General features: G+C 71.1%; 354 protein-coding genes, 7 tRNA genes, 1 rRNA gene, 1 other RNA gene, 4 pseudogenes and 1 riboswitch. Of the genes and pseudogenes, 173 read left to right on the top strand and 194 right to left on the bottom strand.

The genetic code is table 11. The features are described 5' to 3' along the window. Window positions 1-230 precede the first annotated feature (230 nt). On the bottom strand, window positions 231-716 hold the full coding sequence (locus ABZ893_RS17090) for a ribose-5-phosphate isomerase (RefSeq protein WP_361403618.1): 486 nt from the start codon (window positions 714-716) through the stop codon (window positions 231-233). Window positions 717-877: 161 nt separating this feature from the next. Here ABZ893_RS17090 and ABZ893_RS17095 point away from each other — a divergent pair, with 161 nt between their 5' ends. Further along, window positions 878-2,341: an amino acid permease gene (locus ABZ893_RS17095; RefSeq protein WP_361403621.1), complete on the top strand. Its 1,464-nt coding sequence runs from the start codon at window positions 878-880 to the stop codon at window positions 2,339-2,341. Window positions 2,342-2,427: 86 nt separating this feature from the next. Here ABZ893_RS17095 and ABZ893_RS17100 read toward each other — a convergent pair whose 3' ends face one another. Next, complete coding sequence (locus tag ABZ893_RS17100) at window positions 2,428-3,006, bottom strand: biotin transporter BioY (protein ID WP_361403623.1); 579 nt, start codon at window positions 3,004-3,006, stop codon at window positions 2,428-2,430. Between the two features lie 262 nt (window positions 3,007-3,268). On the opposite strand from ABZ893_RS17100, the gene ABZ893_RS17105 reads away from it, so the two are divergent. Further along, window positions 3,269-4,696, top strand: a complete 1,428-nt coding sequence (locus ABZ893_RS17105) for an amino acid permease (protein ID WP_361403626.1) — start codon at window positions 3,269-3,271, stop codon at window positions 4,694-4,696. Between the two features lie 116 nt (window positions 4,697-4,812). Beyond that, window positions 4,813-6,276 carry an amino acid permease gene (locus ABZ893_RS17110; protein WP_361403629.1) on the top strand — a complete coding sequence of 488 codons (1,464 nt, stop codon included), beginning with the start codon at window positions 4,813-4,815 and terminating at the stop codon, window positions 6,274-6,276. 203 nt (window positions 6,277-6,479) lie between these two features. Here the strand turns inward: ABZ893_RS17110 and ABZ893_RS17115 are convergent, their stop codons facing one another. Next, complete coding sequence (locus ABZ893_RS17115) at window positions 6,480-7,730, bottom strand: transposase (RefSeq protein WP_361403632.1); 1,251 nt, start codon at window positions 7,728-7,730, stop codon at window positions 6,480-6,482. A gap of 253 nt (window positions 7,731-7,983) precedes the next feature. On the opposite strand from ABZ893_RS17115, the gene ABZ893_RS17120 reads away from it, so the two are divergent. Then, on the top strand, window positions 7,984-8,205 hold the full coding sequence (locus tag ABZ893_RS17120; RefSeq protein WP_361403634.1) for a hypothetical protein: 222 nt from the start codon (window positions 7,984-7,986) through the stop codon (window positions 8,203-8,205). A 1-nt stretch (window position 8,206) separates the two neighbouring features. Here ABZ893_RS17120 and ABZ893_RS17125 read toward each other — a convergent pair whose 3' ends face one another. Next, the gene (locus tag ABZ893_RS17125; protein WP_361403637.1) at window positions 8,207-8,836 is read right to left on the bottom strand and encodes a DsbA family protein; all 630 of its coding nucleotides are present in this window, start codon (window positions 8,834-8,836) and stop codon (window positions 8,207-8,209) included. Between the two features lie 154 nt (window positions 8,837-8,990). On the opposite strand from ABZ893_RS17125, the gene pepN (ABZ893_RS17130) reads away from it, so the two are divergent. After that, on the top strand, window positions 8,991-11,570 hold the full coding sequence (gene pepN / locus ABZ893_RS17130; protein ID WP_361403640.1) for an aminopeptidase N: 2,580 nt from the start codon (window positions 8,991-8,993) through the stop codon (window positions 11,568-11,570). A gap of 211 nt (window positions 11,571-11,781) precedes the next feature. Continuing rightward, window positions 11,782-12,870, top strand: a complete 1,089-nt coding sequence (locus tag ABZ893_RS17135; protein ID WP_361403643.1) for a hypothetical protein — start codon at window positions 11,782-11,784, stop codon at window positions 12,868-12,870. Window positions 12,871-12,885: 15 nt separating this feature from the next. Here ABZ893_RS17135 and ABZ893_RS17140 read toward each other — a convergent pair whose 3' ends face one another. The 3 genes from ABZ893_RS17140 to ABZ893_RS17150 all read right to left on the bottom strand — a co-directional run bounded on the left by ABZ893_RS17140 (window position 12,886) and on the right by ABZ893_RS17150 (window position 16,621). Further along, complete coding sequence (locus ABZ893_RS17140; protein WP_361403646.1) at window positions 12,886-14,043, bottom strand: serine hydrolase domain-containing protein; 1,158 nt, start codon at window positions 14,041-14,043, stop codon at window positions 12,886-12,888. Window positions 14,044-14,148: 105 nt separating this feature from the next. Further along, entirely contained in the window at window positions 14,149-15,927 is a 1,779-nt protein-coding gene (locus ABZ893_RS17145) for a TIGR03767 family metallophosphoesterase (protein ID WP_361403649.1), read from the bottom strand. 244 nt (window positions 15,928-16,171) lie between these two features. Further along, a complete protein-coding gene (locus ABZ893_RS17150) occupies window positions 16,172-16,621 on the bottom strand; it encodes an NUDIX hydrolase (protein WP_361403652.1) in 450 nt (149 codons plus the stop codon). Between the two features lie 229 nt (window positions 16,622-16,850). Here ABZ893_RS17150 and ABZ893_RS17155 point away from each other — a divergent pair, with 229 nt between their 5' ends. Next, complete coding sequence (locus ABZ893_RS17155) at window positions 16,851-20,168, top strand: S8 family serine peptidase (RefSeq protein WP_361403654.1); 3,318 nt, start codon at window positions 16,851-16,853, stop codon at window positions 20,166-20,168. A gap of 243 nt (window positions 20,169-20,411) precedes the next feature. Here the strand turns inward: ABZ893_RS17155 and ABZ893_RS17160 are convergent, their stop codons facing one another. Then, the gene (locus ABZ893_RS17160; protein ID WP_361403657.1) at window positions 20,412-21,116 is read right to left on the bottom strand and encodes a hypothetical protein; all 705 of its coding nucleotides are present in this window, start codon (window positions 21,114-21,116) and stop codon (window positions 20,412-20,414) included. 1 nt (window position 21,117) lies between these two features. Next, entirely contained in the window at window positions 21,118-21,639 is a 522-nt protein-coding gene (locus ABZ893_RS17165; RefSeq protein WP_361403660.1) for a sigma-70 family RNA polymerase sigma factor, read from the bottom strand. A 174-nt stretch (window positions 21,640-21,813) separates the two neighbouring features. Here ABZ893_RS17165 and ABZ893_RS17170 point away from each other — a divergent pair, with 174 nt between their 5' ends. Then, window positions 21,814-22,830 (top strand): aspartate-semialdehyde dehydrogenase, encoded by a 1,017-nt coding sequence (locus ABZ893_RS17170; protein WP_361403663.1) that lies wholly within the window; start codon window positions 21,814-21,816, stop codon window positions 22,828-22,830. 13 nt (window positions 22,831-22,843) lie between these two features. On the opposite strand, the gene ABZ893_RS17175 is transcribed toward ABZ893_RS17170, so the two are convergent. Beyond that, window positions 22,844-23,356, bottom strand: coding sequence for a DUF1203 domain-containing protein (locus ABZ893_RS17175; protein WP_361403666.1), 513 nt, complete (start codon window positions 23,354-23,356; stop codon window positions 22,844-22,846). 125 nt (window positions 23,357-23,481) lie between these two features. On the opposite strand from ABZ893_RS17175, the gene pepN (ABZ893_RS17180) reads away from it, so the two are divergent. Then, the gene (pepN, locus tag ABZ893_RS17180; RefSeq protein WP_361403669.1) at window positions 23,482-26,052 is read left to right on the top strand and encodes an aminopeptidase N; all 2,571 of its coding nucleotides are present in this window, start codon (window positions 23,482-23,484) and stop codon (window positions 26,050-26,052) included. A gap of 120 nt (window positions 26,053-26,172) precedes the next feature. Here the strand turns inward: pepN (ABZ893_RS17180) and alc are convergent, their stop codons facing one another. The 6 genes from alc to ABZ893_RS17210 form a co-directional block, all read right to left on the bottom strand. Continuing rightward, on the bottom strand, window positions 26,173-27,309 hold the full coding sequence (gene alc, locus ABZ893_RS17185; protein ID WP_361403672.1) for an allantoicase: 1,137 nt from the start codon (window positions 27,307-27,309) through the stop codon (window positions 26,173-26,175). Between the two features lie 194 nt (window positions 27,310-27,503). Further along, window positions 27,504-28,409: a LysR substrate-binding domain-containing protein gene (locus ABZ893_RS17190; protein ID WP_361403675.1), complete on the bottom strand. Its 906-nt coding sequence runs from the start codon at window positions 28,407-28,409 to the stop codon at window positions 27,504-27,506. Window positions 28,410-28,413: 4 nt separating this feature from the next. Beyond that, window positions 28,414-29,373, bottom strand: coding sequence for a DMT family transporter (locus tag ABZ893_RS17195; RefSeq protein ID WP_361403678.1), 960 nt, complete (start codon window positions 29,371-29,373; stop codon window positions 28,414-28,416). Between the two features lie 212 nt (window positions 29,374-29,585). After that, complete coding sequence (locus ABZ893_RS17200; RefSeq protein WP_361403681.1) at window positions 29,586-29,825, bottom strand: hypothetical protein; 240 nt, start codon at window positions 29,823-29,825, stop codon at window positions 29,586-29,588. Between the two features lie 59 nt (window positions 29,826-29,884). Then, window positions 29,885-31,945 carry a 4-alpha-glucanotransferase gene (gene malQ / locus ABZ893_RS17205; protein ID WP_361403684.1) on the bottom strand — a complete coding sequence of 687 codons (2,061 nt, stop codon included), beginning with the start codon at window positions 31,943-31,945 and terminating at the stop codon, window positions 29,885-29,887. Beyond that, on the bottom strand, window positions 31,946-32,191 hold the full coding sequence (locus ABZ893_RS17210; protein WP_361403687.1) for a hypothetical protein: 246 nt from the start codon (window positions 32,189-32,191) through the stop codon (window positions 31,946-31,948). 348 nt (window positions 32,192-32,539) lie between these two features. Between ABZ893_RS17210 and ABZ893_RS17215 the strand changes: the two genes are divergently transcribed. The 4 genes from ABZ893_RS17215 to ABZ893_RS17230 all read left to right on the top strand — a co-directional run bounded on the left by ABZ893_RS17215 (window position 32,540) and on the right by ABZ893_RS17230 (window position 38,204). Beyond that, window positions 32,540-35,464, top strand: coding sequence for a beta-N-acetylglucosaminidase domain-containing protein (locus ABZ893_RS17215; RefSeq protein ID WP_361403690.1), 2,925 nt, complete (start codon window positions 32,540-32,542; stop codon window positions 35,462-35,464). Between the two features lie 112 nt (window positions 35,465-35,576). Continuing rightward, complete coding sequence (locus tag ABZ893_RS17220; RefSeq protein WP_361403693.1) at window positions 35,577-36,119, top strand: PadR family transcriptional regulator; 543 nt, start codon at window positions 35,577-35,579, stop codon at window positions 36,117-36,119. Beyond that, complete coding sequence (locus ABZ893_RS17225; RefSeq protein ID WP_361403696.1) at window positions 36,116-36,844, top strand: ABC transporter ATP-binding protein; 729 nt, start codon at window positions 36,116-36,118, stop codon at window positions 36,842-36,844. Before ABZ893_RS17220 ends, ABZ893_RS17225 begins: the two co-directional genes overlap by 4 nt. After that, window positions 36,834-38,204, top strand: coding sequence for an FtsX-like permease family protein (locus ABZ893_RS17230; protein ID WP_361403699.1), 1,371 nt, complete (start codon window positions 36,834-36,836; stop codon window positions 38,202-38,204). Before ABZ893_RS17225 ends, ABZ893_RS17230 begins: the two co-directional genes overlap by 11 nt. A 74-nt stretch (window positions 38,205-38,278) precedes the next feature. Here the strand turns inward: ABZ893_RS17230 and ABZ893_RS17235 are convergent, their stop codons facing one another. Then, entirely contained in the window at window positions 38,279-39,322 is a 1,044-nt protein-coding gene (locus tag ABZ893_RS17235; RefSeq protein WP_361403702.1) for a mechanosensitive ion channel family protein, read from the bottom strand. 260 nt (window positions 39,323-39,582) lie between these two features. Here ABZ893_RS17235 and ABZ893_RS17240 point away from each other — a divergent pair, with 260 nt between their 5' ends. The 14 genes from ABZ893_RS17240 (at window position 39,583) to ABZ893_RS17305 (ending at window position 57,993) form a co-directional block, all read left to right on the top strand. Then, window positions 39,583-40,119, top strand: a complete 537-nt coding sequence (locus ABZ893_RS17240; protein WP_361403705.1) for an HNH endonuclease — start codon at window positions 39,583-39,585, stop codon at window positions 40,117-40,119. A gap of 166 nt (window positions 40,120-40,285) precedes the next feature. After that, the gene (locus ABZ893_RS17245; RefSeq protein WP_361403708.1) at window positions 40,286-41,518 is read left to right on the top strand and encodes an ROK family transcriptional regulator; all 1,233 of its coding nucleotides are present in this window, start codon (window positions 40,286-40,288) and stop codon (window positions 41,516-41,518) included. 53 nt (window positions 41,519-41,571) lie between these two features. After that, on the top strand, window positions 41,572-42,909 hold the full coding sequence (locus tag ABZ893_RS17250) for an ABC transporter substrate-binding protein (protein ID WP_361403711.1): 1,338 nt from the start codon (window positions 41,572-41,574) through the stop codon (window positions 42,907-42,909). Window positions 42,910-42,940: 31 nt separating this feature from the next. Beyond that, window positions 42,941-43,885 (top strand): sugar ABC transporter permease, encoded by a 945-nt coding sequence (locus tag ABZ893_RS17255; protein WP_361403714.1) that lies wholly within the window; start codon window positions 42,941-42,943, stop codon window positions 43,883-43,885. Window positions 43,886-43,888: 3 nt separating this feature from the next. Beyond that, window positions 43,889-44,785: a carbohydrate ABC transporter permease gene (locus ABZ893_RS17260; protein WP_361403717.1), complete on the top strand. Its 897-nt coding sequence runs from the start codon at window positions 43,889-43,891 to the stop codon at window positions 44,783-44,785. Between the two features lie 10 nt (window positions 44,786-44,795). Beyond that, entirely contained in the window at window positions 44,796-46,061 is a 1,266-nt protein-coding gene (locus ABZ893_RS17265) for a 6-phospho-beta-glucosidase (protein WP_361403720.1), read from the top strand. Beyond that, the gene (locus ABZ893_RS17270; RefSeq protein ID WP_361403723.1) at window positions 46,058-47,053 is read left to right on the top strand and encodes a BadF/BadG/BcrA/BcrD ATPase family protein; all 996 of its coding nucleotides are present in this window, start codon (window positions 46,058-46,060) and stop codon (window positions 47,051-47,053) included. Before ABZ893_RS17265 ends, ABZ893_RS17270 begins: the two co-directional genes overlap by 4 nt. A 285-nt stretch (window positions 47,054-47,338) precedes the next feature. Continuing rightward, on the top strand, window positions 47,339-48,790 hold the full coding sequence (locus ABZ893_RS17275; protein ID WP_361403726.1) for a hypothetical protein: 1,452 nt from the start codon (window positions 47,339-47,341) through the stop codon (window positions 48,788-48,790). 23 nt (window positions 48,791-48,813) lie between these two features. Then, window positions 48,814-49,827, top strand: a complete 1,014-nt coding sequence (locus tag ABZ893_RS17280; RefSeq protein WP_361403729.1) for a glutamate ABC transporter substrate-binding protein — start codon at window positions 48,814-48,816, stop codon at window positions 49,825-49,827. Between the two features lie 72 nt (window positions 49,828-49,899). Next, window positions 49,900-51,213 (top strand): hypothetical protein, encoded by a 1,314-nt coding sequence (locus ABZ893_RS17285; RefSeq protein ID WP_361403731.1) that lies wholly within the window; start codon window positions 49,900-49,902, stop codon window positions 51,211-51,213. Then, window positions 51,210-53,762, top strand: a complete 2,553-nt coding sequence (locus ABZ893_RS17290) for a tetratricopeptide repeat protein (protein WP_361403734.1) — start codon at window positions 51,210-51,212, stop codon at window positions 53,760-53,762. Before ABZ893_RS17285 ends, ABZ893_RS17290 begins: the two co-directional genes overlap by 4 nt. 4 nt (window positions 53,763-53,766) lie before the next feature. After that, a complete protein-coding gene (locus ABZ893_RS17295) occupies window positions 53,767-55,101 on the top strand; it encodes a protein phosphatase 2C domain-containing protein (protein WP_361403737.1) in 1,335 nt (444 codons plus the stop codon). Window positions 55,102-55,297: 196 nt separating this feature from the next. Beyond that, entirely contained in the window at window positions 55,298-56,644 is a 1,347-nt protein-coding gene (locus ABZ893_RS17300) for a VWA domain-containing protein (protein WP_361403740.1), read from the top strand. 32 nt (window positions 56,645-56,676) lie between these two features. Further along, window positions 56,677-57,993, top strand: a complete 1,317-nt coding sequence (locus ABZ893_RS17305) for an FHA domain-containing protein (protein WP_361403743.1) — start codon at window positions 56,677-56,679, stop codon at window positions 57,991-57,993. On the opposite strand, the gene ABZ893_RS17310 is transcribed toward ABZ893_RS17305, so the two are convergent. Then, window positions 57,990-58,982 (bottom strand): methyltransferase domain-containing protein, encoded by a 993-nt coding sequence (locus ABZ893_RS17310; protein WP_361403746.1) that lies wholly within the window; start codon window positions 58,980-58,982, stop codon window positions 57,990-57,992. The genes ABZ893_RS17305 and ABZ893_RS17310 overlap by 4 nt on opposite strands. Window positions 58,983-59,107: 125 nt before the next feature. Here ABZ893_RS17310 and ABZ893_RS17315 point away from each other — a divergent pair, with 125 nt between their 5' ends. The 4 genes from ABZ893_RS17315 to ABZ893_RS17330 all read left to right on the top strand — a co-directional run bounded on the left by ABZ893_RS17315 (window position 59,108) and on the right by ABZ893_RS17330 (window position 67,082). Beyond that, the gene (locus tag ABZ893_RS17315) at window positions 59,108-59,512 is read left to right on the top strand and encodes a globin (RefSeq protein ID WP_361403748.1); all 405 of its coding nucleotides are present in this window, start codon (window positions 59,108-59,110) and stop codon (window positions 59,510-59,512) included. 144 nt (window positions 59,513-59,656) lie between these two features. Then, window positions 59,657-62,968 carry an FtsX-like permease family protein gene (locus ABZ893_RS17320; protein ID WP_361403751.1) on the top strand — a complete coding sequence of 1,104 codons (3,312 nt, stop codon included), beginning with the start codon at window positions 59,657-59,659 and terminating at the stop codon, window positions 62,966-62,968. A 288-nt stretch (window positions 62,969-63,256) separates the two neighbouring features. Next, window positions 63,257-66,049, top strand: a complete 2,793-nt coding sequence (locus ABZ893_RS17325) for an FtsX-like permease family protein (RefSeq protein WP_361403754.1) — start codon at window positions 63,257-63,259, stop codon at window positions 66,047-66,049. 64 nt (window positions 66,050-66,113) lie between these two features. Next, on the top strand, window positions 66,114-67,082 hold the full coding sequence (locus tag ABZ893_RS17330; RefSeq protein ID WP_361403757.1) for an ABC transporter ATP-binding protein: 969 nt from the start codon (window positions 66,114-66,116) through the stop codon (window positions 67,080-67,082). A 55-nt stretch (window positions 67,083-67,137) separates the two neighbouring features. On the opposite strand, the gene ABZ893_RS17335 is transcribed toward ABZ893_RS17330, so the two are convergent. The 7 genes from ABZ893_RS17335 to ABZ893_RS17365 form a co-directional block, all read right to left on the bottom strand. Beyond that, window positions 67,138-67,812 carry a hypothetical protein gene (locus ABZ893_RS17335; RefSeq protein WP_361403760.1) on the bottom strand — a complete coding sequence of 225 codons (675 nt, stop codon included), beginning with the start codon at window positions 67,810-67,812 and terminating at the stop codon, window positions 67,138-67,140. Next, on the bottom strand, window positions 67,809-68,258 hold the full coding sequence (locus ABZ893_RS17340; RefSeq protein ID WP_361404565.1) for a thioesterase family protein: 450 nt from the start codon (window positions 68,256-68,258) through the stop codon (window positions 67,809-67,811). The genes ABZ893_RS17335 and ABZ893_RS17340 overlap by 4 nt, the downstream gene beginning before the upstream one ends. Then, window positions 68,258-69,922: an energy-dependent translational throttle protein EttA gene (gene ettA / locus ABZ893_RS17345; protein WP_361403763.1), complete on the bottom strand. Its 1,665-nt coding sequence runs from the start codon at window positions 69,920-69,922 to the stop codon at window positions 68,258-68,260. Before ettA ends, ABZ893_RS17340 begins: the two co-directional genes overlap by 1 nt. Window positions 69,923-70,109: 187 nt before the next feature. After that, on the bottom strand, window positions 70,110-71,534 hold the full coding sequence (locus ABZ893_RS17350) for a Cys-Gln thioester bond-forming surface protein (protein ID WP_361403766.1): 1,425 nt from the start codon (window positions 71,532-71,534) through the stop codon (window positions 70,110-70,112). 391 nt (window positions 71,535-71,925) lie between these two features. Continuing rightward, window positions 71,926-72,441: a single-stranded DNA-binding protein gene (locus ABZ893_RS17355; protein WP_361403769.1), complete on the bottom strand. Its 516-nt coding sequence runs from the start codon at window positions 72,439-72,441 to the stop codon at window positions 71,926-71,928. A 207-nt stretch (window positions 72,442-72,648) separates the two neighbouring features. Further along, on the bottom strand, window positions 72,649-74,466 hold the full coding sequence (locus ABZ893_RS17360; protein WP_361403772.1) for a GTPase: 1,818 nt from the start codon (window positions 74,464-74,466) through the stop codon (window positions 72,649-72,651). Between the two features lie 5 nt (window positions 74,467-74,471). Further along, window positions 74,472-76,121, bottom strand: a complete 1,650-nt coding sequence (locus ABZ893_RS17365) for a GTPase domain-containing protein (RefSeq protein WP_361403775.1) — start codon at window positions 76,119-76,121, stop codon at window positions 74,472-74,474. Between the two features lie 317 nt (window positions 76,122-76,438). Here ABZ893_RS17365 and ABZ893_RS17370 point away from each other — a divergent pair. The 4 genes from ABZ893_RS17370 (at window position 76,439) to ABZ893_RS17385 (ending at window position 79,216) form a co-directional block, all read left to right on the top strand. Continuing rightward, a tRNA-Arg gene (locus tag ABZ893_RS17370) sits at window positions 76,439-76,514 on the top strand. 104 nt (window positions 76,515-76,618) lie between these two features. Next, the gene (gene rfbB / locus ABZ893_RS17375) at window positions 76,619-77,599 is read left to right on the top strand and encodes a dTDP-glucose 4,6-dehydratase (RefSeq protein ID WP_361403778.1); all 981 of its coding nucleotides are present in this window, start codon (window positions 76,619-76,621) and stop codon (window positions 77,597-77,599) included. A gap of 52 nt (window positions 77,600-77,651) precedes the next feature. Then, window positions 77,652-77,930 (top strand): antibiotic biosynthesis monooxygenase family protein, encoded by a 279-nt coding sequence (locus tag ABZ893_RS17380; protein ID WP_361403781.1) that lies wholly within the window; start codon window positions 77,652-77,654, stop codon window positions 77,928-77,930. Window positions 77,931-78,094: 164 nt separating this feature from the next. Continuing rightward, on the top strand, window positions 78,095-79,216 hold the full coding sequence (locus ABZ893_RS17385) for an epoxide hydrolase family protein (protein ID WP_361403784.1): 1,122 nt from the start codon (window positions 78,095-78,097) through the stop codon (window positions 79,214-79,216). Between the two features lie 114 nt (window positions 79,217-79,330). On the opposite strand, the gene ABZ893_RS17390 is transcribed toward ABZ893_RS17385, so the two are convergent. Continuing rightward, window positions 79,331-80,809, bottom strand: coding sequence for an alpha/beta fold hydrolase (locus ABZ893_RS17390; RefSeq protein WP_361403787.1), 1,479 nt, complete (start codon window positions 80,807-80,809; stop codon window positions 79,331-79,333). Between the two features lie 78 nt (window positions 80,810-80,887). Then, complete coding sequence (locus ABZ893_RS17395) at window positions 80,888-81,913, bottom strand: NADP-dependent oxidoreductase (RefSeq protein ID WP_361403790.1); 1,026 nt, start codon at window positions 81,911-81,913, stop codon at window positions 80,888-80,890. A gap of 185 nt (window positions 81,914-82,098) precedes the next feature. On the opposite strand from ABZ893_RS17395, the gene ABZ893_RS17400 reads away from it, so the two are divergent. From ABZ893_RS17400 to ABZ893_RS17415, 4 genes are all read left to right on the top strand, one after another. Further along, window positions 82,099-83,313, top strand: a complete 1,215-nt coding sequence (locus tag ABZ893_RS17400) for an acyltransferase (protein WP_361403793.1) — start codon at window positions 82,099-82,101, stop codon at window positions 83,311-83,313. A gap of 99 nt (window positions 83,314-83,412) precedes the next feature. Next, complete coding sequence (locus ABZ893_RS17405) at window positions 83,413-85,131, top strand: MFS transporter (RefSeq protein ID WP_361403795.1); 1,719 nt, start codon at window positions 83,413-83,415, stop codon at window positions 85,129-85,131. Window positions 85,132-85,158: 27 nt separating this feature from the next. Next, the gene (locus tag ABZ893_RS17410) at window positions 85,159-86,307 is read left to right on the top strand and encodes a nucleotide disphospho-sugar-binding domain-containing protein (RefSeq protein ID WP_361403798.1); all 1,149 of its coding nucleotides are present in this window, start codon (window positions 85,159-85,161) and stop codon (window positions 86,305-86,307) included. Then, window positions 86,304-87,440: a winged helix DNA-binding domain-containing protein gene (locus ABZ893_RS17415; RefSeq protein ID WP_361403801.1), complete on the top strand. Its 1,137-nt coding sequence runs from the start codon at window positions 86,304-86,306 to the stop codon at window positions 87,438-87,440. The genes ABZ893_RS17410 and ABZ893_RS17415 overlap by 4 nt, the downstream gene beginning before the upstream one ends. A gap of 86 nt (window positions 87,441-87,526) precedes the next feature. Here the strand turns inward: ABZ893_RS17415 and ABZ893_RS17420 are convergent, their stop codons facing one another. Genes ABZ893_RS17420 through ABZ893_RS17430 form a run of 3 tightly spaced genes read right to left on the bottom strand, consistent with a single transcriptional unit; the run spans window position 87,527 to window position 90,281 of the window. Continuing rightward, complete coding sequence (locus tag ABZ893_RS17420; RefSeq protein ID WP_361403804.1) at window positions 87,527-88,090, bottom strand: VOC family protein; 564 nt, start codon at window positions 88,088-88,090, stop codon at window positions 87,527-87,529. Next, window positions 88,090-89,025: a superoxide dismutase gene (locus ABZ893_RS17425; protein WP_361403807.1), complete on the bottom strand. Its 936-nt coding sequence runs from the start codon at window positions 89,023-89,025 to the stop codon at window positions 88,090-88,092. Before ABZ893_RS17425 ends, ABZ893_RS17420 begins: the two co-directional genes overlap by 1 nt. Further along, complete coding sequence (locus ABZ893_RS17430; RefSeq protein ID WP_361403810.1) at window positions 89,022-90,281, bottom strand: cytochrome P450; 1,260 nt, start codon at window positions 90,279-90,281, stop codon at window positions 89,022-89,024. Before ABZ893_RS17430 ends, ABZ893_RS17425 begins: the two co-directional genes overlap by 4 nt. 222 nt (window positions 90,282-90,503) lie before the next feature. Between ABZ893_RS17430 and ABZ893_RS17435 the strand changes: the two genes are divergently transcribed. Both ABZ893_RS17435 and ABZ893_RS17440 read left to right on the top strand, forming a co-directional pair. Next, window positions 90,504-91,958 carry an NDP-hexose 2,3-dehydratase family protein gene (locus tag ABZ893_RS17435; RefSeq protein ID WP_361403813.1) on the top strand — a complete coding sequence of 485 codons (1,455 nt, stop codon included), beginning with the start codon at window positions 90,504-90,506 and terminating at the stop codon, window positions 91,956-91,958. Further along, window positions 91,955-92,929, top strand: coding sequence for a Gfo/Idh/MocA family oxidoreductase (locus ABZ893_RS17440; RefSeq protein WP_361403816.1), 975 nt, complete (start codon window positions 91,955-91,957; stop codon window positions 92,927-92,929). The genes ABZ893_RS17435 and ABZ893_RS17440 overlap by 4 nt, the downstream gene beginning before the upstream one ends. A gap of 72 nt (window positions 92,930-93,001) precedes the next feature. Here ABZ893_RS17440 and ABZ893_RS17445 read toward each other — a convergent pair whose 3' ends face one another. From ABZ893_RS17445 to ABZ893_RS17465, 5 genes are all read right to left on the bottom strand, one after another. Further along, the gene (locus tag ABZ893_RS17445) at window positions 93,002-93,661 is read right to left on the bottom strand and encodes an NAD(P)H-dependent oxidoreductase (RefSeq protein WP_361403819.1); all 660 of its coding nucleotides are present in this window, start codon (window positions 93,659-93,661) and stop codon (window positions 93,002-93,004) included. Then, window positions 93,658-94,290, bottom strand: a complete 633-nt coding sequence (locus tag ABZ893_RS17450; RefSeq protein WP_361403822.1) for a hypothetical protein — start codon at window positions 94,288-94,290, stop codon at window positions 93,658-93,660. Before ABZ893_RS17450 ends, ABZ893_RS17445 begins: the two co-directional genes overlap by 4 nt. Window positions 94,291-94,307: 17 nt before the next feature. Continuing rightward, entirely contained in the window at window positions 94,308-95,225 is a 918-nt protein-coding gene (gene rfbA, locus ABZ893_RS17455) for a glucose-1-phosphate thymidylyltransferase RfbA (RefSeq protein ID WP_361403825.1), read from the bottom strand. An 88-nt stretch (window positions 95,226-95,313) separates the two neighbouring features. Further along, the gene (locus tag ABZ893_RS17460; protein ID WP_361403827.1) at window positions 95,314-97,239 is read right to left on the bottom strand and encodes an AMP-dependent synthetase/ligase; all 1,926 of its coding nucleotides are present in this window, start codon (window positions 97,237-97,239) and stop codon (window positions 95,314-95,316) included. Between the two features lie 256 nt (window positions 97,240-97,495). Continuing rightward, window positions 97,496-98,122: a TetR/AcrR family transcriptional regulator gene (locus ABZ893_RS17465; RefSeq protein WP_361404568.1), complete on the bottom strand. Its 627-nt coding sequence runs from the start codon at window positions 98,120-98,122 to the stop codon at window positions 97,496-97,498. 191 nt (window positions 98,123-98,313) lie between these two features. Between ABZ893_RS17465 and ABZ893_RS17470 the strand changes: the two genes are divergently transcribed. Then, the gene (locus ABZ893_RS17470) at window positions 98,314-98,793 is read left to right on the top strand and encodes an SCP2 sterol-binding domain-containing protein (RefSeq protein ID WP_361403829.1); all 480 of its coding nucleotides are present in this window, start codon (window positions 98,314-98,316) and stop codon (window positions 98,791-98,793) included. 87 nt (window positions 98,794-98,880) lie between these two features. On the opposite strand, the gene ABZ893_RS17475 is transcribed toward ABZ893_RS17470, so the two are convergent. Together ABZ893_RS17475 and ABZ893_RS17480 are read right to left on the bottom strand one after the other, a co-directional pair. Then, complete coding sequence (locus ABZ893_RS17475) at window positions 98,881-99,750, bottom strand: ABC transporter permease (protein ID WP_361403832.1); 870 nt, start codon at window positions 99,748-99,750, stop codon at window positions 98,881-98,883. After that, complete coding sequence (locus ABZ893_RS17480; RefSeq protein ID WP_361403835.1) at window positions 99,747-102,578, bottom strand: alpha/beta fold hydrolase; 2,832 nt, start codon at window positions 102,576-102,578, stop codon at window positions 99,747-99,749. The genes ABZ893_RS17475 and ABZ893_RS17480 overlap by 4 nt, the downstream gene beginning before the upstream one ends. A gap of 115 nt (window positions 102,579-102,693) precedes the next feature. On the opposite strand from ABZ893_RS17480, the gene ABZ893_RS17485 reads away from it, so the two are divergent. Beyond that, entirely contained in the window at window positions 102,694-103,113 is a 420-nt protein-coding gene (locus tag ABZ893_RS17485) for a GNAT family N-acetyltransferase (RefSeq protein WP_361403838.1), read from the top strand. 17 nt (window positions 103,114-103,130) lie between these two features. Here ABZ893_RS17485 and ABZ893_RS17490 read toward each other — a convergent pair whose 3' ends face one another. The 5 genes from ABZ893_RS17490 to iolC all read right to left on the bottom strand — a co-directional run bounded on the left by ABZ893_RS17490 (window position 103,131) and on the right by iolC (window position 110,320). Next, window positions 103,131-104,567, bottom strand: a complete 1,437-nt coding sequence (locus ABZ893_RS17490) for an APC family permease (protein ID WP_361403841.1) — start codon at window positions 104,565-104,567, stop codon at window positions 103,131-103,133. 438 nt (window positions 104,568-105,005) lie between these two features. Continuing rightward, window positions 105,006-106,514 (bottom strand): CoA-acylating methylmalonate-semialdehyde dehydrogenase, encoded by a 1,509-nt coding sequence (gene mmsA / locus ABZ893_RS17495; RefSeq protein WP_361403844.1) that lies wholly within the window; start codon window positions 106,512-106,514, stop codon window positions 105,006-105,008. Window positions 106,515-106,537: 23 nt separating this feature from the next. Beyond that, a complete protein-coding gene (iolD, locus tag ABZ893_RS17500; RefSeq protein WP_361403848.1) occupies window positions 106,538-108,406 on the bottom strand; it encodes a 3D-(3,5/4)-trihydroxycyclohexane-1,2-dione acylhydrolase (decyclizing) in 1,869 nt (622 codons plus the stop codon). Further along, on the bottom strand, window positions 108,403-109,227 hold the full coding sequence (iolB, locus tag ABZ893_RS17505; protein ID WP_361403851.1) for a 5-deoxy-glucuronate isomerase: 825 nt from the start codon (window positions 109,225-109,227) through the stop codon (window positions 108,403-108,405). Before iolB ends, iolD begins: the two co-directional genes overlap by 4 nt. A gap of 91 nt (window positions 109,228-109,318) precedes the next feature. Next, window positions 109,319-110,320 carry a 5-dehydro-2-deoxygluconokinase gene (gene iolC / locus ABZ893_RS17510; RefSeq protein WP_361403853.1) on the bottom strand — a complete coding sequence of 334 codons (1,002 nt, stop codon included), beginning with the start codon at window positions 110,318-110,320 and terminating at the stop codon, window positions 109,319-109,321. A 154-nt stretch (window positions 110,321-110,474) separates the two neighbouring features. Between iolC and ABZ893_RS17515 the strand changes: the two genes are divergently transcribed. The 3 genes from ABZ893_RS17515 to ABZ893_RS17525 all read left to right on the top strand — a co-directional run bounded on the left by ABZ893_RS17515 (window position 110,475) and on the right by ABZ893_RS17525 (window position 112,490). Beyond that, complete coding sequence (locus ABZ893_RS17515; RefSeq protein WP_361403856.1) at window positions 110,475-111,377, top strand: sugar phosphate isomerase/epimerase; 903 nt, start codon at window positions 110,475-110,477, stop codon at window positions 111,375-111,377. 245 nt (window positions 111,378-111,622) lie between these two features. Then, entirely contained in the window at window positions 111,623-111,820 is a 198-nt protein-coding gene (locus ABZ893_RS17520; RefSeq protein WP_361403859.1) for a MerR family transcriptional regulator, read from the top strand. Between the two features lie 109 nt (window positions 111,821-111,929). Continuing rightward, complete coding sequence (locus ABZ893_RS17525; protein WP_361403862.1) at window positions 111,930-112,490, top strand: GNAT family protein; 561 nt, start codon at window positions 111,930-111,932, stop codon at window positions 112,488-112,490. A gap of 31 nt (window positions 112,491-112,521) precedes the next feature. Here the strand turns inward: ABZ893_RS17525 and ABZ893_RS17530 are convergent, their stop codons facing one another. Continuing rightward, window positions 112,522-113,556 carry a zinc-dependent alcohol dehydrogenase family protein gene (locus tag ABZ893_RS17530; protein WP_361403864.1) on the bottom strand — a complete coding sequence of 345 codons (1,035 nt, stop codon included), beginning with the start codon at window positions 113,554-113,556 and terminating at the stop codon, window positions 112,522-112,524. 176 nt (window positions 113,557-113,732) lie between these two features. Between ABZ893_RS17530 and ABZ893_RS17535 the strand changes: the two genes are divergently transcribed. From ABZ893_RS17535 to ABZ893_RS17545, 3 genes are all read left to right on the top strand, one after another. Further along, on the top strand, window positions 113,733-114,686 hold the full coding sequence (locus ABZ893_RS17535; RefSeq protein WP_361403867.1) for a PrsW family intramembrane metalloprotease: 954 nt from the start codon (window positions 113,733-113,735) through the stop codon (window positions 114,684-114,686). A gap of 118 nt (window positions 114,687-114,804) precedes the next feature. Continuing rightward, window positions 114,805-115,122 (top strand): heavy-metal-associated domain-containing protein, encoded by a 318-nt coding sequence (locus tag ABZ893_RS17540; RefSeq protein ID WP_361403870.1) that lies wholly within the window; start codon window positions 114,805-114,807, stop codon window positions 115,120-115,122. A 92-nt stretch (window positions 115,123-115,214) separates the two neighbouring features. Continuing rightward, window positions 115,215-117,581: a heavy metal translocating P-type ATPase gene (locus tag ABZ893_RS17545; protein WP_361403873.1), complete on the top strand. Its 2,367-nt coding sequence runs from the start codon at window positions 115,215-115,217 to the stop codon at window positions 117,579-117,581. Window positions 117,582-118,085: 504 nt separating this feature from the next. On the opposite strand, the gene ABZ893_RS17550 is transcribed toward ABZ893_RS17545, so the two are convergent. Together ABZ893_RS17550 and ABZ893_RS17555 are read right to left on the bottom strand one after the other, a co-directional pair. Continuing rightward, on the bottom strand, window positions 118,086-119,375 hold the full coding sequence (locus ABZ893_RS17550; protein ID WP_361403876.1) for a citrate synthase: 1,290 nt from the start codon (window positions 119,373-119,375) through the stop codon (window positions 118,086-118,088). A 116-nt stretch (window positions 119,376-119,491) separates the two neighbouring features. Beyond that, complete coding sequence (locus ABZ893_RS17555; RefSeq protein ID WP_361403879.1) at window positions 119,492-121,813, bottom strand: ATP-dependent RecD-like DNA helicase; 2,322 nt, start codon at window positions 121,811-121,813, stop codon at window positions 119,492-119,494. A 110-nt stretch (window positions 121,814-121,923) separates the two neighbouring features. On the opposite strand from ABZ893_RS17555, the gene ABZ893_RS17560 reads away from it, so the two are divergent. Further along, complete coding sequence (locus ABZ893_RS17560) at window positions 121,924-122,133, top strand: DUF4287 domain-containing protein (RefSeq protein ID WP_361403882.1); 210 nt, start codon at window positions 121,924-121,926, stop codon at window positions 122,131-122,133. A gap of 31 nt (window positions 122,134-122,164) precedes the next feature. Here ABZ893_RS17560 and ABZ893_RS17565 read toward each other — a convergent pair whose 3' ends face one another. After that, the gene (locus ABZ893_RS17565) at window positions 122,165-122,755 is read right to left on the bottom strand and encodes a hypothetical protein (protein ID WP_361403885.1); all 591 of its coding nucleotides are present in this window, start codon (window positions 122,753-122,755) and stop codon (window positions 122,165-122,167) included. 278 nt (window positions 122,756-123,033) lie between these two features. Here ABZ893_RS17565 and ABZ893_RS17570 point away from each other — a divergent pair, with 278 nt between their 5' ends. The 4 genes and pseudogenes from ABZ893_RS17570 to ABZ893_RS17585 all read left to right on the top strand — a co-directional run bounded on the left by ABZ893_RS17570 (window position 123,034) and on the right by ABZ893_RS17585 (window position 124,571). Continuing rightward, the gene (locus ABZ893_RS17570) at window positions 123,034-123,933 is read left to right on the top strand and encodes a ribokinase (protein WP_361403888.1); all 900 of its coding nucleotides are present in this window, start codon (window positions 123,034-123,036) and stop codon (window positions 123,931-123,933) included. A gap of 9 nt (window positions 123,934-123,942) precedes the next feature. Then, a pseudogene (locus ABZ893_RS17575) lies at window positions 123,943-124,226 on the top strand (RbsD/FucU domain-containing protein). A gap of 59 nt (window positions 124,227-124,285) precedes the next feature. Then, entirely contained in the window at window positions 124,286-124,534 is a 249-nt protein-coding gene (locus ABZ893_RS17580; RefSeq protein ID WP_361403891.1) for a type II toxin-antitoxin system prevent-host-death family antitoxin, read from the top strand. Next, window positions 124,509-124,571 carry a hypothetical protein gene (locus ABZ893_RS17585; RefSeq protein ID WP_361404571.1) on the top strand — a complete coding sequence of 21 codons (63 nt, stop codon included), beginning with the start codon at window positions 124,509-124,511 and terminating at the stop codon, window positions 124,569-124,571. The genes ABZ893_RS17580 and ABZ893_RS17585 overlap by 26 nt, the downstream gene beginning before the upstream one ends. Window positions 124,572-124,644: 73 nt before the next feature. Here ABZ893_RS17585 and ABZ893_RS17590 read toward each other — a convergent pair whose 3' ends face one another. Genes ABZ893_RS17590 through ABZ893_RS17600 form a run of 3 tightly spaced genes read right to left on the bottom strand, consistent with a single transcriptional unit; the run spans window position 124,645 to window position 127,783 of the window. Then, entirely contained in the window at window positions 124,645-125,442 is a 798-nt protein-coding gene (locus tag ABZ893_RS17590; RefSeq protein ID WP_361404574.1) for a sugar phosphate isomerase/epimerase family protein, read from the bottom strand. 32 nt (window positions 125,443-125,474) lie between these two features. Continuing rightward, window positions 125,475-126,629, bottom strand: coding sequence for a dihydrodipicolinate synthase family protein (locus ABZ893_RS17595; RefSeq protein WP_361403894.1), 1,155 nt, complete (start codon window positions 126,627-126,629; stop codon window positions 125,475-125,477). Then, the gene (locus ABZ893_RS17600; RefSeq protein ID WP_361403897.1) at window positions 126,626-127,783 is read right to left on the bottom strand and encodes a Gfo/Idh/MocA family oxidoreductase; all 1,158 of its coding nucleotides are present in this window, start codon (window positions 127,781-127,783) and stop codon (window positions 126,626-126,628) included. The genes ABZ893_RS17595 and ABZ893_RS17600 overlap by 4 nt, the downstream gene beginning before the upstream one ends. 219 nt (window positions 127,784-128,002) lie before the next feature. Between ABZ893_RS17600 and ABZ893_RS17605 the strand changes: the two genes are divergently transcribed. Then, window positions 128,003-129,088 (top strand): LacI family DNA-binding transcriptional regulator, encoded by a 1,086-nt coding sequence (locus tag ABZ893_RS17605; protein ID WP_361403900.1) that lies wholly within the window; start codon window positions 128,003-128,005, stop codon window positions 129,086-129,088. Between the two features lie 64 nt (window positions 129,089-129,152). After that, window positions 129,153-129,953, top strand: a complete 801-nt coding sequence (locus ABZ893_RS17610) for a sugar phosphate isomerase/epimerase family protein (RefSeq protein WP_361403903.1) — start codon at window positions 129,153-129,155, stop codon at window positions 129,951-129,953. Between the two features lie 39 nt (window positions 129,954-129,992). Here ABZ893_RS17610 and aroA read toward each other — a convergent pair whose 3' ends face one another. Then, window positions 129,993-131,231: a 3-phosphoshikimate 1-carboxyvinyltransferase gene (gene aroA / locus ABZ893_RS17615; protein ID WP_361403906.1), complete on the bottom strand. Its 1,239-nt coding sequence runs from the start codon at window positions 131,229-131,231 to the stop codon at window positions 129,993-129,995. A gap of 227 nt (window positions 131,232-131,458) precedes the next feature. Here aroA and ABZ893_RS17620 point away from each other — a divergent pair, with 227 nt between their 5' ends. After that, the gene (locus ABZ893_RS17620; protein ID WP_361403909.1) at window positions 131,459-133,270 is read left to right on the top strand and encodes a glycoside hydrolase family 3 protein; all 1,812 of its coding nucleotides are present in this window, start codon (window positions 131,459-131,461) and stop codon (window positions 133,268-133,270) included. A gap of 65 nt (window positions 133,271-133,335) precedes the next feature. Here ABZ893_RS17620 and ABZ893_RS17625 read toward each other — a convergent pair whose 3' ends face one another. The 4 genes from ABZ893_RS17625 to ABZ893_RS17640 form a co-directional block, all read right to left on the bottom strand. After that, a complete protein-coding gene (locus ABZ893_RS17625) occupies window positions 133,336-134,763 on the bottom strand; it encodes a S28 family serine protease (RefSeq protein ID WP_361403912.1) in 1,428 nt (475 codons plus the stop codon). A gap of 143 nt (window positions 134,764-134,906) precedes the next feature. Then, window positions 134,907-135,314: a hypothetical protein gene (locus ABZ893_RS17630; protein ID WP_361403915.1), complete on the bottom strand. Its 408-nt coding sequence runs from the start codon at window positions 135,312-135,314 to the stop codon at window positions 134,907-134,909. Window positions 135,315-135,396: 82 nt separating this feature from the next. Continuing rightward, window positions 135,397-139,143 (bottom strand): ABC transporter ATP-binding protein, encoded by a 3,747-nt coding sequence (locus tag ABZ893_RS17635; protein WP_361403918.1) that lies wholly within the window; start codon window positions 139,141-139,143, stop codon window positions 135,397-135,399. A 186-nt stretch (window positions 139,144-139,329) separates the two neighbouring features. After that, window positions 139,330-140,187, bottom strand: a complete 858-nt coding sequence (locus ABZ893_RS17640; protein ID WP_361404577.1) for a serine hydrolase — start codon at window positions 140,185-140,187, stop codon at window positions 139,330-139,332. Window positions 140,188-140,396: 209 nt separating this feature from the next. On the opposite strand from ABZ893_RS17640, the gene catA reads away from it, so the two are divergent. Beyond that, window positions 140,397-141,059: a type A chloramphenicol O-acetyltransferase gene (gene catA, locus ABZ893_RS17645; RefSeq protein ID WP_361403921.1), complete on the top strand. Its 663-nt coding sequence runs from the start codon at window positions 140,397-140,399 to the stop codon at window positions 141,057-141,059. A 37-nt stretch (window positions 141,060-141,096) separates the two neighbouring features. Here the strand turns inward: catA and ABZ893_RS17650 are convergent, their stop codons facing one another. Then, entirely contained in the window at window positions 141,097-141,537 is a 441-nt protein-coding gene (locus ABZ893_RS17650; protein WP_361403924.1) for an SMI1/KNR4 family protein, read from the bottom strand. A gap of 297 nt (window positions 141,538-141,834) precedes the next feature. Here ABZ893_RS17650 and ABZ893_RS17655 point away from each other — a divergent pair, with 297 nt between their 5' ends. After that, entirely contained in the window at window positions 141,835-142,161 is a 327-nt protein-coding gene (locus tag ABZ893_RS17655) for a hypothetical protein (RefSeq protein WP_361403927.1), read from the top strand. 2 nt (window positions 142,162-142,163) lie between these two features. Here ABZ893_RS17655 and ABZ893_RS17660 read toward each other — a convergent pair whose 3' ends face one another. Both ABZ893_RS17660 and ABZ893_RS17665 read right to left on the bottom strand, forming a co-directional pair. After that, a complete protein-coding gene (locus tag ABZ893_RS17660; protein ID WP_361403930.1) occupies window positions 142,164-142,499 on the bottom strand; it encodes a hypothetical protein in 336 nt (111 codons plus the stop codon). Then, window positions 142,496-142,807, bottom strand: coding sequence for a hypothetical protein (locus tag ABZ893_RS17665; protein ID WP_361403933.1), 312 nt, complete (start codon window positions 142,805-142,807; stop codon window positions 142,496-142,498). Before ABZ893_RS17665 ends, ABZ893_RS17660 begins: the two co-directional genes overlap by 4 nt. 198 nt (window positions 142,808-143,005) lie before the next feature. Between ABZ893_RS17665 and ABZ893_RS17670 the strand changes: the two genes are divergently transcribed. Then, the gene (locus ABZ893_RS17670; RefSeq protein ID WP_361403936.1) at window positions 143,006-143,800 is read left to right on the top strand and encodes a helix-turn-helix transcriptional regulator; all 795 of its coding nucleotides are present in this window, start codon (window positions 143,006-143,008) and stop codon (window positions 143,798-143,800) included. Next, the gene (locus tag ABZ893_RS17675; RefSeq protein ID WP_361403939.1) at window positions 143,793-144,014 is read left to right on the top strand and encodes a DUF397 domain-containing protein; all 222 of its coding nucleotides are present in this window, start codon (window positions 143,793-143,795) and stop codon (window positions 144,012-144,014) included. The genes ABZ893_RS17670 and ABZ893_RS17675 overlap by 8 nt, the downstream gene beginning before the upstream one ends. A gap of 139 nt (window positions 144,015-144,153) precedes the next feature. Here ABZ893_RS17675 and ABZ893_RS17680 read toward each other — a convergent pair whose 3' ends face one another. The 3 genes from ABZ893_RS17680 to ABZ893_RS17690 all read right to left on the bottom strand — a co-directional run bounded on the left by ABZ893_RS17680 (window position 144,154) and on the right by ABZ893_RS17690 (window position 146,623). Then, window positions 144,154-145,347 carry an MFS transporter gene (locus ABZ893_RS17680; RefSeq protein ID WP_361403942.1) on the bottom strand — a complete coding sequence of 398 codons (1,194 nt, stop codon included), beginning with the start codon at window positions 145,345-145,347 and terminating at the stop codon, window positions 144,154-144,156. 138 nt (window positions 145,348-145,485) lie between these two features. Then, the gene (locus tag ABZ893_RS17685) at window positions 145,486-146,082 is read right to left on the bottom strand and encodes a TetR/AcrR family transcriptional regulator (RefSeq protein ID WP_361403945.1); all 597 of its coding nucleotides are present in this window, start codon (window positions 146,080-146,082) and stop codon (window positions 145,486-145,488) included. Between the two features lie 157 nt (window positions 146,083-146,239). Then, window positions 146,240-146,623, bottom strand: a complete 384-nt coding sequence (locus tag ABZ893_RS17690; RefSeq protein ID WP_361403948.1) for a hypothetical protein — start codon at window positions 146,621-146,623, stop codon at window positions 146,240-146,242. Between the two features lie 287 nt (window positions 146,624-146,910). Here ABZ893_RS17690 and ABZ893_RS17695 point away from each other — a divergent pair, with 287 nt between their 5' ends. The 6 genes from ABZ893_RS17695 to ABZ893_RS17720 all read left to right on the top strand — a co-directional run bounded on the left by ABZ893_RS17695 (window position 146,911) and on the right by ABZ893_RS17720 (window position 152,630). Further along, window positions 146,911-147,216 carry a cupin domain-containing protein gene (locus ABZ893_RS17695; RefSeq protein ID WP_361403951.1) on the top strand — a complete coding sequence of 102 codons (306 nt, stop codon included), beginning with the start codon at window positions 146,911-146,913 and terminating at the stop codon, window positions 147,214-147,216. Between the two features lie 312 nt (window positions 147,217-147,528). Then, on the top strand, window positions 147,529-148,872 hold the full coding sequence (hemA, locus tag ABZ893_RS17700) for a 5-aminolevulinate synthase (protein ID WP_361403954.1): 1,344 nt from the start codon (window positions 147,529-147,531) through the stop codon (window positions 148,870-148,872). A 29-nt stretch (window positions 148,873-148,901) separates the two neighbouring features. Continuing rightward, window positions 148,902-149,393 carry a GNAT family N-acetyltransferase gene (locus ABZ893_RS17705; protein ID WP_361403957.1) on the top strand — a complete coding sequence of 164 codons (492 nt, stop codon included), beginning with the start codon at window positions 148,902-148,904 and terminating at the stop codon, window positions 149,391-149,393. Next, window positions 149,390-150,472: a Gfo/Idh/MocA family oxidoreductase gene (locus ABZ893_RS17710; protein WP_361403960.1), complete on the top strand. Its 1,083-nt coding sequence runs from the start codon at window positions 149,390-149,392 to the stop codon at window positions 150,470-150,472. Before ABZ893_RS17705 ends, ABZ893_RS17710 begins: the two co-directional genes overlap by 4 nt. Next, window positions 150,469-151,704 (top strand): MFS transporter, encoded by a 1,236-nt coding sequence (locus tag ABZ893_RS17715; protein ID WP_361403963.1) that lies wholly within the window; start codon window positions 150,469-150,471, stop codon window positions 151,702-151,704. The genes ABZ893_RS17710 and ABZ893_RS17715 overlap by 4 nt, the downstream gene beginning before the upstream one ends. Before the next feature lie 14 nt (window positions 151,705-151,718). Next, window positions 151,719-152,630 (top strand): LysR family transcriptional regulator, encoded by a 912-nt coding sequence (locus ABZ893_RS17720; protein ID WP_361403966.1) that lies wholly within the window; start codon window positions 151,719-151,721, stop codon window positions 152,628-152,630. Window positions 152,631-152,694: 64 nt separating this feature from the next. Here the strand turns inward: ABZ893_RS17720 and ABZ893_RS17725 are convergent, their stop codons facing one another. After that, window positions 152,695-153,393, bottom strand: a complete 699-nt coding sequence (locus ABZ893_RS17725) for a nucleotidyltransferase domain-containing protein (protein WP_361403969.1) — start codon at window positions 153,391-153,393, stop codon at window positions 152,695-152,697. A 366-nt stretch (window positions 153,394-153,759) separates the two neighbouring features. Here ABZ893_RS17725 and ABZ893_RS17730 point away from each other — a divergent pair, with 366 nt between their 5' ends. Next, window positions 153,760-154,632 (top strand): DMT family transporter, encoded by an 873-nt coding sequence (locus tag ABZ893_RS17730; RefSeq protein WP_361403972.1) that lies wholly within the window; start codon window positions 153,760-153,762, stop codon window positions 154,630-154,632. Window positions 154,633-154,767: 135 nt separating this feature from the next. Continuing rightward, window positions 154,768-155,571, top strand: coding sequence for an aminoglycoside 3'-phosphotransferase (locus ABZ893_RS17735; protein ID WP_361403974.1), 804 nt, complete (start codon window positions 154,768-154,770; stop codon window positions 155,569-155,571). An 86-nt stretch (window positions 155,572-155,657) separates the two neighbouring features. Here ABZ893_RS17735 and ABZ893_RS17740 read toward each other — a convergent pair whose 3' ends face one another. The 3 genes from ABZ893_RS17740 to ABZ893_RS17750 all read right to left on the bottom strand — a co-directional run bounded on the left by ABZ893_RS17740 (window position 155,658) and on the right by ABZ893_RS17750 (window position 160,051). Then, entirely contained in the window at window positions 155,658-157,337 is a 1,680-nt protein-coding gene (locus tag ABZ893_RS17740) for a thiamine pyrophosphate-binding protein (protein WP_361403977.1), read from the bottom strand. Window positions 157,338-157,507: 170 nt separating this feature from the next. Then, complete coding sequence (gene speB / locus ABZ893_RS17745; RefSeq protein WP_361403980.1) at window positions 157,508-158,479, bottom strand: agmatinase; 972 nt, start codon at window positions 158,477-158,479, stop codon at window positions 157,508-157,510. A gap of 96 nt (window positions 158,480-158,575) precedes the next feature. Further along, a complete protein-coding gene (locus ABZ893_RS17750) occupies window positions 158,576-160,051 on the bottom strand; it encodes a sodium:solute symporter (RefSeq protein ID WP_361403983.1) in 1,476 nt (491 codons plus the stop codon). Window positions 160,052-160,314: 263 nt separating this feature from the next. On the opposite strand from ABZ893_RS17750, the gene ABZ893_RS17755 reads away from it, so the two are divergent. Further along, window positions 160,315-161,814 carry a PucR family transcriptional regulator gene (locus ABZ893_RS17755; protein WP_361403986.1) on the top strand — a complete coding sequence of 500 codons (1,500 nt, stop codon included), beginning with the start codon at window positions 160,315-160,317 and terminating at the stop codon, window positions 161,812-161,814. Window positions 161,815-161,876: 62 nt separating this feature from the next. After that, window positions 161,877-162,674 carry a phosphatase gene (locus ABZ893_RS17760; protein ID WP_361403989.1) on the top strand — a complete coding sequence of 266 codons (798 nt, stop codon included), beginning with the start codon at window positions 161,877-161,879 and terminating at the stop codon, window positions 162,672-162,674. A gap of 13 nt (window positions 162,675-162,687) precedes the next feature. On the opposite strand, the gene ABZ893_RS17765 is transcribed toward ABZ893_RS17760, so the two are convergent. From ABZ893_RS17765 to ABZ893_RS17780, 4 genes are all read right to left on the bottom strand, one after another. Next, a complete protein-coding gene (locus ABZ893_RS17765; protein WP_361403992.1) occupies window positions 162,688-163,680 on the bottom strand; it encodes a cation diffusion facilitator family transporter in 993 nt (330 codons plus the stop codon). A gap of 44 nt (window positions 163,681-163,724) precedes the next feature. Beyond that, on the bottom strand, window positions 163,725-164,606 hold the full coding sequence (locus ABZ893_RS17770) for an acyl-CoA thioesterase II (RefSeq protein ID WP_361403995.1): 882 nt from the start codon (window positions 164,604-164,606) through the stop codon (window positions 163,725-163,727). Window positions 164,607-164,675: 69 nt separating this feature from the next. After that, window positions 164,676-165,833, bottom strand: a complete 1,158-nt coding sequence (locus tag ABZ893_RS17775; protein WP_361403998.1) for an acyl-CoA dehydrogenase family protein — start codon at window positions 165,831-165,833, stop codon at window positions 164,676-164,678. 126 nt (window positions 165,834-165,959) lie between these two features. Beyond that, complete coding sequence (locus ABZ893_RS17780) at window positions 165,960-166,547, bottom strand: TetR/AcrR family transcriptional regulator (RefSeq protein ID WP_361404001.1); 588 nt, start codon at window positions 166,545-166,547, stop codon at window positions 165,960-165,962. Window positions 166,548-166,645: 98 nt separating this feature from the next. Between ABZ893_RS17780 and ABZ893_RS17785 the strand changes: the two genes are divergently transcribed. The 10 genes from ABZ893_RS17785 (at window position 166,646) to ABZ893_RS17830 (ending at window position 179,779) form a co-directional block, all read left to right on the top strand. Beyond that, entirely contained in the window at window positions 166,646-168,268 is a 1,623-nt protein-coding gene (locus ABZ893_RS17785; protein ID WP_361404004.1) for a carboxyl transferase domain-containing protein, read from the top strand. A 26-nt stretch (window positions 168,269-168,294) separates the two neighbouring features. Then, window positions 168,295-170,268, top strand: a complete 1,974-nt coding sequence (locus ABZ893_RS17790) for an acetyl/propionyl/methylcrotonyl-CoA carboxylase subunit alpha (RefSeq protein WP_361404579.1) — start codon at window positions 168,295-168,297, stop codon at window positions 170,266-170,268. After that, a complete protein-coding gene (locus ABZ893_RS17795) occupies window positions 170,265-171,233 on the top strand; it encodes a hydroxymethylglutaryl-CoA lyase (RefSeq protein ID WP_361404007.1) in 969 nt (322 codons plus the stop codon). The genes ABZ893_RS17790 and ABZ893_RS17795 overlap by 4 nt, the downstream gene beginning before the upstream one ends. Window positions 171,234-171,240: 7 nt before the next feature. Continuing rightward, window positions 171,241-172,401 (top strand): acyl-CoA dehydrogenase family protein, encoded by a 1,161-nt coding sequence (locus tag ABZ893_RS17800; protein ID WP_361404010.1) that lies wholly within the window; start codon window positions 171,241-171,243, stop codon window positions 172,399-172,401. A gap of 142 nt (window positions 172,402-172,543) precedes the next feature. Beyond that, complete coding sequence (locus ABZ893_RS17805; protein ID WP_361404013.1) at window positions 172,544-173,599, top strand: ABC transporter substrate-binding protein; 1,056 nt, start codon at window positions 172,544-172,546, stop codon at window positions 173,597-173,599. Between the two features lie 4 nt (window positions 173,600-173,603). After that, a complete protein-coding gene (locus ABZ893_RS17810) occupies window positions 173,604-174,467 on the top strand; it encodes a siderophore-interacting protein (RefSeq protein ID WP_361404016.1) in 864 nt (287 codons plus the stop codon). A 246-nt stretch (window positions 174,468-174,713) separates the two neighbouring features. Then, window positions 174,714-176,165, top strand: a complete 1,452-nt coding sequence (locus ABZ893_RS17815) for an aspartate aminotransferase family protein (RefSeq protein WP_361404019.1) — start codon at window positions 174,714-174,716, stop codon at window positions 176,163-176,165. Next, complete coding sequence (locus tag ABZ893_RS17820) at window positions 176,149-177,483, top strand: lysine N(6)-hydroxylase/L-ornithine N(5)-oxygenase family protein (RefSeq protein ID WP_361404022.1); 1,335 nt, start codon at window positions 176,149-176,151, stop codon at window positions 177,481-177,483. The genes ABZ893_RS17815 and ABZ893_RS17820 overlap by 17 nt, the downstream gene beginning before the upstream one ends. After that, a complete protein-coding gene (locus tag ABZ893_RS17825; RefSeq protein WP_361404025.1) occupies window positions 177,480-178,013 on the top strand; it encodes a GNAT family N-acetyltransferase in 534 nt (177 codons plus the stop codon). Before ABZ893_RS17820 ends, ABZ893_RS17825 begins: the two co-directional genes overlap by 4 nt. Then, a complete protein-coding gene (locus ABZ893_RS17830; protein WP_361404028.1) occupies window positions 178,010-179,779 on the top strand; it encodes an IucA/IucC family siderophore biosynthesis protein in 1,770 nt (589 codons plus the stop codon). Before ABZ893_RS17825 ends, ABZ893_RS17830 begins: the two co-directional genes overlap by 4 nt. 67 nt (window positions 179,780-179,846) lie before the next feature. Here the strand turns inward: ABZ893_RS17830 and ABZ893_RS17835 are convergent, their stop codons facing one another. Next, window positions 179,847-181,472, bottom strand: a complete 1,626-nt coding sequence (locus tag ABZ893_RS17835) for a beta-N-acetylhexosaminidase (RefSeq protein WP_361404031.1) — start codon at window positions 181,470-181,472, stop codon at window positions 179,847-179,849. Between the two features lie 213 nt (window positions 181,473-181,685). Then, window positions 181,686-183,269, bottom strand: a complete 1,584-nt coding sequence (locus tag ABZ893_RS17840; protein ID WP_361404582.1) for a metallophosphoesterase family protein — start codon at window positions 183,267-183,269, stop codon at window positions 181,686-181,688. Between the two features lie 222 nt (window positions 183,270-183,491). On the opposite strand from ABZ893_RS17840, the gene ABZ893_RS17845 reads away from it, so the two are divergent. Together ABZ893_RS17845 and glmS are read left to right on the top strand one after the other, a co-directional pair. Beyond that, window positions 183,492-183,749: a hypothetical protein gene (locus tag ABZ893_RS17845; RefSeq protein WP_361404034.1), complete on the top strand. Its 258-nt coding sequence runs from the start codon at window positions 183,492-183,494 to the stop codon at window positions 183,747-183,749. Between the two features lie 16 nt (window positions 183,750-183,765). Continuing rightward, window positions 183,766-185,583 (top strand): glutamine--fructose-6-phosphate transaminase (isomerizing), encoded by a 1,818-nt coding sequence (gene glmS, locus ABZ893_RS17850; protein ID WP_361404037.1) that lies wholly within the window; start codon window positions 183,766-183,768, stop codon window positions 185,581-185,583. Window positions 185,584-185,798: 215 nt separating this feature from the next. Here glmS and ABZ893_RS17855 read toward each other — a convergent pair whose 3' ends face one another. Next, a complete protein-coding gene (locus ABZ893_RS17855; RefSeq protein WP_361404040.1) occupies window positions 185,799-186,368 on the bottom strand; it encodes a GPR1/FUN34/YaaH family transporter in 570 nt (189 codons plus the stop codon). Between the two features lie 192 nt (window positions 186,369-186,560). Then, window positions 186,561-187,085 carry a universal stress protein gene (locus tag ABZ893_RS17860; protein WP_361404043.1) on the bottom strand — a complete coding sequence of 175 codons (525 nt, stop codon included), beginning with the start codon at window positions 187,083-187,085 and terminating at the stop codon, window positions 186,561-186,563. 421 nt (window positions 187,086-187,506) lie between these two features. Here ABZ893_RS17860 and ABZ893_RS17865 point away from each other — a divergent pair, with 421 nt between their 5' ends. From ABZ893_RS17865 to ABZ893_RS17885, 5 genes are all read left to right on the top strand, one after another. Continuing rightward, the gene (locus ABZ893_RS17865; RefSeq protein ID WP_361404585.1) at window positions 187,507-187,824 is read left to right on the top strand and encodes a hypothetical protein; all 318 of its coding nucleotides are present in this window, start codon (window positions 187,507-187,509) and stop codon (window positions 187,822-187,824) included. A 389-nt stretch (window positions 187,825-188,213) separates the two neighbouring features. Continuing rightward, window positions 188,214-189,425, top strand: coding sequence for a helix-turn-helix domain-containing protein (locus ABZ893_RS17870; protein ID WP_361404046.1), 1,212 nt, complete (start codon window positions 188,214-188,216; stop codon window positions 189,423-189,425). A 10-nt stretch (window positions 189,426-189,435) separates the two neighbouring features. After that, window positions 189,436-190,038: an oligoribonuclease gene (gene orn, locus ABZ893_RS17875; protein ID WP_361404049.1), complete on the top strand. Its 603-nt coding sequence runs from the start codon at window positions 189,436-189,438 to the stop codon at window positions 190,036-190,038. 121 nt (window positions 190,039-190,159) lie between these two features. Then, window positions 190,160-190,232 (top strand) — tRNA-His (locus ABZ893_RS17880). A gap of 75 nt (window positions 190,233-190,307) precedes the next feature. Continuing rightward, on the top strand, window positions 190,308-190,622 hold the full coding sequence (locus ABZ893_RS17885; protein WP_361404052.1) for a hypothetical protein: 315 nt from the start codon (window positions 190,308-190,310) through the stop codon (window positions 190,620-190,622). A gap of 86 nt (window positions 190,623-190,708) precedes the next feature. On the opposite strand, the gene ABZ893_RS17890 is transcribed toward ABZ893_RS17885, so the two are convergent. The 3 genes from ABZ893_RS17890 to ABZ893_RS17900 all read right to left on the bottom strand — a co-directional run bounded on the left by ABZ893_RS17890 (window position 190,709) and on the right by ABZ893_RS17900 (window position 194,427). Further along, window positions 190,709-192,169, bottom strand: a complete 1,461-nt coding sequence (locus ABZ893_RS17890; RefSeq protein ID WP_361404055.1) for a cellulose binding domain-containing protein — start codon at window positions 192,167-192,169, stop codon at window positions 190,709-190,711. A gap of 129 nt (window positions 192,170-192,298) precedes the next feature. Next, entirely contained in the window at window positions 192,299-193,723 is a 1,425-nt protein-coding gene (locus tag ABZ893_RS17895; RefSeq protein WP_361404057.1) for a HAMP domain-containing sensor histidine kinase, read from the bottom strand. Continuing rightward, a complete protein-coding gene (locus ABZ893_RS17900) occupies window positions 193,720-194,427 on the bottom strand; it encodes a response regulator transcription factor (RefSeq protein ID WP_361404060.1) in 708 nt (235 codons plus the stop codon). Before ABZ893_RS17900 ends, ABZ893_RS17895 begins: the two co-directional genes overlap by 4 nt. Before the next feature lie 118 nt (window positions 194,428-194,545). On the opposite strand from ABZ893_RS17900, the gene ABZ893_RS17905 reads away from it, so the two are divergent. Further along, on the top strand, window positions 194,546-195,028 hold the full coding sequence (locus ABZ893_RS17905) for a hypothetical protein (protein WP_361404588.1): 483 nt from the start codon (window positions 194,546-194,548) through the stop codon (window positions 195,026-195,028). A gap of 17 nt (window positions 195,029-195,045) precedes the next feature. On the opposite strand, the gene ABZ893_RS17910 is transcribed toward ABZ893_RS17905, so the two are convergent. Continuing rightward, window positions 195,046-195,921 carry a fused MFS/spermidine synthase gene (locus tag ABZ893_RS17910; RefSeq protein WP_361404063.1) on the bottom strand — a complete coding sequence of 292 codons (876 nt, stop codon included), beginning with the start codon at window positions 195,919-195,921 and terminating at the stop codon, window positions 195,046-195,048. Window positions 195,922-196,031: 110 nt separating this feature from the next. Beyond that, window positions 196,032-196,445: a hypothetical protein gene (locus ABZ893_RS17915; RefSeq protein ID WP_361404066.1), complete on the bottom strand. Its 414-nt coding sequence runs from the start codon at window positions 196,443-196,445 to the stop codon at window positions 196,032-196,034. 293 nt (window positions 196,446-196,738) lie between these two features. Here ABZ893_RS17915 and ABZ893_RS17920 point away from each other — a divergent pair, with 293 nt between their 5' ends. Next, window positions 196,739-198,133, top strand: a complete 1,395-nt coding sequence (locus tag ABZ893_RS17920) for a tetratricopeptide repeat protein (RefSeq protein ID WP_361404069.1) — start codon at window positions 196,739-196,741, stop codon at window positions 198,131-198,133. Window positions 198,134-198,142: 9 nt separating this feature from the next. On the opposite strand, the gene ABZ893_RS17925 is transcribed toward ABZ893_RS17920, so the two are convergent. Then, the gene (locus tag ABZ893_RS17925) at window positions 198,143-198,742 is read right to left on the bottom strand and encodes a histidine phosphatase family protein (protein ID WP_361404073.1); all 600 of its coding nucleotides are present in this window, start codon (window positions 198,740-198,742) and stop codon (window positions 198,143-198,145) included. Between the two features lie 222 nt (window positions 198,743-198,964). Here ABZ893_RS17925 and ABZ893_RS17930 point away from each other — a divergent pair, with 222 nt between their 5' ends. The 8 genes from ABZ893_RS17930 to ABZ893_RS17965 all read left to right on the top strand — a co-directional run bounded on the left by ABZ893_RS17930 (window position 198,965) and on the right by ABZ893_RS17965 (window position 206,000). Beyond that, window positions 198,965-200,350 (top strand): phosphatase PAP2 family protein, encoded by a 1,386-nt coding sequence (locus ABZ893_RS17930; RefSeq protein WP_361404076.1) that lies wholly within the window; start codon window positions 198,965-198,967, stop codon window positions 200,348-200,350. After that, window positions 200,316-201,443 (top strand): hypothetical protein, encoded by a 1,128-nt coding sequence (locus ABZ893_RS17935; protein ID WP_361404079.1) that lies wholly within the window; start codon window positions 200,316-200,318, stop codon window positions 201,441-201,443. The genes ABZ893_RS17930 and ABZ893_RS17935 overlap by 35 nt, the downstream gene beginning before the upstream one ends. After that, window positions 201,434-201,604: a hypothetical protein gene (locus tag ABZ893_RS17940; RefSeq protein WP_361404082.1), complete on the top strand. Its 171-nt coding sequence runs from the start codon at window positions 201,434-201,436 to the stop codon at window positions 201,602-201,604. The genes ABZ893_RS17935 and ABZ893_RS17940 overlap by 10 nt, the downstream gene beginning before the upstream one ends. After that, a complete protein-coding gene (locus tag ABZ893_RS17945; RefSeq protein ID WP_361404085.1) occupies window positions 201,595-203,193 on the top strand; it encodes a hypothetical protein in 1,599 nt (532 codons plus the stop codon). Before ABZ893_RS17940 ends, ABZ893_RS17945 begins: the two co-directional genes overlap by 10 nt. A gap of 122 nt (window positions 203,194-203,315) precedes the next feature. Beyond that, window positions 203,316-204,599: an AAA domain-containing protein gene (locus ABZ893_RS17950; protein WP_361404591.1), complete on the top strand. Its 1,284-nt coding sequence runs from the start codon at window positions 203,316-203,318 to the stop codon at window positions 204,597-204,599. A 144-nt stretch (window positions 204,600-204,743) separates the two neighbouring features. Beyond that, a complete protein-coding gene (locus ABZ893_RS17955) occupies window positions 204,744-205,097 on the top strand; it encodes a hypothetical protein (RefSeq protein WP_361404088.1) in 354 nt (117 codons plus the stop codon). A 185-nt stretch (window positions 205,098-205,282) separates the two neighbouring features. Next, a complete protein-coding gene (locus tag ABZ893_RS17960) occupies window positions 205,283-205,936 on the top strand; it encodes a bifunctional DNA primase/polymerase (protein ID WP_361404091.1) in 654 nt (217 codons plus the stop codon). After that, a tRNA-Lys gene (locus ABZ893_RS17965) sits at window positions 205,927-206,000 on the top strand. The genes ABZ893_RS17960 and ABZ893_RS17965 overlap by 10 nt, the downstream gene beginning before the upstream one ends. A 248-nt stretch (window positions 206,001-206,248) precedes the next feature. Here the strand turns inward: ABZ893_RS17965 and ABZ893_RS17970 are convergent. Beyond that, window positions 206,249-207,505 carry a M6 family metalloprotease domain-containing protein gene (locus ABZ893_RS17970; protein ID WP_361404094.1) on the bottom strand — a complete coding sequence of 419 codons (1,257 nt, stop codon included), beginning with the start codon at window positions 207,503-207,505 and terminating at the stop codon, window positions 206,249-206,251. Between the two features lie 339 nt (window positions 207,506-207,844). Between ABZ893_RS17970 and ABZ893_RS17975 the strand changes: the two genes are divergently transcribed. Then, window positions 207,845-209,800 (top strand): EAL domain-containing protein, encoded by a 1,956-nt coding sequence (locus tag ABZ893_RS17975; protein WP_361404097.1) that lies wholly within the window; start codon window positions 207,845-207,847, stop codon window positions 209,798-209,800. A 148-nt stretch (window positions 209,801-209,948) separates the two neighbouring features. Here the strand turns inward: ABZ893_RS17975 and ABZ893_RS17980 are convergent, their stop codons facing one another. From ABZ893_RS17980 to ABZ893_RS17990, 3 genes are all read right to left on the bottom strand, one after another. Beyond that, window positions 209,949-211,040, bottom strand: a complete 1,092-nt coding sequence (locus ABZ893_RS17980) for an LLM class flavin-dependent oxidoreductase (RefSeq protein ID WP_361404100.1) — start codon at window positions 211,038-211,040, stop codon at window positions 209,949-209,951. A 95-nt stretch (window positions 211,041-211,135) separates the two neighbouring features. Next, the gene (locus ABZ893_RS17985) at window positions 211,136-211,867 is read right to left on the bottom strand and encodes a decarboxylase (RefSeq protein ID WP_361404103.1); all 732 of its coding nucleotides are present in this window, start codon (window positions 211,865-211,867) and stop codon (window positions 211,136-211,138) included. Further along, on the bottom strand, window positions 211,864-212,673 hold the full coding sequence (locus ABZ893_RS17990; protein ID WP_361404106.1) for an aspartate/glutamate racemase family protein: 810 nt from the start codon (window positions 212,671-212,673) through the stop codon (window positions 211,864-211,866). The genes ABZ893_RS17985 and ABZ893_RS17990 overlap by 4 nt, the downstream gene beginning before the upstream one ends. 283 nt (window positions 212,674-212,956) lie before the next feature. Between ABZ893_RS17990 and ABZ893_RS17995 the strand changes: the two genes are divergently transcribed. Both ABZ893_RS17995 and ABZ893_RS18000 read left to right on the top strand, forming a co-directional pair. Then, window positions 212,957-213,904, top strand: coding sequence for a D-2-hydroxyacid dehydrogenase (locus ABZ893_RS17995; protein ID WP_361404108.1), 948 nt, complete (start codon window positions 212,957-212,959; stop codon window positions 213,902-213,904). 38 nt (window positions 213,905-213,942) lie between these two features. After that, window positions 213,943-215,346, top strand: coding sequence for an amidase (locus ABZ893_RS18000; RefSeq protein ID WP_361404111.1), 1,404 nt, complete (start codon window positions 213,943-213,945; stop codon window positions 215,344-215,346). On the opposite strand, the gene ABZ893_RS18005 is transcribed toward ABZ893_RS18000, so the two are convergent. After that, entirely contained in the window at window positions 215,333-215,833 is a 501-nt protein-coding gene (locus ABZ893_RS18005; RefSeq protein WP_361404114.1) for a DUF3830 family protein, read from the bottom strand. The genes ABZ893_RS18000 and ABZ893_RS18005 overlap by 14 nt on opposite strands. Window positions 215,834-215,942: 109 nt before the next feature. Here ABZ893_RS18005 and ehuB point away from each other — a divergent pair, with 109 nt between their 5' ends. The 6 genes from ehuB (at window position 215,943) to ABZ893_RS18035 (ending at window position 220,175) form a co-directional block, all read left to right on the top strand. Further along, window positions 215,943-216,860 (top strand): ectoine/hydroxyectoine ABC transporter substrate-binding protein EhuB, encoded by a 918-nt coding sequence (gene ehuB, locus ABZ893_RS18010; RefSeq protein ID WP_361404117.1) that lies wholly within the window; start codon window positions 215,943-215,945, stop codon window positions 216,858-216,860. After that, on the top strand, window positions 216,857-217,603 hold the full coding sequence (gene ehuC / locus ABZ893_RS18015; RefSeq protein WP_361404120.1) for an ectoine/hydroxyectoine ABC transporter permease subunit EhuC: 747 nt from the start codon (window positions 216,857-216,859) through the stop codon (window positions 217,601-217,603). The genes ehuB and ehuC overlap by 4 nt, the downstream gene beginning before the upstream one ends. A 47-nt stretch (window positions 217,604-217,650) precedes the next feature. Continuing rightward, entirely contained in the window at window positions 217,651-218,268 is a 618-nt protein-coding gene (gene ehuD / locus ABZ893_RS18020; protein ID WP_361404594.1) for an ectoine/hydroxyectoine ABC transporter permease subunit EhuD, read from the top strand. Then, a complete protein-coding gene (gene ehuA / locus ABZ893_RS18025; protein WP_361404123.1) occupies window positions 218,258-219,073 on the top strand; it encodes an ectoine/hydroxyectoine ABC transporter ATP-binding protein EhuA in 816 nt (271 codons plus the stop codon). Before ehuD ends, ehuA begins: the two co-directional genes overlap by 11 nt. Window positions 219,074-219,280: 207 nt before the next feature. Beyond that, window positions 219,281-220,039 (top strand): IclR family transcriptional regulator C-terminal domain-containing protein, encoded by a 759-nt coding sequence (locus ABZ893_RS18030; protein ID WP_361404126.1) that lies wholly within the window; start codon window positions 219,281-219,283, stop codon window positions 220,037-220,039. A 62-nt stretch (window positions 220,040-220,101) separates the two neighbouring features. Next, window positions 220,102-220,175, top strand: a tRNA-Lys gene (locus ABZ893_RS18035). 55 nt (window positions 220,176-220,230) lie between these two features. Here ABZ893_RS18035 and ABZ893_RS18040 read toward each other — a convergent pair. From ABZ893_RS18040 to ABZ893_RS18060, 5 genes are all read right to left on the bottom strand, one after another. Beyond that, window positions 220,231-221,898, bottom strand: a complete 1,668-nt coding sequence (locus ABZ893_RS18040) for a long-chain-fatty-acid--CoA ligase (protein ID WP_361404128.1) — start codon at window positions 221,896-221,898, stop codon at window positions 220,231-220,233. Between the two features lie 125 nt (window positions 221,899-222,023). Further along, a complete protein-coding gene (locus ABZ893_RS18045; RefSeq protein ID WP_361404131.1) occupies window positions 222,024-222,620 on the bottom strand; it encodes a lytic polysaccharide monooxygenase in 597 nt (198 codons plus the stop codon). Between the two features lie 78 nt (window positions 222,621-222,698). Further along, window positions 222,699-223,340, bottom strand: coding sequence for a nucleoside/nucleotide kinase family protein (locus ABZ893_RS18050; protein ID WP_361404134.1), 642 nt, complete (start codon window positions 223,338-223,340; stop codon window positions 222,699-222,701). Between the two features lie 11 nt (window positions 223,341-223,351). Further along, on the bottom strand, window positions 223,352-224,413 hold the full coding sequence (locus tag ABZ893_RS18055) for an SPFH domain-containing protein (RefSeq protein ID WP_361404597.1): 1,062 nt from the start codon (window positions 224,411-224,413) through the stop codon (window positions 223,352-223,354). Window positions 224,414-224,957: 544 nt separating this feature from the next. Continuing rightward, window positions 224,958-226,265, bottom strand: coding sequence for a peptidoglycan-binding protein (locus tag ABZ893_RS18060; protein WP_361404137.1), 1,308 nt, complete (start codon window positions 226,263-226,265; stop codon window positions 224,958-224,960). 188 nt (window positions 226,266-226,453) lie between these two features. Between ABZ893_RS18060 and ABZ893_RS18065 the strand changes: the two genes are divergently transcribed. Continuing rightward, a tRNA-Lys gene (locus ABZ893_RS18065) sits at window positions 226,454-226,527 on the top strand. A 155-nt stretch (window positions 226,528-226,682) separates the two neighbouring features. Here the strand turns inward: ABZ893_RS18065 and ABZ893_RS18070 are convergent. The 9 genes from ABZ893_RS18070 to ABZ893_RS18110 form a co-directional block, all read right to left on the bottom strand. Beyond that, window positions 226,683-227,351: a class F sortase gene (locus ABZ893_RS18070; protein ID WP_361404140.1), complete on the bottom strand. Its 669-nt coding sequence runs from the start codon at window positions 227,349-227,351 to the stop codon at window positions 226,683-226,685. 13 nt (window positions 227,352-227,364) lie between these two features. Continuing rightward, window positions 227,365-227,940 carry a hypothetical protein gene (locus ABZ893_RS18075; protein WP_361404143.1) on the bottom strand — a complete coding sequence of 192 codons (576 nt, stop codon included), beginning with the start codon at window positions 227,938-227,940 and terminating at the stop codon, window positions 227,365-227,367. 111 nt (window positions 227,941-228,051) lie between these two features. After that, window positions 228,052-228,831 (bottom strand): HAD-IIA family hydrolase, encoded by a 780-nt coding sequence (locus ABZ893_RS18080; RefSeq protein ID WP_361404146.1) that lies wholly within the window; start codon window positions 228,829-228,831, stop codon window positions 228,052-228,054. Between the two features lie 101 nt (window positions 228,832-228,932). Then, a complete protein-coding gene (locus tag ABZ893_RS18085; protein WP_361404149.1) occupies window positions 228,933-229,997 on the bottom strand; it encodes a 2-aminoethylphosphonate ABC transporter substrate-binding protein in 1,065 nt (354 codons plus the stop codon). A 68-nt stretch (window positions 229,998-230,065) separates the two neighbouring features. Then, entirely contained in the window at window positions 230,066-230,863 is a 798-nt protein-coding gene (locus ABZ893_RS18090; protein WP_361404152.1) for an ABC transporter permease subunit, read from the bottom strand. Window positions 230,864-230,976: 113 nt separating this feature from the next. Continuing rightward, window positions 230,977-231,846, bottom strand: a complete 870-nt coding sequence (locus ABZ893_RS18095; protein ID WP_361404154.1) for a 2-aminoethylphosphonate ABC transporter permease subunit — start codon at window positions 231,844-231,846, stop codon at window positions 230,977-230,979. Next, on the bottom strand, window positions 231,839-232,894 hold the full coding sequence (locus tag ABZ893_RS18100; RefSeq protein ID WP_361404156.1) for an ABC transporter ATP-binding protein: 1,056 nt from the start codon (window positions 232,892-232,894) through the stop codon (window positions 231,839-231,841). The genes ABZ893_RS18095 and ABZ893_RS18100 overlap by 8 nt, the downstream gene beginning before the upstream one ends. A 188-nt stretch (window positions 232,895-233,082) precedes the next feature. Continuing rightward, window positions 233,083-233,841, bottom strand: coding sequence for a GntR family transcriptional regulator (locus ABZ893_RS18105; protein WP_361404158.1), 759 nt, complete (start codon window positions 233,839-233,841; stop codon window positions 233,083-233,085). Window positions 233,842-234,060: 219 nt separating this feature from the next. Beyond that, window positions 234,061-235,353 (bottom strand): ROK family transcriptional regulator, encoded by a 1,293-nt coding sequence (locus tag ABZ893_RS18110; RefSeq protein WP_361404160.1) that lies wholly within the window; start codon window positions 235,351-235,353, stop codon window positions 234,061-234,063. Between the two features lie 56 nt (window positions 235,354-235,409). Between ABZ893_RS18110 and ABZ893_RS18115 the strand changes: the two genes are divergently transcribed. Next, window positions 235,410-236,516, top strand: a complete 1,107-nt coding sequence (locus ABZ893_RS18115; protein ID WP_361404163.1) for a Gfo/Idh/MocA family oxidoreductase — start codon at window positions 235,410-235,412, stop codon at window positions 236,514-236,516. Further along, the gene (locus tag ABZ893_RS18120) at window positions 236,513-236,977 is read left to right on the top strand and encodes a heme-degrading domain-containing protein (RefSeq protein ID WP_361404166.1); all 465 of its coding nucleotides are present in this window, start codon (window positions 236,513-236,515) and stop codon (window positions 236,975-236,977) included. Before ABZ893_RS18115 ends, ABZ893_RS18120 begins: the two co-directional genes overlap by 4 nt. 238 nt (window positions 236,978-237,215) lie before the next feature. Here ABZ893_RS18120 and ABZ893_RS18125 read toward each other — a convergent pair whose 3' ends face one another. The 4 genes from ABZ893_RS18125 to ABZ893_RS18140 all read right to left on the bottom strand — a co-directional run bounded on the left by ABZ893_RS18125 (window position 237,216) and on the right by ABZ893_RS18140 (window position 240,315). Further along, window positions 237,216-238,073, bottom strand: coding sequence for a fumarylacetoacetate hydrolase family protein (locus ABZ893_RS18125; RefSeq protein WP_361404169.1), 858 nt, complete (start codon window positions 238,071-238,073; stop codon window positions 237,216-237,218). A gap of 116 nt (window positions 238,074-238,189) precedes the next feature. Continuing rightward, a complete protein-coding gene (locus tag ABZ893_RS18130) occupies window positions 238,190-238,963 on the bottom strand; it encodes a YidC/Oxa1 family membrane protein insertase (protein WP_361404172.1) in 774 nt (257 codons plus the stop codon). A 112-nt stretch (window positions 238,964-239,075) separates the two neighbouring features. Beyond that, window positions 239,076-239,387 carry a DUF6412 domain-containing protein gene (locus tag ABZ893_RS18135; RefSeq protein ID WP_361404175.1) on the bottom strand — a complete coding sequence of 104 codons (312 nt, stop codon included), beginning with the start codon at window positions 239,385-239,387 and terminating at the stop codon, window positions 239,076-239,078. Window positions 239,388-239,523: 136 nt separating this feature from the next. Beyond that, window positions 239,524-240,315, bottom strand: a complete 792-nt coding sequence (locus ABZ893_RS18140; RefSeq protein WP_361404599.1) for a class E sortase — start codon at window positions 240,313-240,315, stop codon at window positions 239,524-239,526. 90 nt (window positions 240,316-240,405) lie between these two features. Between ABZ893_RS18140 and ABZ893_RS18145 the strand changes: the two genes are divergently transcribed. From ABZ893_RS18145 to ABZ893_RS18185, 9 genes are all read left to right on the top strand, one after another. Beyond that, a complete protein-coding gene (locus ABZ893_RS18145) occupies window positions 240,406-240,843 on the top strand; it encodes a DUF3592 domain-containing protein (RefSeq protein ID WP_361404177.1) in 438 nt (145 codons plus the stop codon). Window positions 240,844-240,887: 44 nt separating this feature from the next. Continuing rightward, window positions 240,888-241,937, top strand: coding sequence for an SEC-C domain-containing protein (locus ABZ893_RS18150; protein WP_361404180.1), 1,050 nt, complete (start codon window positions 240,888-240,890; stop codon window positions 241,935-241,937). A 133-nt stretch (window positions 241,938-242,070) separates the two neighbouring features. Then, the gene (locus tag ABZ893_RS18155) at window positions 242,071-242,454 is read left to right on the top strand and encodes a very short patch repair endonuclease (RefSeq protein WP_361404602.1); all 384 of its coding nucleotides are present in this window, start codon (window positions 242,071-242,073) and stop codon (window positions 242,452-242,454) included. A 218-nt stretch (window positions 242,455-242,672) separates the two neighbouring features. Continuing rightward, on the top strand, window positions 242,673-245,270 hold the full coding sequence (locus tag ABZ893_RS18160) for a Z1 domain-containing protein (protein WP_361404183.1): 2,598 nt from the start codon (window positions 242,673-242,675) through the stop codon (window positions 245,268-245,270). Next, entirely contained in the window at window positions 245,267-246,283 is a 1,017-nt protein-coding gene (locus ABZ893_RS18165; protein WP_361404186.1) for a PD-(D/E)XK motif protein, read from the top strand. The genes ABZ893_RS18160 and ABZ893_RS18165 overlap by 4 nt, the downstream gene beginning before the upstream one ends. Continuing rightward, window positions 246,280-248,250 carry a hypothetical protein gene (locus ABZ893_RS18170; RefSeq protein WP_361404188.1) on the top strand — a complete coding sequence of 657 codons (1,971 nt, stop codon included), beginning with the start codon at window positions 246,280-246,282 and terminating at the stop codon, window positions 248,248-248,250. Before ABZ893_RS18165 ends, ABZ893_RS18170 begins: the two co-directional genes overlap by 4 nt. Beyond that, window positions 248,250-249,149, top strand: coding sequence for a hypothetical protein (locus ABZ893_RS18175; RefSeq protein ID WP_361404191.1), 900 nt, complete (start codon window positions 248,250-248,252; stop codon window positions 249,147-249,149). The genes ABZ893_RS18170 and ABZ893_RS18175 overlap by 1 nt, the downstream gene beginning before the upstream one ends. Beyond that, window positions 249,146-251,053: a DUF6339 family protein gene (locus tag ABZ893_RS18180; RefSeq protein WP_361404194.1), complete on the top strand. Its 1,908-nt coding sequence runs from the start codon at window positions 249,146-249,148 to the stop codon at window positions 251,051-251,053. The genes ABZ893_RS18175 and ABZ893_RS18180 overlap by 4 nt, the downstream gene beginning before the upstream one ends. A 10-nt stretch (window positions 251,054-251,063) precedes the next feature. After that, entirely contained in the window at window positions 251,064-252,167 is a 1,104-nt protein-coding gene (locus ABZ893_RS18185) for a DNA cytosine methyltransferase (protein ID WP_361404197.1), read from the top strand. A gap of 136 nt (window positions 252,168-252,303) precedes the next feature. On the opposite strand, the gene ABZ893_RS18190 is transcribed toward ABZ893_RS18185, so the two are convergent. Then, complete coding sequence (locus ABZ893_RS18190) at window positions 252,304-252,807, bottom strand: GNAT family N-acetyltransferase (protein ID WP_361404199.1); 504 nt, start codon at window positions 252,805-252,807, stop codon at window positions 252,304-252,306. Between the two features lie 199 nt (window positions 252,808-253,006). Here ABZ893_RS18190 and ABZ893_RS18195 point away from each other — a divergent pair, with 199 nt between their 5' ends. Next, the gene (locus tag ABZ893_RS18195; protein WP_361404202.1) at window positions 253,007-253,309 is read left to right on the top strand and encodes a hypothetical protein; all 303 of its coding nucleotides are present in this window, start codon (window positions 253,007-253,009) and stop codon (window positions 253,307-253,309) included. 47 nt (window positions 253,310-253,356) lie between these two features. On the opposite strand, the gene ABZ893_RS18200 is transcribed toward ABZ893_RS18195, so the two are convergent. After that, entirely contained in the window at window positions 253,357-253,716 is a 360-nt protein-coding gene (locus ABZ893_RS18200; RefSeq protein ID WP_361404205.1) for a VOC family protein, read from the bottom strand. A gap of 49 nt (window positions 253,717-253,765) precedes the next feature. On the opposite strand from ABZ893_RS18200, the pseudogene ABZ893_RS18205 reads away from it, so the two are divergent. After that, a pseudogene (locus tag ABZ893_RS18205) lies at window positions 253,766-253,987 on the top strand (hypothetical protein); the annotation flags it as partial. Here ABZ893_RS18205 and ABZ893_RS18210 read toward each other — a convergent pair. Next, window positions 253,917-255,128 carry a DUF445 domain-containing protein gene (locus tag ABZ893_RS18210; protein WP_361404606.1) on the bottom strand — a complete coding sequence of 404 codons (1,212 nt, stop codon included), beginning with the start codon at window positions 255,126-255,128 and terminating at the stop codon, window positions 253,917-253,919. The pseudogene ABZ893_RS18205 and the gene ABZ893_RS18210 overlap by 71 nt on opposite strands. A 629-nt stretch (window positions 255,129-255,757) precedes the next feature. On the opposite strand from ABZ893_RS18210, the gene ABZ893_RS18215 reads away from it, so the two are divergent. After that, window positions 255,758-257,080 (top strand): SGNH/GDSL hydrolase family protein, encoded by a 1,323-nt coding sequence (locus ABZ893_RS18215; protein WP_361404207.1) that lies wholly within the window; start codon window positions 255,758-255,760, stop codon window positions 257,078-257,080. A 39-nt stretch (window positions 257,081-257,119) separates the two neighbouring features. Here the strand turns inward: ABZ893_RS18215 and ABZ893_RS18220 are convergent, their stop codons facing one another. The 4 genes from ABZ893_RS18220 to ABZ893_RS18235 are packed head-to-tail and all read right to left on the bottom strand — an operon-like array spanning window position 257,120 to window position 260,626. Further along, window positions 257,120-257,947 carry a DUF1707 domain-containing protein gene (locus tag ABZ893_RS18220; RefSeq protein WP_361404210.1) on the bottom strand — a complete coding sequence of 276 codons (828 nt, stop codon included), beginning with the start codon at window positions 257,945-257,947 and terminating at the stop codon, window positions 257,120-257,122. Window positions 257,948-257,986: 39 nt separating this feature from the next. After that, window positions 257,987-258,997 carry an ATP-binding cassette domain-containing protein gene (locus tag ABZ893_RS18225; RefSeq protein ID WP_361404213.1) on the bottom strand — a complete coding sequence of 337 codons (1,011 nt, stop codon included), beginning with the start codon at window positions 258,995-258,997 and terminating at the stop codon, window positions 257,987-257,989. A gap of 5 nt (window positions 258,998-259,002) precedes the next feature. Further along, on the bottom strand, window positions 259,003-259,815 hold the full coding sequence (locus ABZ893_RS18230; RefSeq protein ID WP_361404216.1) for an ABC transporter permease: 813 nt from the start codon (window positions 259,813-259,815) through the stop codon (window positions 259,003-259,005). Next, window positions 259,808-260,626 carry an ABC-2 family transporter protein gene (locus ABZ893_RS18235; protein WP_361404219.1) on the bottom strand — a complete coding sequence of 273 codons (819 nt, stop codon included), beginning with the start codon at window positions 260,624-260,626 and terminating at the stop codon, window positions 259,808-259,810. The genes ABZ893_RS18230 and ABZ893_RS18235 overlap by 8 nt, the downstream gene beginning before the upstream one ends. Before the next feature lie 140 nt (window positions 260,627-260,766). Between ABZ893_RS18235 and ABZ893_RS18240 the strand changes: the two genes are divergently transcribed. Further along, the gene (locus tag ABZ893_RS18240; protein ID WP_361404221.1) at window positions 260,767-263,007 is read left to right on the top strand and encodes a transglycosylase domain-containing protein; all 2,241 of its coding nucleotides are present in this window, start codon (window positions 260,767-260,769) and stop codon (window positions 263,005-263,007) included. Window positions 263,008-263,039: 32 nt separating this feature from the next. Here the strand turns inward: ABZ893_RS18240 and ABZ893_RS18245 are convergent, their stop codons facing one another. From ABZ893_RS18245 to ABZ893_RS18255, 3 genes are all read right to left on the bottom strand, one after another. Continuing rightward, window positions 263,040-263,360, bottom strand: a complete 321-nt coding sequence (locus ABZ893_RS18245; protein ID WP_361404224.1) for a multidrug efflux SMR transporter — start codon at window positions 263,358-263,360, stop codon at window positions 263,040-263,042. 32 nt (window positions 263,361-263,392) lie between these two features. Continuing rightward, window positions 263,393-263,463: riboswitch (guanidine-III (ykkC-III) riboswitch) on the bottom strand. 48 nt (window positions 263,464-263,511) lie between these two features. Next, window positions 263,512-263,814, bottom strand: a complete 303-nt coding sequence (locus ABZ893_RS18250) for a co-chaperone GroES (protein ID WP_086749165.1) — start codon at window positions 263,812-263,814, stop codon at window positions 263,512-263,514. An 83-nt stretch (window positions 263,815-263,897) separates the two neighbouring features. After that, window positions 263,898-264,236: a DUF3618 domain-containing protein gene (locus tag ABZ893_RS18255; protein WP_361404227.1), complete on the bottom strand. Its 339-nt coding sequence runs from the start codon at window positions 264,234-264,236 to the stop codon at window positions 263,898-263,900. A gap of 129 nt (window positions 264,237-264,365) precedes the next feature. Between ABZ893_RS18255 and bcp the strand changes: the two genes are divergently transcribed. Both bcp and ABZ893_RS18265 read left to right on the top strand, forming a co-directional pair. Then, window positions 264,366-264,833 carry a thioredoxin-dependent thiol peroxidase gene (gene bcp / locus ABZ893_RS18260; RefSeq protein ID WP_361404230.1) on the top strand — a complete coding sequence of 156 codons (468 nt, stop codon included), beginning with the start codon at window positions 264,366-264,368 and terminating at the stop codon, window positions 264,831-264,833. A 317-nt stretch (window positions 264,834-265,150) separates the two neighbouring features. Beyond that, window positions 265,151-265,235 (top strand) — tRNA-Leu (locus ABZ893_RS18265). 53 nt (window positions 265,236-265,288) lie between these two features. Here ABZ893_RS18265 and rdgB read toward each other — a convergent pair. The 4 genes from rdgB to ABZ893_RS18285 all read right to left on the bottom strand — a co-directional run bounded on the left by rdgB (window position 265,289) and on the right by ABZ893_RS18285 (window position 267,502). Next, complete coding sequence (gene rdgB, locus ABZ893_RS18270) at window positions 265,289-265,894, bottom strand: RdgB/HAM1 family non-canonical purine NTP pyrophosphatase (protein WP_361404232.1); 606 nt, start codon at window positions 265,892-265,894, stop codon at window positions 265,289-265,291. A 43-nt stretch (window positions 265,895-265,937) separates the two neighbouring features. Further along, window positions 265,938-266,336, bottom strand: a complete 399-nt coding sequence (locus tag ABZ893_RS18275) for a hypothetical protein (RefSeq protein WP_361404235.1) — start codon at window positions 266,334-266,336, stop codon at window positions 265,938-265,940. Window positions 266,337-266,417: 81 nt separating this feature from the next. Further along, window positions 266,418-267,155, bottom strand: coding sequence for a ribonuclease PH (rph, locus tag ABZ893_RS18280; protein ID WP_361404238.1), 738 nt, complete (start codon window positions 267,153-267,155; stop codon window positions 266,418-266,420). 89 nt (window positions 267,156-267,244) lie between these two features. Then, window positions 267,245-267,502 carry a PTS glucose/sucrose transporter subunit IIB gene (locus ABZ893_RS18285; RefSeq protein ID WP_361404241.1) on the bottom strand — a complete coding sequence of 86 codons (258 nt, stop codon included), beginning with the start codon at window positions 267,500-267,502 and terminating at the stop codon, window positions 267,245-267,247. A gap of 192 nt (window positions 267,503-267,694) precedes the next feature. Here ABZ893_RS18285 and ABZ893_RS18290 point away from each other — a divergent pair, with 192 nt between their 5' ends. Both ABZ893_RS18290 and ABZ893_RS18295 read left to right on the top strand, forming a co-directional pair. Then, window positions 267,695-268,984 carry a PTS transporter subunit EIIC gene (locus ABZ893_RS18290; RefSeq protein ID WP_361404244.1) on the top strand — a complete coding sequence of 430 codons (1,290 nt, stop codon included), beginning with the start codon at window positions 267,695-267,697 and terminating at the stop codon, window positions 268,982-268,984. Between the two features lie 182 nt (window positions 268,985-269,166). Beyond that, window positions 269,167-270,429 carry a PTS transporter subunit EIIC gene (locus tag ABZ893_RS18295; RefSeq protein WP_361404247.1) on the top strand — a complete coding sequence of 421 codons (1,263 nt, stop codon included), beginning with the start codon at window positions 269,167-269,169 and terminating at the stop codon, window positions 270,427-270,429. A 75-nt stretch (window positions 270,430-270,504) separates the two neighbouring features. Here the strand turns inward: ABZ893_RS18295 and ABZ893_RS18300 are convergent, their stop codons facing one another. After that, entirely contained in the window at window positions 270,505-271,257 is a 753-nt protein-coding gene (locus ABZ893_RS18300; protein WP_361404250.1) for an MBL fold metallo-hydrolase, read from the bottom strand. 215 nt (window positions 271,258-271,472) lie between these two features. Here ABZ893_RS18300 and ABZ893_RS18305 point away from each other — a divergent pair, with 215 nt between their 5' ends. Then, on the top strand, window positions 271,473-271,976 hold the full coding sequence (locus ABZ893_RS18305; protein ID WP_361404252.1) for a type II toxin-antitoxin system PemK/MazF family toxin: 504 nt from the start codon (window positions 271,473-271,475) through the stop codon (window positions 271,974-271,976). A gap of 85 nt (window positions 271,977-272,061) precedes the next feature. Here ABZ893_RS18305 and ABZ893_RS18310 read toward each other — a convergent pair whose 3' ends face one another. The 7 genes from ABZ893_RS18310 to clpS all read right to left on the bottom strand — a co-directional run bounded on the left by ABZ893_RS18310 (window position 272,062) and on the right by clpS (window position 276,959). Further along, window positions 272,062-273,012 carry a cysteine synthase gene (locus tag ABZ893_RS18310; protein WP_361404253.1) on the bottom strand — a complete coding sequence of 317 codons (951 nt, stop codon included), beginning with the start codon at window positions 273,010-273,012 and terminating at the stop codon, window positions 272,062-272,064. Window positions 273,013-273,017: 5 nt separating this feature from the next. Beyond that, window positions 273,018-273,296, bottom strand: a complete 279-nt coding sequence (locus tag ABZ893_RS18315; RefSeq protein WP_361404256.1) for a MoaD/ThiS family protein — start codon at window positions 273,294-273,296, stop codon at window positions 273,018-273,020. Window positions 273,297-273,418: 122 nt separating this feature from the next. After that, entirely contained in the window at window positions 273,419-273,520 is a 102-nt protein-coding gene (locus ABZ893_RS18320; protein WP_361404258.1) for a putative leader peptide, read from the bottom strand. Window positions 273,521-273,602: 82 nt separating this feature from the next. Further along, the gene (locus ABZ893_RS18325; protein WP_361404261.1) at window positions 273,603-274,019 is read right to left on the bottom strand and encodes a M67 family metallopeptidase; all 417 of its coding nucleotides are present in this window, start codon (window positions 274,017-274,019) and stop codon (window positions 273,603-273,605) included. Window positions 274,020-274,149: 130 nt separating this feature from the next. Further along, a complete protein-coding gene (locus tag ABZ893_RS18330) occupies window positions 274,150-275,589 on the bottom strand; it encodes an amino acid permease (protein ID WP_361404264.1) in 1,440 nt (479 codons plus the stop codon). A 410-nt stretch (window positions 275,590-275,999) separates the two neighbouring features. Next, entirely contained in the window at window positions 276,000-276,605 is a 606-nt protein-coding gene (locus ABZ893_RS18335; protein ID WP_361404267.1) for a DUF2017 domain-containing protein, read from the bottom strand. Window positions 276,606-276,641: 36 nt separating this feature from the next. After that, entirely contained in the window at window positions 276,642-276,959 is a 318-nt protein-coding gene (gene clpS, locus ABZ893_RS18340; RefSeq protein WP_361404270.1) for an ATP-dependent Clp protease adapter ClpS, read from the bottom strand. An 81-nt stretch (window positions 276,960-277,040) separates the two neighbouring features. Between clpS and ABZ893_RS18345 the strand changes: the two genes are divergently transcribed. Continuing rightward, entirely contained in the window at window positions 277,041-278,384 is a 1,344-nt protein-coding gene (locus ABZ893_RS18345) for a nicotinate phosphoribosyltransferase (protein ID WP_361404272.1), read from the top strand. Window positions 278,385-278,463: 79 nt separating this feature from the next. Then, the gene (locus ABZ893_RS18350) at window positions 278,464-279,051 is read left to right on the top strand and encodes an isochorismatase family protein (protein ID WP_361404275.1); all 588 of its coding nucleotides are present in this window, start codon (window positions 278,464-278,466) and stop codon (window positions 279,049-279,051) included. Window positions 279,052-279,308: 257 nt separating this feature from the next. Here ABZ893_RS18350 and ABZ893_RS18355 read toward each other — a convergent pair. Both ABZ893_RS18355 and ABZ893_RS18360 read right to left on the bottom strand, forming a co-directional pair. Beyond that, a pseudogene (locus ABZ893_RS18355) lies at window positions 279,309-279,608 on the bottom strand (hypothetical protein); the annotation flags it as partial. A gap of 122 nt (window positions 279,609-279,730) precedes the next feature. Next, the gene (locus ABZ893_RS18360) at window positions 279,731-282,127 is read right to left on the bottom strand and encodes an immune inhibitor A domain-containing protein (RefSeq protein ID WP_361404278.1); all 2,397 of its coding nucleotides are present in this window, start codon (window positions 282,125-282,127) and stop codon (window positions 279,731-279,733) included. A gap of 402 nt (window positions 282,128-282,529) precedes the next feature. On the opposite strand from ABZ893_RS18360, the gene ABZ893_RS18365 reads away from it, so the two are divergent. Next, on the top strand, window positions 282,530-282,874 hold the full coding sequence (locus tag ABZ893_RS18365) for a hypothetical protein (protein WP_361404281.1): 345 nt from the start codon (window positions 282,530-282,532) through the stop codon (window positions 282,872-282,874). Between the two features lie 33 nt (window positions 282,875-282,907). Here ABZ893_RS18365 and ABZ893_RS18370 read toward each other — a convergent pair whose 3' ends face one another. Both ABZ893_RS18370 and ABZ893_RS18375 read right to left on the bottom strand, forming a co-directional pair. Beyond that, the gene (locus ABZ893_RS18370; RefSeq protein ID WP_361404284.1) at window positions 282,908-283,603 is read right to left on the bottom strand and encodes an RDD family protein; all 696 of its coding nucleotides are present in this window, start codon (window positions 283,601-283,603) and stop codon (window positions 282,908-282,910) included. Window positions 283,604-283,715: 112 nt separating this feature from the next. After that, window positions 283,716-285,176 (bottom strand): RDD family protein, encoded by a 1,461-nt coding sequence (locus ABZ893_RS18375; RefSeq protein WP_361404287.1) that lies wholly within the window; start codon window positions 285,174-285,176, stop codon window positions 283,716-283,718. A gap of 230 nt (window positions 285,177-285,406) precedes the next feature. Here ABZ893_RS18375 and ABZ893_RS18380 point away from each other — a divergent pair, with 230 nt between their 5' ends. Further along, entirely contained in the window at window positions 285,407-285,886 is a 480-nt protein-coding gene (locus ABZ893_RS18380; protein WP_361404290.1) for an SsgA family sporulation/cell division regulator, read from the top strand. Between the two features lie 67 nt (window positions 285,887-285,953). On the opposite strand, the gene ABZ893_RS18385 is transcribed toward ABZ893_RS18380, so the two are convergent. Next, window positions 285,954-287,324 (bottom strand): FAD-linked oxidase C-terminal domain-containing protein, encoded by a 1,371-nt coding sequence (locus ABZ893_RS18385; protein ID WP_361404293.1) that lies wholly within the window; start codon window positions 287,322-287,324, stop codon window positions 285,954-285,956. 111 nt (window positions 287,325-287,435) lie between these two features. Between ABZ893_RS18385 and ABZ893_RS18390 the strand changes: the two genes are divergently transcribed. Further along, entirely contained in the window at window positions 287,436-289,052 is a 1,617-nt protein-coding gene (locus ABZ893_RS18390; protein WP_361404296.1) for a tetratricopeptide repeat protein, read from the top strand. On the opposite strand, the gene nthA is transcribed toward ABZ893_RS18390, so the two are convergent. From nthA to hppD, 4 genes are read right to left on the bottom strand one after another with little or no spacing between them, the layout of a single operon-like run. Continuing rightward, on the bottom strand, window positions 289,030-289,617 hold the full coding sequence (nthA, locus tag ABZ893_RS18395; protein ID WP_361404299.1) for a nitrile hydratase subunit alpha: 588 nt from the start codon (window positions 289,615-289,617) through the stop codon (window positions 289,030-289,032). The genes ABZ893_RS18390 and nthA overlap by 23 nt on opposite strands. Beyond that, window positions 289,614-289,907 (bottom strand): SH3-like domain-containing protein, encoded by a 294-nt coding sequence (locus tag ABZ893_RS18400; RefSeq protein WP_361404302.1) that lies wholly within the window; start codon window positions 289,905-289,907, stop codon window positions 289,614-289,616. The genes nthA and ABZ893_RS18400 overlap by 4 nt, the downstream gene beginning before the upstream one ends. Next, complete coding sequence (locus ABZ893_RS18405; RefSeq protein ID WP_361404305.1) at window positions 289,900-290,184, bottom strand: hypothetical protein; 285 nt, start codon at window positions 290,182-290,184, stop codon at window positions 289,900-289,902. The genes ABZ893_RS18400 and ABZ893_RS18405 overlap by 8 nt, the downstream gene beginning before the upstream one ends. A 22-nt stretch (window positions 290,185-290,206) precedes the next feature. Further along, window positions 290,207-291,364: a 4-hydroxyphenylpyruvate dioxygenase gene (hppD, locus tag ABZ893_RS18410; protein ID WP_361404308.1), complete on the bottom strand. Its 1,158-nt coding sequence runs from the start codon at window positions 291,362-291,364 to the stop codon at window positions 290,207-290,209. A gap of 122 nt (window positions 291,365-291,486) precedes the next feature. Between hppD and ABZ893_RS18415 the strand changes: the two genes are divergently transcribed. The 5 genes from ABZ893_RS18415 (at window position 291,487) to ABZ893_RS18435 (ending at window position 295,881) form a co-directional block, all read left to right on the top strand. Then, a complete protein-coding gene (locus ABZ893_RS18415) occupies window positions 291,487-291,957 on the top strand; it encodes an Lrp/AsnC family transcriptional regulator (RefSeq protein ID WP_361404311.1) in 471 nt (156 codons plus the stop codon). 121 nt (window positions 291,958-292,078) lie between these two features. Beyond that, entirely contained in the window at window positions 292,079-292,726 is a 648-nt protein-coding gene (locus ABZ893_RS18420) for an ABC transporter permease (protein WP_361404313.1), read from the top strand. Window positions 292,727-292,754: 28 nt separating this feature from the next. Further along, complete coding sequence (locus tag ABZ893_RS18425; protein ID WP_361404609.1) at window positions 292,755-294,059, top strand: betaine/proline/choline family ABC transporter ATP-binding protein; 1,305 nt, start codon at window positions 292,755-292,757, stop codon at window positions 294,057-294,059. Continuing rightward, a complete protein-coding gene (locus tag ABZ893_RS18430; RefSeq protein ID WP_361404316.1) occupies window positions 294,056-294,916 on the top strand; it encodes an ABC transporter permease in 861 nt (286 codons plus the stop codon). Before ABZ893_RS18425 ends, ABZ893_RS18430 begins: the two co-directional genes overlap by 4 nt. Continuing rightward, entirely contained in the window at window positions 294,913-295,881 is a 969-nt protein-coding gene (locus tag ABZ893_RS18435; protein WP_361404319.1) for a glycine betaine ABC transporter substrate-binding protein, read from the top strand. Before ABZ893_RS18430 ends, ABZ893_RS18435 begins: the two co-directional genes overlap by 4 nt. 21 nt (window positions 295,882-295,902) lie before the next feature. Here the strand turns inward: ABZ893_RS18435 and ABZ893_RS18440 are convergent, their stop codons facing one another. From ABZ893_RS18440 to ABZ893_RS18455, 4 genes are all read right to left on the bottom strand, one after another. Continuing rightward, window positions 295,903-296,697: a S16 family serine protease gene (locus ABZ893_RS18440; protein ID WP_361404322.1), complete on the bottom strand. Its 795-nt coding sequence runs from the start codon at window positions 296,695-296,697 to the stop codon at window positions 295,903-295,905. A 109-nt stretch (window positions 296,698-296,806) separates the two neighbouring features. Next, window positions 296,807-297,448 (bottom strand): helix-turn-helix domain-containing protein, encoded by a 642-nt coding sequence (locus tag ABZ893_RS18445; RefSeq protein WP_361404325.1) that lies wholly within the window; start codon window positions 297,446-297,448, stop codon window positions 296,807-296,809. A gap of 376 nt (window positions 297,449-297,824) precedes the next feature. Beyond that, window positions 297,825-299,633 carry a DEAD/DEAH box helicase gene (locus tag ABZ893_RS18450; RefSeq protein ID WP_361404328.1) on the bottom strand — a complete coding sequence of 603 codons (1,809 nt, stop codon included), beginning with the start codon at window positions 299,631-299,633 and terminating at the stop codon, window positions 297,825-297,827. Window positions 299,634-299,925: 292 nt separating this feature from the next. Continuing rightward, window positions 299,926-301,413, bottom strand: a complete 1,488-nt coding sequence (locus tag ABZ893_RS18455) for an MFS transporter (RefSeq protein WP_361404331.1) — start codon at window positions 301,411-301,413, stop codon at window positions 299,926-299,928. A 172-nt stretch (window positions 301,414-301,585) separates the two neighbouring features. Between ABZ893_RS18455 and ABZ893_RS18460 the strand changes: the two genes are divergently transcribed. The 4 genes from ABZ893_RS18460 to ABZ893_RS18475 all read left to right on the top strand — a co-directional run bounded on the left by ABZ893_RS18460 (window position 301,586) and on the right by ABZ893_RS18475 (window position 304,881). Further along, window positions 301,586-301,657, top strand: a tRNA-Cys gene (locus ABZ893_RS18460). Window positions 301,658-301,861: 204 nt separating this feature from the next. Next, window positions 301,862-302,218, top strand: a complete 357-nt coding sequence (locus ABZ893_RS18465) for a hypothetical protein (RefSeq protein WP_361404334.1) — start codon at window positions 301,862-301,864, stop codon at window positions 302,216-302,218. Window positions 302,219-302,275: 57 nt separating this feature from the next. Further along, the gene (locus ABZ893_RS18470) at window positions 302,276-304,345 is read left to right on the top strand and encodes a hypothetical protein (RefSeq protein ID WP_361404337.1); all 2,070 of its coding nucleotides are present in this window, start codon (window positions 302,276-302,278) and stop codon (window positions 304,343-304,345) included. Continuing rightward, entirely contained in the window at window positions 304,342-304,881 is a 540-nt protein-coding gene (locus tag ABZ893_RS18475; RefSeq protein WP_361404340.1) for a hypothetical protein, read from the top strand. Before ABZ893_RS18470 ends, ABZ893_RS18475 begins: the two co-directional genes overlap by 4 nt. A 314-nt stretch (window positions 304,882-305,195) precedes the next feature. On the opposite strand, the gene ABZ893_RS18480 is transcribed toward ABZ893_RS18475, so the two are convergent. Next, window positions 305,196-305,807: a TetR-like C-terminal domain-containing protein gene (locus tag ABZ893_RS18480; protein ID WP_361404343.1), complete on the bottom strand. Its 612-nt coding sequence runs from the start codon at window positions 305,805-305,807 to the stop codon at window positions 305,196-305,198. Window positions 305,808-306,994: 1,187 nt separating this feature from the next. Here ABZ893_RS18480 and ABZ893_RS18485 point away from each other — a divergent pair. Genes ABZ893_RS18485 through ABZ893_RS18495 form a run of 3 tightly spaced genes read left to right on the top strand, consistent with a single transcriptional unit; the run spans window position 306,995 to window position 312,312 of the window. Next, window positions 306,995-307,948 carry a serine/threonine protein kinase gene (locus tag ABZ893_RS18485; RefSeq protein ID WP_361404345.1) on the top strand — a complete coding sequence of 318 codons (954 nt, stop codon included), beginning with the start codon at window positions 306,995-306,997 and terminating at the stop codon, window positions 307,946-307,948. A gap of 11 nt (window positions 307,949-307,959) precedes the next feature. After that, window positions 307,960-310,185, top strand: a complete 2,226-nt coding sequence (locus ABZ893_RS18490; protein ID WP_361404348.1) for a serine/threonine-protein kinase — start codon at window positions 307,960-307,962, stop codon at window positions 310,183-310,185. Between the two features lie 48 nt (window positions 310,186-310,233). Then, window positions 310,234-312,312, top strand: a complete 2,079-nt coding sequence (locus tag ABZ893_RS18495; RefSeq protein ID WP_361404350.1) for a PQQ-binding-like beta-propeller repeat protein — start codon at window positions 310,234-310,236, stop codon at window positions 312,310-312,312. A 10-nt stretch (window positions 312,313-312,322) separates the two neighbouring features. Here the strand turns inward: ABZ893_RS18495 and mycP (ABZ893_RS18500) are convergent, their stop codons facing one another. From mycP (ABZ893_RS18500) to mycP (ABZ893_RS18510), 3 genes are all read right to left on the bottom strand, one after another. Beyond that, on the bottom strand, window positions 312,323-313,543 hold the full coding sequence (gene mycP, locus ABZ893_RS18500; protein WP_361404353.1) for a type VII secretion-associated serine protease mycosin: 1,221 nt from the start codon (window positions 313,541-313,543) through the stop codon (window positions 312,323-312,325). Window positions 313,544-313,698: 155 nt separating this feature from the next. Beyond that, on the bottom strand, window positions 313,699-315,045 hold the full coding sequence (mycP, locus tag ABZ893_RS18505) for a type VII secretion-associated serine protease mycosin (protein ID WP_361404356.1): 1,347 nt from the start codon (window positions 315,043-315,045) through the stop codon (window positions 313,699-313,701). Then, window positions 315,042-316,412, bottom strand: coding sequence for a type VII secretion-associated serine protease mycosin (gene mycP, locus ABZ893_RS18510; protein ID WP_361404358.1), 1,371 nt, complete (start codon window positions 316,410-316,412; stop codon window positions 315,042-315,044). The genes mycP (ABZ893_RS18505) and mycP (ABZ893_RS18510) overlap by 4 nt, the downstream gene beginning before the upstream one ends. Here mycP (ABZ893_RS18510) and ABZ893_RS18515 point away from each other — a divergent pair. After that, complete coding sequence (locus ABZ893_RS18515; RefSeq protein ID WP_361404361.1) at window positions 316,411-316,653, top strand: hypothetical protein; 243 nt, start codon at window positions 316,411-316,413, stop codon at window positions 316,651-316,653. The two genes, mycP (ABZ893_RS18510) and ABZ893_RS18515, sit on opposite strands and share 2 nt — an antisense overlap. A 1,391-nt stretch (window positions 316,654-318,044) precedes the next feature. Here ABZ893_RS18515 and ABZ893_RS18520 read toward each other — a convergent pair. The 7 genes from ABZ893_RS18520 to ABZ893_RS18550 all read right to left on the bottom strand — a co-directional run bounded on the left by ABZ893_RS18520 (window position 318,045) and on the right by ABZ893_RS18550 (window position 326,924). Beyond that, the gene (locus ABZ893_RS18520; protein WP_361404364.1) at window positions 318,045-318,653 is read right to left on the bottom strand and encodes a hypothetical protein; all 609 of its coding nucleotides are present in this window, start codon (window positions 318,651-318,653) and stop codon (window positions 318,045-318,047) included. A 201-nt stretch (window positions 318,654-318,854) separates the two neighbouring features. Then, a complete protein-coding gene (locus ABZ893_RS18525; protein WP_361404367.1) occupies window positions 318,855-321,182 on the bottom strand; it encodes a molybdopterin cofactor-binding domain-containing protein in 2,328 nt (775 codons plus the stop codon). Continuing rightward, the gene (locus ABZ893_RS18530; protein ID WP_361404612.1) at window positions 321,179-322,900 is read right to left on the bottom strand and encodes a (2Fe-2S)-binding protein; all 1,722 of its coding nucleotides are present in this window, start codon (window positions 322,898-322,900) and stop codon (window positions 321,179-321,181) included. Before ABZ893_RS18530 ends, ABZ893_RS18525 begins: the two co-directional genes overlap by 4 nt. A 98-nt stretch (window positions 322,901-322,998) precedes the next feature. Continuing rightward, window positions 322,999-323,898 (bottom strand): FAD binding domain-containing protein, encoded by a 900-nt coding sequence (locus ABZ893_RS18535; RefSeq protein ID WP_361404370.1) that lies wholly within the window; start codon window positions 323,896-323,898, stop codon window positions 322,999-323,001. A 341-nt stretch (window positions 323,899-324,239) separates the two neighbouring features. After that, the gene (locus tag ABZ893_RS18540; RefSeq protein WP_361404373.1) at window positions 324,240-325,871 is read right to left on the bottom strand and encodes a beta-N-acetylhexosaminidase; all 1,632 of its coding nucleotides are present in this window, start codon (window positions 325,869-325,871) and stop codon (window positions 324,240-324,242) included. Window positions 325,872-325,982: 111 nt separating this feature from the next. Then, window positions 325,983-326,270 (bottom strand): DUF3039 domain-containing protein, encoded by a 288-nt coding sequence (locus ABZ893_RS18545; RefSeq protein WP_361404376.1) that lies wholly within the window; start codon window positions 326,268-326,270, stop codon window positions 325,983-325,985. Window positions 326,271-326,324: 54 nt separating this feature from the next. Beyond that, window positions 326,325-326,924 carry a YqgE/AlgH family protein gene (locus ABZ893_RS18550; RefSeq protein WP_361404379.1) on the bottom strand — a complete coding sequence of 200 codons (600 nt, stop codon included), beginning with the start codon at window positions 326,922-326,924 and terminating at the stop codon, window positions 326,325-326,327. A 324-nt stretch (window positions 326,925-327,248) separates the two neighbouring features. On the opposite strand from ABZ893_RS18550, the gene murA reads away from it, so the two are divergent. Next, entirely contained in the window at window positions 327,249-328,589 is a 1,341-nt protein-coding gene (murA, locus tag ABZ893_RS18555; protein WP_361404382.1) for a UDP-N-acetylglucosamine 1-carboxyvinyltransferase, read from the top strand. A gap of 273 nt (window positions 328,590-328,862) precedes the next feature. On the opposite strand, the gene ABZ893_RS18560 is transcribed toward murA, so the two are convergent. From ABZ893_RS18560 to ABZ893_RS18585, 6 genes are all read right to left on the bottom strand, one after another. Next, entirely contained in the window at window positions 328,863-329,144 is a 282-nt protein-coding gene (locus ABZ893_RS18560) for an HU family DNA-binding protein (protein WP_030680681.1), read from the bottom strand. Between the two features lie 297 nt (window positions 329,145-329,441). Continuing rightward, window positions 329,442-330,875: an NAD-dependent malic enzyme gene (locus ABZ893_RS18565; protein WP_361404385.1), complete on the bottom strand. Its 1,434-nt coding sequence runs from the start codon at window positions 330,873-330,875 to the stop codon at window positions 329,442-329,444. A 390-nt stretch (window positions 330,876-331,265) separates the two neighbouring features. Beyond that, the gene (locus ABZ893_RS18570) at window positions 331,266-333,656 is read right to left on the bottom strand and encodes a UvrD-helicase domain-containing protein (protein ID WP_361404388.1); all 2,391 of its coding nucleotides are present in this window, start codon (window positions 333,654-333,656) and stop codon (window positions 331,266-331,268) included. 81 nt (window positions 333,657-333,737) lie between these two features. Then, window positions 333,738-334,538 carry a zf-HC2 domain-containing protein gene (locus ABZ893_RS18575; protein ID WP_361404391.1) on the bottom strand — a complete coding sequence of 267 codons (801 nt, stop codon included), beginning with the start codon at window positions 334,536-334,538 and terminating at the stop codon, window positions 333,738-333,740. After that, window positions 334,535-335,158, bottom strand: coding sequence for a sigma-70 family RNA polymerase sigma factor (locus ABZ893_RS18580; RefSeq protein WP_361404394.1), 624 nt, complete (start codon window positions 335,156-335,158; stop codon window positions 334,535-334,537). The genes ABZ893_RS18575 and ABZ893_RS18580 overlap by 4 nt, the downstream gene beginning before the upstream one ends. A gap of 50 nt (window positions 335,159-335,208) precedes the next feature. After that, window positions 335,209-335,796, bottom strand: coding sequence for a CGNR zinc finger domain-containing protein (locus ABZ893_RS18585; RefSeq protein WP_361404397.1), 588 nt, complete (start codon window positions 335,794-335,796; stop codon window positions 335,209-335,211). A 165-nt stretch (window positions 335,797-335,961) separates the two neighbouring features. Between ABZ893_RS18585 and ABZ893_RS18590 the strand changes: the two genes are divergently transcribed. After that, a complete protein-coding gene (locus tag ABZ893_RS18590; RefSeq protein WP_361404400.1) occupies window positions 335,962-336,180 on the top strand; it encodes a type II toxin-antitoxin system VapB family antitoxin in 219 nt (72 codons plus the stop codon). A 1-nt stretch (window position 336,181) separates the two neighbouring features. After that, entirely contained in the window at window positions 336,182-336,598 is a 417-nt protein-coding gene (locus tag ABZ893_RS18595) for a PIN domain-containing protein (protein WP_361404403.1), read from the top strand. A 37-nt stretch (window positions 336,599-336,635) separates the two neighbouring features. Here ABZ893_RS18595 and ABZ893_RS18600 read toward each other — a convergent pair. The 10 genes and pseudogenes from ABZ893_RS18600 to ftsE form a co-directional block, all read right to left on the bottom strand. After that, a pseudogene (locus ABZ893_RS18600) lies at window positions 336,636-337,493 on the bottom strand (uroporphyrinogen-III synthase); the annotation flags it as partial. 62 nt (window positions 337,494-337,555) lie between these two features. Further along, on the bottom strand, window positions 337,556-338,428 hold the full coding sequence (locus ABZ893_RS18605; RefSeq protein ID WP_361404405.1) for a hypothetical protein: 873 nt from the start codon (window positions 338,426-338,428) through the stop codon (window positions 337,556-337,558). A 95-nt stretch (window positions 338,429-338,523) separates the two neighbouring features. Continuing rightward, window positions 338,524-339,897: an acyltransferase gene (locus ABZ893_RS18610; protein WP_361404408.1), complete on the bottom strand. Its 1,374-nt coding sequence runs from the start codon at window positions 339,895-339,897 to the stop codon at window positions 338,524-338,526. Beyond that, window positions 339,894-342,068 (bottom strand): glycosyltransferase, encoded by a 2,175-nt coding sequence (locus ABZ893_RS18615; protein ID WP_361404411.1) that lies wholly within the window; start codon window positions 342,066-342,068, stop codon window positions 339,894-339,896. Before ABZ893_RS18615 ends, ABZ893_RS18610 begins: the two co-directional genes overlap by 4 nt. Then, window positions 342,069-342,782 (bottom strand): hypothetical protein, encoded by a 714-nt coding sequence (locus ABZ893_RS18620; protein ID WP_361404414.1) that lies wholly within the window; start codon window positions 342,780-342,782, stop codon window positions 342,069-342,071. A gap of 407 nt (window positions 342,783-343,189) precedes the next feature. Next, window positions 343,190-343,559: a transfer-messenger RNA gene (ssrA, locus tag ABZ893_RS18625) on the bottom strand. Window positions 343,560-343,677: 118 nt separating this feature from the next. Continuing rightward, window positions 343,678-344,220 (bottom strand): SsrA-binding protein SmpB, encoded by a 543-nt coding sequence (gene smpB, locus ABZ893_RS18630; RefSeq protein WP_361404614.1) that lies wholly within the window; start codon window positions 344,218-344,220, stop codon window positions 343,678-343,680. Window positions 344,221-344,250: 30 nt separating this feature from the next. Continuing rightward, the gene (locus ABZ893_RS18635; RefSeq protein WP_361404417.1) at window positions 344,251-345,405 is read right to left on the bottom strand and encodes a S41 family peptidase; all 1,155 of its coding nucleotides are present in this window, start codon (window positions 345,403-345,405) and stop codon (window positions 344,251-344,253) included. Window positions 345,406-345,483: 78 nt separating this feature from the next. Then, entirely contained in the window at window positions 345,484-346,401 is a 918-nt protein-coding gene (ftsX, locus tag ABZ893_RS18640; RefSeq protein WP_361404420.1) for a permease-like cell division protein FtsX, read from the bottom strand. Between the two features lie 49 nt (window positions 346,402-346,450). Continuing rightward, window positions 346,451-347,140, bottom strand: coding sequence for a cell division ATP-binding protein FtsE (ftsE, locus tag ABZ893_RS18645; protein ID WP_361404423.1), 690 nt, complete (start codon window positions 347,138-347,140; stop codon window positions 346,451-346,453). A gap of 288 nt (window positions 347,141-347,428) precedes the next feature. Here ftsE and ABZ893_RS18650 point away from each other — a divergent pair, with 288 nt between their 5' ends. Then, window positions 347,429-347,620 (top strand): hypothetical protein, encoded by a 192-nt coding sequence (locus tag ABZ893_RS18650; RefSeq protein ID WP_361404426.1) that lies wholly within the window; start codon window positions 347,429-347,431, stop codon window positions 347,618-347,620. A 121-nt stretch (window positions 347,621-347,741) separates the two neighbouring features. On the opposite strand, the gene ABZ893_RS18655 is transcribed toward ABZ893_RS18650, so the two are convergent. From ABZ893_RS18655 to ABZ893_RS18670, 4 genes are all read right to left on the bottom strand, one after another. Continuing rightward, window positions 347,742-348,467 carry an LPXTG cell wall anchor domain-containing protein gene (locus ABZ893_RS18655; protein ID WP_361404429.1) on the bottom strand — a complete coding sequence of 242 codons (726 nt, stop codon included), beginning with the start codon at window positions 348,465-348,467 and terminating at the stop codon, window positions 347,742-347,744. 316 nt (window positions 348,468-348,783) lie between these two features. Further along, window positions 348,784-349,890, bottom strand: a complete 1,107-nt coding sequence (gene prfB / locus ABZ893_RS18660) for a peptide chain release factor 2 (RefSeq protein ID WP_361404432.1) — start codon at window positions 349,888-349,890, stop codon at window positions 348,784-348,786. A 362-nt stretch (window positions 349,891-350,252) separates the two neighbouring features. Then, window positions 350,253-351,488 (bottom strand): serine/threonine-protein kinase, encoded by a 1,236-nt coding sequence (locus ABZ893_RS18665; RefSeq protein ID WP_361404435.1) that lies wholly within the window; start codon window positions 351,486-351,488, stop codon window positions 350,253-350,255. Between the two features lie 130 nt (window positions 351,489-351,618). Then, window positions 351,619-353,250, bottom strand: a complete 1,632-nt coding sequence (locus ABZ893_RS18670) for a serine/threonine-protein kinase (protein ID WP_361404438.1) — start codon at window positions 353,248-353,250, stop codon at window positions 351,619-351,621. A gap of 505 nt (window positions 353,251-353,755) precedes the next feature. On the opposite strand from ABZ893_RS18670, the gene ABZ893_RS18675 reads away from it, so the two are divergent. The 5 genes from ABZ893_RS18675 to ABZ893_RS18695 all read left to right on the top strand — a co-directional run bounded on the left by ABZ893_RS18675 (window position 353,756) and on the right by ABZ893_RS18695 (window position 363,333). Beyond that, complete coding sequence (locus ABZ893_RS18675) at window positions 353,756-357,130, top strand: FHA domain-containing protein (protein ID WP_361404440.1); 3,375 nt, start codon at window positions 353,756-353,758, stop codon at window positions 357,128-357,130. 224 nt (window positions 357,131-357,354) lie between these two features. After that, window positions 357,355-358,743, top strand: a complete 1,389-nt coding sequence (locus ABZ893_RS18680; RefSeq protein ID WP_361404443.1) for an extracellular solute-binding protein — start codon at window positions 357,355-357,357, stop codon at window positions 358,741-358,743. A 9-nt stretch (window positions 358,744-358,752) separates the two neighbouring features. Continuing rightward, window positions 358,753-360,108, top strand: coding sequence for a sugar ABC transporter permease (locus ABZ893_RS18685; protein WP_361404446.1), 1,356 nt, complete (start codon window positions 358,753-358,755; stop codon window positions 360,106-360,108). Then, on the top strand, window positions 360,105-360,986 hold the full coding sequence (locus ABZ893_RS18690; protein ID WP_361404449.1) for a carbohydrate ABC transporter permease: 882 nt from the start codon (window positions 360,105-360,107) through the stop codon (window positions 360,984-360,986). The genes ABZ893_RS18685 and ABZ893_RS18690 overlap by 4 nt, the downstream gene beginning before the upstream one ends. Window positions 360,987-361,134: 148 nt before the next feature. Then, the gene (locus ABZ893_RS18695) at window positions 361,135-363,333 is read left to right on the top strand and encodes a bifunctional glycosyltransferase family 2 protein/CDP-glycerol:glycerophosphate glycerophosphotransferase (RefSeq protein ID WP_361404452.1); all 2,199 of its coding nucleotides are present in this window, start codon (window positions 361,135-361,137) and stop codon (window positions 363,331-363,333) included. A 39-nt stretch (window positions 363,334-363,372) separates the two neighbouring features. Here the strand turns inward: ABZ893_RS18695 and ABZ893_RS18700 are convergent, their stop codons facing one another. From ABZ893_RS18700 to ABZ893_RS18735, 8 genes are all read right to left on the bottom strand, one after another. After that, window positions 363,373-364,527: a glycosyltransferase gene (locus tag ABZ893_RS18700; protein WP_361404455.1), complete on the bottom strand. Its 1,155-nt coding sequence runs from the start codon at window positions 364,525-364,527 to the stop codon at window positions 363,373-363,375. Between the two features lie 2 nt (window positions 364,528-364,529). Beyond that, entirely contained in the window at window positions 364,530-367,307 is a 2,778-nt protein-coding gene (locus ABZ893_RS18705; RefSeq protein ID WP_361404458.1) for a CDP-glycerol glycerophosphotransferase family protein, read from the bottom strand. Then, window positions 367,304-370,804 carry a CDP-glycerol glycerophosphotransferase family protein gene (locus ABZ893_RS18710; protein WP_361404460.1) on the bottom strand — a complete coding sequence of 1,167 codons (3,501 nt, stop codon included), beginning with the start codon at window positions 370,802-370,804 and terminating at the stop codon, window positions 367,304-367,306. Before ABZ893_RS18710 ends, ABZ893_RS18705 begins: the two co-directional genes overlap by 4 nt. 197 nt (window positions 370,805-371,001) lie before the next feature. Further along, a complete protein-coding gene (locus tag ABZ893_RS18715; RefSeq protein WP_361404463.1) occupies window positions 371,002-371,823 on the bottom strand; it encodes a TylF/MycF/NovP-related O-methyltransferase in 822 nt (273 codons plus the stop codon). A gap of 61 nt (window positions 371,824-371,884) precedes the next feature. Then, window positions 371,885-372,601 carry a methyltransferase domain-containing protein gene (locus tag ABZ893_RS18720; protein WP_361404617.1) on the bottom strand — a complete coding sequence of 239 codons (717 nt, stop codon included), beginning with the start codon at window positions 372,599-372,601 and terminating at the stop codon, window positions 371,885-371,887. Between the two features lie 76 nt (window positions 372,602-372,677). Next, window positions 372,678-373,814, bottom strand: a complete 1,137-nt coding sequence (locus ABZ893_RS18725; RefSeq protein ID WP_361404465.1) for an acyltransferase — start codon at window positions 373,812-373,814, stop codon at window positions 372,678-372,680. Further along, window positions 373,811-375,553, bottom strand: coding sequence for a hypothetical protein (locus ABZ893_RS18730; RefSeq protein WP_361404468.1), 1,743 nt, complete (start codon window positions 375,551-375,553; stop codon window positions 373,811-373,813). Before ABZ893_RS18730 ends, ABZ893_RS18725 begins: the two co-directional genes overlap by 4 nt. A gap of 86 nt (window positions 375,554-375,639) precedes the next feature. Then, window positions 375,640-377,286 carry a glycosyltransferase family 39 protein gene (locus tag ABZ893_RS18735; protein ID WP_361404471.1) on the bottom strand — a complete coding sequence of 549 codons (1,647 nt, stop codon included), beginning with the start codon at window positions 377,284-377,286 and terminating at the stop codon, window positions 375,640-375,642. A 271-nt stretch (window positions 377,287-377,557) separates the two neighbouring features. Between ABZ893_RS18735 and ABZ893_RS18740 the strand changes: the two genes are divergently transcribed. The 5 genes from ABZ893_RS18740 (at window position 377,558) to ABZ893_RS18760 (ending at window position 383,687) form a co-directional block, all read left to right on the top strand. Continuing rightward, window positions 377,558-379,171, top strand: coding sequence for a hypothetical protein (locus ABZ893_RS18740; protein WP_361404474.1), 1,614 nt, complete (start codon window positions 377,558-377,560; stop codon window positions 379,169-379,171). 146 nt (window positions 379,172-379,317) lie between these two features. Continuing rightward, window positions 379,318-380,559 carry a glycosyltransferase family 87 protein gene (locus ABZ893_RS18745; RefSeq protein WP_361404477.1) on the top strand — a complete coding sequence of 414 codons (1,242 nt, stop codon included), beginning with the start codon at window positions 379,318-379,320 and terminating at the stop codon, window positions 380,557-380,559. A 105-nt stretch (window positions 380,560-380,664) separates the two neighbouring features. Beyond that, window positions 380,665-382,257 carry a glycosyltransferase family 2 protein gene (locus ABZ893_RS18750; RefSeq protein WP_361404620.1) on the top strand — a complete coding sequence of 531 codons (1,593 nt, stop codon included), beginning with the start codon at window positions 380,665-380,667 and terminating at the stop codon, window positions 382,255-382,257. A 61-nt stretch (window positions 382,258-382,318) separates the two neighbouring features. Then, a complete protein-coding gene (gene galE / locus ABZ893_RS18755; RefSeq protein WP_361404480.1) occupies window positions 382,319-383,302 on the top strand; it encodes a UDP-glucose 4-epimerase GalE in 984 nt (327 codons plus the stop codon). A gap of 88 nt (window positions 383,303-383,390) precedes the next feature. Beyond that, window positions 383,391-383,687 (top strand): hypothetical protein, encoded by a 297-nt coding sequence (locus ABZ893_RS18760; protein ID WP_361404483.1) that lies wholly within the window; start codon window positions 383,391-383,393, stop codon window positions 383,685-383,687. 39 nt (window positions 383,688-383,726) lie between these two features. Here ABZ893_RS18760 and ABZ893_RS18765 read toward each other — a convergent pair whose 3' ends face one another. After that, window positions 383,727-384,350, bottom strand: coding sequence for a TetR/AcrR family transcriptional regulator (locus ABZ893_RS18765; RefSeq protein WP_361404485.1), 624 nt, complete (start codon window positions 384,348-384,350; stop codon window positions 383,727-383,729). Between the two features lie 129 nt (window positions 384,351-384,479). Here ABZ893_RS18765 and ABZ893_RS18770 point away from each other — a divergent pair, with 129 nt between their 5' ends. The 4 genes from ABZ893_RS18770 (at window position 384,480) to ABZ893_RS18785 (ending at window position 390,270) form a co-directional block, all read left to right on the top strand. Beyond that, window positions 384,480-385,400: an ABC transporter permease gene (locus ABZ893_RS18770; RefSeq protein ID WP_361404488.1), complete on the top strand. Its 921-nt coding sequence runs from the start codon at window positions 384,480-384,482 to the stop codon at window positions 385,398-385,400. After that, a complete protein-coding gene (locus ABZ893_RS18775; RefSeq protein ID WP_361404491.1) occupies window positions 385,393-386,295 on the top strand; it encodes an ABC transporter ATP-binding protein in 903 nt (300 codons plus the stop codon). Before ABZ893_RS18770 ends, ABZ893_RS18775 begins: the two co-directional genes overlap by 8 nt. A gap of 73 nt (window positions 386,296-386,368) precedes the next feature. Further along, on the top strand, window positions 386,369-388,588 hold the full coding sequence (locus tag ABZ893_RS18780; RefSeq protein WP_361404494.1) for a CDP-glycerol glycerophosphotransferase family protein: 2,220 nt from the start codon (window positions 386,369-386,371) through the stop codon (window positions 388,586-388,588). Continuing rightward, window positions 388,585-390,270, top strand: coding sequence for a glycosyltransferase family 2 protein (locus ABZ893_RS18785; protein ID WP_361404496.1), 1,686 nt, complete (start codon window positions 388,585-388,587; stop codon window positions 390,268-390,270). The genes ABZ893_RS18780 and ABZ893_RS18785 overlap by 4 nt, the downstream gene beginning before the upstream one ends. 7 nt (window positions 390,271-390,277) lie before the next feature. Here ABZ893_RS18785 and ABZ893_RS18790 read toward each other — a convergent pair whose 3' ends face one another. From ABZ893_RS18790 to ABZ893_RS18815, 6 genes are all read right to left on the bottom strand, one after another. Further along, complete coding sequence (locus tag ABZ893_RS18790; RefSeq protein WP_361404499.1) at window positions 390,278-390,694, bottom strand: hypothetical protein; 417 nt, start codon at window positions 390,692-390,694, stop codon at window positions 390,278-390,280. Window positions 390,695-390,761: 67 nt separating this feature from the next. Continuing rightward, the gene (locus ABZ893_RS18795) at window positions 390,762-392,258 is read right to left on the bottom strand and encodes a hypothetical protein (RefSeq protein ID WP_361404502.1); all 1,497 of its coding nucleotides are present in this window, start codon (window positions 392,256-392,258) and stop codon (window positions 390,762-390,764) included. Next, the gene (locus ABZ893_RS18800; protein WP_361404505.1) at window positions 392,245-392,709 is read right to left on the bottom strand and encodes a GtrA family protein; all 465 of its coding nucleotides are present in this window, start codon (window positions 392,707-392,709) and stop codon (window positions 392,245-392,247) included. Before ABZ893_RS18800 ends, ABZ893_RS18795 begins: the two co-directional genes overlap by 14 nt. Continuing rightward, a complete protein-coding gene (locus ABZ893_RS18805) occupies window positions 392,706-393,416 on the bottom strand; it encodes a polyprenol monophosphomannose synthase (RefSeq protein ID WP_361404623.1) in 711 nt (236 codons plus the stop codon). The genes ABZ893_RS18800 and ABZ893_RS18805 overlap by 4 nt, the downstream gene beginning before the upstream one ends. A 95-nt stretch (window positions 393,417-393,511) precedes the next feature. Beyond that, complete coding sequence (locus tag ABZ893_RS18810) at window positions 393,512-394,615, bottom strand: NDP-sugar synthase (RefSeq protein ID WP_361404508.1); 1,104 nt, start codon at window positions 394,613-394,615, stop codon at window positions 393,512-393,514. 282 nt (window positions 394,616-394,897) lie between these two features. After that, window positions 394,898-399,826 carry an NAD-glutamate dehydrogenase gene (locus ABZ893_RS18815; protein ID WP_361404510.1) on the bottom strand — a complete coding sequence of 1,643 codons (4,929 nt, stop codon included), beginning with the start codon at window positions 399,824-399,826 and terminating at the stop codon, window positions 394,898-394,900. A 538-nt stretch (window positions 399,827-400,364) separates the two neighbouring features. Between ABZ893_RS18815 and ABZ893_RS18820 the strand changes: the two genes are divergently transcribed. Beyond that, a complete protein-coding gene (locus tag ABZ893_RS18820) occupies window positions 400,365-400,931 on the top strand; it encodes a DJ-1/PfpI family protein (protein ID WP_361404513.1) in 567 nt (188 codons plus the stop codon). A 303-nt stretch (window positions 400,932-401,234) separates the two neighbouring features. On the opposite strand, the gene ABZ893_RS18825 is transcribed toward ABZ893_RS18820, so the two are convergent. The 3 genes from ABZ893_RS18825 to ABZ893_RS18835 all read right to left on the bottom strand — a co-directional run bounded on the left by ABZ893_RS18825 (window position 401,235) and on the right by ABZ893_RS18835 (window position 404,877). After that, window positions 401,235-403,529, bottom strand: a complete 2,295-nt coding sequence (locus ABZ893_RS18825; protein WP_361404516.1) for a LuxR C-terminal-related transcriptional regulator — start codon at window positions 403,527-403,529, stop codon at window positions 401,235-401,237. A gap of 103 nt (window positions 403,530-403,632) precedes the next feature. After that, a complete protein-coding gene (locus ABZ893_RS18830; protein ID WP_361404519.1) occupies window positions 403,633-404,307 on the bottom strand; it encodes an HAD family hydrolase in 675 nt (224 codons plus the stop codon). 54 nt (window positions 404,308-404,361) lie between these two features. Further along, window positions 404,362-404,877, bottom strand: a complete 516-nt coding sequence (locus ABZ893_RS18835; RefSeq protein WP_361404521.1) for a hypothetical protein — start codon at window positions 404,875-404,877, stop codon at window positions 404,362-404,364. A gap of 280 nt (window positions 404,878-405,157) precedes the next feature. Between ABZ893_RS18835 and ABZ893_RS18840 the strand changes: the two genes are divergently transcribed. Then, the gene (locus tag ABZ893_RS18840) at window positions 405,158-405,679 is read left to right on the top strand and encodes an Rv3235 family protein (RefSeq protein WP_361404524.1); all 522 of its coding nucleotides are present in this window, start codon (window positions 405,158-405,160) and stop codon (window positions 405,677-405,679) included. A 416-nt stretch (window positions 405,680-406,095) separates the two neighbouring features. On the opposite strand, the gene secA is transcribed toward ABZ893_RS18840, so the two are convergent. Continuing rightward, window positions 406,096-408,900, bottom strand: coding sequence for a preprotein translocase subunit SecA (gene secA, locus ABZ893_RS18845; protein WP_361404527.1), 2,805 nt, complete (start codon window positions 408,898-408,900; stop codon window positions 406,096-406,098). Between the two features lie 257 nt (window positions 408,901-409,157). On the opposite strand from secA, the gene ABZ893_RS18850 reads away from it, so the two are divergent. Further along, window positions 409,158-409,733 (top strand): GNAT family N-acetyltransferase, encoded by a 576-nt coding sequence (locus tag ABZ893_RS18850; protein ID WP_361404530.1) that lies wholly within the window; start codon window positions 409,158-409,160, stop codon window positions 409,731-409,733. A gap of 110 nt (window positions 409,734-409,843) precedes the next feature. Continuing rightward, window positions 409,844-411,022 carry a crosslink repair DNA glycosylase YcaQ family protein gene (locus ABZ893_RS18855; RefSeq protein ID WP_361404533.1) on the top strand — a complete coding sequence of 393 codons (1,179 nt, stop codon included), beginning with the start codon at window positions 409,844-409,846 and terminating at the stop codon, window positions 411,020-411,022. 308 nt (window positions 411,023-411,330) lie between these two features. Here ABZ893_RS18855 and ABZ893_RS18860 read toward each other — a convergent pair whose 3' ends face one another. From ABZ893_RS18860 to mtnA, 7 genes are all read right to left on the bottom strand, one after another. Further along, complete coding sequence (locus tag ABZ893_RS18860) at window positions 411,331-412,086, bottom strand: response regulator transcription factor (RefSeq protein ID WP_361404535.1); 756 nt, start codon at window positions 412,084-412,086, stop codon at window positions 411,331-411,333. 236 nt (window positions 412,087-412,322) lie between these two features. Beyond that, window positions 412,323-413,084 (bottom strand): ribosome-associated translation inhibitor RaiA, encoded by a 762-nt coding sequence (raiA, locus tag ABZ893_RS18865; RefSeq protein ID WP_361404538.1) that lies wholly within the window; start codon window positions 413,082-413,084, stop codon window positions 412,323-412,325. A gap of 252 nt (window positions 413,085-413,336) precedes the next feature. Further along, window positions 413,337-414,287: a ComF family protein gene (locus ABZ893_RS18870; RefSeq protein ID WP_361404541.1), complete on the bottom strand. Its 951-nt coding sequence runs from the start codon at window positions 414,285-414,287 to the stop codon at window positions 413,337-413,339. Window positions 414,288-414,695: 408 nt separating this feature from the next. After that, the gene (locus tag ABZ893_RS18875) at window positions 414,696-416,522 is read right to left on the bottom strand and encodes an LpqB family beta-propeller domain-containing protein (protein WP_361404626.1); all 1,827 of its coding nucleotides are present in this window, start codon (window positions 416,520-416,522) and stop codon (window positions 414,696-414,698) included. A gap of 94 nt (window positions 416,523-416,616) precedes the next feature. Beyond that, window positions 416,617-418,698, bottom strand: coding sequence for an MtrAB system histidine kinase MtrB (gene mtrB / locus ABZ893_RS18880; protein WP_361404544.1), 2,082 nt, complete (start codon window positions 418,696-418,698; stop codon window positions 416,617-416,619). 1 nt (window position 418,699) lies between these two features. Further along, entirely contained in the window at window positions 418,700-419,389 is a 690-nt protein-coding gene (gene mtrA, locus ABZ893_RS18885) for a two-component system response regulator MtrA (RefSeq protein WP_361404547.1), read from the bottom strand. Between the two features lie 4 nt (window positions 419,390-419,393). Beyond that, window positions 419,394-420,542 (bottom strand): S-methyl-5-thioribose-1-phosphate isomerase, encoded by a 1,149-nt coding sequence (mtnA, locus tag ABZ893_RS18890; protein WP_361404550.1) that lies wholly within the window; start codon window positions 420,540-420,542, stop codon window positions 419,394-419,396. Between the two features lie 140 nt (window positions 420,543-420,682). Between mtnA and ABZ893_RS18895 the strand changes: the two genes are divergently transcribed. The 5 genes from ABZ893_RS18895 (at window position 420,683) to ABZ893_RS18915 (ending at window position 426,793) form a co-directional block, all read left to right on the top strand. Next, window positions 420,683-422,032 (top strand): hypothetical protein, encoded by a 1,350-nt coding sequence (locus ABZ893_RS18895; protein WP_361404553.1) that lies wholly within the window; start codon window positions 420,683-420,685, stop codon window positions 422,030-422,032. 4 nt (window positions 422,033-422,036) lie between these two features. Beyond that, on the top strand, window positions 422,037-422,732 hold the full coding sequence (locus ABZ893_RS18900) for a DUF4129 domain-containing protein (RefSeq protein ID WP_361404556.1): 696 nt from the start codon (window positions 422,037-422,039) through the stop codon (window positions 422,730-422,732). 598 nt (window positions 422,733-423,330) lie between these two features. Further along, window positions 423,331-424,476 carry a DUF4350 domain-containing protein gene (locus tag ABZ893_RS18905; RefSeq protein ID WP_361404629.1) on the top strand — a complete coding sequence of 382 codons (1,146 nt, stop codon included), beginning with the start codon at window positions 423,331-423,333 and terminating at the stop codon, window positions 424,474-424,476. Further along, complete coding sequence (locus ABZ893_RS18910; protein WP_361404559.1) at window positions 424,473-425,465, top strand: MoxR family ATPase; 993 nt, start codon at window positions 424,473-424,475, stop codon at window positions 425,463-425,465. Before ABZ893_RS18905 ends, ABZ893_RS18910 begins: the two co-directional genes overlap by 4 nt. Before the next feature lie 17 nt (window positions 425,466-425,482). Continuing rightward, window positions 425,483-426,793 (top strand): DUF58 domain-containing protein, encoded by a 1,311-nt coding sequence (locus ABZ893_RS18915; RefSeq protein ID WP_361404562.1) that lies wholly within the window; start codon window positions 425,483-425,485, stop codon window positions 426,791-426,793. An 83-nt stretch (window positions 426,794-426,876) separates the two neighbouring features. Here ABZ893_RS18915 and rrf read toward each other — a convergent pair. Next, window positions 426,877-426,963 (bottom strand): 5S ribosomal RNA (gene rrf / locus ABZ893_RS18920); the annotation flags it as partial.

Here is a 426,963-nt window from a genome sequence, read left to right on the forward strand (position 1 = left end):
TGGTGGTGGGGGGGGGGGGGGGGTGGGGGGCGCGGGGGGGGGGGGGGGTGTTTGGGGGGGGGGGGGGGGGGGGGGGGGGGGGGGGGGTTTTCCCCCCCCCCCCCCCCCCTTCCCGAAAGTCCTGGGGCTCCGCCCCAGACCCCGCTCCTCAATCGCCGGAGGGGCTGAAACAGCCAGCCGGAGAGGCTGGAATGAACCAGCCCTGGCGCCCGGCGCAGAGCGGAGCCTGACTAGCCCTGCGGGTGGTGGGCCGGGATCGCGGGGAGTTCGCCCGTCTCCTCGTAACGCGACAGCATCTCGATGCGGCGCGTGTGGCGGGGCTCGCCGGAGTACGGGGTGGCCAGGAAGATCTCGACGAACTTCGTCGCCTCTTCCTGGGTGTGCATACGGCCGCCGATGGAGACCACGTTCGCGTTGTTGTGCTCGCGGCCGAGGGCTGCCGTCTGCTCGCTCCAGGCGAGGGCCGCACGGACGCCCTTCACCTTGTTCGCGGCGATCTGCTCACCGTTGCCGGAGCCGCCGATCACGATGCCGAGGGCGTCCGGGTCCGCCGCCGTCTTCTCCGCCGCACGGAGGCAGAACGGGGGGTAGTCGTCCTGGGCGTCATAGATGTGAGGCCCGCAGTCGACGGGCTCGTGGCCGTGGGCCTTGAGCCATTCGACCAGGTGGTTCTTGAGTTCGTAGCCGGCATGATCCGAGCCGAGGTACACGCGCATGGGTCCGAGTGTGGCATGTCCCGGCGCGGTACGGCTCGGTCGGGTCGGGCGGGCCCCACGGCAACGCGGCGAAAATCACGATCGTGAATCAACTCTTCCGTAGCGCGAAGATCCGTGGGTTCAATGCCTGGGCTCGTGACCCGAGACCTAAGGATTCGTCCATGACCTCGCAGCCACATCTTGCGCAGGCCGACCAGGCGCCCCGTAATCCTGGAGATTCACAGCCCGAGAACGGTTCGACCGACGCCAACGGTCCCGACGGGCTCAAGGCCGGACTCAAGAACCGGCACCTCTCGATGATCGCCATCGGTGGCGTCATCGGCGCCGGCCTCTTCGTCGGCTCCGGTTCCGGCATCGCCAAGGCCGGTCCCGCCATCCTCGTCTCCTACGCCCTCGTCGGCGCGATGGTCGTGATGGTGATGCGGATGCTCGGCGAGATGGCCGCCGCCCGGCCGTCCTCCGGCTCCTTCTCCGCCTACGCCGACCAGGCCCTCGGCCGCTGGGCCGGCTTCTCCATCGGCTGGCTGTACTGGTTCTTCTGGGTCGTCGTACTGGCCGTCGAGGCCACCGCCGGCGCCGTCATCCTCAACGGCTGGGTACCGGCCGTCCCCCAGTGGGCCTGGGCCCTCATCGTGATGGTCGTCCTGACCGCGACCAACCTGGCCTCCGTCGCCTCCTACGGCGAGTTCGAGTTCTGGTTCGCCGGGATCAAGGTCGTCGCGATCGGCGCGTTCGTCATCATCGGTCTGCTCGCCGTGTTCGGTGTGCTGCCCGGTTCGCACAACCCCGGCAACGGGCTCGGCCATCTCACGGACGCGGGCGGGTTCATGCCCAACGGCGCCGGGTCGATCCTCACCGGCGTCCTGATGGTCGTCTTCTCCTTCATGGGCAGCGAGATCGTCACGCTCGCCGCCGGTGAGTCCGAGGACCCGCAGCGTGCCGTCACCAAGGCCACGAACAGCGTGATCTGGCGTATCGGCGTCTTCTACCTCGGCTCGATCTTCGTCGTCCTCACGCTGCTTCCGTGGAACGACAAGTCGATCGCCAAGGACGGTTCGTACGTCGCCGCGCTGAACTCGATCGGCATCCCGCACGCCGGTGAGGTCATGAACGTCATCGTGCTCACTGCCGTCCTGTCCTGTCTCAACTCCGGCCTCTACACGGCCTCCCGCATGGCCTTCTCGCTCGGTCAGCGCGGGGACGCGCCCAAGGCGTTCGCCAGGACCAGTGCGCGCGGCGTGCCGCAGGCCGCGATCCTCGGGTCGGTCGTCTTCGGGTTCCTCGCCGTGTGGTTCAACTACCAGTGGCCGACCACCGTCTTCAACTTCCTGCTGAACTCGTCCGGTGCCGTCGCCCTCTTCGTCTGGCTCGTCATCTGCTTCACGCAGCTGAGGATGCGCGGGATGATCCTGCGCGAGCAGCCCGAGAAGCTCGTCGTGAAGATGTGGCTCTTCCCGTATCTGACGTGGGCCACGATCGCGATGATCTCGTTCGTCCTCGTCTACATGCTCACCGACGACGCGGGCCGCGAACAGGTCGTCCTGTCGCTGCTCGTGGCGGCCCTCGTGGTCGGCTTCGCACTTGTGCGTGAGCAGGTGCGGAAGCGGCGGACGGCCGCCGCGTGACCGCCCGTACGTAAGAAAACGTCTGCCCCCTCCGGGATCTCCCGGAGGGGGCAGACGGCGTACGAGGCCGATTACTTGTCGGCGAATTACTTGTCGGCGAGCTTCCACGCCGTGGGCAGGACGCCCATCGCCAGGGCCGCCTTCAGGGCGTCGCCGATGAGGAACGGGACGACGCCCGCGGCGACCGCCTGCGTCAGCGTCATGCCGGTCACGGCCGCGAGGTAGGGGACGCCGACGGCGTAGATGACCGCGGAGCCGAGGACCATCGTGCCCGCGGTGCGCAGGACCGAGCGGTCGCCGCCGCGCCGGGCGAGCGCGCCGACGACGGTCGAGGCGAGCAGCATCCCGAGGACGTAACCGAAGGACGCGCCGCCCGCGCCGGAGGTGCCCTGCGCGAACCACGGCACGCCGGCCATGCCGACGAGCGCGTACAGCGCGAGCGACAGGAAGCCGCGGCGGGCGCCGAGCGCGGTGCCGACGAGGAGCGCGGCGAAGGTCTGCCCGGTGACGGGGACCGGCGAGCCCGGCACGGGCACGGCGATCTGGGCCGCGATGCCGGTGAGGGCGGCGCCGCCGAGCACGAGCGCGATGTCACGCGTCCGCGAGGCGGGGAGCAGGTCGGCCAGGACCTTGCCGGGGCGGGTGGAGACGGCAGCCGTACTCATCGGGACTCCGCAGGGTTAAGGGCAGTTCAGGACTCCGTGACGCTATCCCAGCGGCCGATCCGCGTTCACGGTCACTGGTCGACAAAGGGGGGCGGCGGGTGTTGGTGGGGTCCGCACAAAGGGCTCCGTCGAACCCCGGGTCGGGGTGACGCTCGTCACTGGGGCAGGCCACGAATCGGCCCGTTTTGCGCCCGGGGGCAGGGGCCGGAGAGACTGTAGGTTCCTGCCAAACCCGAGCGAGCCCCGAGGCGGTCCGAACTCCATGCACGACCAGCGCCCGTCGGAACCGGAACGGCTCGGCTCCGCCCCCTCGTCCGCACCCTCACCTCTCGACTCCGCGCCCGAGCCCCTCGGCGGCGGGCTGACGCAGCGTCACCTCACGATGCTCGGCCTCGGCGGGGTCATCGGCGCGGGCCTCTTCGTCGGCTCGGGTGCCGGGATCGCGGTCGCGGGTCCCGGCATCGTCGTCTCGTACCTCATCGCGGGCGCGCTCGCGATGTGCGTGATGCGGATGCTCGGCGAGATGTCGGCGGCGATGCCGGCGTCGGGTTCGTTCTCGGTGCACGCCGAGCGGGCGCTGGGCCGCTGGGCCGGGTTCAGCGCGGGCTGGCTGTACTGGTTCATGCTGGTCGTCGTCCTCGCTGTGGAGGCGACGGGCGCGGCGCGGATCGCGAACGGCTGGGTGCCGGGCGTGCCGCAGTGGGCGTGGGTCCTGGTGTTCATGCTGGTCTTCACCGGGGCGAACCTGACGTCCGTGAAGAACTTCGGCGAGTTCGAGTTCTGGTTCGCCACCCTGAAGGTCTTCGCGATCGTCGCGTTCCTGATCCTCGGCACGCTCGCGGTCTTCGGCCTGCTGCCCGACACCGACCCGGTCGGCCTCACCAACCTGACCGGGCGCGGCGGTTTCCTGCCGCACGGCTGGCAGGGCGTCATCTCCGGTGTGCTCGCCGTGGTGTTCGCGTTCGGCGGCCTGGAGGTCGTGACGATCGCCGCCGCCGAGTCCGACGACCCGGCGCGCGCGGTCTCCCGGGCGGTGCGCAGCGCGGTCTACCGCATCCTCTTCTTCTACGTCGGCTCGATGGCCGTCATCGTGGCCGTACTGCCCTGGACCGAGCAGAAGCCGGGCGCCAGCCCGTACGTCACCGTGCTTGACGCGATCGGGGTGCCGTCCGCCGCCCAGATCATGAACATCGTGGTGTTCGTGGCGCTGCTCTCGGCGCTGAACGCGAACCTCTACGGGGCGTCGCGCATGATCTTCTCGCTGGCCGAGCGCCGGGAGGCCCCGCAGGCACTGCTCAAGGTGAGCGGCGGGGGCGTGCCGCGCCGGGCGGTGCTCGCGTCGGTCGCGTTCGGGTTCGTGTCGGTGCTGCTCAATCTGAAGTGGCCGGACTCGGTCTTCCTCTACATGCTCAACTCGGTCGGCGCGGTGCTGCTGTTCGTGTGGGCACTGATCGCCGCGTCGCAACTGCGGCTGCGGCGGCGCATCGAGCTGGAGGCGCCGGAGCGGCTCGTGCTGCGGATGTGGGGGTTCCCGTGGCTGACGTGGGTGACGCTCGCGGCCATCGCGGCGGTGATCGGGCTGATGCTGACCGACGACTCGGCCCGTCCGCAGCTCCTGTGGTCGGCCGGTGCGACGGCCGTCGTCCTGGCCTTCGCGGGAGTGCGGGAACTGCGCGCGCGGCGTGGCTGAGCCTTCACGATGTGTGAGCGTCGTGTCCGTATACCGGTCAACGGTTCCCTGTAGCCGGTGCCGCTGCTCACACTGTGGGCCTTTCCCCCGTCTCAGCTAATGAACAGGGCACATCCATGTCTCGGACGTCGTCGCAGTCGCCTGCCGACTCCTCCACGGTCGACGCGCAGGTCGACGCGCAGGCCCCGGCCGACGCGTCGGCGTCCGCGCTCGACTCGCCGCTCTCCCAAGGCCTGAAGCAGCGCCACCTCTCGATGATCGCGCTCGGCGGCGTGATCGGCGCCGGCCTCTTCGTGGGCTCCGGCACGGCCATCGCGGCGGCGGGACCGTCGATCATCCTCGCGTACGCGATCTCGGGCGCGCTCGTCATGCTCGTGATGCGGATGCTGGGCGAGATGTCGGCCGCGTACCCCTCGTCCGGTTCCTTCTCGGTGCACTCCGAGCGGGCGATCGGCTCGTGGGCCGGTTTCACGGCGGGCTGGTCGTTCTGGTTCCTGCTCTGCGTCGCCGTCGGCCTCGAGGGCCTCGGCGCGGCGGGCATCGTGCACGGCTGGGTGCCGGGTGTCCCGGAGTGGGCGTGGGTCGCCCTGTTCATGCTGCTGTTCTGCGGTACGAACCTCGCCGCCGTGAAGAACTTCGGTGAGTTCGAGTTCTGGTTCGCCGCCCTGAAGGTCGGCGCGATCGCGCTCTTCCTGGTCATCGGCGTCCTGGCGATCCTGGGCGTCCTGCCCGGCACCGACGCCCCCGGCATGTCCAACCTCACGGGCCACGGCGGCTTCATGCCGAACGGCACCCAGGGCCTCATCGTCGGCCTGCTCGCCTCCGTGTTCGCGTACGGCGGTCTGGAGACCGTCACCATCGCCGCCGCCGAGTCCGAGCACCCCGTGCAGGGCGTCGTGAAGGCCGTCCGCACCGCGATGTGGCGCATCGGCATCTTCTACGTCGGCTCGATGGCCGTCGTCGTGGCGCTCCTCCCCTGGACGGCCAAGGAGATCCCGACCAAGGGCCCGTACGTCGCCACGCTGGACTACCTGGGCATCCCGGGCGCCGGCCAGATCATGAACGTCGTCGTGCTCGTCGCGCTGCTCTCGGCGATGAACGCCAACATCTACGGCGCCTCCCGCATGGCCGGTTCGCTGGTCTCGCGGGGCCTCGGCCCGAAGGCGCTCGGCGCGGTCTCCGGCGGTGTGCCGCGCGTCGCCGTCCTGACCTCGTCGGTCTTCGGCTTCGTGTGCGTGCTGCTGAGCTACTGGCGCCCGGAGGACGTCTTCGTGTGGCTGCTCAACACCATCGGCGCGATCATCCTCGTCGTCTGGTTCTTCATCGCCGCCTCGCAGCTGATCCTGCGCCGCCGCCTGGAGCGTGAGGCTCCGGAGAAGCTGGTCGTGCGGATGTGGGCGTTCCCGTACCTCACGATCGTGGCGCTCGTCGCCATGGCCGGCGTCTTCGTCCTGATGGCCCGCGAGGCCGGCACCCGCGACCAGCTCCTTTACACGGGCGGCCTGACCCTGATCCTCGCGGTCACGGGTTACATCCGCCAGAAGGCCGCCGAGAAGAAGCAGGTCGCTCCGCAGGACTGACCTTCAGCGCGGCTGATCTTCAGCGCGATCGACTCCGAGGACCCCCGAGCCATCCGGCCCGGGGGTCCTTCGCGTGCGCCCATCACCCCGGCCCTTCACGCGGCACCCGATCTTGTTGCTGCTAGCCTGCACTTGCACATTAGTTGCAATAAGACGCGCGGTACGCAGTTGGAGGGCTCGGACATGGCCATTTACACGCTTCGTCAACTGCCTGCCACCAATGGGACGAGCTTGCGGAACTCGGCATCACTGGAGGTGATGCGTTGCCCGCGTTCAGCCCTCCGCCCGGGGGACGGGAGGGCAGGGGCCGCTGACAGGGCCCCGCGTCGCCACAACTCCCGCGCACGAGCGCGGATGTTGCGGGAGCCGTTCCGGTCGGCGTGATCAACGAATCCGCACGACCGGCATACGAATCGGGCCTGGGAGACCCGGTTCGCCTTGTCGACGTGGCCGCATTCGGCGCAGGTGCGGGAGGTGTACGCGGGGTCGACGCGCACCACCGGCACCCCTGCCTTTCGGGCCTTGTACGCGATGAACTCCCCGAGCTGGGCAAAGGCCCAGGAATGGAGCGTGACCCGTTGGGGCTTGCGAAGCCGTACCCTCGCGCGAATGCCCGTCAAGTCCTCCAGGGCAATGCCGCGCGAGGTGCGTTCTGCCTCGGCCACGATATGTTTCGCGATCTTGTGGTTGATGTCTCTGGCCCGCCGAGATTCCTTGCGGCGCCGCCGCATAGCGCGCCGGGCGGCAGACTTGGTGTTCTTCTTTTGCAGCTTGATCCGCAGCCTCCGGTCCCGCGACCTCAGTCGGTTCAGCTGCCGCCCTGCCATGATCCGGCCGTCGCTGGTGGTGGCGATGTTCACGATCCCCAAGTCGACGCCGAGGAAGTCCAACGGATCAGTGTTCGCCGGAGTCTCGGGCACCTCACACGTAGCCAGCAAGTACCAGGCGCCGTCGCGGCACACGAGATCCGACTCGCCCTGGCGATACAAGGCCAGCGTCTTGAGCTGGTTCGGGCCGGAGGTGAACGCCACACCCTTCATCCGTCCGCCGACGGTCCAGATAGACACGGTGCGCGCAGCTGTCTGCCAGGACAGCATCCGGTCGTCGTACGGCTGAGCAGCCTGCGGGCGGAAGGTGAGCGGCTCGCCAACGGTCCGGCCAGGACGGGCCGAGCCTCGCGGACCAAGCCAACCGCGCTTCAGGTCGGCGCCCAGCGCGCGATAGGCGTCCGCTGCCTTCTTGATGACATGCTGGGCGGCCTGCGCCCCCAACCCCCACCGTTCCTTGACCACACCGTAGGTATGTCGTCGCAGGTCGAAGTTCTTGAACGCACGCCGTTCGAACGCCACTTCTCCCACCCAAGTGGCAGCCTCATTGCATGCGCGCAGGGTCGCCTCAAGCGCCGCCGCCTGAACCGGCGTCGGCAGCAGCTTCACCTGCACCATGAGCTTCATGGACCAAGACGCTAGTGCGACCATCGGACGGATTGACTAACTTGCCATCCCATTCAACAGATCCAGGGATCACTAGGCTGCCTGTTCGCATTTCACCTCTCCGTCACGCCAGTCCTTAGCTCGGCGTCCCGCCTCGTGATCGTCTTCTCACCCTTCACGCGGGCGGGCGGGTGAAAAAACAGACCCCCGTGAGCACGTGGCTCACGGGGGTCTGTCGGTATGGGGGATTCCGGAGGATCGTGCCCTTATGCCGATGTCCAAGCACTGCCGCAACTGCAAGGGCCCTCTGCAGCACTTCCGTCCCGCCACCGAGAAGGAGAAGGAGTACCTGCTGAAGAACGACGAGCGGCTGAAGCGGGCCGACGTCGACGGCTACTGGCGCTGTCAGGGCAACGACGGCAAATGCCGGAGGATCCAGCACCACCTGAACCAGAGCAAGGGCACGACCCTCCCCGAAGACTTCGACGAAGACTAAGTCACTCGAAGCTGGGCCCCGCCGTACGCGTCCGCTTGATCTCGTAGAAGCCCGGGACCGAGGCGACGAGCAGCGTGCCGTCCCACAGCTTGCCGGCCTCCTCGCCCTTGGGGGCCGGGGTGACGACCGGGCCGAAGAACGCGATCTGCTCGCCGTCCGCGCCCGGGACCGCGATGACGGGCGTGCCGACGTCCTCGCCGACCTTGTCGATGCCTTCCTGGTGGGAGGCGCGCAGCCGGTCGTCGTACGGGGTCTCGTCCCAGTGATCGAGGAGGGTGACGGGCAGGTTCGCCGCTTCGAGGGCGCCCTTGACCGCTTCCTTCGTGGGGCCCTCGCCGCGGTTGTGGATGCGGGTGCCGAGCTCGGTGTAGAGCGCGCCGAGGACCTCGGAGCCGTGCTCCTGCTCGGCGGCGATGGCGACGCGGACCGGGCCCCAGGCCTGGCTCAGCATCTCCTGGTACTCCGGCGGGATCTCGTCGTACTTGTCCTCGTTGAGCACGGCGAGGCTCATCACGTGCCAGCGCACCTCGATGTCGCGGATCTTCTCCACTTCGAGAATCCACCGTGAGGTCATCCAGGCCCAGGGGCACATGGGGTCGAACCAGAAGTCGACGGGGGTCTTCTCGGACATGGATCTCCTCGTGTCGTCCGGGACGTTGCCTATGTGGACCAACGCCCCGCGCGCCCCCGCAATTCCCGCGCTGGGCGTGGTCAGACCCACATGGCAGGATCGGCCGTGTTCGCACCACAAGTGCTACCAGTCGAGTCACAAGGGAGTGCCGCCCGTGCCCGGAGAGAACCTTTCGCGCGAAGAGGCCCACGAGCGGGCGGGCCTGCTGTCCGTCGACGGGTACGAGGTCCGGCTGGACCTGCGGTCGGCGGTCGGCGAGGCCGAGGGCGAGGGGCCCCGGACGTTCCGCTCGGTGACGACGATCCGCTTCCGGGCCGAGCCCGGCGCCGCCACCTTCGTGGACCTGATCGCGCCCTCCGTGAACGCGGTGACGCTCAACGGCGAGGACCTCGACACTGCGGCCGTCTTCGACGGGACGCGGATCGCGCTCAACGGCCTGGCCGCGGAGAACGAGCTGGTGGTCGACGCCCAGTGCGCCTACAGCCGCACGGGCGAGGGGATGCACCGCTTCGTCGACCCCGAGGACGGCGAGGTCTACCTCTACACGCAGTACGAGCCGGCCGACTCGCGGCGCGTGTACGCGAACTTCGAGCAGCCCGACCTCAAGGCGCCGTACCGGTTCGCCGTGCAGGCGCCCGAGGGCTGGACGGTCTGGTCGAACGGGGTGGGTGAACTCACCGACGGCGTCTGGAAGTTCGCCGAGACGAAGCCGATCTCGACGTACATCACGGCGGTCGTCGCGGGCCCGTACCACTACGTGACGGACTCCTACAGCCGGACGTTCGAGGACGGTTCGACGCTGGAGATCCCGCTCGGCGCGCTGTGCCGCAAGGGGCTCGCCCGGCACTTCGACGCGGACGACGTGTTCCTGGTGACGAAGCAGGGCCTCGACTTCTTCCACGACCACTTCGACTACCCGTACCCCTTCGGGAAGTACGACCAGGCGTTCGTGCCGGAGTACAACCTCGGGGCGATGGAGAACCCGGGGTGTGTCACGTTCCGCGAGGAGTTCATCTTCCGCGGCAAGGTGACGCAGGCGTCGTACGAGCGGCGGGCGAACGTCGTCCTGCACGAGATGGCGCACATGTGGTTCGGCGACCTCGTGACCATGCAGTGGTGGGACGACCTGTGGCTGAAGGAGTCGTTCGCCGACTTCATGGGGACGTTCTCGATGGTCGAGGCGACCCGGTTCACCAACGGCTGGATCACGTTCGCCAACAACCGCAAGGCGTGGGCGTACCGCGCCGACCAGCTGCCCTCCACGCACCCGGTCACGGCCGACATCCGTGACCTGGAGGACGCCAAGCTCAACTTCGACGGGATCACGTACGCGAAGGGCGCGAGCGTCCTCAAGCAGCTCGTCGCGTACGTCGGCCGTGACGCGTTCCTCGAAGGGTCGCGCCGCTACTTCAAGCGGCACGCGTACGGGAACACGCGGCTCGGCGACCTGCTGTCCGTCCTGGAGGAGACGTCCGGGCGTGACATGGCGGCGTGGTCGCGGGCGTGGCTCCAGACCGCGGGCGTCAACTCCCTGACCCCGCAGGTGACTTCGGACGCCGAGGGCCGGATCGCCGAGCTGGCCGTCGTGCAGGAGGCCGCCGCCTCGCACCCCGAACTGCGGCCGCACCGCGTCGCCGTGGGCCTCTACCGGCGCGAGGGCGCCGACGGTTCGCTCGTGCGGTACGCGCGTGCCGAGGTCGACGTGGACGGGCCGCGGACCGTGGTGGGCGAGCTGGCCGGGGCCGAGGCGCCCGAGCTGGTCCTCGTCAACGACGACGACCTGACGTACTGCAAGATCCGCTTCGACGAGAACTCGCTGGCCACGCTGCGCGAGCACCTCGGCTCGATCACGGACCCGCTGGCGCGCGCCCTGTGCTGGTCGGCGCTGTGGAGCCTGACGCGGGACGGGCTGCTGCCGACCCGTGACTTCGCCGCCCTCGTCCTGCGGTTCGCCGGGCGCGAGAGCGACATCGGCGTGCTGCAGATGCTGCACGCGTGGGCCGGTTCCGCGCTCACCCGTTACGCGGCGCCCGAGTGGCGTGCCGAGGGCGGGCGGCTGCTCGCCGAGGGCGCGCTGCGGGAGCTGCGGGCGGCCGAGCCGGGCAGCCAGCACCAGCTGACGTGGGCCCGGTTCTTCGCCTCCGTCGCCTCCGCCGAGCCCGACCTCCAGCTGCTCCGGGGTCTGCTCGACGGCACCGAGAAGATCGACGGGCTCGACGTGGACCAGGAGATGCGCTGGTCGTTCCTTGAGCCGCTCGCCGCGCACGCGGCCGCCGACGAGTCGGTGCTGGCCGCCGAACTGGCCCGTGACGACACCGCGTCGGGCAAGCGGCACCAGGTGCGCTGCCTCGCGGCGCGTCCGTCGGCCGCGGTGAAGGCGCAGGCCTGGGCGCAGGTCGTCGAGTCGGACGCGCTGTCGAACGCGCTCGTGGAGGCGACGATCGCGGGCTTCCAGCAGCCGTCGCAGCGTGAACTGACCGCGCCCTACGCGGAGAAGTACTTCGCGGCGATCGAGCGCGTGTGGCAGGAGCGGTCCATCCAGATCGGCATGGACGTCGTGCGGGGCCTGTTCCCGTCGCTCCAGGACTCGCAGGAGACGCTGGACGCGACCGACGCGTGGCTGGAGTCGCACGAGGGCTCCGCCCCGGCGCTGCGCCGTCTCGTCCTGGAGGCGCGCGACGACCTGGCGCGTGCGCTGCGGGCACAGGCGTGCGACGCGGCGGCGGAGAAGTAGCCCCGTAGTAGTCCCTTAGTAGTCCCTTGGGGCACAACAGAGCGGATACGGCCGGGAGTTACCGAACGCGGGTACTTCCGGCCGTAACCCGTTGTGGCGCCTGTCCAACTCGGCAGTCGAACGCCCGTACTTTAGGACGGGCTTGTCCCGTTTCGTCGACGAGCGTGTAACAGCGGTTAGCGGAGGGTTCGGCTCCGGGAATGGCCCGGTCATGAACCACAACACCCCCCTGTCTCCCCGCCCTCTCCAGCACCTCGCCGAGAGCCGGCAGCGCGTGCTGAGCGCCGCCCAGCTCAAGGGCCACGGAGTAGGCGCCGCCGCCCTGAACGAGCAGTGCAGGCCCGGCGGCCCCTGGCAGCAACTCCTGCCCGGCGTCTACCTCCTGCACCCGGGCCCGCCCACCGCCGACGAGCGCCTGCACGCGGCCCTCCTCTACGCGGGCCGCCCCCAGATCCGCGCCGTGGCGAGCGTGCCGACGCAGGCCGCCCAGGGCGAGCCGCACTCCCCGCCGGCACAGCGCACCCCGTACGCCAACGCGATGATCACCGGCCTCGCCGCCCTCACCCTGCACCGCTTCGCGTCCGCTCCCCCGCTGCTCTCCCTCGACCGGATCGACGTCATGGTGCCGCGCACCCGCCGCCTGCGCTCGACCGGTTTCGCCCGGCTCGTGCGCAGTTGCAGCCTGCCGACCCCGCAGCTGATCGGGGGAGTTCCGGTGGCGCCGGTGGCGCGGGCCCTCGCGGACGCCGTCGCCCAGCTCTCCGAGTCCGGCCCGGTACGCCGACTGCTCACCGAGGCCGTCAGAGGCGGACACTGCGAACCCGCCGCGGCGGTAAGGGAGTTGAACCAGGCGAAGCTGCTCGCCCGCCCGCACGTCGTGGACGCCGTTGACTCGCTGCTCGCCGAGGGGCGGGCCATCGCCGAGGACCGGCTGTACGCGATGGTGCGCGAGCACGCGCTGCCGGAGCCGCTGTGGAACGTGGACCTGCGGCTGCCCGGCGGCCCGCAACTCGGGGGCGTCGACGCGTACTGGCCCGACCAGGCCGTCGCCGTGGAACTGGACACGCGGGCGCCCCGGCACAGCCTGCGCGCCGAGTCCCAGCAGGACAGCGCCGGCCTGGAGTGGTCGGAGCACGCCCGCAAGCGCGAGCACCTGGAGCGCCTCGGCATCACGGTCGTCCACCTCACCCCGCGCAAGCTGCGCGAGTCCCCCGACCTCCAGGCGACCGTCGTCCGGACCGCCCTGATGGCGTCCGCGGACCGCGACCCGGCAGCGTACGTGATGGTCCTCCCGCACTGAGCGCGTCCGGGCGGTTCACTTCGGGCAGTACTCGGCCTCGACGACGGCCCGGCCGTCGCCCGTCCAGTCGCCGTTGAAGTTGAACGCCAGGGAATGGCGGCCGTCGGCCGTGGTCACGGCCCCCGAGGTGGAGCCGTGGATCTCGCCGTTGTGGCCCCAGACGACCGTGCCGCAGCTGAGCTTCGTCCGCGTCAGGGCGAGGCCGTAGCCGACCTCCGGCTCACCCTTCTTCACCGGCACGGGGACGGTCGCCTTCATCTCGGCGAGCTGCGCGGCGGGCAGCAGCCGGCCGCCGAGGAGCGCCGAGTAGAACCGCGTCAGGTCCGCCGAGTCGGTGATCAGCTCGCCTGCCGCGCCCGCGATGCTCGGGTTGAGCTCGGTGACGTCGTACGTCTTCGCGGCCGGGTCGTCGGGGAACTTGCTGTAGGCGCGGGACGAGGGGGATGGCATGGTCGCGGTGGTGCCGGGGAGGGTGGTGGCGCGCAGGTGGAGCGGGGCGATGACGCGGCGGCGGATCTCGTCGGCGTAGGAGTGGCCGGTCACCTTGCCGACGACCATGCCGGCGAGGACGTAGTTGGTGTTGGAGTAGCTCCAGGACGTGCCGGGCGCGAAGTCGGGTTTGTGGGACATGGCGATCCGCACGAGTTCGGCGGGGGTCCAGGTGTCGTAGCGGTGTTTCAGGAAGCCGTCGCGGCCGAAGACGGTCGCCTGGAAGTCCTTGTCCGACGTGTAGTCGTAGACGCCGCTGGTGTGGTTGAGGAGCATCCGGACGGTGATCTCGCGGCCGTCGTGGCCGTGGCCGGTGACGACGCCGGGGAGCCAGTGGTCGACCGGGTCGTCCAGGTCGATCCGGCCCTCGGCCTCCAGCTGGAGGAGCACGGTCGCGACGAACGTCTTGGTGATGCTGCCGGCGCGGAACCGGTCCCGGTCGCCGCGCGGGGTGTTCGTCCGCAGGTCACCCACGCCCGAACTGCCCTTCCAGGTCCCGTACTTGTCCGTCGCCGACGCCGTCACCCCGGGCACGCCCGCCGCGACGACGGCGTCCATGGCCTGCCGGGTCGCCCCGTGTCCTGCCCTGTCGGGGGCGTCGGCCAGGGCGGGTGACGACGCGAGCGCCCCCGCCGTCACCGACACCACCACAGCCGCGCCCACCAGGCCGGTACGCACTGACATCCCGTGTCTCCCTCTTCGCCGTCGGGCGGCTGAGTGCCGCTGTCGACCTGGGGGACCCGGGCATCGAGGGGGAGGGTTGAGGGGTGTCAGCCGGTTGAGCGCGAATCAGCCCTTTCGGAGGACGAGCTCCGTGTTGCGGTCGCCCGGGGTGCCGGAGAGCGTGGCGCGGGAGCCGGGGGCGTTGAAGGACAGCTCGCGGTAGAGGGCGGCGAGTCCGGTCTGGGTGAGGTCGGCGAAGTCGGTGCGGTGCGGGGCGGCGGACTCGATGAGCGTGGTGAACAGGGAGACCGTGCCGTCGTGGTTGTCGGTGACCTCGATGATGCGGGCCAGCTGCGGGAAGTCGACGTGGGAGGCGGTCGAGATCTCCCAGAACGTGCGGCCTTCGGGGCTCGTGTGCGGGGTGATGTCGTTCTTGTGGCTGTGGCCGTTGATCCAGGCCAGGACGTTCCGGTGGCGGCCGAGCAGCGCGACGACCTCGTCCCCGCCATGCCGGGTCTCGCCCGACCGGTGCGGGTCCTTGTTCAGATTGCGCATGGTCTTGCTGGTGTGGTGGCTGAAGACCAGGACGTACGCGTCCTGGTGGAGCTTGAGGGTCCGCTCCAGCCAGTCGAGCTGGGCCGCGCCCAGGGAGCCCTCGTAGTGGCCGCCGGGGTCGGTGGTGTCGAGGCTGATGCCGATGACGTCGTCCGAGACGCGGAAGGAGTAGTACTGGGTGCCCGCGTCGACGTTGGCCTGGGTGTAGCCGTGGCCATGGGGGCCGGGTCCGGTGTGGGCGGGGTCGAGGTGGGCCTTGAGGTACTCGGCCGGGGTGAAGGGGGCGCGGCGCTCGTCGGGGGTGACCGAACGCATGTGGCGGACCTGGGACTTGAGAAGCTCCTCGAAGGCCTTGCCCCGGGGGTCGCCGCCCTTCTTCACGTTGCCCCAGATCGCCTTGGCCTCGGCAGCCGGCAGCTCCATGAGCTTCTTGCCGCCCACGGCGAACTCGGCGAAGAAGGAGTCGCCCGGCGCGTAGCAGCCGCCGGACAGGGCGTCGTGGTTGCCGACGGTGGAGTACCAGGGCACGTTCAGGCCGGGGCTGCGCAGCTCGCCGATCGCGGCGTCGAGGAAGCCGGGGACGCGGGGGAAGCCGAGCTGCTTGTCGGCGTCGCGCAGGGCGGCGTCCGGCTGCCAGTACAGCGTGAGGCCGCTGTCCTGCACGCCCTCGTAGCGGCGCGGGTCGCCGGTGTTCGGGGTGATGCGGCCGCCGCTCATCGCCTTGAGGAACCAGTCGAGTTCCGCCCGCGAGTTGTTGTCCGTGTTGTCGCCCGTGGTCATCACGAAGTGCAGGGGCGACGCGGTGACCGGCGCGCCGCGCAGCGAGTTGACCCGCTCCACGAGCGACACGGCACCCGCGACCGACAGCGCCTCCTGCGGCCGCCACGCACTCGCCGTCTGCGCCCGCAGGTACTCGTAACGCAGGGGGTGCTGTACGTCGACCAGGTGCAGGTCGGTGAACTGGACGAAGGCGGCGAGCGCGGTACGGCGGTTCTCGCGCCCGGACTTGGCGGGGGCGAGGTCGGAGCGGACGACGCGCTGCCAGGCGGGGCCGTCGCCGAGGCGGCGGTAGCCCGTGCCGTCCGGGGCGGCGGCGACGGAGGCGAGGGTGGTGCCGCGTGTGTAGGGGGCGAGCGGGGCGGCGGGCGCCCGGCGCGAGACGGGGACCGGGGCGGGGCCCGCGGCGGCGGTGCCCGTGCCGGGGCCGAGTGCGTAGCCGATCCCGGCCGTCAGCGAGACGGCTCCGGACGCGGCGAGGAACGTGCGGCGGTCGAGCGCCGAGACGACGGCGGTGGCCTTGGCGGCGGTTGCTGAAGCAGCGGTGTCGGCGACAGAGCGTAGGCGCGGCATGGCGCGGCCTCCCCGAGTGCGAACGCGTCGGCAGTGGTCGCGGGGCGTCCGCCGTGGCAGAACTCCCCGCTCGTACCGGATCGTTGGCATCGGGAATGACCTGCGCGTTAACGAGGCCGCAACAGGCGGCGCCGATCGCGCCACGTGGATCACCGGCCCTCCGCACGGTCACGCACGCCTCGCGCACCGGAGGGGAGCCGGTCACTCCCCGTTCACCTTTCGGGGAAGAACGCGGGCCCGTCTTTCATGCCAGGACGCGCCCCGCCGGTGGCCGCTCGCGCCACATCTGGAGGCCGACGTCGACGAGTTCGACGCGGGACAGACGGCGCACGTCGTCGAGGGGGTGCCAGGCGGCGAGGTCGGTGGAGCCGTTCTCCTCGGGGCGCAGGGTGCCGCCGGTGACGCGGCCCTCGTAGACGAGGCGCACGCCGTGGAAGTCGGCGAGGCCGCCGTTCTCGCGCGGGTAGCGCCGCTGGACGGAGTGCACACCGAGCAGGGCGACCGGCTCGACCGCGTAGCCTGTCTCCTCGTCGAGTTCGCGGATCACGGTGTCATACGGGTCCTCGCCGTGGTCCATGCCGCCTCCCGGCAGCGTCCAGCGCCTGCTGCCGTCGCCGGCCACCCAGCGGGCGAGCAGCACCTGACCGTCCCGTACGCAGACGGCGTACGCCGCCACCCTCAGCTCTTTGTGCACAGGCAGACGCTAGAACCAATGGCTGTGCCGCGCACGGAGTCCGGCGGCTTCCCTGGATCATCCGGCTATCCACCGGCTTGTCCGCGATGACGTATGGCGGATGTCCGCCATGGCCTGTTCACGCCACGGGCAACTCTCCCCAAACAGTGGTCACTTACGTAAAGCTGACCGGTCATCCGGCACCGAATTTTCCGGATCCTTTCCGATCCTTTTACGTACAGGGATGCTGATGACCAACGATCCCCAGCGCGCGCCGATATCCGGAGCGAGACGGGCGGCACGGCTCGCGGCCGCCGCCGGCCTCGTCGCAGCGCTCACCGCAGCCGGGCCGATACCCATGGCCTTCTCCGCGGACACGGACACCACTCCGTCCGCCGACGCGCCGGTCAAGTCCGGTGGCGACAAGCTCGGTTCGGCCGACGCCCAGCTCCTGAGCGAGGCGCAGGCGACGCACGAGAAGAACGTGACCATGATGGTCGCGACCGCCCCCGGCGAGACCGCGCAGGTCGCCCGCCAGCTCGGCGCCGTCAAGGGCGGCTCCGTCGGCCGGACCTACGACAAGCTCGGCTACGTCCGCGCCACCGTGCCGACCGCACGGGCGGAGGCGGCGATCAAGGCCGCCGAGAAGCTCTCCTCCGTGCACGGCATCGACCTGCGCCACGAGATCGAACTGGACGACCCGACCCCGGCCGGTGACACCGCCAAGGGCGCCAAGGAGGCGGCCCCGGGCACGTACGCCGCCCCCGGCAAGGACACCCCGGCGAAGAACCCGTACAACCCGTCCTTCGAGACGGGCGCCGTCGACTTCGTGAAGGACAACCCGAAGGCCGACGGCCGCGGCGTCACGATCGGCATCCTCGACTCCGGTGTGGACCTCGGCCACCCGGCGCTCCAGAAGACCACCACCGGCGAGCGCAAGATCGTCGACTGGGTCACCGCGACCGACCCGATCGTCGACGGCGACGCCACCTGGCGCGCGATGGTCACCCCGGTGGCCGGCCCGACGTTCACGTACGGCGGGCGCACCTTCAAGGCCCCCGAGGGCTCGTACGAGGTCGCGACGTTCCGCGAGTCCGCCAGCATCGGCGGCGACGCCAACGGCGACCTGAACCGCGACGGCGACACGACCGACTCCTGGGCCGTCCTCTACGACGCGAAGGCCGGCACGGTCACCGTCGACCTGAACAACAACGCGGACTTCACCGACGACACCCCGATGAAGCCGTACAAGGACGGCTACCAGGTCGGGTACTTCGGGACGGACAACCCGGCGACCGACGTCGTCGAGCGCGTCCCGTTCGTCGTGGAGGTCCGCAAGGACGTCCCGATGGACCCGTACGGCGGCGACTGGGTCGGCAAGAAGGCCGACTTCGTCAACATCGGCGTCATCGAGTCCGAGCACGGCACGCACGTCGCGGGCATCACCGCCGCGAACAGCCTGTTCGGCGGCAAGATGAACGGTGCCGCGCCCGGCGCGAAGCTCGTCTCGTCGCGTGCCTGCACGTGGAGCGGCGGCTGCACCAACATCGCGCTCACCGAAGGCATGATCGACCTCGTCGCCAACCGCGGCGTCGACATCGTCAACATGTCGATCGGCGGTCTGCCCGCCCTGAACGACGGCAACAACGCGCGCGCCGAGCTCTACAAGCGCCTCATCGACACCTACGGCGTCCAGCTCGTGATCTCCGCGGGCAACTCCGGCCCCGGCGCCAACACGATCGGCGACCCCGGCCTCGCGGACAAGGTCATCTCCGTCGGCGCCGCGATCTCCAAGGAGACGTGGGCGTCCAACTACGGCTCCGGCGTCGAGAAGCCGTACGCGATGATGCCGTTCTCGTCGCGCGGCCCGCGTGAGGACGGCGGCTTCACGCCGACGATCAGCGCGCCCGGCGCCGCGATCAACTCCACGCAGACCTGGCTGCCGGGCTCCCCGGTCGCCGAGTCGGGCTACTCGCTGCCGGCCGGCTACTCGATGCTCCAGGGCACCTCGATGGCGTCCCCGCAGGCCACGGGCGCCTCCGCCCTGCTGCTGTCGGCCGCCAAGCAGAAGCACATCGACCTCACCCCGGCGAAGCTGCGCACCGCGCTCACCTCGACGGCCAAGCACATCCCGGGTGAGCAGGCGTACGCCGAGGGCTCCGGCCTCATCGACATCGTCGACGCGTGGAAGTCGATCAAGGACGGCGCGAGCGCCCACACGTACACGGTGAAGGCCCCGGTCGACACCGCGATCGACTTCGCGCTCAAGGACCCGGGCTTCGGCACCGGCATCTACGACCGCGAGGGCGGCCTCAAGGCCGGCCAGACCAAGAACTACGACGTCACCGTCACCCGTACGTCGGGCCCGGCCGGCGCCGTCCGTCACGAGCTGTCCCTCAAGAACAACTCGGGCGACACGTTCCGCATCCTCGGCAGCACCTCGGTGAACCTGCCGCTGAACAAGCCGGTCACCGTCAAGGTGCAGGCGAAGCCGGCGTCGGCCGGCCTGCGCAGCGCGATCCTGCAGGTGGACGACCCGAGCACCGAGGGCGTCGACCAGCAGATCATGGCGACCGTCGTCGTGGCCCCGCCGCTGGCGAAGCCGTCGTACACCTTCTCGGACTCCGGATCCGTGCAGCGCAACAGCACGAAGTCGTACTTCGTGACGGTCCCGGCGGGCGCCAAGTCGCTCGAGGTCAAGATGAGCGGCCTGAAGGACCAGAGCCAGACCCGCTTCATCTCGATCCACCCGTACGGCGTCCCGGTCGACGACACGGGCACGCCGAGCTGCTACCCGCACTACAACCCGGCCAACACCTGCCGCCCCGACCTCCGGTCGTACGCGGACCCGCAGGCCGGCGTGTGGGAGATCGAGGTCGAGTCCCGCCGTACGTCGCCCGACCTGGACAACCCGTACAAGCTGGACGTCGCCGTGCTCGGCGCCGCCTTCGACCCGGCCGTGCAGACGGTCGCCGAGGCGAAGGTCGGCACCCCGGCCGCCGTCTCCTGGAAGGTGAACAACGCGTTCGCCGCGCTCGACGGCAAGCTCCAGGGCGGTCCGCTCGGCTCGTCGAAGACCACGCGCCCGGCCATCAAGCAGGGCGAGAAGCAGACCACCACGGTCGAGGTCCCGGCCGGTGCCGACCGTCTGGACGTCGCCATCGGCAACGTCTCCGACACGGCCTCCGACCTGGACCTCGCGGTCTACGACGCGTCCGGCAAGAAGGTCGCGCAGTCGGCCGACGGCGACTCCGAGGAAGCGGTCAGCATCAAGAACCCGGCCGCCGGTACCTACACGGTCGTGGTCGACGGTTACTCGGTCCCGTCCGGTTCGACGGACTACGACTACCGCGACGTGTACTTCTCCTCCGCGCTCGGCCAGGTCAAGGTCGACGAGGCGCAGGCCGTGCAGCTCGCCAGCGGTGCGTCCACGCAGGTCACGGCCGAGGTCGTCGCCGCGGCGCCGGCTCCGGAGGGCCGCGAGTTCTTCGGCGAGGTGCGGCTCCTGAACGGGAACGGCACGGTCGCCGGACTCGGCAGCGTGAAGATCGACAAGGTCACGCCGTAGCGGTTACGGAGTGAGTGACGAGTGGGGCGGGCGTCCGATGGGGCGCCCGCCCTTCGCCGTCGGCGGGGCTTGGTCATGGGTGGGCCTGCGCCGTCGGCGGGCCTTGGTCATGCGTGGGCTCGCGTCATGCGCCGGCCCGCGTCGTGCGTGGGCCTTCGTCATGGGCGGGCCTTCGCCGTCGGCGGGCCTTCGCCATGCGTGGGCCCGCGTCATGCGTCGGCTTTCGCCAGGGGCGGCCCGGTTTCACACGCCCGGGCCCTCGCCCTGCCCGCACTTCAGGCCACGTGAGCCCGGCAGCGCCTTGACGATCAGGTCGCGCAGGGGTCTGACGTCCTTGCCGGTGGCCCAGTTGTCCGGGTGGTCGCCGCCCAGGGGGACGGTGATCAGCGCGTGGTCGCCCGGCTTCAGGCGGGGGTCGGCGTCGCGGTCCATGGTGAACGTGGTCTTCCCCGGTCCGGAGCCCGGTTTGTAGTAGTGGCTCACGGTCAGCGTGACGCGGTCGCCGTCGCCGCCGGGCTCGGGCACGACCCGGTCGACGGTGCCCTCCACTACGAGCCGGGAGCACGCCACGAGCCCTTCCGGGCCGAGATCCGCGCCCTTGCTCTTGGCGTCACCGCGGCTCTCGCTCACGGACTTGTCGGCCGCGCCGGACGCCCCGTACCCCCCGGGCTGGGCGACGAGCCACGTCATGACGCCCGCGACGCCGAACGCACCGGCGGCGGCGAGCGAGCCGAGGGCCAGGCGCAGCCGCTTACGGGGCCGCCGCACACGCACGACCGGCGCCGGAGCCTCCCGGGCCGCCAGCGCGTCCCCGATCCCCCGCAGCTGCTCGCGGAGGAGGGCGACATCCGCGTACGCGGCCGCCGCCTCCGGGTCGTCCCGGTCCCCGGGCGGGAGCGGCTCCCCGGTGAGCGCCAGCATCAGCAGGCGATCCTCACGCTCCTCCATGTCACACCACCTCCCCTTCGCGCAGCCGTGCCCGCAGTGCGCGTACCGCCGTGTGCAGCCTGCTCTTGACCGTGCCCTCCGGAATGCCCAGCTCGGCCGCTATCGCCCGGACCGGCAGATCCGCGTAGAAGCGCAGGACGACGACCTGGCGCTGCTGGTCCGGGAGTTCGTCCAGGCCCTGGGCCACCGCGAGGGACAGGACGCGGGACTCGGCGGCGTCCTGCACGCGGTGCTCCTGGCGCAGCGCGGCCAGGCGCTCGCCGAGGCGTTCCTGGCGGCTGCGGGCCCGGTGCCAGTCCATGGCCAGGTTCGAGGCGACGACGGCGGCCCACGCGGACACGTCGCGCGGCGCCTCGTCACCGCGCGCGGCCCGCTCCAGGAGCCGCAGCCGCACCTGCTGGACGCCGTCCTGCAGCTCGCCGTGCGGCACCCCGCCCAGCGAGAGCACGGCCCGCACCCGGTCCTCCTGCACGGAGTCCAGCGGATCCGCCGCCTCCGCCCGCCGCGTTCTTCTGCGCAGCAATGCCCCTCCCCTCCCCGCGTCCCTCCTACGACGCGCGGACCGGCGAAAACGTTCACACCGTGAGACGGAGAATGTGGCGTCCCGCACCTCGGACAATCGATTGGACAAGGCGGGCCTGGACAGACGCATCATGGAACACACCCCCGCTGTTGTGAACGTACGGAGGAAATCCCTGTGAAGGTCGGAATCGTCGGAGCCACCGGTCAGGTCGGCACGGTCATGCGCAAGATCCTGGTCGAGCGGAACTTCCCGGTCGACGAGCTGCGCCTGTTCGCCTCGGCCCGTTCGGCCGGGTCGGTCGTCGACGGTGTGACGGTGGAGGACGCCTCGACGGCCGACTACACGGGCCTCGACATCGTGCTGTTCTCCGCGGGCGGCGCCACCTCCAAGGCGCTGGCCGAGAAGGTCGCGTCGCAGGGCGCGGTCGTGATCGACAACTCGTCCGCGTGGCGCAAGGACCCCGAGGTCCCCCTCGTGGTCTCCGAGGTGAACCCGCACGCGATCGCGGACCGCCCCAAGGGCATCATCGCCAACCCGAACTGCACGACGATGGCCGCGATGCCGGTCCTGCGTCCGCTGCACGACGAGGCCGGCCTCGAAGCCCTCGTGGTCGCCACCTACCAGGCGGTCTCCGGTTCGGGTCTCGCGGGCGTCGCCGAGCTGCACGGCCAGGCGCAGAAGGTCGTGTCGGAGGCGGACAAGCTGACGCACGACGGCGAGGCCGTCGAGTTCCCCGAGCCGCAGGTCTACAAGCGCCCCATCGCGTTCAACGTGGTGCCGCTGGCCGGCGCCATCGTCGAGGACGGTCTGAACGAGACGGACGAGGAGCAGAAGCTCCGTAACGAGTCCCGCAAGATCCTGGAGATCCCGGCCCTCAAGGTCTCCGGCACCTGCGTGCGCGTCCCGGTCTTCTCGGGTCACTCGCTGCAGATCAACGCCCGCTTCGCCCGCCCGCTGTCCGTCGAGCGCGCGACCGAGCTGCTGACCGGCGCCCCCGGCGTCGAGCTGTCCGAGATCCCGACGCCGCTCCAGGCCGCGGGCAAGGACGCGTCGTTCGTGGGCCGTATCCGCGGTGACGAGACGGTCGAGCACGGCCTGTCGCTGTTCGTCTCGAACGACAACCTCCGCAAGGGCGCCGCGCTGAACGCGGTGCAGATCGCGGAGCTCGTCGCGAAGGAGCTCAAGGGCTGACGCCCACCCGTTCCTACCGCGGCCTGCGCACCTCGAACTGGAAGCAGCCGTACTCCAGGGCCCGCACGTGGACGAGTGCCACGTGCGGGTCGTCGAACGCCTCGGTGAACGCGGCGTCGAACCCGGCCGTGGCGTCCTCCGGGATCTCCAGGAGGCGCCCGCCGACGATGTGCCCCCTGGCGTCGTAGCGGCGCACCGTGCGCAGGGCGCCGGCCCGGTCGAAGGGGTAGCCGGCGGTGTCCGGGTCCGGTCCCGCGCACGCGTCGGCGTGGATGAAGACCGGGCCCTGCTCGTCGTACGCGCCCGGGTGGGCTCCCGTGGCCTCGCTCCAGCGCCGCAGGGGCGCGTACGAGACAAGGGCGATGCGCTCGCCGCGCTCGACCGGGCGCAGGCAGCAGCGCAGCGGTGAGCCGACGGCGGCGGCGTCCGTCGCGGTGTACGCGACGCAGGGGCGCCCCGCGTCGTCGGTGTCCCTCAGTTCCTTGAGCGTGTCCGGTCCGATGGGCTGTGCGGTGTACGTCGTCATGTGTTCAAGGCTCGCCCCGCGCGCGCGGGTTCACCGGCGGAAAACGGACATCGCGCTCTCCGCTTCCCACGTGGAAGGATGACCGGAAACGTCACAAACGTAGACCGGACCTAGGAGATGACCGCGTGCCTGGCACCAATCTGACCCGTGAAGAGGCGCAGCAGCGGGCGAGCCTGCTCAGTGTCGAGTCGTACGAGATCGATCTCGACCTCTCCGGCGCGCAGGAGGGGGGCACCTACCGGTCCGTGACCAGCGTGCGGTTCGAGAGCGCTCAGGCGGGCGCCGAGTCGTTCATCGACCTGGTCGCGCCGGCGGTCCACGAGGTCGTCCTGAACGGGAAGTCCCTGGACGTGGCGGCCGTGTTCCGCGACTCGCGGATCGCGCTCCCCGAGCTGGCGGCCGGGGCGAACGAGCTGAAGGTCGTCGCCGACTGCGCGTACACGAACACCGGTGAGGGACTGCACCGCTTCGTCGACCCGGTCGACCAACAGGCCTATCTGTACACGCAGTTCGAGGTGCCGGACGCGCGCCGCGTGTTCGCGAACTTCGAGCAGCCGGACCTCAAGGCAACGTTCCAGTTCACCGTGAAGGCCCCGGCCGGCTGGACCGTCATCTCCAACTCGCCGACGCCGGAGCCCAAGGACGACCTCTGGGTCTTCGAGCCGACGCCGCGCATCTCCACGTACATCACGGCCCTGATCGTCGGCCCGTACCACGCGGTGCACTCCACGTACGAGGGTCCGGGCGGGCAGAGCGTGCCGCTGGGGATCTACTGCCGTCCGTCGCTCGCCGAGTTCCTGGACTCGGACGCGATCTTCGAGGTCACGCGGCAGGGCTTCGACTGGTTCCAGGAGAAGTTCGACTACGCGTACCCGTTCGCCAAGTACGACCAGCTGTTCGTGCCGGAGTTCAACGCGGGCGCGATGGAGAACGCGGGCGCGGTGACCATCCGCGACCAGTACGTGTTCCGTTCGAAGGTGACGGACGCCGCGTACGAGGTGCGCGCCGAGACGATCCTCCACGAGCTGGCGCACATGTGGTTCGGCGACCTCGTGACGATGGAGTGGTGGAACGACCTGTGGCTGAACGAGTCGTTCGCCACGTACACGTCGATCGCCTGCCAGGCGTACGCGCCGGAGAGCCGCTGGCCGCACTCGTGGACGACGTTCGCGAACTCCATGAAGACATGGGCGTACCGGCAGGACCAGCTCCCGTCGACGCACCCGATCATGGCCGAGATCCGCGACCTCGACGACGTCCTCGTCAACTTCGACGGCATCACGTACGCGAAGGGCGCGAGCGTCCTCAAGCAGCTCGTCGCGTACGTCGGCATGGACGAGTTCTTCCAGGGCGTGCAGGCGTACTTCAAGCGCCACGCGTTCGGGAACACGCGCCTCTCCGACCTGCTCGGCGCCCTTGAGGAGACGAGCGGGCGCGACCTGACGGCGTGGGCGAAGGCCTGGCTCCAGACGGCCGGCATCAACGTCCTGCGCCCGGAGATCGAGACGGACGCACACGGCGTCATCACGTCGTTCGCCATCCGCCAGGAGGCCCCCGCGCTCCCCGCCGGTGCCAAGGGCGAGCCGACACTCCGTCCGCACCGCATCGCGATCGGCCTGTACGACCTCGACGACGAGAGCGGCAAGCTGGTGCGCGCCGACCGCATCGAGCTGGACGTCGCCGCGGCCGAGCTGACGCAGGTCGGCCGGCTCGTCGGCAGGCACCGTCCCGCCGTGATCCTCCTCAACGACGACGACCTCTCCTACGCGAAGGTCCGCCTCGACGAGAAGTCCCTCGCGTTCGTCACCGAGCACCTGGGCGACTTCGAGTCGTCCCTGCCGCGCGCCCTGTGCTGGGCGTCGGCGTGGGACATGACGCGCGACGCCGAACTGCCCACCAGCGCCTACCTGGAGCTGGTCCTGTCGGGCATCGGCAAGGAGACGGACATCGGCGTCGTGCAGTCCCTGCACCGCCAGGTGAAGCTGGCGATCGACCTGTACGCGGCCCCGGCCGGCCGGGACGCGGCGCTGACCCGCTGGACCGAGGCGACGCTCGCGCACCTGCGTGCGGCGGAGCCGGGCAGCGACCACCAGCTCGCGTGGGCCCGCGCGTTCGCGGCGACGGCCCGCACGCCGGAGCAGCTCGACCTGCTGGAAGCGCTCCTTGAGGGCACGCAGACGGTCGAGGGCCTGGCCGTCGACACGGAGCTGCGCTGGGCGCTCGTGGAGCGGCTCGCGGCGGTCGGCCGGTTCGACGAGGCGGAGATCGCCGCCGAGTACGAGCGGGACAGGACGGCGGCGGGCGAGCGGCACGCGGCGACGGCCCGCGCGGCGCGCCCGACGGACGAGGCGAAGGCGGAGGCCTGGGCGTCCGTCGTCGAGTCCGACAAGCTCCCGAACGCGATCCAGGAAGCGGTCATCGGCGGCTTCGTCCAGACCGACCAGCGCGAGCTGCTCGCCCCGTACACGGAGAAGTTCTTCGCGGCGGTCAAGGACGTGTGGGAGTCCCGCTCGCACGAGATGGCGCAGCAGGTCGCCGTCGGCCTGTACCCGGCGATCCAGGTGTCCCAGGAGACCCTGGACGCGACGGACGCGTGGTTGTCGTCGGCCGAGCCGAACGCGGCCCTGCGCCGACTGGTCTCGGAGTCCCGGTCGGGCATCGAGCGGGCGCTGCGGGCGCAGGGGGCGGACGCGTAATCACGCCCTGCGCGGATACGTGAAGGCGCCCGGCACCGGATCTCTCCGGTGCCGGGCGCCTTTGCTGTGCGAAGCGTCAGCCGGTCAGACTCGGTGTACCGAGGCCGGCCGTACCGCGTGTCAGCCGTTCAGCTCGGTGAACTTGCGGCCCAGCTCCGCACGGCCCGTTTCCGTCAGCCCCCCGAACAGACGCATACGGGCGACGCCCCCGTCAGGGAACGTGTCCAGGCGGACGTGCGTGGCGACAGCCTCCGAGGGGAGCTTGAAGCGGTGCACGGTGTCGGGCTGCAGGCGGGTGCGGGGGATGATCTCGAACCACTCGCCGGTCTCGCCGTCACGGCCGCTCAGCGCGATCCAGCCGGCCGAGTTGCCCTTCAGGTACGCCGTGTCGATCTCGACGGCGCGGATCGCGCCCTGCGCCGCGAGGCGGAAGCGGACCCAGTCGTTGGTGCCACGGACACGGCGGCGGCGGTTCTCCCAGCCGTCGTCCATCTTCTGCGAGGTGCCCGGCAGGATGATCTGCGTCGGCGACGAGTAGAACTTGTCGGACGCGTCCTCGTAGGCGCCGCCGTTGAGCACGGCGATGAGGTCGAACGTGCCGAGCAGGTCCAGCCACTCCGGGTCCGGGACGACCTCGCCGTGCACGCGCAGGCGGGCGATGCCGCCGTCGGGGTGCTGGCAGACGCGGATGTGGGTCCAGCGGCGCTCGGAGGTGATCGTGAAGGCGTTCGCCGCGTGGCCCTTGACCTGGCTCTTCGGGACGATCTCCTCCCACTTCACGTCGTCGGCGAGAAGCTCGTCCGGGCCGGGCGAGCCGGCTACGGAGGTCGCCTGGATGCTGACCTTCTGCGGGTAGTTGCCGCGGAAGTGGGCGGTGTCGACGATGATGCCGCGGATGATGCCGGGCGCGCCGAGCCGCACGATCGCCCAGTCGTGGTCCTCGGGAGCGGGGAAGGGCTCCTCGGTGGTGCCGCGGCGACGGCGGGTCTCCCAGCCGTCCATGATCTTGCCCTTGTGCCCGAAGTGCTCCGGGTCGAAGACGGCGCGCTCGCGGATCAGGAGGTTCTCGCGCATGGCGAAGAACTCGTCGTTGGCGGCGATGACGCCCGCGCCGAGCCGGCGGTCGGCCAGGTCCACGAGGTCGGTGAACGCGGCGGCGTCACCGAAGGTGCGGTAGTCGGCGTACGGGTCGCCGCCACCGTAGGGGTTGGCGTCGTTGGCGTGCGGGTCTTCGAGCGGAGCATCGGCTGTCGTCATATTTCCACTGTGGGGCCGAAGAGCACTTAGGTCCAGCGAAACTTTTCGACCAACACGTTCAGAAAAACTGAACGGTCGCGCCCGATCTGTCACGGTGAGCGGTCATCGCAGGTGGCCCACGCCGCCAGGTGCACCGTCATCGCAGGTGGCCCACGCCGCTTGGTGTACCGGTTCACCCACCGCCGGCCGCACCCTCACCGCTCCCCCGCCGCCTCCCGCAGCGCGTCAAGCACCCGGGACACCGCCGGCGCCTCCTCCGCGCCCCTGCGGACGGCCGCGACCACATGCCGGACAGGCCGGTCGTCCCCCAGCTCACGCATCACGACGCCCTCCCGGCTCGCCGCCGCCATGCGCGGGACGAGGGCGACGCCCATCCCGGCCTCGACCATCGCGAGGATCGCGGTCCAGCCCGCCGCACTGTGCGCCTGCTCCGGGAAGAACCCGGCGGCCTCGCACGCCGCCACAGTGATCTCCGACCAGGGCCCGGAACCGCCGAAGATCCACTGCTCCCCGGCCAGCTCGGCGAGGCGCGGGCGCGCCCGTCCCGCCAGCGGATGCCCTTCCGGCAGGGCCACGTCGAGCGGGTCGGCCATCAGCGGGACGCGAGTGAACTTGGGGTCGCGCGCGGTGGGCGCGTGCGCGGCGAGCGACAGGGCCAGGTCCACGTCACCGGCCGAGAGCAGTTCGTACGCCTCGGCGGCCTCCGCCTCGAAGACGCGGACGGTGATCCCGGGGTGGGCGGTGCGCAGGGCGCGTACGGCGGGGACGACGAGGGCGGGGACGGCGGTGGAGAAGGCGCCGACCCGGACCTGACCGGACTCGCCCTGGAGGTACGCGGCCAACTCGGCGTCGGCGCGCTCCAGTTGGGCGAACACCGCTTCGGCGTGGTGCAGGACGAGGTGGGCGGCGTCGGTGAGGCGGACGCGGCGGCCGTGCGCCTCCAGGAGCGGCACGCCGAGCTGCTTGGACAGGTTGGTCAGCTGCTGGGACACGGCCGACGGGGTCATGAGCAGGGCCTGCGCGGTGGCCGTGACGGTCCCCCGGTCCCGCAGGGCCCGCAGGATGGCGAGCTTCTTGATGTCCCAGTCGGCGGTGCGCATGGGGTCAACGTATCCGGGCGGGGCTCCGGGCAGCGGATCCGAGGGCTACCCCGGCCAGGATCAGCGCCATGCACAGGAGCTGGGTCCAGCCCATGGCCTCGCCGAGGAGCGCGTACGAGAGCAGGGCCACGCAGACCGGCTGGAGGTAGTAGACGAGGCCGGCGCGGGCGGCGCCGACGCGTTCGATGGCCTTGTTCCAGGCGAAGAACGCGACGGCGGAGGACACCACGCCGACGTACAGGAGCGGTGCGACGGTCGCCGTCGTCGGCTCGAAGCCGCCCTGGACGGCCAGGCTCACGGCGAACACGGGGAACAGCATCAGCGCCCCGAGCACGAAGGTCGCGAGCAGGAACGCGGGCCCGGCGATCTCGGCCGGGCGGCGCCTGAGCAGCGCGCTGTACGAGCCGAAGGAGACCGCCCCCGCGACCACCCACAGGTCACCGGCCGTGAAGTCGGGCGTCAGGGACCCCTTGCTGACCAGGAGCAGGACGCCGGCGCAGGCGATGACGGTGCCGGTCACGCGGCGGGCGCCGAGCCGTGCGCCGCCGAGGCGTTCGTAGAGCGCCATCAGGACCGGTGACGCGGCCATGATCATGCCCATGTTCCCGGCGGTCGTGGTCATGGCGGCCTGGTTGACGAGGGTGTTGTAGACGGTGACGCCGAGGAGGGCGGCGAGCAGCAGGTAGCGGAGGTGGGCGCGGAGCAGTGCCCGCTGCCGCCAGGCCGTCCGGGCCGCGAAGGGCGTCACGGCCGCGATCGCGATGATCCAGCGCCAGAACGCGTGCTGGACCGGCGGCACGCTGTCGTGCAGGGCGCGTGAGGTGACGAAGCTGCCGGACCAGACGACGGTGGCGAGTGCGGCGAGCGCGAGCCCGGCGCCGAGGCCGTTCCCGGTGCCGTTCCCGGTGCCGTTTCCGGTGCCGTTCCCTGCGCGTACGGATGTCCGGTCGTCCAGGGCCACCATCGGGTCCGTCCTCCTGAGCTGCGGCGTCTCGCTCTCAGGCCCACCGTCCCAGCCCCGCACCCGTCAGGTCCATCGAAACTTTCCGCTGACTCTGTTCACGCGAGCTGAAAGGTCACGCGAACTGAACGGTGGAACGCCTGAGGGCGCCCCCGGTGCGCGGTGCACGCGGGGACGCCCTCAGGGAAAGACGTACGGAAGGGTGGGTGCGGTCGTCAGCCCTGCTTCTGCTGCTTGTGGGACTTGTCGAGGACCATCACGAGGCCCGCGATGACCAGGAACAGCACGATCGGCAGCGCCACATAGAGGCCGAGCGTCTGGATGACACTGAGGCCCGGACCGGGGTCGTCGCCGTCGTCGCGCGTCAGCGCGAGCGCGGGAGACGACATGAGCAGCATCATCAGCGTCGTACCGGCAGCCAGGGCGCCGGCGCGCAGGGCGTTCTTGTTGTCCACGGTGCAAACGTAGCGAACCCCTGAACGGCCCGCGCGCCCGGGGGTGCCGTACGGGGAAGTCAGGAGCGCAGGACGTCGATGAGCGCGCGGGCCCGGGGCGAGGCCGTGAGCTCCTCGAAGGTGACCGGACGACCGGTGGGATCGGCGATCGGGAGCCGCCAGTTCGGGTACTGGTCCCAGGTCCCCGGCAGGTTCTGCGGGCGCCGGTCGCCCACCGCGTCGGGCAGCCAGACGCCGATCATCCGGGCCGGGGTGCGCAGCAGGAAGCGGTGGACGGCGCGGATCTCCTCCTCCTCGCACAGGCCCTCTCCCCCGCCGCCGGGCAGCAGTCCGAGGCGGGCGAACAGGGCGGTCCACTCGGCGACTTCGGCGGCAGCCTCGGCCTCCTCCTGGCCGAGGGGCCGCCCGAGCAGGCCGAGCCGGTCCCGCAGCCGCACATGGTCGCCGGTGAGCCGGGCAGCGGTGGACGGCAGGTCGTGGGTGGTGGCGGTCGCGACACAGTCCGTACGCCACTGCTCGGGCGGCACCGGGAGGCCCGTGCCGTCCCAGTCACGCTCGAACCAGAGAACGGACGTACCGAGCACGCCGCGCTCGCCGAGCCTCTCGCGGACGCCGGGCTCGACCGTGCCGAGGTCCTCGCCGATCACCAGGGCGTCGGCGCGGTGGGCCTCCAGGGCGAGGACGGCGAGCATGGCCTCGGCGTCGTAACGCACGTACGTCCCCTCGGTCGGGGGCTGTCCTGCCGGGACCCACCAGAGCCGGAACAGGCCCATGACGTGGTCGATGCGCACCGCGCCCGCGTGCGCGAACAGGCCGCGCAGGAGCGCCCGGTACGGGGCGTAGCCGGTCTGGGCGAGCCGGTCTGGGCGCCACGGGGGCAGGCCCCAGTCCTGGCCGCGCGCGTTGAAGGCGTCGGGGGGCGCGCCCACCGACATGCCCTCGGCGACGATGTCGCGCTGGGCCCACGCGTCGGCGCCCGCCGGGTGCACGCCGACGGCCAGGTCGTGGACGAGTCCGACGGACATGCCCGCGTCGCGAGCGGCGCGCTGGGCGGCGGCGAGCTGGGCGTCGGTGAGCCAGGCGAGGTGGCTGTGGTGGTCGACGCGGTCCATCGCCTCGGTGCGGGCGCGGGCGGTTTCGGGCGAGTCGGGGTCGCGCAGGGGCTCGGGCCAGGTGTGCCAGTCGGGGCCGTGCTTCTCCGCGAGGGCGCACCACGTGGTGTGCCGCTCCAGGTCGGCGCCCTGTTCGGCGAGGAAGTCCCAGTAGGCGGCGCGGCGGCCGGGGCTGAGCGGGACGCGCAGGACGAGGTCGAGGGCGCGCCGCTTGAGGTCCCACACGGCGTCACGGTCGATGAGCGCACCGTCGTGCAGGACGCCGTCACGCAGCCGGGCGGCCTCGGCGAGCAGTGCGCCGACGCGCTCCCGGTCGGCGTCGGGCAAGTACGCGTACTCCGGGATGTCCTCGACGCGCAGGTGCACCGGGTCCGGGAAACGGCGCGAGGACGGGCGGTACGGGGAGGGGTCGGTGGGTGCGTCACCGCCGGGTACGGCCGCGTGCAGCGGGTTGACCTGGATGAATCCGGCGCCTGCGGTGCGGCCCGCCCAGGCGGCGAGGTCGGCCAGGTCACCGAGGTCGCCCATGCCCCAGGACCGCGCGGACAGCAGGGAGTAGAGCTGGACGAGCAGTCCGTAACTGCGCTCACCCGGGGTGCGTACGCGGGGCGGGGCGACGATCAGGTGGGCGTCGGCCGTCAGGCCCTCAGGAGTGGTGGCGCTCAGCCGGTGCACGCCGACGGGCACGGTGCCCGGTGGCTGCCAGGCGTCGATCCGCTCGCCCTGCTCGGTGACCAGCCGGAGGGTCACCCCTTCGGGCAGCTCGCGCGCCCAGGCCGGGGCCGGCTCACTCGTCCACAGGACGACGGTCAGCGGCAGCAGCCGCTCCTTGTCCGCCGTCTCGCGCGCGGCCAGCGCCTCCCGTACGGACTCGGGCGTGCGCGCGTCGACGCCCAGAGCGGCGAGGACGGCGACGAGCGCGGCGTCCGGGGCCACGGCCGTGCGGCCGGGCGACGGGGAGTAGGACGGGGCGACCCCGTGCAGCTCGGCGAGCCGGGCAAGCGTCACTCAGACCCCCGAGGGGCCCAGGCCCGAGGCCATGCCGGTGGCGAAGGGTTCGCTCGTGAGGGGTGCGGTGTCGACGAGGGCGGGCTCGCTGGTCAGCGGCTCGGCGTCGGCGAGGGGCGGCTCGCTGGTGAGCGGAAGTTCGGCGCCGAACGCGAACTCGTCAGGGAGCGGAAGCGCGGGGGCGGGCAGGAAGACGTCCGCCTGTTTGGACAGGGCCGAGAGCAGAAGGTGCGCTGATGCGGCCATGATGGCCTCCCTTTTCGCGGTTCTTCGCGGGTCTTGTCGTGGATCTTTTCGTGGGCGACGGTCTCGGCAGCCCTACCCAGCGAGCACGAAGGCAGACCTGTACGGCCGGACAACGTGGCACTGGTCACATTCGGTTCGCCAGTCGGACGTACTCCGATCGGGGGACGGAAGCCCCTTCTCACAGCATTCCGTGCCGCACCCCATCGGGCAATTGCGGCACAACGGCCACCGCCGTTGACACTCCGGCCCGGTCAGTGGTGGGCTCGGCTGACACTCTGTGACACCTGCGACCTGACCAGTCCCGCCACGGTGTCCCGACCTACGACCCAGATCGACGAGGAGTGAGCCGTGCAGTTCCTGCGCCGCAGGAAGAGTGCGGCGGCGATCGCTGTCGCCGTCATCGCCAGTGCGCTCGGGGGAGCCTCCACAGCCGTGGCGGCCCCGCCCGGCCACCCCGTCACCGCGGGTGACCGTGACACCGAGGCGCCCGTCCCGCCGGTGTGGCCCCGGCCGCAGTCCGTACGGGCCGCGGCACCCTCCGTAGCCGTGACCGACGAGGTCGTCCTGGTCGCGGGACCCGGCGCCGACCGGTACGCGATCGACGCCCTGCGCACGGTGCTGCGCGAGGCGGGGGCACGGAAGATCACCGAGGCGACGGACGCCGTGCCCTCCGGTCCCGCGCTCGTGGTGCGAGCCGGCTCCGTCACCGCCGGGAAGACGCCCGGCCGAGACCTCGACGCCACGCTCCGCACCCTCGGCGCCTCCGCCCGCGAGGACCTCCCCTCCGGCGGGTACCGGCTCGCCGTCGGGCAGGCCGCCGGACGGGACACCGTCGCCATGGAGGGCGTCGGCGGCGACGGCCTGTTCCACGCCGTCCAGACGCTCCGGCAGCTCGTGCGCGCACAGCGGATCGTCGGGGTCGTCGTACGGGACTGGCCGGGGACGGCCGTGCGCGGCATGACGGAGGGGTTCTACGGGACTCCGTGGACCCGTGAACAGCGGCTCGCCCAGCTCGACTTCATGGGGCGCACCAAGCAGAACCGCTATCTGTACGCGCCGGGCGACGACCCGTTCCGGCAGGCGCGGTGGCGTGAGCCGTATCCGGCCGACCGGCGCGCGGACTTCCGGGCGCTCGCGGAGCGGGCCCGCGCCAATCACGTGACGCTGTCCTGGGCCGTGGCGCCGGGGCAGGCGATGTGCCTGTCGTCGGACGACGACGTCAAGGCCCTGAACCGCAAGGTCGACGCCATGTGGGCGCTCGGCGTGCGGGCGTTCCAGCTCCAGTTCCAGGACGTGTCGTACAGCGAGTGGCACTGCGACGCGGACGCGCGGACGTTCGGCTCGGGTCCCGAGGCGGCGGCGCGGGCGCAGGCGCGCGTGGCGAACGCGGTGGCGCGGCACCTCGCCGACCGCCACCCGGACGCGGGGCCGCTGTCCCTGATGCCGACCGAGTTCTACCAGGACGGGTCGACGGATTACCGGGGGGCGCTCGCGAGCCGGCTCGACGAACGGGTCGAGGTGGCGTGGACGGGCGTCGGCGTGGTCCCGCGCACCATCACCGGGCATGAACTCGCGGACACCCGGGCCGCGTTCGGGTCCGCGCACTCCATCGTCACGATGGACAACTATCCGGTCAACGACTACGCGCAGAGCCGTATCTTCCTCGGGCCCTACACGGGCCGCGAACCGGCGGTGGCGACGGGCTCGGCGGCGCTGCTCGCCAACGCGATGGAGCAGCCCGCGGCCTCCCGCATCCCGCTGTTCACGACGGCGGACTACGCGTGGAACCCGCGCGACTACCGCCCGCAGGAGTCCTGGAAGGCCGCGATCGACGACCTGGCGGGCGGCGACAAGGACATCCGGGAGGCACTGGGCGCCCTCGCGGGCAACGACGCGTCGTCGGTGCTCGGCGGCGACGAGTCCGCGTACCTGCGGCCGGTCATGTCCCGCTTCTGGGACTCGCGTACGACGCTGGTCACCGACCGCGCGCGGTTCGCGGCGGCGGCGAAGCAGCTGCGGGGCGAGTTCACAGTGATGCGGCGGACGCCGGAGCGGCTCCGTTCCACTCCCCTGGCTACTGAAGTCCGGCCCTGGAGCGACCAGTTGGCGCGGTACGGGGCGGCCGGAGAAGCGGCCGTCGACATGCTGGACGCGCAGGCCCGCGGTGACGGCGCGGCGGCGTGGCGGGCGGCCCGGCTGCTCGAGGAGCGGCGGGCGGAGCTGAAGGAACACCGGGTCGCGGTCGGCAAGGGCGTCCTCGACCCGTTCCTGGACCAGGCGCAGCAGGCGTACGAGAAGTGGTCGGGGACGCGGCGCGCGGGTGCGGCGGGTGGCGCGGACGCGCGGTGGGAACGGGCCCGGAAGCTCGACTCGGTGACCGTCCTGGCCGAGCCCGGCACCGGCGGCACCGTGCAGGCCCATGTGCCGGGCGCGGGCTGGAAGTCCGTCGGGGCGCTCTCGGACAGCGGGTTCACCGAGCACCGGGCGAAGGACGTGCGCGCGGACGCGATCCGTGTGACCGGCGCCCCGAAGGGCTCGGTCAGCCATGTCGTGCCCTGGTACGCGGACTCGCCCGAGGCGTCGTTCGAGCTGGCCCACGCGGAGCTGGACGCGGAGATCGGCGGCGGCACCCAGCGGGTGGGCGCGCGTCTGGCGTCGCAGCGGCCGGGGGACGTGGCGGGGCGGCTCAGCGCCAAGGGCCCGCGCGGCATCTCGGTGCGGGTGCCGGCGCAGGCGACGCTCCCGCGCGGCACGGAGGTGACCGCACCGGTGGAGATCACGGTCCCTGAGGGCACCCCGGCGGGCACGTACGACGTCCCGGTCAGCTTCGACGGGACGAAGCGCACGGTGGAGGTGCGGGCGTATCCGCGGACGGCGGGCCCGGATCTGGTGCGCACGGGCAAGGCCTCGTCGTCGGCCGACGAGACAGCGGACTTCCCGGCGTCGGCCGCGGCCGACGGTGATCCGCAGACGCGTTGGTCGTCCCCGGCCGAGGACGGCGCGTGGTGGCAGACCGAACTGGCGAAGCCGGTCCGGCTCGGCCAGGTCGTCCTGCACTGGCAGGACGCCTACGCGAAGCGCTACCGGATCCAGACGTCGGCCGACGGCAGGTCGTGGCGCACGGCGGCGACGGTGAAGGACGGGCGCGGGGGCCGCGAGTCGGTCCGCATGGACGCCCACGACGTGCGCTTCGTCCGCGTCCAGGGCGACAAGAGGGCCACGCGGTTCGGGTACTCGCTGTGGTCGGTGGAGGCGTACGCGGTCGCGGAGTGACGCGATAACTGCCATGACGTAAGCGGAAGTTCGGCTCTCACTTCACTGCCTGCCGGACTTCCCGCCCAGCCACTATGTACTCAGTACATACACCGAGTGCATACTGACGCCCATGAGCACCCGTCACGTCCTTCTCGGGCTGCTGGCTGGGGGTCCGAGTCATGGCTACGACCTCAAGCGGCGCTACGACGAACGCTTCCCGCAGGCCCGGCCGCTGGCCTACGGGCAGGTGTACACGACCCTGCAACGCCTGGTGCGCGACGGCCTCGCCGAGGTCGAGGGCACCGATTCCGACGGCGGCCCCGAGCGCACGCTGTACCGGTCCACCGAGGACGGCGGCCGTGAACTCACCCGCTGGGCCGGGGAGATCACCCCGCCCGCGCCCTTCGTGAGCAACGAGATCTTCGCCAAGGTCGTCGTGTCGATCCTGGCCGCCGGCGACGCCGTGGACCCCGCCGCCCTGCTGCGCGAGCAGCGCGCCGCCCACATGGCACGGATGCGTGAGCTGACCGCCCTCAAGACCGACCCCGGCGCCGACCTCACCACCGTTCTCTCCGCCGACTACGCCCTCGCCCATCTCGACGCCGACCTGCGCTGGATGAACACCACCGCGGACCGGCTCGCCACCCTGACCGCGGAGGTCACCGCAGCATGAGCACGCAAGCACGTGAAGTCCCGGCCGGGGCACCCCTGTTGGCCGCCCGGGACCTGCGCAAGTCGTACGGCAGGACCGAGGCGCTGCGCGGCGCCGGGCTCGAGCTGCACGCGGGCGAGATCCTCGCCGTCTCAGGTGCCAGTGGCAGCGGGAAGTCGACGCTCCTGCACTGTCTGTCCGGCATCGTGCGGCCCGACGCGGGGTCGGTGTCGTACGGGGACGAGCGGCTCGACCAGCTCTCCGAGGAGCGGCTGAGCGAGCTGCGGCGCACGGAGTTCGGCGTGGTCTTCCAGTTCGGGCAGCTCATCCCTGAGCTGCCGGTGCTCGACAACGTGGCGCTGCCGCTGCTGCTCGCGGGGGTCGCGCGCGGCGAGGCCCATGCGCGGGCCGACGCCTGGCTGGAGCGGTTCGGGGTGCGCGGGCAGCGGGCGATGCGGCCCGGCGAGCTGAGCGGCGGACAGGTCCAACGGGCCGCGCTGGCCCGCGCGTTGGTGACCGGCCCGCGCGTCGTCTTCGCCGACGAGCCGACGGGGGCGCTCGACTCTCTCGGCGGCGAACAGGTGATGACGGCCCTTGCCCACGCGGCCCGCGAGACCGACACGGCGGTCGTTCTGATCACGCACGACGCCCAGGTCGCGGCGTACGCGGACCGCGAGGTGCGGTTGCAGGACGGGGCGGTTCAAGGGCAGGGCGTGGTGTCGGGGACGGTGAGCCGTGAGGTCTGAGACGACGCGCCCCTCCGTACATACCGACGCCCGGCTCGCGTGGGCCCTGGCCGCCGGTTCCGACCGGCGCGAGCGGTGGCGGCTCGCGCTGACCGCGTTCGGCGCCGCGCTCGCCACGGGGTTCTGCCTCGGGGCCGTCGCCCTCGCCGCCCTCGCCGACCGGCAGGTCTCCGTCCCGTACGGGAACGGGCTGCTCGACCAGCCGGGCACGCGGCAGGGCGTGGTCGTCGCGCTGCTGCTGCTCCTCGTGCCGGTGGCCGGGCTGCTCGGGCAGGCCGCCCGTATCGGCGCGGTGCACCGTGACCGCAGGCTCGCGACGCTGCGGCTCACCGGTGCCGGGCCGCGTCAGGTGCGGCGGATCGCGGCGCTGGAGTCGGGGCTCGCGTGCCTCGTCGGCTCGGTGCTCGCGCTGATCGGGTTCGGGGCGATGCTCGCGACGACCGGGTATCCCGTGCCGCTCGCGTGGGCCGGTTTCGTGGCCGTGGCCCTCGCGGTGCCGGCCGCGGGCGCCGGGGTGAGCGTGTTCGCGCTGCGCCGCGTCGTGGCGTCGCCGCTCGGTCACGTACGCCGGGTCACGGCCGACCACGGGCCCGGAGTCCTCGTCGGCCTGGTCGTGCCCGTGGTGCTCGTCGTCATCGGCTCGGCGCTGCTCGTGCTGCGCGGTCCCGCAGGCGGCGCGACGGCACCTCTGCTGGTGTGCGCGGTGGTCGTCGTGACGGGGGCCGGGGCGGTGTGGGTGGCCGGGACCTCGGCCCGGCTGACGGGCACACGTCTCGCGGAAAGCTCGGCGCGGCCCGCCGTGCTCATCGCCGCGCACCGGCTCCGCCAGGACGCGTGGGCCGCCTCCCGTACTCACGCGGCCCTGCTCCTCGTCACCGTCGTGGGCGTCGCGTTCGTCGGGGTCCGGGAGGTCCTGCTCGACGGCCTGCACCGTCAGCAGCGCGAGGGCCGGCTGGGCATGGACATCGGCTACTACACGTTCGGCATCGGCCTCGCGGGCGCGGCCGTCCTCGTGGCCCTCGCGATCAGTCTGGTCAGCCTGGCCGTGGGCACCGCCGAGTCGGTGGCGACCCGCCGCCGCACCCTCGCCGCCCAGACCGCGTCCGGGGTCCCGCACCGGGTCCTCGCCCGCACCCTGCTCCTGGAGACCGCGCTGCCGCTGGCACCGGCGCTCGTCCTCGCGACGCTCGGCGGCACCGCCGTCCACGCCGCGTACGCGACCCTCTTCGGCGTGAGCGTGCCGGTGGTCATGCCGCTCCTGGTCGCGCCCGCGGTCTACGTCGCCTGCCTCGCCGCCACCGCGACCTCGCTCCCCCTTCTCCGCCGCTCGATCGCCCCGTCGGAGCTGCGCGTCGCCTGACGGGCGGCCAGGCATGGGAAAGGGGCCCGGAACGTGTGTTCCGGGCCCCTTTCCGCGTACTGCCGCTACTTCGTCTACTTCGTCAGAGGGGACGCCGCCAGGGACTGCGGGGACGTGCTCGACGCGTACGCGGACGGGGCCGCGATGCCGGCCGACGGGTCGGCGGCGGGCTCCTCCGCCTGCTCCGGGACGCGGCCCACGATGCGGATGCCCGCCTCGTCGAAGGCCCGCTTGATGCGCCAGCGCAGCTCGCGCTCGACCGTGACGCCCTTGCCCGGCATCGTCTTGGCGGAGACGCGGACGACCATCGAGTCGAGGACCACGCTGTCCAGGCCGAGGACCTCGACCGGGCCCCACAGGGTCTCGTTCCAGGGCTCGTCCTTGCTCATCGCGAGGCCGACCTCGTTCAGCGTGTCCTTGACCTTGTCCAGGTTCTCGTCCGAGGGGACGGTCACGTCGACACCGGCCGTGGACCAGCCCTGCGAGAGGTTGCCGATGCGCTTGACCTCGCCGTTGCGGACGTACCAGATCTCGCCCTCGGAGCCGCGCAGCTTGGTGACGCGCAGGCCGACCTCGATGACCTCGCCACAGGCCACGCCGGCGTCGATGCTGTCGCCGACGCCGTACTGGTCCTCGAGGATCATGAAGACGCCGGACAGGAAGTCGGTGACGAGGTTGCGCGCGCCGAAACCGATCGCGACGCCCGCGACGCCGGCGGAGGCGAGCAGCGGGGCCAGGTTGATCTGGAACGTGGCGAGAATCATCAGTGCGGCCGTGCCGAGGATCACGAACGAGGCCATGGAGCGCAGCACGCTGCCGATGGCGTGCGAGCGCTGCCGGCGGCGCTCCACGTTGACCAGCAGGCCCCCGAGCGCGGTGCCGTCGACGGCCTGGGCCGTGCGGTTCATGCGCTCGATGAGTTTCGTTATGGCCCGCCGGATGACGACCCTCAGGACGGTGGCGATGAAGCAGATGAGCAGGATGCGCAGGCCGATTCCCAGCCAGGTGGACAGGTTCTGCTGGACCCAGCTGGCGGCGTTCGTGGCCTGCTCCTGGGCGTCCCGGAACGCGGTCGGGCCCGACGCGGTGTCGGGGGCCGACAGGACGGACAAGATCACGGCAGAAACCTCCAGGTATAGCGGCCGCCCGTGGAAGGCGAAACTCACGGGCAGACACACCACACTAACGGGGCATCGTAAGAGGATCGTTGCGTTGTTCGAGGGAGAGACGTCCCTCACCTGGGGATGTACGGGGTGTGGTCGAAAACACTCCCAGCCCATTACCGGCACATGGTGGCGCTTCCACCAGCCATGAGGGGAAACTGACTACAGATCGTCCCGGCGCGAGCCACGCGCCGCCGACGCCCAAGGAGGCACCCGTGCCGCATGTCCTGGTCCTCAACGCGTCGTACGAGCCACTCGGCGTCGTACCGCTCCGCCGCGCGCTCGTTCTGGTCCTCGAGAACAAGGCCATGTGCCTCGAGGAGTCCGGCGCCTTCATGCACAGCGCAACCCACACCGTCCCCGCACCGAGCGTGGTCCGCCTCAAGCGGTTCGTCCGGGTCCCTTACCGGGGGCCCGTTCCACTGACCCGGCGGGCGCTGTTCGCCCGGGACGGCGGACGGTGCATGTACTGCGGTGGCATCGCGACCAGCGTCGACCACGTCATTCCCAAGAGCCGCGGCGGCCAGCACGCGTGGGAGAACGTGGTGGCGTCCTGCCGCCGCTGCAATCACGTCAAGGCCGACCGTCACCTGGTCGAGATCGGCTGGCGCCTGCGGCACAAGCCGGCCCCGCCGACCGGGCTGGCCTGGCGCATCATCGGGACCGGGCATAGGGATCCGCGCTGGCTGCCGTACTTGCAGCCGTTCGGCGCGGACGAGGCCCTGGCCCGGATCGAAGGCATTTCCGCCTGACAGCGATCCGGGTCTTCGTGTCTCCGGGGCCATGTCGAGGGGCCGCCGTGTGCGGCCCCTCTCACCCGTGGGTTGACGCCGCGCTCCGCGCGCCTTACCTTGCTCCCATCGAATAGGAAACTTTCCTAACAGTAGTCGGGCGCAGGTTCTGAGGGCGGGGGCACCCATGGCAGGCAGCAGCACCACTCCCGGTGCCGGCGGAACCCCGGGGACCCCGCGCGTCCTGCGCGCCATGAACGACCGGGCCGCCCTCGACCTGCTCCTCGAACACGGCCCCCTGTCGCGGACCCGGATCGGGAAGCTCACCGGCCTGTCCAAGCCGACCGCGTCCCAGCTCCTCGCCCGCCTCGAAGCCGCCGGCCTGGTCCTCGCGACCGGCACGAGCGAGGGCAGGCCGGGACCGAACGCCCAGCTCTACGCCGTGAACCCGCGCGCCGCCCACGCGGCCGGGCTCGACGTGAACCCCGGCCGGATCCGCGCCGCCGTCGCCGACATCACCGGCGCGACCGTCGGCGAGTACGTGCTCCCCACCCCCGGCCGCAACCCCGCCGAACCCGTCGTGCAGCAGGTCACCCACGCCCTCGACGGGGCCGTGAAGGCCGCCGGGCTCACCCGCTCCGACCTGCACCGCGTCGTCATCGGCACCCCCGGCGCCTTCGACCCGGGCACCGGCCGCCTGCGCTACGCCTCGCACCTGCCGGGCTGGCACTCCCCCACCCTCCTCGACGAGCTGGCGGCCGCGCTGCCCATGCCGGTCGAGTACGAGAACGACGTGAACCTCGTGGCCATCGCCGAGCAGCGGACCGGCGCCGCGCGCGGGCACGACGACTTCGTCCTGCTGTGGAACCAGGAAGGTCTCGGCGCCGCCCTCGTCATCGGCGGCCGCCTCCACCGCGGCTGGACCGGCGGCGCGGGCGAGATCGGCTTCCTGCCGGTGCCGGGCGCCCCGCTCGTGCGCCAGGTGACCCGGGCGAACAGCGGCGGATACCAGGAGCTGGCCGGTTCGCAGGTCGTGCCCGAGCTGGCCCGCGAACTGGGCATCGGACCGCTGCCGCAGGGCCCGTACGCCGAGGTCGCCGCCGAGGTCATGCGGCGGGCGGCCGAGGTGGACGAAGGGGCGCACCGGCGGCTTCTGGAGACGTACGCGACCGGGCTCGCGACCGGACTCGCCTCCATCGTCTCCGTCTTCGACCCCGAGCTGGTCGTGCTGAGCGGCGGGCTGCTGGCCGCCGGGGGCGAGCCGCTGCGCCGGCTCGTCAAGGCCGAGCTCGACGAACTGGCCGCCGTCCGGCCCCGCCTGGTCCTCGGCGAGGTGTGCGAGCACCCCGTCCTGCGGGGCGCCCTGGAGAGCGCGCTCACCGCCACCCGCGACGAGGTCTTCGACACCTCCGCGCACTGAGCCCCGGCTCACCCCCCCCACCCCCACAACCCGAACCCCACTGGGAGTCCGCCATGTCCGCACACCGCCGGAAGGCGGCGGTCGCGCTCGCCGTGACCGCCTCGACCGCCCTGCTCGCCACCGCCTGTACGGGCCCGTCCGCGTCCGGCGCCGACGACGACGTGTCCAAGGGCGCCACGATCAACTTCTGGCACGCGTGGACCGCCCCGAGCGAGCTCAAGGCCGTGAACTCCCTGGTGGCGGGCTTCGAGAAGGCACACCCCAAGATCCACGTGAACGTCGTGGGCGGCATGACCGACGACAAGATCAACCAGGCGCTGCGGGCGGGCGGCAGCAAGGCCCCCGACGTCATCTCGTCGTTCACGACGAACAACGTCGGCAAGTTCTGCTCGTCCGGCGCGCTCGTCGACCTGAACCCGTTCTTCAAGAAGTCGGGCATAGACCCGGAGAAGACGTTCCCGAAGGCGATGAACGAGTACACCCAGTTCGAGGGGAACCGCTGTGCGGCGCCGCTGCTCGGGGACGCGTACGGGCTGTACTACAACAAGGACCAGTTCAAGGACGCCGGGATCAAGAACCCGCCGAAGACGTGGAGCGAGTTCGAGGCGGATGCCAAGAAGCTGACGAAGAGCAAGGGCGGCTCGTACGAGCGGCTGGGGTTCATGCCGAACTACCACGGCTGGGAGTCGACGACCGAGCACTACTTCGGGCAGTTCTCGCCCACGTACTTCGACGCCAGCGGCAAGTCGAATCTGGCCAAGGACCCTGCTTTCGAGGCCGGGTTCAAGCTCCAGAAGCGGCTGGTGGACGAGCTGGGGGGCTTCCGGAAGCTGGAGGCGTTCCGCTCGAAGCTCGGTGACGAGTGGGGGCCGAAGCACCCCTTCCACACCGGTCAGGTCGCGATGCAGCTGGACGGTGAGTGGCGGCTCGGGATGGCGCTCGACGCGGGCGTGAAGTTCGACGTCGGCGTCGCGCCGCTGCCCGTGCCGGACGACCGCGCCGACGACTACGGCAAGGGCTACACGACGGGCACCATCGCCGGGATCGCCGCCACCAGCCAGAAGCAGAACGCGGCGTGGGAGCTGGTGAAGTACATGACCACGGACACGGACGCGGTGGTCGGCTTCGCCAACGACATCCACAACGTGCCGTCCACGCTCGCGGCCCTCAAGTCGCCGAAGCTGAAGTACGACCCGCGCTTCAAGACGTTCCTCGACATCGCCTCCGACCCGAAGTCGACGACGACCCCGGCGTCCGTGAACGGCGGCACGTACCTCGTGACGATCCAGCAGTTCGGCTACGACTACGAGAGCGGGAAGACGAAGGACCTGAAGGCCGGTCTCAGGAAGACCGACCGGCAGATCGACACGGACATCGCGCAGGCCAAGTAGGCCTGGGCGCACCGGACTTCGCGACGATCCCATGACTGCCACCTACACACTGCGGGCCAAGCGCCGCAGGGCCGCGCTGCGCACGGCCGCCTTCATGTCCCCCTGGCTGATCGGCTTCGCGGTCTTCTTCGCGTACCCGCTGGTCTCGACGCTCTACTTCTCGTTCATGCACTACGACGGCTTCCGGCCAGCGGTGTTCGCCGGGACGCGGAACTGGGCCTACGTGTTCCAGAACTACCCGCTGTTCTGGCCCGCCCTGCGCAACACCCTGTGGCTGGTCGTCGTCATGGTGAGCCTGCGGGTGCTGTTCGGGCTCGGCGTCGGGCTGCTGATCACCCGGATCAAGACGGGGACCGGGGTGTTCCGCACCCTGTTCTATCTGCCGTATCTGGCGCCGCCCGTCGCCGCGACCATGGCGTTCGCGTTCCTCCTCAACCCCGGTACGGGGCCCGTCAATTCGCTGCTCGACCGTGTCGGGCTGCCCGCGCCCGGCTGGTTCGACGACCCGGCGTGGTCCAAGCCGGCGCTGACGATGCTGGCCCTGTGGGGCGTGGGCGACCTGATGGTGATCTTCATGGCCGCGCTGCTCGACGTACCGAAGGAGCAGTACGAGGCGGCGGAGCTGGACGGGGCGTCGGCGTGGCAGCGGTTCCGGTACGTGACGCTGCCGAACATCTCGCCGATCGTGATGTTCGCCGTGGTCACCGGCGTGATCCAGACGATGCAGTACTACACGCAGCCGCTGATCGCGGGGAAGGTCGCGTCGGGCGTCATCCAGGGCGCGGGCACGCAGTTCGAGCCCGGCTTCCCGGACAAGTCGACGCTCACGCTGCCGCAGCTCGTCTACAACCTCGGCTTCCAGCGCTTCGACTACGGCTCCGCCTGTGTGGTCGCGCTGGTGCTGTTCGCGCTGTCCATGGTGTTCACCGCGCTCCTGATGCGGCGCCGGGGCGGTCTCATGCAGGCAGGTGACTGATCCGTGTCCCAGCAAGTCCTCGACCGGCCGGCGCGGGTCGCTCCCTCGGGCTCTCCGGCCGAACGCACAGCACGGCGCAGGGCGGTCCTGGAGTGGATCGCCGTGCACTCCCTCGGTGTCGCGGCCGCCCTCTTCTTCGTGCTGCCCTTCGTGTTCGTGTTCCTGACCTCGCTGATGAGCGACAGCCAGGCACTCAGCCGCGATCTCCTCCCGCACACATGGGAGTGGGGCAACTATCAGAAGGTGTTCGCCACGCCGGGCTTCCTGACCTGGTGGAAGAACACCCTGATCTACGCCGGGCTCGGCACCGTCCTCACGGTCGTGTCGTCGGTCCCGGTGGCGTACGCGCTCGCCAAGTTCCGCTTCCGCGGCCGCAATCTGTCGCTGATGCTGGTGATCTCGATGATGATGCTGCCGCCGCAGGTCGTCGTCATCCCGATGTACCTGTTCTGGGCCAAGCAGCTGGACCTGTCCGGGACGCTGTGGCCGCTGATCATCCCGATGGCGTTCGGTGACGCGTTCTCGATCTTCCTGCTTCGGCAGTTCCTGATGACGATCCCGGACGAGTACCTGGACGCGGCCCGGGTCGACGGCTGCGGCGAGCTGCGGACCCTGGTCCGGGTCGTCCTGCCGATGGCGAAGCCGGGCATCGCCGCCGTCGCCCTGTTCCAGTTCTTCTACGCCTGGAACGACTACTTCGGGCCGCAGATCTACGCCTCGGAGAACCCGGCGGCCTGGACGCTGAGTTACGGCCTTGAGTCCTTCAAGGGCGCGCACCACACCGACTGGAATCTGACCATGGCCGCGACCGTACTGGTCATGGCCCCCGTGATCCTCGTCTTCTTCTTCGCCCAGAAGGCGTTCGTCGAAGGCGTCACGCTGACCGGAGTGAAGGGCTGAGGAGCCGCACATGAAACTGGCCGTAGTGGGTGGGGGTTCCACCTACACACCCGAACTCATCGACGGCTTCGCCAGGTTGAGGGACACCCTGCCGATCGAGGAGCTGGTCCTGATCGATCCGGCTGCGGACCGGCTCACCCTCGTCGGTGGTCTCGCCCGGCGGATCTTCGCCCGGCAGGGGCACCCGGGGACGATCGTCACGACGTCCGACCTGGACGCCGGTGTCGAGGGCGCCGACGCGGTCCTGCTCCAGCTGCGCGTCGGCGGCCAGGCCGCCCGCGAGCAGGACGAGACCTGGCCGCTCGACTGCGGCTGCGTCGGGCAGGAGACGACCGGCGCGGGCGGCCTCGCGAAGGCGCTGCGCACCGTGCCCGTCGTCCTCGACATCGCCGAGCGCGTCCGCCGCGCCAACCCCGACGCCTGGATCATCGACTTCACGAACCCGGTGGGCATCGTGACGCGGGCGCTGCTGACCGCGGGTCACAAGGCCGTCGGCCTGTGCAACGTCGCGATCGGCTTCCAGCGCAAGTTCGCCCGGCACCTCGGGGTCCAGCCCTCCGAGGTGCACCTGGACCACGTGGGCCTCAACCACCTCACGTGGGAGACGGGCGTACGCCTCGGGGGCCCCGGCGGCGAGAACGTCCTGCCGAAGCTGCTCGCCGAGCACGGCGACGCCATCGCGGACGACCTGACCATGCCGCGCACGCTCATCGACCGGCTCGGCGTCGTCCCCTCGTACTACCTGCGCTACTTCTACGCGCACGACGAGGTCGTACGGGAGCTGCGCACCAAGCCGTCGCGGGCCGCGCAGGTGGCCGCGATGGAGCGGGAGCTGCTGACGATGTACGGGGACCCGGCGCTCGACGAGAAGCCGGAACTGCTCGCCAAGCGGGGCGGGGCCTTCTACTCGGAGGCCGCCGTCGACCTGGCGGCGGCGCTGCTGGGCGGGAGCGGCAGCCCGTACCAGGTGGTCAACACGTTCAACCGGGGCACGCTGCCGTTCCTGCCGGACGACGCGGTCATCGAGGTGCAGGCCTCGGTGGGCCCGGACGGCGCGGTCCCGCTGGCGGTGCCCTCGGTCGACCCGCTGTTCGCGGGCCTGATCTCGAACGTCACCGCGTACGAGGACCTGGCTCTCGACGCCGCCCTGCGCGGCGGCCGGGACCGCGTGTTCAAGACCCTCCTCGCCCATCCTCTGATCGGTCAGTACGCGTACGCAGAGGCGCTCACGGACCAGCTGATCGCGCACAACCAGGAGCATCTCGCGTGGGCATGACCCCATCGGCAGCCAGATCTGCAGAAGCGGCCGGCTCGGTGCTCGCCATAGACGCGGGCAACAGCAAGACCGACGTCGTGGTGGTCGCGGCCGACGGCACCGTCACCGGCACGGCCCGCGGCGGCCCGTTCCAGCCGCCGGTCGTGGGCGTGACGGCCGCCGTCGACGCGCTCGCCGAAGCGGTCCACGAGGCGTTCGCGCAGGCCGGAGTCACCTCCGTGGCCCACGTCTCGGCGTGTCTCGCCAACGCCGACCTGCCCGTGGAGGAGGAGCAGCTCGCGGCGGCGCTGCACGCGCGCGCGTGGGGCGCGTCGGTCGACGTACGGAACGACACGTTCGCGGTACTGCGGGCGGGCGTCGCCGAGCCGCGCGGCGTGGCCGTGGTGTGCGGGGCGGGCATCAACTGCGTGGGGATGCGGCCCGACGGCGCCACCGCGCGGTTCCCGGCCATAGGCCGGATCTCCGGTGACTGGGGCGGCGGTTGGGGCATGGCCGAGGAGGCCCTGTGGCACGCCGCGCGGGCCGAGGACGGCCGGGGCGGCCCGACGGCCCTGATGCGGACGCTGCCCGGCCACTTCGGCCTCGGCTCGATGTACGCGCTGATCGAGGCGCTGCATCTGAAGCACGTCGACGAGGTGCGGCGGCACGAGCTGACGCCGGTCCTGTTCGCGACGGCGGCGGACGGTGACCCGGTGGCGAGGTCGCTGGTGGACCGGCTCGCGGACGAGGTCGTGGCCATGTCGGCGGTCGCGCTCGGCCGGCTCGGGCTGCTCGACGAGGAGACGCCCGTGCTCCTGGGCGGATCGGTGCTCGCCGCGCGCCATCCCCAACTGGACGACAGAATCCGGGAGTTGCTCGCCGTACGCGCCCCGAAGGCGGTGCCGACGGTGGTCACGGCCCGGCCGGTCCTGGGCGCGGTGCTGCTCGGCCTCGACGCCGTGGGGGCGCCCGAGGACGTCCACGCGCGCGTGCGGGCGCACTTCGGGGCGTGAACGGGTCCCCGCCCGAAGGAACCGATCGGTTGCCGGTCACGTGTTCCAGGGAGGGGGAGTCACAGGTTCTCGTACAGGGGCGTCGCATGTTCTAGTACTGGTGAGTCTCACGACGGCGTGCGCGGGGGGCGCAGTTCAGCCTGTTCGGACCGTAATCCGAACAAGATCCAGTCAATGGCTGTGCGGATCTCAGTAGCTGCGGCAATACTTGCGGCCGTGTACTTTCGCCCGCGCTCCCCGCACGCCGGACGGAAGTGACGAACCGAGACCCTAGGGGGAGGTCGAGTGAACTACCCGCCGAACGGCAGCGCGGCGCCGCCGGGGACGGCCGGCGCGCCTGTCATGCCGGCCGTGCCGCCGCAGGCACGGCCGCCGCACGCGCAGGACCCGGGTGGCCCGGCCGAGACCTCCGGGCCGCGCCGTACCGCGTGGGCGGAGGGCGTCGACCAGGTCCGCGCCGCCGCGACGACGGAGCCCGGCCGCCTGCGCATCATCGGCGCGGTGCTCGCCCTTCTCGTCGTGGCCTTCGGCGCGGTGACGGCCTGGCAGATGACGGACCGTTCGGCCGCCGCCGACGACGTGCTGCACAGCAGCCAGCCGCTGAGCGCGGACGCGGCGGACATCTACCGTTCGCTCGCCGACGCCAACACGGCGGCGTCCAGCGGCTTCCTCGCGGGCGGCCAGGAGTCGGCCGACACCCGGGACCGCTACGAGAAGGACATCAGCACGGCCGCGGCCAAGCTGGTGAAGGCGGCGGCGAACTCGGACCCCTCCTCCCCCTCCGCGGCGGCCATCTCCCGGCTCAACACCCTGTTGCCGCAGTACAAGGGGCTGATCGAGCGCGCCCGGGCGAACAACCGGCAGGGCTTCCCGCTCGGCGGCGCCTATCTGCGGTACGCCAACGAGACCATGCAGAAGCAGATGCTCCCCGCGGCCGAGGACCTGTACAAGAAGGAGAACGAGCGGCTCCGCTCGGACTACGACAGCGCCACGCCCTACCCCTGGGCGGCGATCGGCCTGGGCGTCGTCGCGCTCGGCGCGCTCGCCTGGGCCCAGCGGCGCAACTACCGCAGGACGAACCGTGTGCTGAACCGCGGCCTCGTCGCCGCGACGGCCGCGTCCGCCGTCGTCCTGCTGTGGCTCGTCGGCGGCCACACCCTCGCCCGCGCCGGCCTCGACGAGTCGTACGAGCACGGGGTGCGCTCGCTGAACGTGCTGCATGACGCCCGTATCGCCTCCCTCAAGGCGCGGGGCAACGAGAACCTGACGCTGGTCAGCCGCGGCGCCGAGACCGTCGTGGTGAACGGTGTGCCCAAGGACGCCTTCGATGTGGACTTCCAGAAGCAGATGACGACACTCGCCACCACGCTCGGGGACGCGGCACGGCTCGCCGACGACAGCACGGGCAGGCGCCCCGTGCAGGCCGCTAACGCCAACATGAAGGTCTGGCAGGACCGCCACAAGGAGGCCCGCCAGCAGGACGACGCGGGCAACTACCAGGGCGCGCTCGACAAGGTCATCGGCTCCGCGCAGGACAAGCCGACCCGCGAGTGCTTCGACAACGTCGACAAGGAACTGCAGGCGGCCCTGGTCCACGAGCAGGCGGAGTTCCACTCCGCGGCCAGTGGCGGGCGGGGCGCGATGTCCGGGCTCCCCGTGGGCGCGGCCGTTCTGGCGGTGCTCGGCGCGGCGGCGGCCGTTCTCGGCATCGGACGCAGGCTTTCGGAGTACCGGTGAGGGTGAGAGGAGGCGGGAGCGAGATGAGCGCACGACAAAGACGGGTCAGCCTGCGCGGCTGGGGCGGGGTGGCGGCCATGGCCGTCGCGTGTGCCCTGACCGCGGTCTTCGCGCTGCTCCTCCCCCTGACCCGGTCCGCCGTCACCGGCGACGGCAGCACCGGGGTCGGCGGCGCCCGGCTCGCCACAGGTATCCAGGCCAGGGCCGACGACTGCACCGAGCCGGAGCGCAGCCTCCCTGCGTCCGGTTCCGACTCGGGCCCGGCGGTCAGCGCCATAAAGCAGCGCGGCTACCTCGTCGTCGGCGTCGACCAGAACAGCTACCACTGGGGTTACCGCGACCCGAACAGCGCGAAGAAGTCCAGTGAGCTGGAGGGCTTCGACATCGACCTGGCGCACGAGATCGCCCGGAAGATCCTCGGCAGCGCCGACGCGATCCGGTTCCGCGCGATCCCGACCAACCAGCGCATCCCGGCGATCCAGCACGGCGACGTCGACATGGTCGTGCGCACCATGACGATCAGCTGTGAGCGCCTCAAGGACGTCGCGTTCTCGACGGCGTACTTCCAGACCGGCCAGCAGGTCCTGGCGCCGAAGGACTCGTCGATCACGGGGTACGACCAGTCGCTGGCGGGCAAGCGGATCTGCACGGCGGCGGGTTCCACGGCGTTCGAGCGGCTCGACGACGACCGGAAGCTGCGCAAACTGGCGGCCGGCGCCGACATCTCCACGACGGTGCCGAACCAGCTGGACTGCCTGGTCAGGCTCCAGCTCGGCGAGGTGGACGCCGTGGTGACGGACAGCGCGCTCGCGGCGGGCCAGGCCGCGCAGGACCCGACGGTCGAGCTGAAGGGCGAGCCGTTCACCAAGGAGTTCTACGGTGTGGCGATGAAGCGCGGCGCCGATGACCTGGTCAGCCGGGTCAACCGGGTCCTGGAGGACTACCGCAAGGACGGCGGCTGGCAGACCTCGTACGACAAGTGGCTGAAGGACGGGCTCGGGGCGGCCGACGGGCCGCCCGCGCCGAAGTACAAGTAGCGGCGACCCGGCGCTACTTGCTCACAGGCCCCGGCTCCGGCCGGCGGCGGACGGTGAACGGAGAGGTGATCGATGGGCGTCACGGGACCCCCCAATCCGGTGATGGACCGGGACGAGGTGGACCGTGCGCTGGCGCGGCTCGGCGCGGAGCACGAAGCGGTCGAGACGTCGCTCTTCGCCCTCCAGGACCACGCGGGCCGCAGACTTCTCGAAGGGGCGCGGCTGACCGGCGCGACCGAGGAGCGCTGGGCCGCGGCGGACGCGGCGATCACGCTGCTGTGGACGTACTTCGACGCCTACACGGCGGCTCTGCGCAGTGCCCGGGAGATCCGGGCGCGGCGCCGCTGGTCGAGCCGTGAGGATCTGGCCGAGCTGACCGAACTGCTGCGCGGCGAGAGCGTGACGGTCCCCGGCGCCGCCCCGGCGCCCGCGTCGATCACGGGCCCGGCCAAGCTCAGTGACCGGTTCACGCTTGCCGCGCTCGTCGAGCGGATGAACGACCTGTACGCGAGCTCCCTGGACATGGTGGTCGCCGCCGACGCCGTGTGGTCGGCGCTGCCCGCCCGCATAGACCTGCTGGCCGCCGAGCTGAACCGCACCCGCGCGCTCGCGCACTCCGTCGGCGTACGCCCCGGGGAGCACCCGGCGGGTGACGACCTGGAGCGGATCACGCGGGCGCTGACGCGGCTGCGCGAGGACGTCGTGACCGATCCGCTGACGTACTGGCGCCCGGCGCCCGGCAGTTCGGCGCCCGGCGGCGGACGGCCCGACACGACGGAGTACGACCGTGAGGCGCGCGCCCTGGAGGACGTGCGCCGTGAGATCGACGCGGTGCTGACGGTGCGGCAGGACGCGGAGGTGCGGCTCGGCAGGCTCCGGGACGTGCTGTCGCGCGCGGACCGCACGCTCGCCGAGGCACGGACGGCGCGCGGCGAGGTCCTGGCGAAGATCGCCTCGTTCGAGGTGCCCGCGGTGAGCGGCCCGCCGACCGCGCTCCAGGAGCAGCTGGCGACGGCGGCCGAGTACCGCAGGAGCGCCCAGTGGCACCGGCTTTCGCCGCTCCTGGAGACGCTTGAGACGAGGGCGGAGGACGAACTGCTGCGGGCCAGGGAGTCGTTGACGGCGGTCACGCAGCCGCTCGCGGTCCGGGCCGAGCTGCGCGGGCGCCTGGACGCGTACAAGGCGAAGGTGGCGCGGCTCGGTTTCGCCGAGGACCCGCTGCTGACGGAGCGTTACGACGCGGCGCGGCGGATGCTCTGGAGCGCGCCGTGCGATCTGCGGGCCGCCGAGGACGCGGTCATGCGGTACCAGCGGGCGGCCGCCGACGTATGGGGCCCGCGGGTGCCCGACCAGGGCGGTCCCGCAGACCGGACGGGGGAATCATGAGCGAACAGCGGCAGTGCCAGCGTCCCGGGTGTGCGGGGTCGTACGAGGACGTGGGCGGCGGGGAGCTGTACTGCGACATCTGCGGTCTGGCCCCGGTGGTCTCGCCGTCCGGCATGGTGAGTTCGCCGCCGACCGGGGTCACGGTCGGCGCCCGGGGGTCCAGCAGCAGTTCTTCCCGGGCGAGCGCCCGTTCCTCGTCGCGGTCGTCGCAGTCGCGCCGGTCGGTCTCGGGCCGGCTCTCGCGCTCGGTGTCGGGGCAGTCGACGTCGCGTTCGGTCTCGGTGCGCAGTTCCGGTGCCTCGGCCGCGTCTTCGGGGCGCGGCCGTCTTGGCGTAGGCCTGGTCGAGGTCCCGGACGTGCCGCGTCCCGACCCTCGGGCCATGGTGCAGGAGCATCCCGAGGTCCCCGAGAGGAAGCGATTCTGCTCGCGCTCGGACTGCGGGGCTCCGGTGGGCCGCGCGCGCGGTGACCGCCCCGGCCGCACGGAGGGGTTCTGCACGAAGTGTGGCCACCCGTACTCGTTCGTGCCGAAGCTGCGCGCGGGCGACATCGTGCACGGCCAGTACGAGGTCGTGGGCTGCCTCGCGCACGGCGGGCTCGGCTGGGTCTATCTCGCTGTGGACCGCGCGGTGTCCGACCGCTGGGTCGTCCTCAAGGGCCTGCTCGACACGGGTGACCAGGACGCGATGGCGGCCGCGATCTCGGAGCGGCGCTTCCTCGCCGAGATCGAGCACGCGAACATCGTCCGCATCTACAACTTCGTCGAGCACCTCGACCAGCGCACCGGCTCCATGGACGGCTACATCGTCATGGAGTACGTCGGCGGCAAGTCCCTGAAGGAGATCGCCAACGGGCGGCGCACCCCGGCCGGCAAGCGCGACCCGCTCCCGGTCGAGCAGGCCTGCGCGTACGGGATCGAGGCCCTGGAGGCACTCGGCCACCTGCACAGCCGCAACCTCCTGTACTGCGACTTCAAGGTCGACAACGCGATCCAGACCGAGGACCAGCTCAAGCTCATCGACATGGGCGCGGTCCGCAGGATGGACGACGACGAGTCCGCGATCTACGGGACCGTGGGCTACCAGGCGCCCGAGGTCGCGGAGGTCGGCCCCTCGGTCGCCTCCGACCTGTACACGGTGGCCCGCACGCTCGCCGTGCTGACCTTCGACTTCCAGGGCTACACGAACGTCTACGCGGACTCGCTGCCCGACCCCGACAGCATCGACGTCTTCCGCACGTACGAGTCGTTCTACCGGCTCCTCGTGCGCGCCACGGACCCCGACCCGGCGCGCCGGTTCGCGTCCGCGCAGGAGATGGCGGAGCAGCTCACGGGCGTGCTGCGCGAGGTCGTGGCGATGCAGACGGGCCGCCCCCGGCCCGCCCTCTCCACGCTGTTCGGTCCCGAGGTCAAGGTCACGGACACCGCGCTGTTCGCGGAGCTGACGGGCGAGGTGTCCCGCCTCGGCGTACGGGCCGGTCCGGTACGGCGCAGGGGGCGGGCGGGGCGCAAGGCTCAGCCCGCGCTCACGCCGGGGGCCCCGCTTCCCGGCATCCCCTCGCCCGCCTCCCCCGGCGACACCGCTGTCCAGGGCTCCCTCGTGAAGCCGCTGAACGCCGCCGCCACCGCACTCGCGCTCCCTGTGCCGAGGGTCGACCCGGGTGACCCGAACGCCGGGTTCCTCGCGGGCCTCATGGCGTCCGCGCCGGCCGAGCTCATCCCGGCGCTGCGGGCCGCGCCCGCCGCCTCCGTGGAGCTGCGCCTGCGCGAGCTGCGCGCCCGGCTCGAAATGGGCGAACTGGTCTCCGCCAGCCACGCGTTGACCGAGCTGGAGGCCCGGCACCCGGACGACTGGCGGGTCGTCTGGTACCGGGGCGTGGCGGCTCTGGCGACGGGCGACCACACGAACGCGGCGGTGTCGTTCGACGCGATCTACGACGCGTTCCCCGGCGAGCCCGCCCCGAAGCTCGCGCTCGGCGTGTGCGCGGAGGTCCTCGGCCAGCTGGACAACGCGGCGGAGTACTACCGCCTCGTGTGGGCGACCGACCCGAGCTTCGTGAGCGCCGCGTTCGGTCTGGCGCGGGTGCAGCTCGCGGCGGCCGACCGGCGGGGTGCCGTGCACACGCTGGAGTCCGTACCGGAGTCGTCGATCCACTACACGGCGGCGCGGGTCGCCGCGGTGCGGGCGCGGCTGCGGCAGCGGATGAATGAGCGAACCGCCGTGCACGGGCCGCTCCTTGACGATCTGACGGCCGCCGCGGGCCAGGTCGAGGCGCTGGACGGGTTCGGCCTGGACGCCGTGCGGCGGGAGCAGTTGTCGGCCGAGGTCCTTGGCACGGCCCTTGACTGGGTACTCTCCGGTGGTCAAGGTTCCGCTCCGCGCCAGGGCCCCGTGCGGACATTGGTGCTGGGGAGCGACCTGGACGAGCGCGGGCTCCGGCTCGGTCTTGAGCGCTCGTACCGGAAACTGGCCAGGCTCGCCCAGGTCGGCGAGGAGAGGATCGAACTGGTGGAGCGGGCGAACCGTTACCGTCCACGGACGTGGGTGTGAGTTGATGTCGCAGATGCCTCGGCCGACGGCCATGTCGACGTGCCCCAGCTGCGAGGAACCCGTGGAGTCGGGTGACCGCTTCTGCGGCGCGTGCGGGTACGACCTGTCGGCGGTCCCGGACCGGCCGGCCGACCAGCCGACGGTCATGCTGTCCACGGACGCCCTGCCGGCGGAGCCCGATACTCCGTCGGTGGACTGGCCGGAGGCGCAGGAGCTCGACAGCTCCGACACCCCGGCCCCCACCCACGTCCCCACCGACCTCCAGGGCACCGACTCGCACGGCTACGAACTCCCTTCCGCCGTGCGCTTCGACAAGGCTCCCGCGCCGGCCGGCGAGACCGCCGCCCAGTCCGGCGACTACACGCTGCCCGCCCCCGATCCGCGTACCGTGCCGGCCGAGGCGCTGGCGACGCCGCCCGCCGGCACCAAGCTGTGCGTGGCGTGCCGGGCCGGGCAGGTCGACCGGGACGGCTACTGCGAGAACTGCGGGCACGCCCAGCCGCGCGAGCGGGACCACATGGAGCAGGAGCTGGGCGCGGTCGCCGCGGTCAGCGACCGGGGGCTTCGCCACCACCGCAACGAGGACGCGTTCGCGATCGCGTCGGCCGCGCTGCCCGACGGGACGGCGTCCGTCGTCTCGATCGTGTGCGACGGCGTCTCCTCCGCGACCCGCCCCGACGAGGCGTCCATGGCCGCGTCGCACGCGGCGAGCGAGTCGCTCCTGGAGGCCCTGCCGCGCGGTACGCACCCGCAGCAGGCCATGCACGACGCGATCGTGGTCGCGGCCGACGCGGTCAACGCCCTTGCGCAGGAGCCCGGTTCGGACCGCGAGCACGCCCCCCACCAGAACGCCCCGGCGTGCACGCTGGTCGGCGCGATCGTCGCGAAGGACCTGCTGATCGTCGGCTGGGTCGGCGACTCACGCGCGTACTGGGTGCCCGACGACCGTACGGCGCCCGCCGCCAGGCTCACCGAGGACGACTCGTGGGCGGCGCAGATGGTCGCCGCGGGCCTGATGAGCGAGGCGGAGGCGTACGCCGACGAGCGCGCGCACGCCATCACGGGCTGGCTCGGCGCGGACGCGTACGAACTGGAGCCGCACACCGCGTCGTTCAAGCCGGACCGGCCGGGCGTGGTCGTCGTGTGCACGGACGGGCTGTGGAACTACGCGGAGGCCGCGGAGGAGATGGCCGTGGTCGTCCCGGCGGACGCCGCGCACCGGCCGCTGCACAGCGCCCAGGTCCTGGTCGGCCACGCGCTCGACGGCGGGGGCCACGACAACGTGACGGTGGCGGTGCTGCCGTTCCCCGTACCGGCGCGAGGGGCAGGATCGGCCTAGCTCTGGCGGCTTCGAGCGGGGGCTGCCGGATGGGACCGGCGGCTTCGGCGTGAGTGGTCGGATGGAACCGGCGGCTTCGGGCGGGAGCGGTCGGATGGGAACCGGCGGCTTCGGGGTGGAGTCGTCGGGGTAGACCGTCGGTTTCGGGGTGGAGCCGTCGGGAAGTTCCGCGAAGGTGTGGGGGGAGCACGAAATCATGGCCAATTTCGCGAAGTCGCGCGTTCCGCAGTTCTCGGCCGATGTCTATCAGAACGAGTTCCTGCCGGAGGGCGGCCGCGAGGTCAACGCGATCGTGACCGTGACGTCGACGGGCGGGGGCACGGTCGGCGGTGCGGCACCGCAGTTCTACGCGGCCGGGCGGGGGCCCGACGCGGCGGTCGCGCTGATGGTGGACTGCTCGGGCTCGATGGACTATCCGCCGACGAAGATGCGCAATGCCCGGGACGCCACGGCCGCCGCGATCGACGCCCTGCGCGACGGAGTGCACTTCGCCGTGATCGGCGGGACGCACGTGGCCAAGGAGGTCTACCCGGGCGACGGCGGTCTCGCGGTCGCGGACACCCGTACCCGTGACGAGGCCAGGCAGGCGCTGCGCAAGCTGTCCGCGGGCGGCGGCACGGCGATCGGCACGTGGCTGGGCCTCGCCGACCGGCTCCTCGGCAGCGCCGACCTCCCCGCGTCCGCGGTGCGGCACGGCATCCTGCTCACCGACGGCCGCAACGAGCACGAGGCGCCCGAGGACCTGAAGGCCTCCCTCGACGCGTGCGCGGGCCGCTTCACGTGCGACGCGCGCGGCGTGGGCACGGACTGGGAGGTGAAGGAGGTCACGGGCATCGCCTCGGCCCTCCTCGGCACCGCCGACATCGTCGCCGACCCGGCAGGCCTCGCCGCCGACTTCACGCACATGATGGAGACGGCGATGGGCAAGGAGGTCGCGGACGTCGCGCTGCGGCTGTGGACCCCGCTCGGCTCCGAGATCAAGTTCGTCAAGCAGGTCGCGCCCACCGTCGAGGAGTTGACGGACCGTCGCACGGAGGCGGGGCCGCGCGCGGGCGACTACCCGACGGGTTCATGGGGCGACGAGTCCCGCGACTACCACGTGTGCGTCAGGGTCCCGGAGGCCGAACTGGGCCAGGAGATGCTGGCCGCCCGCGTCTCGCTGGTCATCCCGGGCGCCGACGGCACCGTGCAGAACCTCGCGCAGGGCCTCGTACGGGCCGTGTGGACGGACGACATGGCGGCCTCCACGTCGATCAACCCGCAGGTCGCGCACTACACGGGACAGGCCGAACTGGCGCAAGTCATCCAACAGGGGCTCGACGCACGCAAAGCGGGCGACCTGGACGGCGCGACGGCCAAGCTGGGACGCGCGGTGCAGCTCGCCGCCGCCTCCGGGAACGCGGATACGGCCAAACTCCTGTCGAAGGTGGTGGACGTGGTGGACGCCGTGGAAGGTACTGTTCGATTGAAGGCCAAGGTCGCCGAGGCTGACGAAATGACCCTCGAGACCCGGTCCACCAAGACTGTCCGTGTCAAGAAGTGACGTAGCGAAGTAAACGGAGGGGAAGCACCGACATGCCGACCTGCCCGAACGGACACCAGTCGGGATCCGACGACTGGTGCGAGGTCTGCGGTCACCGCATGGCCGGTGCCGTACCCCCGCCCCCTCCCCCGCCGCCCCCGGGCGGCGCCGGTTACGGCTACCCGCCGCCCGGCCAGACGCCCCCTCCCGCCGGTTACGGCTACCCGCCGCCCGGCGGTACGGGACAGGGCGCCCCGCGCCCGGCCGGCGCCGAGCCCGAGCTGTGCCCGCAGTGCCGCACGCCCCGTGAGGGCGGCGCGCCGTTCTGCGAGGAGTGCCGCTGGAACTTCCTGACGAACACGGCGACGTCGTACACCCCGGCGGCCCCGAACCCGCCCGCGCCCGGCCCCGGTGGTCCCGGCCCGGGTCCCGGCGGTCCTGGCGCACCCGGTGGCCCGAACCCGGCGCTGCGTTTCCAGCAGCCGCCGCAGGGCCCCGGTGACTCGTTCGAGTACCACGGCTCGCGGCCCTCGCAGATGAACCGGCCCGCCGAGCCGATCCCGCCGTTCGGCGGCGACGGTGCGATGCCCCCGCCCCCGCCGGGCCCCCGCACGGGTGGCGCCCCGCAGGCGTTCCAGCAGCCGGGCCCGCCGGCCCCGCCCGCGCCCGCGTTCCCGCAGGAGACCGGCCACCCGCAGGGTCCGCCGACGCCTCCGCCCCCGCCGCCGGGACCGTCGTTCGGCGGCCGTCCCGACGACGACTGGGTGCTGTCCCCGCCGTCGACGCCGAGCCCGGTCGCTCCGGCGCCGAGCCCGCAGGGTCCCGCGCCGACCGAGGCGCCGGGCGGTCCGCAGGGCTTCCCGCCGCCGCAGCAGACCCAGGCACCGCACGCTCCGCAGGCACACGCTCCGCAGGCACCCGCACCGCAGGCACCTCAGCCGCCCCAGGGGTTCCAGCAGCAGCCGATGTCCTGGAGCGCGACCATCGGTCCCGACCGCGACTACTTCATGGCGATGATGCACCGCAGCGGGCCCGAGGCCTCGGGCCTGAACCTGCCCGCGTACTCGCCCGAGCAGCAGCGCCGGCTCACCGGGAACCAGATCACGATCGGCCGTCGCCGGCACTCCACGGGCGACACCCCCGACATCGATCTGTCGGTGCCGCCGGAGGACCCGGGCGTCTCGCACCAGCACGCCGTGCTGGTGCAGCAGCCGGACGGTTCGTGGGCGGTCGTCGACCAGAACTCGACGAACGGCACCACGGTCAACGGCGGCGACGAGCCGATCCAGCCGTTCGTGCCCGTACCGCTCCAGGACGGCGACCGGGTGCACGTGGGCGCCTGGACGACGATCACGATCCGCCGGGGCTAGCAGCCGCCGCCCGGGCTGAGAATGGGCCAGGCGTACGGCCCTTCGGGGTCGTCCAGCCAGGCCCATTCGTGTTCGCCGCTGACCGTGACGCCGAAGCGTTCCCGCTCGGGCCGGCCCTCCCGCTCCCACAGGGCGAGGGCCTCGTGCGGGTCGAGCCGGCCCGCGGTCAGCGCGAGCAGGAACCGGAAGTAGTCGTCGGCCAGCGCCCTGCGGGGCAGCCCGCCGATGTGCTGCACCGGCTCCTCCTCCGGCACCGTCCCGCGCAGCGGCACGAAGTACGCGGGCGTCCGCAGGAACCGCCCCTCCGCGTGCCCCGGGCCGCGCACCGTGAGCAGGATCAGGCCGGTCGCGAGGGGCGCCAGGATGCGGGCGTCCGGCCTGCACTGCGCGGGCCAGGCCGTGGGGACGGACCGCAGCGCGCAGGTCGCGATGATCCGGTCGTACGGCGCGTGCTCGGCGCAGCCGGACGCTCCGTCGCCCGTGACGACGGCGGGCCGGTAGCCGGCCGTGTCGAGGTGGCGGCGCGCGGACTCGGTGATCTCCGGGTCGAGGTCGATCGTGGTGACGTTCCCGTCGCCGGCGCGCTCCGCGAGCAGCGCCGCGTTGTAGCCGGTGCCCGCGCCGATCTCCAGGACCCGGTCCCCGTCGCGTACGTCGAGCGCGACGAGCATCTGCGCCATCAGGGACGGCTGGCTGCTGGACGAGACCAGTTCCCCGTCGCGCACCCGGGTGGCGAGGGGTTCGTCCGCGTAGGCGCCCTTCAGCCAGCGGGTCCGCCGCCGGGCGTCGGGGTCCTCGCACCACAGCCGCTGGTAGCCGTTCGTCATCGGCACGTAGTAGTAGGGCACGAACACATGGCGCGGGACCTGCTCGAACACGTCGCGCCAGTCCGGGTCGTCGTCCCAGACCCCGGTCTCCGCGATCGCGCGCACGAGGCCGGCCCGCGCCGCGTCGGCGCGCGCCTGAGGATCGGTGTCCTGAGCGCCCATGGGTCCACTGTGCTGCCCGCCGGACGGAAGGGCGAGCCCCTGTCCGGGTGGGCGCGCATCCGGGGACGGCCGGGAGTGGTCCTAAGCCCCCGGTCCTCCTCCCGGTCGTCTGAGACGATGTACACGTGAATGAGATTCCGCGCGGCACGCTTCAGGAGCAGACCTTCTACGAGCAGGTCGGCGGCGAGGAGACCTTCCGGCGCCTGGTCCACCGCTTCTACGAGGGGGTCGCGGAGGATCCGCTGCTGCGCCCGATGTACCCGGAGGAGGACCTGGGCCCCGCCGAGGAGCGCCTCGCGCTGTTCCTGATGCAGTACTGGGGCGGCCCCCGCACCTACAGCGACCACCGGGGTCACCCGCGGCTGCGGATGCGGCACGCGCCGTTCACCGTGGACCGGGCCGCGCACGACGCGTGGCTGCGGCACATGCGGACCGCCGTCGACGAGCTCGGCCTTTCCGAGGAGCACGAGACGACGCTCTGGAACTACCTGACGTACGCGGCCGCGTCGATGGTGAACACGGCGGGCTGAGCCCCTTCCCGGGCGCCGAACGCCGTTGTCCGGCAAGGGTTTTCCGCTAACCGGTACAGACCTCTTCCCCACCCCCGCCCCCTCTGACAGGATCCGGTCAGGCTTACGGGGGACGTACGGCGTAGAGCGTGTACGGGGGCAGGGGTGCCGGGATTTGTTCTGCTCAGGGTGCGTGGGCACGGGCTGTTGCTGACGGCCGCGCTGCTCGCGGTCCTGCTGACGACATCGGTGCTCGCGCTGCTCGGCGCGTTCTCGGGGGCGATCGGTGACGCGGCGCTGCGCAACACGCTGCGGACCCGCGACGCGGCGGCCACGGCCCTGACCGTCAAGGCGGACGTGCCCGCCGATGACCGGGCGGCGGCGGACACCGCGGTCCGCTCCGGCGCGCGGCGCGTCTTCGACGGCCTCCCGGTGACCGTACGGACCTTGACGCGATCGGGCCCGTACGCGCTGCCGCCTTCGCTGCAACCGGCGGCGGACCGCGCCGAGAACCCGGACCTGACCCAGTTCGCGGCGCTCGACCCGGACGAGGTCAGGATCACCGCGGGCCGCGGCCCCAAGGCTTCGAGCGGGAGCACCGTCGAGGCGGCCCTGCCCGAGGCCGCCGCCACCCGCCTCAAGCTGCGCCCCGGCAACCGGCTCACCCTCAAGGACCGCATCGGCGGCCCCACGGTGACCGTCGTCCTCACCGGCGTGTACCGGCCCGCCCGCCCGGCCTCCCCCTACTGGAAACTCGACGAACTGGGCGGCCGCGGCGTCCAGACCCTGTCGTTCACGACGTACGGGCCACTGCTCGCCGCCCGTTCCGACCTGACCGGCGGCCGGGTCAGCGCCGGGCAGTCCGCCTGGCTGGCGTCCGCCGACTTCTCGTCCGTGACGACGTCGGACATCGACGCGCTGCGCTCCGGCGCCCGCGCCGGCACCCGGGCCCTCCTCAAGGAGAAGGCGCTCTCCGGCGCGACCGCGGTCGGCACCTCGCTGCCGGAGACCCTGGACCGGGCCGAGCGCGCGCTCCTCGTGTCCCGTTCCACGCTCCTCGTCGTCGCGCTCCAGCTCGTCCTGCTGGCCACGTACACGCTGTTCCTCGTGGCGCGGCTGCTGAGTGCGGACCGGGCGGGCGAGACGTGGATGCTGCGGGCGCGCGGCGGTTCGCGGGCCCGGGTGACGTCGCTCGCCGCGGTCGAGGCGCTGCTGCTCGCCCTGCCGGCCGCCGTGTGCGCGCCGCTGCTTGCGGGCCCGTTGATCCGGCTGCTGTCGTCCTCGGGGCCGCTGTCGCGGATCGGGCTGGGGCTCGACGTGGGGGCGGACCCGGGGGTGTGGCTGATCGCGGGCGTGGTCGCGGTGGGCTGCGCGCTCGCGGTGACGGCGCCCGCGCTGAGCGCCACGGCCCCCGCGCGCGGCCGGGCCAGGTCGCTGCCCGCGCCGTTGCGGGCGGGCGCCGACGTAGGTCTTCTGGTCATCGCGGCGGTGGCGTACTGGCAGCTCGACCGGCAGACGTCCGGGGCGGGGGCGCTCGGCGACACGGGTTCGGGCACGCTCGGCAGCGACACCTCCGGCACGCTCGGCGTCGACCCGCTGCTCGTGACCGCTCCCGCGCTCGCGCTCCTCGCGGGGACGGTCCTGACGCTGCGGCTCCTGCCGCCGGTCGCGAAGCTCGCGGAGCGGCGCGCGGCGGGCGGGCGCGGGCTGCCGTCGGCGCTCGCGGGCTGGCAGTTCAGCCGCCGCCCGCTGCGCAACACCGGCCCGGTCCTGCTCCTCGTACTCGCCGTCGCGATGGGGATGCTCGCGCTCGGGCAGAGCGCGTCGTGGAACCGTTCGCAGGAGGACCAGGCCGACTTCCGGTCCGGCGCTCCGATCCGGGTGCTCGGGGCGCAGAGCGGACTCGGGCAGGCGGGGCTGTACGCGGCGGTGCCGGGGGTACGGGACGCGGCGCCCGCGGCGCGTTCGACGATGACGCTGAACGGGGGCCGGGCGGCGACCGTACTCGCCCTCGACACCGCCCACGTGCGGGACGGCATGATGCTGCGCGCCGACCTTGCCGCCAAGTCCCCTACGCAGATGCTGACTTCACGGCGTACGGGCGGCGACCGCATCCCCGGCGTACGCCTGCCGTCCGACGCGACGGGCGCGTCCCTCACGCTCCGCCTGAGCACTCCCGCCCTGCCGCACGGCGCCTCGCCGCGCGGGGTGCTGGGCGTCATCACGGCCACCGTCGAGGACCGCTACGGGATCCCCTACGAGCTGCCCCTGGACGACCTGCCCGCCGACGGCCGCCCGCACCGGCGCACCCTGGCCCTCGCCCCGGGCGGCGGCTCCCCACTCGACCGGCCCGCGGCGCCGCTGACCCTGACGGGCCTGGCCCTCGCCGTGGACCAGCCCGTCGGCACCCGCGTGGAACACCGGTTCGCCCTCGAAGGCGTACGGGCCGTGGACCGCGCGGGCGAGGAGCGGGGGCTGAACCTGGGCACGGCCTGGCGGACGTCGATCGCCGAGACGGACTACTCGTACGAACCACCCCACGAGCCGGTGCTCGCCGCCGCGTCGGGGCGCCTCGTCGCGGTCGCGTTCGACACCGGTTCCGTCCTCGACGCGTACTCGGGGCAGCTCACCCTCAACGTCCGGCTCACCGCGAAGCGGCCCCCGGTCCGCGAGATCGCCGCCGTCGCCTCGGACCGCTTCCTGCGCTCGTCCGGGGCGAAAGTCGGCTCGACGATCTCGGTGCCGCTGGGCGGTTCGTCGGTCGACGTGACGATCGCGGGGAGCGTGCGGGAGTTGCCGACGACGGGTCCGGCGCAGTCTGGCGGGGCCGACGACGGCGGGGGCCTGCTGCTCGATCTGCGCACCCTGAACCAGGCGCTCACGGACCGGCACAGGGATGCCGTCCAGCCGGGCGAGTGGTGGCTGAGCACCGAGCCCGGCCGCACGGCCGAGGCGGCGGCGGCGCTGCGGGCCCGGCCTGACGCCGACCCCTCGCAGGTCGTCGTGCGCTCGGAGACCGCCGCGTCGCTGCGCGACGACCCGCTCGGGGCGGGCCCGCAGTCCGTGCTCGCGGCGGCGGCCGTCGCGGCGGCGCTCCTGGCGGCGGTCGGGTTCGCGGTGAACACGGCGGGGTCGATGCGGGAACGGGGCACCGAGTTCGCGATCCTGCGCGCGCTGGGCGCTCCGCGCCGCCAACTGGCCCGCCTCGTCGCCGCCGAACAGGGCGTCCTGGTCGCGCTCGCGCTGCTGGTGGGTACGGCGCTGGGCGCATTCCTGACGCGGGCGGTGGTCCCACTCGTGGTCCTGACGGGCGACGCGGGCCGACCGGTCCCGGCGGTACTGGTCCAACTCCCTTGGCAACAGGTCCTGTTGCTCCTGGCCGGAGTGGCGGCGGCGCCCGCCCTGATCACCCTGGGCCTGTCCCTACGCCGCCCACCGGACGTGACGATCACGCTGCGGCGGCAGGGGGGCGAGTGACGTGACTGGCGGCTGCGACTTGGACGTGTACGTGACGCTGGCTGGGCGCTGCTCATCTCACCGGGTGCGGGCCGGCACGCGGCGCTGCTTGTGCGCGGCTCACCTCACGGACGCGGCCGCCGCGCGGCGCCGCGAGGGAGCGAGTGACGTAATGCCACTACCTACCGCCCCCCGGACCCGCACACGACTCTGCCTGTGCGCACCCCACCTCACGGACGTGACCCCGCCCGTGCACAGCTCACCTCACGCACATGCCCCCCGCACCACCCCGCCCAGGGAGCGACTGACATGACGCCGCCCATCGTCGCCCCCTGGATCCGTACCCGTCTGCGCACCGCACCCGGGCCCGCCTGCGCGCTCGTCCTCCTCGTCCTCCTCACCTCATGCCTGGCCGCCGTGTTCCCCCGTGCCGTCGACGACTACGAGGACGCCGGCCTGCGTCACGCCGTCTCCGAGGCGCTGCCCGCGCTCACCTCGCTCCAGCTCACCACCGCGCCGCCGGGTCCCGTACTGAAGCCTGACCAGCGTGCCGCGGTGCTGCGCGCCGCCAGGACCCGGGCCGCGTACGAGCGCGTCGTCCGAGCCCTGCCCGCCCCGCTCGCCGTCGACGGCACGCAGTCCGCGTACGGGCTGCGCACCACGAAGTACCAGGAGGCGTCCGACGCGTGGCTGCCGCGGCCTGACGGACTGCCTCCGCAGTTCGCGCTCTCCGCGCAGAGCGGGCTCGCCCGGCACAGCACGGTCGTGGCGGGGCGGCTGCCGCGCGCGACCGGCACGGAGTCCGAGGACACGACCCACGCGGAGGCCGCGGTGACGGCCGCGACGGCCAAGGTGATGCGGATCAGGCCCGGTTCGGTCGTGCACGTGCCGACCCTGATGGGCGGCTCGTTCGCCGTCCGCGTCACCGGCGTCGTGAAACCCCGTGACCCGCGCGGGGCGTACTGGACGGTCCAGCCGACGCTCGCGGCGCCCGCGCTCCGCCAGACGCCGGAGAGCCCTCCCTCGGACTACTGGGTCGGCGGCCTCTTCCTCGCGCCCGACGCGGCGCCCGCCCTGCTCGGCACCCTCGGCGAACCCGAACGCTTCTGGCAGCTCGCCCCGGACCTGGCCTCGCTCGACGCGCGCGCCATGCCCGCGCTCAGGTCCGCCCTCGCCTATACGACGACCGGGCCGGGCCTCCTGAAGCTCCGGGCGGCGACGCGGGCGGAGACCGAAGTGTCCACGGGCCTCGACGAGTTCATCTCTGGCTACCAGCACCTGCGTTCCCGTATCGGCCCGGTCGTCTCCGTAGCCGCGTACGGCACCGGCACGGTCGCCGGCGTCGTACTCCTGATGGCGGGCGGCCTGGCCGCGGAGCGCCGCCGCGCCGAACTCACGGTCCTGCGCTCACGCGGCGGTTCGGTACAAGGCATCACCGGACGCCTGTTCGCCGAAACCGCGGTGGTGGCAATCCCAGCAGGCGCGGCCGGCCTGGCGCTGGCCCTGATCGCCGTACCGCACGGTCGTTGGCAGTTTTCGGCCGTCGCGGCGGCCACGGTGGTGGCCGTTTCCTGCCTTTCACTGCCGGTACGGGCCGCTGCCGCGCACCGCCGCGTCGAGGTGAACGGCGCCCGAGACGACCTCGCGCTGGCCCGCCCCTCGCGCCGCCGCACCGTCGCCGAACTCACCGTGCTCGTCCTGGCCGTGGCGTCGGTCGTGGCGCTGCGCCGGCGCGGCACGGGGGACGGCGGCGACAGCCTGATCGCACTCGCGCCGGTCCTGGTCGGCGTCGTCGCCGCTTTCGTCCTGGTCCGCCTCTACCCGCTCCCGCTGCGCGGGCTGACCCGCCCCGCACGCCGGCTTCGCGGGGTCGTCGGCCCGCTCTCCCTCGCGAGGGCGGCCCGCGCGAGCGCGGGCACGGCGGTCCTTCCGGTACTGGCCCTGCTCACGGCCCTGACGACGGCGGCGTTCGGCGGCTCGGTCCTGGCAGGCATAGCCCACGAACGCGACCGGGCCGCGCTCGCGGTGACGGGCGCGGACGCCCGAGTCCAATCGGCCTCAGCCCTCCCGACCCACCTAGCGGCCCAGATCCGCCGCGAGGTACCCGGAGTACGGGAAATCTCCCCCGCCACAATCCGCTACGACGCCCAGCTCCTGTCCGGCCAACGCCGGGTACCGCTGGCAGCGGTGGACGTGAAGTCGTACGCACGGCTGGCGGGGAGGACGGGGTTGGGGGCGTTTCCGGCGGGGGTGTTGGGGGCGCCCGACGCAACACCTCAGGCAGACCACCCAACCCCCGGCACCCCTACCTCCCCCCTCCCCGCCCTGGCCTCCCCCTCCCTCAGAGACGTCTTCGGCACTCGGCCGTTCTCCCTCTGGATGGACGGTGAGAGCATCGTGCTGCGGATCGTCGCCGTCCGTTCCACGACCCCCGCTCTGTCCGACGACTTCCTCGTGGTCGACCGGGAGGCCCTGGCCCGACGGGTCGGCGTCGGTGACAAGGCCAACGCCGACATCGCGTCCCGCTATCTCCCCACCGCCCTTCTCCTCACCGGCGACCACATCGACGGACCCGCTCTGCGTAAAGCCGTCGGCCCCAAAACGTCCGTACGGCTGCGCGCCACCGAGCGCGCCCGGTACGCCGATTCGCCCCTCCAGCAGGGCGCCGCCCGCGTCTACTCGGCAGCCGTCGCCATCGGTGCGGGCTACGCGGCCCTGGCGCTGCTCCTCGCGCTGGCCCGCGCCGCCCCCGAACGCGCCGCGCTGCTCGCCCGCCTGCGCACGATGGGCCTCACCCGCCGCCAGGGGCGCCGCCTCCTGGTCCTGGAGGCGCTCCCTCAGGCGGTACTGGCCGCGGCGGGCGGCGCCCTCACCGGCTGGGCCACCATCCGGCTCCTCGCGCCCGGCCTCGACCTGACCGGCATCGCCCTCGCGGCAACCTCCAGCCAGGGCCCCGCCGGGCAACTCCGCACCGACGCCCTCTCCCTCCTCCTGCCCGCCGCCTGCGTCGTCCTGCTCGCGGTGGCGGTGGCGACGGGCCAGGCGTTCTGGGCCGGACGGCGGGACTCCGTAAGGGAGTTGAGGGCGGGGGAAGGCACATGAACGACGGGACGACGAACGGGATGAGCGGGATGAGCGGGATGAGCGGGATGAGCGGAGAGACACCATGACCACTACCGGCTCCGGGCCCACCCTCGCCGATCTCGAACAGCGCGCCGCCGACCGCCGCGACCGGCCCGCGTACGGGCACGACGCCCTGATCACCTGCGACCGGCTCGTGCGGATCTTCTCGACGGACGGCGTCGAGGTGCAGGCGTTGCAGGGGCTCGATCTCCTCGTCCGCGAGGGCGAGTTGATGGCGCTGGTCGGCGCGTCGGGCAGCGGCAAGTCGACGCTGATGAACATCCTCGCCGGCCTCGACGAACCGACGGCGGGCGCGGCGAAGGTCGCCGGCTGCGATCTGCTCACGATGGGCTCGAAGGAACGCCTCCGCTACCGCCGCGACATCGTCGGCTTCGTCTGGCAGCAGACGGCCCGCAACCTCCTGCCCTACCTGACGGCGGCGCAGAACGTGGCGCTCCCCATGCAGCTACGAGGCGGAACGAAGCGCTCCCACAAGTCGCGCCGGTCCCGCGAACTCCTCGAACTGCTCGGCGTCGGCGACTGCCGCGACCGGCGCCCGCAACAACTCTCCGGCGGCCAGCAGCAGCGCGTAGCCATCGCCGTCGCGCTCGCCAACGAGCCGTCCGTCCTGCTCGCCGACGAGCCGACGGGCGAGCTGGACTCCCACACGGCCGAGCAGATCTTCGCCGCGTTCCGCACGGCGAACGAGGAGCTGGGCACCACCATCGTGATCGTCACGCACGACCAGGCGGTCGCCTCCGAGGTCCGCCGCACGGTGGCCATCCGGGACGGCCGCACCTCGACGGAGGTCCTCCGCCGCACAGAGGTCGACGCGGCGACGGGCCAGGAGTCCGTGATCTCCAGGGAGTACGCGATGCTCGACCGCGCGGGCCGCCTCCAGCTCCCGGACGACTACACGCGCTCTCTGGGGATGCGCGACAGAGTCCTTCTGGAACTGGAGGAGGACCACATCGGAATCTGGCCGGACGACACAGATCCGGCCTCGAACTGATCAGGAGGCGCCGAAGACGGCCGTCGCCGGGAGGACAAGCGTCGGCCGGCACCGATCAAGCAGGCGTCACCGAAAGGCCGGAGAACCCGTTCGTCCTCCGCAGCGCCACGGAACCGTACGCCGTGCGCAGCCGCAGCCACGGGCCGCTTCTCAGCAGGTCGAGCGTGTCCCCGCGCAGGAAGCCGAGGGACTGGGCCGCGTGGGCGGCCCGCACCGGCAGCCCGGTGTCGGCGATCGTGCGGGACCAGATCTCCCGCCCGAGCCCGTCGAGCGCGGCACGCGTGCGCGCGTCAGGAGCCAACTCCTCGACCCGCGCCTTGAATTCGGCGACAGCCGCCCGTACGAGCCCGCGCACGACCTCCGCCTCCGGGAAACCGGAAACCCGTTCCCAGCCGCCGCGGGGCGGCAGGACACCGGCCCACGGAGGACCGGTCACCGCGGCCGGCACACGCACCGTCCCGGCCGTCTCGTCGATCGCCTCAAGCAGTTCGCCCGCCGAGACGGTCACGTCGAGCGTGACGTCGAGCCCGTTCTCGTACGGCTTCAGGAGCCGTACCGTGCGGATCGCGAGCACCTCGAACGACGGCGGGCGGCCGAAGACCGCCAGCGCCTGCCCGCCCGCCTGGAGCCGTACGGCTGCCGCACGGTCGTAGTGGACGAGCCGGCCGAGGAAGGCGGCGAGATCCGCCCCTTCCCCGGCGTCGGCGAAGTGCAGCACGGGTGCCGTCATGCGGCCAGCGCCCCCGAGCGGCTGTTGACTACGGTCGCGCTGTCGTCCATGTAGTCCTGGAGGAAGTGCTTCTCCTCGGCGGTGATCCGCCGCGGCCGCTGCGCGTCCAGGTCGAAGGGCACGACCACCGTCGAGGCCCGCACGTAGACCTGGTCCTCGTCCTTGACCTCGTACGCGATCGTCAGCGACGCGGCGCCGATCTTCGTGACCCAGGACTCGATGGTGACCGGCTCGTGCCGGTGCACCAGCGGGCGTACGTAGTCGATCTCGTGGCGGGCCACGACGGACCCGCCGGAGAACGACGGCGAACCGTCCCCGGGCGCGAGCCGGAACATGAAGTCGATCCGCGCCTCTTCCAGATACCGCAGGAAGACGACGTTGTTGACGTGCCCGAAGGCATCCATGTCCGACCAGCGCAGGGGGCAGTCGTAGATGTGACGCACGATCAGCCTCGCGTCAGCTTCTTGTACGTGGCCCGGTGCGGACGCGCGGCGTCCGCGCCGAGGCGCTCGATCTTGTTCTTCTCGTACGACTCGAAGTTGCCCTCGAACCAGTACCACTTGGAGTCACCCTCGTACGCGAGGATGTGCGTCGCGACCCGGTCCAGGAACCAGCGGTCGTGGGAGATGACCACGGCCGCACCCGGGAACTCGAGCAGCGCGTTCTCCAGCGAGGACAGGGTCTCGACGTCCAGGTCGTTCGTCGGCTCGTCGAGGAGCAGCAGGTTGCCGCCCTCCTTGAGCGTCAGCGCCAGGTTGAGGCGGTTGCGCTCACCGCCGGACAGGACGCCGGCCGGCTTCTGCTGGTCCGGGCCCTTGAAGCCGAAGGCGCTGACGTACGCGCGCGACGGCATCTCGACCTGGCCGACGTTGATGTAGTCGAGCTCGTCCGAGACGACGGCCCAGAGGGTCTTCTTCGGGTCGATGTTGGCGCGGCCCTGGTCGACGTAGCTGACCTTGACCGTGTCGCCGATCTTGATCGAGCCGTTGTCCGGGGTCTCGAGGCCCTGGATCATCTTGAACAGCGTCGTCTTGCCCGCGCCGTTCGGACCGATGATGCCGACGATGCCGTTGCGCGGCAGCGTGAACGACAGGTCGTCGATGAGGACCTTGTCACCGAAGGCCTTGGAGAGGTTGTTGACCTCGACGACGATGGAGCCCAGGCGCGGGCCCGGCGGGATCTGGATCTCCTCGAAGTCCAGCTTCCGCATCTTCTCCGCCTCGGCGGCCATCTCCTCGTAGCGGGCGAGACGGGCCTTGGACTTGGTCTGGCGCCCCTTGGCGTTCGACCGCACCCACTCGAGCTCTTCCTTGAGCCGCTTGGCGCGCTTCTCGTCCTTGCGGCCCTCGACCTTGAGGCGCGTGGCCTTCTTGTCGAGGTACGTCGAGTAGTTGCCCTCGTAGGGGAGCGCGCGGCCGCGGTCCAGCTCGAGGATCCACTCGGCGACGTTGTTCAGGAAGTAGCGGTCGTGGGTGACCGCGACGACAGCACCGGCGTACTGCGAGAGGTGCTGCTCCAGCCAGTTCACCGACTCGGCGTCGAGGTGGTTGGTGGGCTCGTCGAGGAGCAGCAGGTCGGGCGCCTCGATGAGGAGCTTGCAGAGCGCGACGCGGCGCTTCTCGCCGCCGGAGAGGTTGGTGACGGGCCAGTCGCCGGGCGGGCAGCCCAGGGCGTCCATGGCCTGCTCCAGCTGGGCGTCCAGGTCCCACGCGTTCGCGTGGTCCAGGTCCTCCTGGAGCTTGCCCATCTCTTCCATGAGCTCGTCGCTGTAGTCGGTCGCCATGAGCTCGGCGACCTCGTTGAAGCGGTTGAGCTTGCCCATGATCTCGGCGGCGCCGTCCTGCACGTTCTGCAGGACCGTCTTCGACTCGTCGAGCTTCGGCTCCTGCATGAGGATGCCGACGCTGAAGCCGGGCGACAGGAAGGCATCGCCGTTGGACGGCTGCTCGAGACCGGCCATGATCTTCAGAACGGTGGACTTACCGGCACCGTTCGGACCCACGACACCGATCTTCGCGCCGGGCAGGAAGTTCAGGGTGACGTCATCGAGAATCACCTTGTCGCCGTGCGCCTTGCGCGTCTTGCGCATGGTGTAGATGAACTCAGCCAAGAGAAACCGTCCGGCAATCGATGTGTGGGCAGATACACCCCATCTTGCCTGACGTCCATCCCTGGATGGAAACCGCGTGGTGTCCGTCACTCTCGGCGGCGTGCCGGGGGGGCGTGCGTCAGGCAGGGCGGGGCGTGATGCGGGTGGGGCGGGTGTGGCGGGGCACGGCCCGGGGGGTCGTGTGTGGTCAGTCGTCCGTCGGGGTCTTCTTCTTGCGGGTCAGGAAGATCGCTCCGCCTCCTATGACCACGAGGGCGATGGCGATGCCGGCGATCACCGGGGTGGCGTCCGAGCTGCCGGTTTCGGCGAGGTCGGTGCCGGAGGTGCCGGTGCCGCCGACCGAGGCGGGGCTCGGCTCGGGCAGTGGCTTGCCGGTGCCGCCCATGGTCACCGTCTCACTCTCGGTCCGGCAGTCGAGCACGCCCTTGAACCGCTGCGCGAACCCGTCCGGCGTCCTGATCGTGAAGTCGTACGCCTGGTCCTCCTGCAACGGGATCGTCACCGTCTGCGACGTCCCGGCCGCGATGGTGTGCTCCCGGCCCATCAGCTTGAACGTGAACGGCTCGTCGCCCTTGTTGGTGGCCGTGATGTCCACGCCGCTCTTGGCGCAGTTCTTGCGCGCCGACAGGGCGGGGGCCGCGCCGTGCTTCGCCCAGCTGACCGTCGCGGTCGCGGAGACCGTGGACTCGCTGGAGCCGGCGAGGATCTGCGTCTGGCTGCGGGTCTCGGAGGCGAAGGCCCGGCCGACCGGCACCGTGGTCGACGCCTGCACCGTGAGCGCGGCCGTGCCGTCGGAGGCGTCCCGCGGTATGTCGAAGTACAGCTGCCCGCCGTCCGTCGTGGACGTCACGGGCTTGCCGGTCTTGTCGACGATCTTGACCCCGCTGAGGGCCGCGTCGGCGGGCGGCGTCACGCTGACCCCGTCGGCGTTGGTACGGACCGTGACCGGGCCGACCCGGTCACCGGCACGTCCGGCGACGGCGGCCGGCTCCAGGTTCAGCGAGGCCCTGGGCTCGGGGAGGGAGCGGGCGCTCTTCTCCAGGTGGTCGGCGAGCTTCTCGGCGGCCGGGCTGACCGCGTCCACGTCGGCGCCGTCCGAGTAACGCCAGATGGCGACCTGGGTGCCGGCCGCCGCGTCGCTCTCGGTGAGGCCGCGGACACCGGCGTCGCGGGCCAGCTCGGCGAGATTGTTGACCTGGGGGTAGGAGTTCTGCAGGATCCAGCGGATCTTGCCCGCGTTCGCGTTCCCGTTCAGCGACGTACCGCTCCAGGGGGTCTCCTCGTACCTGGCGCCCGGCTGCGTCGGGTTGTGGACGTCGATGCAGTACGTCTGCAGCGTGCCGCCGTTGTCGACGGACATCTCGAAGAGTCCGGCGGAGACGGGCTGGTCCTGGCCGTGGTCGTGGATGACGGCCTGGCCGTAGGTCTTGAGGCCGCCGATCGTGGCCTGCGCGCCGGCCTGCTGCTGAGGCATCTCGTCGGCCGCGGCCGCACCGGCCCCGGACATCACGGCGGTGACGACCGTTCCGGACACCAGGGCCGCCGCGGCGAGGCGCGTGGCGCTCCTGCCGCGTGGGGTGACCGCCGACAACACAGATACCGCAGAGAACACAGAATTCCCCTTCAGGCGGGACACATGACACGTGGGGGGTGACATCCCGCCGACAGAACGACGTGTGAATCAGACGTTGGACCGGACCTCGGCCAGGCCCTGGTCGGGCTCTGGCCGGGACCTCATCGGGCCCTGATCGGACCGTGGGTCGCGGACCTTGGATCAGACGCGTGAATCAATTGCCCCGTGAGCTATGCCCGGCATCCTAGGTAAGTCGCGCAGCACCCATCGCAGGTCAGAGGGGTGCCGAGACGATCCGACTCGGAATCGTTATCGCCCATATGGATTACGGCGCTGGCTTATCGACAAATCAACGGCATGGAACCAGCGTTCACTCGTCGATAAGCCGCACTTCGGTCAGAGAAGTGTTCCGGCCGGACGGAGAACTGTTTCAGCCGACAGCGGCCGGTTCTCGCTGTTCGCTCTGATCGCGGGGCTCGCTCTCTCCGCCGGCACCGTTCTCCCCTTGGGGCACGGCCTGCGGCTCGATCTCGAACGACGGCCCGTCGTCCGCCTGTTGCCGGCCGGCCCCGGCGCCCGCCCTCTCCTGCCGCACGGCACGCCGGAACGCCGTGGTCCCGCGCGAGAGGTCGTGCCCGACGGCCGACGCCTGGATGTCCGCGGACGTCCAGTGCTGCCCGCCCCGCTCCTCGTCCCGCACCCGCAACCTCCCCTGCACGAGCACGGGTTCACCGATGGACAGCGAGCCCTGCACATTCGTGCCGAGCGCGCCCCACGCCCACACCGTGAAGAAGTTCGTGTGCCCGTCCACCCACTCGTTGCGCACCCGGTCGAAGTGGCGCGCCGTCGCCGCGAGCCGGAACCGCGCCACCGGCCCCTTCGGCAGCTCCCGGTACACCGGCGTCGTCGCGACGTTCCCCACCACCGTCACCGTCGTCTCGCTCATGTCGGTCCGCCCTCCCCTGCGCACGGACGCGTGCGGGCCCGTCCCGCACGGCCTCGTCCGTACCGCGGTCCCCGTGTTTCTCGGGCCGCGTTCTCAGAGTGCACGCGCCGGGACGAGCCCGCTGAAGCCTGTGTTCTACCGCCCGGTTGTGGAAAACCCGGCCCCCCGAAAGGGGGACCGGGCCCTCTCAACTACACGGAGTACGACTCACCCCGTCACCTTCACGTACTGCTCCCGAACCTCCCGGTACCGCAGCAGCTCCGCCGCCACCGGATCGAGAACTCGCGCCCGGCCGCACCCCGCCGCCGCCTCCCGAAGACGGCGTTCCGCCTCGAGCCCGTACCGCCGGGCCGGCCCCCTCACCGCCATCCGGCACGCCCACTCCACGCAGGGCCCGCCCACGATCCCCGCCAGCATCAGCACCGCCGGCACCCCGAGATTCGGCGCGAAGACCCCGACGATCTGCCCCACCAGCCACAGTCCACCCACGATCTGAATCAGCGTCATGGACATCTGGGCGAGGACGGCCACCGGCCACCACCCGGGCCTGCGCAGCCGCCCGGCCGGCGCCCCCGCCGAGACCGCCAGCTCGTCGAGCGCCTCCGGCAGCCCCTCCGCTCCCCGCGTCGCCGCCTCCCGCACGGCCTGCCCCCACGGCCCCGGAAGACCCGCCGACGCCCGCTCGCCCACGACACGTACCGCGTGCTCGACCCGCTGGCGTGCCGTCGCCTCCTCGTCGGCGGGCACGGACCTCATCGACAGGGTGGTACTCGGGGTGCGACGGGCGTCGAACCAGCGCCAGAGCCTGAGCCAGGGGGTGCCGCACGCCTTGTTGGCGTTGCGGCGCCAGGCCCGCTCGGCCGCCTGCCCCGCGGCCTCAGCGCCCACCGCGTCGGCGAGCTGGTCGGTGAACTCCTCGCGGGCGTCCTCGCTCAGCCCGGTCCGGCGCCCCGTCGCGTACACGGGCCGAAGCCGCAGCGCCGCCGCGTCGATGTCGGCGGCGATCCGGCGCGCGGCGGCGCCCTGTTCGCGCGTGAACTGGTCGAGCGACTCACGCAGTTCGCCGACGCCCTCGCCGGTGAGGGCCGACAGGGCGAGCACGGTGGCGCCGGGTTCGCCGTGCTCGCCGAGGGCGATCCCGTCCTCGTCGAGCAGGCGGCGTAGATCGTCGAGGACGAGGTCGGCGGCGTCGCCGGGCAGCCGGTCCACCTGGTTGAGCACGACGAAGGTGACCTCGGCGTGCCCGGCCAGGGGGCGCAGATAGCGCTCGTGGAGCATCGCGTCGGCGTACTTCTCGGGGTCGACCACCCAGATGACGGCGTCGACGAGCGCGAGAATCCGGTCGACCTGCGCGCGGTGCTCGACGGCGGCCGAGTCGTGGTCCGGCAGGTCGACGAGGACGAGCCCCTTGAGCGGCGCGTTCGCGTCCTGCCCGCTCTGCCCCTGGAGCGGGCGGCGGCGCAGCCGGCCGGGGATCCCGAGCCGGTCGAGGAGCCCCGCCGCGCCGTCCGTCCAGCTGCACGCGATGGGCGCGGACGTGGTGGGCCGGCGCAGCCCTGTCTCGGACAGGGGTACGCCCGCGAGCGCGTTGAAGAGGGTCGACTTGCCGCTGCCGGTGGCGCCCGCGACGGCGACGACGGTGTGCCGGTCGGAGAGCCTGCGCCGGGCGGCCGCCTCGTCGAGTACGTTGCCGGCCTCGGCGAGGTCGGCGGCGTCGACGCGGGCGCGGGAGAGGCCGACGAGCTCGCGCAGCGCGTCGAGGCGCTCCAGGAGCGCCGCGTCGGCGCCGTCGTCGGCGTACGCGTCGGACTCGGCCTCGAGATCGAACACGCCGCTGTCGGCGACGCGCCGGGCGATGAGCCCGTCGTCCCAGACAGCGGAGCCGGATTCGCCTCCGCCCGCCTTGGGAGACTCGGCACATTCCACTCGGCCTGTGCGCTCAGCATGATCGGCGCGATCCCCGAGGTCCATGTCCTGGCCCGGGTTACGGCTGGTGCTGGTGTCCTGGTCCGTGACGGCGGTCACCGCGGTCACCTCTCCTTCTGCAGTACGGACAGCGCGGCGATCAGTTCGGCCTGGGACTCGGGGTGGACGTCGAGTGCGTCGAGGGGCGCGAGCCGGCGTTCGCGTTCGGCCGCGAGCACCTTGTCCAGGGTGGCGGTGAGCAGCCGCCCGCCCCGGTCGCGCAGGCGCAGGGCGGCCTGGGCCCCGATGCGCTCCGCGAGGGTCTCGCCGGCGCTGCGGGCGCGGTTGCCGCCGAGGAGGGCGGTCGCGAGCAGCGCGGCGACGAGTTCCGTGTCGGGCGGGGGCGTGACCATGAGGGCGCGCGCCTCCTCCTCCGCGTACTCCTCGAGCATCCGGCGCCAGCGGCGTACCGCCATGCCGATGCGGTGTTCGGCGGTCTCCAGGTCGGGGTCGCGGTCGGCGAGGCCGTCCGCGGCGCCTGCGGGGTCGCGGCGCCAGGCCTCGTCGATGTGCTCGTCGGCGGCGGTGACGGAGCAGAGCAGGAGCGCGCCGAGGCTCTCGGTGAGGGCGTCGAGCAGTTCGGCGGGGGTGCAGTCGAGGGGGTAGCTGCGCCACCGCTTGAGCGCGTCGCCGGCGAGGACGCCGCCGCTCTGGAGCCGGGTCCGTACGCGCGCGTGCTCGCGCTGGTACGTCTCGTCGACGATGGCGGTGAGGCGGAGGGCGGCGGCGTACTGGGAGGCGACGGCGCCGGCGAGTTCGGGGGTGCGGACCTTGAGCGAGTCGATGACGCCGCCGACGGTGCGGCCGATCGCCATGGTGCGGGCGGTGGGTTCCTGCACGCGGTGGGTGAGCCAGGCGCGCAGGGGGGCCACGGCGGTCGCGGGGAGGAGTCCTCCGCCGCCGGTGGACTCGGGCAGCTCGGGGACGGTGAAGCGGGGTACGTCGCCGAGCCCGGCCTTGGCGAGCAGGGCCCCGTACTGGCGGGAGACCTCGGCGACCATCTGGTGGGGGACGCGGTCGAGGACGGTGACGAGGGTGGCGTTGTTCTCCTTGGCGCTGCGGAGCAGGTGCCAGGGCACGGCGTCGGCGTAGCGGGAGGCTGTGGTGACCATGATCCAGACGTCGGCGGCGCTGATGAGCTGGGCGGCGAGTACGCGGTTGCGGGCGACGAGGGAGTCGATGTCGGGGGCGTCGAGGAGGGCGAGGCCGCGGGGCAGGCTGTTGGAGGTCTCGACGCGGAGGACGTGTCCGCCGTCGTCGGCGGGGGCGGGGGCGCCGCTGTCCTTGCCGCCGGACTTGCCGCTGCCCTTGCCGCCGGGCTCTCCGCCGGGCTTGGGGGGCAGCCAGACGCGGGTGAGGTCGGGGAGGATCCGGGCCCGGGAGAACCAGGTGTGGTCCTCGGGGTGGCAGACGAGTACGGGGGTGCGGGTCGTGGGCCGCAGGACGCCGGCCTCGCTGACCTTGCGGCCGACGAGGGAGTTCACGAGGGTCGACTTCCCGGCGCCGGTCGACCCGCCGACGACGGCGAGGAGGGGGGCTTCGGGATCACGGAGGCGGGGCACGAGGTAGTCGTCGAGCTGCGCGAGGAGCTCCGACCGGTTGGCACGCGCACGGGGTGCGCCCGGGAGAGGGAGGGGGAAGCGCGCGGCGGCGACACGGTCGCGCAGCGCGGAGAGTGCGTCGAGCAGCTGAGGCCGTACGTCCAAGGTCACCACATGCGAAGAATGCCCAATTTTGGCGTCTTTCTGAAGCATATGGACGTCTCTGCGCGCCGATGCGGCCCATCCGGGCCATGGGACGGAAGGGACGACTGGGGCGCAGGCATAACGAGTACACAACACCCGGGGCGTGAGACGTCAAAAGCGGTGCAGGATTCGTACCTGCCTGCGATTATCGGGACCGCTTCACCGAACCTCCACACCATGCCACGGAGGGGAAGCAGCAGGGGCAGGGATCCAGGAGTCTTATCCTTGTCCCCGGCAAAGGTCACGGATCTCCCCCACATCCGTCCCGAGCCACCGGCCGTACACCGGCCCCCGTAGCTCAGTGGATAGAGCAGGCGCCTTCTAAGCGCTTGGCCGCAGGTTCGAGTCCTGCCGGGGGCGCCACCCTTCCTCCGTCGCGGACGATCGTCGGGGACGGCCGTCATAGGCGGCGAGGGACGGAATCCAGTACGAGCGGGGCTCGAGGCGGCTCGCCTAGTTTTCCGGGCATGAAGAGCCGAATACTGGTGACCGGCGGTGCGGGCTTCATCGGCTCGCACTACGTACGTACGCTGCTCGGCCCGCGTGGTGACCCCGATGTGTCGGTCACGGTGCTCGACAAGCTGACGTACGCGGGAAATCCCGCCAACCTCGAACCGGTGCGCGCCGATCCCCGGTTCTCCTTCGTCCACGGCGACATATGTGACAGCCGTCTCGCGGCGGAGCTGGCGGACCGGCACGACCAGATCGTCCACTTCGCCGCGGAGTCGCACGTCGACCGCTCGATCGACGGCGCCGCCGCGTTCATCAGCACCAATGTCGGCGGGACGCAGACCCTGCTCGACGCGGCCCTGCACGCGCGCCGCCCGCCGGTCTTCGTCCACGTCTCCACGGACGAGGTGTACGGCTCGATCGACGTCGGTTCCTGGCCCGAGACCGATCCGCTGAGCCCCAACTCGCCCTATTCCGCGGCCAAGGCGGGGAGCGACCTGGTCGCCCTCGCCTACCACCGCACCCACGGCCTGGACGTCCGGGTGACCCGCTGTTCCAACAACTACGGGCCCTACCAGTTCCCGGAGAAGGTGATCCCGCTGTTCGTCACGCGTCTGCTCGACGGCGGCCGGGTGACGCTGTACGGGGACGGCGGGAACGTACGGGACTGGCTGCACGTCGACGATCACGTCCAGGGCATCGAACTGGTCCGCACCCGGGGCGGCGCCGGCGAGGTCTACAACATCGGCGGCGGCACCGAGCTGACCAACAAGGAACTCACCGGGCTCCTGCTGGACGCCTGCGGTGCCGACTGGTCGCGCGTCGACCTCGTCGAGGACCGCAAGGGCCACGACCGGCGCTACTCGGTCGACTGCGGAAAGATCGCCCGGAACCTCGGCTACCGGCCCCGCCACGAGTTCGGCACCGGTCTGGCCGAGACCGTGGCCTGGTACCGGGACCACCGCGCGTGGTGGGAGCCGCTGCTCAGGCGAGGGTGACAGCCCGGCGCCGCAAACATTTCAGACCACCCCGAGCGAGGAGAAACAAGCCATGGTGACCTTCGTGAACAAGCTGACCGTGCACGGCGACATCGGCGAGTTCGAGGCCGTGAAGGCGCGCCTCACCGCCTATATGAGCAGCCGGCCGGGATACGTGAGCGAGCAGACCCTGCGCCACGTCGACGACGGCAAGGTCTTCGTGGAGATCGCCGTGTGGGAGGACGCCGCCTCGCACCTGGACGCCGTGCGCAGCGAGGAGTTCCAGTCCCTGATCCAGGGCCTCCGCCCGCTCGCCTCCGCCGACCCCGGCATGTACGAGACGGTCGGGTAGACCGGCGGCGGTGGTCACGGGAGCCACGGCTCCGTCGGCCCACGGCCGCGTCGGCCCACAGCCCGTCGGCCCACGCCCCCGTCGACCCACGCTCGAGCCCGAGTGCGGCGGTCCCTCCTAGCTTCGAGTGACGACACGAGGCGCCACACGGAGGGACACGTCAGATGGGCCCAGCACTCACCCCGTTCCAGATCGAGGTACCGGATGCGGACCTCGAAGACCTCCGCCGGCGGCTGAAGCGGACACGCTGGCCGGAGCCGGAGACCGTGGCCGACTGGTCGCAGGGCGCGCCCCTGGCCTACGTACAGGAGCTGTGTGCCTACTGGGCCGACGGCTACGAGTGGCGCGCGACCGAGGCGCGGCTCAATGCCGTGCCCCAGTTCCGTACCGAGATCGACGGCCTCGGCATTCACTTCCTGCACGTCAGGTCGCCGCACCCGGGTGCCATGCCGCTGCTGATGAGTCACGGCTGGCCGGGCTCGGTGGTCGAATTCCTGGACGTCATCGGCCAGTTGACCGATCCGCCGGACCCCGCCGACGCCTTCCACCTCGTCTGCCCCTCCCTGCCGGGCCACGGCTTCAGCGACCGGCCCGCCGAGTCCGGCTGGACCGCCGAGCGGACCGCCGCCGCCTGGGCTGAGCTGATGCGGCGCCTCGGTTACGAGCGGTACGCGGCGCACGGCGTGGACTGGGGCTCGTTCATCACCGCGATCATGGGTGAGAGCGACGACGGCCGGCTCGCCGGTGTCCATGTGACGATGCCCTTCGCCCAGGCGCCCGAGGAGCAGGTGCAGCTCGACGAGCGCGACTACGCGGGCCTCGCCCGGCTCAAGGAGTTCCGCGAGCAGGAGAACGGCTACTCCGTGATCCAGACGACCCGCCCGCAGACCCTCGGCTACGGGCTGACCGACTCGCCGGCCGGTCAGCTCGCCTGGATGGCGGAGAAGTACTGGGCCTGGTCCGATCACGACGGCGACCTGGAGAAGGCCATCTCTCGGGACCGGCTCCTGGACTCCGTCAGCGTGGGCTGGTTCGCGGGGACCGCCGCCTCCTCGGCCCGGATCTACTGGGAGAGCCAGAACCGGCTGAAGCTCGGCCCCGTGCCCGTCCCGGCCGCGATCTCCAACTTCCCCAAGGACGGCCGGATGCCGAGGCCGTGGATCGAGGGGCGCTTCACGGACATCCGGCGCTGGCGCGACCATGACGCCGGCGGCCACTTCCCTGCGCTCGAACAGCCCGGGGTTCTGGTCGACGAACTACGCACGTTCTTCCGCACGTTGCGCTGACGCGTCGCGCGTCGGGCGCCTGGCGCCTGGCGCCTGGCGCACATCGAAGGCCCGGTACGGGATTCCTCCCGTACCGGGCCTTCAGTGTGTGCCGCCAAGCCACTCCCAGGTGCTTCAGTCCCCGTCCGCCGGGACGTCCGGCCGCGGCACACGCCCCGGAACGCTCGACCGGCGCGGCGGAAGCGCCCCCTCGGCCAGATAGCGGTGCACGATCTCGTCGACCGCCGCGTTACCGCCGAGTGCGTACACCTCGTGCTCGCCGGAGTCCTCGACGGTCAGCAGGTGGTGGCCGAGCAGCTCGGCCATCGCCACGCCGCCGGCGTAGTGGTCCATCGGGTCGCCGTCGGCCTGAACGACCAGGCCCTTCTCCAGACCGTCGGCCCGGACCAGCTTCGTGGGGGCCTCAAGAGGCTCGAAGGCACGGAAGGCGCCCACCCAGGGGCTGGCGCGGAGGACGCCGTACCCGTACGGGAACCGCTCACGGAAGTCCCGCATGTCCCGGTGGTAGACCTCCAGGTCGGCGGGCCACGCGTGCTCCAGGGTGATGGCTTCAAGGACCCCGGTCCGCAGGTCGCCCTCGCTGTCGGACGGCCGCCAAGTGCCCTGCTGGGCGAGCAGTTCCCGGCATTTCGCGCTGTCACCGGCAGCGGCGGCGTCGCCCAACTCGCCTACCAACACCGCCAGTTCGCTCCACTGGCCGCGGTCGGCGGCGCGGTTGCCGACCGCTCCGTCGAACAGGGTCCGCAACGGCACGCCGCCGTCCAGCTTCTCCAGTACGGCGACGACCTCCTCCACCGATTCGAGCACCTGCCCCGCCGTGCCGCCGAGTGCGAAATGGCGGCTCCGCTCGCCCGTCCAGTGCGCCCACGCGTCGACGTTGCGCCGCACGGCGTCGCCCTGCCACAGGAACTGCTCGCGCCAGGTCCAGTTCGGATGGACGCAGGAGTCGAGCACGCTGCGGTCCAGACGATCAGGGAACAGGGTCGCGTACACCGCGCCGAGGTAGGCGCCGTACGCGTACCCGACGAAGCTGAGCTTCTCCTCGCCGAGGACCGCGCGGACGACGTCCATGTCGCGGGCCGTGTTGCGGGTGCTGATGTACGGCCGCAGCTCACCGCCCGCGCGGGCGCACGCCTCCTCGCGCAGCCGCATGTCCTCGGCTAGCTGCCCGAAGGCGGAGTCGGGCGGCCGGGAGTCGAACGTCGCCCGGGGGACGGTCACTTCGGCGTACAGCGGGGTGGATTCTCCCGTGCCGCGCGGGTCGAAGCCGATCAGGTCGTAACGCTCGTGCACGGGGCTGCCGGCGAACTTGCCGGGCAGCTCGCGGCCGAGGCCGTAGTCACCGCCGGGCCCGCCGTTGAGGGCGAGGAGGATGCCGCGGCGCCTGGGCGAGGTGGCGCGGCGGCGGCTGAGGGCGAGGGTGAGGCGCGGGCCCCGCGGATCCGCGTAGTCCCGCGGAACCTCGATGGTCGCGTACTCGACCCCGCCGCCGGCCGGGTCGTCGGACGGGGCGGGGGACCACCGCGGCTGTTGGGCGTAGAACGCTTCCAGCGTGCCGGGGGCGACGGCCACCGGTTCCGTGGATACCACCACGGGCCTCCTATCGGGTCTGGGGTGCGCGGACGGGCCGGCGCGGCGGCCGGTCTCCTAGTTCGGTGAACGGGTGACGCGTCACGGGAAGCGCACCGCGACATTGCCCGTGTACGCCCCCTTCAGGAGCGAGATGAGGGTGTCGGCGGCCACGTCGATGCCGCCCTCGACGACGGTGTGCGGGTACACGAACGTGCCCTCACGGACCCAGCCCGCGAAGTGCTCGGTCCACGCCCAGATCTGCTCGGGCGTGTGATAGCAGGCGAACGGCCGCAGTTCGAGGTGCTTGGTGATGGCGGTCATCAGGTCGAGGCGGGGCGCGGCCGCGTCACCGTTCTGCGTGGACAGCGCGCCGCAGAGGGCGAACCGGGCGTGCGGGGAGGCCACTTGGACGGCCGCCTCGAACTGTTCGCCGCCGACGTTGTCGAAGAGGACGTCGATGCCGTCCGGCGCCAGTTCCCTCAGCCGGTCCACGACGGGGCCGTCGTGGTAGTCGAAGGCGGCGTCGTAACCGAGTTCACCGACCAGGTAGTCGACCTTGGCCTTGCTGCCCGCGCTGCCGATGACCTTCGCCGCGCCGCGGTGCTTGGCGATCTGTCCGGCCAGCGAGCCGACGCCGCCCGCCGCTCCGGTCACGAAGACCACGTCGCCCTCGCCGACCTTGGCGATGTCGGCCATGCCGTAGTACGCGGTGGTGCCCTGGCCCAGGTAGTACACCGGGTCGGGGAGCAGCCCCGGCGCGATCTTGAAGTAGCCGTCGGCCGGGCCGGTCGTGTACTCGCCCCACCCGGACATCGAGAGGACCTGGTCACCGACGGACAGCGCCGGGCTGCCGGACCGTACGACGGTGCCGACCGCGCCGCCCCCGAGCCGCTCGCCCACCTGGAACGGGGGCATGGGCAGCGGGCAGTCCGCCTTCATGAGGTCCTGGTAGGCCGCGGCGACCGACAGATGGTCGGTGCGCACGAGCACTTCGCCCGCGCCCGGCTCCCTCACCGGCACCTCGACGAGGTCGAACTGTCCGAGGGTGAGCTCGCCCTCCAGGTGCCCGGCAAGCCGTACTTCCCGGGCGGTCCGGGGGACGTCCGGTTCCGCGTGTGTGCTCATCGCTCTCCTCCGTGGGCTCTCGATCGCTGCGGCGAGTGGCGTCCATCAGTACGCCCAGGGGCTCGAGCTGGCCTGGAGCCCGCGGCTGGCCCGGTCGGAGCGCTCCGGGGAAATTCGAGGGCCCGGCGGCACCATGCCTCGACATCGCCTCAGGAGAGATCGCCTCAGGAGAGGAAGACACCGCCGTGTCCGAACCAGCAGCCGTGTCCAAGCCGGCAGTACCACCACAGATCCACTCGCTCACCGGTCTGCGGTTCGTCGCCGCAGTGGTCGTCTTCGTGACCCACGGGGCCATGCTCTTCGTCCTGAAGGATCAAGGGGCGACCTGGATGTACATGTTCTTCGCCGGCAAGGTCGGGCAGATCAGCCTCACGTACTTCTTCGTGCTCAGCGGCTTCGTGCTCACCTGGACGCACCGGCCGGGGAACTCCGTGACGGGGTTCTGGCGGCGCCGCTTCTTCCGGATCTATCCCAGTCACGCGGTGACGTTCGCGGCCGCGGTGGTGCTGCTCTGGCTGTTCGGCGAGCACCAGAAGCTGGGGCCGACGCTGACCAACCTGTTCCTGCTGCAGGACTGGGTTCCTGACAACGCCTACATGGACAGCGCCAACGGCGTGAGCTGGTCGCTCTCCGCCGAGCTGCTGTTCTACCTCGCGTTCCCGGTGCTCGTCGCCGCGATCCTCAAGATCCGCGCGAACCGGCTGTGGTTCTGGGTGGGCGGCACGGCCCTGGCGGTGATCCTGGTCCCCGTGGCGTCACTGGCCTGGCTGCCGGACTCGCCGCAGTGGTCCTGGGGTCCCGCGTCCTGGGCGCAGATCTGGTTCGTCAACGTCTTCCCGGTCAGCCGGCTCCTCGAGTTCGTCATCGGCATCATGCTGGCCCGGATGGTGCAGACCGGTATGCGTTCTCCGCTCGGCGTCACCCCGGCGGTGCTGCTCGTGGTGGCGAGCTACGCGGCCCAGCTGTTCCTGCCGGTGCACTTCCTCTTCTCGTACGCGGCCATCCAGATCGTCCCCGTCGCCCTGCTGATCCTGGCCCTCGCGGCGTCCGACCTCAAGGGCCGCAAGTCGTTCCTGAACACCCCGGCCATGGTCTACCTCGGCAACCTCACCTTCGCGTTCTACCTGGTGCACAACCTGGTCCTCCGCTTCGGGCACCGCGCCTTCGGGGTCGAACCGAACGCGTACGGGCAGCTCGGCGGTCCCCAGTGGAGCGGGCCGGTGGCCGTCGCGTTCCTCGCCGCGGCCTTCGTCGTCTCGCTGCTCCTGTCCTGGGTGCTGTTCGTCCTGGTGGAGCGCCCCGCCGTGGCCCGCTGGTCCCGCCCGGCGGCGAAGCGCGCCCCGAAGACCGAGCACCAGGACACCTCCCGGAGCGAGGTCCCCGTGGCCACCGGCAGCTGAGCCGCCACGACCAACGACCCGCAGTTCACCCGCACTTCCCAGCTGAGCCGCCGACCACCAACCCGCTGTTTCACCCGCACTTCCTACCTGAGGACCCCCATGACGACGCTCGACGTTTCCACCCCACAACAGGTACCGCAGGAACCGGCGGTCGAACGCAAGCAGTGGACCGCCCTGGTGGTCCTGCTGTTCGCGGTGTTCATGGACATGCTGGACGGCAACCTCGTCAGCGTCGCGATCCCGTCGATCAGAGCGGATCTCGACGCCAGTTACGCGGCGGTCCAGTGGGTGAGCGCGGGCTATGTGCTCGCCTTCGCGCTGCTGCTCGTGACCGGCGGCCGCCTCGGTGACATCTACGGCCGCAAGCGGGTGTTCATGCTGGGCGTGGCCGGGTTCACGGCCGCGTCGGCGCTCTGCGGGTTCGCGACCGCCCCCGAGATGCTGGTCGGCGCGCGGCTGTTCCAGGGCGCCATGGCGGGCCTGATGGTGCCTCAGGTGCTGTCGATCATCCATGTCACGTTCCCGGCCTCGAAGCGTCCCGCGGTGTTCGCGATCTACGGCGTGGTCGGCGGAATCGCCGCGACGGTCGCCCCGCTCGTGGGCGGCGTCCTGGTCGACCTGGACCTGTTCGGGCTCGGCTGGCGGCCGATCTTCCTCATCAACGTGCCGATCGGCCTCGTCGGCGCCTACCTGGGCCTGCGCTCCATCACCGAGTCCAAGGCCGCCAAGGCCCTGCGGCTCGACCTGCCCGGTGTGGCCCTCGCCTCCCTCGCCCTGCTGCTGTTGCTGTACCCGCTGACGCAGGGCCGGGAGCTGGGCTGGCCGGCCTGGGGCAACGTCCTGATGGCCCTGTCGGCCGTGGTGCTTGCCGTCTTCGTCGTGTACGAGCGGCGGCGGGAGCAGCGCGGGCTCTCGCCGCTCGTACCGCTGGCCCTGTTCAAGGCCCGCAGCTTCAGTGCCGGTCAGGTCCTCCAGCTCACGCTGTTCCTGTTCACCGGCGCGTTCTTCCTGGCCTGGTATCTCTTCATGCAACTCGGGCTCGGCTGGAGCGCGTTGCACGCGGGTCTGACCGGACTCTCCTTCTGCGTCGGCGCGTTCATCACCTCCGCCCTGTCCGTCACGCTCCTCGCGCCCAAGTTCGGCCGTGTGGTGCTGCAGATCGGAGCCCTTGTACTGGCGGCGGGCCTCGGCGCCTTCCTGTGGGTGGTCACCGCCAACGGCGCCGGGACCTCCAGCTGGCTGATGGTCGGCCCGCTGCTGCTCGTCGGCCTCGGCTTCGGCCTGATCGCGCCGCCCATCGCGCTGTTCGCCCTGTCCGACGTGCCGCACGAGGACGCCGGCGCGGCTTCGGGGCTCATCAACACCATGGCGCAGCTGGGCCTCGCGCTCGGTATCGCGCTCGTCTCGCTCGTCTTCTTCAACCCGCTCGGTTCGCACGCGAGCAGCAGTGCGCAGGACATCGCGCCCAAGGTGCGCCAGGAGCTGAGCGCCGCGGGCGTACCGGCGGACCAGCTCGACGGGATCGTCACGTCCTTCCGTAGCTGCGCCACCGAGCAGGTGTCCGGCAAGGACGCCAAGGGCCTGCCCGCGAGCTGCGTGCCCGCCCCGGCGGTCCGCGACAACCCCGCCGCCATGAAGGCGCTCGCCGGCCTGGGCCGCGAGACCACGGCGAACGCGTTCGCCGGAGCGCTGCGTCCCACCTTGTTCACCACGATCGGCCTCATGCTGGCGACCCTGCTCGTCACGTTCGGCCTGCCCAAGCGGGCCCCCGAGGCCCAGCCCGACCAGGCCGACCAGCCCGACCAGGCCGGTGTCTGAGCGCCGTCTCCCGGAGGAAGGGAAGTCATGAAGATCCTGTTCGTCGCCGGCGGTAGCCCGGCGACCGTGTTCGCCCTCGCCCCGCTCGCGACGGCGGTGCGCAACGCGGGCCATGAGACGTTCATGGCCTCGATCGAGAAGATCATGCCGTTCATCGCCGGCGCGGGCCTGCCCGGCATCGCGCTCAACTCCCTGACGCCTCCGGACTACATGCACAAGGACAGGTCGGGAGCGCCGCTGGAGTTCCCCACGAGTCAGCGCGAGGAGCGGCGGTACGCGGGACGCGGCTTCGCCCGCCTCGGCGCCGCGAGCATCGAGCCCCTGCGCGAACTCGCCAGGAGCTGGCGGCCGGACCTGGTCGTCGGCGGTTCCCTCTCGTACGCGGCCGGGCTGCTCGCCGCCGAGCTGGGTGTGCCGTATGTGCGGCACGCCTGGGACCCGGCGTCCACCACGCAGATGGACGTGGGCGCCACGCAGGAGCTCCAGCCGGAACTGGCCTCGCTCGGCAGGGACACGCTGCCCGAGCCCGATCTGTTCATCGACATCTGCCCAGAGAGCCTGCGCCCGCCGCAGGCCCCGCCCGCCCAGCTGATGCGCTGGATCCCGGGCAACCAGCAGCGCCGTCTGGAGCCCTGGATGTACGCCAAGGGCGAGCGTCCCCGGGTGTGTGTGACGGCCGGGAGCCAGGCGGCCGATCCTTATGTGCGGGAGAAGAACCTCCAGTTCATGCGCGCGCTGATCAGGAACGTGGCGGTGCTCGACGTGGAGGTCGTGGTGGCCGCGCCCGAGGAGATCGCGGCGGAGGTGCGCTCCGACGAGGTCAAGGCGGGGTGGATCCCGATGGACGTCCTGGCGCCGACGTGCGACGTGATCATGCATCACGGCGGCGGGGTGACGAGCATGACCGCGATGAACGCGGGGGTGCCGCAGCTGATCGTTCCGCATCTGAGCCACACGGTGTCCCCGTCCCGGCGCATGGCCGAGTACGGCGCGGCGATCGTGCTGATGCCGGACGAGGTCACGGCGGACAACAGTGCCGAGGCGTGCCGCGAACTCCTCCGCAACCCGTCCTACCGCACGCGCGCACGGGAGATCCAGGCGGAGATCGGCGCGCTGCCCCTGCCCGGCGAACTCGTCGGCACACTGGAGAAACTGACCGTAGGATCCCCTGCATGACAGTGCTCGGCACTCGCGCCCTCAACCGCGCCCTGCTCGAACGGCAGTTGCTCATCCAGCGTGATCCGCGCCCTGTCGCGGAGGCTGTCGTGGACCTGGTGGGGCTGCACGCCCAGATCCCCTCCAATCCGTACGTCGGGCTGTGGTCGCGGCTGCGGGACTTCGATCCCGCGGACCTGTCGGGGCTCGTCGAGAGCCGGGCGCTCGTGCGTACGGCACTGATGCGGTCCACCATCCATCTCGTCACGCCGGCGGACTGCATGGGGCTCCGGTCCGTGGTGCAGCCGGTACTCGACCGCGATCTGTACAGCAACAGCACACACGGGAAAGTGGTCAAGGGGCTCGACCTCGACGCGGTCGTGACGGCGGGCCGGGCCCTGCTCGACGAACAGCCCCGCACCCCGGCCGACCTCGGCAAGCTGCTCGCCGAGAAGTGGCCGGACAGCAAGCCCGAATCACTCGCCTACGCGGTACGGAACCTGGTGCCCCTGGTCCAGGTTCCGCCGCGTGGCCTGTGGGGGAAGTCGGGCCGGCCGACGCACGCCACGGCCGAGCACTGGCTGGACCGGCCGGCCGCGGTCGAACCCGATCCGGAGACGATGATCCTGCGCTATCTGGCCGCGTTCGGTCCCGCCACGGTCGCCGATGTGCAGACCTGGTGCGGGCTGACCCGGCTGAGCGAGGTCGTCGAGCGGATCAGGCCGCGGCTGCGGACGTTCGCCGACGAGGGCGGCCGGGAGCTGTTCGACGTACCCGGCGCTCCCCTGCCCGACGCGGACACTCCGGTGGCACCACGCTTCCTGCCCGAGTTCGACAACGTGTTCCTGTCGCACGCGAACCGGGCCAGGATCATCCCGGACGGGCTCACCTTCGCCGAGTTCTCCAAGAAGTTCGGCTTCTTCATGTCCCCGCGCGGTGGTGTGCTGCGGGGCAACATCCTGGTGGACGGAATGCTCCAGGGGGTGTGGCGGATCATGCGGGAACGCCGTGACCACACCCTCGTGGTCGAGCCGTTCGTCAAGCTCTCGGCGCGAGACGCCGCCGCTCTGGAGGAGGACGGCCGAGCGCTCCTCGCCTTCGCCGCCGACCGGCCGGAAGCAATGCGTGTCGAGATCGCCCCGCCCGCTTCCTGAGCACTCCCCGGCCAACGCACTGTGCCGTCCCGCCCCGGTTCACCCCGGGCGGGACGGCACAGTGCGTTGGCCGGATCGCGTCGGCGTCAGTTCCGGTCCTTCTCGCCCGGGGCGTTGCGCTGGACGGCGTCGGGGTCGGCACCGTTGATCCAGGCGTCCATCGAGGGCTTCATCAGCGTGGAGAGCAGCTCGATGCGGAGGCCGCCCAGGCCACGGTGGTAGGCCCACAGCGGGGCGCCGTCCGCCTCGGAGTCGTTGGAGGCCTCCACCGGCAGGCCGAGCCGCGTGAGCGTCGCCGAGGTCTCCGCGATGGTGTCCGCGTCGGCCCAATAGCCCACGTGGTGAACGCCGTTGTGGCCCTCGGACACCCAGACCGTGCCGGGAACGGCCTCCACGAGTTCGAGCCGGGGCTCTTCGAGGGAGAGGACGAAACGCTGCCGGGCGCGCTGGCGTCCCGTCGGCGTGACCGCCGTGACGTCGAGTTCCATCACGCTGGTCCAGTGGTAGCCGCCCAGCTCGCCGAGCGTCTTCATCGCCGCTTCGAGATCGTCGACGATCATCCCGGTGTGGAACAGCGCCTTCGGGTCCAGCACTGCGCCGTGCCCGGCGCGGTCGTCGGGCCGGGCCTGCGTGTGGAGCGAGGTCGACATCAGACGGTGCCTTTCTCGGGGGTGAGTACGGGTGCGTGTTCTCCGTCGAGCCAGGCGCGGGGGACGACCACGACGGTGTCCGGGTCGCCGGAAGCGACAGAACGCGCCGATCCCAGACGAGAGTTGACGATGTAGAGGTGACCGGCGTGCGGGACGATCGCCGTAGGGATGTCGAAGGCGTCGAGCGTCAGGCGCCGCAGCAGCGTTCCCGAGGTGCCCGGCGCGTTCAGGCGCACCGCCGCCACCGCGTCGGCCGCCCCCAGTGCCACGTACAGCGTCGTCCCGTCCAGGAACATGCCGTCGCCGCTGAGGAGCAGTTCCCCGCCGAGGTCGACCGCGGCCGCCGTACCGGTCGCCGGGTCGATGCGGAACAGCTTGCCCGTGTTGGCCTGTACGGCGAGCAGGGCGGCGCCGTCCGGGGTGGGGCTGATGCCGCTGAGATTGAATCCGTCCTCATACGTCACGTCGCCGCCGACCGGGATGTGCCGCACCTCGTCCGGCCGGGCCGGACGCCCGTCCGGGGCGAGCGGCACCCGGTGCAGTACGGGCGCGAACGAGTCGGTGAACCACATCGCGCCGAGCGCGGGCGCGACGTCGGCGATCAACGTGGGCTGCCCGTCGGCCAGTTGCCAGCGGGCGAGCACCTCGCCGGTGGCCGTGTCGATCACGCGGGCGTCCCCGGCGAATCCGCCGGCCACGAACAGCCGGCCCCGGTCGTCCAGGCACAGCCCTCCCGAGGCGCTGCCGGGGCCGGGGCTCAGGGTGCGCCCCTCCCCGCTGCTCAGGTCGACGGTGCGGATCGTGCCGTCGGACAGCGACCCGAAGTACGCACGGCCCGACGCCCCGATGGCCAGTGACTCAGGCCCGAAGCCCGGGGGCAGTTCGAGGAGACTCCCCCGGCGCTCCGCCTGCCCGACAGCCGCGTACGACGTCATGTCCGCGCCTTTCCCCAGGTGACCGGCAGGGCCAGCAGGGTGTGGTTGACGTCCCCGAGCTGCCAGGTGAGTTCGGTCTCGGGGACGGCGAGGCGCAGGTCGGGGAAGCGGCGGACCAGCGCGCCGAGGGCGACCTGCAGTTCCATGCGGGCGAGTTGGGCGCCCAGGCAGCGGTGGATGCCGTGTCCGAAGGCGAGGTGCCGGTTGTCGGTGCGGCCGAGGTCGAGCCGGTCGGGGTCGGGGAAGACACTTGCGTCGTGGTTGGCCGAGGTCAGCCCGAAGAGCACCATCTCGCCGGCGCGGATCGTCGTGCCACCGAGCTCCAGGTCCTCGGTCGCGATGCGCGGGAAGCCGGTGGTGTCCGTTCCGAACAGGTTCACGGCGCGGAGCAGTTCCTCCGTGGCGTCGGCGACGCGGTCGGGGTTCTGCCGCAGCCAGCGCCACTGGTCGGGGTGGTGCTCGATGAGTGCGAGCACCGAGTTGGCTATCTGGCTCGCGGAGGAGTCGAAGCCCGCGCCGAGCAGGGTGTAGCCGAAGACCACCAGCTCTTCCTCGGTGAGCCGGTCGCCCTCGTCGCGGGCGGCGATCAGCTCCGAGAGCAGGTCGTCGGCCGGCTCCGCCCGCTTCTGCGCGATCAGCCCTCCGATGTACTGGCCGAGCTTGGCGATGCCGTCCTGGATCTGCTCGGGAGGGCCGCCCACGGCGGCGAACTGCCGCGCCCAGCCGTGGAACCGGTCGCGGTCCTCCGCGGGCACGCCCAGCAGTTCGCAGATGGTCATCAGCGGCAGCGGCGTGGTGAACCCGGCGACCAGGTCGGCGGGGGGCTGTCCGGCGGCCAGGGTGTCGAGCAGTTCGTCCACCAGCTCGGTGACGCGCGGACGCATCTTCTCGACGCCGCGCACGGTGAAGACCTTGGAGACCAGCTTGCGCAGCCGCGTGTGCTCCGGAGGATCGGTCGAGACGATCATCTCGGGCGGGACCTGGGACATCCCGCGGAAGGGCGCGACCTCGGGCCGCACGGCGGCGGCCCGGCTCAGGCGCGGGTCGGCGAGCCCTTCGCGGATGTCGTCGTACCGGGTCACCATCCAGACCTCGCGCCCGTCGTCCAGACGCATCCGGGCCACCGGCCGCTCGGCGCGCAGGCGCGCGAACTCGGGGTCCGGGCCCAGATAGGTCGAGCCGGGCAGCGGGAACGTCAGTGTTTTCGTCAGAGCCGGTGATTCCGTCGAAGCCAGTGTTTTCGTCAGAGCCTGCAAGACCAACCTCCAGCATCGCGGCCGCCGGAGACGCGGCCTCCCGGCAGCCTCCCGCCGTGTACTGGAGGCCGGATCGTCCGTCGGTCGAGGCCCGCCGCCGGTGTGCAGCGGCGCTTGAGCAGTGCTCCAGCACGCGCCCACATGGTGTGCACGACTCAGCGGCACGGCCGTCCCGCGGTGTGCACCGCCGGGCGGCCCCGTGAAAGCGGAGGTGGCAGCGGTATGGACGCACTGGTGAGGGACGCGGCCGGGGAGCGTGCCGCGCCGGGCACGGAGCGGGAGTTGCGCGACGTACTCGCGGTCTCCGCCGCCCGCACGGAGCGGGAGTTGCGCGACGCGCTCGCGGTCTCCGCCGCCCGCACGGCCGGCCCGCGCATCCCGGCGGGCACCTTCGACCAGTGGCTGGAGAGCCGGCGCCGGGCGCATCCGTTCGAGGTCACCCGGATCCCGTTCGCGGAGCTGGACGGCTGGGCGTTCCACGAGGACACCGGGAACCTCGGGCACCGCAGCGGAGGCTTCTTCCGGGTGGAGGGCCTCGACGTGCGCCCTGCCGGGGGCTCGGCGGCGCCGTGGCGGCAGCCCGTCCTGGTGCAGCCGGAGTCGGGTGTGCTCGGCATCCTCGCCCAGAAGATCGACGGTGTCCTGCACTTCCTGATGCAGGTCAAGATGGAGCCAGGCAACCGCGGCCTGCTCCAGCTCTCCCCCACGGTCCAGGCCACCCGGAGCAACTTCACCGGGGTGCACAAGGGGGCTGCCGTGCGGTACCTGGAGTACTTCACCGGCCCGCGCCGCGGCCGGATCGTCGTCGACGTCCTCCAGTCCGAACACGCGGCGTGGTTCTACCGCAAGAACAACCGCAACATGATCGTCGAGGTGGGCCCCGACGAGGACGTGCCGCTGCACGACGACTTCTGCTGGCTGCCGCTGGGCGCGCTCCACGAGCTGATGGCCCGCGACAACCTCGTCAACATGTGCACCCGGTCCGTCCTGTCCTGCCTGCCGTACGCCGCCACGACCGAGGAAGATCCCAGCGCGCCGCCCCTCAACTCCACTCCTGAAGTGCTGAGTTGGTTCACCGGCCTACGGGCCGATCTGCGCCCGGAGATCGGGCGGGTCCCGCTGCGTGACGTACCGGACTGGCGGCGTACCGACACGGAGATCGCCCGGGACGACGGCAGGTTTTTCGAGATCGTCGCCGTCTCGGTGCGGGCCGCCAGCCGCGAGGTGTCCGGGTGGACCCAGCCGCTCCTCGAACCCAACGGCCCCGGTCTCGCCGCGGGCATCGTGAAGGAGTTCGGCGGGGTGCTGCACGTCCTGATGCGCGCCGAGGTCGAGGGCGGCCTGCTCAACGTGGCGGAGCTGGGGCCCACGGTGCAGTGCAGGCCGGGCGACTTCGAGGCGGGCGAGCGACCGCTGTTCCACGACTACGTCACCGGGGCGGACCCGGCACGCGTCAGGTTCGACGCCGTCCAGCCCGAGGAGGGCGGCCGCTTCAGCAACGCCGAGACCCGCTGCCTCGTCGTCGAGGCGGACGACTCCCTGCCGGCCGAACTCCCGCCCGGCTACATCTGGATCACCCTCGGCCAGCTCACGGAACTGCTGCGGCACGGCCAGTACGTGAACATGCACGGCCGCACCCTGATCGCCTGCCTGCACGCGATGGGGCGACGCCCGTGACACGGCACACCCCGCCCGTACGCGTCGGTGTCCTCGGCTGCGCCGACATCGCGGTACGCCGGGTGCTGCCCGCGCTCGACGCGGCTCCCGGGGTCCGGGTGGCGGCGGTGGCCAGCCGGGACTCCGCCACGGCGGCCCGGGTGGCCGAGCCGTACGGCTGCGCGGCGCTCACCGGGTACCAGGCGGTGCTCGACCGGCCGGACATCGATGCCGTATACGTCCCGCTGCCCGCGGCGCTGCACGCCGAGTGGACCGAGCGGGCGCTGCGCGCGGGCAAGCACGTACTGGCCGAGAAGCCCTTGACCACCGGCCTCGACGAGACGGCGCGCCTGGTCGCGCTGGCCGGTGAACTGGGCCTGGTGCTGCGGGAGAACTTCATGTTCCCGCACCACCGGGTGCACGACCGGGTGCGGCGGCTCGTCGCGGAGGGCGCGGTCGGCCGACTGCGCTGCTTCAACGCGGAGTTCAGCATCCCGAAGCGCCCGCCCCAGGACATCAGATACCAGTCCTCGCTCGGCGGCGGAGCCCTCACCGACGTCGGCGTCTACCCGCTGCGGGTGGCGCAGCACTTTCTGGGCGCCGGTCTTGAGGTCGCCGGGGCGGTGCTGCACGAGGATCCGGACCACGGGGTCGACGTCGCCGGTGCGGTGCTGCTGCGCGCGCCGGACGGGGTCACCGCCCAGCTGACGTTCGGGATCGAGCACGCGTACCGGGCTGCGTACGAACTGGTGGGCAGCGAGGGCCGGTTGACGGTCGACCGGGCGTTCAGCCCGCCGGCCGACCATCGGGTGCGTATCCGTCTGGAGGGGCGTGACGGCCCACGGGATCTGTCGGCCGAGCCCGACGACCAGTACACCCGCGCCATGACGGCCTTCGCGACGGCCGTCCGCACGGGCGAGCCCGACCCCGGCACGGCGGTGGCCCTGGCCCGCCTGGTGGAGCGGGTCAGGGAACGGGCGGCGTACGCCTAGAGGTGCCGCACGGCGAGCAGGGGCCCGACCCGCGAAACCGCGGACCGGGCCCCTGTCGGCCTACTGAATGCCTCAGGCCGTGGCGAAGCCCGCGGAGACCTTGCGGGCCCGCTCCTCGGTCTGGACGAGGGCCTCCTTCATGGACTGCTCGGCCAGATCGGTCAGGTGGTCCATGCCGGGCACCCGGCCGGCCAGCGTGAGCTGGGCGGAGATGGCGGCGAAGTCGAACCCGAGCCCGTCGGCGATCGCCGTCTTCAGGTACGGGTCGGCGTGGTTCCAGGCCTCCTGCGGGGCGCCGGGGCCGTAGCCGCCGCCGTAGGCGAGCAGGACGGTCGCGGGGCGTCCGGCCAGCGGGTTGGGCATCCCGCCCACGAACAGGCTGCGGCCGACGATGAACGCCTGGTCGATCCATGCCTTCAGGTTCGAGGGGATGCCCCAGTTGTACATGGGCGCGCTGATCAGCAGGGTGTCGGCGCTGACCAGTTCCGCGACCAGCTCGTCGCGCAGCGCCCCGGCGGCGCGCTGCTTCTCGGTGTGCGACTCGGCCGGGGTGATCACCGCGGTGAGCGCGTCGTCGTCGAGGTGCGGCAGCGGGTCGGTGCCGAGGTCTCGGTAGGTGACCTTGGCACCGGGGTGCTCCGCGTCCCACACCTTGCGGTAAGCGGCCGCGAGGGCCTTGGACACCGAGCCCTCGGCAGAGGACGAGGCGTCGATGTGCAGCAGATGGGTCATGACAGCTCCCGGTTGTCGGCCTGTCCGGCCGTGTCTGGAGATGGTGTGCGTACGTCGATGGGCATGGCGGCGGAGCTCGCGGGCAGGGGCGAGCACACGCCGGCGGCGGGCGCCGCCGAGTTCGGGCTACAGCCGTCACCAAGGATTCCGTCCGGCGCCGGAGTCCTGGTGGAGTCTCGCTCGCGGCCGAGCTGTTCGTGCTCTTCGCGCTGGCCGTGCTGGCCGTGCTGGCCGTGCTGGCCGTGCTGGCCGTGCTGGCCGTGCTGGCCGTGCTGGCCGGCGTACCCCTGGCGCACCCGCGACGCCGTCACCGAGACCTCCGCGGTCCGCAGCGGCGTACCGTCACTGGCGCGCACCCGCGAGGTCCCGCTGCTGGTGAAGCGGTCGCCGTCGAGCCGGGCCCGCTGCTCGACCGCGACCCGGGCGATACAGTCACCGGCCGCGTCGAGCACCGGCTCGCTGATCCGGTACGTGAACGAGCCCGGCCCGGTGGCGGACCAGGTGCCGGTTCCGCCGCCGGCGAGGAACACCCGGCCGTCCGCCGTGAAGCGCAGGGTCTGGTCGTCGATCCCGCTGGGCCGAGCGACCCGAGCCGCCCAAGTCCCGGCGGGATTCGCCGTGTTGGGCACCGTCGGATGATCCCCGGTCACCCGCCGGCCCCCGCGCCGACCGGGACCGCGACCGGCCGCCGGACCTCCACCCCGGCGTCGAGGAGCCCCATCAGGTACTCCCCGTAGCCGCTGGACAGCAGCGGCACCGCGAGTTCACGGAGTTGGTCGTCGCCGATGAGTCCGTTGCGCCAGGCCGCCTCCTCCACGCAGCCGATCTTCAGCCCCTGCCGTTCCTCGATCACCCGGACGAACTCCGACGCCTCCACGAGCGAGGCGAAGGTTCCGGTGTCGAGCCAGGCCGTGCCGCGGTCGAGCACGGTGACGCTCAGCTCGTCGCGGCGCAGGTACTCCTGGTTCACGGCCGTGATCTCCAGTTCACCGCGCGCGCTGGGCCGCAGCGAGCGGGCTATGTCGACCACGCGGTTGTCGTAGAAGTACAGGCCCGGGACCGCGTATCTCGATTTCGGGCGGGCGGGTTTCTCCTCCAGGGAGAGGACCCGCCCTTCCCGGTCGAATTCGAGGACGGCGAAGGCGCTGGGGTTCGCCACGGGGTGGGCGAAGACGTGGCCGCCGCCCGGGGAGGCGTGCGTCTTCAGCTGCTCCCCGAGTCCGGCGCCGTGGAAGATGTTGTCGCCGAGGATGAGCGCCACGGGCTCGTCCCCGATGAAGTCCGCCCCGATCAGGAACGCCTGCGCGATGCCCCCGGGTCTGGGCTGCGCCGCGTACTGGATCCGCAGTCCCAGTTGAGCGCCGTCGCCCAGCAGCCGCTGGAAGGAGTCCTGGTCGGACGGCGTCGTGATGACGAGGATGTCCCGCACGCCGGCCAGCACCAGGGTGGACAGTGGGTAGTAGATCATCGGCTTGTCGAACACCGGCATGAGCTGCTTAGACACAGCGTGGGTGATGGGCCACAGCCGTGAGCCGGTTCCACCGGCCAGGATGATGCCTCGCATACCCCGGAAGCTAGGACCGCTGCCTATAGGCCCGATCGAGCCCGAGTGGGGGAATGCTCCCGCCGCGGGCCGTTCGGTCCGGCCGCCGTCAGCCCCGGTACAGCTCCTCCGTCTCCCGCCCGTACGCCTCCGCCACCGCGCGCCGCTTGACCTTCAGCGACGGCGTCAGGAGTCCGTTGTCCTCCGTGAACTCCCCTTCCACCACCACGAATTTACGGATGGACTCGGCCCGCGAGACCGCCTCGTTCGCGTAGTCCACAGCCTTCTGGACCTCCGCCAGCATCCGGGGGTCCACGATGACCTCCGACATGGGGGTGGTGGCCGGGAGCTTGCGGACCGCGAGCCAGTGCGTCACCGCCTCCGGGTCCAGGGTGATCAGGGCGGCTATGTACGGGCGGTTGTCGCCCACCACGATGCACTGGCCCACCGGCGGGCGGCTGCGGAGGCGGTCCTCCAGGACCGACGGGGAGACGTTCTTGCCGCCGGACGTGACCAGGATGTCCTTCTTGCGGCCGGTGATCGTGAGGTAGCCGTCCTCGTCGAGGGCGCCCAGGTCGCCCGTCGAGAACCAGCCGTCGTCCAGGACCTGGGCGGTCGCCTCCGGGTTGTTCCAGTACGCGCTGAACACGATGCCGCCCTTGATCAGGACCTCTCCGTCGTCGGCTGTTCGAACGGCCGTGCCGGGTACCGGAAGGCCCACCGTTCCCGGGCGTGGGGCCAGCGGTGGGGTGATCGTGGCGGCCGCGCTCGTCTCCGTCAGGCCGTAGCCCTCGTAGACGAGGATTCCCGCCGCGTAGAAGAAGAGGCTGAGGCGGCGGTCCAGCGGGGAGCCGCCGCTGATCGCGTAGCGCAGGCGGCCGCCGAGTTCCTTGCGGACTCGCCGGTAGACGAGGGCGTCGTACAGGGCGTGGGCCAGGCGCAGGGCGAGGGGCGGGCCGTCGCCCCGGCCGAGGAGCTGGGCCAGGTGCGCCTCGCCGTAGGCCACCGCGATCCGGTCCGCCCGGTCGAACGACGCGCCCCGGCCCAGCTTCTCCGCCGTCGCCCGGCCCGTGTCGTGGATCTTCTCGAAGAGGTACGGCACCCCGACCACGAACGTCGGCCTGAAGGAGCGGAGTTGGGGCCGCAGTTCGTCGGGCTTGATGCCGGGGCAGTGGCCCAGTTCGATGCGGGCGGACATGCAGGCGATCTGGAGTGTGCGGCCGAGGATGTGGGCGAGGGGGAGGAACAGGAGCGTCGAGGCCGTCTGGCCGGACACCGCCTTGAAGACGGGGTGCAGCAGCTCGACCGTGTTCGCGGCCTCCGCGTGCAGGTTGCCGTGAGTGAGGACACAGCCCTTGGGTTTGCCGGTGGTGCCGGAGGTGTAGCAGATGGTCGCCGTGGTGGCGGGGGTGAGGGCCGCGCGCCGTTCAGTGACCTCTTTGTCCTTCAACTTCCTTCCCAGGGCCCCCAGTTCGAGGATCGCTCCCGCGTCCAGTTCCCAGCAGCGCGGGCGGTCGACCTCGGGCAGGGCGGCGAGCGCGGCCTTCGCGGTGGCCGTGTTCTCCGGGGTCTCCGTGATGAGGTGGCGGGCGCCCGAGTCCCGCAGGATCCACTCGATCTGCTCGGCAGAGGACGTCGCATAGATCGGTACGGTCTGGCCGCCGGCCGCCCAGATCGCGAAGTCGAGGACCGTCCACTCGTAGCGCGTACGGGACATCAGGGCGACGCGCCCGCCGGGTTCGAGGCCGCCCGCGATGAGCCCCTTCGCCGCCGCGGTGACCTCGCGGGCGAAGGCCGCGGCCGTGACGGGGCGCCAGTGGTCGCCCTCCTTGCGGCGCAGGACGACCGCTCGAGGGTCCTCGGCGGCGTTTGTGAAGGGGATGTCGGCGGGCGTGCCGCGGGCGGGGGTCTCGGCGAGGGCGGCGGTGCGCACCTCTCGTACGGTTCCGTGCTTATCCGTGACCGTCTCGACGGTCGCCTTGGCCGCCAGGTCGGCGCGCTGTCGTGCCCGTTGAAGGTCCTTGCGTACGCCCATGACGGCTCCAGGTCGCGGCTGACGTGAACCGTGGGTCCCACGCGTCCCATGAGGGCCCGCCGGGGACTCACTGCGCTGCGGACTTACCGGTCCGTCAACTTACCTGCGCGTAAAGGAAATTCAATGGGGCCGGCGCGAGAAAACGCCTGCCCGGCGACCGGCTCCCCGTCAGCGCTCCCCTGTCGGCCAGCGCCGCGTCAGAGCTCCCCCCGCCGGCCGGCTCCCGTCAGCACTCCCTCCGCCGACACGATCCGCGTCAGCGCTCCCCCGGTGCCCACGCCTCCCCGTCCAGCGCGTGCCGCATCCCCACCCACACCATGTGCATCAGCCGCAGTGCGACGCCGTCCGGAGACTCGCCCGGGTTGCGGGCCATCCAGTCCGTCAGCGAGTCCGCCGCGCCGACCAGCGCGTGCGCCACGAAGTCCGCGTCCTCCTTGCCGAGCAGCGCGCCCCGGCAGCCGCTGCCGCTGTCCGTGATGCCGTCGCCCACCAGGCCCGCGACCTCCGCCATGACGACCCGGCGCACCTCCCCCACCTCCGCGGCGATGGTGGCGCCCAGGTCGGCGGCCTGCCGGTGCAGGACGACCCAGCTGTCCCGGTGGTCGGAGACGAACCCGAAGAACGCGGCGAGCCCCGCGTACAGGCGTTCCTCCGGTGCACCCGCCCGCGCCGCCCCCTGGAACGCGGCCACCAGCCGGTCCGACTCCCGGCGCAGACAGGCCAGGAACAGGCCTTCCTTGGAGTCGAGATAGAGGTAGACCATCGGCTTCGAGATGCCGGCGAGTTCGGCGATCTCGTCCACGGACGCCGCGTGGTAGCCCCGCTTGGCGAAGACCCGTACCCCTACGTCGATGATCTGCTGCTCGCGCACCCGGCGCGGCACCCGGCGCCTGCGCCCGGCCGGGGCGCGCGCCTCCACGCTCCGCGACCCGGCACGCTCCGCGCGCGCCGCGTACCCTTCTGCCTGATCCCCCGTTATACCCGTCACCTTTGTCAGCCTATCTACACCGACCGTAACCTTACCGACTAGTAAGTTTAATGAGCGGTAAGCAGTTCCGGCACACGGAGGGTTCCATGAGCGACACCGCCGGCACGCGGGACGGAATCGCGGGCCTGGATTTCTCGGCGGTCACGCCCGAGCAGTTCGCGAAGATCGTGAAGGGCCTGTCCCTCAAGGAGATCGACGAGATCGCCCGGGACGGCGAGCTGCGGGCCCGCATCCTGGCCGAGGTCTTCTCGCGCATGGAGCAGCAGTTCAGGCCGGACGCGGCGGGCACGCTCCGGGCGCTGATCCGCTGGCAGGTCACGAGTGCGGGGGGCTGCGCCGAGACCGTGTACGAGACGGTGATCGCGGACGGGGTGTGCAGGGTGCGCGAGGGCCGGTCGGATGCCACGCCGCGCGTCACGCTCGGGCTCGGCGATGCGGACTTCTTGAAGCTGGTGTCGGGTAATTCGAGCCCGGTCACTATGTTCATGATGCGCAAGGTCAAGATCACGGGGGACGTTGCGCTGGCCGCTGGGCTGAACCGGTACTTCGACATTCCGAAGCCGTGAGTGTGCGGCGGAGTGTTGGTGGGCCGGGGTTTTTGCGCAGTTCCCCGCGCCCCTTAACGGGGCGCCTCTCCTAGCGCGACAGTAGCCCTACGACACGATGTCCTTTCTGCGGAAGCCTCTGAACGCCAGCGCGAACAGGACGATCGCGTACGTTGCCGAGACCGCCGTGCCCTGGATCATGCCGGACCATTCCGGGGTCGGCTGGATCGCGTCTGCCCAGGCGAACTGCCAGTGCGCGGGGAGGAAGTCGCGCCAGTTGCCCAGTGCCGTCACCGCGTCCAGGACGTTGCCCACGATCGTGAGGCCGACGGCGCCGCCGACCGCGCCGAGCGGCGCGTCCGTCTTCGTCGACAGCCAGAACGCCAGCCCCGCGGTGACCAGTTGGGACACGAAGATGTACGCGATCACGACCAGGAGGCGCTGCGCCGCCGTCCCCGCGGGGAGCGCGCCGCCCGTCGGGATCTGCAGCGGGCCCCAGCCGTACGCCGCCGTGCCGACCGCTAGCGCCACCACGGGGAGCAGGATCATCGCGGCGAGGCTGAGCGTGAGCGCGACGGTGAGTTTGCTCCACAGGAGGCGGGCGCGGGGCACCGGCGCCGCGAGCAGGTAGCGCAGGCTGGACCAGCCGGCCTCGGACGCGACCGTGTCGCCGCAGAACAGCGCGACCGGGATCACCAGCAGGAACCCGGCCGAGACGAACAGGCACGTCGCCGCGAAGTTGGCGCCGGACGCGGTGGCCGTGTCCATCAGCGTCACCCGGCCGTTGCGCCCGCCCGGGTCGCCGCCGATCGCGAACGCGACGACGAGCACGAACGGAAGCAGCGCGAGGACGGCCCCCATGACGAGGGTGCGCCGCCGCTTCAACTGGCGTACGGCCTCCACCCGCAGGGGCAGGGTGCGGCGCGCCCGGTATCCGGGGGCGACCTCGGTGGGCTCGGGCCCGACGAGCGCGGTCATGCGGTTTCGCCTCCGATCAGGGTGAGGAACGCGTCTTCGAGGCGCCGGTGCGGGCCCATCGAGGCGACCGGCACGTCGAGCCGTACGAGGTCCGCGAGGAGCTGGGCGGCGGCCTTGTCCCGGTCGGCCACGGGGGCGGGGGCCATGGGGGCGGCCGGGGACTCGGTCTCGGCGTCCGGCGCGAGGGCCACGTCGGATCCGGCACCGTCCACCTCCACCTCGGCACCGGCCAACGCCTCCCCGCCCGCCAACGCCTCCGCCCCGGTCACCGCCAGCACAGGCTCAGGAACCGCCGCCGTCAGCCGGACCAGCAGTCCCCCGTCCACCCGGGTCGCCGCCTCCACGCCCGGCAGCGCGGCGACCTTCTCCACCAGTGCGCCGGAGACCGTACCCGCGAGGCCGACCAGCAGGGTGTCGCCGGAGCCGATGATGTCGGCGACCGGGCCCGCCTGCACGAGGCGCCCCCGGTCCATGACCACGAGGTGCGTGCAGGTCTGCTCGACCTCCGCGAGGAGATGGCTGGAGACGATGACCGTGCGGCCCGCCGCCGCGTAGCGGATCATCACCTCGCGCATCTCGCGGATCTGGGGCGGGTCGAGGCCGTTCGTCGGCTCGTCGAGGATGAGGAGGTCGGGCAGGCCCAGCATGGCCTGCGCGATGGCGAGCCGCTGCCTCATGCCCTGCGAGTACGTGCGGACCGCGCGGGCCAGGGCGTCGCCGAGCCCGGCGATCTCCAGGGCCTCGTCCAGGTGCGCGTCGGCGGCGGGGCGGCCCGTGGCCTGCCAGTACAGGTCGAGGTTCTCGCGTCCGGACAGGTGCGGCAGGAAGCCCGCGCCCTCGACGAACGCGCCGACCCGGGACAGGACCGGCGCCCCGGGACCGATCGCGTGCCCGAAGACGCGGATCTCGCCGCCGTCGGGCCTGATGAGGCCCATGAGCATCCGCAGGGTCGTGGTCTTGCCGGCGCCGTTCGGCCCCAGGAGGCCGAGGACCTGGCCCTTCTCGACGCGGAAGGACAGGTCCCGGACGGCGTACCGGTCGGCCGACTTGGCGTACTTCTTGCTCAGATCGGTGATCTGGAGCGGGACTTCGGCGAGGGCCGGGTCGGGGCCGGCGGTGCCCTGCCGGGGGCGGCGGCCCGTGAGCAGCAGGGCGAGGGCCACGAGGACACCGCCGAGGGGCAGCCACCACACCCACGCGGGCAGCGGCGTCGCAGCCGTCCGCACGCCGGGCGCCGTCGGCACGCTCAGGTCGCTCCGGAGGGAGACCGTGTACGTGGCGGGGTGGGCCGGGGACGCGTAGCCGAGGTCGGTGGAGGACAGGACGAGGCGCAGCCGGTGCCCCTTCTGCACCTCGTGGTCGATGGCCGGCAGGGTGAGGGTGACGTCCTTGCCGCCGGGGGATCCGGAGCCCACCACCCTTACGGGGGCGGCGAGTTGGGAGGGCAGTACCGGCTGGGAGCCGCCGCCCGGCGCGACGTCGTACACCTTGCCGAAGAGGACCGCGTCGTCGCCGTCGGACGTGACGTGCACCCTCACTGTCGGTGATCCGGTGACGTGCAGGCCGTCGCGCAGGGGTGCGGAATCGAAGTGGGCGAACTGGCCGGGGAAGTCGAGGGAGAGGCCGACGCCGAGGGAGGAGAGCTGGCCTAGTCCGCCGCCGCCTCCGAGGCCGGGCAGGGCGGAGATGGCGGGCGGGCTGGCACCGGCCGGATTGGCGACGCGCTGCTCGCGTCCGGTCAGCGGTACGCGGCGCGGGTCGTTCGCCAGACCCGGGTACGTGTCGCCGCTCGCGCCGCGCAGCTGGGCGGCGCCGTCGGTGGAGTCGACGCCTCCGGTGCGGGTGACGCGGAAGGCGGGGCCGGTGTCGGCCTTCTTGTCGTCCTTCAGGTACCGGTCGAACCAGGCTCCGACGCGGGCCTGGACGCGGGTGGTCTCGCGGTCGCCGCCGTCGTGTCCGCCGGCGATCCAGTCGACGTCGACCGGTGCGCCGTTCGCCCGGATCGCGCGGGCGGCGGCGTCGGCCTGGCCGAGCGGGAACAGGGAGTCGGTCTGGCCCTGCGTCAGGAGCGTGGGCACCTTGATGCGGCTGCCGACGGCGACGGGCGAGCGCTCCTCAAGGAGCTTGGTCGCCGCCGCGTCCGGCTTCCCGGCCTCGGCGACCCGCTCGTACATGCGGCACAGCTGCGGCTCGAAGCGGTCGCAGCCGCCGCCCATGTTGATGAAGAGCCCGGCCCAGAGCTTCTTGTAGACGCCGTTCGGGAACAGCGCGTCGGCGAGGTTCCAGTACGTGATCTCGGGGGCGATGGCGTCGACCCGGTCGTCGTACCCGGCGGCGAGGAGGGAGATCGCGCCGCCGTAGGACGCGCCGGTGACGCCGACGCGCGGGTCGCCCTTCTTGTCGAGCTGCACCTCGGGCCGGGTGGCGAGCCAGTCGATGAGCCTGCGGGTGTCGGCGACCTCGGCCTTCGGGTCGTTGAGCCCGATCCTGCCGGTCGAGCGGCCGAAGCCGCGCGCCGACCAGGTCAGCACCGCGTATCCGTCGCGGGCGAGGCTCTCGGCCTGGGCGCGGACGTCGACCTTGCTGCCGCCGAAGCCGTGGGCGAGGAGGACGGCGGGGCGGCGGCCGCCGCCGGGGGTCGTGAAGTACGACGTGTCGATCCTGGCGCCGCCCGTGTCCAGCACGCGGTCGCTGCGCCGTACCGCAGGCGGGTCGTCCGAGGTGGCCGCGGCAGTCGCCGTACCGGCGCCCGCGAGCACGACGACGGCCGCGGCGGCGGCCGTCCACCGCCGCGGCCGGGCCCGCGGACCGGTCAGTCGAAGATCCATGCGTCAACGGTACGGGCGGCCTCCGACAACGGAGGCAGTCCACGGTGTGAACCGCCGCACCTCCCTGAGGAGTAGAGCGCTCCGCCCCCGTACCGCAGCCGTGGTACGAAGCCTCATGGAGATCCGCCGCGCGAGCACCGTCGACGAACTGACCGCAGCCGGGCCCCTGTTCGACGGCCCGACCCGCCCCGAGTGGGCGAAGCGCTTCCTGGAGACCCCCAGCCACCATCTGTTCCTGGCGTACGACGCGTACGACCGTCAGGCCCCCGTCGGCTTCGTCAGCGGAGTCGAGACGATCCACCCGGACAAGGGCGTCGAGATGTTCCTCTACGAACTGGCGGTCGCCGAACCGTTCCGGCGCCGAGGCATCGCCCGCGCCCTCGTCGAAAGACTGGCCGCGCTGGCCAGGGAGCGGGGCTGCTACGGCATGTGGGTCGGCGTCGACACGGACAACACGCCCGCGCTTGCGACGTATCGCAGCGCGGGCGCGCGGGACGGTGGCGTGTGCACCGTCATGGAGTGGGCGTTCGTATAAGGAACACCCTCCGGGTCTCAGACGGTCAGCGCGTCCGCCGTCTGCTCGTCCTCCGGGATCGACACGAGCCAGCGGGTGTCCTTGCGGGGCCGCAGGTAGAAGAACCAGTACAGGGTGGCGACGGCCGTGATGCCGCCGGTCCACAGCAGGTAGGTGACCTCCTGCTGGGTGAGGATGTACGCGAGTACGGCGATCAGGAGCACCGGCACCGCGGGCCACAGCGGCATCCGCCAGGCCGGCTGGTCGCGGTGGGAGCCGCGGCGGGCGAGCAGTGCGGCGACGGCGACCAGGAGGTACATGCCGGTGACGGAGACGCCGGTCACGCCGTACAGAGTGTCGAGGTTGACGAAGCAGAGGGCGGCGCCGGGGACGCCCACGACGAGGGTCGCGACCCAGGGGGAGCCGAAGCGGCCGAGCCGGGAGAGCGCGTTGTTGACGGGCTCGGGCCAGGACTTGTCGCGGGCCGAGGCGAACAGGACGCGGGAGTTCTGGATGACCATGACGATGCCCGCGTTGATGATCGCGAGGGCGACGCAGAGGCTGACGAACGTGCCGACGGCGGAGTTGGACCAGGCCTGGACCATGCCGCTGAGGTTGCCGCTGGTCAGGGCGGCGAGGTCGGGGGCGCCCATGGTGATGGCGATGACCGGCACGAGGATGATCACGGTGGAGATGGCCAGGGTCGCGAGGACGGTGCGGGCCACGTTGCGGCGGGGGTTCTCCAGTTCCTCGGAGAGGTAGACCGCGGTGGAGAAGCCCTGCGTGATGAAGAGGGCGATGGCGAGCCCGGAGATGACCATCATCGCGGTGACGGTGTTCGCGTGGCCGCTCGCTCCGGAGACGTGCATCGAGACGAGCGAGCCCGCGCCGCGCTCGGAGTGCGCGAAGCCGAGGACGGCGACGACTCCGGCGGCGATGACCTCCAGGACCAGGAAGATGCCGGTGATCCAGGCGTTGGCGCGCAGGTCGAGCAGGCCCGCGAGGGTGGCGAGGAGCATGACGCCGGCGCCGGTGCCCGCGGCCGGCAGGTGCACGATCGGGGCGAGATAGTCCGCCGTGCCCATGGCGATCACCGGCGGCACGATCACGACGACGAGCAGCGAGAGCACGAAGACGAGCCAGCCGGCGAGGCGGCCCGCGAGGGTCGACACCATGGCGTACTCGCCGCCCGCGCTGGGGATGAGGGTGCCCAGCTCGGAGTAGCAGAACGCGACGGCGATGCAGAGCAGCGAGCCGATCGCGATGGTGAGGGCGGTGGCGGTGCCGAGCGAGGAGAAGAGGTCGGGGACGACCACGAAGAGCGTGGAGGCGGGCGTCACGCACGAGAGCGTGAGCAGGGTGCCGCCGACGACGCCGATGGAACGCTTGAGCTTCTGAGGGCCGGCCGTGCCGTCGAGGGGCGCGAGAGGCTCCTCGACGAGGGTCGTGGGGGTGGGGCGAAGCGTGTCGGACATGTAGGCGCGGTTCCGATCGACTCGTACGGCAGATGTTCCTGGTGCTCTGGCCGGGAGCGCTATCTCCTCCGGACGTCTGTCGCGAGTGGGGGTCTTCTTCCGCTTCCGGCGGCGCCAATTGCACCCTGCGGATTCCGACACGTCAACGGTCGTTTTGCTGCGGATTCCGCACCCTGTTCTCAATCGAAACAAGCCCGCTTCCAAGACGTTTTCTCGCCGCAGGCACACTCCACCAGGTCGGCCGAATGGACGACCTTGCTTTCCAAGGCGTTCAGCTCTTATTGGTTGCGGTACCCGATACATCCTGTACGTACGGGAACCGAAGGTCACGCTCCGAACTCCGCGAGAATTCGTCCGGAGTCCGGACACTTATCTGCCCCGGACACGGAGGTGCCCCGGCCGCCACGCAGGCAGCCGGGGCACCTCTCGGTACGGCTCTCAGTGGTTGCGCGGGAAGCCCAGGTCCACGCCCGCGGGGGCGTCGGACGGGTCGGGCCAGCGCGTGGTGACGACCTTGCCGCGGGTGTAGAAGTGCGTGCCGTCGTTGCCGTAGATGTGGTGGTCGCCGAAGAGCGAGTCCTTCCAGCCACCGAAGGAGTGGTAGCCCACCGGCACCGGGATCGGCACGTTCACGCCGACCATGCCCGCCTCGATCTCCAGCTGGAAGCGGCGGGCGGCGCCGCCGTCGCGGGTGAAGATCGCGGTGCCGTTGCCGAACGGCGAGGCGTTCATGAGGGCCACGCCCTCCTCGTACGTGTCGACGCGGAGCACGCACAGGACCGGGCCGAAGATCTCGTCCCGGTAGGCCTTGGCGGTCGTGGGGACGCGGTCGAGCAGGGAGAGGCCGATCCAGTGGCCGTCCTCGAAGCCGGGGACCGTGTAGCCGGTGCCGTCGAGGACGACCTCGCAGCCCTCGGCGGCGGCGCCGGTGACGTAGGACGCCACCTTGTCGCGGTGGGCGGCGGTGATGAGGGGGCCCATCTCCGACGTCGGGTCGTTGCCGGGGCCGATCTTGATGGCCTCGGCGCGCTCCTTGATCTTCGCGACGAGCTCGTCGCCGACGGAGCCGACGGCCACGACGGCGGAGATCGCCATGCAGCGCTCGCCGGCGGAGCCGTACGCGGCCGAGACGGCGGCGTCGGCGGCGGCGTCCAGGTCGGCGTCGGGCAGCACCAGCATGTGGTTCTTGGCGCCGCCGAGCGCCTGCACGCGCTTGCCGTTGGCGGCGGCGGTGGTGTGGATGTAGCGGGCGATCGGGGTCGAGCCGACGAAGGAGACGGCGGAGACGTCCGGGTGCTCCAGGAGGCGGTCGACGGCGACCTTGTCACCGTGCACGACGTTGAAGACGCCGTCGGGCAGGCCGGCCTCGGCCAGCAGCTCGGCGACCTTCATGGCCGCCGACGGGTCCTTCTCGGACGGCTTCAGGACGAAGGTGTTGCCGCAGGCGATGGCGAGCGGGAACATCCACATCGGCACCATGGCCGGGAAGTTGAACGGCGTGATGCCGGCGACGACGCCGAGCGGCTGGCGGATCGACGACACGTCGATGCGCGAGGCCACCTCGGTGGACAGCTCGCCCTTGAGCTGCACGGTGATGCCGCAGGCCAGGTCGACGATCTCCAGGCCGCGCGCGACCTCGCCGAGCGCGTCCGAGTGGACCTTGCCGTGCTCGGCGGTGATCAGCTCGGCGATCGCGTCACGGTTCGCGTCGAGCAGCGCGCGGAACTTGAAGAGGATCGTGGTGCGCTTGGCCAGCGACGAGGTGCCCCACGTCGCGAACGCGTCCTTGGCGGCGGCGACGGCCGCGTCCACCTCGTCCACCGAGGCGAAGTCGACCTCGGTGGTGACGACGCCGGTCGCGGGGTCGGTCACCGGGCCGCGGTTGCCCGACGTGCCCTCGACGGTCTTGCCGCCGATCCAGTGGTGGACCAACTTCGTGTCAGACATATTGGGGCAACTCCTGTTACGTCTCAGAGCCGGCGGCGTCGAGCGGTGACGCGCCGGTCGTACTCCTCGCGGGCCTTGACCGCCGACGGACGGGTCGCCGTCTCGGCCACGGGCACATCCCACCACGCCTGCGCGGGGGGCGCGCCCGACACTGTGTCTGCCGTTTCGGTCTCCACGTAGACACATGTGGGACCGTCGGCCGCCCGTGCGTCCGCGAGGGCTTCCCGCAGATCACGGACCGTTTTCGCACGCAGCACCGTCATGCCGAGGCTGGCCGCGTTGGCCGCGAGGTCGAGGGGCAGCGGGGCGCCCGTGTACGTACCGTCGGCGGCCGGGTAGCGGTAACCGGTGCCGAACCCCTCGCCGCCCACGGCGGCCGAGAGCCCGCCGATCGACGCGTACCCGTGGTTCTGCAGCAGGACGACCTTGATCGGGATGTTCTCCTGCACGGCGGTGACGATCTCGGTCGGCATCATCAGATACGTCCCGTCGCCGACCAGCGCCCACACGGGCCGCCCCGGCGCGGCGAGCGCGACGCCGATCGCGGCGGGGATCTCGTAGCCCATGCAGGAGTAGCCGTACTCGACGTGGTACTGGTCCCTGGACCGGGCCCGCCACAGTTTGTGCAGGTCACCGGGGAGGGAGCCGGCCGCGTTGATCAGGATGTCGTCCTCGGTGACGAGGGCGTCGAGTGCGCCGAGCACCTGGGCCTGGGTCGGGTGCTGGAGGTCGTCGTCGGGCATGAAGCAGGCTTCGACGCGGTACTCCCAGCGCTCCTTGTCGTCCGTGTACTCCATGACGTAGGCGGGCTCGACGCGGCGGCCGCGCAGGGCGTGGGTGAGGGCTTCGAGGCCCGTGCGGGCGTCCGCGACGAGGGGCAGGCCCGCCTGTTTGTGGCTGTCGAAGGGCGCGATGTTGAGGTTGAGGAAGCGCACGCCGCCGTCGCCGAAGAGAGTGCCGGAGGCGGTCGTGAAGTCGGTGTAGCGGGTGCCGACGCCGATGACGAGGTCGGCGGTGCGGGCGAGTTCGTTCGCGGTCGCGGTGCCGGTGTGGCCGATGCCGCCCACGTCGGCCGGGTGGTCCCAGCGCAGGGAGCCCTTGCCGGCCTGGGTGGAGGCGACGGGGATGCCGGTCGCGCCCGCGAACTCCCGCAGCGCGTCCTCGGCCCGGCTGTGGTGGACGCCGCCGCCCGCGACGAGCAGCGGCCTGCGCGCGCCGCGCACCGCGTCCACGGCGGCGGCCAGCTCGTGCGGGTCCGGCGCCGGGCGCCGCACCCCCCACACCCGCTCCGCGAAGAACTCCTCCGGCCAGTCGTACGCCTCCGCCTGCACGTCCTGCGGCAGCGCGAGCGTGACCGCGCCCGTGTCGACCGGGTCGGTCAGGACACGCATCGCGGCCAGGGCGGCCGGGATCAAGGCCTCGGGCCGCGTGATCCGGTCGAAGTAGCGGGAGACGGGGCGCAGGCAGTCGTTGACGGACACGTCGCCCGCGTACGGGACTTCGAGCTGCTGGAGCACGGGGTCGGCGGGCCGGGCGGCGAACGTGTCGCCGGGGAGCAGCAGGACCGGCAGATGGTTGATGGTGGCGAGGGCGGCGCCCGTGACGAGGTTGGTGGCGCCGGGGCCGATGGACGTGGTCACGGCCTGGGCGGACATCCGGCCGCGCTGCCGGGCGAAGCCGACGGCGGCGTGCACCATCGCCTGTTCGTTGCGGCCCTGGTGGTAGGGCATGTCGTCCGCGTACTCCAGGAGCGCCTGGCCGATCCCGGCGACGTTGCCGTGGCCGAAGATGCCCCAGGTCGCGTCGATCAGGCGGTGCCGGACGCCGTCGCGCTCGGTGTACTGGCGGGTCAGGAACCGTACGAGGGCCTGCGCCGTGGTGAGCCGCGTCATCGGTATCCCTCCGTCAGGTGGTCGGGGTGGAAGGAGATCCGCCACTCCCGCTCCTCACCGGGTCCGGCCATCACGTTCAGGTAGTACATGGTGTGCCCCGGCTGCGCGATCGACGGGCCGTGCCAGCCGTCGGGAACGAGGACGGCGTCGCCCGTACGGACCTCGGCGAGCACGTCGGTACCGCCAGGGCGGGACGGCGAGACGCGCTGGTACCCGTACCCGCCGGGTCCCTCGATCTCGAAGTAGTAGATCTCCTCCAGCTCGGACTCGACGCCGGGCCGGTGCTCGTCGTGCTTGTGGGGCGGGTACGAGGACCAGTTGCCGCCCGGAGTGATCACTTCCACGGCGATGAGCTGGTCGCATTCGAAGGCGTCGGCGGACGCGAAGTTGCGGACCTCGCGGGCGCTCGTGCCGGAGCCGCGCCGCTCGACCTGTACCTCCGGCGCGGGGCCGTAGCGGGCGGGGAGCTGACGCTCGCACTTCGCTCCTGCCAGGGCGAAGCGGCCTCCCGCGCCGGAGGCGATCTGCGCTTGGGCGTCACGGGGTACGTACGCGAAGTCCCCGACCCCGCCGAACACGCTCTCCCGGCCCAGCAGTTCGATGATCCGGCCTTGCGTCCTGACCTGGCAACCACCTGACAGGGGCAGCACGATCCATTCACTCCCACCGGTGTCGAAGCGGTGGGTCTGTCCGGGTTCCAGTTCGAGCACGCGCAGCGCCGAGCGGGACCAGCCGGCCCGCTCCGGGTCGACGGACAGGGCGTAGGGCCCGTCGGCGGCGGTGCCGCGTGGCAGGTGGGGCCCGTACGAAGGATTCGGCATCTGGGGCACATTCGGCGTGATCGGCGTCTTCCTCACCGTTCTCAGTCCTACCGCAGTGCCACGGCGGTGTCGACCGTCCCGCGCCCCGCCGTCACCCCACCGCACCCGCCTTGAGCGCGTCCTCGACCTCGGCGGGGTACGGCATCGCCGACGAGCACTCCAGGCGGGAGGCGACGATGGCGCCCGCCGCGTTCGCGTACCGCATGACGTGCTCCAGGTCCCAGCCGGCGAGCAGGCCGTGGCAGAGGGCGCCGCCGAACGCGTCGCCCGCGCCGAGCCCGTTGAGGACGGCGACCGGCAGCGGCGGGACCTCCGCGTACGCGCCGTCGGCGGTCATGGCGAGGACGCCCTTCGGTCCCTGTTTGACGACGGCGAGCCGTACCCCGGCGGCGAGCAACGCCCGTGCCGCCAACGCCGGTTCGCGCTCGCCGGTGGCGATCTCGACCTCGTCGACGTTGCCGACGGCGACGGTGGCGTGGCGCAGGGCGCGTGCGTAATGGGGCCTGGCCTCGCCCGGGTCCCTCCAGAACATGGGCCGCCAGTCGAGGTCGAAGACGGTGATGCCGGACTTCGCGCGGTGCTCCAGGGCGGCGAGGGTGGCCGAGCGGCTGGGCTCCTCGCTGAGGCCGGTGCCGGTCATCCAGAACACCCGGGTGGCCCTGAGGGCGTCGAGGTCGAGTTCGCGGGTGTGGATCTCCAGGTCGGGGGCTTTCGGGCGGCGGTAGAAGTAGAGGGGGAAGTCGTCGGGCGGGAAGACCTCGCAGAACGTGACGGGTGTCGGCAGGCCCGGTACGGGCGTGACCCAGCGGCCGTCGACGCCGAACTCCCGCAACTGGCGGTGCAGATACTCCCCGAACGGGTCGTCCCCGGTGCGGGTCACCGTCGCCGTGCGCCGCCCGAGCCGGGCCGCCGCCACCGCGACGTTCGACGACGAGCCGCCCAGGAACTTCCCGAACGTGTCCACGTCCGCGAGCGGCACGCCCGTCCGCAACGGGTACAGGTCCACGCCGATCCGGCCCATCGTGATGACGTCGTACGGGTCGCCGGGGCCGGGCCGCGTGACGTCGTGCGGGTCGCCGGGCCTTGCCTCCATGCGGGTTCCCTTCGGCGGGGCACGCGCCCCTTCGGCGGTCTCAGGCTCAGGTCTAACCCCGGTGCGGAACCCTGTCAACATTTTGTCCTGACATTCGGACGACGTACGGGCGGCCGTATTGACACCCGTCCGAGGCGCCCCCAAGGCTGGACGCATGACGACGTCGGCGCCCCGTATCCGTATCGGCTCGGCCCCCGACTCCTGGGGCGTGTGGTTCCCCGACGACCCTCGCCAGGTCCCCTGGCGGCGCTTCCTCGACGAGGTCAGCGAGGCGGGTTACGAGTGGATCGAGCTCGGCCCGTACGGCTATCTGCCGACGGACCCGGACGTGCTCACGAGGGAGACGGAGCGGCGCGGCCTGAAGGTGTCGGCGGGCACGGTCTTCACGGGCCTGCACCGGGGCCCGGGTGTGTGGGACGCGACGTGGGAGCATGTCTCCGCGATCGCCGAGCTGACGCGGGCGACCGGCGCGGGGCATCTCGTCGTGATCCCCGCGTTCTGGCGCGACGACAAGAGCGGCGAGGTCATCGAGGACTCGTCGCTCACGGCGGCGCAGTGGCGCGATCTGACGGCTCAGACGGAGCGGCTCGCGCGCGAGGTGCGGGAGCGGTACGGGCTGCGGACGGTCGTCCACCCGCACGCCGACACCCACATCGACACTGAGGAGAACGTCGCCCGCTTCCTCGACTCCACCGACCAGGACCTGGTCTCCCTGTGCCTGGACACGGGGCATTACGCGTACTGCGGCGGCGACAGCGTCAAGCTCATCGAGACGTACGGGGAGCGCATCGGCTATCTGCATCTCAAGCAGGTCGACCCGGCGGTGCTGGCAGGTGTGCGGGCGGGCGGGGTCCCGTTCGGGCCGGCCGTGGCGCGGGGCGTGATGTGTGAACCCCCGGCCGGGGAACCGGCGTTGGAGCCGGTGCTCGCCGCGGCGGGCCGTCTCGGCGTGGACCTGTTCGCGATCGTGGAGCAGGACATGTATCCGTGCGAGCCGGACCGTCCGCTGCCGGTGGCCCGCCGGACGAGGGACTATTTGAGGACATGCGGGATGTAGATCAGATTGAGGGTGAACCTGGGTTGACCTAGGCGGAATGCATCACTCACGTCACAAACACCCCACTCCTGTCACACATGTCACGTATACGCGGGTCTTGCGTCACACCCCGTCGACAGCCCCTGCCCTCGGACCGTGGCCGGCCGTTGTCCGGGGACAGGCTGACTGTTCGCCAGCGTTCGCGCCGCAGCTCCCCCGCCGGCCCCCCGCGCCGCCGCTGCGGCACCCGCACCAAGGAGCCACAGATGACCGACCGAAGGCTCTGGTCGTACAAGGACATCGCCGCGCACATCCGCGTCCAGCCGGACACGGTGCGCTCGTACCGCAAGCACGGTCTCCTGCCCCCGCCCGACCACGTGGAGGCCGGAAAGCCGTACTGGTACGCGGACACAGTCCGCGCCTGGGTAGCCTCCCGCCCCCGCAACCGCGGCCTCAGAGAGTGACCACCCGCCATCCCTGACCACCGCAGCCCCCGTGCACATTTGCCTGTGTACGGGGGCTGCGGCGATATTTCGATTGCCGCGCGCCGCCCGCCCTCCCGACAATCCCCGGATGACTCCCGAACCCCTGACCCCCGGCTTCGCCGCCAAACCCGTGCTGACCGGCGAGAAGACCGTCCTGCGGCCGTTCACCGCCGCGGACGCGGACACGATGGCCGAGATCATCGAGGACCCGGAGGTCCTCCGCTTCACCGGGGAATCCCCGAACGACCTCACGCCCGGTTTCCTGCGTTCTTGGTACGGCTCGCGCTCCGCGCAGACCGACCGTCTCGACCTCGCGGTGACGGACCGCGCCACCGGCCAACTCGTCGGCGAGGTCGTCCTGTACGAGTGGGATCCGGCCGACCGCGCCTGCACCTTCCGCACCCTCCTCGGCCCGGCGGGCCGGAACAGGGGAATCGGCACGGAGGCGGTCCGCCTCGTCGTCGGCCACGGCTTCGACCACATCGGCCTGCACCGCATCGCCCTGGACGTGTTCGGCCACAACCACCGGGCCCACCACGTCTACGAGAAGGTGGGCTTCACGGAGGAGGGCCGGACCGGGGGTCCGTACGACGAGATACGGATGTCGGTCCTGGCCCCTGACTGGGCGAAGCACCGAGGGCGCCCCTGACCGAACCTATGAGGAGCCGCACCCCCGCCCCTCACCCCCAAGGCTCAATCACCGTCACCCCGGCCCCCGGAGCCCGGCCCATCTCCTCCAGCGCCGCTGGTGCCGCGTCCAGCGTGATGGTCCGTGTCACCAGAAGGTCCGGCCGCAGGACGCCCGCGCCCACCATCTCCAGCATCGCCGGGTACGCGTGTGCCGCCATGCCGTGGCTGCCCAGGAGTTCGAGTTCGAGGCCGATCACGCGGGCCATCGGCACGACCGGGTCCTCGGGCAGCAGGCCCACCTGCACATGGCGGCCCCGCCTGCGCAGGCCGCCCACCGACGCGGCGCACGTGGCCGGTGAGCCGAGCGCGTCCAGCGACAGATGCGCTCCGCCGCCGGTCAACTCCCGTACCGCTTCCGGCACATCGCTCACCGCAGATGCGTCCAGGCAGTGCGCGGCGCCGAACTCGCGGGCCAGCGCGAGCGCTTCGGGCGAGACGTCGACCGCGACGACCCTGGCCCCGCACGCCGCCGCGATCATCACGGCGGACAGGCCGACGCCGCCGCACCCGTGCACGACGACCCACTCCCCCGCCGCCACCCTGCCCTGCGCCACGACGGCCCGGAACGCCGTGGCGAACCGGCACCCGAGCCCGGCCGCCGTCGCGTAGGACAGGGCGTCGGGGACGGCGACCAGGTTCACGTCGGCGTGGTCCAGGGCGACGTACTCGGCGAAGGACCCCCAGTGCGTGAACCCGGGCTGCGTCTGGCGCTCGCACACCTGCTGGTCGCCGGCCGCGCAGGAGGCGCAGGTTCCGCAGGCGCACACGAAGGGGACGGTGACCCGGTCGCCGGGCCGCCAGCCGGTGACCAGGTCGCCGGCCGACTCGACGACACCCGCGAGTTCGTGCCCGGGGACGTGCGGCAGCCGGATGTCGGAGTCGTGGCCCATCCAGCCATGCCAGTCACTGCGGCACAGCCCCGTCGCCTCGACCCGCACCACGACACCGTGCGGCGCGGCCACCGGATCGGGCACCTCCCGCACCTCGGCGCGCTCCCCGAACCTCTCGAACACCACAGCCCGCATCGCCACTCATCCCTCACTGCCGTACGTCCGCCGGTCGACGGCCACTGTCTCGAACGTAGGCCCGGAGCCGGGCCACCACGACTCCGCCCCGCCCCCGCACGCGCGGCCCCGGGCTGCGACATCCCACGCATCTCAATACACTCCGAACAAATCTCCCCCACTCAGAGGGAATTGCCGTGACGCACGCACAGCCGCCCGGCACGCCCCGGGCCCGCATCCCCGGCCCCCAGCAGCCCCCGTCCTCGTCCCCGCGGATCCCGGCCGGCCTGTGGCGGCGCTGGCTGTGGGGCGGGCTCGCCCTGTGGGCGCTCACCGCGGCCGTCACGTACGCGACCCGGAACACGACCCTGCTGCCGACGCTGATCCTGCTCGGCAGCTTCCTCGTCCCGGCCGCGTTCGCGCTGTGGGCGTACGAGCGCCACGGGCGCGACCTCGGCGTGAGCCTGATCCTCGGCTGCTTCGTGGTGGGCGGCGTCCTCGGGGTGCTCGGCGCCTCGCTCATGGAGTACTACCTGCTGCACCCAGACCTGCTGATGTTCGTCGGGGTCGGCCTGATCGAGGAGGCCGTCAAGCTCGCGGCCCTGATGTACGTACTGCACAAGCAGCCACGGGTGCGCGGGCTGCGGGCGGGGCTCGTGCTCGGCGCGTCCGTGGGGTTCGGCTTCGCGGCCTTCGAGAGCGCGGGCTACGCGTTCGACGCGGCCGTCGGGATGCGGGGCATCGACCTGCGCTCGCTCCTGGAGACGGAGGTGGTGCGCGGCCTGCTCGCACCGTTCGGGCACGGCCTGTGGACGGCGATCTCCGGGGCCGCGCTGCTGGCTTTCCGCAGGCCGGACGGGCGATACCGCTTCGCGGCGCCGGTGCTGTCCAGCTATTTCGGCGTCTCCCTGCTGCACGCCCTGTGGGACTCAACGCACGGCATCGCGCTCTGGATCGTCGCCCGGCTCACCACCGCCGACGTGCCGCTCGCGCTCTTCACGCAGGGCTACCTCCCGGAGCCGACCGGCGCCCAGAAGCACCTCTTCACGCTCTTCTCGGTGGGCGGGCTCGCGCTCGTCTCGCTCGCGGGGATCGCCTGGGTCCGCTCCCTCGCCCGCTGGTCCCGGCCGCCTTGGAGAAATACCCCCTAGGGGTATACCCTCGTGAGAGTCAGGAGGTCCTGGGGGAAATCCCGGAGCCTCACGCGCACGGTACGCCGCGCGCCCGCGCACAGCGCGACGCCTCGCGGCCCTCGACCAGGAGAACGACATGAGCGCCCACACCGAGCTCCCCCAGATCGACGCCGAGCCGACCGGTTCCTGCTGCTCGCCCGGCGGTTCGTGCCACTCGGACGCCGCCCCGGCCACCGCGGGCGCCGTCACGGCCGTCTACCAGGTGACCGGGATGACCTGCGGTCACTGCGAGGGCGCCGTGTCGAGCGAGATCTCCGAGATCGCCGGCGTCACGTCGGTGACGGCCGTCGCCGCGACCGGCGAGGTCACCGTCGTGTCCGAGGCCCCGCTCGACGAGGAGGCCGTCCGCGCCGCCGTCGACGAGGCCGGCTACGAGCTCGTCACCAAGGCCTGACCCCCCGGATGCGCCGGGCCACCCCGTGAACGGCCCGGCGCCCGTGGCCGTACGCTCGGCATCAACCCGTACGTACCTGGAAAGCACCGACGATGACCACGCCCACCGGCACCACGACCGGGCCCGATCCCGATGGCTCCGAAGGCCCTGGAGGCTTCGACGGCTCCGAGGTGGAGCTCGCCATCGGCGGGATGACCTGCGCCTCCTGCTCCTCCCGCATCGAGAAGAAGCTCAACCGGCTCGACGGCGTGACGGCGACGGTCAATCTCGCGACCGAGAAGGCCAAGGTGGCGTACGCCCCCGGCGTCGAGGTCACCGACCTGCTCGCCACGGTACGGAAGCTGGGGTACACGGCGGAGCCGGTCGTACGGGAGCCGGTGGCGGCGGAACCGGTGGCCGTACGGGAGTCGTCAGCCGCACCGGAGGCCGAGGCCACCCCCGTAGACACCCCTACGGGAGCACCCGCACCCGGCGACGTCGCCGACCCCACCGCCCCCCTCCGTCAGCGCCTCACCGTCTCCGCTCTGCTCTCCCTCCCCGTCGTCCTGCTCGCGATGGTGCCCGCCCTGCAGTTCGACAACTGGCAGTGGCTCTCGCTCACCCTCGCCTCGCCGGTCGTCGTCTGGGGCGGGCTCCCGTTCCACCGGGCTGCCTGGACCAACGCGCGGCACGGCGCGGCCACCATGGACACGCTCGTCTCCGTCGGGACGCTCGCGGCGTACGGCTGGTCGCTGTGGGCGCTGTTCTTCGGTGACGCCGGGACGCCCGGGATGCGGCACGGGTTCACGTTCTCCGTCGACCGCGCCGCCGCCTCCTCCACGATCTACCTGGAGGTCGCCGCCGGGGTCGTCACCCTGATCCTGCTCGGCCGGTACCTGGAGGCCCGCTCCAAGCGGCGCGCCGGCACCGCGCTGCGCGCCCTCCTGGAACTCGGCGCCAAGGACGTGTGCGTCCTGGACGCCTCCGGCGCGGAAGTACGCGTACCGGTCGGGCGGCTGAAGCCCGGTGACCGTTTCGTCGTACGGCCCGGCGAGAAGATCGCGACCGACGGAACCGTCGTCGAGGGCACATCCGCGATCGACGCGGCGCTGCTCACCGGCGAGTCCGTGCCCGTGGACGTCACCGTCGGCGACGCCGTCACCGGGGCGACCGTGAACGCGGGCGGGCGGCTCGTCGTCGAGGCGACCCGCGTCGGCGCCGACACCCAGCTCGCCCGCATGGCACGCCTCGTCGAGGACGCGCAGACCGGCAAGGCCGACGTACAGCGCCTCGCCGACCGGATCGCCGGGATCTTCGTGCCGGTCGTGTTCGTCATCGCGCTCGGCACGTTCGCCGGCCATCTGCTCGCGGGCGGCACCGCGACCACGGCGTTCGCCTCGGCCGTCGCCGTACTGATCATCGCCTGCCCCTGCTCGCTCGGCCTCGCGACGCCGACCGCGCTCATGGTCGGCACCGGCCGCGGCGCCCAGCTCGGCATCCTGGTCAAGGGCCCCGAGGTCCTGGAGAGCACGCGCCGCGTCGACACCGTCGTCCTCGACAAGACGGGCACGGTCACGACGGGCCGGATGACGCTGCAGGACGTGTACGCGGGCGAGGACGTCGAGGAGAAGACGCTGCTGCGCCTCGCGGGAGCGGTGGAGCACGCGTCCGAGCACCCCGTGGGCCGCGCCGTCGCGGAGGGCGCCGCCGACCGGGCCGGGACATTGCCGGGCGTGGAGCGCTTCGAGGGGGTCGCGGGGCTCGGCGTCCGCGGCACCGTCGACGGACACGACGTACTGGTCGGCCGGGAGCGGCTCCTCACCGAGCACGGGGTCGCCCTGACGCCCGCCCTGGCCGGGGCCAAGGCCGCCGCCGAGGCGGAGGGCCGCACGGCCGTCGCGGTCGCGTGGGACGGGGTGGCACGCGGTGTCATCACCGTCGCCGACGCGGTCCGCCCGACGAGCGCCCAGGCCGTCGAGGAGCTGCGCGCCCTGGGCCTCACGCCGGTGCTCCTGACCGGCGACAACCGCACCGTCGCCGAGGCCGTGGCGCGGGCCGTGGGCATCCCGGCGGAGGCCGTGTACGCGGAGGTCCTGCCGCAGGACAAGGTCGACGTCGTACGGCGACTGCGGGCCGAGGGCCGTACCGTCGCGATGGTCGGCGACGGGGTCAACGACGCGGCGGCGCTCGCCACCGCCGACCTGGGGCTCGCGATGGGGACGGGCACGGACGCCGCGATCGAGGCGAGCGATCTGACGCTGGTGCGCGGGGACCTGCGGGTCGCTGCGGACGCCATCCGGCTCTCCCGGCGGACCCTCACCACGATCAAGGGCAATCTGTTCTGGGCGTTCGGCTACAACGTGGCCGCGCTGCCGCTGGCCGCCGCCGGGTTCCTGAACCCGATGATCGCGGGGGCGGCGATGGCGTTCTCGTCCGTCTTCGTCGTGACGAACAGTCTCCGGCTGCGGAGCTTTTCCTAGGCCTACCTGGGAGGGCTTTTCCTAGCCCTTACCTGGGAGGACTTCACATCCGGCCCGGGTCTGGCTCATCATCGAAGAGTCTTCACATTCGCCTCACACCACAGACGCAGTATTCTCACGACCAAGACCTCGTCGGCGCCACGCCGACAAATGGGGTCTCTTGCATGTGCTCAGGACATAGGCAAGAGACGCAGATCACAGTGATGTGAACGTAACCATTGGGGGTCTTCGCGAGTCTATGTGGGCGATGCGGGAACGTCTTGGGGGGCGTTTCTGTGTTGACCGGGTCCGTCTTGGGGGACGGACCCGACAGCGTTGGCCGGGACACGTGCCACGGAGAGCTTGAGCGGCCCTTCCGTATGTGCGCGTCCCGGCAGATGCACCCGGACGCCCGGACGGATCCCGTGGGGGGAATCCGCACCGGGACACAGGAAAGCGCCCCGACTGCCGGCCCGTGGGGGGACCGGCGGCGGGGCGCTTTCCGCTTCTTGCCGTCTCCGGGGCTCAGCGAGCCTCGACCGGGACGAAGTCGCGCAGGACCTCGCCGGTGTAGATCTGGCGCGGGCGGCCGATGCGGGAGCCCGGCTCCTTGATCATCTCGTGCCACTGGGCGATCCAGCCCGGCAGGCGGCCGAGGGCGAAGAGGACCGTGAACATCTCGGTCGGGAAGCCCATGGCCCGGTAGATCAGACCCGTGTAGAAGTCGACGTTCGGGTAGAGGTTGCGCGAGACGAAGTAGTCGTCGGAGAGCGCGTGCTCCTCCAGCTTGAGCGCGATGTCGAGCAGCTCGTCGGACTTGCCGAGGGCCGAGAGGACATCGTGCGCCGCCGCCTTGATGATCTTGGCGCGCGGGTCGAAGGACTTGTACACCCGGTGGCCGAAGCCCATCAGGCGGACGCCGTCCTCCTTGTTCTTCACCTTGTTGATGAAGGCGTCGACGTCGCCGCCGTTGGCCTGGATGCCCTCGAGCATCTCCAGGACGGACTGGTTGGCGCCGCCGTGCAGCGGGCCCCACAGGGCGGAGATGCCGGCGGAGATCGAGGCGAACATGTTCGCCTGCGACGAGCCGACCAGACGCACGGTGGACGTCGAACAGTTCTGCTCGTGGTCCGCGTGCAGGATCAGCAGCTTGTCGAGCGCGGAGACGACGACCGGGTCGAGGTCGTACTCCTGCGCCGGCACGGAGAACGTCATACGCAGGAAGTTCTCGACGTAGCCGAGGTCGTTGCGCGGGTAGACGAACGGGTGGCCGATCGACTTCTTGTACGCGTACGCGGCGATCGTCGGCAGCTTGGCGAGGAGCCGGATCGTCGACAGGTGGCGCTGCTGCTCGTCGAACGGGTTGTGGCTGTCCTGGTAGAACGTCGACAGCGCGCTGACCACGGAGGACAGCATGGCCATCGGGTGGGCGTCGCGCGGGAAGCCGTCGAAGAACCGCTTGACGTCCTCGTGCAGCAGCGTGTGCCCGGTGATCTCGCTCTTGAAGGTGGAGAGCTCGTCGACGGTCGGAAGCTCACCGTTGATGAGCAGGTACGCCACCTCGATGAAGGTGGAGCGCTCGGCCAGCTGCTCGATCGGGTAGCCGCGGTACCGGAGGATGCCCTGCTCACCGTCGAGATAGGTGATCGCGGATTTATAGGCGGCTGTATTGCCGTATCCGCTGTCGAGGGTCACCAGACCGGTCTGGGCCCGGAGCTTCCCGATGTCGAAGCCCTTGTCGCCGACGGTGCTGTCGATCACCGGGTAGGTGTACTCGCCATCGCCGTACCGCAGTACTACAGAGTTGTCGCTCACGTCATCCCTCACGGACGTAGTGCCTCTTCTTCGAGGTGCCCTGACTGTTCTCTACCATCCCCCACTTGGCCCAGCAGAGTGCACTCGGGGTCGACCATTGGGCCTATTCGCGGCACTCAGTGCCGCGAGCGAGCCCATCCTGCCCCCATCGCCCCGGTTCCGGAAAGACCGTGTGACCTTTCCGACGGATTTGATCGATCAAAAGTTACCAAACCGAAGGATGTCCCACCGGAGAGGCGGAAACCAAGGCCCGTGCACCGCCTTCCTGCCGACACCGTGCGCACCGCCTGGCCCAGCGCCTTGCGTGAACCCACCAGGACGACCAGCTGTTTGGCGCGTGTGACCGCCGTGTAGAGCAGATTCCGCTGCAGCATCATCCAGGCGCCGGTGGTGACAGGGATCACCACGCACGGATACTCACTTCCCTGCGACCGGTGGATCGTCACCGCGTAGGCATGTGCCAGTTCGTCCAGTTCGTCGAATTCGTAACCGACCTCCTCGTCCTCGTCGGTCAGGACCGTCAGGCGCTGCTCGTCGGTGTCGAGGGCGGTGACGACGCCGACGGTCCCGTTGAAGACACCGTTCGCGCCCTTCTCGTAGTTGTTGCGGATCTGCGTGACCTTGTCGCCCACGCGGAAGACGCGGCCGCCGAACCGCTTCTCCGGGAGGTCGGGGCGGGCGGGCGTGACGGCTTGCTGGAGCAGGCCGTTGAGGGTGCCGGCGCCGGCCGGGCCGCGGTGCATCGGCGCGAGGACCTGCACGTCTCGGCGGGGGTCGAGGCCGAAGCGGGCGGGGATGCGGCGGGCGGCGACGTCCACGGTGAGCCGGCCCGCCTCCTCCGTGTCCTCCTCGACGAACAAGAAGAAGTCCTTGAGGCCCTGGGTCAGCGGGTGCTGCCCGGAGTTGATCCGGTGGGCGTTCGTGACGACTCCGGACTCCTGGGCCTGGCGGAAGATGCGGGTGAGGCGGACGGCGGGAACGGGGCTGCCGTCGCCGAGCATGTCGCGCAGGACCTCGCCCGCGCCGACGCTCGGCAGCTGGTCGACGTCGCCCACGAAGAGCAGATGGGCGCCCGGCGGGACGGCCTTGGCCAGCTTGTTGGCCAGCAGCAGGTCCAGCATCGAGGCCTCGTCGACGACCACCAGATCCGCGTCGAGCGGCCGGTCCTTGTCGTACGCGGCGTCGCCGCCCGGCTTGAGTTCGAGCAGACGGTGGACCGTGGACGCCTCGGCCCCCGTCAGCTCGGCCAGGCGTTTGGCGGCGCGGCCCGTGGGGGCGGCCAGGACGACCTTCGCCCGCTTGGCGCGGGCCAGTTCGACGATCGAGCGGACGGTGAACGACTTGCCGCAGCCGGGCCCGCCCGTGAGGACGGCGACCTTCCGGGTCAGCGCGAGCTTCACCGCCTCCTCCTGCTCGGGCGCGAGCTCGGCCCCCGTACGCTCCGCGAGCCAGGCCAGCGCCTTGTCCCAGGCCACGTCCCGGAACGCCGGCATCCGGTCCTCGTCGGTGCGCAGGAGTCTCAACAGCTGGGCGGAGAGCGAGAGTTCGGCCCGGTGGAACGGTACGAGATAGACGGCGGTCACGAGTTCGTCGCCACCGTCCGGGCCCGGCACCCGCTCCCGTACGACGCCCTCCTCCTCGCCCGCGAGTTCGCCGAGGCACTCGATGACGAGGCCCGTGTCGACCGCGAGGAGCTTCACGGCGTCGGAGATCAGCTGCTCCTCCGGGAGGAAGCAGTGGCCCTGGTCCGTGGACTGCGAGAGCGCGTACTGGAGGCCCGCCTTGACCCGCTCCGGGCTGTCGTGCGGGATGCCGACGGACTGCGCGATGCGGTCGGCGGTGAGGAAGCCGATGCCCCAGACGTCGGCCGCGAGCCGGTACGGCTGGTTCTTGACGACGCCGATCGACGCGTCGCCGTACTTCTTGTAGATGCGGACGGCGATGGACGTCGACACGTTGACGCTCTGCAGGAAGACCATCACTTCCTTGATCGCCTTCTGTTCCTCCCAGGCGTCGGCGATCTTCTTGGTGCGCTTGGGGCCGAGGCCCGGGACCTCGATCAGGCGCTTCGGGTCCCGCTCGATGATGTCCAGGGTGTCCAGGCCGAAGTGCTGGGTGATGCGGTCGGCGAAGACCGGTCCGATGCCCTTGACCAGGCCGGATCCGAGGTAGCGGCGGATGCCCTGGATGGTGGCGGGCAGGACGGTCGTGTAGTTCTCGACGGTGAACTGCTTGCCGTACTGCGGGTGGGAGCCCCAGCGGCCCTCCATGCGCAGCGACTCCCCGGCCTGCGCGCCGAGGAGCGCGCCGACGACGGTGAGCAGGTCCCCGCCGCCGCGTCCGGTGTCGACACGGGCGACCGTGTACCCGTTCTCCTCGTTCGCGTAAGTGATCCGCTCGAGAACCCCCTCGAGCACCGCCATCCCCGGGTTCGACATGAATCGACGGTACCCGCGGGGGGTGACAGTGCGGGAGCCACCGATGATTTCCGGGTCCGGCTCCGGTCGTACTGGTGACCGCCCGCGAACTCACGGACCAGGAGCACACCATGACCACCACCAAGGGCCCCGCCAGCTACTTCCCCTCGATCGAGAAGAAGTACGGGCAGCCGGTCTCGCACTGGCAGGACCTGATCCGCACGTCGCCGCTGACGAAGCACATGGAGCTGGTGGCGTGGCTGAAGTCCGAGCATGGGCTCGGGCATGGGCACGCGAACGCGCTGGTGGCGCACACGCTGGGGGAGGGGCGTCAGCGGTAGCGGGTGTTCGGCGTCGGCTCTCCCTGACGCGTCAGCTGATGCCGCCCAGCGGTTCCGGGTCCACCCGTAGCGGCGTGCCCCAGACCCGTACGACCTCGTAGTCCGTGAACTCGTGGACCAGGCGGTAGGCCATCGCCGCGTCGGGGCGGCGGCGTTGGGCCGACAGGTAGAGCTCCGCCTCGCGGCGGTCGTGGCGGGGGGTGCCGCACAGGTGCCAGACCTGGCCCGTCCACATCTCGGGGATCCAGCGCTGCTGGGGCTGCGGGCGGTCCTCGCGGGTGCCGTAGCGCGACATCGACGGAGCGGCTTCCGCGCCCTCGCCGGGGCGGGGCCTGCCGCCGTACGAGCCGTTGATCTCCGAGCGGCGGGCGACGCGGCGACGGGTCTCGCACAGCAGGCACAGGTCCTTCGCGTTCTCGTCGACTGGGCCCGTGGGGTGCTCGCGGCAGCGCGTCGTGGGCGGGGCGCCGGTGACGGACTCCTCGATGAGTTCCAGGGCGCGCTTCACGTCCTGCTTCATCTCGTGCAGCTTCCCGTCGGGCGTATCGGCGCTGAGGCCCTCGCCGTGCTCGCCGAGGACGCGCAGGGCGCGGCCCAGCGCGGTGAGCTGTGCGTGATTCACGGGCGTACGCCCCTTCCGTGCGGTTCCCTGGCGGACGTCGGCCAGCGTCTCACGCCCCGCGGACAAAGCGCCGACTCACATCACGATCCGGTCACGACAACCGGAACCCCTCTTGAGGGCAGTCGTGCGGCACCCTCGTGGCGTCACGCCCGTCCCCGACGGTCGCCGAGAACATCTTCCTGGACCGCCGGCCGCGCCGCCTCGGGTGATCGACCGCAACTGGGGCGCTCGGCCCGTCCGCCGAGTCCGTCGAGAGCACGCAGAGAGAGTGGCAGCGCATGGACCAGTACGACCTGCTCGTGGTGGGGTCGGCCAACGCCGACCTGGTGACCGTCGTCGAGCGCCGGCCGGGCGCCGGGGAGACCGTCCTCGGCTCCGACCTGGCCGTCCACCCGGGCGGCAAGGGCGCGAACCAGGCCGTCGCCGCGGCGCGCCTCGGTGCCCGTACGGCGCTGCTGGCGCGGGTCGGCGAGGACGGGCACGGGCGGCTTCTGCTGGACTCGCTCGGGTCGGCGGGGGTCGATGTGGCCGGCGTCCTCGTCGGCGGGGCGCCCACCGGGGTCGCGCTGATCACGGTGGACCCGTCCGGGGACAACAGCATCGTGGTGTCCCCGGGCGCCAACGCCCGGCTCACCCCGGGTGACGTCGCGGCGGCCGGAGCGCTCTTCCGGTCGTCGCGCGTGGTGTCCACTCAGCTGGAGATCCCGCTGGACACGGTCGCGGAGGTCGTACGGAGTCTGGCGCCGGGGAGCCGGTTCGTGCTCAACCCGTCGCCGCCCGCGCCTCTCCCGGCGGAGGTCCTGGCGGCGTGCGACCCGCTCATCGTCAACGAGCACGAGGCCCGGGTCGTGCTGGGCACGGCCACCCATGGCGAGCCGGAGGACTGGGCGCGTGCGCTGCTCGCGCTCGGGCCGCGCTCGGTGGTGATCACGCTGGGCGCGGAGGGCGCGCTTGTGGCGGACGGGGCGGGCATGTGCCGGGTGCCGTCCGTGAAGGTCGAGACGGTGGACACGACGGGTGCGGGGGACGCGTTCACCGCGGCTCTGGCGTGGCGGCTCGGCGCGGGCGAGCCCCTGGCTGACGCGGCGTCCTTCGCGGCCCGCGTCGGAGCGGCGGCGGTGACGAGGGAGGGCGCGCAGGCGTCGTTTCCGACGGCGGAGGAGGTGGCGGCGCTGTGAAGAAGGCCGCTGGCGGGCGCGCTCGCCGAGCTGGGCCCTGCGACGGGGGAATGCCGATCCCGGCGGGCCCACGCGTGGTGGACCTGGCGTTCCGGGCCGGCGTCCCGTCGTTCGCAGAGGCCCTGGACGGCCTCCTGGACGAACTGGTGGTGGAGGCGGGAAGGGCAGCCGCCGAAATCCGCGAAGCGAACGCTGACGCGGACCGTCTCTCCCACGACGCCCACCTGACCGTCCGCACAGGCAAGGCCCGTCCTTGCGCGAACGTGCTGCTGCGGTGCGGGGTCTTTTTCTGAGCCGCCTGCCCGCAACGGCGGTACTGTTCAGGGCACCACTCACCAGAACAGGGTCAGGCATGTCGATCACCGCCGACGAAGCCCGCAAGCAGCTCTTCCCCTTGATCGAGAAGGTCAACGAGGATCACACGCCGGTACACATCACCTCCCGCAAGGGCAATGCGGTGCTCCTCTCCGAAGAGGCCTTCGCATCTTGGCAGGAGACGATCTACCTGACGCGTTCCCCGGCCAACGCCCGGCGCCTGCTGGACTCGATCCAGGAGGCTGAAGCGGGGACACCGCCTGGCCTACAAGGCCACCGACGGTGAAATCGTGGTCGTGCAGGCTCGCTACCACTACACATGACACGCCGAGGGGCCCGGTCCGCCGACCGGGCCCCTCTGTCGTCCCCTCGCGCCTCAGGGCGTCCCCTCGCGCCTCAGCAGGCGTGGGTCACGAAGCGTTCGGCTGTCTCCGCCAGGAGTGCTCGGCCGTCTCCGGCCCATAGGCCGTCGTTGAACAACTCCACCTCGATGGGGCCCCTGTAGCCGGCCGTCTCGACCAAGGCGCGCCACGCGCGCATGTCGATCGATCCGTCGCCCAGCTGACCCCGCCCGTTGAGGACGCCTTCGGGCAACGGCGTTGTCCAGTCGGCCAGTTGGAACGCGTGCAGGCGGCCGGTCTCGCCCGCTCGGGCGATCTGGGCCGGGGCGTGGTCGTCCCACCACACGTGGTACGTGTCCACGCAGACGCCGACCTGTTCGGCCGGGAAGCGTTCGGCCAGGTCGAGGGCCTGTTCCAGGGTGGATACGACGCAACGGTCCGACGCGAACATCGGGTGCAGCGGTTCGATGGCCAGGCGTACGCCGCGCTCGGCCGCGTACGGGCCGAGTTCCGCGAGCGCGTCGGCGATGCGTTCCCGCGCGCCGTGCAGGTCCTTGCTGCCCTCTGGGAGTCCGCCGGAGACCAGGACGAGGGTGTCCGTGCCGAGGGTGGCGGCCTCGTCGACGGCGGCCCTGTTGTCGTCGATCGCCTTCACGCGCGCGTGCGGGTCGATCGCGGTGAGGAAGCCGCCCCGGCACAGCGTGGTGACGGCGAGCCCCGCGTCCCGTACGAGCTTCGCCGCCGCCTCGACCCCGTACGCCTGCACGGGCTCGCGCCACAGGCCGACGCCCGGGACTCCCAACTCGCCGCAGGCCGCGACGAGTTCTTCGAGGCCGAGCTGCTTGACGGTCATCTGGTTGATGGAGAAGCGATCAAGGCTCGGGCTCACTGGTCGACTCCGTACACGCTGAGCAGGGACTTCATCCGGGTCGCCGCGAGGTGCGGGTCCGGGAACAGGCCGAGGCCGTCGGCGAGTTCGTAGGCGCGCGCGAGGTGCGGGAGCGAACGGGCCGACTGGAGGCCGCCGACCATCGTGAAGTGGGACTGGTGGCCCGCGAGCCAGGCGAGGAAGACGACGCCCGTCTTGTAGAAGCGGGTCGGCCGCTGGAAGAGATGCCGGGACAACTCGACGGTGGGGTCGATGAGTTCGCGGAATTTCGTGCGGTCCCCGGTGTCGAGGACGCGTACCGCGTCGGCGGCGAGCGGGCCCAGCGGGTCGAAGATGCCGAGGAGCGCGTGGCTGAAGCCCTGCTCGTCGCCCGCGATCAGCTCAGGGTAGTTGAAGTCGTCGCCCGTGTAGCAGCGCACGCCCTCCGGGAGGCGGCGGCGCAGTTCGACCTCGCGCCTGGCGTCCAGGAGCGACACCTTGATGCCGTCGACCTTATGCGGGTGCGCGGCGATGACGTCGAGGAACGTGTCCGTGGCGGCGTCGAGGTCGGGCGAACCCCAGTAGCCGGACAGCGCCGGGTCGAACATCGGGCCGAGCCAGTGCAGGATGACGGGCCCGGTCGCCTGGCGCAGCAGATGCCCGTAAATGTCGAGGTAGTCCTCGGGTCCGCGGGCCGCGGCGGCGAGGGCGCGCGAGGCCATGAGGATCGCCTGCGCGCCCGTCCCCTCCACGAGCGCGAGCTGTTCCTCGTAGGCCGCGCGGACCTCGCCGAGCGTGGCGTGGCCTGTCAGCTGGTCGGTGCCCACCCCGCACGCGATGGCGCCCCCGGTGGAGCGGGCCTCGGCCGCCGAGCGGCGGATGAGTTCGGCGGCGCCCGCCCAGTCGAGGCCCATGCCGCGCTGGGCGGTGTCCATGGCCTCGGCGACGCCCAGGCCGTGCGCCCACAGGTGGCGGCGGAACGCGAGCGTCGCGTCCCAGTCGACGGCGGCGGGCGAGTCGGGGCTGGTGTCGGCGAGCGGGTCGGCGACGACGTGCGCGGCGGAGAAGACGACGCGGGAGGTGAGCGGCGCGCCGGTGGTGAAGGACGCGGGCTCGGCGCGCGGGGTGTACGCGCGCGTCGTGCCGTCGGCGCCGGGGAGTCGGATCGTCACAGGCCGATCTCCGGAACGTCCAGGCGGCGGCCCTCCGCCGACGACTTCAGGCCCAGCTCGGCGAGCTGCACGCCACGGGCGCCCGCGAGGAGGTCCCAGCGGTAGGGCGCGTCCGCGTACACGTGCTTGAGGAACAGTTCCCACTGCGCCTTGAAGCCGTTGTCGAACTCCTGGTTGTCGGGGACCTCCTGCCACTGGTCGCGGAAGGAGTACGTGGCCGGGATGTCCGGGTTCCACACCGGCTTCGGCGTCGAACTGCGGTGCTGGACACGGCAGTTGCGCAGGCCCGCGACCGCCGAGCCCTCCGTGCCGTCGACCTGGAACTCGACCAGCTCGTCCCGGTTGACCCGCACCGACCAGGAGGAGTTGATCTGCGCGACGGCGCCCGACTCCAGCTCGAAGATGCCGTACGCCGAGTCGTCGGCGGTCGCGTCGTAGGGCTTGCCGTTCTCGTCCCAGCGCTGCGGGATGTGCGTCGAGGCGAGCGCCTGGACGGAGGTGACGCGGCCGAACAGCTCGTGGAGCACGTACTCCCAGTGCGGGAACATGTCGACGACGATGCCGCCGCCGTCCTCGGAGCGGTAGTTCCAGCTCGGGCGCTGCGCCTCCTGCCAGTCGCCCTCGAAGACCCAGTAGCCGAACTCGCCGCGCACGGACAGGATGCGGCCGAAGAAACCGCCGTCGATGAGCCGCTTGAGCTTGAGCAGGCCCGGCAGGAACAGCTTGTCCTGGACGACGCCGTGCTTGACGCCCGCGTCGTTCGCCAGGCGGGCCAGCTCAAGCGCGCCGTCGAGGCCGGTCGCGGTGGGCTTCTCGGTGTAGATGTGCTTGCCGGCGGCGATGGCCTTCTTGAGGACGTCCTCGCGGGTGGAGGTCATGGCGGCGTCGAAGAAGATGTCGACCGAGTCGTCGGCGAGGACGGCGTCCACGTCGGTGGAGACGTTCGCCGGGTCGAGGCCGTGCCGCTCGGCGAGCGCGAGCAGCGCGTGCTCGCGGCGGCCGACGAGCACCGGCTCCGGCCACAGGACCGTGCCGTCACCGAGGTCGAGGCCGCCCTGTTCCCGCAGGGCGAGCAGGGAGCGGACGAGGTGCTGGCGATAGCCCATGCGCCCCGTCACCCCGTTCATGGCGATGCGCACCGTTTTGCGTGTCATGAGTGTCCCTTCGTCCCGCCCGCCGCCGGAGATCACGTCGTCCCGCCGCCGCCGGAGATCACGCTTGAGGATCACGCTCGTTTCAGCAAGCGCTTTCTATCCGGGAAGAAGCTAGCCTCTGCACTGCCGGTCGGACAAGACCGGGGGCTGACGAAACGGGGATGGCGAGGCCGTACGACCGGACGGCCGCCCGCCCGCCGCCGACCGGAGGAACATGCGATGACCACGACCCTCGCCGACGTGGCGGCCCGCGCCCAGGTCTCCCCCGCCACGGTGTCCCGCGTGCTGAACGGCAACTACCCGGTGGCCGCGGCGACGCGCGAGCGGGTGCTGCGTGCGGTGGACGACCTGGACTACGTGCTGAACGGGCCCGCGAGCGCACTCGCCGCCGCCACGTCCGACCTGGTCGGCATCCTCGTGAACGACATCGCCGACCCGTTCTTCGGGATCGTGGCCGGAGCCGTGCAGTCCGAGATCGTCGGGCCGGGCGGGCGAGCGGGCGGTGAGCGGCTCGCCGTCGTCTGCAACACCGGCGGGTCGCCGGAGCGCGAGCTCACCTACCTGACGCTGCTCCAGCGGCAGCGGGCCGCGGCCGTCGTCCTCACGGGCGGCGCCGTCGAGGACACCGCGCACGCGACGGCGATCTCGGCGAAACTGCGGCGGCTCGCGGAGGCGGGGACCAAGGTCGTCCTGTGCGGCCGGCCGCCCGTGCCGGACGCGGACGCGGTGGCACTCACCTTCGACAACCGCGGCGGCGGCCGCGCCCTCACCGAGCACCTGCTCGACCTCGGGCACCGCCGGATCGGTTACATCGCGGGCCCCGAGGACCGTACGACGACCCGGCACCGCCTCGAAGGGCACCGCGCGGCGCTGGCCTCGCGGGACGTGCCGGACGACGCGAAGTGGACCGTGCACGGCCCGTACGACCGGCGCTCCGGGTACGAGGCGACGGTCGAACTCCTGCGCCGCGAACCGTCGTTGACGGCGATCGTCGCCGCGAACGACACGGTGGCGCTCGGTGCGTGTGCCGCGCTGCGGGAAGCCGGGCTGAGCATTCCGGGGGACGTGTCGGTGGCGGGGTTCGACGATCTGCCGTTCAGCGTGGACGCGGTCCCGGCCCTGACGACGGTACGGCTGCCGCTGGCGGAGGCGGGCGCCCGCGCGGGGCGGATCGCGATGGGGCGGGAGGAGGCGCCGGCGGGTGGACTGGCCGTCATACAGGGGGAGTTGATGGTGCGGGGGTCGACGGGGGTGCCGGGGGTGGGGGCCGTCGATTACTGGGACCGGCAGGCGGATGCGCCCTGACCGACGTCAGGCCGGAGCCCCACGTCCCCTTGACCACCCGTGAATGGCCGGTACCGTCCCGGCCATGAAACTGGCCTTCTCCACGCTCGGCGTTCCCGGGCTTCCGCTCGCCGACGTCGTCTGGCTCGCCGGCACGCACGGCTATCACGGCGTCGAGCTGCGCGCCCACCCTGAGGAACCGGTCCACCTGGGGCTCGGGCGCACCGAACGGGCCGCTGTCACCGCCGAGTTCGAGGCCGCCGGGGTCGAGATCCTGGGCCTGGCCGGGTACGCGCGCGTGGCCGCCCCGGACGAGGACGAGGCCGTCGCCGCCGAGATCCGATCCCTCGTCGAACTCGCCCACGACGTCGGCGCGCCCTACGTACGCGTCTTCCCGGGCGGCGGTACGGAGCAGAGCCGCGACGACGCCGATGCGACCGCGGCCCGGCGCCTGGGCACGGCCGCCGAGTACGCCGCCGGCCTCGGCGTCCGCGTCCTCCTGGAGACCCACGACTCGCACCGCACCGGCGCCGACGCGGCACGGGTCCTCGGCCCGGTCGGGCACCGGCAGGCGGGCGCGCTGTGGGACGTGATGCACACGTGGCTCGGCGGCGAGGAACCGGACGCGACGTACGCGGCACTGTCCCCGCACCTGGGCTACGTACAGGTGAAGGACATCGCGGGCCCCGACGACACGACACCGCTGCCGCTCGGCTCGGGCGTACTGCCGCTCGCCGAGGTGGTGGACGTCCTGTCCCGCGAGAACTGGGACGGCTGGCTGTGCTGGGAGTACGAGAAACGCTGGTACCCGGAGGCAGCCCCGCTACCGGGGATCTTGACGGCGGGACGGGAGCATCTGGGGCGGTTGCTGAACGAGTCGGCGTAGCGCGAGAACGCGAGTCGGCCCACCCCGGAAAGCCACCCCCTAGCCCGGAAACGCCTCCCCGAACGCCCCATGGAACCCCGGGAACGTCTTCCTGACGCACCCCGGGTCGTCGAACGTCACCCCGCCCGGCACGCGCAGCCCAGTCACCGCGAAGGACATGGCCATGCGGTGGTCGCCGTGCGTCGCGATCTCGGCCGGGGTCGGGGAGCCGGGGTGGATCTCGATCCAGTCGGGGCCCGTCTCGACCGTCACCCCGAGCCGCCGGAGGTTCTCCGCACAGGCCTCCAAGCGGTCGCACTCCTTCACGCGCGTGTTGTGGACGTCCTCGATGCGGACCGGGCCGGTCGCGTAGGGCGCGATCGCGGCGAGGGTCGGCATCGTGTCGGAGATGTCCCGCATGTTGACCGTGAGGCCGCGCAGACCGGCCGCGCCGGGGTCGGCGACCGTCGTGCTGTCCGCCGTCACCGTCACCCGCGCGCCCATGCGTTCCAGCACGTCGACGAAGGCGAGGTCACCCTGGAGCGCGCCCTTCCCGAGACCTTCCACCGTGACCTCGCGGCCGGTGACGGCCGCCGCCGCGAAGAAGTAGCTGGCCGTCGAGGCGTCGGGCTCGATGGCGTAGGTGGTGGCGGTGTAGCCGCCGGGCGCGACCGTGAAGACCTCGCCGTCGCGCCGGACGTCCGCCCCGAAGGCCCGCATCATCGCGAGCGTGATCTCGACGTACGGCGCCGACACCAGGTCCGTGACCGTGATGCGCAGCCCGTCCCTGGTCAGCGGTCCGAGCAGGAGTAGCGCGGTGAGGTACTGGGAGGACTGGCCGGCGTCCAGGGTCACGTCACCACCGGCCACCCCGCCCGCCGTGACGGTCAGCGGATGATGCCCTTCGGCGACTTCGTGACGGAGGTCGACGCCCAGGTCACGGAGCGCCCGGGTGAGCGGCGCGAGCGGACGGCGGCGCATCTGCGGCGAGGCGTCGAAACGGTACGTGCCCTGCGCGGCGGCCGCCACGAGTGCGGGCAGGAAGCGGGCGGTGGTGGCGCCGTCCCGGCAGTACACGTCGGCGTCGGTGACGCCGGGCCCGGCCGGCCGCCCCTCGATGCGCCAGGCGCCGGGGCCGGTCTCGACCCCGTATCCGAGCCGCCGCAGCCCTTCGACGAACCCCTCGGTGTCGTCGGAGGCGAGGGGGCGTACGAGGGTGGTGGTCCCCTCGGCCGCCGCGGCGAGGAACAGGGCTCGCGCCGTCACGGACTTGGAACCGGGGATCTCAACGACTGCCATGCCGGTCATGGTGCTCGACGGGTGCGGCACGCGCCGGAGTGTCCATGGGCTGGACGGCCCGCCCACAGGACGGGACGGCTCTCCGCGGGGCGCGGAGCAGCTGACGACCCGTAACTCCCCACCGCGCTCACACCCTTGACCGGCAGAAACTTTCCGGATATTCGTGACCCTTGGAAGTTTCTTTCAGGGCATCCACACCGCACCGCTGCGGGAATCCAAGGAGCCACATGAGCCTTTCCAGACGCACCCTGCTCGCCGCCGCCACCGCGAGCACCGCCGCCGTCACGATGACGGGGATACCGGCCGTCGCCGCCGGCGCGTCAGGCACGGACACGGACGCGACCCTCAAGCGGATCATCGCCGGGATGAGTCTTGAGGAGAAGGTCGGCCAGCTCTTCGTGATGCGGGTCTACGGCCACTCCGCCACCGAGCCCGACCAGGCCGACATCGATGCCAACCTCAACGAGATCGGCGTCCGCACCGCCGCCGAGCTGATCGCCAAGTACAAGCTCGGCGGCATCATCTACTTCGCCTGGGCCCACAACACCCGCGAGCCGCACCAGATCGCCGACCTGTCGAACGGCATCCAGCGTGCGGGCCTCGCCCAGCCGAGCCGCATCCCGTTGCTCATCTCGACCGACCAGGAACACGGCATAGTGTGCCGAGTCGGCAAGCCCGCGACCCTCTTCCCGGGCGCGATGGCCATGGGCGCGGGCGGTTCCCGCGCCGACGCCCGCACCCTGGGCCGGATCGCCGGCGCCGAACTGCGCGCGCTCGGCATCCGCCAGAACTACGCGCCCGACGCCGACGTGAACATCAACCCGGCCAACCCGGTCATCGGCGTCCGCTCCTTCGGCGCCGACCCGGAGGCCGTCGCGGGCATGGTCGCCGCCGAGGTCAAGGGCTACCAGAGCGCGGACATCGCCTCCACCGCCAAGCATTTCCCCGGTCACGGCGACACCGCCACGGACAGCCACTTCGGCTTCCCGATCATCACGCACACGCGCGAGCAGTGGCAGAAGATCGACGCCCCGCCGTTCAAGGCCGCGATCGCCGCCGGCATCGACTCGATCATGACCGCGCACATCATGGTTCCCGACCTCGACGCCTCGGGCGACCCGGCGACGCTTTCCCATCCGATCATGACGGGCATCCTGCGCGAGGAACTCGGCTTCGGGGGCGTCATCGTCACCGACTCGCTCGGTATGCAGGGCGTACGCGACAAGTACGGCGACGACCGCGTGCCGGTGCTCGCTCTGAAGGCGGGCGTGGACCAGCTCCTCAACCCGCCTTCCCTCGAGGTCTCCTGGAACACCGTCCTGAACGCCGTGAAGAGCGGCGAGCTGACGGAGGCGCGCCTCGACGAGTCGATCCTGCGCGTCCTGCGCCTCAAGCAGAAGCTCGGCCTGTTCGACGACCCGTACGTCACCGCGAGCGGCGTCGACAAGACGGTGGGCACCACCGGCCACCTCGCGAACGCCGACCGGATCGCCGACGCCACCACGACGTTGCTGCTCAACGACAAGGGCCTGCTCCCCCTGTCGCGGCGCACCCACCGCAACATCCTCGTCGTCGGCGCCGACCCGGCCTCGCCGTCCGGCACGACGGGCCCGCCGACGACGACACTCGGCCAGGCCCTGACCGAACTGGGCTTCTCCGCAACGGTGTTGTCCACCGGCACGGCCCCGAACCAGGCGAAGATCAACGAAGCCGTCGCCGCCGCGAAGGGCAAGGACGCGGTCCTGATCGGCACGTACAACGTCACCGCGAACAGCGCGCAGCAGAAGCTCGTGAACGCGCTGATCGCCACCGGCGTCCCCGTCGTCGCGGTCGCGATCCGCAATCCGTACGACATCGCGCAGGTGCCCGGCGTGGCCGCCTCGCTCGCCGCGTACTCGTGGACGGACGTCGAACTCCGGGCGGCGGTACGGGTGATCGCGGGCCGGGCCGACCCGCGCGGCAAGCTGCCGGTGCCGGTCCAGCGGGCGGACGACCCGACGAAGGAGCTCTATCCGATCGGCTACGGGCTCTCGTACTAGACGCTGGACGCGAATGCACCCCCCGGCGTGTCACGCCGGGGGGTGCATTCAGCTCTCACAAACCATTACGGCCGGAGCGTCAAATCCCGCTCGACGTCCCGCTTGTCGAGCTTCGCATCATAGGTCGCGAGCGGCTTGGCGGCCTGGACGGCGGGCGCGGAGACGCCGGCCCACTTCAGGATCCGCTCGGTGGCGAACGCCTTGTCATCGGCGTTCAGCTGGGCCACGTTCGCGCCGTGGTTGGCGCCGGGAGCGGTCAGCACGTACGAGTCCACGGAACCCTTGCCGGGGCGGAAGCGCTCGGCGCCCCACGGGTCGTTGGCGCCGTAGACGTACAGCATCCGCGTCGCGTGCTGGCGCACCCACGTGTCGACGTCACGCATCACCGACGGCTGGAACTCCATCGGGATGGAGCGCGGCACGAAGTTGCGCGGCGGCTGGTAGCCGTAGCGCGACAGGTCGCCGAGCCACGGCTGCTTGATGTCGGGCGAGCCGAGCTGCGTGCCGGCCTGGTAGTAGTACGGCGTGTAGCGCTCAAGGGCCTGGTCGGCGTACGAGTTCCAGCCGCCGACCTCGTCGACGTAGTCGAAGAGGGCCTGGTCGGAGACGGTCGCGGCGTCCGGCACGTCGGCGCACGCGGTCTGCGAGGGCTGGTACTGCCAGAAGCCCCACACCAGGTCGAGGACGGTGGCCTCGTAGGCCTTGTCCAGCGAACCGACCGTGTCGACGGTGTAGTTGTTGGCCTTCAGGTAGTCCGCGTACCTGCCCTCAAGGGCGTCCCGGCGCACCAGCGTCTCGCGCTGCACGTTCTGCAGCGCCTCGCGGCAGTCCTTCGGGCCGACCGTCTTGAAGAAGTCGTCGTACGCCGAGTCCTCCTTGTTCACCACGTCGTTGGGCGCGACGTAGGCGACGACGCCGTCCATGTCGGACGGGTAGAAGCGCTCGTAGTACGTGGCGGTCATGCCGCCCTTCGAGCCGCCCGTGGTCAGCCAGTTCTTGCCGTAGATCGGCTTGAGGGCCTGGTAGATGGCGTGCTGGTCACTGGCCGCCTGCCAGATGTCCAGCTTGGACCAGTCGGCCGGCGCGGGCCGCGAGGGCGTGAAGAAGCGGTATTCCACGGACACTTGGTTGCCGTCGACGATGCGCGTCGGCTCGCTGCGGCTGGGGGTCGTGGAGACGTTGTACCCGCCGGTGAACATGACCGTGGGGCGGCTGACGTCCTTGTGCAGCACGGTGATGCGCTGCTGGAACGTGCCGGCGGACGGGTGCCGGTGGTCCACCGGCTGGGTGAAGTTGAGGACGAAGTAGCGGTAGCCGGCGTACGGCTTCTCCTCCACCAGGCTCATGCCGGGTACGGCGAGGAGCCGGTCCTTGATGTCGGTTTCGGTGTCGGCGGCTGCCGGCCGGGCCTGAGCGGCGGTGGCCGCCGTGGCCGTACTCGCGGTGCCTATCAGCATCACGAGCGCGAGCAGCCATCTGAGCGCGTTGCGCATTCGTACTCCCTTTTAGAACACAGATGCGCAGGGAACCTAGCGGAGGAACATCTGTTCTGTCAGGGGTTCTTGGGGTTCAGAGGGCGTCTGAGGTGGGGTGGCTCATGCGGCGACGCGTGGGGGCGGCTCGGGCGGGCGCGTCGTCAGCAGAGGATCCAGCCCGAGCTGACCGACCCCCGGCCCACCGAGCCCCGCACCCACACGCAGCGGTGTCCCGCGTGCACGGTGACCGGGCCCGCGTGGTGCGCGTAGTTGCCGCTGTCCCGCACCGGCCGGCTGCCGCGCGCCTGCACGCTGACCGACATCTTCTGGCGGACACCGTCGCGCCCGGTGAGGGTGACGGCGCAGATGTAGTTGCCGCTGCGGTACACGACCGTCTTGCCGGTGGAGAACGGCAGGTTGCGGACCTTGTGGCCGGGGCAGAGCGCGGCTGCGGCCTGCGCGACCCCTGTCGCCGGGCCCGAGAGGGCGAGCAGCGCCGAGGAGGTCAGTACGGCTGTCGCGACCGCGAGCCGTCTGTGTATGCCGCCCTCGCCCCTGCCTGCGCCCACCGTCGCCCCTCCCGCCATGTCGTCCACAGCGTACTGGTGTACGGACGCGGCGGGCGGGGCCGGTGGTTGCCCGCTGTGCGCGTTATCGCGTGGAGCCGACCTCGGCCTCGGGCTCCGACTCGGGCTCCGACCCGGGTTCCGGCTCACCGGCGAAGGTCCGCCACAGCTCGGCGTACCGGCCGTCGAGCAGGAGGAGTTCGTCGTGCGTACCGTCCTCCGCGACCCGGCCGTCGGCCATGACGACGACCCGGTCGGCGCGGGCGGCGGTGGTCAGGCGGTGGGCGACGACGAGGGTCGTGCGCTTGCCGGCGATGCGGTCGGTGGCGTGGTTGACCTGCGCCTCCGTGGCGAGGTCGAGCGCGGCGGTCGCCTCGTCGAGCAGCAGGATGTCGGGGTCGACGAGTTCGGCGCGGGCCAGCGCGATCAACTGCCGTTGCCCGGCGGACAGATTGCGCCCGCGCTCGGCGACCTCGTGCAGATAACCACCCTCAAGAGTGGCGATCATGTCGTGCGCGCCGACCGCCCGCGCCGCCGCCTCCACCTGGGCGTCGGTGGCGTCCGGCCGCCCGTAGGCGATGGCGTCGCGCACGGTGCCCTGGAAGAGGTACGCCTCCTGCGGGACGACGCCGAGACGGTGCCGGTAGCTCGTGAGGTCGAGGTCGCGCAGGTCGGTGCCGTCGACGGTGACGCGTCCGCCGGTCGGGTCGTAGAAGCGGGCGACGAGCTTGACGAGCGTCGACTTGCCCGCGCCGGTCTCGCCGACGAAGGCGACGGTCTGCCCGGCGGGGATGCGCAGCGCCACGTCACTGAGCGCCGCCTCGTCGGTGCCGTACGCGAAGTCCACGTCCTCGAAGGCGATCTCGCCGCGCAGCGACAGGACTTCGAGGGGTTCGTCGGAGGCCTTCGTGGATGTCGGCTCCTGGAGCAGTTCCTGGATGCGGCCGAGCGAGACCGTGGCCTGCTGGTAGCCGTCGAAGACCTGCGAGAGCTGCTGCACGGGCGCGAAGAACAGGTCGATGTAGAGCAGGTACGCGACGAGCGCGCCCGCCGTCAGCGTGCCCGCCTGCACCCGTCCCGCGCCCACCATCAGGACCGCGGCGGCGGCGACCGACGACAGGAGCTGCACGAACGGGAAGTACACGGAGATCAGCCACTGGCCGCGGATACGGGCGGCGCGATAGTCCTGGCTCCGCTCGGCGAACCGGCGCGCTCCCGAGCCCTCGCGCCGGAACGCCTGCACGATCCGCAGCCCGGCGACGGATTCCTGGAGGTCGGCGTTGACGACGGAGACCCGCTCGCGGGCGAGTTCGTACGCCTTCACGCTGGCGCGGCGGAAGAAGAACGTGCCGAAGATCAGCGGCGGCAGCGTCGCGAAGACGACGATCGCGAGCTGGACGTCGATGACGAGGAGCACGCCCATGATGCCGAAGAAGGTGACGACGGAGACGAAGGCGGTGACCAGGCCGGTCTGGAGGAACGTCGACAGGGCGTCCACGTCGGTCGTCATCCGGGTCATGATGCGCCCGGTCAACTCCCGTTCGTAGTAGTCGAGTCCGAGGCGCTGGAGCTGGGCGAAGATCTTCAGGCGCAGCGAGTAGAGGACCCGCTCGCCGGTGCGTCCCGTCATCCGGGTCTCGCCGATCTGCGCGCCCCACTGGACGACGACGGCGAGCAGGGCGAACGCGGACGCCGCCCACACGGCGCCGAGCGCGAGCCGCGTGACGCCCTGGTCGATGCCGTGCCGGATCAGTACGGGCAGCAGCAGGCCCATGCCGGCGTCGACGGCGACGAGGGCGAGGCTGATCAGCAGCGGCGCGCCGAATCCGTGCAGGAGCCGGCGGAGCCCGTACGACTTCTCGGGCGTGACGGCGCGTGCCTCGTCGATGCCGGGGGTGTCCGCGGCGGCCGGGAGCGCGTCGACCTGTGCGAGGAGTTCGGGCGTCGCGGGCATCCCGGCGAGCGCGGTGTCCTTGGGTTCGCGGTCGCCCGTCCACAGGACGGGGGTGATGCCGCGCTCGGCGTCGAACTCGGCGTCCAGCTCGGCCCTCACCGAGGTGTCCTCGTCGGGGAGTGCGGGCCGGACGTGGCCGGGCGAGACGCCGCCGAGCTCGTCGGGGTCGGTGAGCAGGCGCCGGTAGAGGGGCGAGCCGGCCTCCAGCTCCTCGTGGGTGCCGATCGCGGCGAGGCGCCCGCCGTCGAGGACGGCGATGCGGTCGGCGAGGCCGAGGGTGGAGCGGCGGTGGGCGATGAGCAGCGTGGTGCGGCCCGCCATCACGTGCTTGAGGGCCTCGTGGATCTCGTGCTCGACGCGGGCGTCGACGGCGGACGTGGCGTCGTCGAGGACGAGGAGGCGGGGGTCGGTGAGGATGGCGCGGGCGAGCGCGATGCGCTGGCGCTGGCCGCCGGACAGGGTGAGGCCCTGCTCGCCGACGGTCGTGCCGTAGCCGTCGGGCAGCTCGGATATGAAGCGGTCGGCCTGGGCGGCGCGGGCCGCGGCCTCGATCTGCTCGTCACTCGCGTCGGGGACGCCGTACGCGATGTTCGCGCGGATCGTGTCGGAGAAGAGGAACGAGTCCTCCGGTACGAGGCCGATGGCGGCGCGCAGCGAGTCGAGGGTCAGCTCGCGGACGTCGTGGCCGCCGATGAGGACGGCGCCGTGCGTGACGTCGTAGAAGCGTGGGAGGAGGAGCGAGACGGTGGACTTGCCGGAGCCGGAGGAGCCGACGACGGCGAGGGTCTCGCCTGCGCGGATCTCGAAGGACAGCCCGTCGAGGACGGCCCTGTCGGCACCTTCGTAGGAGAAGGAGACGTCGTCGAACTCGACGGTCGCGGGGGCGTCGGCGGGGAGTTCCTTGGTGCCGTCCGCGATCGACGGTTCGGTGTCGATGAGCTCCAGGACGCGCTCGACGCCGGCGCGGGCCTGCTGGCCGACGGTGAGGACCATGGCGAGCATCCGGACGGGGCCGACGAGCTGGGCGAGGTAGCTGGAGAACGCGACGAACGTGCCGAGCGTGATCTGTCCGCGTACGGCGAGCCAGCCGCCGAGCGCGAGCATCGCGACCTGGCCGAGCGCGGGCACGGCCTGGAGGGCGGGGGTGAACTTCGCGTTGAGCCGGATGGTGCGCAGGCGCCCCGCGAAGAGCCGCCGCCCGACCTCCCGGAGCTTCCCGGTCTCCTGGTCCTCCTGCCCGAAGCCCTTCACGACGCGTACGCCGGACACGGCGCCGTCCACGACCCCGGCGACGGCGGCGGCCTGCGCCTGCGCGTACCAGGTGGCGGGGTGAAGGCGGGAGCGGCTGCGCTTGGCGATGTACCAGAGGGCGGGGGCGACGGCGAGCGCGACGAGAGTCAGCGGCAGGGACAGCCACGCCATGATCCCGAGGGAGATCAGGAACAGCAGTACGTTGCCGATGGTCATCGGCAGCATGAAGAGCAGGCCCTGGATGAGCTGGAGGTCGCTGGTCGCGCGCCCGACGACCTGGCCCGTGGACAGCTCGTCCTGACGCCGGCCGTCGAGCCGGGTGATCGTCCCGTACATCTCGGTCCGCAGGTCGTGCTGGACGTCGAGGGCGAGGCGGCCGCCGTAGTAGCGGCGGACGTAGGTGAAGGCGTAGACGACAATGGCCGCGCCGACGAGGGCGGCGGCCCACGGTCCCATGGAGCGGGTGTGGTCCCGCACCACGTCGTCGATGATGACCTTGGTGATCAGCGGGACGAGCGCCATGACGGCCATGCCGCCGAGGGACGCGCCGAGCGCGAGCACGACGTCCTTCGGGTACCGCCAGGCGTACCCGGCGAGACGCCGGCCCCATCCCCGTTGCTCCGCCACGTCCACGCCTCCCGTTGTGCCCGACCTGACCGGTCCTGACCGGCTCTGTCCTGGCCGGTCCTGTCCTTACCTGCCGAGAGGCGCAACGCGGAAACGGGCGGATTTCATCCCGCCGCAACAATTCGGGGCCGGGACCGGGACGAAGGTCCGAGCGGGCCTGGTCCTCAGGTCCCGGTCCCTTCCTTGTCAGCCCTGGGGGACGGCGACGTACGCCTCCTTGGGAGTGGTGGTCGGCGTGTAACGCGACGTAGCCGCCGCAGCCGGAATCAGATCCCGGTGGATCACCTTCGCGACGGCCTGGATCGTGTTCACGCCGTACGTCATCGTGCTGTTGCCGTGGGTGAGCACGGAGATCGTGTAGTCGTGCCCGGCGCCCTGGAACGCGCCGATGCTGTGCACGCGCCAGCCGTGCGTGGACCGCTCCAGCCAGCCGTTCTTGACGTGCACGGACACGGTCGACGGCGCGCCGGCGGGGGTGCCCCAGCGCTGGGAGGAGATGACCTTGCCCATGAGCTTGAGGATGTAGGCGCGGGAGTTGTCGCTGAGGACGGTGTTCTTGGCGGTGACGAGGGAGAGCAGGCGCTGCTCGTCGGTGACGTTGATCTGGGTGAGCCCCCAGTAGCCCCCGGACCCGGGAACGGTCCGGGTCATCCCGGCTGCGGCGAGAAAGCCCTTGACCTTGGTGACCCCGAGCTGCTTCCAGAGGGAGGTGGTGGCATTGTTGTCGGACTTGGTGATCATGGCGGTGGCGAGGTTCGCCTCGCGCGTCGTGAGGTACCGGTTGGTCTTCTTGGCGTCCCAGAGGAGCGTGGCGAGGACGGTCACCTTCACGACGCTGGCGGAGTCGTAGGAGGAGGTGGCGCGGAGGGTGCAGGTGGTGTTGGTGGTCCGGTCCCTGAGGCCTACGGCGACGGTTCCGGAGCGCGAGGCGAGGGCGGCGGTGATGTCCTTCTGCAGCTTGGCGGCGAGCCCGGCCTGACCGGAGGTACAGGTGACCTGCGGGGTGGTGGCGGCCGCGGCGGGCGCGGCGCCGGCCGCGAGCATTCCTACGGCCACGAGGGTGGCGGGGAGCGCACGGGAACGCAGGGATATGTGGTGAGTCATGTGAGTGGGTCCCCCCTGAAACGGAACGGGCACGCCTACGGCGCACTCGCCTCACATGACTCTTGGGTGGGGGCGGATGGTTGTACGAATTCAATGGATCGGGATGAATTCAATGGATCGGGCGATCCGACGGCTGACAGGATGCCCGGATGACCGCCGCCGCTCCGCTCCCTCTCCCGATCGACCTCGACACGTGGCCACGCCGCGAGCACTTCGAGCACTACCGCGAGCGGGTTCCGTGCACGTACTCGATGACGGTGGAGCTGGACGTCACGGCGTTCACGAGGGCGCTGCGCGAGTCGCCTTGGAAGTCCTACGTCGCCCAGATCTGGGCCCTGGCAACGATCGTGAACCGTCACGAGGAGTTCAGGATGTGCGTGACGGAGTCGGGCGCTCCGGCGGTATGGCCGGTGGCGCACCCGGCCTTCACGGTCTTCAACGCGGAGCGGGAGACGTTCGCGTGCGTGTGGGTTCCGTATGACGCGGACTTCGGCGCGTTCCACGAGGCGGCGGCGCCACTACTGACGGAGCACAGCAAGGCGACGGAGATGTTCCCGCAGGGCCCTCCCCCGGCGAACACCTTCGACGTATCGAGCCTGCCGTGGTCATCGTTCACGGGCTTCAACCTGAACATCGGAGCCGGCTGGGACCACTTGGCGCCGATCTTCACGCTGGGCAAGTACGTGGAGCGGGAGGGCCGGGTCATGCTGCCCTTGGCGGTGCAGGTACATCACGCGGCGGCGGACGGGTTTCATGCGGCGCGCCTGGTGAATGAGCTGCAGGGGCTGGTTGCGGAGTTGGGGTGGCTGTAGCGGGGTGCGGGCCGGGGAGGCGCCGGGGCCCCGCCGGTCAGCGGTACCAGTCCTCGCCGTCACTTGTGAGGGTGCTGCGCACGTAGGCCTCCAGGGACGCCGAGACCCAGGTCCGGCTGTCCGTCTCGTGGTCCCACACGAAGACGTCGTCCCGCTCCGGGACGCGGACGAAGGCGAACTGGTCGCCGCCCCCGTTGTCACCGAAGAACATCAGGGCGTCGAACGACTGGTAGAGGCCACGGAACTCGACCGAGTCACGGAACGCGAGATTCTCGCCGAGAATCTTCTCCGCGGCCCAGACCAACTCGGTCCCGTACACGTCCTCAATTCCATTGCTCTCCAAGAGGAGTTCACGCAGCGACGGCGGAACGGACTGCCCGAGTCGTCGCTCGACTTCGCCCAGGATGTGATCGGTCGCGGGGTCCTGGAACTCGACGCCAGGAAACCCCGAGGCGAGCTCGCGCCACAAGTGACTCACACTCCGTTCATAGAGAAGTCCCGCTCAAATTCACCAGACATCGCCCCCATTGATCACCGTGATCGGAGTCGTCGGCGTTAGCTTCGCGCTGTCTACTGACACTCCCTGCGACAAGATGGCCAGGCCGTCGCGGGGAGCCGGTCTCCCCGAACTACGGGTGAGTCGGTGTACGTCGTGCCCGTTTCTGCCAATCATGCCGCCAGCGAGGGGTGCCGAGGCACCGTGACCTGGCCTTCCGCGCAGCCGAGCAAGTCTGAGGCGTGGGATAGGAGGTAGTCGGCCATAGGGTCTACGCACTTGGCCGACTACGACACATACGGCACCAGCAGCCACACTGCCGCCGAACTGGTCCACCTCATCAGCGACCGCCTCGGACTGGCATTCACCGAGCACGACAGCTACTTCCGAGGCATCTATCACCGCGCCGACAGCCCCGGCGGAGAGATAGAGGTCCAGCCCAACTCGATTCCCGGCGACGACGGCGAAAGCGACCTCTACGCCGCCGAACACCCGACGGCCCAGATCCTGCTACTGGCCCTCACCCCGGCGGCCCGCGCCTCCGCCCTGCGGACCCAATTGGGCTCCGTCGACGGGCTCGTCCACCTGAAGCATGAGTCGCTCTGAAGCTAGTCAGCGTCACCGCGATCGGAAGAGGGAAGCCGGCCGCCCCGGCTCAGGGCGATTCGACGTACGTCGCGCAGGCTTTCTGCCAATCGTGCTGCCAGGAAGTGGAGTTGGGGTGCCGTGGCCTTGCCGTGCGCGTCGGCGAGCAGGTCCGAGGCATGGGATAGGAGATCATCGGCCATTTCGAGCTGAACGGACTCGACACCGTCGGCGACGCGGGAGACGTAGCTGGTGCCGGTGCCGTCGCTTACGAGGTAGCAGGGATTCCCGTCGAGACTGGCCCAGGGCAGGAGCCGACCTTGACTGGCGGGCGCGGTGTCGTGGCCGTGGAACATCATGCGACCACCTCGACACCGTGGATGTGGTGCGCGCCGAGGTCCACGCCGTGTACGGCGAGCCAGAGCGTGCGGCGGCGGCGAGCACGTTGCCGCTTCTCCTGCTCTCGGCGCTCGTGGGCGAGGACGTAGGGGCGGACCAGTCGGGAGTCCTCGCCTCGGAGGGGATAGGTGTGCGGGGCGGTACGGCGGGCCGGAGGCTCTGGGGCTTCGGGTGCCGGACTGAGTACATCGCGCTTTCGATGGCGCCCCGAGGCCGGACAGGCCAGCCGCAGCAGCAGTTCGACAAGGCGGGCGATAAGGTTCAACACGTCAGCAACTCCACTGAAGTTGGTGGCCATGCCCCCGGGCCGTCGCTAGCGGTCGCGGGGGTCTTCCGTACCCGGAGAAGGGCAGGTCGACGTACATGGGCATCGCTGTGTAGCGATCCGCTCACAGAGTGGGACCGCCAGGGCTAGGCTCGCCAGGGGGTACGACGTGACAAGGCATCTGTCACATGGGAGTTGACGATGAGCAACACCTACGGGGAATGGCTGAAGGCCCAGCGCGAGGCCGCCGGCCTGACCCAGCAGGATCTGGCCACGGCGGCGGTGATGTCGCGTTCGCACATCGCCCACATCGAGGCGGGGCGCCGCCTGCCGTCGAAGGAGGATGCGCGGAGGCTGGACAGGGCGCTGAACACGGGGAATGTACTGAGCAGCTTTCTGCCCGACAGGGACGGGGTGGTGGCCGAACACTTCGAGACGGCTCACGCCCTCGAACAACAGGCCGTTGAGATCAGGGAGTTCGCCCTTTCGTTCGTTCCCGGCATCCTCCAGACGGAGCGGTACGCCCGTGCGGTCATGAGCGCTTCGTACCCTCCCGTGGGTGAAGAGGAATGTGACAGGCTCGTTGTCACACGCCTTGAGCGGGCGAAGATCCTTCAGGACCCCGTGTCACCCGTGGTGTGGGCGCTCTTGGACGAGGGAGTCTTGATGCGCCCCGTGGGCGGCCCCGATGTCATGGCTGAGCAGATCCTGCACATCATTCGATTGGCAGATTCGGGCCGTATCCGTGTACACGTGCTGCCGCGCTCCCTGGGGTTCCACCCACTGCTCGAAGGCATGTTGACGTTGATGTGGTTCGACGATCAGCCGCCGGTGGCCTACAGCGAGGGGGTCCGCATGGGGAAGGTGCACGATTCCCCAGCCATGGTCCATGAGCTGCAAGGTCGTTACGATCTTGCGCTGAGCGACGCGCTGCCGCTCAAGGAGTCACTGGCCCTGCTGAGGGCGACAGCAAAGGACTACGGAGATCATGACTGAGCCGACCATCTCGAACGCCGCCGCACTGGTCGGCTGGCGAAAGTCCTCCTACAGCGGAAGCGAAGGCGGCAGCTGCCTCGAAGTCCTCGACCACCACCCCGCCGGCGTCCCCGTCCGCGACTCCAAGAACCCGGCCGGCCCCGCCCTCGTCTTCCCCTCCCACGACTGGGCGACCTTCATCGCAGCCGTCCGCACCGGAGACCTCCCCGCCTAAGACGGCGCCAACGGCCTCCAGGAGCACACGCCCCCGGAGGCCGTGACCTGCCAATCTCGAGGGACCGCCGAACGACGTCCCGAACCTCCACTCGGGCACCGTTACAACGGCAGGCCGAGCACCCCCTTGCCTTCGCCGCTCACACTCGTTCTGCCTGTTCGGCAGTAGCGCAGGGGGAAACAAGGCTCGTTGCGGGGGTGGAGCGGCGCGCGAGGTCGGGCAGCACAGTGGCCAGGCCGGCCAGAGCCATGACCGCGCCGAGCCAGAGCGGGGAGCGCAGACCCCAGGCATCGATCGCCACAGCGCCGATGGAGGAGCCGAGGATGATGCCGAGGGTGATGAAGGAGGAATGAACAGTGTTGACCAGCGGGCTGGCGTTCCCGGTGCGCTGGACGCGAGTTGCCATGGCCGGGTTCATGGTGACGCCCGCCAGGCCGATGCCCATCATGCAGATGACGGCCGGTGCGGGCAGATCGGCGAACAGTGCGAAACCGGCCAGGGACACGGCGTTGAGGACGAGGCCGACAATGAGGACCGGGATGGTGTGGCGGTCAGCGAATCGGCCGACGATGTTGTTGCCGACGACAGTGGCGGCACCGTAGGCGATCAGCAGGACGGCGACGGCGCCGGTGGAGAAGCCGGTGACATCGGTGAGGATCGGGTTGAAGTAGCTGAAGGCCGAGAAGGTGGCACCGATGATGAGCGTGCTGGTTGACAGCACCAGCCACAGCTTGGGCTTCCGGAAGACACCGATCTCCTGACGGAAGCCGCCGCCGCCCGCGGCGCGCTCGATGCGGGGCACGCCGAACAAGGTGGCCACTGCTGCGATTACGGTGATCGCGGTGATGACCCAGAACGCCGCACGCCAGCCGAAGCGCTCACCGACCAGGGTCGAGATGGGCAGTCCGAGCAGGGTGCCGAGCATCAGTCCGTTCATCGCGACCGCGATCGCCCGGCCGCGGACCTCGGGGCGGGTGATCTGGGCGCACATCGAGATGCCCACGCCGAAAAAGGCCTGGGAGGCGATGCCAGTGATGATGCGCGCCGTCACCATCGTGGCGTAGCCGGTCGCGGTGGCAGCCAGGACGTTGCCCGCCAGGAAGACAACGAACAGCACCATTAGCGCCGTCCGCGGCGGACGCTTCATGACCGCCATGGTGAGGAACGGCCCGCCGGCCGCCATGGCCACCGCGAACGCGGTGATGAGGTAACCGATCTGCGGGACGGTGGCATTCAGGCCGTCGGCCATCTGCGGCATCAGTCCGGCGACCACGAACTCGCTGGTCACCATGGCAAAGATGCCGAGCGCCAGGACGTATACGGCACGAGGCATGACTGTGTCTCCTTAGCAGTCGACGCCGACCGGCAGGGCCGGGTGGCGTGGAAAAATTGCGTTACGGACCGATCAGTCCAAAACGTGGGTATGGGCGGGCACGCCGCCGGAGCGGGCAAGCGTCAGTGCGTCAGTGCGTCAGTGCGTCAGTGCGTCAAGGGTGACTTCGGCGATCGACTCCAGAACGCTCCGGTCGGCGCCCCCCTGGCTCGAGATGCGCATACCGCCGATCGCAGCGTTGATGAAGCGGGCCACCGCTCCGGCGTCCCGCCGAGAGGTGATACTGCCGTCTCGGCGGCCCTCCTCGACCACCGCACGCAGCACCGCGAGCCTGCGAGCCGTGTCGCGCTCAAGCATCTCGGCCGCCACACTGTCGCGAGCGGCCAGTTCGACCGTGGTGTTCACGGTCAGGCAGCCCAGACTGCGGCCGCCGGCCCTGTGCTCGGTCTCGCCGTCGACGACCATGGCGAACAGGGCACGGATACGGTCGGCGGCACTATGACTCACGTCATCCAGAACAGCCATCTGGGCGGTGGTCATGGTCTCGATGTAGTGGGCGAGCGCACGCTCGAACAGGTCACGCTTACTTTTGAACGTGTTGTAGATGCTGCTGCGCCCCAGCCCGGTGGCTTCACACAGATCCTGGGTGGAAGTGGCCTCATAGCCCTTCTCCCAGAACGTGTACATCGCCGCGTCCAGGGCCCGCGCCTCGTCGAACATCCTCGGTCGGGCCATGGCGCCACCTTAGTCATTTTGGATCGACCGTTGCAATACGTAGGCGCAAGCCTCGCGCTCATCCGTCGCAGCAGTCCGGTATCGGCAACTCTTGACCTGAGAAGCCGCCAACGGCCTCCGGAAGCGCACGCTCCGGCGGCCGCGAACTGCCGACCGGTTAAGGCCCCGCCGATGGCGGGGGCGGCGGGGGTGCTGTGCCCGGCACGTAGTCAGGCGGCTGCGAGTCCCAGACGCGCCCCGTGCTCGGCGAGGGCGTCACGCGCTGTTCCTCCGCATCGGAGCGCGACGTCCACCACGTCACGGACGCCAGACCGACAAGGCACGCGGCAACGATGAACACCCCCACCGGGAAGCCGCGCGGTGACCGCACCAGACGCAGGCCCAGCCAGCCCGCGCAGGCCACTGCGAAGCCCGCGATCGTCGGGGTGAGGTCGCCGTTCTTGTAAGTGATCAGCAGGGCGCCGTAGTTGGTGAACAACACCAACAGCACTGCGTAGAGCACCGCGACAACCGCGCACAGCCATTCCAGCAGGCGCAACACACGTCGGACTCCGCTCACGCCGTCGCCCCCTCACCGTCCCCACGTCTTACTTGGCGAAGCTAAGGCAACGAGACGTCAAGAACTAGTGGCTCGTCTCGGATCGTTGGACGGGTAGTGGCTGGCCCCCTCGCGTGGGTCGGGTTGGCTTCGGTCTGGGCCCGGCGGCAGGCTTTACCAAACGGTCTACCACTTGTTTTTCCTGGTCAGGTAGCTTTCAGGGCATCCATTGATCTTTAAGTGCGGGCCCGTTCGGCGTGACCGAACGAGTCCGTGTGGAGGGGTGTGCCATGAGTGCGGTCGACCTTGCGGAAACGGCGGCCGGTCTGCCCGAGGCGTGGAGTTCTCGCAGGCTGGGCATGGTGGGGGCGGCCTGCGTCAAGGTACTGCGCATGGACGGGTTGCCGGTCGCGGAGGAGAGCCATGGGGCCGCCGAGGCTCTGCTGGTCCTCGATGGTCGGCTGGAGCTGGAGGTGGATGGCGTGCCGGTGTCGGTGCGGGCGGGCGAGCTGTTCATGGTGGCGGCGGGAACTGCACACACGGTCCGCCCCGGGAGCCGGGGCACGTTGGTGATCGTGGAACTGCCGGAGAAGTGACGGCTCTTCAGGCTGCCTTGGGAAATCAAACGGGCCTGGGCCGACCGTCGCGAGTACGGCACGACCGTCAAAAGCTTCGACGTCTACCGCGCGGTCCTCGACGACAGCGTCCACGATTCTGCAGGGCTCGAGGTCTGGGTCGGGCAGCGGATACGGCCCCTGAGGATGCTTTCGGCAGAGGAACCTTTTTCCGGTTCACCCCCGATAATCGACCCGCCGGTAGGCCGCACGCCGCAAGGCGAGAATTCAGATGAGTTCGCGTATGTGACCGACCTCGCATTCGGCAGTTGCGCCCCCATGTGACCTCGCTTTATGCCGCTACGGAATGTCACATGCCCCCATCGTATTGGTGATGCATCCACGCACTTTTGTGTACTGCTTTCCGTCATGCCGATCACCGGCGCCTGCGAGCGCCGGCACCAGCGGGGGAAGCACAACATGTACGAGGATTTCCTGTCCGAGAAGCTGCAGGAGCTGCGCAACAGCGGGCAGTATCGCGAGTTCGTGGACATCAACCGCCGGGCGGGCGCCTATCCGCAGGCGATACGTCGCACCGCCGACGGGCGAGACCAGCAGGTGACGGTGTGGTGCAGCAACGACTACCTGGGCATGTCGCAGCACCCTGAGGTGCTGGAGGCGATGCACCGGGCGATCGACGAGTACGGTGCCGGTTCCGGTGGTTCGCGCAACATCGGTGGCACGCACGCCCACTATGCGGCCCTGGAGTCCGCTCTCGCCGAGTGGCACGGCAAGCAAGCGGCGCTGGTGTTCCCGACCGGGTACGGCTCCAACGACGCGACGCTGCAGTGCCTGCTCCGTATCCTGCCCGACGCCGTCATCATCTCCGACGAGTTGAACCACGCATCGATCATCAACGGCATCCGCAGCACCCGGGCCGAACGCGCCGTTTTCAGGCACAACGATGTGGACCACCTGGAGGAACTGCTCGCCGGGCAACCGCTGGACCGACCGAAGATCGTCGCCTTCGAATCGGTGTACTCGATGGATGGTGATGTGGCGCCGATCGAGGAAATAGCGAAGGTGGCCCAGCACTACAACGCGCTCACCTACCTCGACGAAGTGCACGCCATCGGAATGTACGGCCCGCGCGGCGCCGGTATCGCCGCGCAGCTGAATGTCGACCACCACATCGACATCATCCAAGGCACCATGGCCAAGGCCATCGGCGTGATCGGCGGCTACATCACCGGTTCGGCCACGCTGGTGGACGCGGTGCGCAGCTTCGCCTCCGGGTTCATCTTCACCACCTCACTGCCGCCCGCGGTCGTGGCTGCCTGCCACGCCAGCATTGAGCACCTCAAGTCCTCCCCGCGCGAGCGGGAGGCACTGCACCACAAGACCGTTGCCCTGCGCTCAGCCCTGCAGGACGCCGGCATCGCCGTCATGGAGTGCAGCACCACTCACGTGCTGCCGGTCCTGGTGGGCGACGCTCAGCGGTGCAAGGAGGCCGCGACCCGGTTGCTGGACGTCCACGGGGTGTACCTGCAGCCGATCAACTCCCCGACGGTGCCGGTCGGTACCGAGCGGTTCCGCGTGAACGTCACGCCGAACCACACCGACGAGGACATCACCCACCTGGTACAGGCGCTGACCGAGGTCTTCGCCCACTACGGTGTCACCGGGCACGCCGCGTGAGAGCGGCAGCCGCGCCAGTCCGCCCGGCTGTGGTGGACGACATCGAGGAGCTCATCCGGCTGCGCGCCTTCCTGCTGGAGAGTGACGCCACCGCCGGTCTGCCTTACGCCGCCTCCTCAGCTCAGGAACGCGTTGCCTGGCGGGCGCAGTACCGCACGTGGCTCGCCGAGAGGCTGGGCCAGGACGGCGATGTGCGGGTGGCGGTGGCCGGAGGTTCGGGCCGATTGCGGGCCTGCGCGGTCGCCATCATCGACCAGCGAGCCCCGTCACCAGCCTGCCCTGGCGGACGAGCGGCCTGGTTCCAGTCAGTGGTGACCGACCCGCGCGACCGGGGCCTCGGCCTGGGCGCCGCCGTTCTGCAACACCTGACCGCCTGGCTGCGCGAGCGCGGCGTGGACGAAGCGGTCCTGCAGACCACCGCAGCCGCCGCGGGCTTCTACCAGCGGGCCGGATATCTGCCCACCGGTGAACAACTGCTGTTCAAGCCGCTGGAGAACACCAAGGAGGAACTCCTCGCATGAGCACGCTCAAAGTACTGATCACAGGCATGGGCTACGCCGGCTCCCGCTTCCTGAGCGCCCTGCGCACCCTCGACGACGTTCCCGGGATCGACGTCGGACTCGAGATCGCCTACCACGCCCGGCACCGCACGCGCGACGATCTGCCCTACTACTCCTCACTGAAGCAGGCACTCGCCGACTTCACGCCGCACGTCGTTATCGTCGCGGTCACCGACTCCGCCCACGCCGAGATCCTCACCGCGCTGAACGGCTACGACGGATTCGTCCTGGCGGAAAAGCCGCTCACCTCCCGTCACGACGACCTCGACGCGGTGGCCGCCGCCCTGTGCCACACCTCCGGCTTCGCGATGGATCTGGTGGAGCGCTACTCCGACGCCACCATCACCCTGCGCGAATATGTCCGCGAACACGGTCTGACCCTCGTACGTGCACACGCGACCTGGGGCAAAGACCGCATCAACGACCACCGCCCCACCGTCGGCGTCACCAGCGAAGTGATCCACTCCCTGGACCTGCTGCGCTGGATCGCCCCCGGCGACCATGAGCTCGTACCGGTCGACGCGATCGGTGTGATTTCCGACTTCTCCATCTCCGGGCCACAGGTACTCGACAGCGTGGCGGTGACCGCCCGGCTGGGCGACGCGCCGGTGACCGTCTACAGCAGCTTCACCAACATCACCCGCCAGCGCACCGTCGACTGCACCTTCCGCACCCCCGACGGCAGCCTCGTCCACGCGACAGCCGTCTACGACACCCCCACCTGGGACGCGGACCACTTGCGCATCTGGCACCGTGGCGCGGACGGCGAACAGACGCCGGTCGAGGTCGACACCCGACACCAGCAGGTCCCGGACCGGCTGCGGGCCATCATCAAACTCCGCCGCCTGGTCGCCGACGTCCTGCGCTTCGTCCATCGCGGCGAGGCCCCCCAGGTCGCCTTCGCCGGGTTGAACGAGTCGGTGGAACTGCAACAACTGCTCAACACGATCGAGGAACACACCCGCGTCACAGGACCGGCCTGTTACTTCCCCGACGGCCGGACCGTCGCAGCCGAGACGGACTGGGAGCGCCTGGGATGACCAACACATCCGCCTCACCCCAAATGCCTCCCGCGCGCGGCAGGTTCGTGCTCCTGCTCGCCTTCGGCGCGTTCGCGCTCGGTCTGGACGCGTACGTCATGGCCGGACTCCTCCCGCAGGTCGCCGACGATCTGCACGTGGCCGAGTCGTCCGCCGGTCAGATGGTGACCGTCTTCACGCTCTGCTACGCCACCGCGGCCCCCGTCTTCGCGACCGCGCTCGCCGGACGTTCCGCCAAGGCCGTCCTCGCCTGCGCCCTGACCGTCTTCACCGTCGGCAACGCGCTCACCGCGCTGGCCACCGCCCTACCCGTACTGCTGGCTGCCCGTGCCCTGGCCGGGATCGGCGCAGGCCTGTACTCACCGATGGCCGCCGCGACCGCCGCGGGCCTGTCCGGTCCCGAGCGCCGCGGACGCAGCCTGGCACTCATCATGGGCGGGATGAGCATCGGCACCATCGTCGGTGTCCCGCTCGGCGTGCTGCTGGCCGAACACACCGGCTGGCGGGGCACCTTGTGGCTGATCACCGCGCTCGGCCTGCTCGCCCTGGCCGGCATCACCCTGCTCCCCACCACCCCTGCGGCGCCGCCTCCCGCGCTGCGCGAACGCCTCCGCATCCTGGCCGACGGCCGTGTCGCGGGCATCGCCGTCGTCTCTCTCCTCGGCGGCGTCGCAAGCCTCGGCCTGTACACGTATCTCGCCCCGTTCCTCGCGGACGCGGCCCACACGACGTGGACGGTCGGGCCGATGTGGGCCTGGGGCGCGGGCGGCGTACTCGGCAGCCTGCTGATCGGCCGCATCGTGGACCGCACCCACCAGCCCTTCGCGATCGTCGGCTGCATCCTGGCGCTTCTGACCGCGGCGCACCTCCTGCTGCCCAGCGCCGCAAGCGCGCCCTGGGCACTGGCGGTGCCGCTGGTGGTCTGGGGCGCTGCGGGCTGGGCACTACAGGTACCCCAGCAGCATCAGCTCATCGCCGCCCAGCCCGAACAGGCACCCGTCGCCGTCGCCCTCAACAGCTCGGCCGTATACCTCGGTTCCGCCATCGGCTCCGCACTCGGCGGCAGCGTCATCGCCGCGGGCCTCGCCCCGGCGACACTGCCCTACTGCACCGCCGCCCTGGCCCTGCTCGCCCTGGTCCTGCACCTCACAGTCGTCCGCCGGGCAGGCCGCCGACACGCAGCAGACACGAACCAGACGGCACCCGACCCGTCGGCCTCCCAAGCCGGGTGACTACTGTGACGCAGATGGACATAAGCATCCACCACCTGCGGTGCTTCCTGACCCTGGCCGAGGAACAGCACGTCACCTGGGCAGCCGACCGCCTCGGCCTCACCCAGCCCACCCTCAGTCGGCAACTTCGCCGCCTGGAAGACACGCTGGGCTACCGCTTGCTCGACCGCAGCACCCGCCACCCCCACCTCACTCCCGAAGGCCTCCGGCTCCAGGCCGAGCTGCGCACCCTGCTCCCACAACTCGAGGCAGCCCTCCAGCCCGCAGCACCCTCCGGGGACTTCCGCCTCGGCTACTCGTGGGGCTTCCCCCTGAGTATGGGGCGGGAGGTCATCCGACACATGGAAGAGGAACACCAGATCCTCGTGCAGCCGGTACGGTCCGACACCCGCACAGCCGGCCTGAGCGAAGGAACGGTGGACGCCGCCCTGGTCTGGAACGCGGACGACGACCCTCGCCTGACGGCCATCACGATCCGGCGTGAGCCGCGCGTCGCAGCCATCTCGCGACGCTCCACCCTGGCAGTGAAACCTACCGTCACCTGGCGCGACCTCGGCCGCCGCTGCATCGTCCTGAATACGGCCAGCGGCACTCTCACCCCCGCCGACTGGCCCCCCTCCGCCACCCCGGAGATCGGCGCCGAAGCCGCCAACCTGGAGGAATACCTGCACGCCGTCGCCGCCCGCCGCGGCGTCGGGGTCCTGCCCGCCTCCGTCGCCGCCGCGAACCCCGACCCCGACATCCTCTATCTCTCCCTGTCCGGCGCCCCGCCCGCCGTCCTCTCCTTCGTCCACCCACGCAGCGATCCGCACCCGCACGCCTCGACCCTCGCCGACGAATTCCGGCACCTCGCCGGCGGAGCAGCCCGTCATCCCCGGAGGAACGACCAGGCCACTCGCTCCCCTCAGCCCGCTGCAGCGAGCTGAGCACAGAACGGGAACGGTCGCCCGGTCGAGTCGGTCGACCAGGTGCAGCCTGCGCCCCACAGACTCATCGGATGGCGTACCCGTCCCACAGCGGGCCGCCGGCTCGGTCGAGCACCTCTGTCACGGCCCCGGCGAAGACGGTCGTGTCCCCGGAAACCGCCTGTGCGGCGGCCTCGGTCAACACGCGGTGCAGCCCGGGGTCGGCCGCAGCCAGCCGCCGTGACAACCATTTGCCTCCACCGAGCCAGTGCCCGCCCACCAGCAGGACCAGCTCTGATGCGCGCTGCAGCATGTGAGCGACCAAGTGCACCTGCTCGGCGCGGTCCGCGCAGCCACGCAGGTCGTCGAGGAGGTCGGTCAGGATGTACCGCTGGTAGTCCCGCTCACGGTCTGAGAGCGGCGGCGGGCCCGCAGCCCAACGCTTGCGCGCCTCGGCCTGGAGTGCAGAGCCCAACCCCTCGTGGTCGACAAGGAGCAGGCCGTCGGAGCACATGGCGAGCAGCGGCGAACTCCGTTTCGCAGTCTCCTGATCGGCGAAACGGTGCCAGGCAGCCTGGGTCTGGACGAACAACTCCACCGGCCAGCCCCGGTATACGAGGTTCTCCCGGCTGGGTGCGGGCGGCCCGTCCAGGAGGACCACGATGTCCAGGTCGGAGGTGGGCGTCCGACGGTCGGTCAGCACGCTGCCGGCGAGGAAGGCTGCCCGGGCGGCAGGAAACCGATCCCGTATCAGTTCGCGAGCAGTGAGCACCGGGTCGTCCATGAAAACACCCTACGGTCAGCTCTTCCCGAGACACAGGGAATTCTTCACAAGACGCGTTGACACAGAGGGCTGCCAAAACGCGTGAACATATCTCGCCAAGGTGGCCGCTGACTGACCCCCGAACTCGCGCACGGCTGCTGCCGTCCGACGTCAGGGTTGGCACCCATCCTGCCAGCCCAAAAAGCAGTCCCACCCGTCGAAGCAGCCAAGCTAGGGTCATCCCATGCGTTTCATGATCTTGCCGCCGCCCGTCCGCTAGCGGGCGGCGCAGACCGGTCCCGACCCGGCCGCGCAGCTGCCGGGGCGATGGATGCCGCCCGCACATCAAGCGGACCCATACGGCCATCCATCGTGGAGACACACCACATGATCACGCATACCCTCACGCCATTTCGGCGTGGCCTGCTGTCCGTTTCCGCAGCCGCCATCGCCTGGGGCGCCGGCGGGGCGGCAGCAGACGAACTGTTCCGCACCAGTGGCCTCGGCCCCATCGCCGTATCGTTCTGGCGCTTCGCCATCGCGGCAGCCGTCACGACAGCCCACCGCTTGCACCAACCCGCTGCCGTCCGGACCGCGTCATGCCTACGCAGCTCCGTTTTCACCGGCGTTGCTCTGGCGGCTTATCAGACTGCCTACTTCGGTGCCGTCCAGGACGCCGGGCTCGCCCTGGGCACCATGGTCACCCTCGGCGCAAGCCCGATCCTGGTCAGCGCCGGAGCACACGTCCTTCTGAAAGAGCGGCTCACCAAGCGTGGCACCGCCGCGATCGCGATCGCGCTGCTCGGCCTGTTGCTCCTGGTCGCGCGCCCTGTCTCCGGTACCCACCCCATGATGGGCATCGCGCTGGCACTGCTCTCCGCCGTCGGCTACAGCGCCGTCACCCTGCAGGCCCGCCGCACCGGGAAAGCCACCGCAGACGCGGCGACTTGGACTGCTGGAGCACTGTGTCTGTTGCCCTTGGCATCGGCCCAGGAAATCTGGCCCCGCGCTGAACACGTCGCCGAGTCGACCGGCTTGCTCATCTTCCTCGGTGTCGTGCCGACCCTGGTCGCCTACCGCTGGTACTTCTCCGGGTTGGCCACGGTCCGCAGTACTACCGCGTCCGTGCTCGTGCTCCTCGAGCCAGTCACAGCCGCGCTCCTGGCCGTTGTGCTCGGCGAGCGGATCAGTACGTCCCTGGTGCTCGGGTCTGTCCTACTGCTGACAGCCCTCGCCGTCCTCGCACGCGACAAAACCTGAGGCTGCGGCCGTCGCCCCCGCTCAGCCGGCAAGGGCCGCCCCATCTGAACTGATCCACCGGCCGGATGAGCAGCTGAGGTCGGAGTACCCAAAAGTCATTGGCCGCGCGGCCGTCCCTCTCGCGAGAATGCGCGGATGATTGCCACCGCGCCCCAAGGGCCCGTCGAGACTCCGCCCTTCGTCGTCGAGCTTGCCGCGGGGCGGTCCGTGCGGGCCGTTTGGGAGAACGAGCGTGGTGGGGTGACCTTCCAGGTCGGCCTCGGTGATGCGCGGGAGTTCGTGAAGTGGGCGCCCGTCGGGAGCGGGGTCGACCTTGGGGATGAGGTGGCGCGGCTGCGATGGGCGGCGCCGTTCAGTGTCGTACCGGAAGTGATCGGTGAGGGGGCTGACGAGGGCGGGGCCTGGATCGTCACCCGGGGGCTGCCTGGGCATATGGCCGTGGGTGAGCGCTGGGCGCGCGATCCCGGTGTCGCCGTGCGTGCCGTCGGGGCCGGGTTGCGGGCGCTTCATGACGCGCTGCCCGTCGCCGACTGCCCGTTCGACTGGTCCGCCGAGAAGCGGCTGGAGCGGGCGAGGGCACGCGCGGCGGCGGGGCTGACCGACCCCGCGGACTGGCATCCCGACGTGCAGCACTTCGGCACCGTCGAGCGCGCGCTCTCCGTACTCGCCGAGATTCCGCCCGTCGACCGGCTCGTCGTCTGTCACGGCGACGCCTGCGCCCCGAATACCCTCGTCGGCGACGACGGCGCGTGGAGCGGACACGTCGACCTCGGCGCTCTCGGGGTCGCCGACCGCTGGGCCGATCTCGCCGTCGCCACCTGGAGCACGCAGTGGAACTTCGGCCCGGGGTGGGAGGAGCCGCTACTCGAGGCCTACGGAGTCGACCCGGACGCGGAGCGGATCGCGTATTACCGGCTGATGTGGGAACTGACGGACTGATTGGCGGACTTCGGCCACCGGGAGCGCGTGTTTTGGCCCCGGTGGCCGCCCATAACTGCCAATCCCCGACCCGGCCGACTCCCCGCTCAGCCCAGGTGCGTCGGCGCGAACATCTTCAGTAGCGCCGGGAGTACCACCACCGACGGGCCCGGGGTCGCCAGCGCCTTTGCGAGGTCTTCGCGGAGCGTTTCCGGGGTCGTCCGGACCCCGGGTACCCCGAACGACTCAGCCAGTGCCACGAAGTCCGGGCGGGAAAGCTCCGTCGCCGTTGCCTCCCCGAACGCGTCCGTCATGTATTCGCGCAGAATCCCGTAGCCGCCGTCGTCCACGATCAGCCACGTCACCGGGAGGTCGTACTGCCTGGCCGTGGCGAGCTCGGCGATCGAGTACATCGCGCCGCCGTCGCCCGAGACCGCCAGGACCGGCTTCGACGGGTCCGCCGCGGCGGCGCCCAGCGCGGCCGGGAAGCCGTAACCCAGGCCGCCCGCACCCTGCGCCGAGTGCAGCGCCCCCGGCCACGCCGACCAGGCCCAGTACGCCAGGATCGTCATGTCCCAGAAGGAGGGGGAGGTGGACGGGAGCGCTTCGCGTACGGAGGCGAGGATCTGGCGTTCGAAGGTCAGGTCCTGGGAGTCGAGGCGTTCGCGGACCGCCGTCAGGAGGGCCGAGACCCGTGCGGCCGCCGCCTCGTCCGGGCGCTCCGTCACCGTGTCGAGGAGCGCCGAGAGCGCCAGCCTCGCGTCAGCGTGGATGCCGAGGGCCGGGTGGTTGGACTCCAGCTTTCCGGCGTCCGCCTCGATCTGGATGACCCGGCCGCGCGGGGCGAACGTGTGGTAGTTCGAGGAGAGTTCGCCCAGGCCCGAGCCGACCACGAGGAGGACGTCGGCGTCTTCCAGGAGGTCCGTCGTGTGGCGGTCCTCCATCCAGGACTGGAGGGAGAGCGGGTGTTCCCAGGGGAAGGCGCCCTTGCCGCCGAAGGTCGTGACTACGGGGGCGTTCAGTTTCTCGGCGAGGGCGAGGAGCTTGCCGTTCGCGTCCGAGCGAACCACTCCGCCGCCCGCGATGATCGCCGGGCGGTTCGCTCGTGACAGCAAGTCGGCTGCTACTGCGGTCAGTTCGGGGCGCGGCACCACGTCGCGCGGGGTCGCGTCCATCGCCGTGACGACGGGCAGGCTCGTCTCCGCGAGGAGTACGTCCTGCGGGATCTCGACCCAGACCGGGCCGTGCGGTGCCGTCAGCGCGGACTCCCAGGCCGCCGCGATCGCGGACGGGATCTGGGACTGCGTACGGACGGTGTGGACGGACTTGACCACGTCGCGGAACGAGGCCTGCTGGTCGCGGAGTTCGTGCAGGTAGCCGTGGCGGCCGCCGCCGAGTCCTGCGACCGGGATCTGGCTGCCGATCGCGAGGACCGGCGCCGAAGCGGCGGCCGCCTCCTGGAGGGCGGCGAGGGACATGAGTGCGCCGGGGCCGGTGGAGAGGAGGAGCGGGGCTACCTCGCCGGTCACGCGGCCGTAGGCGTCGGCCGCGAAGCCGGCGTTGTTCTCGACGCGCAGGCCCACGTAGTGGAGGTCTGAGCGGCGGAGGGCGTCGAACATGCCCAGGGCGTGTTGGCCGGGGAGGCCGAACACGGTGCTGGCGCCTAGGCCGTGCAGGGTCTCGACGACGAGGTCGCCGCCGTTGCGGCCGGCCGGCGGGTTGAGGGCCGCCTCAGTCTGTGCGGACGTCGGGCGCAGGACCAGATCGTGATCGTGGTCGTGGGTCATGTTCGGGGTCCCCTGGGCATCGTGGTCGGGTGCGGGCCGGTGGGTGGGTTGTGCCCACCCGTTCCTCCCCCAGTGCCTGAAGGACCTGGGGGTACCCCCAGCGGAACGCCTGCCCACAACCCGACTGACTACGGCGCGGGTCGGGCGCCCGGCGCCCGACCCGGTCACTGCTACTTCGCTTCGCGCGACGCCGCGATCTGCCGCGACATGATCGTCGTCAGTTCGTACGCCGTGTGGGACGCGGCGACCGCCGTGATCTCGGCGTGGTCGTAGGCCGGGGCGACCTCGACGACGTCGGCGGAGACGAGGTTGCAGGAGGACAGGCCGCGCAGGATCTCCAGGAGTTCGCGCGAGGTCATGCCGCCGGCCTCGGGGGTGCCGGTGCCGGGGGCGTGGGCCGGGTCGAGGCAGTCGATGTCGATGGAGATGTACAGCGGGCGGTCGCCGATGCGCTGCCGGAGCTGGTCGGCGACCTCGTCGGCGCCGCGGCGGTAGATGTCCGCCGAGGTGACGATGCCGAAGCCCATCTTCTCGTCGTCGCTGAGGTCGCTCTTGCCGTAGAGCGGGCCGCGCGTACCGACGTGCGAGAGCGCCGACGTGTCGAGGATGCCCTCCTCGAAGGCGCGGCGGAACGGGGTGCCGTGCGTGTACTCGGCGCCGAAGTACGTGTCCCACGTGTCGAGGTGCGCGTCGAAGTGGAGCAGGGCGACCGGGCCGTGCTTCTTGGCGACGGAGCGCAGGAGGGGGAGCGCGATGGTGTGGTCGCCGCCGAGCGTCATCATGCGGGCGCCCGTGCCGAGGAGGTCGTCGGCCGCGGCCTCGATCGTCTCGACGGCCTCGTGGATGTTGAACGGGTTGGCGGCGATGTCACCGGCGTCCGCGACCTGCGCGAGGGCGAACGGGGAGGCGTCCTGCGCCGGGTTGTAGGGGCGGAGCAGCCGGGACGCCTCGCGGATCGCGTTGCCGCCGAAGCGGGCGCCCGGCCGGTACGAGACGCCCGTGTCGAAGGGCACGCCCACGACGGCCACGTCCGCGGTGCCGACCTCGTCGAGGCGGGGCAGGCGGGCGAAGGTGGCGGGACCGGCGTACCGGGGGACGCGGGAGGAGTCGACCGGGCCGCGGGGCGTCTCGTTGCTGCTCATGCGAATGCCTTCTTTCCTACGCTTCTTTGCGTCTTCCGCGTGTGGTCCCCGGCGGGACCGCACGCGCCTTCGGTGTTGCTGGCGGCGCCGGCCGGATTACTGGGCGGCGCCGACCGGCTCGGCGTCCGACTCCGCGCCGCCGCGTCCGGCGAGCCGCTCACGCCAGTTGGCGAGCACGGCGGCGTCGGTCGGCTTCGTGGCGAGGGAGACCACGATGTACGCGACGAGGGACAGCACGAGGCCGTAGTAGATGGGCTGGTTGGCGAGGATGCCGTAGGCCGCCATCAGGCCGATGACGCCGCCGCCGCCGACGATGATGGCGGCGAGGGCGCCGGCCACGGTGCCGCGCTTCCACAGCAGGCCGCCGAGGATCGGCACGAGGAGGCCGCCGACGAGCAGGTTGTAGGCGACGGTCAGGGCCTCGACGACGTTGTTGAGCGCGATGGCGATGCAGATCACCGCGACGCCCATGATCAGGATGAAGGCGCGGTTGCCCTTCACCTCGTCGTGCGGCTCGTCCGACTCGGCGGCCGAGGGCTTGATGACGCCGCGGAGCCGGGACCAGATGTCGTTGTTGGCGACGGTGGCGCAGGCGATGAGCGCGCCGGACGAGGTCGACATGACGGCCGCGAGGGCGGCGGCGAGCACGAGGCCGCGGACACCGATGGGCAGTTCGTCCTTGACGATGGTCGCGAACGCCGAGTCGGGGCTGGTCAGGTGCGGGTACATGACCTTCGCGGCGGTGCCGATGACGGCGCCCGCGATGGCGTACACGAGGCAGTAGGTGCCGGCGACGGTGCCGCCCGCGCGGGCGACCTTGTCGCTGCGGGCGGTGAAGACGCGCTGCCAGATGTCCTGGCCGATCAACATGCCGAATGTGTAGATCAGCACGTACGTGAAGATCGTCTGGCCGCCGATGCCCAGCGGGTCGAAGTACGAGGTGGGCAGCTTGGCCTTCATCTCGCTGAAGCCGCCGGCCTTGATGACGGCGATCGGCAGCAGCAGGAGCAGGACGCCGATGGTCTTGACGACGAACTGCACCATGTCGGTGAGCGTGATGGACCACATGCCGCCGAGCGTCGAGTACGCGACGACGATGGAGCCGCCGAGGATGATCGCGATGGTGCGGTTCATGTCGAACAGCACGTCGAAGATCGTGGCGTAGGCGATGGTCGAGGTGACGGCGAGCATCAGCGTGTACGACCACATCACGACGCCGGAGATGAGGCCGGACCGGCCGCCGTAGCGCAGGTCGAGCATCTCGGAGACGGTGTAGACCTTCAGGCGCGCGATGCGGGCCGAGAAGAACACGGAGAGGGCGAGCAGGCCGAGGCCGATGGTGAAGACCATCCAGGCGCCGGACAGGCCGTACTGGTAGCCGAGGCCCACACCGCCGATGGTGGAGGCGCCGCCGAGGACGATCGCGGCCATGGTGCCCGAGTACATCGCGGGGCCGAGCCGGCGGCCCGCCACGAGGAACTCGCTCTTGGACTTGGCGCGGCGCATACCCCACCAGCCCATGGCCAGCATCCCGGCCAGATAGAGAACGATCACTGTGTAGTCGACGGCCATTGGGCCCTCCTTCGCGCACCTCGGTGGCGTGTCGTGCAGATGGGGGTGTGGAGATGAGGGGTGGACCGGCCGTTGGGGACATCCGCCCGTACCCGAGGCCTGCGGTCGGCACGACCTTAAGTGGCCTGAAGGCGACGCTGAAGTGTACTTTTTATCCACTCTCCCTCGAATGGATGGAGAAAACGTCCACCATGCCGGATGAAACCCGCTCGACCGCAGGCCCGTCGGCGTCTTCCGAATCTTCCGCGCCTTCCACATCTTCCATGCATTCGGGTCATTCAGGCCATTCAGCGCAATCACCTCCTTCCGGTCCGGCCGTCCCGCCGACCCCTCCGGTGCCGCTCCTCGCGCTGCTCGCCCGCGATGACCTGGGCCTTCGCCAGATCGCGGGCCCGCCTGTGAGTCCCGACACGGTGATCTCCTGGGCGCACACGTCCGAGATGGCCGACCCGTACCCGTACCTGCTCGGCGGTGAGCTGCTGCTGACGGCGGGGGTGCACGCGTCGGAGGCCGCGGGGACGGGGCCGTACTACGACGACTACGTGGCGCGGATCGTCGAGGCGGGCGGGGCCGCGCTCGGGTTCGGGGTCGCGCCGGTGCACGACACGGTGCCGCGGGCGCTGGTCGAGGCCTGCGAGCGGCACGGTCTGCCGCTCTTCGAGGTGCCGCCCCGCACCACGTTCAGCGGGATCGCGCGCGCGGTCTGGCAGCTGATGGCGCAGGCGCGCATGGCCGAGCTGCGCCGGGTCAGCGAGGCGCAGCAGGGTCTCGCCACGGCGGCGGCGCGGCCCGATCCCGTACCCGCCGTGCTGCGGCAGCTCGCCCAGCGCACGGGCGGCTGGGCCGTGCTGACCGGGCCGGACGGCACCGAGGTCGGCCGGGCGGGCCCGCCGCCGGGGCCCGAGGTGACGGCGGCGATGGCCCAGCTGATGCGGATCGTCCGCCCCGGCGAGACCCGGCTCTTCCGCTCCCCCACGTCGGCGGCGGACACCGTGGGCGGCACGCATCTCGCGGCGTATCTGCTCGGCGGCGGCCAGGGGTACGCGCTCGGCACGGCGGTCGGGCGGCGCGATCCGGGCGGGCACACGATCGTGGGCGTCGCCGTGGTCCTGCTGTCGCTCCTCACCGGCGAACACCAGACGACGGGTGAGGCCGCGCGCTCGGCCGCCCTGGTCCGGCTCCTGCTCGGCGAGTCCCCGGCGGACGTGGCGCAGCTCCTCGGCGACGGCACCTGGCGCGTGGTCCACGCGGCCCCCGACCGCGCGAACCCGCCCCCTGTCACGCTCGGCACCCCCCTGCTCGACGCCACCCCCACCCTCGTACGCGCGCTGCTCCCCGCGGATCAGGAGGTCGCCGTCCAGGAGGGGTGGACGCTCGGGGTGAGCGGCGCCGGGCCGGCGGACTCCCTGGCGGCGGCCGACGCGCAGGCGGCCCGCGCCCTGGCCCGCGCGAAGGCGAACCGGGCCCCGCTCCTGCACCACCGCGCGGACGCGCGGGGCCTCGCCTCGCTCGTCGACCCGGGCGAGGCGACGGCCCTCTCCCGTTCGCTCCTCGCGCCGATCGCCCACACGCCCGCGCTGCCCGAGACTTTGCGCGTCTGGCTTTCCCTGCACGGGAGTTGGGACCGTACGGCGACGGCGCTCGGCGTCCACCGCAACACCGTCCGCCAGCGCGTCGCGAAGTGCGCGGCGCTCCTGGCCCTCGACCTGGACGACCCCGACGTACGCATGGAGCTGTGGTTCGCGCTGCGCCACGCAGAGTGACGCACGTCCCACCCTCCGGGACGCCCGTCCCTCGGCGTGTGCCCGACGGCACAATGGATCTCATGCCGATATCCGGGATCCCCAGCCGCGCCGCACTCGTCGACCATCTGATCCGCACCCGTATCGCGGGCGACGTGGCCACTCCCCGAGACAACAACCTCTCCCACTACCGCAAGCTGGCGAACGGTGACCGGCACTTCTGGCTCGGCCTGGAACTCGGCGACCGCTGGAGCGACGAGCAGGACGTCCTCGCGGTGATGGCGGAGCGGTGCGGTGTGAACGACGACCCGGAGTACCGCTTCGGCCAGGACACGATCGACCCGGAGCTCACCGTCGACGCCCTGGAGCGGATGGCGGCGCGCCTTCGTAAAGCGGTGGCCGCGCGGGAGCGCGTCCTGTTCGCGACCGGCCACCCGGGCGGGCTGCTCGACGTGCATCGGGCGACGGCGGCGGCGCTGCGCTCGGCGGGCTGCGAGATCGTCGTGATCCCGGACGGGCTCGCGACGTCCGAGGGCATGGTCTTCCAGTTCGCGGACGTCGCGGTCCTGGAGCACGGCGCGACGCTGTGGCACACGCACTCCCCCGCGCCGATGGCACGCATCCTGGACGCCCTGGAGCACGAGGGCCGCCCGCTGCCGGACCTGGTCGTCGCCGACCACGGCTGGGCAGGGTGCGCGGGCCAGCGCGGCATCGACTCGGTCGGTTACGCGGACAGCAACGACCCGGCGCTGTTCATCGGCGAGGCCGAGGGCACGCTCCAGGTGGTGGTGCCGCTCGACGACCACGTCATGAGCCCGCGCTACTACGACCCGATGACGGCGTATCTGCTCGACGCGGCTGGCCTCAGCTCCACGGGCTGAGGCGCGGCGGGCCTCAGCCCCACGGGCTGAGCCCTTCCTCGCGGCGCTGCGCGAACCCCGGCGTCGGGTCCAGGTAGACCCGGCGCACGTGCGGGTACCGCTGACGCAGCCGCCGGGCGGCCTCTTCGCAGGCCCACTCGATCTGGGCGGCGGTGGACGCGTCGCGGAAGTCGACCTTCGCGGCGACGAGGGCCTCGCGCGGGCCCTGGACGAGGGTGGTCAGTTCGAGGACGGCCTCGACGTGCTCGACCCCGGCGATGATCTCGCGGATCTCCTGCCGCACCGGCTTGGGCAGCGGCCGCCCGATGAGGAGTTCGGCGTTGGAGCGGCCGAGGACCCAGGCGACGTAGAGGAGCAGGACGCCGATGCACAGGGACGCGGCGGCGTCCCACGCGGAGGAGCCCGTGAGCTGGCCGCCGAGGAGTCCGCCGGCGGCGAGCACGAGGCCGACGAGGGCGGCCGAGTCCTCCATGACGACGGCCTTGACGGCGGTGTCGGGCGTCAGCCGCAGATACCGGCGGATGGGCGCCCCGACCCGCGCGGCCTCACCGCGCGCCTGCCGGATCCCGGTGCGCAGGGAGTACCCCTCCAGGACGAAGGCGACGGCGAGCACGATGTACGAGACGACCGGGTCGCCCAGCGTCTCGCCCGCCACCAGGGTGTGCACGCCGTCGTAGATGGAGAAGACGGCGCCGCCCACGAAGGTGGCGACGGCGGCAAGCATGGCCCAGATGTAGCGCTCGGGCCCGTAGCCGAGGGGGTGTTCCTCGTCGGCGGGCTTCTCGCTGCGTTTCAGGGCGGTGAGCAGCAGGACCTCGGTGACGGTGTCGGCCACCGAGTGGGCGGCCTCGGACAGCATGGCGCTCGACCCGCTGATGACGCCGGCGACGCCTTTCGCGAGGGCGATCCCGAGGTTGGCGGCCGCGGCGACGATGACGGTGGAGGTGCTCTCGCCCCCGCTGTCCGTGTCCCCGGCTGTCTCGCTCCGCTCACCGCTCGTGTCCATGCGGGTGACGGTATGTCGGATCACCGGGCGACGCGACCACCCCGTCAGCGCGGGACGCGGACCACGCCTTCCTGGATCACGGAGATCGCGAGCTGTCCGTCGCGCGTGTAGATACGGGCCTGGCCGAGGCCGCGCCCGCCGGACGCCGACGGCGACTCCTGGTCGTAGAGAAGCCATTCGTCCGCGCGGAACGGACGGTGGAACCACATCGCGTGGTCGAGGGAGGCACCGACCACGTCGCCGACGGCCCACCCCCCGCGCCCGTGCGCGAGCAGCACGGAGTCGAGGAGCGTCATGTCGGAGACGTAGGTGGCGAGGCAGACGTGCAGCAGGTGCTCGTCGATGGCGCCGTCGAGCTTGCCGTTCGTACGGAACCAGACCTGCGAGCGCGGTTCCTGCGGGCTGCCGACGCTGCCGAAGGGCGGGGCGTCCACGTAGCGCAGGTCCACGGCCTCGCGCGCTTCGACGAGCCGCCCGACGACGCTGGGGTCGATGAACACGTCGGCGTACCGCGGCAGCATCTCGGCGGCGGTGGGCAGCGTCTCCGGGTCGGGCGCGGACGGCATGGCCGCCTGGTGCTCGAGGCCTTCCTCGTACGTCTGGAAGGACGCGGAGAGGTGGAAGATCGGCTGGCCGTGCTGGACGGCGACGACGCGGCGCGTGGTGAAGGAGCGCCCGTCGCGGATCCGGTCGACCGTGTAGACGATGGGCGCTCCGGGGTCGCCGGCCCGCAGGAAGTAGGCGTGCAGCGAGTGCGCGTGCCGTTCGGCGGGGACGGTGCGGCCCGCGGCGACGAGCGCCTGGGCCGCGACCTGTCCGCCGAAGACCCGGGGGACGACGGCGGAACGGGACTGTCCGCGGAAGATGTCCTCGTCGATCTGCTCCAGGTCGAGCAGATCGAGGAGGGACTTCAGTGCCTGATTCATACAGCCAGTTCTACAGACAGTTCTGCCCGTTCCGCGGACAGTTCCCTGGGTGAAGGTCGACCGCGTGGGTTACAGACCCATGTCCTTCGCGATGATCATCTTCATGACCTCGCTGGTGCCGCCGTAGATGCGGTTGACGCGGTTGTCCGCGTACAGGCGGGCGATCGGGTACTCGTTCATGAAGCCGTAGCCGCCGTGCAGCTGGAGGCAGCGGTCGATGACGCGGTGCGCGACCTCGGTGCAGAAGAGCTTGGCGGAGGCGGCCTCGGCCGGGGTCAGCTCGTGGTTGTCCAGGGCCTCCAGGGCGCGGTCGGCGACGGCCTCGGCGGCGTCCACCTCGGCCTGGCAGGCGGCCAGTTCGAACTTGGTGTTCTGGAACGAGGCGACCGGCTTGCCGAAGACCGTGCGCTCCTGCACGTACTCCTTGGCGAACTGGACGGCGGCCTTGGCCTGGGCGTACGCGCCGAACGCGATGCCCCAGCGCTCGGAGGCGAGGTTGTGGCCGAGGTAGGAGAAGCCCTTGTTCTCCTCGCCGAGGAGGTCCTCGACCGGGACCTTGACGTCGACGAAGGCCAGCTCGGCGGTGTCGGAGACCTTCAGGCCCAGCTTGTCGAGCTTGCGGCCCACCGAGTAGCCGGCGGACTTGGTGTCGACGGCGAACAGGGAGATGCCGAAGCGGCGGTCGTCCTCGCGCGGGGCGGAGGTGCGGGCGCAGACGACGACGCGGTCGGCGTGCACACCGCCGGTGATGAACGTCTTCGCGCCGTTGAGGACGTAGTGCGTGCCGTCCTCGGAGAGCTTGGCCGTGGTCTTCATGCCGGCGACGTCGGAGCCGGTGCCCGGCTCGGTCATCGCGAGCGCCCACATCTCCTCGCCGGAGACGAACTTCGGCAGGAAGCGCTTCTTCTGCTCGTCGTTGGCGAGCATCTGGATGTAGGGCAGGCCGAGCAGCACGTGCACACCGGAGCCGCCGAAGGAGACGCCGGCGCGGGCGGTCTCCTCGTACATGACCGCCTCGAACTTGTGCGAGTCGATGCCGGCGCCGCCGTACTCCTCGGGGACGCGGATGCCGAAGACGCCGAGGTCGGCGAGCTTGTAGTAGAAGTCGCGCGGGGCCTGCCCGGCCGCGAACCACTCGTCGTAGACGGGCACGACCTCGGCCTCTATGAAGGCGCGGATGGTGTCCCGGAACGCCTCGTGGTCCTCGTTGTAAACGGTACGGCGCACGGCTTGCTCCCTCGGGTACGGCATGAATGCACGACGACTAAGCGCTTGCTCAGACGTAGGTTACCCGTCAGTCACAGGAGCGTCCAGAGATGCGCGTCACGCCCCGACCTGGCAGAACGTGCCACTTCACGCCGCTTCGAAGGCCCCCCTCGCCATACGGTGCAGCAGACCCGCCGTCGCCGCCCGGCCCGGGAGCGCGCCGGCCCTGCTCAGGTGCGGGGTCGAGTTGAGCAGCCCGAACACGGCATGGACGGCGGCCCGCGCGGGCTGCTCGACGAGGCCCGGGTAGGCCTCGCGCACGGCGGCCACCCACAGCTCGACGTACTGGCGCTGGAGCTGGCGCACCAGCTTGCGGTCGCTGTCGCGCAGGCGGTCCAGCTCGCGGTCGTGCAGGGTGATCAGGGGACGGTCGTCGAGGGCGAAGTCGATGTGGCCCTCGATGAGTGAGTCGAGCAGCGCGCCCGGGTCGCCGCCGTCAGCCTCGGCCACGCAGCGCTTGCCGCCGGTCAGGAGGCGGCCGCTGATGCCGACGAGCAGTTCGGCGAGCATCGCGTCCTTGCCCGCGAAGTGCCGGTAGAGCCCGGGGCCGCTGATGCCGACCGCGGCGCCTATCTCGTCGACTCCGACCCCGTGGAAACCGCGCTCGGCGAAGAGCCGGGCGGCCTCCTTGAGGATCTGCTCGCGGCGGGTGGGGGCGTCGGTTCTCGTGGCCATGGAAGTAATTCTAGACAGCGACGTTAGCGCTCGTTAACCTGAAGGGAGCGCGTTAACGCTCATTAACCCAGCGAGAGCCGATCGAGGGGAACCGCACGATGCAGGAGGCACCGGAGCTGACGAGCGCGGCCGACCCCGCCTCGGAGGCCTGGCAGGCCAACGAGGCGGCGCACGAGGCGCTCGCCGACGAGCTGCGCGGCAAGCTGGCCGCGGCCCGGCTCGGCGGGGGCGAGCGGGCCCGCGCCCGGCACACCGCGCGCGGCAAGCTGCTGCCCCGCGACCGCGTCGACACCCTCCTCGACCCGGGCTCCCCGTTCCTGGAGCTGGCCCCGCTCGCGGCCGACGGGATGTACGAGGGCCAGGCCCCGGCCGCCGGGGTGATCGCCGGCATCGGGCGGGTCTCGGGCCGTGAGTGCGTGATCGTCGCCAATGACGCGACAGTCAAGGGCGGCACGTACTACCCGATGACGGTGAAGAAGCACCTGCGCGCGCAGGAGGTGGCCCTGGAGAACCGGCTGCCGTGCGTGTACCTGGTCGACTCGGGCGGCGCGTTCCTGCCGATGCAGGACGAGGTGTTCCCCGACCGCGAGCACTTCGGGCGGATCTTCTACAACCAGGCGCGGATGTCCGGCGCCGGCATCCCGCAGATCGCGGCGGTCCTCGGCTCGTGCACGGCGGGCGGCGCGTATGTCCCGGCGATGAGCGACGAGGCCGTCATCGTGCGCAATCAGGGCACGATCTTCCTGGGCGGCCCGCCTCTGGTGAAGGCGGCGACCGGCGAGGTCGTGACCGCCGAGGAGCTGGGCGGCGGCGAGGTCCACTCCCGCGTCTCGGGCGTCACGGACCATCTCGCGGAGGACGACGCGCACGCGCTGCGCATCGTGCGCACCATCGTCTCGACGCTCCCGGAGCGAGGCCCGCTGCCCTGGTCGGTGACGCAGGCGGTGGAGCCGAAGGTCGACCCGGCGGGGCTCTACGGGGCGGTGCCGGTCGACTCGCGCACTCCGTACGACGTGCGGGAGGTCATCGCGCGCGTGGTGGACGGTTCGCGGTTCCACGAGTTCAAGTCCGAGTACGGGCAGACGCTGGTCACCGGCTTCGCGCGGATCCACGGCCACCCGGTCGGCATCGTCGCGAACAACGGCATCCTGTTCTCCGAGTCGGCCCAGAAGGGCGCGCACTTCATCGAGCTGTGCGACCAGCGCGGCATCCCGCTCGTGTTCCTGCAGAACATCTCGGGCTTCATGGTGGGGCGGGACTACGAGGCGGGCGGTATCGCCAAGCACGGCGCCAAGATGGTCACCGCGGTCGCCTGCACGCGCGTGCCCAAGCTGACGGTCGTGATCGGCGGCTCGTACGGCGCGGGGAACTATTCGATGTGCGGCCGGGCCTACTCGCCGCGCTTCATGTGGATGTGGCCCGGCGCCAAGATCTCCGTCATGGGCGGGGAGCAGGCCGCCTCCGTCCTCGCGACCGTCAAGCGCGACCAGCTGGACGCGCGCGGCGAGGACTGGCCGGCCGCGGACGAGGACGCGTTCAAGGCGCCGATCCGCGCGCAGTACGAGCACCAGGGGAACGCCTACTACGCGACGGCCCGGCTCTGGGACGACGGCGTGATCGACCCGCTGGAGACCCGGCAGGTCCTCGGCCTCGCCCTGACCGCCTGTGCCCATGCGCCGCTCCCGGAGAAGTCCGGCGGCTTCGGCGTCTTCCGGATGTGAGGGGAGGGAACCCAATGAGCATGAGCATGTTCGACACCGTTCTTGTGGCCAACCGCGGCGAGATCGCCGTGCGCGTCATCCGTACGCTGCGGTCCCTCGGCATCCGTTCCGTCGCCGTGTTCAGCGACGCGGACGCCGACGCGCGGCATGTGCGGGAGGCGGACACGGCGGTCCGGATCGGGCCGCCGCCGGCCGCCGAGAGCTACCTGTCCGTGGCGGCCCTGCTGGACGCGGCGGCGCGCACGGGCGCGCAGGCCGTCCACCCGGGCTACGGGTTCCTCGCGGAGAACGCGGGGTTCGCGCAGGCGTGCGCGGACGCGGGCCTCGTCTTCATCGGCCCCTCCGCCGAGGCGATCTCCCTCATGGGCGACAAGATCCGCGCCAAGGAGACGGTGAAGGCGGCCGGGGTCCCGGTCGTGCCCGGCTCCTCCGGCAGCGGGCTCACGGACGGCCAACTGGCCGACGCGGCACGGGAGATCGGGATGCCCGTGCTCCTGAAGCCGTCGGCGGGCGGCGGCGGCAAGGGGATGCGCCTGGTCCGTGACGAGGCGCTGCTCGGCGACGAGATCGCGGCGGCCCGGCGCGAGGCGCGCGCCTCGTTCGGGGACGACACGCTGCTCGTGGAGCGCTGGGTCGACCGCCCCCGGCACATCGAGATCCAGGTCCTCGCGGACGGCCACGGGCACGTGATCCATCTCGGTGAGCGCGAGTGTTCCCTCCAGCGCCGCCACCAGAAGATCATCGAGGAGGCGCCCAGCGTCCTGCTCGACGAGGCCACGCGCGCGTCGATGGGCGAGGCGGCCGTGCAGGCGGCCCGCTCGTGCGGGTACCGGGGCGCGGGCACGGTGGAGTTCATCGTCCCGGGCAACGACCCGTCGTCGTACTACTTCATGGAGATGAACACCCGCCTCCAGGTGGAGCATCCGGTGACCGAGCTGGTCACGGGGATCGACCTGGTGGAGTGGCAGCTGCGGGTGGCGGCGGGTGAGCAACTGCCTTACCAGCAGAGCGACATCACGCTCACCGGGCACGCGGTCGAGGCGCGGGTCTGCGCCGAGGACCCTGGGCGCGGGTTCCTGCCGTCCGGTGGCACGGTGCTCTCGCTGCGGGAGCCGCAGGGCGACGGCGTGCGCACGGACTCGGGCCTGAGCGAGGGCACGGAGGTCGGCAGCCTGTACGACCCGATGCTCTCGAAGGTCATCGCGTACGGGCCCGACCGGGCGACGGCGCTGCGGAAGCTGCGGGCGGCCCTCGCGGACACGGTGACGCTGGGCGTGCCGACGAACGCGGGGTTCCTGCGGCGGCTGCTCGCGCATCCGGCGGTGGTCGCGGGCGAGCTGGACACGGGGCTCGTGGAGCGCGAGGCCGACGGTCTCGTCCCGCAGGACGTGCCGGAGGAGGTGTACGAGGCGGCGGCCGCGGTGCGCGCGGAGGCGCTCGTACCGTCCGGGTCCGGCTGGACCGACCCGTTCGCGCAGCCGAGCGGCTGGCGGCTCGGCGGCACTCCCGCGCCCGTCGACTTCCATCTCAGGGTGCCGGGACTCGAACCCGTCACGCACCGCACGCGCGGCACCCATTCGGTCGCCGCCGACAGTGTCACGGTCCGCCTCGACGGCCTGGCCCACACGTTCCACCGGGCCGGTGACTGGCTCGGGCGGGACGGCAACGCGTGGCACGTACGGGACTTCGACCCGGTGGCGGCGTCCCTCACGGGCGCGGCGCACGCCGGGGCCGACTCCCTCACCGCCCCGATGCCCGGCACGGTCACCGTCGTGAAGGTGGCCGTCGGCGACGAAGTGGCCGCCGGACAGAGCCTGTTGGTGGTCGAGGCGATGAAGATGGAGCACGTCATCTCCGCCCCGCACGCCGGCACGGTCGCCGAACTGGACGTCACACCAGGGACGACCGTCGCGATGGACCAGATCCTCGCGGTCGTCAATCCGCACGAGGAGCACGAGGCGCACGAGGAGCACCAGGCGCACCAGGAGGTGGCGGAATGAGTACCCCCGAAGCCACGTCCGGGACCCCTCTCGGGCTCCCCATGGTCGTGCCGTCCCAGGACCTCCCCGCGCGCGTGCGGATCCACGAGGTCGGCGCGCGCGACGGCCTGCAGAACGAGAAGTCGACGGTCCCGACCGAGGTGAAGGCCGAGTTCATCCACCGCCTCGCGGACGCCGGGCTCACCACCATCGAGGCGACGAGCTTCGTGCACCCCAAGTGGGTGCCCCAACTCGCCGACGCCGAGGCCCTGTTCCCGCTGCTCCAGGACATCGAGCCGCGCCCGCACCTGCCCGTCCTCGTGCCGAACGAGCGGGGTCTCGACCGGGCGCTCGCGCTCGGCGCCCGCCGGGTCGCCGTGTTCGGCAGCGCCACGGAGGCCTTCGCCAAGGCCAATCTGAACCGGACCGTGGACGAGGCGCTCGCCATGTTCGAGCCGGTCGTGGCGCGCGCCAAGGACGGGCGGGCGCATGTGCGCGGCTATCTGTCGATGTGCTTCGGCGACCCCTGGGAGGGCGCCGTCCCGGTCCACCAGGTCGTGCGCGTCGCCAAGGCCCTGATGGACATGGGCTGCGACGAGCTGAGCCTCGGCGACACGATCGGCGTCGCGACGCCGGGTCACGTCCAGACGCTCCTGGCCGAGCTGAACGAGGAGGGCGTGCCGACGAACGCGATCGGCGTGCACTTCCACGACACCTACGGCCAGGCGCTTTCCAACACTCTGGCGGCGCTCCAGCACGGGGTGACCACCGTGGACGCCTCCGCGGGCGGCCTCGGCGGCTGCCCGTACGCGAAGAGCGCCACCGGGAATCTCGCCACCGAAGACCTCGTGTGGATGCTTCAGGGCCTCGGCATCGAGACCGGGGTCGATCTCGCCCGTCTCACCGCCACCAGCACGTGGATGGCCGAGCAACTGGGCCGGCCGAGCCCGTCCCGCACCGTCCGTGCCCTCTCCCACCAGGAGTAGAAGAACGATGGACCACCGTCTGAGCAGCGAGCACGAAGAACTCCGGCGCACCGTCGAGGAGTTCGCGCACGACGTCGTCGCTCCCAAGATCGGCGACTTCTACGAGCGCCATGAGTTCCCGTACGAGATCGTGCGGGAGATGGGCCGCATGGGCCTGTTCGGGCTGCCGTTCCCGGAGGAGTACGGCGGGATGGGCGGCGACTACATGGCGCTCGGGATCGCCCTGGAGGAGCTGGCGCGGGTCGACTCCTCGGTGGCGATCACGCTGGAGGCGGGCGTCTCCCTGGGCGCCATGCCGGTCCATCTGTTCGGGACCGAGGAGCAGAAGCGGGAGTGGCTGCCGCGGCTGTGTGCGGGCGAGATGCTCGGCGCGTTCGGCCTGACCGAGCCCGACGGCGGCTCGGACGCGGGCTCGACGCGGACGACGGCCCGGCTCGACGAGTCGACCGGCGAGTGGGTGATCAACGGTACGAAGTGCTTCATCACCAACTCCGGTACGGACATCACGGGCCTGGTCACGGTCACGGCGGTCACCGGCCGCACGCCCGAGGGCAAGCCGCTCATCTCCTCGATCATCGTGCCGTCCGGGACGCCCGGCTTCACGGTGGCGGCGCCGTACTCGAAGGTCGGGTGGAACGCGTCGGACACGCGTGAGCTGTCCTTCGCCGACGTCCGGGTCCCGGCGGCGAACCTGCTGGGTGAACAGGGGCGCGGGTTCGCCCAGTTCCTGCGGATCCTGGACGAGGGCCGGATCGCGATCGCGGCGCTCGCGACGGGTCTCGCGCAGGGCTGCGTGGACGAGTCGGTGAAGTACGCCCAGGAGCGCAAGGCGTTCGGGAAGACCATCGGCTCGTACCAGGCGATCCAGTTCAAGATCGCCGACATGGAGATGAAGGCGCACACGGCACGCCTCGCGTGGCGGGACGCGGCGTCGCGCCTTGTGAGCGGGGAGCCGTTCAAGAAGGAGGCGGCGCTCGCCAAGCTGTACTCGTCGACGGTCGCCGTGGACAACGCGCGCGAGGCCACGCAGGTGCACGGCGGGTACGGGTTCATGAACGAGTATCCGGTGGCCCGCATGTGGCGCGACTCGAAGATCCTGGAGATCGGCGAGGGCACGAGCGAGGTCCAACGGATGCTGATCGCACGGGAGTTGGGCCTGAAGGGCTGACGCACCCGGAGATGGGACTTACGGGCTGACCAACTGAAAAGGCTGCGGAGGACCGCTGGACAACCGGGGATCAACTTAGGTTAGGTTAACCTAAGTCAACCCTGGCCGGCGGCCTCCGTTCGTCATGAAAGCAGCCACTGTCATGCCCCAAGCGCGTCTCACCAGCCCCTCCCGCCGCGGCATTCTCGCCGCCGGCGGCGCACTCGGCCTCGGCGCCGCGCTCGCCGCGTGCGGCAGCGACTCCAAAGACGGCTCCGGGGCGGGCGCCGGGGCAGGCAAGAACGTCAAGTCCGGCCCCTGGTCCTTCAAGGACGACCGCGCGGTGACGGCGAAGGCCGACAAGGTCCCGGCGAACGTCGTCGCCTTCACCAGCGTCGCCGCCGCCCTCTGGGACTACGGCATCCAGTGCAAGGGCGTCTTCGGCCCGACGAGAACGGCGGGCGGCAAGCCCGACGTCCAGGCCGGCGACATGGCCGTCGACAAGGTGACGATCATCGGCAACGCCTGGGGCCAGTTCAACATCGAGAAGTACGCGGCCCTCGCCCCCGACCTCCTCGTCACCACCGTCTACGACACGGCCGGCACCCTGTGGTCCGTCCCCGAGGACTCCAAGGACAAGATCCTCAAGCTGGCGCCCAGCGTCGGCATCTCCGTCTACGACCGCCAGATGACCCGGCCCCTGGAGCGCCTGCTCGCGCTCGCCGAATCGCTCGGCGCCGACGTGAAGGCCGACAAGGTCGTCAAGGCCAAGCAGCGCTTCGAAGCCGCCGCCGCCCGCCTGCGCAAGGCCGCCAAGGCGCACCCCGACATCCGCGTCCTCGTCGGCTCGGCGAGCCAGGACATCTTCTACGTCTCCGGCACGAACCTCTCCGCCGACCTGGAGTACTTCAAGTCCCTCGGCGTGAAATTCGTCGAGCCGCCGGAGAAGGCGAAGAAGGCCTCCGGCGGCTGGTACGAGTCCCTGAGCTGGGAGAACATCGACAAGTACCCGGCCGACGTCATCATGATGGACAACCGGACGGCCACCATCCAGCCCGCCGACCTCGCCAAGGACAAGGCCACCTGGAAGAAGCTGCCCGCCGTCCGCGCCGGCCAGGTCATCCCCCGCGTCACCGAGCCCATCTACTCGTACGCCAAGTGCGCGCCGATCCTCGAAGACCTCGCCGAGGCCATCGAGAAGGCCAGGAAGGTCGGCTGACGTCATGACGGCCACCGAGCCCGCCCCGTTCCGGTTCTTCGACCTCCAGGTACAGCGGACACGGCGGCTCGGCCCGTCGTTCCAGCGCGTCACCTTCACCGGCCCCGACCTGCCCGACTTCCACGCCGGGGGCCGGGACCAGAGCCTGTCCCTCTTCCTGCCGCGTCCGGGCCAGCCCGCCCCCGTGATGCCTCCCGTCGAGCCCGGCGACAACGGCCGCGGCTGGCACGCCGCGTACCGGGCACTGCCGGACGACGTACGCGCGGTGATGCGCTCGTACACGGTCAGCGGGCAGCGCCGCGAACCCGAAGAGCTCGACATCGACTTCGTGCTGCACCACGACGGGCCGGGCGGCGCCGGACCCGCCTGCGCCTGGGCCGAGGCCGCCCGCCCCGGCGACCGCGTGACGGTGCTCGGCCCGGCGGTCGCCGACAACACCGCCGTACGCTGCCGGCCCCCGGAAGACGCCGACCATCTCCTCATGTGGGGCGACGAGACCGCCCTGCCCGCGGCCCTCGGTGTCCTCGCCTGGCTGCCGGAGGAACTGCCCGCGCACGCCTGGCTGGAGGTCCCGCACCGCGAGGACATCCCGGACATTCGGCTGCCGGACCACACCACCGTCACCTGGCTCGTGCGTGACGAGAATCCGCCGTCCGCGCTGGAGGCGATCCGCGCTGCCCAACTCCCGGACGCCGCACGCCCGTACGGCTGGCTCGCGGGCGAGTCGGGGGCGATGAAGGAGCTGCGCCGCCATCTCGTGCGCGAACGGGCCTACGACAAGCGGTCGGTGACGTTCGTCGGGTACTGGCGGAAGGGGCTGAGCGAGGACGGGCTGCGTGTGGCGGAGGCGGGCGAGGCAGCTGCCTAGCGCGGGAGAGGCGGCCGCCTAGGTCGCGAGAGGGGTCACCCAGCCCGGGAGAGGCGGCCGCCCAGTCACTTCCGGGACGCCCCCGTAAGGGCCGGCCGGCAGCGGAATCCGGACAGGAAACAGAGGCGGGGTCGCGAGCTTTAGTTAGGTTAGGCTAACTTAACTAAAGCGTTGCGGCCCCGCCTCTTTCTCTGCGCTCGTACGCCGCACCACCCCGCGTTCCCGCCCCCACCCGGAGGACCGTTCATGCGCTCGCACCTGCTCAACGACACGACCGCGGAGCACTACCGCCGCTCCGTGACCGAGGGAATCGAGCGGGTGGCGGCCAAACTCGCCGCCACCGCACGGCCGTTCACCGGGGTCACCGCCGACGACCTCGCGCCCCGCGTCGACGCCGTCGACCTGGACACCCCGCTCCTCGACACCACGGCCGCCCTGGACGAGCTCGAAGAGCTGTACCTCCGTGACGCCGTCTACTTCCACCACCCGCGCTACCTTGCCCACCTCAACTGCCCGGTCGTCATCCCGGCCGTGCTCGGCGAGGCCGTGCTCTCGGCGGTCAACTCCTCCCTCGACACCTGGGACCAGTCCGCGGGCGGCACCCTCATCGAGCGCAAGCTCATCGACTGGACCACCGGACGCATCGGCCTCGGCCCCGCCGCCGACGGCGTCTTCACCTCCGGCGGCTCCCAGTCCAACCTCCAGGCGCTGCTGCTCGCCCGCGAGGAGACGAAGTCCCGCAGCCCCGAACACCCCACCCACATGCGGGTGTTCACGTCCGAGGCCGGGCACTTCAGCGTCAGGAAATCCGCGACCCTGCTCGGGCTCGGACCGGACGCCGTGGTCACGATCCCCGTGGACCGCGAACGGCGGATGCGGACCGACGTCCTCGCCCGCGAACTGGAACGCTGCCGCCAGGACGGCCTCGTACCGATGGCGGTCGTCGCGACCGCCGGGACGACCGACTTCGGCTCCATCGACCCGCTGCCCGAGATCGCCGAACTCTGCGAGCGCTATGGCACCTGGATGCACGTGGACGCCGCGTACGGCTGCGGACTCCTCGCGTCGGCCCGCAGGCGGCACCTCCTCGACGGCATCGAGCGCGCCGACTCCGTCACCGTCGACTACCACAAGTCCTTTTTCCAGCCCGTGAGTTCGAGCGCGGTCCTGGTCCGGGACGCGGCCACCCTGCGGCACGCGACGTACCACGCCGACTACCTCAACCCGCGCCGTACGGTCGCCGAGCGCATCCCCAACCAGGTGGACAAGTCGCTCCAGACGACCCGCCGGTTCGACGCGCTCAAGCTGTGGATGACGCTGCGCGTGATGGGCGCCGACGGGGTCGGGCAGCTCTTCGACGAGGTGTGTGACCTCGCGGCGCGGGCCTGGGAGCTGCTCGCCGCCGACCCGCGCTTCGACGTCGTCGTCGAGCCCCGGCTGTCCACGCTCGTCTTCCGCCACATCCCGGCCGGCGTCACCGACCCGGCGGAGATCGACCGCGCCAACCTGTACGCCCGCAAGGCCCTGTTCGCGTCCGGTGACGCGGTCGTGGCGGGCACCAGGGTGGGCGGCCGCCACTACCTGAAGTTCACCCTGCTCAACCCCGAGACCACCGTCGACGACATCGCCGCCGTCCTCGATCTGATCGCCGGCCACGCCGAGCAGTACCTGGGAGAGAACCTTGTCCACGCCTCCTGAGCCCCGCGACGACCTCGCGCCGCCCCGCGATGCCCTCGCACCGCCCCTCGACGACCTCGCGCCGCCCCTCGACTTCGTCGGGATCGGCCTCGGCCCCTTCAACCTCGGCCTCGCCTGCCTCACCGAGCCGATCGACGAGCTGAACGGCGTCTTCCTGGAGTCCAAGCCGGACTTCGAATGGCACTCGGGCATGTTCCTGGAGGGCGCCCACCTCCAGACCCCCTTCCTGTCGGACCTGGTCACCCTCGCCGACCCGACGTCCCCGTACTCGTTCCTCAACTACCTCAAGGAATCAGGGCGGTTGTACTCGTTCTACATCCGCGAGAACTTCTATCCCCTGCGGACCGAATACAACGACTACTGCCGCTGGGCCGCCGCCAAACTCACCAGCGTCCGCTTCGGCACGACGGTCACGCGGGTGACGTACGACGAAGCCGCCGAGCTGTACGTCGTGGCCACCGAGGGCGGCATGACCTACCGGGCGCCCCGGCTCGTACTCGGCACCGGGACCCCGCCGCACATCCCCGAGGCGTGCCGCAGGCTCGACGGCGACGCGATCCACAACTCCCGCTATCTGCACCACAAGGCCGAGCTCCAGCGCAAGGACTCGATCACCCTCGTGGGCAGCGGCCAGTCCGCCGCCGAGATCTACTACGACCTCCTGAGCGAGATCGACGTCCACGGCTACCGCCTGAACTGGGTGACCCGCTCCCCCCGTTTCTTCCCCCTCGAATACACGAAGCTGACCCTGGAGATGACGTCCCCCGAGTACGTGGACTACTTCCACGCGCTGCCGGAGGACACCCGCTACCGCCTGGAGGCGCGGCAGAAGGGCCTCTTCAAGGGCATCGACGGCGACCTCATCGACGCGATCTTCGATCTGCTCTACCAGAAGAACCTGGCGGGCCCGGTTCCTACTCGGCTCATGACCAACTCGGCTCTGCACAGCGCGAGTTACGAGAACGGGACGTACACGCTCGGGCTGCGTCAGGAGGAGCAGGGCAAGGACTTCGAGCTGCGCACGGACGGCTTGATCCTCGCCACCGGCTACCGGTACGAGACGCCCGCCTTCCTGGAGCCGGTCCGCGACCGGCTGCGCTGGGACGGTCGCGGCCGGTTCGACCTCGCCCGCAACTACTCCGTCGACGCGACGGGCCGGGGCGTCTTCGTGCAGAACGCCGGCGTCCACACCCACTCGATCACCTCGCCCGACCTCGGCATGGGCGCGTACCGCAACGCGTACATCATCCGCGAGCTGCTCGGCACCGAGTTCTACCCCGTGGAGAAGACCATCGCGTTCCAGGAGTTCGCCGCATGACCTTCACTGTCCGGGCCCTCGACCCGTTCAAAGACACCGCGCTCGTCCACCGCTGGGTGACCCACCCCAAAGCCGCGTTCTGGCTGATGCAGGACGCGAGTCCGGAGGATGTGGAGCGCGAGTACGCGGCGATGGCCGCGGCCGAGCACCATGAGGCGTTCATCGGTGAACTCAGCGGCGATCCTTGCTTCCTGACGGAGCATTATGACCCGGCGCACGTCGAGCTGGTCGGCCTCTACGAGCCTGAGCCCGGCGACATCGGGATGCATTTCCTGGTCGCCCCCACCGACACCCCGGTGCACGGCTTCACCCGTGCCGTCATCACCGCCGTCATGGAGCACCTGTTCGCGGACCCGTCCGTGCGGCGCGTCGTCGTCGAGCCCGACGTACGCAACACGGCCGTGCACGCCCTGAACGAGGCCGTCGGCTTCGTCCCCGACCACGAGATCCAGAAGCCCGAGAAGAAGGCGCTGCTCAGCTTCTGCACCCGCGAGCAGTTCGAGCGCGCCACCGCTGGGAGCACCGTATGACCCTCGCCGACACCGTCACCCACCTCTCCCCCGAGCGCTGGGCGCGGGCCGAGCGCCTGCTGATCCGCAAGGCGCTCGGCGAGTTCGCCCACGAGCGGCTGCTCACACCCGAGGCGGACGGAGACGCCTTCACAGTTCGCAGCGACGACGGGCACACCCACTACCGCTTCACCGCCCGGCGCCTGCGTCTCGACCACTGGCAGGTCGACGCCGATTCCCTCATCCGCCACCGGCACGGCACCGAACTCCCGCTGAACGCCCTGGAGTTCTTCGTCGAGTTCAAGGCCTCCCTGGGCCTGAGCGACGCGATCCTGCCCGTCTACCTGGAGGAGATCTCCTCCACCCTCTCCGGTATCTGCTTCAAGCTCGGCAAGCCGCCGGTCACGTCCGCGTCGCTCGCCCACGGCGGCTCGTTCCAGGACATCGAGACGGGCATGACCGAGGGCCACCCCTGCTTCGTCGCGAACAACGGCCGGCTCGGCTTCGGCGTCCACGAGTACCTGTCGTACGCCCCCGAGACCGCGAGCCCCGTACGGCTGATCTGGCTGGCGGCGACGCGCGAGCGGGCCACGTTCACAGCGGGCGCGGGTCTCGACTACGAGTCCCTGCTGCGGGCCGAGCTCGGCGAGGAGACCCTGGCCCGCTTCGCCGCCACCCTCACCGGCCAGGGCCTCGACCCCAACGACTATCTCCTCATACCCGTCCACCCCTGGCAGTGGTGGAACAAGCTGTCGGTCACCTTCGCCGCCGAGGTCGCGCAGCGCCGCCTCGTCCTCCTCGGCGAGGGCGACGACACATACCTGGCGCAGCAGTCGATCCGTACGTTCTTCAACACGAGCGACCCGGCCAAGCACTATGTGAAGACCGCCCTGTCCGTGCTCAACATGGGCTTCATGCGTGGTCTGTCCGCCGCGTACATGGAGGCCACGCCCGCCATCAACGACTGGCTCGCGCAGCTCGTCGAGAACGACCCGGTCCTCAAGGCCACCGGTCTCACCGTCATCCGCGAACGCGCCGCCGTCGGCTACCGGCACCTGGAGTACGAGGCCGCGACCGACCGCTACTCGCCCTACCGGAAGATGCTCGCCGCCCTGTGGCGCGAGTCCCCCGTCCCGTCCCTGGCCGACGGCGAACGACTCGCCACGATGGCGTCACTGCTGCACGTGGACGCGGACGGCCGCTCGTTCGCGGCGGCCCTCATCGAGCGCTCGGGCCTCACCCCGGCCGAGTGGCTGCACCCCTACCTGCGGTCCTACCTCACCCCGCTGCTGCACAGCTTCTACGCGTACGACCTCGTGTACATGCCGCACGGCGAGAACGTCATCCTCGTGCTCGGTGAGGACGGGACCGTGCGGCGAGCGATCTTCAAGGACATCGCCGAGGAGATCGCGGTGATGGACCCCGACGCGGTCCTCCCGCCCGGCGTGGACCGCATCCGCGTCGAGGTCCCGGACGACCAGAAGCTGCTCTCCATCTTCACGGACGTCTTCGACTGCTTCTTCCGCTTTCTCGCCGCGAACCTGGTCACGGAGGGCGTCCTGGACGAGGACACGTTCTGGGACGCGGTCGCCGGCTGCGTCCGCGACTACCAGGAGTCGACGCCCCAACTGGCCGAAAAATTCCGGCAGTACGACATGTTCGCGCCGGAGTTCACCCTGTCCTGCCTCAACCGGCTCCAGCTGAAGAACAACGAACAGATGGTGGACCTCGCCGACCCGTCGGGCGCGCTCCAGTTGGTCGGGACACTCCGGAACCCGATCGCGTAGCCGTCCCGTGAACGGGGTGGGGCTCCCCGAGACGGTCCTCGGGGAGCCTCACTCTGACCTCAGTGCTCTAGCCGGCAGGCCACGGCACCTGCGGCGACCTGTAGTACCCGATGCCCAGTGCGTCCCAGCGCGGGCCCTGCGCCGCGAGCCGCACCTTGTACGCGTCCCAGTCGTGCGTGGACTCGGGCGACCAGCCGAGTTCGGCGATACCGGGCAGCCTCGGGAACGCCATGTAGTCGATGTCCGAGGACGTGCTGATCGTCTCCGCCCACAGCGCCGCCTCGACACCCTGGACGGCCGACGCGGGCGCGCCCGGGAGGTAGTTGCCGGGGTTCCAGTCGTAGGACCGCTGGACCTCGACGTACCCGGCCCAGGAGAGGCCGAGCTTGGTGTCCCGGTTGTACTTCATGTCGACGTAGGACCGGTCGGCCGGGGACAGGACGAGGCCTGTGCCGTTCTGTGCGGCCGCCGCGACCTGCGCCTTCTCGGTCGCGCTGGTCCCGTCGAGACCCCAGTACTGGGCGAGTGCGCCCTTGGCCGGGGTGGCGCCGGTGAGCTGGTGCCAGCCGACCACGGTCTTGCCGTACTTGGCGACGATCGGCTGGACCTTGTCCATGAAGGCGACGTAGTCCGCGTGGCTGGTGGAGTGCGCCTCGTCGCCGCCGATGTGGATGTACTTGCCGGGCGTCATCGCGGCGAGCTCACGGATGACGTCGTCCACGAAGTCGTACGTGACGGGCTTGTTGACGCACAGCGAGCTGAAGCCCACGTTCGTACCGGTGTAGAGCGGGGGCGCGACGCCGTCGCAGTTCAGGTCGGCGTACGAGGCGAGCGCCGCGTTCGTGTGGCCCGGCATGTCGATCTCGGGCACGACCTCCAGGTAGCGCGAGGCGGCGTACCGGACGATCTCCTTGTACTGGTCCTTCGTGTAGGAGCCGCCCTGGCCGCCGCCGACCTGCGTGGACCCTCCGTACGTGGCGAGCTTCGGCCACGAGTCGATCGCGATGCGCCAGCCCTGGTCGTCGCTGAGGTGCAGGTGCAGCTTATTGACCTTGTAGAGCGCGAGTTCGTCGATGTAGCGCTTGACCTGGTCGACGCCGAAGAAGTGCCGGGAGACGTCGAGCATGGCGCTGCGGTAGCCGTAGCGGGGGCTGTCCTCGATGGTGCCGCCGGCGACGCGCCAGGGGCCGGTCTGCGTGGTGTTCTTCTCGACGGCGGCCGGGAGCTGCTGCCGCAGGGTCTGGACGCCGTGGAAGAGTCCGGCGGGCTTGTTGGCGGTGATGGTGACGGCGCCCCGGCCGGACACGAGCCGGTAGCCCTCGGCGCCCAAGTCCGTTGCCTTGCCGTTGAGTTCGAGGCGGATGCCGTCGTCGCCGCCCGAGCCGGTGACGGGCAGGCGGTACCCGGTGGAGGGCCGGAGCACGTCCGCGAGATAGGCGGCGATCTGCCGCGCCTCCGCCGAGTCCTGCTCGACCCGGATCGGCGTCTTGGCGGTGATCTCGTACGCCGTGCCGCCCGGGGTCACCGAGGCGGGGGCGGGCACCACCTGGCCGAGCGGGGTGACGGGCGGTTCGGCGGCCGGGGCGGCGGACGGCGGGGCGGCGCCGAGGGCGGACACCCCCGCGGCCGCGACGAGCAGCAGTGAGCCGAGGAGGCGGGAGGTTCTGCGGCGCTGCTTCTGTTGCTGTCTCACGGACGGTCCCTTCGACGAGCGACGAGGTCGTGGATCGCGGGGGGTTTCACATCTGTGGCATCTGCATCTGTAGCGCGTGCGTCACCATGGGTACCGTCCGCCCCATGCCAGGTCAAGGGTGTAGACCAATTCGCACGAGGCGGACGGTGAAATCCCGTAAGGGTCCGTCAGCGAAATCCGGTACGGGCCGTCAGCGAAATCCCGTACGGGCCGTCAGCCCCGACCGGCCTTCCGCGCGATGACGAACCGGTCGATCTCCTCGCCCGTCTCGGCCAGGCCCCGCACCGTCAGCTTCGCCGTGCGGCCCGCCGGCGCCGGCTCCACGTCGACCCGCAGGAACGAGTAGTTCGTGTACCGCACGCGGGACCAGTCGACGGTGATGTTCTTCTTGCTGCCGTCGGGCTGGACGACGTACGAGGCGAACGGGTCGATCTTCTTCTCGTGGCCCTCGTACGTGTCCTCGACCGGGAACGCGTACAGGCTCCGGCCGGCCGCGCCCGCGGTCACGTAGACGACGCCGTCGGTCTCGGGGTACGCCGTGCCGCCGATCGGCAGCTCCTTGGTGACGCGGTCGCCCTTGAGGACGTCGGTGCGCTCGTAGACGTGGTTGTGCCCGTTGATGACGAGGTCGACGGTGTACTTCTCGAAGAGCGGCACCCACTCCTTGCGCACCCCGCCCTCGGAGGCGTGGGAGGAGGCGGTGCAGTACGCGCAGTGGTGGAAGAAGACGACGATGAAGTCGATGGCGGGGTCGGCGCGGAACTTCTTCAGCTGGCGCTCGAACCACGTGGTCTGCGTGCCGCCGGAGAGGCCGAGGTTGGCCGGGATCTCCCAGGAGACGTCGTTCGCGTCGAGGGAGACGATCGCCGTGTTGCCGTGCACGAAGGAGTAGACGCCGGGCAGGTTCTTCGTGTCGGGCCCGTTGTCCGGCAGCGTGAAGCGGGCCTCCTGGCTGCCGTAGCCGTGCGGCGCGTACCAGGCCTCCATGTCGTGGTTGCCGTACGCGACCATCCACGGCACCTGCTTGGCGACGGTCTCGGTCTGGGCGAGGAACTGGTCCCAGATCCGGGCGTCGAACGTGTCACTGGTCCGGCCGGAACCGGACGGGTCCGCGTAGGCGATGTCACCGGCGTGCAGATGGAACGCCGGGTTCTGAGCCAGGATCAGGCTGTCGTTGGCCAGCGCGTGGTAGCTGACGCCCTGGTCGCCGAAGGCCGTGAACGTGAAGGGCTCGGAGCGCGCGGGAGCCGTCGTGAACGTACCGAGCGTGCCGGCCAGGTGCGGCGCCGCCGGGTCGAAGCCGTCGTGGCCGACGCCGTAGTAGTACGTGGTGCCGGGGCGCAGCCGGGTCAGCTGGGCGTGCAGGTAGTACTGCGTGTGGTCGGAGCCGGTGCCGACGCCGGCCGGGGTGTAGAGGGGCCGGACCTCGGCCTGGATCTTCCGCGAGAGGTCCCAGGGGTGCGCGCCGACGCGGATGTACGGGTTCTTGACGGCGACCGGGACCTGCCAGGAGACGGTCATCTCGGTGCTCGCGTCGGCGCCGTAGGCGAGGTGCCGGGCGAAGGGCGCGACGAGCGCGCCGTCGACCTTCGGGGCGGCGGGCACGGCGCCGGGGGCGCGTCCGGTCTGCGTGGGGACGGCGGCGGAGGCCGCGCCGGGCACGAAGGCGCCGCCCGCGATCGTGCCGAGGGTGACGGCGCCGCCGCGCATCATGGTGCGGCGGGAGAACTTGCTGCGCAGGTACTCGTGCTGCTCGGCCATGCTCATCTTGTCGGCGAGCTGCTCGGGTACGCCCATGCGGGGAATGTCCATGACCGGAAAAGTTGCCCGAGCCACCCGTACCGGCCGGGTACGACACGTGAACGCGCGGGTAACAAGCGGCATGGTGCGCCTGAAGAGTGTGAACCTCCGGTAACCCCAGTCGTCCGAGAACCCCTGTTTTCCTCCCCACAGCGCACCCCTGCCCGGAATCGGGCAGAATTCTTGCGAACGGTCCGCACTTCCTCCAGGATCATCCGGGTGCACGACGAACTTGTTGATCATCTGACGCGCAGCTCGCCCCTGAACCGGGGCGAAGCGCTGCGGGTGATCCAGGACGTGCTCGCCTACTTCGACGAGACGACCGAGGTGTACGTCCGTCGCCGCCACCGCGAGCTCCAGGCCCAGGGCCTGGTGAACGCGGAGATCTTCGAACGGATCTCGGCGGACCTGAAATACCGCGCGGTCGCGCCGCCCGAGCTGTCCCTCAGGCAGCTGCGGCGCATCGTCTACGGCTAGAGGGGATCAGCAAGATATGTGCGGAATTGTCGGTTACATCGGTAAGCGTGACGTGGCGCCGCTGCTGCTCGAGGGCCTGCAGCGCCTGGAGTACCGCGGCTACGACTCCGCGGGCGTCGTCATCACCAGCCCGAAGGCCAACGGCCTGAAGATGGTGAAGGCCAAGGGCCGCGTCCGTGACCTGGAGGCCAAGGTGCCCGCCCGCTTCAAGGGCACCACGGGCATCGCCCACACCCGCTGGGCCACCCACGGCGCCCCGTCCGACGAGAACGCGCACCCGCACATGTCCGCGGACGACAAGGTCGCCGTCGTCCACAACGGCATCGTCGACAACGCCGCCGACCTGCGCGCCAAGCTCGTCGCCGAGGGCGTCACCTTCCTCTCCGAGACGGACACCGAGGTCCTCACCCACCTCATCGCCCGCTCGGCCGCCGAGAAGCTGGAAGACAAGGTCCGCGACGCGCTCCGCGTCGTCGAGGGCACGTACGGCATCGCCGTCCTGCACGCCGACTTCCCGGACCGCATCGTGGTGGCCCGCAACGGCTCCCCGGTCGTCCTCGGCATCGGCGAGAAGGAGATGTTCGTCGCCTCGGACATCGCCGCGCTCGTCGCCCACACCCGCCAGATCGTCACCCTCGACGACGGCGAGATGGCCACCCTCAAGGCCGACGACTTCCGCACCTACACGACGGAGGGCACGCGCACGAACGCGTCGCCGACCACCGTCGAGTACGAGGCCGCGTCCTACGACATGGGCGGCCACGACACGTACATGCACAAGGAGATCTTCGAGCAGCCGGAGGCCGTCGACCGCGTCCTGCGCGGCCGTATCGACGAGCGCTTCTCCACCGTGCACCTGGGCGGCCTGAACCTCGACGCCCGCGAGGCGCGCAGCGTCCGCCGCGTGAAGATCCTCGGCTGCGGCACCTCGTACCACGCGGGCCTCATCGGCGCGCAGATGATCGAGGAGCTGGCCCGCATCCCCGCGGACGCCGAGCCCGCCTCCGAGTTCCGCTACCGCAACCCGGTCGTCGACCCCGACACCCTGTACATCGCGGTCTCCCAGTCCGGTGAGACGTACGACGTGCTCGCCGCGGTGCAGGAGCTGAAGCGCAAGGGCGCCCGCGTCTTCGGCGTCGTGAACGTCGTCGGCTCGGCGATCGCCCGCGAGTCGGACGCCGGTGTCTACGTGCACGCCGGCCCCGAGGTCTGCGTCGTCTCGACCAAGTGCTTCACCAACACGACGGTCGCCTTCGCGCTCCTCGCGCTGCACCTCGGCCGCATCCGCGACCTGTCCGTCGCCGACGGCAAGCGGATCATCGAGGGCCTGCGCAAGCTGCCCGAGCAGATCACCGCGATCCTGGAGCAGGAAGAGGCGATCAAGAAGGTCGCCGAGGAGTACGCCGACGCCCGCTCGATGATGTTCATCGGCCGTGTCCGTGGCTACCCCGTCGCCCGCGAGGCCTCGCTCAAGCTCAAGGAGGTCTCGTACATCCACGCCGAGGCCTACCCCGCGTCCGAGCTGAAGCACGGCCCGCTCGCCCTGATCGAGCCGGCGCTCCCGACGGTCGCGATCGTCCCGGACGACGACCTGCTGGAGAAGAACCGCGCCGCCCTGGAGGAGATCAAGGCCCGCTCCGGCCGCATCCTCGCGGTCGCACACCAGGAGCAGGAGAAGGCCGACCGCACGATCGTCGTCCCGAAGAACGAGGACGAACTCGACCCGATCCTGATGGGCATCCCCCTCCAACTCCTCGCCTACCACACGGCGTTGGCCCTCGGCAGGGACATCGACAAGCCCCGCAACCTGGCGAAGTCGGTAACGGTGGAGTAGTAACGGGGGTTACTGGCGGGGGCCGTTGGCCGGGCGGCTCACATTGCGCTCCCCAAGCAAGCGCCCCTTAAGGGGCGCGGGGAACTGCGCGACAAGCCCCCACCGGGCCCGCACCCGACACCGAACCAAAGAACGGGTCCCCGCACGCTCCAAGAAGCGTGCAGGGACCCGTTCTTATATGGGGGGCCGGAGCGCCCAATCTCCGGCCCCCGCTGTCAGCCGGCAGCCGTCACACCCCGACCAGCAGCACGCCCAGGCATAGCGGTAGGCAGATGCCCCATCGCGGCGGTAGCCGCGTACCACACCAGCAACCCCCCGACCGCAGCGAACCAGCCCCCCACCTTCGCCAGCCCCACCGTGCCGCCGAACGAGGCGATCGCCATCAGCACCAGCGCCACACACAGCGCCCCGTAGGACGCCCGCACCATGGACCCCGAACCGGCGGCGCCGAGCGTCAGACTCAGCGCCAGCATCGCGAAGAGCAGCATGAACAGCCCTTGCGCGTTGGCCGACATGGCGTGCCCGGCCGTGACACCCCACGTGAACCAGAACGCCCCGAGCGAGGCGAACGCCGTACCCGTCGACGCGTCGTCGGCGCGGTAGGCGAGCAGCCCGGCGACGAACAGCGCGACGCCTCCGACGTACGTCGCGAGGGACACGGCGTTCGCGGCCGTCACGCCGCTGATGACTTCGGTGTGGCCGAGGCCGAAGGCCAACAGGGTGAGTCCGAGGGCGAGATGACCGAGAGTGGAGGTGGTGCTTCCCGCGGAGACGTCTTTGTCCACGGCGGGCTCCCTTCGTGCAGGTGCAGTTGTGCTGCGCGCGATGCCGGGCTCCGTGTATGACCCAGCTACCGATATGTACCCTTCACAAAGGCACAAAGCACCTCTACGCACGAGTAGCTTTCGCTGTTTTCAGCGCGTCGACCGAGGCCGACAGGCCGTCATCTCACCTGACCCACATGGGAGTTACGGGACCTACGGGATGACGATGACGGGCCGCCGCGCGCGCCGCGCGAGCCGTCCCGCGACCGAGCCGAAGAGCCGGCCGACGAGCCCGTGCGTGGAGCCGACGACGATCGCGTCGGCCTCGTACTCATGGCCCACCTCTTCGAGTTCGTGGCAGATGTCACCGCCGCGCTCGACCAGGATCCAGGGCACTTCGGACAGATAGTCCGCGCAGGCGAGCTCCAGACCGAGCACCTCGGTGCGGTGGTCCGGTACGTCGACGAAGACCGGCGGCTCACAGCCCGCCCACACCGTGGTGGGCAGCCGGTTGGCGACATGGACGATGATCAGGCCGGAGCCCGAGCGGTGGGCCATCCCGATCGCGTAGGCGAGGGCCCGCTCGCTGGAGGTCGAGCCGTCGAAACCGACGACCACCCCGTGCTTGAAGGCGGGATCGCAGGACTGGCGTGCTTCTTCCGCCGCCTGCGGGGTCGCCGTGTGATCGGCGACCTGCCGCTTGCGGTCCGCGGGTTCAAAGAATTCGTGACCGGCCATGGATATCTCGGCGATTAGATCCTCTGGATCCTCGGCGGATCCTCAGGTGGGAGGGACGTCAGGGAGCGGCGGAGCCGTGTCCGGGAATCATCTTCCCAACCACATACCCCCAAGGGTACGGCGACACTCCTCCTCTGCCCAGAGTCGTCTGCCCGGCTCGGCGCACGCTCCGCGGCGTTCAGGGGAGCATGCCCGAGGCCGCGCCCGTATGGCAATGCTCGCTGCCTCGTACAGACGGTTTGCGTGCGGTCGGGCGCGCTCTTTCCGGCCGAGTGACCGCTCGGACAGCCACGCGTTGAACGTACGTACCCACAGCCACAGGGAGCGCATCTTGCCCGGACCGTCCATCGCGTATCCGCCAGCCCCGTCCGTCGACGACCGGCGGGCGCCCGAGGGCCTGCGGACCGGCGTTCCGGAGCCCCTGCCGGAGGAGGTGCGGGAGACCCCCGGGACGGCCGGACCGGACACCGTGAGCGACGTCGTCCGCTGGGCCGCGTTCAGCTGCGTCCTCGTCCCGGTCGTTCTCGTCGGATACGGATCGTCGCTGGCCGGAGCGGCGGGGGCGGCCCTGGGGCTGGCCGCGGTGACCGGGGCCTGCGTGGCTCTGCTGCGGCGGTCGGAGCGCGTCGCGGCCGAGCGTGCGGTGCGGGCGCACGGCCACCGGGGAGGGCGCACAAGGGTGGTACCGGGGGCGCGCGGGGGCGGTCGCCACGGTGGCGGAAGTGCGCCGGTGGACTGACTGGATTCAGCGCACCACCACGTACATTTTCAGCCAACTTCGCCCGGCCGCGCATTTCTTGCCCCCGAGGCCCTCCAACCCCCGCGCCACCAGGCCTGTAAGCACTTGCGATGGCGCCGGCACCCTATGCGGACCGGCCACTGAGTTGAGGCGCACTTCCCCGCAAGACGCCCCGGTGCCACGCTTCGTGATCGAATGCTTCACGCCAAGTTGCCATGTCGACAATGTGCCGGATCCTCAACTGGTCACGCCGGGACCACCGGACACAGTAGATTCGATCATGACTGTCCATCGGCGGGGGACTTTGCAGGACCGAGGGGAAACGTGCTGGAGCGACAAGCCCGACACACGAGTAAGGGCGACGCGACCACCGAGGGGGGCTTAGCCGGATGAGCCACGACTCCACTGCTGCGCCGGAGGCGGCGGCTCGGAAGCTCTCCGGGCGCCGCCGCCGGGAAATAGTCGCGGTGCTGCTGTTCAGCGGCGGACCCATCTTCGAAAGTTCGATTCCGCTCTCTGTGTTCGGCATCGACCGCCAGGACGCGGGCGTCCCGCGTTACCGGCTGCTCGTCAGCGCCGGCGAGGAAGGTCCGCTGCGCACGACGGGCGGGCTCGAACTGACGGCGCCGCACGGACTCGACGCGCTCTCCCGGGCCGGCACGGTCGTCGTGCCCGCGTGGCGGTCGATCACGTCGCCGCCCCCGGAGGAAGCCCTCGACGCGTTGCGCCGGGCGCACGAGGAAGGCGCCCGCATCGTCGGCCTGTGCACCGGAGCGTTCGTGCTCGCCGCCGCCGGCCTGCTCGACGGCCGCCCCGCGACCACGCACTGGATGTACGCGCCGACCCTCGCCAAGCGCTATCCGTCGGTCCACGTGGACCCGCGCGAGCTCTTCGTGGACGACGGAGACGTCCTGACGAGCGCCGGGACCGCGGCCGGTATCGATCTGTGTCTGCACATCGTGCGCTCGGACCACGGGAACGAGGCGGCCGGCGCGCTGGCCCGCCGGCTCGTGGTCCCGCCGCGCCGCAGCGGCGGTCAGGAGCGCTACCTCGACAGGTCTTTACCTGAGGAGATCGGCGCGGACCCGCTCGCCGAGGTCGTGTCGTGGGCCCTGGAGCACCTCCACGAGCAGTTCGACGTGGAGACCCTGGCCGCGCGCGCCTATATGAGCCGCCGCACCTTCGACCGCCGGTTCCGCTCCCTGACCGGGAGCGCGCCCCTGCAGTGGCTGATCACCCAGCGGGTGCTGCAGGCCCAGCGGCTCCTGGAGACCTCCGACTACTCGGTCGACGAGGTCGCCGGGCGCTGTGGCTTCCGTTCGCCGGTCGCCCTGCGCGGGCACTTCCGGCGCCAGCTCGGCTCGTCGCCGGCCGCGTACCGCGCGGCGTACCGGGCGCGCAGACCGCAGCAGGAGAAGCCGCTGGAGGTCGTGGCCGCGGTCGGGACGGAGACCCCGCTCCCGTCGCAGTCCCGCCGGTCCGCGACGGCCGGTGCCTTCGCGGCTCCCGCCGCGTCACTCGCGACAGAACCGGGCAAACCCGGCTCGGACGCGTATGCGCCGGGGCGCGCGAGTCTGCCGGGTCCGAGGAGTGCGCCGTAGGGTTGGGCGCATGAACGATCGCATGGTGTGGATCGACTGCGAGATGACCGGGCTCTCGCTGGCGAATGACGCGCTCATCGAGGTGGCCGCACTGGTCACCGACTCTGAGCTGAACGTACTCGGCGACGGTGTGGACATCGTGATCCGCCCGCCGGACGAGGCCCTGGAGACCATGCCCGAGGTGGTGCGGCAGATGCACACCGCCTCGGGCCTGCTCGACGAGCTCGCGGGCGGCACGACGCTCGCCGACGCGGAGGAGCAGGTCCTCGCGTATGTACGCGAGCACGTCAAGGAGCCGGGCAAGGCGCCGCTGTGCGGGAACTCGGTCGGCACCGACCGCGGATTCCTGCTGCGGGACATGCCGACGCTTGAGGACTACCTGCACTACCGGATCGTCGACGTCTCCTCCGTGAAGGAGCTGGCGCGCCGCTGGTACCCGAGGGCGTACTTCAACAGTCCGGAGAAGAACGGCAACCACCGGGCGCTCGCCGACATCCGCGACTCCATCGTGGAGCTGCGCTACTACCGCGAGGCGGTCTTCGTCCCGCAGCCCGGCCCGGACTCGGACACCGCGAAGGCGATCGCGGCCAAGCACTCCCAGCCTGCGCGGTAGCGCTCCGCGCCGCCTTTTCCGCCCCTGTGTACGGGGTCCGGAAAACGGGTGCGCGAGCACCCCTTCGGACCCTGTACACTTTTTCTCGGCCGGTCGGAAGAACGACAAACGACCGGACATGGTGGGTGTAGCTCAGTTGGTAGAGCACCTGGTTGTGGTCCAGGTGGCCGCGGGTTCAAGTCCCGTCACTCACCCTGAAAAGGGTCGAAGGCCCGATCTGCGAAAGCAGGTCGGGCCTTCGTCATGTCCGCGCGCGTACGCTGGCGAATGTGGCCGCTGAAACCGGCAAGGACATGCTCGCCGCCTGGTCGGAGTATCTCGATGAGTTTCGGGGTGAGGTGGAGGCTCAGCTGACCGGTGGGCCGGATGAAGGGGCGCTCTCCTTGAAGGCGCTCAGCTTCTACGAGGATGACGATGGCGTGTGGGCCGTGGCTGTCGTCGACAGCTTGTGGGTGGACGGGCCTTTCGAGCACAGGCGGCTGGCCATTCCCGCGAGTGGGCCGGACAAGGACGGGTGGCTGGCCGGGACCATCTTCGCGACGTGCCTCGTCGAAGACTTCGACACGGGCCGGGCGCCTCCGTGAGGCAGGCTTCAACGGGTCAAGGCCCCGGTTCGGGAGAACCGGGGCCTTGGTTTTTCCTGTGGGGGGCGCTGGGTACTTGAAGCGGCTTACTTGTACGTGGCGAACGCCTTCTGGAAGGCCAGGGGTTCCTGGGTGATGGAGGAGCAGGTCGGCTGGGCCGAGTTCGAGGCGCCGCCGGGGCATTCCTTGTCGCGGGCCGCGGACCACATCGAGAGCCAGCCGAGGCCCTTCTGCTGGGCGAACTGCACGAGCTGGGTCGCGTCGTCGACCTTGAAGACCTCCACGTTGACGTCGTTCACGCCGATCATCGGGGTGACCGCCACCTTCTTCCAGGCCTCCGCGTCCGAGACCCCGAGCACGCCCTTGACCTGCGCCTGCGTGGCCGTCGCCGCCTGGATCGCGTACGTGCCCATGTCGCCGCTGTACGCGCCGCCGTAGTCCATCGCCATCACGTTGACCGCGGAGACGCCCACGCCGTTCTTCTTCGCGTCGGCGAGCAGGTCGACGCCCGGCTGGGTCAGGCCCTCCGGCATGACCGGCAGCGTGAACGAGACGTCGAGGCCCGGGTGGGACTTCTGGAGGGCCGCGATGGCCTGCGCCCGCCGGGAGTTCGCCGCCGTGTCCGGGAGCGCGCCGCCCTCGATGTCGAAGTCGACCTTGGTCAGCTTGTACGCGTCGATGACCTTGCCGTACGCCTTCGCCAGTTCGTCCGCCGTCGAGCAGGCGAGGCCCAGCTCCGAGCCGGCCGCGCCGCCGAACGAGACCCGCACGTCGCCGCCCTGGGCGCGGAGCGCGCCGATCTGCGCGGCCACCTTGTCGTCGCCGAGCGCGGTCACGCCGCCCCAGAGCGGGTTGCAGCCGCCGCCTGAGGTGATGAAGGCCAGGTTGAACTCCTTCACCCCGGCCTTGGCGGCCGTGTCGAGGAGGTCGTAGGCCGGGTAGAGGGAGGTGTCTACGAAGGGGGCGAACTTGGCGGCGGAGGCCGAGCCGGGAGGCGTGGAGGTGGGGGTGGGGGTGGGCGTAGAGCTGGCGGTCGGGGTGGGGGTGGCCGTCGGCTTCGGCGTCGCCGTCGGGGTCGGTGACTCCGTCGGGCGGCCGCTCGGCTGGGGTGTCGCGCCGTCGTCCACCGAGCACTTGGCGCCGTTGATCAGACAGCCCGTCGGGTCCGCGTCGCCGTTCACTACGAAGCCGACCGTCACCGACTTCCCGGCTGCAAGGCCCACGCTGTCCCAGGAGGCGGGCTTCACCGTGACGTGCTGCCCGGAGACGGTGGACTCCGCGTTCCACAGCGAGCTGAGCTTCGTACCGGACGGCAGGTCGAATTCGAGCTTCCAGGCGCTCTGGGGCGCGCCGGTGTCGTTCGTGACGACGTACTGGGCCGTGTACCCGCCCGACCACTCGCTGGTCTTCGTGTACGCGGCGTCGACGCCCGCGGCCTGCGCGGTCCCCGCGAACAGGTACGCGCCGCCGCCCACGACCGCCGCGGCGACGAGCCCGCCGATCACCTTGTTCCTGCCGCTGACCCTGCGCCGGTGCGTGCTGCTCATCGCGTGCCTGCCTTAGCTGTACGGGGGTGGGGTGCGGCAGCACGCTAGCGACCGGGAAACCGGCAAATGGGGTACGAGGGAAGGGCGTTGAGGTTCTTAGGGCGGGCTTAAGGGAGAGATCGGGAGCGATTAAAGGTCGAGACCAATCCCGGAACGGAGGGGGTCCGGCCGGTTACGCAGAGACAGTAGGCGCAGAGACACCCGGCGCCGGGACCCGCCCCGATGCCCCCGCCTCCCCTGCTCGGGCCCGCGTCCGTCCAGCTGCACCCAGATCCGTACCTCCGTGCCCCCGAGCACCGACGACCCGATCCGTACGTCACCGCCCGTCGACTCCGCGAGGCGCCGCACGATGTCGAGCCCGAGTCCCGTGGAGCCGTCGCTGCCCGAGCCGCGCCCGCGCGCCATCGCCGCGTCCGGGTCGGGGATGCCGGGGCCCGCGTCGGAGACGAGCACGATCACGGCGTCCTCGGCGGTGTGCACGTCGACGGCGAAGGCGGTGCCCTCCGGGGTGTGCCGGAAGACGTTGCCGAGGAGCGCGTCGAGGGCGGCGGCCAGCTCGCCGCGCGCCACCGGGATGCGTACGGGCCGGTCGACGCCCGCCAGGCGCACCTTGCGGCCCTCGTCCTCGGCGAGCGCCGACCAGAAGTCCATGCGCTCGCGGATCACCTCGGCGGCGTCGCACCCGGCGCCCGGACCGGCGGCGGCCGTCTGCGGCTTGGCCTCGCGGGCGGTCCGGATGATCGTGTCGACCTCGCGCTCCAGCTGCTCGACGGCGGCCCGCGTCTGCTCGGCGGCGGGCCCGTCCCCGAGCGAGGCCGCGTTGAGCCGGAGCACGGTCAGCGGCGTACGGAGACGATGAGACAGGTCGGCTGCCAACTCCCGCTCGTTGGCGAGGAGTTGTACGACCTGATCGGCCATGGAGTTGAACGCGACGGCGGCCAGGCGCAGTTCGGTCGGCCCGTCCTCGGGCACGCGCGCGCCGAGCTTGCCCTCGCCCAGGTCGTGCGCGGCGCCCACGAGCCGTTGCGCGGGCCGCACCATGCGCACGCCGAGCCGGTCGGCGACCGCGACCGAGCCGATGACGAGCGCGATGCCGACGCCCGCGAGGACGAGCCAAGCGGTCGTGACGCCGTTACTGACCTCGGCCTCAGGCACGTACACCTCGACCACAGCGATCTTGCCGGTGCTCACGGCGATGGGCTGGAGCCAGACGGAGCCGCCCGGTACGTCGAGGGCGCGGGCCCGCTGGATGTGCAGGTCGTTCGCGTCGACGCGCTGCTCGCCGAGGCGGATCTCGGGGTGGGTGCCGTCGGGCGGGACGTACACGGAGACCCGGTCCTCGCCGCCCGTCTGCACGGTGGCGAGCGCGCGGGCGAGTTCGTCGCGGTCGGTGGTGATGGAGAGGGTGGGCCCGAGCGCGGCGGCCGTGCGTTCGGCGTTGGAGAAGGCGCGGTCCCTGGCCATCTCCTTGACGACGAGCGCGAGCGGGACCGCGAACGCGACGACGACCATGGCGGTGACCGCGAGGCACACCTTGACCAGGGCCCACCTCACGCCGCGCCGCCCTCCGGGCCCGGCGGCTCCAGCTTCACGCCGACGCCCCGCAGCGTGTGCAGATAGCGCGGGCGCGCGGCCGTCTCGCCCAGCTTCCTGCGCAGCCACGACAGATGGACGTCGATGGTCTGGTCGTCCCCGTACGACTGCTGCCACACCTCGGCGAGGAGTTCGCGACGCGCGACGACGACGCCGGGGCGGCCGGCGAGGAAGGTGAGGAGGTCGAACTCGCGCCGGGTGAGGTCGAGTCGCGACCCGTCCAGCTCGGCCTGGCGGCGCAGCGGGTCGATGGCGAGACCGCCGACTTTCAACAGGCGCGAGGGAGGTTCGGCAGCCGTGCTGGAGCGCGCGCGGCGCAGCACGGCCGCCATCCGCGCCGACAGGTGCTCGGGCGAGAACGGCTTGGTGAGGTAGTCGTCGGCGCCGTCGTTGAGCAGCCGGACGATCTCGGTCTCGTCGTCGCGGGCGGTCGCGATGATCACGGGTACGTCGGTGATCCCGCGCAGCATCTTGAGCGCCTCGGACCCGTCCAGATCGGGCAGGCCGAGGTCGAGGATCACGACGTCGAACCGGTGATGGGCGACCTCGCGCAGCGCCTCCAGTGCCGTGCCGACGCTCCGCACGGTGTGGGAGGCCTCGGTCAGGTGCCGGATGAGGGCCGAGCGCACGAACTGGTCGTCCTCGACCACGAGCACACTTGCCATGGGCGGCACCGTACGCCATACGGGGGACGCCGGGTGGCTTCTTCGCAGGTCCGGGGCAACCTGGGCCCCCAGGGGACACGGGAGTGACGGGTGCGGCAGGATGGCCGCGATGCACCCCCTGCGCAGAGGAATCGTCCACACGGCGGCCTGGCTGGCGGCCACCGGCGCGGCCGTCACGCTGTCGTGGTGGGGCGTGCACACGGTCCTCGCGGGCACGGTCTACGACCCGCCGCGCGCGGTGCCGGTCGCCGCGGGCGCCACCGAGACGCGGTCCCCCGCCAGTCCCGAACCCCCTCCCTCCCCCACGCACTCACCGTCCCCGAGCCGCCCACCGGTCACGCCCCCGAAGACCCCCGCGTCACCGTCACCGACCGCGGCCGGCACTGTGAAGGGCTACACGACACCCGGCGGCCGGGCCGTGTTCGACCTGGGCAAGGAGTCGGCGGCGCTGGTCTCGGCGACGCCCGCGGCGGGCTGGTCGGTGCAGGTGTGGAAGGACTCGACGTGGATCCGCGTCGAGTTCACGTCCGGGACGGACCGGGTGTCGGTGTTCTGCACGTGGCACGACCACGCGCCGAGCGTGGAGATCGCGACGTACTGACGCCCCGCGCACGGGAGTTACCGGAAGACGGACGGCGGGGGTGCGGGGGACGCGACCGCGTCCGCGTCGGTGACGGCGGTCGCGCCGCCCGTGAAGTCCGCGAGAGCGCGCCCGTGTTCGACGCGCGCGGGGTGCGGGTCGCTCGCCGCGCGCCGGGTCAGTTCGGCCACGGGGAGCGGCCGGTCGGAGGCGACGAGGACCGCGTTGCCGAAGCGCTTGCCGCGCAGGACGGCCGGGTCGGCGACGAGGGCGAGTTCGGGGAAGACGGCCGCGGCGGTGGCGATCTGGGCCCGCAGATGCGCGAGGGGCGGCCCGTCGGCGAGGTTGGCCACGTAGACCCCGCCGGCCTTGACCACGCGGCGGACCTCGGTGAGGAACTCGGTGCTGGTGAGGTGCGCGGGCGTACGGGCGCCGCTGAACACGTCGGCTATCAGGAGGTCGGCCCACCCGTCGGGGAGCTTCGCCAGGCCTTCGCGGGCGTCGAGTGCGCGTACGCGGATCCGGGCGCCGGGGTCCAACGGCAGCTCGCGGCGCACCAGTCGGGCGAGCGCCTCGTCCCGCTCGACGACCTGCTGGGTGGAGCGGGGGCGGGTCGCGGCGACGTAACGGGCGAGGGTGAAGGCACCGCCTCCCAGGTGCACGGCCTGCACGGGGCGGCCCTTGTCCACGGCGAGGTCGATGACATGACCGATCCTGCGCTGGTACTCGAAGTCGAGGTACGCGGGATCGTCCAGGTCGACATGGGACTGCGGGGCGCCGTCCACGAGCAGTGTCCAGGCGCGCGGCCGGTCCCGGTCGGGTATCAGCTCCGCGAGTCCGCCGTCGACGGCCTCGACGACCGCCTCCCGGCCGCCTCGTACCGCTCTGTCCCGCCCGCTCTTCGCCCTCGCCATCCGTCCATTATCGGTGCGAAGACGCAGGTCGGCGCAGCGGCGGTGGGCGAGGGGCACGGAGAGTGCGCGACGGTGGCGCGAGGCGTACGGAGAGTGTCCGGCGGGCCGCCTCAGCGGCGGTTGTCCGCGGCCTCGATCATGCGGGCCGCCTCGTCGAGCGCCGCCCGCAGGACGGCCGGGTCGGTGACCAGATCGGACTCGCCGGGCGGGAGCAGCCAGCCGCCGCCCTCGACCAGGGCCGGTGGTTCATGTCCGCCCTGGGGCGGGGTGTGGGTGCAGGCGCTGCCGGGGACGTCCCAGGCGTCGGCGGTGCCGAGCGGCACCAGGAAGCCGAGGGTGTCGCAGCCTCCGTCATGCAGGACCGGGCCGATGTCCTCGGTGGCGCCGCGGCGCAGGATGTCGATCGCCTCGAATCCCTGCCGGGCCGGGACGGTCACCACGTCGCACGGGACGTCGTCCTCCGGCGGTGCGTCGGGATCCTGGGTCGGCCGGTGCCGCGCTGTGGAAAGTGATGCCTCCAACACGTCAGCCCCTCCTCGCTCTCGCGTACGGGTCGCACGAACTGCGCGCCGGAACGCAACGCTCCGGACCGAAGGTTCAACGTCCGTGAGCGTCAACAGCTACGGCGATCCGCCGCCGCAAAGGATGGCACTTCATGGCAGATGGCGGGGGAGATATCCGGTTTGTTGCTAAACACTGCGTGTCGGAGCGTTTACAGCAGGTACCTTCGTGCCCCGTCGGAACAGGGGTTGCTCTTGGGTCCCATGGCGCTCAACTCCCCGGTGATCCGGCACGGTTCGCACGAGAGGGCCCGGTCATGACGCCGTCACCGGTGGCATCGTCAACGCAGTCCCCGCGGCCGAATCTCGCCTTCAGGCAGCTGCGCGGTCAGCGCTCACCGGGCGAGTTCGCGGCCTCGGTACGACGGGCCGCCCGGGAGATCGGCGAGAGCGTCAGCTGTGACGCCCGGTACATCGGACGCGTGGAGGCGGGCGAGATCCGCTGCCCCAACTACGCGTACGAGCGGGTGTTCCTGCACATGTTCCCCGGACGCTCGCTCACGGATCTGGGCTTCGCGCCCCGCTCGGCCGTCCGCGGCCGCGCGGCACGCCCCGCGGAGCCCGTCCCTCTCCCGCGCACCGAGTACGAGTTCCCGCACCACGACGAGGAGAGCGACGTGCGGCGTCGGTCCTTCATGACCGGAGGGACGGCCACGGTGGCCATCGCCTCTCTCGCACCCTTCGGCATCGCGTCCGACGGCCCGGCGGGTCACACGGCACGGCATCCCGCGGCGGGCGGCGGGCGCGCGGCGTCCGAGGCCGGCGTCGGCGCGGTCGAGGAGGCCATCCGCCGGATCCGGCTGCTCGACGACCGGCACGGCGCCGACGGCCTCTACCGGCGGGCCGCCACTCCGCTGCGTACCGCGTTCGCCCTGCTCGACGCGGGGACGGCGGCGCCCGGCACGGCCGAGCGGCTCCAGGCCGGGGCGGGTGAACTCGCCATCTCCGTGGGCTGGTTGGCGCACGACTCGGGGCGCTTCGACGACGCGCGCTCGCATTACGCGGAGGCGCTGGCCACCTCGCGTATGGCGGGCGATCCGGCGCTGGAGGCGCACGCGTTCTGCAACACGTCCTTCCTCGCGCGGGACGCCGGGCGGCCGAGGGAGGCGGTGCGGGCGGCGCAGGCGGCCACGCGGGTCGCGTCCCGACTGGCCTCGCCCCGGCTGCTGTCGCTGCTCGCGCTGCGCGAAGCGGGCGGCTGGGCGGGGCTCGGGGACCGTACGGGGTGTGAGCGGGCGCTGGCCCGGGCGCAGGCGCTCTTCGCGCGCGGGGAGTCGGACGACGACCCGGAGTGGATGAGTTTCTACGGCGAGGCGGAGCTGGAGGGCCTGGAGGCGCAGTGCTATTCGGCGCTCGGCGACTGGACCCGTGCCGCCCGGCACGCGCGCCGCGCCGCCGCTCTCCAGGACCCGCACTTCACCCGGAACATCGCCCTGTACACGGCGGAACTCGCCGACGACCTGGCGCGTGCGGGCCACCCCGACGAGGCCGCGTACGCGGGGATGCGGGTCCTGCATCTGCTGACGGAGGTGCAGTCGTCCCGCATCCAGTCGATGCTGGCGACCACCGCGCGCGTACTGCTTCCGCACCGCAGGGCGTCGGGGGTCTCGGCGTTCCTGGAGCAGCACGCGGCGGCGCCTCGGGCGGTCTGAGCCCCCGCGTCACCGGCCGGTCAGGTGGCCGGTGTCGTTCCAGGACTCGATCGCCGGTTCCCCGTAGGCCCAGCCGAGGACGGAGAGGGAGGCCGGGTCGAGGCGGACGCGGGCCGCGAAATCCAGCGGGAGGCCGAGCCAGCGCGCGCCGATGGAGCGCAGGATGTGGCCGTGCGCGAACACGAGGGCGTCCCGGTCGGCGGATCTCGCCCAGGCCACGACCTCGTCGGCCCGCGCGGTCACCTGCTCCAGCGTCTCGCCCTCCGGCACGGCGTCCCGCCAGAGGAACCAGCCGGGGCGCCGCTCCTGGAGCTGCGCCGGGGTCAGGCCTTCGTAGGCACCGTAGTCCCATTCCATGAGGGCGTCCCACTCCGTGGCCCGGTCGCCGAAGCCGGCCAGGTCGCAGCTTTCGCGGGCGCGGGCCAGCGGGCTCGTGCGTACCTCGGCGCCGGGGAGTCCGTCGAGCGGGGACCGGTGCAGCCGCTCGCCGAGCAGCTTCGCGCCGCGGCGGCCCTCGTCGAGCATGGGGATGTCGGTCCTGCCGGTGTGCCGCCCGGACAGCGACCATTCCGTCTGTCCGTGCCGGGCCAGCAGGATGCGCGGTGCCATGGGGGACCTTTCCGAGGGCGTGACAAGGGCCGCCCCGCGCCGTGACGTCGGGCCGGGCGTGCCCGCTCACCTCATCATCGCCTCACCTGGGACGCAGGCAACCTGCCGGACGATCAACGCGTCTTGCATGATCGGTAACGCCCCTTCCCGGTGATCACATACGCCGCGAAGCGGCCAGGGGGTCACGTACGGCTGTACGAGGGGTAAAGGGGGAGCGGCCGGATGGCGCAGACGGAGGCACGGCCCGTTGCGGGGACACGGCCGGAGGCACCTGCGGAGATACGGCCGGAGGCACCGCCCGCCCCTGAGACACGCCGGCTGCGCTGGTGGACCGAGCTTCCGCTGATCGTCTTCGTGTACGCCGCCTACTCGGCCGGCCGGCTCCTCGTACGCGGGGACACGGCGACCGCCGTCGGCCACGGCCTCGCGATACTCCGGGCTGAGAAGGCACTCCGTATCGACCTCGAACACCCACTGAACCGCCTCTTCACCGCCGAGGCCTGGATCGGCGTCCCCGCCGACTTCTGGTACGCCTCCCTGCACTATCTGGTCACCCCGGGCATCCTGATCTGGCTCTTCCGCCGCCGCGCCGCGCACTTCCGCGCCGCCCGCACCTGGTTGATGACCTCCACCGTGATCGGCCTGATCGGCTTCACGCTCGTGCCGACCTGCCCGCCGCGCCTTCTCTCCCCCGCCCACGGCTTCGTCGACACCATGGCGCAGTACAGCTCGTGGGGCTGGTGGGGCGCGGACGCGAGCGCTCCGCGCGGCCTCGGCGGCATGACGAACCAGTACGCGGCGATGCCGAGCCTGCACGTCGGCTGGGCGGTGTGGTGCGGCTTCATGCTGTGGCGCCACGGCCGTACGCCGCTGACCCGGGCGGCCGGGGTCGCATACCCGCTGATCACCGCGTTCGTCGTGATGGGGACCGCGAACCACTATCTCTTCGACGCGCTGGCCGGGGTGGCGGTGATGGGGCTCGGGTACGTGGTGAGCCGACCGGTGCTGCGGGGGGCGGCGGGGCTGCGGGAGCGGGTGCGGGTGCGGGTTTGGGGCGGATTCGCGGCGGGGCGGCGGGTGCGGGGCGGCGGCCTGGCGGGGGCTTCGGGGGCTTCGGGGGCTTCGGGGGCTTCGGGGGCTTCGGGGGCTTCGGGGGCTTCGGGGGCTTCGGGGGCTTCGGGGGCTTCGGGGGGCGGACGCGTCGCCTCCGATTCGGACACGGCTGGGGCGTCCGGGCTCGGACGTGCCGCTTCCGGCGCCCGCTCGCCGGGGTCGCCGGAGTCCGGACGTGTCGCTTCCGGCGCCCGCTCGCCGGGGTCGACGGAGTCCGGACGTGCCGCTTCCGGCGCCCGCTCGCCGGGGTCGACGGAGTCCGGACGTGCCGCTTCCGGCGCCCGCTCGCCGGGGTCGCCGGAGTCCGGACTTGCGCCTTCCGCCTCTCACTTCCCGGGGGCATCCCCGATTGTTTCCTCGATTGTCAGTGGAGGGTGCCAGACTTCGACGGGTGAGCGAATTCCCCGACAGCGCAAGGCCAGTGCAGGACCGGGCGGCGGCTCCGGAGCCCGTCCCGCGGATGCGGGGGACGGCGCTCCGGCACCAGTTGGCTGAGCTGCGCGGCGCCGACGTCCCGCCGCGTCCGCTCGACGCGCGGGCGCTGGCCGCGCTCGCGGCGAACCCGGGGTGCAGGCGGCGCGCGCTGCTCGACGGGGCGGGCGTCGACAAGGCGAAGCTCGCGGACGCGCTGGGTTCCCCGTCCGGGTTCGGCCAGTCGCAGTTCGCGCTGACGCGGGGGAACGCGTTCGAGGCGAAGGTCAAGGCGGACGGGGGCACGGAGCTGCTGCGGCTGGTGCGCGAGCGGCTCGGCGGCGGCCCGGAGCCGGTGCCGGGCGAGGCCCGTACGCCGGATCTGACGGCGGCGGGTCCCGAAGGCCGCACGGCTCGTACGGCGCTGGCGCTGCGCGAGGCGGCGGCGGACGCGGGCGCGTGGACGTTTTTGGAGCACCCGATGCTCGCCCTGGACGTCGCGGGCACCCCGGCGTTCCTCGAACCGGACGCGGTGGTGGTGCACCCCGACGGGACGTGGACGGTCGTCGAGATCAAGTCCTTCCCGATGATCGACGGGAGCGCGGACGCGGCGAAGGTCGGCGCGGCGGCCCGCCAGGCGGCGGTGTACGTGCTGGCGCTCGAACGGGTGGCCGCACATCTCGACCCACCCCCTCGCATCGGGCACCGCATCGTGCTCGTCTGCCCCAAGGACTTCAGCAACCTTCCGGCGGCGTCCGCCGTCGACGTACGCAAGCAGGTGTCCGTGACGCGGCGCCAGCTGGACCGGCTCACCCGTATCGAGGACATCGCGAACGCGCTGCCCGAGGGCACGTGCTTCGACGTGACGCATCCCGCGGAGGAGCTGACGGAGGCGGTCGAGGCGGTGCCGGCGACGTACGCGCCGGAGTGCCTGGCCGCGTGCGAGCTGGCGTTCCACTGCCGCGACCGGGCCCGCGCGGCCGGGGCGGTCACGTCACTCGGCCGGGGCCTGCGCGCCGAGCTGGGCGGCCTGACGACGGTCGACGGCGTCCTCGCGGCGGCGCACGGCCAGGCCGGGGACCCGCGCGATCCGGCGGTCGCCGCGCTGCGCAGGGCGGCCGAGCTGCGAGCCGAGGCGCTGGACTTTCAGAAGGGGGTGGCGCCGGTATGTCGCTGATCACCGGACTGGCCCGCCTGGAGGCCGTACAGAGCGGGCGGGTGCAGCCCCTCACGACGGCGCACGGCCGGGCCGGGGACGCGCACGCGCTGCGCAGGGCGGCGGAGTCGCGGGCCGAGGCGCTGGACTCTCAGAAGGCGGTGGCGTCCGCATGTCGCTGATCACTGGTCTGGCCCGCCTGGAGGCCGTACAGAGTGGGCGGGCTCAGCCCCTCGCGACGGTCCGGCACCGGCATCTGTCACAGCGGCCCCTCGTCCTGGTCCCGCTCATCACGGCGGGCGAGGCGGGCGCGCCGCTCGGGGCACTCGTCGGCACGGAGCGCACGTCGCCCCGGCTCCTCGTCGTGCCCCAGCCCCGCGACCGCGACCTCCGCTTCGCGTTCCTCGCCGAGCTTGCGGGCGTCGTCCTGCCGTACGTCGACGGGTTCGCGGCCGACGTGGAGGCAGCGGAGCGCAACGAGACAGACCCCGAGACCGGCAAGCGGGTCAAGGTCGAGGTCGAGCTGTGCGCGGACGCGCCGCAGCTGATCGTGCCGAGCCGCGCGGGCATCGAATTCGTGCGGCTCCTCGGGCGCTCGATGCGTTTCCGCCGTACCGCCGAGCAGGAACCGGAGGCGCCCTATCCGGCTCCGCCGCGCGTTCCGCTTCTCGGCCGCTGGCTCACGCACTTCGGGGAGCGGGCCCGGGTTCCCGGTTCCGCGCTGCTCCTGGCCATGACGGACCTGCTGTCCCGGCACTGGGCGACGGGCCAGTCCACCCTGGAGGACCAGCACCTGGGCGCGCTGCTCGCCTGGATCGAGGCGCCTGAGGGCACGTCCGGCGCCGAGGCGGCTCTGCGCGCCGAGCTGTCGCGGGACGCGCACGGCCAGCTCCTGTGCCCGCCCGCAGGACCGGCCACCGACCCGGCGTTCGACAACCAGCTGCTGGCGCCCGCCATCGAGCGGTACGACAAGGCGCGGGCCGCGCTCGCCACCGCCGAGGACGCCGTGGAGGCGGACACCCGGCTTGCCGGGCTGACGGCGGCCGAGAGGGAGATCCACGCGCTCGTCGAGAGCCGGACCCGGCCGACGTGGGACGCGGTGTGGCGCGGCCTCGACGCCCTGTGCACGCTCCCCGCGGGGCCGCGTGCCGCGGAGCGCTGGACGCGGGACCGGTGGTCGTTCACCGGGCACCGGGACCGGGTCGCCGCGGGCGAGCCGCCGCAGCCGCGCCGCGACGACGCGGTGACGGCGGCGAACAAGCTGGCGACGCGCGAGCGCGAGCAGGCCCGCCTGGACGCGCAGGAGGCGCTCGACGACCCGCTGGTCATGGCCGGGCGCCGGCTGAGCGGCGAGGCGTTCGCGGGCGAGGTGACCGAGTCCGTACCGGCGTACAACGAGAAGAACCGGCCGCGCCCCCTGATCACCGTCCGCACCGACGACGTGCCGCATCTCGGCGAGCGCACGAAGGTGTACCGCTCGCTGGACGGCAAGCCGCAGGCGGCGGAATTCGTGTCGTACGACGACGAGGGCGGGGTCGTCCTGCGCGTCCTCGACAAGATGGGCCGGGGCAAGGAGCCGGACGCGGGGTCCGTCCCGGAGAAGGGCGACCGGGTGTGCTTCACACTCTTCGAGCACGAGCAACGGGGCGGCCCGAAGTTGCCGGACCCGGAGGAGACACCGTGGACGCATGGGGGGCCGCCGCGTACGGACGACGCGGGCGGCGCGGTTCTTGAGGCTCCCGATGTCATGACCCCGGAGGATGTGCTGTGACGGCCGTGAATGCGCCCCTAGAGGGGCGCGGGGAACTGCGCGACCAGCCGACGACGACCCGCGGACAACAAGCGACGGACGGCGAATCCCCCTCCGCAGCGGCAGCCGCCGCAACGGACGCGATCCTCCGCGACACATTGCACGGCACCGCCCGCGGCACCGTCGTCGACTCGCCGCCCGGCGCCGGGAAGTCGACGCTCGTCGTGCGCGCCGCGCTCGAACTGGCTGACGCCGGGCGCCCGTTGATGGTCATCGCGCAGACGAACGCGCAGGTCGACGACCTCGTCCTGCGCCTCGCCGAGAAGAACCCGGAGCTGCCCGTCGGCCGACTGCACAGTAGTGACGCCGACCCGTACGACAAGGCGCTCGACGACCTGGCGAACGTGCGTAAGTCGACCAAGGCCGCCGACCTCGCGCCCCTCCCGGTCGTCATCTCGACCGCCGCGAAGTGGGCGCACGTCAAGGACGTCGCGCCCTGGCGGCACGCCATCGTCGACGAGGCGTACCAGATGCGGTCGGACGCGCTGCTCGCCGTGGCGGGCCTGTTCGAGCGGGCACTCTTCGTGGGTGACCCGGGCCAGTTGGACCCGTTCGCGATCGTCGGGGCCGAGCAGTGGGCGGGCCTGTCGTACGACCCGTCGGCGTCGGCGGTGACGACGCTGCTCGCGCACAACCCCGAGCTGCCGCAGCACCGGCTCCCGGTGTCCTGGCGCCTGCCGGCGTCCGCCGCACCGCTGGTCTCCGGCGCGTTCTACCCGTACACCCCGTTCCGCAGCGGTACGGACCACGGCGACCGCAGCCTCGGGTTCGCGGTGGCGTCGGACGGGTCGGGGCCCGACCGGGTGATCGACGAGGCGGCGGAGTCGGGCTGGGGTCTGCTCGAACTCCCGGCGGCACACACGCCCCGTACCGACCCGGAGGCGGTGCGGGCGCTGGCCCTGGTGGTGCGGCGGCTGATCGACCGGGGCGGCGCCACGGTCTCGGAGCGCGGGCCCGAGCCCGCACCGCTCACGGCGGACCGGATCGCGGTCGGCACGGCGCATCGCGACCAGGCGGCGGCGGTGCGCTCGGCGCTCGCGGAGCTCGGGGTCACGGACGTCACCGTGGACACGGCGAACCGGCTGCAGGGCCGCGAGTTCGACGTCACGGTCGTCCTGCACCCGCTGTCGGGCCGCCCCGACGCGACGGCGTTCCACCTGGAGACGGGCCGCCTGTGCGTGCTCGCGTCCCGCCACCGGCACGCGTGCATCGTCGTGTGCCGCGCGGGCGTGACCGACCTCCTCGACGACCACCCCTCCACGGAGCCGGTCCAGCTCGGCGTCACGGTCAAGTTCCCGGACGGCTGGGAGGCGAACCACGCGGTGCTGGCGCGGCTGTCGGAACACCGGGTGACGTGGAGACCCTGAATGCCCTGGTGAGCCGGGTCCCTCTGATCACCAGGTGACATGGACGCCTGAACACCGGTGGACTGCGCACTCGTGGCGCTGGGGAGAATGGAAGGTGGCCCCGGCGGCGACGCCGGACCGCGGACCGTACGAGGAGGAAACATCATGGGCGACCCCGAGCGGGCCCCCACCCAGAGGCGGATGCGCCCGGCCCCGCTGCTCTTCGAGCCCGCGGAGGCCGCCGCCGACCCCGAGCACTTCTTCGACCTGGAGTCGATCGAGGACCCGCGCGAGCTGCTCTCCCGCGCCACGGAGCTGACGCACGCGTTCCGTGCCGCGACCGACCGTTCCGTGGAGTTCCAGGCGATAGCGGCGGCGCAGCTCGCCGACCCGCGCCGCTTCGACCGCCTGACGACCGCGGCGATCGCCGAGCGCGCGCACTGGACCGAGGACTACGCGAAGAAGATGGTCGAGTTCGGCAGAGACCTGCTGCGCGGCCCGGCGGAGAACCGGCCGTAGAGCCGCAGAGCGGTAGGGCCGTAGGGTCGTAGACCCGAGCCCCCTGCCCACACCCCCACACACTCCACCCGAAAAGATCGAGTGGCATATGCCAGCGGGGCAAGATACTCCACCCCGCCCCTTCCTGTCCCGATTTCCGGCAACCCTGGGAAACCGCGCGCTCACCGCCGGTAGACGTAGATGCCATGAGCGCCACACACCCCCACGGCAACGCCGGACAGCTGACCCGGTTCGACCGGTTCGACTTCGACCGATTCGACATCGCGGGCGCCACCCGTGAGGGCGCCGCGTGGCTGGCGTCGGCGGGCACGTATCCGCGCAGCACGCTCGCGCTCTGGGAGTCACGGCCCGGCGCGCCGGTCGTGCTGCCGTGCGGCACCGCCTTCGACGTGGTGAACGTGCCGTCGATATTCGGGCGCCGGATGCTCGACGCCCTGTGGGAGGAGGGGCCGGGCTCGGGCCCGGTCGCCGCGCACCGGGGCCGCGTACTCCTGTTCGCCGCCCCCGGCACGGCGCAGCGGCTGCCGTCGCTCCTGGAGTGGGAGGAGTGGGGCCCCGCCGTGCCTCCCCTGCTGTGTCATGGCACCGGCGACGCGGTGACGGTCCCGCCCCCGGCCGGCGGCACCGAGCGGGGCGACGGACAGCCCGGCCGACACCGCGCGGACTCCCGTTGGTTAGTCGCCCCGGACACCACCAGCCCGTGGCTCCCGGGACCCGAGGTCCTGCTCTGGGCCTGCGTCAAGGCGGCTCGCGCTAGCGCCAAACCCTCGGTCCGGGTATCGATTTTTCCTGGCGCGGATCAGGATGCTAATGTCTACGACGTCAGCAGGCGCCGCTAGCTCAGTTGGTTAGAGCAGCTGACTCTTAATCAGCGGGTCCGGGGTTCGAGTCCCTGGCGGCGCACAGACAGGTGAAGGCCCTCCACGAAAGTGGGGGGCCTTCGCTATATGCAGGCTCGCCCCGACGCCCCGGGCGCGGCTGGGGGTCCGGGGGTTATCCCCCGGGAGATGCAGCATCAGCGGGTCCGGGGTTCGAGTCCCTGGCGGCGCACAGACAGGCGAAGGCCCTCCACGAAAGTGGGGGGCCTTCGCTATGTTCGCGACACCTCGCGGAAGCGAGGGGCTTCCTGCGTATCCGCTCAAGCTCAGGCGTCAGCCGCCCGTCGTGACCTTGACCGTCCACGAGCCCGACGGTGTGCGGCCCTCCACCTCGACGCGCACGCTCTGGCCGGGGACCGTGTACGTCTCGCCCACCTGGATCGGTGCGTCCGCGAGCGGTGGGTAGACCGAGTCGCCCCAGCACGCGGCCGTGTGCGGATGCGCGTCGAACACCTGGACAGGGCCGCCGCCGGACGCGGTGTCGTTGCTGACCCGGTAGACGAGCACGCCCTCGGAGCACGTCGCCGTGTCGTTGCCGGCGGCGTTCCGGGCCTCCAGGGCGATCGCGCTGTCCCGGCCGGTGCGTACGACGGCGAGCTTCGTGCCGTCACCCGTGCCGAACGTCGTCGGGGTCAGCCCGGGAGCCAAGCCGCCGGTCCGCGCGGGCCCGGTGCTCAGGGGTTCGAGGGTCAGCCGCCGGCTGCCGACACCCTTCACGCACGCGACCTGCCGCCGGTCCAGCCACCCCAGCTTCCACTTGTGCCAGCCGAAGAAGTCCGGCGAGAGCCCGAACTGGCTGCCCATGACGTCCCAGTCACCGACGTAGGTGTCCCAGTCGCCCTTGTTGTCGGACGGCCGGTGATAGAGATCCGGCAGGTCGAAGACGTGACCGGTCTCGTGGGCGAGGACGTTGCGGTCGGGCGGATGCTTCTCGAAGACGGTGACGACACGGCGGATGTCGGTGCCGTCGGCGTGCATCGGCTGGTCGAAGTTGACGACCTTCGTGGCGTCCGAGTCGACACCCGGCGCGTCCGGGTCGGCGACGAAGTACACGAGGTCGTACTTGCTGAAGTCGGTCGACGGGTCGGCCACTGCGAGCGCGTCGCGCAGATACTTGGTGCGGTGCGCGGTGTCCCAGTCCCGCTTTATGGCGTACGAGGTCGAGGGGTGCGGCATCTGGAGCCAGCGGCGCTCCACGTGCGGGATCAGGTGGAACTTGCCGTAAGAGGCCCGGTCGTAGAACTCGGTGGTGGCGGGGAAGTGGTCGGCGGCGAGTTCGGCGGGAGTGATGACCGGCTTGGAGTCCGGGAACGAGAGGAACACCATCACCGCGTTGAGCGTCCCGAGCGGGCGCGGGTAGTCGCTGTTCCAGCTGTCGAGGCCCTCGGAGTGGTGGGCGGACGTGCGCTCGAGCGCGCACGGGCCCGAGTAGGGGGCGGCGGTCGCAGGGCCCGCGACCAGGGACGTGGCGGCCAGAGCGGTGAGCGCGGTGAGGGCCGCGCCGACGGAGCGCGGGCGAACCTTCTCCACTCCCCCGAGTGGCAGCGGGCGCGGCAAGTCGACCTCCGGGATGGGGAAAGCGGGACACCCAACCCAGACTGTGGGGGTTTGTAGTAATACGCCCTGTTTATCTGACCCGGCAGAGTGAGGGGGCGACACCCCGAGCGGTCACAGAACGTCACTTGCGGTCGCGGCGCGGAACGAGCGGTGCCAGGCATGAGCAGAAACGATCTGCCGGTTGACCCGGACGGCCCCTGAACAAGCCGATCGGACGGGCAAGGCTGGATCGCGCCTCGGGCCTCCCTCTATGATCGGCACACTTTCCTGCGCGGGCCCGGCCCTCAAAGCCGTTCGCCACCCGGACTGTTGATGACCCGGGAGCAACCCTCCCGGACCCCCGGAACGACTGCACTGCGGGAGCGAGCGGTGAGCGGAATGTCCGAAGGGCCGACGACAGCGGCCGGCGCGCCATCCGAATCCATCCATCGCGCGATCACGGAGAGTTCCGGCGTCGTGCCGTCGCACGCACCCGCCCCCGACACCGTGCGTACCGGCCTCGACGCCCGGACCCATGACGCGCTCGGCGTCGAACCCCCGCCCGCTCCGGCGCCGCCGCCCGCCCCCTACGTCGCCGCCTTCCTCGCCGCGCCCCTCGCGCTCGCCGTCGTGGACCGGCAGGGCCAGGTGGTCACCGCGAACGTGGCGCTGGCCGGGATGCTCGGCGGGGACGACCCGGGCGCGCTGCGCGGGCGCATGGCGGCCGAGCTGGTCGACCTGGCCTCCGACTCCCGTACCTGGCACACGTACCGCGAAGTGCTGCGCGGGCGGCAGGCGCGGCTGACGTGCACGCGGCGGATCAAGCACGCCGACGGGCACTCGGTGTGGGTCCAGGTCACCGTCTCGCCGGTGCCCGGCGGCCGTACGGTGCTGCTGTCGCTGACCGACATCAGCGCCCGCCGTGAACTCCAGGAGCGGCTGCGGCACTTGCAGATGCACGATCCGGTCACCCGGCTGCCGAACCGCACGCTGTTCTTCGAGCGGCTCTCGGCCGCGCTCGAAGCGGGCGCGTACGACGGGGCGGGGACCGGCCGGATCGGCCTGTGCTATCTCGACCTGGACGGCTTCAAGGCGGTCAACGACACGCTCGGGCACAGCATCGGGGACCGGCTGCTGACCGCCGTCGCCGAGCGGCTCACGCGCTGCGCCGACCGGATCGGCTACGGCCGGGGCTCGGCTGCGCCGCTGGTCGCGCGGCTCGGCGGTGACGAGTTCGCGCTCCTCGTGGAGGACTCGGCGGGCACGGAACAGCTGTCGGCGCTGGCCGACTCGGTGCTGCGGGCGCTCCAGGAGCCGTTCGACCTTTCGGGGCAGCGGCTCGCCCTGTCGGCGTCCATCGGAGTGGTGGAGCGGCGCGTCGAGGGCACGACGGCTACGGGTCTGATGCAGGCCGCGGACACGACGCTGTACTGGGCGAAGGCCGACGGCAAGTCCCGCTGGACGCTCTTCGACCCGGAGCGCAACGCGCACCGGATGACGCGGCAGGCGCTGGCGTCGAGCCTGCGTCCGGCGGTGGAGCGGGGCGAGTTCGTCCTGGAGTACCAGCCGCTGGTGAATCTGGGCGACGGGATGCTGCGCGGGGTGGAGGCGCTGGTGCGCTGGAACCATCCGCAGTTCGGAATGCTCGCGCCGAATCGGTTCATCGGCCTGGCGGAGGAGGACGGCTCGATCGTCCAGCTGGGCCGGTGGATCCTGCGCACTGCGTGCCGGCAGGCGCGGCGCTGGCAGCTGGACCATCCGGAGGCGCCGGTCTACGTGAGTGTGAACGTGGCGGTGCGTCAGGTCTGGGACTCGGACCTGGTGGCGGACGTCGCCGAGGTCCTCGCGGAGACCGGCCTCTCCCCCGAACTGCTCCAGTTGGAGCTCACCGAGTCGGCGGTGATGGGCTCGGCGGGGCGCCCGCTCCAGGCCCTCCACGCGCTGAGCGACATGGGCGTGCACATCGCGATCGACGACTTCGGCACCGGCTACTCGAACCTCGCCTATCTGAGCCGGCTCCCGGTGTCCGCTCTGAAGCTCGACGGATCGTTCGTGCGCGGTTTCCAGTACGACGAGGGGGCCGAGCACGCGACGCCCGCGGACGCCGTGATCGTCGAGGCGATGGTGCAGCTCGCACACCGGCTCGGCCTCACGGTGACCGCCGAGTGCGTGGAGACGACGGCACAGGCGACGCGCCTGCGCCAAATCGGCTGCGACACGGGCCAGGGCTGGCTGTACTCACGACCGGTGACACCGGACCGCATCTCGGCACTGCTGACGGCTTCCTGACGCGGACCGGGGGCCGCCTCCGCGAGGGGAGACGGGCACCGGGGTGCCGGGTCTCGAACCGGCCGCCGTGTGCTGGGAGCGGACAGGATGGCTGAGCGCCGCGCCGGGCTCGGCTCCGTGAGGGGAGGCGGGCCCGGGTCGCCGGAGGTCAGGCCCGCGGCAGGCCGTACTCGTCCGCGATGAGTTCGTACGAGCGGCGGCGGATCTCGCCGGTGTGGGCGTTGGCGGTGAGCATCAGTTCGTCGGCGCCGGTGCGCTTCTGGAGGTCGTCGAGGCCGGCGCGGACCGCGTCCGGGGTGCCGTGGATGACGTTCGAGTTCCAGTTGTCGACGAACTCGCGCTCCATCGGGCTGAACGCGTACGTCTCCGCCTCCTCGGGGGTGGGGACGAGGCCGGGGAAGCCGGAGCGCAGGCGGACCATGTTGAGGGCGGCCGCGAGGATCTGGCGGTAGGCCTCCTTCTCCTCGTCCGCGGCGAGCGCCCAGACGCCGATCAGGGCGTACGGCTTGTCGAGTACGGCGGACGGACGGAACGACTCGCGGTAGAGGTCGAGGGCCGGGACCGTGTTCTGCCCGGAGAAGTGGTGGGCGAACGCGAAGGGCAGGCCGAGGACGCCGGCGAGGCGGGCGCTGAAGCCGGAGGAGCCGAGGAGCCAGATCGGCGGGCGGTGCGGGGACTGCACCCCGCCGGGCGACGTCGACTGGATCGGGCCGGGGACCGCGTGGATACGTGCGTACGGGTGGCCGTCGGGGAAGTCGTCGTCGAGGAAGCGGGTGAGTTCGGCGAGCTGCTGGGGGAAGTCGTCGGCGCCCTCGTTCAGCCGGTCCGTGCGGCGCAGGGCGGCGGCGGTGGCGCCGTCGGTGCCGGGGGCGCGGCCGAGGCCGAGGTCGATGCGGCCCGGGGCCATCGCCTCCAGGGTGCCGAACTGCTCGGCGATCACCAGGGGCGGGTGGTTGGGCAGCATGACGCCGCCCGAGCCGAGGCGGATGCGGTCGGTGTGGGCGGCGAGGTGGGCGAGCAGCACGGCGGGCGACGAGGAGGCCACGCCGGGCATCGAGTGGTGTTCGGCGACCCAGTAGCGGTGGTAGCCGCGGTTCTCGGCGAGCTTGGCGATCTCGACGCTGGTCTGGAGGGCGTCGGTGGCGGACCGGCCGGCGCCCACGGTCACCAGATCGAGCACCGAGAGGGGCACGGGGGCGGTGCCCTGGGCGGTCGCCCGGATCTCGTCGTTACCGGCCACGGAGTCCTCCTGGAAGTACGGGTGCGATGTGCGTCCGGGATTAACGGAGGATGGCTCCGGTTTATTCCCACCGCCAGGACGACCGCACCCCCAGCTCACGCCTGCACCAGCGGCTCCTTCGTGAAGAGCACGCCCAGCGCCGGCGCGTTCACCCGGCGGTCCGCGAGCCGCAGCGCCTCCCACACCGTGACCTGGTTGGCCGTCAGGACCGGCTTGCCGAGTTCCTGCTCCAGGTCACGGACGAAGGCCGCCGTGTGCAGGGCGGTGTCCGGCAGGAGTACCGCCTGCGCGTCCGGATGATCGCCCGCCTGCGCCATCGCGAGCACCTCGGGCCATCCCCACGTACCGACCTCCGCCGCCGTGATGATGCCGCTGCCGCGTACGGACACGACCTCGACGCCCGCCGCCTTCAGGAACGCGGCGAAGTGGCCGGCCACGTCCTCCGGATACGTCGCCGCGACGGCGACGCCCCGCGCGCCCACCTCGCGTACCGCGTGCGCGAAGGCGAACGAGGTGCTGGACGCCGGCAGGCCCGCGGCGACCGCCAGCTCCCGCACCTGTTCGAGCGCGCCCTCCCAGCCCCGGACGAAGCTGCCGCTGGTGCACGCCCACACGACCGCCTCCGCGCCGGACAGCCGCAGCTCCTCGACCCCGGCGGCCAGCCGCTCCGGTGAGCCCATCTCGATCAGCGCGTCGACCCGGTGCGCGTCCTCACCGATGTCGGTGTGGACGAGCGGCAGCCTGACGTCACTGTCGATCAGCATCTCGATGCGCGGATAGTCGTCCTCGGCGGAGTGCCCCGGGTAGAGAAATCCGACTGCGGTCATGCCCACCCTTCCTGTTCTTCCGGCAGCTCACGGGCCGGTTCCTGCGGCAGCTCGCGGGCCGGCCACTGGCGTGCTGTTTCGTCGAGCAGCGCCTGATAGGGCCCAACGGCACGGGTACCCAGCCTGCGCAGCGCCGCCCACACCGTGACCTGATTGGCCGAGAGCACCGGCGTCCGCAGTTCCGCCTCCAGCTGGGGGATGGCGTCGTACGTCGGCAGGTTGGTGCAGCTGATGAACAGCGCGTCGCACGCCTGGCGGGCGGCCTCTCTGGCCATGTCGGCCACGTCCCGGTACGGAACCTTCCAGATGTGCCGGGTCAGTCCGAGGAAGGCGCGCCCGGTGACGGTGACGCCGGCCTCGGCCAGGTACTCCTCTAGGGACTCGGTCACCGACCTCGTATAAGGGGTGACCAGGGCGATGCGGCGGGCGCCCAGCTCGTCGAGGGCTTCCAGGAGCGCGCCGGACGTGGTGACGGAGGGCAGCTCGCAGGAGCGGAACATGGCCTCGCACATGGCGCGTTCGCCCGCGATGCCGCCGACGAAGCTGCCTGACGTGCAGGCGTACGCGATGACCTCGGGTTCCGCCGCGCTGAGCGCGTGTACCGCCTCCCCCAGGGTCTCGTGTTCACTGACCAGCCTGGCCAGGTCGAGGCTGACCTGGACGGGCACGTACGGGGTGCGGGTGAGGTGCAGTGACACCTCGTCGGGGACCCAGCGCCACAGCTCGCGGTCGAGGGCGAAGTCGAAGGGTGCGACGACACCGACACCGCGCTGAGGGTGCGGTCCGCCGAGGAAGGAGACGTCCATAGGGCAGGCCCCAGGTCTCTTGAAGGTTCGAGACGATGCTGCGGAGAGCCGGCCGACGGGCCGGGACGTGGGGACAGAGTGCGGGCGACGAAAACGTGCCTCTGTTGACGAAGGTAGATTCGGGTGCCAGCGTGGTCAATCCATACTTTTCCCCTGTGTTCGACGGACCCCCGTGGCGCGCCGGTTTCTGCCGCTGAACGGCCCCATGACCGGCCCGAATCACTGTTCCTGCCCCGGCCCGAATTCCCGTTCCGCACCCGGCCCGACGACGACCGGAGAGCTTGTGCCCGAAGTGACCTTGCTGGTGCTCGACGACGACCCGCCGCCGCGCCTCGGCGCGCTCACCGGGAGAGCGCGGATCGTGCACGCCGACGAGTCGACGCTCGCCGGCCTGCTCCCCTCGGCCGACGTGCTCCTCGTCTGGGACTTCCTGTCCGACGCGGTGCGCCGCGCCTGGCCCGGCGAGGGCCCGCGCCCGCGCTGGGTGCACACGGCGAGCGCGGGCGTCGACCGGCTGATGTGCCCGGAACTCGCCGAGTCGGACACGGTGGTGACGAACGCGCGCGGCGTCTTCGACCAGCCGATCGCCGAGTACGTCGCCGGGCTCGTCCTCGCCATGGCCAAGGACCTGCCGCGCACGCTGGCGCTTCAGGGCGAGCGGGTGTGGCGGCACCGGGAGACGCAGCGGGTCTCGGGGACGCGGGCCTGTGTGGTGGGTTCGGGCCCGATCGGCCGGGCGATCGCGGCGACGCTGAAGGCGCTCGGGGTCACGACGGCGCTGGTCGGCCGCACCGCGCGGCCCGGCGTCCACGGCCCGGCGGACCTCGGCCGCCTTGTGACCCGCGCCGACTGGGTGGTGTGCGCGGCGCCGCTGACCGACGACACGCGGGGCATGTTCGACGCGCGGTTCTTCGGGATGATGCAGCCGTCCGCCCGCTTCATCAACGTGGGCCGGGGTCAGCTCGTCGTCGAGGACGACCTGGCCGAGGCGCTGGCCAAGCACTGGATCGCGGGCGCCGCGCTCGACGTCTTCGAGCACGAGCCGCTGCCCGCCGACAGTGCCCTGTGGGACGCGCCGGGTCTGATCGTGTCCCCCCACATGAGTGGCGACACGGTCGGCTGGCGGGACGAACTGGCCCGCCAGTTCGTCGAGTTCTACGGGAAATGGGAGTCCGGCGAGCCCCTGCCGAACGTGGTCGACAAGAAACGTGGGTATGTCCCCGGACACTGACCGATCCACGCGCACCCGGATCGACCTGAGGAGAGCGGATGACCGACCTCACCGAGCTGACCGCGGAAGCGCTCGTCGACGGCTACCGCAAGGGCGAGTTCAGCCCAGTGGAGGCCACGCGGGCCGTCCTGCGCCGCATCGAGGAGGTGGACCCGGCGGTCAACGCGTTCACGCGGACCGACTCGGGGGCCGCGCTCGAACAGGCGGAGGCGAGCGCGGAGCGGTGGCGCAAGGGTGAGCCACAGGGCCTGGTCGACGGGGTCCCGGTGTCGGTGAAGGACCTGCTGCTCCAGCGCGGGGTGCCGACGCTGCGCGGCTCGCGCACGGTGCGGGCGGAGGGCTCGTGGGGCGAGGACGCTCCGTCGGTGGCGCGGCTGCGGGAGCACGGCGCCGTGTTCGTGGGCCGGACGACGACGCCGGAGTTCGGCTGGAAGGGCGTCACGGACTCGCCCCTCACCGGCGTGACCCGCAATCCGTACGACGTCTCGCGGACCTCGGGCGGGTCGAGCGGGGGCAGTGCGGCGGCGGTGGCGCTGGGTGCGGGGCCGCTGTCCCTGGGCACGGACGGCGGGGGCTCGGTCCGGATCCCGGCGTCGTTCTGCGGGATCTTCGGGCTGAAGCCGACGTACGGGCGCGTGCCGCTCTATCCCGCGTCGCCGTTCGGGACGCTCTCGCACGTGGGGCCGCTGACGCGGGACGCGGCGGACGCGGCGCTGATGATGGACGTGATCGCCGGTCCTGACTGGCGTGACTGGTCTCAGCTCGCGCCGGTCGAGGGCGGTTTCCGGGAGGGGCTGCGGGGCGGGGTGCGGGGGCTGCGGGTCGCTTTCTCGCCGTCGTTCGGCGGTCAGGTCGCGGTACGTCCGGCGGTCGCGGCGGCGGTCCGCCGGGCGGTCGAGGGGCTGGCCGGGCTCGGGGCGTACGTCGAGGAGGCCGATCCGGACGTGACGGATCCGGTGGAGGCGTTCCACACGCTGTGGTTCAGCGGGGCGGCGCGCGTGACGCAGCACCTCTCGCCGGCGCAGCGCGCCCTGCTCGACCCGGGGCTGCGCGAGATCTGTGCGAAGGGGTCCGGGTACAGCGCGCTCGCGTATCTCGCGGCGGTAGACGTGCGGGCGGAGCTGGGGCGCCGGATGGGCCGGTTCCACTCGTCGTACGACCTGCTGGTGACGCCGACGATGCCGCTCACGGCGTTCGAGGCGGGGGTGGAGGTGCCGGCGGGGTCGGGGTTCCGGCGCTGGACGGGGTGGACGCCGTTCACGTACCCGTTCAACATGACGCAGCAGCCCGCGGCGACCGTCCCCGTGGGCACGGATCCGGACGGGCTGCCGATCGGCCTCCAGATCGTGGGCGCGCGGCACGCGGACGCGCTGGTCCTGCGCGCCGCGCACACCCTTTACGAGGCGGGGATCGCCGGGATTCAGCCTCCTACGCTCGCCTGAATTGCAGCGTTTCCCCCAGGGCGCCCGCGCGCCACAGGTCCTGGCAGGCCTCGGCCATCCGGTCGAGGCCTTCCACGACCTCGCCCCAGACAATGCCGGGGACCCAGCCCACGTCCCCGTTGATGAGCAGGTTGTTGCGCTCGTAGAACAGCGCCAGGTCCACGACGGTGGCGCCGGCCCGCAGGTCGGCGCCTTCCTCGTAGCCGTAGGACTTGGAGCCCAACTGCGTGCCGTTGAAGGAGAAGTAGCAGAGGTCGCCGGGGATGGGGGTGATCGTCGGGTTCTCCAGGGGCGGCTCCCGGTCGGCGAACGCTTCGAAGAGGGCGTAGATCTCGTTGCGCGCGTACTTCGCGTGGTAGACGTCCGAGCCCAGCGGGAGCGCCTCCCACACCGCCGCACAGGTCAGCGGTGCGCGGTCGTCGAGCAGCTTTGCCGTGCACTGAACTCCCCGCTTGGCGAGGGAGACTTCGATGTATCGGTCGGCCATGCCCTCCATGTTCGACCCCGGGCGCCCCTGCGGGTCAAGTCCGCCTCGCCCGCGACAGGGGCTTGAAATCACGGGCATAGGTTGTGTCGAGTCGGGTAGCCGCGCGGCCATGGCTCCACCTAAATGGAAAGTCACCGCAGGAACCCGAAGCCAGCCAAGCGACAGAAGGGGCATACCCCGACGTTCTCTGTTCGTCGGTGCCACCGCTCTCGGCACGGCCGGAGCTCTCGGCGCCGCCGGCTGCGGCCGCGTACCGAGCGGCGACACGCTCGCCCGGCTCCAGAGCCAGGGAACGGTGCGACTCGGCATCGCGGGCGAGGTGCCGTACGGCTACATCGACGACAACGGCGCCTTCACCGGTGAGGCGGTGGAACTGGCCAAGGTCATCTTCAAGCGGCTCGGCGTCGACCATGTCCAGCCCGTCGCCACCGACTTCAGCTCGCTGATCCCCGGTCTGCGCGTCCAGCAGTTCGACGTGGTGTCGGCCGGGATGTACATCAACAAGGAGCGCTGTCAGCAGGTCATCTTCTCCGACCCCGAGTACCAGATGCTCGACTCCTTCATCGTCCGCAAGGGCAACCCGAAAAACCTGCACAACTACGCCGACTGCGTGAAGGCGAAGGCGAAGTTCGGCACCGGCACGGGCTACGCGGAGATCGGCTACGCGGTCGACGCGGGTTACAAGGAGAGCGACATCGTCATTCTCCAGGACCAGGTCGCCGGCCTGAACGCCGTGGAGGCGGGCCGCATCGACGTGTTCGCCGGCACCGCGCTCACCACGCGCGAGGTGACGAAGAAGAGCAGCAGGGCCGAGCACACCGAGCCGTTCGCGCCCACGATCGGCGGCAAGAAGCACGTCGACGGCGGCGGGTTCACGTTCCGCCCGAACGACACGAAGCTGCGTGACTCCTTCAACACGGAGATCCACAAGATGAAGGCGAACGGTGAACTCTTCCGCATCCTGCGGCCGTTCGGGTTCACCCAGGCCGAGATGACGAAGCTGACCGCAGAGGAGCTGTGCAAATGACAGCGGGACTGTGGCAGAACTGGGTGTTCCCGGGCATCTGGATCACGATCCAGCTGACCTTCTTCAGCGCGGCCCTCGCGACGGCCGTCGCCTTCGTCGCGGGCATCGCCCGCACCCACCGGCTGTGGATCGTGCGCTTCGTCGCCGGCTTCTACACCGAGGTCTTCCGCGGCACGGGGGCGCTGGTCCTGATGTTCTGGATCTTCTTCGTCCTGCCGCAGATCGCCGGCTGGTCGCTGGTCCCGATGTGGGCCGCGGTCCTGGCGCTCGGCCTGTGCTACGGCGCGTACGGCGCCGAGGTGGTGCGGGGCGCGCTGAACGCCGTGGCGCCCGCGCAGCGCGAGGCGGGGGTCGCGCTGAGCTTCACCCCCTGGCAGCGGCTGCGGCTGATCCTGCTGCCGCAGGCCGTGCCGGAGATGATCCCGCCGTTCTCGAACCTGCTGATCGAGCTGCTCAAGGGCACCGCCCTGGTGTCGCTGCTCGGCATCGGTGACGTGTCGTTCGCCGCGTACCTGGTGCGCCTCGCCACCCAGTCGAGCGCCGAGATCTACGTGATCACGCTCGTCATCTACTTCGTGATCGCCTTCGTGCTCACGCGCGGGATGCGCGCGCTGGAACGCAGGACCAGGGCCGGCGTCGGCCGGCGACCCGACCCGGGAACCGGTATCACGGCCAGGCTCAGCCTCCGCCGTCCGGCTCGGACCGCACCCGTTCCGACGAGCGCGGGAGGTGTCGACGCGTGATCACCCTCGCAGCCACCTCCTGGAGCTGGTCCGCCGTCGCGGACTTCATGCCGCACTTCTGGGAGGGCGTCCTCGTCACCCTCCAGGCCCTCGTCCTCGGCTCGCTGATCTCCTTCAGCGTCGGCCTGGTCTGGGCCCTCGCGTTCCGCGCCCCGACCCGCTTCGTCCGCTGGCCGGTGGGCGTCGTCACCGAGTTCATCCGCAACACCCCGCTGCTCGTGCAGCTCTTCTTCATGTACTTCGTGCTGCCGGAGTTCGGCGTCCAGTTCTCCGCGCTGACCACCGGCATCATCGCCATCGGCGTGCACTACTCGACGTACACGGCGCAGGTCTACCGCGCGGGCATCGAGGCGGTGCCGGCCGGGCAGTGGGAGGCGGCCCGGGCGCTGAGCCTGCCGTACGGCAGGACGTGGACCGTGGTGATCCTGCCGCAGGCGATCCGCCGCGTGATCCCGGCGCTCGGCAACTACGTCATCGCGATGCTGAAGGACACCCCGCTGCTCGCCAGCATCGGCGTGCTCGAACTGCTGCAGAAGTCCCGGCTGGAGGCGGCCCAGACCTTCCAGTACACGGAGGCCCTGACCGTCGTGGGGATCGCCTTCATCGTCATCGCCTACCCCTCCTCCCTCCTCCTCCGAGCCCTGGAGCGACGCCTTGTCCGCTGAACCGAACCAGACCGAAGACCTGGCCAACCCCAAGGTGGACGGCAGCGAGCTGATCCGCTTCGACAAGGTCGTCAAGCGCTTCGGCTCCAACACCGTCCTGGACGAGCTGGACTTCTCCGTCGCGTCCGGCAAGCACGTCACGCTGATCGGCCCGTCGGGCTCCGGAAAGACGACGATCCTGCGGCTCCTCATGACGCTGATCAAGCCCGACGAGGGCACGATCAAGGTCAACGGCGAGTACCTCACGCACGAGGACAGGAACGGCAAGCTGGTCCCGGCCGGCGAGAAGCACGTCCGCGAGGTCCGCAAGAACATCGGGATGGTGTTCCAGCAGTTCAACCTGTTCCCGAACATGAAGGTGCTCCGGAACATCACGGAGGCGCCCGTCACCGTCCTCGGTCTCTCCAAGGACGAGGCGGAGCACCGGGCCCGCGAGCTGCTCGACATGGTGGGGCTCGGCGACCGCTGCGACGCGTATCCGACGCAGCTGTCCGGCGGTCAGCAGCAGCGGGTCGCCATCGCCCGCGCGCTCGCGATGCGGCCGCAGGTGCTGCTCCTCGACGAAGTGACGTCGGCGCTCGACCCCGAGCTGGTGGCCGGTGTCCTCGACGTGCTGAGGGACATCGCGCACACCACGGACATCACGATGCTGTGCGTGACCCACGAGATGAATTTCGCCCGGGACATCTCGGACCAGGTCCTGATGTTCGACGCGGGCCGGGTCATCGAGTCGGGCCCGCCGGAGAAGATTTTCAGCGATCCGGAGCACGAGCGGACGCGGGAATTCCTCAGTGCGGTGCTGTGATCACCGGGGACTGCCTGGAGTGACTCGCGGTAAGTCGCGGGGCCTGAGCCCTGGGGCTTGACCTGGGCATATGCCAGAGTGGCGCGCTCCTGCTGACAGGGCCGGAGCGTGCCACAGAAGTCGTCAACGGGCCCCCCGCAAAAGCGCCTTGGCGGCTATCGTGGACAAAGGCCAGCTGTCCGGAACCGGTCCTTGCAGGGGGATGCCGTGGCGCTGAAGCACGAGCCGGTCGCACAGCGCGAATCGGTGCGGCACGCTCTTCGCGTGCTCGAAACCGTCAGCAGCCGTGGCGTCGGGGTCACCGACACCGAGCTCGAAAGCGAGACCGGACTGGCCTCGGACAGGCTCGCCCCGGTGCTGCGGATGCTCCGCCGCGACGGTTACGTGGAGCAGATGACGGACGGCGCGTACGTCGCGGGCGAGACTCTGAACGGTCTCGGCTCCGCCCAGGGCCGGGAGTCCGCGCTGACGGCGAGCCTCCAGCGCACCCTCGACCGGCTGTGCGAGACGGTGGGCGCGGCGATCTATCTCGGCCGGTACGTGGACGGCCAGGTCGGCGTCACGCACGTCGCCCAGAGCCCGACGACCCCGGTGGTCAACGAGTGGGTGGACTTCCGCTCCGCCGCCCACGCCACCGCCCTCGGCAAGAGCCTGCTCGGCCAGCTCGATCTCGACGGACGCCTCGACCACCTCTCCCGTCACAAGATGGCCCGCCTCACCTCGCGCACGATCACGAACGAGAGCGTCCTACTGAACACGCTCGACGCGCAGCGCGCGACGGTCCCGGTGCTCGACCTCCAGGAGTACGCGGTGGGCACGGTGTGCGCGGCGGTCCCGATCACAGCGGGCTCCTCCATAGGCGCCCTGGCGCTGTCCCTCCCCATCGAACAGGCCCACCGCCTGTACCAGGCCGCGGAAACCCTCAACCGCGCAGCGGCCTCGGTCCTCCTCTCCCTGGCGATCTAGGAAGCCGGCCGGGGGTGGTCGGAAGCACCCCTCCGGACCAGGTATTCTTTACGAGTCAGCAAGCGCCGCTAGCTCAGTTGGTTAGAGCAGCTGACTCTTAATCAGCGGGTCCGGGGTTCGAGTCCCTGGCGGCGCACAGACAGTGAAAGGCCCCTCGCGAGAGCGAGGGGCCTTTCACGTTGTCCGGACGGTCACCGGCCGAGCAGTTCCGCCCGCCCGTGTTCCTCGTACTGGCCGGCCAGGTCCTCTATGTCGTCGCCGGTGAGGCGGCGGTACGTGCCCTCCCCCGGCGGCCGCCACCACACCGGGTCGGCGCAGCGGAAGCCTTCGCGGCGCAGGCCCACCCGGTGAACCTTGTTGGTCGCGGTGACGGGCATCTGGGACGTGACCCGGATGAAGCGGGGCGCCATCTTCGTACCCAGGTCCGCCTGCGAACCCAGGAACTCGGTGAACGCGTGCGGGTCGAAGAGCGAGCTGTCCTGGTCCTCCCGCAGGGCCAGCGTCGCCATCGCCTGGTCGCCGGCCACCGGGTCCGGCACCCCGTACACGGCGACGGCGACCACCGGCTCGTGGCGGGCCAGGATGTTCTCGATCATCGCGGGGGCGAGGTTCTCGCTGTCGACGCGCAGCCGGTCGTCGGTGCGCCCGGCGAAGTAGAGGTACCCGTCGGTGTCCCGGTAGAAGAGGTCGCCCGTCCAGTACCAGCCGTCCCGCACCCGCTGACCGGCCGCCTTCTCGTTGCGCCAGTAGCCCTCGAAGGGGGTGCGGCCGCGGTTGACCAGTTCGCCTATCGCGTCGGCGCCGTTGAGGAGCCGGCCGTCCTGGTCGAACTCGGCGGCGGGGCACTCGGTGCGGGTGATCGGGTCGACGACGGCGAGGTCGTCGTCGGGATTCGCGCGGCCGATGGCGCCGGGCGGCGTACCCGGTACGCGCGAGATGGACGCGCCGCCCTCGGACGACCCGTACCCCTCGACGAGCCGCACCCCGAACCGTTCGGCGAAGCGGGCCGCGTCCACCGCACCGGCCTCCGTGCCGAAGCCGACCCGCAGCGGGTTGTCCCGGTCGTCGGAGCGCTCCTCGGTGGCCAGGATGTACTGCACGGCGCGTCCGACGTACGTGAAGTACGTGGCTCCGTACTGCCGTACGTCGCTCAGGAAGCGTGAGGCCGAGAACTTGCCGCGCAGGGCGACGCCCGCGCCCGCGGCGACGGCCGGCGCCCAGTCGGCGATCACGGCGTTGCCGTGGAAGAGCGGCATACAGATGTAGTGGACGTCGTCGCGGCCCACGCCGAAGTGGTCGACGAGGACCTGTCCGGAGCCGGCCAGCCGCCCCTGGGTGCAGATCGCGGCCTTGGGGGCGCCCGTGGAGCCGGAGGTGAAGTAGAGCAGCATCCGGGTGTCGGGGCGGACGTCCGAGATATCCGGCTTGGCTCCCTCGTACGGCCTGAGGAGTTCGGCGTAGGCGTCGGTGTCCGTGACGAGGATGCGTACGCCGGGCAGGTCGAGCCCGTCGAGCAGGGGCAGGTGGGAGCGCTCGGTGACGAGGACCCGGCACTCGGTGTGCATGATGTCGCGGGCCAGTTCGGCGCCGCGCCGGGTCGGGTTGATGCCGGCGACGGCTGCCCCGGCGAGCGCCGCGGCGCTCAGCCACAGCGGGAACTCCGGCGTGTTGTCGAGGAGTACGCCGACATGCGGCTCCGTCCCCCGGGGCAGTAGCTCGGCGAGGAGCGCGGCGCGCGCGGACGCGCCCGCGACCACCTCGTGGTGGGTGAGGACCTGGTCCTCCCACCACAGTCCGGGGCGGTGATCGCCCCATCGTTCCAGTACGAGTTCCGCGACGGTGCGCCTCATGGGACCCATGACCGCGCACCATAATTGACGCTCCATCAGAAGTGGAGACCCAGGAGACGATCAATGCCGTGACCTGTGCGCGCCGCCCCGGACGGGACGGCGCGCACGGGGGCGGGCCGGGCCTCAGGCCGGGCTCAGAAGGTGACGTCCGAGCAGGCGTAGAACGCGTTGCCCGTGTCGGCGACCGTCCACACCGCGAGGATCACGTGGTGGCCGGTCTTGCCGGTGGGCAGGGTGCCGGTGTGCGAGAGGGTGGCCGGGGGCTGGCCGCTGAAGGGCACCGTCAGGAACGGCGCGGTGTCCAGGGCGGCCCTGGTCAGGGGCTTGCTGTCGTCCCAGCCGTTCTTGGTGATGTAGTAGCGGAAGTCCGTGGTGGAGTGCCGCGCGGTGAACTGCCAGCGGAAGGTCTGGCTGGCGCCCGCGGTGACCTTGGTCGTCGGCCAGGCGGTCCCGTCCGGAGCCTTCGCGCTGTCGAGGGCGGCGAAGTTGCCGTGGCCCGCGGAGCAGATCTGACCGTCGGCGGGTCCCGCCGCCGGGAAGCCCTTGGGGCCCTCTACGCTCTGCGGCTCCCACTGGATGCCACCGCATCCGGTGACGGTGCCGTTGGCGCAGAGTTTCTGCCGGCTGATCGGCAGGTCGGTGTAGCCGTGGCCGCTCGCGCCGCCCGCCGAGAGCACGAAGGCCCCGGCGGTGACGAGGCCGAGCACGGCCGCGTAGATCTTCTTTCGCATGGTGCCGCTCCTGAGAACGTGGGGGAGTTCCGGTGAGCCGTACGCACAGCGCTATTTCAGGTCTAGACCAGGACCAGATTATGGGCGGGACTTGAGCATGTCCATACCAATGGTTGAAAGGATCCGGTCGCAGCGCGCCCGCGACGCCTCGACCAGGCCGGCGTTCGGCATGTCGTTCCCGGCCACCCACGCGCGAGCGCCGTCCTCGTCCCGGCCGCCCGCCAACTGCCGTTCCACGAGCCGCAGTTGACGCATCTCGCGCGGCGCGTCCACGTACCAGCACTCCCCCATGAGCGCCCTGGCCTCCCGCCAGCCCGGCAGGTCGCACGCGAGGTAGTTCCCCTCGGTGACGACGAGCCGCGCGGCGGGCGGCACCACATGGCGGGCCGCGACGGGCTCGTGGAGCTCGCGGTCGTAGTCGGGTACGTAGATGTCGGTGGCGGTGTCGTCGAGGACCCGGCGCAGCAGGGCCACGTACCCGCGGACGTCGAAGCTCGGCTCGGAGCCCTTGCGCGTGGTCAGGCCCAGGCGCTCCAACTGGGCGTTGGCCAGGTGGAATCCGTCGAGCGGGAGGTACGCGGCGCCCTCCCCGATGTGTTCCACGAGGGCGCGGGCGAGCGTCGACTTGCCCGCGCCGGGCGGGCCCGCGATGCCCAGGAGGACGCGCGGGCCCCGCTCGGTGAGCCGCCAGGCGTCGGCCGAAAGTATCGAGATCCCCATGGGCCGGGACTCTACGACCCGTCGCCGCCCCGGCCGGTGTAGAAGGCCACCGTCAGATCCTTGACCAGCGCCTTGCGTTCGTAGTCGTCGAGGTCGACGAGGCCTCGCGTCGTCAGGCGGGCGACGGTGTCCTCGACCGAGTCGACGACCGTCGTCAGCACGCTGTCGCGGTGCTGCGCGTCGAGCGCGGCGATCCGGCGGCGCTGCATCGCGGCGGCGACCTCGGGGGCGTACTCGATACGGGTCGGCTGCGCCGAGAACACCTCGATGCCGACGGGCGCGACGTCGGCGGCGAGGCGCCGGGTGAGCGCGTAGCCGACGGCCTCGGTGTCGCGCAGGGTAGGGGCGTCCTGGTGGAACGCGTCGGCGGGCAGCCGGGAGAGGACCCGCGCCATGGCGGCCTCGACGCTCTCGCGCAGGTACTCCTGGTAGTCCTCGACGGCGAGCGCGGCGCGGGCGGCGTCCTTCACACTCCACACGACGAGGACGACGACGCGCAGGGCGACGCCGTTCGCGTCGACGGCGGGCATCGGCTCGCTGCGCCAGTGCCGCAGGCGTACGTCGACGCGGCGGCGCAGGAACAGGGGGTTGACCCACATGAGGCCGGTACGACGGACGGTGCCGCGGTACCGGCCGAAGAGGGTGAGCACCCAGGCGCGCCCGGCCCGGCCGCGTGCGAGGCCGCCGAACCCGAACAGGGCGAGCGTCCCGGACCCCGCGACGGACGCCCACTGGAGCGGCCCGGGGTGACCCGTGGCCACTGGCAGCGCCGTGATCTGCGGCAACAGCCCGGCCCACCACAGCGACGCGGCGGTACCGGCCGCGCCCGCGAGCCCGCCGAGCACGCCTACGGCACCGGGCAGGATGCGCCCGGCGCGCTCGACGAGCTCAGGATCGACGACGGGCACGGGCCGAGTGTCCGCCTGCGGCTGCACGCGCCGCGGAACCCGCGGAATCTCCCCACTCCCTTGCCGCCGCCCCACAACGGCGGGCCGCAGCGGCAAGGAGACAGGGTCGGGCCCGTCCCGGAAGAGCAGGTGAACGGGGATCTCGGTGGTGGCTTCGCCGTGGATGAGGCGGGTACCGCGACCGGAGAGGGTGTCTGGGCCGGGGTCAGGGGCGGGGTGACCTACGGAGGGTGCGGGGCCGGGGTGGGCGAGGGCGGCGACGCGGGCGGTGGAGGGGGCGGGGTCGGGGTCGGTGAGGGTGGCGGTCCGGGCGGAGGAGGGCTCCGGGCCGGGGTCGGCGACGGTGGCCGTCCGGCCGGCAGGCAGCGCCGGTCCCGGCTCGGCCAGCGTGCCGGTCCGACCGGCGGAGGGCTCCGGTCCCGGCACGCCGAGACCCGCGCCTCGCCCCTCGGCCGCCTCGACCCCCGGTCCGGGGAGGGCGGCGGGCTCGCCCCCCTGTCCGGGGAGGGTGGCGGGCTCGTCCTCGGCATACGTGTCGGCTCCGGTCGGCTTTCCCGGGAGTTCCGGTCCCTCCGGGGGCTCCGTCGTCGTGTTCATCCTTGCCTCCGTGCTGGATTCGTACGTTCGGCCGGTGGGGTCGGGGTGTGCGCCGCGAGGCGAGTCGCGGCGCACATCGGAAGGGGGTTGGTCGCGGAGCGAATGGGCTCGGTCACGTGAAGAGGCGGCGCCAGGTCTCGGGGCCGGGGTAGCCGTCGGCGGCGCCGCCGCGCCAGCCCTGGGCGCGCTGGAACGCCTCCACCGCGCGCCGGTCGTCCTCGCCCCAGCGGGGGCCCGGGCCGTTCGGGTAGAACTTGCCGTACCCCTTCTTCACCAGCCGCGCACCCAGCCGGGTGACGTCCTCGCTGCTCGCCCCCGGCCGGAACACTCCCCGCCCCGGGAAGGCCGGGACGCCGGAGGGCCCCGGCGTACCGGCGGCCGGGATGCCCTTGCCGGTGCCGCCCACGAGATACGCCCAGGTCCTGGGCCCGGGCACCCCGTCGGCGGCGCTCCCCGTCCACCCCTGCGCGAGCTGGAACGCCTGCGTGGCGAGCCGGTCGGCCGCGCCCCAGCGCGGGCCGGGCCCGACCGTGTAGAACCGCCCCCCGCCCCGGTCGACGAGCATCTTGCCCAACTGGGTGACGTACGCGTTGTCCGCGCCCGGCCCGAACGACCCGGCGCCCGGGAACGTCGTCGAGGACGCGGGCGGCCCGCCGACCGACGTCTCGTCCTTGAGTCCCTTGTAGCGATACGGCACATAGCGGGCCGAGTTGCTCCAGTACGCGTAGGGCGTGCTCTGTCTGCGGGTGCCGGGCGGCGTCTGCTCGTAGGCGAAGTAGTACGAGTGGGTGGAGTCGGTCCAGCCGCCGAAGATGACGACGTGCGAGCCCTTCTGAGGGTTCGACAGGTTGTGGAAGAGGAGCATGTCGCCCGGTTGGAGCTGCTCGCGCGTGATGCGCGTCCCGTACTTGTCGAGGCTGCCGGTCCACTCGTTGCCGCCGAGGTTCCACGCCATCGAGACGAAGCCCGAGCAGTCCTGCCGGTACCCGTCAGCCCAGTAGCTGCTCATGCTGTACGGCACCTTGGCCGCGACCCAGAGGTTGGCGCGGGTGATGATCGCGGCGCGAGTCGTGGCCGGCAGGCCGGTCGTCTGCGACGGAGGCGCTCCCGGGCTGCCGACCGGACCGTGCAGCGGGCTGGCTCCGCCCTGCGGGGTCGGCGGCTCGGGTTCCGCCGGGACCCCGGTTCTGGCCTGCGCGTGGGCGGACGTGACGGCGGGGGTCGCGTGCGCGCCGCCGATCACCGTGCCGGCCGCGGCCGCGAGGACGAGGGCGCGCCGGGCGCCGTGGGCGGCGGGGTGACCGCCGAGGCGGATCGACAGCGACGACGGGGAATTCCGGGCGGCACGCCGCCAGTGAACGCACCCCGGGCAGTCGCAATCGCTCGCAGGATCGAATTCCTCGAACACCGGAGCCTCCATGCGATTCCCCTCACATTCCGGACCGAAATGCCTAATTATCTACACATATGAAACCCTCTCAACTCTCTGGCGACAGCGCATGTTGACGGTCCGAATGATTGATTTTCGGTACAAAAAGGGCAAAGAGGGTGGGCGTGTAGTGGTGCGGGGCACCCCCGGAGTTCGGGTAGAGTTCTCCAGGTCAGCAGGCGCCGCTAGCTCAGTTGGTTAGAGCAGCTGACTCTTAATCAGCGGGTCCGGGGTTCGAGTCCCTGGCGGCGCACAGACAGGAAAGGCCCCCCGCGAAAGCGGGGGGCCTTTCTGCTGTCCGGAACCCGGCGCCAGGCGCCCCGCAAGGGGCGCGGGGAACTGCGCGACCAGCCCACGACACGCCGGTACCTACTCTCAAGCCTCGTACAGGTCAAGGGAGTTGACGGCTCAGCGCGGCGACGACGCGCCCGTGAGGTACGCGGACACGACGACGTTGGCGGTGTAGCTGCGGGATGCCCGGTCGTAGCTGCCGCCGCACGTGATCAGGCGTAGCTCGGCGCGGTCGGACTGCCGTTGGCCGTACGCCTTCTTCGCGTCGAACCGCGCGCGGCTGAAGACCTGTACGTCGTCGACGGTGAACTCGGCGACGGAGCCGTCGTCCCGGGCGACGCGGACCGTGTCGCCCGGCTTGGCCGAGCTGAGGCGGTAGAAGACGGCGGGCCTGGTGTCCGTGTCGACGTGCCCGACGAGCAGGGCGGTGCCCCGCTCCCCCGGTTTCGCGCCGCCTCCGTACCAGCCGACCTCGTCGGCGCGCGAGAAGGGCGGCGGGTCGATGGCGCCGTTCCCGTCGAGCCCTCGGGCCACCACCGGCGCCTGGATCTTCAGGGCGCCGATGTCGACGCGCTGTGGCGGTACGGCGGCCAGCGGACGGTGCGCGGGTGGCAACTTCACGCCGAGGGGCCGACCCACGGCCGCCGCGTCGCCGGTCGTGGGCGCGGACAGGCCGTGGACGTCGGTGATGCCGCGGCCCCACAGCCACAGGCCGAGCAGCAGAACCGCCCAGGCCACTCCGGTCACGAGCCGCCCGTTGCCGTGCGGCCGTTCTCCGTGCGACATGCCGGCGCCCCGTTCAGCCTGAGCGGCGCCTGCGGGTGCTGCGCAGGGCCACGGCGACGGCGGCGACGGCCGCGAGAATCAGGCCGATCACTGCGTGCCGGGTGCCGGGGCCGTCCTCGCGCAGGGCGATGACCGCGCCGGTGCGGACGGACTGGAGCTGTGCGGTGCCGCCGCCGCCCGCGTGCACGGGCGCGACGGGGGACGTACGGGGAAAAGGTTCGCGTCCGATGACCTGGACGCGGCCCCTGACCTTGTCGCGGACGCCGTCGCAGGCCACCTTGATCTCGTACGTACCGGGGGACGCGGACGAGCGGATGCGGGCCTGCGCGGTCAGGGTGGGCCGGTCGGCGGACGGGGCGAGGATGCTCGGCGCCTCGAAGGCGTCGGAGAAGGCGTTCCCTTTGCGCTCCTCGCAGCCGGAGACCCGTAGGTCGACCTCGGAACCGGGGAATGCCTCATCGGGAGTGACGGTCACGGAACCGGTCGAACCACCGGATCCGCCACTCTCCGCGTGCGCGGCGGCGACGGGCAGAGTCACGAGTACAGCCGCCACCCCTGCGGCACGGAGAGCGATCGAACCTGCACGCATGGTGAACCTCCTGTTACTGGAAGGGTCACGCGCATGGGCCAGATCCGCATCCCGGGGGCACCTGGTCAGGCGGCCCCCGGGGGCCGGGTCAGGCGGCCCCCGGGGGCCGGGTCAGATGAGTTCGACCAGGTCAGCGATGGAATCGACGACGTGGGACGGCCGGAAGGGGTAGCGGTCGACGTCGGCCCGGCCGGTGAGCCCGGTCAGGACGAGGAACGTCTGCATCCCGGCCTCAAGACCCGCGAGGACGTCGGTGTCCATCCGGTCGCCGATCATGGCGCTGCTCTCCGAGTGCGCCCCGATGGCGTTCAGGCCGGTCCGCATCATCAGGGGGTTCGGCTTGCCGGCGAAGTATGGCTGCTTGCCGGTGGCCTTGGTGATGAGGGCGGCGACGGCACCGGTGGCGGGGAGCGGCCCTTCGGTGGAGGGGCCTGTCTCGTCCGGGTTGGTGCAGATGAAGCGGGCGCCGTTGTTGATGAGCCGGACGGCCTTCGTCATGGCTTCGAACGAGTAGGTGCGAGTCTCGCCGAGGACCACGTAATCGGGGTCGTGGTCGGTGAGGACGTACCCGATGTCGTGCAGCGCCGTCGTCAGGCCGGCCTCGCCGATGACGTACGCCGTGCCGCCGGGGCGCTGGTCGTCGAGGAACTTGGCGGTGGCGAGGGCCGACGTCCAGATGTTCTCGACGGGGACTTCGAGGCCCATGCGGTGGAGGCGGGCCTGGAGGTCGCGGGCCGTGTAGATCGAGTTGTTCGTCAGCACCAGGAAGGGCTTGCCCGATTCGCGGAGCTTCTTGATGAAGGCGTCGGCGCCGGGTATCGGCACGCCCTCGTGGATGAGTACGCCGTCCATGTCGGTCAGCCACGATGCGATGGGCTTGCGCTCTGCCATGTGCCGGTCTCCTGCCGTTACTGAAGAAATGGCTGGGGCGCCGGGACCGCTCTGTGCCGGCGCCCCCAGCCTAATCAGGAGCGGGAGTGTGCGACGACGGCTCAGCTGCCGGTCGCCGTCTTCCAGTCAGCGACGTACGACGGGAGGTTCTTGTCGATGTCGTTCCAGTCCGGCTCGAAGATCTCGACGCCGTCCATCAGCTTGGCGAGCGCGATGGCGTTCTCGTCGGTCGCCTTGACGTCGGCGCGCGCGGAGAAGCCGCCGCCGATCGAGCTGACCTCCTGCTGGGCCTTGGCCGACAGCATGAAGTCGAGGAGCTTCTTGCCGTTCTCGCTGTGCGGCGCGTTCTTCACCAGGCCGCCTGCGTACGGCAGCGCGAACGAGGTCGGCTTGCCGCCGGCCTTCTTCGGGAACCAGATGCCGAGGTTGGGCATGGTCTTGGCCTGCGCGAAGCTCATCTGCACGTCACCGTTGGCGACGAGGAGCTCGCCCTTGTCGACCTTGGGCGCGAGCTTGCCGGTGGAAGCGGACGGGCCGACGTTGTTGGCCTGGAGCTTCTTCAGGTAGTCCATGGCGGGCTGCTTGCCGCCGAAGTCGTGCAGGGCCTTGACCACGACGGCCGTACCGTCACCGGCGACACCGGGCGTGGAGTACTGGAGCTTGTTCTTGTACTTGCCGTCGAGCAGCTCGTCCCACGTGGCGGGCGGCGTCTTCAGCTCGCTCTTGTTGTAGATGAACGAGAAGTAGTTGTTCACGACGGAGGTCCAGGTGCCGTCGGCCGCCTTGTCGGCGCCGTTGACCTGGTCGGCGCCCTTGGGCGAGTACTTCTCCAGGAGGCCCTTGCCGTCGGCCTGCTGGATGAAGGGCGGGAGGGTCACCAGGACGTCGGCCTGGGTGTTCGACTTCTCGCGGAGGGCGCGCTGCACCATCTCGCCGGAGCCGCCCTCGACGTAGTCGACCTTGATGCCGGTCTGCTTCGTGAAGTCCTTGAAGACCTTGTCGTACCAGCCGTCGCCGTTCTCGCCCTTGAGGCCGTCCGCGCTGTAGACGGTGACGGTCTTCTGGTCCGAGGAGGCGGCGGAATTGCCGCCGCAGGCGGAGAGGGTGGCGGCGAGGGCGATGCTTCCGGTGACGGCGGCGATCGGCTTGAGCAGGTGTGCGCGCATGGCGAGGTGAACTCCTTGCAGGGGAAAGGCAGATGAGGGGGACGAGCGGTGGCTACCGGTGGTGGGGACTAGCGGTACGAGGCCTTGGTGCGGATGCGGGAGACGAGCAGCAGGACGAGCAGCGTCGTCGCCATGAGCACCACGGAGATCGCCGACCCGGTGAACAGGGAGCCGCGGTCGGTGGTCGCGTAGATCTGCACCGGCAGCGGCAGCCAGTCGGGCGGGTAGAGCATCATCGTGGCGCTCAGCTCGCCCATGGAGAGGGCGAAGCAGAGTCCGGCGGCCGCGTTCAGGGACGGCAGCAGGAGGGGGAGCTTCACCTTCCACAGGACGTACGAGGGCCGGGCGCCCAGGGAGGCGGCGGCTTGTTCGTACGCCGGGTCGAGTCGCACGATCGCGGCCGAAACCGACTGATAGGCGAACGCCGTGACAAGGATGGTGTGCGCCAGGATGACGATCCAGCGCGTGCCGTTGAGCAGCACGGGCGGCTGGGAGAAGGCGACGAGGACGGCGAGGCCGACCACGACGGACGGTACGGCGACGGGCAGCATGAACAGGCCGTCGAGCACCCGCCGGCCCCCCTTCTTGAGGGCGGCGGCCGCGAGGGCGGCCCAGGTGCCGATGAGCAGGGCCAGCAGACTGGCACTGACGGCGGTGATCAGGCTGGTGGTGAGCGCCTGAAGGGACGCGCCGCTGGTGGCGGCCTGATAGTGCCCGCCGGTGAACCCGGTGGGAAAGGCGCTGGACCAGCTGGTGGCGAACGAGGCGACGACGATGACGAGCAGCGGCAGCGCGAAGAGGGGCACGAAGAGGATGAAGAAGACGACCCAGGTCGCCCACTTGCCGCTTTTGCTATGCACGAGCATGACGGTTCACCTCCGGCTGGTTGGCGCCCCGAAGGGGCGCGGGACGTATACATGTGCGGCTCCGCCGCGTGGGCGCGACCAGCCACGACGAACCCGCAGACAAAGACCGTCCCTCAAACACGTCGACTCACCACCCGGTAAATCCCGTAAAGCCCCACGGAAATAAGCACGTTGACGACGGCGACGACACACGCCCCCGGATAGTCCGACTCCAGAATCGCCTTGCCATAAACAAGCATCGGCAACGTGGTCACCCCCTTCGCCCCCGTGAAAAGCACGATGCCGAACTCGTTGAGGCACATGACCAGAACAAGGCTCCCGCCCGCGGCAAGCGCCGGCAGCGCCTCCGGCAGGATGACCTGCCGCACGATGCGCGCGGGCCGCGCACCCAGCGAGGACGCGACCTCCAGCTGCGCGGTCTCCAGCTGCGAGAACGCGGCAAGCAGCGGCCGCATCACGAACGGAGTGAAGTACGTGATCTCGGCGAGCAGTACGCCCCACGGAGTGCTCAGGAACTGGAACGGCCCGGTCGCCGCCCCCGTGACGTCCGTCCACAGCCCGTTGGCCATGCCCACGGAGCCGTAGACGAAGAGCAGCGCGAGGGTGATCAGGAAGGACGGGAAGGAGAGGAACACATCGATGAACTTGGCGACGGCCTTCCCGCCGGGGAACGGGACGAACGCGATGACGAGCGCGAGCGCGAACCCGAGGACGAGGCAGCCGACGGTCGCTCCGACCGCCAGCCACACCGTCGTCCACAGCGCCTCGCGGAACGCGGACGAGGCGAAGACGTCGGCGTACGGCTGGAGCGACGTACCGCCGGTGTCTGGCCGCACCGACTGCCACGCGACGAGGGCGAGCGGGTAGAGGAAGACGAGCCCGAGGACGACGACGGGCGGCACCGCCCACACCCATCTCGGTATCTCGGTACGGGACTTGGACACGACCCCGGCCCGTGTGCCGCCGAGCGTGGCGCTAGCCATCGTTGCTCACCCCGGCGCCCAGCAGTACCGCATCCTCGGGAGAGAAATGCACGGTGACCTCGTCGCCGAGCGCGGGCGGCGTCCGCAGCTCGCGCAGGTCGGCCTTGAGGCGGTGGCCGTCCACGTCGACGTAGATGCGGTGGGTCGAGCCGCGCCACTGAACCTCGGCGACGGAGCCGGTGAGGGCGTTGGGCCCGTCGCCGAGTCCGACGAGGTGCGGGCGCACGCACAGGGTCGCGGAGACGCCGGGGGCGACCTCGCCGGTCGGCACCTTCAGCTCGGTGCCGGCGAAGTGCACCGACTGCGAACCCACCTTGACGGGCAGCAGGTTGGCGTTGCCGACGAACGACGCGGTGAACTCGGTGCGGGGCCTGCGGTACAGCTCCTGCGGGGTGCCGACGTCCTGGAGACGGGCCTTGTCCATGACGGCGATCCGGTCGGCCAGGGTCAGCGCCTCGACCTGGTCGTGGGTGACGTACAGGATCGACACGTCGGGCAACTCGCGGTGCAGGCGGGCCAGTTCGGCCAGCATCCCGGAGCGGAGCTGCGCGTCGAGCGCGGACAGTGGCTCGTCGAGGAGCAGGACCCGGGGGCGGATGGCGAGGGCGCGCGCGATGGCGACGCGCTGCTGCTGTCCGCCGGACAGCTCGCGCGGGTACCGCTTCGCGTAGGACGCCATCCCGGTCATCTCCAGGGCCTCGGCGACCCGTCCGGGGATCTCGGCCTTGGCGGCCTTCTGCGCCTTGAGGCCGAAGGCGACGTTGTCCTCGACGCGCAGGTGCGGGAACAGGGCGTACTGCTGGACGACCATGCCGATGCCGCGCTTGTGGGGCGGCAGGGCGGTGACGTCGCAGTCGCCGATCAGGACGCGGCCGGAGGCGGGCCGCACGAATCCGGCGACGGCGCGCAGGGCGGTGGTCTTCCCGGACCCGGAGGGGCCGAGGAGCGCCATGACCTCGCCGGACTCGACGGTCAGGTCGAGGGAGTCGAGGACGGTGTTCCCGCCGTAGGCGACAGAGACGCTCTCGAAGCGGATGCCGCCGGCCATCAGCGCTCCACTCCCTCGGTGCGCGGGCCGGTCTTGGGGTCGGTCTTCTCTCTCACGGCGCCCACGCTCCTCGGGCCGGGTGACCCGCGTCGGTCCGCACGGCAACGGGATGGTGAACGGCCTCCCAAGGTTGGCCTAGACCCGTTACCCCCTCGTGACCTCTACGGGCAACTCCCGGCCCCCGCCGGTCAGTTGCCCAAACGCGTGGTGAACGAGAACCGGTCCCCGCGGTAAAGCGTCCGCACGCGTTCCGTGGGGCGCCCGCCCGTGTCGTACGAGACGCGGTGGATGAGGAGCATCGGCAGCGCGGGCGGCGTCCCGATCAGCAGGGCCTCGCGCGGGGTGGCCAGGACGGTCTCGATCCGCTCGTCGGCCGACCCGAAGTCGATGCCGAGCCGCTCGTGCACGTACGAGTAGAACGACGAGTCCGGGTCGAAGTCGACGTCGAGACGCGGCATCCGCGCCACGGCCACGTACGTGCTCTCCAGGCCGACCCGCTCGTCGTCGGCGAGCAGCACACGCTCCATGTGCCACACCGGCTCGCCCCGCTCGACCTTGATCTCGTCGGCGAGGGCGGGCGGGCACGGGAAGCGGTCGAGGCCGATGAGGTTACGTCCGGGGCGGCGGCCCTGGCGGCGCACGCCCTCGGTGTAGCTGGCGAGCGACAGCGGCTGCTCCAGCTTGGGGCCCGCCACGACCGTCGCCCGGCCCTGCCGGCGCAGCCGCCCTTCGAGCAGCAGCTCACGCAGCGCCTGCCGCACGGTCTCGCGCGCCACTTCGAAGCGCAGGGCCAGGTCCCGCTCGGTGGGCAGCGGCTCTCCCTCCCCCAACTCGTCGAGGAGCGCGGAGACATGAGCCTTGACCGCGTAGTACTTCGGGATACGGCCGTGCTCGGGAATGCCGGAGCGGACGGGTGCGCCAGGTGCCTGGTCGTTCGGGTAATCCACTCAGGGATGGTCGCAGACGATGCGTGGGGACTGGTGCGGGGTGGGCACGTGGTGGCCGGGGTGGGGCGGCCGGTCGCCCGTGCGGGACGGCCGGTGCCTGGGGCGCGGTGGCCGGTGCCGGACGGCCGGTGGCCGGGGCGCGGTGGCCTGGGCGCGGTGGCCAGTGCGGGCCGGCCGGTGGCCGGTGGCCGGTGCGCGGTGACCAGGCCGCCCCCTCCGTCAGGGCAGCTTTCCGGCCTTTCGGTTCGGCGGGAAATGGCCGCTGGCCCTGCCGAACAGGGGCGCGAGGACGAGCTGGGCGGCGCCCTCGACGACCGCCGTGGTCGGACCGGGTGCCCGTTCGACGGGGACCTCCACCGTGCCGCCGCGCCGCGCCCGCTCGCGCAGCACCGACCGCACGACGTCCACGAAGCGCTCCTCGGAGGCCGCGATCGTGCGTCCGCCGAGCAGGACGAGGTCGATGTCGAGGAGGGCGACCATGTTCGCCGCACCCTCGCCGAGCACGCGGGCGGCCTCGCCGGTCTCCCCTTCCGCGACGGCGGCGAGGCACAGCGCCTCGATGCAGCCGCGGTTCCCGCACTCGCAGAGCGGCCCGTCCAACTGGATCACCTGGTGGCCGAATTCGCCCGCTCCGGTGTGCGGCCCGCGGTACGGCGAGCCGCCGAGGACGAGCCCGGCCCCGAGCCCCGTACCGAGATGGAGGTACGCGAAGGAGTCACCGCATCCGGCGAGCGCGAGGCCGAGGGCGGCGGCGTTGGTGTCCTTGTCGACGACCACGGGCAGGCCGAGCCGCGCCGCGAGCGCGTCCCGCAGCGGGAACCCGTCCCACTCGGGGAACCCGGTGACGCGGTGCAGGACACCGGAGGTGTGGTCGAGGGGTCCGGGGAGGGCGACGCCTACGCCGAGGACTCGGGGGGTGGGGGGCTCGGGGGTACCGGGGGTGCCGGGGGTGCCGGGGGTACCGGGGGTGCCGGGGGCGCCGGGGGCGCCGGGGGCGCCGGAGGCCGGTTCCCCGGCGGGAGCGGCGCCCGCACCCGTATCCATCCCCGCACTCGCATCCGCGGCCGTATCCGCATCGGCCCCGCCCCCCACCTCCTCCAGCAACCGCTCCACCTCCCCCGCCGCCGCGTCCACGACCGCGTCGCCGCCCGCGCCGAAGGCGAGAGGGGAGCGGTGTTCGGCGACGACGGCGCCGGCGAGGTCGACGAGGACGGCCGTCATCTCGTCGCGGTCGAGGTGCAGCCCGACCGCGTACCCCGCGTCCGGCACGAGGCGCAGGACGGTACGCGGCTTGCCGCCGGTCGAGGCGCGGCGGCCCGCCTCCGTCACGAGGCCCTGCCCCCGGAGCCGCCCCGTGATCTTGCTGACGCCCTGCGGCGTGAGCCCCGTACGCTCGGCGATCTCGAGTCTGCTGATCCCTTCGTCGCCCGACGTACGCAGCAGATCGAGCACGAGCGCGGCATTGTGGCCCCGCAGTGCGGTGAGGTTGATCCCGGAGTTGGCCCTGTTCACACCCCCATTGTGCGCCCCGCTTGCACTTTGGCAACACCGTTGCTTAAGTGGAAGGCATGACTGAAGGCATGACATCAGGTACGGCCGGAGGCGGCACCCCCCTCCGCGTCGGACTCGTCGGCTACGGCCTGGCGGGCTCCGTCTTCCACGCCCCGCTGATCGCCGCCACCGAAGGCCTCGTCCTCGACACGGTCGTCACGTCGAACCCGGAACGCCAGGCGCAGGCCCGCGCGGAGCACGGGGACGGCCTGCGCTTCGCGGCCACGCCGGACGAGCTGTGGACGCGCGCCGGCGAACTCGACCTGATCGTCATCGCCACCCCGAACAAGACGCACGTATCGATCGCGACGGCCGCCCTCAAGGCGGGCCTGCCGGTCGTCGTCGACAAGCCGATCGCGGGCACAGCGGCCGAGGCGCGCGCGCTCGCGGCACTGGCCGACGAACGCGGACTGCTGCTCTCGGTCTTCCAGAACCGCCGCTGGGACAACGACTTCCGCACGCTGCGCGCCCTCGTGGCGGACGGCGAGCTGGGCGACGTATGGCGTTTCGAGTCGCGGTTCGAGCGCTGGCGGCCGCAGCCGAAGGGCGGCTGGCGCGAGTCGGGCGACCCGGAAGAGATCGGAGGTCTCCTCTTCGATCTCGGCAGCCACGTCGTCGACCAGGCCCTGGTCCTCTTCGGCCCGGCGGTCTCGGTGTATGCGGAATCGGACGTACGGCGGCCGGGCGCGGAGGCCGACGACGACACGTTCATCGCCATCACGCACGCGAACGGCGTCCGCTCCCACCTGTACGTCTCCGCGACGACAGCCCAACTGGGCCCGCGCTTCCGGGCTCTCGGCTCGAAGGCGGGCTACGTGAAGTACGGGCTCGACCCGCAGGAGGCGGCGCTGCGCGAGGGCGGGCGCCCGGCGCCGGGCGAACCCTGGGGCGTGGAACCCGAGGCGATGTGGGGCCGGATCGGCGCCGGCGAGTCCCCGCTCACGGGCGGCGGCAGCCCCGTACCGACGCTGCCGGGCGCCTACCCGGCGTACTACGAGGCGATCGCGGCGGCGCTGCGCGGCACGGGCGAGAACCCGGTCACCGCGGGGCAGGCAGCGGCCGCGCTCGATGTCCTGGAGGCCGCGCGCCGCTCGGCCCGCGACGGTGTGACGGTGACCCTGTGAGCGGCCCGACGATCGAGGAACTGGAGGAGCAGGAACGGCGCCTGGTCCTCCCCCACTTCACGTTCGAGGACGCGTGGGCGCTGGGTTCGCTGGTCGTGGAGATGGCGAGGCTGCGGGGCGCGCCGGTGGCGATCGACATCACGCGCAACGGCCAGCAGCTCTTCCACGCGGCGCTGCCCGGCTCCACCCCGGACAACGACGCCTGGATCACCCGCAAACGCCGAGTGGTCGAACGCTACGGCTGCTCGTCCTACCTGGTAGGAACCCGTTTCCGAGCCAAGTCGACGACGTTTGAGGCGTCCTCAAGACTGGACCCGAACGCGTACGCAGCCCACGGCGGAGCGTTCCCGCTCGCAGTGGAGGGCGCGGGAGTCATCGGAGCGCTGACCATCTCAGGCCTCCCCCAGGCCGAGGACCACGCCTTGGCGGTAGAGGCGTTGACCCGCTTCACGTCTACGTAGAAGACGGACTCAAGGAGCGCCCCGTAAGGGGCGCGGGGAACTGCGCGCCAAGCCACGACGGACCGGCCACATCACAACCGGCCGAAACCCCCATAAGGGGCGCGGGGAACTGCGCGACAAGCCACGACGGACCCGTCACGTCCCCACCAGCCTTCAGCCCCCGACAGGGGCGCGGGGAACTGCGCAAAAACCGCCCACCCCTACGCCCCGCACCCCTCTACCACCCCAAGCGGAGCGCTCACGCATCCTTGAGCGACTGCCGCTGACGCCCCAGCCCCTCAACCTCGAGCTCCACAACATCCCCGGCCCGAAGGAACGGCTTCGGCTCAGGCTGCCCAAGGGCAACGCCCGCCGGCGTACCCGTGTTGATGATGTCGCCCGGGTAGAGCGTCATGAAGTGGCTGACGTACCGCACGACCTCCGCGACCGAGAAGATCTGGTCGGCCGTGGAGCCGTCCTGCTTCAGCTCACCGTTCACCCACAGCTTCAGGCCGAGGTTCTGCGGGTCCGGGACCTCGTCCGCCGTCACGAGCCACGGCCCGAGCGGGTTGAACGTCTCGCAGCTCTTGCCCTTGTCCCACGTACCGCCGCGCTCGATCTGGAACTCGCGCTCGGAGACGTCGTGCGCGACCGCGTAACCGGCGACGTGCGCGAGGGCCTCCTCGTGCGACTCCAGGTAGCGCGCCGTGCGCCCGATGACGACGGCCAGCTCGACCTCCCAGTCGGTCTTGACCGACTTGCGGGGGATCAGCACGGTGTCGTCGGGACCGACCACCGTGTCCGCCGCCTTGAAGAAGACGACGGGCTCGGCGGGCGTCTCGGCGCCGGTCTCGGCGGCGTGGTCGTGGTAGTTCAGGCCGATGCAGACGACCTTGCCGATCCGCCCCACCGGCGGGCCGATGCGCAGGCCGGTCCCGTCGAGCGCCGGCAGCTCGCCGGACTCGGCGGCGGCCCGTACACGCGCGAGCGCGTCGTCGTCGGCGAGCAGCGCTCCGTCGATGTCGGTGACGACACCGGACAGGTCACGCAGGACACCGTCGGCGTCCAGCAGGGCCGGGCGCTCCGCCCCGGCGGTACCGACTCGCAGCAACTTCATTTGATGAGACTCCTAGATCGCGGAGGGTGTCTTCCGACGGGTGCAGCCATCGGATGACTGGTCGATCGTCTAAGGTCCCCGTCCAGTCCGCAATACCGCGTTCACGGACTGGACCGTTACGCGGCGGTAGCCAGCGCCGCTCCGGAGGGCATGTCGCGGTACAGAACGGCCCGCTCCACAGCGCTCCACGCCGTGCTCGTGACCACGTAGAGCGCGGCCGCGAGCGGCACGTAGCCCACTGTGAACAGGGTCATGAACGACATCAGCGGCATGATCTTCGTCATCGTGGCCATGGCGCCGGCGCCGGGGTCCTTCGCGCTGTCGGCGGCGGGCTGGCTCGCCTGAGTGGTGGCCATCTGACGCTTGGTACGGACGTAATTGAAGCTCGCCACCGCCGCGACGATCGCGAACAGCACGAGATACACGGCACCCTGCGCGCCGAAGAGCCCGCCGTCCGCGAGCGCGTCCTTGAACCGGCCGCCGAGGGGCGCGGCGCCGAGGGTGTGACCGAGCAGGGAGTTCGGCTCGCCGCCGAGGCTGGTGCTCGAGAACAGGTGGTAGAGCAGGAAGAACGCCGGGATCTGGAAGAGGCTGGGCAGGCAGCCGGACAGCGGCGAGACCTTCTCCTCCTTGTGCAGCTCCATGATCGCCTTCTGGAGCTGCTCCGGGTTCTTCTTGTGCTTCGCGCGCAGCTCGGCGATACGCGGCTGGAGCTTGGCGCGCTCACGCTGGCCGCGGGCGGAGGCGCGGGACAGGGGGTGGACGAGGAGCCGTACGAACGCGGTGAAGAGGATGATCGCCGCCGCGGTCGCCGAGGCGTGGAAGAGCGGGTCGAGCAGGTCGGCGATGTGCTCGACGAGGCTGGCGAAGACAGACATGAACGTGGACATGGGTGAGCCCTCCGGGGGGTCCCGTGGTGCCGGAATCGGAAGACCGCCGGAATGGGCGGCCGATCGGCGTGACGGCCCGTAGAACTGAACCCGTAGAACTGAAGTGGAATCCCTACGCGGCCGTCAGGAGGGGACGGCCCGGTGCTCGGGGGCGCCGGCGCCCGGAGGCGTCGGGGTCGCGCTGCGGGAGGAACGCGGTGCGTTGCTCCCGGTCGCGGATCGCGGTACGGACCCGGGTGCGGGGCACGGCGGGGGCGCAGCGCGCGGCGAGGAGGGAGCAGAGGGCGAGCGCGGAACCGGCGGCGGCGGTCGCGGCGAGCGCGACGGCGGCGGTGAGGCTGCCGGTGTCGACGAGCACGGTCTCGACGAGGAGGAAGAGGAGCAGGGCGGCGGGCCGAAGAACGGTGGTCCACGTGCGCGTCATGTCCGGCGTCCTCCTCTCCACTTGCCGTGTTACGTCGTTCTGCCCGTTATACAGGAACACCTGGGGGCAGCCGTAGAGAAGTTCCTTGTGACGGTGGGCTCACCGGGACTTGTGACGATGGGGACGATGGGTGGGCTCACCGGGGCCGCATCGACCGCAGCGTCCCCCACACGGCGAGCCGGTACCGGGACGTGTACTCGGGGGTGCAGGTGGTGAGCGTGATGTAGTACCCCGGCTCGCTGTACCCGGCCCCCGGCACGACCCGGCTGCGCGGCACGCTCTCGATGACACCGCCGTCGCTCGCGGACGTCTGCGCGAGGGTCTTGTCGACGACGTACGTGTACACGGCGCTGCGCGTACTGACCTGGACCTCGTCGCCCTTGCGGAGCCGGTTGATGTAGCGGAAGGGCTCGCCGTGGGTGTTGCGGTGCCCGGCGAGGGCGAAGTTCCCGGCGCCGCCGGGCTGCGCGGTGCCGGGGTAGTGGCCGACGTACCCCTTGTTGAGGACGTTCTCCTTGCCGACGCCCTGGGCGACGGGGACGCGGAGGCCGAGGCGGGGGATGGAGAGGACGGCGTAGGCCTGGTCCCAGCTGGGGGTGACGCGAGCTGCTGAACGGGAGGGCGCGTGCCGGTCTCCGGAGCCGCTGCCGGCCCCTGCCGCGGGGGCGTCGTCACCGGCGGGTTCCGAGGCGGTGTCCCCACCGTCGGCTTGCGCGGGCGTGGCCGCCCACTCGTGCTCCAGGGCCTGCACCTTGCGCTCGGCGCCGGCGCGGGCCTCGCGGTTGGTCCACCACAGCTGATGGACGACGAGGAGCAGCAGTACGGCCCCAAGGGTCACGGCGACCTCGGCGCCGGTCCACAGGGTGCGGCGCAGCGTGGAAGACGGCCGCGCCCCGTGCCGCACGACAACCGGCCCCCGCTCCCGCACCCTCACTGTCTCCCGCACGGCGGCAAGATAGGTCCTGGCGCCTGAAGTCACCAGACAACCGACCCGACCGACCCCGTAGCCTCCCCTCCCATGGGTCCCCTCTGGCTACTGGCACTGATCCCCTTCGCCGCGGGCCTCGTCCTGGCGACGACGCAGGGTCTGCAGCTCGTCACCGAGACGCTCCGCCGCTCCACCGGCACGGTGGTCGACGCGACGGTGACGGGCCATGTGGCGTCGGACGAGGCGACGTACCCGGTGCTTCACCCGGTGGTCGGCTGGACGGCGGCCGACGGCACAGCGCACGCGCAGGTACTCCCGGACGAGGTGGGCCCGCACGCACTCCGGGAGGGCAGCCGCGTACGCGTGCGCTTCGACCCGGCACGCCCCGCGCTGGCCGCCCTGGACACCGACAGCCGCTACCGCTCGTGCGTGGCCTGGCTGTGGGCGGGCATGGCGCTGTGGGCCGGCACGCTGGCGGTGGTGATCGGCCGGATCGCGTACGTGCTGAACGCGTCGCAGACGTACTGAACGACACCCCCGCTCACGGGGTGGTCGGCAGTACCGTGTCACCCATGCGCCCCGACACGCCTGCCACGCCCGCCGAGCCCGTAGACCCTGTCAACCACATCGCCGAAGCCGAGCGCCTGGAGCGCACTGCCGGCCTGTATCCGGAGGACGCCGAACAGCTGCTCCTCCGGGCAGCAGCGCACTACGAACTCTCCGACGAACGCGAACGCGCCGCCGCGCTGTACGACGGCCTGCTGGCCGGCCCGCCGCCGGAGCTGGAGCAGCCGCACCTGGTGAAGGCCCTGATGGCGGCGAACCTGTGGGAGTACGGCCATGAGGCGGAGGCCCGCGCGATCATCACGGGCATCCGCACGGCGGCGCCGAGGGACCCGGCCGCGTGGGTGATCGTCGCGGAGGCCCTGGAGTCGCACGACGAGCTGGAGGCGGCGCACGAGAGCTTCACGGAGGCGCTGACGCTGCTGCTCCCGGAGGCGGACCGCGCGAACCCGCCGTACGAGACGCACCCGCTCATCCTGGGCCGCCACCGGGTCCGCCGCATGATCGGCGCAGCCCACGACGAGTGGGACGCCCTGGCCGACCGGGTCAACCCGTCCACGGTGTCCCTGGACGAACTCCACGACCCGAAGCGCACGTGGGCCCTGGGATCGGACAACCCGGCAGAACTGAAGGCCGAAATCTCCCGCCTGCGAGCGGAGTTGGGCTCCGCCCGCCAGGCCCTGTCCCGCCCGTTCCCGGTAGCGGTCCTCCACTGGACGGAACCAGAACTCACAGAACTCCTGACCGCGTACCCGTCCCTGACCTCCGAATACCCGTCCTACGCCGAGCACTTGTCGACCATAGAGTCCTCCCTGAGAGAACTCGCCACCTCCGGCACCCCGAACCTCGGCATCGTGACGGGAACGGTCCCGTCGTACGAGGCATTCGCGGCGTCGGAATCCGCGTCCCCCGCTGACGCCTCGCTGCTCCCGCAGTACGCAACGACCCTGGCGGCCCGAGGCCGAGCAGTCCCGTGGCCGCCGGAGCGGGGGGCGGAGTGCTGGTGCGGGTCGGGGAGGAATTATGGGGAGTGTCATGGGGGTGAGGCGGGGGCCTGACTTTCCGCTTCCTGAGGCCTCATGTGGGCGAGGGTGTGTCCGTGGCATCGGCCCCCCAGAGACCGCTGAACACAGGTGAGGAGCGCCGGCGTTGAACGAGATGAAGCCCTCCTCCCCCGGTGTCTCGGCCCGCATGAGCAAGCAGGTCAGCAAGGACACCGGGGCTGAACTGGCGGTGCGGCGACTGCTGCACGCGGCCGGGTTCCGGTATCGCGTCGAGTACCCCGTGCCGGGCATGGCTCGGCGACGGATCGACGTGGCGTTCACCCGTGCCAAGGTCGCCGTGCTGATCGACGGATGCTTCTGGCACGGCTGCCCGCAGCACGCGACGCAGCCCAAGGCCAACGCCGAGTGGTGGCGCACGAAGCTGGACCGGAACATGGCGCGGGACCGGGAGACCACGGAGCATCTGGTCGCGGCGGGATGGACGGTACTGAGGTTCTGGGAGCACGAGGACCCCGAGGACGTGGTCGAGCGCGTGATGCGCACGGTGCGGGGGCAGGGCACCGGCGGCTGACCGCCGGCGTGTGGCATCTGACCAGGGCATATCCAGCCAAAGTCGGCTCCGGACGCGAAGCGGTGCTTCCGCTCTCTGCCGCTCTGTCGTGACCACCCGCTACGGTTTGCTTGGTTGGAGACAAGCAGGTGGGGGACCGTGCGCAGATTCGTGTCTGCGCTGCCGACCCAGCCCGCCCCCTGTTTGTTCTCCGTGGTGACAGGGGGAAGAGAGGCGCCGTGTCCGACGAGATCGACGACATGTACGACACCTTCAGCGAGATGCTCGACAAGTGGCCGCCGGCGGAGACGGTGAAGCGACTGGAGCAGTTCGGCATCGATGCCGAGAAGATCGAGCTGATCCGGGAACGGCACGAGCAGAAGCTCGCGACGATCCGGGAGCTGGAGGAGCCACAGACCGTCGTGCGGGGCAACCGCGACACCTGGTACACCGGCCCGCGGCCCGGTGACCGGTGCTGGCCCGCGCTGGAGCGCTCGTTGCAGGACCGCGGCTGGAGCGACGCCTCGATCAAGTCGCTCGACGAGTCGTCGTCCCGTGTCGTGTCCCTCCTGGACCATCCTCGCGAGAGTTCCTTCTCCACGCGGGGTCTGGCGCTCGGCTACGTACAGTCCGGCAAGACGACCAACTTCACCGCCGTGATGGCCAAGGCGGCGGACCGCGGCTACAAGCTGTTCATCGTCCTCTCCGGGATCCACAACGGGCTGCGCCGACAGACACAGGCCCGCCTGGTCTCCGAGCTCGTCGAGCCCAACCCGGATCGCTGGAGCCAGCTGACGAACCTCGACCACGACTTCGTGCCGCCCGCCAACGCCGCGTCCTTCTTCGGCAACAGCAACAGGACGCGTGTCCTGTGCGTCGTGAAGAAGAACGCGACGGTGCTGCGCAAGCTCGCACAGTGGTTGGAGGGGGCCTCGAGCTATCTGGAGAACTGCCCGGCGCTGATCATCGACGACGAGGCGGACCAGGCGACGGTGGCCACCAAGTCGATCAACCCGCTGATCCGGCGGATCATGGCCGGGCTGCCGCGCAGCACGTACATCGGGTACACCGCGTCGCCCTTCGCCAACCTCCTGATCGATCCGAGCGCCGAGGACCTGTATCCGCAGGACTTCATCGTCAACCTGCCCAAGCCGGCAGGCCACTTCGGCACCGAGGTGCTGTTCGGCCGCTACGCGCTGGACGGCGAGGATCCGTCGGACATGGACGACGGCCACGACATGATCCGTACGGTTCCGGGGACGGACATCGAGTACGTCCGTCCCCGCTCCCGCGCGGAGGTGGAGGGCTTCGCCCCCGAGATCACCGAGACGCTGCGCAACGCGGTGCTCTACTTCTGGCTGGTCGTGGCGGCGCGCCGGGTACGGGGCACCGGCAACCCACACAACACGATGCTCATCCACACCAGCGTGAACACCTCGGTCCACAACAGCTTCCGCGCTCCGCTCGAGAAGCTCAGGGCCGAAGTGCGTGACGCGTTGGACGACCCGGGTCTCCTCGAAGAGCTCCGTGTGTTGTGGGAGAAGGAGACCGGTCGGGTACCCGCCGAGGACTTCGGTGAGGCGAGCGTCCCCTTCGACGCCCTCATGACCGAGCTGCCCGGCGTGCTCGCCGGCTGCCGCGTCATCATGGACAACTCCGGCAGTCAGGACCGTCTCGACTACGAGAACGGGCCCTTGGTCGCCATCGCCGTCGGTGGCAACACACTGTCACGAGGTCTGACCCTGGAGGGTCTGTCGGTCAGCTACTTCGTACGCGCGGTCTCCGCCTACGACACGCTCCTGCAGATGGGGCGCTGGTTCGGCTTCCGCAACGGCTATGCCGACCTGCCGCGAATCTGGATGACCGACGAACTTGCCGAATGGTTTCGTCACTTGGCGACCGTCGAGACCGAGATACGGCGGGACATCGACGTCTATCTGCACAACCCGAACGAGAACCCGCTGACGTTCGCCGTACGCCTGCGCACTCACCCCTCCCTGCAGGTGACCGCCGCCGCGAAGATGAAGAGCGCCGTGAAGGCGGCGTCCTCCTACGGCGGTGCGCGTGTGCAGACCCACTGCTTCCGTACCGACGCCCCGTGGCTGCGTCAGAACCTGGCCGCCGCCCGGGACCTCGTATCCCGGATCACGTCGAACAACGCCGTGGCCAAGGAGGACCGTTCCGCCGACGGGAACATCATCTTCCGTGACGTCCCCTACGACGTCGTGCTCAACTTCCTGGGGGACTACCGGTTCCACGAGGGCTCGGGCGAGAAGAGCGCCAAGCTCGCGCGGGAGAACAACGCCAGGCTGATCACCGAATACATCCAGAAGCGTGTCCGGAGCGCCGGGGCGCTGCGCCGCTGGAACGTGGCTCTCATCGGCAGGCCGCCGAAGGGCTCCGACGACGATCTCGAGTTCGCTCCGGGCGTCACCGTGGGGCGCGTCGTCCGTGCGAAGCTCGCCACGGGATCCCAGGGCTTCGCGGACATCAAGACCCTCATGAGCCGCAAGGACGCGGGCATCGACCTGGAGGGCGACGTCAGCTCCATGACGGAGCACCAGCTTCGCGACGCTCGGCGCGTGCAGCTCCCCACCACGGGCCTGCTGACCCTCTACCCGATCGACAAGCATTCCGAGCCGGTTCCCGCGAAGAAGCAGCGTCAGCCGCTCGACGCGGAGGAGCACGTGATCGGCGTGGGCCTGGTCTTCCCCGAGCCCGACGGCCCGGACTCCGCCGTCGAGCCGGAGTACGTCTCGGCCGACCTGTCCGGCGTGCAGCTGGAGGAGTACGAGGAGGAGGAGATGCTGGCGCTCATCGAGGGTGAGGACGTATGAGCACCGACTCCTGGCGGGACCTGCTCGCCGAGCGATGGGCCGAGCTGGAGTCCGAGCCGGTGACGTCCGAGCGTCGACTGCGGGTGGCCGACCTCTCCGTCGGTACGGACGACGGCGCGTTGCTGGCCGCGGTCGACTATGAGGGGAATCGCCACCTCCTGGTTCCGATGAAGTCCCGGCAGCAACTGCGCCGCGGCCCGGACGGTCCCGTCCTCAAGCTGCGCAAGCGGCCTCTGGAGGATGAGACCAGCTACCGCACCTATGCGGATCTCGGTTGTCTGGAGCAGAACCTCAACGACCTTTTCGCCACGCTGTGTTCGGATGTCCTGGACACCGCCGAACAATTGCCGTCCAATCCGGTCAAGGCGCTGTACCGGGCCATGGACCGATGGAAGTCGCTGTTCCGTGTCCAGACAGCACCCCTGAGCGGCGAGCGGATCATAGGGCTGTTCGGCGAACTGCTCGTTCTGGTCGCGATGCTGGAGCGTGACCCGAGCGCGCACCGGCTGTGGCTGGGCCCCTCTGGACACCGTCACGACTTCTCCTCCCCGCACGGAGCCGTGGAGGTCAAGACGTCCACGCGCACGGAGGGCCGCCGCGCCCGGATCCACGGTCTTGACCAGTTGGAGGCGCCGGACAGCGGCCCGCTGCATCTGGCGTGGTTCCGGCTGGAGCCGTCCGAGTCAGGCGGGTGCCTGCCCGAACTGGTCGACCGTGCGCTGGAACTGTGTGACGACGAGACGTCCCTGCGTGGTCTGCTGAGCCAGGTCGGCTACCACCCTGCGGATGTCGAGCGATACGGCGAGACCCGTTTCGCCACGACGGAACAGCGTTGGTATCCGGTGGAAAAGGACTTCCCTCGACTCACGGGACGAGAGCTCGCGGAGGCCGGCATACCGGTGACCGTCGAGGACGTCGCGTACACCGTGGATCTGTCCGGGACACCATCCGCGCCGCTGCCCGAGGAAGCGATCGGCGCTGTTCTCGACGCCCTCCTCCAGGAGCCCGCATGACCCGGCCGGCATGGCACTCGCAGCCGTACCCCCCGGAAGGGGCCAGCGCCGCGGAGGGCATTCGCAACCAGCTCGGTCGGCCGGAGCTCGATCTGCTGACCATCCTGGTCCGCGAGTCCGCGCAGAACAGTTGGGACGCACGCCCGCCCGGTTCGTCCGACCCGGTCGACTACCGCATCGACCTGTCCACGGTGGGGCCCGCCCACGGCCCCGTGTGGCGTGAACTACTGCTCAACAAGGCCCCGTCGAAGAGCGAGCACCTGCCGCTGCGGAATTCGCTCTCGCGCAGCACCATTCCGCTGCTCATCGTGTCCGACCGAGGCACGACCGGGCTCGGCGGGCCGACCCGCGCCGACCGTACGTCGGACGAGGCGTCCCGCGACTTCGTGTCGTTCGTCCGCAACATCGGGGAGCCGCGCGACACACCGTTCGGCGGGGGCACCTACGGGTTCGGCAAGGGCATCTTCTACCTGATGTCCCGCTGCGGCACCGTGCTGGTCCACACCCGGTGCCACAATCCGCAGGGCGAACCGGAGACCCGGCTCATCGGCTGCGCCATGTGGGAGAGCTACTACGCGGACGGGCCCGAGAACCCGCTGCGCCACACCGGCCGGCACTGGTGGGGCGACACCTCCGGCGATGTCGTCGAGCCGTTGATCGGCGATGAGGCCGATGACGTGGCACACCGGCTGGGACTGCGTCCGTTCGGACCCGGGGAGACCGGCACCTCGATCGTCATGGTCGACCCCAAGCTGGAGCGCGACGAGCACCGGCTCGAGGTCGCCGAGGCCGCGGACTACCTTGCGGAGACGATCAGTTGGCACCTGTGGCCGAAGATGATCGAGAAGGACGGATCCTCCCCGCCGATGCGGTTCGAGGTGAGGAGGGACGGTCAGGCTGTCGAGGTTCCCGACCCTCGCACGCACCAACCTCTCAAGATGTTCGTCGCCGCCTATGAACAGATGCGCGGGGAGCAGGGACGCGAGCTCCTCTGCGGCAAGCCCCGGAAGCTGCTCGGCCGCTTCGGCGTGGTGAAGCGGCTCATGCCCGCACTCGATTCGTCCCCCGCGTCGCGCATGGTCGGGATCGACGAGTTGGTCCACCATGTCTGCCTCATGCGCCCGGCCGAGTTGGTGGTGACCTATCACCCGGGTCCCAGACCACCGAGCGAGAACCAGGGTTACGCCGGCGTGTTCCGCGGCGACCACGGCATGGACGAGGTGTACGCCAGGGCCGAGCCGCCCACACACGACGCCTGGCACCCGCACTCGCTCGAGGCGCCGGACAGCACCTACATCAGGACCACGTTCCGCCGCGTCCAGGAGGAGATCAACAGCCTCCTCTCCCTGAGCGGCGGGGCCAAGTCCGGTGCCGCGCAGGTTCCGCTCGGCGCGGCGAGCAGCCGATTCTCCGGGTTGGTCGGCGGCGCCTGGGGCATCGGTGGAGCGACATCGTTCACCAGGCCCGGTTCCGACCTCACCTCCCGCAATCGAGGGGGCGACGAGGAGGAAGGTCCTGAGGCCGTGGTGCCCGTGCGCGGATCTCGAGGATCGGCGCGCGACGGATCCGGTCGGTCCTCGGAAGGCGGGGACACCGGCTCGGCCGCGCCGGGCACCTCCGCCGTACGACGCATCAGGCCTCGCGTGCAGTACGTGGGCGACCCGTACTACGACGAACTGGGAGAGCGGTCCGTGCTCGTGCAGGAGTTCCGGCTGCCCGTCGACGCCGCCCAGCGGGTGTCCGCCGATCTGGCCGTCACCCTCCCGGGCACGGGCGGCCGGGAGACCGACCCGCCCGCCGGAGCCCAGGTGCCTCTGCTCCTGGGTTGGCAGGATCCCGAAGGCGTGCTGTACACATCGCCGGAGTGCGACATCAACGGCGGTGACGCGGTGTGGCGGGCCCTCGTGGTGCCCGCTCCGGACACCATGACCGAGCTCGCGATCAAGGTGCGGGCGGTGACGGACTGATGGCCCGGCACGCCCTTCCCTACCGCGTCCCGCCCAGGGACGTCGTAGAGGCCGAGGCCTGGTCGCTGGTGACCCCGGACGGCGAGGTGCCGCTGCCGGAGGCCATCGACGACTGGGACTACCAGATGGACCTCCACCTGCGCAGGCGCGTGCGGGTCGACCCGGCTCGCGCCCGTGCAGCGGCAGGACTCCCGGAGGACACCGGCCTCCTGTTGTCCGTCGTGTGGACGGCCACCGGGTCGAACCTGCGGGGGCCCGGCCGACTGGCCCGTCTGAGCGGAACCGAACCGAGCACGGTCGATCTCGACGTGCGGCTCCGCGGTGCCGACCTCGGGGGTGTACTGCTCCTGGACACGGCTCTCGTACTGGCCGAGCGGCGCGACGACGCCCGGCCCGCGGCGCCGCGGCGCGCCGGTTCCGTGCTGTGGGACGACGGTGTGGAACTGCGTCTGCAGGGTGACGCCCCGCAGTTCCCGATGGCCGTCATCGACTTCTCGCACACGTCGTTCCCGAACGGTGCCGCCTGGCACATACAGATCAGTGGCGAGTTGGACAGCGCGGCCATGGGCTCGCTGCTCCTGCTCGTGAACGAGAGGAACACGGCCACGGCCGAGGCGTTCCAGAACGCGGCCCGCCCGCGCCCCGTCGACCGCGTGGTGCTCTCGGCCGTGTACGCGGACGTCGCGCGCACCATGATCGAGTACGCCCTGTCCCAGGAAGACTTCACGGACGAGGCGGATCATCCCGAGGACTCTCTGGGGGCGACGCTGCTGTCCCTGTTCCATCGCTTGTTCCCGGAGCAGTCGATCACCGACGTGCGGCTGCGTCGACAGCACGCCCCGAGTCTCTTCGCCTCCGAACTCCAGGCAGCCGTGAAGATCTTCGAGGAGCCCCAGTGAGCCTGCTCTACCCTCGCCTGCTCGCGGGTCAGGCCAAGCCTCTGTTCGACGAGTACCGCGAACTGCCGCTCGCGGAAGTGTCCCGGCGTGTGGACGTGTCGCACCCCTCCACGGTCTACGTCGCCACCGGTGGCGACCGGATCGGGACGGAACAGCTGTGGGCCTTGCGGGAGTCCGTCGTCGACCTGGCCCGGCAGGCCGGGTTCCCCGACGCATCGGACCGAGCCCGCAACGCCGACTTCGATCTCCGGCTCGCCGAACTGCTGCATTCCCAGATGAACCTCGTGCCCGCGGAGGCGGCGTCGCGAGATCTCTGGGCGTTCCTCGGACTCGTGCTCCTCCCGGATGTCGCGTTCTGGCGGTACCCCCGGCCTCCGCGCGACCGTGTGCTCGGCACCGACCTGACCCGACACGTCTTCGGACGGCTGTGGTGGCGAGCGCAGTTGGTGTACTCACCGGGGGACCCTCGCCCCTACGAAGCACTCGGCATCCTCGGTGAGGCGGCGTTCGACCAGATCTACGCCCGAAGGGCGGCGCTCGGCGGAAGTCCCCACCTGGTCAAGGCGATCCTGCGCGTGTGGAACGAGCTGGACCTGAAGGGCCTCAGACAACGAGAGACGCTGCAGGACTTCCTCAAGCGACTGCTTCGCCTGGCGCCCTTCGTACTGTTCGACGGGATCGACGAGCAGGCGCTCGCCACCGAACTCAGGGCCGCCGCACGCGAGTCGGTCGCCGCCTTGCTGCTCGTCCGGCACGGCGAGTCGCCGGACAGCGCCTCGGTGGTGGAAGAGCGGCTGGCCACGGTTTTCGCCCAGTCCGCCGAGGACACCCCGCCGGTCCCGAGTCTGAACGGCACGCCCGTCGAGGCTGCCCCGCCCGCGGTCGAGACGGTCCCGGTGTCCGCGGCGACATCCACACATCGCGCCCCGGCCGCCCACACGGAGCCCGCAGCTCGAGACCTGACCTCGTTCGAGGTCTGCTCGGGCTCGGGCGCCCAGGCCCTGGGGCTGGAACAGGCGGGCTTCCGTCCGGTGCTGCTCGTGGACAGGAAGGCTCATGCCTGCTGGACGATCGAGATCAACCGCCCGGAGTGGAAGGTGGTCTGCCGCGACCTTCTCCACTTCGATCCGGCTGATCACCCCGAGGTCCTGGGAGTCGACCTGTTCAGTGCGGGTCTGCCCCGCATCAAGTCGGCCGCCGCCACGAAGCGCCACGACGACGAGGCCGAGCGCGCCGTACTGCGGCAGGCGGTGGCGCTCGTCCCGCAGATCCGCCCCAGGGCGGTGCTGCTGGAGAACCTCGCGGAACTCGTCGAGGGGGACGACTTCACCGACGAACGCACGTGGATGGAGTCGGAGCTTCGAGACGCCGGCTACCGCGTGTTCCAAAAGGTACTGGACGCCGCGGACTTCGGGGTTCCCCAACACCGGAGGTCCGGGTTCCTGGTGGCTCTGCGGGAGCCGTACGCCGATCGCTTCGTCTGGCCGTCCCGAACGGCACTGCGCGTGCCCACCGTCGGTGAGACGCTCGGCCCGTCCATGGCCGCGGGCGGCTGGCCCGGCGCGGACCGGTGGACACTCGGTGCCTGGCGCCCGGCGCCCGCCCTCGTCGGCGGCTCGGACCGGCGCGGCGGAGCGGACCTGGGGCCCACGGGCTCCAAGAGGGCCTGGCTGCAACTGGGCGTGAACGGCACCAGCCTGGCCGACCACCTGCCGGACGCCGATTCCTCCCCGACCGAGCCTCCCAGGCTCACCGTCGCACAGACCGCGATGTTGCAGGCGATCCCCTCGACCTGGCAGATCGCCGGCGGCAAGACGGCGGCCTACCGTCAGATCGGCAACGCGCTCCCGCCCCCGCTGGCCCGTGCGGTGGGAGCGGCGATAGCTGTCGCACTCGCCGGCTAGGATCCACCCTATGAACGCAGCACCCCCCTCCGCCTCCCCCTTCAAGATCATCGATCTCTTCGCGGGGCCGGGCGGACTCGATCAAGCCGCACGGCAGCTCAAGGTGCCGTCGACGGGTATCGAGTGGGACAAGGACGCCTGCGCCACACGTGCCGCGAACGGCCTGCCGACCGAATCCGGCGACGTCCGCGACTACGGTCCGACCGCGTTCGGCGAGGATTTCAACGTCCTGGCCGGCGGACCTCCGTGTCAGACATTCACTGTCGCGGGCAGGGGCGCCGGCCGACGTGCGCTCGATCACGTCCTCACGTTCGCCGACCGGCTGCGCAACCGAGTTCCCCTGGCTGAGGTCCGGGCGGACCTCGCGGCGCTCAAGGACGAGGAGACCGACAAGCACGACGAGCGAACCGGTCTGGTGCTTGAGCCGCTGCGCTGGGCGCTCGAGGCTGTCGACGCCGGGCGCCCGTTCCAGGTGATCGTCCTGGAGCAGGTCCCCGCGGTGCTGCCCGTGTGGCAGAGGTACGCGGAGATCCTTCGGGCGGAGGGGTACGCGGTCGCGTCGCCGCAGGTGCTCCACACCGAGGAGTACGGAGTACCCCAGACCCGACGCCGGGCCATCCTCATCGCCCGGTGGACGGGTGAGGGACGCCTGCTGCCCGGTGAGCCGCACATGCCCGAACCGACGCACGGGCGCTACTACAAGCGGAAGTCACGCCACGACCACGGCCTCGGTCTGCAGCCGTGGGTCAGCATGAAGGACGTTCTCACCGAGCGTCATGAGCCCTTCACCGTCGTCTCCAACTACGGAACGGGCGGTGACCCCAAGGCTCGCGGACAGCGCGGCTCGCACGAACCGTCGGCCACGGTGACGGGGAAGATCTCCCGCAACCGCATCGTCGGGCCCGACGGGCGGGACGGTCGCCTGGACGAGTCCGAGGCCGGCCAACTCCAGACCTTCCCAGCGGCACCGGACTGGCTGTGGGCAGGCACCGCGGTGGCCCAACAGATCGGCAACGCCGTTCCGCCTCGCCTCGGCATGCACATCCTGGCGGCCGCGCTGGGCTTCGAGCGCGAGCGGCTGAACGAGGCGCTGAAGGAGCACTACTCGTACTGACGGCCGGCCTCGGAAGCAAGGGCGTCGGGTCGGCGCAGCGCGCCTCGAAGCAGCTCGTGCCGAGCATTCGTCGCGAAGGAGCAGCGGACGGTGTCCGGCCGCTCGGACAGCTACTTGAAGCAGACCAAGGACGCCGTCACCACTCGCTCTCTTCCGTCTTCCGTCCCAACCTCAGCTCCGCCACCGTCTGCCCCCCGCTCTGCTCCCCCGTCGGACGGAAGCCCAAGCCCAGGTAGAAGCCCTCCGGGCCGTCCGGGCCCGGGTGCCAGGTGACTGTCAGGGTGTTGCCTCCGCGGCGGCGGATTTCGTCGGCTACCGATTCGACCGCGAACTTGCCGTAGCCGCGGCCCTGTTCGGTTGCCTCGATGTTCAGGCGCCACAGGCCCGAGCGGATGTCGGTGCCCTTGCCGTCGCCGGCGAAGTCGATGTCCAGGAAGGCCATGAGGAAGCCGACCGGCCTGTCGCCGTCGAGGATGAGGCGGGGCCAGGCCACGCCGGCGGGGCGGACGTACGCCTCGGCCAGCGAGTGCGCCACCGGCTCCACCAGGTGCTCCTGGTCCGGTCGCACCTTCACGCCCAGGGCCAGATCAAGGTTGGCCGGGGTGATCTTTTCGAGGCGGAGCGCGGTTGTCGTCGTCACGCGAGCACCCTAGGCGGGGCTGCCGTCTGCGGATCAAGTGATTTTGCGGGAGGGGCGGGCCTGCGTGGGCCTCAGGTTTTGCCGGTGCAGTCGGATCGTCGCCCCGTACACGAAACCCCGCCCACCCACCGCTCCCCCACCCCTCCGCGCTAGCCTCGGACCGGACAAGTACGACTTACGACGACGAAGCGAGGCAACGATGGCGAAGGTTCCTGCGGCAGCGGTGGCGGCTAGTGGGCTTGTCGGTGGGTATGCCGTCGCTCGGTTCACCAAGAAGCGGCAGCTCGGCGGGGTTGTGCTTGCCGCGGCCGGGGCCGTTGCCGCCACTCAGTGGAAGTCGGTCGCCGGCGGGAAGGTCGCCGGGGCGCTCACCGGGGCCTACGTCGCCGCGTTCGCCGGCTCGCACCCACTGGCCAAGAAGGTCGGGCCGTGGCCGGCGGTGTTCGGGGTGGCCGGCGCTGTCGCGACGGCGTCGTACGTGCTGGTGGACCGCCGGGCCTGAGGGGTCCCTCGTACGTGCTGGTGGGACCGGCGGGCGAGGGGTACCTCTCACCCCCGGTGACCCAGCACGTTCACCACCCGTCCCTCCGGGTCCCGTACGAAGAAGCGGCGCACGCCCCAGTCCTCGTCGCGGAGGTTGTGGACGATCTCCGCGCCGGAGGCGCGTACGGCTTCGTATGCCGCGTCGACGTCCTCGACCTCGACGCTCAGGTCCGGGACGACCGGGCCGGTCGCCTCGTGGGTGAAGAAGCTGACCTGGGCCGTCGGGTTGGACGGGGACGCCAGTGTCGTCACCCAGCCCATGTTCATGACCTCCTCGAAGCCGAGCCGGCCGTAGAAGGCTCGGCTCTCGTCCATCGACTCGGGCGACTTCGTCGTGAGGTTCGGGACGATCCTGCGAATGGTCATCGGGGGCTCCCGGAGGTCCGAGGGGCGGTCGGCATATCCCCCTCATCCTGGCGGGGCGGCGCGGGACGCGTTCGGTTCGTACGACCCCGTGTGGGTGGGCGCGGGGGCGCTGTGCGCGGGGGCGGCGCTGCTGTCGCTGACCGTGCGGGCGCGGTGGGAGCCGCCCGAAGAGACTCCTACGCCACCGCGGCCGCGAACCCCTACGCCCCCAGCGCCCGCGACACCGCGTAAATCGCCAGCCCCGCCAGTGACCCCACCACCGTGCCGTTGATGCGGATGAACTGCAGGTCTCGGCCGATGTGGGCCTCGATCTTCTTCGACGTGTGGTCGGCGTCCCAGCCCGCGACCGTGTCCGTGATCAGGGACGTGATCTCCGTGCGGTACGTCGTCACGACGTACGTGGCCGCGCCCTCGACCCAACCGTCGACCTTGTCCTGGAGGCGCGTGTCCGTCGCCATGCGGGCGCCGAGCGAGAGCAGCGACGCCCGTACGCGCAGGCGCAGCTCGCTGCGTTCGTCCTCCGCCGCCGCGACGATCATGGAGCGGACGGCGGCCCAGGTGGAGGCGATCAGGTCCTGGACCTCGGGGCGGGCGATGACCTCGGACTTCAGGCGCTCGACGCGGGCCCGCGTGTCCGTGTCGGACTGGAGGTCGGAGGCGAAGTCACGGAGGAACCGGTCGAGGGCGCCGCGCGCCGGGTGCTCGGGCATGTCACGCATCTCCGTGACGAAGCGGAGCAACTCCTTGTAGACGCGGTCGCCGATCTTCCGGTCGACGAACCGGGGCGTCCAGCCGGGGGCGCCGCCCTGCACCGCGTCCATCACGGAGTCCGCGTGCCGCACGAGCCAGTCGTGGGCGCGTACGAGGAGCAGGTCCACGACGCGCTTGTGGCCGCCGTCGGCGACGACCTTCTCGAGGAGTCTGCCGAGGCCGGGCGCGATCTCCTGGGCATTGGCCCGGCGCGTGATCGCCTCGCCGACGACAGCCTGGACGTCCGAGTCGCGCAGCACGGTGAGCGCGCCGCGCAGGGCCGTGGCGAGTTCGGCCGTCACCCGGTCGGCGTGGTCCGGTTCGGCCAGCCAGCCGCCGAGTCTGGCGCCGATACCGACGGCGCGCAGCCGCTTCCGTACGACGTCGGAGGAGAGGAAGTTGTCCCCGACGAACTCGCCGAGCGAGACGCCCAGCTGGTCCTTCTTGGTGGGGATGATCGCCGTGTGCGGGATGGGCAGGCCGAGGGGGCGGCGGAAGAGCGCGGTGACGGCAAACCAGTCGGCGAGCGCGCCGACCATGCCCGCCTCGGCGGCCGCCGCGACATAGCCCGCCCACGCTCCCGCGCCGGAGTTCTGGCCCCATTTGGCGAGTACGTAGATGAGGGCGACGAGCAGCAGCAGGCCCGTGGCCGTGGTCTTCATCCGGCGCACGCCGCGCTGCTTCTCGACGTCGGCGGGGCTGAAGGAGCCGGGGCCTTTGCCGAAGGGGGACGGGCCGGGGCCGCCGCCGGAGGAGTACGGCCCTGGGCCTCCGCTCAAAGGGGCCGCCCCAGCCGAAGGCGCCGCCCCAGCCGATGAGGCCGCCCGCGAAGGCGGCGTCCCAGCCGAAGACGCCGCCCCACCCGAACGCCCCGCCCCACCCGATGCCGCCGTTCCAGTGCCTTCGCCCCCCGCATCCGGCCCCGTCCCGAATGAGGAGCCCCCCGCGCGGGCAGGCTGACCACTGCCCGCTTCACCCCTTTCATCCGCTTCACTCACTCAGCTCACTCCACCCGTCACGCGCCAGTTCACCGGTCGCCCCCCTCTACCACTGCCGTCCCACTACCCCTGCCGTCCCACTATCACTGTCGCGCCCCTACGACTGTCGCCCCGCGATCACCGTCATCTCTCTCACACATTGTCCCTACCTGACCTACTCCTGGAACGGGCGACGAGTTCCCGGCGTCTCCAAAGGCGGAGGGGGCAGTGTCGGCTTCCGCCCGACCCATGACGCATCATGGGATGATCACACCGGAGCCCGGGGCTCCCGTTGCCCGAGGAGACACCGCCGCATGACCAAGCGACACGGTTATGCCCTGCTGGCCGCGCTCGCCGCTGTGGTCCTCGCGATCTCGGCCGCCATCTACCTGGGCGCTTCCGGCGCCGTCGACGGCTCGAACAGCACGATAAGCGCGGGCCCCCGCCACCCGCAGAACTCCGCGGCGCCCGCCTCCACCGGCACCTGGTCCGGCAGCTGGTCGGCCGCCCCCGCGGGCGCCGAACCCGGCACCGAGGTCTACGGCCTCGCGGGCCGCTCCGTACGCAATGTCGTGCACACCAGCATCGGCGGCACCAGCGCCCGGATCACGTTCTCCAACCTCTTCGGGCAGCAGCCCCTCAGCATCACGCACGCCTCGGTCGCCGTCGCCGCCGGGCCCGACAACCCGGCCGCCGCACCCGGCACGCTGCGCCGCCTCACCTTCGGCGGCAACACCTCGGTCGTCATCCCGCCCGGCGCGCAGACCGTCACCGACGCCGTACGGATGCGCGTCCCGCACGACGCCGACATGCTGATCAGCAGCTACTCGCCCACCCCGTCCGGCCCGGTCACCTTCCACCCGCAGGCCCGCCAGATCTCGTACGTCGCCCAGGGCGACCGCACCGAGGAGGCACTCGGCGCCTCGTACACGGAGACGACCCCGTACTGGCGCTATGTGTCCGCGCTCGACGTGCTCAGCAACGAGTCGGTCGGCACCGTCGTCGTCATCGGCGACTCCCTGACCGACGGCGTCACCTCCACGATCGGCCAGAACCACCGCTGGACGGACGTCCTCGCCGACCGCCTCCGCGACGAGACCGGCGCGGCCCGCTACGGCGTCGCCAACGAGGGCATCAGCGGCAACCGCATCCTGTCCGACGGCCTCGGCCGCCCCGCGAACAACCCGAGCGCCCTCTCCCGCTTCGACCGGGACGCCCTCGACCGCTCCGGCGTGAAGGCCGTCGTCATCGCCCTCGGCATCAACGACATCCTCCGCAACCCGCACCAGAACGACCCCGACAAGATCGTCGAAGGTCTGCGGGAGCTGACCCGGCAGGCGCACACGCGCGGCCTGCACGTGGTCGGCGCGACGCTCATGCCGTTCCAGGGCCACCGGGGCTACGAGCCGCGCCTCGACGGAGTCCGCCACGCCGTGAACGCGCAGATCCGTTCCGGCAAGGTCTTCGACGAGTTCGTGGACTTCGACCGCGCGCTGCGCGACCCGTACAACCCCCGCCGGCTGCTGCCCTCGTACGACTCGGGCGACCACCTGCACCCCAGCGACGCGGGGTTCCGCAAGATGGCGGAGACGTTCAACCTGTCGACGCTGCGGGGGTCGACTCCGGCTGAGCTGTAGGGCAGGACGCGCGGGCGCCCCCGAGCACCACTCTTACGGCTACGGCTCGCCCCGCTCGCGCCGCTCCCGCCGTTCCTCCGCCCGCTCCCACTGCCGCTCGCGCCGCTCCTCGTGACGCTCACGACGGCGCTCGTGCCGTTCGGCGCGCAGCTCATGACGGCCCCCGCTCCAGGGGCCGCCGCCCTCGATCTCGTCCCGCCGCGCGGCCTTCCCCTCCGCCTTGAGCCGCTGCTTCTCCGCCCGCGTCATCTTGCGCTCGACGCCGACGCCGCCCCAGAACGCGAACCCGGTCACCACCACACGCGGCGCGCCCGGATCCCCCGGCACGCCCTCCTCGCGGTGGTCGAAGCCGCCCATGATGCCGATGCCGCGCACGACGACCTCGACGCCGGGCGGTACGACGACGTTCATCCCGCCCATGATCGCGACGCAGTTGACGACGACCTCGCGGTCCTCGAAGCGTGCCTCGCGCAGATCCAGCTCGCCGCCGCCCCAGAACGTGAACGCGGTGAAGCGGCGCGGCATCGTCCACCGCCCCTTGCGCTGGAAGCCCGACATCACGCCGGCGGCCCATGTCGAGGTCGGCTCCCCGCCGATCCGCGACCGCCAGTCCACGGCACCCTCGGGCAGCGTCTCCTTGACCATGTTCACCGGCGCCGGGGCGGCCCCGCCCGCGCCGGGCAGGTCGCGCGTGATCGGCTCCAACTCGCCGTACGTACGCGCCTTGTACGTCGCTTCGAGCCGCTCGTCGAACTCCTCCATGTCGAGCCGGCCCTCGGCGACGGCGTCCCGGAGCACCTCGGCGACCCGTTCACGGTCGGCGTCGGAGGCCCGTAGCTCTGGCAGGTCGGGGCGATCGTCGGTCATGCGTCCCACCCTACGAGGGAACACCCGTTCTCCACAGGATTACCGTCCGACCGGAGCACCCGCCTCACCCGGCCCGCCCGGCGCCGGCGCCGGCCCCCGCGCGTACATCCGGGCGATGACCGCCTCGATGTCGGGCTCCCGCACCGAAAGGTCCACCAGCGGGTACGCCGCCGCGATCTCGGCGACCAGCGGCGCCGCCGACTTCTCGGCCGGGAACGCGAGCCACTGGCGCGGCCCCTCCACCTTCACCACCCGCGCCGACTCGACCTCCACGGGCGGCAGTTCACGCTCCAGGTCGACGACGAGGGTGCGCTCACTGTCCCCGAACGCGTGCAGCCCGCTCAGCTCGCCGTCGTACATCAGGCGGCCGTGGTCGATGACCATCACGCGCTTGCACAGCTGCTCGATGTCGGTCAGGTCGTGCGTGGTCAGCAGGACCGTCGTGCCGCGCTCGGCGTTCAGGTCGCGGAGGAAGGCGCGCACCTTGGCCTTGGAGACGATGTCGAGGCCGATGGTCGGCTCGTCGAGGTACAGCACGTCGGGGTCGTGCAGCAGGGCCGCCGCGATGTCGCCGCGCATCCGCTGCCCGAGCGAGAGCTGCCGGACCGGGGTCTCCAACAGGCCGCCCAGCTCCAGGAGTTCGACGCACCGGTCGAGGTTCTCGCGGTAGCGGGCGTCCGGGATCCGGTACATGCGGTGCATCAGGCGGTACGAGTCGATCAGCGGCAGGTCCCACCACAGGGTCGTCCGCTGCCCGAACACCACGCCGATCCGCCGCGCGAGCCGCGTCCGCTCGCGTGACGGCTCGATGCCCGCGACACGCAGCCGTCCCGCGCTGGGCGTCAGGATGCCGGTGAGCATCTTGACCGTCGTCGACTTGCCCGCGCCGTTCGGCCCGATGTAGCCGACCATCTCGCCCCGCGCGACGCCGAACGTGAGCGAGTCGACCGCCCGCACCTGATGCCGCTCACGCCGGAGCAGCCCGGCTCTTCGGCGTACGTCGAAGACCTTCTCCACGCCCTCTACGTCGATGAAATTCTCCTGCGTCACGCGTGTCAGCTCCCGGTGCTGCGGTACGAACGGAGCCCCGCGCCCCAGGCCAGGCCCGCGAGCGCGCAGCTCCCGGCGGCCACCAGCGGCGGGGTGAAGGCCAGCCATGACGGCAGGCCGAGCGGGTAGGGCCGCCCGAGCACGTACAGCGCGGGCAGCCAGTTCACGAAGGCCAGCGGCACGACGAACGTCACGCCGATCACGAAGTCCCGGGCGAACACCGTCGGCGGGTACTGCAGCAGCGTGACCCCGCCGAACGTGAACGCGTTCTGCACCTCGGCCGCGTCCTGCGCCCAGAACTGGAACGCCGCCCCGGCCACGAACACCGCGCCGAAGATCGCCGCGCCGCTCAGCAGCATCACCGGCAGCAGGAGCAGCTTGGCGAGGGTCCAGTCGATGTCGAGGCGTGTGAGGGACCAGCCGAGGACGAGGACGCCTTGGAGGAGGCGGCCGACGCGGCGCAGGCCGAAGCGGTCCGCGGCGACCTGGACGAGCACCGGCGCGGGCCGCACCAGGAACGCGTCGAGGGTTCCGTCGCGCACCCGCGCGCCCAGATCGTCGACGGAACCGAGGGCGAAGGCCGTGATCCCGAAGGCGACCGAGGCCGTCCCGTACAGGAAGGCGGTCTCGGCGAAGCTGTAGCCGCCGAGCGACGTGGCCTGCGAGAACATCATCCAGATCACGACGAAGTCGAGCGCCGTCACCAGGAAGTTGGCGAGGACCGCGACCGCGAACGACGTGCGGTAGACCAGGGTGGAGCGGATCCACATCCCGGCGATCAGGCCGTAGACGCGGACGCTCCCGCTGACGTCAGCCACCTTGGAGTACCACCTTCCGGGTCGCGGACGACTGCATGAGGCGCCCCGCCGTGAGCAGGACGAGGGCCCACCCGGCCTGGAAGGCGTACGCCGAGAGGATCGCGGACGCGCCGGTGCGGGCGCCGAGGAGGATGTCGGCGGGCATCTGCAGGAGCGACGCCCACGGCAGCACGCGCGCGATGTCGCCGAGGGCGCCCGGCATCGCGTTCAGCGGCAGCAGCAGCCCCGTGAAGAACATCCCCACCAGGCTCCCGAACTGCAGCACCCCCGACCCGTCGATCAGCCAGAACGCGCTCAGCGCAAGCACGTACCGGATCGCGAAACTCACCACCATCGCGAGGACCACCGCCACCAGGAACTCCAGCCACACCACCGGATCGCCCGGCAGCGCGAGCGGGAAGAACAGCGCGCCCACCGCCAGCGGGATCACGCCCCGGCTGAACACCTCGAAGCCGCCCCGACCCAAGTCGCTTGCCAGCCACCACAGTTGGAGGTCGGCCGGCCGGTACAGGTCCACCGCGATGTCACCGCTGCGGATCCGCGCCACGAGGTCGGCGGCGAACCCCGCACCAAGGAGCGACAGCGCCTGCGCGAGCGCCTGCCCGATCCACACGTACGTGAGCGCCTGCGACTCGTCGTACCCGCCGAGCCCCGGCCGCTCCTTCCACAGCGCCAGATACGTGTACGCCACGATGAACCCGAAGACCGTGTTCGTGAACACACCCGCCGCCGTGGCCGAACGGTACGTCGCGTACCGCCGGAACCCCCCGGCGGCGACCGCCGCGTACAGCCGCCATGCCCCTAAGGACACCCCTGCTCCCCTCAGCCCGTCGTCCCTTACGCCCGTCCGGGCCAAAGCGCAGGAGCCTAGCGAGGAAGGGGTGCGCGCTGCCACACGTTTTCGGTCGCGACATACGTGACGTACGAAGCGATACCGCCGTTCCACAGGGCATGAGCCACGAGCCGCAGCAGCCTGCCGCCCCCGGCGTACCCGCCGGGAAGGGCAAGAGACCGGGACGCCCCAAGCGCAAGGGTTGGCGCCGCCTCTTCCCCACGTGGCGCATGACCCTCGGCACGGTCCTGCTCGTCCTGCTCGTGGGCGCCGGCCTGTTCGCCCTCGGCTACCACCTCGTCGACATCCCGCCCGCCAACGCCGCCGCCACCGCGCAGAGCAACGTCTACCTGTACGCCGACGGCAGCCAGCTCGCCCACGACGGCGAGGTCAACCGCGAGAACGTCTCCCTCTCCCAGATCCCCAAGTCCGTCCAGCGCGACGTCCTCGCCGCCGAGGACCGCGCCTTCTACCGCGAGTCCGCCGTCGACCCCACGGCCATGGTCCGCGCCGCATGGAACACCCTCACCGGCAAAGGCCGGCAGTCCGGCTCGACGATCACCCAGCAGTACGTGAAGAACTACTACCTCGGCCAGGAACAGACCGTCACCCGCAAGGTGAAGGAGTTCTTCATCTCCATCAAGCTCGACCGCGAGGAGAGCAAGGACGACATCCTCGAGGGCTACCTCAACACCAGCTACTTCGGCCGCAACGCCTACGGCATCCAGGCCGCCGCCCAGGCCTACTACGGCGTCGACGTCGAGCACCTCACCGTCGCCCAGGGCGCCTACCTCGCGGCACTCCTCAACGCCCCCAGCGCGTACGACGTCGTCGCCCACCCCGAGAACAAACCGCAGGTCGTCGCCCGCTGGAACTACGTCCTCGACGGCATGGTCACGCAGCACTGGCTCGACGCGGCCGCACGGCAGAAGATGACGTTCCCGGTGCCCGGCGACGCGAGGGGCCCGGCCGGGATGTCCGGCCAGCGCGGCTACGTGGTCCAGGCCGTCAAGGACTACCTCACCAACAACAAGATCATCGACGAGGACACCCTCGCCACCGGCGGCTACCGCATCACCACCACCCTCCAGAAGCCGAAGCAGGACGCCTTCGTGAAGGCCGTCGACGACCGCCTCATGTCCGGCCTCGACAAGAAGAACCGCCCCGCCGACCGCAACGTCCGCGCCGGCGGCGCCGCCATCGACCCGGCCACCGGCGACGTCCTCGCCCTGTACGGCGGCATCGACTACACGAAGCAGTACGTCAACAACGCCACCCGCCGCGACTACCAGGTCGGCTCCACCTTCAAGCCCTTCGTCTTCACCGCCGCCGTGCAGAACGCCTCCGCCACCCAGGACGGCCGCGCCATCACGCCCAACACCATCTACGACGGCACCGACCGGCGCCCCGTACAGGGCTGGAGCGGCGGCCACTACGCCCCCGAGAACGAGGACAACCGCTCCTACGGCTCCCTCACCGTCCGCGACGCCACCGACAAGTCCGTCAACGCGGTGTACGCCCAGATGGCCGCCGACGTCGGCTCCGACAAGGTCGAACAGACGGCGATCGACCTCGGCATCCCCTCGAACACCCCCGACCTCAACGCCTCCCCCTCCATCGCGCTCGGCCCCGCCACCGCCTCCGTACTCGACATGACCGAGGCCTACGCGACCCTCGCCGACCACGGCCGCCGCGCCACGTACAGCCTCGTCGCCGAGATCAGCAAGGACGGACGGGGGCTCGGTCTGCCCGAGCGCACCACGCAGCGCGCCGTCACCCGCGAGGCCGCCGACACGACGACCTCCATCCTCCAGAGCGTCGTCGAAGGCGGAACCGGAACCGCGGCCCAGGCCGCCGGCCGCCCCGCCGCCGGCAAGACCGGCACGGCGGAGGAGGACACGGCGGCCTGGTTCGCGGGCTACACCCCCGACCTCGCCACCGTCGTCGCCGTCATGGGCCAGGACCCCACCACAGGCGCCCACACCCCGCTCTACGGGGCGCTCGGCCAGGCCCGCGTCAACGGCGGCGGGGCGCCCGCGCAGATCTGGGCTCAGTTCACCGAGGCGGCGCTCAGCGGCAGCCCGGCCAAGGACTTCGACCTGCAACTGGAATCGGGCGCCGAGCGGCCGACGATCCCGCCCGGCGTGCCGAACTCACCGTCGACACAGCCGCCGTCGTCCGGCGCCCCGTCCTCGGCTTCGCCCTCACCGTCGGCGTCGTCCGCGTCGTCCGGGCCGCCGGCGACGGCCTCCGCGTCACCGCGGCCGAGCGCGGGCGCCTCGACACAGCAGCCGGAACCACCGGCGGGACCGGTGGACGGACTCTTCGGGAGCGGGAGCGGTGACAAAGGCGGGCGCTAGTGGCCCGACGTGAGCGGTGAAGTGGGTGGCCCTCAGTGGCCCGACGTCGCCTTCAGGCCCACGATCGCCACGATCAGCAGCACGATGAAGAAGATCCGCGCGGCCGTCGCCGGCTCCCCGAGCACCAACATGCCGACGACAGCCGCACCGGCCGCGCCGATCCCCACCCACACGCCGTACGCCGTACCGATCGGCAGGGACTTGGCGGCGTAGGACAGCATCACCATGCTCGCGACAATGCCGGCGCCAGTGAACACGCTCGGCCACAGACGCGTGAAACCGTCCGTGAACTTCATACCGATCGACCAGCCGACCTCGAGAAAACCGGCGATCACGATGAGAACCCAGGCCATGACAGGCACCTCCGTCAGTTGGATCAACAGGGGGTGCGTCGTCTTTGCGGAACCCGGTACGGCGCGTCTCGTCGGGGTCCCTCAAAGGTAGCAAGGGACATGCAAAAAGGGCTGGTGACAACGGTCACCAGCCCCTGGGCCCGCCGGAGCTCTACAGGTAGAGCCCGGTCGAATCCTCCGAACCCTCGAAACGGTCCGCGGCCACCGCGTGCAGATCGCGCTCACGCATCAGCACGTACGCGACGCCGCGCACCTCGACCTCGGCCCGGTCCTCCGGGTCGTACAGGACCCGGTCACCCGGCTCCACCGTGCGCACGTTCTGGCCCACGGCGACCACTTCCGCCCAGGCCAGACGCCGCCCGACCGCGGCGGTCGCGGGAATCAGAATGCCGCCACCGCTGCGCCGCTCGCCCTCGGCGGTGTCCTGCCGCACGAGCACGCGGTCGTGCAGCATCCGGATCGGCAGCTTGTCGTGCTGGTTCTTCTCGCTCACGCCCCGAAACCTACCTGTCGCAGCCGAGTCCTCACGCGGAAGGGTCAGCGCTTACGGCGACGGGAGCTCACGGCGACCAGGCCGACGACACCGACCACCACGAGCGCCACCGGAACAATGCGCTCCATACGGGGCGCCCCGTCCTCGGAGACGAGCTGCCCCTTCACGTCCGACACCAGCCGGTTGGCGCTCACGTACGCCCGGCCGAGGGTGTGGTCGACGCTGGAGACGAACTTGGCCTTGGCGTCCCCGATGATCGTCTTGGGGTGCACGCGCACCCCGATCTCGTCGAGGGTCTCTGCCAGCGTCTCGCGGCGGCGCTTTATGTCCGCCTCGATCTGCGCCGGGGTCCGCGTATCCGACGTACTCGACGTGTCCGACACCGCGCTGCCTCCATGGTCGCCGTTGTGGCACTGATCGTGGACAGTCTGTCAGCTCGGCGCCCGACGCACCCCACGGCACCCCCATTACGCTCAGGTCCCGTACCCGCATCCTGTACGAGGAGACCCACCATGAGCGAGCGACTGACGACCGGCGACACCGCCCCCGCCTTCACGCTGCCCGACGCCGACGGCAACGAGGTCTCCCTCGCGGACCACAAGGGCCGGAAGACGATCGTCTACTTCTACCCGGCGGCGCTCACGCCGGGCTGCACGAAGCAGGCCTGCGACTTCACGGACAACCTCGAGCTGCTGGCGGGCGCGGGCTACGACGTCATCGGCATCTCCCCCGACCAGCCCGAGAAGCTCGCGAAGTTCCGCGAGAAGGAAAACCTCAAGGTCACCCTCCTCGCCGACCCCGACAAGAAGGTCCTCGACGCCTACGGAGCCTTCGGCGAGAAGAAGAACTACGGCAAGACGTACATGGGCGTGATCCGCTCGACGATCGTCGTGGACGAGGAGGGCAAGGTCGAACGAGCCCTGTACAACGTGCGGGCGACGGGCCACGTCGCGAAGATCATCAAGGACATGGGGATCTGACCCCACCCTTGCCCCAACCGAATGGCCCGCCCCGAAACCTCTGGAGCGGGCCATTCGGCGCTTCCCCGAGCAGGAACTCACGGCCGCCGTCGTCGGATCACGAAGTCCGACCGACCTTGTGCACCGCCTTGGGACGCTCACCAGACCGCAAGCACCCACTCGACAACCGGCGCGAGAACCTGCGCCACCCGCGCCCGAACTGTCATGCGATGACCGGGACTTGGCACCGACGGCGTAGGCGTGATCCCGCACTGAACGGCATCGCCGTACACTGACGGGACGGCACTCGCCGCAAAGGCGAGATTGTTCGTTTTGTCGCGGTCGTGGTGGAATCTGGCAGTCACGTCGGGTTTAGGTCCCGGTGGGAGAAATCCCGTGAGGGTTCGAATCCCTCCGACCGCACACACAAGGGCGCTCCCCAGCGGGGAGCGCCCTTCGTCGTACGCGGGCCCCGCTCAGCCCAGCAGTTCCTTCACCACCGGTACCAGCGCCCTGAACGCCTTGCCTCGGTGGGAGATCGCGTTCTTTTCTTCCGGGGAGAGTTCCGCGCAGGTGCGGGTGTCGCCTTCTACCTGGAGGATCGGGTCGTAGCCGAAGCCGTTCTTGCCTGCGGGGGCGTGGCGGAGGGTGCCTCGGAGGTGGCCTTCGACGACTCGTTCGCGGCCGTCCGGGAGGGCCAGGGCCGCTGCGCAGGCGAAGTGGGCCGTGCGGTGGTGGTCGTCGTCGATGTCGCCGAGCTGGGCGAGGAGGAGGTCGAGGTTGGCCTGGTCGTCGCCGTGGCGGCCGGCCCAGCGGGCGGAGAAGATGCCGGGGGCGCCGCCGAGTACGTCGACGCAGAGGCCGGAGTCGTCGGCGACTGCGGGCAGGCCGGTGGCCTGGGCGAGCGCGTGGGCCTTGAGCAGGGCGTTCTCGGCGAAGGTGACGCCCGTTTCCCTGACGTCGGGGATGTCGGGGTAGGCGTCCGCGCCGACGAGGTCGTGGGGCAGGCCTGCGTCGGCGAGGATCGACTTGAGCTCGGTGATCTTGCCGGCGTTGCGGGTCGCGAGGATGAGGCGGGTCATGCGTCCCAGTATCGCGGGCGGGTGAGGGCGTGCCGCCGAAGGCCTACGGCGTGCAGACCTTGGTCAGTTCGCCTGCCGCGTCCGTGACGGGGGTGATGTCGGGGGTGCGGTCGCCGTTCTTGATGGCGGTGCGGACGTTGTTCACGGCGGTGCTGAGGTCGTCGACGGCCTTGGAGATGTCGGCGTTGCCGGTCTTGTCGCTGATCTTGCCGAGGTTCTTGTCGATCGAGTTCAGTGCCTTGTCGGCCTGGCCGGGGTCGTTCGCCGCGTTCTCGACGGCCTGCTGGAGGTCGGTGACGCTGTCGGCGATGGAGTCGGCGGTGTGGACGCAGTCGAGCGCCTTGTCGACGGCGCCGCATCCGACGGCGGCCGGTATCGCGATCAGGACCGCGGTGACGGCGAGTGCGGCGGTGCGGTGGCGGTGTCTGTGGCGCGCGGCCATGGTTCGTTCCTCCCCTATGCGGAAGGGCGTACGGCTCGGTGTCGTACGCCCTTTCCGGTTGCTACCCGCCCGGCGGGCTCTTTACTTTTCGAGCGTGGCCTCGAGTGCGGCGCGCTGGATCGTGGTGAGGTCGGCGCAGCCGGAAACGGCCAGGTCGAGCAGGGAGTTGAGCTCGTCGCGGGCGAACGGCTCGGCCTCGGCGGTGCCTTGGACCTCGACGAAGCGGCCGTCGCCGGTGCAGACGACGTTCATGTCGGTGTCGGCGCGGACGTCTTCCTCGTAGCAGAGGTCGAGGAGGGGGGTGCCGCCGACGATGCCGACGGAGACGGCGGAGACGGTGCCGGTGAGGGGCTGGCGGCCGGCCTTGATGAGCTTCTTGCCCTGGGCCCAGGTGACGGCGTCGGCGAGTGCCACGTACGCGCCGGTGATGGCGGCCGTGCGCGTACCGCCGTCGGCCTGGAGGACGTCGCAGTCGAGGACGATGGTGTTCTCGCCGAGGGCCTTGTAGTCGATGACGGCGCGCAGGCTGCGGCCGATGAGGCGGGAGATCTCGTGGGTGCGGCCGCCGATCTTGCCGCGGACGGATTCGCGGTCGCCGCGGGTGTTGGTGGCGCGCGGGAGCATCGAGTACTCGGCGGTGACCCAGCCTTCGCCGCTGCCCTTGCGCCAGCGCGGGACGCCTTCGGTGACGGAGGCGGTGCAGAAGACCTTGGTGTCGCCGAAGGAGACGAGGACGGAGCCTTCTGCGTGCTTGCTCCACCCGCGTTCGATGGTGATGGGGCGGAGTTGTTCGGGGGTGCGGCCGTCGATGCGAGACATGGGGGGAGCCTAGCGGGAACGGGTGAAGGCCCCGTTCGGGGTGTCCCGTCGGGGCCTTCGGTGCTACGGAGTACGTGGGCGTCAGGCGCTCACATCATGTCTTCGATGTCGGCTGCGATGGGGTCGGCGTCGGTGCCGATGACGACCTGGATCGCGGTGCCCATCTTGACGACGCCGTGGGCGCCGGCGGCCTTCAGGGCGGCTTCGTCGACCTTGCTGGGGTCGATGACCTCGGTGCGCAGGCGGGTGATGCAGCCCTCGACCTCTTCGATGTTGTCGAGCCCGCCGAGCCCGGCGACGATCTTCTCAGCCTTGGTGGCCATGTGGTTCTCCCTGACTTCTCTCACGGCCCGCCCTGGGCCCGCTTTGTCACGGTAACCCACGGTTGGCCCATCTTCACGGGCGGTCTCGTGACTCGTGACCCATGCTGACGATCACGGCGCCGCGCCTCACCGGCCGGTACCGGCCGACCCGTCACGCAACTGGTCTACACCAGTTCTCGACGACCGCCAAACGTGGCCAGTTCCGGGAGGACGCCTATGAGCGCAGACAGTGCGGCCGTACACCAGCCCAGCAGATGGAACGTCGCGTTCCAGGGGCTGCAGAAGATGGGGCGCAGCCTGCAACTCCCCATCGCCGTACTGCCTGCGGCGGGCATCCTGAACCGGCTCGGCCAGCCGGACGTCTTCGGCGATCAGGGCCTCGGATGGACCGACGTGTCCAAGGTGATGGTCGGCGCCGGTTCCGCGCTACTCGACGGCGCACTCGGCCTACCCCTGCTGTTCTGTATCGGTGTGGCCATCGGCATGGCCAAGAAGTCGGACGGTTCGACGGCGCTCGCGGCGATCGTCGGTTTCCTCGTCTACTACAACGTGCTGCGCCAGTTCCCCCAGGACTGCGCGGCGGGCTCGAAGCCGGTCGCGACCGGCTGCCAACTGGTGACGGATCAGTCTGTCGTCGCCTACACGTACCAGAACCCGGGCGTCTTCGGCGGCATCGTCATGGGCCTGATGGCCGCGTACCTGTGGCAGCGGTTCCACCGTACGAAGCTGGTCGACTGGCTGGGCTTCTTCAACGGGCGCCGGCTCGTTCCGATCATCATGGCGTTCGTCGGTATCGGGTTCGCGGCGCTCTGCCTGTGGGTGTGGCCGCCGATCGGTACGGCGCTGCAGCACTTCAGCGACTGGCTCGTCGGTCTCGACTGGCTGGGGGCGGGCATCTTCGGTGTCGCGAACCGCGCGCTGCTGGTGGTCGGCCTGCACCAGTTCCTGAACGTGCCCATCTGGTTCCAGTTCGGGTCGTTCACGAAGCCGGACGGCACGGTGGTGCACGGTGACATCAACATGTTCCTGGCGGGCGACCCGCACGCGGGCCTGTTCACGTCGGGCTTCTTCCCGATCATGATGTTCGCGCTGCCGGCCGCGTGTCTGGCGATGACGCACACCGCCCGCCCGGAGCGCCGCAAGGTGGTCGGCGGTCTGATGCTGTCGGTCGCGCTGACGTCGTTCGTCACCGGCATCACCGAGCCCATCGAGTACTCGTTCATGTTCGTGGCGCCGCTGCTGTACGTGTTCCACGCGATCCTGACCGGTGTGTCGATGGCGGTGACGTGGGCGCTCGGGGTGCACGACGGGTTCAGTTTCTCGGCGGGGCTGATCGACTACGTCATCAACTGGAGCCTGGCGACGAAGCCGTGGCTGATCATCCCGATCGGGCTCGCGTTCGCCGTCGTGTATTACGCGGTGTTCCGGTTCGCCATCATCAAGTTCGACCTGAAGACGCCGGGGCGTGAGGCGGAGGACCAGGTCGAGGACGTGACGAAGGCCTGAGGCCCGTACCGCACGTGAAACCCCCTGACCTCACCCTGGTCCGGGGGTTTTGTTCCGCACCGTCGCATATGACCGAGCGCACAGCGGCCCCAGGAAATCGCAGGTTCCTTATCTGACCTTCACCGTGCTAGAACAGGTCTACACCACTGAGTGGTGTAGACCATCTGGTACGGAGGAAGTTGATGAGCACCGCGACCGCTACCGCGGCCCCGGCGAAGAAGCGGGGCCAGGGCCTGTTCCAGGGACTCCAGAAGGTGGGCCGCAGCCTGCAGCTGCCGATCGCGGTGCTGCCGGCCGCGGGCATCATGGTCCGCCTCGGCCATGACGACATCTTCGGCAAGGACGGCCTCGGCTGGGACAAGGTCGCCGCGGTCTTCGACAACGCGGGCAGCGCCATCACCGGCGCCCTGCCGATCCTGTTCTGCATCGGCGTCGCGATCGGCTTCGCCAAGAAGTCCGACGGTTCGACCGCGCTCGCCGCGCTCGTCGGCTTCCTCGTCTACAGCAAGGTCCTGCAGGCCTTCCCGGTCACCGAAGCGGTGATCAACACGACCGCCAACAAGGGTGTCGACGTCGCCGCGACGTACAACGACCCCGGTGTCTTCGGCGGCATCGTGATGGGTCTGCTGTCGGCGGTCCTGTGGCAGCGGTTCCACCGCACCAAGCTCGTCGACTGGCTCGGCTTCTTCAACGGCCGCCGGCTCGTCCCGATCATCATGGCGTTCGTCGGCATCATCGTGGGTGTCTTCTTCGGCCTGGTCTGGGAGCCGATAGGCGCCGGCATCTCGCACTTCGGCGAGTGGATGACGGGCCTCGGCTCGGGCGGCGCCGCGCTGTTCGGCGGCGTGAACCGCGCGCTGATCCCGATCGGTATGCACCAGTTCGTGAACACCGTCGCGTGGTTCCAGCTCGGTGACTTCACCAACTCCGCGGGCGAGATCGTCCACGGCGACATCCCGCGCTTCCTCGCGGGCGACCCGTCGGCCGGCATGTTCCAGTCGGGCTTCTTCCCGATCATGATGTTCGGCCTCCCAGCCGCCGCCATCGCCATCGCGCACACCGCACGGCCGGAGCGCCGCAAGGCCGTGATGGGCATGATGGTCTCGCTCGCGCTGACCTCGTTCGTCACGGGTGTGACCGAGCCGATCGAGTTCTCGTTCATGTTCATCGCGCCGCTGCTGTACGTGCTGCACGCCGTCCTGACCGCGCTGTCGATGGCGGTGACCTGGGGCCTCGGCGTCCACGCGGGCTTCAATTTCTCGGCCGGGTTCATCGACTACGCGCTGAACTGGACCCATGCCACGAAGCCGTGGATGATCATCCCGATCGGTCTGGTCTTCGCGGTGATCTATTACGTGACATTCCGGTTCGCGATCGTCAAGTTCAACCTCACCACCCCGGGCCGTGAGCCCGAGGAGGAGGTCGAGGACCTCACCAAGGCGTGAGCCTCACCCGCCCGTGCATGACGAAGGCCCCGGAACCGTCCAGGTTCCGGGGCCTTCGTCATGCACGGGCGGGGCTCAGATCTCGTACACCTGCCCCGGCGCGGCCAGTTGGGTCGGGCCGTCGTACACGGCGCGGGCGTCCGCGAGGTTGATCCGCGCGTCCGTCCACGGCGGGATGTGCGTGAGGACCAGGCGGCGGGCGCCGGCGCGGGCGGCGGACTCGCCCGCCTCGCGGCCGTTGAGGTGCAGGTCCGGGATGTCCTCTTTGCCGTGAGTGAACGCGGCCTCGCACAGGAACAGGTCGCTGTCCGCGGCGAGTTCGTCGAGGGCGGGGCACGTGCCGGTGTCCCCGGAGTACGTGAGCGACCTGCCGCCGTGCTCGACGCGGATGCCGTACGCCTCGACGGGGTGGCACACGCGCTCCGTGCGGACGGTGAACGGGCCGATCTCGTACCGGCCGGGCTTGACGGTGTGGAAGTCGAAGACCTCGCTCATCGAGGACGCGGAGGGCGTGTCCGCGTACGCCGTGGTCAGACGCTGTTCGGTGCCTTCGGGGCCGTAGACCGGGATCGGGGCGCAGCGGCCGCCGTCGTGGCGGTAGTAGCGGGCCACGAAGTAGCCGCACATGTCGATGCAGTGGTCGGCGTGCAGATGGCTGAGGAAGATCGCGTCGAGGTCGTAGAGACCGCAGTGGCGCTGCAGCTCGCCCAGGGCGCCGTTGCCCATGTCGAGTAGCAGCCGGAAGCCGTCGGCCTCGACGAGGTAGCTCGAGCAGGCCGATTCCGCGGACGGGAACGACCCCGAGCAGCCGACGACGGTGAGCTTCATATGAGCCGGAACCTCCGCGCTGGCGGTCAGAGAGCGGTCAGGGGGCGGGAACTGATGGGGTGAGGGGTCTAGCGGTGCGTCGAGCGTAAGGCGGATGAGGCCGGGTCGCTCCTCCGTCGCGGGTCGTTGTGGGAGAACTCACCTGTGGTGTCACCGGTTCGGGGGGCGTGCGCCCGGTGGGGCGTGTGGCGGGCGCCACCGGTACCGTCATGCGTATGGACACGTCCTGGTGGCTGGTGCTCGCCGCCGTCCTGCTGCTCGCGCTGGTGGCGACGCTGATAGACGGGTGGGGGCGCGGGCATCGGCGGCCCGGCGGCCGGCTGCGCCTGCTGCGGAGGTCGCGCGGCGCCGCGGTCCGGCCGCTGCCGGGCGAGATCTGGTGGGCGCTCGTGCCGTTCGAGGAGGGGCCGGAGTCGGACGGGTTCGCTCGCGACACGGGTACGGCGGTGGCGGGCGCGGGGCAGCGGGCCAAGGACCGCCCGTGTCTCGTACTCGCGGTGCGCCGGCGGCGCGTGCGCGTCGCGAAGATCACGAGCAAGTACCACGACGAGCGGGCCGGCGTGATCGCGCTGCCGCCCGGGTCGGTGGGCGACGCGCGGGGCAGGCCGAGCTTCCTGGAGACGGACGAGCTCCGCGAGGTGCCCCTGGGGGACTTCCGCAAGCGCGTGGGCATCGTGGATCCGGTGGTGTGGGACCAGGTGCGGTATCTGGCGGGCTGACGCGGATATGTGAATCTGACGCGGGGCCCGGCCGATGTACCGGCCGGGCCCCGCGTCGTGCAAGCCGTGTGACGGCGTGTCCGGGCTACGCCCAGAGCTGGCCGTGCAGCGTCTCGATGGCCTCTTCCGTCGTGGCCGCCGTGTAGACGCCGGTCGACAGGTACTTCCAGCCGCCGTCGGCGACCACGAAGACGATGTCGGCGGACTCGCCGGCCGCGACCGCCTTGCGGCCCACGCCGATCGCGGCGTGGAGCGCCGCGCCGGTGGAGACGCCCGCGAAGATGCCCTCCTGCTGGAGGAGTTCGCGGGTGCGGGTCACGGCGTCGGCCGAGCCGACGGAGAAGCGGGTGGTGAGGACGGAGGCGTCGTACAGCTCGGGGACGAAGCCCTCGTCGAGGTTGCGCAGTCCGTAGACCAGGTCGTCGTAGCGCGGCTCCGCGGCGACGATCTTGACGTCCGGCTTCTGCTCGCGCAGATAGCGGCCGACTCCCATCAGGGTGCCCGTCGTGCCGAGGCCCGCCACGAAGTGGGTCACGGACGGCAGGTCGGCGAGGATCTCCGGGCCGGTCGTCGCGTAGTGGGCGCCGGCGTTGTCCGGGTTGCCGTACTGATAGAGCATCACCCAGTCCGGGTGCTGCGCGCTCAGTTCCTTCGCCATGCGGACGGCCGTGTTGGAGCCGCCCGCGGCGGGCGACGGGATGATCTCCGCGCCCCACATGGCGAGCAGGTCCCTGCGCTCCTGCGAGGTGTTCTCCGGCATGACGCACACCATGCGGTAGCCCTTGAGGCGGGCGGCCATGGCGAGGGAGATGCCGGTGTTGCCCGAGGTCGGCTCGAGGATGGTGCAGCCGGGGGTGAGCCGGCCGTCCTTCTCCGCCTGCTCGATCATGTGGAGCGCGGGGCGGTCCTTGACCGAGCCGGTCGGGTTGCGGTCCTCGAGCTTCGCCCAGATCCGTACGTCCTCGGAGGGCGAGAGCCGCGGCAGGCGCACGAGGGGCGTGTTGCCGACCGCGGCGAGCGGGGAGTCGTACCGCATCCTGATCAGGCCATGCCGCCGGCCACGGCCGGCAGGATCGTGACGTTGTCGCCGTCGGCGAGCTTGGTTTCGATGCCCTCGAGGAAGCGGACGTCCTCGTCGTTCAGGTACACGTTCACGAAGCGGCGCAGCTTCTCGCCCTCGACGATGCGCGCCTGGATGCCCGTGTGACGGGTCTCGAGGTCGGCGAAGAGGTCGGCGAGCGTCTCGCCCTTGCCCTCGACGGCCTTCTCGCCGTCGGTGTAGGTGCGGAGGATGGTCGGAATGCGGACCTCGATGGCCATGGCGGGGCTCCTGTCGGAAGAAGTCAGGTGGTCAGAGCGCGCGGCGGCGCGGGGCATTGCCTGGGGGTACGTGGTCGTACTCGGATGCGGCGCCGCGGCTCACTGCCGTACGGCGGCCCGGTTCAGCGCGTACAGATGGCGCTGGCGAGGCGGCACAGGTCGACGTGGAGCCGCGCCACGAGCAACATGCCCGGCGTCTTTTCACTCACGTCGTGGAGAACCATGGGCTCATCGTAACGATTCCCGCCCGGGGTCCTCGAATGTGATCTCACCATGTGGTCGATTTCCGTCCGACAGTCGAGACGTCTACGGCGTGACCTCGACCTCTTCCTCGGTGACGACGCCCTCGACGATGCGGAACGAGCGGAACTGGAAGGGGCCCGCGTCGTCGGTGTCGGCGGTCGAGACCAGGACGTAGTGGGCGCCGGGCTCGTTCGCGTAGGTGATGTCGGTGCGGGAGGGGTGGGCCTCGGTCGCGGTGTGCGAGTGGTAGATGATCACGGGCTCCTCGTCCCGGTCGTCCATCTCGCGGTACAGCTTCAGCAGGTCACCCGAGTCGAACTCGTAGAACGTGGGTGAGCGGGCGGCGTTCAGCATCGGGATGAAACGCTCGGGGCGGCCGGTGCCCGCGGGGCCCGCGACGACGCCGCACGCCTCGTCGGGGTGGTCGGCGCGCGCGTGGGCGACGATCTGGTCGTAGACGGCCTGGGTCAGGGTCAGCATGAGGCTCAGGATAAGCAGACGGGCCCTCGCGTACCGGAGTGCGGTACGGGAGGGCCCGGATGCTGAGATGCGGGTGGCCGACCCCAGGGGTGGCGGGGCGGCCGGCCCGGGCGCCGTCGGGCGCCGGCTGCTAGTCGCGCTTCGCGAACGCCAGGTTCTGCGGGTTGCGGCGGCGCAGCACCCAGTACGAGACGGCGAGGAGCGCGGCCCACAGCGGGGCGCAGTAGAGCGAGATCCGCGCGTCCTTGTCGATGCCCATCATCACGACGACACCGATGAGGAAGACGAACGAGAAGATGCTCGGCCAGATGCCGCCGGGGGCCTTGAAGGTGGACTCGGGCAGGAGGCCACGGTCGGCCTTGAGGCGGTAGCGGATCTGGCAGAACAGGATGATGAACCAGGCCCACATGCCGGAGATCGTGGCGAAGGAGACGACGTAGTTGAACGCGTCGCCGGGCCACTGGTAGTTGATCCAGACGCCGACCATCATCAGCCCGGCCGAGACGCTGGTGCCGACCAGCGGGGTGCCGGTCTTGGTGAGCTTGGTGAAGAACTTCGGGCCCTGGCCGTTGAGCGCCAGGTCACGCAGCATCCGGCCCGTCGAGTACATGCCCGAGTTGCAGGAGGACAGGGCGGCGGTGAGGACGACGAAGTTGACGATCGCGGCACCGATGCCGAGACCCATCTTCTGGAAGGCGTAGACGAAGGGGCTGACGCCCGGCTGGAACTCGGTCCACGGCACGACCGACAGGATCATGATCAGGGCGCCGACGTAGAAGACGGCGATGCGCCACGGCACGGTGTTGATGGCCTTGGGCAGGACGGTCTTGGCGTCCTTGGCCTCGCCCGCGGTGACGCCGACGAGCTCGACGGCGAGGAACGCGAACATGACCATCTGGAGGGTCATGAGGGTGGAGCCGATGCCGTGCGGGAAGAAGCCGCCCTGGTCCCACAGGTGGGTCATGGAGGCGGTGTCGCCGGCGTCGGAGAAGCCGAGGGTGAGGATGCCGGCGCAGATGAGGATCATGCCGACGATGGCCGTCACCTTGACCATCGAGAACCAGAACTCCAGCTCACCGAAGAGCTTCACGGAGATGAGGTTGACCCCGTAGAGGACGAGGGTGAAGACGAGCGCGGAGAGCCACTGGGGGATGTGCCACCAGAACGTCATGTAGGTGGCGGCCGCGGTGACCTCGGTGATGCCGGTGACGACCCAGAAGAGCCAGTACGTCCAGCCGGTCACGAAGCCCGCGAAGGGGCCGATGAACTCGCGCGCGTACTCCGAGAAGGAGCCCGAGACGGGGCGGTACATGAGGAGCTCGCCGAGCGCCCGCATGATGAAGAAGATGACGAGGCCCGCGATGGCGTACGCGAGGATCAGGCTGGGGCCCGCCTTCGAGATGCCCTTGCCGGCACCGAGGAAGAGGCCGGTTCCGATGGCGCCGCCGATGGCGATCATCTGGATCTGCCGGGCACCGAGTCCGCGCTGGTAGCCCTCGCCCTCGCCGGTCTCGCCGTGGGCCACGGCCTCATTGCCGTCGTGATGCTTGTCGACCTGCAGTGAGGTCATGGTGTTGCGCCTTTCTCCATGCCGATCCGTGCCACTGCGGCTCGGATCGACTGTGACGATCCTTCGGGGTCTGGGCCCCTGGATGGATGGAGCTGTGCCTACCGGCGGTCAGCCGGTCGGGGCGCACTCGGGGACAGGGGTGGCGTCCTTCGAGCGATCGTGAAGATTTATCACGGTCGCAACATTGATCGCCCTGGCCTTATGTGGCGCATACCACCAGAAAAACCGGACAAAAAACGCCTCGCGCGACATAGGGGACCGCACGAGTGATCTGATCGTTATCCGCAGTTGAGCGTCCGTTGAGCGAACGCGCTTACCTGGTCGCCCTTACATGTGGACGATCCGCTTCCGCCCGACATGTCGCGGCAAGTCAGGGCATAAGGGGCAGCGCCTGGGTCAGCGCACAGCGGTCACGGCATGAGCGTTTCGACGAGCGTCTCCTGGAGCCCGCCCAGCCACAGGTACGCCATCACCATCGGCTTGCGCGGATCGTCGTCCGGGAGGCGGTAGAGGAGGTCCGTGTCCTCCTCGTCGTTGATCTCCAGGCGGGTACCGATCGCGAGGCGCAGGTCGTTGAGCGCGCGCATCCAGCGCAGGGACTCCTCGGGCGAGAGCTTGAGGACCGCTCCCCCCTCGCCCGCGGCCGTCAGCGCGTCGAGCGAGCGGATCACGGCGAGCGCGTCCTCCCGCTTGACGGCGCGCAGGTCGTTCTCGGTGAAGCGGCGGAACTCGGCCGAGTGCGCGCGCTGCTCGTCCGCGTCGGCCACCGGCATCTCCTCGGCGCCGGGTCCGCCGTACGCGTCGGGGAAGAGGCGCTGGAGGACCGGGTCGGAGGGCGGCTCGCTCGGGCCCTCGGCGAAGAGCTCGGCGAGCGGGTCGTCGGACGCCTCACCGCCCGGCCCCGGGCCGATCAGCTCCAGGAGCTGGACCGCCAGGGAGCGGATGATCGAGATCTCGACCTCGTCGAGCGCGACGGCGGCCCCGCCGCCGGGAATCGGTTCGAAGTGTCCTGGCATCAGGTGCGTCGCTACTCCGGTCGCTGCTTGCGTGGGCTACTTGCGGTCCTGCTGGAGGGTCGCCCACAGACCGTAACCGTGCATGGCCTGAACGTCGCGTTCCATCTCTTCGCGGGTACCGCTGGAGACGACCGCGCGGCCCTTGTTGTGCACATCGAGCATCAGCTTCGTGGCCTTGTCCTTCGAGTAGCCGAAGTACGTCTGGAAGACATACGTCACATAACTCATCAGGTTGACCGGGTCGTTGTGCACGAGCGTGATCCAGGGGACGTCCGGCTCAGGTACGGCGAAGGACTCCTCCGCCGGCTCGGTGCGTTCGATCTCAAGGGGTGCGGGAGCCGTCACACAGCCCATGCTGCCACTAGGGGGCGGCCCCCGCATAAACGGACCACGGAAATCGTCACACTGACGCTAATTGGGGGTAGCATCCCGCATATGAACACAGCGGACCTTGGCCTGCCGGTGGATGTCCCGTCGACAGCGCTCTTCACCGACCACTACGAGCTCACGATGCTCCAGGCCGCGCTCCGGGCGGGCACGGCCGACCGGCGCTCGGTCTTCGAGGTCTTCACGCGCAGGCTTCCCGAGGGGCGGCGGTACGGCGTCGTGGCGGGCACCGGCCGCGTGCTCGACGCCGTCGAGAACTTCCGGTTCGGGCCCGGCGAGATCGGCTTCCTGCGCGAGCGGGGCATCGTCGACGAGCGGACCCTCGAATGGCTGGCCGCCTATCGCTTCAGCGGCGACATCTGGGGCTACCCCGAGGGCGAGGTGTACTTCCCCGGCTCGCCGATCCTGCGGGTCGAGGGCTCGTTCGCCGAGTGCGTCCTGCTCGAGACGGTGATCCTCTCCATCCTCAACCACGACTCGGCGATCGCGGCGGCCGCGTCCCGCATGGCCTCCGCCGCGGGTGACCGGCCGCTGATCGAGATGGGCGCGCGCCGGACGCACGAGCTGAGCGCCGTCGCCTCGTCCCGCGCCGCGTACGTGGGCGGCTTCGCCACCACGTCGGACCTCGCGGCCGGGTTCCGGTACGGGATCCCCACGGTCGGCACGTCCGCGCACGCCTTCACGCTGCTGCACGACACCGAGCGCGACGCGTTCCGCGCGCAGGTCGACTCCCTCGGCGAGGGGACGACGCTGCTCGTGGACACGTACGACGTGACGGAGGCCGTGAAGCTCGCCGTCGAGATCGCCGGGCCCGAGCTCGGGGCGGTCCGGATCGACTCCGGTGACCTGCTGCTCGTCGCGCACCGCGTGCGCAACCAGCTCGACGAGCTGGGCGCCACGCAGACGAAGATCGTCGTGACCTCGGATCTCGACGAGTACGCGATCGCTTCGCTGGCCGCCGCGCCCGTGGACGCGTACGGGGTGGGGACGCAGCTGGTCACCGGCTCGGGGCACCCGACGTGCTCGATGGTCTACAAGCTCGTGGCCCGCGCCGAGTCCGCCGACCTGAAGGCTCCGCTGCAGGCTGTGGCGAAGAAGTCCATGGGTGCGAAGTCTTCTGTGGGTGGCCGGAAGTGGGCCGCACGGCGGCCCGACGAGGACGGGGTCGCCGAGGCGGAGGTCATCGGGACGGGGGCCGTTCCGGCCGGTCTCGTCGATCACCAACTGCTGGTCGAGCTGATCAAGGGCGGGTCGGTGGTCGCCCGTGAGCCGCTGGACGCCGTGCGGCGGCGGCACATCGACGCTCTCGCCGGGCTGCCGCTTTCCGCTACGCAGTTGTCTCGCGGGGAGGCCGTTATTCCTACGGAGTATCTGGTCAATACGTCCGCATAACGCCGGTCGGTGCCGGCCACTCCCGTAACGCCCGTCCAGTCTTTACGCTCGACATCACTCCAGCAGAAGGACAGCTCCCATGCGTCGCGCCTTGATCGTCGTAGATGTGCAGAACGACTTCTGTGAGGGCGGCAGCCTTGCCGTGGCCGGTGGGGCCGATGTGGCCGCGGCGATCACCGAGCTGATCGGGCAGGCGCCGGCCGGGTACCGGCATGTCGTCGCCACTCGCGATCACCATGTCGCGCCCGGTGACCACTTCTCCGGGGCCCCGGATTACGTCCACACGTGGCCTCCGCACTGTGTGGCGGGGACGGAGGGCGTCGGGTTCCACCCGAACTTTGCGCCTGCGGTTGCCTCCGGCGGTGTCGATGCCGTGTTCGACAAGGGCGCGTATTCCGCTGCTTACAGCGGGTTCGAGGGGGTCGATGAGAACGGGGTCTCGTTGGCGGAGTGGCTTCGGGGGCGGGGGATCGGTGAGGTGGATGTGGTGGGGATCGCTACCGATCACTGCGTGCGGGCCACTGCGCTTGATGCTGTGCGGGAGGGGTTTCGGGCTCAGGTGTTGTTGGGGCTGACGGCGGGGGTTTCTGCGGGGACGACTGCCGCTGCGCTGGAGGAGATGCGGGGGGCTGGGGTTGAGTTGAGTGGGAAGCCCGTTGTGGGGTGAGTTTTCCTCTCCCCCAGCCCGCCCCTTCCCGGAAGACCTGGGGCTCTGCCCCAGACCCCGCTCCTCAAACGCCGGAGGGGCTGGTATAGCCCGAGCGCCCCGCCAGGGAGCCGTCAGACTCCGGACGGGCTGGAGTAGCCGGGCCGAACGCCGATGGGGCCGGGTTGGCTGGAGTAGGCCGTCACGCTGGACGATGTGCCGGGGCGAGGCGTGCGGACCACTGAGCCCGCTCGGATTGTCGGGGCCGGGCGTCTTGGGCGTAGCAGTGCCTTGATCGGGTGGAAGAGTTCGCCCGACGTCAGGTGGGGGGCCGTGCGCCAGACCAGGCCGTCGGGGTGGTGGAGGACCGCTGTGATTTCGTCCGGGGTGGGGGGTTCTGCGTTGCCTCGGAGGTAGATCGCTCGCAGACCGAGGTTGCGTAGGCGGGTCAGGGCCCGGGCCCGGTTCGCCGCGTGGACCAGGACCCGTACCGCGCCGTCGTCCGGCGCGGGGCTGGGCACGGTCAGTGCCACCACCACGGTGCCGTTCGGCAGTTTGCAGAACCCTCCTGCGGACATGACTGTCACACCCCCGTGAGACCTGGTGTCAATAACGACTTCGTAGGACGCACCTAAACACGATCGGCCGCCGCCCGCTAGAGGGCGACGGCCGATCATGCTCTGACCTGCGGTGATGCGGATTACTTCACCGAGGGGCCGACCTTCACCGTGATCGAGGAGCCGTCGAGCGGCTGCTTCACGATCGAGATCCGGGTGTTGGTGTCAGTTGTCTGGACACTGCCGGTCGGGTTCTCCTTGTACCAGTACGTGCCCTTGTGGTCGTCGAAGACCGGTACGCCCGCCTGCGCCGGGATCTTGGCTTCGGCGCCGAGCCGGTGCAGCGAGAAGCCCGGGTTCCCGTACTGGCTGAACGCGGCGTCGTACGGCTGGATCTTGTTGGTGATCAGCCGGCCGTCGGCCCACTTGAGCGGCGCGGCGTGCGCGTCGATCGGCAGGATCAGGCCCTTGCCGGGGTGCTGGCCGACGTTGTTGTTGCGCTGCGAGGTGTCCCACTGCCAGACGACGAGGCCGGGCCGGTACGCGTAGTGCTCGACCCAGTCGTTCTTCACGCCGCCGTCGCGCCAGCCGAAGTTGTACGGGCCGACCTTCAGCGTCTTGTCGTAGCTGACGTACTGGCGGTTCTCCGCGAGGTAGAACTGCGGGAAGTCGCCCGTGACGGAGGCGCCGACGCGGGAGAAGCCGCGTGCGGTCCAGCCGTTGTCGTCGCCCTCGGCGTTGTCGGTGAACAGCGCCTGGCCGTCCGCCTTCACGGTGAGGTTGTCGGCGGTGAAGCCCATGCCGCCCGCGCCGCCGTCGGTCTTGTAGCGGAAGCGGATGCCGATCTTCTGGCCGGCGTACTCGTCGAGCGGGAAGACCAGGTGCTGGAACTTGCCGGAGGCGCCGGTCAGGGCCGGCTTGTCGCCGCCGTCACGCGGGATGGTGACGCCGTCGGCGGTGCCGTCGATCGACTTCCAGCTGGCGCCGTCGTCCGTGGACACCTGCGTGTACAGGTAGTCGTAGTCCTTCTCGATGTCGTACCAGCCGTCGAGTTCGAGCGCGGCCTTCGACTTGCCGGTCAGATCGACCGTGCGCGAAAGGGTGTTGGAGAGGTCGTCCCCGTAGTCCGACCACCACTGCTTGGCGCCCTCGGTGGGCTGCACTATGTCGGTGGTGACGCCCTTCTTCTCGGGCAGTTCGACGACGAGGGCCTGCTTCTGCTTCGTGTTGTACTCCGAAACACCCAGCTTGTGCGTCGACTTGGTGGCCGCCTTGGCCTTGTCGTAGTCGAGCCAGCCCAGCTGGAGCTTGTCCCACGCGGTCATGTCGCCCGGCATGTCGCCGATCGCGTCCTTGCCGGTGCCGAGCCAGGAGCCCGCCGACATCAGCGACCAGAAGCCGACCGAGTTCTCGCCCGCGTACGAGGTGTCGTACAGGTCGGGCAGGCCCAGGTCGTGGGCGTACTCGTGGGCGAAGACGCCGAGGCCGCCGTTCTCCGGCTGCATCGTGTAGTCGCCGACCCACAGGCCGGTGTCGCCGATGGGGGTGCCGCCCGCCTTGAAGCCGGCCGGACCCGTGTCGCCGTCGTCGCGGCCGTAGGCGTAACCCCGGTGTGCCCAGAGGGAGTCGCCGCCCTGCGCGCCGCCGCCGGCCGACCCGTCCTCGCCCGCGTGGACGATCTGGAAGTGGTCGATGTAGCCGTCGGGCTCGTTGAAGTTGCCGTCGCCGTCGTGGTCGGTGCGGTCCCACTGGTCGTACTGGGACAGGTCCGCCTTGATGTCGGCGTCGGACTTGCCGGCCGCCTTCTGCTGCTCGACCCAGGCGTTGACGCCGTCGCGGACCAGGTCCTCGACGTTCGGGCAGTTGTCGGCGCCGCAGTAGTTGGAGCCGTAACGGGCCTCGTTGTAGGGGACCTTGACCCAGTCCGAGACCTCGCCGTCGACCGAGTAGCGGCCCGACGACGTCTTCTCGTAGTACGTCTTCAGTGAGTCGACGCCCTTGCCCGAACCGAAGTACAGGTCCTGGAAGTGCTTGCTGCTGTAGTCCTTCTGCCAGGCCGTGCTGTTGTTGTTCGCACGGTCCGGCTCGGCTATCCGGTTGTGCAACGGGCCTGGCGTGCCGCCGTACTTGGGCTTCAGGTCCGGGGTGTCGTCGTCGGCGCGGTCGACGAGGGTCGTGTTGTCGACCTGGTCGCCGAACTCCGTCAGGATCGTGAAGATCTTGTCGGTCCGCTCCCGGCCGAGCTCCACGTACTTGTCCTTGCCGAGCTTCACGACGTTGGAGCCGTCGCGCTGCTCGACCTTGGACGTGCCCGAGAGCACCTGCTCCAGGGCGGTCTTGCGCTGCTGTTCCTGCTGCTGGCTGAAGGGGCCGCCGATGACGTGCCCCTTGCCCCCGTAGGTCTTGCCGTGCGACGTGGATCCTCCGGCGGCCGGGGTGTCGGCCTGGGCGCCCGTCGCGAGGACCGATCCGGCGGCCGCGGTCGCGGTCAGCGTCACGAGGACGGCGGCGGTTCTCAACGCCCGTCTCTTGATGGTCACTTGGTGGTTCCCCTCCTCCGTGGCGTTACGCCACGCATCACAAGTGACGCTATTTGACCGGAGGTGAAGGAGATTTACCAGACCTTGACTGTGAAAGCCGGCGTGCACTATGCAGGGGAACGGCACCGCTATGCGGACGCGTCTACTCCCCTCAACGGGCGCGCCGACCGTCCACTTCATGGACACGGTGACTCCGTGCGCCCCCCGTGCTCCGAACCCGTGGGTTAGGTCACGCTTACTACCGGTTCCTCTCGGGCATGGGTCGCAATAGAGTCTTTTGACGGCGCGCCACGGCCCGGTCGAGTCGGCTCCGCTTACATATGCAGCTGCCACACGCACCTGCCATACGCAGCGCCACCCCCATCGCAGTACGCATCCGCTGTCCCGAGGACGGATAACGCCATGCCTCGTCCGACTGCCGCACAGCTCGCCTACGGTTCCGTGACCGTGATCTGTTCCACCCTCGCCATGCTGCTGTTGTCGCAGACGAGTTCGGGACTGGGAGTCGCGGTCATCGCCGTCGCCGCACTCGGGCTCGGCCTCTTCGTCGCAGTGACCGTCACCTCTCCGAGGCCCCGGCGCGCCGGTGCCGCGTCCGGCGCCGGGACCGCCCCCGCCTCGGCGCCCGCCGTCGGGGAGCCGGCGCCCGTGCGGCGCGCGACCATCCGGTCCGCCGCCCCGCGCCCCGCGCCCGAGCCCGTCTACGAGACCGCGCCCTCCGCCGCACGTGGAACGGCGGGCCCGTGACCCACGGACCCGCCGCCCACATCACCCTCCGGTTCAGCCGGTACTGACCACCACCGTCTTGGCGGCCTTGTCGTGCAGGCCCTGCCGGTAGGGCTTGTCGAAGAAGCTCCAGCCGCCCGAGATCGCGATCCAGATGCAGGCGCAGCAGAACACCGCCGGCAGCCACAGGACCGCGGCGCGTGCGAGGTTGGTCTGGACGCTGGGCGTCGCGCCGTTGGAGAGATCCGCGACCCGCAGCTTGAACAGCCGCTTGCCGAGGGTCTGGCCGGTCCGCGTCATCAGGATGGTGTCGTAGCCGATGTAGAGGACCGCCGCGAGGACGGACTCGGCGAACTGCTTGCCGAACTGGATCTTGTCGGGGCTGGTCTTGAACTCGGCGATGTTGAACGCCCAGGACAGCAGCCCCACGACGATGCTGACCAGGATGATGTCGATGATCCGCGCCATCACCCGCTTGCCGCCGTCCGCCAGCGGCGGCATCCCGGCCAGCGGGTCCGCCCCGTAGGGGCCGCCGCCGTAGGGGTCCGACCCGTAGGGGCCTCCTCCCCCGCCACCGCCGTACGGGGGCGGTGTCCCTCCGGTGTCGTACGGGTTCCCCGGGCCGTTCCCGTACGGGTCCTGACGACCGCCGTAAGGTGAGCCGCCGCCACCCTGGGACGGCGGCTGCTTCCTGAACGGGTCGTCTTCCGGGGGCTGGCCAGGGCCGGGGGACGGCGGTTCGGTGCTCATGGCCCGAGTGGAACCCGAACTCCCCGGCACCGCATCCGGCGAGCCGCCGTACGGGGGACGGCGGCGGCCGGGGCGCGGGCCGGCCGGAGTAGGCCCGCGACCTGGGTGAGCGTCAGCCCGCGACGAACGTGCGGGCCGCCTTGTCGTGCCAGCACTGGTGCCAAGGCCGGTCGAACAGGCACCACAGGACGCCGACGACTCCGACGGCCAGGAGCCCCGGCACGCTGTAGACGAGCCAGCGCTTCACGGCCGCGCCGAACGTCGGCGCCGCGTGCTCCTCGATGTCCCGGACCTCGATGCCGCACAGCTTCTTGCCCAGGGTGCGGCCCCACTTGGCGGTCGGCAGCGCCTCGTAGAGGACACCACCGATGAGGAGTACGGCGAGGATGATGCCGAAGTAGACGCTGGTCGTGCCGTCCAGGAGCCAGACGGTGACCTCGTGGCCCGAGGCCTTCGCCGCGTCGATCTTGGCGTTGATGTGGTCGACGGCCTTCGTGCCGAGCGGGACGGCCGCGAGCGCGGTGACCGCGCCGAGCACGACAGTGTCGACGAGCCGCGCCGCGAGCCGCTTGCCGATCCCGGCGGGGCGGGCCGAGGCCTGCGCCTGGGCGGCCGCCAGGAAGGGGTCGTTGGCCACGGGCTTCCACGGGGTGACCGGACCGTCGGGCTCCGCGGGCTGGGCCGGGGCGGGCTGCGCCGGCTGTCCGGCCTGAGCGGGCTGACCGGGCTGACCGGGCTGACCGGGCTGGGCGAGGTGGTGCACCTGCTGGGCCCAGGAGGGCGATCCGGCGCCGGGCCCGGCCTGCGCGGGGGCGGCGGCCTGCGGCGGGACGGCGGCCTGGGGGGCGTGCGGCTGGGGGGCGGCCTGCTGGGGGTGGGCGGCCTGGGGCTGGGGGTGGGCGGCCTGGGGCTGGGCCTGCGGGTGCTGTGCCTGGGCCGGACCACCCTGCAGGGCCGGGCCCTGAGGCGCCTGACCCTGCGCCGCCTGTCCCTTCTGCCCCGGCACCTGCGGAGTAGCAGGAATCGCCCGCATCATCATCGTGCCCTCGGGCCGGTCCGCGGCCGGGGCGGTGGGGCGGCGGAACGTGACCGTCCCGTCGCTGGGCGGCTGCTTCGGCTCCGGCTTCACGGCGCGGATCGCGACCGTGCCGTCGGTAGGCGTCTCCTTCGGGGCCGGGACGCGCGGGTCGGTGCCCCACGAGACGCGGCGGTCCTGGTCGCCGCCGAAGCCGCTCTGGTGGGAGGCGTCCGCCTGCCAGGCCGCGGCCGGCTCGGGCGTGACCGGTTCGGAAGTGACCGGCTCGTCCGCGTACCGCTCGGGCTCCTCGTCGAGGAAGACGGGGCCGGTCTCCTCGACGGACGCCGGCGCCGGCGAAGGCGAGGGCGCGGGAGCCGGGGCGGGGGCGATCCCGGCGGGAGCCGCGAGCGGTTCTCCGTCGGACGGGGCGGGGCGGCTCGTGCCGGGCACCCACGACGCACCGTTCCAGTACCGGACATATCCGGGAATGGACGGGTCGGGGTAGTACCCCTCGCGGGGCCTGTCGTCGCCGGGGGCCGGAGTTGGGGCGCTCATGTCCGTCGTCCCGTATCTGCTCGGGGGTTTTGTTGGGGGTCCACATCTATCAGACCACCGCCCCGCACCGGGCGGGTCCATGGGTACGGACCACTTTCCGGGGACCCCGGAAAAAACTTTTGAGAAGTCGCGTAATGCTGCGCGCGTTCCCCCCTCTCTCCTTGCACGGGCCCGCTCTCGCAGGCCCGGTGACGACGCGCAAGACCCGTACGAGGAGAGGAACCGCAGCCATGCACACCGTCGTGGAACGCGAACTCGAGCTGAGGCTCGTCCTGTCGCCCGAGCGCAGCATCCCTGTCCCGGCCCGGCTCACCTACCGGACCGACGACCCGTACGCCGTCCACATCGCCTTCCACATCGGGAGCGAGTACCCGGTCAACTGGACGTTCGCCCGCGAGCTGCTCGTCGAGGGCGTGTTCCGGCCGTGCGGGCACGGGGACGTGCGGGTGTGGCCGACGAAGGTCGACCGCCGCAGCGTCGTGCTGATGGCGCTGAGCTCACCCGACGGCGACGCGCTCCTGGAAGCGCCCGCCGCCGCGGTGTCCGCCTGGCTGGAGCGGACGCTGCGGGTGGTTCCTCCGGGCTCTGAGTCCGAGCGGCTCGGCATCGACGACGGCCTCGCCGAGCTGCTCGCACCCGCCACCGGCCGCACCGACGAGCTGTGGATGCGCGACCCGTGGCCCTCGGACGAGTCCAAGGACGGTGAGTGAGCGCGCGCCGCACGGGGGCGGTCACGCGCATATCGGAGGGAACGCGGATATCAGGGAGTGGCGGGCGTCAGAAGAGCTTGCCCGGGTTGAGCAGGCCGAGCGGGTCGAAGGCCGCCTTGACGGCGCGCTGCATCTCGACGCCGACCGGGCCGAGCTCGCGCGCCAGCCACTCCTTCTTGAGGATGCCGACGCCGTGTTCGCCGGTGATGGTCCCGCCGAGTTCGAGACCGAGAGCCATGATCTCGTCGAAGGACTCGCGGGCCCGGCGGCCCTCGTCGGCGTCCTGGGCGTCGAAGCAGACGGTGGGGTGCGTGTTGCCGTCACCGGCGTGGCAGCAGACGCCGATGGTCAGGTCGTACTTCTCGGCGATGCGCTCGACGCCGGTGAGCATCTCGGCGAGCCGGGTGCGGGGCACGCACACGTCGTCGATCATCGTCGTGCCCTTGACCGCTTCGAGCGCGGTGAGGGAGAGACGGCGGGCCTGGAGGAGGAGTTCGGACTCGGCGGCGTCATCGGCGGGGACGACCTGGGTCGCGCCGGCGGCCTCGCACAGGGCGCCGACGGCGGCGAGGTCGGCGGCGGGGTCCGGGGTGTCGAAGGCGGCGAGGAGCAGTGCCTCCGTCGTCTCGGGGAGCCCCATGTTGGCCATGTCGTTGACGGCCTTGATGGTCGTACGGTCCATGAGTTCGAGCAGGGAGGGGGTGTGGCCGCCCTCCATGATCTTGCAGACGGCTTCGCAGGCGGCGTCCGTGGAGGAGAACTCGGCGGCCAGGACGAGCTGCTGGAGCGGTTCGGGCTTGAGGGCGAGGGTGGCCTTCACGACGACGCCGAGGCTGCCCTCGGAGCCGACGAACAGGCGCGTGAGGTCGTAGCCCGCGACGCCCTTGGCGGTGCGGCGCCCGGTGGACAGGAGGCGGCCGTCGGCGAGGACGACGTCGAGCCCGAGGACGTACTCCGCCGTCACGCCGTACTTGACGCAGCACAGGCCGCCCGAGGCGGTGCCGATGTTGCCGCCGATGGTGCACATTTCCCAACTGGACGGGTCCGGCGGGTAGTAGAGGCCCTTCTCGTTCACGGCGCGCGAGAGCGTGGCGTTGATGACGCCCGGCTCGACGACCGCGATCCTGTCGACGGTGTTGATCTCCAGGATCCGGTCCATCTTGACGAGGGACAGCACGATGCAGTCGTCGGAGGCGTTGGCCGCGCCCGACAGACCCGTGCGGGCGCCCTGCGGAACGACCGGTACGCGCAGCTCGGTGGCGGTGCGCATGACGTGCTGGACCTGTTCGACGGTGCGGGGCAGCACGACGACGGCGGGTGTCCCGGCGTCACAGAAGCTCGCCATGTCGTTGGCGTACGAGGCCGTGACGTCGGAGTCGGTGATTACCGCCTCGGCCGGCAGGCCTTCCTGGAGTCGTTCGACAAGTGTGCGGGTCATGTATCTCAGCGTGGCACTCGATGCCATCCGTGTGAACCAACTGGGCGACGCCCTCCCGCTAGACGGGATGTTGCCGCGATGTGCTCTTCCTATTGACGCACAGTGTCGGCCATGAAGATCGCGGAGATCGAAGAGGAACAGCAGGCTCCGGTCCTGGTTCCCGAGCCGGGACGCAGGCGTCTGCCGCCCCTGGCGAAGCGTGTGCTGATGGCCGCCGTCGCGGGGTCCGTGGTGCTCGGCGGGATCCTGCTGGTGCTGCCCTCCTCGTCGCCCCGCAGCGGTCCTCCGGCGCAGGGTCCCGCCGAGCGGGCGATGCTGGCGGCGGCCGCGGGGGCGGCTCCGCAGCTGTCCGATCTGTCGGTGCTCATCGGTGAGCGCGAGGCGCGTGTGCGGTCTCATCCGCGTGACGGCCGGGCGTGGGCGGTGCTCGGGGCCGCCTACGTGGAGCGCGGCACGCGGACGGCCGACCCCGGGTACTACCCGAAGGCCGAGCGCGCGCTGCGTACGTCGCTGAAGACGCGGCCCACCGGGAACGTGGAGGCCCTGACCGGCCTCGCCCGGCTCGCCGGAGCGCGGCACGACTACGCCGCCGCGAAGGATTGGGGCGAGGCGGCGGTGAAGCTGGCGCCGAAGCGGTGGACGACGTATCCGGCGCTGATCGGCGCGTACGGCGGGCTCGGCGACTACAAGGAGGTGGGCGCGTCCCTGGACACGCTGACCGGGCTGCACTCGGGGCAGGCGGTGATGGCGGAGAAGGGGCAGGTCTACGGGGAGCGCGGATGGCGTGAGGACGCGTACGCGTCGCTGACGGACGCGGCGGCGCTCGCGCCGACGGCCGCCGAGCAGGCCGCCTGTCTGCAGCGGCTCGGTGAGCTGGCGTGGGACCGGGGCAAGCCGAGACAGGCGCTGGACTACTTCGGCCAGGCGCTCGCGGCGGACCCCGGCCACCACGCGTCGCTCGCCGGGAAGGGCCGCGCGCTGGCGTCCCTCGGCCGCACGTCGGAGGCGCTGCGCGCGTACCAGAGTGCCCTCGCCAAGTATCCGCGGCCCGAATACGCCCTGGAACTCGGCGAGTTGTACGAGTCGCTCGGGCTCGCCGGGGCGGCGCGCACGCAGTACGACGTGCTGCGGGCGCGGGTGCGCGCGGACGGGGCGGACGGGGTCGACGACGCGCTCGTGTTCGGGCGGTTCGAGGCGGATCACGGGGATGCGCGGGCGGCGGTGACGCAGTTGCGGGCGGAGTGGAAGCGGGCGCCGAGCGCGTGGACGGCGGACGCGCTGGGCTGGGCGCTGCACCGATCCGGGGACGACCGGGCGGCGCTCGGGTTCCTGAAGCGCTCGACGGACACGGAGCACGGGGGTGTGCGGAGCGCGCTGTTCGCGTACCACCTGGGTGAGGTGGAGCGGGCGTTCGGGCTCGACGGGCCCGCGCGGCGGCACATCGGCGAGGCCCTGCAGCTCAATCCGCAGTTCTCGCCGCTGCTTTCCGGGCCGGCGAAGCAGGCGCTGGCCGCGCTGGGCGACCCGCCGCCCGGGGGCGTCGCGCAGATGGACGAGCCCGGGGATTCCGTGCCCGAGCGTCCCGCGCCCCAGAAGCCGGCTCCCGGCAAGCCGACGACCCCGAGCCCGGCGACCCGCCCGTCCGCCCCGCCGAGGCCGTCGGCCCCACCCCCGGCAGCGGCTGAGCCGTCAACTCCAGGAAGTCCTAAAGCACAGCCGTCCCGATGAGCCCGTTCCGCGTGACCAGGGCGGCCAGTTCTTCCTCGCTGAGGCCGTCCGAGTCCGTGGGGCGCCTCGGCAGGACCATGTAGCGGGTCTCCGCGCTGGAGTCCCAGACGGTGATGTCCACGGACTCGGGGAGCGTCACGCCGAACTCGGCGAGGACGCCGCGCGGGTCGCGGACGACGCGGGAGCGGTACGCCTCGGACTTGTACCAGCCGGGCGAGGGGCCGAGCAGGCGCAGCGGATAGCAGGAGCAGAGGGTGCAGACGACGACGTTGTGGGTGTCGGCGGTGTTCTCGACGACGCGCAGCCGCTGCTTCTGAACTCCCCCGGAGGAGAAGCCGAGTTCACCCACGGCTTCCGCGCCGTCGGCGAGGAGCCGCTCCCGGTAGGCGGGGTCGGTCCAGGCGCGGGCGGCGACCTTCGCGCCGTTCACGGGCGAGGCGCCCGACAGGAATCCGTCGATGACCTCGTCGACGGTGTCCCCGCCGACGATGCCCTTCTCCTCCAACAGGCTTTCCAGGAACCTGACTTGGCGGGAGATCACCGCGTCGTCGTGCGTGCCGGTCATCGGTCGGTCTCCCTCAGGTAGCTCTCCGACAGGTCGAGTACGACGTGGTGGTCGCCCTCGCCCCACAGCTCACGCGCCGCGAACCGGACCGCGTAGATCATCTCGACGGGCGCGTCGTCCCGCCCCTGCGCGCGGACGTCGGCGAGCGGGGCCCGCCCCTCCGGCTCGACGACGACGCCGTGCTTGCCGCGGGCGTAGCGCGGGAGGCGGGTGTGGTGCGGCGGGTCGTGGAGGTACGTGACGACGTGCGCGCCCGGCGCGAAGCGGCCACGCACGGAGTCGTCAGGCATGGTCCAGCGCCCCTTCCTCGATGACGCCCTTGCGTTCGAGGAGCGTGCGGATCGCGTGGAACCAGCGCTCGTAGTACGAGGCCGCGAGGTACTCCTGCGGGGGCATCGTCTCGATGGCGTCCCGGAACTCGTCGAGGTTGAAGCACCCCTTGACGAGGAGTGCGCGCTGGAGCGCGAAGACGCGCGCCTCCCAGTCCGCGTGGAAGGGTTCGGCGTCGTCGCTGATGTCGATGGCGCCGAACCCTGTCATGCCGCCTACGTCGTTGATCCTGGCCATGCGGCCAGCCTACGAGCGCGTTTTAGAGATTGCCGCGCTTTTCCTGCTCGCGCTCGATCGCCTCGAAGAGGGCCTTGAAGTTGCCCTTGCCGAAGCCCATCGAGCCGTGCCGCTCGATCATCTCGAAGAAGACGGTCGGCTTGTCCTGGACCGGCTTGGTGAAGATCTGCAGCAGGTAGCCGTCCTCGTCACGGTCGACGAGGATCTTCAGCTCGCGCAGGGTCTCGACGGGGACGCGGGTCTCGCCGGCCCATTCGCCGAGGGTGTCGTAGTACGAGTCGGGGGTGTCGAGGAACTGGACGCCGGCCGCGCGCATGGTGCGTACGGAGGCGACGATGTCGTTCGTGGCGAGGGCGATGTGCTGGACGCCCGCGCCGCCGTAGAACTCCAGGTACTCGTCGATCTGGGACTTCTTCTTGCCGACGGCGGGCTCGTTGATCGGGAACTTGACCTTGAGGGTGCCGTCCGCGACGACCTTCGACATCAGGGCGCTGTACTCGGTGGCGATGTCGTCGCCCACGAACTCCTTCATGTTCGTGAAGCCCATGACCTTGTTGTAGAAGGCGACCCACTCGTTCATCCTGCCGAGCTCGACGTTGCCGACGCAGTGGTCGATGGCCTGGAACGTGCGCTTGGCCGGGGGCTCGACGATCGGGTCCGCGGGCGCGAACCCGGGCAGGTACGGGCCGTCGTACCCGGTGCGCTCGACGAGGGTGTGCCGGGTCCGGCCGTACGTGGCGATGGCGGCGCGCACGACGGTGCCGTGCTCGTCCTTGGTCTCGTACGGCTCGGTGATGCCGCGGGCGCCGTGCTCGACGGCGTACGCGTACGCGGCCCGCGCGTCGGGGACCTCGATGGCGAGGTCGACGACGCCGTCGCCGTGCTCGGCCACGTGGTCGGCGAGGAACCGGCCCCAGTCGGTCGAGACCTTGATGACGGAGGTGAACACGAAGCGGGCGGCGCCGTTCGTGAGCACGTAGGAGGCGGTCTCGCGGCTGCCGTTCTCCGGCCCTGCGTAGGCCACGAGCTTCATGCCGAAGGCGGTCGAGTAGTAGTGGGCGGCCTGTTTGGCGTTGCCCACGGCGAAGACGACCGCGTCCATTCCCTTGACCGGGAAGGGGTCTGCCTCGCGCGCGGTGTGGGGGGTGGTGGGGTGGATGTTCGCAGAAGTAGCTGCCATGGCCCGAGCGTCTCTCCGGACCACAAGGTGCGCAATAGTTCGCGATTCCTGTGGTCAATCTGCTCAGTGCATGGCCAATATGGCCGGGCGATCTGTACAAGATGACCACTGGGGAGGCCGGCATGGCGATCGATCATCTGGACGGGCAGCTGCTCCTGCTCCTCGCGCGTGAGCCGCGGATCGGGGTTCTGGAGGCGTCCCGGCGACTCGGGGTGGCGCGCGGCACCGTGCAGGCCAGGCTCGACCGGCTTCAGTCGAATGGAGTCATCCGCGGTTTTGGTCCTCAGGTCGACCCGGCGGCGCTCGGCTATCCGGTCACGGCGTTCGCCACGCTGCAGATCCGGCAGGGCCAAGGGCCCGATGTCCGGGCGCACTTGACGACCGTGCCGGAGGTTCTGGAGCTGCACACGACGACGGGCAGCGGCGACATGCTGTGCCGGCTCGTGGCCAGGTCGAACGCCGATCTCCAACGGGTGATCGACCGGGTGGTGGGCTTTGATGGCATCGTCCGGGCGTCCACCGCGATCGTCATGGAGAACCCCGTTCCGCTGCGCATCATCCCGCTGGTGGAACAGGCCTCAGGGGACTCCTGACCGCTCACGGCGTCCGTCCGGGCTAGGTGAGTGCCGGCACTTGCGACTTCCCGGGGACGACCCCGGACCTCCGGCGGGATCCCGGCCGGACGCCGCTCCGGCGCTAGGAGGTGAGGCCCGAGTGAACTTCTGGGACTACATCGGCAACCGCCACCAGCAACTCCTGGCGGACGCCTACCAGCACGCCAGCGCCGTCTTCCAGTGCATGGTCGTCGCGACCCTCATAGGTGTGGCGATCGGCGTCCTCACCTACCGCAGCGAATGGGCCGGCAACCTCGCCACCACCGCCACGTCGTCGATCCTGACGATCCCCTCACTCGCCATGATCGGCCTGCTCATCCCCATCGTCGGCCTCGGCGTCGCCCCGACCGTCATCGCGCTGACCCTGTACGGGCTGCTGCCCATCGTGCGGAACGCGATCGTGGGCCTGCGAGGCGTGGACCCCGCATTGATCGACGCGGCGCGCGGCATCGGCATGTCCCGTGTCGCGCGGCTCACCAAGGTGGAACTGCCGCTCGCCTGGCCGCCGATCCTCACCGGGATCCGCGTCTCCACGCAGATGCTGATGGGCATCGCCGCGATCGCCGCCTACGCGTCGGGCCCGGGGCTCGGCAACGAGATCTTCCGCGGGATCGCGTCCCTGGGCAGCAAGAACGCGCTGAACCAGGTGCTCGCGGGCACGATCGGGATCATCATCCTCGCGCTGCTCTTCGACGCCGCGTACGTCCTCATCGGCCGCCTGACCATCCCGAGGGGGATCCGTGTCTGAATCCGTGCCCGAGACTCCCCCGGCGGCGATGGCCGCCACCACCGGCACCGTCCCCGCCGAGGCCGGAAAGCCCGACGCCACCGCCCTCGCCGCCGGTGCGGGCGCGGGCGGCACGACCGGCGCCACGATCGAGCTGGAGAACCTCACCAAGCGCTACCCGGGAGCCGCAGCCCCCGCCGTCGACAACGTCAGCCTGGAGATCAAGGCCGGCGAGACCGTCATCTTCGTCGGCCCCTCCGGCGGCGGGAAGACCACCCTGCTCAAGATGATCAACCGGCTCATCGAGCCGACCAGCGGCCGCATCAGGATCGCCGGCGAGGACGTCACCGACATGGACCCGGTGAAGCTGCGCCGCAGCGTCGGCTACGCGATCCAGTCCTCCGGGCTCTTCCCGCACATGACGGTCGCTCAGAACATCGCGCTCGTACCGAAGATGGTCGGCTGGCCCAAGGGGAGGATCAAGGCGCGCGTCGAGGAGATGCTGGACCTGGTGGGCCTGGACCCGGCCGAGTTCCGGGGCCGCTATCCTCGCCAGCTCTCCGGCGGACAGCAGCAACGCGTGGGCGTGGCAAGGGCGTTGGCGGCGGATCCGCCCGTACTGCTGATGGACGAGCCGTTCGGCGCGGTCGACCCGATCACCCGCGACCATCTCCAGGACGAGCTGATCCGGCTCCAGCGCGAGCTGCACAAGACGATCGTCTTCGTCACTCACGACTTCGACGAGGCGATCAAGCTGGGCGACCGCATCGTGGTGCTGCGCGAGCGCTCGCACATCGCCCAGTTCGACACCCCCGAGGCCATCCTCACCAACCCGGTCGACGACTTCGTGTCCGGGTTCGTCGGCGCGGGCGCGGCCCTCAAGCGCCTCAACCTCAGCCGCGTACGGGACGTGGAGGTCACCGACTATCCGACGGTCCAGGTCGACGACCCGCTCCAGACCATCTTCGACAAGCTGCGCGACGCGGGCACCAACGAACTGCTCCTGCTCGACCGGAAGCGCCGCCCCTACAAGTGGCTGCGGCGCGGCGACCTGATGCGCGCCAAGGGCTCGCTCGCCCGCGCGGGCACCCTCGTGCACGACACGGTGACCCGGGACGCGACCCTGCGCGACGCCCTCGAAGCGGTCCTGACGGACAACGCGGGGCGGGTCGCGGTCACCGGGCGGCGCGGCGAGTACGAGGGCGTCGTCGACATGGAGACGCTGATGAACTCCGTGCACGAACTCCTCGACGCGGACCGCCTGGAGGCCGTCGAGCACCAGCACGCGCTTGAGGAGATGCGCGCCCACCAGACCCACAAGGAGCAGGAAGGCGACGGGGGGCCCACCGAGTGAACACCCCCAAGTCGCCCGTGGACGAGCGTCCCGACGGCGAGCACGAGGTGAAGGGTGTCGCCTTCCGGGACGAGGGCGAGGCCGAACAGGAGGCGCCCCCGCCACCGGCGCGGGAGCCGCGCCGGATCACCTGGCAGCGGCTCACGTTCCTGCCCGCCGTGGTCGCGGCCGTGCTGCTCGCGACGTGGCTGTGGTTCGAGCAGGCCAGCCTGGACACGATCTCCGAGAACGCCCTGGTGGGCGGCCAGGTGTGGAAGCTGCTCAAGCAGCACATCTACCTGACGGTGGTCTCCACGTTCTTCGTGCTGATCATCGCGATCCCGCTGGGCATCCTGCTGACCCGCAAGATGTTCCGCAAGGCGACCCCGATCGCGCTCGCCTTCGCGAACATGGGCCAGGCCACGCCCGCGATCGGCCTGCTCGCCCTGCTGGTGATCTGGCTGGGCATCGGCCGCCGGTCGGCCCTGATCGGCATCATCATCTACGCGATCCTGCCGGTGCTCTCCAACACGATCGCGGGCCTGAAGGCGAACGACCCCACGCTCCTCGAAGCGGCGCGCGGCATCGGCATGTCCCCGATGGGCGTCCTCACGAGAGTCGAACTCCCGCTGGCCGTACCGCTGATCCTCGCGGGCGTGCGGACGGCGCTCGTCCTGAACGTCGGCACGGCGACGCTCGCCACGTTCGGCGGCGGTGGCGGTCTCGGCGTCCTGATCACGACGGGCATCACCAACCAGCGGATGCCGGTCCTGGTGCTCGGCTCGGTCCTGACGGTGTCCCTGGCCCTGATGGTCGACTGGCTGGCCTCGCTGGCCGAACTCCTGTTGCGTCCGCGCGGGTTGGAGGTACGGGCATGAGGCGTACGTACCGTGTGGCGGCGGCGGCCGGGGTGACCGGGGCGCTGCTCGCCGGGTGCGGGCTGACGAGCGGCAGCCCGCTGGCCGACGCGGTGAACCCGGGGTCGGTCGGCAAGGGGCAGCCCCTCAAGGGAGCGTCCATCACCGTCACGTCCAAGGAGTTCACCGAGCAGCTGATCCTCGGCGCCATGATGGGCATCGCCTTCAAGGCGGCCGGCGCGAACGTGCTCGACCGCACCGGCATCCAGGGTTCCATCGGCGCGCGCGAGGCGATCAAGAACGGTGACGCGGCCGCCATGTACGAGTACACGGGCACGGCCTGGATCACGTACCTCGGGAACTCGCATCCCATCCCGAACCCGCAGGCGCAGTGGCAGGCGGTGCGCGACGCCGACGCGAAGAACGGCATCACCTGGCTTCCGCCGTCCGCGCTCAACAACACGTACGCACTCGCCATGAACGAGGCCAACTTCAAGAAGTACGGCACGATGACGCTGTCGGACGTGGCCGCGCTCGCGAAGAAGGACCCGAAGGCGGTGACGCTGTGCGTGGAGAGCGAGTTCGCCAACCGCGCGGACGGCCTGCCGGGCATGGAGAAGGCATACGGGATGAGCATCCCGACCGGGAACGTCACGCAGATGGACACCGGCATCATCTACACGCAGGCCGCGAAGGGCACGTGCACGTTCGGCGAGGTGTTCACGACCGACGGCCGTATCAAGGCGATGCACCTGCAGGTGATGGCCGACGACAAGCACTTCTTCCCGAACTACAACGCGGCGCCGGAGATCAACACGAAGGCCCTGAACAAGTACCCGGCGATGGCGCAGGTCATCGAGCCGATCACGAAGAAACTCGACAACACGGTCGCGCAGGAACTGAACGCGAAGGTGGACGTCGAGGGCCAGGACCCGCATGACGTGGCCATGGCCTGGCTGGTGCAGGAGGGGTTCGTCACGCAGTGATCGCCCCCCTGAGGGGCTCGGTCAGCAGCTGGGGACGGTGCCCTTGCCGGTGTTCAGGCTGTTCAGCGCGGTGACGGCACCCTTGAGGGTCGTCACCGGGATGAGCCGGAGCCCCTTCGGCGACTCGGCGGTGGCGTCGGAGCACTCCGCCTTCGGTACGAGGAACACCTTCGCGCCGTCGCGCCAGGCCGCCTGCGTCTTGAGCGAGACACCGCCGACGGCGCCGACCGTGCCGTCGGGGGTGATCGTGCCGGTACCGGCGATGGAGCGGCCGCCGGTGAGGTCACCGCCGCTGCCGTTGCCGTCGAGCTTGTCGACGATGCCGAGCGAGAAGAAGAGGCCGGCGCTGGGCCCGCCGACGTCCCCGAGCTGGAGGTTCACCTTCACTTCGGCGGGGTTCTTGCCGAGGTAGCCGAGGGCCGCGGCGGTGGCGGAGTCCTGGGACTTCTTCATCTCGCCGAGGTTGTGCTGCTCGATCTCCTTGCTGGTGTTGCCGGTCGGATACACGGCGTCGCGGGGCATGACGGCCCGGTCCGTACGGAACCAGCTGTCGACGACGTCCCCGAGACTCACGTCCGAGTCGGGCCCCGTCGCCACGATGGTCACCATCCGCAGCTTGCCGGAGGTGTCACGGGTGGGCGCCCCGGAGATCTCGATGACGGGCTTCCCCTTGGAGTCCCCGAGCACATTCGTGGTCGGCCCGGGCTCCGCCACCGCGAAAGGCAGCGGCGCGAACACCGCGACACCGAGCAGAGCGACCACGGGCACAGCACAAACGGCGAGGGCCTTGGGCCGCGAGAGACGAGAGAGAAGCACGAGCCCAATCTAACGCGAGGGTCAGGAGAGCAGGATGCGGCCTATGGGGCCCCGTAAGGGGCGCGGGGAACTGCGCAAAAAACCCACGCTCCCCGCACAAACACAGACGTCAACGCAACGCGTCCGCCACTTCCTGCGCAGCATCAAGAACCCGCGGCCCCACCCGCTCAGGGACGGAGTCCGAAAGCATGACAACCCCCACACTCCCCTCAAGCCCGGTGACCCCGACCAATGGCGCAGCCGCCCCGCAGGCCCCGGCCTCAAGCTCCCCGTGCGTCAGCGTGAACCCCGGCTCAGGCACCAACCCCTGCCGCGCAGCGAGAATCGCCCGCCCCGCCGCCCCGCGGTCGAGCGGATGCCGGAACCCCGCCCGGTACGCCACGTGATAGTCCGTCCACGTCGGCTCGACGACCGCGACGGCCAGCGCCTCCGACCCGTCGACCAGCGTCAGATGCGCCGTCGCCCCGATGTCCTCGGCGAGAGAGCGCAGCGCCGGCAGCGCGGCCTCCCGTACCAGCGGATGCACCTGGCGGCCCAGGCGCAGCACGCCGAGTCCGACCCGCGCGCGTCCGCCGAGGTCACGGCGGACCAGGGTGTGCTGTTCGAGCGTGGCGAGCAGGCGGTACACGACCGTACGGTTGACGCCTAGTTTGTTGGACAGCTCGGTGACCGTCAGGCCGTGGTCCGTGTCGGCCAGCAGCTTGAGGACTCGCAGTCCCCGGTCGAGCGTCTGGGAGGTCTCCGCGGTCACGACGCCCACTCCTTAGTGGTGATCGACCCGGGGCTTCGGAGTTTCCCGGGCGGAGGCGCATAACGCACCGATTGCGCTCCGAGGCGGCTCTGCCACGGGGCGTGTGCGTGACCGGGAATGTAGCGAGGTCGTCCCGCTCAGCGGAAGACTGCGTCCAGAATCCGGGCAGTAACTGTCCCGGGATGTCCCGATCACCCCACTTCAGGGGGTGATGCGGACGGAGCGTGCACGACCTCTCCACGTAGAGCGCACGCTTCCCGTCGCTCCGGGTGCCGCCGGTCGCGAGGCCCACACAACGCCACCGCGAGCCGGACACGCGCCCGTAACGTCACCCGTCCCCGCCCGGAGGGGTCACGTCAGCGCACGGACGACGGGGTCACTTCATCCGGGTCGCCCACTCCTGGACCTTCGCGATGCGCTGCCGCAGCTGCCCGGCCGTGGCCTCCGCGCTCGGCGGCCCCCCGCACACGCGCCGCAGCTCGGTGTGGATGACGCCGTGCGGCTTCCCGCTCTGGTGGACGTACGCGCCGACCATCGTGTTGAGCGACTTCCTCAGTTCGAGGAGTTCCTTGTGGGAGACGACGGGCCGCCGCTCGGCCGGCATCTCCAGGAGGTCGGCCTCGCTGTCCGGCTTCTTCTTGCTGTGCGCGATCTGCCGGGCCTGCCGCTTCTGGAGCAGCATCTGCACCTGGTCGGGTTCGAGGAGCCCGGGAATGCCGAGGTAGTCCTGCTCCTCCTCGCTGCCCGGGTGCGCCTGCATACCGAACTCGGCGCCGTCGTAGAGGACGCGGTCGAAGACGGCCTCGGACTCCAGGGCCTCGAAGGAGAACTGCTCCTGCTCCCCCGTGTCCTCGTCCTCCTGCCGGTTCGCCTCGTCCATCTCCTTCTCGGACTCGGCGTACGGGTCCTCCTCGCCGTCCTTCTTCGGCTTGTCGAGCACGTGGTCGCGCTCGACCTCCATCTCGTTGGCGAAGCCGAGCAGGTCGGGGACCGTGGGCAGGAAGACCGAGGCGGTCTCGCCGCGCCGCCGCGACCGCACGAAACGGCCGACGGCCTGCGCGAAGAACAGAGGCGTCGAGATCGTCGTCGCGTACACGCCGACCGCGAGCCGGGGCACGTCGACGCCCTCGGACACCATGCGGACGGCGACCATCCAGCGGTCGTCGCTCGCGCTGAAGTCGTCGATCCGGTTCGACGCGCCGGTGTCGTCGGAGAGGACGACGGTGGGCTTCGTGCCGGTGATCTCCCGGATCAGCTTGGCGTAGGCGCGGGCAGAGTCCTGGTCGGCGGCGATGACGAGACCGCCGGCGTCCGGGATGCCCTTGCGGACCTCGGTGAGCCGCTGGTCGGCGGCGCGCAGCACGCTCGGCATCCATTCGCCGCGCGGATCGAGCGCGGTACGCCAGGCCTGGCTGATGGCGTCCTTGGTCATCGGCTCGCCGAGCCGCGCCGCGATCTCGTCACCGGCCTTGGTGCGCCAGCGCATGTTGCCGCTGTAGGAGAGGAAGATGACGGGCCGCACGACGCCGTCGCCGAGCGCGCTGCCGTAGCCGTAGGTGTAGTCGGCCGAGGAGCGCCGGATGCCGTCGTTCCCCTCCTCGTACGTGACGAAGGGGATCGGGTTCGTGTCCGAGCGGAACGGCGTGCCGGTGAGGGCGAGGCGGCGGGTGGCCGGCTCGAACGCCTCCAGGCAGGCCTCGCCCCACGACTTCGAGTCACCGGCGTGGTGGATCTCGTCGAGGATGACGAGGGTCTTGCGCTGCTCGGAGCGGTTGCGGTGGAGCATCGGGCGGACGCCCACACCGGCGTACGTGACGGCGACGCCCTGGTACTCCTTGCTGAGCGGGCCCGCGCTGTACTCGGGGTCCAGCTTGATCCCTATGCGCGCCGCCGCCTCGGCCCACTGCTTCTTCAGGTGCTCGGTCGGCGCGACCACGGTCACCTGCTGCACGACGTGATGGTGCAGCAGCCAGGACGCGAGGGTGAGCGCGAACGTCGTCTTGCCGGCGCCCGGGGTGGCGACGGCGAGGAAGTCGCGCGGCTGCTCCTGGAGGTACCTCTCCATGGCCCCTTGCTGCCAGGCACGCAGCTTGCCCGCGGTGCCCCAGGGGGCGCGGCCGGGGAAGGCGGGTGAGAGGTGGTGGGAGGAGGCGGAAGAGGCGGTGGCGGCGGCGGTGGTAGTCACGGTCTCCGGTTTTGACGCAGGTACGGGCGGGGCGCGGACCGCAGGGTGCTGACGCGGGCCACAGCGCTGACGCGGGTTTCTCGCTGACTTACTGACGCTGGGGGTACGCACTTTGAGGCTCGGGGTACGTACGACAACCGGGCCACCCTACCGGTGAGCCGCGCTCATCCAGGGGCAGACTCGGGCGCCCGCGGCACGGATGCGACAGGCCTCACACCGGCCCGTCAGCGACCGGCGGCCCGTACCCGCGTAGCCACGTCAGCGCCCTACGGCCCGTACCCGCGTGGCCACATCAGCGCCCTGCGGCCCGTACCCGCGTGGCCACCCACGCCCCCACCAGGGCGACCGCAGCCATCGGCAGGAACACGGCGACGAAGGCCGCCGGATGCGAGCCGCCGCCGGACTGGACGGCTCCGTGGGCGGCGCCTACGGCACCTCCGCCGAGCGCCGCGAAGGCCGCTCCTCCGATGGCGAGGAGTACGACGTTGGACAGGCCGTCCGAGATCTGGAGGGCGGCGGAGTTGGCCCCCGCCTCCTCGGGCGCGGACAGCTCGAGCAGCAGCACGCTCGTCGACGAGATGACGAGCCCCATCCCCAGGCACCCGAAGGCCCAGGCGACGGCGACGATCCACACCGGCACGGCCTGGATCAGCACGCTCGGCACGGTCGCGACGGCCGCCGTCACCAGCAGCATCCCGCCCGACATCATCTGCTCGCGGTACGGCTCGAAACGCGGCCGCGACTGGAGGTAGGAGCCGAGCGCCCACGTGCCCCCGCCGAGCGAGAGCGAGAGCCCGGCCGTCGTCGGGGAGAGCCCGCGCTGGGTGACGAGCATGAGCGGTACGAAGGACTCCGCCGCGATGAACGACCCGGCGGCCACGCCACGCAGCAGCACGACCGACGGCAGCCCGCGCGCCGCGCGATACGTCCCGCGCGGCAGCAGCCCGAGCACGGCCGGCACGAGCAGGGTGACGCCCACCGCGCCGGGCAGGAGCGAGAGCCACCGCAGGTCCTGGGCCGCGTACTGGAGGAGCCCGGCGCCCAGCGAGATCCCGAGGGCGAGCCGGATGCGCCGGCCGTCGACCGCGCCTCGCGCCGCGCCCTCGGCGGGGCCCGACGCACGCCGCCGTATCTGCGGCAGCGCGAGCGCCAGCGGGAACACGACGAGAACGGGGATCCCGATGAACACCCATCGCCACCCGATGTGCTCGGTCACCGCGCCGGACGCGAGCGGCCCGACGACGGACGGGACGACCCAGCTCGCCGCGAACGCGGCCATGATCGCGGGCCGCAGCCGCTCCGGGTACGCGCGGCTGACGACGACGTACAGCGCGACGATGACGAGCCCGCCGCCCAGCCCCTGCACGGCCCGCCCGGCGATGAACATCCACATCGACGCTGCCGTCCCGGCGAGCAGCAGCCCCGCCGCGAACGCCGCGATCCCCGCCCCGAGCGGCCCCAGCGGCCCGCGCCGGTCGGCCCACTGCCCCGAGAAGACCATCCCGAACAGGCTCGTCGTGAAGAACGCGGAGAACGCGAACGCGTACAGCGACACCCCGTGCAGCTCCCGCGCGGCGACGGGCATGGCCGTCCCGACGGCGGTCGCCTCGAAGGCGATCAGCAGGACGACGGAGACGATGCCGATGCTGAGGGAACGGTAGGAACGGCTGAGGACACCGTCACGGGGTGCGACCGTCTGTCCGGTCGGGGTGGGCGGTGCGGTCTCGGTGGGCGAGGTGGCGACGGCATCGGCGTCATCACGGGGTTCCAGGGCGGCCATAGGGTTCAGAGTAAGAGGCACAACGCTGGTTGACCCCTGTCGAGAGTCGCGCTTCTCCTGGTCCCATCGTCGTACGACCATGAACGGCGTATGGCAGTCGTATTGCAGCCCTCGACCATCCCTTGAGCCCTGCCACCGCCGGCCCATACGGTCAGTGCATCGAGTTCACCCCGGCCGTGTGCCCGAGTGGTTTAGGGATTCGCCTGCAAAGCGAAGCACACCGGTTCGATTCCGGTCACGGCCTCGATCAGCCCGACAAGGGGCGCCCCGATTCACCGGGGCGCCCCTTCGGCATTCCCCCTCCCCCGTCAAGGCGCCGCATCACCCGCACGTGGGGTGACCAGCGCATCCGCCCTGTCGTTGCCCAGAATCCCGCCTGAATGCACGGCAGTTGAGCATCGGGCGGAGTTTCGATCTGGAGCACCTCTACGGGGAGGACCTCACCACCATGACCTTCGGACCTGCCCCAGGGCAGCAGAACCTCGCGTCGTCACCGGCACGGAAGCGCGCCTCGGCACGGGCGATCGAGGAGCACATCGAACCGGACACGCGCCGCTCGGGCGAGTGGGCGGACGAGGACACGGGGGCCGCGGTCAGGGCGTTCGACGCGAAGGACGGGCACGGCTGGGTCACGTCGAGGGCCCTGAAGAAGGCGCACAAGACGTGGGCGGATCAGGTGAAGTCCCTTATGAACAGGCTGAGTTCGGAGAAGGTGTCGCTACGGGCGACGACGACCGTGCTCCAGGGAACGGACTTCGGCGTAGGGGCACACGTACGGACGAAGTCATCACTGGACAGCTACTGAGCAACTGGCAGACAACTGAGAACGAGGACCGGACGGTTGCCCACGTACCACGAGATCATGACCACCGACCTGGCCACGCTCACCACGGCGGCGGACCGCTGGGACGGAATGGCGAAGGAATTCGGAAAACGGGAGGCGGACTACAAGAGGGACGTCCACGGAATCACCCCCGGCCCACCTTCCCCCACCACCTGGACGGGCTTGAGCGCGGACGCGGCCGCCAAACGCTTCGACGTGACCCTCCACGAATTCCAGAACGCCCAGACGGAAGCAAAGGCGATCGCTTCTCTCCTCCGGGACGCACACGCGCAGTTCACGACCTTACGAGGCAACCTCAAATCGGAGCGGGCGGCGGCGGTCAAGGCCGGCATAAGGGTGTCGGCGCGGGGCGTGGTGGCGTACGACGAGGAACGCGCGGCGGCGAGCGAGGCGGGTTCGGCGCTGCATGACCCGGGGAGCAGGGCGGAGGTCCATCGGGCGGTCGAATCCTGGCAGGGGCGCATCGACAGGGCGGTGCGCGCGGTGGGAGACGCGGACGAGGGCGTGGAGATCGCACTGAGCGCGGCCGTCTTCGATTCCGACCTGACGGACGGAACGGGAAACGGCTTCAACGCGAGCGCGAAGGGCGACATCGAGCAATACGAAGCCGAAGCGGCAAGTCTCTCCGCCCGAAAACTGGCAAACGGCGAACACCTGACCGCACACCAACTCACCGAACTACAACGCTCGTTCCGCGACAACAGCCACGACCCGGCATTCAGCCGCACCCTCCTGGACAGCTTGGGCCCGAGCGGCACGATCCGCCTGACGAACAGCCTGGGCGACCTGGCCCACGTCACGGACACTCGTCATGCGGCAACGTACAACTCCCTCGAAACGGGCCTCGCCAACTCCCTCGCGTCAGCAACCAAGAATTCCCACTCCGAGTGGTACAGGCACTGGCGGGCGGAAATGCGGAAGGCGGGCGTGGCCCGTTACGAAACGGCCGCGCAGGGAGCGAGGCTGGACAAGGTCCGCGGCTACCAGTCCCTGGTCACGCTGATGCGGCACGGCGACGGATACGGCCGGGACTTCCTGGAAAACATCACGGACGACATGATCACGGCCGAGAAAAAGAACCCCGACATCTGGGACCTGAAGGGCGAGTACGCCGGCAAACAGGACGGCTGGTTCGCCAACGACCCGGTGGACGGAGCCCTGGGCGTCATGAGCCACGCCCCGGCCACGGCGGCGCACTACCTCAGCGACGACGCCCGAATGAAGTACCTGATGCACGACCGCGACTGGAAGGTAACTCTGCACACAGAAGAGGCCGCAAAGGCGACGACGTACACCCCATCCCTGGACAAGGACACCCGAGCAGGCTTCGCATCGGCCCTCCAGGCAGGAGCCACAGGCCTGGACCCGACGGACCCGGACGCCAAATACGTCAAACACTCCGACGCCAACAACAAGGTCTTCAAGTCGTCCCTGACGTATCTGGCGGACGAGGGTGACAAATTCCCTTCATCACTACGGGAACCGATGGCGAAGATTCTGGTCAATCACGGGGATACGGTTCATGCGGCGGCGAGCCGAATCGACATGAAGGGGTCACCCATCGAGCAGGACAAGCTGTACGAGGTCGTGAAGCAGGTGTCGAAGGACCAGGGCTCGTATGCGGCGCTCAACAGCGGAATCAACCACGCGATCGTCAGCGATATCCATGACCCGGATCAGAAGTACCCGATGGACTCACTGACCCGTGCGGGGCGAACGGTGGGGTTCCTCGAACAGGCCAGGGTCTCCGCTGCGGGCGCGCCCCAGACCGCCGAGTTCAAACACAAATGGATCGTCGATCAGGCCATCGGTTACCTCCCCGTGGGGAGTGACGAGGTCCAGTCCGGAGTGGACTATGTGACCGAGAGGTGGCTGGCCGACGAACAGCGGAAACTCGACGACAAGGCAGCGGACGCCAACATCGCCACGTACAGCAATCGAAACAACCAGCTGATGGCCCTGGCGGATGAATGGCGCAAGACGCACAAGACACCCGGTTCACCGTACGACCCCCAAGGCGTAGTCGACCAAGCTGCCGACGCCGGAGCTCTACGCGCTCAAGGCGTATCCGGGGAGGCCACCAAGTGATCCGCCGCAGCAAAGTGGCCCAAATGGCTTCACTGGCAATTTTCATGCTCTGTTTGCCCGCCTGCGGCTCGCAGAACATCAAGATCCCCGCGTCGATTTGCGAAACACCCGTAGACCCGAAGCTCACCGCCCCTCTCCTCAAGTCCACCGGAGAATTGAGCGAGTGGCACGCCGCGGGTTGGGGCGAGAAGGGCAGGTCTGTATGCATCATTTCCGTCGATAAAACCGAAGCTCTCCGACTCCGGTTCGACTGGCACACCGACACCATCGACCCGATGAAGTACTCGTCACCCAACAACTCCGTGACGGGACTTTGGGAGCCTAGGCGTATGCCTCACCTGGCCGACTCCGCCACGATCGGGGACGACGGGTCGATGGCCACAACTCGCTGCAAGGGACGAGGGAAGTGGCACTTCACTCTCGCCCTCAAAGTCACGCGCGATCGCAAGATCGTCCACCAGCCGAGGGAAATCGAACGATTCATGCGCACCTACATGCCCGCAACCATGAAAACCGTCGGCTGCACCCCACCCTGACCGTTAACTGCCCGCCGTGAAATACACACCCCCACCGACCACAATCACGGCAAACGCAACAAACACCGCCACGAAGAGAATCAGCTTGCCGGCGGAGGGAACGGGCTCGTAGGAGCTCGGCTCGGGCCCGCCCGGGTCCCGCCGCTCCGAAGTCCAACGTACGACCACACGAGAGCCGCCCGACCGCGGGGGGAAGTCGGGCGGCTCTCTTACTCAAGAGTAAGTATTCGCTGACCTCCACGACCAGGCGAACAGCCGACGTTCGCTCGATCTACACGCCCGGCGCGCCACCGCCACACACGCACCCACCCCAGTCACTCACCCTCACCGAAAACACCCCCGCAAGCGGCCCGGTACGCCGACTCGGCACTCACCCGTACGAGCCGCTCGTCAATGGGCCGCCGCATGACGAGAAGCCGGTAGTAGAAAGGGGCGCTGAGGGCGGTAATGACTTCGTACGGATCCGTACCCGACGGAGCGTCACCCCGCGCCACAGCCCGGTGAACCAACGGCGTCACCACATCAATTCGAGCCAAGAACGCACCCCGCACAAGCTCAGCGATGTGCGGGTCGTAAGCGGCGGCGGCGACCATCGCCTCGACGAGGTTGCGACTACGCGGCAAGGCGTGGAACCCGGCGATGGCCTGGGCCAGTTCGTGCAGGTCCTGCCGGAAGTCACCGGAGTCCGGCGTCGGAATGGTCGAACTGTGCTGGGCCATCAGATCGGCGATGACGCCCTCGACCGTGCGCCAGCGCCGACGGATCGTCGAGACGTGGACGCCGGAGCGGGCGGCGAGCCGGTCCAGAGTGAGTGCCGCGAACCCGACTTCAGCGAGCTCGTCCAACGTCGCCGCGAGAACTGCCGCACGGGTGCGGGCCGTACGCCCGCCGGGCCGGGCCGAGCCGGGCTGTGGTCGCTCTGTCATCGACGCCAATCTAGATGCCGCACCAATGGTCACGAGATCTTCACGTGCGACTCGGCCGATTCCTACCGTTTTTCTAACGGCGGGGCCGGCGAGCCTCCGGCTAACGTGAGGGCACCTTAATGCGCGGCAATAAGCGTTAGCCGCCTCGCGCCGCACTGAGGGTAGGGGGAACGGGGGATACCGGGGGATACCGCTACCGCGCCGGCCGACGAGCGCGACAGCGGTGGCGGCACCGCCCGGCGCGGCACAGACCAAGTACTACGTCCACTCCTGACCCGGGAACCCCAGCGGGCGGCTCACCCCTCCGCAACCGTCGCCGAGCCCTCCGGCAAATTTTCCGCACCAGTACATCCCAGCAAATCACGAGCAACGACGCGCGCAGCTTCCGAAACCAGGGATACCACGTTCTCGCGCGTGCTTACATCGGAATTACCCCGCGGCCCCGTGACGGTCACTTCAAGCACATATTTGCTGGCGTCGCGAACCCCCGGCTTAGGGCAGTCCATGAAAATTGCGGCACCCACAGGACTCTTTGGATGCCCGACGGGCTGTCCCGCATACCCCTTCGCCTCACCGAACCTCAGAGACTTCAAACCCAACTTCGCCGCATCTTCGTCAATCTTTGCGTCTGAGTATCCGTCAAGGAACAGACTGTGCGCGATCGAGACCGCCTGCCCGCCCGCGGCAAGGTCACAACTTCCCCCACCCCCGTGCACGTGAGGTTTTGCCGGGATAGCGAATCCGGTAGTGATAGGAACTTCCCTGAACTGCTCCCCGCTCTTCGGTAGTAGCGCCCTGACATACTTACTTGACAAAGAGTTCTGGCACACCCTGTCCGGAATCGACACTGCGTTTCCACGTACAGATCTGGAGGACCAAACCAGCACCCCCGCAAGGACAACCAGCACCGAGAGCCCGGAAAGTATCCAGGGATTGCGGAATCCTCGAACCTTCGGAACCGCATTCATCTATTTCCCCCGCTCGAGAGCGCCCATCCTCGTTAGGTCGTAGACGGCCTGCCCACTCGACGCCTGCTGACCTTCGATACGAGTTATGAAGACACGAACCTAGCGATGCGTGCTCGATGCCCACAAGCGCCGGCGCCGCCCCTGAACCGCCGTCCAGCCGCTCTCGCACCCCTCTAGTAGTCTCGCCGGGCGGTTAAACGGACGGGGGGGCAGTTGCACATGCGTACGCCAGAGGTCGGGGCGGAGCCAGGGGCGAGGGGTGGTACCAAGACCTCCCGTACCGGGCCCTTCACCGTCATCACTCGCCTCGACGCCCCCTCCTCCCGTCTCCTCGCTCCCGTCGCCGTCCCCGAGAACCGCTACATCGCCCGTAGCTCCGACGGCGACCGGACCATGTTCGTAAGCACCCCGCTCGTCGGCGCCGACCCCCGCCCCTTCATGGTCGAAGCGGAAGCGTCCCGGTTCCTGCTCGGGCCATGGGCTCTGCCCGCAACGGAGTTGGCCCCGCCCGGCGACGCCCCCTGGCACGCCCGCCCCTACGTGCCCGCCCTCCCCCTGCCCACCGCCCTCGCCGTGCACGGCGGCCCCCTCCCCGAGCGCACCGTCCGCGCCCTCGGCGCCGCCCTCGCTGAGACCCTCGCCATCGCGCACAACCAGCGCCTGACGCACGCCGGCCTGTCCCCCGCCGCCGTACTCCTCGCCGCCGACGGCCCCCGGCTCACCTGTTTCGGCGCCGTGCGGGCCGCCGCTCCCGACGGCACCGCGCGTTCCGGGCTGCCCGGTCTCGACGCGGGCAGTCTGCCGCCGGAGCAGGCCTCGGGCGGGCGGCCGCGCCCCATGGGCGACGTATACGCGCTGGGCGCCACCCTCGCGTACGCGGCCACCGGCACCACCGCCCCGGAACGGGACGAACTGCCGCCCGCGCTGCGTTCCGTCATCGGACGATGCCTCGCCCGCGACCCTGGCGACCGGCCTCAACTGGCAGCGGTCCAGGAGGAGTTCGTCCCTCCCTCCCCCTCCCCCGTCGCCACGCAGACCGGTTCGCGCGCCGCCGCCCTCCTCGGGCCCGGCTGGCTGCCCGCCCGCGTCATCGCCGCCATCGCCCATCAGTCGGCGGCGCTGCTCGCCGCGGAACCCGACCTTCTCGCCCCGGCCGACCGCCCCCAGGACTGACAGCAACCGACATGCCCTCCCCTCTCACGCACGACGACCCCATCGCCCTGGGCGCGTACCGGCTGCTTGCCCGTCTCGGCAGCGGCGGCATGGGCACCGTCTATCTCGGCCGCTCGGCCCGCGGCCGTACCGTTGCGCTCAAGACCATGCACGCGCGCATCGCCGCCGACCCTGATTCGCGTACGCGCTTCCGGCTGGAGGTCGATGCCGCGCGGGTCATCGGGGGCCGTTACGGGGCCCAGGTCGTGGACGCCGATCCGCTCGCCGAGACGCCGTGGCTCGCCACCGAGTACGTGCTCGGCCCGCCGCTCGACGACGCCGTCCAGTGGAACGGCCCCCTCCCGGAGGCCTCGGTCCGTGCCCTCGGGGCCGCACTCGCCAACGCCCTCGAACAGCTGCACCGTTCCGACGTCGTCCACCGCGACCTCAAGCCGTCCAACATCATGGTCACCGCGTACGGGCCGAAGGTCATCGACTTCGGTATCGCCCGCGCGATCGGCGACGCCCGGCTCACCCAGACCGGCGCCGCCGTCGGCACCCCGGCCTTCATGTCCCCCGAACAGGCGACCGGCCAGGAACACGACGCGGCGGGTGACGTGTTCGCGCTGGCCGGCGTCCTGGTCTTCGCGGCGACGGGCCACGGCCCGTTCGGCCAGGGCCAGCCGGCGGACCTCCTGTACCGGGTGCGCTACGCGGAACCGGACCTCGGCGCCGTACCGCCCTCCCTCCTCCCCCTCCTGACCCGCTGCCTCGCCAAGGACCCGGCCCACCGCCCCACCACGGCCGAGATCGCCACCCAACTCCACGACGGCAGCGGCGAGTTCGCCGACCACCTCCCGGCGACGGTCCTCGCGGAGATCGGGCGGCGGGCGAGTGACGTTTGGGGGGTGACGGCGCAGCGGATGACGGCGCCTGCTGCGGAGGCTCCCGCTCCGGCGTCCACGAGGCCGACTGCCGCCTCCGTCTCCCGGCGCCGCTTCCTGGCCCTCGGCGGTGGTGCGTCCGCAGGTGTCGCCGCAGCGGCAGGAGGCTTCTTCTACTGGAGTGGCCAGTCCGAGTCGGGGGCCGGCCCTGACGACGCCGGCGCGCAGCCCGACAACGGCGCGAACGCCAAGCCGACCACAGGGCTCGCCCCCTTGTGGAAGGCGGAGGACCGCGACCGGCAGCACGAGCTGGGCCCTCTGTTTCCCCATTCCGTACCGGGCACCCTCCTGATGGACCTGGGAGGCTTCGGGGGGCTCGAGCCACGCACCGGCGACCCGAAGTGGGACGCCCCCAGCACAGTGACGAGCTGGCAATGCGGCGTGGGCCAGAAGGTGTACCGCATCGAGACGCCCGCCTCGGACTCGGAGCAGAAGCATCCGCCACTCGCGGTTCACACCGTCAGCACCGACGACGGCCGGACCCTGACCACTCTCGCCCGCCTCCCCGCCAGCAACGGCCGTCTCGAAGGCAACCAGCTGCTGTGCGTCGCCGACGGATCCATCTATCTGGCGGTCGGCGACGGCCAGGACCCGCCCAGCGGCGCGGGAGAGTTCCGCGCGAACCAGAAGTGGACCCTGCGGGCGGTGGACGGCCGCACCGGCAAGACCTCGTGGACGCAGCCACTGCCGTCACGACGCAATGACAGCAAACGACTGCACTTCCTCGCGGCGCAGGTCATCGGTGACCGCCTGATCACGTACCAGGAGCGCGAGGAGGGTGCGGTGCGCGTCGTCGTACGTAACACCCGTACCGGTGCGGTGATTTGGGACCAGCCCTATGGCCCCGTCGACGACCCCGAGTCGGTACGCGAAAGCATCGCGGCCGACGACTCGCACGTCTATCTGGGCGCCGGGCAGCTGCGGGCCCTGCGCCTGACCGACGGCCGGCAGGTCTGGTCCTCCAGGCCGGCCCAAGGGTACGGAGAGACGTACAGCCCCCCGACCCTCAAATCCGGAGTCCTGTACGCGACGGTGGACGGCGTCGGCCTGGTCGCCGTCGACCCGCGCAGCGGAAAGCAGCGATGGACGGAGAAGGGCGACAGCACGGGCAGCGCCTTCGTGACCTGCCGTCCCGTCGTCGGCACCCGGTACGCGTACTACAAGAGCGGGGTGACGCTCCGAGCCGTCAGCCTCGCCTCGCACACCGCCGCACGGACCTATGTCACGTCCGGCGAGCAGTTCTACGGCGACGAGAAGAACAGCGTCATTATCGCGGTCGCCAGCAAATACGTGGCCGCGTACCCACTCGCGTGACCTGCCCATAAGCCCGTCACGTCCCCCGCGCGCAGAAAGCCAGCTCTGATGAAACCCCTCGGCACCGGCGACCCCGTCCGCCTCGGCCCGTACCGTCTGCTCGGCGTCCTGGGCGAGGGCGGCATGGGCAAGGTCTACGTCGGCCAGGACGACGCCGGAACGCTCGCGGCCGTGAAGGTGCTGCGTCCGGAACTCGCCCATGACACGCATCTGGCACAGCGTTTCGTCCGGGAGGCGCAGGCCGCGCAAGCCGTGCGGAGCCCGGGTATCGCCGCGGTGCTCGGGGCGCAGACGGAGGGCGGGCGCCCGTGGATCGCCACCGAGTTCCTCGCCGGGCCGACCCTCGACCAGGCCGTGGCCGCCCACGGCCAGCTCGACGAATCCGCCGTACGGGCGCTCGCGGCCTCGCTGGCCCGCACCCTCACCGACATCCACGCGGCCGGGTTCATCCACCGCGATCTCAAGCCGCCGAACATCGTCATGACGTCGAGCGGACCGCGCGTCATCGACTTCGGAATCGCCCGCCCCGAGCACGGCCTCACCCTCACCACCACCGGCCAGGTCCCGGTCACCCCGGGCTACGGCGCCCCCGAGCAGGTCCTCGGACAGCGCGTCTCGCCCCCGGCGGACGTGTTCTCGCTGGGCGCGGTCCTGGTCTACGCGGCGGGCGGCAGGCCCGCGTACGGCGGCGGGCACGTCGCCGCCGTCCAGTACGAGGTGGTCCACGGGGAGCCCCAACTCGACACCGTCCCCATGCAGTTGAGAACGCTCATCGCTCCGTGTCTGGCCAAGGACCCGGCTGCACGTCCCACACCGAGCCAGATCACGGCTGCCTTCGACGATCCGGGGAAGGCCCGTCGGATCTGGCGGCACGGGCCACTCGCCGACTCGATCAAGGAACGCGAGGACAGCGCACGGGAGTTGGCCGGGCGCGGCTCGTCCGAGACGGCCCCGGGTCTGACCCGGCGACGGCTGATCACCGGATTCGCCGCGGGTGGCGCGGTACTGGCGGCAGGAGGTGGCGGCACCGCCTGGTGGCTGGGCGCGCAGAAGAAGCAGGAAGCGGAGAAGAGCAAGGATCCCTTCTACGCGCCGCCGGCGGTGCGCACGCCCAAGGCCACCCTCGACACCGGAGCCGGCGGCAAGCCCACGACCCTGTGGGACGCGGCCGACGTGATGGACGGCGCGCACGGGGGCCTCCTTCCCGTACGGGACGTCCTCGTCTTCGCGTCGCTGAAAGGCGGGATCGCCGCACACGACGTCAGGAACGGAAAGCGGCGGTGGACGGTGCCCGACGCACAGGTCAGGGCCGGCTGCCTCTCACTCTCGGACCAGCTGATCGCGATGGCGGACGGGCAGGGGACCCTCCGCACGTTCGTCGCCTCCACCGGGCAGCCCAAGTGGACGTGTCGGGCGGCGGAGGCCAAGGCACTCGTCGCCTCGGACGACGAAGCCGTGTACGTACTCACCGCCGACGACCAGCTGCGCAGCATCAGCCGTTCCGACGCGAAGGTCCGCTGGACGTCGAAGTTCCCGCCCGAGTACCGCGGGAAGGTCCAGTACCGGGCCGTCATCGATGAGGGACTGCTGGTGTTCGTGGGAGACGGCGGCGGCATCCTCACCATGGCCACGGCCGACGGCCATCCGGTGTGGTCGTTCCCGCAGAAGACGGATCTGGACGTCGTTCCGGCCGTCCACAAGGGAATCGTCTATCTCAACGGCGAGCCCCTGACGGCTCGTCGCCTGCGTGACGGCAAGAAGCTGTGGGAGTCCAAGCCCGGGTACCGCCTCGGCGCGAAGGCGTGGGGACCGCCTCTGGTGTACGGCGACTCGCTCTACGTGAACGACGGGGACCACACCCGGCGCATCCTGATGAAGGACGGCAGCGACGACTGGTCGACGCTGGGTGAGGCGAGCTACTGGAGCCCTGTCCTGCGTCAAGGAAGCGGCCTGTGGACCTACTTGTACAGGGAGGGCTCGGAGCAGGTGAGCACCATGAACATCGAGGACGGCACGGCCAGGTGGGCGTACGACCTGCCCAAGGCTGACTACATCGACCTGGCGGCGGACGGCAATCGCGTCTTCGTGCAGCATGACAGCGCGATCACCGCGCTGTCGGTCTACTGACCTCGGGCCCCTACTGTCCGCCGGGCGGGGTCCCGGGACCGGGGTAGTTCGGATCCGAGGCGGGCCACGGGGTGTACGCGGGATGCGCCGGCCGGCTCGGAGCGTAGGCCGGCGCCGGGCTCGGAACGTAGGCCGGCGCCGGAGGCTGCTGCACGCCTCGGCTCTTACGGCGTCGGACCAGCGGAACGGCGACGCCCGCGCCGATCAGCACGGCAGCGCCGATGCCGATTCCGATCCACAAGGGAGCGTTACTGTCGCTCTGCTCGGCGGCGGTCTGCGGCGCCGCGTCCGAGGCCTTCGGTGACGGGTACGTGATCACCTCGGGAAGCGGGAAGTCCGGCAGCGGATACTTGTCGGCCGGACCCGGATTTCCTGGCTTCGGCAGGGCGATGCGGGGGCGTACGACTCCGTATCCGATGGCGCCGTTCCGCTCCGAGCCGTCCCTCGGACCGCCGAGGGTGTTGAGCAGCACCCTGAGCACCTGGTTGTTGGTCCAGTCGGGGTGCTTGGCCCAGATCAGGGCGGCGCTGGCGGAGGCGATGGCGGTGGCGTCGCCCGTCCCGGCCGTTCTGCAGTACCCGGTCTTGCTCGCCTTGGTCCCGCACGCGTGCACCATGTCGACACCGGGGGCGGACAGGTCGACCTGGTCGCCCTTCTGGGACGTTTCCGTCGCGGCAATGTCCTTGTTCACGGCACCGACGCCCACCACGCCGGGCGTTGCGGCCGGGTAATCCAGTTCGCTCCCGATGTCGCCGCCCTCGCCCACCGACGCGAAGACCAGGGACCCCTTGCCCAAGGCGTACTTCACAGCTTCGGTCAGTTCTGTCGAGCCCTCGATCAGCTCCTGGGAAACGTTGATGACCTTGGCGTTGTGATCGGCCGCGTAGCGAATGGCCTTGGCGAAAACGGGGTTGTCCTTCGTCGCCAGCTCGCCCAGGCTGTTCGCGTTGTTGATGTCAGGGATGCGGATGGGCATGATCTTGGCGCCCGGCGCCACTCCGAACCCCCCTTGCCCACCGCCGTCCGCGCCGGTCCCCGCGATCAGTGCGGCGACTCCGGTTCCGTGCCCGTCGTAGTCGGTCCGCTCGTCGCCGGGCGAACGCGGCGCGAGGTCCAGACCCGGCACGATCCTGCCCCCGAGGTCCGGGGTCGTGGCCTCCACACCGGTGTCGACGACGGCGACGGTGATGCCCTTGCCGGTACTGACCTTCCACATCTGTTCGGCCTGCATACGGTCCAGGTACCACTGGCGGGAGCGGATGGATTCCGCGTGAGCGGGGGCTGCTGCGGCGCCGGCGAGCAGTAGGGCGAGGGTCGTTGTTGCCGTTACGCGTGTGCGTGTGCGTGCGCATACCCGCTGTCCGTACATGTCGATCAACCTCAACGTCACGCGACCGGCCCTGTCCCCTGCGAACGGCCGCCGCCGTAGGGCGAGTTCGGGTCGTGGCTGGTGGGGTGGTTCTGGGGAGGGCCGTAGGGGTGGGTGTACCGCGGTGCGGGGGCGGCGGGGGCCGCCTGGGGGTACGGAGGCGTGGGTGGCGGCGCGCCACGGCGCTTGCGGCGGCGGGTGACGCCGACGGCTACGCCCACGCCGATCAGCGCGGCGGCGCCTATGCCAGCGGCGGTCCAGAGTGGGGTGTTGCCGGCGGGGCTCTTGGACGCGGCGGAACTGGCGTCGTCCGGTGCCTGAGCGGTCTTGGAGGGCTTGGATACTGCGACCGGATAGTCGGGGAGCGGGTACTTGTCGGCAGGGCCGGGATCGCCTGGGTTCTTCAGGGCGATGCGGGGACGGACGATGCCGTAACCAATACCGTCGTTACGCTTCGCACCGTCCGTGGGGCCGCCGATGGTGTTGAGCATGACCCGGAGGACCTGATTGTTGGTCCAGTCCGGGTGCTTGGCCCAGATCAGGGCGGCGCTGGCGGAGGCTAGAGCGGTGGCATCGCTGCTGCCGTGGGTCTCACAGAGGCCCGTTCCGCCACCGCAGGCGTGCACCATCTTGTCGCCCGGAGCAGACACATCCACCTGCGGGCCGTGCTGCGATTCCGCTGTCTTGCCCAGGTTCTTGCCTACGGCACCCACGCCTACGACGCCCGGTGTGCCGGCCGGGTACTGGACCGAGTTGTCCTCGTCTCCCGTGTTCCCGACCGCGGCGAACACCAGGGACCCCTTCCTCAGGGCGTAATCAACGGCGTTCGTCAGCTGCTCCGACTCGTCCTCAACGCCTTGCGAAATATTGATGACCTTCGCGCCATGGTCCGCCGCGTAGCGGATGCCGACCAAGGTGGCCTTGAGGAATTGGGCGTCCGCAGCCGCTCCGTTGTTGGCTTTCGAGCCATCAGGCAGCCGGATCGGAAGGATCTTGACACCGGGCGCAAGCCCGAAGGCACCCTGGCCTCCGGCGTAGGCTCCGGTCCCTGCGATCAGGCCCGCCATTCCGGTGCCGTGGCCGTCATAGTCGGTGTGTGCGTCGCCGGACAGACCTTCTGCGAGATCCTTTCCTGCCAGAATCCGCCCCTTGAGATCCGGATTCTGGGGATCCACACCCGTATCGATCACGGCAACGGTGACACCCGCTCCAGTGCTCGTCCTCCACATGCTCTCGGCGTGCATGACGTCGAGAAACCACTGTTCGGACCGAGTCGATTCGGCCTGGGCCGGGGCGGCTGCAGCGCCTACCAGCGTCAGGCCGACAACGACTGAGGTGATCGCACCGCTATAGATCCTCGTCACGCAGACGGACCAGGCCCCTGCGGACCGCCGCCGTACGACGAGTTCGGGTCGTGGCTCGGCGCGTAGCTCTGCGGAGTGCCGAACGGCTGGTACTGCGGCGCTCCCGGAACCGGAGCGTGCGAGTACGCGGGCGGCTGCGGAGCGCTGCGGCGCTTGCGGTTACGGAGGACCGGGACGGCGATGCCTGCGGCGATCAGGGCAGCGGCGCCCACGCCGATGCCGATCCATAGCGGGGTGTTGCTGCCCTCGGATGCAGCCGCCGGCGCGGCGGAACTGGCGTCGTCCGGCGCCTGAGCACTCTTCGAAGGCTTGGAGGGCTTTGATGCCGCCACGGGATAGTCGGGCAGCGGGTACTTGTCCGCCGGGCCGGGGTCGCCGGGGTTCGTCAGGGCGATCCGGGGGCGAACCGCTCCGTAGCCGGTGAAATCGTTGCGCTTTTCCCCGTTGGCTGCGCGGCCAATGGTGTTGAGCATGACCCGGAGGACCTGGTTGTTGGTCCAGTCAGGGTGCTTGGCCCAGATCAGTGCAGCACTCGCGGACGCCAGGGCCGAGGCGTCACTCGTGCCGCTGGTCCTGCAGAGGCCGGTGTCGCTGGACTTGCTTCCACACGCATGGACCATGTCAGCACCCGGAGCGGCCATATCCACTTGCTTGCCATGAGTGGACTCAGGGGTCATATGGAGATCTTTACCGATCGCGCTTACGGCAATGACCCCCGGAGTGGCGGCCGGATATGAGGCCTTGTTCAGATCCTCTCCATCATTTCCCGAGGAAGCGAAGACCAGCGAACCCTTCTTCAGCGCGTAATCCACCGAGTCCGTGAGTTTAGACGAGCCTTCGATGGCCCCCAGGGAGATGTTGATGACCTTGGCGCCATGGTCAACCGCGAACCGGATCGCCTTGGGTGCGGCCTGATTGAATTGGTCGCTCGCGTAATACCGATTGCCAACCTTATTCCCGTCTGGCATTCGAATCGGGAGGATCTTGGCGCCCGGAGCCAGGCCGAACGCTCCCTGACCACCTCGCCGTGCCCCTGTTCCTGCGATCAGCCCAGCCATTCCGGTGCCATGGCCCGCATAATCCGTGTGCTCATCACCGGCCTCTTTCGGCGCCAGATCCAGACCGTCCAGCACCCGGCCCTGCAGGTCAGGGTTGTTCGACTCGACTCCGGAGTCGATCACCGCGACTGTGACGCCTTCCCCCTTGCTGATGCGCCACATTTTCTCGGCCTGCATCGCAGTGAGGTACCACTGCTTATCGCGGTTGGATTCCGCGAGTGCGGGCGTCGCCGTGGCACCTACCAACAGCAAACCGAGGGCTGCCGAGGAGACGGCTCGGCGGCCGTGCCAATTGCTGCTGGTGGGCATGAAATTACCTCTCGTTATTCTTGGTGTCGTCATCGACGACGGGCGGCACATTTCCCCGGTCATCCGGCTGCCAGGTCGCTTCGTCCTCTACGAGATAGCCGGGGCGGCCACCTCGCTCTTCGTCCTGGCGGCCCTGCGGTTGGGCGCCACGTGGCACGGCGCCTCCGCGCCCTGCCTGGCTCGCGCCGTGAGTACCTTCTTGGGGCGTTCCCCCTGCGCCCTGGCCTCGGATCAAGCCTGAGCCCCCGGAACTGAACGAGCGGGCGTTCGCGCGGCCTTGCTGCTGCGGCCGGCCCCCCACGATGCCACCGCTCTCGCCCGTTGCGCCGGTCACGCGACGCCCCGAGGCCCCGCTGCGTGAACCAGAGGTTCCGGCCGCCGGCGCAGGCCTGGCTCCCGTCGCACCCTGAGACGGCACTCCTCGGCCGCCCGTGACGCCTTCCCTGCCCATCACCGTGCCGCGCGGAATGCCCGTGGCAGGCTTGCCTGTTGCCGGTTGAGGACGACCGCCCGCCACTCCGCCGTTGGTCGGAAGCCGGCCGGGCTGACCCGCCCCTGCCCGTCCCGTGGCACTCTGGCCAGGCGTCAGGGGGCCCCGTGCGCCCGGCGTGGTCGGCCGACCAGTAGCACCCTCGGCCGACGGGATGCCCGTCTTGGGCGTGCCTACGGCTCGGCCCGTCGGCGAAGTGCCTCGCGCCGTGAGCGCCGGTCCGGTGCCCCGCGCAGTGACAGAATTGCGCCCTGAGCCGCCGAATACGGGCGGAACCATACCGATTGAGGGAGGCGTGCCACCGGGACCGGTGGGGCCCGGTCCGACTGGGCCTGATCCGGTGGGGGTCACAGGAGGCTGCTTGACTTCAGGCAGCGTCCCTACCGAGTCGATACCCATCCCCGTCGGGCGCTCATCAATACTCGGCACCACTCTCCCCTGCGCGACATCCGCGCGATGAGCTGTTGGCACATCCGGGGTGACGGTGCGACCCGTCGCCTCGGCCACGCCGGTTGCAGGCGTGGGCTTTCCAGCAACCGCACCATCACTCTCCGCTCGGGACGAGTGGTCTTGACCATCAGCGTCGGGCACGACGACATCGGGCGCCGGCGGGAACTTGGGCCGAGTCAGCCCATTCATCTGCGTCGAGGAATGCGAATACGCATGTCCCAACTTCCGCATCTCGGTGGCGGCTTCCTGCCGCACCTTCTCCTTGTCCGCTGCAATCGCCGCGAGTTCGCTCGACGACTTGCTCGCGATGGCGCCGGCGTCAGGGTCGTTGTGAGCAGCCCGTGCCGCGTCCAGGTTCGCCTGGGCACTGGCCTTGTCTCGCGGGATGGACGCCTGGGCGGTACCGATCGCTTTCGATGCCTCGGCAAGCCACTTCGACGAGTCATCGCTGAAGTCACCAAGAGTCAACGTCGCATTGGCCAGATCCCCGGCCCAGGTGCGGAACGCCTCCGCGCCCTTCCCCTTCCACTCCACCCACTGAGGCCTCACCTTCAGGTCCTCAGCGATCGAGTGGATCTCCTTGGCGGCTGCGGCGAGCCGGTCGGCCGCTGCTTGCACGGAGCCTGAGTTCGCCTGGTCGAGCCACTGCAGCATCTGCTCGTGACTCATTCCCTCAAACGGGTCGCTAGCCATCAGAGACCGGTCTCCCTTCCATCCTGCTCGGCTCCCGAGTCGCTCTTGCCGCCCTTGGCTCCGTCCTTGGCCTCGTCCTTGGGGTCTTGCTTGGTCCCGATCTCATCGATCGTCGGGCCATCGCCGTGGTGCCACAGCTTCGACTTCTCAGGGTCATAACGACCGCCGTAGTGGTCCTTCGTCTCCGTCTTGATCGCCTGAAGGCGATCCCGAAGGTCCTCGTCGATGGTCTGATATCCCTTGTGGGAGGCGAGAACCGCGAGACCCATCCCCTCTATGGAGTCGGAAAGGATCTTCGACAGGTGCTGCAGCTCCGTGAGTACTGTCTGGTACGACGTGAAGAGGCCGGCGGCGGCGCCCCAGTCGCCCGCGCCGCCTCCGAACTGATGGCGGCTGAGCGGTTCCTGGCCGAGCTTCTTCGAGTCCGCGTCCGACCCGCTGAGGTTCCTGATCAGCTCATCAACGCGCTGCTGGAACTTCGTGAACGACTCCAGCTCCGTGACGATGTCCGCCGCAGCCCCCGCGGCGACCAGGCCCACCCCGCCGATCACGCCCGCGAACGGCAGCAGAGAAGCTCCGCCGCCCCCGTCGTCCTTGGCCTCAGCCATCGCGTCCTCCCCGTTCCCCCGTGTGGTCTCTCTGCAGTGGCGTCCGCCGATGGTCGTCGTCGGGCGGCGTCGGCTGCGAAGTCTCGATGACAACTGTAGCGACGCGCACTGTCAGTTCACACGTCGCCCGTGGCAGATGACATGCACATCGCGTCACACTTCGACACGTCACGTAACAAGTTACGAACAAGCGATGCGGCGTCAGTCAGTTGGCGGGGTAGCCGCCACCGCCGCCTGAGGCCGAATCGGCAGCCGGTTCACCGGTCGCCCCGTCGCCGCGCGCACCGCCGACGCCACCGCCGCCGGGGACGCGACCACCGGAGCCGCGCTTACCGCCTTCGCCCCGAAAGGTGCTACTACGTCCCGTTCTTCCACGAGTTTGACGATGCGGATGTCCGGGGCGTCCAGGGACGTGGGGAGCGTGTAGCCCGTGAAGTCGGGGTGGCGGAGGAGGCCGCGCGGGGTGCGGAGGTTCTCCGTCAGGGCCGCGCCGACGCCCTGTGTGACGCCTGCCTCGATTCGGGCGGCCACCTGAGCCGGGTTCAGGATGCGGCCCACGTCCTGGGCCACCGCCAGTTCCACGACCCGTACCGAACCCAGCTCGATGTCCACGTCCACCACCGCGCGGATCGCGCAGAACGCCAGGCCCACGAACGCGTCGCCCTGGCCGTCCGCGTCCAGCGGCTCCGTGGGGTGCGGGCGGCACTGGGCCGTGGCCCACAGTTCCTTGCCGTCCATCGCCTCCGTCACCGTCGTCGACAGGACTCCGTCGTACGACGTGATCTTGCCGTCGGCGATCTGGAGCAACTCCGTGGACATGCCGAATTTGTGGGCGAGGGGCTGGAGGAGCTGGGTGCGGACCATTTTCGCGGCGCGTTCGACCGCGCCGCCGGACACCCATGTGTGGCGGCCGCGGCAGCCCGGGCCCGCCGGCGGCTGGTCCGTGTCCACCGGTGCCACGTGCACCTCGTCGATGCCCAGCGTCTCCTGGACGATCTGCCGGGCGAGCGTCGTGAAGCCCTGGCCCGTCTCCACCGCCGCGCAGATGACCGTGGCCACCCCGTCGTGGACCTTCACCGTGGCCGTCGACACCTCGTCGGTGCCTTCGGCGCCGAGCATGTGGACCATGCCGAGGCCGTAGCCGACCCCGCGCCGCACCGCGCTCGGTTCGCCCGCGCCCTCGGGTCCGCCGGGCAGCAGCCACTCGTCCTCGGGGGCGTCCTTGGGGAGCGCCGGGAGAGGGAAGTCCCGTACGGCGGCAAGGAGTTCGGCGACCGGGGCCGGGCAGGTCACCGTCTGGCCGGTCGGCAGGACGTCGCCCGTCGCCATGACGTTGCGCAGGCGCAGCTCCGCCGGGTCGACGCCGAGCTTCTTCGCCAGCTTGTCCATCTGCGCCTCGTACGCGGCGCAGACCTGGAGCGCGCCCTCTCCCCGTACGTGGCCGGAGGGCGGGTTGTTCGTACGGACCGCCCAGCCCTCGATGAACGCGTGCGGCACGACGTACGGGCCGCACGCGAAGGAGACGGCGGCGGCGAGCGCTTCGGAGGACGTGTCCGCGTACGCGCCCGCGTCGAGGAGGATCTGCGCCTCGACCTTGACGAGCTTGCCGTCGGCGTCCGCGTGGTGGCGGTAGCGCAGGAGAGTGGGGTGGCGGTGGGTGTGGCCGAGGAAGGACTCCTCGCGCGTCGCGGTGAGCTTGACCGGGCAGCCGGTCCTCAACGCCAGGAGTCCGAGCGGGAGTTGGAAGCTCTGGTCCTCGCGGTCGGCGGTCGCGCCGGGTACGCCCGTGACGACGATCTTCACGCGGTCGGGCTCCAGGCCGTAGCGCGCGGCGGCGAGGTCGCGGTCGCCGTGCGGGTCGGTGGACGCTACGTAGAGCTCCACTCCCCCGTCGGGCCGCGGTACGGCGAGGCCGGCCTCGGCTCCGATGGGGGCCGGGTCCTGGCGGCCGATGCGGTACTGGCCCTCGACGACGATCTCGCCCGTCACGTCCTGGTCGCCGTGGCTCAGGGGGATGTGGCGGATCAGGTTGCCGTCGGGGTGCAGGGGTTCGGCGGCGAAGGACTGCTCGGGGTCCGTGACGGGTTCGAGGACCTCGTACTCGACGATCACGGCTGCGGCCGCCATGCGCGCGGTGTCGGGGTGGTCGGCCGCCACGGCGGCGATGGCCTCGCCGTGGTGGCGTACGACGTCGGAGGCGAAGACCGGGCGGTCCGCGGCGCGGTGGCCGGGCAGGGACGCTCCGGGAACGTCCTCGTGCGTGATGACGGCGCGCACGCCGGGCATCTCGCGCGCGTGGCTCGTGTCGATGGACAGGATGCGCGCGTGCGCGTGCGGGGAGCGCAGGACGGCGGCCCACAGCAGGCCCTCGGCCCACAGGTCGGCGGCGTACGGGAACGTGCCCTCCGTCTTGGCGCGCGCCTCGGCCGGCGTCAGCGAGACCCCGAGGCCGTGCGGCAGCGGCTCGGCCACGGGGGCCTCCGGCGCCGCGGGGGCCGCGGGCGCGGTCGCTGCTGCTTCGTCACTCACGCCTGGCCCCCGTCCTGGAAGTCCTGAAAGTCCTGCCGCCCGTGAAAGTCCTGCCGGCCCTGGTGGCCCTGAAGGTCTTGATGGCCCTGCTGACCCTGTTGGTCCGGGTGACCATGTTGGACCTGATGACCCTGGTGGTCCTGCTGACCCTGGTGGTCGTGGATGCCTTCGGTCGCGCTCGGGCCCGCCTGGCGCGGGATGCGGGCCTCGCCGTCCGGGTCACTCGCGGCGGCCGCCGCAGCGGCGGTCGCCTCGCGCTCCTCGACGACCTGCTGTACGGCGTCCAGGATCCCGCGGTAACCGGAACACCGGCACAGATTGCCGCACAGGGCCTGACGGGTCTCCAGCTCCGTGGGCGACGGGTTGCCCCCAAGCAGGTCGTGCACGGTCATCGCCATACCCGGCACGCAGAATCCGCACTGGACCGCGCAACGGCTCGCGAGGGCGCGCTGCACGTCGGACGGCTGCCCATCGCTGGCCAGGCCCTCGACGGTACGGACTTCACTGCCGGCTGCCGTGGCTCCGGGAACCAGGCAGGAGGCCACAAGGCGCCCGTCCACCTGGACGTTGCAGGCCCCGCACTCACCCTGCGAGCACCCGTCCTTGGCCCCGGCGAGCCCGAGCCGCTCCCGCAGGACGTAGAGCAGAGACTCCCCGATCCAGGCCCCGGTCACGGGCCGGTCGGTCCCGTTGACCCGCAGGACGTAGGAGGCGAGGGGGTGGTCGTCGTGGAGGGGGGTGACGGTGGCGGCCGCCTCGGGGGCGGGGTCCTCCGCGGTTACGGGCTCCTCGGGGGCGGCGGCCTCGGTGGCCGTTATGACGTCGGCGGCCTCGGTGGTCTCGGCGACCTCGACGGTCTCGGAGACGTCCGAGGCGTCGGTTACGTCAGTTGCATCCGTAACGTCGGTTGCGTCCGCCACTTCGACTGCGTCCGTTACGTCGGCTGCGGCCTCAGGCACCACGGGTTCAGCGACGACCGGCTCGACGACCTCAGGCACGACCTCAGCCTCGGGCCCGACAGCCTCAGCCACCACCTCAGCCTCAGGCACCACCTCAGGCTCCGGCACCACCTCAGGCTCCGGCTCCGGCTCCGCCGAAGGCTCCGCCTGTGCCCACTCCTCCGCCGCCCAAGGCGCCACCGCGCCCCCCGGCAGCGTCGCCGGAGGCGTCCGCCCCCACTGCTCGGCGATCGACGACGTCGTGAACTCGCCCGACTCGTCCGGGAACTCACCTTCGGCGATGACGGGGATCGACCACTGGCCGGTGACGGAAGACGGCTCGTGCGCGGGCGGCTCCGCCTGCGCGTGACGCGTGTCGACCTGCGAGAAGTCCCACTGCCCGGTCACCCCGTGACCGTGCTGGTGCCCGTGCCCGGCATCGTGGCCGTGCCCGTACCCAGGCACCTGCCCCTGATCATGCCTCTGGCCGAGCTCCTGACCGTACGAAACCTGCGCCTCCGGCCCCGCAGGCTCCGGCCACCGCACGCCCCCGGTCACAGCGCCGGTCACCGCGCCAGTGGCACCCGCCCCCGTCACATCCCCCGGCAGCACCCACATCCCCGTGGCCGCGGGATCGGTGGCCGAAGGGCCGCCCGGCGCGATGGTGATCTGAGGCGGGACGTAACCGTGCCCCGGCGCGGCCAGCGGCGCGTCCGGGAGCCCGCTCTCCGGCAGCTGCACGAAAGCGGTGGCGTCCGCGTCGTAGTCCCCCTGGGGCAGCGGCTCCCAGCCGCCTCCCGGATGACCCCCGTAGCCCCCCTCGTGGCCCTGATGCCCTTCGTGATGGCCTCCGTGGCCACCGTGGTTGTGCTCGTCAGTCACGACAGCGCCCTTCCAAGTGCACGTCGGGCCAGCGCGGCGACCGTGCGCCGCAGGTGCAGTACGGCGGGCGGCAGTTGTTCCTGGGTGCCGTCCGGGGCCGGGGCGGGCTCGGGGACGCAGGCCGCGGCGACGTACTCGCCGAACGCGGTCAGCGCCTCGGGCACGAGCGTGCGCTCGCTGTCCCAGTCGATGAGCGAGGCCACCCACTGCTCGGCCTCCAGGGGGCGCAGCGGCATCGGCGCGATCGCGCCGACCGCGCACCGGACGCCGCGCCTCGCCGGGTCGAGGACGAGCGCGACGGACGCGAGGGCGCGCCCCGGGCCGGTGCGGCCGGTGGCCTTGAGGAAGGTCTGCGGGGCGTGCAGGAGCGGCACCCGTACGAAGCCGATGAGTTCGCCGGGGGCGAGCATCTCCATGCCCGCGAGCAGGTGCGACACCGGAACTTCGCGCCGGGCGCCGCCCGGGCCCGCGATGATCAGCGTGGCTTCGAGGGCGGCGAGGACGGGGAGAGTGTCGCCGGTCGCGGCGCCGGAGGCGATGTTGCCGCCGAGGGTGCCCGCGTTACGGATCTGGGGCGGTCCGGCGGCGCGGGCCGCTGCGGCGAGGGCGGGGATCAGGGCGGCGAAGTCGGGGCGCCCTATGCGGGCGAGGGTGAGGCCGGCGCCGAGGAGCGCGTGACCGTCCTGGTACTGCCAGCCGCGGATCTCGCTGATGCGGCCGAGGCCGACGAGGGCGGCGGGTCGAAGGAGCCCGGCGTTGACCGAGGCCATCAGGTCGGTGCCGCCCGCGACCGGTACCGCGGCGGGCATGGCGGCGAGTGCTTCCACGGCCTCGTCCAGCGAGCCCGGGAGCGTCACGGCCTGCGTTGCGTGCGTGGTCAATGCGTGCGTGGTCAAACCGGCTGCCCCTTCCCGATGTCCGGCACTTCGCCCGGCGGCTTCGGTTGGGTGAGCCGTCGTTCGCGCCGTTGCGCCTGCTCCGCCGTACGGTACGTGCTGACAGGCCGGACGAGGCAACTCTGGCACATCTTCCCGGGGGCCCGACGAGGGGGTCCGCTAGGAGGCTTTCGCCCCGGGGGGCCGGGAGATGAGGCGTTTTGACCCCTGGTCACCCGTCGGTGCGCATTGCCACTCTTCGGTGGTTTTCATAACGCTTTCCTTGCGGCCTCACGTTCCCGTTTCTTGCGGCCCTCACGTTCCCAGGGCCGGGCGCCCGGGGGAACGTGTGCGGCGGCGGCTCACACGTTCGGGGGCGCCCCCTCGATCGGGCGTCCGAGCACACCGGGGCGCAGCTGCCAGGGCCTCGGGCCCGTGGGCGGACGGTAGTCGACGCCGAGTGCGTCAAGTCGCGTGTAGTGGGCGGCCATTCGCCGCTGGAAGCCGGTGAAGTCGCGCTCGGCGGGGGCGGGCAGGGCGCTCCAGGCGACCTCGGCGAAGGCGGCCAGGCGCGGGAACGTCTGGTAATCGACGCGGGCCTGGCTGTCCATCACCTCGGTCCAGACACAGGCCTGGGTGCCGAGCACGTGCCGCGCCTCGCTCTCGGTGAGCTGCGGGGGTACGGGCTCGAAGCGGTAGACGTCCTCCAGGGTGCGGACCCATCCGATGGGCATCGGCTCGTCGTCGCCCGGCGCCTGGCGGTGGTCCAGATACACGTACTCCTGCGGGCACATGACGACGTCGTGGCCGGCACGGGCGGCGGTGATACCGGCCGCGTAACCACGCCAGGACGCGACAGCGGCACCCGGCGCGAGGCCGCCCTCCAGAATCTCACCCCAGCCGATGAGGCGCCGGCCGCGTGCGGTGAGCCAGGTGGCGAAGTGCCGGATGAACCAGGACTGGAGCTCGTCCTCGTCCTTCAGGCCGAGTTCGGCGATGCGGGCCTGCGCGGCGGGCGACCGCTTCCACTGCTCCTTGGGACACTCGTCGCCGCCGATGTGGACGAACGGCGAGACGTCGACCGGGAACAGGTCGAGGATCTCCTCGAACACGCCCTCGTAGAAACGCAGGGTGGCGTCGGTGGGCGCGAGGACGTTCGGGTTGATGCCCCAGTTGTCCCAGACGGTGAGTGACGCGGTGTCGACGACGTCCGTGTTGCCGAGTTCCGGGTACGCCGCGATGGCCGACTGCGAGTGGCCGGGGACGTCGATCTCGGGGACGACGCGGATGTGCCGCTCGGCGGCGTACGCGACGATCTCGCGGATGTCGTCCTGCGTATAGAACCCGCCGTGCGGCCGCTCGTCCCAGAGGGGCGAGGCGCGGTGGCCGAATTTCGTGCGTGAGCGCCAGGCTCCGACCTCGGTGAGCTTCGGGTGGCGTTTGATCTCTACGCGCCAGCCCTGGTCGTCGGTCAGGTGGAGGTGGAAGACGTTGAGTTTGTGCGCGGCAAGGAGGTCGAGGTAGCGCAGGACCCCGTCCTTGGGCATGAAGTGGCGGGAGACGTCGAGCATGAGGCCGCGCCAGGCGAAGCGGGGAGCGTCTTCGATCACCGCCTCCGGGACCGTCCATTTCCGGCCGCGTTCGACGGGCGCCCGCCGGAACGCGTCCGGCCCGAGCAGCTGACGCAACGTCTGCGCTCCCCAGAAGACACCCGCCGCGCTGCCGCCATCGATACGGATGGCACGCGGGTCGACGGTGAGGCGGTACGCCTCGGGGGCGAGGGCGGGGTCGATGCGTAGCTCGATGCCGTCGCCCGGACCCTCCGGCAGATCGAGTCCGGTGGCCGCTCCGACCGCCGAGCGCAGCCATCTGGCGACGCCCTCGGTACCGGCTCCGGCCGTGAGCGTGCTGCCCGCGCCCAGCTCGTGAACGCCATCGCCGCCACCCGCCACCACTTGAGGAGCGGGAATCAGATCTGCCGTAGTCGCTGCCACACCGACGAGGCTAGGAAGTCCGGACCACGGGAGCAACGGTCCCGGCGCAGCACAAGGCCCCCGGCACGCCGAAATGCGCTCAGGGGCCCTGGTGCGAAGGCACGGCAGCCGTTACTTCTTGTCCTTGCCGCCCTTGTCCTTGTCGCCGCCGGCGCCCATGGACTCGTAGATCTCCTTGCACATGGGGCACACGGGGTACTTCTTCGGGTCCCGGCCCGGCACCCACACCTTGCCGCAGAGCGCGACGACGGGCGTCCCTTCGAGGGCGCTCGCCATGATCTTGTCCTTCTGGACATAGTGGGCGTAGCGCTCGTGGTCGCCGTCACCGTGCGATGTCTGCGGCGCCGGCTCTACGAGGGTCCCCGTACCTGTCCCGCGCTCGGGCTCAAGAGTGCTCATGGAAGCCAAGGGTACTTAAGCCCGCGGGGAACGGTCAGCGGCCTCGGGAGGGGGTCAGTTGAGCGAGGGATCGTCCGGGTACGTCGCCACCATCGCCAGTTCGCTGCGCTGACGTCGCAGGACCGCGCGCCACAGACCCTCGGGCTTCGTCGACGAGACGTCGCCGGGTTCCGACTCGACGACGTACCAGGCGCCGTCGTCCAGCTCGGCCTCCAGCTGGCCGGGACCCCAGCCCGCGTACCCCGCGAAGATGCGCAGCGAGCCGAGGGCGGCGGCGAGGAGTTCGGGCGGGGCCTCCAGGTCGACGAGGCCGATCGCGCCGTGCACGCGGCGGAAGCCGACGGGGTCGCGTCCGCCGGAGCGGAGCCGGGAGCCCTGCGCCATGCCCTCGTCGCCGGGGATCACGGCGACGCCGAGCGCCGAGTCGAGCGAGACGGGGCCGCCCTGGAAGACGACGCCGGGAGCACCGGCCAGCTCGCCCCAGCCCTCCAGGATGTCGCCGACGTCCACCGGCGTGGGCCGGTTGAGAACGACGCCGAGGGAGCCCTCCTCGTCGTGGTCGAGGAGCAGCACGACCGCCCGGTCGAAATTCGGGTCCGACAGGGCGGGTGTGGCCACGAGCAGCCGCCCTGTGAGCGAGGACACCTCGGTCATGCCTGACATGATCCCGCATCTTGCGCCCGAGCGGGGAGTCAACGGCACTGCCGGGGTGCGCGCAGCTCAGCGATGCCTCACGCGCCCGGGGTGCGCGCCGTGCGGTGCGCGCGGGGAGTGACCCTCCGCGCCCGTTTAGCCACATTTCGTGTTGTAGCGAAGTCATGACGCCCTCCGCCGGTCCTCGGACTTACGGAAGGGGGGTAGGCGGCCCTTACCCTTATGCCTTGGCCCGCTCGGCGCCAGGCCCCAAGGCCCCGTCCGAACAGCCCCGCCCCGCGGCCCTGTCAGTTGTCCTGTCCATCTCATCGGAACGCGAGATTCATGACCGTCACCGACGATGTACTGCTTGTCCACGGCGGAACCCCGCTGGAGGGCGAGATCCGTGTCCGCGGCGCGAAGAACCTCGTGCCCAAGGCAATGGTCGCCGCGCTGCTCGGCAGCGCCCCCAGCCGGCTGCGCAATGTCCCGGACATCCGTGACGTCCGCGTCGTGCGCGGCCTCCTGCAGCTGCACGGTGTGACGGTCCGCCCCGGTGAGGAGCCGGGCGAGCTGATCATGGACCCGTCGCACGTCGAGAGCGCGAACGTCGCGGACATCGACGCGCACGCCGGTTCCTCCCGCATCCCGATCCTGCTGTGCGGGCCGCTCCTGCACCGCCTCGGGCACGCGTTCATCCCGGGTCTGGGCGGCTGCGACATCGGCGGCCGGCCCATCGACTTCCACTTCGAGGTGCTGCGCCAGTTCGGCGCGACGATCGAGAAGCGGGCCGACGGCCAGTACCTGGAGGCCCCGCACCGGCTGCGCGGCACCAAGATCCGGCTGCCGTACCCGTCGGTCGGCGCGACGGAGCAGGTGCTCCTGACGGCCGTGCTCGCCGAGGGCGTCACCGAGCTGTCGAACGCGGCCGTGGAGCCCGAGATCGAGGACCTCATCTGCGTACTGCAGAAGATGGGCGCGATCATCGCCATGGACACCGACCGGACGATCCGGATCACGGGTGTCGACAAGCTCGGCGGCTACACGCACCGTGCCCTCTCGGACCGCCTGGAGGCCGCCTCGTGGGCGTCCGCCGCGCTGGCGACCGAGGGCAACATCTACGTCCGCGGCGCCCAGCAGCGCTCGATGATGACGTTCCTGAACACGTACCGGAAGGTCGGCGGCGCCTTCGAGATCGACGACGAGGGCATCCGCTTCTGGCACCCCGGCGGCTCGCTGAAATCGATCGCGCTGGAGACGGACGTCCACCCCGGCTTCCAGACGGACTGGCAGCAGCCGCTCGTCGTGGCCCTGACGCAGGCCTCCGGCCTCTCCATCGTCCACGAGACGGTCTACGAGTCCCGGCTGGGCTTCACGTCCGCGCTGAACCAGATGGGCGCGCACATCCAGCTGTACCGGGAGTGCCTGGGCGGCTCGGACTGCCGCTTCGGTCAGCGCAACTTCCTGCACTCGGCCGTCGTCTCGGGCCCGACGAAGCTTCAGGGGGCCGACCTGGTCATTCCTGACCTGCGTGGTGGGTTCTCGTACCTGATCGCGGCGCTCGCTGCGCAGGGCACGTCTCGTGTGCACGGGATCGATCTGATCAACCGGGGTTACGAGAACTTCATGGACAAGCTCGTTGAGCTGGGCGCGAAGGTCGAACTCCCCGGCAAGGCGCTGGGCTAGGTAGCGGGGAGTCTGCGGGCCGGTGGGGGCTGGTCGCGCAGTTCCCCGCGCCCCTGAAATGCGCGCTGCGCGCGGCATTTCCCGGAAGGGATGCCGCGCGCAGCGCTGTTTCAGGGGAAGGCGCGGCGGAGCCGCAAGCCTTCAGGGGCGCGGGGCTGTGTCATCAGCGGCTCCGCCGCGGGGCGCGACCGGCCACGACGGACCCGCACCCGAAAACGCCACGAGGGGCGGTACCCAGAACGGGTACCGCCCCTCACGCTTGCGAGGGAAAGGCTACTTGCCCTTCGCCGCTTCCTTGAGCTTGGAGCCCGCGGACACCTTCACGCTGAAACCGGCCGGGATGTTGATCGGCTCGCCGGTCTGCGGGTTGCGGGCGGTGCGAGCGGCACGGTGGGTGCGCTCGAAGGTCAGGAAGCCGGGGATGGTGACCTTCTCGTCGCCCTTGGCGACGATCTCGCCGACCGTCTCGGCGAACGCGGCCAGCACGGCGTCGGCGTCCTTGCGGGTCACCTCGGCGCGGTCGGCCAGCGCGGCCACCAGCTCACTGCGGTTCATTTTTGTACTCCCGTGTTCTTCTTGCCGTTGAGGCGTGCCACGCGGCGGAGCCGCATGGTGGGCACTGCGAAGCCGATGCTGCCAGGGTCCTCGGTCAGGCCCCGGACCCGGGTCCGTCTTCAGACCCTCGCGCCCGACAACGCATCCTGCCCCCACCAGCGGCGGGAAAGCCAATCCTGCACCCTTGGGGGTCACACGAAATGCGTCGCCGCCCCTGTGCGGGGCGGAGCGGGGCCCGTGCTTCCCGGCCACCCTAGAGGGCTGCCAGGGGCCCCGCATTCCGCGACGCGCCGGGCCTCAGGAGGCCGTGGCGCCCGTCACAGCGATGCCGGCGGCCTTCGCCGCGTCGCGCACGGCTCCGGCGACGGCGCCCGCGACCTTGTCGTTGAAGACGCTCGGAATGATGTAGTTCGGGTTGAGCTCGTCCTCGCTCACGACGTCCGCGAGGGCGGCCGCGGCGGCCAGCATCATCTCGGTGTTGACCGTGCGCGACTGGGCGTCCAGGAGGCCGCGGAAGACGCCCGGGAAGACCAGCACGTTGTTGATCTGGTTCGGGAAGTCGGAGCGGCCCGTGGCCACGACCGCCGCCGTCTGACGGGCGATCGCGGGGTCGACCTCGGGGTCCGGGTTCGCGAGCGCGAACACGATGGCACCCTCGGCCATGGCGGCCACGTCGTCGCCGTCGAGGACGTTCGGGGCCGAGACACCGATGAAGACGTCCGCGTCGCGCACGGCCTCCTTCAGGGTGCCCGTGAGGCCCTCGGGGTTGGTGTTGTCGGCGATCCAGCGCAGCGGCGAGTCCGAGTCGGCGTCGACCAGGTCGGCGCGGTCCGCGTGGACGACGCCGTGGATGTCGGCGACGACGGAGTTCTTGACGCCGGCCGCGATCAGGAGCTTGAGGATGGCCGTACCGGCCGCGCCCGCGCCGGACATGACGACGCGGATGTCGCCGATCGACTTGCCGGCGACGCGCAGGGCGTTCGTCAGGGCGGCGAGGACGACGATGGCCGTGCCGTGCTGGTCGTCGTGGAAGACGGGGATGTCGAGGGCCTCGCGCAGGCGGGCCTCGATCTCGAAGCAGCGGGGGGCGGAAATGTCCTCGAGGTTGATGCCCGCGAAGCCGGGGGCGATCGCCTTGACGATCTCGACGATGGCGTCGGTGTCCTGGGTGTCCAGGCAGATCGGCCAGGCGTCGATGTCGGCGAAGCGCTTGAAGAGGGCGGCCTTGCCCTCCATGACCGGCATGGCGGCCATCGGGCCGATGTTGCCGAGGCCGAGCACGGCCGAACCGTCGGTGACGACCGCGACGGTGTTGCGCTTGATGGTGAGGCGGCGGGCGTCCTCGGGGTTCTCGGCGATGGCCATGCAGACGCGGGCCACACCCGGCGTGTAGACCATCGAGAGGTCGTCACGGTTGCGGATGGGGTGCTTCGACGCCATCTCGATCTTGCCGCCGAGGTGCATCAGGAACGTACGGTCGGAGACCTTGCCGAGGATGACACCCTCGATCTCGCGCAGCTGCTCGACGATCTCGTCGGCGTGGGCGGTGGAGGTCGCCGCGATCGTGACGTCGATGCGGAGTTTCTCGTGGCCGGACGCCGTCACGTCGAGGCCGGTGACAGAGCCGCCGTGGGACTCGACCGCCGTGGTGAGTTGGGATACCGCTGTTCCGCTGGCGGGCACCTCAAGGCGGACCGTCATCGAGTAGGAGACGCTGGGTGCCGTTGCCATGACCGGGTTCCTCTGCTTTCACCGTCGCTACTGCTGCGTTTTTTCCGTCCGATCGTCGCACCTACCGCCGAGTACGTGGTAGCCGCCCCGGATTGCGAACCTTTTGTTCACCACCCGGCCAGCTCCCCGGGGTGTCGCCCCAGGATGCTCACTTTCGGAAAGTTGTTTCCACCATACGAGAAGTTGGGGGAAACAGAAAGAGGCCCACGTCACCGGGGTGACGTGGGCCTCTCCTCACGTAGATGACACCGACCCGCCATGCTCGCCTCGCGGCAAGTGGTCGCTCGTAGCGACGAAGGTTGGGCCCGGGGGCTTGGATCGAGCCGGTGTCACGTCAACGGTAACAAAGGATCCCGGTAAGGCAATTCCCCCTGCTGAACTCGAGTGAAGTCAGTCGCGCAGCAGGTCGGGCACGCCGTCCGCGTCGGGCTCGTCGCGCGGGCCCGAGACGACCGTGAGCTGCTGCGTGGCGCGGGTCAGCGCCACGTACAGGACCCGCAGTCCGGCCGGGGACTCGTCGGCGATCTCCGCCGGCGAGACGACCACCGTGGCGTCGTACTCCAGGCCCTTGGCCTCCAGGCTGCCGAGGGCCACGACGCGGTCGCCGAGCCCGGACAGCCAGCGCGCCGCCTCGTCCCGCCGGTTCATCGCGACGACGACGCCGACCGTGCCGTCGACCTGGTCGAGCAGGTGCTGCGCCTCCGCGCGGACGGTGTCCCCGAGGCTGCCCGCCACGACCGCGAAGCGGGGTCGAACACCCGTCGAGCGGACCGCCGACGGGGACTCGGAGCCCGGCATGGCGAGCGCCAGCACCTTGGCCGCGAGCTCGGCGATCTCGGCCGGGTTGCGGTAGTTCACGGTGAGCGTGAAGCGGCGGCGCGGGCGGGAGCCGAGCGCCTCGTCACGGGCCTCGGCGGCCTCGTCCGGGTCCGACCACGAGGACTGGGCCGGGTCGCCGACCACAGTCCATGTCGCGTGCCGGCCGCGGCGGCCGACCATGCGCCACTGCATGGGCGTGAGGTCCTGCGCCTCGTCCACGATGACGTGCGCGTACTCCGTGCGCTCCTGGGCAAGGCGCTCGGCGCGCTCCCACTGCGTCTCCTCGCGCGTGGGCATCAGCTCGTCCAGGCCGGTGAGCTGGTCGAGCGGGTCGTACTCGCGCTTCTTCTTCGGGCGCACCGGGGTGCCGAGTACGGCGTTCAGCTCGTCGAGGAGCGCGACGTCGTGCACCGAGAGGGCGTCGCGGCGCAGGGAGCGGGCGACCTTGCGGACCTCGCCGGGGTTGAGGATGCGCCGGGCCCAGCGGCCGAGGCGCCGCTCGTCGCCCATCGCGGCGAGGACGCCGCGCGGGGTCAGCTCGGGCCACCACGCGTCCAGGAAGTTCACGAACTCGTCCTCGGAGGTGACGTCGTCGTCGAAGGACGAGCGCAGCTCGGCGGCGAGTTCGGGGTCGCTGTGGCGGGTGCCCGCGCCGGACTGCGACCACAGGGCGTCGAGGAGGAGCTTGCGGGCGCGCGGGCGCAGGAGGTTGACCGGGGCGGTGCCGCTCAGGGCGTTCTGGCGGATCCGGTTCAGGTCGGCGGCCTCCAGTTCGAGGCGGCGGCCGAAGGCGACGACGCGCAGGCGCGTGGGCTGCTCGACGGGGGCGGCGGGCTCGTCCTCGGGGTCCTCGCCGAAGGCGAGCTGGGCGGGGCGCTGCGGCGGCCGCACAGCGGCCGTACCGCTTTCGAGGGCGCCGCGGGCGGCCTTGCGCAGGACCTTCAGCATCCGGGAGGAGCCCTTGACGCGGGCCACCGCCGGGGAGTCGTAGACCGTGGCCTCGGCGCCGTCGACCAGCGAGCCGACCGCGCGGATCGCGACCTGGCCCTCCTCGCCCAGCGACGGCAGGACGCCCTCGGTGTAGGCGACGAGGAGCGGGGTCGGCGAGACGATCAGGATGCCGCCCGCGTACCGGCGGCGGTCCTGGTAGAGGAGGTACGCGGCGCGGTGCAGGGCGACGGCCGTCTTGCCGGTGCCGGGGCCGCCCTCGACGTACGTCACGGAGGCGGCGGGGGCCCGGATCACGAGGTCCTGCTCGGCCTGGATGGACGCCACGATGTCGCGCATCGTGTGGCTGCGGGCCTGGCCGAGGGCGGCCATCAGGGCGCCGTCGCCGATCACCGGCAGCTTCTCGCCGTCGAGGTACGCAGTCAGCTCGGGGCGCATGAGGTCGTCCTCGACGCCGAGCACCTGGCGGCCCTTGGAGCGGATGACGCGGCGGCGGACGACGCGTCCCGGGTCCACGGGCGTGGAGCGGTAGAACGGCGCGGCCGCGGGCGCGCGCCAGTCGATGACCAGCGGCGCGTAGTCGGCGTCCAGGACGCCGATCCGGCCGATGTGGAGGGTCTCGGCGATGTCGGCCGCCTGCTGCCCGTCCTCGCCCTCTCGGACGGCCCCCTCGGCGGGCTCCACGGCCGTGTACGCGCCGTCGGGGCCCTTCTTGCCGTCCTTGCCGAGCAGCAGGTCGATCCGGCCGAAGAGGAAGTCCTCGAACTCGTTGTTGAGGCGGTTGAGGTGGATCCCCGCGCGGAACACCTGGGCGTCGCGCTCGGCGAGCGCGCCCGGGGTGCCGACGTGGCCCCGCTGGGCCGCGTCGTGCATCAGGAACTCAGCCTCGTGGATCTTCTCCTCGAGACGGCGGTACACCTGGTCCAGGTGTTCCTGTTCGATGCCGATCTCACGGTCCCGTACGGAATCGTGATCCTGGTCGAGCGCGGTTCGGTGATGAGCCTGAGCGGCCACCGGGCCCCCTTCTGACGTGCTGGGCAGCCGTCCAAGATATGCGAAGGGAGGGTGAAGAAGCTACGCGTTCCGCTCCCGGCGCTACGCGTCGACCTCCACCAGCTGCTTGCCGTCGAGGGTGCGGACCTCGAAGTGGTCGATGGCGTTGCGCTGGAACGCGGCACCGCCCTGCACATACAGCGGGTATTTCGCCGCGTAGTGGTTGCTGTTCGGGATGCCGTAGCCCCACTTCGGGACGGTCCAGGAGGTGACCGTCTCGCGTTCGCCGTTCTTCCCGACCGCGATCAGCGAACAGCTCTGCGGGCCCTTGACGTTCTTGAGCTCCAGGACCGTGTCGGTGCCCCACGGTTTCGACTGCATACCGATGGTGGCGGTCACGTGCGTGCCCGGGTCGGTCGCCGTGACCTTCTTGTCGGCGTGCTGGAACCAGGACTCGGCGGAGGAGACGGTGGGGTGGGGCGGCGGCTCGGCCACGTTCGTCCCGCCGCCGCTCGCGGCGAGCACGGCCAGCGGTCCGCCGATGATCAGCGAGGCGGCGCACGCCACCAGGACCATCCCGCGGCGCCGCTTGTGCGCCTGCTTCTGCGCGACCTCGGCGAAGAGCCGCTCGGCGAGCTGTTCGCTCGGCCGGGCGCCGAGCTGCGCGCCGACCCGCTCCCGCGCGGGGGTGCCCTGTGGTTCGGGGAGGCCGGCGAGCGCGGCCAGCATCGGCTCCATGCCCGCGAACTCCTCCAGCTGGCGCGCGCACAGGTCGCAGCCGGCCAGATGGGCTTCGAAGGCGGTGGCCTCGGCCTCGTCGAGGATGCCGAGCACATAGGCGCCGACCGTCTCGTGCACCTCACCCGAGTCGTACGGTCCGTAGTCGTCGTACGAGGAAGTCATGCCGTCACCCCCCGCTCCTCCAGCGCCAGCTTCATGGAACGCAGCGCGTAGAAGACCCTGGAGCGCACCGTTCCGCTCGGGATGCCGAGGACCGCGGCCGCCTCGTTGACCGTACGGCCTTTGAAGTACGTCTCGACCAGCACTTCGCGGTGCGCGGGCGTCAGGTCGTCCAGCGCGTCCGCGAGCGTCATCAGCCACAGCGCCTTGTCGATCTCGTCCTCCGCGGGGATCACCTCAAGCGGCGACGGGTCGACCTCCTGCGGCCGGGCCTGCCGGCTGCGATGGGTGTCGATGACGATCCGCCGCGCGACCGTCACCAGCCAGGGGCGCACGGAGCCGGTCGCACGGTTGAGCTGACCGGCGTTCTTCCAGGCACGGATCAGGGTTTCCTGTACGACGTCCTCGGCTCGCTGACGGTCACCCGCGACCAGTCTGAGCACATAGGCGAGAAGGGGGCCCGCGTGCTCGCGGTAGAGCACGCGCATCAGCTCCTCGTCGGGCCCGGATGACTGCGGCGCGCGCCGTCGTGCCCTCGGCGGGCGTTCATCGGCCACAGCCGAATCCTTACGCACACCAACCTCCGCTGTCCCCCTTGCCGGGTGCCCACTACGCACTTCCATACGTAAGGGGTGCGCGATGTGTTCAACCGGCTCAGGGAGGCGTACGGGGCTCAGGCCTGGGTCAGTGTCGTCTTCCGGCGGTGCCGGGCGACCCGTTCCCGGTTGCCGCAGACCTCGCTGGAGCACCAGCGGCGGCGGTGCCCCCTGGACGTGTCGAGGTAGATGATCGGGCAGCTGTCGCCCTCGCATCTGCGCAGGCAGGAGCGGGCGACGGGGTCGGTGAGCAGTTCTACGGCGTCCCGGGCTACGGCCGCGAGCAGTTCACGGCAGCCGGGGTCGGCGTGCAGGACCCTGACGAGGGTGCCGTCGGCACGGCGGGCCGCGCGCGGGGAGGGCGGGGTCAGCCGGGCGAGGGCGTTGACCCGCTCCAGGGCGGCGGGCGCGGGCCTGCCGTCGAGCTCTCCGCACACCAGATGGCCTATGTGTCCCCGCAGCTCACGCATGGCGGGCAGCCAGGCCGGGTCGGCGCCGCGCAGCGGGGTGTCCGCGGGCACGAGCCCCGACCCGTACAGCCAGGCCCGCAGCCGCCCCACCGAGTCGAGCCGCTCCTCGGGGTGCGCCGTGGTCAGAAGATCCAGCGAACTGCGCCCGGAGTCGAAGCGCAGCTCGTACGAGGCCGATGACGATGGCGATGCCATCCCCCTACAGTGCCTGCCCGCACGCGCCCCCGGAACCCCTGGCACCGGGCCCCACACGAAGGGTTCACGCACGGAACGGCTGCGCGCTGTCGGCACGTGAGGGCGCCATGTATCAAGCATTGGCTACCTTTGTATGTGACCAATGCCGCATCCATGGAGGTGCTCATGTCCGCCACACAGATCGACATAGACGACGAGGCTCTGGCCGAGGCCATGAGACTGTCCGGGGCGCGCACCAAGAAGGAGACGGTGAACCTCGCCCTGCGTGCATACGTGGAACGCCAACGCCGGGCCGAGGCGCGCCTGCGGCATTTCCGTGCGGCCCAGGAGTGGGACGACGAGACCTTCTGGCGGCTGCACGCCGCGGAGAAGGGCGACGTCTGACGTGTTGCGCTACCTGGCCGACTCGACCGCGGTGTGGCGCCTGCAGCACGACCGGACACTCGGCGCCGCGTGGGGATACGAGACCGACGAGGGCAGTATCGGCTCCTGCCATCCCCAGCGCGTCGAGTTCCGCCGTTCGGCCAGGAACCTCGACGAGTACGACGCGATGACAGACATGTTCGCCGACCTGTACCCGGACGCACCCGTCCCCAAGGGAGCCTGGCAGTGGATCGAGGCGGCACAGTACCGCCTCGCTCAGCGCGGCCGACACCAGAGTCTGTCGACTGTCGACTGGCTTATCTGCGCGACGGCGGCTCACCACGGCCTTGTCGTGCTCCACGACGACAAGGACTTCGCTGTCGCCGCAGGGTTGCTGACGGACCTCCACGAGCACAACGTCCACCGCACGCCAGGTTGACTTAACCGCCCAATCGGCATTCCGTGACCGTCAACTACCTTGCCCTGCCCGGGAGTTCAGTGCAAAGGAGCTGAACGAGCGGTCCCAGGCGGAAGCGTTCGGGCTGGACCGTGGGCACTCCGTGCGTCTGGAGCGGCAGCGCCGTCACCGGGCCCACGCAGGCGACCACGACGTCATGGTTCAGGGCGTCCAGCAACTCCGGTAGCAGGCCCCGGAGTTCGGCCCGCGAGAGCATCGACGTCGCCGCCGGCGCGCTCGTGAACGTCAGCGCGTCGACGCCCCGGGCGATCGTCGCGTCGATGAGCCGGTCTACGGGCCCGATGTCCTCCGGCGGCAGCCACCGGTACACCGGCACCCCCACGACCTCCGCGCCCGCCTCTCGCAGCGCCTCCACGAAGCCGCGCAGGGGCTCGCCGTGCAGCTGGACGGCGACCCGGCGTCCGTCCACCCCCTCGTCGAGGAGCCGCTCGAGGACCTCGGCCATCGACTCGGACGCCGGCGACCACTTCTCCGTGAGCCCGGCGGCGCGTACGGCGCCCTTGACCTTGGGGCCGCGGGCGAGCAGTTCCGCCTCGCGCAGCCGGTCGGCGAGCCGCTCGCCGAGGCCCCAGCCGTCGGCGGCCTCCATCCAGCCGCGGAACCCGATCGCCGTGGTCGCGACCACGATGTCGGGCGCGCGGTCGACCAACTCCCTTGTCGCCGCGAGGAGTTCACTGTCGTCCGCGAGCGGGACGGTACGCATGGCCGGGGCGTGCACGACGGTGGCGCCGCGCCGCCGGAGCAGCGCGATGAACTCCTCGGCACGGCGGGCGGCGGTCACTCCCACGGTGAAACCCGTAAGGGGGCCGTGCGATCCCTCAGGGGGACGGGGCTGTGCGTCGGCGTCGTCGTTCATGGTGGTGGTTCTCGTCGCTCTCGTCCCGCTCGAATGGTCCTGCCCTGTCCCCCATGATGACGTCAGCTCGTCGTGCCGGCCCACTTGAGCGTCACCGTGCCGCCCTTGTCCCACGTGAGCGTGATCACGTCGTCGGCCTGCGTCAGGTTCGCGCCGAAGACCTCGTCGCCCGTGTCCTTGCCGATGCACTTCACGGCCATCCGGAACGCGCCGACGGAACGGTCGTCGCCGATGCCGGTGCAGATGCCCTTACCGCCCGCGTCGAGGTAGGACACCTTGTAGTTGCCCTTGGCCGCACCGGACGTGATCCTGTCGCCGACGGTGAGGGTCCTGGCCTGCTCGTCCTGCCACTGGCCCTGGTAGCCGGTGGATCCGGCGGGCCGCGAGGTGCCCGTGGGGTCGGCGATCGGATCCTCGGTGGCCGGGTCCTCGCTGGGCGAGTCGCTGGCCTCGGGGCTGGGGGACGCAGGGGCGGTCCCCTTCGCCTCGGGGGCCTTCTTGCCGCCGTCGCCTCCGCTCGTGGCGAGGAAGATCCCGCCGCCGACGAGCACGAGCGCGGCGACGACGGAACCTGCGATGACGGCGATCCGCTTGTTGCCGCCACCACCGCTCGGCGGGCCGGGCGGAGGCTGGGGCGCCGGGTACGCGCCTCCGTAGGGGGCCTGCCCGGGCTGCCCGTAAGGGGGTTGCCCGTAAGGGGCCTGCGGCTGCTGCCCGTAAGGCTGATCCCCGTACTGCGGCTGCTGCCCGTAAGGGGACCCGTACGGGCCCTGCCCCGGAGGCGGCGTCTGCGGTGCCGCCGGGGGCGGTGTCGGCGTACCCGCGTACGGGTTCTCCTGCCCGCCGCCGGACGGCGACGGCGGCGGGGGCCCGTACGCGGGGTGGGGTCCGGATCCGGATCCGTCCTGCGGTGGCCGGCCAGGCGGCTGTGTCATGTCGGTCCGGTTCCCCTCGTGATCCTGCTTACCGGTGCTGGTCTGGTCGACCACGACCCAACCCCACCGCCGCCCGGGACACAAGGCCGCCCCGGTCAGCCCTTACGGGATCTCCCCCCGCGCGTCCCCTTCCTGCCCTTCGTACCGTCCGGCCACAGCCTCGGGCTCCGCTTGGCGGCCAGGTCCTCGATCCAGCCCGTCCCGACGACCGCCAGCGCGATCAGCGGCCACGTGAGCACGAACATCCAGAGCATGTACGTCGAATCGAGGGCACCGCTCCACCGCGCGTCGTCCATGAACGGCAGGTTGTACGCGAGGTCGATGATCGGCACCGTCGCCATGATCAGCATGTTGTGCCAGAGATAGATCGTGACCGCGCGGTTGTTGGACAGCGTGATCAGCGGGTCCCACTTGGCGAGCCGGCCGGGCAGCTGCTGCCAGGACGGCGAGTACTGGAGCAGGATGACGACGAACCCGAAGGACCAGGTCGCCTGCGCCAGCGGGATGTCGTTCAGGTCCCAGCCGTCCGGCCCGAGATGACCCGACGCCCACCACAGTCCGAACGCCATCACGATCGCCGAGCAGGACACCGCGAGATAGCGCGGCACCTTCGCGAGCATCCCCTCGTGGTGGGCGAACCCGAGGACCCAGCAGCTGCCGTAGACGCAGAAGTCGGTGACCGCGTTCCCTGTCTCGCCGGGGATGGTGACGATGCCCGTACCCACGACCGCCGTCAGCGCGAGCGGCGCGAGCAGCGTCGCCCACGGCACCTTGCGGAACGCCCACAGGAGCAGCGGCGAGGCGATGACGAACCAGAGGTAGGCCCGCAGGTACCAGAGCGGGCCGGCGGCCTGCGAAGGCCAGGTGTCCTCCAGGAGCCCGGCGCTGCTGCCGAGGTGCCAGGGGAACGAGGGCGCGCCGACCGGGAAGAAGTAGTTGACCAGGCTGATCCAGCCCCAGGTCCCGCCGTTGTCGGGGTCCTTTCCGGGGTTCCAGCCACCGAAGAACATCAGCGCGAGCACGACGACGCTGAACGCCCACATGGGCGGCAGCAACCGTCGGATACGTCCCCTGATCACGCCCAGCGCGGGCCGGTTCAGGGAGCGCGCCATCAGCGATCCGGCGAGCGCGAACATCACGCCCATGGACGGGAAGAGGATCGTCAGCCAGGCCCAGCCGAAGAGGTGGTAGCAGACGACGCGGACGAGGGCGATGGACCGCAGCAGGTCGAGATAGCGGTCCCGGCCGGGCTTCTTGGGAGCGGCCGCCGGAGCCGCCGCCGGGCCGGGCGACGCGGGCGCCGGCGCCTGGTCCGGTACGTGGCCCTGCGCCCCGCCCGGCTCCGGAGCAGGCCCCCGTACAGGCCCCCGCTCCGGCTCGAACGGCACCTGCGGGAACGGCACTTGGGGCATCGGCCGGGTCGGCCGGAACCCGTTCTGCCCGTCGGTGGCGGGTGTGGGATGCGTCATGCGACAGGCCTCCGATCGTTGGCGCGCGAGGCCCGCTGTCGCGGCGCCGCGCCGGGCGCCTCCACCGCTCCGGTGCGCCGCAGCTTCTGCCAGCGGAGGCGGCCGCCGGTGAGCGCGGTGATCCAGGACTGGAGCAGCACGACGTACATCAGCTGCCGGTACAGGATCTGCTGGAGCGGGAGTGAGATGAGGTGGGTCATGCGTTCGCGGTCGAGCCGGAAGGCGTACGCCGCGCAGACGGCCTGGACGGCGAGGACGCCGAGCCAGGCGACGATGGTCTTCTCCGTCGGGCCGAAGACGAGGCCGTAGAAGAGGAAGACGTCGATGAGGGGCGCCAGGAGCGGCGCGAGGACCATGAAGAGGGCGACGAACGGCAGGCCGACCCGCCCGAAACGGCCCGAGGCGCCGGACTCGATGACCGCGCGCCGGTGCTTCCAGATCGCCTGCATGGTGCCGTACGACCAGCGGTAGCGCTGGGACCAGAGCTGCTGGACGGACTCCGGAGCCTCGGTCCAGGCGCGGGCCCGCTCGGCGTAGACCACGCGCCAGCCGTCCCGGTGCAGGGCCATCGTGACGTCGGTGTCCTCGGCGAGCGTGTCGTCGCTCATGCCGCCGATGCGCTCCAGGGCGCTGCGGCGGAAGGCGCCGACGGCCCCGGGGATCGTGGGCATACAGCGCAGCATGTCGTACATGCGGCGGTCGAGGTTGAAGCCCATCACGTACTCGATGTGCTGCCAGGCCCCGATGAGTGAGTCCCGGTTGCCGACCTTGGCGTTTCCCGCGACCGCGCCGACGCGGTGGTCGCCGAAGGGCTGGACGAGTTCGCGGACGGTGGACGGCTCGAAGACCGTGTCGCCGTCCATCATCACGATCAGCTCGTGCCGGGCGTTGGCGAGGCCCCGGTTGAGGGCGGACGGCTTGCCGGCGTTGTGCTGGCGGACCACCCTGACGTTCGGCAGGCGCAGGTTCTCGACGATGCGGGCCGTGCCGTCGGTCGAGCCGTCGTCGATCACGACGACCTCGATCGGGTGCTCGCTCGACATGAGCGAACGCACGGTGTTCTCGATGCACTTGGCCTCGTTGTACGCGGGAACCAGGACCGACACCGGTTCGGTGACGGGCGGTCCCCAGGCGAAGTCGCGCCGCCGCACCCGCCGGGCGTGCGCCACGGAGAGCACCAGCATGAAGCCGAAGCGGGTGATGACGAGGACGCCGATGATCGCGAGGCACACGACGAGGGCGTCGGTGATGTCGTCCGAGGCGTCGACGGCGTAGATCCACGCCTTGCCCTTGGCCAGTTCGAGGCCGTGCACGGGCGTGTGGGCGCTGGGCGCGTCGAGCGCCTCGGTGAGATTGACGAACCGGTAGCCCTCGTCCTGGAGTTCGGGCAGGAAGCGGTCGAGGGCCTCGACGGTCTGCGAGCGGTCGCCGCCGGAGTCGTGCATGAGGACGATCGCGCCCTTGCCGCCCTGGGGCGTGGCCCGGCGGATGATCTCGTCGACGCCGGGGCGCTTCCAGTCCTCACTGTCGGTGTTGTTGACGACGGTGATGTACCCGCGGCTGCCTATGTACTTGGTGACCGGCCAGGACTTGTCGTCCATGGCGTCGGCGAACGAGGAGTACGGCGGCCGGAACAGCGAGGTCCGTATCCCGGCCGCGCCCGCGAGCGCCGTCTGGTTCTGCGTGAGTTCCCAGTCGATACGGCTCTTGGACTGGTACGAGAGGTCGGGGTGGTTGAAGGTGTGCAGGCCGACCTCGTGCCCTTCGTCGACCATGCGCTTGACCAGGCCCGGGTAGCGGGAGGCCATGGTGCCGGTGACGAAGAAGACGCCGTGGGCGTGGTGTTCCTTCAGGACGTCGAGGACCTTCGGGGTCCACTCCGGGTCGGGGCCGTCGTCGAAGGTGAGGACGAGCCGGTGGTCGGGCACGCTGAGGCTGGTCTCGCGCCCGTTACGGGTGTCGATGACCGGGCCGCCCTCGAGGATCTTCTCGGGCACGTGATCGGTGGCGGCGGGCGGCTGGATGCGGTGGTCGGCGAGGATCTCGCTGTGTACGTACCCGCGGAGCATGAGCATCGCGAGCAGGGCCACGAGGAGCAGCGACGGCAGCAAGTAGCGCATGGGCAGGCGCCGTCTCGGCACCTTGAGCCCACGGTGTGAGCTGGAGGACATCTACAGGATGCTTTCCGGGGACGAGGGCGTCGGCTCTCCGGCCGGGCTCGGGTCGACGGGTGAGGAGGCCGGCGGCTGCGCGACGGCGGAGGTGCCGCCCTGGACCGGGGACTCCGAGGGCTCGGCCGGGGGCGCGCTGTCCGACGGGGACGGCTCTCCGGGCGCGGGCGACACGGGCGGCTGCGAGGGGCCGGGGCCCGGGGCGGGCGACTTGCCGGGGGCGGGCTTGCCGGGCCCGGCGGTCGGCTTCGGGCCGGGCGAACTGCCGGGCTTGGCGCTGGGTTTGCCGCTCGCGCCGCCGGACGGGGCGGACGGGCCGGCGCTCGTGCCCACGACACCGGGCTTGCCGGACTCGCCGGTGACCACTTCGGTGCCGACGAGGCCGGGACCGGCGGTGGTGCCCGGGGACGGGGACCGCTTGGCCCGGTCGGCGGGCAGCCGCGGGGTCTTGACCTCACCCGCGGGCTTTTCCTTGTCCTGGCTCTTGATCGGCAGCCAGGGCGCGGTCGAATTGCCGGAAAGCAGGGTCGCCACGATGACCACGGCGTAGACCGCGCAGATCATTCCGACGACGGCGCCGAAGCGGCGGTACCTGCGATTGCGGCGGCCCGAGTCGTCGACGAAGACCGGGACTTCTTTAGCGGCCGCTCCCGCTCGGGAAGCGGCTATGAGTTCGTCCAGCTGACGGCCCGCGCCGTCGAGCTGGACGGTCACTTCATTGGGATCGTGAGTGTGCCCGGAGCGGGCATTCTCCTGCCAAGATTCCACGTACGCACATCCCCCCAAGGACATGAACAAATGGTTGCGCGCACGACGTACCGAGCTTTCGTCGTTCGGACCGGACCCCCATCCGGTCCAAGCGCCCCCCTACCACACTGCGCTCGGAGCAGAAATGTAGCGCACCGGCGAGACCCACGCGTTCTCAGGAGGGTGTCGCTCATCATGATGAGTGCATCCGCAGCCGGAATCCGGTGCGGCCCACGCCTCAGGACTCACACGCGTCACACCCTGCACCGCACGGCGAGGGCGCCGGGGCACGAAAAAAATCCCGCACGACGAAGGCCCCTGGGCACGACGAAGGCCCGGCTGGATGCCAGCCGGGCCTTCGTCTTACATGGGAATTGTGGAGATGGCGGGAATCGAACCCGCGTCCAACGGTGCGGAATCAGGGCTTCTCCGTGTGCAGTCCGCTTCGATTTTCTCAGCCCCGGAGATCACGCGGACAAGTCTCCGACGGGCTCAGTCACTGTTTGATTTCCTTCTGGGCCCCGTGACCGGGCTCAGAAGTTTAGATCCCTTGATGATGCCAGGATCCGGGTCGGGATCACCCCCGGGCTGACACTTCGCAAGTCGCTACTTAGGCAGCGAGGGCGAAGGAATCGCGCTTGGTGTTGGCGATTATTGGTTGCGACATATGGTTAACGAGATCATTGCCGCTTCCTCGACACGCTTCCCCTGCTTCGACAGCCGCTGTCGAAACCGATCATCCCCATGTTGATTTTTCAAACCAGATCCTGCGACCTGGGGTGTCCCGTCACCAGCGGGACGTGACCATCGTACGTGACCGACGGGCGCCGGTGCCAGCGTATTTTGCCGGGGCCGTCCGAGGTCAGCGCTCGCGGGCCCGCTGCCGGCGCTTCGCCGCCGCGATGGCGCGGTCCGAATCCCTGCGGTCCTGCTGCTCGCGCAGCGTCTGCCGCTTGTCGTACTCCTTCTTGCCCTTGGCGAGCGCGATCTCGGCCTTGGCGCGGCCGTCCTTGAAGTAGATCGCGAGGGTCACGATCGTGTGACCCGTCTCCTGGGACTTCGAGTCCAGCTTGTCGATCTCGTCGCGGTGCAGGAGCAGCTTCCGCTTGCGGCGCACCGCGTGGTTGGTCCAGGTGCCCTGGCTGTACTCCGGGATGTGGGCGTTGTGCAGCCACGCCTCGTTCCGGTCGATCTGGACGAAGGCGTCGGCCAGGGACGTGCGGCCCTGCCTCAGCGACTTGACCTCGGTGCCGGTCAGCACGATGCCGGCCTCGTAGGTGTCCATGATCAGGTAGTCGTGCCGCGCCTTCTTGTTCTGCGCGACGATCTTGCGCTTGCCGTCCTTGTCCTTTCCGGACTTTTTGGACGCACCCTGCTTCGGCTGGGATTCCTTCGGTACGTACATTCCCTTACTCATAGTGCGGCCATTTTCGCACTACGAGGGGTCCCCGAGGCCACTCAATACTGTTTCGGCCCGCGCCTGCGCACCCACCTCGGCCTCCAGGTCGGGGGTGATGCCCCGGCCGTCGACCGCGCGCCCCGTGGGGGTGCGGTAGTGCCCGACGGTCAGCTCGGCGACGGAGCCGTCGGGGAGGCGGCTGGGCATCTGGACGGAGCCCTTGCCGAAGGTCTTCGAGCCGACGACGACAGCGCGGCCCCGGTCCTGGAGCGCCCCGGTGAGCAGCTCGGCCGCGCTCATCGTGCCGCTGTCGACGAGGACGACGACCGGTGTGGTGGTGTCGCCGCCCCGCTCGGCGTGCAGGGCGCGCTGCCGTCCGCGTACGTCGTACGTGGCGACGAGTCCGCCGTCGAAGAAGGCCGAGGCCGCGGTGACCGCCTCCGTGACGAGGCCGCCCGAGTTGCCGCGCAGGTCGAGGATGACGCCGTCACCGCGGGGGGCGTCGCGGACGGCGGTGCGTACGCGTTCGCCGGAGCCCCTGGTGAAGGCGGCGACCTTGATCAGGACGGTGCCGCCGGGGAGGTGGGAGACGGTGACGGACTCGGTGGCGAGATTGGCGCGGCGCAGGGTCTCGGTCCACGCGCGCGTGCCGCGCGTCAGGCCGAGGCGGACCGCCGTACCGGCATGTTCGCCGCGCAGGAGGGAGACGACCTCGGTGACGGGGCGGCCGTCGACGGAACGGCCGTCGACGGTGCGGAGCCGGTCGCCGGGACGCACGCCCGCGCGCGCGGCGGGCGACCCGTCACCGACCTTGGCCACTTCGATACGGCCGTCGGCGGTGCGCCTGGCCCAGAGGCCGACGCCGGTGTACTCGCCGTCGAGTTCCTGCTCGAACTCCTTGTACTCGCCCTGGGAGTAGACGGCGCCCCAGCGGTCGCCGCTGCGGCTGACCGCTTCTTCGGCGGCCTGGGTGGGGGACTTTCCGTCGGCCATCGCCTCGGCTGCCGCGTTGGCCACGTCGTCCTTGCCGAGGGAGGCGCGCGAACCCGCGGACCGCTCCTCGGAATTGCGGCCGTCCGCGCTCCACGAACCCGACGTGACACCGATCGCGAGGGTGCTCACGAAGACCAATGTCAGGGCTGCCCCACGGCGGAGGCCGCGGGGCCGGGGGAACAGCTCGGGGCCCGACATGACGGTGAGTCTAGGACAACGCGAAGCGCCGTACGGCTCCTTGAACCGTACGGCGCTTGGTATCGCTGGGGAGGCTTGTCACACCTTCAGGTACTTGCGCAATGCGAAGAATGCGGCAACTGCGGGCATGAGCAGGCCGATCGCGAGGACGAGCGGCAGCTTGGCGAGGACCGCGTCCCAGCCGATGAAGTTGATCAGGTTCAGCTTCTGAGCCAGCGCCAGACCGTGGTCGATCATGAAGTAGCGGCCCACGAGGAGCATTCCGCAGGCGACCGCTCCGCCGATGACTCCGGCGACGGCGGCCTCCATGATGAACGGGGCCTGGATGTAGAAACTGGACGCACCGACGAGGCGCATGATGCCGGTCTCGCGGCGCCGGCTGAACGCCGATACGCGCACGGTGTTGACGATCAGCATCAGCGCGACGACGAGCATCAGGGCCATCACGGCGAGCGCCGCCCAGTTCATGCCGTTGAGCAGTCCGAAGAGGTTGTCGAGGATGCCCTTCTGGTCCTGCACGGACTGCACGCCGTCCCGCCCGTCGAAGGCGGTCGCGACGACCTGGTACTTCTCCGGGTCCTTGAGCTTGATCCGGTACGACTCCTGGAGCTGATCCGGCGTCAGGGAACTGGCCAGCGGAGAGTCGCCGAACTGCTCCTTGTAGTGCTTGTAGGCCTGGTCGGCCGACTCGTAGGTGACCTTCTCGACGACCGGCATCTTGTCCAGGTCGGAGAGGATCTGCTTCTTCTGCTCGGCGGTGACGGCTCCCTTGGCGCACTTCGGGTCGGACTCCGCGTCGCCCTTGTTGCACAGGAAGATGGATACGTTGACCTTGTCGTACCAGTAGCCCTTCATGGTGCTCACCTGGTCACGCATGAGCAGCGAGCCGCCGAACAGGGCGAGCGAGAGGGCGACCGAGACGATGACGGCGAAGGTCATCGTGAGATTGCGTCGGAGACCGACGCCGATCTCCGACAGGACGAATTGGGCGCGCATGACGTCTGGTCAGGCCTTTCTCAGTGCTCTGGTGCGCATCGGCACGGGGTCAGTGCTGGTAGCCGTAGACGCCGCGCGACTGGTCGCGGACGAGACGGCCCTTCTCCAGCTCGATGACGCGCTTGCGCATCTGGTCCACGATCTGCTGGTCGTGGGTGGCCATCACGACGGTCGTCCCGGTGCGGTTGATCCGGTCGAGCAGCTTCATGATGCCGACCGAGGTCTGCGGGTCGAGGTTGCCGGTCGGCTCGTCGGCGATGAGGAGCTTGGGGCGGTTCACGAAGGCGCGGGCGATGGCCACACGCTGCTGTTCACCACCGGAGAGCTCGCCGGGCATCCGGTCCTCCTTGCCGCCCAGACCGACGAGGTCGAGCACCTGGGGGACGGACTTGCGGATCTCGCCACGGGACTTGCCGATGACCTCCTGCGCGAAGGCGACGTTCTCGCCGACGGTCTTGTTGGGGAGCAGGCGGAAGTCCTGGAAGACCGTGCCGAGCTGGCGGCGCATCTGGGGCACCTTCCAGTTGGACAGGCGTGCCAGGTCCTTGCCCAGGACGTGCACCTGTCCCTGGCTGGTGCGCTCCTCGCGCAGGATCAGCCGCAGGAACGTGGACTTTCCGGAGCCGGAGGAACCCACAAGGAAGACGAACTCACCGCGCTCGACCTCGAGGGACACATCCCTGAGGGCGGGCCGGGTCTGCTTGGGGTAGGCCTTGGAGACGTTGTCGAATCGGATCACGGGTGCGCCTCGGAGGATCGGGGGCGTCGGGGTCAGGTCTGCGTGACCATACGCGAACCCGGCGCCAGGGCGCAGTCGGCGTCCTGAGTTGTGCGCTTTGTCCTGATGATTGCCTGGTCACAGGCGGAATTCGATACGGACGGAACGGGGCCAATGGGGCAGCATCCGGGGAGGCGCGCCGAAATCCGCGGAAGCTGGCACAGTGGTAGGGGGAACGGTTGCGGTCCCCGGAGCGTTGTGAGAAGCGAATCGCAGTGGCGGCTGAGCCGTGCGGGAGGAGGAGAGCGCATGACCTATGACAGGCTGGTGTGCGCGAACTGCGCGGCGCCCGTGAGCGAGGGCCGCTGCCCCGTGTGCCGGGCGAGCCGGGCACGAATGCAGCAGGAGAACCCGTTCGCGGCCCTGCACCCGATGGCTCTGATAGCGCTGGTGGCGATACTCATCGCGGCCCTGGCGCTGCTCGCGCACCAGACCGTCTAGCGAAGCACGTATACGTATACGAAGCGAAACACGTAAACATCGAGAAGGGCCCGGAGCGATTCGCTCCGGGCCCTTCTCGTGCTGTCGGTCCGCGTGTGCGGACCTGCGCTCCTACGGCCGCTTACGCGGCCGTGCGACCGCCGCCGACGAGGCGGGGCAGGAAGCGGAAGCCGATGCCGCCGGCGATCATCGTCGCGGCGCCGATCAGCAGGAACGTCGTCTCGGCGGCGCCGGTCTCGGCCAGCTGACCGCCCGACTTGCCGGCGTTCTGGGCGGGCTGGGCGGGCTGCGCCGGCTGGGCCGGGACGGAGCCCGTGTCCTGCAGGCTGTCGCTGCCCTGGCCCTGCTCGACCGGGTTGTTGCCGCCGTCGGGGTCGGTGTTGCCGTTCCCGCCGCCCTGGTTGCCGCCGTTACCGCCGTGGTGACCGCCGCCGTTGTTGCCGCCGTTACCGCCGTGGTCGCCGCCGCCGTTGCCGCCGCCGTTACCGTTGCCGCCGCCGTTCCCGTTACCGGGGGCGGTCGGGTCCTCGGTGGGCTCGGTGGGCTCCTGGCTGGGCTCCGGCGGGCCCGACGGGTCCGACGGCCCGGTGCTCGGCGAGCCGGACGGCTCCGGAAGGTCGGTGGGCGGGGTGGACGGGGACGGCGGCGTCGGGTCCTTCTCGTCGCCACCGATGCTCGTGTCGATGGCGATACCGTCACCGGCGGCGTGCACGTTCGCACCCACGCCCGGGAGGTCGATACCGATGCCGGCGGCCGAAGCGGCGCCCGCGGCGGTCAGCGACGCGCCGGCGGCGATCACCGCACCGGCTGCTATCCGCGCGACACGGATCCGCGTCTTCTTGGTCATCTGCCTGCTACCCCCAGTAGCTAATCGTTGATGGAGCAGCGCTCGGGGACGGGGGCCACCCGGGGGTAGTCGGCTTCGTGATGGCCCGCCCCCCGGTGCACGCGCGTCCCACTGATACGCGTACCGTGCGCCAGCCTTCACAGTTTCCATGTCAGCGTCAAGGTCGTTGCGCACGCAATGCCCGGAATGCGGGGGCTTGACCGCCACATGGTCATGTGACTGTGACGTAAAAAGCAACTGCCGCCCAAAGGACGGCAGTTGCCTTGTCGACAAAGTCGATCACGCGCGGTCGATCACGCGCGGAAAGAATCCGGCGTTACTTCTCCTGCTGCTTGCGCCAGCGAATTCCGGCCTCGAGGAATCCGTCGATCTCGCCGTCGAGAACCGACTGCGGATTACCGACCTCGAATTCCGTCCGGAGGTCCTTGACCATCTGGTACGGGTGCAGGACGTACGAGCGCATCTGGTTGCCCCACGAGCTGCCGCCGTCGCCCTTGAGGGCGTCCATCTTGGCGCGCTCCTCCTGGCGCTGGCGCTCCAGGAGCTTGGCCTGCAGGACGTTCATCGCGGTCGCCTTGTTCTGGATCTGCGAGCGCTCGTTCTGGCAGGAGACCACGATGCCGGTGGGCAGGTGGGTCAGGCGGACCGCGGAGTCCGTCGTGTTGACGCCCTGGCCGCCGGGGCCGGAGGAGCGGTACACGTCGACGCGCAGCTCGGACTCGTCGATCTCGACGTGGTCCGTCTGCTCGACCACGGGGAGCACCTCGACGCCCGCGAAGGACGTCTGGCGGCGGCCCTGGTTGTCGAAGGGCGAGATACGGACGAGGCGGTGCGTGCCCTGCTCGACCGAGAGCGTCCCGTACGCGTACGGGACCTGCACGGCGAAGGTGGTCGACTTGATGCCGGCCTCTTCCGCGTACGACGTCTCGTAGACCTCGGTCTTGTAGCCGTGACGCTCGGCCCAGCGCAGGTACATGCGCTGGAGCTGCTCGGCGAAGTCGGCGGCGTCGACGCCGCCGGCCTCGGCGCGGATGTTGACCAGCGCCTCACGGGAGTCGTACTCGCCGGACAGGAGGGTACGGACCTCCATCTCGTCGAGCGCCTTGCGGACGGAGGTCAGCTCGGACTCGGCCTCGGCCCGGGTGTCCGGGTCGTCCTCCTCCTCGGCCATCTCGAAGAGCACGCCGAGGTCGTCGATCCTGCCGCGCAGGGCCTCCGCCTTGCGCACCTCGGCCTGGAGGTGGCTCAGCTTGCTGGTGATCTTCTGTGCCGCGTCGGGGTCGTCCCACAGGGACGGTGCGGCCGCCTGCTCCTCGAGCACGGCGATATCTGCCCTCAGCTTGTCGAGGTCCAGGACGGCCTCGATCGACTCCATGGTCGAGGAGAGGGACTTGAGCTCTTCGGAAACGTCGACGACTGCCACGACACCAGCGTAACGGGCTGGGGCAAGTGGTCCGGTCCTGGTGGGCTCGGGGGCCGTGCGGGGGCGCCCCCATGGGGACTCGGGGGACTCGCGGAGGCACCCCTAGGAGGCTCGGGGAACTCGCGGAGGCGCCCTCAGGGGGACTCGGGGAACTCGCGGAGGCACCCCCAGGAGGCTCGGGGAACTTGCGGAGGCACCCCTAGGAGGCTCGGGGAACTCGCGGAGGCACCCCCAGGAGGCTCGGGGAACTCGCAGGGGCGGCCTCAGGGGGACTCAGGGGCCTCGCGGCGGCGCCCTCAGGGAGACCCGGCGACCTCGCGGGGGCGCCCTCAGGGAGACCCGGCGGCCTCGCGGGGGCGGCCTCAGGGGGACTCTGGGGCCGACTGTTCCGGGTTCTTGCCCGGGGTCGCGTCCGCGTTGTCCCCGCTCACCGCGGCCCACGTGCCGATGCCGGCCGCCGCCGCGAGGACCGCTCCGGCCACGCCGAGGGTGATGCGGCGGCGCCGGGCGGAGGCGCGGTGGCGGGCCGAGCCGGGGCGGGGGGCGCCGGACGCACGGGGGGCGCGGGCCGTGCCGCGCGCTCCGCCCGCGAGCTCGTCGGGCGCCGGTACGCGCATCGACGTGTGGGTGTCGCGGTTCGAGTCGGTCGGGGTGCTGCCGGGGACGAGAGGGACGGCGCCGCGGCGCACGACGGGCTCCCGGGGCGCTGCCGGGGCGGCCTCCGGCTCCGGGTCGGGCTCGGTGTCCGGTTCGTCCACGTCGAGGGGTGCCATCCCGGCGAGCGACGGGAGCAGTTCGCGCAGGCGGGCGGCCAGCTCCGAGGCGCGCAGCCGGGACGCGGGCGCCTTGGCCAGACACTGGACGAGGAGCTGCCACAGCTCGTCGGGGATGCCGGGCAGCGGTACGACCGTCTCCGTGACGTGCCGGCGCAGGATCGCGCCGGGGTGGCCGCCGCCGAAGGGCGTGAACCCGGCGAGCAGCTCGTACAGGACGGTCGCGAGAGCGTAGATGTCGACGGCGGCGCGGGGCGGGAGGCCCTCGATGAGTTCGGGGGCGAGGTAGTCCGGGGTGCCGATGATCTTCGTGGCGCGGGTGCGGCGCGGTGAGTCGATGAGCTTGGCGACGCCGAAGTCGGTGAGCAGCGCGGGGTGGGAGCCGCCGGGGCCGAGGGGGCCCTGCATGTCCAGGAGGACGTTCTCCGGCTTGACGTCGCGGTGCACGATCCCGGCGGCGTGCGCGGCGGCGAGTCCGTCCGCGATGTCCGCGACGACGGCGACGGCGGCCTCGGGGGCCATGCGCCGCTCACGGTCGAGCCGGGTGCGCAGGTCGGTGCCGCGTACGAGGTCCATGACGAGGGCCAGGTCGTTCCCGTCGACCACGAGGTCGCGGACGCCGACCACGCGCGGGTGGTCCAGGCTGAGGAGGGCTGTGCGCTCCTGGACGAAGCGGCCGACGAGTTCCTGGTCGGAGGCCAGGTCCTCACGCAACAGCTTGATGGCGACGGGTCCCTCGGGTCCCTCGCCCAGCCACACCGTGCCGGCGCTGCCGCGGCCCAGGATCTGGTTCGCGGTGTACCGGCTGCCGATCTTCCGTGCCAAGACTGCTCCTACAGACGCGTGTTGGCGCCCAAGCTACGCGGCTCGGGCGCCAACCATCGCATCCGCGGGGGAAATCACCCGTCAGAAGTCGACAAATCTCCAACGTCACGCCGGATGTTGGAGCCTTCGCTCAGTTGCCGGTGCCTGAACCGCCGCTTCCCGAGCCGCTCTTACCCAGGTCGCCGATCCAGCCCGTGACCGTGTTGAACCAGTCCGTGAGCTGGGCCCAGTAGCCCTTGCCCGTGCCGATCCAGTGCTGGAGCGGGGTGAACTCCCAGACGAGCCAGCTCACCACGAACAGCATGACGATCATGAACAGGCAGCCCTTGAGGCAGCCGAGACCCGGGATCTTCATCGGGTTCGCGCTGCGCTGCCTCGGCGGGCGCGGCTCGCGGCGCGGGGGCTCGGGCTGCCTCGGCGGCGCGTACTGCTGGGGCGGCGGGGCGTACCTCTGGGGCTGCTGGGGCTGCTGCCGCTGCTGCTGGGCGTACTGCTGGGGGCGCGCCTGCTGCTGGGGGCGCGGCTGCTGCTGCGGGCGGGCCGGCTGGCGGTGCGGGCGGTGGCGCAGCGGGTCGTCGCTCGGGTCGAGGTACTGGACCTGCGTCTGCTCGTTGCGGTCGCGGGCCGCCGCGAGCTGGTTCTGCCAGGGGTGCGGGCCGTCCGGGTTCGCGCCCGGCTGGTGCTGCGGCACGGGCGGCATGACGGCCGTCGGGTCGGCGGCGCCGCCGGCGGGTGACTGCATGACGCTCGTCGCCGCGTTCGGGTCGTACGCGCCCGCGTTCCCGCCCGTGCTCGGCAGGACCTGGGTCGCGTCGCTCGCGCCGGCCGGGGCGCCCGGCACCTGCGCGGGCGTCGGGTCCGGCATGAGGAGGGCGCCGACGCCCTCGGCCGCCGCGATCTGCGCGGCGTTCGCGTGCACGCCGATGCCCTCGGCGACGGTGCGCAGGCCGCGCGCCAGGTTCTCGGCGCTGGGGCGCTCGTCGGGGTTCTTGCGCAGGCAGCGCTCTATGACCGTCCACAGGGGGTCGGGCACGGTGGAAGGCCGGCGCGGTTCGGCGCTCAGGTGCTGGTGCAGGACTTCGAGCGCGGACTCCCCGGAGAACGGGGGCCGACCGGTGACCAGCTCGTAGAGAAGGATTCCGGCGCCGTAGATGTCGACGGCGCTCGTCTGCGGGCGGCCCTCGGCGGACTCGGGCGCGACGTACGCGGGCGTGCCGACGAATTCCTGCGTGCGGGTCAGGCCCGGGGAGTCGGCAAGGCGTGCGATGCCGAAGTCGGTGAGCATCGGGTGCATCTCGCCGCCGTCCTGCTTGAGCAGGACGTTGGCCGGCTTGAGGTCGCGGTGCACGACGCCGTCGGCGTGGCTCGCGGCGAGCGCGTCCGCCACCTGAGCGGTCAGCAGAGCCGCGGCCACCGGCGAGAAGGGGCCGTTCTCGCGGAGGTAACGATGCAGGTCGGGGCCGTCGACCAGGTCCATGACGAGGGCGAGCAGCTCGCCCTCCACGACCAGGTCGCGGGTGCGCACGATGTTCGGATGGGTGAGGCGGAGCAGCACGGAGCGCTCGCGCAGGAAGCGCATCACGACGTCCGCGTCGTTGGCGAGCTCCTCCTTGAGGACCTTGATCGCCACGGTCTCGCCGGGCTGCCCGGGGACGGCCGCCTCGTCACCCGCGGTCTCCCGCTGGCTGGCACGCCAGACGGTGCCCGTGGCGCCGCGTCCGAGCGGCTCCTCGAGCAGGTACTTGCTCCCTACCGGCCGCACGTCATGCGCTCCCTGCTTGCTGCGATCTGGCGTACTGCTTGGTCTTGCCCGGGACTGCCTGTCCGGTCCCGCCTCGCCACTGCCCCGGGCCGGTCCGGCCGCGGGTGTTCCGACCCACTGTAGTGCCGTCGAACAGCGCACTGTCTGTTGATCTTCCGCCGGACTTCCGCCGGACTTCGGCCGATCAGCGGCTCCCGGAGGCGCCAGAAGCAGCGATCCGGCGGCCCCTTCGGCACAAAGACGCCCGAGCCGGACTCCTGGTTGCCGCACGTGGGGGTGACAGACACCTCCGAGTGGTCTCAAGCGGCATCATGCGGGCACTTTTGCGGGCAGAGCCGACCAATCAAGATCACTTACGGGTGGCCCTCGGGCGTGTTGTCCGTGGCAAGTGCGAGGATGCCTCTCGTACTGGCCTACGTGCCCGTTGTGCGGTGGGGGAATCTGCGGTGGGGGACCGCGGCGCAGCCCCTGCCGGGGCGCCCGCGCAGAAGGGACCGCTGACGCGATGCAGATCCGGCTGACCGTCGTAGACCCCCTGGGGACGCGCCCCGACCCCCAGGGCCGCGCGGCGTCGCGGGACGTGCTCGTGACCGCCCCGGCGGGGACCGCGCTCGCCGCGGTGGCCCCCGGTCTGGTCGCGGCTGTCGCGGGACCGGAGAGCACCGCGAGCCTGTACGCGGGCCCCGACCGCCTCGACGGGCACCGCTGCACCCTGGGCGAGCCGCCCCTGACCGACGGCGCCGTACTGTCCCTGGGCGTCCCGGCGGAGCCCGGCCCCGAGCTGGACAGCGCGGAGGCGCAGCTCCATGTGGTGGCGGGGCCGGACGCGGGCGGGGTGCATCTGCTGCACGGCGGTGAGATCCGGGTGGGCCGGTCGGCCGACGCGGACATCGCGCTCGACGACCCCGACGTGTCCCGGATGCACTGCGCCGTGACGCTCGACGAGGACGGCCGGGTGACGGTCACCGATCTGGGCTCCACCAACGGGACGACGGTCGACGGCACCCCTGTCGGCGACCGCCCCGCCCGGCTCGCCCCGGGCGCCCTGCTGCGCCTTGGCGAATCCACGCTGCGGCTCGCTCCCGCGGGGGCCGCGTCTCCGGGGGCGGTGCTGCGGACGGCGCCGGACGGTGAGGGTCACGTGCGCGTGGCGGCGCCCGAGGAGGGGGCGGGTGACGCATCGCACCCCGCGGCCCCGGTCCCCGGTGAGACACGGCACGCGTACGGGGCCGCCGAGCTGGCCGCGCCCCTGGTCCCGGTGCAGGGCGGCGCACCCGACGTGGAGAGCGCTGACGGCACGCCCGCGCGCGGGACGCCCGTGCCGCGTGAGCAGCGCAGGCGCGGCGGGCTCGGCGCGTGGGCCAGGCGCCTGGCGGGCGGACGCCGCGTGGACGGCGACGACGGCTCCCCGTACGACTCGGACGGGTACGACGGGTACGACTACGACGCTTACGACGGCGATCCGGGCGCGTACGTGCCCGAGGACTTCGTCCCCTCCCCCGCGGGCTCCCGCGACGCGTGGCCGGACCCGGCCGCGCTGCTGCTGACCGCGCTCGGCCCGGGGTCCCGGCTCTGGGAGCGCGGCCCCGGCCACCCCGAGGCCCTTGCGGTGCGGCTCGGCACGGACGACCGGACGTCACCGGACCGTACGGGTCTGCTGCCCGGGGTCCCTGTCACGGTGGGCCTGCGCGAGGCCGGAGCGCTGGGGCTCGCGGGGCCGCGTGCCCGGCTCTCCGGCGTGGCCCGTTCCGTCGTCGCGCAGCTCGCTGCGCTGCACTCGCCGGACGCGCTGGAGATCGTGCTGGTCAGCACGGACCGCTCGCGCTCCGTCCAGGACCGCGCGGCGGACTGGGCCTGGCTCGGCTGGCTCCCCCATCTGCGTCCCACGCACGGCCAGGACTGCCGGCTCCTGCTGGCCTACGACCGCGAGCAGGCGGCCGCCCGTACGGGTGAGCTGCTGCGCCGCCTGGACGACCGGATCGCGGACGAGACGCGGCGTCCGGCGCCGGGGCGTTCCGTTCAGACGGAGGGCTCCGCCGGTCCCGGTACGGCTCTGGGTACCGCCACTTTCGGTGCGCCGGTCTCCGGGCCGACGGTGCCGAGGTCCCGTTCGGGTGAAGCCGCCGACGCCGGGGAGCGGGGTGGCGGCATGTCCGTGTCCCCGTACGGCCGTGAGGCAGCAGGAAGCCATCCGGGCGGCGGGCCCGGGCCGGACGCGCACGGTGACCATCGGTCCGCCGACCTGGACACCCCCGCGACGGGACGCTCCGGCGCCGGGCTCTACGCCCCGCACCCCTCCGACCCGGGCCCGGCCGCAGCCGCGCCCACCCCGAATGCCACCCCCTGGACCGGCCCCCTCACCGTCCTCGTCGTCGACGGCGACCCCGGCTCCGCCGCCCTGCGCGAAGCCACCGTCCGCCTCGCCACCGAGGGCGGGCGCGCCGGGGTCCACGTCATCTGTCTCGCCGAGGCCCCCGCGTCCTCGCCCTCGTCCCCCGTGACGCAGACGTACGAGATGGCGTGTGCCGTGTCGCCCGCGTTCAAATCGTGCGGTGCCGTCGCGCTGCTCAGCGGGGACGTGGCGACGGCGCTGCGGCTGATGCGGACGTCCCACGGACAGCTCGTCGGGCACGGCACGGTCGCCGCGATCGACGCCGTGTCGGCGGCCTGGGCCGAGCGCTTCGCACGGGCGCTGGCCCCGCTGCGTACGGAGTCCGGGCCCGGCGAACCGCACCCTCGCGTATCCGCCCCGCTCCCCCAATCGGCAAGGCTGCTCGACGAGTTGGGGCTCGCGCGGGCCACGCCCGCTTCGCTGATGGCGCGCTGGGCGGCCGCCGGGGACGACGGTGACGCGCTCGGCGGGCGGGCCTGGGCCGTGCTGGGCGCCGGGCCGCGCGGCCCTGTCGTCGTGGACCTCGCCGCCGAGGGACCCCACCTCCTGATCGAGGGCCCGGCGGGCAGCGGCCGTACGGAGCTGCTGCGTTCGACCGCCGCCTCGCTGGCCGCCGCCGAGCGGCCCGACCGGCTCGGCCTCGTCCTCATCGACGGGCGGGACGGGACCGGCGGCGCGGCCGTCGGCGACGGGCTGCGCGTGTGCACGGACCTGCCGCACGTCACCACCCACCTGGCCGCCAACGACCCTGTGCGGATGCGGGAGTTCGCGCAGTCGCTGGCCGCCGAGCTGAAGCGCCGGGCCGAGCTGCTCGGGCGGCTGAGCTTCGCCGAGTGGCACACCCGGCGCGAGGTGTCGGGCCGCCTGGTCGCCCCGCGCCCCGCGTCGGTCCGCCCGTCGGACCAGGGCGCCGCCGACCTGGACACGCCACCCAGCTCCACGATGCGCCTGCGGCCCGCCGCCGCCCGCAAGGAGACCGAGGCCGCGCCCCCGCTCCCCCGCCTGGTGGTCCTGGTGGACGACCTGGACGCGCTGCTCTCGCCGCCGCTCGGCTCACCGGGACGGCCCGCCGCCGGGTCCGTCGTCCGCGCGCTCGAAGCCGTCGTCCGGGGCGGCGAGCGGCTCGGCGTGCACCTGGTCGCGGCCCGCGCGACGGGGGCCGAGTCGCCGTGGGAGGTCACGCTGCGGGTGGTGCTCGACGCCCCGACGCCCGGCCCCGAGGAGCCCGCGCCCGGACGCGGCACGCTGTCCGGCGCGGACGGCCGCGAGCTGCCGTTCCAGGCGGGCCGCGTCACCGGACGCATTCCGCGTACGGCCACGCAGCGGCCCACCGTGGTGCCGCTCGACTGGACCCGGATGGGCGACCCGCCCGCCCGGCGCCCCGTCAGGGAGCTGGGGAACGGGCCGACCGATCTCGCCCTGCTGGCAAGCGCGTTGGAGCGGGCCGCCCGGTCCGTGTCGGCGCGCGAGGTGCCGTCCCTTCTGTGACATGGTGTCCCGCGCGCAACAGCGCGCGGGACGGCATGCAGGTCGGCCCTCAGGGCGGCGAAATCCCCAACTCCCCATGTTCCAGGCCCAGATCACGACCCCGTCACGATCACCGGCCTGACACCCCTGGCGCCCTTGCCTGCCCTCCGGGCCGGGCGTAGACCAGACGCCAACGGACAGCGCGGGTACGTACGTTCAGCGTTCGGGACGAGAACGGGGCAGCTATGCGCAGCATTCGTACAGCCAGAACTTCCAGATCATCCAGGGTGGCGGTGGCTCTGACCGCCGGCGCCCTCTCGCTGACGCTGGCCGCCTGCGGTGGCTCCGGCGGTGACAGCGGCAAGAAGGACAAGGGCGGCGGCAAGGGCAGCGGCAGCGCGTCCTCCCTCAAGCTCCCCAAGCTGACCGGCCAGACCCTTGAGGTCGCGGCCGTCTGGACCGGCCCGGAGCAGGAGAACTTCAGCAAGGTCCTCGCCGAGTTCGAGAAGCGCACCGGCGCCAAGGTCAACTTCGTACCGACGGGCAACAACACCGCCACCTTCCTGAGTACGAAGATCGAGGGCGGCAAGCCGCCGGACGTGGCGTTCCTGCCGCAGGTCGGCGTGCTGCACCAGTTCGCGGACAAGGGCTGGATCAAGCCGCTCGGCAGCGAGGCACAGGCCCAGGTCGACAAGAACTTCTCGGCCGGCTGGAAGGACCTCGGCGCGTACAAGGGCAAGCAGTACGGCGCCTATGTGAAGGCCGCCAACAAGTCCCTGGTCTGGTACAACACGGCGGCGTTCGAGGCGGCCGGGATCACGAAGACCCCGAAGACCTGGGACGAGTTCCTGTCCACGGCGCAGACGCTGTCGGACGCGGGTTCGCCGCCCGTGTCGATCGGCGGCGCGGACGGCTGGACGCTCACCGACTGGTTCGAGAACGTCTACCTCTCCCAGGCGGGCCCGGAGAAGTACGACCAGCTCGCCGCCCACAAGATCAAGTGGACGGACCCCTCCGTCAAGGAGGCGCTGACGACGCTGGCCCAGCTGTGGGGCAAGGACGGTCTGATCGACGGCGGCCGCAAGGGCGCCCTGCAGACGGAGTTCCCGAAGTCCGTGACCCAGACGTTCAACGGTGGCTCCCCCGCCGCGATGGTCTACGAGGGCGACTTCGTGACCGCCAACATCAACGCGGACACGAAGGCCAAGGTCGGCACGGACGCCAAGGTGTTCCCGTTCCCGGCTGTCGGCAGCGGCAAGGCCCCCGTGGTCAGCGGCGGCGACGTGGCCGTGGCGCTCAAGGGCGGCGAGGCCGCGCAGGCGCTCGTCACGTTCCTCGCCTCGACGGACGCGGCGGAGATCTGGGCGGCGCAGGGCGGCTTCATCTCCCCGAACAAGGAGATGGACACCGCGAAGTACAAGGACGGTGTGACGCGGGACATCGCGAAGGCGCTGCTCGCGGCCGGCGACGACTTCCGCTTCGACATGTCCGACCAGGCGCCGGCGGCGTTCGGCGGCACGCAGGGCGTCGGCGAGTGGAAGGACCTCCAGGACTTCCTGCGGAACCCGAAGGACGTCGCGGGCACCCAGAGCCGGCTGGAGGCGGACGCCGCCAAGGCCTACAAGAACGGCTGACGGCGCGGGATGCCGTACTCCGTAGCGAAGACGGAGGGCGCCGGCGCACCGCCGGCGCCGCCCGTCACTCCGCGCAAGAGCGTGATCGGGACCCGGCCGTGGGTGGCGGGGCTGTTCCTGCTGCCCGCGCTCGTACTGCTCGGCGCGCTCGTGGTCTACCCGATCGGGTACTCGGTCTGGCGCAGCCTCTACGACTCCGGCGGCTCGCACTTCGTCGGCCTCGGCAACTACGTGGACATCTTCAGCGACCAGCGGACGCTGACGGCGGTCAGGAACACGGCGATCTGGGTGGCCGTGGCGCCCGCGCTGTGCACGGGGCTCGGCCTGATCTTCGCCGTGCTCACCGAACGGGTGCGCTGGGGCACGGCGTTCAAGCTGATCGTCTTCATGCCGATGGCGATCTCGATGCTGGCGGCGGGCATCATCTTCCGCCTCGTCTACGAGCAGGACCCGAACCAGGGCGCGGCCAACGCGATCGTGACGTCGGTGCACGACGCGTTCACCGACGCCTCCGTCTATCCGAAGGCGCGGCCCGCGCTGGGCGGTGACCTGAAGGCGTCGGGCGGCGGCTCGTTCACGACCGGGCACACGGCGCGGGCGGGCACCCCGGTGCTCCTCCCGCTGGTCGGCATCGCCCCGAACAAGCTGCCCGGGAACCCGGCGGGCGCCAAACCTGTCACCGCCCGGACCGGCGAAGTCACCGGCACCGTCTGGCTCGACTTCAAGCTCGGCGGAGGCGGCACCAAGGGCGCCGTCGACCCGGGCGAGAAGGCGCTGAAGGGCGTCACGGTGGAGGCGGTGAAGGGCGGCAAGGTCGTCGCGTCGACCACCAGCGGGACGGACGGCACCTTCACCCTGCCGAAGGCGGCCGATGGGGCCCAACTCCGGCTGCCCGGCTCGAACTTCGCGACCGCCTACAACGGCGTCGACTGGCTGGGCCCGGCACTCGTGACGCCGTCGATCATCGGCGCGTACGCGTGGATGTGGGCGGGGTTCGCGATGGTCCTCATCGCGGCCGGGCTCGCGGGCATCGACCGTAACCTCCTGGAGGCGGCGCGGGTCGACGGGGCGAACGAGTGGCAGGTGTTCCGCCGGATCACGGTGCCGCTGCTCGCGCCGGTGCTCACGGTCGTCCTGGTCACCCTGATGATCAACGTGATGAAGATCTTCGACCTGATCTACATCATCGCGCCGCAGCCCTCCCAGGACGACGCCAACGTCCTGGCCCTCCAGCTGTTCCTGTCCGCGTTCGGCGGCCAGGGCAACTTCGGCGCGGGCAGCGCGATCGGCGTGCTGCTCCTGCTGCTCGTCCTCCCGGTGATGTACGTGAACATCCGCCGGCTGCGGAAGGAGCGTCAGCGGTGACCGCACTCGACACGTCCGTGCGCGCGAAGCGTTCGCTCGCGGCCCGGATCGCGAGCGGGGCGGCGGGCGGGGCGCTGCGCGTCTTCCTGCTCGTGGTCGGCCTGTTCTGGCTGGTGCCGACGTTCGGGCTGCTCGTCTCGTCGTTCCGCGCTCCGACCGACATCGCCGCGTCGGGCTGGTGGAAGGTCTTCACGGCGCCGGCGCAGCTGACGGCCAGGAACTACCAGGCGCTCCTGGAGAAGGACGAGATCACCCACGCCCTGTTCAACACGGTCTGGATCACGGTCCCGGCGACGCTGCTCGTCGTGATCATCGGGTCGATGGCCGGGTACGCGTTCGCGTGCATGGACTTCAAGGGGCGTGACGGCTGGTTCATGGCGGTCGTCGGGCTGCTCGTGGTGCCGGTGCAGGTGGCGCTGATCCCGCTGTCCGAACTCTTCGGGAAGATCGGCATCTTCGGCAGTGTCGTCGGTGTCGTCCTGTTCCACGTCGGCTTCGGACTGCCCTTCGCGATCTTCCTGCTGCGCAACTTCTTCGCGGAGATCCCCCGTGAACTCCTGGAGGCGGCGCGGCTCGACGGGGCGGGCGAGGTGCGGCTGTTCGCGACGGTGGTGCTGCCGCTCGGCGGCCCGGCCATCGCGTCGCTCGGCATCTTCCAGTTCCTGTGGGTGTGGAACGACATGCTGGTCGCGCTGATCTTCTCGGACTCGGGCTCGCAGCCGCTGACGGTCGCGCTGCAGCAGCAGGTACGGCAGTTCAGCGGGAACATCGAGATCCTGGCGCCGGGCGCGTTCATCTCCATGGTGATCCCGCTGGCCGTGTTCTTCGCGTTCCAGCGGCAGTTCGTGTCCGGCGTGATGGCGGGCGCGGTGAAATAGCAGTATTTACGGGCAAGTTGGGGGCGGACCGGGACTCGGTCCGCCCCTTTTCGCCACCCGTTGTCCCTCGAATGCCACATATGGCGTAACCGGATCACTCCTTCGGCCGTTGGCGGGCAGTATGCCCGTGCCGACCCATGGATGTGCCTTGCCCCGGTTCAGTGTCATCGTCCCCGTGTACAAGGTGCAGGCCTACCTGCACGCGTGCCTCGAATCCGTCCTGGAGCAGTCGTTCTCCGACCTCGAGGTGATCGCGGTCGACGACTGCTCGCCGGACGCGAGCGGCGCGATCGCCGAGGAGTTCGCGGCGCGTGACGCCCGGGTGCGGACGGTGCGCCTGCGGGAGAACGTGGGCCTCGGCCGCGCCCGCAACGCCGGGCTCGAACACGCCACCGGCGATTACGTCCTGTTCCTCGACAGCGACGACACCCTGACCCCGGGCGCGCTCCAGGCGATCGCCGACCGCCTCAAGGAGACCGGCGGCCCCGACGCCCTCGTCTACGACTACGCCCGCACGTACTGGACCGGCGAGGCCGTGCGCAACCAGTACGCGGACCGCCTCAGGCAGGACGGCCCGGCGCCCTTCACCCTCGCCGAGCGCCCCGACATGCTCAAGCTCCTCGGGGTCGTGTGGAACAAGGCGTACCGGCGCGAGTTCGTCGAGGAACGCGGGCTCACCTTCCCGCCCGGTTTCTACGAGGACACCGCCTGGACGTACCCGGCCATGATGTCGGCGCGCACGATCGCGACCCTCGACCGGGTCTGTGTGCACTACCGCCAGCGCCGCCGGGGCAACATCCTCGGCACGACGTCCCGCGACCACTTCGACATCTTCGACCAGTACGACCGTGTCTTCGCGTTCCTCGACGCGCACCCCGAACTCTCCGACGCCTGGCGGGCGTTGGTGTTCCGGAAGATGGTCGAGCACCTGGTCACCGTGTTCACGCGGCCCGACCGGCTGCCGCCCGACAGCCGGGCCGATTTCCTGCGCAAGGCCCGTTCCCACTACCGGCGCCATCGCGTCCCCGGCGCGCGCGTCGCGGCCCGGGACCGGTTCCGGCACGGTCTGGTGCGGCTCGGCTCGCACCGCACGTACCGCGCCCTCGTCGCGACGATGCGCGTCGTGCGGCGGGTCCGGCGGTCCGTCGCCCGCCTGCGTGAAGCGCTCGGCTCGGCCGCTCTCCGGGCGCACTACCGCGTCCAGCTGCGCCTCCCGCTGCGCGCCGACCGGGCCGTGTTCTCCAGCCACGGCGGACGCGGCTACGGCTGCAACCCCGGCGCCCTGGAAGCGGCGTTCCGCGCGTACGCGCCGCATGTCGGCACCGCGTGGATCGCGCGCCCCGAACACGGGCACACCGTGCCGTCCCCCACGGCGGCCGTGCGCCCGGGGACCCGCGCCTACTGGACGGCGCTGGCCCGCTCCAAGTACCTCGTCAGCAATGCCGAGTTGGACCCCCGCCTCGTCAAGCGCCCCGGCCAGGTCGTGATCCAGACACAGCACGGCACGCCCCTGAAGAAGATGGGCCTCGACCTCCAGGAGCACCCGGCGGCGGCCCGGGACCAGGACTTCGAGCGCATCCTGCGTGACGTCGACACCTGGGACTACGTGGTGTCCGCGAACCGGCACTCCACCCTCGTGTGGGAGCGCGTCTTCCCGTCCTCGTACACGACCCTGGAGTACGGGTGTCCGCGCAACGACGCGCTCCACCGGGCGACCCCGCGGGACGTGGCCCGGATCCGGGAGAGCCTCGGCATCCCGCAGAACGCACGGGCGATCCTGTACGCGCCGACCCACCGCGACTACCGCCGCACCCAGCGGTCCGGCCTCGACCTGGAGCGGGTGCTGCGCCAGCTCGGCCCGGACTTCGTCGTCCTGACGCGCGCCCACCCGCTGCACCGGCCGCCACAGACGCGCGGCGCCGCCCGCCTCATCGACGTGTCGGACCACCCGAGCATCGAGACGCTGTGCCTGGCGGCGGACGCGCTCGTCACGGACTACTCGTCCCTGATGTTCGACTACGCCGGTCTGGACCGCCCGATCGTGATCCACACCGCCGACTGGGACGCGTACGAGGCGGCCCGTGGCACGTACTTCGACCTGCGGGCCTGTCCGCCGGGCGCGGTGGCGCGCAGCGAGGACGAGCTGATCGACATCTTCGCCACGGGCCACTGGCGCGGCTCCCGCTCGGCCCAGCTGCGGGCCGCGTTCCGCGAGCGGTTCTGCCCGTACGACGACGGGCGGGCGGCCGAGCGGGTCGTGCGGCACGTCGTGCTCGGCGAGACGGAGCCGCCGGTGCCGGTGGTGCCGCCGCAGGAGCGGCAGCCGGTGCTCACGATGCGCGGCTGAAGACACCGGGCCGGGTCCGCTGCGGACCCGGCCCGCTTCTCACCGCTCGAGCAGCGCGAACAGTTCCTCCCAGCGCTCCAGGACCCGTTCCTCGGAGAAGCGCTGCACGTTCACCCTGGCCCGCTCCCCTATGGCGTCCCGCATCCGCGGGTTGCCGGTGAGGCGCAGCAGGCGGTCGGCGAGCGCGGCGATGTCGCCGGGGGGTGCGAGGAGTCCGTCCTCGCCGTCGCGCACGATCTCGCGGACGCCGGGCGCGCAGTCGAAGGCCGCGCACGGGACGCCGGTCGCCATGGCCTCCATCAGGGCGAGCGGGAAGCCCTCGCCGCGCGACGACTGGACGAACACGGCGCTGCCGGCGAGCGCGCCGTGGACGTCGTCCGTGCGGCCCATCCACTGCACCGAGCCGTCGAGCCCGAGCCGGGTGCACTGCTGCCGCAGGTCCGGCTCGTCGGATCCGGCGCCGTAGATCCGCAGGGTCCAGTCGGGCCGGTGCGGGGCGACCTCGGCCCAGGTGTCGACGAGCATGTCGATGCCCTTCTGGTCGGCGAGGCGGCCGATGCTGCACACGACCTTCGCGGTGCGCGGCGAGGGGATCGGGGGCAGGGTCGCGAGGGCGTTGGGCATCGCTCCGACGTTGTGCATCCCGTCGGCGATCCAGTCGTCGGCGTCCTCCTGGGTGAGGGCGAGCCAGCGGTCGACGTGCGGGTAGTTGCGCCGGACGCTGCGGTACCGGTGGCAGGCCTTCGTGTAGGCGTACGACTCGTGGCTCATGCCGATGATGCGCAGGCCCGTGGTGTCCGCCTCGCGCACCCATTCCATGGGCCACACCTGGGTGACGACGGCGACTGCGCCGGGGCGGGCGGTGCGGAAGATCTCCGTGAGGCGGCGGACGGCGCGGCCGCGGTCGGCGAGGCGCAGGGACTCGCGGCGGTGTGCGGCGGGGTTCAGGCGGGCGAGGCCGCGTACGGGGCGGGGGGTCGGGGGGTGGGCGGGGTAGAGGCTGGTCACCTCGTAGCCGAGGTCGGCGGGCAGGGTGAGCTTGAGGTCCGCCTCGTAGACGCCGATGACGTGGACGCGGTGGCCGGCGGCCTGGAAGACGCGGGCCATCTGGTGGGTCCAGGCGGTGACGCCGCCGAGTTCGTCCACCGTGTTGGCGAGCAGGAACAGGTCCCGGGTCGGTGTGGTGGTCGTCATGCTCAGCCCTTCTTTCCGCCGAGGATCAGGTCGGCCGCCGCGCGGGCCGCGTGGCCGTCGTCGTAGGCGCCGAACCGGGCGGCGAAGGCGCCGCGGGCGGCCTGCCGTTCGGCGTCGGCCTCCTTGAGCCCGTCGATGGTGCGCAGCAGCTCCTCCTGCGTCTCGGCGACGGGCCCGGCGGCGTCGGCGCGCAGGTCGAAGTAGGCGCCGCGCTCGGCCGCGTACGCGTCGAGGTCGGGCGCGAAGTGGACGAGGGGCCGGTCGAGGAGCGCGTAGTCGAACATGATCGATGAGTAGTCCGTGATCAACACGTCGGCGAGGACGAGGAGTTCACTGACGTCGTGGTGGCCCGAGACGTCGATGACGGTGCCGGGCGGGGTGGCGGGCAGGTTCGCCGCCTCCATGTAGTGGGCGCGTACGAGGAGGACGTGCGTGTCACCGAAACGCTCCGCGAACTGCCGTACGTCCAGGGGCAGTTCGACGGTGCTGCCGTCTTTCGGGAGGCCGCGGAACGTGGGGGCGTACAGGACGACCGTGCGGTGGTCCGGGATGCCGAGTTCCGCGGCGGGGGCCGGGCGGGGGAAGCGGCCCTCGCGCTCGTCGCGGGCGCGGGCGGCGACGAGGCGGTCGTTGCGCGGGTAGCCGGCCCGCAGCAGCTTCTCCTCGGGGATGCGGTAGGCGCGGGCGAGGGTGTTCACGTCGTGCTCGGAGCGGACCATGAAGTGGTCGAACCGGCCGACGGCGCGCGCGAGCGTGTCGCGCTGCGGCGCGTTCTGCGTCTTGTGCCGCGCCTCGTCGAACCCCATGCGCTTGTACGCGGACCCGTGCCAGGTCTGGAGGTACGTGGTGTGCTTCGGCTTGTCGAGGGCGTGCGGGAACCCCTGGTTGTCGACCCACCACTCGGCGCGGGCCAGGTCCCACAGATAGCGCCACGACCACCGCTTCACGAGCCGCGCGCCGTCCGGGAACCCGGCGGGCGAGTCGGCGTACGACCAGACGCAGCGCAGCCGGGCGCCACGGGCCAGCAGCTCCTCGTGCACGGCGCGCGGGCTGTCGCCGTAGGACTTGCCCATGTGGCTCTCGAAGACGACGAGGCCCTTGCGGGCGGGCAGCCGGGTCAGGACGCGCCGGTACACGCGGGTCTTGAAGCGGCGGCTGCGCAGCGCCTCGCGCTTCTTGCCCAGGGCGCGCAGGACGGGCTTGAGCTTGCGGGCGGGGCGGAAGTGGGTGACGTAGTGCAGGACGCGGTGCGCGGTGCGGGCCGGGCGGCGCCGGGGCAGCAGGCAGACGGCCAGGTGGTGCCCGGCGGTGACGTACGGCTGCCAGGTGTCGGCGGTGAGCCGGGTGAGGCGGGGGCGGGCCGGGAGCGCGGTGGCGCGGGCGGGGACGGTGGCCTTGTCGGCGAAGAGTTCGGTGGTGACGGGGACACCGTCGACCTTCAGGACGAGGCGCGGGTCCCACACCCGGTCGCCGATGCCGCGCGGGCGCAGCGCGCGGGTGAGGGGCACCTCGGCCCGCCAGATGACGAACCCGTCCTCCTGGCGCACGTCGGTGACCGGCACGGAGTACGGGCGCCGCCCGCCGCCACGGACGGTGAAGTCGAGACAGGCGGTGAGCGCGGGCCGGTGGTCGAGGAGTCCGAGCGGTACGGGGATCCGTCCCGCGAGCGCGAGCACCGAGCCTTCGCGCAGGCAGTGGGTGACGCGGTTCTTGAGCCGGAGTCCGGTGAACTCCCGGTAGTGGTGGCCGAGTTCGGTGACGTCGAAGGTGTCGTCGGGGTCGCCGTCGGCGTGCGCTGCGTGCTCGGCGTTCCAGCGCACGCGTCCGTCGTCGGTCATGACGAGCGGCGAGACGACGGTGCCGGGGCGCGTGAGGGCGTAGGCGGCGGCCCGTACACTGTCGGCCTCGCCGTTCTGGAGGAGCCGCACCGCGATCCGCTCGACGGGCGCCAGCGCGCCCAGCGCCTCGGGGGTGACGAGGCCGCGCAGATGCCCGGCGAGGATCTCCGCCGCGTCCCGCCGGTGATTGGGGCCGAGAGGCAGGAACGCGCGGACGGCTGACAGGACGTGCTCGGTGAGGAAGGCCTTCTCGCGGGCGGCGCGCAACGCGGTGTCGTGGCCCAGGAGTTCGAGGGTGGCGCGCTGGGCGCGGGCGGCGCGGGGCAGGTCCTTCAGCGGGTCGGCCGGGGCGCGTCCGGTGCTGATCAGGTTCGGGACGAGCGCGATACGCCGGGCGGCGAGCGCGGCCCGTACGCCGAACAGGGCGTCCCCCGCGTCGGGCAGCGCGCCGAGCCTGTCGCGCCGTACACAGAACCCGGCGGCGAGCGCGTCGCCCGTCACGAGTCCGGGGGCGTCGGCGACGTTCTCGACGACCCGGGACGTGGCGTACAGGTCGCCGTGCCGCCCGGGGTCCTTCTCCCAGCGGCCCGCGACCAGGTCGGCGCCGGTGCGGCGGGCCGCCTCCAAGAGGTTCCGGCACGCGTGCTGTTCGAGGCGGTCGCCGGGTGACGCGACCATGACGTACCGGCCACGGGCGGCGGCGAGTCCGAGGTCGCGCAGGACGGTCGCGGGGCTGCCGGTGCCGGTCTGGACGAGGCGGATGCGGTGCGGGTCGCCGGCCGCGAGGGAGGCGGCCGTCTCGTCGGCGCTCGTGGTGACGAGGACGGCCTCGGTGCCGGCGAGGGTCTGGCCGAGGATCGAGCGGACGGTGGCGCGCAGGGCGTCGGCGTCGTCCCCGCAGACGACGACGCAGCTGACGTCGTGGACATCGGCGGTGCTCATCGGCGGCCTCCCGGGAGCATGGCGTCGGCGACCTGGGACGCGGCGCGCCCGTCGTCGAGATCGCAGAACACTTCGCGGAACCGGCGGTAGGCGTCCTCGTACCCGGCGGTGGCACCGGCCGGGCAGCGCAGCGCCGCGAGGACCTCCTCACCGGTGGTGAGCAGGGGCCCGGGGGCCTGGGCGGCGAAGTCGAAGTAGAAGCCCCTGAGGGTGTCGCGGTAGTGGTCGAGGTCGTACGTGTGGAAGATCATCGGCCGGCCGGTGTGGGCGAAGTCGAACATCATGGACGAGTAGTCGGTGACCAACACGTCGCTGATCAGCAGGAGTTCACTCACGTCGGGGTGGCGGGTGACGTCGCGCACGAAGCCGGACGCGGTGCCGGGGACGGTGCCGCCGACGAGGTAGTGCCGCCGTACGAGGAGGACGTGGTCGTCGCCGAGTACGCGTTCGGCGGCGGCCAGGTCGAGGCGGAGGTCGAGCCCGTAACGGCCGCCTCTGCGGGGCTGGTTCTCGCGCCAGGTGGGGGCGTAGAGGATGACGCGGTGGTCCTCGGGGATGCCGAGGCGTTCGCGGACGGCGGCGGCGACCTTGGCGCGGTCGGGCGCGTGGAGCAGGTCGTTGCGCGGGTAGCCGGACTCCAGTACCTCGCCCTGGTAGCCGAAGGCGCCGCGCAGGAGCGGTGTGGAGAACCGGTTCGGGGACACGAGGAGGTTCCACTGCGCGGCCCGGTCCGGGAGCGAGGCGATGTAGCGCGGGTCGCCGGACGGGCTGTCGGCGAGGTCCCGGCCGATGCGCTTGAGCGGGGTGCCGTGCCAGGTCTGGACGACGTACTGGTCCTCGGCGCGCTCGAACCAGTCGGGGAGCTGCGTGTTGGTGACGATGTAGCGGCTGCGGGCCATGGCCTCGTACCACTCGGTGCTCCACAGGGCCACGGCGCGGCACGTGGCGGGCACCCTGACCTGCTGGTCGCGGACGACCCAGAGGTGTTCGAGGGGGGCGCCGCGGGCGACGAGTTCCTCGTGGACGGCGCGCGGCGAGTCCGAGTACTGGCGGCCGTCGAAGCTGGAGTAGAGGACCGTCTCGGTGCGGGGTTCGACGCGCAGGGACGCGTACCGGCCGCGCAGTGCGCCCTGCTGGGCGCCGCCGCGTTCGGTGACGGCGAGGGGGGATCCGGACTCGATGACGAGGCGGTCGTAGTAGCGGCGCCCGACGGTGAACTCCCGGCCGCCCAGGGCCCGTACGAGGGGCAGGCTCTCGTGGCGGGCGGGGGCGACGTGGACCTGGCGGTACCGGCCGGGGTCGCTCTCGCCGGGTTCTCGCAGGTAGAGGTACCAGCGGCCTTCGCCGAGCGGCAGGACTCCGGCGGGGCCGTCGACGGCGTCGGGACTCAGGGTCGCGCTGAAGCGGCTGTCGTCGGTCTCGGCGGGGAGGACGGCCTCCTCTTCGTGGCCGCTGTGCTGGAGGACCAGCTCCCAGCTCCGCGCGCCGGACTCGTCGGGGAAGCTGCCCTCGACGGTGAGCCGTCCGTCCTCGTCCCAGTGCAGCGTGTCGACGAGGGGCCGTACGGTCTGGTTGCGCAGCTCGACGTTGCCGGCCGCGTTGGCGAGGACGAGCAGTTCGCGCCCGGAGCCCAGCGGGTGGCGGCCTGCGGGGATGTCGGGGCGCACGGCCAGCGGCGTCCACTCCTCGTCCCCGCGCACGAGCCCGACGCCCCACGGGTCGGCCTTGTGCGGGGCACTGCCGGTGCCCGCGAGGCGTTCGAGCCGCAGCTCGGCGGTGAAGGCGCGCCCCGAGATCGCGAGCGGGAGGTCGTGGGCCTCCTTGGTGTGCCAGTTCTCGACGCGCAGCGCCTTGATGCCGCCCGGCGCCCCGGGGGCGAGTTCGCCCTCGAACCTGAGGACGCCGTCGGTCTCCTCGTGGCGCACGAGCCGGGCCTGTACGCGTTCGGCGCGCAGCCGGAGGCGGCCCGCGCTGAGCTTGGGCGTGATCCGCAGGAAGTCGTCGAGGTAGCGCACAGGCAGCTCGTCGAGCCCGCCCATGCGCACGGGCCCGGTACGCAGCACGCCCCCGCCGTAGGCGGCCATCTCCACGTACCAGGTGGTGGACGCCCGCTTGGTGACGAGCCGGGCCGGGTCGACGACGGTCTCGAACCCGGACCGGTCGTAGCTGTGCAGGCCCTGCTTGGAGCGGTAGGTGGCCTCGCGGGAGCGGACGGTACGGACCTTCAGGGGGACGGCGCGGCGCCGGCCCGCCCGCAGCCAGGCGAACTTGGCGCGCGCCCCGACCCGGCCCGCGGGCAGGTTGCGCACATACGCGAACCCCTTGAGCCGCAGCCGTCCGTCCTCGTCCCAGGACGCCTCGGTGACCTGCGACTTGAGGGGCAGGTCGGCGCGGCTCAGGGCAGTCACGGCGCGGGGCAGCGGGCCGGTGAGCGACGGGAACCGAGCCCGGCGCCGACGCGGCCCCCGGGCCAGGAACGCCGAGCCGTTGCTCTTCTCGTACGCCATGAACGCGAGCAGTTCGGTGAGCCGGCGCTCGCGGATGAGCTGCCATTTGACGCGCAGGCCGAGCGGCAGGCCGGTGAGGACGGCCGGGTCGACGGTGTCCGCGAAGGAGTTCGCGTGGTCGAGGAACGCCTCGTGGTACGTGGCGTCGCCGAGCGGCAGCGCCTCCATGAAGAGCCAGAGGTCACCGGCGAGCACCGTGGCGTCGTAGCGCCGCTTGCCCTCCAGCCAGCCCGCGGCCTCGGGGGTGCCGGCGCTCTCGCGCGCCTTGTCCCCGAGGAAGCCGCTGGCGGACAGGACGGCAGCGGTGCGGTCGGCCACGGCGCGCGGCCGGGCGCGCCGGTTGGTGATGGAGCCGTCGCGGTCGCGCCACTGGTAGACGGGCCCGGACAGGACGTCGACCCTGCGGGCGAGGAAGTGCGCGGGGACGGTGACCGGGGTGTCCTCGAAGAGGACGCCCTGCGGGAACCGGAACGCGTGCCGGTCCCAGAAGTCCCTGCGGAACACCTTGTTGCAGGCAATGCGGTCCCCGAGCAGGTCCCAGTGCTGCGTGACGTGGGTGGCCTCGCGGTCGGTGCCCATCATCTTGCGGAACATCGCGGACTGCTCGACGGTCCCGTCGGCGCGCAGCCGCTGCACGTTCCCGGTGACGAAGTCCGAGCCGGACTCCGCCAGGGCGTCGAGCATCCGCTCGTACGCGTCGAGGGGCACCACGTCGTCGCTGTCCACGAAGGCGAGGTGCGTGCCGGTGGCCAGGGCCGCGCCCGCGTTCCTTGCGGCGCCGAGGCCCGCGTTCTCCTGCCGCGTGTACCGGAAGCGCCGGTCGCACCGTGCCATCTCCTCGGCGACGGCGGGACTCCCGTCGGTGGAGCCGTCGTCGACCATCACCACTTCGAGGTCGGGCATCGTCTGCGCGGCCAGCGACTCCAGGCAGGCGCAGAGATACTCCTCGACGTTGTAGACGGGGACGACGACGGTGAGTCGTGGTGTCATGCGCTGCGCACATTCCTTCCGTAGAACTGGCGGGCACGGCTGCCGCGTCCCGGGGGACCTACTGGTTAACAACCCGCGCTGTGGATCGGGGTCACCACGCCTGAGCCATTCGGGTGAATGACGCAGCGATCCCGCACAACGGGCCTGGGGGCGGCCCGCTGCGCGGGATCGGTGGGTCGGGGGCCGGGAGCGGCGGGTCAGGGCTTGACTGCGATGCGCCCTTCGTCCATGCGCAGGAGGAGCAGGCGCTCGCCGGTCTTCTCCAGGAACTCGTCGACGGCCTGGCGGGAGCCCTGCCAGTAGCCGTAGTCGTCGATGAGGAGGATGCCGCCGGGTACCAACCGGTCGTAGAGATGGTCGAGTTCGTGCTTGGTGGAGGCGTACCAGTCGGTGTCTAGGCGCAGGATCGAGATGCGCTCGGGGGCCTGGGCGGGGACGGTGTCCTCGACCTTGCCCTGGACGAAGTGGAGCCGGTCCTCGGGGTAAGGCACCTGCCGGAAACCGGACTTGACGTCGTCGAGGGTGGCGACGGCCCAGATCGGGCGGTCCTTGCCCTGGGCGGCGAGCAGCTCCTCGGCGGACTTGCCGTCGCGCCGCAGGTCCTCCTCGGTGGGCGGGGTCATGCCCTCGTAGGTGTCGAAGAGGTAGAGGTCGCGGTCCGTCTCGCCCAGCGAGAGCAGGGTCTTGGCGCAGGCCTGCATCGAACCGCCGCGCCACACACCGCACTCGACGATGTCGCCGGGAATGTTGTGCCGCACGACGTGACGGGTGGCGAGGATGAACGCGTTGAGGCGCTCGGGGGAGGTCATCGTGTACGGCTTGACCGCGCGGATGACGTCCTTCGCCTCATCGTCGTAGTCCGCGGGGAAGGCGGGCCCCTTGGGTTTCGGCTTGGCCGCTGGTCGTGGCGTCGCTCCTGGCGCCTGCGCCGCCTGTCGTGGAGCGGGCACCGGTACGCGGGTCAGCTGGTATCCGGTGAGCTGCTTGAGGACGCCATTCACGGCGCTTCGCCATGCCATGCGCGGCACCCTACGTCCGCGTTGTTCCGCATGTCGATTTTCGTCAACACGCAGAGGCTTTCTAACCATTTGATACATCCGCGGGCTTCGGGACCGCCGCAGGGCGCCCGCACCGGTCCCTCCCCATGAGGGGCGCGGGCAGCGGAACCCCGTCGACCCCGCCGACCCGGTTGGCCCACCATCGGGTGGTGGACCGCACGAACGCCATGGTCAGACGCGGGTACTTGGCCGGCTTGCGGAAGACGCCGACGGTGTCGCCCCAGTAGGCGTGCTTGGCGTCGATGCTGCCGTAGGAGTGCCAGATGCCCTTCTTCGGCGGGAAGTCGGTGTAGGCCTCCCGCAGTTCGAGGCGCGTGTACGCGGCGAGGGCGCGCATTCCGTCCGGGTAGTAGCGCCAGCAGTCCTGCGCGTCGTGCACATGGCCGCGCGACGGTGCCGTGATGAACGCCGTGCCCTCCGGCTTGAGGACGCGGGCGATCTCCAGCATCGACGCCCAGAAGAACGGGATGTGCTCGAAGGCCTGCCCGGAGATGAGGAAGTCGGCGCTGTTCGAACGCACCGGGATGCGGTACGGCTTCTTCATCACGGCGTCCACGTTGCGCCCGTCGAGCACGTCGACGCCGACGTACTCGACGTCGTACCCGTCGAGGAGCGACTTGTGCGTGCGGACCTGCCCGTTCGAGACCCGGGCGCCGAGGTCGACCACGCGCAGCCGTCGCCCGCGCGGCAGGTAGCTGCGGACGCAGAGTTCCATCTGCTCGTACGCGGACTGGTGCATGACGGCCTCCGTCAAGGGTGCTCGGGTCACTTGATGGCTTCTCAACGCGCCTGACCGTGTGGGGTCACCGTTCTGTTCAGCTCGTGAGGCGGCTGGGCGTGTGCCGGGTCCACCACTTCCTGGCCGGTTCCTCGACGTACGTGAACAGCGCCCAGGACATGACGATCACCGTGACGGCGAGTCCGCACAGCACGAACAGCGCGGAGTCGTCGGGCCGGAAGCGGCCCCAGGTCTCGCGGACGTACTCGTTCAGCGTCTGGTGCAGCAGATAGAACGCGTACGACCAGGCGCCGAGCAGCACCATGGGGCGCGAGCTCAGCGCGCCCCGGCGCCCGGCCAGCTCGCGCTGGGCGTACGCGAGGACGACGAGCGCCGAAAAGACGGCGACGAACGGCCGTACGGTCCACTGGAGTTGACGCACGACCTCGGGGGCGAGCCAGTCGGCGCGGTGGCAGTAGACGACGGTGTACGCGGCGAAGGCGGCGAGGAGCGCGGCGGGGCGGAGGGCGATGCGGTGCCCTCGGCGCAGGGCGATCGCGCACACCATGCCGAGGGCGAACTCGGGCAGCCGCGTCACCGGGTGGCGCATGACCCATTCGCGGGCGAAGGGCGAGAGATGGTCGGCGGCCCACCAGTTGACGGCCCACATGGCGGTGAGCCCGGCCGCCGCGAGGAGCGCGAGGGTGCGGGTGCGCAGGCGCAGGGCGGGGCCGATGATCCAGGGGAACAGGACGTAGAAGAACATCTCGACGCTGAGCGTCCAGGAGACGCCGTTCCCGGGGAGTGTCGGTACGACGCCGGGGAACCAGGTCTGCACGAGGAACACGGCGGCGATGAAGCTGAAGGTGTCGGTGGGCACGCCGCCCCACACGTAGAACACCCAGACGCACGGGATCGTCGCGACGAGGTGGGCGGGCACGATGCGGCCGGCGCGGCGCCAGTAGAAGAGCCCGCGGGACGTGCCGGGCCGGTGCCCCCAGGCGAGCAGGAAGCCGGACAGGACGAAGAAGAACCCGACGCCGTTCACGCCCATCGTCGAGTACGGGAACAGCACGGGCGCGTGGGCGAGTCCGGTGTCCGGCGCGAGCCCGGTGGTGTGGTGCACGAACACGGCGAGCGCGGCGATGAAGCGCATCCCGGTGAGGGAGTCGAGGCGGGGGACCTTCGTCCTGGCATCGGCGGGCGCCTGGACGGGGAGGAGGGTGGTCGTCATCGGGCGGCCACCTGTCCGGGCGTGAGCGTGGCGCCGCAGCCGCCCTTGCGGTGGACCGGGGTGTTCTGGCGCGCGATCAGGTCGTCGAGATACGGCTTCGCCCAGGCGCGTACGGCGGTGAGGCGGGCGGGTTCGCGGACGGCGTCGGCCCGGACGAAGTCGCCGCCGTTCTGCTGGCGGTACAGCGGGACGTAGCCGGCGTCGGCGAGGCGTTCGGGGGTGAGGCCGGTCTTGTCCACCCAGGCCGCGTGGACGTGCAGGAGTTCGGGGCGCTCGGCGCGCAGGACGTGGTCGCGCAGGGCCCGCATGTCGCCGGAGGCGTACGCGTCGGCGACGCTGCGGTCCGTGAGGCCCGCGAGGTCGAGGACGCGCAGCCGGGTGGTGAGCAGGGTGCCGCCGAGGTCGGGCAGGGCGACGGTGGCGTGGCGGAGGCCGAGGCGTTCGGCGTAGGTGTTGAAGACCTCGCCGTAGCGATCGGCGACGAAGCACATGGAGAGCGTGGGGTGGGACTTGAACGACGATTCGGCGTCGGCCTGACCCGCGTGCGCGAGGACGAGCGCTCCGGTCAGCGCGGCGACGAGGACGGCCCTGCCGCGGGCGCGCTCCGCCTCCCACAGGGCGACGGCGGACACGGCGACGGCGGTGGCCGCGAGCACCCACACCGGGGTCGCGAACCGGTACAGGGCCATCCAGTCCTGGCCGAGCACCCCGTACGCGAGCAGTGTCAGGAGGAGCGGCACGAGCAGCGCCACGAGGGCCCGGCGGGCGCGTCCGGGCCGGGCGAGCACAGCACCGACGCACAGCGCGCCGATCAAAGCGAGTGCCCAGCCCGCGTACGCCAACAGGTCGCCGGTCTGGGCGAGTTGGGCGAGTTCGGGTGGCTGCTGCGCCTTGGCGACGGCCGTGTTGGGCACCCACAGGCCGAAGACGGCGTGCCGCCACAGCAGGAACGCGCCGTAGGGCACGGCGACGACGCCCGCATGCAGGGCCAGCGCGCGGACCGAGCGGGCCAGGTCGCGGCGCCGCGCGAACAGCACGACGACGAGCGGGTACGCGACCGCCAGTACGGCGCCGTCGGGGCGGGTCAACGCGGCGAGCAGGGCGAGGGCCCCGGCGGCCGCGGCGGTGCGCGGGCCGGTGAGACGGTCGCGGGTGACGCCGCGTACGAGGACGGCCGCCGTCGCGGCTGCCGTCAGGCCGTAGAGCGGGTTCTCCAGGCCGGAGAAGGACCAGGCGACGAAGGAGAGGTTCGCGGCGAGGGCGGCGCCGGCGAGGAGGGTGACGGCCCAGGCGCGGCCGGGCACGACGGCGCGGGCGGTCAGAGCGACGCAGGCGAGGGTGCCGGCCGTGCAGAGCAGGGCGAGGACCTTGGGGTAGAGCACGAGATCGCTGACGCCGAGGAACGAGCCGTGGTCGAAGAGGCCGAGCCTGCGTCCGAGGGCGAGCAGGACGAGCCAGGACGGGTTGGAGTAGCCCTCGACGGGTGAGGCGCCGGGCAGTTGGACGGGGCCGAGGCCCTGATCGACGCTGCGGGCGTAGGCGAAGGTGACGGCGGCGTCGTCGACGGTCCAGCGTCCGAGCCCGGCCGCCCTGACGCCGATCAGCGCGGTGGCCGTGAGCACGGCGGCGGGATCGGCCCAGCGGCGGAGGCGGGACGCGGGCGAGGCCCGGGGCGCGGTCGTGGGGCGTTGTCGGGAGGGGCGGTGGTGGTCGGGGAGGACGGGCAGGGTGGCGGTCATGGGTACTCCGATCGAGGGGTGAGGGCGGGCGTGCGGGCACGCCCGAAGAGGGACCGTTGTCGGTTCTTCAACTGGCGGGCGGTGGCCTAGTGACGGGCAGAGGTGGGCTCCGGGGTCGCCGGGCGCGCGGCGCACGAAGGCGCCGGGCCGCCGTCCCGCGCGTACAGGCGCAGCAGGCCGCTGCGGCGGCTCACCTCCGTGAGCGGGGTGAAGTCCTTTGCCAGGACGTCGAGTTTGGTCAGTTCGATCGCGCTGCCCGTGTGCCAGCCGGGGTGGCCGGCCTCCGCGTCGAAGAGGACCCAGACCCGGCTCAGGCACGCCATGCGCGCGCGGAGTTCGGCGGGGCCCGCGTCCACGCCGTACAGGGTTCCCGAGCGGGCGCCCGACTCCTCGAGGGCCACGTCCCGTACGCCCGCCACGGCCCACGGGTACGTCTCCGTGATGCGCCGGCCGGTCTTCGGCAGGTAGAGCAGTTCGTCGCCGGGGCGCAGCTCCGCCGCCGCCATGCGCGCCACCGCGCCGAAGTCGTCCCGGCGGCCCTCGGGCGAGCGCTCGCGCGTCTGCGCCGGGAACTGCGCCCAGAACGCCAGCCCGATCAGCGCGACGACGGCGCCGAGCTGGACCGAGGGGGCGGGCCGTACCCGGGCGGGCAGCCACCGCAAGGCCGTGTCCGCCCCGGCCGCCGCCAGCAGGGGCAGCCCGGCGAACGCGAAGAACGTGTAGCGCGGGGCGTACAGGGGCTGCCACTGCGAGACGGTGAACAGGACGAGGGGCGGCACGAGCGCGAGCGGCAGCGCGACGGCGACGATGCCGGGCCGCGGGCGGACGCGGGCCCGCCCCCGGAACGCGAGCCCCAGCACCGCCGCCGCCACCAGCGCCAGAGTCGTCCAGAAGACCCCTCCCTGATATCCCGCCGCGAGCCGCAGCAGCGCCTCCGCCTCCGGCCAGCCCGGCGTCAGGATCCACGCCACCTGGAAACTCTGGCCCCGCGTCTCCTGGATCAGCGGCCAGAGCGACGCACTTGTGGCAGCGGCCGAGGCCGCCCAGCCGCGCCACGGCGCGAGGCCCGCGCGCGAGAGGAGCAGAGTCACGGCGTGCGCCACGAGAACAAGGACCGCGAACTCGTGGAGCCACGCGGTGACCGTCACCAGCCCCGCGTACCCGGCCCATGCCCAGACCGACGGGCGCCGCACGCAGCGTACGAACATCAGGGTCGCCGCTGCCGCTCCGGCGGCGACCAGGGCGTACGAACGGCCTTCCTGGGCGTAGTAGTTGGTGAACGGGGAGGTCGCGTAGAGGAGTCCGGCCCACAGGCCGACGCGGGGGCGGGCGAGGCGGGTACCGAGGGCGGCGACGGCGCAGGCCGCCGCGCTCGCGGCGAGGACGGACGGGAGCCGCATGAGGAAGGCGTCGTGCTGTCCGCCGAGCACGAAGTGGATCAGGGTGTAGTAGACGCCGTGGACGGCGTCGATGTTGCCGGTGAGGTGGCGGATCTCGGGCAGGGAGCGGGTGGCGACGAGCATCGTCGCGGCCTCGTCCCGCCACATCGTGCCGCGGTCGAGCCCCCACAGACCGAGCCCCAGCATCACGAGGCCGGGGATCAGGACGGCGGCCACGGCGGGCGGCACGTCCGGGAGGCGTACCGGCACCAGGCGGCGCGGCCCCGCCGGGGGTGTGAGCTCCCGCCGGTCCGGTCCGGACCGTTCGCTCGTGTCGCGCAGGCCGACGGTCATGGGTCAGCCGACGGGTTCCAGGCGTCCCCGCGGGTTGCCCTGGACGCGACAAGCGGGGACGTCAACGGAGAATCGGGGCATAACGCCAGACCGTAGCCACGCGGTGCCCCTCTGTCGAAGACCCTGCGTCACCCGATCGGGTAGCCGGATGCGAACTCATTGACGGCATCGGGTAAATGCGATGAATGCGCCGACAGACTCGACGGCGGATCCACGCACAGTGGAGCCCGCGCCACCCGGGAGTGCACCGCCCGCGACCGGCGGTCACGCGATGACGTCGGGGCGGGCGCCGGGGGCGGGGGCGGGCGCGAACTCCGGCTCGGGCGCGGGTGTCGGCGTCGGCACGCTCGTGCGGGGAGCCGTGCGCGGCGCGACCGCTCTGCGTGGCGGGCGGACCTGGCGCCCCGGCCCGTACGCCGTGTTCGGTTTCCTGTTCTGGCTCGTGATGTCGCTCGCGTACTGGCGGGTGCCGATGTGCTGCGACTTCGGGACGCACGCGGCGGTCGTCGAGCGGCTGAAGGCGAACCTGCTGCACCCTCTCCACCCGATGGCCGACGTGCCGGGCGCCGGCAGCCCGTACTACTCGCCGTACGCGGTGGCGCAGGGCATTTTCGCGCGGGTGACGGGGTTCGCGGGCTGGGAGGTCGTGAAGCTCACCGGGCCGCTGAACCTGCTTGTCCTGCTGACGGGCGTGGGCCGCTTCACGCGCGTCCTGACGTCACGCCAGTGGGCGCCGGTGCTCGCACTGCTGGCGATGACCCTGCTGTGGGGGACGCGGGTCGTCTGGTGGAGCGGCTTCCCGAGCCTGCTGGGGATGACCGGGAACATGGCCTACCCGTCGATGTTCGCGATCGGCCTGTCGTTCTGGGCGTGGGCGTGGACGGGGTCGCTGGCCGGGCGCTCCGCTGTCGGGCCGTCCGACGCCGGGCGGTCCGGGGGCAGGTCCTGGTGGGCGTACGCCGGGCTCGGGGTGCTGTGCGGGCTGATCCTGCTCGTGCATCCGATGACGGCGGTGGCCGCGGCGGCCGGGGTCTTCGCCTTCGCGCTGCCCGCGCTGCGGCGGGCACCGTGGCGGTGGGCGCTCACGGTGGCCGTGGCCCTTGCGATCGCCGTGTCCTGGCCCTACTTCGACGTCCTGACCCTGGGCACGGACGCGAACCTGGACGCCGTCCACGTACTCCTCTACCGCGGAATGCCCGTCCACTACTGGCTTGCGCTCGCCGCGCTGCCCGCGCTGTGGGTACGGCTGCGCCGTGACCGCCTCGACCCGCTGGCCGTGATGTTCGTCCTGGACTGCCTGATCGTCGCGTACGGCTGGCTGAGCGGGCACTACACGTACGGGCGGGTGCTCGGGCTCACGCTCGTGGGGCCGCAGTTCGCGCTCGCGGTCGAGCTGGCCGCGCCCCGGCCGTGGGCGTGGTGGCGGCGGGTGCTCGGCGTGGGCGCGGCGGGCGCCGCGTGCGTGGGGTTCCTGGTCGTGCAGGCGGGGGCGGTCCTGCAGTTCGCCCCGTTCCAGCGGCCGCCGCGCTGGCCGTCGTACACGTGGGCGGCGCAGTACATCCCGCCCGGCGACGTCGTCCTGACGAACGGCTACAAGGCGATGCGGTCGCTGCCGGCGTTCGGGCCGAACCTCGTGGCGCCGCCCTGGCCCGACCCCGCGCTCGCCGAACAGGAGCGCAAACGGCGGGTCGCGGCGGTGCGGGCCTATCTGTCGCCTGGATCGACGCAGGCGGAGCGGACCGGGATCGCGCGCCGGTACGGGGTCCACTGGCTGCTGCTGTCACGCGAGCAGCGGCTGCCGCGCGAGGCCGTTGTGGTGAGGTGGAGCCCCCGGACGGGCGAGGTGCTGGCGCGGGTCAACGGGGGCTCTCCTAGGGTGCGTTGAGGTGTGCGCGCGCCATGGATCACCCCGCCCCGCACAGCCTTGCGGGAGCGACCCGCGCCGCTTCACGGGAGCGACCCCCGACACGACAATTCCGCATCCGGCTGACAATCACCGCATATGCCCACCGCGCTCGTACGCTCGCCCAGGTGACGCTTGAGACTCTGCCGCCGCCGACCACCGCAGCCCCCGTCTACGCGACCTGGGTACGGCCCGGGCCGCTCGCCCGGGCATCGCTCCCCCTGACCTGGCTGCTCACCCGCGCCGGGATGGCCGTACTGCTCGCGTTCGACGGACGCGCGCCGCTCGGCACCGGCGGCATCGCGCACGAGGTGTACGCCCTCTACGCCCGCTGGCACACCACCCTCGCCCACGGCGCCTTCCCCGCCGGCGACCCGATGTGGCAGTACCCGCCCGGCGCGGGCCCTGTGCTCCTCGCGCCCGGCCTGATCCCGGGTCTCACCTACTTCCAGGCCTTCGTCGCGCTGACGCTCGCCGCGGACGCCCTGGTCACGCTCGCCCTGGCCCGCGTCGGCTCGCGCTCGGGGCGGAGCTGGGCCGGAGCCTGGCTCTGGACGCTCGGGCTGCCGCTCCTGCTGCACATCCCGCTGGCCCGTTACGACGTGGCGGTCACCGCGTTCGCCGTGTTCGGGCTGCTCCTCATGGCGCGGTTCCCGCGTACGGGCGGAGTGCTCGCGGCGTGCGGCGCGCTCGTGAAGGTGTGGCCCGCGCTCACGCTGCTCGGCGCCCCGCGCGGGCGGACGAGCCGGGAGGCGTGGCGGGCGGCGCTCGCGTCCGGCGCCGCGATCCTCGTGGTGCTCGCCGTCGCGTTCCGCTCGCCGTTCTCGTTCCTGGGCGAGCAGGGCGACCGGGGCGTGCAGATCGAGTCGCTGGGCGGCACGGTCCTCGCGCTCGCGCGCCGGGCGGGCTGGCCGGGCCATGTGCGCTACCGGTTCGGGGCGATGGAGTACGTCGGCCCGTACGTGAGCTCGGTGGCCGCGGCCTCCCTCGTGGGCACGGCCTTCGCGGCGGCGCTGCTCCTGACGTGGCGGGTGAAGGCGCGGCGCTGGACCCCGGCGACACCGTTCGACGCGGCGCTCTGCGCAGTCCTGCTGTTCACCGTCACGAGCCGCGTGATCAGCCCCCAGTACCTGATCTGGCTGCTCGGCCTCGGCGCGGTCTGCCTGACCTCGCGGTACACGACCCAGCGCCCGGTCGTGGCGATCGTCATGGCGGCGGCGGGCCTGAGTTCACTCGCGTACCCGGTCCTCTACTCCGATGTGGAGGCCGGCACCTGGACGGGCTGTCTGCTGATGCTCGCGCGCAACGGCCTGCTGCTCGGAGGGGCTGTGTGGTCGTTCCGTTCCCTCTGGAAGGGAACAGGCGAGTAAGAACTTTACTTACTGGACAATTACCCTAAAGGCCTAGGATTTTCTTCCGTGGAAGCCACGCAGCCCGAAGCCGCGCACCCCGACACCGAGCCGTCCGCCACCGGGCTGCCCGAAACCGAGCGCTCCGTCTCGATCGTCGTCATCGGCTACAACGACGCCGAGCGGGTCGCCGACGCCGTGCGCTCGGCCCTCGCCCAGGGCTCCGCCGTCCGCGAGGTGATCGCCGTGGACGACTGCTCGACGGACGGCAGCGGTGAACTGCTCCAGCGTATGACGGACGACGAGCCGCGCCTCAGGGTGGTGCGCCGGACCACGAACAGCGGCGGCTGCGGCACCCCGCGCAACGACGGCATCGCGCGCGCGTCGGCCCCGTACGTCATGTTCCTGGACAGCGACGACGTGCTGCCGCCGGGCGCCGTCGACGCCCTGCTCGGCGCCGCGCTCGCCCACGGCACCGAGGTCGCCGCCGGACTGTGCGTGCGCCGCGAACTCCCCGCGGGCCGCGACACCGCGTGGACGCCCGAGCTGTACCGCAGGGCCCGGGTGGTCGCCGACCCCGAGCGCCGCCCCCGCCTCGTCCGCGACACGCTCTGTGTCAACAAGCTCTACCGCACGGACTTCCTGCGCGAGCACGCGATCCGCTTCCCCGACGGGAAGTTCGTCTACGAGGACTTCGTGTTCGTCGCGCGCGTGCTGGCCGCCGGGCCGCGCATCGCGATCGTCCCCGACACGGTCTACGTCTGGCACGTGCGCCGCGACGCCGACCGCCTCTCGCTCTCCCTCGACCGGGCGGGCCTGGACAACTGGACCGCCCGCATCGAGGCGCACCGCCAGTCCGTCGACATCCTGCTGACCGCCGGCTGCAAGCGCCTCGCCCGCGCGGCCCGCGTCCGCTTCGTCGACCACAGCCTGCGCATGTACGCCCGCGAGCTGGACCTGCGCAGCCCCGAGTACCGCGCCGCGTGGTGGGAAGCCACCCGCGCCTACCTCGCGACCTTCGACACGGCCGACATCGACGCGGCGCCCGCCCCCGGCCGCCTCGTCGCGCGCGTGATCCTCGCCTCCGAGAAGCCGCGCGACCTGCCCCGCGTCAAGGAGATCGCCGCCCGCCCGGCCCGCCTGTGCCCGCCCTACGCGCGCGACACGGACGGCACGCCCATCTGGTCCGACGACCTGCCCCAGGTGACCCTGGAGCACCTGCTCCACCGGCCCATGCGCCTGCTCCCCCTCGCGGTCGACGCCGAACTGCGGCCGCGCGTGCGGGGCGCCCGGCTGCGGCTCCGCCTCCACGACCTGTACGGGCGGGTGGCCGAGGCGGGCCCCGACACCGTCGACATCGAGGTCACCGACCGGCGGCGCGGCCGCCCGGCCCGGCGCCGCACGGTGGCGCTCACCCCCGGGTCCGAGCCCGGCACCTGGGTGGCCGCCACGAAGCTCGGCCTCTCCGCGCTCGCCTCCGGCACCTGGGACTTCCGCGTCCGCGTGCACTTCGCGGACGGCACGCACCGCGACGCGAGCGCCCACGCCGTCACAGGGCGCGGTCTCCTGCGCCGTACCGCCCTGCCGAGCCTGCGTCACGGGGTGCTGCTCGCGCACCCGTACGCCACCAACTCCGGCGCGCTCGCCGTGCGTCTCGCACCCGGCGTGCGCGGCAGCGTCGCCGTCCTGCGAGGCCGCCTGAACCGCCTGCTTCACTGAGAGCGGTCCGCCGACACGTACGACACCCAGCACACCCGACACGAGGGGATCTTCTACCGACATGACCTGGCTGATCACCGGCGGCGCCGGATACATCGGAGCGCACGTCGTCCGTGCGATGCGCGAGGCGGGCGAGCGGACCGTGGTCTACGACGACCTGTCCACGGGCGTCGAGGCACGCGTGCCCGAGGGCGTACCGCTGGTGGTCGCCTCGACGCTGGACGCGGAGGCCGTGGCGCGCGCGATCGCCGAGCACGGTGTCACCGGCGTCGTGCACCTCGCCGCGAAGAAGCAGGTCGGCGAGTCGGTGGAGCAGCCGCTGCGCTACTACCGCGAGAACGTCGAGGGCCTGCGCGTCCTCCTAGAGGCGGTGACGGCGGCCGGAGTCCCGTCCTTCGTCTTCTCGTCGTCGGCGGCGGTGTACGGGATGCCGGACGTCGACCTGGTCACGGAGGACACCCCGTGCCTGCCGATGAGCCCGTACGGCGAGACGAAGCTCGCGGGCGAGTGGCTGGTGCGCGCGGCGGGCCGGGCGAACGGCATGGCCACGGCGTCGCTGCGGTACTTCAACGTGGCGGGCGCGGCCTCCCCCGAGCTGGCCGACACCGGTGTGTTCAACCTGGTCCCGATGGTCTTCGAGCGGCTCACGGACGGCGAGGCCCCGCGCATCTTCGGCGCGGACTACGACACTCCGGACGGCACCTGCGTACGGGACTACATCCACGTCGCCGACCTCGCCGAGGCCCACGTCGCCGCCGCCCGCCGGCTCGCGGACGCGGCGCCCGGCACGGACCTCACGCTCAACATCGGCCGCGGTGAGGGCGTCTCGGTCCTGGAGATGGTCGAGCTGATCAACACGACGACGGGCCGCGGCACCGAGCCGGTCGTCACCGCCCGCCGCCCCGGCGACCCGGCCCGCGTCGTGGCCTCCGCCGGCCGCGTCGCGACGGAGCTCGGCTGGACCGCCAAGCGCGACGTGCGCGACATGGTCGAGTCGGCGTGGGAGGGCTGGAAGCGGGTGCATCCGAAGGCGGAGGCGCGGTAGGGCCGTTCGGCCCGGACCGGAGGGCGGGGGTCAGGGCGCGGTGGTCGACTGAGAGGGACCCCGCACCCCCGCCGGAAGGAAGCGCAACATGCCCATCGTCGTGGTCTTCGACCTGCCGGGGATGACCCGCGCCCAGTACGAGGCGAGCGCCGAGAAGGTGGCCGGCAAGCCCGGCCCGGTCAAGAACCCCTCCGACTGGCCGGTCGCCGGACTGATCTCGCACACCTCCGCCCCCACCCCCGAGGGCTGGCTGGTCGTCGACGTGTGGGAGTCCGAGGAGGCGTTCCGCAAGTTCGGCGAGACGATCGTGCCGATCCTGCGGGACCTGGGCGTCCCGGACGTCAAGCCGCGGGTCTACGAGACGCACACCGTGGTCACGCGCTGAGGGGACCGCGCGGGACACCCGGCCGGGCGTCCCGTACGGTCACAGCGCCTTGAGCCCCGCCGCCGTGGCCGTCGCGAGGCGTCCCAGGTAGCCCTTGGGCAGCGGCGTGCGCACCACCACGGCGCGCCAGTACAGCGGGCCCGAGATCAGGTCGAGGGCGAGATCCTCGTCGAGGTCGGCCCGTACCTCCCCGCGCGCGGCGGCGGCCTGCACGATCCCGCTCGCCGCCCCGTGCTGGCCCTCGCGGAGCGCCTTCTGCATGGCCTCGGCGATCTCCGGGTTACGGGCGGCCTCGGCCTGGAGGTCGGGAATGATCTGGCCGGCCACCGGGTGCCGCAGCGCCCGGGAGGTCACCTCGTACAGCAGCCGCAGGTCCCCTTCGAGCGAGCCGGTGTCCGGTGCCGGCAGTCCCTGGACCGCTATCGCGGAGACCAGGTCGAGGACCAGGTGGAGTTTGGAGCGCCAGCGCCGGTAGACGGCGGTCTTGCCGACGCCCGCGCGGCGCGCGATCCCCTCGATCGACATCCGGGCGTAGCCCACGGCGGCGAGTTCCTCGAAGACGGCTGCCCGGATGGCGTCGGTCACGTCCTCACGGAGCACCGCGGCTCCGGCGGGGGCCCTGCGACGTGGCGTGGTCCGGGCACCGTCGGCGTTTGTCGTCATGGTGAACAGCATAGGCCGTTACGACGAAACGGTTGCGTTCCGACGTCGATACGGCCTACGCTCACGTAACGACGATACGGACCCGTTCCGACGCCACCCCCACTCTGCCCCCGAGCGAAAGCAGCGGATGTGAGTCAGGTAATCGACACACCTCCCCCGCCCGCGGCCTCCCCCGCACCGGCGGAAGATCCGGCGGTCCTCGCCGCCCGCCACGACCTCACGGTCAGCGGCGCCCGGCCGACGCTCCCCGCGTACGTGCGCCAGCTCTGGCAGCGGCGCCACTTCATCACCGCGTTCGCGACGGCCAAGCTCACCTCCCAGTACAGCCAGGCGAAGCTCGGCCAGGTCTGGCAGGTGGCGACGCCCCTGCTGAACGCGGCGGTCTACTACTTCATCTTCGGCGTCCTGATGGGCACCAAGCGGAACGTGCCGGACTACGTCCCGTTCCTGGTCACCGGCGTGTTCGTGTGGACGTTCACCCAGAGCTCGGTGATGGCGGGCACCCGCGCGATCTCCGGCAGCCTCGGCCTCGTACGGGCCCTGCACTTCCCGCGCGCCTCGCTGCCGATCTCGTACTGCCTCCAGCAGCTCCAGCAGCTGCTGTTCTCGATGTGCGCGCTGGTCGTGATCCTGCTCTGCTTCGGCGTGCCGCCGAGGCCGTCCTGGATCCTGGTGCTCCCGGCGCTGACGCTGCAGTTCACGTTCAACACGGGACTCGCGCTGATCATGGCGCGGATGGGCGCCAAGACCCCCGACATCGCGCAGCTCATGCCGTTCCTGCTGCGTACCTGGATGTACGTGTCCGGCGTGATGTGGAGCATCGACAAGATGCTCAAGGGCAAGGGCCTGCCGCACATCGTGGTCGTGCTGCTCCAGACCAACCCGGCGGCCGTCTACATCGACCTGATGCGCTTCGCCCTGATCGACAGCTTCCACAAGAGCCAGCTCCCGCACCACGTGTGGCTGTGGGCACTGGGCTGGGCGCTCCTCGCGGGCGTCGGCGGGTTCATCTACTTCTGGAAGGCAGAGGAGACGTACGGCCGTGGCTGAGAACTCCGAAGAACTGGTCCCCACCGTCATCGTCGACAACGTCGACATCGTGTACCGCGTGAACGGCAGCGGACCCGGCCGCGGCAGCGCGACCGCGGCGCTCAACCGCATCCTCGGCGGCCGCAAGAAGGCCGAGGCGCGGGCGGGCGTCCGCAAGGTGCACGCCGTGCGGAAGGTCTCGTTCACCGCCTACAAGGGCGAGGCCATCGGCCTGATCGGGACGAACGGCTCGGGCAAGTCGACGCTGCTCAAGGCGGTCGCCGGACTGCTTCCGGTCGAGAACGGCCGGATCTTCACGCACGGCCAGCCCTCGCTGCTCGGCGTGAACGCGGCCCTGATGAACGACCTGACCGGCGAGCGCAACGTCCACCTCGGCGGCCTCGCCATGGGCATGAGCCGCGAGCAGGTCCGGGAGCGCTACGACAGCATCGTCGAGTTCTCCGGCATCAACGAGAAGGGCGACTTCATCACGCTGCCCATGCGGACGTACTCCTCCGGAATGTCCGCCCGGCTGCGGTTCTCCATCGCCGCCGCCAAGGACCACGACGTGCTGCTGATCGACGAGGCTCTGGCCACCGGCGACCGGTCCTTCCAGAAGCGTTCCGAGGCGCGTATCCGCGAGCTGCGCGAGGAGGCCGGCACGGTGTTCCTGGTCAGCCACAACAACAAGTCGATCCGCGACACCTGTGACCGGGTCCTGTGGCTGGAGCGCGGCGAGCTGCGCATGGACGGGCCCACCGAGGAGGTCCTGGAGGAGTACGAGGCCTTCACCAACCCCAAGGGGATCAGCGACTCCAAGGGGGCGGACAGCCCGAAGGCGGGCAAGGGTGAGGCCGGCAAAGGTGAGGCCGGCAAGGGTGACGCGAAGCCGTCGAAGGCCGCCTCCGCCACGTGAGGCGAACCCTCCTTTATCCCTTTCATCCGTTTAATGACACGATGGTGCGTCAGGAGACGAAGGGACGGGGACGGTGCCGGAACTCAGCGTCATCGTGTACGGCCGGGACGTCCAGGGGCACCTGGCGGAGTGCCTGGACAGTCTGACGGGGCAGATACCCGACGGGACGGAACTGATAGTCGCCGCCGTGGCCGACCCGGCGCCGGCCGTCGGGACACCCGGCCGCGTCACTCTGATGGACCTGCCCGACGACACCTCCGACGAACAAGCCCGCGCGGCCGGCGGCGAGCGGGCCGTCGGCAAGTGGCTGCTGTTCGTCCACGCCAAGGACCGCGTCCCGGCCGGTGCCCTGCGCGCGCTGCGGGACCGGGTCGCGGAGCTCCCCGACACCGTCGGCCGCGCGGGCCGCGTGGACGTCGTCCTCGCCGATCACGTCCGGTCGAGCTGGCACACCGCCGGCGTCCCGGGCCCCGACGCCCGCCATCTGGCGAGGGCGGGCGAGCGCGAGCTGCCGCTCGCCGAGTGCCCCGACCTGCTGCGCGTCACCCCGCTGCTCGGCGACCGCGCCCTGCGCGCCACGTTCTGGCGCGCGCACCGCGACCAACTGGCCGCCACCGACGAGCGGTTCGCCGCCCGCGCCGCCCTCGTCCTCGCCGACCGCGTCACCGCCCTGCAGACCGTGGTCCTCGACGAGCGCAGACTGCGCCGCGCGAGCGTGCCGCAGCTCACCCCTGAGCAGCACTACGCGACCGTCGGACTGTTCGAGGACCTTCACCGCCTGATGGCCGGCCGGGACGTCCCGGCCGGCCCGCGCGCGGTGCTCTACGACGTGATGGCGGCCGAGCTGATGCGGATCGTGGCCCGCGCCGCGATGCCGGAGCCGGTGGCCCGCGAGTTCTTCCGCCGCGCCTCCCGCGCCGCCGTCGCCTGGCGTCCCGAGGGCTACCGCGGACCCGCCGGGCTCGAAGGCATCCGCAGCCGCCTGCTCGAAGCGGACGCGTACGACCGGTACCGCGCGTTCCAGAGCGCCAACCACCGGCGGCGTGCACTGAAGTCCCAGGTCAGGCAGCGTAAGCGCCAGGTCGGTGCGAAGGTGCGCGAGGTGCGGTACCGGGCGGAGCTGCGGCGGCCCGTGGATCCGGACCTGGCCGTGTTCTCCGCGTACTGGGACCGGGGCGTGGCCTGCAACCCGGGGGCGATCGCCGCGAAGCTCGCCGAACTCGCGCCCCGGATCCACCCGGTGTGGGTGGTCGCGGCGGCGAACGTGCCGCTGCTGCCGCCCGGCACGGACCACGTCGTGCCCGGCAGCCGCCGCTACTGGGAGGTGATGGCCCGCGCCCGGTACCTCGTCAACAACGTCAACTTCCCGAACGCCGTGATCAAGCGGCCCGACGCGATCCACGTCCAGACCCACCACGGCACTCCGCTCAAGCGCATGGGACTCGACCAGCTCGACTACCCGACCGCGTCCAAGGGCCTGGACTTCGGCCAGCTCCTGGCCCGGATCGACAAGTGGGACTACAGCCTCACGTCGAACCGCCACTCGACCCGGATGTGGGAGCGCGCCTACCCCTCGCACCACGTCACGCTCGAGTACGGCTATCCGCGCAACGACGTCTTCCAGCGCGCCACGGCCGCCGACATCCGGGCCGTCCGCGACCGCCTCGGCATCGCGCCGGGCCGGCGGGCCGTCCTGTACGCGCCGACCCACCGCGACTACGAGGCCTCGTGGACGCCGCGCCTCGACCTCGCCACGCTCTCCGACCGCCTCGGCGACGACACCGTCCTCCTCGTGCGCGGCCACTACTTCTACGGCGGCGCCGCCTCGCCCCTCGCCGAACTGCGCAGGGCCGGCCGGGTCGTCGACGTGTCCACGTACGACCCGGTCGAGGAGCTGGCGCTGGCCTCCGACGCGCTCGTCACGGACTACTCGTCGATCATGTTCGACTACGCCAACCTGGACCGCCCGATCGTGATCTACGCGGACGACTGGGACACGTACGCGACGACGCGCGGGGTGTACTTCGACCTGATGGCGCGGGCGCCCGGTCATGTCGCCCGGTCCCAGGGCGAGTTGACCGAGATCCTGACCTCGGGTGCCTGGCGGGACGAGGCGTCGGCGAAGGCGCGGGCCGCGTTCCGGCGCACGTTCTGCGAGTTCGACGACGGGCGCGCCGCCGAGCGCGTCGTACGCCGTGTCTTCCTGGGCGAGAGCGAGCTCGCCCTGCCGCCCGTGATCCCCGTCGACGAGCGCATCCCCGCGCCCACGCCCGAGGAGGCCACGCGCCGATGACCACGCGAGAGCAGAAACCCGACGTCACGGTCACCGTCATCGTCTACAACGACGCCGAGCGGCTGCCGCGCGCCGTCGCCTCCGTCCTGGCCCAGACCCACGCGAACGTCGAGGTCGTCATCAGCGACGACCACTCGACGGACGCCACCCCCGAGGTCGCGCGCCGCCTCGCCGCCTCGGACCCGCGCGTGCGCTACCTGCGGCTGCCGGAGAACAGCGGCGGATGCAGCGCGCCCCGCAACCGCGCCCTGGAGATCGCCCACGCCCCGTATCTGATGTTCCTCGACAGCGACGACGAACTCCCGCCCCGGGCCGTGGAGTTGCTGCTCGCGGCGCACCGGGAGCGGGAGATCGACTTCGCGATGGGCGCGGTCGAGCGGATCCGGGTCGACACCGGCCGCGTCTCGACGTGGATGCCGCAGCTGGTCGCGGAGCGCCGCACGGTCGAGGGCATCGACACCGAACCCGGTCTGTTCTTCGAGCACCTGTCGACGAGCAAGATGTACCGCCGCGACTTCCTCGACCGGACCGGCCTCCGCTTCCCCGAGGGCATCCACTACGAGGACCAGCTGTTCTCGGCCCAGGCGTACTGCCTCGCGAAGTCCTTCACCGTCATCCCCGAGCCGGTCTACCGCTGGTACATCGCGCCGTTCGTCGCCGCCGACGCCGCGTCGATCTCGAACCAGCGGCACAAGCTGAGCAACGTCCGCGACCGCGTGCACGTCCAGGTGCTCATCGACGAGTTCCTGGCGGAGGGCGACCACACGGGCCTGCTCGAGGACAAGGACTACAAGTTCCTCAAGCACGACTTCCGGATGTACGCGGGCGACCTGCCCTACCGGGACGACGCGTGGCTCGCCGGGTTCGCGGAGATCGTGAACCCGTATCTGGCGACGCTGTCCCCCCGGGCGTACGCACGCCTGCCGCGTTCCGAGCGCGTCGTCCTCCAGCTCGTACGGGACGGGCGCCTCGCCGACGCGCGGCTCGCGGCGCGCGGCCTCGGCCACCCGGTGGCCCCGCGCGAGACGGTGACGGACGGGACGGGAGCCGTCTACTGGGGCTCGCTCGTGCCGGAGTCGAAGAGGGCACGCCGTGAACTCGACCTGTCCGACCAGGAGTTGTACTCCCGCCCCTTCGCGGGCGCCCAGTTCCGGCACGAGATCACCCGGATCGAACCGGCACCCGGCGCGTGCGTGGACCTGTCGATCCGCACGTACGACCCTGGTCTGCGGCTCGCCGTGGGCCCGCACGTCGCGGCCGTCGTGGTGGCGCCGGGGCGGCGGCGGATGACGGCACGTCTGCGGCTCGACCCGGTGCGGCCCGGCGTGTTCGAGGGGCGCGTCCGGCTTGATCTGACGAAGACCCCGCTCCCCCTGCACGGCTTCGACGGGGTGCGGCACCCGTTGCTCCAGCTCCAGGAACAGGGGATGCACAACACCGGTGTCCTGCTCGCGCCGCTGAGCTTCCCCCGCCTCACCACACGCGTCGACCACCACGGGGGCGCCGCCCCGCACGAGGTGACGGTCGAACCGGAGGGCTGGGGCGCGGGCCGCCTCCAGCTCCGCTGGCGGCCCGTCGGCTTCACGGCACGGGTGACGTACCCGGCTTCGCGCAGGCTGGCGACGGTGTCGGACGGCCGGATGCGGAACGCGCTGCGGCTGGTGCGGAGCGCGCTGCGCTAGTGCCGCATCAGGCAACGTTCGCCCTGGTGAGGAACCAGGCCAACACAGCCACGCCGATGGGTAACGCGACAAGGTAGCCGACGAGGATACCGACGCCCGGATCAGCCAACGCAGGAAAGGCCCGGTTCACTGCTGCGGCCACGAGCAGTCTCACCGTTGCCAGCGCAAGGAGAGCGGCAACAACAGCAAGCCGACGCGGCGGGCCCGCCCCGCGGTACAACTCAACCGCAGGCCCGATCGCGATCAGGCCCGTCACTAGGCCGACGAGACCGGTGTCGGGCAGCCACCCGAACGGCCACCCCACCAGGGCGACCAGCCCGGAGAAAGCGAGGCCGACCAGTTCCAGCGCGACGGTGGCCACTACCGGGTGGTCCCACGAGGGGGGTCGGATCGAGCCGCTCCCACTGTCCTTCTCATCGGCCACGTCGTCAGAGTAGCCATCGACAGGGCGAACGTCGCCTGATGCGGCACTGGGGCGGCACACCCACGCGCTAGCGGCGGCCCACGACCTCGTACAGGATCTGTCCGTTCGGGCCCGTCGTCACCTTGCGCAGGGCCGGGTCGCCGGGCGCGAGGCCGCCGTCGCTGCGGTAGCCCACGACCCACTTCACGTCGTAGCGGCGCAGCACCGCGAGGCGTCCGGCGCGGTGCGTGCCGGCCGCGAAGTAGGTGTCGACGGCGCCGTAGCGTGCCGTCTCGTCGGGCAGGAAGAAGTCCGGGTAGCCGGGGGCGACGGTGTAGGGCCCGTACGCGGGGATCTGGCGGGCCGGGAACTCCTTGGCGAGGACCACGTCCCCGTACGAGACCCAGGGCTTCAGCCACGTGTAGCCGGCCCACGGAGGGGTGTACCGGTCGGCGAGCGGCTGCGGGAGCTTGCTCGTCGGGACGACGTAGCCGAGCGTGCCGGACTGGGTCCACGCGCCGACGAGGAGCGCCGCGCCGAGGACAGCGGCGAACACCGTCCGCAGCGCCCTGCGCCCCGCGACGAACACTTCGAGACCGGCCGCCACCTGCGCCGGGATGATCGCGGCCGGAAGGACCCGGCCCCACGAGTAGTGACCGGTCACCCCGCCCGCGACGAACATCAGCGCGCCGAGCGCGAAGAACACGACGAGCGGGTCCCGCCGGTCCCTGCGCCACCGCAGCGCGAGCGCGAACACACCTAGCAGCAGCAGCCAGTACGTGCCGGGCAGGTCCTGGTACAGGGGCTGGTGGATCGCCTCCAGGCCCGTCGCGTCGAACAGCGAGAAGAACGAGTAGTACGGCCAGGCCGCGAGCACCACGATGCCGAGCGCGAGCGCGGCGGCGAGCCTCGCCCACACCGCGCGCGCCGGCCAGGGCCGTGCTCCGGCCACCATCGCGAACGCGCCGAACGACGCGACGACACCCGTGAACTGGTGGCTCAGCAGGATCACGGACCACAGCAGTCCGAGGCAGAGGAACTCGGGCAGCCCGGCTGCCCGCGCGAGCGCCTTGCGCAGCCACGCCCAGAAGTGGAAGGAGGCGCCGAGGGCGAACGTGCTGGGGTAGGCGATGGTCAGGGCCAGGGAGTTGAGGCCGAGGAACCCGCTCCAGTTGAACAGGCTCGTGCCCCACAGGAAGAGCAGGCAGAGCAGGACGAGCGCGGTGGCGGCGCCGCGCCGGGCCCGCCCCGCGTCCCCCGCGAACGTGCCGACGAACCGCCACACGCCGCTCGCGAGCAGCGTCAGCGAGATCAGCGCGCCGGCCTTGAGGACGGCGAACGTGCTCAGGCCCGTGAGGTCGGCGACGACGCCGAGGAACACCGTCCACGGCGAGTAGTACGGGCTCGGCGTGTTCGAGTCGACGAGCGGGTTGCCGGGGTCGGTCAGGTTGTGGCGCAGGCGCTCGACCGTCGCCGCGTGGATGCCGAGGTCGCCCGCCCAGGGGAGCCGCCAGGCGACCGCGACGAGCAGGAGAAGGACGAGCAGCGCGGCGGCCCTGACCGCCGCGCCACTAGCGGTGCGCATCGTGCTGGAAGACCCACGTTCGGTAGACAAGGAAGCGGAACGCGGAGGCCAGGACGATGGAGAGGGCCTTGGCGACGTTCGAGGCGAACGGTCCCGTCATGCCCGCGCCGTGGTATCCGGCGTAGAACAGGACGCTCTCCATGACGACGCCGAGCACGCTGAAGCCGAAGAACAGCGCGATCTGGCGGCGGGTGCGCGAGGCGCGGTCCCGGTAGGCGTAGAAGCGGAAGCCGAGGTAGTTGGTGGCCATGGCGACGCAGCTGGCCATGACGGTCGCCGTCATCGGTGCCCAGCCGAGGCCGTGCATCAGCAGGTTGAAGACGAGGAAGTTGACGGCCACGCCGCTGCCGCCGACGACACCGAACTTGACGATCTCCATGGACAGGCGGCGCACCCGGACCAGGACGGGTACGGCGGGCGGCGCCTCGGGGAGCGCGGTCTGGACGGTCATCGGCGCGCCCTCGCCCTCGCCCTCAGCTTCCACGGCATGGCGACCGACTCGAGCTGCACCATCAGGTTCATCTTGGACTCGCCGACCGTGCGGTCCTCGAAGTGGATCGGGACCTCCATGACGCCGTAACCGCGGCGCGCCGCCCGGTACTTCATCTCGACCTGGAAGCTGTAGCCCGCGCTGTCCACGGAGGCGAGGTCGATGGCGCGCAGGGTGTCCTCGCGCCACAGGTTGAAGCCGCCGGTGATGTCGCGGACGCGGGTGCCGAGGATGGTGCCCGCGTAGGTGTTGGCCCAGCGGGACAGGAGTTTGCGGTGGACGCCCCAGGCCTCGGAGAGGGTGCCGCCCTGGACGTAGCGGCTGCCGATGGTGACGCCGGCGCCGGTGGCGAGGGCGGTGCCGAGCAGCGCGGGGACCTTGGCTACGGGGTGGCTGCCGTCGGCGTCCATCTGGAGCACGTACTTGGCGCCGTCGGCGACGGCGCGGGCCATGCCGGCCGCGTAGGCCCGGCCGAGGCCTTCCTTGCCCGCGCGGTGCAGGACGCTCATCCGGTCCCGGCCGTGCCGGTCGGCGTACCGCTCGGCGATGTCGCCGGTGCCGTCGGGGCTGGAGTCGTCCACGACGAGGAGGTGCAGGCCCGGCAGCGGCAGCGCCATGAGGGCGTCGGCCATTCCGGGCAGGTTGCCCGCCTCGTTGTACGTCGGCATGACGACGGTGAGCGGGGTGTGCGCCCAGTCGTCGGGCAGGCGTGTCGCGGCGGGGGCGGCGACGGGCGTGCCCCCGGTGTCGGGTGAGTTCGTGGTCACTGTTCGCTGAGCCCTTCTCCGGCGAGGGAGGAGAAGCGGACGGCCCGGTCGGGCAGTACGGCTTCGCACCACACGCGGGTTCCGTTCCGCAGTTCGTTGTGTGCGCCGACCTGGGCGCCGTCACCGATGACGCTGCCGTGCAGGACGGAGCGCCGCCCGATCCGCGCACCGACGCCGACCAGGCTCTTCCTGATGTAGGCGCCGGCGCCCACGACCGCACCGTCGTGCAGGACGCTGCCGTGCACGACGGCCCCCGGTCCCACCCTGGCGCCCGCGCCGACGACGGTACCGTCGGCGAGCCAGGCGTCGGCGGCCACCTTGGCGCCGGGCAGGACGAGGGCTTCACCGCGCGTGCCGGGCACGGCGGGTGAGTCGATGATGCCGCGGACGAGGTCGGCGGAGGCCTGGACGAACGCCTCGGGCCTGCCGAGGTCGAGCCAGTAGGACTCCTCGACCTTTCCGTGCAGGTGGGCGCCCGCGGCGAGCAGGCCGGGGAACGTCTCGCGCTCGACGGAGACGGACCGTCCGGCGGGGATGGTGTCGATGACGGACCGGCGGAACACATAGGAGCCCGCGTTGATCTGGTCCGTGACGATCTCCTCGGGCGTCTGCGGCTTCTCCGTGAAGGCGAGCACGCGGCCCTCGACGTCGGTCGGTACGAGTCCGAAGGCGCGGGGGTCCTCGACGCGGGCGAGGTGCAGGGTGACGTCGGCGTCCTGCTCGACGTGCCGCATGACGAGGCCGCGGATGTCGAGGCCGGTGAGGATGTCGCCGTTGCAGACGAGTACGGGGTCGCCGGGGGCGGCGAGCAGGTGCCGGGCGGCGTTGCGGATCGCGCCGCCGGTGCCGAGGGGTTCGTTCTCGACGGCGTACTCGAGGTGCAGGCCGAACGCCGATCCGTCGCCGAAGTACGGCTCGAAGACGTCGGCCAGGTAGCAGGTGGCGAGGACGACGTGGTCCACGCCGGCGGCGGCGAGCCGGGCGATCTGGTGGGCCAGGAAGGGGACTCCCGCCGCCGGCACCATGGGCTTGGGCGTGTTGACCGTGACCGGCCTCAGCCGGGTTCCCTGGCCGCCGACCAGCAGAATCGCTTCCGTCATGAGCCCTTTCCGACCTTTCCGCTCGTGCCGTCCATCTGACAATCGGGTCCACCTTAGACGTAATGCCGGTATTGATGGCATATGTCTGACATGCGTGGCCCGGTGGCGCCCGAGGTGCAACCGAACGGGCGCGCGGAGTCCATCAGGCCAGACCCGGGAAAGAGAGCGACCGGAGAAAGGGAAGAGAACGGCAAGAGTCTCGCCTGGGAACACGCGTACGAAAACGGGGGCGCCCCGCACCGGAACTCCGGTGCGGGGCGCCCCCGTTCAGGCGTCAGGCGCTCACGAGTGCGTACGCAGCAGCGTCCTCATCGTGCGCATGGCCACCGACAGGTTGGCCAGGTCGAAGGCGTCCGAGCTCTGGATCTCCTCCAGGGTCGCCTTCGCGCGGCCCAGGATCGGCGCGTTCTTCTCCTGCCAGGCCTCGAACCGCTGCTCCGGCGTCGAGACGCCGTTCCCGACGGACAGCACGTCGGCCGTGAGGGCCGCGTGCGCCGCGTACAGGTCCTCGCGGATGGACGCGCGGGCCATCGACTGCCAGCGGTCGGCCCGCGGCAGCTCGATGATGCGGTCCATCAGCTGGGTGACGGCGAGCCGGTCCGCGAGGTCGTAGTACACCTCGGCGACGGCCAGCGGCTCCTTGCCGGTGCGGTCGGAGATCGCCACGATGTCCAGCGCCGGGAAGGCCGAGGAGAACCCGGCGACCCGCTGGGCCAGCTCCTCCGGCACACCCGCGCCGGTCAGCTCGTCCAGGATCGACTCGTACCACTCGGCGTCCGCGCCGCGCAGCATCTTCGGCATTGCGGCCCACACCTCGGCGACGCCCTCGCTGAAGAACTCGATCGTCTCGGCGAGCTGGAGCGGCTGCGGCCGGTTGTTGAGCAGCCAGCGCGTGCCGCGCTCGACGAGGCGGCGCGAGTGCAGCCGGATCCGGGTCTGGACGTCCGCGGCGACGACATTGTCGAGCGCCTCGACCGCGTCCCAGACCTCGCCGAGGCCGAAGATCTCGCGCGCGGCGAGCTGCGCCCGCACGATCTCCTCCAGGGACGCGCCCGTCTCCTCACGCAGCCGGTGCAGGAACGTCGAACCGCCGGTGTTCACCGTGTCGTTGACCAGCACCGTGGTGACGATCTCGCGGCGCAGCGCGTGCCCGTCGACCGCGTCGGGGTAGCGCTCGACGAGCGGCTTCGGGAAGTACGCGTGCAGCAGGCGGCGCAGGTACTGATCGTCCGGCAGCGAGGTGTGGATCAGTTCCTCGGCGGCCGTGATCTTCGTGTACGCGAGGAGGACGGCCAGCTCGGGCTGGGACAGACCGCGACCCGAGTTGAGCAGTTCCTTGATGTTCCGGTCGTTCGGCAGGAACTCCAGGGCCCGGTCGAGGTGCCCGTCGCGGCCCAGCTTGCGCATGAAGCGCTGGTGGGCGTGGAGCAGACCGGACGCCTGGGCGACCGCGTTGGCCAGGGTGGTGTTCTGCGCGTAGTTGTTGCGCAGCACCAGGGCGCCGACCTCGTCGGTCATCTCGGCGAGCAGCTTGTTGCGCTGCTTGACCGTCATGTCGCCGTCCGCCACCAGGGCGTTCAGCAGGATCTTGATGTTCACCTCGTGGTCGGAGGTGTCCACGCCGGCGCTGTTGTCGATGGCGTCGGTGTTGACCTTGCCGCCCTTGCGGGCGAACTCGATACGGCCGAGCTGGGTCGCGCCCAGGTTGCCGCCCTCGCCGATGACCTTGGCCCGCACGTCCTGGCCGTCCACGCGGATCGGGTCGTTGGCCTTGTCGCCGACGTCCGCGTTCGACTCGGCGGACGACTTCACGTACGTGCCGATGCCGCCGTTCCACAGCAGGTCGACCGGCGCGTGCAGGATCGCCTTCATCAGGTCGGCCGGCGTCATCTTCGCGGCGCCCGACTCGATGCCGAGGGCCTCGCGGATGTGCGCGTTGAGCTGGATCGACTTGGCGGAGCGCGGGAACACGCCACCGCCGGCGGAGATCAGCTCCTTGTTGTAGTCGGCCCACGAGGAACGCGGCAGGTCGAAGAGGCGGCGGCGCTCGGCGTACGAGGTGGCCGCGTCGGGCCGCGGGTCGATGAAGATGTGCCGGTGGTCGAAGGCCGCGACCAGGCGGATGTGCTCGGACAGGAGCATTCCGTTGCCGAACACGTCACCGGACATGTCGCCGACGCCGACGACCGTGAAGTCCTCGGTCTGGGTGTCGGTGCCCAGCTCCCGGAAGTGCCGCTTCACGGACTCCCAGGCGCCGCGGGCGGTGATGCCCATGCCCTTGTGGTCGTAGCCCGCGGAGCCGCCGGAGGCGAAGGCGTCGCCCAGCCAGAAGTTGTACGACTCCGCGACCGCGTTGGCGATGTCGGAGAACGTCGCCGTGCCCTTGTCGGCCGCGACCACGAGGTACGTGTCGTCCTCGTCGTGGCGCACGACGTCCGCCGGGGGCACGACCTCGCCGGCCACCAGGTTGTCGGTGATGTCGAGCAGCGCCGAGATGAAGGTCTTGTACGACGCGACACCCTCGGCCAGCCACGCGTCACGGTCGACGCTCGGGTCCGGCAGGTTCTTCGCGACGAAGCCGCCCTTGGCGCCGACCGGCACGATGACGGTGTTCTTCACCATCTGCGCCTTGACCAGGCCGAGGACCTCGGTACGGAAGTCCTCACGACGGTCGGACCAGCGCAGACCACCGCGCGCGACCTTGCCGAAGCGCAGGTGCACACCCTCGACGCGCGGCGAGTACACCCAGATCTCGAAGGCCGGGCGCGGCGCGGGCAGGTCGGGGATGGCCTGCGGGTCGAACTTCATGGAGACGTACGCGTGCGGCGTGCCGTCGTCCCGCTTCTGGAAGAAGTTCGTGCGCAGGGTCGCCTTGATGACGGTGAGGAAGGAACGCAGGATGCGGTCCTCGTCCAGGCTCGCGACCTGGTCGAGGGCGCCGTCCAGCTCCTCCAGGAGCCCGTCGATCAGCTCGGTGCCGGCGCGCTGGCGCTCGGGCGACATCCGCGCCTCGAAGAGGCTGACGAGCAGGCGCGTGGTGTGGACGTTGTTACGGAGGGTGTCCTCCATGTAGTCCTGGCTGAACGTGGAGCCGGCCTGGCGCAGGTACTTCGCGTAGGCGCGCAGCATCATCGCCTGACGCCAGCTCAGGCCGGCGCTCAGGACGAGGGCGTTGAAGCCGTCGTTCTCGGCGGCGCCGGTCCAGGTCGCCGAGAAGGCGTCCTGCACACGCTCGCGGGCGTCGTCACCGAGGTAGTCGCCGTTGCCGTGGGCCGACTTGGGCAGCCGCAGGCCGAAGTCGTAGATCCACGCCGTGCTCCGGTCCGCGCAGCGCAGCTCGTACGGGCGCTCGTCGATGACCTCGACGCCGATCCGGTTGAGGACCGGCAGGACGGACGACAGGGAGACCGGCGCGCCGGTTCGGTAGATCTTGAAGCGGCGCTCGCCGGGGGCCGCGCCCACGGGCTCGTACAGCGAGAGCGCGAAGTCCGTCTCGCCCTGCTTGAGCGCTTCCAGGTGGACCAGGTCGGCGACCGCGGCGCGCGGCGAGTGGTCGGCCTTGTAGCCCTCGGGGAAGGAGCCGATGTAGCGGCGGCCCAGCTCGGCCGCGCGCTCCTCGCCGCACTCCGCGTTCAGCGCCTCGGTGAAGCCGTCGGCCCAGGAGCGGGCGGCGTCGACGAGCCGCGCCTCGATGCGGTCGGTGTCGGCCTCGGTCAGCGCGGGCAGCTCGGTGCCCGGCTCGACGCGGATGACGAAGTGCAGGCGGGACAGGATCGACTCGGTGTTCCAGGCCGTGAAGTCGACGCTGGTGCCGTTGAGCTCTTCCTTGAGGATGTCGATGATCCGCAGGCGGACACCGGTGGTGTAGCGGTCGCGCGGCAGGTAGACGAGGGCCGAGTAGTAGCGGCCGTACTCGTCCTGGCGCAGGTAGAGGCGCAGCCGGCGGCGTTCCTGGAGGTACAGGACGCTGGTGACGATGGAGCGCAGCTCGTCGGCCGGGGTCTGGAACAGCTCGTCGCGCGGGTACGTCTCCAGGATCTGGAGCAGGTCGCGGCCGTCGTGGCTGTTGGGCGAGAAGCCGGCGCCCTTGAGGACTTCCTCGACCTTGCGGCGCACGACCGGCACCCGGCGCACGCTCTCCGTGTACGCGGCGCTGGAGAAGAGGCCCAGGAAGCGGCGCTCGCCGACGACGTTGCCCTCGGCGTCGAACTTCTTCACGCCGACGTAGTCCAGGTACGACGGGCGGTGCACGGTGGCGCGGCTGTTGGCCTTGGTCAGCACGAGGAGCTTGTGCTCGCGGGCCTTGGCGCGCGCGTCGGCGGGCAGCCGGCTGAAGGAAGGGCTGACCGGGTGGTGGTCGTCGGCGTCGTGCTGCGGGTCGGAGCGCAGGATGCCGAGCCCGGTGCCGGGGACGGCGGACAGCGAGTCGTCATCGCACAGCTCGTACTCGCGGTACCCGAGGAAGGTGAAGTGGTCGGCGGACAGCCAGCGCAGCAGCTCGCGGGCCTCGTCGACCTCACGGTCACGCAGGTCGTCGGCGGTGGGCTCGCTGGGCAGCTCGTCGGCGATGCGCAGGGACGCGTCGCGCATCTTCTCCCAGTCCTCGACGGCCTCGCGGACGTCGGACAGGACACGCAGGAGATCAGTGGTGATCTGCTTCAGGTCGGCGCGGTCCGTCTCGCGGTCCGTCTCGACGTGGATCCACGACTCGGTGAGCGTGTCGTGGCCGTCGGCGGCGGTGCCGGCGGGCAGGACCTCGAGGAGCTTGCCGGTCAGGTCACGGCGGACGATGACCTGCGGGTGGATCACGACGTGGATGCCGCGGCCCTGGCGGGACAGCTCGTTGGTGACCGAGTCGACCAGGAACGGCATGTCGTCGGTGACGACCTCGACGACGGAGTGGCTGCAGGTCCAGCCGTTCTCCTCGACGGTCGGCGTGTGGACGCGGACGTTCGCGGTGCCCTGCGGGCGGACCTCGGCGAGCCGGTAGTGGGAGACGGCCGCTCCGAAGGCGTCCACCGGGTCACGGTCGGCGAGGTCCTCGGGGGCGGTGTGCAGGTAGTAGCGCTGGAGGAACGCGAGTACCGATTCCTGGTCCGGTGTGCCCTCGCCCGCACCGGCCGGTAGATGCCCGCCCGCCGGGCTGTTCTCAGCTACCCGGGCGGCCCGTGCGAGCAGCTCGGCCTTGGCTTCGTCCAGCTTGGTCTGCATTGTCCTCTGGCTCCTGTCGCGCGCCGTTGCGTGACGTTGAAGAAATAGATGCGGCACAACGCCACGACGCGGTGTCTCCGGTCGTTGTCGACGTTATGCCGGGATGAGAGAAGAACGGGCGACTATGCGCCACTGTCGGCACATTTCCTGCCCGGAAGCGGGACGGCATCCATGCTCCGTCCCGAAGGGAATGCTCAGCGGAGCCCCGGGCACGGATGTAGATCTCCGTGTGGTCCCGGCGCCGGCAAGGGGCGACGATGCCCCCGCGAGATATCGCGCTGATCACGGGGTCCAGGCTATCTCGCTTCCCGGGGGAGTCGTCATGAGCCGTATGTGTACAAATACTGCGGTCGAACTTTGACACTCTGCACAGGGACATCGGGTCGGCCGACTGCTGCGCCGGGTTGCCGCGGGGCCCGGACCGGGTCCACGTTGAAGGGGAGAAACCCCTGAGAAACCCCTGGCCCAGCGGCCTTGCGGGGCCCTTCGGCCGGGCCTTCGCAGGGTCCGGAAACAGCTCCGAGGGGAGCGCACCGCCATGGCACCCAAGATCCTCCTGGTGACCGGCGACGCCGCCGAATCACTGGAAGTCCTGTACCCGTATCAGCGCTTGTGTGAGGAAGGTTACGTCGTTCATATCGCCGCCCCGGAGCGCAAACGGCTGCGCTTCGTGGTCCACGACTTCGAGCCCGGGTTCGACACGTACACGGAGAAGCCCGGCTACACCTGGCCCGCCGACCTGGCGTTCTCCGAGGTCGACCCCGGCGAGTACGCCGCGATCGTGATCCCGGGCGGCCGCGCCCCGGAGTATCTGCGCAACGACCCGGAGCTGCGCAAGATCCTCAAGTCCTTCTTCGACGCCGACAAGCCGGTCGCCCAGATCTGCCACGGCCCGCTCATCACGGCGTCCGTCGACGCCCTGCGCGGGCGCCGCGTCACGGCCTATCCGGCCCTGGAGTACGACATGCAGACGGCGGGCGCGAGCTTCCGCGACGCGGAGGTGGTGGTCGACGGGACGCTCGTGTCGTCACGCGCCTGGCCGGACCACGCGGGCTGGATGCGGGAGTTCCTCACGGTGCTGCGCGCGAAGGCGCCGGTGACGTGAGCCTGTGAGGGGCGGCTGCCCCGCCGACGAGGGCAGCCGCCGAGGTGAAGCCCCGTTGCCATGACAGCGCTCGGGGAGTTGACCAGTTCTGCTGCCCGGGGCTCCACCGCGGGCCCTACTTTGCCGGGTCGGACAGGCCCGGGTCATCGGTATCGGGGGGAACCCGTATACGTATCTGGGCGCGTGAACGTTGATCGGTATACCTACGGGCCGGATGAATACGCTCCGCCAGGCAGGCGCCCCTTAAGGGGCGCGGGGAACTGCGCGACCAGCCCAAACGAACCCGCACCCGACGACGCACCCCTAACGCGCAGGCCCACACATCCCCGCCCCCACCTCCGTGCGGGACGCCACCCCCAACTTGGCCAAGATGTGCTCCACATGCGCATCAGCAGTCCGCTTGGAGATCACCAGCCGCTCAGCGATCTCCCGATTCGACAACCCCCGAGTCACCAACGCAGCAACCTCCCGCTCCCGCCGAGTCAACGCATCCGCGCCCCCGGCCCCGCGGGGAACCGGCACCGCCGCAGGCGTCTCCGCCCCACTGCGCACCGCGTCCAACACCTGCCGCCCCGAAAGCCGCGCCCCCACCGCGTGCCACCGCTCGTACACCGGCCCACCCAGAGCCGCCCGCACAGCCTCCCGCGCGGACTCCTGCTCCTCGAAGAGCGAGGGCAGCATCCCCACAGGGTCACCACCCCCGAGCCGCCGCGCGTTCTCCGCGTAACCGAGCAGCCAGGCGGCCCGCACATGACACCCCTCATGAGCCGCCGACCATGCGAGCCCCAGACAGCACAACGCGGCGACCAGAATCTCGTCGATCTCACTCGCCGCCTCCAGCGCCCGCGCGAGCGGCGAGACACTCTCCTCGCGCCGCCCGGCCAGCCAGAGGATCACGCCCTGCACCATCAGCGTCGACCCGTACAGCTGCCGCTCCCCCGTGCCCTCCAGGTACGCGAGCCCCTGCTCGCACAGCCCGAGCGCACCCTCCTGGTCCCCGAGGACGGCCCGCAGCAGCGCAGCCTCGTAGTGGATGACGCCGATCCCGAGCCCGTCGTCGGTCTCCAGGAGCCACTGTCTGGCCTCTTCGAGCGCGACCAGCCCGTCCGGCTCCCCGCACAACGCGGTCAGCCCGCCGAGGTACGCGTCGCAGAACACCGCGACCCGCTTGTTCCCCGCCCGCCGCGCCACCCCCGACGCCACCTGGAACTGCTCAAGGGCCGTCGGCAGATCCCCCGTCCACACCGAGAAGAGCCCGGTCATGAACTGCCCCCACGACTGCTCGAGGCCGTCCCCCGGCAGCAGTGCGAGCCCCTTCTCGATCCAGTAGCGCCCCTCCGACAGCGCGCCCGACGCCCGCCAGAACGGCCCGAGCTGCGCCGCGAGCCACAGCCCCTCGGCGGCCCGCCCCTCCGTGGCGAACGCGTACTCCAGGGCGGCCCGCAGATCAGGCATCTCGGCCCGCAGCGCGCGGTGCGTCCCCAGCTGCTCCGGCCCGAGGAACGTGTCCCAGAAACGCTGTCCGAGGTCCCGGTAGTACGTGAAGTGCCGCTCCCGCACGGGCGCTTCGGCATCCGCCTCGGCCAGCCACTCGGCGCCGTACTCGCGGATGGTGTCCAGGAGCCGGTACCGGCTGCCGTTCTCCCCGATGCGCTGGACGACGGACTTGTCGACGAGGCCGATCAGCTGCTCCAGGACGGCGCCGGCGGGCAGCTCGCCACCGGCCTCGGGCCCGGCGCCGACCCGCTCGGCGGCCGTCAGCTCGAACGACCCGGCGAAGACGGAGAGCCGCGCCCACAGCAGCCGCTCCTCGGGCGTGCACAGCTCGTGCGACCAGCCGATGGCCGTACGCAGCGTCTGGTGACGGGTGAGCGCGGTGCGGCGGCCGCCGGTGAGCACTTCGAAGCGGTGGTTGAGCCGGGCCACGAGCTGTTCGAGGGGGACGGCCCGCAGGCGTACCGCCGCGAGCTCCAGCGCGAGCGGGATGCCGTCGAGCCGGGCGGCCAGGGCCCGCACCTGCTCGCGGTTGTCCCCGGTGACGGCGAACCCGGGCACGACCGCCGCCGCCCGCTGCACGAACAGCTCCATGGCGTCGTCCGGCGGAAGGGGCGCGACCGCGCAGCAGTGCTCGCCCGGCACGTCCAACGGCTGCCGGCTGGTGGCGAGGACGCTGACGCCGCCGGCCTCGCGCAGCAGGATGTCGGCGAGCATGGCGCACGCGTCGACGAGGTGTTCGCAGGTGTCGAGCACAATGAGCAGCCTGCGCCCCTGGAGGTGCGCCACGATCGCGTCGAGGGGCTCCATCCCGGCCTGGTCGGGCAGTTCGAGCACGGCGGCGAGCGTCGCCGGGATCAGCTCGGGGTCACGCAGCGCCGACAGCTCGACCAGCCAGATCCCGTCGGGGAAGCGCTCCCCGAGCCCGGCCGCGGCCCGCAGCGCCGTACGGCTCTTGCCGACCCCGCCGGGTCCTACGAGGGTGACGAGCCGCGACTGCTCGAACGCGCCCCGGACCTGGGCGAGTTCCTCCGCCCGGCCGACGAATGTGGTCACATCGGCGGGGAGTTGACCCCCGCGCCGCTGTCCGAAGCCGAAACCCATTGCTGCCGCGCCCCCGCTCCGCTCTGCCGGATCTCTGCGTTCCGGTTCGTCGACAATCCCACCACAGCGTACGCAGCCTGGTGCGGAGCGTGAGCGGATTCGCCTATTCCGCCAGGCCCTTCGCCACCTCGACGGCCTCGGCGAGGGTGTCCACGACGGGCGCTCCGACGCCTTCGAGGCTGGCTCTGCTGTGCGACCCGCCGGTGTAGAGCACGGCCCGCGCGCCCGCGTGCAGAGCGGCCACGGCGTCGTCGGCCGCGTCTCCGATGACCACCGTGCGCGGCGGTGCCACGCCCGCGCCGGCCAGGGCGCCCAGGTGGCGGACCATGTGCTCGGCCTTGCTGCCCCCGGAGGGGCCGGTGCGCCCGTCGACCCGCAGGAAGTGCGACTCGATGCCGAACTGCCTCACCAGCGGGACGAGTTCGTCGTGCCCGTACATGCTGAGGATCGACTGGCTGCACCCGGCGGACGCCCAGTCGGCGAGCAGCAGCTCCGCGCCGTCGGCGAGCCCGCAGGCGGTGCGGTGCAGCGTGTAGTGGTGGTGGAAGGCGGTGTCCATGACCTGCCACTCGGCGTCGGTGGGCACGCGCCCCATCAGCCGCTGGTAGAAGCGGGGTATCGGCACGCAGTACAGCTCTCGGTACCGCTCCAGGGTGATCGGCGCCAGGCCGATCTCCTCGAAGGCGGCGTTGGTCGCGTTGATGACCGCGTCGTTGTCCTGGAACAGCGTGCCGTTCCAGTCCCAGACGATGTGCGCTCCGGCTACGTGCTTCCCCATGCGGAAAACGTACCCGCACTCACTGACAATCCGACGTTCTCGCAGGTCAGACGGTCAGCTGCCGTGCCCGAGCAGGTTCGGGATCTCCTGCGTGGCGAACCAGAGGAGCTCGTGGTCCTCGGCCCCGTCGACCACGAACTGCGCGTCGTCGTCCCCCTGGTCGGCCGCCCCGAGCGCCGCGGCGGCCGCCGCCACGTCCTTCTCGGCGTCGCCGGCGTCCACGTGCACGGCCGCGGCCTTGGCGAGGCGGACGGCGTTCGCGATCCGCACCTCGCCGAGCGCGCCCGGGTCGAGCCCGCGGTCGGGGTCGGCCACGGCGGCGCCGTCCGGCACGTCGAGGGCCACGACGACGCGCTTGCGCGGGGCGTCCGGCTCCCCCGCGATCAGCCGGAGGGAGGCGAGGGCCGCGCGGTTGAGGGCCGCGTACTCCAGCTCCTCGATGTCGTCGGAGACGTACCACTCGCGCAGCGCGGGCGTCACGGCGTACGCGGTGAGCGGTCCGGGCCCCAGTTCGCCCGCCTTGTGCGCCTCGGCGAGACGGGGCAGGGACAGGGGAACGTACACGCGCATGGCTGGCCACTTTCGTCGGCGAGAGGGGCTTCAGGATACGTGCGGGAGTCCCCCTTCGGGGTGCCGGTGACGGCCGTTCCGCCCGCCCGCGCGATCACTCCGCGTCCCCCGCCCCACCTGCCTCGTCCGCGCTCCGGTCACCCGGATAGGTGAACCTTTTCCGCCGCCCGGGAGGGACCCGCCGGCCTTGTGACCCGCACCGCGCCCCACGTACAAGATCCCCAAGCGAAGTTACCGACCGGTATCACTCCGGTCGGTACGTCGAACGGGGACCCACAACATGCACGAGCCGACCACGGCCACTCGCGAGCCGCTGCCGCCGACGGTGCCGCTGCCGCTTCTACGGAAGGTGATGGACCAGCCGAGGCGCCGCCCCAGGACCCGGCCACCCGGCGGCCGCCCACCGGCCCGCCAGGACACGCGCCGCCCCGGCAGCCGCCCCCTCCGCCTCCCACCGCAGCTCCCGCCGCACCCCGCCGAACTCTTCACCGAGCGCCTCATGCTCGTCCTCAGCGGCCAGCGCCCGGTCCACTGGGCCTCCCGCCACTTCTCCAACACCCCCTACGACGCCCTGATCCGCCTCGCCGAGACCCGCCCCCTGAACGACCGCGGCCGCAGCCCCGTGGTCCGAGGCATCGGCCACTACGAACCCGAACCAGGCGTCTTCGAAGTCTTCGCCCGCATCAGCGCCGGCCCCAGACTCCACGCCCTGGCCTTCCGCCTCCACCTGGGCGATGACCACCGCTGGCGCTGCACGGCGGTGGAAATGGCGGGCTGCGGGGGCGGGGCACCGGTGGAGTGACGGCGGGGGCCAGGGGCTGGCGGAGGGGGCCGGAGCCGGGCCCCGCACGCCCCTGGCCCCGGCATGGTCCCCTGGCTCCGTACGAACACGGGAGGGGGCACAACAGCCCACCACGGCCCCCGGGCGGACGCCGGGAGACCGGCGGAGCCCCATAGACGGGCCGCGCCCTCCTAAGGGCAGCCGCCAGCCGGGCCATAGGCCCCGCGACACCGCCCGCAGGACTGGCCAGGCGGCCGCACCCGCAACGGAAGGAGCCGCCTCCAGCCTCAGGCCGCGCGCCGGCCGCGTGCAACGCCCCGCCGCACCCCCAAGACCGCCCGCACACACAAAAGAGGGGCCAGGCACCCACGGATGCCCGGCCCCTCCCTCAAACGTCACGCACACCCCGCCACCGCGGGGCTCAGCGCAGCGCCGCCTTACTTCTTGCGGCGACGCCCGCCCTTCTGCTGCTTGCGGCGCTCCGCGCGCGTGAGGCCGTCGGCCTCCGAGCGGGCCGGGCCGTCCTCGGAGATGTAGTCCATCTCGTCGACGCCACCCTCCGCGTTCGGCGCCTGGAAGTGCAGGCGGTCGGGACGCTGCGGGGCGTCGAGGCCCTTCGCGCGGATCTCGGGACGGCCGACACCCGCCGGCACCGCGTCCTGCTTGTCGAGGGACGGCACCGCGTCCTCCACCGGGACCTCCTCGACCTGCTGCTCGACCTGGACCTCCAGGTTGAACAGGTAGCCGACGGACTCCTCCTTGATGCCCTCCATCATGGCGGTGAACATGTCGAAGCCCTCGCGCTGGTACTCGACCAGCGGGTCCTTCTGGGCCATGGCCCGCAGGCCGATGCCCTCCTGGAGGTAGTCCATCTCGTAGAGGTGCTCACGCCACTTGCGGTCCAGGACGGACAGGACCACGCGGCGCTCCAGCTCACGCATGATCTCCGAGCCGAGCTGCTCCTCACGCGCGGCGTACTGCTCGTGGATGTCCTCCTTGACGGACTCACCGATGAACTCGGCCGTCAGACCCGCGCGGTCGCCCGCCAGGTCCTCCAGCTCCTCGGCGGTGACCTTCACCGGGTAGAGCTGCTTGAAGGCGCCCCACAGCCGGTCGACGTCCCACTCCTCGGCGAAGCCCTCGGCGGTCTCGGCCCCGATGTACGCGTCGATCGTGTCGTCCATGAAGTGCTGCACCTGCTCGTGCAGGTCCTCGCCCTCCAGGACGCGGCGGCGCTCGCCGTAGATGACCTCACGCTGCCGGTTGAGGACCTCGTCGTACTTGAGGACGTTCTTCCGGGTCTCGAAGTTCTGCTGCTCGACCTGCGACTGGGCCGACGCGATCGCGCGCGTGACCATCTTGTTCTCGATCGGCACGTCGTCCGGGACGTTCGCCATCGCCATGACGCGCTCGACCATCTGGGCCTTGAACAGGCGCATCAGGTCGTCGCCGAGCGACAGGTAGAAACGGGACTCGCCCGGGTCACCCTGACGGCCCGAACGACCACGCAGCTGGTTGTCGATACGGCGCGACTCGTGGCGCTCGGTGCCGAGGACGTAGAGCCCGCCGAGCTCCTTGACCTCTTCGAACTCGGCCTTCACGGCCTTCTCGGCCCGCTCCAGGGCGTCGGGCAGCGCGGCGGCCCACTCCTCGATGTGCTCCTCGGGGTCGAGGCCGCGCTGGCGCAGCTCCGCCTCGGCGAGGTCGTCCGGGTTACCGCCGAGCTTGATGTCGGTGCCTCGTCCGGCCATGTTCGTGGCGACGGTGACGGCGCCCTTGCGGCCGGCCTGGGCGACGATCGTCGCCTCACGGTCGTGCTGCTTCGCGTTCAGCACCTCGTGCTGGACGCCGCGCTTGGAGAGCTGCTGCGAGAGGTACTCGGACTTCTCCACGGACGTCGTACCGACGAGGATCGGCTGCCCCTGCGCGTGCTTCTCGGCGATGTCGTCGACGACCGCGTCGAACTTGGCGACCTCGGTCCGGTAGATCAGGTCGGCCTGGTCCTTGCGGACGAGCGGCCGGTTCGTCGGGATCGGGACGACGCCCAGCTTGTAGATCTGGTGGAACTCGGCGGCCTCGGTCATGGCCGTACCGGTCATGCCGGAGAGCTTGTCGTAGAGGCGGAAGAAGTTCTGCAGGGTGATCGTCGCGAGCGTCTGGTTCTCGTCCTTGATGTCCACCCCTTCCTTCGCCTCGATCGCCTGGTGCATACCTTCGTTGTAACGGCGGCCGGCGAGGATACGGCCCGTGTGCTCGTCGACGATCATGACTTCGCCGTCCATGACGACGTAGTCCTTGTCCTTCTTGAACAGTTCCTTCGCCTTGATGGCGTTGTTCAGGTAACCGACGAGCGGCGTGTTCACCGACTCGTAGAGGTTGTCGATGCCCAGCCAGTCCTCGACCTTGGAGACGCCGGACTCGTGGATGGCGACCGTGCGCTTCTTCTCGTCGACCTCGTAGTCGCCGGTCTCCTCGATGCCCTTCAGCGGGTTCCCCGGCTCGCCCTTCTTGAGGCGGGTGACCAGCTTCGCGAAGTCGCCGTACCACTTGGTGGCCTGGTCGGCGGGGCCGGAGATGATCAGCGGCGTACGGGCCTCGTCGACGAGGATCGAGTCGACCTCGTCGACCACCGCGAAGTTGTGACCGCGCTGGACGAGCTCGTCCTGGGACCACGCCATGTTGTCGCGGAGGTAGTCGAAGCCGAACTCGTTGTTCGTGCCGTAGGTGATGTCGCAGTCGTACTGCTCGCGGCGCTGCGCCGGCGTCATGTTCGCCAGGATGCAGCCCACGCTCAGGCCGAGGAACCTGTGGACGCGGCCCATCATCTCGGAGTCGCGCTCGGCCAGGTAGTCGTTCACCGTGATCAGGTGGACGCCCTTGCCGGACAGCGCGTTCAGATACGTCGGGAGCGTGCCGACGAGGGTCTTGCCCTCACCGGTCTTCATCTCGGCCACGTACCCGAGGTGCAGCGCGGCGCCGCCCATCAGCTGCACGTCGTAGTGCCGCTGGCCGAGGACGCGCTTGGCGGCCTCACGGACCGTGGCGAACGCCTCGGGGAGCAGGTCGTCGAGGCTCTCGCCGTCGGCGTACCTCGCCTTGTACTCGTCGGTGAGGGCCCGCAGCTCGGCGTCGGAGAGGCTGACGAAGTCCTCTTCGATGGAGTTGACCTGGTCCGCGATGCGGTGCAGCTTGCGCACAATCTTGCCTTCGCCTGCACGCATGAGCTTCGAGAGGACGGACACGGGGGTTGGTCTCCTTGCCGGTCGGGCCTGGCACGGTCGGGTATGACGGTATAAAGCAACGGCCATCGTATGCGAGGACCCCGGCCAGCCGGGAGGTCTGCCGTAACCACAGCCATAGGGACAACGGACGAGGGCCGCTCAAGGTGCCGCAACGAAGACACGCACTTCGACAGCTCACGTAACCGCGAAAGGTAACAGGGTGCTCACCCTGTGAAATCTGCTGGCGCCACGCCCGGCCCTACGACAAGAATCAGCCGATGGAACCCGTCGTACTCACCACCGACCGCCTGAGACTGCGCACGTTCACCCCGGAGGACGCCGACGAGGTGTACCTCGCGGTCCAGGACCCCGACATCCAGCGCTGGACCACCATCCCGTCGCCCTACGCGCGCGTGGACGCCGAGCACTTCGTCGGCCGCATGGTCCCGGACGGCTGGCAGGCCGACACGGAGTACACCTTCGCCGTACGGCTGGACGACGACGGCCCAGTGATCGCCGCCGCGAGCCTGCACCACCCGCGCACCGGCGCCTGGGAGGTCGGCTTCTGGACCGCCAAGGAACACCGCGGCCGCGGCTACATGACCGAAACCGTCCTCGCCCTGGCCCACTGGGCCTTCACCGACCTGGCGTGTACGCGCCTGGAGTGGCGCGCCGAAGTGGGCAACGTCGGATCGCGCACCGTCGCCGAGAAGGCCGGCTTCACCATGGAGGGCACCCTGCGCGCGGGCCTCCCGAACAAGGGTGCGCTGCGCGACTGCTGGGTGGCCGCACTCCTCCCCTCGGACCTCGGCCTCCCCACAACCCTCCCCTACCTCCCGCACCCCGACGCCTGAGACAGGTACAGCGCCCTACCTCCCGCACCCCGACGCCTGAAGTTCAGTACGGGGCGTCCCATCTCCCGTTCCCCGCCTGACTGTCAGTGCCGCGCCCTATGGTTCCTGGCATGACGACCTTGCCGCGCCCGGCCGCCGAACTCTCCGCCGACGAGGCCCGCCGCATCGCGCTGCGGGCCCAGGGGTTCCTGGGCGCGCCGGACCGCAGAGCAGGGGTGCGCGGCGCCCTGCGCCACCTCGGAGCGGTCCAGCTCGACACGATCTCGGTCCTCGCCCGCTCGCACGAACTCGTCCCGTACGCGCGCCTGGGCGCCGTCGGCCGCAGAACGGTCGAGGACGCGTACTGGACGCCGGGTCCGGACGGCGAACCCCACGCCTTCGAGTACTGGTCGCACGCGGCGTGCATCCTGCCCATCGAGGAGTGGCCGCACTTCGCGTTCCGCCGCCGCGCCTACCGCACGCGCCCGCACTGGGGCCACGACCTTCCGGACGGCGCGTACGAGCAGGTCATCAAGCAGCTGCACGCCGAAGGCCCGCTCACGGCCACGGAGTTGGGCGGGGCGAAGAACAAGGGCGAGTGGTGGGACTGGTCCGACGCGAAGGTCGCCGTCGAGCGCGCCCTGATGTACGGCGAGGTCGTGTGCACCGAACGACGCGGCTGGAAGCGCGTGTACGACCTCGCGGAGCGCGCCGTTCCGCAGGAGCTGCTCCATGACGACCTGGACGACCGCGAGTGCGTACGCCGCCTGGTCCGGCTGGCCGGGCAGTCCCTGGGGGTCGGCACGCGGTCGGACATCGCGGACTATCACCGGCTGAAGAGCGAGCAGTTCGACGCGGTGGTCGAGGACGCGGGCCTGATTCCGGTGACCGTGGAGGGCTGGGGAAAGCCGGCGTGGGCGGACCCGGCGGCCCTGGAGACGGCCCCGCGCGGCCGCCACCGGACGACACTGCTGTCGCCCTTCGACTCACTGGTCTGGGAGCGGGCCCGCACGGAACGGATCTTCGGCTTCACACACCGCCTGGAGGCGTACGTCCCCAAGCCGAAGCGGGTACACGGGTACTTCGCGATGCCGGTCCTGGCGGGCGGCCACCTGGTGGGCCGAGTCGACCCGGCGCGCGACGGCAGCACACTGGTCGCCAAACAGATCTCCCTGAACGGCCCGAAGGCGGTCCCGGCGGCGGCGCAGGCCCTGCTCGAAGCGGCTGAGTGGGTGGGGTGCGACGCGGTCAGGGTGGAGCGGGCGGACGCGCCGGAACTGAGATCAGCGCTGGTCGCGGCGCTGGGCTGACGCGGGTCGGGGGCGTTCGCGGCGGCTTGCGTGACGCGGGTCAGCAGCGGTCACGCCGCTTGGGTGACGCGGGTCAGCGGCGGTCACGGGGCTTGCATGACCTGGGTCAGCGGCGGTCACGCCGCTTGCGTGACGCGGGTCAGCGCTGCTCTCGGTGCTTATGTGACGTAGGCCAGCAGCCTGGTCGCGGCGCTCGCCTGACGTAGATCAGAGCTGATCGCGGCGCTTAGGTGACGCAGGCCGGCAGCCTGGTCGCGGCGCTCGCCTGACTCGGATCGGACCTGGTCGCGGCCCCGGCGGAGCCAGTCTCACCTGATCTCGAGGATCTTCTCCCGCATCGCGTACACCACGGCCTCCATCCGGGAGTGCAGCTGCAGCTTCTCCAGGATGTTGCGCACGTGGTTCTTGACGGTGTTCTCGGAGATGAACAGTTCCTTCGCGATATCGCGGTTGTTCATTCCCGTGGCGACGAGCTTGAGGACTTCCAGCTCCCGGTCGGTCAGCCGGGGCGCGGGGACGAGCCGGCGCTCGTCGGTGCGCTGGATCATGGACTTGAATTCGGTGAGGAGCTTCGAGGCCATCGAAGGGCTGATCTGCGACTGCCCGTCGGCGACGGCGCGAATGGCCGTGGCCACCTCGTCCGTGGAGATCTCCTTGAGCAGATATCCCGTCGCGCCGGCCTTGATCGCGTCGTAGAGATCGGCTTCCTCATCGCTGATGGTCAGCATGATGATCTTGGCGCTGGGGGCCACTTCCTTGATGGAGGTGCACGCCTCGATCCCACCGCGCTTGGGCATACGAACGTCCATCAGGATGATGTCGGGCAGCAGGTCAGCGGCCTTGTCGACAGCCTCGGCACCGTCGCCCGCCTCGCCGACGACCTGAATGTCCTCCTCCGCGGCGAGGACGATCTCGAGCCCGCGCCGGAACAGCGCGTGGTCGTCCACGACGAGGACCCTGATCGGTTCCTTGCGTGGCGAGCTCTCGTCCGGGCCCATGCCAAGGAGTCCGTCGTCGGCCGCTCCGGCGCCGTCGTCCCGCAGCGGTCCGAAACTGTCCGCCATCGTTCCTCCCCCTGAAGGCCATGGCCCCGTCTTCCGGTGCCACGCCAACCCGAGGCTGCGGCACACCGGTTGACCCGGCCCGGCCATGATTTCATGCCTTGGCATCGGTGCGGTGACAGAGCGGTGCGCAGGGGGTCGCACGAGGGTGCCCCCGGGGGCGCACACGCTCCCAAGGGCACCCCGCCGGCTGTCTCCCGCGGACTGAGCGACGCTGTCGGGCTCAGCGGCGCTGCGACTCAGCCGCCGAGCGCCCCGCCGGCGTCGGACGACTGGGCCTGGGTGACCATCGGGTCGGTGTTGAGGTGGATCACGCCGTAGTCATAGGCGTGGCGTCGGTAGACGACGCTGGGCTCCTTTGTCTCGGAGTCGACGAAGAGGTAGAAGTCGTGCCCGACCAGCTCCATCTCGTAGAGCGCCTGGTCGAGCGACATGGGTGCGGCGACGTGCGTCTTCTCGCGGACGATGAGAGGTCCTTCACCCTGGACCTCGATGGAACCGATCCTCTTGGTCGGTACGCCGCCGGCCTCCTCGCTCTCGACGAGCGAGCCGTCCCCGTTCAGGGTCGCCGTGTGGACGACTTCGGGGACTTCCGCGGCCGTCAGCCTGCCGTTCCCACGGCGGGTGGACCGCTTGCTGTGCTCCCTGCGCAGTCGCGCCTCGAGCTTGTCCGTTGCCAGGTCGAGCGCCGCGTACGGGTCGTTGGCCGCGGCTTCCGCCCTGATGACCGGGCCGCGCGTGCGGAGTGTGATCTCCACGCGGTCGCAGCGGTCGGCCTGTCGGGGGTTGGGCTCCTTGGACACCTCCACGTCGAGGCTGATCACCTTGCCGTCCAGCTTCTGGATCTTCTCCAGCTTCAGCTTCTCGGCCACGTGCTTGCGGAACCGCTCGGGCACCTCGGTCTTGCGGCCCTTGACGACGATGTCCACGCAGAACTCCGTTCCCGGATCACTCCGCTCCGTCGCGGAGCATCTCCCTCTTGCACCAAACTCCGGCCACATCCGGAGTCTCCGACTCGGTGACTTCCACCTCCTCCTCCCCCAAGGACAAGATCTACACCCCATCATCGCGGGTGATTGCCGAAAAAACTTGCGGCGCCCACGACACGGCATTCCGATATGCAGGAGATGGCGTCCGCCATTCCTCACAACCGAACATATCTCGCCCGGACGGATGTCGTCACCCTCTACTGACGCGTACCCCCATTCAAGTGAATGGACCCTCTCACCACCTGCAACGACGCAGCTTTACCCTCAGTTCCGGTTTATTTCGAAAGAACCCGGTGAAGCGGCGACGACGGCCCCGATGATCAAGTTCCGCGGGGGCAATTCCCGTGCCCTTTCCATCCATCTCTGCGCGCTCCCGGCACCCACGCCTTGGGCCGTCCGGGGTCTCGCGGCACGGATTGCGCGGGCCGCCTCCGCCAGCGAGGCACCCGTCGTCATGAGGTCGTCGACCAACACGATCAAGCCATTCTCGGCGAGGAGCGCGCGGGCGCCCGCTGGCACCTCCAACGCGCCGGCGAGGTTGGCGAGGCGCTCACGGGAATTGAGTCCGGCCTGGTCGGCAACGGGGCGCCGCTGGCGCAAACCGGCAAGCACCCGGGCAGCCACACCGCTCCGGCGCAGCTCAGAGGCGGCGGCATACGCAATCCTGCGCGCCGGATCATGCCCACGCGCACGCACGGCTTTACGGGCGGAGGGGACGGGGACCAGTAGGAGGGGTGGGCGTCGTAGGGGTGCACGTAGTCCATTGGGGGCCCCACCCCCCGCCCCTACCCCCTCCCCTGCCCCCACATCGGCCCTGGCCACAGCTCCGGCAGCCAAACCACCGGCGCCACCCGCACCACCAGCACCGCCCAGCCCCACACCACCAGCACCAGCACCAGCACCGCCACCGCTCAACCCCACACCCAAAACCCCCGCCCAAACAGCCCCCGCAAGCGCCACCCCCAACGGCCCCGCGAGCCCCAACGCCCCCCGTTCCTTATGGGCCAGCAAAACCTCCCGCACCGCATCCCGGTACGGGGCCGCCGCGTGCACCACCGGAAGCCCGCCCGGCTCAGGACTCGGCCGCACCCGCCCCGGCTCGCCCCCGTACAAGGCGTCCGCGCACCGCGCGCAGAGCGTCGTACGCGGCCGACCGCAGCCTTCGCACTCGGCCGGCAGCACGAGATCTCCGAGGTCCTGCCACCACCCCCGCATAACCACCACTGTGCCAACGGGCGCGCCCCACGACCACCCCTGTGGACAACCGCCTGTGGATAACTCCCGGAAGCGCAGCCTCCGTTGCCACGGAAGAGTCAACGCACGTCGCACACACGGCTGGACGCCCCCAAAGACAACCCCCGCACACACAACCGACGCAGCCGCCCCGGCAACACCCTCGCAGGCCCAACCCCAGCCCACCCAGGCCCAGCTGATGGAAACCCGGCCCCCATCCGCACACAGCGGCCACACCCCGCAGCGCCAACCCCACCGCCGACCAACCGCCCGACCGCCCATCCGCCCGAGCGCTCCCCGACCGGCCGTCGCAACCGTCCCAACCGGCCGCCCCAACCGACCCGACCCGCCCGACCCCTCGAATCGCCGCCCCAACCAACCCCCCACCCCCTACCCCGGATAAACCGGAGCCGTCCCCTCCTTAAGCACCGTCTGCCAAGGCAGCCCCGGCGGCAGTCGGACGATCCCGTCGTCCGAGTGGGCGACGAGCGGGAGGCGGTCGTCCTCGGACGCCGCGATCTCCTTCACGCCGGTCAGGCCGGGCAGCGCCTGCCCCGTCGGCACCGACCCGTCACACTGGACGTAACTCAGCTGCCGTACGCCCCCGGACTCGCGGCCGACGACCACGAGGCGGCTCGGGCCGGCCCATGACATGGCCGTGACTTCCTCCATCTGCGGTGCGGCGGCGCTGAGTTGAGGGACCGTCACCGTCATCCGGCCGTCGGCCGACACGTCGCGCTCGATCCGTCCGATGCGCAGCGTCGTCCGGCCCTTGTCCTCCACGATGAGGGCGATGCGCACCCCGTCGGCCGACACCTTCACCGCGTCGATGCGTGCGCCGCCGAGGTCGGACACCTCGACCTCGTGGACCTTGCCCGCGAGGCCCCGGCCGAGCATGAGCAGGCGCGGGTTCTTGGGGTCCCGGTCGGCCACCCACAGGTCGCCGAGCCCGTCCCAACTGGGCGTCGTCAGGCGGTCGTTCTCGGACTTCGCCTCACTCTTCGCTACCGGGTCGCCGAGCGAGGCACCCGACACGAACGACCCGACGAACAGTTCGCTCCCGTTGCTCGACACCGCCGCGGCCTGCGTCTCGTCGCGCGAGACCGCGACCGAGCGCATCCGCTGCTCACCGTCGCCGAGGGGTCCCGGCACGCGCTCGGGTTCCTTCGTCGTGCGGGAGGCGCCGGACATCCGTACGAGCCGGCCCTTGCCGTCCAGGAAGTACTGGTCGTCGGAGGGGCCGGAGGTGCGCTGCGCCACGAGACCCTCGGCGCCGCTCTCACTCAGCACACACAACTGTGAGCCGTTGGACCGCTGGAGTTCGATCTGCGAGACGTTCGCCGACGTCACATCCTGGAGGGAGAACAGGAGTTGGGCGGCCATCTCCTTGCAGCGGGCCTGCCCGACGTGGTCGGCCTTCGCGTTGAGCGGCACCTTGAGGTTGTTGTCGTCGTCGGGCGCGAGGGACTTCACGTCCTTGCGCAGCCCCGTGCCGGTCGGGAACGCCGTGGTCACCGCGGGATCCAGCCAGCGCGTGGGCCCGTCGAGCAGCGCCCGCACGGTCTGCGTGAGGGGGTCGATCCACTGGCGTACGTACACGGGGTCGGCCACCAGCCTCTTCTGACGGCCACTCACCCCTGAACCCGTACCCGTACTGGTACCCGTACTCGTACTCGTGCTCGCGTTGGTGGCCGAGCCGCCGCCCGGTGTCTCCTCGTCCAGCGCGTAGTAGTACTTGTCGACGGACTGGTAGATGCGCTGGAAGTCGGACTGTCCGAGGACGACGCCCTGCGGGAGCCCGTCGATGCGCCACTGCTTGCCCTTGGGCCCGTCCTCCTGGACGAGGTGCAGCGTCTTGCTGTACGCGCCGCTTTCCGGCCGGTACGCCTGCTCCTGGTCGACCAGCGCGACCTGACTGCCGTTGAGCCGGAACGTACGGCCTTCGTCACCGGCGCTCGGCCCGTTCGCCGGGTCCGGGCTCGGCCCGTCCTTGAGGACGGTGGTGCGTGCCTCCGGGTGCCAGCTCCTGGCCGCCTTCGCCGTGAGGTACTTGCGCGCCATCGTGTACTGGGGATCATCGCTGGTCAGGGCCTCGAGGAAGCCGTCGACGATGCTGACGGGCCCGGCGTGCTCGCGCGGTGGCATCGCGAAGACGCGTACCTGCGAGTCGGGCCGCTGGGATGCCTCTACGGCCTGCAGGCCGCCGCCGTCCGGCATGGACGCGCACCCGCTGAGCACGAGCGCGCCGCTGCCTGCCAGCACACCTGTGCGCAGTCCGCGCCGTCGTCCGTCCGACGCCGGCCGCCCCTGCTCACCGCGCACGACCGTCACCACTTCCCTCGCCCCTCCCGCCGGCCGCGTCGGCCGGTCCGGACTGCTCGTGCGGGGCGTCCGCGGCCCCGGCGTGTTCCTCCTGGGCAGCCGACGCCTCTCCTCGGGACGCTGCTGCCTCGCCTCGGGCCACGACTCGCGCACCGTTCCCCGGCAGCGCCGCGGGATCGACGGAGTACCGGGGCGAGGCTGACTCGGACACAGCCACGCGGGACGCACCCGCCGCCTGCGCCGGAACCGTCGCCAGCTTGCCCGCGCCCCCACCTGGCGGGAGCCCGGCCTCGCTGAGGCCGCGGTTGCGCCGTGAGTCCTCCGGTTCCAGCGGTATCGGCGACCCGCGCAGGGGCTCGTCGGCCGTGCGCGGCAGCGTCAGCCGGAACTGCGATCCGCCGCCCGGCTCGCCCCACGCCTGGAGCCAGCCGCCGTGCAGCCGCGCGTCCTCCAGGGCGATGGACAGGCCGAGGCCCGTTCCTCCGGTCGTACGCGCGCGTGCCGGGTCGGCGCGCCAGAAGCGGCTGAAGACCCGCGTGGCCTCCCCGGGTTTCAGGCCGACGCCGTAGTCCCGTACGGCGACGGCGACCGCGCCGCCCGCCGCGGCGAGCCGTACGACGACGTCCTTGCCCTCGCCGTGCTCGACGGCGTTGACCACGAGGTTGCGCAGGACGCGCTCGACGCGCCGCGCGTCCGCCTCGGCGACGACCGGCTGCTGGTCGCCGATGATCCGCACATGCGTGCCCTTGTGCTCGGCCAGCGGTTCGGCGCCGCCCACCACGCGCCGGACGACCTCGCGCAGGTCTATCGGCTCCGCCTCCAGGGCGGCGGCGCCCGCGTCGAAGCGGCTGATCTCCAGAAGATCCGAGAGCAGTGACTCGAACCGGTCGAGCTGATCGGCGAGGAGCTCCGCCGAGCGCGCGGTCACCGGGTCGAAGTCCACGCGCGCGTCATGGATGACGTCGGCGGCCATCCGTACCGTCGTCAGTGGCGTCCGCAGCTCGTGGGACACGTCGGACACGAAGCGCCGCTGCATCCGTGAGAGATCCTCGAGCTGCTGGATCTTCGTGTGCAGGTTCTGGGCCATCTTGTTGAAGGCCTCGCCGAGCCGGGCGATGTCGTCCTCGCCGGTGACCTTCATGCGCTCCTGGAGCCGACCCGCGGAGAGCCGCTCGGCGACTCCGGCCGCCATCCGCACGGGCGTGACGACCTGCCGTACGACGAGCCAGGCGATGGCGCCGAGCAGGACGACGACGAACAGTCCTGCCGTGGCGAGGGTGCCCTTGACGAGGCCGAGCGACTTCTCCTCCTGCGTGAGCGGGAAGAGGTAGTACAGCTGGTAGGCGTGGCCCTTGGGGTCGGTGAGCTGCTTGCCGATGACGAGGCCGGGCTGCGATTCCTTGCCGTCCTCGTAGACGATCCGCGTGTACTCCTGGGACGCGCCGGTCATCTGGTCGACGCGCTGTCGCAGGTCGTCGGGCACGCTGGGGTCGAGGACGCCGCCGGAGGCGCGCGGTCCGCGTACGCTCTCGCTGCCGTCGGCGCCGGGCGGGCTGAGCGTGACGACGTCGAAGGCGCTCTGGCCGCCGGACGCGAGCTGGGTGACCAGCTCACTCATCCAGTTGTTCGTGTTGAGGGGGGCGCGGCCGTCCGCCGTCGCCCCGTCGCGCGCGCCGGCCGCCGCGGTGTCGGCCTTGTCCTTGGCGGCCCGGAAGCCGCCTTCGGCCTGGCTCTGCGACGCCTTCACCTTGGCGTCGAGCAGGCCGTTGCGTACGGAGCCGATGACGACGATGCCGAGCAGCAGGACGACGCCGAGCGACATCAGGAGCGTCGTGACGACGACCTTGAGCTGGATGTTCCGTCGCCACAGGCGCATGGCGGGCAGCAGCGGCCGCCGCACCCAGCGCGCGAAGAGGCGCAGCACAGGGCTGCCCTTCATCCCGCCCTGGAGCAGCAGACCGCCGTCGAGGACCCGGCGCAGCACGAAGCCGCGCCCGGCCTTCGGTCCCACAGGCCGCTCCGAGCGGATTCCCGGCCTCCCGGGTGCCGGAGCGGCACTGTCCCGGGACACGTCAGCTCGGTCCGGCCTTGTAACCGACGCCACGGACGGTCACGACGATCTCCGGACGCTCGGGGTCCTTCTCGACCTTCGAGCGCAGCCGCTGCACATGTACGTTCACGAGGCGGGTGTCGGCCGCGTGCCGGTAGCCCCACACCTGTTCGAGCAGGACCTCGCGCGTGAACACCTGCCACGGCTTGCGGGCGAGCGCGACCAGCAGGTCGAACTCCAGCGGCGTCAGCGCGATCGACTGGCCCTCCCGCTTCACGGAGTGCCCGGCGACATCGATGACCAGGTCACCGATGGTGAGCTGCTCCGGCGCGGGCTCCTCGGACCTCCGCAGCCGCGCCCGGATACGGGCCACGAGCTCCTTCGGCTTGAACGGCTTCACGATGTAGTCGTCGGCGCCGGACTCGAGGCCCACCACGACGTCCACCGTGTCGCTCTTCGCCGTCAGCATCACGATCGGTACCCCGGACTCCGCCCGGATCAGACGGCACACCTCGATGCCGTCCCTGCCGGGAAGCATCAGGTCGAGGAGCACCAGATCCGGCTTGGAGTCGCGGAAGGCGGCCAGCGCCTTGTCGCCATCAGCTACGAACGACGGCTCAAAACCTTCACCACGCAGCACAATGCCGAGCATCTCGGCCAGTGCGGTGTCGTCGTCGACGACAAGGACTCGTCCCTTCATAGGCCACATCATCCCATTAGCTAATCGTTACCTGGCGTGACCTGGCACACAGCTCGCCCAGTCCTTCAGCTGTCACAGGGGAAATCACTCCCCGTTCCGTGACGATCGCCGTCACCAACTCGGGCGGCGTCACGTCGAACGCGGGGTTGTAGGCCTGTGTCCCCAGCGGAGCCACCGGATTCCCCCCTCCCACATCGACCCCGGCCACGAGCGCCCGCGGCGCCATGACCTCCGTCACTTCTTGTCCGGCCCGCTGCTCCACCTCGACGGACGCTCCGTCGGGGGTGTCCGGATCCACGGTCGTACCGGGTGCCACCACGATGAACGGCACGTGGTGGTACCTGGCGAGCACCGCGAGCGGATAGGTCCCCACCTTGTTGGCGACCGAACCGTCCGCCGCGATCCGGTCCGCGCCGACCAGCACCGCGTCGACCTCGCCGGCCGCGAACAGCGACCCCGCCGCATTATCCGTGAGCAGCGTGTAAGCCATCCCCGTCCGCGCCGCCTCGTAGGCGGTCAGCCGCGACCCCTGGAGCAGCGGACGCGTCTCGTCCACCCAGAGCCGGCGCAGCTTTCCCTCCCGGTGCGCGGCGAGTGCGACCGCGAACGCGGTGCCCTCGCCCCCGGAGACCAGCGCCCCCGAGTTGCAGTGCGTGAGGATCCGGTGCTGCCCTCCGGTGTTCAGTTCGTCGAGCAGCGCGAGGCCATGCGCGGCCATGGCGGCGCTGGCCTCGGCATCCTCCCGGTGCAGCGCCCGCGCGGCGGCCAGCGCGTCCCTAGCGGCCCGCTCCCGGTCCCCCTCCTGCCCAAGCCCTTTCCGGTACGCGGTGTGGGCGCGGCGCACGCCCCGGGCGAGGTTCACCGCGGTGGGGCGCGCGGCGGCCAGCGCGTCGGCGGCCTCGTCCACGTCGAACCCGCGGGCCGCCGCCAGGGCGACGCCGTACGCCCCCGCGATGCCCAGCAGCGGCGCTCCCCGGACGGCGAGCGTCCGGATGGCTTCGACGAGTCCGTGCGCGTCCGTGCACACGAGCTCGACCTCTTCGAGGGGCAGCCTGGTCTGGTCGAGCAGGACGAGCGCGGGCCCCTCGGCCGGCTCCGCCCATCGCAGTACGGGTAGGTCGGTGGGCCGCTTGTCGTCGCCGGTTCGCGCGTCTTGATCAGCCATCCGCCCAGTCTGCCCCGTACCGGCCGGACAGTTGAAGGCATCCAGCCCGTACGGCACCCCGTCACTGCCGGGCCGCACCGTGGCACGATGGGCGCCAAGCCGCCGCCGCGAACGCGGACCGGCACCGTGAAGGAGCGACGATGAACGACACTCCGGGCTGGGCCTCGCCCGGATCTGCCCCCTCCGACGACCACGACGACCAGCCCGCGCAGGACGGCCACGACGGCCCGGCCGGCGCGGGTGAGGGCGGTGCTCCCGACCCGAAGTGGTCCAAGGAGCAGCCACCGCCCGCGCAGTGGTCCGCCCCGTCGGCCTCCGGCCAGGCCCCGCCCCCACCGGCCCCACCGGCCGCTCCGGCCCAGGGCTGGGGCGGCGGGTACGGCGGGCCCGGCGGCGGTGGCTACGGCGGCCCCGGTGGCCCCGGTGGCCCCGGTGGCGGTGGCTACGGCGGCCCCGGTGGCGGCTATGGCGGATGGGGTGGGTGGCAGGGCAGGCCGGCGGCCGCCAAGCCCGGTGTCATCCCGCTGCGCCCGCTGGGCGTCGGCGAGATCCTCGACGGAGCCGTGTCGACCATGCGTACGCACTGGCGCACCGTCCTCGGCATCTCCCTGGCCGTCGCCGTGCTCATCGAGGTCGTGACCGTCCTCCTCCAGGGCCTCGTCCTGACCGGCACGCCGGACACGGCCGCCCTCGAGAACGCGGGTGCCACGCCCGGCGAGGTGGCCCGCGCCTTCGGCGAAGCCATGGCCGACTCGGGCGTCGTCCAGGTCGTCTATCTCCTCGGCACCATCGTCGCGACGGCCCTGCTCACGACCGTGACCAGCCGGGCCGTGCTCGGCAGGTCCGTGACGCTCGGCGAGGCCTGGAAGGACGCCAAGCCCCAGCTCCTGAGGCTGTGCGGCCTGACGATCCTGCTGCCGCTGATCGCCGCCGCCGTCCTGCTCGCCTGCATGGTGCCGGGCATCCTCGTCAGCGTCATAGGCTCCTCGGAATCCGGCTCCGCGCTCCTCGCGCTGGGCGCCCTCGTCGGCGCCGGGCTGGCTATCTGGCTGATGATCCGCTTCTCGCTCGCGTCGCCGGCCCTCATGCTGGAGAAGCAGAGCATCCTGAAGTCGATGCGCCGCTCGGCCAAGCTGGTGCGCGGCTCGTGGTGGCGGGTCTTCGGCATCCAGCTGCTGGCCGGGATCATCGCCGGGGTCGTCTCGTCGATCATCATCATCCCGTTCACCGTCATCGCCTCCGCGCTGAGCGGCGAGGGCGTCAGCAACCTCCTCGACGGCAGCGCCGTCAACCCCGGCTGGACGTTCCTGATCGTCACGGGCATCGGCTCGGTGATCGGCTCCATGATCACGTTCCCCGTCACGGCGGGCGTCACCGTGCTCCTCTACATCGACCAGCGCATCCGCCGCGAGGCCCTCGACCTGGAACTCGGCCGCGCCGCGGGCCTCCAGGACTCCGGCGACACCGCCCGCCCCACCCCGGGGAGCTGATGCGGTGAGCCTGGCGGGGGGAGCGCTCCTCGCCGCCGCGCTGCACCCGCGCGGCGGCGGCGAACCACCGGTGACGATCCCGCGCGACCCCGCGCGGGAGGCCGCCCGACGCGAGCTGTCCAAGCCCGCGTACCACCAGGACGACCCGAGCCTCCTCCAGCGGGGCCTCGACCACTTCTGGGAATGGATCGGCAAGCTCTTCTCCGCCGCGTCCCGGGCGACCCCCGGCGGCACGGTCGGCCTGCTGGTCATCGCGCTCGCGGTGGTGGCCCTCGTCGTCGCCCTGCGGTGGCGCCTGGGCTCCCCGCGCAGCGCTCCCCGCTCCACGGCCGCCCTCTTCGACGACCGCCCCCACAGCGCCGCCGAACACCGCGCCGCCGCCGAGGCGCACGCCGCCCAGGGCCACTGGACCCCGGCCGTCCAGGAACGGATGCGCGCCATCGTCCGCTCCCTGGAGGAACGCGCCCTCCTCGACCCCCGCCCCGGCCGCACCGCCGACGAAGCAGCCACCGAGGCCGCCCACCCCCTCCCCACCCACGCCACCGAACTACGCGCAGCCGCCCGCCACTTCGACGACGTCACATACGGCGGCCGCACAGCAACCCGCGATACGTACGAACACCTCACAACCCTCGACACAGCCGTGTCCCGCACAACCCCCGACCTCACCGGCAGCACCTCCCGGGGAGCGGCCGAGTGACCGGCCGGTACGTACGCCCAGAGCGCGCCGTCGCACCGCAGGCGCAGGCCGAACCTGCATGGCCTGCGCACCTCGAGGAGGAGCCGCCCGCGCCGCGTACCCGCCCCACCACGGCACCCCGGTCCACGGCTTGCACCACTCCGAAGGCATCGGCCCCCACTCCGAACACCCCCACCGAGCCGACGCCGCCCACGCACTCCGCTAAGCGGCCCCCCGCAGCACCCGACCCCAGGGCCCTCACGACCCGAAACACCCCGGCCCCGGCCCCCACGCCGCCAACGCAGCCCGCCAAGCGTCCCCCGGGAGCACCCACCCTCGCGACCGGCACCACCCCGAGCGCGCCCACCCCCACGCCACGTCGGCACCCCGCCGAAGAGCACCCCGCCGATCCCCCCGTCACTGCCCTCACCGCCCCCGCCCTCACCAGCAGCACCCCTCCGGGAGCCGCCGAGTGACCAGCCGAAACCCACACCCGCAGCCCCCGCACGCCGCCACCCCGACCACATCCGCCACGCCCGACCAACCCACGCACCCCACCCAACAACCCCCCGCACATCCCACCTCCACCCCCACGTCCACATCCCCCACCCCCCGTCACATCTGGACCCGCACCCGCGGCCTACTCCTCGCCGCCGTGCTCGTCCTCATCACCGCCGCAGCCATCGCCCTCGTCCGCTCCAACGCCGCCCACGGCCGCCTCGACCCACGCTCCGCCGACCCCAACGGCAGCCGCGCCGTCGCCCAGCTCCTCGCCGGCCACGGCGTATCCACCCGGGTCGTCACCACCACCGCAGCGGCCCGCGCCGCGGCCAGCCCCGACACCACCGTCCTCGTCGCCTCCCCCGACCTGCTCACGGAGCACCAGCTCTCCCAACTGCGCTCCGCCACCGCCCGATCCGGCGGCCGTACCGTCCTGATCGCCCCAGGCACCCCCACCCTGAGCACGTTCACCCCCGACGTCACCGCGAGCGCCACCCCCAGCACGGGCACCCTCCAGAAGCCAGGCTGCGCCCTCCCCGCCGCCCACCGCGCCGGCGACGCCGAGACAGCCGGCCGCCGTTACGCCACGTACCCCGCCGACGCGGACGCCTGCTACCCCAGCAAGGGCCTCCCCACCCTGCTCCGCCTGCCAGAGGCGCACGGCGGCGACACCGTCCTCATCGGCGCCCCCGACATCCTCTTCAACAGCCGCCTGGACCAGCACGGCAACGCCTCGCTCGCGCTACAACTCCTCGGTTCCCGCCCCCACTTGGTCTGGTACCTCCCTTCACTCTCCGACGACTCCTCAGCCACCGGCACAGGCACTGGGGGCCGCGGCCTCCTCGACCTGCTCCCCTCCGGCTGGCTCTGGGGCACCCTGCAACTCTTCGTCGCGGCAGCCCTCGCCGCCCTCTGGCGCGCCCGCCGTCTCGGCCGCCTCGTCCCCGAACGCCTCCCCGTAGCGATCCACGCCTCCGAGGCCGTCGAAGGCCGCGCCCGCCTCTACCGCAAGGCGAACGCCCGCGACCGCGCCGCCTCAGCTCTTCGCACCGCCACCCGCACCCGCCTCGCCCCCCTCATCGGCGTCCCCCCGTCCCAGGCCCACACGCCCGAGACGCTGCTCCCCGCTCTGACCGCCGCTCTCCACACCCCCGGCCAGGACCCGCGCCCCCTCCTCTTCGGCCCGCCGCTGGCCGACGACGCGGCCCTGATCGCCCTCGCCGACCAACTCGACGCCCTCGAAAGAGAGGTACGCCATTCATGATGGACCCGACCACTGACAACGCCGGGCTCGCCGGAGATCCCCGCAGCTCACGGGCATCTCTGGAGGCCCTGCGCGCGGAGATCGCCAAGGCCGTCGTCGGCCAGGACCCCGCGGTCACGGGCCTCGTCGTGGCGCTCCTCTGCCGCGGCCACGTCCTCCTCGAAGGCGTCCCCGGCGTCGCCAAGACCCTCCTCGTCCGCGCGCTCGCCGCGTCCCTCGAACTCGACACGAAACGCGTCCAGTTCACCCCCGACCTGATGCCGAGCGACGTCACAGGCTCCCTCGTCTACGACGCCCGCACCGCCGAGTTCTCCTTCCAGCCGGGCCCGGTCTTCACCAACCTCCTCCTCGCCGACGAGATCAACCGCACACCGCCCAAGACCCAAGCCTCCCTCCTCGAAGCCATGGAAGAACGCCAGGTCACGGTCGACGGCACCCCCCGCCCCCTCCCCGACCCCTTCCTGGTCGCCGCGACCCAGAACCCGGTCGAGTACGAGGGCACGTACCCCCTCCCCGAAGCCCAGCTGGACCGTTTCCTCCTCAAACTCACGGTCCCCCTCCCGTCCCGCCAGGACGAGATCGACGTCCTCACCCGCCACGCCCAGGGCTTCAACCCCCGCGACCTGCGCTCCGCCGGCGTACGCCCCGTAGCCACCGCCGCCGACCTGGAAGCCGCCCGCGCCGCCGTCGCGAAAACCTCCGTCTCCCCCGAGATCACGGCCTACGTCGTCGACATCTGCCGAGCCACCCGCGAATCCCCGTCCCTCACCCTCGGCGTCTCCCCGCGAGGCGCGACAGCCCTGCTCTCCACAGCCCGCGCGTGGGCCTGGCTGACAGGCCGCGACTACGTCATCCCAGACGACGTGAAAGCCCTCGCCCTGCCCACACTCCGCCACCGCATCCAGCTCCGCCCCGAGGCCGAGATGGAGGGCGTCACGCCCGACTCCGTCATCCACGCGATCCTCGCCCACGTCCCCGTCCCCCGCTGACGCAAGGCTCTGGACCCATGGCCCTCACCGGACGCACCGCCCTCCTCGCCGCCCTCGGCGCCCTCCCCGTAGGCATCTGGGAGCCCAGCTGGACCGGCATCCTCGCCGTGAACGCCCCCCTGGCCCTGGCCTGCGCCTGCGACTTCGCCCTGGCCGCCCCGGTACGCCGCCTGCTCCTGACCCGCTCAGGCGACACCGCGGTACGACTTGGCGACCCGGCCGACGTCACCCTCACCGTGACCAACCCATCGCGCCGCCCCCTGCGCGCCCAACTCCGCGACGCATGGCCGCCCAGCAGCTGGCTCCCCGGCACCGAAGTCGAGGCATCCCGCCACCGCGTGACAATCCCCCCGGGCGAACGCCGCCGCATCACGACCCGCCTCCGCCCCACCCGCCGCGGAGACCGCACGGCCGACCAAGTCACGATCCGCTCATACGGCCCGCTCGGCCTCTTCACCCGCCAGGGCAGCCACGAGGTCCCGTGGACGGTCCGCGTCCTCCCCCCGTTCCACAGCCGCAAGCACCTCCCCTCGAAACTGGCCCGCCTCCGCGAACTCGACGGCCGCACCAGCACCCTGACCCGCGGCGAAGGCACCGAATTCGACAGCCTCCGCGAGTACGTTCCCGGCGACGACACCCGCTCCATCGACTGGCGAGCCACCGCCCGCCAATCCACCCTCGCAGTACGCACCTGGCGCCCGGAACGTGACCGCCACATCCTTCTGGTCCTCGACACCGGCCGCACCTCCGCCGGCCGAGTCGGCGACGCACCTCGCCTCGACGCATCCATGGACGCGGCCCTGCTCCTGGGCGCCCTCGCCTCCCGCGCCGGCGACCGCGTCGACCTGCTGGCCTACGACCGCCGAATCCGCGCCCTGGTGCAAGGCCGCTCGGCCGGCGAACTCCTCCCCGCCCTGGTCAACGCCATGGCACCACTGGAACCGGAACTCGTAGAAACAGACGCCCGAGGCCTCGCCGCCGCAGCCCTGCACACAGCTCCCCGCCGCTCCCTCATCGTCCTCCTCACAAGCCTCGACGCGGCCCCGGTGGAAGAAGGCCTCCTCCCGGTCCTCTCCCGCCTCACCAATCGCCACACGGTTCTGGTCGCATCTGTAGCGGACCCGAAGATCGCGGAAATGGCGAAGGCCCGAGGAAATACGGAAGCGATCTACGACGCCGCCTCAGCCGCCCAAGCCCAAGCGGAACGCCACCGCACGGCAGAACGCCTGATGCGTCACGGCGTAACGGTCGTGGACGCTACTCCCAATGAACTCGCGCCGGCGTTGGCAGACGCCTATCTGGCATTGAAAGCAGCAGGCCGCCTCTAACTCCGAAGCGCTATGCGCCCTAAAATGCCCCCAAACACAGAAAAGCCCCGTGCCGAATGGCACGGGGCTTTTCTCTAAATTTAGTTCGGCGGCGTCCTACTCTCCCACAGGGTCCCCCCTGCAGTACCATCGGCGCTGTGAGGCTTAGCTTCCGGGTTCGGAATGTAACC

Source organism: Streptomyces sp. NPDC046821 (assembly GCF_040645335.1).
In the GTDB taxonomy this organism is placed as follows: domain Bacteria; phylum Actinomycetota; class Actinomycetes; order Streptomycetales; family Streptomycetaceae; genus Streptomyces.

Coding starts and splice junctions, on each gene's coding strand:
- ABZ893_RS17090 (WP_361403618.1), bottom strand. CDS start 716: ATGCGCGTGTACCTCGGCTCGGATCATGCCGGCTACGAACTCAAGAAC.
- ABZ893_RS17095 (WP_361403621.1), top strand. CDS start 878: ATGACCTCGCAGCCACATCTTGCGCAGGCCGACCAGGCGCCCCGTAAT.
- ABZ893_RS17100 (WP_361403623.1), bottom strand. CDS start 3,006: ATGAGTACGGCTGCCGTCTCCACCCGCCCCGGCAAGGTCCTGGCCGAC.
- ABZ893_RS17105 (WP_361403626.1), top strand. CDS start 3,269: ATGCACGACCAGCGCCCGTCGGAACCGGAACGGCTCGGCTCCGCCCCC.
- ABZ893_RS17110 (WP_361403629.1), top strand. CDS start 4,813: ATGTCTCGGACGTCGTCGCAGTCGCCTGCCGACTCCTCCACGGTCGAC.
- ABZ893_RS17115 (WP_361403632.1), bottom strand. CDS start 7,730: ATGAAGCTCATGGTGCAGGTGAAGCTGCTGCCGACGCCGGTTCAGGCG.
- ABZ893_RS17120 (WP_361403634.1), top strand. CDS start 7,984: ATGTCCAAGCACTGCCGCAACTGCAAGGGCCCTCTGCAGCACTTCCGT.
- ABZ893_RS17125 (WP_361403637.1), bottom strand. CDS start 8,836: ATGTCCGAGAAGACCCCCGTCGACTTCTGGTTCGACCCCATGTGCCCC.
- ABZ893_RS17135 (WP_361403643.1), top strand. CDS start 11,782: ATGAACCACAACACCCCCCTGTCTCCCCGCCCTCTCCAGCACCTCGCC.
- ABZ893_RS17140 (WP_361403646.1), bottom strand. CDS start 14,043: ATGTCAGTGCGTACCGGCCTGGTGGGCGCGGCTGTGGTGGTGTCGGTG.
- ABZ893_RS17145 (WP_361403649.1), bottom strand. CDS start 15,927: ATGCCGCGCCTACGCTCTGTCGCCGACACCGCTGCTTCAGCAACCGCC.
- ABZ893_RS17155 (WP_361403654.1), top strand. CDS start 16,851: ATGACCAACGATCCCCAGCGCGCGCCGATATCCGGAGCGAGACGGGCG.
- ABZ893_RS17160 (WP_361403657.1), bottom strand. CDS start 21,116: ATGGAGGAGCGTGAGGATCGCCTGCTGATGCTGGCGCTCACCGGGGAG.
- ABZ893_RS17175 (WP_361403666.1), bottom strand. CDS start 23,356: ATGACGACGTACACCGCACAGCCCATCGGACCGGACACGCTCAAGGAA.
- alc (WP_361403672.1), bottom strand. CDS start 27,309: ATGACGACAGCCGATGCTCCGCTCGAAGACCCGCACGCCAACGACGCC.
- ABZ893_RS17190 (WP_361403675.1), bottom strand. CDS start 28,409: ATGCGCACCGCCGACTGGGACATCAAGAAGCTCGCCATCCTGCGGGCC.
- ABZ893_RS17195 (WP_361403678.1), bottom strand. CDS start 29,373: ATGGTGGCCCTGGACGACCGGACATCCGTACGCGCAGGGAACGGCACC.
- ABZ893_RS17210 (WP_361403687.1), bottom strand. CDS start 32,191: ATGGCCGCATCAGCGCACCTTCTGCTCTCGGCCCTGTCCAAACAGGCG.
- ABZ893_RS17220 (WP_361403693.1), top strand. CDS start 35,577: ATGAGCACCCGTCACGTCCTTCTCGGGCTGCTGGCTGGGGGTCCGAGT.
- ABZ893_RS17225 (WP_361403696.1), top strand. CDS start 36,116: ATGAGCACGCAAGCACGTGAAGTCCCGGCCGGGGCACCCCTGTTGGCC.
- ABZ893_RS17245 (WP_361403708.1), top strand. CDS start 40,286: ATGGCAGGCAGCAGCACCACTCCCGGTGCCGGCGGAACCCCGGGGACC.
- ABZ893_RS17250 (WP_361403711.1), top strand. CDS start 41,572: ATGTCCGCACACCGCCGGAAGGCGGCGGTCGCGCTCGCCGTGACCGCC.
- ABZ893_RS17255 (WP_361403714.1), top strand. CDS start 42,941: ATGACTGCCACCTACACACTGCGGGCCAAGCGCCGCAGGGCCGCGCTG.
- ABZ893_RS17265 (WP_361403720.1), top strand. CDS start 44,796: ATGAAACTGGCCGTAGTGGGTGGGGGTTCCACCTACACACCCGAACTC.
- ABZ893_RS17270 (WP_361403723.1), top strand. CDS start 46,058: ATGACCCCATCGGCAGCCAGATCTGCAGAAGCGGCCGGCTCGGTGCTC.
- ABZ893_RS17280 (WP_361403729.1), top strand. CDS start 48,814: ATGAGCGCACGACAAAGACGGGTCAGCCTGCGCGGCTGGGGCGGGGTG.
- ABZ893_RS17285 (WP_361403731.1), top strand. CDS start 49,900: ATGGGCGTCACGGGACCCCCCAATCCGGTGATGGACCGGGACGAGGTG.
- ABZ893_RS17290 (WP_361403734.1), top strand. CDS start 51,210: ATGAGCGAACAGCGGCAGTGCCAGCGTCCCGGGTGTGCGGGGTCGTAC.
- ABZ893_RS17295 (WP_361403737.1), top strand. CDS start 53,767: ATGTCGCAGATGCCTCGGCCGACGGCCATGTCGACGTGCCCCAGCTGC.
- ABZ893_RS17300 (WP_361403740.1), top strand. CDS start 55,298: ATGGCCAATTTCGCGAAGTCGCGCGTTCCGCAGTTCTCGGCCGATGTC.
- ABZ893_RS17305 (WP_361403743.1), top strand. CDS start 56,677: ATGCCGACCTGCCCGAACGGACACCAGTCGGGATCCGACGACTGGTGC.
- ABZ893_RS17310 (WP_361403746.1), bottom strand. CDS start 58,982: ATGGGCGCTCAGGACACCGATCCTCAGGCGCGCGCCGACGCGGCGCGG.
- ABZ893_RS17325 (WP_361403754.1), top strand. CDS start 63,257: ATGACGCCGCCCATCGTCGCCCCCTGGATCCGTACCCGTCTGCGCACC.
- ABZ893_RS17330 (WP_361403757.1), top strand. CDS start 66,114: ATGACCACTACCGGCTCCGGGCCCACCCTCGCCGATCTCGAACAGCGC.
- ABZ893_RS17335 (WP_361403760.1), bottom strand. CDS start 67,812: ATGACGGCACCCGTGCTGCACTTCGCCGACGCCGGGGAAGGGGCGGAT.
- ABZ893_RS17355 (WP_361403769.1), bottom strand. CDS start 72,441: ATGAGCGAGACGACGGTGACGGTGGTGGGGAACGTCGCGACGACGCCG.
- rfbB (WP_361403778.1), top strand. CDS start 76,619: ATGAAGAGCCGAATACTGGTGACCGGCGGTGCGGGCTTCATCGGCTCG.
- ABZ893_RS17380 (WP_361403781.1), top strand. CDS start 77,652: ATGGTGACCTTCGTGAACAAGCTGACCGTGCACGGCGACATCGGCGAG.
- ABZ893_RS17385 (WP_361403784.1), top strand. CDS start 78,095: ATGGGCCCAGCACTCACCCCGTTCCAGATCGAGGTACCGGATGCGGAC.
- ABZ893_RS17395 (WP_361403790.1), bottom strand. CDS start 81,913: ATGAGCACACACGCGGAACCGGACGTCCCCCGGACCGCCCGGGAAGTA.
- ABZ893_RS17405 (WP_361403795.1), top strand. CDS start 83,413: ATGACGACGCTCGACGTTTCCACCCCACAACAGGTACCGCAGGAACCG.
- ABZ893_RS17410 (WP_361403798.1), top strand. CDS start 85,159: ATGAAGATCCTGTTCGTCGCCGGCGGTAGCCCGGCGACCGTGTTCGCC.
- ABZ893_RS17415 (WP_361403801.1), top strand. CDS start 86,304: ATGACAGTGCTCGGCACTCGCGCCCTCAACCGCGCCCTGCTCGAACGG.
- ABZ893_RS17420 (WP_361403804.1), bottom strand. CDS start 88,090: ATGTCGACCTCGCTCCACACGCAGGCCCGGCCCGACGACCGCGCCGGG.
- ABZ893_RS17425 (WP_361403807.1), bottom strand. CDS start 89,025: ATGACGTCGTACGCGGCTGTCGGGCAGGCGGAGCGCCGGGGGAGTCTC.
- ABZ893_RS17435 (WP_361403813.1), top strand. CDS start 90,504: ATGGACGCACTGGTGAGGGACGCGGCCGGGGAGCGTGCCGCGCCGGGC.
- ABZ893_RS17445 (WP_361403819.1), bottom strand. CDS start 93,661: ATGACCCATCTGCTGCACATCGACGCCTCGTCCTCTGCCGAGGGCTCG.
- rfbA (WP_361403825.1), bottom strand. CDS start 95,225: ATGCGAGGCATCATCCTGGCCGGTGGAACCGGCTCACGGCTGTGGCCC.
- ABZ893_RS17460 (WP_361403827.1), bottom strand. CDS start 97,239: ATGGGCGTACGCAAGGACCTTCAACGGGCACGACAGCGCGCCGACCTG.
- ABZ893_RS17470 (WP_361403829.1), top strand. CDS start 98,314: ATGAGCGACACCGCCGGCACGCGGGACGGAATCGCGGGCCTGGATTTC.
- ABZ893_RS17475 (WP_361403832.1), bottom strand. CDS start 99,750: ATGACCGCGCTCGTCGGGCCCGAGCCCACCGAGGTCGCCCCCGGATAC.
- ABZ893_RS17480 (WP_361403835.1), bottom strand. CDS start 102,578: ATGGATCTTCGACTGACCGGTCCGCGGGCCCGGCCGCGGCGGTGGACG.
- ABZ893_RS17485 (WP_361403838.1), top strand. CDS start 102,694: ATGGAGATCCGCCGCGCGAGCACCGTCGACGAACTGACCGCAGCCGGG.
- ABZ893_RS17490 (WP_361403841.1), bottom strand. CDS start 104,567: ATGTCCGACACGCTTCGCCCCACCCCCACGACCCTCGTCGAGGAGCCT.
- mmsA (WP_361403844.1), bottom strand. CDS start 106,514: ATGTCTGACACGAAGTTGGTCCACCACTGGATCGGCGGCAAGACCGTC.
- iolD (WP_361403848.1), bottom strand. CDS start 108,406: ATGACGCGGCTCACCACGGCGCAGGCCCTCGTACGGTTCCTGACCCGC.
- iolB (WP_361403851.1), bottom strand. CDS start 109,227: ATGCCGAATCCTTCGTACGGGCCCCACCTGCCACGCGGCACCGCCGCC.
- iolC (WP_361403853.1), bottom strand. CDS start 110,320: ATGGAGGCAAGGCCCGGCGACCCGCACGACGTCACGCGGCCCGGCCCC.
- ABZ893_RS17515 (WP_361403856.1), top strand. CDS start 110,475: ATGACGACGTCGGCGCCCCGTATCCGTATCGGCTCGGCCCCCGACTCC.
- ABZ893_RS17520 (WP_361403859.1), top strand. CDS start 111,623: ATGACCGACCGAAGGCTCTGGTCGTACAAGGACATCGCCGCGCACATC.
- ABZ893_RS17525 (WP_361403862.1), top strand. CDS start 111,930: ATGACTCCCGAACCCCTGACCCCCGGCTTCGCCGCCAAACCCGTGCTG.
- ABZ893_RS17530 (WP_361403864.1), bottom strand. CDS start 113,556: ATGCGGGCTGTGGTGTTCGAGAGGTTCGGGGAGCGCGCCGAGGTGCGG.
- ABZ893_RS17540 (WP_361403870.1), top strand. CDS start 114,805: ATGAGCGCCCACACCGAGCTCCCCCAGATCGACGCCGAGCCGACCGGT.
- ABZ893_RS17545 (WP_361403873.1), top strand. CDS start 115,215: ATGACCACGCCCACCGGCACCACGACCGGGCCCGATCCCGATGGCTCC.
- ABZ893_RS17555 (WP_361403879.1), bottom strand. CDS start 121,813: ATGTCGAACCCGGGGATGGCGGTGCTCGAGGGGGTTCTCGAGCGGATC.
- ABZ893_RS17560 (WP_361403882.1), top strand. CDS start 121,924: ATGACCACCACCAAGGGCCCCGCCAGCTACTTCCCCTCGATCGAGAAG.
- ABZ893_RS17570 (WP_361403888.1), top strand. CDS start 123,034: ATGGACCAGTACGACCTGCTCGTGGTGGGGTCGGCCAACGCCGACCTG.
- ABZ893_RS17580 (WP_361403891.1), top strand. CDS start 124,286: ATGTCGATCACCGCCGACGAAGCCCGCAAGCAGCTCTTCCCCTTGATC.
- ABZ893_RS17590 (WP_361404574.1), bottom strand. CDS start 125,442: ATGACCGTCAAGCAGCTCGGCCTCGAAGAACTCGTCGCGGCCTGCGGC.
- ABZ893_RS17600 (WP_361403897.1), bottom strand. CDS start 127,783: ATGACACGCAAAACGGTGCGCATCGCCATGAACGGGGTGACGGGGCGC.
- ABZ893_RS17605 (WP_361403900.1), top strand. CDS start 128,003: ATGACCACGACCCTCGCCGACGTGGCGGCCCGCGCCCAGGTCTCCCCC.
- ABZ893_RS17610 (WP_361403903.1), top strand. CDS start 129,153: ATGAAACTGGCCTTCTCCACGCTCGGCGTTCCCGGGCTTCCGCTCGCC.
- aroA (WP_361403906.1), bottom strand. CDS start 131,231: ATGGCAGTCGTTGAGATCCCCGGTTCCAAGTCCGTGACGGCGCGAGCC.
- ABZ893_RS17620 (WP_361403909.1), top strand. CDS start 131,459: ATGAGCCTTTCCAGACGCACCCTGCTCGCCGCCGCCACCGCGAGCACC.
- ABZ893_RS17625 (WP_361403912.1), bottom strand. CDS start 134,763: ATGCGCAACGCGCTCAGATGGCTGCTCGCGCTCGTGATGCTGATAGGC.
- ABZ893_RS17640 (WP_361404577.1), bottom strand. CDS start 140,187: ATGCTCGCGGCCGGCGCCGCGCCCGCCGCGGCCGCCACCACCCCGCAG.
- catA (WP_361403921.1), top strand. CDS start 140,397: ATGACCGCCGCCGCTCCGCTCCCTCTCCCGATCGACCTCGACACGTGG.
- ABZ893_RS17660 (WP_361403930.1), bottom strand. CDS start 142,499: ATGATGTTCCACGGCCACGACACCGCGCCCGCCAGTCAAGGTCGGCTC.
- ABZ893_RS17670 (WP_361403936.1), top strand. CDS start 143,006: ATGAGCAACACCTACGGGGAATGGCTGAAGGCCCAGCGCGAGGCCGCC.
- ABZ893_RS17675 (WP_361403939.1), top strand. CDS start 143,793: ATGACTGAGCCGACCATCTCGAACGCCGCCGCACTGGTCGGCTGGCGA.
- ABZ893_RS17680 (WP_361403942.1), bottom strand. CDS start 145,347: ATGCCTCGTGCCGTATACGTCCTGGCGCTCGGCATCTTTGCCATGGTG.
- ABZ893_RS17685 (WP_361403945.1), bottom strand. CDS start 146,082: ATGGCCCGACCGAGGATGTTCGACGAGGCGCGGGCCCTGGACGCGGCG.
- ABZ893_RS17695 (WP_361403951.1), top strand. CDS start 146,911: ATGAGTGCGGTCGACCTTGCGGAAACGGCGGCCGGTCTGCCCGAGGCG.
- hemA (WP_361403954.1), top strand. CDS start 147,529: ATGCCGCTACGGAATGTCACATGCCCCCATCGTATTGGTGATGCATCC.
- ABZ893_RS17710 (WP_361403960.1), top strand. CDS start 149,390: ATGAGCACGCTCAAAGTACTGATCACAGGCATGGGCTACGCCGGCTCC.
- ABZ893_RS17715 (WP_361403963.1), top strand. CDS start 150,469: ATGACCAACACATCCGCCTCACCCCAAATGCCTCCCGCGCGCGGCAGG.
- ABZ893_RS17720 (WP_361403966.1), top strand. CDS start 151,719: ATGGACATAAGCATCCACCACCTGCGGTGCTTCCTGACCCTGGCCGAG.
- ABZ893_RS17725 (WP_361403969.1), bottom strand. CDS start 153,393: ATGGACGACCCGGTGCTCACTGCTCGCGAACTGATACGGGATCGGTTT.
- ABZ893_RS17730 (WP_361403972.1), top strand. CDS start 153,760: ATGATCACGCATACCCTCACGCCATTTCGGCGTGGCCTGCTGTCCGTT.
- ABZ893_RS17735 (WP_361403974.1), top strand. CDS start 154,768: ATGATTGCCACCGCGCCCCAAGGGCCCGTCGAGACTCCGCCCTTCGTC.
- ABZ893_RS17740 (WP_361403977.1), bottom strand. CDS start 157,337: ATGACCCACGACCACGATCACGATCTGGTCCTGCGCCCGACGTCCGCA.
- speB (WP_361403980.1), bottom strand. CDS start 158,479: ATGAGCAGCAACGAGACGCCCCGCGGCCCGGTCGACTCCTCCCGCGTC.
- ABZ893_RS17750 (WP_361403983.1), bottom strand. CDS start 160,051: ATGGCCGTCGACTACACAGTGATCGTTCTCTATCTGGCCGGGATGCTG.
- ABZ893_RS17755 (WP_361403986.1), top strand. CDS start 160,315: ATGCATTCGGGTCATTCAGGCCATTCAGCGCAATCACCTCCTTCCGGT.
- ABZ893_RS17760 (WP_361403989.1), top strand. CDS start 161,877: ATGCCGATATCCGGGATCCCCAGCCGCGCCGCACTCGTCGACCATCTG.
- ABZ893_RS17765 (WP_361403992.1), bottom strand. CDS start 163,680: ATGGACACGAGCGGTGAGCGGAGCGAGACAGCCGGGGACACGGACAGC.
- ABZ893_RS17770 (WP_361403995.1), bottom strand. CDS start 164,606: ATGAATCAGGCACTGAAGTCCCTCCTCGATCTGCTCGACCTGGAGCAG.
- ABZ893_RS17780 (WP_361404001.1), bottom strand. CDS start 166,547: ATGGCCACGAGAACCGACGCCCCCACCCGCCGCGAGCAGATCCTCAAG.
- ABZ893_RS17785 (WP_361404004.1), top strand. CDS start 166,646: ATGCAGGAGGCACCGGAGCTGACGAGCGCGGCCGACCCCGCCTCGGAG.
- ABZ893_RS17790 (WP_361404579.1), top strand. CDS start 168,295: ATGTTCGACACCGTTCTTGTGGCCAACCGCGGCGAGATCGCCGTGCGC.
- ABZ893_RS17795 (WP_361404007.1), top strand. CDS start 170,265: ATGAGTACCCCCGAAGCCACGTCCGGGACCCCTCTCGGGCTCCCCATG.
- ABZ893_RS17800 (WP_361404010.1), top strand. CDS start 171,241: ATGGACCACCGTCTGAGCAGCGAGCACGAAGAACTCCGGCGCACCGTC.
- ABZ893_RS17805 (WP_361404013.1), top strand. CDS start 172,544: ATGCCCCAAGCGCGTCTCACCAGCCCCTCCCGCCGCGGCATTCTCGCC.
- ABZ893_RS17810 (WP_361404016.1), top strand. CDS start 173,604: ATGACGGCCACCGAGCCCGCCCCGTTCCGGTTCTTCGACCTCCAGGTA.
- ABZ893_RS17815 (WP_361404019.1), top strand. CDS start 174,714: ATGCGCTCGCACCTGCTCAACGACACGACCGCGGAGCACTACCGCCGC.
- ABZ893_RS17825 (WP_361404025.1), top strand. CDS start 177,480: ATGACCTTCACTGTCCGGGCCCTCGACCCGTTCAAAGACACCGCGCTC.
- ABZ893_RS17830 (WP_361404028.1), top strand. CDS start 178,010: ATGACCCTCGCCGACACCGTCACCCACCTCTCCCCCGAGCGCTGGGCG.
- ABZ893_RS17840 (WP_361404582.1), bottom strand. CDS start 183,269: ATGGGCGTACCCGAGCAGCTCGCCGACAAGATGAGCATGGCCGAGCAG.
- glmS (WP_361404037.1), top strand. CDS start 183,766: ATGTGCGGAATTGTCGGTTACATCGGTAAGCGTGACGTGGCGCCGCTG.
- ABZ893_RS17860 (WP_361404043.1), bottom strand. CDS start 187,085: ATGGCCGGTCACGAATTCTTTGAACCCGCGGACCGCAAGCGGCAGGTC.
- ABZ893_RS17870 (WP_361404046.1), top strand. CDS start 188,214: ATGAGCCACGACTCCACTGCTGCGCCGGAGGCGGCGGCTCGGAAGCTC.
- orn (WP_361404049.1), top strand. CDS start 189,436: ATGAACGATCGCATGGTGTGGATCGACTGCGAGATGACCGGGCTCTCG.
- ABZ893_RS17890 (WP_361404055.1), bottom strand. CDS start 192,169: ATGAGCAGCACGCACCGGCGCAGGGTCAGCGGCAGGAACAAGGTGATC.
- ABZ893_RS17900 (WP_361404060.1), bottom strand. CDS start 194,427: ATGGCAAGTGTGCTCGTGGTCGAGGACGACCAGTTCGTGCGCTCGGCC.
- ABZ893_RS17910 (WP_361404063.1), bottom strand. CDS start 195,921: ATGGCGAGGGCGAAGAGCGGGCGGGACAGAGCGGTACGAGGCGGCCGG.
- ABZ893_RS17920 (WP_361404069.1), top strand. CDS start 196,739: ATGACGCCGTCACCGGTGGCATCGTCAACGCAGTCCCCGCGGCCGAAT.
- ABZ893_RS17925 (WP_361404073.1), bottom strand. CDS start 198,742: ATGGCACCGCGCATCCTGCTGGCCCGGCACGGACAGACGGAATGGTCG.
- ABZ893_RS17930 (WP_361404076.1), top strand. CDS start 198,965: ATGGCGCAGACGGAGGCACGGCCCGTTGCGGGGACACGGCCGGAGGCA.
- ABZ893_RS17935 (WP_361404079.1), top strand. CDS start 200,316: ATGCGGGGGACGGCGCTCCGGCACCAGTTGGCTGAGCTGCGCGGCGCC.
- ABZ893_RS17940 (WP_361404082.1), top strand. CDS start 201,434: ATGTCGCTGATCACCGGACTGGCCCGCCTGGAGGCCGTACAGAGCGGG.
- ABZ893_RS17945 (WP_361404085.1), top strand. CDS start 201,595: ATGTCGCTGATCACTGGTCTGGCCCGCCTGGAGGCCGTACAGAGTGGG.
- ABZ893_RS17955 (WP_361404088.1), top strand. CDS start 204,744: ATGGGCGACCCCGAGCGGGCCCCCACCCAGAGGCGGATGCGCCCGGCC.
- ABZ893_RS17960 (WP_361404091.1), top strand. CDS start 205,283: ATGAGCGCCACACACCCCCACGGCAACGCCGGACAGCTGACCCGGTTC.
- ABZ893_RS17975 (WP_361404097.1), top strand. CDS start 207,845: ATGACCCGGGAGCAACCCTCCCGGACCCCCGGAACGACTGCACTGCGG.
- ABZ893_RS17985 (WP_361404103.1), bottom strand. CDS start 211,867: ATGACCGCAGTCGGATTTCTCTACCCGGGGCACTCCGCCGAGGACGAC.
- ABZ893_RS17990 (WP_361404106.1), bottom strand. CDS start 212,673: ATGGACGTCTCCTTCCTCGGCGGACCGCACCCTCAGCGCGGTGTCGGT.
- ABZ893_RS18000 (WP_361404111.1), top strand. CDS start 213,943: ATGACCGACCTCACCGAGCTGACCGCGGAAGCGCTCGTCGACGGCTAC.
- ABZ893_RS18005 (WP_361404114.1), bottom strand. CDS start 215,833: ATGGCCGACCGATACATCGAAGTCTCCCTCGCCAAGCGGGGAGTTCAG.
- ehuB (WP_361404117.1), top strand. CDS start 215,943: ATGGCTCCACCTAAATGGAAAGTCACCGCAGGAACCCGAAGCCAGCCA.
- ehuC (WP_361404120.1), top strand. CDS start 216,857: ATGACAGCGGGACTGTGGCAGAACTGGGTGTTCCCGGGCATCTGGATC.
- ehuD (WP_361404594.1), top strand. CDS start 217,651: ATGCCGCACTTCTGGGAGGGCGTCCTCGTCACCCTCCAGGCCCTCGTC.
- ABZ893_RS18040 (WP_361404128.1), bottom strand. CDS start 221,898: ATGGGTCCCATGAGGCGCACCGTCGCGGAACTCGTACTGGAACGATGG.
- ABZ893_RS18045 (WP_361404131.1), bottom strand. CDS start 222,620: ATGCGAAAGAAGATCTACGCGGCCGTGCTCGGCCTCGTCACCGCCGGG.
- ABZ893_RS18050 (WP_361404134.1), bottom strand. CDS start 223,340: ATGGGGATCTCGATACTTTCGGCCGACGCCTGGCGGCTCACCGAGCGG.
- ABZ893_RS18060 (WP_361404137.1), bottom strand. CDS start 226,265: ATGGAGGCTCCGGTGTTCGAGGAATTCGATCCTGCGAGCGATTGCGAC.
- ABZ893_RS18070 (WP_361404140.1), bottom strand. CDS start 227,351: ATGTCGCACGGAGAACGGCCGCACGGCAACGGGCGGCTCGTGACCGGA.
- ABZ893_RS18075 (WP_361404143.1), bottom strand. CDS start 227,940: ATGCGTGCAGGTTCGATCGCTCTCCGTGCCGCAGGGGTGGCGGCTGTA.
- ABZ893_RS18080 (WP_361404146.1), bottom strand. CDS start 228,831: ATGGCAGAGCGCAAGCCCATCGCATCGTGGCTGACCGACATGGACGGC.
- ABZ893_RS18085 (WP_361404149.1), bottom strand. CDS start 229,997: ATGCGCGCACACCTGCTCAAGCCGATCGCCGCCGTCACCGGAAGCATC.
- ABZ893_RS18090 (WP_361404152.1), bottom strand. CDS start 230,863: ATGCTCGTGCATAGCAAAAGCGGCAAGTGGGCGACCTGGGTCGTCTTC.
- ABZ893_RS18095 (WP_361404154.1), bottom strand. CDS start 231,846: ATGGCTAGCGCCACGCTCGGCGGCACACGGGCCGGGGTCGTGTCCAAG.
- ABZ893_RS18100 (WP_361404156.1), bottom strand. CDS start 232,894: ATGGCCGGCGGCATCCGCTTCGAGAGCGTCTCTGTCGCCTACGGCGGG.
- ABZ893_RS18115 (WP_361404163.1), top strand. CDS start 235,410: ATGACTGAAGGCATGACATCAGGTACGGCCGGAGGCGGCACCCCCCTC.
- ABZ893_RS18125 (WP_361404169.1), bottom strand. CDS start 238,073: ATGAAGTTGCTGCGAGTCGGTACCGCCGGGGCGGAGCGCCCGGCCCTG.
- ABZ893_RS18130 (WP_361404172.1), bottom strand. CDS start 238,963: ATGTCCACGTTCATGTCTGTCTTCGCCAGCCTCGTCGAGCACATCGCC.
- ABZ893_RS18135 (WP_361404175.1), bottom strand. CDS start 239,387: ATGACGCGCACGTGGACCACCGTTCTTCGGCCCGCCGCCCTGCTCCTC.
- ABZ893_RS18145 (WP_361404177.1), top strand. CDS start 240,406: ATGGGTCCCCTCTGGCTACTGGCACTGATCCCCTTCGCCGCGGGCCTC.
- ABZ893_RS18150 (WP_361404180.1), top strand. CDS start 240,888: ATGCGCCCCGACACGCCTGCCACGCCCGCCGAGCCCGTAGACCCTGTC.
- ABZ893_RS18155 (WP_361404602.1), top strand. CDS start 242,071: ATGAGCAAGCAGGTCAGCAAGGACACCGGGGCTGAACTGGCGGTGCGG.
- ABZ893_RS18165 (WP_361404186.1), top strand. CDS start 245,267: ATGAGCACCGACTCCTGGCGGGACCTGCTCGCCGAGCGATGGGCCGAG.
- ABZ893_RS18170 (WP_361404188.1), top strand. CDS start 246,280: ATGACCCGGCCGGCATGGCACTCGCAGCCGTACCCCCCGGAAGGGGCC.
- ABZ893_RS18175 (WP_361404191.1), top strand. CDS start 248,250: ATGGCCCGGCACGCCCTTCCCTACCGCGTCCCGCCCAGGGACGTCGTA.
- ABZ893_RS18185 (WP_361404197.1), top strand. CDS start 251,064: ATGAACGCAGCACCCCCCTCCGCCTCCCCCTTCAAGATCATCGATCTC.
- ABZ893_RS18195 (WP_361404202.1), top strand. CDS start 253,007: ATGGCGAAGGTTCCTGCGGCAGCGGTGGCGGCTAGTGGGCTTGTCGGT.
- ABZ893_RS18200 (WP_361404205.1), bottom strand. CDS start 253,716: ATGACCATTCGCAGGATCGTCCCGAACCTCACGACGAAGTCGCCCGAG.
- ABZ893_RS18210 (WP_361404606.1), bottom strand. CDS start 255,128: ATGAAGACCACGGCCACGGGCCTGCTGCTGCTCGTCGCCCTCATCTAC.
- ABZ893_RS18215 (WP_361404207.1), top strand. CDS start 255,758: ATGACCAAGCGACACGGTTATGCCCTGCTGGCCGCGCTCGCCGCTGTG.
- ABZ893_RS18220 (WP_361404210.1), bottom strand. CDS start 257,947: ATGACCGACGATCGCCCCGACCTGCCAGAGCTACGGGCCTCCGACGCC.
- ABZ893_RS18240 (WP_361404221.1), top strand. CDS start 260,767: ATGAGCCACGAGCCGCAGCAGCCTGCCGCCCCCGGCGTACCCGCCGGG.
- ABZ893_RS18245 (WP_361404224.1), bottom strand. CDS start 263,360: ATGGCCTGGGTTCTCATCGTGATCGCCGGTTTTCTCGAGGTCGGCTGG.
- ABZ893_RS18250 (WP_086749165.1), bottom strand. CDS start 263,814: ATGCTGCACGACCGCGTGCTCGTGCGGCAGGACACCGCCGAGGGCGAG.
- bcp (WP_361404230.1), top strand. CDS start 264,366: ATGAGCGAGCGACTGACGACCGGCGACACCGCCCCCGCCTTCACGCTG.
- rdgB (WP_361404232.1), bottom strand. CDS start 265,894: ATGACCCGCCTCATCCTCGCGACCCGCAACGCCGGCAAGATCACCGAG.
- ABZ893_RS18275 (WP_361404235.1), bottom strand. CDS start 266,336: ATGGCCGCGCGCCACAGACACCGCCACCGCACCGCCGCACTCGCCGTC.
- rph (WP_361404238.1), bottom strand. CDS start 267,155: ATGTCTCGCATCGACGGCCGCACCCCCGAACAACTCCGCCCCATCACC.
- ABZ893_RS18290 (WP_361404244.1), top strand. CDS start 267,695: ATGAGCGCAGACAGTGCGGCCGTACACCAGCCCAGCAGATGGAACGTC.
- ABZ893_RS18295 (WP_361404247.1), top strand. CDS start 269,167: ATGAGCACCGCGACCGCTACCGCGGCCCCGGCGAAGAAGCGGGGCCAG.
- ABZ893_RS18300 (WP_361404250.1), bottom strand. CDS start 271,257: ATGAAGCTCACCGTCGTCGGCTGCTCGGGGTCGTTCCCGTCCGCGGAA.
- ABZ893_RS18305 (WP_361404252.1), top strand. CDS start 271,473: ATGGACACGTCCTGGTGGCTGGTGCTCGCCGCCGTCCTGCTGCTCGCG.
- ABZ893_RS18310 (WP_361404253.1), bottom strand. CDS start 273,012: ATGCGGTACGACTCCCCGCTCGCCGCGGTCGGCAACACGCCCCTCGTG.
- ABZ893_RS18315 (WP_361404256.1), bottom strand. CDS start 273,296: ATGGCCATCGAGGTCCGCATTCCGACCATCCTCCGCACCTACACCGAC.
- ABZ893_RS18320 (WP_361404258.1), bottom strand. CDS start 273,520: ATGGTTCTCCACGACGTGAGTGAAAAGACGCCGGGCATGTTGCTCGTG.
- ABZ893_RS18325 (WP_361404261.1), bottom strand. CDS start 274,019: ATGCTGACCCTGACCCAGGCCGTCTACGACCAGATCGTCGCCCACGCG.
- ABZ893_RS18330 (WP_361404264.1), bottom strand. CDS start 275,589: ATGACCTCACTGCAGGTCGACAAGCATCACGACGGCAATGAGGCCGTG.
- ABZ893_RS18335 (WP_361404267.1), bottom strand. CDS start 276,605: ATGCCAGGACACTTCGAACCGATTCCCGGCGGCGGGGCCGCCGTCGCG.
- clpS (WP_361404270.1), bottom strand. CDS start 276,959: ATGGGCTGTGTGACGGCTCCCGCACCCCTTGAGATCGAACGCACCGAG.
- ABZ893_RS18345 (WP_361404272.1), top strand. CDS start 277,041: ATGAACACAGCGGACCTTGGCCTGCCGGTGGATGTCCCGTCGACAGCG.
- ABZ893_RS18350 (WP_361404275.1), top strand. CDS start 278,464: ATGCGTCGCGCCTTGATCGTCGTAGATGTGCAGAACGACTTCTGTGAG.
- ABZ893_RS18365 (WP_361404281.1), top strand. CDS start 282,530: ATGCCTCGTCCGACTGCCGCACAGCTCGCCTACGGTTCCGTGACCGTG.
- ABZ893_RS18370 (WP_361404284.1), bottom strand. CDS start 283,603: ATGAGCACCGAACCGCCGTCCCCCGGCCCTGGCCAGCCCCCGGAAGAC.
- ABZ893_RS18375 (WP_361404287.1), bottom strand. CDS start 285,176: ATGAGCGCCCCAACTCCGGCCCCCGGCGACGACAGGCCCCGCGAGGGG.
- ABZ893_RS18380 (WP_361404290.1), top strand. CDS start 285,407: ATGCACACCGTCGTGGAACGCGAACTCGAGCTGAGGCTCGTCCTGTCG.
- ABZ893_RS18385 (WP_361404293.1), bottom strand. CDS start 287,324: ATGACCCGCACACTTGTCGAACGACTCCAGGAAGGCCTGCCGGCCGAG.
- ABZ893_RS18390 (WP_361404296.1), top strand. CDS start 287,436: ATGAAGATCGCGGAGATCGAAGAGGAACAGCAGGCTCCGGTCCTGGTT.
- nthA (WP_361404299.1), bottom strand. CDS start 289,617: ATGACCGGCACGCACGACGACGCGGTGATCTCCCGCCAAGTCAGGTTC.
- ABZ893_RS18400 (WP_361404302.1), bottom strand. CDS start 289,907: ATGCCTGACGACTCCGTGCGTGGCCGCTTCGCGCCGGGCGCGCACGTC.
- ABZ893_RS18405 (WP_361404305.1), bottom strand. CDS start 290,184: ATGGCCAGGATCAACGACGTAGGCGGCATGACAGGGTTCGGCGCCATC.
- hppD (WP_361404308.1), bottom strand. CDS start 291,364: ATGGCAGCTACTTCTGCGAACATCCACCCCACCACCCCCCACACCGCG.
- ABZ893_RS18415 (WP_361404311.1), top strand. CDS start 291,487: ATGGCGATCGATCATCTGGACGGGCAGCTGCTCCTGCTCCTCGCGCGT.
- ABZ893_RS18425 (WP_361404609.1), top strand. CDS start 292,755: ATGGCCGCCACCACCGGCACCGTCCCCGCCGAGGCCGGAAAGCCCGAC.
- ABZ893_RS18435 (WP_361404319.1), top strand. CDS start 294,913: ATGAGGCGTACGTACCGTGTGGCGGCGGCGGCCGGGGTGACCGGGGCG.
- ABZ893_RS18455 (WP_361404331.1), bottom strand. CDS start 301,413: ATGGCCGCCCTGGAACCCCGTGATGACGCCGATGCCGTCGCCACCTCG.
- ABZ893_RS18465 (WP_361404334.1), top strand. CDS start 301,862: ATGACCTTCGGACCTGCCCCAGGGCAGCAGAACCTCGCGTCGTCACCG.
- ABZ893_RS18470 (WP_361404337.1), top strand. CDS start 302,276: ATGACCACCGACCTGGCCACGCTCACCACGGCGGCGGACCGCTGGGAC.
- ABZ893_RS18480 (WP_361404343.1), bottom strand. CDS start 305,807: ATGACAGAGCGACCACAGCCCGGCTCGGCCCGGCCCGGCGGGCGTACG.
- ABZ893_RS18485 (WP_361404345.1), top strand. CDS start 306,995: ATGCGTACGCCAGAGGTCGGGGCGGAGCCAGGGGCGAGGGGTGGTACC.
- ABZ893_RS18490 (WP_361404348.1), top strand. CDS start 307,960: ATGCCCTCCCCTCTCACGCACGACGACCCCATCGCCCTGGGCGCGTAC.
- ABZ893_RS18495 (WP_361404350.1), top strand. CDS start 310,234: ATGAAACCCCTCGGCACCGGCGACCCCGTCCGCCTCGGCCCGTACCGT.
- mycP (WP_361404353.1), bottom strand. CDS start 313,543: ATGCAGGCCGAACAGATGTGGAAGGTCAGTACCGGCAAGGGCATCACC.
- ABZ893_RS18515 (WP_361404361.1), top strand. CDS start 316,411: ATGAAATTACCTCTCGTTATTCTTGGTGTCGTCATCGACGACGGGCGG.
- mycP (WP_361404358.1), bottom strand. CDS start 316,412: ATGCCCACCAGCAGCAATTGGCACGGCCGCCGAGCCGTCTCCTCGGCA.
- ABZ893_RS18520 (WP_361404364.1), bottom strand. CDS start 318,653: ATGGCTGAGGCCAAGGACGACGGGGGCGGCGGAGCTTCTCTGCTGCCG.
- ABZ893_RS18545 (WP_361404376.1), bottom strand. CDS start 326,270: ATGAGCACTCTTGAGCCCGAGCGCGGGACAGGTACGGGGACCCTCGTA.
- ABZ893_RS18550 (WP_361404379.1), bottom strand. CDS start 326,924: ATGACCGAGGTGTCCTCGCTCACAGGGCGGCTGCTCGTGGCCACACCC.
- murA (WP_361404382.1), top strand. CDS start 327,249: ATGACCGTCACCGACGATGTACTGCTTGTCCACGGCGGAACCCCGCTG.
- ABZ893_RS18560 (WP_030680681.1), bottom strand. CDS start 329,144: ATGAACCGCAGTGAGCTGGTGGCCGCGCTGGCCGACCGCGCCGAGGTG.
- ABZ893_RS18565 (WP_361404385.1), bottom strand. CDS start 330,875: ATGGCAACGGCACCCAGCGTCTCCTACTCGATGACGGTCCGCCTTGAG.
- ABZ893_RS18575 (WP_361404391.1), bottom strand. CDS start 334,538: ATGACTTCCTCGTACGACGACTACGGACCGTACGACTCGGGTGAGGTG.
- ABZ893_RS18580 (WP_361404394.1), bottom strand. CDS start 335,158: ATGGAAGTGCGTAGTGGGCACCCGGCAAGGGGGACAGCGGAGGTTGGT.
- ABZ893_RS18585 (WP_361404397.1), bottom strand. CDS start 335,796: ATGGCATCGCCATCGTCATCGGCCTCGTACGAGCTGCGCTTCGACTCC.
- ABZ893_RS18590 (WP_361404400.1), top strand. CDS start 335,962: ATGTCCGCCACACAGATCGACATAGACGACGAGGCTCTGGCCGAGGCC.
- ABZ893_RS18605 (WP_361404405.1), bottom strand. CDS start 338,428: ATGACACAGCCGCCTGGCCGGCCACCGCAGGACGGATCCGGATCCGGA.
- ABZ893_RS18610 (WP_361404408.1), bottom strand. CDS start 339,897: ATGACGCATCCCACACCCGCCACCGACGGGCAGAACGGGTTCCGGCCG.
- ABZ893_RS18615 (WP_361404411.1), bottom strand. CDS start 342,068: ATGTCCTCCAGCTCACACCGTGGGCTCAAGGTGCCGAGACGGCGCCTG.
- smpB (WP_361404614.1), bottom strand. CDS start 344,220: ATGTACGTACCGAAGGAATCCCAGCCGAAGCAGGGTGCGTCCAAAAAG.
- ABZ893_RS18635 (WP_361404417.1), bottom strand. CDS start 345,405: ATGTCGGGCCCCGAGCTGTTCCCCCGGCCCCGCGGCCTCCGCCGTGGG.
- ftsX (WP_361404420.1), bottom strand. CDS start 346,401: ATGCGCGCCCAATTCGTCCTGTCGGAGATCGGCGTCGGTCTCCGACGC.
- ABZ893_RS18650 (WP_361404426.1), top strand. CDS start 347,429: ATGACCTATGACAGGCTGGTGTGCGCGAACTGCGCGGCGCCCGTGAGC.
- ABZ893_RS18655 (WP_361404429.1), bottom strand. CDS start 348,467: ATGACCAAGAAGACGCGGATCCGTGTCGCGCGGATAGCAGCCGGTGCG.
- ABZ893_RS18675 (WP_361404440.1), top strand. CDS start 353,756: ATGCAGATCCGGCTGACCGTCGTAGACCCCCTGGGGACGCGCCCCGAC.
- ABZ893_RS18680 (WP_361404443.1), top strand. CDS start 357,355: ATGCGCAGCATTCGTACAGCCAGAACTTCCAGATCATCCAGGGTGGCG.
- ABZ893_RS18685 (WP_361404446.1), top strand. CDS start 358,753: ATGCCGTACTCCGTAGCGAAGACGGAGGGCGCCGGCGCACCGCCGGCG.
- ABZ893_RS18700 (WP_361404455.1), bottom strand. CDS start 364,527: ATGACGACCACCACACCGACCCGGGACCTGTTCCTGCTCGCCAACACG.
- ABZ893_RS18705 (WP_361404458.1), bottom strand. CDS start 367,307: ATGAGCACCGCCGATGTCCACGACGTCAGCTGCGTCGTCGTCTGCGGG.
- ABZ893_RS18710 (WP_361404460.1), bottom strand. CDS start 370,804: ATGACACCACGACTCACCGTCGTCGTCCCCGTCTACAACGTCGAGGAG.
- ABZ893_RS18715 (WP_361404463.1), bottom strand. CDS start 371,823: ATGGCATGGCGAAGCGCCGTGAATGGCGTCCTCAAGCAGCTCACCGGA.
- ABZ893_RS18720 (WP_361404617.1), bottom strand. CDS start 372,601: ATGCACCAGTCCGCGTACGAGCAGATGGAACTCTGCGTCCGCAGCTAC.
- ABZ893_RS18725 (WP_361404465.1), bottom strand. CDS start 373,814: ATGACGACCACCCTCCTCCCCGTCCAGGCGCCCGCCGATGCCAGGACG.
- ABZ893_RS18730 (WP_361404468.1), bottom strand. CDS start 375,553: ATGACCGCCACCCTGCCCGTCCTCCCCGACCACCACCGCCCCTCCCGA.
- ABZ893_RS18735 (WP_361404471.1), bottom strand. CDS start 377,286: ATGACCGTCGGCCTGCGCGACACGAGCGAACGGTCCGGACCGGACCGG.
- ABZ893_RS18740 (WP_361404474.1), top strand. CDS start 377,558: ATGACGTCGGGGCGGGCGCCGGGGGCGGGGGCGGGCGCGAACTCCGGC.
- galE (WP_361404480.1), top strand. CDS start 382,319: ATGACCTGGCTGATCACCGGCGGCGCCGGATACATCGGAGCGCACGTC.
- ABZ893_RS18760 (WP_361404483.1), top strand. CDS start 383,391: ATGCCCATCGTCGTGGTCTTCGACCTGCCGGGGATGACCCGCGCCCAG.
- ABZ893_RS18765 (WP_361404485.1), bottom strand. CDS start 384,350: ATGACGACAAACGCCGACGGTGCCCGGACCACGCCACGTCGCAGGGCC.
- ABZ893_RS18785 (WP_361404496.1), top strand. CDS start 388,585: ATGACCACGCGAGAGCAGAAACCCGACGTCACGGTCACCGTCATCGTC.
- ABZ893_RS18795 (WP_361404502.1), bottom strand. CDS start 392,258: ATGCGCACCGCTAGTGGCGCGGCGGTCAGGGCCGCCGCGCTGCTCGTC.
- ABZ893_RS18800 (WP_361404505.1), bottom strand. CDS start 392,709: ATGACCGTCCAGACCGCGCTCCCCGAGGCGCCGCCCGCCGTACCCGTC.
- ABZ893_RS18805 (WP_361404623.1), bottom strand. CDS start 393,416: ATGCCGACGTACAACGAGGCGGGCAACCTGCCCGGAATGGCCGACGCC.
- ABZ893_RS18810 (WP_361404508.1), bottom strand. CDS start 394,615: ATGACGGAAGCGATTCTGCTGGTCGGCGGCCAGGGAACCCGGCTGAGG.
- ABZ893_RS18815 (WP_361404510.1), bottom strand. CDS start 399,826: ATGCAGACCAAGCTGGACGAAGCCAAGGCCGAGCTGCTCGCACGGGCC.
- ABZ893_RS18820 (WP_361404513.1), top strand. CDS start 400,365: ATGGCACCCAAGATCCTCCTGGTGACCGGCGACGCCGCCGAATCACTG.
- ABZ893_RS18825 (WP_361404516.1), bottom strand. CDS start 403,529: ATGGGTTTCGGCTTCGGACAGCGGCGCGGGGGTCAACTCCCCGCCGAT.
- ABZ893_RS18830 (WP_361404519.1), bottom strand. CDS start 404,307: ATGGGGAAGCACGTAGCCGGAGCGCACATCGTCTGGGACTGGAACGGC.
- ABZ893_RS18835 (WP_361404521.1), bottom strand. CDS start 404,877: ATGCGCGTGTACGTTCCCCTGTCCCTGCCCCGTCTCGCCGAGGCGCAC.
- ABZ893_RS18840 (WP_361404524.1), top strand. CDS start 405,158: ATGCACGAGCCGACCACGGCCACTCGCGAGCCGCTGCCGCCGACGGTG.
- ABZ893_RS18850 (WP_361404530.1), top strand. CDS start 409,158: ATGGAACCCGTCGTACTCACCACCGACCGCCTGAGACTGCGCACGTTC.
- ABZ893_RS18855 (WP_361404533.1), top strand. CDS start 409,844: ATGACGACCTTGCCGCGCCCGGCCGCCGAACTCTCCGCCGACGAGGCC.
- ABZ893_RS18860 (WP_361404535.1), bottom strand. CDS start 412,086: ATGGCGGACAGTTTCGGACCGCTGCGGGACGACGGCGCCGGAGCGGCC.
- raiA (WP_361404538.1), bottom strand. CDS start 413,084: ATGTGGCCGGAGTTTGGTGCAAGAGGGAGATGCTCCGCGACGGAGCGG.
- ABZ893_RS18870 (WP_361404541.1), bottom strand. CDS start 414,287: ATGCGGGGGTGGTGGCAGGACCTCGGAGATCTCGTGCTGCCGGCCGAG.
- ABZ893_RS18875 (WP_361404626.1), bottom strand. CDS start 416,522: ATGCCGGACGGCGGCGGCCTGCAGGCCGTAGAGGCATCCCAGCGGCCC.
- mtrA (WP_361404547.1), bottom strand. CDS start 419,389: ATGATGTGGCCTATGAAGGGACGAGTCCTTGTCGTCGACGACGACACC.
- mtnA (WP_361404550.1), bottom strand. CDS start 420,542: ATGGCTGATCAAGACGCGCGAACCGGCGACGACAAGCGGCCCACCGAC.
- ABZ893_RS18895 (WP_361404553.1), top strand. CDS start 420,683: ATGAACGACACTCCGGGCTGGGCCTCGCCCGGATCTGCCCCCTCCGAC.
- ABZ893_RS18910 (WP_361404559.1), top strand. CDS start 424,473: ATGATGGACCCGACCACTGACAACGCCGGGCTCGCCGGAGATCCCCGC.
- ABZ893_RS18915 (WP_361404562.1), top strand. CDS start 425,483: ATGGCCCTCACCGGACGCACCGCCCTCCTCGCCGCCCTCGGCGCCCTC.